This window comes from Pseudomonas sp. SK3(2021) (assembly GCF_016772375.1).
Classification (GTDB): Bacteria; Pseudomonadota; Gammaproteobacteria; order Pseudomonadales; family Pseudomonadaceae; genus Aquipseudomonas; species Aquipseudomonas chlororaphis_I.
In genome coordinates this window covers 998,724-1,460,096 of sequence record NZ_CP061943.1, presented here as the reverse complement: position 1 = coordinate 1,460,096, position 461,373 = coordinate 998,724, and the positions used below count along the sequence as shown (strand labels likewise).

400 protein-coding genes, 5 tRNA genes, 3 rRNA genes, 1 other RNA gene and 4 pseudogenes (1 of these 413 cut by a window edge) are annotated in these 461,373 nt (G+C 62.7%); 187 read left to right on the top strand and 226 right to left on the bottom strand.

Annotation, left to right across the window (positions count from 1 at the left end):
* Positions 1–99: 99 nt before the first annotated feature.
* From IF690_RS06495 to IF690_RS06445, 11 genes are all read right to left on the bottom strand, one after another.
* The gene (locus IF690_RS06495) at positions 100–816 is read right to left on the bottom strand and encodes a TetR/AcrR family transcriptional regulator (protein ID WP_009047176.1); all 717 of its coding nucleotides are present in this window, start codon (positions 814–816) and stop codon (positions 100–102) included.
* Between the two features lie 101 nt (positions 817–917).
* Positions 918–2,417: a lysine--tRNA ligase gene (gene lysS / locus IF690_RS06490; protein ID WP_202699320.1), complete on the bottom strand. Its 1,500-nt coding sequence runs from the start codon at positions 2,415–2,417 to the stop codon at positions 918–920.
* A gap of 110 nt (positions 2,418–2,527) precedes the next feature.
* Positions 2,528–3,623, bottom strand: a protein-coding gene (gene prfB, locus IF690_RS06485) for a peptide chain release factor 2 (RefSeq protein WP_124310445.1) whose coding sequence is annotated in 2 segments (ribosomal slippage) — positions 2,528–3,550 and positions 3,552–3,623 — 1,095 coding nt in all. Because the reading frame shifts where the segments join, the coding sequence is not laid out codon by codon here.
* 107 nt (positions 3,624–3,730) lie between these two features.
* Positions 3,731–4,732, bottom strand: coding sequence for a response regulator (locus IF690_RS06480; protein WP_007927977.1), 1,002 nt, complete (start codon positions 4,730–4,732; stop codon positions 3,731–3,733).
* Between the two features lie 48 nt (positions 4,733–4,780).
* On the bottom strand, positions 4,781–5,794 hold the full coding sequence (locus tag IF690_RS06475; RefSeq protein WP_202699319.1) for a chemotaxis response regulator protein-glutamate methylesterase: 1,014 nt from the start codon (positions 5,792–5,794) through the stop codon (positions 4,781–4,783).
* Positions 5,791–8,124 carry a hybrid sensor histidine kinase/response regulator gene (locus tag IF690_RS06470; protein WP_202699318.1) on the bottom strand — a complete coding sequence of 778 codons (2,334 nt, stop codon included), beginning with the start codon at positions 8,122–8,124 and terminating at the stop codon, positions 5,791–5,793. Before IF690_RS06470 ends, IF690_RS06475 begins: the two co-directional genes overlap by 4 nt.
* The gene (locus IF690_RS06465) at positions 8,121–8,807 is read right to left on the bottom strand and encodes a chemotaxis protein CheW (RefSeq protein ID WP_202699317.1); all 687 of its coding nucleotides are present in this window, start codon (positions 8,805–8,807) and stop codon (positions 8,121–8,123) included. The genes IF690_RS06470 and IF690_RS06465 overlap by 4 nt, the downstream gene beginning before the upstream one ends.
* Positions 8,804–10,069, bottom strand: coding sequence for a CheR family methyltransferase (locus IF690_RS06460; RefSeq protein ID WP_202699316.1), 1,266 nt, complete (start codon positions 10,067–10,069; stop codon positions 8,804–8,806). Before IF690_RS06460 ends, IF690_RS06465 begins: the two co-directional genes overlap by 4 nt.
* Positions 10,066–10,602, bottom strand: a complete 537-nt coding sequence (locus IF690_RS06455; protein ID WP_202699315.1) for a chemotaxis protein CheW — start codon at positions 10,600–10,602, stop codon at positions 10,066–10,068. The genes IF690_RS06460 and IF690_RS06455 overlap by 4 nt, the downstream gene beginning before the upstream one ends.
* On the bottom strand, positions 10,602–12,224 hold the full coding sequence (locus tag IF690_RS06450) for a methyl-accepting chemotaxis protein (protein ID WP_202699314.1): 1,623 nt from the start codon (positions 12,222–12,224) through the stop codon (positions 10,602–10,604). The genes IF690_RS06455 and IF690_RS06450 overlap by 1 nt, the downstream gene beginning before the upstream one ends.
* Before the next feature lie 231 nt (positions 12,225–12,455).
* Positions 12,456–13,181, bottom strand: a complete 726-nt coding sequence (locus IF690_RS06445) for a tellurite resistance TerB family protein (protein ID WP_202699313.1) — start codon at positions 13,179–13,181, stop codon at positions 12,456–12,458.
* A gap of 189 nt (positions 13,182–13,370) precedes the next feature.
* Here IF690_RS06445 and IF690_RS06440 point away from each other — a divergent pair, with 189 nt between their 5' ends.
* The 8 genes from IF690_RS06440 (at position 13,371) to IF690_RS06405 (ending at position 23,192) form a co-directional block, all read left to right on the top strand.
* A complete protein-coding gene (locus IF690_RS06440) occupies positions 13,371–14,285 on the top strand; it encodes a LysR family transcriptional regulator (protein ID WP_202699312.1) in 915 nt (304 codons plus the stop codon).
* A gap of 104 nt (positions 14,286–14,389) precedes the next feature.
* Positions 14,390–15,880 carry a gamma-aminobutyraldehyde dehydrogenase gene (locus tag IF690_RS06435; RefSeq protein WP_202699311.1) on the top strand — a complete coding sequence of 497 codons (1,491 nt, stop codon included), beginning with the start codon at positions 14,390–14,392 and terminating at the stop codon, positions 15,878–15,880.
* An 87-nt stretch (positions 15,881–15,967) separates the two neighbouring features.
* Positions 15,968–17,119 (top strand): putative ABC transporter substrate-binding protein YdcS, encoded by a 1,152-nt coding sequence (ydcS, locus tag IF690_RS06430; protein ID WP_202699310.1) that lies wholly within the window; start codon positions 15,968–15,970, stop codon positions 17,117–17,119.
* Positions 17,120–17,321: 202 nt separating this feature from the next.
* Positions 17,322–18,359, top strand: a complete 1,038-nt coding sequence (locus IF690_RS06425) for an ABC transporter ATP-binding protein (RefSeq protein WP_202699309.1) — start codon at positions 17,322–17,324, stop codon at positions 18,357–18,359.
* 1 nt (position 18,360) lies between these two features.
* Positions 18,361–19,308: an ABC transporter permease gene (locus tag IF690_RS06420; RefSeq protein WP_202699308.1), complete on the top strand. Its 948-nt coding sequence runs from the start codon at positions 18,361–18,363 to the stop codon at positions 19,306–19,308.
* Positions 19,298–20,125 carry an ABC transporter permease gene (locus tag IF690_RS06415; protein WP_202699307.1) on the top strand — a complete coding sequence of 276 codons (828 nt, stop codon included), beginning with the start codon at positions 19,298–19,300 and terminating at the stop codon, positions 20,123–20,125. Before IF690_RS06420 ends, IF690_RS06415 begins: the two co-directional genes overlap by 11 nt.
* A gap of 142 nt (positions 20,126–20,267) precedes the next feature.
* Positions 20,268–21,692: a gamma-aminobutyraldehyde dehydrogenase gene (locus IF690_RS06410; protein WP_202699306.1), complete on the top strand. Its 1,425-nt coding sequence runs from the start codon at positions 20,268–20,270 to the stop codon at positions 21,690–21,692.
* Between the two features lie 282 nt (positions 21,693–21,974).
* The gene (locus IF690_RS06405; protein ID WP_202699305.1) at positions 21,975–23,192 is read left to right on the top strand and encodes a DUF418 domain-containing protein; all 1,218 of its coding nucleotides are present in this window, start codon (positions 21,975–21,977) and stop codon (positions 23,190–23,192) included.
* On the opposite strand, the gene IF690_RS06400 is transcribed toward IF690_RS06405, so the two are convergent.
* A complete protein-coding gene (locus tag IF690_RS06400; protein WP_202699304.1) occupies positions 23,189–23,722 on the bottom strand; it encodes a GNAT family N-acetyltransferase in 534 nt (177 codons plus the stop codon). The genes IF690_RS06405 and IF690_RS06400 overlap by 4 nt on opposite strands.
* 187 nt (positions 23,723–23,909) lie before the next feature.
* Between IF690_RS06400 and IF690_RS06395 the strand changes: the two genes are divergently transcribed.
* Positions 23,910–25,529, top strand: coding sequence for a glucan biosynthesis protein D (locus IF690_RS06395; protein ID WP_202699303.1), 1,620 nt, complete (start codon positions 23,910–23,912; stop codon positions 25,527–25,529).
* Positions 25,530–25,836: 307 nt separating this feature from the next.
* Here the strand turns inward: IF690_RS06395 and IF690_RS06390 are convergent, their stop codons facing one another.
* The 3 genes from IF690_RS06390 to IF690_RS06380 form a co-directional block, all read right to left on the bottom strand.
* A complete protein-coding gene (locus IF690_RS06390; protein ID WP_202699302.1) occupies positions 25,837–26,943 on the bottom strand; it encodes an NADH:flavin oxidoreductase/NADH oxidase in 1,107 nt (368 codons plus the stop codon).
* A 287-nt stretch (positions 26,944–27,230) separates the two neighbouring features.
* On the bottom strand, positions 27,231–28,940 hold the full coding sequence (gene recJ / locus IF690_RS06385; RefSeq protein ID WP_202699301.1) for a single-stranded-DNA-specific exonuclease RecJ: 1,710 nt from the start codon (positions 28,938–28,940) through the stop codon (positions 27,231–27,233).
* A 63-nt stretch (positions 28,941–29,003) separates the two neighbouring features.
* A complete protein-coding gene (locus IF690_RS06380; protein WP_007923023.1) occupies positions 29,004–29,543 on the bottom strand; it encodes a YaeQ family protein in 540 nt (179 codons plus the stop codon).
* Positions 29,544–29,692: 149 nt separating this feature from the next.
* Here IF690_RS06380 and IF690_RS06375 point away from each other — a divergent pair, with 149 nt between their 5' ends.
* Together IF690_RS06375 and IF690_RS06370 are read left to right on the top strand one after the other, a co-directional pair.
* Positions 29,693–30,892, top strand: a complete 1,200-nt coding sequence (locus tag IF690_RS06375; protein WP_202699300.1) for a CaiB/BaiF CoA transferase family protein — start codon at positions 29,693–29,695, stop codon at positions 30,890–30,892.
* Positions 30,893–30,998: 106 nt separating this feature from the next.
* The gene (locus IF690_RS06370) at positions 30,999–31,841 is read left to right on the top strand and encodes a TIGR02285 family protein (protein WP_202699299.1); all 843 of its coding nucleotides are present in this window, start codon (positions 30,999–31,001) and stop codon (positions 31,839–31,841) included.
* 167 nt (positions 31,842–32,008) lie between these two features.
* Here the strand turns inward: IF690_RS06370 and IF690_RS06365 are convergent, their stop codons facing one another.
* Together IF690_RS06365 and IF690_RS06360 are read right to left on the bottom strand one after the other, a co-directional pair.
* Entirely contained in the window at positions 32,009–32,293 is a 285-nt protein-coding gene (locus tag IF690_RS06365; protein WP_202699298.1) for a DUF3509 domain-containing protein, read from the bottom strand.
* Positions 32,294–32,482: 189 nt separating this feature from the next.
* Positions 32,483–32,665, bottom strand: a complete 183-nt coding sequence (locus IF690_RS06360) for a hypothetical protein (RefSeq protein ID WP_202699297.1) — start codon at positions 32,663–32,665, stop codon at positions 32,483–32,485.
* A 104-nt stretch (positions 32,666–32,769) separates the two neighbouring features.
* Between IF690_RS06360 and IF690_RS06355 the strand changes: the two genes are divergently transcribed.
* Positions 32,770–33,432, top strand: a complete 663-nt coding sequence (locus tag IF690_RS06355; protein ID WP_202699296.1) for a response regulator — start codon at positions 32,770–32,772, stop codon at positions 33,430–33,432.
* A gap of 8 nt (positions 33,433–33,440) precedes the next feature.
* On the opposite strand, the gene IF690_RS06350 is transcribed toward IF690_RS06355, so the two are convergent.
* The 6 genes from IF690_RS06350 to xerD all read right to left on the bottom strand — a co-directional run bounded on the left by IF690_RS06350 (position 33,441) and on the right by xerD (position 43,284).
* A complete protein-coding gene (locus tag IF690_RS06350) occupies positions 33,441–34,685 on the bottom strand; it encodes an EAL domain-containing response regulator (RefSeq protein ID WP_202699295.1) in 1,245 nt (414 codons plus the stop codon).
* A gap of 90 nt (positions 34,686–34,775) precedes the next feature.
* Positions 34,776–38,351: an ATP-binding protein gene (locus IF690_RS06345; protein WP_202701312.1), complete on the bottom strand. Its 3,576-nt coding sequence runs from the start codon at positions 38,349–38,351 to the stop codon at positions 34,776–34,778.
* A gap of 155 nt (positions 38,352–38,506) precedes the next feature.
* On the bottom strand, positions 38,507–39,916 hold the full coding sequence (thrC, locus tag IF690_RS06340; RefSeq protein ID WP_202699294.1) for a threonine synthase: 1,410 nt from the start codon (positions 39,914–39,916) through the stop codon (positions 38,507–38,509).
* Positions 39,917–40,024: 108 nt separating this feature from the next.
* Positions 40,025–41,329 (bottom strand): homoserine dehydrogenase, encoded by a 1,305-nt coding sequence (locus IF690_RS06335; protein ID WP_124349644.1) that lies wholly within the window; start codon positions 41,327–41,329, stop codon positions 40,025–40,027.
* Positions 41,330–41,460: 131 nt separating this feature from the next.
* Positions 41,461–42,192, bottom strand: coding sequence for a thioredoxin fold domain-containing protein (locus IF690_RS06330; RefSeq protein WP_202699293.1), 732 nt, complete (start codon positions 42,190–42,192; stop codon positions 41,461–41,463).
* Positions 42,193–42,387: 195 nt separating this feature from the next.
* Positions 42,388–43,284: a site-specific tyrosine recombinase XerD gene (gene xerD, locus IF690_RS06325; protein ID WP_009042324.1), complete on the bottom strand. Its 897-nt coding sequence runs from the start codon at positions 43,282–43,284 to the stop codon at positions 42,388–42,390.
* Between the two features lie 107 nt (positions 43,285–43,391).
* On the opposite strand from xerD, the gene IF690_RS06320 reads away from it, so the two are divergent.
* Positions 43,392–45,200 (top strand): cation:proton antiporter, encoded by a 1,809-nt coding sequence (locus tag IF690_RS06320; RefSeq protein WP_202699292.1) that lies wholly within the window; start codon positions 43,392–43,394, stop codon positions 45,198–45,200.
* 58 nt (positions 45,201–45,258) lie between these two features.
* Here IF690_RS06320 and IF690_RS06315 read toward each other — a convergent pair whose 3' ends face one another.
* The 6 genes from IF690_RS06315 to ffh form a co-directional block, all read right to left on the bottom strand.
* Positions 45,259–45,672: an acyl-CoA thioesterase gene (locus IF690_RS06315; protein WP_007927676.1), complete on the bottom strand. Its 414-nt coding sequence runs from the start codon at positions 45,670–45,672 to the stop codon at positions 45,259–45,261.
* A 91-nt stretch (positions 45,673–45,763) separates the two neighbouring features.
* The gene (rplS, locus tag IF690_RS06310) at positions 45,764–46,114 is read right to left on the bottom strand and encodes a 50S ribosomal protein L19 (RefSeq protein ID WP_009047143.1); all 351 of its coding nucleotides are present in this window, start codon (positions 46,112–46,114) and stop codon (positions 45,764–45,766) included.
* A gap of 45 nt (positions 46,115–46,159) precedes the next feature.
* Entirely contained in the window at positions 46,160–46,912 is a 753-nt protein-coding gene (gene trmD, locus IF690_RS06305) for a tRNA (guanosine(37)-N1)-methyltransferase TrmD (RefSeq protein WP_007927678.1), read from the bottom strand.
* 2 nt (positions 46,913–46,914) lie between these two features.
* On the bottom strand, positions 46,915–47,451 hold the full coding sequence (gene rimM / locus IF690_RS06300; protein WP_007927679.1) for a ribosome maturation factor RimM: 537 nt from the start codon (positions 47,449–47,451) through the stop codon (positions 46,915–46,917).
* 5 nt (positions 47,452–47,456) lie between these two features.
* Positions 47,457–47,708 carry a 30S ribosomal protein S16 gene (rpsP, locus tag IF690_RS06295; RefSeq protein ID WP_007927680.1) on the bottom strand — a complete coding sequence of 84 codons (252 nt, stop codon included), beginning with the start codon at positions 47,706–47,708 and terminating at the stop codon, positions 47,457–47,459.
* 248 nt (positions 47,709–47,956) lie between these two features.
* The gene (gene ffh, locus IF690_RS06290; protein WP_007927681.1) at positions 47,957–49,333 is read right to left on the bottom strand and encodes a signal recognition particle protein; all 1,377 of its coding nucleotides are present in this window, start codon (positions 49,331–49,333) and stop codon (positions 47,957–47,959) included.
* A gap of 197 nt (positions 49,334–49,530) precedes the next feature.
* On the opposite strand from ffh, the gene IF690_RS06285 reads away from it, so the two are divergent.
* The 3 genes from IF690_RS06285 to IF690_RS06275 all read left to right on the top strand — a co-directional run bounded on the left by IF690_RS06285 (position 49,531) and on the right by IF690_RS06275 (position 53,298).
* Complete coding sequence (locus IF690_RS06285) at positions 49,531–50,343, top strand: cytochrome C assembly family protein (RefSeq protein WP_007927682.1); 813 nt, start codon at positions 49,531–49,533, stop codon at positions 50,341–50,343.
* A 12-nt stretch (positions 50,344–50,355) separates the two neighbouring features.
* Entirely contained in the window at positions 50,356–51,594 is a 1,239-nt protein-coding gene (locus IF690_RS06280) for a transporter associated domain-containing protein (RefSeq protein ID WP_202699291.1), read from the top strand.
* A 387-nt stretch (positions 51,595–51,981) separates the two neighbouring features.
* Positions 51,982–53,298 (top strand): MFS transporter, encoded by a 1,317-nt coding sequence (locus tag IF690_RS06275; protein ID WP_202699290.1) that lies wholly within the window; start codon positions 51,982–51,984, stop codon positions 53,296–53,298.
* A gap of 76 nt (positions 53,299–53,374) precedes the next feature.
* Here IF690_RS06275 and purT read toward each other — a convergent pair whose 3' ends face one another.
* The 5 genes from purT to IF690_RS06250 all read right to left on the bottom strand — a co-directional run bounded on the left by purT (position 53,375) and on the right by IF690_RS06250 (position 56,658).
* A complete protein-coding gene (gene purT / locus IF690_RS06270; protein ID WP_007927694.1) occupies positions 53,375–54,556 on the bottom strand; it encodes a formate-dependent phosphoribosylglycinamide formyltransferase in 1,182 nt (393 codons plus the stop codon).
* Positions 54,557–54,659: 103 nt separating this feature from the next.
* The gene (locus tag IF690_RS06265; RefSeq protein WP_202699289.1) at positions 54,660–55,127 is read right to left on the bottom strand and encodes a VUT family protein; all 468 of its coding nucleotides are present in this window, start codon (positions 55,125–55,127) and stop codon (positions 54,660–54,662) included.
* Positions 55,128–55,255: 128 nt separating this feature from the next.
* Positions 55,256–55,471, bottom strand: a complete 216-nt coding sequence (locus tag IF690_RS06260; protein ID WP_202699288.1) for a DUF1289 domain-containing protein — start codon at positions 55,469–55,471, stop codon at positions 55,256–55,258.
* Positions 55,468–55,992: a gamma carbonic anhydrase family protein gene (locus tag IF690_RS06255; protein WP_202699287.1), complete on the bottom strand. Its 525-nt coding sequence runs from the start codon at positions 55,990–55,992 to the stop codon at positions 55,468–55,470. Before IF690_RS06255 ends, IF690_RS06260 begins: the two co-directional genes overlap by 4 nt.
* 66 nt (positions 55,993–56,058) lie before the next feature.
* Positions 56,059–56,658: a CoA pyrophosphatase gene (locus IF690_RS06250; RefSeq protein WP_202699286.1), complete on the bottom strand. Its 600-nt coding sequence runs from the start codon at positions 56,656–56,658 to the stop codon at positions 56,059–56,061.
* A gap of 323 nt (positions 56,659–56,981) precedes the next feature.
* Between IF690_RS06250 and IF690_RS06245 the strand changes: the two genes are divergently transcribed.
* The 7 genes from IF690_RS06245 (at position 56,982) to nagE (ending at position 65,567) form a co-directional block, all read left to right on the top strand.
* A complete protein-coding gene (locus tag IF690_RS06245) occupies positions 56,982–57,533 on the top strand; it encodes an NUDIX hydrolase (protein ID WP_202699285.1) in 552 nt (183 codons plus the stop codon).
* Between the two features lie 48 nt (positions 57,534–57,581).
* Positions 57,582–58,085, top strand: coding sequence for a L,D-transpeptidase family protein (locus tag IF690_RS06240; RefSeq protein WP_202699284.1), 504 nt, complete (start codon positions 57,582–57,584; stop codon positions 58,083–58,085).
* A gap of 295 nt (positions 58,086–58,380) precedes the next feature.
* Complete coding sequence (locus IF690_RS06235) at positions 58,381–59,112, top strand: GntR family transcriptional regulator (RefSeq protein ID WP_202699283.1); 732 nt, start codon at positions 58,381–58,383, stop codon at positions 59,110–59,112.
* Between the two features lie 44 nt (positions 59,113–59,156).
* Positions 59,157–60,263 carry an N-acetylglucosamine-6-phosphate deacetylase gene (gene nagA / locus IF690_RS06230; RefSeq protein WP_202699282.1) on the top strand — a complete coding sequence of 369 codons (1,107 nt, stop codon included), beginning with the start codon at positions 59,157–59,159 and terminating at the stop codon, positions 60,261–60,263.
* Positions 60,244–61,266 (top strand): SIS domain-containing protein, encoded by a 1,023-nt coding sequence (locus tag IF690_RS06225; RefSeq protein ID WP_202699281.1) that lies wholly within the window; start codon positions 60,244–60,246, stop codon positions 61,264–61,266. Before nagA ends, IF690_RS06225 begins: the two co-directional genes overlap by 20 nt.
* Before the next feature lie 30 nt (positions 61,267–61,296).
* On the top strand, positions 61,297–63,819 hold the full coding sequence (ptsP, locus tag IF690_RS06220; RefSeq protein ID WP_202699280.1) for a phosphoenolpyruvate--protein phosphotransferase: 2,523 nt from the start codon (positions 61,297–61,299) through the stop codon (positions 63,817–63,819).
* 26 nt (positions 63,820–63,845) lie between these two features.
* Positions 63,846–65,567, top strand: a complete 1,722-nt coding sequence (nagE, locus tag IF690_RS06215; protein WP_202699279.1) for an N-acetylglucosamine-specific PTS transporter subunit IIBC — start codon at positions 63,846–63,848, stop codon at positions 65,565–65,567.
* A 78-nt stretch (positions 65,568–65,645) separates the two neighbouring features.
* Here nagE and IF690_RS06210 read toward each other — a convergent pair whose 3' ends face one another.
* Both IF690_RS06210 and purL read right to left on the bottom strand, forming a co-directional pair.
* Positions 65,646–65,957 carry a YqfO family protein gene (locus tag IF690_RS06210; RefSeq protein WP_202699278.1) on the bottom strand — a complete coding sequence of 104 codons (312 nt, stop codon included), beginning with the start codon at positions 65,955–65,957 and terminating at the stop codon, positions 65,646–65,648.
* Between the two features lie 5 nt (positions 65,958–65,962).
* Entirely contained in the window at positions 65,963–69,859 is a 3,897-nt protein-coding gene (gene purL / locus IF690_RS06205; RefSeq protein ID WP_202699277.1) for a phosphoribosylformylglycinamidine synthase, read from the bottom strand.
* 286 nt (positions 69,860–70,145) lie between these two features.
* On the opposite strand from purL, the gene mltF reads away from it, so the two are divergent.
* The gene (gene mltF, locus IF690_RS06200; protein ID WP_202699276.1) at positions 70,146–71,606 is read left to right on the top strand and encodes a membrane-bound lytic murein transglycosylase MltF; all 1,461 of its coding nucleotides are present in this window, start codon (positions 70,146–70,148) and stop codon (positions 71,604–71,606) included.
* Positions 71,607–71,724: 118 nt separating this feature from the next.
* Here mltF and pdxJ read toward each other — a convergent pair whose 3' ends face one another.
* The 9 genes from pdxJ to lptF all read right to left on the bottom strand — a co-directional run bounded on the left by pdxJ (position 71,725) and on the right by lptF (position 80,360).
* Positions 71,725–72,468 carry a pyridoxine 5'-phosphate synthase gene (gene pdxJ / locus IF690_RS06195; protein ID WP_023969711.1) on the bottom strand — a complete coding sequence of 248 codons (744 nt, stop codon included), beginning with the start codon at positions 72,466–72,468 and terminating at the stop codon, positions 71,725–71,727.
* A 287-nt stretch (positions 72,469–72,755) separates the two neighbouring features.
* Entirely contained in the window at positions 72,756–73,445 is a 690-nt protein-coding gene (gene recO, locus IF690_RS06190) for a DNA repair protein RecO (RefSeq protein ID WP_202699275.1), read from the bottom strand.
* Positions 73,446–73,561: 116 nt separating this feature from the next.
* A complete protein-coding gene (era, locus tag IF690_RS06185; RefSeq protein WP_202699274.1) occupies positions 73,562–74,464 on the bottom strand; it encodes a GTPase Era in 903 nt (300 codons plus the stop codon).
* The gene (rnc, locus tag IF690_RS06180; RefSeq protein WP_009042306.1) at positions 74,457–75,146 is read right to left on the bottom strand and encodes a ribonuclease III; all 690 of its coding nucleotides are present in this window, start codon (positions 75,144–75,146) and stop codon (positions 74,457–74,459) included. Before rnc ends, era begins: the two co-directional genes overlap by 8 nt.
* Positions 75,143–75,328 (bottom strand): hypothetical protein, encoded by a 186-nt coding sequence (locus IF690_RS06175; protein ID WP_009047124.1) that lies wholly within the window; start codon positions 75,326–75,328, stop codon positions 75,143–75,145. The genes rnc and IF690_RS06175 overlap by 4 nt, the downstream gene beginning before the upstream one ends.
* 31 nt (positions 75,329–75,359) lie before the next feature.
* On the bottom strand, positions 75,360–76,214 hold the full coding sequence (lepB, locus tag IF690_RS06170; protein WP_038581913.1) for a signal peptidase I: 855 nt from the start codon (positions 76,212–76,214) through the stop codon (positions 75,360–75,362).
* A 5-nt stretch (positions 76,215–76,219) separates the two neighbouring features.
* On the bottom strand, positions 76,220–78,019 hold the full coding sequence (lepA, locus tag IF690_RS06165) for a translation elongation factor 4 (protein WP_023969707.1): 1,800 nt from the start codon (positions 78,017–78,019) through the stop codon (positions 76,220–76,222).
* Positions 78,020–78,187: 168 nt separating this feature from the next.
* A complete protein-coding gene (lptG, locus tag IF690_RS06160; RefSeq protein ID WP_202699273.1) occupies positions 78,188–79,249 on the bottom strand; it encodes an LPS export ABC transporter permease LptG in 1,062 nt (353 codons plus the stop codon).
* Positions 79,242–80,360, bottom strand: coding sequence for an LPS export ABC transporter permease LptF (lptF, locus tag IF690_RS06155; RefSeq protein ID WP_092417918.1), 1,119 nt, complete (start codon positions 80,358–80,360; stop codon positions 79,242–79,244). Before lptF ends, lptG begins: the two co-directional genes overlap by 8 nt.
* Before the next feature lie 310 nt (positions 80,361–80,670).
* Here lptF and IF690_RS06150 point away from each other — a divergent pair, with 310 nt between their 5' ends.
* The 3 genes from IF690_RS06150 to IF690_RS06140 are packed head-to-tail and all read left to right on the top strand — an operon-like array spanning position 80,671 to position 83,119.
* Positions 80,671–82,161 (top strand): leucyl aminopeptidase, encoded by a 1,491-nt coding sequence (locus IF690_RS06150; protein ID WP_202699272.1) that lies wholly within the window; start codon positions 80,671–80,673, stop codon positions 82,159–82,161.
* Between the two features lie 60 nt (positions 82,162–82,221).
* Positions 82,222–82,650: a DNA polymerase III subunit chi gene (locus IF690_RS06145; RefSeq protein ID WP_092299672.1), complete on the top strand. Its 429-nt coding sequence runs from the start codon at positions 82,222–82,224 to the stop codon at positions 82,648–82,650.
* 7 nt (positions 82,651–82,657) lie between these two features.
* Positions 82,658–83,119: a DNA polymerase III subunit chi gene (locus IF690_RS06140; protein ID WP_202699271.1), complete on the top strand. Its 462-nt coding sequence runs from the start codon at positions 82,658–82,660 to the stop codon at positions 83,117–83,119.
* Positions 83,120–83,187: 68 nt separating this feature from the next.
* Here IF690_RS06140 and IF690_RS06135 read toward each other — a convergent pair whose 3' ends face one another.
* Positions 83,188–84,114 carry an IS110 family RNA-guided transposase gene (locus IF690_RS06135; RefSeq protein WP_202699270.1) on the bottom strand — a complete coding sequence of 309 codons (927 nt, stop codon included), beginning with the start codon at positions 84,112–84,114 and terminating at the stop codon, positions 83,188–83,190.
* Between the two features lie 366 nt (positions 84,115–84,480).
* On the opposite strand from IF690_RS06135, the gene IF690_RS06130 reads away from it, so the two are divergent.
* Together IF690_RS06130 and rlmF are read left to right on the top strand one after the other, a co-directional pair.
* Positions 84,481–87,327 (top strand): valine--tRNA ligase, encoded by a 2,847-nt coding sequence (locus tag IF690_RS06130; protein ID WP_202699269.1) that lies wholly within the window; start codon positions 84,481–84,483, stop codon positions 87,325–87,327.
* Positions 87,328–87,542: 215 nt separating this feature from the next.
* On the top strand, positions 87,543–88,568 hold the full coding sequence (gene rlmF, locus IF690_RS06125) for a 23S rRNA (adenine(1618)-N(6))-methyltransferase RlmF (protein WP_202699268.1): 1,026 nt from the start codon (positions 87,543–87,545) through the stop codon (positions 88,566–88,568).
* A 102-nt stretch (positions 88,569–88,670) separates the two neighbouring features.
* Here rlmF and IF690_RS06120 read toward each other — a convergent pair whose 3' ends face one another.
* A complete protein-coding gene (locus IF690_RS06120; protein WP_007932138.1) occupies positions 88,671–88,952 on the bottom strand; it encodes an HU family DNA-binding protein in 282 nt (93 codons plus the stop codon).
* A 395-nt stretch (positions 88,953–89,347) separates the two neighbouring features.
* On the opposite strand from IF690_RS06120, the gene yejK reads away from it, so the two are divergent.
* Both yejK and IF690_RS06110 read left to right on the top strand, forming a co-directional pair.
* On the top strand, positions 89,348–90,352 hold the full coding sequence (gene yejK, locus IF690_RS06115; RefSeq protein WP_007932136.1) for a nucleoid-associated protein YejK: 1,005 nt from the start codon (positions 89,348–89,350) through the stop codon (positions 90,350–90,352).
* A complete protein-coding gene (locus IF690_RS06110; RefSeq protein WP_202699267.1) occupies positions 90,352–90,714 on the top strand; it encodes a glutaredoxin family protein in 363 nt (120 codons plus the stop codon). The genes yejK and IF690_RS06110 overlap by 1 nt, the downstream gene beginning before the upstream one ends.
* Positions 90,715–90,813: 99 nt before the next feature.
* Here the strand turns inward: IF690_RS06110 and IF690_RS06105 are convergent, their stop codons facing one another.
* Complete coding sequence (locus IF690_RS06105; protein ID WP_202699266.1) at positions 90,814–91,749, bottom strand: glutathione S-transferase family protein; 936 nt, start codon at positions 91,747–91,749, stop codon at positions 90,814–90,816.
* A gap of 153 nt (positions 91,750–91,902) precedes the next feature.
* Between IF690_RS06105 and IF690_RS06100 the strand changes: the two genes are divergently transcribed.
* On the top strand, positions 91,903–93,324 hold the full coding sequence (locus IF690_RS06100; RefSeq protein ID WP_202699265.1) for a hypothetical protein: 1,422 nt from the start codon (positions 91,903–91,905) through the stop codon (positions 93,322–93,324).
* A gap of 19 nt (positions 93,325–93,343) precedes the next feature.
* Here the strand turns inward: IF690_RS06100 and IF690_RS06095 are convergent, their stop codons facing one another.
* The 4 genes from IF690_RS06095 to IF690_RS06080 form a co-directional block, all read right to left on the bottom strand.
* Positions 93,344–93,658: a GIY-YIG nuclease family protein gene (locus IF690_RS06095; RefSeq protein WP_202699264.1), complete on the bottom strand. Its 315-nt coding sequence runs from the start codon at positions 93,656–93,658 to the stop codon at positions 93,344–93,346.
* A gap of 51 nt (positions 93,659–93,709) precedes the next feature.
* On the bottom strand, positions 93,710–94,180 hold the full coding sequence (locus tag IF690_RS06090) for a nuclear transport factor 2 family protein (RefSeq protein WP_202699263.1): 471 nt from the start codon (positions 94,178–94,180) through the stop codon (positions 93,710–93,712).
* Between the two features lie 99 nt (positions 94,181–94,279).
* Positions 94,280–95,599: a CynX/NimT family MFS transporter gene (locus tag IF690_RS06085; RefSeq protein WP_202699262.1), complete on the bottom strand. Its 1,320-nt coding sequence runs from the start codon at positions 95,597–95,599 to the stop codon at positions 94,280–94,282.
* Positions 95,589–96,248, bottom strand: a complete 660-nt coding sequence (locus tag IF690_RS06080; RefSeq protein ID WP_202699261.1) for a FadR/GntR family transcriptional regulator — start codon at positions 96,246–96,248, stop codon at positions 95,589–95,591. The genes IF690_RS06085 and IF690_RS06080 overlap by 11 nt, the downstream gene beginning before the upstream one ends.
* 166 nt (positions 96,249–96,414) lie before the next feature.
* Between IF690_RS06080 and IF690_RS06075 the strand changes: the two genes are divergently transcribed.
* Together IF690_RS06075 and IF690_RS06070 are read left to right on the top strand one after the other, a co-directional pair.
* Positions 96,415–96,726: a type II toxin-antitoxin system MqsR family toxin gene (locus IF690_RS06075; RefSeq protein ID WP_202699260.1), complete on the top strand. Its 312-nt coding sequence runs from the start codon at positions 96,415–96,417 to the stop codon at positions 96,724–96,726.
* Positions 96,723–97,199, top strand: a complete 477-nt coding sequence (locus IF690_RS06070) for a type II toxin-antitoxin system MqsA family antitoxin (protein WP_202699259.1) — start codon at positions 96,723–96,725, stop codon at positions 97,197–97,199. The genes IF690_RS06075 and IF690_RS06070 overlap by 4 nt, the downstream gene beginning before the upstream one ends.
* 60 nt (positions 97,200–97,259) lie before the next feature.
* Here IF690_RS06070 and IF690_RS06065 read toward each other — a convergent pair whose 3' ends face one another.
* From IF690_RS06065 to IF690_RS06050, 4 genes are all read right to left on the bottom strand, one after another.
* Positions 97,260–98,024: an amino acid ABC transporter ATP-binding protein gene (locus tag IF690_RS06065; protein ID WP_124319255.1), complete on the bottom strand. Its 765-nt coding sequence runs from the start codon at positions 98,022–98,024 to the stop codon at positions 97,260–97,262.
* Between the two features lie 10 nt (positions 98,025–98,034).
* Positions 98,035–99,132: an amino acid ABC transporter permease gene (locus IF690_RS06060; RefSeq protein ID WP_202699258.1), complete on the bottom strand. Its 1,098-nt coding sequence runs from the start codon at positions 99,130–99,132 to the stop codon at positions 98,035–98,037.
* Positions 99,133–99,142: 10 nt separating this feature from the next.
* On the bottom strand, positions 99,143–100,324 hold the full coding sequence (locus tag IF690_RS06055) for an amino acid ABC transporter permease (protein ID WP_202699257.1): 1,182 nt from the start codon (positions 100,322–100,324) through the stop codon (positions 99,143–99,145).
* Positions 100,325–100,389: 65 nt separating this feature from the next.
* Complete coding sequence (locus IF690_RS06050) at positions 100,390–101,421, bottom strand: amino acid ABC transporter substrate-binding protein (RefSeq protein WP_202699256.1); 1,032 nt, start codon at positions 101,419–101,421, stop codon at positions 100,390–100,392.
* A gap of 467 nt (positions 101,422–101,888) precedes the next feature.
* On the opposite strand from IF690_RS06050, the gene IF690_RS06045 reads away from it, so the two are divergent.
* From IF690_RS06045 to IF690_RS06025, 5 genes are all read left to right on the top strand, one after another.
* On the top strand, positions 101,889–102,545 hold the full coding sequence (locus IF690_RS06045) for an alpha/beta hydrolase (RefSeq protein WP_202699255.1): 657 nt from the start codon (positions 101,889–101,891) through the stop codon (positions 102,543–102,545).
* A gap of 95 nt (positions 102,546–102,640) precedes the next feature.
* Positions 102,641–104,131, top strand: a complete 1,491-nt coding sequence (gene rhlB, locus IF690_RS06040) for an ATP-dependent RNA helicase RhlB (RefSeq protein ID WP_202699254.1) — start codon at positions 102,641–102,643, stop codon at positions 104,129–104,131.
* Between the two features lie 139 nt (positions 104,132–104,270).
* The gene (locus tag IF690_RS06035) at positions 104,271–105,224 is read left to right on the top strand and encodes an ornithine cyclodeaminase family protein (protein WP_202699253.1); all 954 of its coding nucleotides are present in this window, start codon (positions 104,271–104,273) and stop codon (positions 105,222–105,224) included.
* Positions 105,225–105,349: 125 nt separating this feature from the next.
* Positions 105,350–106,477 carry an NAD(P)/FAD-dependent oxidoreductase gene (locus IF690_RS06030; protein WP_202699252.1) on the top strand — a complete coding sequence of 376 codons (1,128 nt, stop codon included), beginning with the start codon at positions 105,350–105,352 and terminating at the stop codon, positions 106,475–106,477.
* A gap of 87 nt (positions 106,478–106,564) precedes the next feature.
* Positions 106,565–107,191 carry a helix-turn-helix transcriptional regulator gene (locus IF690_RS06025; RefSeq protein ID WP_009047099.1) on the top strand — a complete coding sequence of 209 codons (627 nt, stop codon included), beginning with the start codon at positions 106,565–106,567 and terminating at the stop codon, positions 107,189–107,191.
* A gap of 101 nt (positions 107,192–107,292) precedes the next feature.
* Here the strand turns inward: IF690_RS06025 and aotJ are convergent, their stop codons facing one another.
* From aotJ to IF690_RS05995, 6 genes are all read right to left on the bottom strand, one after another.
* Positions 107,293–108,069, bottom strand: coding sequence for an L-arginine-binding protein AotJ (gene aotJ, locus IF690_RS06020; RefSeq protein ID WP_202699251.1), 777 nt, complete (start codon positions 108,067–108,069; stop codon positions 107,293–107,295).
* Between the two features lie 273 nt (positions 108,070–108,342).
* On the bottom strand, positions 108,343–108,795 hold the full coding sequence (gene moaE / locus IF690_RS06015) for a molybdopterin synthase catalytic subunit MoaE (protein ID WP_202699250.1): 453 nt from the start codon (positions 108,793–108,795) through the stop codon (positions 108,343–108,345).
* 1 nt (position 108,796) lies between these two features.
* Entirely contained in the window at positions 108,797–109,039 is a 243-nt protein-coding gene (moaD, locus tag IF690_RS06010) for a molybdopterin converting factor subunit 1 (protein ID WP_007932097.1), read from the bottom strand.
* On the bottom strand, positions 109,036–109,509 hold the full coding sequence (gene moaC, locus IF690_RS06005; protein WP_202699249.1) for a cyclic pyranopterin monophosphate synthase MoaC: 474 nt from the start codon (positions 109,507–109,509) through the stop codon (positions 109,036–109,038). Before moaC ends, moaD begins: the two co-directional genes overlap by 4 nt.
* Before the next feature lie 261 nt (positions 109,510–109,770).
* On the bottom strand, positions 109,771–111,165 hold the full coding sequence (locus tag IF690_RS06000; protein ID WP_023969683.1) for a PhoH family protein: 1,395 nt from the start codon (positions 111,163–111,165) through the stop codon (positions 109,771–109,773).
* 348 nt (positions 111,166–111,513) lie between these two features.
* A complete protein-coding gene (locus IF690_RS05995; RefSeq protein WP_202699248.1) occupies positions 111,514–112,638 on the bottom strand; it encodes a polysaccharide deacetylase family protein in 1,125 nt (374 codons plus the stop codon).
* A gap of 271 nt (positions 112,639–112,909) precedes the next feature.
* On the opposite strand from IF690_RS05995, the gene yaaA reads away from it, so the two are divergent.
* The 15 genes from yaaA to IF690_RS05920 all read left to right on the top strand — a co-directional run bounded on the left by yaaA (position 112,910) and on the right by IF690_RS05920 (position 133,883).
* Positions 112,910–113,689 carry a peroxide stress protein YaaA gene (gene yaaA, locus IF690_RS05990; RefSeq protein WP_202699247.1) on the top strand — a complete coding sequence of 260 codons (780 nt, stop codon included), beginning with the start codon at positions 112,910–112,912 and terminating at the stop codon, positions 113,687–113,689.
* Between the two features lie 812 nt (positions 113,690–114,501).
* Positions 114,502–115,818: a nucleotide sugar dehydrogenase gene (locus IF690_RS05985; RefSeq protein WP_202699246.1), complete on the top strand. Its 1,317-nt coding sequence runs from the start codon at positions 114,502–114,504 to the stop codon at positions 115,816–115,818.
* A gap of 208 nt (positions 115,819–116,026) precedes the next feature.
* On the top strand, positions 116,027–117,508 hold the full coding sequence (gene alg8, locus IF690_RS05980; protein ID WP_371354806.1) for a mannuronan synthase: 1,482 nt from the start codon (positions 116,027–116,029) through the stop codon (positions 117,506–117,508).
* 35 nt (positions 117,509–117,543) lie between these two features.
* On the top strand, positions 117,544–118,713 hold the full coding sequence (locus IF690_RS05975; RefSeq protein WP_202699245.1) for an alginate biosynthesis protein Alg44: 1,170 nt from the start codon (positions 117,544–117,546) through the stop codon (positions 118,711–118,713).
* Between the two features lie 9 nt (positions 118,714–118,722).
* Positions 118,723–120,228, top strand: a complete 1,506-nt coding sequence (algK, locus tag IF690_RS05970; RefSeq protein ID WP_202699244.1) for an alginate biosynthesis TPR repeat lipoprotein AlgK — start codon at positions 118,723–118,725, stop codon at positions 120,226–120,228.
* Positions 120,225–121,877 (top strand): alginate export family protein, encoded by a 1,653-nt coding sequence (locus IF690_RS05965; RefSeq protein WP_252189535.1) that lies wholly within the window; start codon positions 120,225–120,227, stop codon positions 121,875–121,877. Before algK ends, IF690_RS05965 begins: the two co-directional genes overlap by 4 nt.
* Positions 121,878–121,904: 27 nt before the next feature.
* The gene (gene algG / locus IF690_RS05960; RefSeq protein ID WP_202699243.1) at positions 121,905–123,509 is read left to right on the top strand and encodes a mannuronan 5-epimerase AlgG; all 1,605 of its coding nucleotides are present in this window, start codon (positions 121,905–121,907) and stop codon (positions 123,507–123,509) included.
* Between the two features lie 11 nt (positions 123,510–123,520).
* The gene (locus IF690_RS05955; protein WP_124298561.1) at positions 123,521–124,969 is read left to right on the top strand and encodes an alginate O-acetyltransferase; all 1,449 of its coding nucleotides are present in this window, start codon (positions 123,521–123,523) and stop codon (positions 124,967–124,969) included.
* A 7-nt stretch (positions 124,970–124,976) separates the two neighbouring features.
* Positions 124,977–126,101, top strand: a complete 1,125-nt coding sequence (locus IF690_RS05950; protein WP_202699242.1) for a mannuronate-specific alginate lyase — start codon at positions 124,977–124,979, stop codon at positions 126,099–126,101.
* A gap of 235 nt (positions 126,102–126,336) precedes the next feature.
* Positions 126,337–127,902: an MBOAT family O-acyltransferase gene (locus IF690_RS05945; RefSeq protein ID WP_202699241.1), complete on the top strand. Its 1,566-nt coding sequence runs from the start codon at positions 126,337–126,339 to the stop codon at positions 127,900–127,902.
* 11 nt (positions 127,903–127,913) lie between these two features.
* Complete coding sequence (locus IF690_RS05940; protein ID WP_202699240.1) at positions 127,914–129,089, top strand: alginate O-acetyltransferase; 1,176 nt, start codon at positions 127,914–127,916, stop codon at positions 129,087–129,089.
* A 16-nt stretch (positions 129,090–129,105) separates the two neighbouring features.
* The gene (locus IF690_RS05935; protein WP_202699239.1) at positions 129,106–129,762 is read left to right on the top strand and encodes an alginate O-acetyltransferase AlgF; all 657 of its coding nucleotides are present in this window, start codon (positions 129,106–129,108) and stop codon (positions 129,760–129,762) included.
* A gap of 221 nt (positions 129,763–129,983) precedes the next feature.
* On the top strand, positions 129,984–131,435 hold the full coding sequence (locus IF690_RS05930; protein ID WP_202699238.1) for a mannose-1-phosphate guanylyltransferase/mannose-6-phosphate isomerase: 1,452 nt from the start codon (positions 129,984–129,986) through the stop codon (positions 131,433–131,435).
* 621 nt (positions 131,436–132,056) lie between these two features.
* Positions 132,057–133,028: a hypothetical protein gene (locus IF690_RS05925; protein WP_202701308.1), complete on the top strand. Its 972-nt coding sequence runs from the start codon at positions 132,057–132,059 to the stop codon at positions 133,026–133,028.
* Positions 133,029–133,487: 459 nt separating this feature from the next.
* Positions 133,488–133,883 (top strand): hypothetical protein, encoded by a 396-nt coding sequence (locus IF690_RS05920; RefSeq protein ID WP_202699237.1) that lies wholly within the window; start codon positions 133,488–133,490, stop codon positions 133,881–133,883.
* A 117-nt stretch (positions 133,884–134,000) separates the two neighbouring features.
* On the opposite strand, the gene IF690_RS05915 is transcribed toward IF690_RS05920, so the two are convergent.
* Positions 134,001–134,681, bottom strand: coding sequence for an Imm52 family immunity protein (locus IF690_RS05915; RefSeq protein ID WP_202699236.1), 681 nt, complete (start codon positions 134,679–134,681; stop codon positions 134,001–134,003).
* Here IF690_RS05915 and IF690_RS29110 point away from each other — a divergent pair.
* The 4 genes from IF690_RS29110 to IF690_RS05895 all read left to right on the top strand — a co-directional run bounded on the left by IF690_RS29110 (position 134,680) and on the right by IF690_RS05895 (position 137,925).
* Complete coding sequence (locus IF690_RS29110) at positions 134,680–134,811, top strand: hypothetical protein (RefSeq protein ID WP_286673836.1); 132 nt, start codon at positions 134,680–134,682, stop codon at positions 134,809–134,811. The genes IF690_RS05915 and IF690_RS29110 overlap by 2 nt on opposite strands.
* Before the next feature lie 503 nt (positions 134,812–135,314).
* The gene (locus IF690_RS05905) at positions 135,315–135,779 is read left to right on the top strand and encodes a multidrug transporter (RefSeq protein ID WP_202699235.1); all 465 of its coding nucleotides are present in this window, start codon (positions 135,315–135,317) and stop codon (positions 135,777–135,779) included.
* A 34-nt stretch (positions 135,780–135,813) separates the two neighbouring features.
* Positions 135,814–136,638, top strand: a complete 825-nt coding sequence (locus IF690_RS05900; protein ID WP_202699234.1) for an SDR family oxidoreductase — start codon at positions 135,814–135,816, stop codon at positions 136,636–136,638.
* Positions 136,639–136,902: 264 nt separating this feature from the next.
* Positions 136,903–137,925: an SEL1-like repeat protein gene (locus IF690_RS05895; RefSeq protein WP_252189532.1), complete on the top strand. Its 1,023-nt coding sequence runs from the start codon at positions 136,903–136,905 to the stop codon at positions 137,923–137,925.
* 64 nt (positions 137,926–137,989) lie between these two features.
* Here the strand turns inward: IF690_RS05895 and IF690_RS05890 are convergent, their stop codons facing one another.
* Genes IF690_RS05890 through IF690_RS05875 form a run of 4 tightly spaced genes read right to left on the bottom strand, consistent with a single transcriptional unit; the run spans position 137,990 to position 142,794 of the window.
* Positions 137,990–138,850: an efflux RND transporter periplasmic adaptor subunit gene (locus IF690_RS05890; RefSeq protein ID WP_202699232.1), complete on the bottom strand. Its 861-nt coding sequence runs from the start codon at positions 138,848–138,850 to the stop codon at positions 137,990–137,992.
* Between the two features lie 10 nt (positions 138,851–138,860).
* Positions 138,861–139,061, bottom strand: a complete 201-nt coding sequence (locus tag IF690_RS05885; protein ID WP_007930063.1) for a DUF1656 domain-containing protein — start codon at positions 139,059–139,061, stop codon at positions 138,861–138,863.
* Entirely contained in the window at positions 139,051–141,258 is a 2,208-nt protein-coding gene (locus tag IF690_RS05880) for an FUSC family protein (protein ID WP_202699231.1), read from the bottom strand. Before IF690_RS05880 ends, IF690_RS05885 begins: the two co-directional genes overlap by 11 nt.
* 24 nt (positions 141,259–141,282) lie before the next feature.
* The gene (locus tag IF690_RS05875) at positions 141,283–142,794 is read right to left on the bottom strand and encodes an efflux transporter outer membrane subunit (protein WP_202699230.1); all 1,512 of its coding nucleotides are present in this window, start codon (positions 142,792–142,794) and stop codon (positions 141,283–141,285) included.
* A 263-nt stretch (positions 142,795–143,057) separates the two neighbouring features.
* On the opposite strand from IF690_RS05875, the gene IF690_RS05870 reads away from it, so the two are divergent.
* Both IF690_RS05870 and IF690_RS05865 read left to right on the top strand, forming a co-directional pair.
* Positions 143,058–144,026, top strand: a complete 969-nt coding sequence (locus IF690_RS05870; protein ID WP_202699229.1) for a LysR family transcriptional regulator — start codon at positions 143,058–143,060, stop codon at positions 144,024–144,026.
* A 200-nt stretch (positions 144,027–144,226) separates the two neighbouring features.
* Positions 144,227–145,201, top strand: a complete 975-nt coding sequence (locus IF690_RS05865) for a 2-hydroxyacid dehydrogenase (RefSeq protein ID WP_202699228.1) — start codon at positions 144,227–144,229, stop codon at positions 145,199–145,201.
* Between the two features lie 146 nt (positions 145,202–145,347).
* Here the strand turns inward: IF690_RS05865 and IF690_RS05860 are convergent, their stop codons facing one another.
* Positions 145,348–146,247 (bottom strand): DMT family transporter, encoded by a 900-nt coding sequence (locus IF690_RS05860; RefSeq protein ID WP_202699227.1) that lies wholly within the window; start codon positions 146,245–146,247, stop codon positions 145,348–145,350.
* 285 nt (positions 146,248–146,532) lie between these two features.
* Between IF690_RS05860 and IF690_RS05855 the strand changes: the two genes are divergently transcribed.
* Positions 146,533–147,408: a helix-turn-helix domain-containing protein gene (locus IF690_RS05855; RefSeq protein ID WP_202699226.1), complete on the top strand. Its 876-nt coding sequence runs from the start codon at positions 146,533–146,535 to the stop codon at positions 147,406–147,408.
* Between the two features lie 159 nt (positions 147,409–147,567).
* Here IF690_RS05855 and dacB read toward each other — a convergent pair whose 3' ends face one another.
* The 4 genes from dacB to IF690_RS05835 form a co-directional block, all read right to left on the bottom strand.
* Positions 147,568–149,016: a D-alanyl-D-alanine carboxypeptidase/D-alanyl-D-alanine endopeptidase gene (gene dacB, locus IF690_RS05850; protein WP_202699225.1), complete on the bottom strand. Its 1,449-nt coding sequence runs from the start codon at positions 149,014–149,016 to the stop codon at positions 147,568–147,570.
* 141 nt (positions 149,017–149,157) lie between these two features.
* The gene (locus IF690_RS05845; RefSeq protein ID WP_202699224.1) at positions 149,158–149,481 is read right to left on the bottom strand and encodes a DUF3325 domain-containing protein; all 324 of its coding nucleotides are present in this window, start codon (positions 149,479–149,481) and stop codon (positions 149,158–149,160) included.
* On the bottom strand, positions 149,482–151,056 hold the full coding sequence (locus IF690_RS05840) for a PepSY-associated TM helix domain-containing protein (protein ID WP_202699223.1): 1,575 nt from the start codon (positions 151,054–151,056) through the stop codon (positions 149,482–149,484).
* Positions 151,053–151,358, bottom strand: coding sequence for a DUF3649 domain-containing protein (locus IF690_RS05835; protein WP_202699222.1), 306 nt, complete (start codon positions 151,356–151,358; stop codon positions 151,053–151,055). Before IF690_RS05835 ends, IF690_RS05840 begins: the two co-directional genes overlap by 4 nt.
* Before the next feature lie 145 nt (positions 151,359–151,503).
* Between IF690_RS05835 and IF690_RS05830 the strand changes: the two are divergent.
* Positions 151,504–152,021, top strand: a pseudogene (locus IF690_RS05830) (TonB-dependent receptor domain-containing protein); the annotation flags it as partial.
* 212 nt (positions 152,022–152,233) lie between these two features.
* Here the strand turns inward: IF690_RS05830 and IF690_RS05825 are convergent.
* Positions 152,234–152,641: an HPF/RaiA family ribosome-associated protein gene (locus IF690_RS05825; protein WP_202699221.1), complete on the bottom strand. Its 408-nt coding sequence runs from the start codon at positions 152,639–152,641 to the stop codon at positions 152,234–152,236.
* Positions 152,642–152,853: 212 nt separating this feature from the next.
* Complete coding sequence (locus IF690_RS05820; protein ID WP_023969654.1) at positions 152,854–153,801, bottom strand: LysR substrate-binding domain-containing protein; 948 nt, start codon at positions 153,799–153,801, stop codon at positions 152,854–152,856.
* A gap of 135 nt (positions 153,802–153,936) precedes the next feature.
* Between IF690_RS05820 and IF690_RS05815 the strand changes: the two genes are divergently transcribed.
* From IF690_RS05815 to IF690_RS05805, 3 genes are all read left to right on the top strand, one after another.
* A complete protein-coding gene (locus IF690_RS05815) occupies positions 153,937–155,313 on the top strand; it encodes an L-serine ammonia-lyase (protein ID WP_202699220.1) in 1,377 nt (458 codons plus the stop codon).
* 230 nt (positions 155,314–155,543) lie between these two features.
* On the top strand, positions 155,544–156,845 hold the full coding sequence (locus IF690_RS05810; protein WP_202699219.1) for a serine/threonine transporter: 1,302 nt from the start codon (positions 155,544–155,546) through the stop codon (positions 156,843–156,845).
* 218 nt (positions 156,846–157,063) lie between these two features.
* On the top strand, positions 157,064–157,393 hold the full coding sequence (locus IF690_RS05805) for a DUF3509 domain-containing protein (RefSeq protein ID WP_202699218.1): 330 nt from the start codon (positions 157,064–157,066) through the stop codon (positions 157,391–157,393).
* Here IF690_RS05805 and IF690_RS05800 read toward each other — a convergent pair.
* The gene (locus IF690_RS05800; protein WP_202699217.1) at positions 157,390–157,890 is read right to left on the bottom strand and encodes a phosphate-starvation-inducible protein PsiE; all 501 of its coding nucleotides are present in this window, start codon (positions 157,888–157,890) and stop codon (positions 157,390–157,392) included. The two genes, IF690_RS05805 and IF690_RS05800, sit on opposite strands and share 4 nt — an antisense overlap.
* Positions 157,891–158,253: 363 nt before the next feature.
* Between IF690_RS05800 and IF690_RS05795 the strand changes: the two are divergent.
* Positions 158,254–158,511 (top strand): annotated as a pseudogene (locus IF690_RS05795) (YebG family protein); the annotation flags it as partial.
* A 156-nt stretch (positions 158,512–158,667) separates the two neighbouring features.
* Here the strand turns inward: IF690_RS05795 and IF690_RS05790 are convergent.
* The 4 genes from IF690_RS05790 to IF690_RS05775 all read right to left on the bottom strand — a co-directional run bounded on the left by IF690_RS05790 (position 158,668) and on the right by IF690_RS05775 (position 162,979).
* The gene (locus IF690_RS05790; RefSeq protein WP_202699213.1) at positions 158,668–159,777 is read right to left on the bottom strand and encodes a dihydrolipoamide acetyltransferase family protein; all 1,110 of its coding nucleotides are present in this window, start codon (positions 159,775–159,777) and stop codon (positions 158,668–158,670) included.
* Positions 159,778–159,787: 10 nt separating this feature from the next.
* Positions 159,788–160,774: an alpha-ketoacid dehydrogenase subunit beta gene (locus IF690_RS05785; RefSeq protein WP_202699211.1), complete on the bottom strand. Its 987-nt coding sequence runs from the start codon at positions 160,772–160,774 to the stop codon at positions 159,788–159,790.
* Positions 160,767–161,861, bottom strand: coding sequence for a pyruvate dehydrogenase (acetyl-transferring) E1 component subunit alpha (gene pdhA / locus IF690_RS05780; protein ID WP_502710163.1), 1,095 nt, complete (start codon positions 161,859–161,861; stop codon positions 160,767–160,769). The genes IF690_RS05785 and pdhA overlap by 8 nt, the downstream gene beginning before the upstream one ends.
* 98 nt (positions 161,862–161,959) lie before the next feature.
* Positions 161,960–162,979 (bottom strand): Leu/Phe/Val dehydrogenase, encoded by a 1,020-nt coding sequence (locus IF690_RS05775; RefSeq protein WP_007932382.1) that lies wholly within the window; start codon positions 162,977–162,979, stop codon positions 161,960–161,962.
* A gap of 183 nt (positions 162,980–163,162) precedes the next feature.
* Between IF690_RS05775 and IF690_RS05770 the strand changes: the two genes are divergently transcribed.
* On the top strand, positions 163,163–163,966 hold the full coding sequence (locus tag IF690_RS05770) for a SirB1 family protein (protein ID WP_023969645.1): 804 nt from the start codon (positions 163,163–163,165) through the stop codon (positions 163,964–163,966).
* 158 nt (positions 163,967–164,124) lie between these two features.
* On the opposite strand, the gene IF690_RS05765 is transcribed toward IF690_RS05770, so the two are convergent.
* From IF690_RS05765 to hmgA, 4 genes are all read right to left on the bottom strand, one after another.
* The gene (locus tag IF690_RS05765) at positions 164,125–165,504 is read right to left on the bottom strand and encodes an MFS transporter (RefSeq protein ID WP_202699207.1); all 1,380 of its coding nucleotides are present in this window, start codon (positions 165,502–165,504) and stop codon (positions 164,125–164,127) included.
* Positions 165,505–165,671: 167 nt separating this feature from the next.
* Positions 165,672–166,310, bottom strand: a complete 639-nt coding sequence (gene maiA, locus IF690_RS05760; RefSeq protein WP_202699205.1) for a maleylacetoacetate isomerase — start codon at positions 166,308–166,310, stop codon at positions 165,672–165,674.
* 15 nt (positions 166,311–166,325) lie between these two features.
* Positions 166,326–167,630: a fumarylacetoacetase gene (gene fahA, locus IF690_RS05755; RefSeq protein ID WP_202699203.1), complete on the bottom strand. Its 1,305-nt coding sequence runs from the start codon at positions 167,628–167,630 to the stop codon at positions 166,326–166,328.
* A gap of 3 nt (positions 167,631–167,633) precedes the next feature.
* A complete protein-coding gene (gene hmgA, locus IF690_RS05750) occupies positions 167,634–168,938 on the bottom strand; it encodes a homogentisate 1,2-dioxygenase (protein ID WP_202699201.1) in 1,305 nt (434 codons plus the stop codon).
* Positions 168,939–169,104: 166 nt separating this feature from the next.
* Here hmgA and IF690_RS05745 point away from each other — a divergent pair, with 166 nt between their 5' ends.
* Positions 169,105–169,896 (top strand): IclR family transcriptional regulator, encoded by a 792-nt coding sequence (locus IF690_RS05745; protein WP_202699199.1) that lies wholly within the window; start codon positions 169,105–169,107, stop codon positions 169,894–169,896.
* 31 nt (positions 169,897–169,927) lie between these two features.
* Here IF690_RS05745 and IF690_RS05740 read toward each other — a convergent pair whose 3' ends face one another.
* The 9 genes from IF690_RS05740 to IF690_RS05700 all read right to left on the bottom strand — a co-directional run bounded on the left by IF690_RS05740 (position 169,928) and on the right by IF690_RS05700 (position 180,890).
* The gene (locus IF690_RS05740) at positions 169,928–172,468 is read right to left on the bottom strand and encodes a LuxR C-terminal-related transcriptional regulator (protein WP_202699197.1); all 2,541 of its coding nucleotides are present in this window, start codon (positions 172,466–172,468) and stop codon (positions 169,928–169,930) included.
* Positions 172,469–172,617: 149 nt separating this feature from the next.
* Positions 172,618–173,985: a DUF1329 domain-containing protein gene (locus tag IF690_RS05735; protein ID WP_202699195.1), complete on the bottom strand. Its 1,368-nt coding sequence runs from the start codon at positions 173,983–173,985 to the stop codon at positions 172,618–172,620.
* A gap of 25 nt (positions 173,986–174,010) precedes the next feature.
* On the bottom strand, positions 174,011–175,804 hold the full coding sequence (locus tag IF690_RS05730) for a DUF1302 domain-containing protein (RefSeq protein WP_202699194.1): 1,794 nt from the start codon (positions 175,802–175,804) through the stop codon (positions 174,011–174,013).
* A gap of 588 nt (positions 175,805–176,392) precedes the next feature.
* Positions 176,393–176,749 carry a hypothetical protein gene (locus IF690_RS05725; RefSeq protein ID WP_202699193.1) on the bottom strand — a complete coding sequence of 119 codons (357 nt, stop codon included), beginning with the start codon at positions 176,747–176,749 and terminating at the stop codon, positions 176,393–176,395.
* 114 nt (positions 176,750–176,863) lie between these two features.
* Positions 176,864–177,775 carry an SDR family oxidoreductase gene (locus IF690_RS05720; RefSeq protein ID WP_092417969.1) on the bottom strand — a complete coding sequence of 304 codons (912 nt, stop codon included), beginning with the start codon at positions 177,773–177,775 and terminating at the stop codon, positions 176,864–176,866.
* A 212-nt stretch (positions 177,776–177,987) separates the two neighbouring features.
* Positions 177,988–178,890 (bottom strand): alpha/beta fold hydrolase, encoded by a 903-nt coding sequence (locus IF690_RS05715; RefSeq protein ID WP_202699192.1) that lies wholly within the window; start codon positions 178,888–178,890, stop codon positions 177,988–177,990.
* Positions 178,890–179,672 (bottom strand): class II aldolase/adducin family protein, encoded by a 783-nt coding sequence (locus tag IF690_RS05710; protein WP_202699191.1) that lies wholly within the window; start codon positions 179,670–179,672, stop codon positions 178,890–178,892. Before IF690_RS05710 ends, IF690_RS05715 begins: the two co-directional genes overlap by 1 nt.
* 155 nt (positions 179,673–179,827) lie before the next feature.
* Positions 179,828–180,514, bottom strand: coding sequence for an LrgB family protein (locus IF690_RS05705; protein ID WP_202699190.1), 687 nt, complete (start codon positions 180,512–180,514; stop codon positions 179,828–179,830).
* Entirely contained in the window at positions 180,504–180,890 is a 387-nt protein-coding gene (locus IF690_RS05700; protein ID WP_007929806.1) for a CidA/LrgA family protein, read from the bottom strand. Before IF690_RS05700 ends, IF690_RS05705 begins: the two co-directional genes overlap by 11 nt.
* Positions 180,891–181,001: 111 nt before the next feature.
* Between IF690_RS05700 and IF690_RS05695 the strand changes: the two genes are divergently transcribed.
* A complete protein-coding gene (locus IF690_RS05695; protein ID WP_202699189.1) occupies positions 181,002–181,898 on the top strand; it encodes a LysR family transcriptional regulator in 897 nt (298 codons plus the stop codon).
* Here IF690_RS05695 and IF690_RS05690 read toward each other — a convergent pair.
* Entirely contained in the window at positions 181,879–182,334 is a 456-nt protein-coding gene (locus IF690_RS05690) for a flavodoxin (RefSeq protein ID WP_202699188.1), read from the bottom strand. The two genes, IF690_RS05695 and IF690_RS05690, sit on opposite strands and share 20 nt — an antisense overlap.
* Before the next feature lie 155 nt (positions 182,335–182,489).
* On the opposite strand from IF690_RS05690, the gene IF690_RS05685 reads away from it, so the two are divergent.
* Positions 182,490–182,963 (top strand): PAS domain-containing protein, encoded by a 474-nt coding sequence (locus IF690_RS05685; RefSeq protein ID WP_202699186.1) that lies wholly within the window; start codon positions 182,490–182,492, stop codon positions 182,961–182,963.
* 55 nt (positions 182,964–183,018) lie between these two features.
* A complete protein-coding gene (locus tag IF690_RS05680) occupies positions 183,019–183,624 on the top strand; it encodes a hypothetical protein (RefSeq protein ID WP_202699184.1) in 606 nt (201 codons plus the stop codon).
* Positions 183,625–183,654: 30 nt separating this feature from the next.
* On the opposite strand, the gene IF690_RS05675 is transcribed toward IF690_RS05680, so the two are convergent.
* Positions 183,655–184,614 carry a MerR family transcriptional regulator gene (locus tag IF690_RS05675; protein ID WP_202699182.1) on the bottom strand — a complete coding sequence of 320 codons (960 nt, stop codon included), beginning with the start codon at positions 184,612–184,614 and terminating at the stop codon, positions 183,655–183,657.
* Positions 184,615–184,827: 213 nt separating this feature from the next.
* On the opposite strand from IF690_RS05675, the gene IF690_RS05670 reads away from it, so the two are divergent.
* The 6 genes from IF690_RS05670 (at position 184,828) to IF690_RS05645 (ending at position 187,898) form a co-directional block, all read left to right on the top strand.
* Complete coding sequence (locus IF690_RS05670; RefSeq protein ID WP_202699180.1) at positions 184,828–185,400, top strand: antibiotic biosynthesis monooxygenase; 573 nt, start codon at positions 184,828–184,830, stop codon at positions 185,398–185,400.
* 163 nt (positions 185,401–185,563) lie between these two features.
* On the top strand, positions 185,564–186,274 hold the full coding sequence (gene folM / locus IF690_RS05665; protein ID WP_202699178.1) for a dihydromonapterin reductase: 711 nt from the start codon (positions 185,564–185,566) through the stop codon (positions 186,272–186,274).
* 21 nt (positions 186,275–186,295) lie between these two features.
* The gene (gene folE / locus IF690_RS05660) at positions 186,296–186,856 is read left to right on the top strand and encodes a GTP cyclohydrolase I FolE (protein ID WP_023969626.1); all 561 of its coding nucleotides are present in this window, start codon (positions 186,296–186,298) and stop codon (positions 186,854–186,856) included.
* 2 nt (positions 186,857–186,858) lie between these two features.
* The gene (folX, locus tag IF690_RS05655; protein WP_007929829.1) at positions 186,859–187,230 is read left to right on the top strand and encodes a dihydroneopterin triphosphate 2'-epimerase; all 372 of its coding nucleotides are present in this window, start codon (positions 186,859–186,861) and stop codon (positions 187,228–187,230) included.
* 37 nt (positions 187,231–187,267) lie between these two features.
* Entirely contained in the window at positions 187,268–187,564 is a 297-nt protein-coding gene (locus IF690_RS05650) for a DUF1244 domain-containing protein (protein WP_009047021.1), read from the top strand.
* On the top strand, positions 187,557–187,898 hold the full coding sequence (locus tag IF690_RS05645) for a HopJ type III effector protein (RefSeq protein ID WP_202699175.1): 342 nt from the start codon (positions 187,557–187,559) through the stop codon (positions 187,896–187,898). Before IF690_RS05650 ends, IF690_RS05645 begins: the two co-directional genes overlap by 8 nt.
* Positions 187,899–188,088: 190 nt before the next feature.
* Here IF690_RS05645 and trxB read toward each other — a convergent pair whose 3' ends face one another.
* Entirely contained in the window at positions 188,089–189,051 is a 963-nt protein-coding gene (gene trxB, locus IF690_RS05640) for a thioredoxin-disulfide reductase (protein WP_092303963.1), read from the bottom strand.
* A gap of 311 nt (positions 189,052–189,362) precedes the next feature.
* Between trxB and cysZ the strand changes: the two genes are divergently transcribed.
* A complete protein-coding gene (gene cysZ, locus IF690_RS05635) occupies positions 189,363–190,118 on the top strand; it encodes a sulfate transporter CysZ (RefSeq protein WP_202699174.1) in 756 nt (251 codons plus the stop codon).
* Positions 190,119–190,158: 40 nt separating this feature from the next.
* On the top strand, positions 190,159–191,358 hold the full coding sequence (locus IF690_RS05630; RefSeq protein WP_202699172.1) for a glycosyltransferase family 4 protein: 1,200 nt from the start codon (positions 190,159–190,161) through the stop codon (positions 191,356–191,358).
* Positions 191,359–191,445: 87 nt separating this feature from the next.
* On the opposite strand, the gene IF690_RS05625 is transcribed toward IF690_RS05630, so the two are convergent.
* From IF690_RS05625 to IF690_RS05615, 3 genes are all read right to left on the bottom strand, one after another.
* A complete protein-coding gene (locus IF690_RS05625; RefSeq protein WP_202699163.1) occupies positions 191,446–192,549 on the bottom strand; it encodes an NADH:flavin oxidoreductase in 1,104 nt (367 codons plus the stop codon).
* Positions 192,550–192,756: 207 nt separating this feature from the next.
* Positions 192,757–193,239, bottom strand: coding sequence for a glutathione peroxidase (locus tag IF690_RS05620; protein WP_180924205.1), 483 nt, complete (start codon positions 193,237–193,239; stop codon positions 192,757–192,759).
* A gap of 135 nt (positions 193,240–193,374) precedes the next feature.
* Positions 193,375–193,860 carry an FKBP-type peptidyl-prolyl cis-trans isomerase gene (locus IF690_RS05615; protein ID WP_202699162.1) on the bottom strand — a complete coding sequence of 162 codons (486 nt, stop codon included), beginning with the start codon at positions 193,858–193,860 and terminating at the stop codon, positions 193,375–193,377.
* Here IF690_RS05615 and IF690_RS05610 point away from each other — a divergent pair.
* The 3 genes from IF690_RS05610 (at position 193,829) to yihG (ending at position 197,235) form a co-directional block, all read left to right on the top strand.
* Positions 193,829–194,167 (top strand): DUF3565 domain-containing protein, encoded by a 339-nt coding sequence (locus IF690_RS05610; protein WP_202699160.1) that lies wholly within the window; start codon positions 193,829–193,831, stop codon positions 194,165–194,167. The genes IF690_RS05615 and IF690_RS05610 overlap by 32 nt on opposite strands.
* Positions 194,168–194,229: 62 nt before the next feature.
* Positions 194,230–196,329, top strand: coding sequence for a phosphate acetyltransferase (gene pta / locus IF690_RS05605; protein ID WP_202699155.1), 2,100 nt, complete (start codon positions 194,230–194,232; stop codon positions 196,327–196,329).
* Positions 196,330–197,235 carry a 1-acylglycerol-3-phosphate O-acyltransferase, YihG family gene (gene yihG, locus IF690_RS05600; protein WP_202699154.1) on the top strand — a complete coding sequence of 302 codons (906 nt, stop codon included), beginning with the start codon at positions 196,330–196,332 and terminating at the stop codon, positions 197,233–197,235.
* Positions 197,236–197,398: 163 nt separating this feature from the next.
* Here yihG and cysN read toward each other — a convergent pair whose 3' ends face one another.
* From cysN to IF690_RS05585, 3 genes are all read right to left on the bottom strand, one after another.
* Positions 197,399–199,297, bottom strand: coding sequence for a sulfate adenylyltransferase subunit CysN (gene cysN, locus IF690_RS05595; protein ID WP_202699152.1), 1,899 nt, complete (start codon positions 199,295–199,297; stop codon positions 197,399–197,401).
* Between the two features lie 12 nt (positions 199,298–199,309).
* Positions 199,310–200,227: a sulfate adenylyltransferase subunit CysD gene (cysD, locus tag IF690_RS05590; RefSeq protein ID WP_007929849.1), complete on the bottom strand. Its 918-nt coding sequence runs from the start codon at positions 200,225–200,227 to the stop codon at positions 199,310–199,312.
* Between the two features lie 249 nt (positions 200,228–200,476).
* Positions 200,477–201,235 carry a Nif3-like dinuclear metal center hexameric protein gene (locus tag IF690_RS05585; RefSeq protein ID WP_202699151.1) on the bottom strand — a complete coding sequence of 253 codons (759 nt, stop codon included), beginning with the start codon at positions 201,233–201,235 and terminating at the stop codon, positions 200,477–200,479.
* 102 nt (positions 201,236–201,337) lie between these two features.
* On the opposite strand from IF690_RS05585, the gene algW reads away from it, so the two are divergent.
* Positions 201,338–202,492: a Do family serine endopeptidase AlgW gene (algW, locus tag IF690_RS05580; RefSeq protein WP_023969614.1), complete on the top strand. Its 1,155-nt coding sequence runs from the start codon at positions 201,338–201,340 to the stop codon at positions 202,490–202,492.
* Positions 202,493–202,546: 54 nt separating this feature from the next.
* Here the strand turns inward: algW and hisC are convergent, their stop codons facing one another.
* The 10 genes from hisC to IF690_RS05530 all read right to left on the bottom strand — a co-directional run bounded on the left by hisC (position 202,547) and on the right by IF690_RS05530 (position 210,511).
* Positions 202,547–203,599 (bottom strand): histidinol-phosphate transaminase, encoded by a 1,053-nt coding sequence (gene hisC / locus IF690_RS05575; protein WP_202699150.1) that lies wholly within the window; start codon positions 203,597–203,599, stop codon positions 202,547–202,549.
* 2 nt (positions 203,600–203,601) lie between these two features.
* Positions 203,602–204,930, bottom strand: a complete 1,329-nt coding sequence (gene hisD / locus IF690_RS05570) for a histidinol dehydrogenase (RefSeq protein ID WP_202699149.1) — start codon at positions 204,928–204,930, stop codon at positions 203,602–203,604.
* A gap of 123 nt (positions 204,931–205,053) precedes the next feature.
* A complete protein-coding gene (hisG, locus tag IF690_RS05565; RefSeq protein ID WP_007929858.1) occupies positions 205,054–205,689 on the bottom strand; it encodes an ATP phosphoribosyltransferase in 636 nt (211 codons plus the stop codon).
* Between the two features lie 127 nt (positions 205,690–205,816).
* Complete coding sequence (gene murA, locus IF690_RS05560; RefSeq protein ID WP_025806432.1) at positions 205,817–207,082, bottom strand: UDP-N-acetylglucosamine 1-carboxyvinyltransferase; 1,266 nt, start codon at positions 207,080–207,082, stop codon at positions 205,817–205,819.
* 22 nt (positions 207,083–207,104) lie between these two features.
* Positions 207,105–207,356 (bottom strand): BolA family protein, encoded by a 252-nt coding sequence (locus tag IF690_RS05555; RefSeq protein WP_007929860.1) that lies wholly within the window; start codon positions 207,354–207,356, stop codon positions 207,105–207,107.
* 115 nt (positions 207,357–207,471) lie between these two features.
* Positions 207,472–207,777, bottom strand: coding sequence for an STAS domain-containing protein (locus tag IF690_RS05550; RefSeq protein ID WP_007929861.1), 306 nt, complete (start codon positions 207,775–207,777; stop codon positions 207,472–207,474).
* Positions 207,774–208,427 (bottom strand): MlaC/ttg2D family ABC transporter substrate-binding protein, encoded by a 654-nt coding sequence (locus IF690_RS05545; RefSeq protein ID WP_009047006.1) that lies wholly within the window; start codon positions 208,425–208,427, stop codon positions 207,774–207,776. Before IF690_RS05545 ends, IF690_RS05550 begins: the two co-directional genes overlap by 4 nt.
* A gap of 10 nt (positions 208,428–208,437) precedes the next feature.
* Positions 208,438–208,905 (bottom strand): outer membrane lipid asymmetry maintenance protein MlaD, encoded by a 468-nt coding sequence (mlaD, locus tag IF690_RS05540; RefSeq protein WP_007929863.1) that lies wholly within the window; start codon positions 208,903–208,905, stop codon positions 208,438–208,440.
* On the bottom strand, positions 208,905–209,702 hold the full coding sequence (mlaE, locus tag IF690_RS05535; protein WP_009047005.1) for a lipid asymmetry maintenance ABC transporter permease subunit MlaE: 798 nt from the start codon (positions 209,700–209,702) through the stop codon (positions 208,905–208,907). The genes mlaD and mlaE overlap by 1 nt, the downstream gene beginning before the upstream one ends.
* Entirely contained in the window at positions 209,702–210,511 is an 810-nt protein-coding gene (locus tag IF690_RS05530) for an ATP-binding cassette domain-containing protein (protein WP_202699148.1), read from the bottom strand. The genes mlaE and IF690_RS05530 overlap by 1 nt, the downstream gene beginning before the upstream one ends.
* 275 nt (positions 210,512–210,786) lie before the next feature.
* On the opposite strand from IF690_RS05530, the gene IF690_RS05525 reads away from it, so the two are divergent.
* From IF690_RS05525 to IF690_RS05480, 10 genes are all read left to right on the top strand, one after another.
* A complete protein-coding gene (locus IF690_RS05525) occupies positions 210,787–211,761 on the top strand; it encodes a KpsF/GutQ family sugar-phosphate isomerase (protein ID WP_202699147.1) in 975 nt (324 codons plus the stop codon).
* Complete coding sequence (locus IF690_RS05520; RefSeq protein WP_202699146.1) at positions 211,761–212,285, top strand: KdsC family phosphatase; 525 nt, start codon at positions 211,761–211,763, stop codon at positions 212,283–212,285. Before IF690_RS05525 ends, IF690_RS05520 begins: the two co-directional genes overlap by 1 nt.
* 8 nt (positions 212,286–212,293) lie before the next feature.
* Positions 212,294–212,866: an LPS export ABC transporter periplasmic protein LptC gene (gene lptC / locus IF690_RS05515; protein ID WP_202699145.1), complete on the top strand. Its 573-nt coding sequence runs from the start codon at positions 212,294–212,296 to the stop codon at positions 212,864–212,866.
* Positions 212,853–213,401: a lipopolysaccharide transport periplasmic protein LptA gene (gene lptA, locus IF690_RS05510; protein WP_202699144.1), complete on the top strand. Its 549-nt coding sequence runs from the start codon at positions 212,853–212,855 to the stop codon at positions 213,399–213,401. Before lptC ends, lptA begins: the two co-directional genes overlap by 14 nt.
* Positions 213,401–214,126, top strand: a complete 726-nt coding sequence (lptB, locus tag IF690_RS05505; RefSeq protein WP_009047002.1) for an LPS export ABC transporter ATP-binding protein — start codon at positions 213,401–213,403, stop codon at positions 214,124–214,126. Before lptA ends, lptB begins: the two co-directional genes overlap by 1 nt.
* A 182-nt stretch (positions 214,127–214,308) precedes the next feature.
* Complete coding sequence (locus tag IF690_RS05500) at positions 214,309–215,802, top strand: RNA polymerase factor sigma-54 (protein ID WP_202699143.1); 1,494 nt, start codon at positions 214,309–214,311, stop codon at positions 215,800–215,802.
* 79 nt (positions 215,803–215,881) lie between these two features.
* Positions 215,882–216,187 (top strand): ribosome hibernation-promoting factor, HPF/YfiA family, encoded by a 306-nt coding sequence (gene hpf / locus IF690_RS05495; protein WP_007929872.1) that lies wholly within the window; start codon positions 215,882–215,884, stop codon positions 216,185–216,187.
* A 12-nt stretch (positions 216,188–216,199) separates the two neighbouring features.
* The gene (gene ptsN / locus IF690_RS05490) at positions 216,200–216,664 is read left to right on the top strand and encodes a PTS IIA-like nitrogen regulatory protein PtsN (RefSeq protein WP_007929873.1); all 465 of its coding nucleotides are present in this window, start codon (positions 216,200–216,202) and stop codon (positions 216,662–216,664) included.
* A 2-nt stretch (positions 216,665–216,666) separates the two neighbouring features.
* On the top strand, positions 216,667–217,524 hold the full coding sequence (gene rapZ, locus IF690_RS05485) for an RNase adapter RapZ (RefSeq protein ID WP_202699142.1): 858 nt from the start codon (positions 216,667–216,669) through the stop codon (positions 217,522–217,524).
* Positions 217,525–217,540: 16 nt separating this feature from the next.
* Entirely contained in the window at positions 217,541–217,813 is a 273-nt protein-coding gene (locus tag IF690_RS05480; RefSeq protein WP_202699141.1) for an HPr family phosphocarrier protein, read from the top strand.
* 30 nt (positions 217,814–217,843) lie between these two features.
* On the opposite strand, the gene IF690_RS05475 is transcribed toward IF690_RS05480, so the two are convergent.
* The 6 genes from IF690_RS05475 to pmbA form a co-directional block, all read right to left on the bottom strand.
* The gene (locus tag IF690_RS05475) at positions 217,844–218,737 is read right to left on the bottom strand and encodes a ZIP family metal transporter (protein ID WP_202699140.1); all 894 of its coding nucleotides are present in this window, start codon (positions 218,735–218,737) and stop codon (positions 217,844–217,846) included.
* A gap of 31 nt (positions 218,738–218,768) precedes the next feature.
* Positions 218,769–219,380: a superoxide dismutase gene (locus tag IF690_RS05470; protein ID WP_202699139.1), complete on the bottom strand. Its 612-nt coding sequence runs from the start codon at positions 219,378–219,380 to the stop codon at positions 218,769–218,771.
* Between the two features lies 1 nt (position 219,381).
* Complete coding sequence (locus tag IF690_RS05465) at positions 219,382–219,831, bottom strand: DUF2753 family protein (RefSeq protein WP_202699138.1); 450 nt, start codon at positions 219,829–219,831, stop codon at positions 219,382–219,384.
* Between the two features lie 27 nt (positions 219,832–219,858).
* Positions 219,859–221,235, bottom strand: coding sequence for a class II fumarate hydratase (locus IF690_RS05460; protein WP_202699137.1), 1,377 nt, complete (start codon positions 221,233–221,235; stop codon positions 219,859–219,861).
* Complete coding sequence (locus IF690_RS05455) at positions 221,228–221,623, bottom strand: FagA protein (protein WP_202699136.1); 396 nt, start codon at positions 221,621–221,623, stop codon at positions 221,228–221,230. The genes IF690_RS05460 and IF690_RS05455 overlap by 8 nt, the downstream gene beginning before the upstream one ends.
* Positions 221,624–221,866: 243 nt before the next feature.
* Positions 221,867–223,213 carry a metalloprotease PmbA gene (gene pmbA / locus IF690_RS05450; RefSeq protein WP_180924190.1) on the bottom strand — a complete coding sequence of 449 codons (1,347 nt, stop codon included), beginning with the start codon at positions 223,211–223,213 and terminating at the stop codon, positions 221,867–221,869.
* 108 nt (positions 223,214–223,321) lie between these two features.
* Here pmbA and yjgA point away from each other — a divergent pair, with 108 nt between their 5' ends.
* Positions 223,322–223,843: a ribosome biogenesis factor YjgA gene (gene yjgA, locus IF690_RS05445; protein ID WP_007929901.1), complete on the top strand. Its 522-nt coding sequence runs from the start codon at positions 223,322–223,324 to the stop codon at positions 223,841–223,843.
* A 48-nt stretch (positions 223,844–223,891) separates the two neighbouring features.
* On the opposite strand, the gene tldD is transcribed toward yjgA, so the two are convergent.
* The 8 genes from tldD to mreB form a co-directional block, all read right to left on the bottom strand.
* Positions 223,892–225,334 carry a metalloprotease TldD gene (tldD, locus tag IF690_RS05440; protein ID WP_053259651.1) on the bottom strand — a complete coding sequence of 481 codons (1,443 nt, stop codon included), beginning with the start codon at positions 225,332–225,334 and terminating at the stop codon, positions 223,892–223,894.
* Positions 225,335–225,361: 27 nt separating this feature from the next.
* Entirely contained in the window at positions 225,362–226,201 is an 840-nt protein-coding gene (locus IF690_RS05435; protein WP_202699135.1) for a carbon-nitrogen hydrolase family protein, read from the bottom strand.
* A 58-nt stretch (positions 226,202–226,259) separates the two neighbouring features.
* Positions 226,260–230,063, bottom strand: a complete 3,804-nt coding sequence (locus IF690_RS05430) for a YhdP family protein (protein ID WP_202699134.1) — start codon at positions 230,061–230,063, stop codon at positions 226,260–226,262.
* A 75-nt stretch (positions 230,064–230,138) separates the two neighbouring features.
* On the bottom strand, positions 230,139–231,596 hold the full coding sequence (gene rng / locus IF690_RS05425) for a ribonuclease G (RefSeq protein ID WP_007929907.1): 1,458 nt from the start codon (positions 231,594–231,596) through the stop codon (positions 230,139–230,141).
* Between the two features lie 57 nt (positions 231,597–231,653).
* Positions 231,654–232,253, bottom strand: coding sequence for a Maf family protein (locus IF690_RS05420; RefSeq protein WP_202699133.1), 600 nt, complete (start codon positions 232,251–232,253; stop codon positions 231,654–231,656).
* Positions 232,254–232,296: 43 nt separating this feature from the next.
* A complete protein-coding gene (mreD, locus tag IF690_RS05415) occupies positions 232,297–232,773 on the bottom strand; it encodes a rod shape-determining protein MreD (protein WP_009042183.1) in 477 nt (158 codons plus the stop codon).
* The gene (gene mreC, locus IF690_RS05410; RefSeq protein ID WP_202701306.1) at positions 232,773–233,882 is read right to left on the bottom strand and encodes a rod shape-determining protein MreC; all 1,110 of its coding nucleotides are present in this window, start codon (positions 233,880–233,882) and stop codon (positions 232,773–232,775) included. The genes mreD and mreC overlap by 1 nt, the downstream gene beginning before the upstream one ends.
* Before the next feature lie 141 nt (positions 233,883–234,023).
* A complete protein-coding gene (gene mreB, locus IF690_RS05405; protein WP_002555108.1) occupies positions 234,024–235,061 on the bottom strand; it encodes a rod shape-determining protein MreB in 1,038 nt (345 codons plus the stop codon).
* A 210-nt stretch (positions 235,062–235,271) separates the two neighbouring features.
* Here mreB and gatC point away from each other — a divergent pair, with 210 nt between their 5' ends.
* The 6 genes from gatC to IF690_RS05375 all read left to right on the top strand — a co-directional run bounded on the left by gatC (position 235,272) and on the right by IF690_RS05375 (position 240,478).
* Positions 235,272–235,559 carry an Asp-tRNA(Asn)/Glu-tRNA(Gln) amidotransferase subunit GatC gene (gene gatC / locus IF690_RS05400; RefSeq protein ID WP_009042181.1) on the top strand — a complete coding sequence of 96 codons (288 nt, stop codon included), beginning with the start codon at positions 235,272–235,274 and terminating at the stop codon, positions 235,557–235,559.
* A 16-nt stretch (positions 235,560–235,575) separates the two neighbouring features.
* Positions 235,576–237,027 (top strand): Asp-tRNA(Asn)/Glu-tRNA(Gln) amidotransferase subunit GatA, encoded by a 1,452-nt coding sequence (gene gatA, locus IF690_RS05395; protein WP_202699132.1) that lies wholly within the window; start codon positions 235,576–235,578, stop codon positions 237,025–237,027.
* A 10-nt stretch (positions 237,028–237,037) separates the two neighbouring features.
* Positions 237,038–238,483, top strand: a complete 1,446-nt coding sequence (gatB, locus tag IF690_RS05390) for an Asp-tRNA(Asn)/Glu-tRNA(Gln) amidotransferase subunit GatB (protein WP_016701701.1) — start codon at positions 237,038–237,040, stop codon at positions 238,481–238,483.
* Between the two features lie 131 nt (positions 238,484–238,614).
* Positions 238,615–238,986 carry a septal ring lytic transglycosylase RlpA family protein gene (locus IF690_RS05385; protein WP_202699131.1) on the top strand — a complete coding sequence of 124 codons (372 nt, stop codon included), beginning with the start codon at positions 238,615–238,617 and terminating at the stop codon, positions 238,984–238,986.
* A gap of 41 nt (positions 238,987–239,027) precedes the next feature.
* Positions 239,028–240,101, top strand: a complete 1,074-nt coding sequence (locus IF690_RS05380; RefSeq protein ID WP_286673847.1) for a calcium/sodium antiporter — start codon at positions 239,028–239,030, stop codon at positions 240,099–240,101.
* Positions 240,098–240,478 (top strand): carboxymuconolactone decarboxylase family protein, encoded by a 381-nt coding sequence (locus tag IF690_RS05375; protein WP_038582098.1) that lies wholly within the window; start codon positions 240,098–240,100, stop codon positions 240,476–240,478. Before IF690_RS05380 ends, IF690_RS05375 begins: the two co-directional genes overlap by 4 nt.
* A 256-nt stretch (positions 240,479–240,734) precedes the next feature.
* On the opposite strand, the gene IF690_RS05370 is transcribed toward IF690_RS05375, so the two are convergent.
* A complete protein-coding gene (locus IF690_RS05370) occupies positions 240,735–241,676 on the bottom strand; it encodes an AEC family transporter (protein WP_202699129.1) in 942 nt (313 codons plus the stop codon).
* Positions 241,677–242,161: 485 nt separating this feature from the next.
* On the opposite strand from IF690_RS05370, the gene IF690_RS05365 reads away from it, so the two are divergent.
* On the top strand, positions 242,162–243,799 hold the full coding sequence (locus tag IF690_RS05365) for a phospholipase (protein WP_202699128.1): 1,638 nt from the start codon (positions 242,162–242,164) through the stop codon (positions 243,797–243,799).
* Between the two features lie 13 nt (positions 243,800–243,812).
* Positions 243,813–244,004, top strand: coding sequence for a hypothetical protein (locus IF690_RS05360; protein WP_081362691.1), 192 nt, complete (start codon positions 243,813–243,815; stop codon positions 244,002–244,004).
* A 209-nt stretch (positions 244,005–244,213) separates the two neighbouring features.
* Here the strand turns inward: IF690_RS05360 and IF690_RS05355 are convergent, their stop codons facing one another.
* The 3 genes from IF690_RS05355 to IF690_RS05345 form a co-directional block, all read right to left on the bottom strand.
* Positions 244,214–245,941 (bottom strand): ABC transporter ATP-binding protein/permease, encoded by a 1,728-nt coding sequence (locus IF690_RS05355; protein WP_202699127.1) that lies wholly within the window; start codon positions 245,939–245,941, stop codon positions 244,214–244,216.
* Between the two features lie 96 nt (positions 245,942–246,037).
* Positions 246,038–246,598: a response regulator transcription factor gene (locus tag IF690_RS05350; RefSeq protein WP_009046975.1), complete on the bottom strand. Its 561-nt coding sequence runs from the start codon at positions 246,596–246,598 to the stop codon at positions 246,038–246,040.
* Positions 246,591–247,853 (bottom strand): ATP-binding protein, encoded by a 1,263-nt coding sequence (locus tag IF690_RS05345; RefSeq protein WP_202699126.1) that lies wholly within the window; start codon positions 247,851–247,853, stop codon positions 246,591–246,593. Before IF690_RS05345 ends, IF690_RS05350 begins: the two co-directional genes overlap by 8 nt.
* A gap of 284 nt (positions 247,854–248,137) precedes the next feature.
* Here IF690_RS05345 and IF690_RS05340 point away from each other — a divergent pair, with 284 nt between their 5' ends.
* From IF690_RS05340 to IF690_RS05290, 11 genes are all read left to right on the top strand, one after another.
* Complete coding sequence (locus IF690_RS05340; protein WP_202699125.1) at positions 248,138–248,854, top strand: SIMPL domain-containing protein; 717 nt, start codon at positions 248,138–248,140, stop codon at positions 248,852–248,854.
* Between the two features lie 230 nt (positions 248,855–249,084).
* A complete protein-coding gene (locus IF690_RS05335; protein WP_202699124.1) occupies positions 249,085–249,648 on the top strand; it encodes a helix-turn-helix domain-containing protein in 564 nt (187 codons plus the stop codon).
* A gap of 260 nt (positions 249,649–249,908) precedes the next feature.
* Positions 249,909–250,346, top strand: coding sequence for a hypothetical protein (locus IF690_RS05330; RefSeq protein ID WP_202699123.1), 438 nt, complete (start codon positions 249,909–249,911; stop codon positions 250,344–250,346).
* A gap of 113 nt (positions 250,347–250,459) precedes the next feature.
* On the top strand, positions 250,460–252,085 hold the full coding sequence (locus IF690_RS05325; protein WP_102676270.1) for an ABC transporter substrate-binding protein: 1,626 nt from the start codon (positions 250,460–250,462) through the stop codon (positions 252,083–252,085).
* A 304-nt stretch (positions 252,086–252,389) separates the two neighbouring features.
* Positions 252,390–253,991, top strand: a complete 1,602-nt coding sequence (locus tag IF690_RS05320) for an ABC transporter substrate-binding protein (RefSeq protein WP_202699122.1) — start codon at positions 252,390–252,392, stop codon at positions 253,989–253,991.
* Positions 253,992–254,163: 172 nt separating this feature from the next.
* Positions 254,164–255,564: an OprD family porin gene (locus IF690_RS05315; protein WP_202699121.1), complete on the top strand. Its 1,401-nt coding sequence runs from the start codon at positions 254,164–254,166 to the stop codon at positions 255,562–255,564.
* Positions 255,565–255,646: 82 nt separating this feature from the next.
* On the top strand, positions 255,647–257,242 hold the full coding sequence (locus tag IF690_RS05310; RefSeq protein WP_202699120.1) for an ABC transporter substrate-binding protein: 1,596 nt from the start codon (positions 255,647–255,649) through the stop codon (positions 257,240–257,242).
* A 73-nt stretch (positions 257,243–257,315) separates the two neighbouring features.
* Positions 257,316–258,326 carry an ABC transporter permease subunit gene (locus IF690_RS05305; RefSeq protein WP_202699119.1) on the top strand — a complete coding sequence of 337 codons (1,011 nt, stop codon included), beginning with the start codon at positions 257,316–257,318 and terminating at the stop codon, positions 258,324–258,326.
* A gap of 11 nt (positions 258,327–258,337) precedes the next feature.
* Positions 258,338–259,264, top strand: a complete 927-nt coding sequence (locus tag IF690_RS05300; RefSeq protein WP_007927027.1) for an ABC transporter permease subunit — start codon at positions 258,338–258,340, stop codon at positions 259,262–259,264.
* A 10-nt stretch (positions 259,265–259,274) separates the two neighbouring features.
* On the top strand, positions 259,275–260,243 hold the full coding sequence (locus IF690_RS05295; protein ID WP_202699118.1) for an ABC transporter ATP-binding protein: 969 nt from the start codon (positions 259,275–259,277) through the stop codon (positions 260,241–260,243).
* Positions 260,243–261,214: a peptide ABC transporter ATP-binding protein gene (locus IF690_RS05290; protein ID WP_202699117.1), complete on the top strand. Its 972-nt coding sequence runs from the start codon at positions 260,243–260,245 to the stop codon at positions 261,212–261,214. The genes IF690_RS05295 and IF690_RS05290 overlap by 1 nt, the downstream gene beginning before the upstream one ends.
* 120 nt (positions 261,215–261,334) lie before the next feature.
* Here IF690_RS05290 and IF690_RS05285 read toward each other — a convergent pair whose 3' ends face one another.
* Positions 261,335–261,595 (bottom strand): hypothetical protein, encoded by a 261-nt coding sequence (locus tag IF690_RS05285; protein ID WP_202699116.1) that lies wholly within the window; start codon positions 261,593–261,595, stop codon positions 261,335–261,337.
* A 478-nt stretch (positions 261,596–262,073) separates the two neighbouring features.
* Positions 262,074–263,657, bottom strand: coding sequence for a peptide chain release factor 3 (locus IF690_RS05280; RefSeq protein ID WP_124319141.1), 1,584 nt, complete (start codon positions 263,655–263,657; stop codon positions 262,074–262,076).
* 567 nt (positions 263,658–264,224) lie between these two features.
* Here IF690_RS05280 and IF690_RS05275 point away from each other — a divergent pair.
* The 5 genes from IF690_RS05275 (at position 264,225) to IF690_RS05255 (ending at position 269,691) form a co-directional block, all read left to right on the top strand.
* On the top strand, positions 264,225–264,941 hold the full coding sequence (locus tag IF690_RS05275; RefSeq protein ID WP_202699115.1) for an ABC transporter permease: 717 nt from the start codon (positions 264,225–264,227) through the stop codon (positions 264,939–264,941).
* 20 nt (positions 264,942–264,961) lie between these two features.
* Positions 264,962–265,855: a glycine betaine ABC transporter substrate-binding protein gene (locus IF690_RS05270; RefSeq protein ID WP_202699114.1), complete on the top strand. Its 894-nt coding sequence runs from the start codon at positions 264,962–264,964 to the stop codon at positions 265,853–265,855.
* Between the two features lie 14 nt (positions 265,856–265,869).
* On the top strand, positions 265,870–266,523 hold the full coding sequence (locus IF690_RS05265) for an ABC transporter permease (RefSeq protein WP_202699113.1): 654 nt from the start codon (positions 265,870–265,872) through the stop codon (positions 266,521–266,523).
* On the top strand, positions 266,520–267,677 hold the full coding sequence (locus IF690_RS05260) for an osmoprotectant ABC transporter ATP-binding protein OsmV (protein WP_202699112.1): 1,158 nt from the start codon (positions 266,520–266,522) through the stop codon (positions 267,675–267,677). Before IF690_RS05265 ends, IF690_RS05260 begins: the two co-directional genes overlap by 4 nt.
* A gap of 850 nt (positions 267,678–268,527) precedes the next feature.
* Positions 268,528–269,691, top strand: a complete 1,164-nt coding sequence (locus IF690_RS05255; protein ID WP_007923836.1) for a type III PLP-dependent enzyme — start codon at positions 268,528–268,530, stop codon at positions 269,689–269,691.
* 74 nt (positions 269,692–269,765) lie between these two features.
* Here the strand turns inward: IF690_RS05255 and IF690_RS05250 are convergent, their stop codons facing one another.
* Genes IF690_RS05250 through IF690_RS05235 form a run of 4 tightly spaced genes read right to left on the bottom strand, consistent with a single transcriptional unit; the run spans position 269,766 to position 271,834 of the window.
* Positions 269,766–270,044 (bottom strand): type II toxin-antitoxin system RelE/ParE family toxin, encoded by a 279-nt coding sequence (locus IF690_RS05250; protein ID WP_016701683.1) that lies wholly within the window; start codon positions 270,042–270,044, stop codon positions 269,766–269,768.
* Positions 270,041–270,304, bottom strand: coding sequence for a CopG family ribbon-helix-helix protein (locus IF690_RS05245; protein WP_016701682.1), 264 nt, complete (start codon positions 270,302–270,304; stop codon positions 270,041–270,043). Before IF690_RS05245 ends, IF690_RS05250 begins: the two co-directional genes overlap by 4 nt.
* Before the next feature lie 60 nt (positions 270,305–270,364).
* Positions 270,365–271,150, bottom strand: coding sequence for a tetratricopeptide repeat protein (locus tag IF690_RS05240; RefSeq protein ID WP_202699111.1), 786 nt, complete (start codon positions 271,148–271,150; stop codon positions 270,365–270,367).
* A 3-nt stretch (positions 271,151–271,153) separates the two neighbouring features.
* Positions 271,154–271,834 carry a Fe2+-dependent dioxygenase gene (locus IF690_RS05235; protein ID WP_016701680.1) on the bottom strand — a complete coding sequence of 227 codons (681 nt, stop codon included), beginning with the start codon at positions 271,832–271,834 and terminating at the stop codon, positions 271,154–271,156.
* A gap of 205 nt (positions 271,835–272,039) precedes the next feature.
* On the opposite strand from IF690_RS05235, the gene IF690_RS05230 reads away from it, so the two are divergent.
* Positions 272,040–274,313, top strand: a complete 2,274-nt coding sequence (locus tag IF690_RS05230) for a TonB-dependent receptor (RefSeq protein ID WP_202699110.1) — start codon at positions 272,040–272,042, stop codon at positions 274,311–274,313.
* A gap of 292 nt (positions 274,314–274,605) precedes the next feature.
* Complete coding sequence (locus IF690_RS05225) at positions 274,606–277,134, top strand: PepSY domain-containing protein (RefSeq protein ID WP_202699109.1); 2,529 nt, start codon at positions 274,606–274,608, stop codon at positions 277,132–277,134.
* 125 nt (positions 277,135–277,259) lie between these two features.
* Here IF690_RS05225 and IF690_RS05220 read toward each other — a convergent pair whose 3' ends face one another.
* The 5 genes from IF690_RS05220 to ptsP (IF690_RS05200) form a co-directional block, all read right to left on the bottom strand.
* Positions 277,260–278,801: an alkaline phosphatase D family protein gene (locus IF690_RS05220; protein WP_202699108.1), complete on the bottom strand. Its 1,542-nt coding sequence runs from the start codon at positions 278,799–278,801 to the stop codon at positions 277,260–277,262.
* Between the two features lie 318 nt (positions 278,802–279,119).
* The gene (locus tag IF690_RS05215; RefSeq protein WP_202699107.1) at positions 279,120–279,491 is read right to left on the bottom strand and encodes a DUF6124 family protein; all 372 of its coding nucleotides are present in this window, start codon (positions 279,489–279,491) and stop codon (positions 279,120–279,122) included.
* An 891-nt stretch (positions 279,492–280,382) separates the two neighbouring features.
* Entirely contained in the window at positions 280,383–282,125 is a 1,743-nt protein-coding gene (locus tag IF690_RS05210; protein ID WP_202699106.1) for a PTS fructose-like transporter subunit IIB, read from the bottom strand.
* A gap of 11 nt (positions 282,126–282,136) precedes the next feature.
* On the bottom strand, positions 282,137–283,078 hold the full coding sequence (gene pfkB, locus IF690_RS05205; protein WP_202699105.1) for a 1-phosphofructokinase: 942 nt from the start codon (positions 283,076–283,078) through the stop codon (positions 282,137–282,139).
* Complete coding sequence (gene ptsP / locus IF690_RS05200) at positions 283,078–285,939, bottom strand: phosphoenolpyruvate--protein phosphotransferase (protein WP_202699104.1); 2,862 nt, start codon at positions 285,937–285,939, stop codon at positions 283,078–283,080. Before ptsP (IF690_RS05200) ends, pfkB begins: the two co-directional genes overlap by 1 nt.
* A 296-nt stretch (positions 285,940–286,235) precedes the next feature.
* On the opposite strand from ptsP (IF690_RS05200), the gene cra reads away from it, so the two are divergent.
* Together cra and IF690_RS05190 are read left to right on the top strand one after the other, a co-directional pair.
* A complete protein-coding gene (cra, locus tag IF690_RS05195) occupies positions 286,236–287,231 on the top strand; it encodes a catabolite repressor/activator (protein ID WP_202699103.1) in 996 nt (331 codons plus the stop codon).
* Positions 287,232–287,233: 2 nt separating this feature from the next.
* Positions 287,234–288,022, top strand: a complete 789-nt coding sequence (locus tag IF690_RS05190) for a TatD family hydrolase (RefSeq protein WP_202699102.1) — start codon at positions 287,234–287,236, stop codon at positions 288,020–288,022.
* Position 288,023: 1 nt separating this feature from the next.
* Here IF690_RS05190 and IF690_RS29255 read toward each other — a convergent pair.
* From IF690_RS29255 to IF690_RS05170, 4 genes and pseudogenes are all read right to left on the bottom strand, one after another.
* A pseudogene (locus IF690_RS29255) lies at positions 288,024–288,545 on the bottom strand (methyl-accepting chemotaxis protein); the annotation flags it as partial.
* Between the two features lie 1,713 nt (positions 288,546–290,258).
* Positions 290,259–291,095 carry a regulatory signaling modulator protein AmpE gene (ampE, locus tag IF690_RS05180; protein WP_202699100.1) on the bottom strand — a complete coding sequence of 279 codons (837 nt, stop codon included), beginning with the start codon at positions 291,093–291,095 and terminating at the stop codon, positions 290,259–290,261.
* A complete protein-coding gene (ampD, locus tag IF690_RS05175; protein WP_202699099.1) occupies positions 291,092–291,652 on the bottom strand; it encodes a 1,6-anhydro-N-acetylmuramyl-L-alanine amidase AmpD in 561 nt (186 codons plus the stop codon). The genes ampE and ampD overlap by 4 nt, the downstream gene beginning before the upstream one ends.
* A gap of 62 nt (positions 291,653–291,714) precedes the next feature.
* Entirely contained in the window at positions 291,715–293,919 is a 2,205-nt protein-coding gene (locus IF690_RS05170; protein ID WP_202699098.1) for a DUF1631 domain-containing protein, read from the bottom strand.
* A 341-nt stretch (positions 293,920–294,260) separates the two neighbouring features.
* Between IF690_RS05170 and nadC the strand changes: the two genes are divergently transcribed.
* Positions 294,261–295,109: a carboxylating nicotinate-nucleotide diphosphorylase gene (gene nadC / locus IF690_RS05165; protein ID WP_202699097.1), complete on the top strand. Its 849-nt coding sequence runs from the start codon at positions 294,261–294,263 to the stop codon at positions 295,107–295,109.
* Between the two features lie 58 nt (positions 295,110–295,167).
* Here nadC and IF690_RS05160 read toward each other — a convergent pair whose 3' ends face one another.
* Complete coding sequence (locus tag IF690_RS05160) at positions 295,168–295,464, bottom strand: DUF6388 family protein (protein WP_202699096.1); 297 nt, start codon at positions 295,462–295,464, stop codon at positions 295,168–295,170.
* 339 nt (positions 295,465–295,803) lie between these two features.
* Between IF690_RS05160 and IF690_RS05155 the strand changes: the two genes are divergently transcribed.
* Positions 295,804–296,466, top strand: coding sequence for a hypothetical protein (locus IF690_RS05155; protein ID WP_202699095.1), 663 nt, complete (start codon positions 295,804–295,806; stop codon positions 296,464–296,466).
* 104 nt (positions 296,467–296,570) lie between these two features.
* Here the strand turns inward: IF690_RS05155 and IF690_RS05150 are convergent, their stop codons facing one another.
* From IF690_RS05150 to IF690_RS05135, 4 genes are all read right to left on the bottom strand, one after another.
* Positions 296,571–297,695 (bottom strand): agmatine deiminase family protein, encoded by a 1,125-nt coding sequence (locus tag IF690_RS05150; protein WP_202699094.1) that lies wholly within the window; start codon positions 297,693–297,695, stop codon positions 296,571–296,573.
* 82 nt (positions 297,696–297,777) lie between these two features.
* A complete protein-coding gene (locus IF690_RS05145) occupies positions 297,778–298,881 on the bottom strand; it encodes an extracellular solute-binding protein (protein WP_202699093.1) in 1,104 nt (367 codons plus the stop codon).
* Between the two features lie 2 nt (positions 298,882–298,883).
* Positions 298,884–299,792: an N-carbamoylputrescine amidase gene (aguB, locus tag IF690_RS05140; protein ID WP_202699092.1), complete on the bottom strand. Its 909-nt coding sequence runs from the start codon at positions 299,790–299,792 to the stop codon at positions 298,884–298,886.
* 4 nt (positions 299,793–299,796) lie between these two features.
* On the bottom strand, positions 299,797–300,846 hold the full coding sequence (locus tag IF690_RS05135; RefSeq protein ID WP_202699091.1) for an agmatine deiminase family protein: 1,050 nt from the start codon (positions 300,844–300,846) through the stop codon (positions 299,797–299,799).
* 133 nt (positions 300,847–300,979) lie between these two features.
* Here IF690_RS05135 and IF690_RS05130 point away from each other — a divergent pair, with 133 nt between their 5' ends.
* Positions 300,980–301,840: a LysR family transcriptional regulator gene (locus IF690_RS05130; protein WP_202699090.1), complete on the top strand. Its 861-nt coding sequence runs from the start codon at positions 300,980–300,982 to the stop codon at positions 301,838–301,840.
* A 112-nt stretch (positions 301,841–301,952) separates the two neighbouring features.
* Here the strand turns inward: IF690_RS05130 and IF690_RS05125 are convergent.
* From IF690_RS05125 to rlmE, 16 genes are all read right to left on the bottom strand, one after another.
* Positions 301,953–302,028: transfer RNA gene (locus IF690_RS05125), tRNA-Thr, on the bottom strand.
* Between the two features lie 137 nt (positions 302,029–302,165).
* On the bottom strand, positions 302,166–304,271 hold the full coding sequence (gene pnp, locus IF690_RS05120; RefSeq protein WP_202699089.1) for a polyribonucleotide nucleotidyltransferase: 2,106 nt from the start codon (positions 304,269–304,271) through the stop codon (positions 302,166–302,168).
* A gap of 195 nt (positions 304,272–304,466) precedes the next feature.
* Positions 304,467–304,736 (bottom strand): 30S ribosomal protein S15, encoded by a 270-nt coding sequence (gene rpsO, locus IF690_RS05115; protein WP_009042128.1) that lies wholly within the window; start codon positions 304,734–304,736, stop codon positions 304,467–304,469.
* A gap of 140 nt (positions 304,737–304,876) precedes the next feature.
* Positions 304,877–305,794, bottom strand: a complete 918-nt coding sequence (gene truB / locus IF690_RS05110) for a tRNA pseudouridine(55) synthase TruB (protein WP_202699088.1) — start codon at positions 305,792–305,794, stop codon at positions 304,877–304,879.
* Positions 305,795–305,797: 3 nt separating this feature from the next.
* A complete protein-coding gene (rbfA, locus tag IF690_RS05105) occupies positions 305,798–306,193 on the bottom strand; it encodes a 30S ribosome-binding factor RbfA (protein ID WP_202699087.1) in 396 nt (131 codons plus the stop codon).
* Between the two features lie 159 nt (positions 306,194–306,352).
* On the bottom strand, positions 306,353–308,866 hold the full coding sequence (gene infB / locus IF690_RS05100) for a translation initiation factor IF-2 (RefSeq protein ID WP_202699086.1): 2,514 nt from the start codon (positions 308,864–308,866) through the stop codon (positions 306,353–306,355).
* Positions 308,867–308,892: 26 nt separating this feature from the next.
* Entirely contained in the window at positions 308,893–310,374 is a 1,482-nt protein-coding gene (nusA, locus tag IF690_RS05095) for a transcription termination factor NusA (protein ID WP_009046934.1), read from the bottom strand.
* Between the two features lie 47 nt (positions 310,375–310,421).
* Positions 310,422–310,880 carry a ribosome maturation factor RimP gene (rimP, locus tag IF690_RS05090; RefSeq protein WP_007920877.1) on the bottom strand — a complete coding sequence of 153 codons (459 nt, stop codon included), beginning with the start codon at positions 310,878–310,880 and terminating at the stop codon, positions 310,422–310,424.
* Positions 310,881–311,010: 130 nt separating this feature from the next.
* Positions 311,011–311,087: transfer RNA gene (locus IF690_RS05085), tRNA-Met, on the bottom strand.
* A 96-nt stretch (positions 311,088–311,183) separates the two neighbouring features.
* A tRNA-Leu gene (locus tag IF690_RS05080) sits at positions 311,184–311,269 on the bottom strand.
* Positions 311,270–311,298: 29 nt separating this feature from the next.
* Positions 311,299–311,682, bottom strand: a complete 384-nt coding sequence (gene secG / locus IF690_RS05075) for a preprotein translocase subunit SecG (RefSeq protein WP_202701303.1) — start codon at positions 311,680–311,682, stop codon at positions 311,299–311,301.
* A gap of 4 nt (positions 311,683–311,686) precedes the next feature.
* Positions 311,687–312,442, bottom strand: coding sequence for a triose-phosphate isomerase (gene tpiA / locus IF690_RS05070; RefSeq protein WP_202699085.1), 756 nt, complete (start codon positions 312,440–312,442; stop codon positions 311,687–311,689).
* Between the two features lie 66 nt (positions 312,443–312,508).
* Positions 312,509–313,846, bottom strand: a complete 1,338-nt coding sequence (glmM, locus tag IF690_RS05065) for a phosphoglucosamine mutase (RefSeq protein ID WP_202699084.1) — start codon at positions 313,844–313,846, stop codon at positions 312,509–312,511.
* 16 nt (positions 313,847–313,862) lie between these two features.
* Positions 313,863–314,714: a dihydropteroate synthase gene (gene folP / locus IF690_RS05060; protein WP_202699083.1), complete on the bottom strand. Its 852-nt coding sequence runs from the start codon at positions 314,712–314,714 to the stop codon at positions 313,863–313,865.
* Between the two features lie 8 nt (positions 314,715–314,722).
* Positions 314,723–316,627 (bottom strand): ATP-dependent zinc metalloprotease FtsH, encoded by a 1,905-nt coding sequence (ftsH, locus tag IF690_RS05055; protein ID WP_009046930.1) that lies wholly within the window; start codon positions 316,625–316,627, stop codon positions 314,723–314,725.
* A 201-nt stretch (positions 316,628–316,828) separates the two neighbouring features.
* The gene (rlmE, locus tag IF690_RS05050) at positions 316,829–317,458 is read right to left on the bottom strand and encodes a 23S rRNA (uridine(2552)-2'-O)-methyltransferase RlmE (RefSeq protein ID WP_007920869.1); all 630 of its coding nucleotides are present in this window, start codon (positions 317,456–317,458) and stop codon (positions 316,829–316,831) included.
* A 107-nt stretch (positions 317,459–317,565) separates the two neighbouring features.
* Between rlmE and IF690_RS05045 the strand changes: the two genes are divergently transcribed.
* Complete coding sequence (locus IF690_RS05045; RefSeq protein WP_007920867.1) at positions 317,566–317,874, top strand: YhbY family RNA-binding protein; 309 nt, start codon at positions 317,566–317,568, stop codon at positions 317,872–317,874.
* A 12-nt stretch (positions 317,875–317,886) separates the two neighbouring features.
* Here IF690_RS05045 and IF690_RS05040 read toward each other — a convergent pair whose 3' ends face one another.
* From IF690_RS05040 to grpE, 8 genes are all read right to left on the bottom strand, one after another.
* Positions 317,887–318,291, bottom strand: a complete 405-nt coding sequence (locus IF690_RS05040; RefSeq protein ID WP_202699082.1) for an MFS transporter — start codon at positions 318,289–318,291, stop codon at positions 317,887–317,889.
* Positions 318,292–318,319: 28 nt separating this feature from the next.
* Entirely contained in the window at positions 318,320–318,796 is a 477-nt protein-coding gene (gene greA, locus IF690_RS05035; protein WP_009042122.1) for a transcription elongation factor GreA, read from the bottom strand.
* On the bottom strand, positions 318,793–322,014 hold the full coding sequence (carB, locus tag IF690_RS05030) for a carbamoyl-phosphate synthase large subunit (RefSeq protein WP_202699081.1): 3,222 nt from the start codon (positions 322,012–322,014) through the stop codon (positions 318,793–318,795). The genes greA and carB overlap by 4 nt, the downstream gene beginning before the upstream one ends.
* A gap of 105 nt (positions 322,015–322,119) precedes the next feature.
* Positions 322,120–323,256: a glutamine-hydrolyzing carbamoyl-phosphate synthase small subunit gene (carA, locus tag IF690_RS05025; protein WP_202699080.1), complete on the bottom strand. Its 1,137-nt coding sequence runs from the start codon at positions 323,254–323,256 to the stop codon at positions 322,120–322,122.
* Between the two features lie 258 nt (positions 323,257–323,514).
* Positions 323,515–324,321, bottom strand: coding sequence for a 4-hydroxy-tetrahydrodipicolinate reductase (gene dapB, locus IF690_RS05020; RefSeq protein WP_009046926.1), 807 nt, complete (start codon positions 324,319–324,321; stop codon positions 323,515–323,517).
* Positions 324,322–324,331: 10 nt separating this feature from the next.
* Positions 324,332–325,456 (bottom strand): molecular chaperone DnaJ, encoded by a 1,125-nt coding sequence (dnaJ, locus tag IF690_RS05015; protein WP_202699079.1) that lies wholly within the window; start codon positions 325,454–325,456, stop codon positions 324,332–324,334.
* A 324-nt stretch (positions 325,457–325,780) separates the two neighbouring features.
* Positions 325,781–327,697: a molecular chaperone DnaK gene (dnaK, locus tag IF690_RS05010; RefSeq protein WP_202699078.1), complete on the bottom strand. Its 1,917-nt coding sequence runs from the start codon at positions 327,695–327,697 to the stop codon at positions 325,781–325,783.
* Positions 327,698–327,799: 102 nt separating this feature from the next.
* Positions 327,800–328,366, bottom strand: a complete 567-nt coding sequence (gene grpE, locus IF690_RS05005; RefSeq protein WP_053277403.1) for a nucleotide exchange factor GrpE — start codon at positions 328,364–328,366, stop codon at positions 327,800–327,802.
* A gap of 252 nt (positions 328,367–328,618) precedes the next feature.
* On the opposite strand from grpE, the gene recN reads away from it, so the two are divergent.
* Positions 328,619–330,292: a DNA repair protein RecN gene (gene recN / locus IF690_RS05000; RefSeq protein WP_202699077.1), complete on the top strand. Its 1,674-nt coding sequence runs from the start codon at positions 328,619–328,621 to the stop codon at positions 330,290–330,292.
* 90 nt (positions 330,293–330,382) lie between these two features.
* Here recN and fur read toward each other — a convergent pair whose 3' ends face one another.
* Entirely contained in the window at positions 330,383–330,787 is a 405-nt protein-coding gene (fur, locus tag IF690_RS04995; protein WP_007920840.1) for a ferric iron uptake transcriptional regulator, read from the bottom strand.
* 98 nt (positions 330,788–330,885) lie between these two features.
* Between fur and bamE the strand changes: the two genes are divergently transcribed.
* Positions 330,886–331,413 (top strand): outer membrane protein assembly factor BamE, encoded by a 528-nt coding sequence (gene bamE / locus IF690_RS04990; protein WP_202699076.1) that lies wholly within the window; start codon positions 330,886–330,888, stop codon positions 331,411–331,413.
* A 58-nt stretch (positions 331,414–331,471) separates the two neighbouring features.
* On the opposite strand, the gene IF690_RS04985 is transcribed toward bamE, so the two are convergent.
* Genes IF690_RS04985 through IF690_RS04975 form a run of 3 tightly spaced genes read right to left on the bottom strand, consistent with a single transcriptional unit; the run spans position 331,472 to position 333,630 of the window.
* Positions 331,472–331,792: an RnfH family protein gene (locus IF690_RS04985; RefSeq protein ID WP_202699075.1), complete on the bottom strand. Its 321-nt coding sequence runs from the start codon at positions 331,790–331,792 to the stop codon at positions 331,472–331,474.
* Positions 331,785–332,219 (bottom strand): type II toxin-antitoxin system RatA family toxin, encoded by a 435-nt coding sequence (locus IF690_RS04980; protein WP_202699074.1) that lies wholly within the window; start codon positions 332,217–332,219, stop codon positions 331,785–331,787. The genes IF690_RS04985 and IF690_RS04980 overlap by 8 nt, the downstream gene beginning before the upstream one ends.
* A 7-nt stretch (positions 332,220–332,226) precedes the next feature.
* Positions 332,227–333,630, bottom strand: a complete 1,404-nt coding sequence (locus IF690_RS04975; RefSeq protein WP_202701302.1) for a sodium-dependent transporter — start codon at positions 333,628–333,630, stop codon at positions 332,227–332,229.
* Between the two features lie 117 nt (positions 333,631–333,747).
* Here IF690_RS04975 and smpB point away from each other — a divergent pair, with 117 nt between their 5' ends.
* On the top strand, positions 333,748–334,230 hold the full coding sequence (smpB, locus tag IF690_RS04970; RefSeq protein WP_023969538.1) for an SsrA-binding protein SmpB: 483 nt from the start codon (positions 333,748–333,750) through the stop codon (positions 334,228–334,230).
* Positions 334,231–334,299: 69 nt separating this feature from the next.
* On the opposite strand, the gene IF690_RS04965 is transcribed toward smpB, so the two are convergent.
* Positions 334,300–335,067, bottom strand: a complete 768-nt coding sequence (locus tag IF690_RS04965; RefSeq protein ID WP_009046918.1) for an FCD domain-containing protein — start codon at positions 335,065–335,067, stop codon at positions 334,300–334,302.
* Positions 335,068–335,328: 261 nt separating this feature from the next.
* Between IF690_RS04965 and IF690_RS04960 the strand changes: the two genes are divergently transcribed.
* From IF690_RS04960 to IF690_RS04910, 11 genes are all read left to right on the top strand, one after another.
* Positions 335,329–337,014 carry a lactate permease LctP family transporter gene (locus tag IF690_RS04960; RefSeq protein ID WP_202699073.1) on the top strand — a complete coding sequence of 562 codons (1,686 nt, stop codon included), beginning with the start codon at positions 335,329–335,331 and terminating at the stop codon, positions 337,012–337,014.
* Between the two features lie 146 nt (positions 337,015–337,160).
* A complete protein-coding gene (locus IF690_RS04955; protein ID WP_202699072.1) occupies positions 337,161–337,985 on the top strand; it encodes a (Fe-S)-binding protein in 825 nt (274 codons plus the stop codon).
* Complete coding sequence (locus tag IF690_RS04950) at positions 337,982–339,439, top strand: LutB/LldF family L-lactate oxidation iron-sulfur protein (protein WP_023969534.1); 1,458 nt, start codon at positions 337,982–337,984, stop codon at positions 339,437–339,439. The genes IF690_RS04955 and IF690_RS04950 overlap by 4 nt, the downstream gene beginning before the upstream one ends.
* Positions 339,436–340,107 (top strand): LutC/YkgG family protein, encoded by a 672-nt coding sequence (locus IF690_RS04945; RefSeq protein WP_202699071.1) that lies wholly within the window; start codon positions 339,436–339,438, stop codon positions 340,105–340,107. Before IF690_RS04950 ends, IF690_RS04945 begins: the two co-directional genes overlap by 4 nt.
* Positions 340,104–342,914, top strand: coding sequence for an FAD-binding and (Fe-S)-binding domain-containing protein (locus IF690_RS04940; protein WP_202699070.1), 2,811 nt, complete (start codon positions 340,104–340,106; stop codon positions 342,912–342,914). The genes IF690_RS04945 and IF690_RS04940 overlap by 4 nt, the downstream gene beginning before the upstream one ends.
* Before the next feature lie 301 nt (positions 342,915–343,215).
* The gene (locus IF690_RS04935) at positions 343,216–343,503 is read left to right on the top strand and encodes a PA2433 domain-containing protein (protein WP_202699069.1); all 288 of its coding nucleotides are present in this window, start codon (positions 343,216–343,218) and stop codon (positions 343,501–343,503) included.
* A gap of 79 nt (positions 343,504–343,582) precedes the next feature.
* Positions 343,583–343,974: a transfer-messenger RNA gene (gene ssrA, locus IF690_RS04930) on the top strand.
* Positions 343,975–344,322: 348 nt separating this feature from the next.
* A complete protein-coding gene (locus IF690_RS04925) occupies positions 344,323–345,288 on the top strand; it encodes a hypothetical protein (RefSeq protein ID WP_202699068.1) in 966 nt (321 codons plus the stop codon).
* On the top strand, positions 345,278–347,863 hold the full coding sequence (locus IF690_RS04920) for a hypothetical protein (protein WP_202699067.1): 2,586 nt from the start codon (positions 345,278–345,280) through the stop codon (positions 347,861–347,863). Before IF690_RS04925 ends, IF690_RS04920 begins: the two co-directional genes overlap by 11 nt.
* 971 nt (positions 347,864–348,834) lie before the next feature.
* Entirely contained in the window at positions 348,835–349,209 is a 375-nt protein-coding gene (locus IF690_RS04915; protein ID WP_202699066.1) for a DUF6124 family protein, read from the top strand.
* A 14-nt stretch (positions 349,210–349,223) separates the two neighbouring features.
* Positions 349,224–349,499, top strand: a complete 276-nt coding sequence (locus IF690_RS04910) for a hypothetical protein (protein WP_202699065.1) — start codon at positions 349,224–349,226, stop codon at positions 349,497–349,499.
* A gap of 74 nt (positions 349,500–349,573) precedes the next feature.
* Here IF690_RS04910 and IF690_RS04905 read toward each other — a convergent pair whose 3' ends face one another.
* Positions 349,574–350,812: an SGNH/GDSL hydrolase family protein gene (locus IF690_RS04905; protein ID WP_202699064.1), complete on the bottom strand. Its 1,239-nt coding sequence runs from the start codon at positions 350,810–350,812 to the stop codon at positions 349,574–349,576.
* Positions 350,813–350,921: 109 nt separating this feature from the next.
* Between IF690_RS04905 and IF690_RS04900 the strand changes: the two genes are divergently transcribed.
* Both IF690_RS04900 and IF690_RS04895 read left to right on the top strand, forming a co-directional pair.
* Positions 350,922–351,827, top strand: coding sequence for a LysR family transcriptional regulator (locus IF690_RS04900; protein WP_202699063.1), 906 nt, complete (start codon positions 350,922–350,924; stop codon positions 351,825–351,827).
* 237 nt (positions 351,828–352,064) lie between these two features.
* The gene (locus IF690_RS04895) at positions 352,065–353,165 is read left to right on the top strand and encodes a polyamine ABC transporter substrate-binding protein (protein WP_202699062.1); all 1,101 of its coding nucleotides are present in this window, start codon (positions 352,065–352,067) and stop codon (positions 353,163–353,165) included.
* A gap of 41 nt (positions 353,166–353,206) precedes the next feature.
* On the opposite strand, the gene IF690_RS04890 is transcribed toward IF690_RS04895, so the two are convergent.
* The 3 genes from IF690_RS04890 to IF690_RS04880 all read right to left on the bottom strand — a co-directional run bounded on the left by IF690_RS04890 (position 353,207) and on the right by IF690_RS04880 (position 356,022).
* Positions 353,207–354,847: an ArnT family glycosyltransferase gene (locus tag IF690_RS04890; protein WP_202699061.1), complete on the bottom strand. Its 1,641-nt coding sequence runs from the start codon at positions 354,845–354,847 to the stop codon at positions 353,207–353,209.
* A 171-nt stretch (positions 354,848–355,018) separates the two neighbouring features.
* Complete coding sequence (locus tag IF690_RS04885) at positions 355,019–355,336, bottom strand: hypothetical protein (RefSeq protein WP_202701300.1); 318 nt, start codon at positions 355,334–355,336, stop codon at positions 355,019–355,021.
* Between the two features lie 341 nt (positions 355,337–355,677).
* Positions 355,678–356,022, bottom strand: a complete 345-nt coding sequence (locus IF690_RS04880) for a hypothetical protein (protein ID WP_023969519.1) — start codon at positions 356,020–356,022, stop codon at positions 355,678–355,680.
* 272 nt (positions 356,023–356,294) lie between these two features.
* On the opposite strand from IF690_RS04880, the gene IF690_RS04875 reads away from it, so the two are divergent.
* Complete coding sequence (locus IF690_RS04875) at positions 356,295–357,749, top strand: ArnT family glycosyltransferase (RefSeq protein WP_202699060.1); 1,455 nt, start codon at positions 356,295–356,297, stop codon at positions 357,747–357,749.
* A gap of 259 nt (positions 357,750–358,008) precedes the next feature.
* Here the strand turns inward: IF690_RS04875 and IF690_RS04870 are convergent, their stop codons facing one another.
* From IF690_RS04870 to pmrG, 3 genes are all read right to left on the bottom strand, one after another.
* Entirely contained in the window at positions 358,009–358,344 is a 336-nt protein-coding gene (locus IF690_RS04870) for a hypothetical protein (protein WP_202699059.1), read from the bottom strand.
* 162 nt (positions 358,345–358,506) lie between these two features.
* Positions 358,507–359,379 (bottom strand): phosphatase PAP2 family protein, encoded by an 873-nt coding sequence (locus IF690_RS04865; protein WP_202701298.1) that lies wholly within the window; start codon positions 359,377–359,379, stop codon positions 358,507–358,509.
* A gap of 25 nt (positions 359,380–359,404) precedes the next feature.
* A complete protein-coding gene (gene pmrG, locus IF690_RS04860) occupies positions 359,405–360,118 on the bottom strand; it encodes a lipopolysaccharide core heptose(II)-phosphate phosphatase PmrG (protein WP_502710176.1) in 714 nt (237 codons plus the stop codon).
* Positions 360,119–360,444: 326 nt separating this feature from the next.
* Between pmrG and IF690_RS29250 the strand changes: the two are divergent.
* Positions 360,445–361,461 (top strand): annotated as a pseudogene (locus tag IF690_RS29250) (methyl-accepting chemotaxis protein); the annotation flags it as partial.
* 39 nt (positions 361,462–361,500) lie between these two features.
* On the top strand, positions 361,501–362,364 hold the full coding sequence (locus tag IF690_RS29245; RefSeq protein ID WP_372436456.1) for a methyl-accepting chemotaxis protein: 864 nt from the start codon (positions 361,501–361,503) through the stop codon (positions 362,362–362,364).
* 91 nt (positions 362,365–362,455) lie between these two features.
* On the opposite strand, the gene IF690_RS04850 is transcribed toward IF690_RS29245, so the two are convergent.
* The gene (locus IF690_RS04850) at positions 362,456–362,860 is read right to left on the bottom strand and encodes a DUF3077 domain-containing protein (protein WP_202699056.1); all 405 of its coding nucleotides are present in this window, start codon (positions 362,858–362,860) and stop codon (positions 362,456–362,458) included.
* 988 nt (positions 362,861–363,848) lie between these two features.
* The gene (locus IF690_RS04845; RefSeq protein ID WP_202699055.1) at positions 363,849–364,403 is read right to left on the bottom strand and encodes a hypothetical protein; all 555 of its coding nucleotides are present in this window, start codon (positions 364,401–364,403) and stop codon (positions 363,849–363,851) included.
* 297 nt (positions 364,404–364,700) lie between these two features.
* On the opposite strand from IF690_RS04845, the gene gliR reads away from it, so the two are divergent.
* The gene (gene gliR / locus IF690_RS04840; protein ID WP_202699054.1) at positions 364,701–365,729 is read left to right on the top strand and encodes an AraC family transcriptional regulator GliR; all 1,029 of its coding nucleotides are present in this window, start codon (positions 364,701–364,703) and stop codon (positions 365,727–365,729) included.
* A gap of 158 nt (positions 365,730–365,887) precedes the next feature.
* Here gliR and IF690_RS04835 read toward each other — a convergent pair whose 3' ends face one another.
* From IF690_RS04835 to mdaB, 9 genes are all read right to left on the bottom strand, one after another.
* Positions 365,888–366,256 (bottom strand): glyoxalase superfamily protein, encoded by a 369-nt coding sequence (locus IF690_RS04835; protein ID WP_202699053.1) that lies wholly within the window; start codon positions 366,254–366,256, stop codon positions 365,888–365,890.
* A gap of 131 nt (positions 366,257–366,387) precedes the next feature.
* Positions 366,388–367,848 carry an N-acyl-D-amino-acid deacylase family protein gene (locus tag IF690_RS04830; RefSeq protein ID WP_202699052.1) on the bottom strand — a complete coding sequence of 487 codons (1,461 nt, stop codon included), beginning with the start codon at positions 367,846–367,848 and terminating at the stop codon, positions 366,388–366,390.
* 1 nt (position 367,849) lies between these two features.
* The gene (locus IF690_RS04825; RefSeq protein WP_202699051.1) at positions 367,850–368,710 is read right to left on the bottom strand and encodes a MurR/RpiR family transcriptional regulator; all 861 of its coding nucleotides are present in this window, start codon (positions 368,708–368,710) and stop codon (positions 367,850–367,852) included.
* A 15-nt stretch (positions 368,711–368,725) separates the two neighbouring features.
* Positions 368,726–370,075: a GntT/GntP/DsdX family permease gene (locus tag IF690_RS04820; protein ID WP_202699050.1), complete on the bottom strand. Its 1,350-nt coding sequence runs from the start codon at positions 370,073–370,075 to the stop codon at positions 368,726–368,728.
* A gap of 243 nt (positions 370,076–370,318) precedes the next feature.
* Entirely contained in the window at positions 370,319–371,245 is a 927-nt protein-coding gene (locus tag IF690_RS04815; RefSeq protein ID WP_202698460.1) for an IS110 family RNA-guided transposase, read from the bottom strand.
* Positions 371,246–371,546: 301 nt separating this feature from the next.
* Positions 371,547–373,214 (bottom strand): gamma-glutamyltransferase, encoded by a 1,668-nt coding sequence (gene ggt, locus IF690_RS04810; RefSeq protein ID WP_202699049.1) that lies wholly within the window; start codon positions 373,212–373,214, stop codon positions 371,547–371,549.
* Between the two features lie 378 nt (positions 373,215–373,592).
* On the bottom strand, positions 373,593–374,486 hold the full coding sequence (locus IF690_RS04805) for an NAD-dependent epimerase/dehydratase family protein (protein WP_202699048.1): 894 nt from the start codon (positions 374,484–374,486) through the stop codon (positions 373,593–373,595).
* Positions 374,487–374,700: 214 nt separating this feature from the next.
* Positions 374,701–375,612 (bottom strand): LysR family transcriptional regulator, encoded by a 912-nt coding sequence (locus IF690_RS04800; protein ID WP_202699047.1) that lies wholly within the window; start codon positions 375,610–375,612, stop codon positions 374,701–374,703.
* Between the two features lie 173 nt (positions 375,613–375,785).
* On the bottom strand, positions 375,786–376,376 hold the full coding sequence (mdaB, locus tag IF690_RS04795; RefSeq protein ID WP_202699046.1) for an NADPH:quinone oxidoreductase MdaB: 591 nt from the start codon (positions 376,374–376,376) through the stop codon (positions 375,786–375,788).
* Positions 376,377–376,580: 204 nt separating this feature from the next.
* Between mdaB and IF690_RS04790 the strand changes: the two genes are divergently transcribed.
* Positions 376,581–376,895: a putative quinol monooxygenase gene (locus tag IF690_RS04790; protein WP_016704181.1), complete on the top strand. Its 315-nt coding sequence runs from the start codon at positions 376,581–376,583 to the stop codon at positions 376,893–376,895.
* A 204-nt stretch (positions 376,896–377,099) separates the two neighbouring features.
* On the opposite strand, the gene IF690_RS04785 is transcribed toward IF690_RS04790, so the two are convergent.
* Positions 377,100–377,864, bottom strand: a complete 765-nt coding sequence (locus IF690_RS04785; RefSeq protein WP_202699045.1) for a sulfite exporter TauE/SafE family protein — start codon at positions 377,862–377,864, stop codon at positions 377,100–377,102.
* A 199-nt stretch (positions 377,865–378,063) separates the two neighbouring features.
* Between IF690_RS04785 and IF690_RS04780 the strand changes: the two genes are divergently transcribed.
* Entirely contained in the window at positions 378,064–378,948 is an 885-nt protein-coding gene (locus IF690_RS04780) for a LysR substrate-binding domain-containing protein (RefSeq protein ID WP_202699044.1), read from the top strand.
* 89 nt (positions 378,949–379,037) lie between these two features.
* On the opposite strand, the gene IF690_RS04775 is transcribed toward IF690_RS04780, so the two are convergent.
* Together IF690_RS04775 and kynU are read right to left on the bottom strand one after the other, a co-directional pair.
* On the bottom strand, positions 379,038–380,450 hold the full coding sequence (locus IF690_RS04775; protein ID WP_202699043.1) for an amino acid permease: 1,413 nt from the start codon (positions 380,448–380,450) through the stop codon (positions 379,038–379,040).
* Positions 380,451–380,674: 224 nt separating this feature from the next.
* Positions 380,675–381,925 (bottom strand): kynureninase, encoded by a 1,251-nt coding sequence (kynU, locus tag IF690_RS04770; protein WP_202699042.1) that lies wholly within the window; start codon positions 381,923–381,925, stop codon positions 380,675–380,677.
* 184 nt (positions 381,926–382,109) lie between these two features.
* Between kynU and IF690_RS04765 the strand changes: the two genes are divergently transcribed.
* Positions 382,110–382,583, top strand: coding sequence for an Lrp/AsnC family transcriptional regulator (locus IF690_RS04765; RefSeq protein ID WP_009046863.1), 474 nt, complete (start codon positions 382,110–382,112; stop codon positions 382,581–382,583).
* 3 nt (positions 382,584–382,586) lie between these two features.
* Here the strand turns inward: IF690_RS04765 and IF690_RS04760 are convergent, their stop codons facing one another.
* Positions 382,587–383,600, bottom strand: coding sequence for an AraC family transcriptional regulator (locus tag IF690_RS04760; RefSeq protein ID WP_202699041.1), 1,014 nt, complete (start codon positions 383,598–383,600; stop codon positions 382,587–382,589).
* A 529-nt stretch (positions 383,601–384,129) separates the two neighbouring features.
* On the opposite strand from IF690_RS04760, the gene antA reads away from it, so the two are divergent.
* From antA to IF690_RS04740, 4 genes are all read left to right on the top strand, one after another.
* Positions 384,130–385,515: an anthranilate 1,2-dioxygenase large subunit gene (gene antA / locus IF690_RS04755; RefSeq protein ID WP_202699040.1), complete on the top strand. Its 1,386-nt coding sequence runs from the start codon at positions 384,130–384,132 to the stop codon at positions 385,513–385,515.
* 2 nt (positions 385,516–385,517) lie between these two features.
* Positions 385,518–386,009 carry an anthranilate 1,2-dioxygenase small subunit gene (gene antB / locus IF690_RS04750; protein ID WP_202699039.1) on the top strand — a complete coding sequence of 164 codons (492 nt, stop codon included), beginning with the start codon at positions 385,518–385,520 and terminating at the stop codon, positions 386,007–386,009.
* A 12-nt stretch (positions 386,010–386,021) separates the two neighbouring features.
* Positions 386,022–387,041 carry an anthranilate 1,2-dioxygenase electron transfer component AntC gene (antC, locus tag IF690_RS04745; RefSeq protein WP_202699038.1) on the top strand — a complete coding sequence of 340 codons (1,020 nt, stop codon included), beginning with the start codon at positions 386,022–386,024 and terminating at the stop codon, positions 387,039–387,041.
* A gap of 73 nt (positions 387,042–387,114) precedes the next feature.
* Entirely contained in the window at positions 387,115–388,512 is a 1,398-nt protein-coding gene (locus tag IF690_RS04740) for an amino acid permease (protein WP_202699037.1), read from the top strand.
* A 199-nt stretch (positions 388,513–388,711) separates the two neighbouring features.
* Here the strand turns inward: IF690_RS04740 and kynA are convergent, their stop codons facing one another.
* Together kynA and kynB are read right to left on the bottom strand one after the other, a co-directional pair.
* Entirely contained in the window at positions 388,712–389,566 is an 855-nt protein-coding gene (kynA, locus tag IF690_RS04735; RefSeq protein WP_202699036.1) for a tryptophan 2,3-dioxygenase, read from the bottom strand.
* A gap of 107 nt (positions 389,567–389,673) precedes the next feature.
* Positions 389,674–390,315 carry an arylformamidase gene (kynB, locus tag IF690_RS04730; RefSeq protein ID WP_202699035.1) on the bottom strand — a complete coding sequence of 214 codons (642 nt, stop codon included), beginning with the start codon at positions 390,313–390,315 and terminating at the stop codon, positions 389,674–389,676.
* Between the two features lie 266 nt (positions 390,316–390,581).
* Between kynB and IF690_RS04725 the strand changes: the two genes are divergently transcribed.
* Complete coding sequence (locus tag IF690_RS04725) at positions 390,582–390,932, top strand: cupin domain-containing protein (RefSeq protein ID WP_202699034.1); 351 nt, start codon at positions 390,582–390,584, stop codon at positions 390,930–390,932.
* A gap of 120 nt (positions 390,933–391,052) precedes the next feature.
* Here the strand turns inward: IF690_RS04725 and IF690_RS04720 are convergent, their stop codons facing one another.
* From IF690_RS04720 to IF690_RS04710, 3 genes are all read right to left on the bottom strand, one after another.
* Entirely contained in the window at positions 391,053–391,751 is a 699-nt protein-coding gene (locus IF690_RS04720; protein ID WP_202699033.1) for a hypothetical protein, read from the bottom strand.
* Positions 391,752–392,043: 292 nt separating this feature from the next.
* On the bottom strand, positions 392,044–392,931 hold the full coding sequence (gene mmsB, locus IF690_RS04715) for a 3-hydroxyisobutyrate dehydrogenase (RefSeq protein WP_202699032.1): 888 nt from the start codon (positions 392,929–392,931) through the stop codon (positions 392,044–392,046).
* Positions 392,932–392,942: 11 nt separating this feature from the next.
* The gene (locus IF690_RS04710) at positions 392,943–394,469 is read right to left on the bottom strand and encodes a CoA-acylating methylmalonate-semialdehyde dehydrogenase (RefSeq protein WP_202699031.1); all 1,527 of its coding nucleotides are present in this window, start codon (positions 394,467–394,469) and stop codon (positions 392,943–392,945) included.
* Positions 394,470–394,622: 153 nt separating this feature from the next.
* On the opposite strand from IF690_RS04710, the gene IF690_RS04705 reads away from it, so the two are divergent.
* Entirely contained in the window at positions 394,623–395,570 is a 948-nt protein-coding gene (locus IF690_RS04705; protein WP_202699030.1) for a LysR family transcriptional regulator, read from the top strand.
* On the opposite strand, the gene yfiB is transcribed toward IF690_RS04705, so the two are convergent.
* From yfiB to yfiR, 3 genes are read right to left on the bottom strand one after another with little or no spacing between them, the layout of a single operon-like run.
* Positions 395,567–396,070 carry an outer membrane lipoprotein YfiB gene (yfiB, locus tag IF690_RS04700; protein WP_202699029.1) on the bottom strand — a complete coding sequence of 168 codons (504 nt, stop codon included), beginning with the start codon at positions 396,068–396,070 and terminating at the stop codon, positions 395,567–395,569. The two genes, IF690_RS04705 and yfiB, sit on opposite strands and share 4 nt — an antisense overlap.
* A gap of 4 nt (positions 396,071–396,074) precedes the next feature.
* Positions 396,075–397,343, bottom strand: coding sequence for a diguanylate cyclase DgcN/YfiN (gene dgcN, locus IF690_RS04695; RefSeq protein ID WP_202699028.1), 1,269 nt, complete (start codon positions 397,341–397,343; stop codon positions 396,075–396,077).
* A complete protein-coding gene (gene yfiR, locus IF690_RS04690) occupies positions 397,340–397,915 on the bottom strand; it encodes a regulatory sequestration protein YfiR (RefSeq protein WP_202699027.1) in 576 nt (191 codons plus the stop codon). Before yfiR ends, dgcN begins: the two co-directional genes overlap by 4 nt.
* 321 nt (positions 397,916–398,236) lie before the next feature.
* Here yfiR and IF690_RS04685 point away from each other — a divergent pair, with 321 nt between their 5' ends.
* The 4 genes from IF690_RS04685 (at position 398,237) to IF690_RS04670 (ending at position 402,638) form a co-directional block, all read left to right on the top strand.
* Positions 398,237–399,088 (top strand): sugar phosphate isomerase/epimerase family protein, encoded by an 852-nt coding sequence (locus IF690_RS04685; protein ID WP_202699026.1) that lies wholly within the window; start codon positions 398,237–398,239, stop codon positions 399,086–399,088.
* A 12-nt stretch (positions 399,089–399,100) separates the two neighbouring features.
* Entirely contained in the window at positions 399,101–400,159 is a 1,059-nt protein-coding gene (locus tag IF690_RS04680) for an isopenicillin N synthase family dioxygenase (RefSeq protein ID WP_202699025.1), read from the top strand.
* A 41-nt stretch (positions 400,160–400,200) separates the two neighbouring features.
* Complete coding sequence (locus IF690_RS04675; protein ID WP_202699024.1) at positions 400,201–400,998, top strand: ABC transporter substrate-binding protein; 798 nt, start codon at positions 400,201–400,203, stop codon at positions 400,996–400,998.
* A 98-nt stretch (positions 400,999–401,096) separates the two neighbouring features.
* Positions 401,097–402,638, top strand: a complete 1,542-nt coding sequence (locus tag IF690_RS04670) for an amino acid ABC transporter permease/ATP-binding protein (RefSeq protein ID WP_202699023.1) — start codon at positions 401,097–401,099, stop codon at positions 402,636–402,638.
* Positions 402,639–402,667: 29 nt separating this feature from the next.
* Here IF690_RS04670 and recD read toward each other — a convergent pair whose 3' ends face one another.
* The 10 genes from recD to aptA all read right to left on the bottom strand — a co-directional run bounded on the left by recD (position 402,668) and on the right by aptA (position 420,837).
* Positions 402,668–404,764, bottom strand: a complete 2,097-nt coding sequence (gene recD, locus IF690_RS04665) for an exodeoxyribonuclease V subunit alpha (RefSeq protein WP_502710162.1) — start codon at positions 404,762–404,764, stop codon at positions 402,668–402,670.
* Positions 404,740–408,432, bottom strand: a complete 3,693-nt coding sequence (gene recB / locus IF690_RS04660; protein ID WP_202699021.1) for an exodeoxyribonuclease V subunit beta — start codon at positions 408,430–408,432, stop codon at positions 404,740–404,742. The genes recD and recB overlap by 25 nt, the downstream gene beginning before the upstream one ends.
* The gene (gene recC / locus IF690_RS04655; protein WP_202699020.1) at positions 408,429–411,881 is read right to left on the bottom strand and encodes an exodeoxyribonuclease V subunit gamma; all 3,453 of its coding nucleotides are present in this window, start codon (positions 411,879–411,881) and stop codon (positions 408,429–408,431) included. The genes recB and recC overlap by 4 nt, the downstream gene beginning before the upstream one ends.
* A gap of 163 nt (positions 411,882–412,044) precedes the next feature.
* Positions 412,045–412,160: ribosomal RNA gene (gene rrf / locus IF690_RS04650) — 5S ribosomal RNA — on the bottom strand.
* Between the two features lie 148 nt (positions 412,161–412,308).
* Positions 412,309–415,200: ribosomal RNA gene (locus IF690_RS04645) — 23S ribosomal RNA — on the bottom strand.
* A 239-nt stretch (positions 415,201–415,439) separates the two neighbouring features.
* Positions 415,440–415,515: transfer RNA gene (locus IF690_RS04640), tRNA-Ala, on the bottom strand.
* 26 nt (positions 415,516–415,541) lie between these two features.
* Positions 415,542–415,618: transfer RNA gene (locus tag IF690_RS04635), tRNA-Ile, on the bottom strand.
* A 65-nt stretch (positions 415,619–415,683) separates the two neighbouring features.
* Positions 415,684–417,220: ribosomal RNA gene (locus IF690_RS04630) — 16S ribosomal RNA — on the bottom strand.
* The 16S, 23S and 5S rRNA genes sit together here with 2 tRNA genes alongside, the layout of an rRNA operon.
* 634 nt (positions 417,221–417,854) lie before the next feature.
* Positions 417,855–419,348 carry a CoA-acylating methylmalonate-semialdehyde dehydrogenase gene (locus IF690_RS04625; protein WP_202699019.1) on the bottom strand — a complete coding sequence of 498 codons (1,494 nt, stop codon included), beginning with the start codon at positions 419,346–419,348 and terminating at the stop codon, positions 417,855–417,857.
* Positions 419,349–419,487: 139 nt separating this feature from the next.
* A complete protein-coding gene (aptA, locus tag IF690_RS04620) occupies positions 419,488–420,837 on the bottom strand; it encodes an omega-aminotransferase AptA (protein ID WP_202699018.1) in 1,350 nt (449 codons plus the stop codon).
* Between the two features lie 126 nt (positions 420,838–420,963).
* Here aptA and IF690_RS04615 point away from each other — a divergent pair, with 126 nt between their 5' ends.
* The 14 genes from IF690_RS04615 to acpA all read left to right on the top strand — a co-directional run bounded on the left by IF690_RS04615 (position 420,964) and on the right by acpA (position 439,026).
* Positions 420,964–421,884, top strand: a complete 921-nt coding sequence (locus tag IF690_RS04615) for a LysR family transcriptional regulator (RefSeq protein ID WP_202699017.1) — start codon at positions 420,964–420,966, stop codon at positions 421,882–421,884.
* A gap of 132 nt (positions 421,885–422,016) precedes the next feature.
* Positions 422,017–423,411: a uracil-xanthine permease family protein gene (locus IF690_RS04610; RefSeq protein WP_202699016.1), complete on the top strand. Its 1,395-nt coding sequence runs from the start codon at positions 422,017–422,019 to the stop codon at positions 423,409–423,411.
* An 88-nt stretch (positions 423,412–423,499) separates the two neighbouring features.
* Entirely contained in the window at positions 423,500–424,162 is a 663-nt protein-coding gene (locus tag IF690_RS04605) for a TetR/AcrR family transcriptional regulator (protein ID WP_202699015.1), read from the top strand.
* A 12-nt stretch (positions 424,163–424,174) separates the two neighbouring features.
* A complete protein-coding gene (locus tag IF690_RS04600; protein ID WP_202699014.1) occupies positions 424,175–424,756 on the top strand; it encodes an IMPACT family protein in 582 nt (193 codons plus the stop codon).
* Positions 424,757–425,309: 553 nt separating this feature from the next.
* Positions 425,310–426,875 carry an ABC transporter ATP-binding protein gene (locus tag IF690_RS04595; RefSeq protein ID WP_202699013.1) on the top strand — a complete coding sequence of 522 codons (1,566 nt, stop codon included), beginning with the start codon at positions 425,310–425,312 and terminating at the stop codon, positions 426,873–426,875.
* Between the two features lie 15 nt (positions 426,876–426,890).
* Complete coding sequence (locus tag IF690_RS04590; protein WP_202699012.1) at positions 426,891–427,997, top strand: ABC transporter permease; 1,107 nt, start codon at positions 426,891–426,893, stop codon at positions 427,995–427,997.
* Entirely contained in the window at positions 427,997–428,923 is a 927-nt protein-coding gene (locus tag IF690_RS04585; protein WP_202699011.1) for an ABC transporter permease, read from the top strand. Before IF690_RS04590 ends, IF690_RS04585 begins: the two co-directional genes overlap by 1 nt.
* Positions 428,924–430,452: 1,529 nt before the next feature.
* Complete coding sequence (locus tag IF690_RS04580) at positions 430,453–431,067, top strand: MotA/TolQ/ExbB proton channel family protein (protein WP_009046830.1); 615 nt, start codon at positions 430,453–430,455, stop codon at positions 431,065–431,067.
* Positions 431,068–431,097: 30 nt separating this feature from the next.
* Positions 431,098–431,505 carry an ExbD/TolR family protein gene (locus IF690_RS04575; protein WP_009046829.1) on the top strand — a complete coding sequence of 136 codons (408 nt, stop codon included), beginning with the start codon at positions 431,098–431,100 and terminating at the stop codon, positions 431,503–431,505.
* Positions 431,505–432,215 carry an energy transducer TonB gene (locus IF690_RS04570; protein WP_037005633.1) on the top strand — a complete coding sequence of 237 codons (711 nt, stop codon included), beginning with the start codon at positions 431,505–431,507 and terminating at the stop codon, positions 432,213–432,215. Before IF690_RS04575 ends, IF690_RS04570 begins: the two co-directional genes overlap by 1 nt.
* Positions 432,216–432,267: 52 nt before the next feature.
* A complete protein-coding gene (locus IF690_RS04565) occupies positions 432,268–433,329 on the top strand; it encodes a purine nucleoside permease (RefSeq protein WP_202699010.1) in 1,062 nt (353 codons plus the stop codon).
* Between the two features lie 289 nt (positions 433,330–433,618).
* The gene (locus tag IF690_RS04560) at positions 433,619–434,512 is read left to right on the top strand and encodes a phosphorylase family protein (protein ID WP_202699009.1); all 894 of its coding nucleotides are present in this window, start codon (positions 433,619–433,621) and stop codon (positions 434,510–434,512) included.
* 126 nt (positions 434,513–434,638) lie between these two features.
* Entirely contained in the window at positions 434,639–437,119 is a 2,481-nt protein-coding gene (locus tag IF690_RS04555) for a TonB-dependent siderophore receptor (RefSeq protein WP_016703810.1), read from the top strand.
* A gap of 227 nt (positions 437,120–437,346) precedes the next feature.
* On the top strand, positions 437,347–439,026 hold the full coding sequence (gene acpA, locus IF690_RS04550; RefSeq protein WP_009046824.1) for an acid phosphatase: 1,680 nt from the start codon (positions 437,347–437,349) through the stop codon (positions 439,024–439,026).
* Between the two features lie 141 nt (positions 439,027–439,167).
* Here acpA and IF690_RS04545 read toward each other — a convergent pair whose 3' ends face one another.
* Complete coding sequence (locus IF690_RS04545; RefSeq protein ID WP_202699008.1) at positions 439,168–439,590, bottom strand: hypothetical protein; 423 nt, start codon at positions 439,588–439,590, stop codon at positions 439,168–439,170.
* Between the two features lie 83 nt (positions 439,591–439,673).
* On the opposite strand from IF690_RS04545, the gene IF690_RS04540 reads away from it, so the two are divergent.
* From IF690_RS04540 to IF690_RS04530, 3 genes are all read left to right on the top strand, one after another.
* The gene (locus IF690_RS04540) at positions 439,674–440,024 is read left to right on the top strand and encodes a MerR family transcriptional regulator (protein ID WP_202699007.1); all 351 of its coding nucleotides are present in this window, start codon (positions 439,674–439,676) and stop codon (positions 440,022–440,024) included.
* 25 nt (positions 440,025–440,049) lie between these two features.
* Complete coding sequence (locus IF690_RS04535; RefSeq protein WP_009046821.1) at positions 440,050–440,733, top strand: SDR family oxidoreductase; 684 nt, start codon at positions 440,050–440,052, stop codon at positions 440,731–440,733.
* 300 nt (positions 440,734–441,033) lie between these two features.
* Complete coding sequence (locus tag IF690_RS04530; protein ID WP_202699006.1) at positions 441,034–442,392, top strand: 8-oxoguanine deaminase; 1,359 nt, start codon at positions 441,034–441,036, stop codon at positions 442,390–442,392.
* A gap of 102 nt (positions 442,393–442,494) precedes the next feature.
* Here IF690_RS04530 and IF690_RS04525 read toward each other — a convergent pair whose 3' ends face one another.
* Positions 442,495–443,586, bottom strand: coding sequence for a calcium:cation antiporter (locus IF690_RS04525; RefSeq protein WP_202699005.1), 1,092 nt, complete (start codon positions 443,584–443,586; stop codon positions 442,495–442,497).
* Positions 443,587–443,912: 326 nt separating this feature from the next.
* On the opposite strand from IF690_RS04525, the gene IF690_RS04520 reads away from it, so the two are divergent.
* From IF690_RS04520 to IF690_RS04510, 3 genes are all read left to right on the top strand, one after another.
* Positions 443,913–444,995, top strand: coding sequence for a BMP family ABC transporter substrate-binding protein (locus IF690_RS04520; protein ID WP_202699004.1), 1,083 nt, complete (start codon positions 443,913–443,915; stop codon positions 444,993–444,995).
* Positions 444,996–445,137: 142 nt separating this feature from the next.
* Positions 445,138–446,103 (top strand): 2-oxoglutarate and iron-dependent oxygenase domain-containing protein, encoded by a 966-nt coding sequence (locus IF690_RS04515; protein WP_202699003.1) that lies wholly within the window; start codon positions 445,138–445,140, stop codon positions 446,101–446,103.
* A 213-nt stretch (positions 446,104–446,316) separates the two neighbouring features.
* Entirely contained in the window at positions 446,317–447,270 is a 954-nt protein-coding gene (locus tag IF690_RS04510) for an adenosine deaminase (RefSeq protein WP_202699002.1), read from the top strand.
* Between the two features lie 115 nt (positions 447,271–447,385).
* Here IF690_RS04510 and IF690_RS04505 read toward each other — a convergent pair whose 3' ends face one another.
* Both IF690_RS04505 and vimR read right to left on the bottom strand, forming a co-directional pair.
* Positions 447,386–448,762: an MFS transporter gene (locus IF690_RS04505; protein WP_202699001.1), complete on the bottom strand. Its 1,377-nt coding sequence runs from the start codon at positions 448,760–448,762 to the stop codon at positions 447,386–447,388.
* Between the two features lie 109 nt (positions 448,763–448,871).
* Positions 448,872–449,801, bottom strand: a complete 930-nt coding sequence (vimR, locus tag IF690_RS04500; protein ID WP_202699000.1) for a transcription regulator VimR — start codon at positions 449,799–449,801, stop codon at positions 448,872–448,874.
* Between the two features lie 144 nt (positions 449,802–449,945).
* Here vimR and IF690_RS04495 point away from each other — a divergent pair, with 144 nt between their 5' ends.
* The 3 genes from IF690_RS04495 (at position 449,946) to IF690_RS04485 (ending at position 451,607) form a co-directional block, all read left to right on the top strand.
* Positions 449,946–450,236, top strand: coding sequence for a putative quinol monooxygenase (locus IF690_RS04495; RefSeq protein WP_202698999.1), 291 nt, complete (start codon positions 449,946–449,948; stop codon positions 450,234–450,236).
* Positions 450,237–450,268: 32 nt separating this feature from the next.
* Entirely contained in the window at positions 450,269–451,282 is a 1,014-nt protein-coding gene (locus tag IF690_RS04490; RefSeq protein WP_202698998.1) for a zinc-binding alcohol dehydrogenase family protein, read from the top strand.
* 145 nt (positions 451,283–451,427) lie between these two features.
* Positions 451,428–451,607 carry a hypothetical protein gene (locus tag IF690_RS04485; protein WP_053277307.1) on the top strand — a complete coding sequence of 60 codons (180 nt, stop codon included), beginning with the start codon at positions 451,428–451,430 and terminating at the stop codon, positions 451,605–451,607.
* Here IF690_RS04485 and IF690_RS04480 read toward each other — a convergent pair whose 3' ends face one another.
* Both IF690_RS04480 and IF690_RS04475 read right to left on the bottom strand, forming a co-directional pair.
* Positions 451,608–452,804 carry a multidrug effflux MFS transporter gene (locus IF690_RS04480; protein ID WP_202698997.1) on the bottom strand — a complete coding sequence of 399 codons (1,197 nt, stop codon included), beginning with the start codon at positions 452,802–452,804 and terminating at the stop codon, positions 451,608–451,610.
* 107 nt (positions 452,805–452,911) lie between these two features.
* Entirely contained in the window at positions 452,912–453,109 is a 198-nt protein-coding gene (locus IF690_RS04475; RefSeq protein ID WP_007923288.1) for a heavy-metal-associated domain-containing protein, read from the bottom strand.
* 148 nt (positions 453,110–453,257) lie between these two features.
* On the opposite strand from IF690_RS04475, the gene IF690_RS04470 reads away from it, so the two are divergent.
* The 3 genes from IF690_RS04470 to cueR all read left to right on the top strand — a co-directional run bounded on the left by IF690_RS04470 (position 453,258) and on the right by cueR (position 456,614).
* Positions 453,258–453,641 (top strand): hypothetical protein, encoded by a 384-nt coding sequence (locus IF690_RS04470; protein WP_202698996.1) that lies wholly within the window; start codon positions 453,258–453,260, stop codon positions 453,639–453,641.
* 166 nt (positions 453,642–453,807) lie between these two features.
* Positions 453,808–456,204 carry a heavy metal translocating P-type ATPase gene (locus IF690_RS04465; RefSeq protein WP_202698995.1) on the top strand — a complete coding sequence of 799 codons (2,397 nt, stop codon included), beginning with the start codon at positions 453,808–453,810 and terminating at the stop codon, positions 456,202–456,204.
* Positions 456,201–456,614: a Cu(I)-responsive transcriptional regulator gene (cueR, locus tag IF690_RS04460; protein ID WP_202698994.1), complete on the top strand. Its 414-nt coding sequence runs from the start codon at positions 456,201–456,203 to the stop codon at positions 456,612–456,614. Before IF690_RS04465 ends, cueR begins: the two co-directional genes overlap by 4 nt.
* A 166-nt stretch (positions 456,615–456,780) precedes the next feature.
* Here cueR and IF690_RS04455 read toward each other — a convergent pair whose 3' ends face one another.
* Together IF690_RS04455 and IF690_RS04450 are read right to left on the bottom strand one after the other, a co-directional pair.
* Positions 456,781–457,677, bottom strand: coding sequence for a PA4780 family RIO1-like protein kinase (locus tag IF690_RS04455; protein WP_025807928.1), 897 nt, complete (start codon positions 457,675–457,677; stop codon positions 456,781–456,783).
* Positions 457,678–457,943: 266 nt separating this feature from the next.
* On the bottom strand, positions 457,944–459,221 hold the full coding sequence (locus IF690_RS04450) for an acetyl-CoA C-acetyltransferase (protein ID WP_202698993.1): 1,278 nt from the start codon (positions 459,219–459,221) through the stop codon (positions 457,944–457,946).
* A 289-nt stretch (positions 459,222–459,510) separates the two neighbouring features.
* Between IF690_RS04450 and IF690_RS04445 the strand changes: the two genes are divergently transcribed.
* Together IF690_RS04445 and IF690_RS04440 are read left to right on the top strand one after the other, a co-directional pair.
* Positions 459,511–460,863, top strand: a complete 1,353-nt coding sequence (locus IF690_RS04445; protein ID WP_202698992.1) for a 3-oxoacyl-ACP reductase — start codon at positions 459,511–459,513, stop codon at positions 460,861–460,863.
* Between the two features lie 2 nt (positions 460,864–460,865).
* Positions 460,866–461,373: the 5' portion of a MaoC family dehydratase gene (locus IF690_RS04440; RefSeq protein ID WP_202698991.1), read on the top strand. 347 nt of this gene lie beyond the right edge of the window; 508 of the gene's 855 nt are visible here — the first part of the coding sequence; the start codon lies at positions 460,866–460,868; the stop codon falls past the right edge of the window.

The window sequence follows — 461,373 nt, the reverse complement described above, 5'->3', positions numbered from 1 at the left end:
AACCTGCGTTCGCTCCAGCGCCCATGGAATCGCAGGAAGACCCTTCGACCAGCGTGGCCCGGGCCATCGCTGCCTGCGGCAGCGGCTACCGGGACAGCATCACACCGAGGCCAGTACCAGGTGCATGTACCGGGTAAGAATACCCAGCATATCCTCGTCGGCCAGAGGCTCCGCCCCGTTGAGCAGGCCCTGATATTCCATCCGTCCGATTATAGACGTCAACACTTTGGCATCCTGCTGCGGCTCGCGGGAACCCAATACCTGGAAAAACTGGCAGGTGCCGTGCAGCAGGATCTGCTGGTGGGAGCGCACCAGCACCGCCAGGCGCGGGTTGAGCAGCGCCTCCTGGCGAAACGCCTGCTCGGCCATCAGATGCTCGCGGCGGTTGTGCAGTTGGCGCTGCACGTAGTCGGCGGTCAGGCGCGCAATGTCATCGGCCAGTTGCGCGCGGGACTCCGGGCTGCCGTCGCCATAGGCGACCATCTCCCGCAGCAAGCCCTCGTTGTTGGCCCAGAGCTTGGCCATGAAGGCGGCGCTGCGCTCGACGTATTGGGCGAAGGTATCGGTGAGCAGGTCATCGATATCCTTGAAGTAGTAGGTGGTGGCCGACAGCGGCACACCGGCTTCGGCGGCGACCGCGCGATGGCGCACGGCGCGCACGCCATCGCGCACGACAATGCGCATGGCCGCGTCGAGAATATCCTGGCGACGTTGCTCACTGCCCTGTCGGCTGGCCTTGCGGCCCTGGTACTGAACACTTTCAGCGACCGCAGTGGCGATGCCAGCTGCACCTTCTTGAGCAATTGCACGGTTCACGACAGGTATTCCTCTCACATAAAAAATGAAAAAAGCAGTACGTCAGTGCCACACAGACAATAAAAAGCCGCCTGTTAGCGGCGGCTTTTTATTCAACATATTTACGCTTGCGGCCGCATGTGCGGGAACAGGATCACGTCGCGGATCGACGGGGAGTTGGTCAGCAGCATCACCAGGCGGTCGATGCCGATACCTTCACCGGCGGTCGGCGGCATGCCGTACTCCAGGGCGCGAACGAAGTCGGCATCGTAGTGCATGGCTTCGTCGTCACCGGCGTCCTTGTCGGCCACCTGGGCCATGAAACGCTCGGCCTGGTCTTCCGCGTCGTTCAACTCGGAGTAGGCGTTGGCGATTTCGCGGCCACCGATGAACAGCTCGAAACGATCGGTCACGTTCGGGTTCTCGTCGTTGCGACGGGCCAGCGGCGAGACTTCGAACGGGTACTGGGTAATGAAGTGCGGCTGCTCCAGCTTGTGCTCGACCAGCTCTTCGAAAATCATCACCTGCAGCTTGCCCAGGCCTTCGAAGCCGAGCACCTTGGCACCGGCCTTCTTGGCAATGGCGCGGGCCTTGTCGATGTCGTTCAGGTCATCGGCAGTCAGCTCGGGGTTGTACTTGAGGATCGAGTCGAACACCGACAGGCGGGCGAACGGCTCGCCGAAGTGGAACACCTTGTCGCCATACGGCACGTCGGTGCTGCCCAGGACCAGCTGCGCCAGCTCGCGGAACAGTTCTTCGGTCAGGTCCATGTTGTCTTCGTAGTCGGCGTAGGCCTGGTAGAACTCCAACATGGTGAATTCAGGGTTGTGCCGGGTCGAAACGCCTTCGTTACGGAAGTTGCGGTTGATCTCGAACACTTTCTCGAAACCGCCGACCACCAGACGCTTGAGGTACAGCTCCGGGGCGATACGCAGGAACATTTCCATGTCCAGGGCGTTGTGGTGGGTCTCGAACGGCTTGGCCGCCGCGCCGCCTGGAATGGTCTGCAGCATCGGCGTTTCCACTTCCAGGAAGTCACGCTTCATCAGGAAGCTGCGGATGTGGGCGATGACCTGGGAGCGCACGCGGAAGGTTTCGCGTACGTCTTCGTTGACGATCAGGTCGACGTAGCGCTGGCGATAGCGCTGCTCGGTGTCGGTCAGGCCGTGATGCTTGTCCGGCAGCGGGCGCAGCGACTTGGTCAGCAGGCGCACATGGGTCATCTCGACGTACAGGTCGCCCTTGCCGGAACGGGCCAGGGTGCCTTCAGCGGCGATGATGTCGCCCAGGTCCCAGGTCTTGACCGCGTTCAGGGTGTCTTCCGGCAGGGTCTTGCGGTTGACGTAGACCTGGATACGCCCGGTCATGTCCTGGATCACCATGAACGAGCCACGGTTGAGCATGATGCGACCGGCAACCTTGACCGGAATCGCCGCCTCGGCCAGCTCTTCCTTGGTCTTGTCCGCGTACTGTTTCTGCAGGTCGTTGCAGTAGTTGTCGCGGCGGAAGTCGTTGGGGAAGGCCTGACCCTTGGCGCGCTCGGCAGCAAGCTTTTCCTTGCGCAGGGCGATCAGGGTGTTTTCTTCCTGTTGCAGGGCCTGGTCGAGTTGTAGGTCGCTCATGTCTTTAAAATTTCCATCACAGGTTCGTTGCCCCTTGCCTGTGGCAAGGGATCGCGGGCCGGCCTCGCTCCTACAGAAGCACGCCGTGCCCGCGGCATGGGTGTCGCGGCTTACAGCCCCGATTTCAGGCTGGCCACCAGGTATTCGTCGATGTCGCCGTCGAGCACCTTGTCGCAGTCACTGCGTTCGATGTTGGTACGCAGATCCTTGATCCGCGAGGCATCGAGCACGTAGGAGCGGATCTGGTGGCCCCAGCCGATGTCGGACTTGCTGTCTTCCAGCGCCTGGGAAGCGGCGTTGCGCTTCTGCATTTCCTGCTCGTACAACTTGGCCCGCAGCATCTTCATGGCGGTGTCCTTGTTGGCGTGCTGGGAACGTTCGTTCTGGCAGCTGACCACGGTGTTGGTCGGTACGTGGGTAATACGTACGGCCGAGTCGGTGGTGTTTACGTGCTGACCACCGGCACCGGAGGAGCGGTAGGTGTCGATCCGCAGGTCGGCCGGGTTGATCTCGATTTCCACCTTGTCGTCGATCTCGGGCGACACGAACACGGCCGAGAACGAGGTGTGGCGGCGGGCGCCGGAGTCGAACGGGCTCTTGCGCACCAGGCGGTGCACGCCGATCTCGGTGCGCAGCCAGCCAAAGGCGTACTCGCCCTTGATGTGCACGGTGGCGCCCTTGATGCCGGCGACTTCGCCTTCGGACAGTTCCATGATGGTGGCATCGAAGCCACGCTTGGCGGCCCAGCGCAGGTACATGCGCAGCAGGATGTTGGCCCAGTCCTGGGCTTCGGTGCCGCCGGAGCCGGCCTGGATGTCCAGGTAGGCGTTGTTCATGTCCATCTCGCCGCTGAACATGCGACGGAATTCCAGCTTGGCCAGGGCCTCGTCGAGGCGGGTCAGTTCGGCGACCACGTCGCCCACCGCGCCTTCATCGTTCTCTTCGACGGCCATGTCCAGCAGATCGCGGCAATCGGCCAGGCCACCGGACAACTCGTCCAGGGTCTCGACGATCTGCGCCAGCGCAGCGCGTTCGCGGCCCAGTTCCTGGGCGTATTCAGGCTTGTTCCAGACGTTCGGATCTTCAAGCTCGCGATTGACTTCGGTCAGACGCTCATGCTTTTGATCGTAGTCAAAGATACCCCCGAATAGTTTCGGAGCGCTCGGACAGGTCCTTGATAGTGTTAAGGATCGGGTTGATTTCCATGGCAGGCAGCACTCGTTGGCGAACTTTTGAAAGCCGGCGAGTATAACGTAATCAAGCTGGCGCGGCAGCCCGCCTGGCGGCTTTAGGCCCCCGCGGTGGTGGTTTTTTCACTCGATCCCTACCTGGTTGCGACCATTGTGCTTGGCCAGATACAGGCCTTTGTCGGCGGCCGAGATCAATTGCCGGCAACTGGTGCTCGGCTGCGGCGTCATGGTCGACAGACCGATGCTGATGGTCAGGCTGGCCCCTTCGGTCGGCGCGATATGTGGAATCTTCAGCGCGGCCACGGTCTGGCGCAGCTTTTCGGCCACCAGTCGCGCCCCGCCGGGCGAGGTGTTCGGCAGCACCAGGGCAAACTCCTCCCCGCCATAACGCGCCGGTAAATCCGACGGTCGGCTGCTGGCCTCGCGGATCGCCGTCGCCACCTTGCGCAGGGCTTCATCGCCCTCCAGGTGGCCGAAGTTGTCGTTGTAGGACTTGAAGTAGTCGACATCGATCATCAGCAGCGACAACTGGGTCTGGTCGCGCATTGCCCGGCGCCATTCCAGTTCCAGGTACTCGTCGAAATGCCGGCGGTTGGACAGGCCGGTCAGGCCATCGGAGTTCATCAGGCGCTGCAGCACCAGATTGGTATCGAGCAACTGCTGCTGGCTGACCCGCAGCGCGCGATAGGCCGCGTCCCGCTGCAACAGGGTCATGTAGGAGCGCGAGTGGTAGCGGATGCGCGCCACCAGTTCGATGTTGTCCGGCAGCTTGACCAGGTAGTCGTTGGCCCCGGCCGCGAAGGCCGCACTCTTGATCAGCGGGTCTTCCTTGGTCGAAAGCACGATGATCGGAATGTTCTGGGTCGCCGGGTGGTTGCGGTACTCGCGCACCAGCGTCAACCCGTCCAGGCCCGGCATCACCAGGTCCTGCAGGATCACCGTGGGCTTGATGCGAATCGCCTGGGCAATGGCCTGGTGCGGGTCGGCACAAAAGTGGAAGTCGATGTTTTCTTCATTCGCCAACCCACGCCGCACAGCCTCACCGATCATTGCCTGGTCGTCGACCAGCAGCACCATCGCAGCATTTTCATCGGTTTTAAAATCGTCGAGCTGTAAATCATTCATGGGTTGTCACCTGAGTTGCTACCTGGCCAGGACAGCTGCGTTTGTCGGTCATTTGGCAAATATCTCCAGCAATCGTGGAGCGATCTTGTCCAGTGGGCGAATCTCTGTGGCAGCGTCGATGGCAGCCGCCGCCTTGGGCATGCCATACACCGCACTAGTATTCTGGTCCTGGGCGATGGTCAGGTAACCCTGATCGCGCATCAGCTTCAGGCCCTGGGCGCCGTCGCGGCCCATGCCGGTCAGCAGTACGCCGACCGCATCGCCATTCCAGTAACTGGCGACACTTTCAAAAAACACATCGATCGATGGCCGATAGATTTCGTTTACCGGCTCGGCGGTGTAGGCCAGGGTGCCGTTCTTCAACAGCCGGATATGGTGGTTGGTCCCGGCCAGCAGCACCGTGCCGCTCTGCGGTGGCTCGCCTTCGCGGGCCAGGCGCACCTTCAGCCTGGAAGCACTGCTGAGCCATTCGGCCATGCCCGCGGCGAACACCTGGTCGACGTGCTGCACCAGCACGATGGCAGCCGGAAAATCGGCGGGCAGCCCCTTGAGCAGCACCTCCAGCGCGGCCGGGCCACCGGCGGACGAGCCGATCGCCACCAGGCCCTGGCGTTGCGCCATGGTGCGCATCGGCACCGGTGCCGAACGCACGTGGTTGCCGCGCTGCTGGCCGATCAGCCAGCCGATATTGAGGATCTTGCGCAGTAAAGGGGCCGCCGCTTCCTGCGCATTGCCAGCCCCCAGGGCCGGTGTATCGACCACGTCCAGCGCGCCATGGCCCATGGCCTCGAACACCCGATGCACGTTCTGCTGGCGGTCCACCGTGACGATCACGATGGCGCAAGGGGTTTCGGCCATGATCCGGCGGGTCGCCTCCACGCCATCCATCACTGGCATGATCAGGTCCATCAGGATCAGGTCGGGCGTCAACTGCGCGCAGTACTCGACCGCCTCGGCGCCATTGGTCGCGACCCACACCACTTCGTGCGCGGGTTCGAAGGCCAGGGCCCGGCGCAGGGCCTCCACCGCCATGGGCATGTCATTGACGATCGCGATTTTCATGCCCGCGCTCCTCCAATCAGCTCCACCACCGCATCCAGCAGGGCGTCATCATGGAAACTGGCTTTGGCTAGATAATAGTCGGCTCCGGCATCCAGTCCACGGCGCCGATCTTCTTCGCGATCCTTGTAGGAAACCACCATCACCGGCAACGACTGCAGGCGATTGTCACGGCGCAGGAGTGTGACCAATTCAATCCCATCCATTCGGGGCATATCGATGTCGGTGATCAGCAGGTCGAAGTCTTCCGAACGCAGGGCGTTCCAGCCATCCATGCCGTCGACGGCGACCGCCACGTCATAACCACGGTTGAGCAAAAGCTTGCGCTGCAGCTCACGCACGGTGAGCGAGTCGTCGACCACCAGGATGCGCTTGCGCGTCGTCTCGGCCTGATGGCGGTTGTGGCGGGCGATGCGCTCCAGGCGGCCGGTGTTGAGCAGCTTGTCCACCGAACGCAGCATGTCCTCGACATCGACGATCAACACCACGGAACCGTCATCGAGCAAGGCCCCGGCGGAAATGTCCTGGACCTTGCCCAGGCGGTCGTCCAGCGGCAGCACCACCAGGGTCCGTTCGCCGATGAAACGCTCGACCGCCACGCCGTAGACCGCGTCGCGCTCGCGAATCACCACCACCTTGAGCGTGGAGTCATTGCTCTGCCCCGCCGGGCGTTGCAGCAGCTGGCTGGCCGCGACCAGGCCGACATGGCGGCCTTCGTGCCAGAAATGCTGGCGCCCTTCCAACTGGACAATGTCGTCGGGCTCCAGGTCGCACATGCGTTCGATATGCGCCAGCGGGAAGGCATAGGCTTCTTCGCCGACCTCCACTACCAGGCTGCGTACCACCGACAGGGTCAGCGGCACCTCGAGGTGGAAACGACTGCCCTGCCCCGCCACCTGCTCCAGCTGTACCGCGCCGCGCAGCTGGCGCACCATGTGCTGCACCGCGTCCAGGCCGACACCCCGCCCGGAGACCTCGGTGACCTTGTCCCGCAGGCTGAAGCCCGGCAGGAACAGGAAGGTCAGCAGCTCTTCTTCGCTCAACTGGGCAGCGGTCTCGGCCGGGGACAACTGGCGTTCGACGATGCTCTGGCGCACCCGCTCCAGATCGACGCCATTGCCGTCGTCGCTGAGTTCCAGCACCAGCAGGCCAGCCTGGTGCGAAGCCCGCAGGCGAATCAGGCCCTCGGCCGGCTTGCCCGCCAGCAGTCGCTGCTCGGGCGTTTCGATGCCATGATCGACTGCGTTGCGCAGCAGGTGGGTCAATGGTGCTTCGAGCTTTTCCAGCACGTCGCGATCGACCTGGGTCTTCTCGCCCTCGACTTCCAGGCGAACCTGCTTGCCCAGGCTGCGCCCCAGGTCGCGGACCATCCGCACCTGGCCCACCAGCACATCGGCGAACGGCCGCATGCGACAGGCCAGAGCGGTGTCGTAGAGCACCTGGGCACGCTGGCTGGCCTGCCAGCCGAACTCATCCAGCTCGGCGGCTTTCTCGATCAGCAACTGCTGGGACTCCGCCAGCAGGCGCCGCGCATCCTCCAGGGCTTCGAGGGCCTCCAGGCCCAGCGCCTGCTCCTTGAGATGCCCATTGAGGTTTTCCAGGGCGCGCAGTCCGTTGCCCTGCATGCGCTTGAGGCGCTGCAGGGTCGCCAGGTACGGCTTCAGGCGCTGGGTTTCCACCAGCGACTTGCTCGACAGATCGAGCAGGCTGTTCAAGCGCTCGGCCGTGACCCGCAACACCCGTTCGCCCCCCTCGGCGAGCTTCTTGCCCTTTTGCGGAATCGCCGCGGCTGCCTCTTGCAGCGTTTCCTGCAATACCTCCTGCGGCATCTCGAACGGCGGGACCTGCGGTTCGGGTTCGATCCGCGGAGCCTCCAGTAGCAGCTCGGCCATGGGCGGCAGGCTTGGCTCGACCTTGGGCAGGGCAACACCCGCAGCCGCGCCCGGCGAGCCGATCAACTGCTCCATGAGCGCTACATAGGCGGCAATGTCCTGCTCACCGACCTGGCTGCCCGGCGTGGCGATGCGCATCAGGAAATCGGTGCCCTGCAGCAGCGCATCGATATGTTCGGGATGCAGGTACAGCCGCCCTTCCTGGGCGCTGACCAGGCAATCTTCCATCACATGGGCCACGCTGACCCCGGCGTCGACCCCGACGATCCGCGCCGCACCCTTGAGCGAGTGGGCGGCGCGCATGCAGGCTTCCAGCTGGTCGGCCTGGATCGGATTGCGCTCCAGCGCCAGCAGGCCGGCACTGAGCACCTGGGTCTGGGCTTCGGCTTCCAGGCTGAAGAGTTCGAGCAGCGAGGCGTCGCGCATTTGATCGGGGGTCATGTCAGGCTCCGGGTCACGGCAGACAGCAACTGCTCTTCATCCAGCCAACGCAGGCTGCGGCCCTTCCATTGCAGGACGCCACGGGTGTATTTGGCACTGGCCTGCGGGCCGGAAACCGCAGCGGCGTTCAGGGTGCGCTCGTCGATGGCATGGATGCCTTCCACCTCGTCCACCGGCACCACCACCGGACCGCCCTGGGCGGCGATGATCAACATGCGCGGAATCACCCGCGCGCCCGACACGACGGTGCCGGTAGTGTCCAGCCCCAGCAGTTCCACCAACGACAGGCAGGCCACCAGCGCGCCACGTACATTCGCTACGCCCAGCAAGGCCCGCGAGCGCTGGTGCGGCAAGGAATGGATCGGTTGCAGCGGCGCCACTTCCACCAGGCATCGGGTGGCAATGCCCAGCCACTCCTCGCCCAGGCGGAACATCAACAACGAACGGGTAGCGACATCCGCATCGGCGTCGACCGCCATCGCGTCCCCATGGTGCTCCTGCTGCAACGCATAGCGGTCGAGCAGACGGGTGGCCGCGGCGGAATACACCGAGCAGTTGCGGCAATGCACATGCCCGGCCAGCAACGGACAACTCTTGTCGCCATGGATACCGATGCGGTTCCAGCAATCGTCGATGGCCTGCGCATCGTCGTGGGTCACGTTCAACGAAACAGAGCCGCTCATGATTTACGCTCACTGTCTGCTGCACGGCCACTGCGGGCCGCCCGCTCCTGCAATCGACGGGCACCGGCGACGTCGCCCTGGGAGGCCAGCAAGGCGGCCAGGTGCGCCAGCGCTTCGGCGTGCTGTGGGTCCAGGTACAGGGCCTTGCGATAGAACCCCTGGGCTTCCAGGGCGCTGCCCGCCACGTCGCTGAGCAGCCCCAGCCAATAGAACACCTGCGCCACCGGCTCATGGGTGTCCAGGTAATGCTCGCACGCCATCCGGGCCTCGGCGCTTTTGCCTTCGTTGGCCAGGGCCGCGATGCTCGCCAGCAGAGTCGTGGCGTCGCTGACCGGCTTGGTCGGTGCAGGACTCGGGTTCGCCACGGCACTGGAAAACGGCCGGTTGCGCACGGGCGGCGCGATGCTGCGCACCGGCTGGCGCACCGGCAATGCGCTCGGTACGAAGGCCGGTGCCGGTTCGGGTTCGTTATGCCGGCTGAAGGCAAAGGACTGGGCAATGCCGATCGAGCGCATGCCCAGGCGGCCCAGCAGGCTGCCTTCGGCCGGGCCGATGAACAGCACGCCATCAACATGAGTCAGGCGCTTGAGCACTTCGAACACCTGGCGCTGGGTCGGCTGATCGAAATAGATCAGCAGGTTGCGACAGAAGACAAAATCGTAGGGCGGCTCATTGGCCAGCAGGGTCGGGTCCAGCAGGTTGCCGACCTGCAGTCGCACCTGCTCGCGCACCCGCTCGCTGAGGCGGTAGCGCTCATCTTCGGCGATGAAGTGCCGCTCGCGAAAATCGCTGTGCTGGCCGCGAAAGGAGTTCTTGCCGTACACCGCCTGCCTGGCCCGCTCGACCGAAAGCGGGCTGACATCGAAGCCATCGACCTTGAATTGATGGGGGGCAAGCCCGGCGTCGAACAGGGCCATGGCAATCGAGTACGGCTCTTCGCCGGTGGAGCACGGCAGGCTGAGGATGCGCAATGCACGCATGCCCTTGAGTTCGGCAAGACGCGAGAGGGCGAGTTTGGCCAGGGTCGCGAAGGACTCCGGGTAACGGAAAAACCAGGTTTCCGGAACGATCACCGCCTCGATCAGCGCCTGCTGTTCATCCTGCGAGCCTTGCAGGGTCTGCCAGTAATGGTCGGTGCTGGGCGCCTGCTGGGCGATGCTGCGCTGGCGCACCGCGCGCTCGATGATCGCCGGCCCCACCGAGGCCACGTCAAGGCCGATGCGTTCCTTGAGAAAATCGAAAAATCGCTGGTCGCTGCTCATGACGACTCCCCGAGCAACGCCGGATCCAGCGGCGGCGAGGGAAACAGCAGCGCGCGCACCTCGGCATCCAGCAGATCGTCGACACGCACCCATTGCAGCAAGCCCTGGGCGTCTTCATAGACCGGCCCCAGGTACAGCGCATTACGGTTATCCAGGCCGTAGGCCTTGAAGTCCTGCGGGTTGCACCGCAGGGTATCGGTGGCCTGCTCGAGGATCAGCCCCAGCAACCGCGCGGGCTGTGCCGCCTGCGGGCGGTAATGCACCAGCACCAGGCGGGTGCTGGTACGTTCCTGCGCCGGCTGGCCAAAGGTCAGGGCGCTCAGGTCGAGCACCGGCACCACCGTGCCGCGATGGGCAAAGACCCCGGCTACCCAGGACGGTGCCCGGGGAATCGGCTTGAGTTGCAGGCGCGGCAATACCTCGACCACCTCGACGGCCTGCAAGGCGTAACGTTCGGTGCCGATGCGAAACACCAGGAACAGCGCATCTTTCGTCGCCGTCCCTGCGTCGCCTTTCGCTGCGAGCTCGTTCATCAGACTTTGAAACGCGAGACGCCGCTGCGCAGCCCCACCGCCACCTGGCTCAGTTCATCGATGGCGAAACTGGCCTGGCGCAGCGACTCGACGGTCTGGCTGCTGGCATCGCCCAACTGCACCAGGGCGTGGTTGATCTGCTCGGCACCGGTGGCCTGGGCCTGCATGCCCTCGTTGACCATCAACACCCGCGGCGCCAGGGCCTGGACCTGATGGATGATCTGCGACAGTTGCTCGCCGACCTGCTGCACCTCGGCCATGCCGCGGCGCACTTCTTCGGAGAACTTGTCCATGCCCATGACCCCGGCCGATACCGCCGACTGGATCTCGCGGACCATTTGCTCGATGTCGTAGGTGGCGACCGCGGTCTGGTCCGCCAGGCGCCGCACTTCGGTGGCCACCACGGCAAAGCCGCGCCCGTACTCGCCGGCCTTCTCGGCTTCGATCGCCGCGTTGAGCGACAGCAGGTTGGTCTGGTCGGCGACCTTGACGATGGTCACCACCACCTGGTTGATGTTGCCGGCCTTCTCATTGAGGATCGCCAGCTTGGCGTTGACCAGGTCGGCCGCGCCCATCACCGAGTGCATGGTTTCTTCCATCCGCGCCAGGCCTTGCTGGCCGGAGCCGGCCAGCACCGAAGCCTGGTCGGCGGCGGTGGAGACTTCGGTCATGGTGCGCACCAGATCGCGCGAGGTGGCCGCGATTTCCCGGGAGGTCGCCCCGATTTCAGTGGTGGTTGCCGCGGTTTCGGTGGCGGTGGCCTGTTGCTGCTTGGAGGTGGCGGCAATCTCGGTGACCGAGGTGGTGACCTGGACCGAGGAGCGCTGCGCCTGGGACACCAGGGAGTTGAGCTCGGTCATCATGTCGTTGAAGCCGGTTTCCACGGCGCCGAATTCGTCCTTGCGCTCCAGGTTCAGGCGGCTGGTCAGATCGCCCGTGCGCATGACATCGAGGATCTTCACGATACGGTTCATCGGCGCCATGATCGCGCGCATCAGCAACAGGCCGCACAGGCCCGCCGCCAGCACCGCCACCAGCAGGGAAACGCCCATGGTGACCTTGGCCGCGGCCACCGCATTGTCGATCTGCGAGGCGGCCGAATCGGCGACCCCCTTGTTCTCGTCGATGATGTCGTTGAGTTTCATCCGACCGGCGATCCAGGTGGGCGTCAACTGGTCATGAAATACGCGGACAGCCTCGGCTTCCTGATTACGTCGATGCAGATCCAGGACCGTGGCCTGAATCTTGAGAAATTCCTGATGGCGTTTTTCAAACTCGTCGAACTCCTGCAGGTCTGCCTCGCCGCGAAGCGTTGCCTTGTAGCTGGCCATGTATTTCTGCAGGCGTTGCTCGAAGCTTTTGAAGTCGGCCTCATCCTGGGCACTGACGCCCTTGCCTTTGTTCAGGCCAATGATTTCCTGGGTATGCAGGTAGCTGTCGACCCAGCCACCACGGACCATCGAACTGAAATAGACCCCGGGAATGGCATCGGAACGCATGCGGTCTTCGCCGGCCTCGATCTTCAACAAGCGGGAGTAAGAGGCTATGACCATCAGCAGCATGATGGTGATAATCACCGCAAAGCTCGCCAAAATGCGTTGGCGCAACGTCCAGTTCTTCACAGTCAGTCCTCGGGGCCATTCAAATGGTGGGGAGTATAGCCGAGGGCGTACCATCATTTATCAACGTGTTGCGCACCACGTCTCATTCAGAGCGAAAGGCAGGGGCCGCTCTGGAGGGCTACTTTCCGCCAGATGACTCGAGCGCCGCCAGGGATGATCCTGCACATGCAGAGGGTATTTCAGCCATCAAAGAGGGCGTGCCGGGTTTTCCCACTGCACGCCCGATTGGTGTCAGAGACTGGCCTGGCGCACCTGTTTTTCCAGCTCGAGCTTCAACCCCGGCTCCAGCTTGAGCTGACGCGACAGCTCATCCAGGTATGCCTTCTCCATGAAGTTTTCCTCGTCCACCAGCATCACGCTGGCAACGTACATTTCCGCGGCCATTTCCGGCGTGCCGGCAGCCCGCGCCACATCCGCCGGGTCCAAGGGTTTGTTGAGTTCGGCGTGCAACCAGTGCTGCAGTTCCTGATCGTTGTCCAGCCTGGTGAACTCCCCTTCGATCAGGGCGCGCTCGCGCTCGTCGATATGGCCATCGGCCTTGGCTGCGGCCACCAGCGCCTTGAGGATCGCCTGGCTGTGCTGTTCGACCTGCTGCGCGGGCAGGCGGTCGAGGGTCTGCGGCTCGTTTTTCGGCGCACCGGCCTGCTGCGCCTGCCAGTTGCCGTAAGCCTTGTAGGCGATCACGCCCAATGCCGCCAGGCCGCCGTAGGTCAGCGCCTTGCCCCCGAACTTGCGGGCTTTTTTATTGCCCAGCAGCAAGCCCATGGCGCCGGCGGCCAACGCCCCGCCGCCAGCGCCGGACAACAGGCTACCGAGCCCGCCGGAACCGCCGCCGAGCAATCCGCCCAGCGCGCCCTTGTCGGCGCCGGATGCCTTGTTCTGCTGCGCCCCGGCCTTGTTCTGCAACAGCTCCTGGCCAGACTTGAGCAATTGATCGAGCAATCCACGGGTGTTCATCCAAACCTCCAGCAACTTGAGTTGATCGAATCAATAAGGCCATCAGCCTAGATCGAAGTGCCCCGCCCCTGGGCTCGAGTGTGCTTCCAGATGTTGCTTCGCCGGGCCGGTCATAGGCCTGGCCAGCCGTTCGATTAAAAAGATATACACTCGAAAAAATCGATAAAACCGCCTGACCGGTGATTGCCCATGATGACCTTGCGCCAGATCCGTCACTTCATCGCCGTGGCCGAGACCGGCTCGATCTCGTCCGCCGCCCAGGCGGTGTTCATTTCCCAGTCGACCCTGACCCTGGCGATCCAGCAACTCGAACAGGAAATCGGCGTCAGCCTGTTCAACCGCCACGCCAAGGGCATGACCCTGACCCACCAGGGCCACCAGTTCCTGCGCCAGGCGCATCTGATCCTGGCCACGGTCGACAACGCCAAGCGCAGCCTGCAACAGAGCACCGACCCAGTGGCCGGCCAGTTGATCGTCGGCGTGACCAGCCTGGTCGCCGGTTACTACCTGGCGGACTTGCTCACGCGTTTCCAGCGCGCCTACCCCAATGTGGAAATCCGCGTGATGGAGGATGAGCGCCCGTACATCGAGCACTTGCTGGTCAGCGGAGAAATCGACGTCGGGGTGTTGATCCTCTCCAATCTCGAGGACCGCCACGCCCTGCAGACCGAAGTGCTGACCCATTCCCCTCACCGCCTGTGGCTGCCCGCCCAGCATCCGTTGCTGGAACACGACAGCATCAACCTGGCGGACGTCGCCCGTGAGCCGCTGATCCAGCTCAACGTCGATGAAATGGACCGTAACGCCCAGCGCCTGTGGTCTGGCGCCGGCCTGCAACCGCGCATCACCTTGCGCACCGCCTCCACCGAAGCGGTGCGCAGCCTGGTGGCAGCCGGGCTTGGGGTGTCGATCCAGCCGGACATGACCTATCGCCCCTGGTCGCTGGAAGGCGACATCATCGAAGCCCGGCCCATCGCCGACCTCAGCCAGACCCTCGATGTCGGCCTGGCCTGGCGCCGCGGCACAGCGCGTCCGTCGCTGGTGGACCCGTTCCTGACCGTAGCCCGCGAACAGCCTCACGGTGGGCGCAAGCCATCTATTTAATCGAACGCCGCATTCAGTATTTAGTATTTGTCGAGTACCGGCCCCGCCACTAGTCTCTGATCATCCGTCCAGAGAGGGCCGGGCCTCCGTCACTGGGGAGCACCATGGCCATACAAGAAAAGAGAACCCGCAAAATGGCTGGCCCGTCGACTCCGTTGTCCACCGCGTTGTTGATCGATGGCGAATTGGTCGCCGGCCAAGGGCTTGCCGAGCCGATCCTCAACCCGGCCACCGGCGAAGTGCTGACCCAGATCGCCGAGGCCAGCAGCGAACAGGTGGAAGGCGCGATCCTCGCCGCTCACCGCGCCTTTACCGGCTGGTCGCGAACCACGCCCCAGCAACGCTCGAACATCCTCTTGGCGATTGCCGATGCCGTGGAAAAGCAGGCCGACCACCTGGCCCGCCTGGAATCGCTGAATTGCGGCAAACCGCTGCACCTGGCGCGCCAGGACGATCTGGGCGCCACCGTCGACGTGTTCCGTTTTTTTGCCGGCGCGGTGCGCTGCCAGACCGGCCAGCTGGCCGGCGAGTACCTGCCGGGCTACACCAGCATGGTGCGGCGCGACCCTATCGGCGTTGTGGCGTCCATCGCGCCGTGGAACTACCCGATCATGATGGCTGCCTGGAAAATCGCCCCGGCCCTGGCCGCCGGCAACACCCTGGTGTTCAAGCCGTCGGAGCACACCCCGCTGTCGATCCTGGCCCTGGCGCCGACCCTGGCCGAACGGCTGCCGCGCGGTGTGCTGAACATTGTCTGCGGCGGTGGCGAAGGCGTCGGCAGCCACCTGGTCAGCCATCCCAAGGTGCGCATGGTGTCGCTGACCGGCGATATCGTCACCGGGCAGAAGATCCTCCAGGCCGCCTCGAAAACCTTGAAACGCACGCACCTGGAGCTGGGTGGCAAGGCCCCGGTGATCGTCTGCAACGATGCCGATCTGCAAGCCGTGGTCGAAGGCGTGCGCAACTACGGCTATTACAACGCCGGCCAGGACTGCACCGCGGCCTGCCGGATCTACGCCCAGGGCGGGATCCATGACCGTCTGGTGGCCGAGTTGGGCGCCGCCGTGAGCAGCCTGCGGTTCGCCGGCAAGCGCGATGCCGACAACGAGATCGGCCCGCTGATCAGTACCCGCCAGCGCGACCGCGTGGCCAGCTTCGTCGAACGCGCCCTGGGCCAGCCGCACATCGAACGGGTGACCGGCGCCGCGGTGCATTCGGGCGCCGGCTTCTATTACCAGCCGACCCTGCTGGCTGGCTGCCGGCAGCAGGATGAAATCGTCCAGCGCGAAGTGTTCGGCCCGGTGGTCACCGTCACCCGCTTCGACGAGCTGGCGCAGGCAGTGGAGTGGGCCAACGACTCGGAATACGGCCTGGCCTCGTCGGTCTGGACCCAGAACCTGGACAAGGCCATGCAGGTGGCGGCCCGCCTGCAATACGGCTGCACCTGGATCAACAGCCATTTCATGCTGGCCAGTGAAATGCCCCACGGCGGCCTGAAACGCTCCGGCTATGGCAAGGACCTGTCCAGCGATTCGCTGCAGGACTACAGCGTGGTGCGCCACATCATGGCTCGCCACGGCAATGACCTGGAATAACGGCACTAAGCTAATAACAAGCCCTTAGGGCGCGCTCCACCACGTTCACAACTGCCCCGACCATAATTTGAAGAAGAGGGTTTCCCCATGTCCGTGCACAAGACCGCACTGCTCAGTGCAATCACTACCGCCCTGCTGGCCAGCGCCAGCCTCCAGGCCGCCGAACCGCTCAAGGCCGTCGGCGCCGGCGAAGGTCAGCTGGATATCGTGGCCTGGCCCGGCTACATCGAACGTGGCGAAAGCGACAAGAATTACGACTGGGTCACCGGCTTCGAAAAGGAGACCGGCTGCAAGGTCAACGTCAAGACCGCGGGCACCTCCGACGAGATGGTCAGCCTGATGGCCAAGGGCGGCTACGACCTGGTCACCGCGTCCGGCGACGCCTCCCTGCGGCTGATCGTCGGCAAGCGCGTGCAACCGATCAACACCGCGCTGATTCCCAACTGGAAAAACCTCGACCCACGTCTCAAGGACGCGCCCTGGTACGTGGTCGACAAACAGACCTACGGCACCCCCTACCAGTGGGGCCCGAACGTGCTGATGTACAACACCACCGTCTTCAAGCAGGCACCGACCAGCTGGGGCGTGCTGTTCAACGCGCAGAACCTGCCGGACGGCAAACCCAACAAGGGCCGCGTGCAGGCCTATGACGGGCCGATCTACATCGCCGACGCCGCGCTGTACCTCAAGAGCGCGAAACCGGAGCTGGGGATCCAGAACCCCTACGAACTGACCGAAGCCCAGTACAAGGCGGTGCTCGACCTGCTGCGCGCCCAGCAGCCGCTGATCCACCGCTACTGGCACGACACCACGGTGCAGATGAGCGACTTCAAGAACGAAGGCGTGGTCGCCGCCAGCTCCTGGCCGTATCAGGTCAACGGCCTGATCAACGAGAAGCAGCCGATCGCCTCGACCATTCCCAAGGAAGGGGCCACCGGCTGGGCCGACACCACCATGCTGCACAGCGCGGCCAAGCACCCCAACTGTGCCTACAAGTGGATGGACTGGTCGCTCACGCCGAAGGTCCAGGGCGACGTCGCCGCCTGGTTCGGCTCGCTGCCGGCCGTGCCGGCGGCCTGCAAGGAAAGCCAACTGCTGGGCGCCGAGGGCTGCAAGACCAACGGCTTCGACCAGTTCGACAAGATCGCCTTCTGGAAAACCCCGCAGGCCGAGGGCGGCAAGTTCGTACCGTACAGCCGCTGGACCCAGGACTACATCGCGATCATGGGCGGGCGGTAAGCCCTCTGTAGCCGCTGCCGCAGGCTGCGCAAGGTCCGCTGGACCTTCTGCGCCCTGAGGATCGCCGCGCCCCTGCGGGGCGATCGCGGCCTGCGGCAGCGGCTACAGGTTCCTGTGCCAGGTTCGCTCCGGCAGGAGCGGCCTTCGCCGCCAGGCCTGATCCCGCTTATTTCGACAGCGCGCTTTTCCGGAGCACCGCACCATGACGCTTGCAGTCCAGTTCACCAACGTTTCCCGGCAGTTCGGCGAGGTGAAGGCCGTTGACCGGGTTTCCATCGATATCCAGGACGGCGAGTTCTTTTCCATGCTCGGCCCTTCCGGTTCGGGCAAGACCACCTGCCTGCGCCTGATCGCCGGTTTCGAACAGCCGAGCGCCGGCTCGATCCACATCCACGGGGTCGAAGCCACTGGGTTGCCGCCCTACCAGCGCGACGTCAATACCGTGTTCCAGGATTACGCGCTGTTCCCCCATATGAACGTGCGCGACAACGTGGCCTACGGCCTGAAAGTCAAAGGCGTCGCCAAGGCCGAGCGCCTCAAGCGCGCCGAAGAAGCCCTGGCCATGGTCGCCCTGGAAGGCTACGGCGAACGCAAGCCGGTGCAGCTGTCCGGCGGCCAGCGCCAGCGCGTGGCCCTGGCCCGGGCGCTGGTCAACCGGCCGCGGGTCCTGCTGCTGGACGAACCCCTGGGGGCGCTGGACCTGAAGCTGCGCGAACAGATGCAGGGCGAACTGAAAAAACTCCAGCGCCAGCTCGGCATCACCTTCATCTTCGTCACCCATGACCAGACCGAAGCCCTGTCGATGTCCGACCGCGTGGCGGTGTTCAACAAGGGCCGCATCGAGCAGGTCGACAGCCCGCGCAGCCTGTACATGAAACCGGCCACCACCTTCGTCGCCGAGTTCGTCGGCACCTCCAACGTGATTCGCGGCGAGCTGGCCGAACGCCTGAGCGGCAGCCAACGGCCCTTCTCGATCCGCCCGGAACACGTGCGTTTCGCCGAAGGCCCGCTGTCCGGCCACGAGATCGAAGTCAGCGGCCTGCTGCACGATATCCAGTACCAGGGCAGCGCCACCCGCTACGAGCTGCAACTGGACAACGGCCAGACCCTCAGCATCAGCCAGGCCAACGACCAATGGCTGGACAGCAGCACCCAGCACCAGACCGGGCAACGCATCAGCGCGCGCTGGGCCCGCGACGCGATGATCCCGCTGGCCGATACCCTGGCGAGCGGGGTGTGACATGAACACCCTGGCGTTCACTCCCCAAAACCCCGGCGGCTCGCCGCTGCGGCGTTTTTCCAACCTGCTGTACCGGCGACCGAACCTGTACCTGGCGCTGCTGCTGGTGCCACCGCTGCTCTGGTTCGGCGCGATCTACCTGGGTTCCTTGCTGATCCTGCTCTGGCAAGGCTTCTACACCTTCGACGACTTCACCATGGCGGTCACCCCGGACCTGACCCTGGCCAACTTCGCCGCGCTGTTCCAGCCGTCGAACTTCGACATCATCCTGCGCACCCTGAGCATGGCCATCGCCGTCTCGCTCGCCAGCGCCGCGGTCGCCTTCCCCATCGCCTACTACATGGCGCGCTACACCAGCGGCAAGACCAAGGCGTTCTTCTATATCGCGGTGATGCTGCCGATGTGGGCCAGCTACATCGTCAAGGCCTACGCCTGGACCCTGCTGCTGGCCAAGGGCGGCGTGGCCCAGTGGTTCGTCCAGCACCTGGGGCTGGGACCGCTGCTGCAGTTCATCCTGGGGATTCCCGGGGTCGGCGGCAGCACCCTGTCGACCTCGCACCTGGGGCGCTTCATGGTGTTCGTCTACATCTGGCTGCCGTTCATGATCCTGCCGATCCAGGCCTCCCTGGAACGCCTGCCGCCGTCCTTGCTGCAAGCCTCCGCCGACCTCGGCGCCAAGCCGCGCCAGACCTTCATGCAGGTGATCCTGCCGCTGTCGGTGCCGGGCATCGCCGCCGGCTCGATCTTCACCTTCTCCCTGACCCTGGGCGACTTCATCGTGCCGCAGCTGGTGGGTCCGCCCGGCTACTTCGTCGGCAGCATGGTCTACGCCCAGCAAGGGGCGATCGGCAACATGCCGATGGCCGCGGCCTTCACCCTGGTGCCGATCGTGCTGATCGCCATTTACCTGTCCATCGTCAAACGCCTGGGGGCCTTCGATGCGCTCTGACTCAACCACGCACGGGGAACAAGCCTCAACGGGCCTGCGCGTCGCCGCGTGGGGCGGGCTGCTGTTCCTGCATTTCCCGATCCTGATCATCTTCCTCTACGCCTTCAACACCGAAGACGCGGCCTTCAGCTTTCCGCCCCGGGGCTTCACCCTGAAGTGGTTCAGCGTGGCCTTCGCCCGCCCCGACGTGCTCGAGGCCATCCAGCTGTCGCTGCAGATCGCCGCCATCGCCACCCTGCTTGCCCTGGTCCTCGGCACCCTGGCCTCGGCGGCGCTGTACCGGCGGGACTTCTTCGGCAAGCAGGGCATTTCGCTGATGCTGATCCTGCCCATCGCCCTGCCCGGGATCATCACCGGTATCGCCCTGCTGGCGACCTTCAAGACATTGGGGATCGAGCCGGGGATGTTCACCATCATCGTCGGCCATGCGACCTTCTGCGTGGTGATCGTCCACAACAATGTGATTGCCCGCCTGCGCCGCACCTCCCACAGCCTGATCGAAGCCTCGATGGACCTGGGCGCCGACGGCTGGCAGACCTTCCGCTACATCATCCTGCCGAACCTCGGTTCGGCGTTGCTGGCCGGCGGCATGCTGGCGTTCGCCCTGTCGTTCGACGAAATCATCGTCACCACCTTCACCGCCGGCCATGAACGCACCCTGCCACTGTGGCTGCTCAACCAGTTGAGCCGGCCGCGGGACGTGCCGGTGACCAACGTCGTTGCCATGCTGGTGATGCTGGTGACCATGCTGCCGATCCTCGGCGCCTACTACCTGACCCGCAGCGGCGAGAGCGTGGCGGGCAGCGGCGGCAAATAACCCTGTAGCCGCTGCCGCAGGCTGCGATCGACCCGCAGGGTCGTGGCGCCCTCCGGTTCGCTGAAGGCCTTCGGCCTTATCGCAGCCTGCGGCAGCGGCTACAGATCGCAGGACATCCAACAGATATTTCAGGAGAACAGCCATGCAAACCAAACTCTTGATCAACGGCCAACTGGTCAGCGGCGAAGGCCCTGCCCAGCCGGTATTCAATCCCTCACTGGGCAAGGTACTGGTGGAAATCAACGAGGCCAGCGAAGCCCAGGTCGATGCCGCGGTGCACGCCGCCGACAATGCTTTCGAAAGCTGGTCGCAAACGGTGCCGAAAGAACGTTCGCTGCTGCTGCTCAAGCTGGCCGACAGCATCGAAGCCCACGGCGAGGAACTGGCGAAACTGGAATCGGATAACTGCGGCAAACCCTACAGCGCTGCGCTGAACGACGAGATCCCGGCGATTGCCGACGTGTTCCGTTTCTTTGCCGGCGCCAGCCGTTGTCTCAGCGGTTCGGCCGGCGGCGAATACCTGCCCGGCCATACCTCGATGATCCGGCGCGACCCGGTGGGGGTGATCGCCTCCATCGCACCGTGGAACTACCCACTGATGATGGTCGCCTGGAAAATCGCCCCGGCCCTGGCCGCCGGCAACACCGTGGTGCTCAAGCCCTCGGAGCAGACCCCACTGACCGCCCTGCGCCTGGCCGAACTGGCGGCGGCGATCTTTCCCGCCGGGGTGCTGAACCTGGTCTTCGGTCGTGGCGCCACGGTGGGCCAGCCGCTGGTGACCCATCCGAAGGTGCGCATGGTGTCGCTCACCGGCTCCATCGCCACCGGTTCGAACATCATTTCCAGCACCGCCGACAGCGTCAAACGCATGCACATGGAACTGGGCGGCAAGGCGCCGGTGATCATCTTCGACGACGCCGACATCGACGCGGCCGTGGAGGGTATCCGCACCTTCGGCTTCTACAACGCCGGCCAGGACTGCACCGCCGCCTGCCGCATCTATGCGCAGGAAGGCATCTACGAACGCTTCGTCGAGAAACTCGGCGCGGCGGTCGCCAGCATCAAGTACGGCCTGCAGGGCGACCCGCACACCGAGCTGGGCCCGCTGATCAGCGCCCAGCACCGCGACCGGGTGGCCGGCTTCGTCGAGCGCGCCATCGCCCAGCCGCACATCCGCCTGGTCACCGGCGGCAAGGCGGTGGACGGCAACGGCTTCTTCTTCGAACCGACGGTGCTGGCCGACGCCCGGCAGGACGACGAAATCGTCCGCCGCGAAGTGTTCGGGCCGGTGGTCTCGGTCACCCGCTTCGCCGACGAGGCCCAGGTCCTGGGCTGGGCCAACGACTCGGACTACGGCCTGGCGTCCTCGGTGTGGACCGCCGATGTCGGCCGCGCCCACCGCCTTTCGGCGCGCCTGCAATACGGCTGCACCTGGGTCAACACGCACTTCATGCTGGTCAGCGAAATGCCCCACGGCGGGCAGAAGCTCTCCGGCTACGGCAAGGACCTGTCCCTGTACGGGCTGGAGGACTACACCGTCGTGCGCCATGTGATGTTCAAGCACTGATAGTGGGCGCCACGCCTGCCGGGTCTCCCAAGTCCGGCAGGTGCTGGTTGTCCAACGCCCTTGAAAGCTCCCGGCGCAGGCATCGCGGCATGCACTGGCCGCCTGGGCAGCCCCTCGTTGACTCTTTTTCACAAGAATTCCATTGCCCGCCTCCCTGCCGACAGGGTTAATTGAGCGACTGCTCAATTCATTCGAAGCCCTGCCTGCGCCCCGCCGGTCCGCTCCAGGGCGCAGCCCGCGGCAATCCGCCGCCGGCCCGGATCTGCCGCAAGGAGGCTGGACATGAACCTGCCGTTTCAACCCGTCAATGGATACCCGCCTGCCACCCCGGCACCGCGCCTGCAACAGGTGGACGCCCTGCGCGGCTTCGCCCTGTTCGGCATCCTGACGGTGAATATCTGGTCGTTCGCCGACCCGTACTACGCCTCGTCCAGCACCAACCCGGCCTACCCGGGCGCCCTCGACCACTTGATCCGCTGGCTGCTCTGGACCTTCTTCGAGGCCAAGTTCTACCTGCTGTTTTCCTTTCTGTTCGGCTACAGCTTCACCTTGCAGATGCTGTCCGCCGAACGTTCGGGCAAGCGCTTCGTGCCACGTATGCTGCGGCGGCAACTGGCCCTGCTGGGGCTCGGCCTGGCGCACGGGGCGCTGTTGTTCTACGGCGACATCCTCTCGCTGTACGCCCTGCTAGGCCTGGTCCTGCTGGCCCTGCGCGACCTGTCGGCCAGATGGGCCGCAGGCCTGGCGATCCTGTTGCTGACAGGCTCCGCAATGCTGTTCCTGCTGTTCGGCATCGAACTGTTGAACGCGGGCGTCTACAGCGGTCCGGCCCAGGGCGAGCCCGTGCTCAAGGCCATGGCCCTGGGCGGCAGCGCCCTGGACACCCTGGTATTCAACGCCTCGCACCTGCCGGAAACCGCTGCTGCACTGTGGCTGCTCCAGGCTCCCAGCACCCTGGCGATGTTTCTGCTGGGTTATGTGGCCGGGCGCAAACGCCTGCTGGTGGCGCCCTACCGCTTTGCACGGCACACACCGCGGTTGCTGGCGATAACGCTGCCCGTCGGCCTGGGTGGTGCCCTGCTCTATGGCTACTGGACCGCCTACTTCCCCGGAGGTGGCCTGGAAGTCATGGGCTACGGCATCAGCCAGTTGAGCGCACCGCTGCTCTCGGCCAGCTACGGGATGTTGCTGCTCAAGGCCTTCGACTCGTCCGCCGGGCAACGCCTGTGCCAGTGGCTGGCGCCGCTGGGACGGATGTCCCTGAGCAACTACCTGCTGCAATCGCTGATCCTCAACCTGCTGTTCACCGGCTACGGCCTGGGATTGGTCGATCGCCTGCCGACGCTATGGATCGCCCTGCTGCCGATCGCCATCTACCTGTTGCAGAGGCCGCTCAGTGCCCTGTGGCTACGCCATCACCCCTATGGTCCGGGCGAGTGGCTGCTGCGGGCCGTGACCATCGGTGCCTGGCCGGACTGGCGCACCCCCCTCAAGGCCTAAACCAGGCGCAAGCACAGGTGGATGTCCTCGGATTCGATCCGCAGCAATTCGGGGTCCGGGGTCGCCAGCAGCTCACAGCCCAGGCGCCGATAGAAATCCACGGTATTGCGCGACGGCGTGGCCGAGACATAGAGCCCTTCGCCGCCCAGGCACCGCGCCTGCTCGGCGGCCAGGCCGAACAGGCGCTGGCCCAGGCCGCACCGGCGATAGGCCTGGCTGACATGCAGGAACTTCAGTTGCCGCAACTGCAGGCCGGCGTTGTGGATAACCCGGCAATCGACCGCCGCCGCAGCCACCAGCCGGTGTTCGTCGAACACCCCGTACAGCCAGCCGCCACGCCGGTAACACGCCTGCAAGACCCGGGCGTCCTGCTCGGCTTCGCCCGGCGGCCAGCCGGTCACTGCCTCGTATTGTGGATAACACTGCAATTGCCCGTCCTGCAGGCGGTAGAACTCATGGATCAGCTCCGCACGGTCGATCAGTTTGAGTCGCGGGATGTCGTTTTCCTGCAAAAGACGTTCGTGCAACATGGAAAGGTTTCCAGCCGGATCGATTGTTTACGTATCGACACAGCTAATCATTTTTGCCCTTCGAGCGAACGGTTTATTCTGTCGGGCATTTGTAAAACTCCATTGTGTTTGGCCGAAGGCATGACCGAACCTCCATTTCCGATCCAGCAGCCAGGAAGGGCTCGGGATCTCCTGACAAGGTTCACTTATGCATCGCAGGCATCTTCTGAAAGCATCCATGGCGCTGGCAGCCTACACCGGCCTGTCGGCCACGGGGCTGTTGGCCACCCGGGCCTGGGCGGGCGCCGCCGACGGCGAGGCGCAGGCCTTCGATTTCGAGATTCTCAAGTCCCAGGCCAAGCAATTGGCCAGCAAGCCCTACGTGGACACCAAGCAGGTGCTGCCGCCGACCCTGGCGACCATGACCCCGCAGAACTTCAATGCGATCCAGTACGACGGCAACCACTCGCTGTGGAAGGAGCTGAACGGCCAGCTGGATGTGCAGTTCTTCCACGTCGGCATGGGCTTCAAGCAGCCGGTGCGCATGTACAGCGTCGATACCAAGACCCGTCAGGCGCGGGAAGTGCATTTCCGCCCGTCGCTGTTCAACTACCAGAACACCAGCGTCGATACCGCCCAGCTCAAGGGCGACCTGGGCTTTGCCGGCTTCAAGCTGTTCAAGGCCCCGGAACTGGACAGGCACGACGTGGTGTCCTTCCTCGGTGCCAGCTATTTCCGCGCGGTGGACAAGACCGGCCAGTACGGCCTGTCGGCCCGCGGCCTGGCGATCGACACCTACGCCAAGAAGCGTGAAGAGTTTCCCGACTTCACTCGGTTCTGGTTCGAGACCCCGGACAAGGACAGCACCCGCTTTGTGGTCTATGCCCTGCTCGACTCGCCCAGCGCCACCGGCGCCTACCGCTTCGACATCGACTGCCAGGCCGAGCGCGTGGTGATGGATGTCGACGCGCACGTCAACGCCCGTACCGCCATCGAACAGCTGGGTATCGCGCCGATGACCAGCATGTTCAGTTGCGGCACCCATGAACGGCGCATGTGCGACACCATTCATCCGCAAATCCACGACTCGGACCGCCTGGCCATGTGGCGCGGCAACGGCGAGTGGATCTGCCGCCCGCTGAACAACCCGGCGACCCTGCAGTTCAACGCCTTCGCCGACAAGGACCCGAAAGGTTTCGGCCTGGTGCAGACCGACCACGAGTTCGCCAACTACCAGGACACCGTGGACTGGTACAGCCGGCGCCCGAGCCTGTGGGTCGAGCCGACCACCGCCTGGGGCGAAGGCTCGGTCGATCTGCTGGAGATCCCCACCACCGGCGAGACCCTGGACAACATCGTAGCCTTCTGGACCCCGAAAAAGCCGCTGGCCGCCGGGGATTCGCTGAACTACGGCTACAAGCTGTACTGGAGCGCCCTGCCACCGGTGGGCACGCCGCTGGCGCGGGTCAACGCCACCCGTTCGGGCATGGGTGGCTTCGTCGAAGGCTGGGCCCCGGGCGAGCATTACCCGCCGGTCTGGGCCCGGCGCTTCGCCGTGGACTTTAACGGCGGTGGCCTGGAGCGGCTGCCGGAAGGCACCGGCATCGAACCGGTGGTCACCGCGTCGAACGGCCAGGTCAAGGATTTCCACGTGCTGAAGCTGGACGAGATCCAGGGTTATCGCGTGCTCTTCGACTGGTACCCGACCAACGACAGCGTCGATCCGGTGGAGCTGCGGCTGTTCATCCGCACCAACGATCGCACCCTGAGCGAAACCTGGCTGTACCAGTACTTCCCGCCGGCACCGGACAAGCGCAAGTACAGCTGAGGAAGCATGATCGCTTGTAGCCGCTGCCGAAGGTTGAGATCGACCGGGAACCGGTCGTAAACGGACACCACGGACAAGGGATCGACTGCCGGTCCGTATGGGGTCCGCTACGCGGTCCATCGCAGCCTGCGGCAGCGGCTACAGGTCGCGGTGCTACGACACGGCACAAAAACCGGCCCTCACAGGCAAATGCCGATCAGTCAAGGCTTTTTGTAGGAGCGGCCGGTCGACGCTCCTACAGTCGAACCAATCGCTTGACTGGTCGGCATTACCCCCACAGGCCGGTTTTTTTATGCCCCCGCTCAGCTCACTCGCGCAGGTCCGACTCGTGAATCGGTTGGTCGCGATGGGTCGCGCGCTGGTACTGCGCCGGCCAGATCGCCTTGTGTCCGCTCAGGTCGTCGTCGGCGTGCAACGGCCAGTACGGGTCGCGCAGCAGCTCGCGGGCGAGGAAGATGATGTCAGCCTGACAGGTGCGCAGAATGTGCTCGGCCTGGGCTGGTTCGGTGATCATGCCTACGGTGCCGGTGGCGATCCCCGACTCCTTGCGCACCCGTTCGGCGAAGCGCGTCTGGTAGCCAGGGCCGGTGGGGATCTCGGCATTGACCGCGGTGCCGCCCGAGGAAACATCGATCAGGTCCACCCCCAGGGCCTTCAGGCGGCGGGCCAGCTCGACGGTTTCATCCGGATTCCAACCGTCCTCCACCCAGTCGGTGGCCGAAACCCTAACGAACAGCGGCAACTCTTGCGGCCAGACCGCCCGCACGGCCTCACACACCTGCAGGACCAGGCGAATGCGGTTATCGAAGGAGCCTCCGTACTGGTCGCGGCGCTGATTGCTCAGGGGCGAGAGGAATTGATGCAGCAGGTAGCCATGGGCGGCATGCACCTCGACCACCTTGAAACCGGCGATCAGGGCGCGTTTGGCCGAGTCGACGAAAGCCTGGACGATCGCGGCGATCTGCCCTTCTTCGAGCTGGGTCGGCGGCGTATGTTGCGGGTCGAAGGCAATCGGCGAAGGGCCTACCGGGACCCAGCCGCCCTCCTCGGGCTTGACGCTGCCATGCTTGCCCAGCCACGGCCGATGGGTGCTGGCCTTGCGTCCGGCGTGGGCCAGCTGGATGCCGGCGACCGCGCCCTGGGCGGCGATGAACCGGGTGATGCGTTGCAAGGGAGCGATCTGTTCATCGTTCCACAGGCCAAGGTCCTGGGCCGTGATGCGCCCGTCGGCGGTGACCGCCGTGGCCTCGGTGAAAATCAGCCCGGCGCCCCCCACGGCACGACTGCCGAGGTGCACCAGGTGCCAGTCATTGGCCAGTCCATCTACGCTGGAGTACTGGCACATGGGCGATACCGCGATGCGGTTGAGTAAGGTCAATTGACGAAGGGTATAGGGTTCAAGCAGCAGACTCATGGGGCACCTCTCGATCAGTGGTCAGGCTCCAGGGTTCTGTTTGAAAAGTCGACGAGTGACTGGAAAGGAACAGCGCCCGCCCCCGCGGGAGAAAAAAGGACAAGACGTCACAAGGCCAATCAAGCAGTGTTTAGAGACTAGTCGACAACCGCGCGAACAGCAGGGTTCTGACACATTTTGCCGGGGAAGGTAGCGCTGGCCTGGCGTTTTTTCGCGAGCAAGCTCGCGCCTGCAGTGGCCACACAATCCTTGTAGGAGCGAGCTTGCTCGCGATAGCGTCAGCAGTCTTAACGCGGTTCGATATGGGCAATCATCAGTTGCACGGTTTCCTGGCCGCGGAACTCGTTGAGGTCCAGCTTGTAGGCCAGTTCCACCCAGCGGATGGTCGGGTTCGGCCAGATATCGCGGTCGATGCCGAAGGCGATGCCGTCGAGCTTCACCGAGCCGCATTCGCTGCGCAGCACCACCTTGAGGTGGCGCTCGCCGACGACGCGCTGCTCCACCAGCTGGAACACGCCATGGAACAGCGGCTCGGGAAAGTGCTGGCCCCAGGGCCCGGCATGGCGCAGGGCGCGGGCCAGCTCGAGGTGGAACTCTTCCACCGCCAGGGTGCCGTCCGACAGCAGGCGCCCGGTCAGGTCTTCCTCGCGCAGCTGGCGGCGCACCTCGGCATCGAAGGCCTCGGCGAAGGCCGGGAAATTCTGCTCCGGCAGCGACAGGCCGGCGGCCATGGCATGGCCGCCGAACTTGCTGATCAGGTCCGGGTGCTTGGCCGCCACCGCGTCCAGGGCATCGCGGATATGAAAGCCCGGCACCGAACGCGCCGAGCCCTTGAGCATGCCTTCGCCGGCGTCGGCAAAGGCGATGGTCGGCCGGTGGTACCGCTCTTTCAGCCGCGAGGCGAGAATCCCGATCACCCCCTGGTGCCAGTCGGGTTCGAACAGGCACAGGCCGAACGGCATCGACTCCACCGGCAAGTCCTTGAGCTGGGCCAGGGCTTCGCGCTGCATGCCCTGTTCGATGGACTTGCGATCCTGGTTCAACTCGTCCAGCTGGCTGGCCATTTCCCGCGCCAGGGCCATGTCGTGGCTGAGCAGGCATTCGATGCCCAGGCTCATATCGTCCAGGCGGCCGGCGGCATTCAGCCGTGGGCCGAGGATGAAGCCCAGGTCGGTGGAGGTGATGCGCGACGCTTCGCGCTTGGCCACTTCGAGGATCGCCTTGATCCCCGGCCGCGCGCGCCCGGCACGAATCCGCTCCAGCCCCTGGTGCACCAGGATGCGGTTGTTGGCGTCCAGCGGCACCACGTCGGCGACGCTGCCCAGCGCCACCAGATCCAGCAGTTCGCCGATGTTCGGCTGCGGCTTGGCTTCGTACCGGCCGAGGCTGCGCAGGCGGGCCCGCAGCGCCATCAGCACATAGAAGATCACCCCGACCCCAGCCAGCGCCTTGCTCGGAAACTCGCAGCCGGGCTGGTTCGGGTTGACGATGGCATCGGCCGCCGGCAACTCGTGGCCCGGCAAGTGGTGGTCGGTGACCAGCACTTTCAGCCCGGCCGCCTTGGCCGACGCCACACCCTCGACACTGGAGATGCCGTTGTCCACGGTGATCAGCAGTTGGGGCTGGCGCTGCAGGGCCACCGCGACGATTTCCGGGGTCAGGCCATAGCCATATTCGAAACGGTTCGGCACCAGGTAATCGACATGGGCCGCGCCCAGCAGACGCAGACCGAGCATCCCCACGGTACTGGCGGTGGCGCCGTCGGCATCGAAGTCGCCGACGATCAGGATGCGTTCACGCTGCTCCAGCGCCGTCACCAGCAGGTCCACCGCAGCCTCGATGCCCTTGAGCTGCTGGAACGGGATCAGCCGCGCCAGGCTCTTGTCCAGCTCGGCCTCGGACCGCACGCCACGGGCGGCGTACAGGCGGGTCAGCAAGGGTGGCAGATCACCGAGAAACGGCAGGGTGGCGGGCAACTCACGAGGTTCGATACGCATGGGGTGACAGAGGCTTCTCTTCGATACGGGGAATACAGCGAAACAGCGCGCGGCGTGGCGAACTCAGCGCTCGCCCAACAGCCATTCCAGCTGGACTTCGTGCTGGCCACGATCGTCGGTGACGAAGATCGTGCCTTCGCTGATCATCACGTCCCACTTGATAACGCGCGGCATGTCCTTGGCCAGGACTTCCAGGACGTCCTGGGGCACGCCGGCGATATTGAGGTTCTTCAGGTTCTTCACCGCGTCCACCACCCGGGTCTGCCACACGCGCAGGCTGCCGTAGGCCAGCAGGCTGGTGCGCTCGGTGCGGCGCGAGCACCAGGTCAGGCGCTCGGCGTCCGGCTGGCCGACTTCGATCCAGTGCAGCACACGGTCGTCCAGGCTTTTTTCCCACAGGGCCGGCTCATCCACTTCCGACAGGCCACGACCGAACGACAGGTGTTCGTTGTACCAAAGGGCGTAGGCCAGCAGGCGCACGGTCATGCGCTCTTCGGTTTCCGACGGATGGCGGGCGATGGTTTGCTTGACGCTTTCGTACACCCCGCGATCGAGGTCAGTCAGGTTCAATTCAAACTTGTAGGTGGTAGACGGCTGGGCCATGGACGGGGCTTCTTGATACGAGGAAAGGCGGCAAGTCTAACCGATGCACGGGCCAATCCACGAATCGCGCACCATCATCCTTTGGCGAGGGAGCGCCGGGCTATGTTAAAACGCTCTACCGTCCAATCTTTGTCCTACGAGAATCTTCCATGCCGCTTACCGCCAAACCCCTTGCCGGCCTGAAAGTCGTCGAACTCGGCACCCTGATCGCCGGCCCGTTCGCCTCGCGCATCTGCGCCGAATTCGGCGCCGAGGTGATCAAGGTCGAATCGCCCGATGGCGGCGACCCGCTGCGCAAGTGGCGCAAGCTGTATGAAGGCACGTCGCTGTGGTGGTTCGTCCAGGCGCGCAACAAAAAGTCCCTGACCCTGAACCTCAAGCACCCGGACGGCCTGGAAGTGCTGAAGAAGCTGTTGGCGGAAGCCGACATCCTGATCGAGAACTTCCGCCCCGGGGTCCTGGAAAAACTCGGCCTGGGCTGGGACACCCTGCATGCCCTCAACCCCAAGCTGGTAATGGTGCGCCTGTCCGGCTTCGGCCAGACCGGGCCGATGAAGGACCAGCCCGGGTTCGGCGCGGTCGGCGAGTCCATGGGCGGGCTGCGCTACATCACCGGTTTCGAGGACCGTCCGCCGGTGCGCACCGGCATTTCCATCGGCGACTCGATTGCCGCCCTGTGGGGCGTGATCGGCGCACTGATGGCCCTGCGGCACCGCGAGGTCAACGGCGGCCAGGGCCAGGTGGTGGACGTGGCATTGTACGAAGCGATCTTCGCCATGATGGAAAGCATGGTCCCGGAGTTCGACGTCTTCGGTTTCATCCGCGAACGCACCGGCAACATCATGCCCGGCATCACCCCCTCCTCCATTCACACCAGCGCCGATGGCAAGCACGTGCAGATCGGCGCCAACGGCGATGCGATCTTCAAGCGCTTCATGCTGCTGATCGGCCGCGACGACCTGGCCAACGACCCGGCCCTGGCCAGCAACGACGGCCGCGACAGCCGTCGCGACGAGCTGTACGGGGTTATCGATCGCTGGGTCAACTCGCTGCCGCTGGAGCGCGTGCTCGAATTGCTGAACCAGGCGCAAGTCCCCGCCAGCCGCATCTTCAGCGCCGAGGACATGTTCAGCGATCCGCAGTTTCTCGCCCGGGAAATGTTCCTCCAGGCCAAACTGCCGGATGGCAAGGCATTCAAGATGCCCGGCATCGTTCCGAAACTCTCGGACACCCCCGGCTCGTCCGAATGGGTCGGCCCCGCGCTCGGCGAACACAATGCCCAGGTGCTGGGCGCCCTGGGTTACGACGGGCAGCAAATCAAAAGCCTGCGTGACAGCGGCGCGATCTAGCATTGCCCACGATTTCGCGACAATGAGAGTTTTTCCGACAAGGATCAGCAGCCTGATGAACCCCTGCAGTGGCGGGCGAATGATTCGCGGGATAGGTTTGTTTTTTATGTTGTTGGCGCTCGGCACCTGGCCCCAGGCCAGCCAGGCCAGGGACACATTGGTCTGGATCCTGCGCGACCTGCCGCCAACGACGATTTTCGAAGGCCCGCAAAAAGGCCGGGGGGTGATCGACCAGGCCTTGCCTGTGCTGATGGCCAGCCTGCCGGAGTACGACCACCAGATCGTGCACGTCAACCGCGCCCGGGGCATGCAGATGCTCCGGGAACAGCCCTTCGTCTGCGACCCGGCGCTGATGTTCAACCGGCAGCGGGCGCAGTGGATTGCGTTTTCCATCACCAGTTTTCGCGTGTTCAGCAACGGCCTGGCGGTACGCCGCAAGGACAGTGACGGCCTGCAGCCGTTTGTCCACGATGGCCATATCGACTTGCGCGCGCTCCTGGCCAGCGTCCCGCATAGCGTTGGCGTGGTGGCCGAGCGCAGTTATGGCGAACAGATCGACAGCCTGCTCGCCCAGGCGCCGCCCGGAGCCCTGATAGCCCACTACGGCAACAGCGCCATCGGCAACCTGCTGCAGATGCAAAGACGCGGACGCCTCAAAGCCCTGATCGGCTATCAGCCGGAGATTCGTTTCCAGGCGCAACAGCAAGGGATCGATCCGAACGACCTGGAGTTCTACCCGATCCAGGGCATGCCCAAGTATCAATCGGTGAACGTCGGCTGCTCGAACACACCGCAGGGCCGACAGGCCGTGGAGCGCATCAACCACTCGCTGCTCGAACTGCGCCCGCACAGCTTGCTGGAGCTGTACGCCGAGTGGCTGGAACCATCGCTGCGCGAGCAGTACCGCAGCGATGCCCTGGCATTTTTCCGCGACACGCCACTGCGCTGAAAAACCCGGGCAAAAAGAAACCCCGAGCAGTGGGGAGACGACTCGGGGTTAAACGTGGCCTGAAACCAGACCCGTGCAACAAGCGACAAGCACCGGAGCACAATGCTCGCTCCCGTTGCCAAGGGTCTGACTGATGGACTGAAGCGAAGGTTCCCGAAAATCTCCAATCAGCGCGCGCTGTCGAACGCCTTCTCCTGGGCCGCATTGCGCAAGGCCGCGATGACACAGGGTTCCAGGCGACCTTCGGCGATCAATACGTCGCGATGCAGGCCATCGACGACATCGGTCAACTGGCGCTTGTCGGTCAACTGGGCCTGGCTGAACTCACGCTCGACCACGATGGCCCCCAAGGCATTCTTCAGGCTCACCAGGCATTCCCCCTGCGCGCGCGGGGTCAGAGTTACCTGATACGGGCTCAAAGCTTCACCCAACAATAGGCTGATACTTTCCATCTCGATCACCACTCAATAGCTGGAATTAAGGCTCGAATACACGAATGCCGGTAGCTTTCTGGCATTCAAGTGACCATCGCCCAGAGAAGAAAGTTCGCAACCGCTGGCGGTTGCCGACCTGAGTCGATCCAGCATGCGCGCAAAACATGACAGATAAAAAACAGCCGGTATCAGACTAGAATCGGCACTTCAAACCAGAAACGAATGCGAGGGTGCCGGCTGATCGATCAGTGCCTCGACCTTCTTGTAGCGCGATACCGCTTGTTGGCAGGAAAAGCGTCGAGGGTCGATCCGAACCGGCATCGCGACCTGCTCCCGGGGCGGATTTTCAGGCCTTGCGCAGGTCTTTCTGGCAGGTGGGGTTGTGGCCATGGGGGCCCTCTCCTCAAGCGGTTGGCACAGCCCGACGGCGCCGCGATGACGGTTGCCCGGTTGCAGGGCCTGTCCGAAATGCTGCCTTCTCACCGGAGCGAGCCTTGAATCAAATATCCAATAAAAAACTGCGGATCGTCCTCGCCGACGATCATCCGATTTTCCTTATCGGCCTGCGGGCCGTGCTGGAGCGCGACGACAGCCTGGAGATCGTCGGCGAAGCCAGTTCCCCGACAGCCCTCGGCGAGCTGCTGCAATGCTGTCCCTGCGAAGTACTGGTCACCGACTTCATGATGCCGGGGGAACAGCAGAACGACGGCCTGCGCCTGATCGAGCAACTGCGCCGGCATCACCCCGAGCTGCCGATCGTGGTAGTGACCATGCTCAACAATGCCGGGCTGTTCCGCTCGATTCTCGACCTGGGCGTCATGGGCCTGCTGAGCAAGGCCAGCCTGGCCGACGAACTGCCGGCGGCGATCAGCCATGTGCGCCGCGACAAGGTGTTCGTCGCCCAGGCCATCCAGCAACTCCTCAGCCTGGCGGGCGAGGTCGGGCCGGACCGCCTGTTGTCCGGGGAACAGCTGTCGCCCCGCGAACTCGAAGTGATCCGCCTGCTGGCGGCCGGGCTGACGGTCGGGGAAATCGCTACCAGGCTCAGCCGCAGCAAAAAGACCGTCAGCACCCAGAAGGTCAGCGCCATGCGCAAGCTCGGCCTGTCCAGCGCCGCGGCGCTGTACATCTACGTGCAGGAACACGGGCTCGCCTGAGCGCGGGCTCAGCCAGCCTGCTCGTCGAAGTCGTCACGCAAGCGCCGGGCGACCCACTGGCGCACGGCGACCGCGCTCATGGGTTCGGCGATGAAGCAGCCTTGCAGGCGCGCCTGTCCCAAGCGTTTGGCCGCCTGGTAATCGGCGGCGCTCTCGATACCGGCCAGCACCAGCCCCAGCGACATGCGCCGGGCCATGCTCATGGCGCCGGCCACCACCGCCGACTTGCGCTCATCGGCCGCCAGCCCGCAGACGAAGGCCGGCGGGATCTTCAGCTCGGTGAAGGGTAACTCCAGCAAACGCTGCAGGCTGGTGCCACCGGTGCCGAAGTCGCCAATCGACAGCTTGCAGCCGATCATGCGCAGGCGCAGCAGGGCTTCCACATGGGTGGTATCGGTTTGCAACTCGGTGGTCTCGACGATTTCCAGGGTCAGCAGGCGTGCCGGTACCTCAAAACGCCGTAGCAGGGCTTCCAGCTGGCGCGCGAAGTTCGGCAGTTCCAGCATGCCCACCGGGATGTTCACCGAGATCGCCAGCGAACGGCCCATGACCAGGCGCACCCCGGCCGACAGCTGCATGGCCTGCTCCAGCATGAGCCAGGTGAAAGCTTCCTCCAGCCCGGCGAACTCAATCACCGGCAGGAACTCGGCGGGCAGCATCAGGCCGTGTTCCGGGTGCTGCCAGCGCGCCAGCGCCTCGACACCCTGGACCTCGCCGTCCTGGCTGACCACCGGCTGAAAGTGCGCGACTCCATGGCGCAGTACCGCCGCCTGCCCTTCCTCGGCGGTCGGCACCTCAGGCTGGAATACATCCAGCGCCAGGGTTTCGCGCACCTGGGCCAGTGACAAGGCTTGCGGGCCCGGCTCGAAACATTGCTGGTACAGCCCCAGCAGCTCATTGACCAAGGTCACCGAGGCCGGCTTGGGCACGCAGCCCAGCACCTTCAGGCCCTGCTGCCGGGCCATGGCCGCGGCGCCTTCGCGGACATCCGCTTGCGCGTCGCTGAGAATGATCAGCGCCTTCGCCCGTTGTTGCTCCGCCAGGTAACGGATCAGCTCCAGCCCGTCGGCCTGCTCCAGGTACAGATCGCAGATGGCGATATCCACCGGCCCCTTGCTGTCCAGGGATTGTCGGGCGGCGGCAACGCTTTCGGCGTTCAGTACGTTGAACACGCCATTGGCGTTGAGCATCTGGTGCAGGGCCATCAACTGGAACGAATTATCTTCAAGAACGAGCACTTTCAACCTGTGCATGAAACGACCTCCGAGACGGCAAGCGCAGCGAGAATCCGCAGCGGACCAGTACGTTAATCGCCAAGGGCAGGCCGCCCCATAAGACAAGTCTTAATCGCTACCCAGATACGGCTCGATATCGCTGCGCAAGCAGCCGATGGCCTCCTTCAGGTGCTGCCAGTGCTCCGCCAGCACCGCCGTCGAGCGGGCCCGGACAGCCGCCTCCAGGTCGATGCAGACCTGGGCCAGCGGCAGCGCGTCGATCAGGCAGCACACCCCTTTGAGGCGGTGCGTGGATGCGCCGATACGCGCCCAGTCCTGCTCCTGCACCGCCGATTCCAGGGCCGCCTGCTCCTGCCCCAGGTTGTTCCACAGCTCGCGCAGCATGCGTTGCAGGATCGGCTCGTCGGCCTGGGTCATGGTGCGCAGGGTCTGGATGTCGAAGGATGGTGGCGGCAAGAAGCGCGCAAGCATCTGCGCCAACCGGTCCAGGGTCACCGGCTTGACCAGCAGTTCATCCATGCCGGCCTGCTCGCAGCGTTGTTGTTCATCCTCGAAGGCATTGGCGGTGCAGCCGATCAGCGGGCAGGCCGCACGCCTTTCCCGGACCTCGATCTCACGTATCGCCTCGCTCAGCTGATAACCGCTCATGCCCGGCATGTGGCAGTCGGTCATCACCAGGTCGAACGCCTCGCCCTGCCAGCGCGCCAGCGCCGCCTCGGCGCTGTCGAGCGCCACCACCTTGTGCCCCAGGAACATCAATTGCTGGCTGAGCACCATGCGATTGGCCCGCACGTCGTCGACCACCAGCACCGACATGCGACGGCTCTGCGGACGTTCGCTGGTCACCTGGGGCGACTGGCTGAAAGCCTCGACCACCTGTTCCGGATAGAGTTCGAGGGTCACGGTGGTTCCCACGCCGGGTTGGCTTTGCAGCAGAATACGGCCGCCCATCAGTTCCACCAGTTGCTTGCAGATGCTCAGGCCCAGGCCGGTTCCGCCCTGCTCCGGCGTCGTCTGCACATGGGCCTGAATGAACGGATCGAACAGGCTCGCCTGCTTCTCGGGGCTGATGCCCGACCCGGTGTCGGCCACGCCGATGCACAAGCGGTCGGCGCCCTGTTCATCGGCCTGGCGCTCCACGGACACCCGCACCTCGCCGGCCTGGGTGAACTTCAGGGCGTTGCTCAGCAGGTTGTGCAGCACCTGGCGCAGGCGCAACGGGTCGAGCCAGTAGAAGCCGTCCGCCGCCTCGTCGAAAGCCAGCGTCAAGCGCAGCCCCTTGTTGCGCGCGGTGACCTCGAACAATTGCTGCATGTCTTCGAAGAAGTCTCGCAAGGCCACGGTCTGCGGCGCCAGCTGCATATGCCCGGCCTCGATCTTGGCCAGGTCGAGGTTGTCGCCCATCAGGCCGACCAGCTCCTGCGCCGACTGATAAGCCACGCGCAAGGCATCGGAAAACGGCATGCCGCGCAGGCGCGCCTGCTCCTTTTCCAGCTCCAGCAAACCGATGATCGCGTTCATCGGCGTACGAATTTCGTGGCTCATGGTCGAGAGAAAGGCGCTCTTGGCGTAGTTCGCCTGATCCGCCGCGCGACGCGCCTCCAGCAGTTCTTCCTCGAGACGCTTGCGCTCGGTGATATCGATCCAGCCCCCCAGCAGCCCTTGCAGCTCGCCCTGAGCGCTGTAGAACGGCACCGTCCATTGATAGACCTGCACCGGGCCGCTTCTGGATTCGATCTGACGGTCGACGAACACCGACTCCTGCGACTCCACCTGCTCCAGGAACTCACGGTGCAACTGTCGGGCCGTAGCCTCGGGCAACACATCCAACTCGGTCAGGCACAGCCCCTTGAGCTGTTCCAGGCACATGCCAGTCTGGGTCTCGTAGCTTTTGTTGCAGGTGATCAGGCGCCCGGCCAGGTCGCGGACGAAGATCGGGTTGGGAATGCCATCGAGCAAGGCGCGCTTGAACGCCAACTGGTCGTTGAGCCGTTGCTCGGCCTGCAGGCGCTGGCGGATCTGCCCCTTGAGCCGGGTGTTCCAGGCCAGGGACAGCAGGCCGAACAGGATCGCGGTGAAGGTGACCCAGTAGATCCACACCGGCACTCGCTGCCACATGGGCACCGGCACCGGCGTCACCCCCAGCCATTTCAGGCGGATGGCACTGAGCTCGGCCACCGGGAAAGCTTCCAGGGCCTTGTTCAGGATGCTCAGCAGCTCGGGCTGGTCCCGGCGCACCGACAATTCGTCGGCCGACCACTTGCCCTCGACGCTACGGCCGATGCGCAGCCCGTTCGCCGGGTAGCCCTGCACCTCGACTTCGTTCTGGATGGTCGCGTCGGCCTCGCCACTGGCCACCAGGGCCCGCGCCTCCAGGTAGGTGTCGACCAAACGCAGGTGGACCTTCGGGTAGTTCTGCCGGACGTAGCTCTCCAACGCGTGCTTGGCCGGAAGCGCCAGCACCTTGCCGGCCAATTGGTTGAAGGTATTGAGCTGGATATCGTCGGCGCGGACCACGAACACCCAGGCCGAGCCGCCAAAGGCATGGGTGAAATCGAGGAAGCCGCAGCGCTCGTCGTTGGCCGACAAGGTGGTGTTCATCTGGGCCCGGCCCTTGAGCAGCAGGTCCAGGGTGTGGGCCGTGGAGAAGGTCTCCTCCTGGACGAACTGCAGGCCGGTCATGCGTGAAATCCGGTTGAGCAGGTCGATGTTCAACCCGGCCCATTGGCCGTCCTTGTCCTTGAACACGTAGGGCGGAAACTGCTGGGACGCCACCACCACATGCTGATGCTCCAGCAGCCAGGCACGCTCCTGCTTGCTCAGTTTGATCCGCTCGTCGCCGGTGCTGGCGCCTAGCCCGGTGGTCCAGCGGGCCAGGATCTCCCGCCGCGTGGAGTCGTCGATGCTCTCCAGCGCCCGCTCGATCAGGCGGCCCAACAGCGGATCGGTCTGGCGCGTGGCGAAGGCAAAGCCGATCGGCGGCAGCCGGCTTTCAGTGCGGACCTGCAACCCCAGGTAAGGGCGCAGCGCCTTGTAGGCACGGACGATCACTTCATTGCCGATAAAGGCATCGACATCCCCCTGCTTCAAGGCTTCCAGGCCGCTGTACAGATTGGGCGAAAGAATGATCTGGCTGTGGGGATAGGCTGCGTGGGCGATCTTGGCGTCCGCATAGCCCTCCAGCAACACCACTTTCTTGCCGGCCAGGTCCTCGGGAACTTCCGCCTCGTCCCTGCGCACCACTACGACCGCGCGGTCGGGCATGTAGTCACTGGAGAAGTGCAGCCCCGTGGAGCCACGCTCGTAACCGTTGGCGCTGGTCAGGATATCGATCGCCCCTGTGCGCAACGCCTCGACTGCCTGTTCGCGCTCGGAGAACCCCAGGACTTCCAGGGACACGCCCAGGCGTTCGCCCACCAGGCTCAGGTAATCGGCGCTGATGCCCTGGTAACGGTTGCGGTCGCGGGTGATGTCGATCGGCTGGTAGTCGTCGATCGAAATGCCCACCTTCAAGGTGCCGCGGCCCGCCAGCCATTGCCGTTCGGCCGAAGCCAGGGTGAGCGGTGGCAGCTCGACAAAGGCCGGCACCAACTTGAAGGGCAGGTTCTGCGCCGCCATCAGGCACGGAGCCAGCAACAGCATCGCCAAAACCATCAATGCGCGGAAAACCGGGCGCAGCAACATAAGCATCCTGTGAGTGATCCTCGACGCGGCGCCGCCCTGTCCTTGTGCTCTTTCCTTGAACCCCGTCCTTAGGAGCCGCGCCGCGATAAACAGCCTGTGTATAAAAAGACAAGGCCCGTCAGAGACGGGCCTTGTTGACGATCGATGTCACTCGATCAGAGCGGTTTGCCGCGATTGCCATGCTGGCTGACGAAGGCCTGGACGGCCTTCAGGTCGTTGGCCAGGACGGTGCAACGCTCTTCGCGCTGGAACAGGTCGGACAGGTGCGCCGGCAATTCCAGGGCCTTGCCGATCCCGGCCTGCTCCACCGCTTCCGGGAATTTCACCGGGTGCGCGGTGCCCAGCACCACCATCGGGATGTCCAGGCTGCGACGGCATTCACGGGCAGCCTTCACGCCAATCGCGGTGTGCGGGTCGAGCACCTCGCCGGTCTGGGCGAAGACTTCGGCGATGGTCTCGCAGGTCTGGGCATCGTCCACGGCCAGGGAGTCGAACAGCTTGCGGGCTTCGGTCCAGCGCTCCTGCTCGACGCTGAAACCGCCACCTTGCTTGAAGGAATCCATCAACTGAGCCAGCGCGGCACCGTTGCGACCGTGCAGGTCGAACAGCAGGCGCTCGAAGTTCGACGAGACCATGATGTCCATCGACGGCGACAGGGTGGCGTGCAGGGTTTCCTTGACGTACTGGTTGCCGCTCATGAAGCGGTGCAGGATGTCGTTGCGGTTGGTGGCGACGATCAACTGGTTGATCGGCAGCCCCATGTTGCGGGCCAGGTAACCGGCGAAGATATCGCCGAAGTTGCCGGTCGGTACCGAGAACGCCACCGAACGCGCCGGGCCGCCCAGCTGCAGGGCCGCGTGGAAGTAGTAGACGATCTGGGCCATGATCCGCGCCCAGTTGATCGAGTTCACCGCCACCAGGCGAGTGCCCTTGAGGAAGCCCTGGTCGGCGAAGCTGGCCTTGACCATTTCCTGGCAGTCGTCGAAGTTGCCTTCGATGGCGATGTTGTGGATGTTCTCGCCGAAGATGGTAGTCATCTGCCGACGCTGCACTTCGGACACACGGTTGTGCGGGTGCAGGATGAAGATATCGACGTTGTCGCAGCGCTTGCAGCCTTCGATGGCGGCCGAACCGGTATCGCCGGAAGTGGCACCGATGATCACCACACGCTCGCCGCGCTTCTCCAGCACGTAGTCCAGCAGACGACCCAGCAGTTGCAGGGCGAAGTCCTTGAATGCCAGGGTCGGGCCGTGGAACAGCTCCAGGACCCACTCGTTGCCGTTCAGCTGGCGCAGGGGGGCTATGGCGTTGTGGGAGAAAGCGCCGTAGGTTTCTTCGAGGATTTTCTTGAAGTCGGCATCCGGAATGCTGCCGGTGACGAACGGGCGCATCACCCGGAACGCCAGCTCGTGGTACGGCAGGCCGGCCCAGGAAGCGATTTCCTCCTGGGTGAAACGTGGCAGGTTCTCCGGCACATAGAGACCGCCATCGCTGGCCAGGCCGGCCAGCAGCACATCTTCGAAATTCAGGGCCGGTGCCTGGCCGCGAGTACTGATATAGCGCATAGGGGCAAACCTTCGGTTTGGGCCGCAAGCTGCAAGTTTCAAGCGTCAAGTCAAAGCGGATCGGCTTCTGACTGGCCGCTCGAGGCTTGCAGCCTGTGGCTGCTTCTATTAATTCAAATGTTCGACACGGATGCGGACCACTGGGCCGACCACGCCCTGCAGGGCTTCCAGCGCGGTGATCGCATCGTTGATGCGCTGCTCCACCACACGGTGGGTCAGCAGGATCATCGGCACCAGGCCGTCGTGTTCTTCGACCTCTTTCTGCATGATCGACTCGATGTTGATGCCGCGCTCGGACAGGATGCTTGCCACCTGGGCCAGTACGCCCGGATGATCCTTGGCCTGGATCCGCAGATAGTAGGCACTTTCGCAGGCCTCGATCGGCAGGATCGGGTGCGCCGACAGCGAGTCCGGCTGGAAGGCCAGGTGCGGCACGCGGTTTTCCGGGTCGCTGGTCATGGCGCGAACCACGTCCACCAGGTCGGCGATCACCGACGAAGCGGTCGGCTCCATGCCGGCGCCGGCACCGTAGTACAGGGTGGAGCCGACGGCGTCGCCGTTGACCATCACCGCGTTGAACACGCCATTGACGTTGGCGATCAGGCGATCGGCCGGGATCAGCGTCGGGTGCACGCGCAGCTCGATGCCGGCATCGGTGCGGCGGGCCACGCCCAAGTGCTTGATGCGATACCCCAGGGCCTCGGCGTAGTTCACGTCGGCAGTGGTCAGCCTGGTGATGCCTTCGGTGTAGGCCTTGTCGAACTGCAGCGGGATACCAAAGGCGATGGACGCCAGGATGGTCAGCTTGTGCGCCGCGTCGATGCCTTCGACGTCGAAGGTCGGATCGGCTTCGGCGTAACCCAGGGCCTGGGCCTCGACCAGCACGTCTTCGAAGGTGCGACCCTTCTCGCGCATTTCGGTGAGGATGAAGTTGCCAGTGCCGTTGATGATCCCGGCCACCCAGTTGATGCGGTTGGCCGACAGGCCTTCGCGGATCGCCTTGATGACTGGAATACCACCCGCCACGGCGGCTTCGAACGCCACGATCACGCCCTTCTCACGGGCCTTGGCGAAAATTTCGTTACCGTGTACGGCGATAAGCGCCTTGTTGGCGGTGACCACATGTTTACCATGCTCGATGGCCTTGAGTACCAGCTCGCGGGCAACGGTATAGCCGCCCATCAGCTCTATGACGATGTCGATCTCAGGGTTCGTGGCCACTTCGAACACATCGTTGGTAATCGCAATACCGGTCGTTTGGAACTGAGGCTTTGGCGTGCGCATGGCAATTTGTGCCACTTCGATTCCACGCCCGGCACGACGAGCAATTTCCTCGGCGTTACGCTGAAGTACATTGAAGGTACCGCCACCGACGGTACCCAGCCCACAGATGCCCACTTTGACCGGATTCACTCTGAACTCCCCATGAAACGGCCGACACTAGGTCGGCCGTGGAAAACAGCCGCAAACCACACGGCTCTCTATTAATGACGCGTCGGCCACAACCGCTGCGCCATGATCGTCAAAGGCTCGACGACGCAGGATTATTTCGCGCCCAGCGCCAGTTTGGCGACTTGTGGCGCAGGCTGGTAGCCCGGAATCACTTGGCCGTCGGCCAAAACGATGGCCGGCGTACCGTTCACACCGATCGACTGGCCCAGGGCGAATTGCTTGGAAACCGGGTTAGCGCACTTGGCGGCCTTGATTTCCTTGCCATCGACCATCTTGTCCATGGCCGCCTTCTTGTCGGCCGAGCACCAGACCGCCTGCAACTGCTCGTCACCCGGCGAACCCAGGCCCTGGCGCGGGAAGGCAACGTAACGCACTTCCACGCCCATCTTGTTCAGCTCAGGCACTTCGGCATGCAGCTTGTGGCAGTACGGGCAGGTGGTGTCGGTGAAGACCGTGATGTGGGTCTTGGTTTCGCCGATGGCCGGGTAGACCACGGTTTCAGCGACCGGAATGGCATTGATCAGCTTGGCCACGCCCAGGCGCTCGGCTTTCTCGGTCAGGTTGACCGGCTTGCCGTCCTTGAGCTGGAACAGGTAGCCCTGCATCACGAACTGGCCGTCGGCGCTGGCGTATAGCACGCGGCTGCCTTTGAGCTTGACTTCATAGAGACCGGGCAGCGGGCTGGCGCTGATGCTTTCCACCGGGACTTCGAGCTGCAGGCCCTGGAGGCTTTTACGAATCGCTTTTTCGGCGGCGTCATCGGCCATAACAAAGGTACTGGCCAACGCAATGGCTGCGGCGGCGATCATCTGGGTCACGCGCATTGGGAACTCCTGAAGGCGGACAAATGGGACGGTCAGAACGCCCGTACTGGAACACCGGGTCATAACGGCCCACTTTGCAAACCGGCAAAGCCTATCACATAAGGCCCGCCTGGCGGGCTCCCGCTGAGCCAAGCCGGTCATTTGCCGATCAGCGCAGCCGCTCCTGTAGCCGCTCTCGAGCCTGCGGCTACAGGTTCAACCGCGGGGATGGTGCTTGGCATGCAGGTCCTGCAAACGGGCCCGGGCGACATGGGTGTAGATCTGGGTGGTCGACAAGTCGCTGTGGCCAAGCAGCATCTGCACCACCCGCAGGTCGGCGCCGTGGTTGAGCAGATGGGTGGCGAAGGCGTGCCGCAGGGTATGGGGCGACAGCGACTTGCCGATCCCGGCGACCTTGGCCTGATGCTTGATCCGGTGCCAGAAGGTCTGCCGGGTCATCTGCTCGCCGCGCTGGCTGGGGAACAGCACGTCGCTGGGCCGCCCGCCGAGCAGCTCGCCCCGGGCATCGCGCATGTAGCGCTCGACCCAGACAATCGCCTCCTCGCCCATCGGCACCAGGCGTTCCTTGCTGCCCTTGCCCATCACCCGCAGCACGCCTTGGCGCAAGTTGACCTGCTCCAGGGTCAGGCTGATCAGCTCGGTGACTCGCAGGCCGCAGGCATACAGGACTTCGAGCATGGCGCGGTCACGCTGGCCGATGGCCTCGCTCAGGTCGGGAGCGGCCAGCAGGGCTTCGACATCGGCCTCCGACAGGGACTTGGGCAAGGGCCGCCCCAGCTGCGGCATGTCGACTTGCAGCGTGGGGTCCACGGCGATCAGCTTTTCCCGCAGCAGGTAACGATAGAAGCCACGCACCCCGGAGAGAAAACGCGCGGTCGAGCGCGGCTTGTAGGCTTGCTCCACCCGCCAGGCGAGGTGATCGAGAATCAGCTCGCGGCCGGCATTCACCAGCTCCAGTCCCTTTTCCTGCAGCCAGCCGTTGAACAACGCCAGGTCGCTGCGATAAGCCTCGCGGGTGTTGTCCGAAAGGCCCTTTTCCAGCCATAGCGCATCGAGGAAACGGTCTATCAGGGGATGGTCGATGGCGGGCATAAATACTCGAAAGGCGCGGCATAGGGGCCGGGCGCAAATAAATAGTGAACTGTGCAGAGGGTCGCTAGTCTTTCATAGCCCGCTATTTCAAGGAACAGGGAGCTTCAATGAACGAACAACAGATTCTGTTGGCCTTTGGCGGTATAGGCGTGGCGGCAGTGGGCTGCCAATGGCTGGCCTGGCGCCTGAAACTGCCGGCCATTCTGTTCCTGCTGTTGAGTGGCATTCTCGCCGGCCCGGTCCTGGGCTGGCTCGACCCACAAGCGTTGTTCGGACCGCTGCTGATGCCACTGGTATCGCTGGCGGTGGCCTTGATCCTGTTTGAAGGCAGCCTGACCCTGCACCTCTCGGAGTGGCGCGAAATCGGCAAGGTGGTGCACCGGCTGGTGACCATTGGCGCGCTCTCGACCTGGGCGGTGATCACCCTGGCCACGCACTGGCTGCTAGGCTTCGACTGGCTGCTGGCGCTGCTGTTCGGCACCCTGACCCTGGTCACTGGGCCCACCGTGATCGTGCCCATGCTGCGGGTGGTTCGGCCCAAGGCATCGATCGCCAACATCCTGCGCTGGGAAGGCATCGTCATCGACCCGATCGGCGCCCTGCTGGCAGTGGTGGTCTACAGCTTCATCATCGCCAGCGCCGAGGGCCAGGGCCTGCAGCACAGCCTGATGACCTTCGGCGGGGTGATTCTCTGTGGCAGCCTGTTCGGCATCGTCGGCGGCTGGGTGCTGGGGACCATCATGCGGCGCCAGTGGCTACCGGAATACCTGCACAACCTGGCCACGCTGGCGGCGGTGCTGGGCATTTTCATCGGCGCCAACCAGGTGATGCATGAGTCCGGCCTGCTGGCCGTGACCCTGATGGGCATGTGGATGGCCAATATGAAGGACGTCGACGTCCGGCACATCCTGCACTTCAAGGAAAACCTCAGCGTGCTGCTGATTTCCGGGTTGTTCATCCTGTTGGCGGCGCGCCTGGACCTCAATGCCCTGATCGCCCTGGGGCCGCTGGTGCTGATTCTGCTGCTGGTGATCCAGTTCATCGCCCGGCCCTTGAACGTGCTGCTGTCCACCGCCGGCTCGAACCTGAACTGGCGCGAGCGAGCCTTGCTGGCCTGGATCGCGCCGCGGGGCATAGTCGCCGCGGCCGTCTCGGCAATCTTCGCCATTCGCCTGGACCAGGCCGGCCATGAAGGCGCGTTGCTGCTGGTGCCGCTGACCTTTGCCGTGATCATCGGCACCGTGGTGCTGCAAAGCGCCACCGCACGGCCGCTGGCCCGCCTGCTGAAGGTCGCGGAGCCGGCGCCGAGCGGCTTCCTGATCGTCGGGGCGAACGCTCCGGCGCGGACCATCGGCAAAGCCTTGCAGCAACTGGGCAGCCGCGTACTGCTGACCGATTCGAGCTGGGAAAACATACGTGCCGCGCGCATGGACGGCCTGCCGACCTACTTCGGCAACCCGGCGTCGCAGCATGCCGATGCCCACCTGGATCTGGTCGGGCTCGGCCATCTGCTGGCGCTGTCGCCCTCCGGCGAACTGAATACCCTGGCCTCCATGCGCTTTCGCCACGACTTCGGCCATCAGCGCCTGTTCGGCCTGGCCAACAGCCAGGAAAGCCGGCGCACCGACAAGCATCGGGCCAGCCATGAACACCGTGGGCATCTGCTGGGCAGCGAGGCGCTGTCCTACAGCAAGCTAGCCAGCCTGCTGGGACAGGGTGCGCAGCTGTACAGCACCAACCTGACCGAGGGCTTTGGCTGGGAGGATTACCAGGCGCTGCATGGCGAACGGGCAACCCTGCTGTTCGCTCGCGACAACAGCGGCTGGGTGCATGTGGTGACGCCGGGCAGCGCCCTCAAGCCCGCTGCGGGCTGGACCCTGGTGGCGCTGATTCAGAAGGATACGACGGCGGGTTGAAGCGCATCGCGGACAAGCTCGCGCCTGTCGCTGCGAGCTTGCCTTGATCCACCCACTATCAGTCGACAAACCCCGGCAGCACCGGCACCGGGCGCTTGTCGTCATCGATGGCGACAAAGCTGAACAGCCCGTGGATAGCCTTCTCCCGCCCATCGCAACTCATGCTCTCGACGAAGACTTCAACCTCGACCTTGAGACTGGTATTGCCGACCTTCACCACCCGTCCCACCAACTCGACGATGGAGCCCGCGGCAATCGGGTGATTGAAGTCGATACGGTCGGTGGACACGGTGACCAGCGGCAGCCGGCAGAAGCGGGTCGCGGCGATGAACGATACTTCGTCCATCCAGGCCAGCGCCGTGCCGCCGAACAGGGTGTTGTGGTGGTTGGTGGTCGACGGGAATACCGCCTTGGTCACGCGGGTGACCGACAGCTCGGTCCGGCGTTGGATTTCTTGCTCGCGGGGGCTCATGGTTCTACTGCCTGAAACACACTTCGGGGATAAATGACGGACAACAAAAAAGCAGCCCGTAGGCTGCTTTTTTCTGCATCGGAAGCTGGACTTAAGCCAGTTTTTCCTTGATGCGAGCTGCTTTACCCGACAGGTCGCGCAGGTAGTACAGCTTGGCTTTACGTACGTCACCGCGACGCTTGACAGCCATGCTGTCGATTTGCGGACTGTAGGTCTGGAAAGTACGCTCTACGCCAACACCGTTGGAGATTTTACGAACGGTGAATGCACTGTTCACGCCACGGTTACGCTTGGCGATTACAACGCCTTCGAACGCTTGCAGACGGGAACGATCGCCTTCCTTCACTTTCACCTGAACGACAATGGTGTCGCCCGGGGCAAAGGCTGGGATCTCTTTGGTCATCTGCTCTGCTTCGAGTGCAAGAATGATTTTGTTGGTCATGCTGTGCTCCTAAGGTAAATCGTCGGATCTACCATCGATACGTTGTTAACTATCGTCCCGCTCGCGGATGTATTCCTCGAGCAGCTTCTTCTCTTCTCCAGAAAGCGAGCGGCTTTCCAGAAGATCGGCGCGTCGTTCATAGGTCCGACCAAGGGACTGCTGTAAACGCCAACGCCGGATGTGTGCGTGGTTGCCACTCAGCAACACGTCGGGAACACGCTGATCCGCATACACCTCCGGTCGGGTGTAGTGCGGGCAATCCAGCAGACCATCCGTGAAGGAATCTTCCTCCGCGGAATCCGCATGCCCTAAAGCTCCGGGCAGCAGTCGCGTAACCGCATCAATCAGGACCATCGCCGGCAGCTCGCCACCGGAGAGTACATAGTCGCCAATCGACCACTCTTCATCGACATGAGCTTCAATAAAACGCTCGTCAATGCCTTCATAACGACCGGCAATCAGGATCAATGCATCCTCATTCGCCAACTCGCGTACCGCCGACTGAGTCAGTTTGCGGCCTTGGGGCGACAGGTAGATCACCTTCGCGCCCTCCCCGGCTGCCTGCCTGGCCTGAACCAGAGCATCTTCCAGGGGCTTGATCTTCATCACCATGCCCGGGCCACCGCCAAATGGGCGATCGTCCACAGTGTGATGTCGATCCGTGGTGTAGTCTCGCGGATTCCAACAAGTCAGCTGCAAGAGCCCCTGTTTCACCGCGCGGCTGGTTATGCCGTAGTCGCTGATGGCGGAAAACATCTCGGGAAACAAACTGATCACTTCTACGCGCAGGCTAGCCACGTTCAGAAGTCCGCGTCCCAATCCACCTTCATCTCGCCCGCTGCCAGGTCGACGGCCAACACGCATTGCTCGGTATAGGGCAACAGGCGTTCGCGATCATCCAGGCTGCCAGCGCAAGGCTTGACCACCATTACATCGTTCGAGCCGGTCTCCAGCAGGTGATCGATCTTCCCGAACAGCTGTCCGTGAGTGTCGATGACCTTGAGACCTTGCAGCTGGTACCAGTAGTACTCGCCGTCGGTCAGTTCAGGGAACAGATTGCGCGGCACGCAGATCTCATAACCGGCCAGAAGACGCGCTTCTTCACGATCATCGAGACCCTTGAGCTTTGCGACCAGGAATTTTTCATTCCCGCGTCCGCTGACCAGCTCAACCTGTTTCACGCTACCTTCGCGCTTGAGCGTCCAGGTTTTGTAATCCAACAGGTTTTTAATCGGATCAGTAAAGGAATAAACCTTCACTTCGCCGCGAACGCCGTGAACAGAGTAGATTTTGCCGATAACGATCAAATCATCAGCAGGAGCAGGCGTCGCGTTCATAGGGTTCAGGCTGCAGCCTTAGCCGATTCCTTCAACAGCTGAGCAACGCGCTCAGACGGTTGTGCACCAACGCTCAGCCAGTAGGCTACGCGCTCTTGGTTCACGGACAGGCGGACTTCTTGACCACGAGCGATCGGGTTGAAGAAGCCAACTTGTTCTTTGTGCGAACCGTCGCGTGGGTTGCGGCTGTCGGTCACGGTCAAGTGGTAAAACGGGCGCTTTTTGGAGCCGCCAAGGGCAAGACGGATTGTTAGCATGTGAACATCGTTCCTGTAGTCGGTGCTGCAAATCTAAATGCACAGCGGGCATGGGTGCCCGAAAGGCCGCATATTCTAAGGAATATCCGGACTTTTGCAAATGACTTTTTCCGGCGCCTACCGGCTGCCATCCAGATTTGCCATAGGGCCGTTGGCAACAACGGCGAGTCAGCTCCCGCCAAGCGCGGGTTTGCTGGAGGTCCCGCGTCCCCGCGGGAAACGCCGGCATGGCTGCCGGCGTGGATTCTTCAGATCTTCGGCATGCCGCCGCCGGGCAACATTCCGCCCATGCCGCGCATCATTTTCGCCATTCCGCCCTTGGCGGAGAATTTCTTCATCATCTTCTGCATCTGCTTGTGCTGCTTGATCAAGCGACCGATGTCCTGCACCTGGGTGCCGGAGCCCATGGCGATCCGGCGCTTGCGCGAACCGCTGATCAGCTCAGGGTCGCGGCGCTCGGCCGGGGTCATGGAGTTGATGATGGCTTCCATCTGCTTGAACTGCTTCTCGGCCGCGCCCTGGGCATTGCCCATTTGCGCCAGGTTCACGCCACCGATATTCGGCAGCTTGTCCATCAGGCCGCCGAGGCCGCCCATGTTCTTCATCTGTTGCAGCTGATCGCGGAAGTCTTCGAGGTCGAAGCCTTTGCCTTTTTTCAGCTTCTTGGCCAGCTTGTCGGCTTTTTCCTTGTCGAGGGTCTGCTCGGCCTGCTCGATCAGGCTGAGCACGTCGCCCATGCCGAGGATGCGCGAAGCGATACGCTCAGGGTGGAACGGCTCGAGCGCTTCGCTCTTCTCGCCCATACCGATGAACTTGATCGGCTTGCCGGTGATCGCACGCACCGACAGCGCGGCACCGCCACGGGCATCGCCGTCGACCTTGGTCAGGATCACACCGGTCAGCGGCAGTGCGTCGCCAAAGGCCTTGGCCGTGTTGGCGGCGTCCTGGCCGGTCATGGCGTCGACCACGAACAGGGTTTCCACCGGCTTGACCGCCGCGTGCAACGCCTGGATCTCATCCATCATGTCGGCGTCGATGTGCAGACGACCGGCGGTGTCGACGATGACCACGTCGATGAATTTGAGCTTGGCTTCTTTAATAGCCGCTTCGGCGATCGCGACCGGCTTCTGGCTCAGGTCGGACGGGAAGAAGGTCACGCCAATGTCATTGGCCAGGGTTTCGAGCTGCTTGATCGCCGCCGGACGGTAAACGTCGGCGGATACCACCATCACGCTCTTCTTCTTGCGCTCTTTAAGGAAGCGCGCGAGCTTACCGGCAGTGGTGGTCTTACCGGCACCCTGCAAACCGGCCATCAGCACGACGGCAGGCGGCACGGCGCTCAGGTTCAAATCTTCGTTGGCCGCGCCCATCAGGCTTTCGAGCTCGGCCTGGACGATCTTCACGAACGCCTGGCCCGGGGTCAGGCTGCGCGACACTTCAGTGCCGACGGCACGTTCCTTCACCGAGTTGACGAAGTCCTTGACCACCGGCAGGGCGACGTCGGCTTCGAGCAACGCCATGCGCACTTCGCGCAGGGTGTCTTTGATGTTGTCCTCGGTCAGCTTGGCCTTGCCGGTGACATGGCGCAGCGTCTGCGAGAGACGGTCGGTTAGGTTTTCAAACATGCGCGATCCTTTCAGGCCCTAAGTAGACCGAGGTAATGGCGGCTCGGGCCCCTTGATAAAGAGGTGCTCCGTGGGCAGGTCGCGGATTATAGCGAAGACTGCGCGCGACGCACAGCCGCCGTCTGGTTGCGCGGTCTTTCGTGTGATGGCGGTTCTATGCCAAACTCAACGACTTTCGGGCTTGCCTAACAGGATTTATGCTCCCCTTGTCACCCAGCTTGCTAACCACCCTCGCCGCCGCCTGCCTCTATGCCGCTGCGACCCTCTATCAAGGCACTCGTCTGGCTCAAGCCGCCAAGACGAACAAGCGCCTGCTGGTCTCGCTCGGCATCCTTGCCTTGCTCGCCCACAGCGCCAGCCTCCTGACCCACCTGATGACGCCCGTGGGCCTGGGCCTGGACTTCTTCAGCGCCGCCAGCCTGATCGCCGCCGCGGTGATTGCCCTGACCCTGCTGGCCTGCTCGCGCATTCCGGTGGAGAACCTGCTGGTCCTGCTGTTTCCTCTGGGGGCGCTGACCGTGCTGCTGGCGCAGTTCGTACCCACCGGCACGGTGCCGGTGATCGACGAAGAACCGGGCATCCTCGCCCATATCCTGCTATCGATCCTCGCCTACGGCATGTTCACCATCGCCGTGTTCCAGGCCCTGTTGCTGCTGGTGCAGGACCACCAGCTCAAGCACAAGCACCCGTCCGGGCTGATCAAGAACTTTCCGCCGCTGCAGACTATGGAAAGCCTGCTATTTGGCTTCCTCTGGGCCGGCTGGACCCTGCTTTCGCTGTCGCTGATCTCCGGCTGGCTGTTCGTCGAGAACCTGTTCGCCCAGCACCTGGTGCACAAGACCCTGCTGGCCTGCCTGGCCTGGGTGGTATTCAGCGTGCTGCTGTGGGGCCGCAACCGCCTCGGCTGGCGCGGACACAAGGCGATTCGCTGGACCCTGGCCGGCTTCTGCCTGCTGATGCTGGCGTACTTCGGCAGCAAGCTGGTCCGTGAATACATCCTGCATATCTGACGAGCGGCGATAATGGACAACCTGCCCATAGAGCCGATGCTCGTGGTCCTGGCCTTGCTGGTACTGTGGTCGGGGCTGTTCACCGCCATCGAAGCCGCCCAGCAGCACCTGCTGACCCTGCGCACCGCTTCGCGCTCCGGCGACAAACCGCTGGCGCGCCTGAGCTTCCCGCGTGACAGCCTGATTCTCTGCAACACCCTGTGCCGGGTGCTGGTAGTCATCATCAGTACCTTGCTGGCGCTCCTGCAGTGGGCGGAAAACGGCCCGTGGCTGGCCTGCCTGATCGCCACCAGCGTATTGCTGGTACTCGCCGACTACCTCCCGCGCACCCTGGCCACCCGTTATCCGGACGCGATCCTCAGCCTGGGCAATACCCTGCTGGGCGTGCCACTGAAGATCATCTACCCCGCGGCCTGGCTGCTCGACAGCATCAGCCAGCTGTTGCTGCGCCCCTTCACCCGCAAGGCCGGCACCGTCAAGCAGAGCGAAGACGAGCAGGCCGCCGACCCGGACAGCGCCGAGGAACATGCCAACGGCCGTCCGCACCCGGTGTCGGGCATCCACGCCCTGGACAACATCACCGTCAATGACATCCTGGTCCCGCGCAGCGAAGTCGACGGGATCAACCTGGACGAGCCCATCGGCGACATCATCGAGCAGTTGCGCCTGTCCAAGCGCACCCGCCTGCCGGTGTTCCACAGCGATATCAACCAGGTCGAGGCCGTCCTCAACACCCGCCAGATCCGCCACCTGCTGCCGAATGCCAGCCTGACCAAAGAGGCCTTGCTGGCGGCCTGCCACGAACCTTACTTCGTGCCGGAAAGCACCCCGCTGCAACTGCAATTGCTGAACTTCCACAAGCAGCAGCGCCGCCTGGGCATGGTAGTGGACGAGTACGGCGAAGTGCTGGGCATCGTCACCCTGGAAGACATCCTCGAAGAAATCGTCGGCGAATTCGAAAGCGAACACAGCCTCGACAACCCGCATATCCACCCCCAGGCCGACGGACGCTTTGTCATCGAAGGCGCCGCGTCGATTCGCGAGCTGAACAAAAGCCTGGGCTGGCACCTGCCCTGCGACGGTCCGAAAACCCTCAACGGCCTAGTCACCGAAGCACTGGAGACCATTCCCGACAGCGCCGTCTGCCTGAAGATCGGCCGCTACCGCCTGGAAATCCTCGAAACCGAGGACAACCGGGTCAGCCGCGTGCTGATCTGGCACACCAAGCCCGTCACCACTCCCACGCTGTAATCGTGGCCCTGTAGCCGCTGCCGAGCCCGCGAGGCTGCGATCGGCGGCATAGCCGTCGTAAACCAGGCGGCGCGGTACTTCAGTCGGATTGCATTGCCCCTGCCGGCGGCCGCGTTGCGGTCGATCGCAGCCTCGTGGGCTCGGCAGCGGCTACGGGGCGGCAAGTCGCGCTTGTTTGATCGTTAGGGGCCTTCCTATAATCGATCCGCTTACCCAAGCCCCGCAGCACCCGCGTGCTACCCGCACCCAGCGGCTTCTGCCCTGCTCCGCCCGCTTCTGGCAGGCTTCGCTCCCACCCCGAGCCACGCCCGCGCCAAACCCACATCCCTGGGTGTTCGACCATAATAATTCGCTCCCATGGAGCACATGACTGTCAGGGATAACCGCATGACAACCAGTACCACCTACAGCGCCTCCGTGCCTGCCCAGCCGACCAACTCCGCCAGCCGCGTGGCCACCGCCAGCTTTATCGGTACCGCCATCGAGTTCTACGACTTCTACGTGTACGCCACCGCCGCCGCGCTGGTGATCGGCCCGGTATTCTTCCCGCAGACGTCCGGCACCGCCCAGATGCTCTCGGCCTTCCTGACCTTCGGCATCGCTTTCCTCGCCCGCCCCCTGGGTTCGGCGCTGTTCGGCCACTTCGGCGACCGGATCGGCCGTAAGTCGACCCTGGTGGCATCGCTGCTGCTGATGGGCGTGTGCACCACGCTGATCGGCGTACTGCCCGGCTATGACAGCATTGGCGCCTGGGCCCCGATCCTGTTGTGCCTGCTGCGTTTCGGCCAGGGCCTGGGGCTGGGTGGCGAATGGGGTGGAGCCGCGCTGCTCGCCACGGAAAACGCGCCCAAAGGCAAACGCGCCTGGTTCGGCATGTTCCCGCAACTGGGACCGTCGATCGGTTTTCTCGCGGCCAACGGCCTGTTCCTGACCCTGGCCATGAGCCTGAGCGACGAACAGTTCCGCTCCTGGGGCTGGCGGATTCCGTTCCTGCTCAGCGCCGCGCTGGTGCTGGTCGGCCTGTATGTGCGCCTGAAACTCCATGAAACCCCAGTATTCGCCAACGCCATCGCCCGCCAGGAACGGGTCAAGATGCCGCTGATCGAGCTGTTCAGCCAGTACTGGCTGCCGGTGCTGCTGGGCGCCTCGGCGATGGTGGTGTGTTACGCGCTGTTTTACATCTCGACGGTGTTCTCGCTGAGCTACGGCGTCGCGACCCTGGGCTATAGCCGCGAAACCTTCCTCGGCCTGCTGTGCTTTGCCGTGCTGTTCATGGCCGCGGCCACGCCGTTGTCGGCCTGGGCCAGCGACCGTTATGGACGCAAGCCGGTGCTGATCATCGGTGGCCTGCTGGCGATTCTCTCTGGCTTCACCATGGAACCGCTGCTGACCCAGGGCTCGACCTGGGGCGTGGCGCTGTTCCTGTGCATCGAGCTGTTCCTGATGGGCGTGACCTTCGCCCCGATGGGCGCCCTGCTGCCCGAGCTGTTCCCCACCCACGTGCGTTATACCGGCGCATCGGCGGCCTATAACCTGGGCGGCATTGTCGGCGCCTCGGCGGCCCCCTTCTTCGCCCAGAAACTGGTGGCGATGGGGGGATTGAGTTGGGTCGGCGGGTATGTGTCGGCGGCAGCGGTGCTCAGCCTGATCGCTGTGCTGTGCCTGAAGGAAACGCGCAATAACGACCTGAACCAGGTCGGTTGAAAGGTCGCTTCGCGAGCAAGCTCGCTCCTACAAGGGCTATACCGAACCTGTAGGAGCGAGCTTGCTCGCGATGCTTTTACAGCTCTACAACGACCGCCTGGGAAGCCCGGGTCGCCTTGGCCCGGGCGGCCTCGATCGACTCGTCGCGCGCCAGGGCCACGCCCATGCGGCGCTGGCCATTGACTTCAGGCTTGCCGAACAGGCGCAGGGCCGTGTCCGGCTCGCTCAGGGCCGCGCCCAGGTTGGCGAAAGCGGTCTGGGTCGACTGGCCTTCCACCAGGATCACCGCCGAGGCCGACGGGCCGAACTGACGGATCAACGGGATCGGCAAGCCGAGGATCGCCCGGGCATGCAGGGCGAACTGCGACAGGTCCTGGGAAATCAGAGTCACCAGGCCGGTGTCGTGGGGACGCGGCGACACTTCGCTGAACCAGACCTGGTCGCCCTTGATGAACAGCTCGACACCGAACAGGCCACGGCCACCCAGCGCCTCGGTCACCGCCTTGGCCACGCGCTCGGACTCGGCCAGGGCTTTCGGGCTCATGGCCTGGGGCTGCCAGGACTCCTGGTAGTCGCCCTTCTCCTGGCGGTGGCCGACCGGCGCGCAGAAGGTGGTGCCGCCGACATGGCGTACGGTCAGCAGGGTGATTTCATAATCGAAATCGATGAAACCCTCGATGATCACCCGGCCCTTGCCGGCACGCCCGCCCTCCTGGGCGTAGTCCCAGGCCTTCTGCACGTCGTCGACGCTGCGCAGCAGGCTCTGGCCCTTGCCCGAGGAACTCATCACCGGCTTGACCACGCAGGGGAAACCCAGGTCGTCCACCGCCTTGCGGTAGTCTTCGAAGGTATCGGCGAAGTGGTAAGGCGAGGTCGGCAGGTCCAGCTCTTCGGCGGCCAGGCGACGGATGCCTTCGCGGTTCATGGTCAGCTGGGCGGCACGGGCGGTCGGGATCACGGTGAACCCTTCGGACTCCAGCTCCACCAGGGTAGCGGTGGCGATGGCTTCGATCTCCGGCACGATGAAGTGTGGCTTCTCCGCCTCGATCACCGCACGCAGCGCGGCGCCGTCGAGCATGTTGATCACATGGCTGCGATGGGCGACCTGCATCGCCGGCGCGTTGGCGTAGCGATCCACGGCAATCACTTCAACGCCCAGGCGTTGCAGCTCGATCACCACTTCCTTGCCCAACTCACCACAGCCACACAGCAAAACGCGGGTCGCGGTTGGCGACAATGGAGTTCCGATACGGGTCATCTGAAGGTCCTCAAAAAGGAGCGGATCATCGAGGGTCGCGCACCAGGCGGGCGGCCCATGGGGAAGAAAGCGCGGCATTTTACATGAACCGCGCACTTTGGCCTCAGCTGGCGCACGCCGCCTTGCGCAAACGCCAGGCCATGGCCAGCCAGACCACGGTCACGCCGGCGAACTTCGAACCCAGCGCCGTGAGGATCACGCCCGGGGTCAAGGCGTCGATCAGTCCGAAAAAGATAAAGGTGTCCAGGGGAATGCTCAACGCCGAACTTATCCACAGGCGGTCGTGCAGCGGGCGCCTGGTAATGCTGAAAACCAGCCAGTCGATGCACTCTGAGACCGCGAACGCCGTGGCGCTGGCCAGGGCGATGGCCGGGTCGCAGGTCACGTAGGACAGCACCAGCGCCAGCAGCATGGCGACGAGCGCGCCATGGCCGAAGCGGGTCTGCACCATGTCCCGCAGGACGAACACCAGCCCCCCCCAGGCCGACCAGATGATGTCCAGGTGCGGAGCGGTGGAAAAGGCGTAGTTGATCAGTACGACACTGCCGATATAGGCGATCAGGAAGAGCATGGGGCAAAAAGTACCTGTCAATAAGGCGCACAGGGTACTTCAGGTGATAGCACGGGACCAGATATCGCTATCGCGAGCAAGCACGCTCCGACACGGACCTGCAGGAGCGTGCTTGCTCGCGATAAGCCTCAATGGCCGGACGGAGTACCCAGCATCCACAGCAATCCGCTGGACTTGGCACGCTCATGACACAACGCCAGCACCTCACGGCGCTCGGCGTTGTCCATGCGGCTCCAGCGGGTGATCTCGCTCACCGTGCGCTGGCAGCCGGTGCAGATATCGTCATCGTCCAGCGCACAGATGCTCACGCAGGGCGAACGAACGGGCTTTTCGGGCTCGGTCATTGTTCTTGCTCGGCCAGGTCGCGGGCGTAACGCTGGGAATTGTGCACATAGTGCGCGGCGCTGGCTTCGAGCATCTTCTTCTGCTGCTCGGTCAACTCGCGGACCACCTTGCCCGGCGAGCCCATCACCAGCGAACCGTCAGGGATCTCCTTGCCCTCGCCGATCAGCGAGTTGGCGCCAATGATGCAGTTCTTGCCAATCTTCGCGCCGTTGAGAATCACCGCGTTGATGCCGATCAGGCTGTAGTCGCCGACAGTGCAGCCATGCAACATGGCGTTGTGGCCAATGGTCACGCCAGTGCCGATGGTCAGCGGAAAGCCCATGTCGGTATGCATCACCGTGCCATCCTGCACGTTGCTGTCCTTGCCGATCAGGATCAGCTCGTTGTCGCCACGCAGCACTGCGTTGAACCAGACGTTGGCCCCCTCCTCCAGCTTGACCTTGCCCACCAGCGTGGCATTGGGTGCGACCCAGCTTTGCGGGTGGGTTTCGACACGGGCGTCGCCCAAGCGGAATTTCATGTTGTTGTCCTCAAGGCCAGGCAGGTTCTGGTACAGGGTAGGGTTCAGGCCATACGGGCGATGGCTTCAAATATTGATAAAGTTTTTGGGCGGTTGGTGCAGGCTGATCTTGGCGTCATACAGCAGGTTGATCAGTTCGACGATCATGATCGCCGTCAGGCCCCAGATCTTGTATTCGCCGAAGCGGTAGCTCGGCACATACCAGCTGCGGCCCTGATAATCGATGCGGTGGGTATGCTCGCGCGGGTCCTGGCGGAAAAACTCCAGCGGCACGCTGAATACCGCGGCGATCTCGGCGTCATTGGCCAGGTATTCGACGTAATCGGGAATCACCCCGACATAGGGCGTGACCTTGATCCCATGCAGGGAAATCAGCGGACTCAAGGGGCCGATCATTTCCACCAGCCCCGGGGGCAGGCCGATTTCCTCTTCGGCTTCGCGCAGGGCGGTAAAGACCAGGTCGGGATCTTCCGGATCGCGACGACCGCCGGGGAACGCCACTTCGCCGCCGTGGGTGGACAATCCTTTGGCGCGCAGGGTCAGCACCAGCTCAGGCTCGTCACTGCGGGTAATGGGCACCAGCACGGCAGCCTCGGGGAAACGTCGATCCGTCTCCAGCGGTCGCGGCGTATGATTGCTTACCCGGTGCAGTAGCTCGTCCAGCATGAGTCTTCTCGGTCTGTGCGCTATTAGGGTCTGTTGACCTTTGGTGACGGCCGCGACGGAAGTCCACTTGGGTTGCGTGCCAAACTGCGCGAGGCTACGTTGCGGGGCTTGCCAAGGGAACAACCATTAGCGGCATCCCGCGCCTTGCCTCGCACAGTTTGGCCCCGCAACGCGGCTCGTCACCAAAGGTCAACAGACCCTATGCATCATGCACCAAACAAACCGACCGCCCAACCCCCGATCCACGCCATGTCGCGTAACGACAACTTGCCGACAAAGCCCCGTGCACGCCAAGATAGGCGCAGCCTTTTCGGATACCCAGCATGAAATTCTGCAGCCAGTGCGGTCACCCGGTCACCCAGCGCATTCCCGAAGGCGATTCACGCCTGCGGTTTGTCTGCGACAACTGCCAGACCATCCATTACCAGAACCCGAACATAGTCGCCGGCTGCCTGCCGACCTGGGGCACCCAGGTGCTGCTGTGCCGGCGCGCGATCGAACCGCGCCGTGGTTACTGGACGCTGCCGGCCGGCTTCATGGAGAACGGCGAGACCGTCGAACAGGCGGCGATTCGCGAGACGTTCGAGGAAGCCTGCGCCCGGGTACGCAACCTGAGCATCTATACGCTGATCGACGTCCCGCACATCAGCCAGGTGCATGTCTTCTTCCGCGCCGAGCTGGCGGACCTGGATTTCGCCGCCGGCGAAGAGAGCCTGGAAGTCCGGCTTTTCGAAGAAGCCGACATTCCCTGGTCCGAGCTGGCTTTTCGCACGGTCGGGCGTACCTTAGAATATTTCTTCGCTGACCGGCGGAACGAGCAATACCCCGTGCGTTCCGAGTCCATTCCACCCCTGGCTCAGCCGGCCCTCACTTAAACAACAAAACGTACGCGGCACCTGTGTACTCTTAGGGATATCGTTTCAATGCGCTGGTTGCTCGCTCTTTTCTGCTGCTCGGTTATCGCGGTCTCCCATGCCTCCGCGACGGATACCCTGGACGGCAAGGTCATCGAAAAAGTCTTGGTCCTCAAGTCGGCCCATCAGTTGCAACTGATCAACGACGGCAAACCCATCAAGACCTACCGTATTTCCCTGGGCAAACAGCCCAAGGGCCCGAAGCTCATGGAAGGCGACAAGCGCACGCCGGAAGGCCTCTATTGGCTGGACTGGCGCAAGACCAGCGACCGCTTCAACCTGGCCATGCATATCTCCTACCCGAACATCAGCGATGCCGCCCGCTCGCGCCGCGAGGGCGTGGAGCCCGGCGGCATGATCATGATCCACGGCACCCCGGACAGCGAAGACTACCCCGAGCAGTACTTCCACACCCTGGACTGGACCGACGGCTGCATCGCCATGCGCAACGTCGACATGCGTGAAGTCTGGGGCCTGGTCCCGGACGGCACGATGATCGAAATCCGCCCCTGATTCCTCGCTGAAACGCCGCTAAAACACCTCCGTTACAAAAAAAATCGCAGGTCGCGCCGGCTTCGAAAGGTGAATACCAATTCCCGCTCGAAGAACCGCCGCCCCTGCGATTTTCGCATTCATGGCCAGACCGCCCTAATACCACTTCCCCAAACCAACCCCGCCAACACCCATAAAGTGCCCATTTTCGTGCGTCTTCGCCGTAGCAGTGGCGTTGACATGGTATTTAAGTGGTATTAGTTTTCGCCACATTACCGGGCGACAACAAACCAATAACGCATCGGAACCTCGACAGATGAACCACATCCTGGCCCTGCGCCCCGACGATACCCAGCCGACCCCGTTGTACCTGCAACTGGCGCGCAACCTTGAAGCCGCGATCCATGCCGGCCAATGGAAAGCCGAACAGGCCCTGCCCTCGGAACGCAACCTGAGCGAGATGCTCAACATCTCCCGCGTCACCGCGCGCAAGGCCCTGGAAGTATTGTTCGAACAAGGCCTGATTCGACGCAGCCAGGGCTCCGGCACCTTCATCACCCCACGCCTGGAACAACCGTTGTCGCGCCTGTCCGGTTTCAGCGAAATGCTTCGCCTCAAGGGCTTCGTGCCCGGTTCCCAATGGCTGGAGCGGGAAATCACCACGCCGACCCACGAAGAGCTGATCCGCCTCGGCCTGTCGCCGAACGACAAGGTCGCGCGCCTCAAGCGCCTGCGCAAAGCCGACGACACCGTGATGGCGATCGAAATGAGCACCCTGCCGGCCTCGATCATTGCCCAGCCGGACGCCATCGGCGACTCGCTCTACGCCTACCTCGATGGCATCGGCCGCCCGGTGGTCCGTGCCCTGCAGCACATCCAGGCGATCAACGCCTGCGCCGAGTTCGCCGCCCTGGTGGGCATCGCCCCCGGCACCGCGATGCTGCTGATGACCCGTGTCGGCTACCTCGAGGACAACACCCCGATCGAAGTCACCGACACCTATTGCCGCAACGACTACTACGACTTCGTCGCCGAGCTGCGCCGCTGAGCCAGGCCGCCGAGTCGCCAAGAACCCGTCCCAGAGAGCTGCCCATGTCCGAATACAACATCCTCACCCCGCAAGGCTGGATTCGCGGCCGCCTGAACCACCGGGACGGCAAGGTCACCGGCATCGAAGGCAGCCCCTGCGATCCGGCGGACAACGACCTGCCCTACCTGCTGCCGGGCTTCATCGACCTGCATGTGCACGGCGGCGGCGGCAAGGACATCATGGAAGGCGCCCCGGCGTTCGAGACCATCGCCCGCACCCACGTGCGCTTCGGCACCACCTCGCTGCTGGCCACCACCATGACCGCGCCGACCGAGGAGATCACCCGGGTCCTGGGCGCCATCGGCGAATACTGCGAGCAGCGCCCCAACGGCAGCGCCCGGGTGCTCGGCGTGCACCTGGAAGGCCCCTACATCAACCCGGGCAAACTCGGCGCCCAGCCCAATTTCGCCCATACTGCGCTGATGGCCGAAGTCGAGGCCTACCTGCGCCTGGCGCCAATCCGGGTGATCACCATCGCCCCGGAGATCGCCGGCCATGACGCGCTGATCCGCGCCCTCAGCGCCCGCGGCATCCGCATGCAGATCGGCCATACCCTGGGCAGCTACGAAGAAGGCGTGGCCGCGCTCGATGCCGGGGCCACCAGCTTCACCCACCTGTACAACGCCATGAGCCCGCTGCATCACCGCGAGCCGGGCATAGTCGGCGCCGCCCTGGCCCACGCCCAGTACGCGGAACTGATCCCCGACCTGCTGCACGTGCACCCCGGTGCCATGCGCGTGGCCCTGCGCTCGATCCCCTGCCTGTACTGCGTGACCGACTCCACCGCGGCCGCCGGCATGCCGGACGGCGAATACAAGCTCGGCAGCCACACCGTGACCAAATGCCTGGGCGGCGTGCGCCTTCCGGACGGCACCCTGGCCGGCAGCACCCTGACCATGGACCAGGCCTTGCGCAATCTGGTGAAGATCGGCCTGCCCCTGGCCGAAGCTTCGCAACGCTTGTCACAGTTTCCCGCCGATTATCTCGGCCTGGCCGAACGCGGGCGTTTGCAGGTCGGCAGCTGGGCCGACTGCGTGTGCCTGGACCGCTCACTCACACTGACCGCCGTCATGGTCGAAGGAGAAGACATTGACTTCAAAAATGCTTGAAGAGGCGCTGTCCTCTGCCGCGGCCGTCGAAGGCCAGTTGCAGCACCTGGACCCACAACTGATCGAAGTGGCCGGGCGCCTGAACCGCCAGCCGCCGCAAGTGGTGATGACCGTCGCCCGCGGCAGTTCCGACCATGCCGCCAGCTACTTCGCCTACCTGACCATGCAGCAGTTGGGCTTCCCGGTCGCGTCCCTGCCGATGTCGGTGGTGACCATGCAACAGGCGCCACTGCGGGTCAGCGGCCAGGCGGCTTTCGCCTTTTCCCAGTCCGGGCAGAGCCCCGACCTGGTCAACAGCATGCGGCTGCTGCGCAAGCGCGGGGCCTTGAGCGTGGCCATGGTCAACGCCCAGGACACCCCGCTGGAGGCCGCCAGCGAGTTCTGCCTGCCGCTGCATGCCGGCGCCGAACGCAGCGTGGCGGCGACCAAGAGCTTTATCGCTACCCTCAGCGCCAGCGCCCGCCTGATCGCCCACTGGAAACAGGACGCGCAGCTGCTGGAAGCCGGCCTCGCCCTGCCCCAAGGGCTGCGCGAAGCCGCGACCCAGGACTGGAGCCCGGCCGTCGAAGCCCTGCGCGATAGCCAGCGGCTGATGGTGATCGGCCGTGGCGCCGGTTTCGCCATCGCCCAGGAAGCGGCGCTGAAACTCAAGGAAACCTCGGCGATCCAGGCCGAAGCCTTCAGCAGCGCGGAAGTTCGCCACGGCCCGATGGCGCTGATCGGCGACAACTACCCGCTGCTGGTGTTCGCCCCACGGGGAGCGGAACAGGCCGGCCTGATCAGCCTCGCGGCCGACATGCGCCAGCGTGGCGCCCGGGTGCTGCTGGCGGCGCCGGACGATATCGCCGAGCGCGACCTGACCCTGAGCCTGGCCGAACACCCGGCGCTCGATCCGATCCTGGCGATCCAGAGTTTCTACGGCATGGCCGCAAACCTTGCCGAGGCCCGCGGCATGGACCCGGACCAGCCACGGCACCTGAGCAAGGTGACCCGCACCCACTGAGCCTTTCCTTCAACGGATGAGTACTGCGCCATGCACAACAACAATAAAGACCTGACGCTCGGCGCTCCCTTGAGCGGCCCGGTGCTCACCCTCGCCAAGGTCCCCGACCTGGTGTTTTCCAGTGGTGCCATGGGCGACGGGATCGCCATCGACCCGCTGAACAACACCCTGCACGCCCCCTGCGCCGGTGTGGTGGTGCATGCCGCCCGCACCGGCCACGCAGTGACCCTGCGCGCCGACAATGGCGCGGAACTGCTGCTGCACCTGGGCCTGGACACCGTCCAGCTGCAAGGCGAGGGTTTCTCCATGCTGGTGCAGGAAGGCGCCCGGGTCAGCAGCGGCCAGGCCCTGCTGCGCTTCGACCTCGACCAGGTTGCGCGAAACAGCAAAAGCCTGATCAGCCTGATGATCCTGACCAACGGCGAGCACTTCCAGACCCTGCCCATCACCCTGAAATCGGTAAAAGTCGGCGAACCGCTGCTGCACATCGTTCCGCGCGTGGCCAATGCGGCCCAGGCGGGAGCTGGCGACACCTCGACCGACGCGGTCGAAGGCGTGACCCGGGTCAATCACCGTGGCGGCCTGCACGCCCGGCCGGCCGCGCTGGTCCGCCAGACCGCGCAAGGGTTCAGCAGCAAGGCGCAACTGCACTTCAACGGCAAGTCGGCGTCCTGCGACAGCCTGGTCAGCCTGATGGGGCTGGGGGTCGGCGAGCAGGACGAGGTACGGGTCAGTTGCCAGGGCAAGGACTGCAAGGCCGCCCTGCTGGCGCTGCTGGACGCCCTCGCCACCCCGCTGGCCGAAGACGCCCACGCCACGGCACCGACGGTGAAGCCTGCCGCGCCCCAGCGCTACGCCGAGGCCGGGGTGATCCAGGGAGTCTGCGCCGCTCCGGGACTGGTCTGCGGGCCGCTGTTTCACCTGACCGCCATGACCCTGCCCGAAGACAGCGGCGGTCACCCGCCACAGGAACAACTGCAAGCGCTGGACCAGGCCCTGGAAAAGGTTCGCAGCGACATTCGCGGTACCCTGGACCACGCCCGGCAACGCAAGGACAACCAGGAAGAAGCAATCTTCGCCGCCCACCTGGCCCTGCTCGAAGACCCGGCGCTGCTGGACGCCGCCCGCCAGAGCATCGCCCAGGGGCGCGCCGCCACCCACGCCTGGAGCGACGCCATCGGCGAACAGTGCGAGATCTTGCTGCAACTGGGCAATGCCCTGCTCGCCGAACGCGCCAACGACCTGCGCGACCTGCAACAACGGGTCCTGCGCGCCCTGCTCGGCGAGGCCTGGCATTACCAGCTGCCGGCCGGCGCCATAGTCGCGGCCCACGAACTGACCCCGTCCGACCTGCTGCAACTGAGCGAGCAAGGCGCCGTTGGCCTGTGCATGGCCGCCGGCGGCGCCACCTCCCACGTGGCGATCCTGGCGCGGGGCAAGGGCCTGCCCTGCCTGGTGGCCCTGGGCTCGGAGCTTCTCGATGCGCCTCAAGGCCAGCAGGTGGTGCTGAACGCCGATCACGGGCGCCTGGAACTGACGCCGGATAGCGCGCGCATCGAACAGGTCCGGCAGAGCCATCTGCTGCGCCAGCAGCGTCGCGAGCAACAACAGCAACAGGCCCGGCTGCCGGCCAGGACCCTCGACGGCCAGGCGATCGAAGTCGCCGCCAATGTCGCCTCCAGCCAGGAAGCCCAGGGCGCCCATGCCAACGGTGCCGACGGCGTCGGCCTGCTGCGTACCGAGTTTCTGTTTGTCGACCGGCATACCGCCCCCGATGAACAGGAGCAGCGCCAGGCCTATCAGGCCGTACTCGATGCCATGGGCGACAAGTCGGTGATCATCCGCACCATCGACGTGGGCGGCGACAAACAACTGGACTACCTGCCGCTGCCGGTGGAAGCCAACCCGGTGCTGGGCCTGCGTGGCATTCGCCTGGCCCAGGCCCGCCCGGAGCTGCTGGACCAGCAACTGCGGGCCCTGCTGCAGGTCAGCCCGCTGCAGCGCTGCCGCATCCTGCTGCCGATGGTCAGCGAGCTCGACGAACTGCTGCATATCCGCGAGCGCATCGACTGCCTGTGCGCCGAGCTGCGGATCGGCCAGCGCCCGGAGCTGGGGGTGATGATCGAAGTCCCGGCCGCCGCCCTGCTCGCCGAACAACTGGCCGAATACGCCGACTTCCTCTCCATCGGCACCAACGACCTGTCGCAATACACCTTGGCCATGGACCGTGACCATGCCGGCCTGGCCGCGCGGGTCGATGCCCTGCACCCGGCGTTACTAAGGCTGATCGCCCAGACCTGCGCCGGCGCCGCCAGGCATGGGCGCTGGGTCGGTGTGTGCGGCGCGCTGGCCTCCGATCCGCTGGCGACGCCGGTGCTGGTCGGCCTGGGGGTCAGCGAGCTGTCGGTGAGCCCGCCGCAAGTGGGTGAGATCAAGGAGCGGGTCCGCCAGCTGGACGCCGCCGAATGCCGGCGCCTCAGCCATGACCTGCTGAACCTGAGCAGTGCCTCGGCGGTGCGCCATGCCTGCCACCAACACTGGCCCCTGAGCTGAACAACAAGAACACCGGGAGACACGCCATGTACCAATTATTCATCGAAGGCCTGCAGCGCCTGGGCCGGGCCCTGATGCTGCCGATCGCGATCCTGCCGATCGCCGGCCTGCTGTTGCGCCTGGGCGACACCGACCTGCTGAACGTCGCGATCATCCACGATGCCGGCCAGACCATCTTCGCCAACCTGGCGCTGATCTTCGCCATCGGCATCGCCGTGGGCTTCGCCAAGGACAACAACGGCACCGCCGGCCTGGCCGGCGCCATCGGTTACCTGGTGATGGTGGCGACCCTCAAGGTGCTCGATGCCAGCATCAACATGGGCATGCTCGCCGGGATCATCAGCGGCCTGTTGGGCGGCGCCCTGTACAACCGCTTCAAGGACATCAAGCTGCCGGAATACCTGGCGTTCTTTGGCGGGCGGCGCTTCGTGCCGATCGTTACCGGCTTCAGCGCCGTTGGCCTGGGGGTGGTGTTCGGCCTGATCTGGCCGCCGATCCAGCACGGCATCAACAGCTTCGGCGCCCTGCTGCTGGACAGCGGCAGCATCGGCGCCTTCGTGTTCGGTGTGTTCAACCGCTTGCTGATCGTCACCGGCCTGCACCATATCCTCAACAACATGGCCTGGTTCGTCTTCGGCAACTTCACCGATCCGACCACCGGAGCCCTGGTCACCGGGGATATCTCGCGCTACTTCGCCGGCGATCCCAAGGGCGGCCAGTTCATGACCGGCATGTTCCCGATGATGATCTTCGGCCTGCCCGCTGCCTGCCTGGCGATGTATCGCAACGCCTTGCCGGAGCGGCGCAAGGTGATGGGCGGGATCCTGCTGTCGATGGCCCTGACCTCGGCCCTCACCGGGGTGACCGAGCCGGTGGAATTCGCCTTCATGTTCCTCGCCCCCTTCCTCTACCTGGTGCATGCCCTGCTGACCGGCCTCGCCATGGGCCTGACCAACTTCCTCAATATCCACCTGGGCTTCACCTTCTCCGGCGGCGCCATCGACATGGCTCTCGGCTGGGGCCGCTCCACCAACGGCTGGCTGATATTCCCCGTGGGCCTGCTCTATGCAGTGATCTACTACACGGTCTTCGACTTCTGTATCCGTCGCTTCAACCTGAAGACTCCAGGCCGCGAAGACACTCCAGGCAGCGAAAAAGTCTCCATGACCAACAATCAGCGCGCTGATGCTTATATCCAGGCCCTGGGCGGCGCGGACAACCTGATGACCGTCGGCGCCTGCACCACTCGCCTGCGCCTGGAACTGGCCGACCGCAACAAGGCGTCGGACAGCGACCTCAAGGCCCTTGGCGCCATGGCCGTGGTGCGTCCCGGCAAGGGCGGCAGCCTGCAGGTGGTGGTCGGCCCGCTGGCCGACAGCATCGCCGATGAAATTCGCCTGGCCATACCCAGCGCCGGCAAGCCTCTGGAGCAGCCAGCCCCCGCCGCCGCGGCCTTCGAAGCACCGCCAGCGGTAAGCGTCGCGCCCCAGGAAGCCGGGAAATGGCTGGACGCCTTCGGCGGCAGCGACAATGTGCTGCAACTGGACTGCGTGGCCATGACCCGCCTGCGGGTGCAACTGGGCGATAACAAGGCGCTGTCAGAATGTCAGCTGAAGAGCCTTGGCTGCCTGGGCTCGAGCCAGCTCGACGATGGCGTCTGGCACCTGCTGATCGGCGAAAAGGCCGCAAGCCTGAGCCAGGCGCTGGATAACCTGATCAACCGCAGCGAGGTCAACGCCAAGGTCTGACCCTCTCCGACAGGAGAGCAGGCACAAAAAAGCCCGCTGACCGTTACCGGTTCAGCGGGCTTTTTCATGGGTGGGGCCTTAGAAGTCCTCCAGACGCCAGACTTCATAAGCCGGTGTCTCGTAGGGATGGCTCTGCTTGAGGGCCATCACCACGCTACGGATCAGCTCGTCGGCCACCACCAGCTCGACTTTCCATTCCGGCACCTGCTCGACCAGGCCGGTCTGCCCGAGAAACGGCTGGCTGCCGTCCAATGGACGAAACTGGCCCTGGCCCAGCACCTGCCACGCACACTGGTCGTAAGCACCGATCCGTCCGCCACCGGCGGCGAATACGGCGTTCTTGACCACATCCACGTGGCTGGGCGGGACGAAAAAGCTGAGCTTGTACACAGGCCTTAGTTCACCCACACGCGAGCGTTACGGAACATGCGCATCCACGCCGCATCCTCGTTCCATTCTTCCGGACGCCAGGAGTTCTGTACGGCACGGAATACCCGCTCAGGGTGCGGCATCATGATGGTGACGCGACCGTCGCGGCTGGTCAGGCCTGTGATCCCGCGCGGCGAGCCGTTCGGGTTGGCCGGGTAGCTTTCGGTGACCTTGCCGTGGTTGTCGACAAAGCGCAGGGCCACGCAACCGGACAGGTCGGCTTCGAGCAGGGCTTCTGCGCTTTCGAATTCCGCATGGCCTTCGCCGTGGGCAATGGCGATCGGCATCCGCGAACCGGCCATGCCCTGCAGGAAGATCGAGTTCGACTCCTGGACCTGGACCATCGCCACACGGGCCTCGAACTGCTCGGACCGGTTGCGCACGAAGTGCGGCCAGAACTCGCTGCCCGGGATCAGCTCGTGCAGGTTGGACATCATCTGGCAACCGTTGCACACGCCGAGGGTGAAGGTGTCGTTGCGCTCGAAGAAGCCCTGGAAGGCGTCGCGGGCACGGCTGTTGAACAGTGCCGACTTGGCCCAGCCCTCGCCGGCGCCGAGTACGTCGCCGTAGGAGAAGCCGCCGCAGGCGACCATGCCCTTGAAGTCGTTCAGGTCGACACGACCGGCGAGGATGTCGCTCATGTGCACGTCGATCGCGTTGAAGCCGGCGCGGTCGAACGCCGCGGCCATTTCCACCTGGCCGTTGACGCCCTGCTCGCGCAGCACGGCAACCTGAGGACGCACGCCTTTCTTGATGTAAGGCGCGGCGATGTCCTGGTTGACGTCGAAGCTCAGCTTGACGCTCAGGCCCGGGTTGTCTTCTTCCAGCAGGACGTCGAATTCCTGCTCGGCGCAGTCGGCGTTGTCGCGCAGGCGCTGGATCTGGTAGCTGGTTTCAGCCCACTGGCGCTGCAACAGGCGACGCTCGCCGGCGAAGACGCTTTCGCCGTTGAAGCGGATGTTGATATGGCCGTTGTTGACCGGCTGGCCGATCACCGCCACGCAGTCGCCCAGGCCGGCGGCGCTGAATTGCGCCAGCACGCTCGGGGTCGCGTCCTGGCGAACCTGGATCACCGCGCCCAGTTCTTCGTTGAACAGGATGGCGGCGATATCGGCCGAGGTCTCGGCCAGGGCGTCGAGGTTCAGGTTCAGGCCGCAGTGGCCGGCGAAGGCCATTTCCACCACGCTGGTCAGCAGACCACCGTCGGAACGGTCGTGGTAAGCCAGCAGGTGACCGTCGGCATTGAGGCCCTGGATCACCGCGAAGAAGGCTTTCAGGTCTTCGGCGTCATCGACGTCCGGAGCCTGCTTGCCGAGCTTGCCGTGCACCTGGGCAAGGATCGAGGCGCCCATGCGGTTCTGGCCGCGACCGAGGTCGATCAGGACCAGGTCGGTGGTGCCCTTGTCCATGCGCAGTTGCGGGGTCAGGGTCTGGCGGATGTCGGCCACAGGCGCGAAACCGGTCACGATCAGCGACAGCGGCGAGGTCACGCTCTTGTCGACGCCCTTGTCGTTCCAGCGAGTGGCCATGGACATGGAGTCCTTGCCCACTGGGATGGTAATGCCCAGCTCAGGGCAGAGTTCCATGCCGACTGCCTTGACGGTGTCGTACAGACGCGCGTCTTCGCCTGGGTGACCGGCAGCGGACATCCAGTTGGCCGACAGCTTGATGTCGGAAATCTTCTCGATGCGCGAAGCGGCAATGTTGGTCAGGGTTTCGCCGATCGCCATGCGGCCCGACGCAGGAGCGTCCAGCAGAGCCAGCGGAGTACGCTCGCCCATGGCCATCGCTTCACCCGTGTAGACGTCGAAGCTGGTGGCGGTGACGGCAACGTCGGCCACCGGAACCTGCCACGGGCCGACCATCTGGTCACGCGCCACCAGGCCGGTGATGGTGCGGTCGCCGATGGTGATCAGGAAGCTCTTGCTGGCCACGGCCGGGTGATGCAGGACGCGCTCGATGCTTTCGGCGATGTCCAGGCTGGCCGGGTCGAAGTCGTCGCCCAGTTCGGTTTCGCGAACGGCCGAACGGTGCATGCGCGGGGCCTTGCCCAGCAGCACTTCCAGCGGCATGTCCACCGGGCTGTTGCCGAAGTGGCTGTCGGTCACGGTCAGTTGCGGCTCGGCAGTGGCTTCGCCGACGACCGCGAACGGGCAGCGTTCGCGCTCGCAGATGGCCTGGAAACGTTCGAAATCAGCCGCGCCGACGGCCAGGACGTAACGTTCCTGGGATTCGTTGGACCAGATTTCGTGCGGGGCCATGCCCGGCTCGTCGTTGGGAATGTTGCGCAGTTCGAAGCGACCGCCACGGCCGCCATCGTTGACCAGCTCCGGGAAGGCGTTGGACAGGCCACCCGCGCCAACGTCGTGGATGAAACTGATCGGGTTCTTGTCGCCCAGTTGCCAGCAGCGGTCGATGACCTCCTGGCAACGGCGCTCCATTTCCGGGTTTTCACGCTGTACCGAGGCGAAGTCCAGGTCGGCCGAGCTGGTGCCGGTGGCCATGGAGGAAGCGGCGCCGCCGCCCAGGCCGATGAGCATCGCCGGGCCGCCGAGGACGATCAGCTTGGAGCCTACGGTGATCTCGCCTTTCTGTACGTGTTCGGCACGGATGTTGCCCATGCCGCCCGCCAGCATGATCGGCTTGTGGTAACCGCGAACCTCTTCACCGCGCGGGGTGTCGATGGACTGTTCGAAGGTACGAAAGTAGCCGGTCAGGGCCGGACGGCCGAATTCGTTGTTGAACGCCGCGCCGCCCAGCGGGCCTTCGATCATGATGTCCAGGGCGTCGACGATGCGCTCGGGCTTGCCGTACGGCTTTTCCCATGGCTGTTCGAAGCCCGGGATCTGCAGGTTGGACACGGTGAAACCGGTCAGGCCGGCTTTCGGCTTGGCGCCACGACCGGTCGCGCCTTCGTCGCGGATCTCGCCGCCGGAACCGGTGGAAGCCCCCGGGAATGGCGCGATGGCGGTCGGGTGGTTGTGGGTCTCGACCTTCATCAGGATGTGCACCGGCTCCTGCACCGCGCCGTACTGGCGGGTATCGGGATTCGGGTAGAAGCGCCCGGCAACGGAACCGACGATGACCGCCGCGTTGTCCTTGTAGGCCGACAGCACACCTTCGTTGTGCATCTGATAGGTGTTCTTGATCATGCCGAACAGGCTTTTTTCCTGGCTCTGGCCGTCGATATCCCAACTGGCGTTGAAGATCTTGTGGCGGCAGTGCTCGGAGTTGGCCTGGGCGAACATCATCAGCTCGATGTCATGCGGGTTGCGCTTGAGCCCCTGGAAGGCGTTGACCAGGTAATCGATTTCGTCTTCGGCCAGGGCCAGGCCCAGTTCGGTGTTGGCCTGCTCCAGCGCGGCGCGGCCGCCACCGAGGATGTCGATGGCGGTCAGCGGCTTCGGCGTGGCATGGCTGAACAGGCCGGCAGCCTGTTCCAGGTTGCCCAGCACGATCTGGGTCATGCGGTCGTGCAGGGTGTCCGCGATCAACTGCGCTTGCGCGTCGCTGAATTCACCGGCCACATAGAAGGCAATGCCACGCTCCAGGCGCTGGATCTTGCTCAGGCCACAGTTGCGGGCGATATCGCTGGCCTTGCTCGACCATGGCGAGATGGTGCCGAAACGCGGCAACACCAGGAACAGACGACCGGTAGGTTCTTGCACCGGTACGCTTGGGCCGTACTTCAGAAGGCGCGCAAGCACCTGCTGTTCGTCGCCGGTCAGGACGCCGGTAACTTCGGCGAAGTGAGCGAATTCAGCATACAGGCCACTGACAGCTGGAACCTTCTGGCTCAGTTGCTCAAGGAGTTTGCTGTGGCGAAAGGCAGAAAGGGCAGGAGCGCCGCGCAGGATCAACATCTTCGGGACAGCCTCGGGAAGGGGTGTGCTTTGAGGCCGTGCATTCTAGCCTAAACCGCCCGCGACGGCACCCGAAACGGCACGCCCGAGCGCGGCCAGACGTCGGCCCGTGCGCAGCCCCCTGTGACAAAGGCTTATCCGGCCCCTTCAGAAGGGTTATTTCAACCCTTTCGACGAGGCCCGGAGGCCCATTCCCGAGGGCTCTGGCCGGGGGCCGGGACCTCTAGCAGACAAGCCCGTCGCTGTCGAGATATGGCGGTTGTTGTCCTTTGCGTATACTGCGCAGATGTTTTCCCCAATGGCTTTACGTCCGCGCTGTGCCCGATGGCTCATCGCAACCGGACTCTTCCTGATGCTCAGTGCCTGCGTTGAGAAACCCAGCACACTGGAGCGAGTAAAGGAGGATGGCGTGCTGCGGGTGGTCACCCGTAACAGCCCGGCCACCTACTTTCAGGATCGCAATGGTGAAACCGGCTTCGAATACGAGCTGGTGAAACGCTTCGCCGACGATCTGGGGGTAACGCTGAAGATCGAAACCGCGGACAACCTCGACGACCTCTTCGACCAGCTGGGTAAACCTGACGGCCCGGTGCTGGCTGCTGCCGGCCTGGTCAGCAGCGAGAAACGCAAGCAGCAAGTCCGGTTTTCCCATACCTATCTGGAAGTCACCCCGCAGGTCATCTACCGCAACGGCCAGTCCCGCCCCACCGATGCGAGCGACCTGGTCGGCAAGAAGATCATGGTGCTCAAGGGCAGCACCCACGCCGAACAACTGGCCGCACTCAAGCTGAAATACCCCGGCATTCAGTATGAAGAGTCCGACGAGGTCGAAGTGGTCGACCTGCTGCGCATGGTCGACGAGGGGCAGATCGACCTGACCCTGGTGGATTCCAACGAAGTGGCGATGAACCAGGTGTATTTCGCCAATATCCGCGTCGCCTTCGACCTTGGCGATGCCAGCAACCAGAGCTGGGCCGTGGCCGCCGGCGAAGACAACAGCCTGCTCAACGAAATCAATGCCTTCCTCGACAAGGTGCAGAAGAACGGCACCCTGCAACGCCTGAAGGACCGTTATTACGGGCACGTGGATGTCCTCGGTTATGTCGGCGCCTACACCTTTGCCCAGCACCTGCAGCAGCGCCTGCCCAAATACGAGAAGCACTTCAAGGCCTCGGCCAAGGAAGAGAAGGTCGACTGGCGCCTGCTGGCGGCCATTGGCTACCAGGAATCCTTGTGGCAACCGAGCGTCACCTCCAAGACCGGTGTGCGTGGCCTGATGATGCTGACCCAGAACACCGCACAGGCCATGGGCGTGTCCAACCGCCTGGACGCCAAGCAAAGCATCCAGGGCGGCGCCAAGTACCTTGCGTACATGAAGGACCAGCTGGACGACAAGATCGAAGAGCCGGACCGCACCTGGTTCGCCCTCGCCGCCTACAACGTCGGCAGCGGCCACCTGGATGACGCCCGCAAGCTGGCGCAAAAGGAAGGGCTGAACCCGAACAAGTGGCTGGACGTGAAGAAGATGCTGCCGCGCCTCTCGCAGAAGCAGTGGTACAGCAAGACCCGCTATGGCTATGCCCGGGGCGGCGAGCCGGTGCATTTCGTCGCCAACATCCGTCGTTACTACGACATCCTGACCTGGGTCACGCAGCCGCAGCTGGAAGGCGACCAGGTGGCCGAGGGCAATCTGCATGTGCCGGGCGTGGACAAGACCAAGCCGACCCAGGAAACCCCGCCGCTTTAACTCCTCTGTCGTAGCCGCTGCCTAAGGCTGCGACAGGTCCGCAGGACCTGAAAAACCGTAACATCGCCACGACCGTTCCAGTCGATCGCAGCCTGCGGCAGCGGCGACAGCGCTTTCGTCAGGCCTTGGCTGCCGCCAGGATCAGCGCCTTCATCTCTGCCACCGCGCCCTTGAAGCCGACGAACAGCGCATGGGCCACCAGCGCATGGCCGATGTTCAACTCGTTGATGCCCTTGATCGCCGCAACCGCCTCGACGTTGTGGTAATGCAGGCCGTGGCCGGCATTGACGATCAGGCCCTGGCCCAGGCCGAAAGCCACGCCGTCAGCCACGCGCTGCAGCTCCTCGGCCACTTCGCTCGGCGTTTCGGCATCGGCATAACGCCCGGTGTGCAACTCGATGGCCGGCGCGCCCACACGTCGGGAGGCTGCGATCTGCCGCTCATCGGCGTCGATGAACAGCGACACTTCGGCGCCGATCTTCGACAGCCGCTCTACCGCCGCCTTGATCCGCGCTTCCTGCCCGGCGACATCCAGGCCACCTTCGGTGGTCAGCTCCTGGCGGGTTTCCGGAACCAGGCAGATGTGCGCCGGGCGGATGCGTTCGGCGAACGCCATCATTTCCTCGGTGACGCCCATCTCGAAGTTCATGCGGGTTTGCAGTACGTCCTTGAGCAGCAGCACATCGCGCTCCTGGATATGCCGGCGGTCCTCGCGCAGGTGCACGGTGATGCCGTCGGCCCCCGCCTCTTCCGCGTCCAGCGCCGCCTTGACCGGATCAGGGTAACGGGTGCCCCGGGCCTGGCGCAGGGTGGCTACGTGGTCGATGTTCACGCCAAGAAGAATGCGATTGCTGGTGGTCACGAAAGCGCTCCTGAGGAGTTAGGGATTCGGTGCACAGCATATAGTGTCCGCTGGCGAAAATAACTGCCGGCGTTCGGTCGCACGAGCAAGCCAGGCAGGATTCGAGCGTATTGGCGTAATGGGACGACTAGTGGCCTGTACGGTTAATTCGGCTACTCAAATTCGAGTGCCAGGGCTTGCCAGGCAAGGCGCCATGACGAGTCGTAGCCCGCTACGGCGAGGAATGGCAACGCAGCCTGGCGAGCACTGGCGCCGAAGTTGAGTGCACGAATTAGCCACACAGGCCACTAGGGCTTGCGAAACAATTCGCGACTGACCAATGGCCGACCGCCCAGGTGCACCGCCAGCGCCTGGCGCATCAAGCGCTTGGCCGCCGCCAGCGCCCCGGGCGCGCTCCAGTCGGCTTGCGCCATGGCCAGCAGCTCGGTGCCATTGAACAGCCCCGGTTGCAACAGGTGAACCTGCTCCAGGCCGGCATCCACCTGCAGGCGATACATGCCCTGCGCCTCGATCGGCGCGCCGTGGATATCCATGTCCAGGGCAAAGCCATAGCCCAGGTCGTCCAGCAGGCGCCACTCGAAGGCACGCAGCAAGGGCTCCAGGGCCCTGCCCTCGGCCAAGGCCAGCAAGGTCGCCGCATAGTGCTCGAAGATCGCCGGATGCGGATCTTCGGCGGGCAGCAGGCGGATCAGCAGCTCGTTGAGGTAAAGACCACTGAACAGCGCTTCGCCGTTGAGCCAGGTGGAGGTTCCCGCGCTTTCCATGCGCCCGACGTTTTTCAGCTCGCCGCGCCCGCGAAACTCCACTTCCAGCGGCACGAACGGCCGCGCCAGGGTCCCGGCCTTGCCCCGCGCGCCACGCAATACCGCACGCAGCCGCCCTTGGGGCGTGAGGAAGTCCACCAACGCACTGCTCTCGCGATAGGCGCGACTGTGCAGGACGTACGCGGGCTGGCCGATGGGAGCACTACTGGACATAGGTGTCGGGGGATCTCAAGGCTTGAGAAAGTGACAGGTCCACGAGCCGAACCTTTATCGCCAGCGGCTCGCCCCCTACATGCTGCAGGAGCGAGGCGCTGGCGACGAGGCAGGATTTACAGGTCGCCGTAGCCCAGCGAACGCAGGGCGCGCTCGTCATCGGACCAACCGCCCTTGACCTTGACCCACAGGTTGAGCATGACCTTGGAGTCGAACAGCAGCTCCATGTCCTTGCGCGCTTCCATGCCGATGCGCTTGATGCGCTCACCCTTGTCGCCAATGATGATTTTCTTCTGGCCGTCGCGCTCGACGAGGATCAAGGCATGAATGTGCAGGGTCTTGCCCTGCTGCTTGAACTCTTCGATTTCCACGGTGATCTGGTACGGCAGCTCGGCCCCCAGCTGGCGCATGATCTTCTCGCGCACCAGTTCGGCGGCGAGGAAACGGCTGCTGCGGTCGGTGATCTGGTCTTCCGGGAAGAAGTGATCGTTTTCCGGCAGGTGCTTGGCGATCAGGCCTTCCAGGGCTTCCAGGTTGTGCCCCTGCTGGGCCGACACCGGAACGATCTCGGCGTTCGGCAACTGCTCCTGCAACCAGGTCAGGTGCGGCATCAGCTCGGCCTTGTCCTCGATGCGATCGGTCTTGTTGATCGCCAGGATCACCGGGCCCTGCACGTACTGCACGCGCTCCAGTACCAGCTGGTCTTCGTCGGTCCACTTGGTGCGGTCAACGACGAAGATCACCACGTCGACGTCTTTCAAGGCCGCCGAGGCGGTCTTGTTCATGTAGCGGTTCAGCGCCTTCTCGTTGCTCTTGTGCATGCCCGGGGTGTCGACGTAGATCGCCTGGATCTCGCCTTCGGTCTTGATGCCGAGCATGTTGTGCCGGGTGGTCTGCGGCTTGCGCGAGGTGATGGCCAGCTTCTGCCCCAGGATATGGTTCAGCAGCGTGGACTTGCCCACGTTCGGACGGCCGACGATGGCGACATAGCCACAGCGTGTTGCAGTTGTATCAGTCATGGCCATTCTCCACGCCCAGGGCAATCAGTGCTGCGGCGGCCGCTACCTGTTCGGCAATACGACGACTCACACCCTGACCTCGGCTTTTTTCGTTCAGTAGGGTGATTTCACATTCGACGAAGAACGTCCGGCAATGAGGCTCACCCTGGATATCCACCACTTCGTAGCGGGGCAGTTCACAGGCACGCGACTGCAGGAATTCCTGCAGGCGGGTCTTGGGGTCCTTGTTGGTGTCGACCAGCGTCAGGCTGTCGAACTCGGACGTCAGCCAGGACAGCACGCGCTCACGCGCGACTTCCATGCCCGCATCCAGGTAGATCGCACCAATCAGCGCTTCCAGGGCATCGGCGAGGATCGACTCACGGCGGAAACCGCCGCTTTTCAACTCACCGGAGCCCAGGCGCAGGTATTCGCCCAGATCGAAACCACGGGCCAGCACGGCCAGGGTTTCTCCCTTCACCAGGCGCGCGCGCAGACGCGACAGCTGGCCTTCGCGGGCCTGGGGGAAACGCTCGAACAGCGCTTCGCCAGCGACGAAGTTGAGGATGGCGTCACCGAGGAACTCCAGGCGCTCATTGTTGCGCCCGGCAAAACTGCGGTGAGTGAGGGCCAGGACCATCAGTTCCTGGTCCTTGAAGGTGTAACCGAGCTGACGCTCGAGACGGCTCAAAGAAACGCTCACGGTTTACCCACGCTGAGTTCGTGGTTGAATTTCACCACCTTGGAGACGAGGCACGAGGTGCCTGTGGCAATTAACGCTGTGTTCAAATCCACATCCTGAATATCGTTGACTGCTGCTTCTGGTGACGCCTGGGAGGCTGCCGAACCTGGCGGGCCGGTGTTCTGCAAGATCCAGAAAAGCATTCGGCGCTGTGTTCAACAGCGCCGTGTTTGATTACTTGATCAGGCCAACCCGCGAGAAATTCGGCAGGTGGCTGAGTTTCGGTTCGGGCCAGCTCATCCAGACGGCGAAGGCCTTGCCGACGATATTCTTGTCGGGAACCATGCCCAGCAGGTCCTTGGGAATGCTCGGGTCATCCCAGTAGCGGCTGTCGTTCGAGTTGTCGCGGTTGTCGCCCATCATGAAGTAGTGCCCGGCAGGCACTGTCCACTGACGGTCCGGGGTGGCCCGGTAGCGGCTCATTTCCTTGCGGATCAGGTGCTCGGCGGCGCCGAGTTTTTCCTTGTAGAGCTCCGCGCTGCCCAGGGTGCCCGGCTCGGAGCCGACCAGTTGCTCGGCGACCGACTGGCCGTTGACCAGCAGGCGCTTGTCGCTGGTGTAGCGCACTTCGTCGCCCGGCAGGCCAACCACACGCTTGATGTAGTTGACGTTCGGATCGCTCGGGTAGCGGAACACCATCACATCGCCGCGCTGCGGATCACCGACCTCGATGACTTTCTTGTCGATCACCGGCAGGCGGATCCCGTAAGAAAACTTGTTCACCAGGATGAAGTCGCCCACATCCAGGGTCGGCTTCATCGATCCCGAAGGAATCTGAAACGGTTCCACCAGGAACGAACGCAGCACCAGCACGATGAACAGCACCGGAAAGAACGATTTGCCGTACTCGACCAGCATCGGCTCCTTGTTCAGTTTCTCGATGACCAGTCCATCCGGCTGGCTGACGCTGCCCTGATAGTTGGTAATGGCGGCACGCCGGCGCGGCGCCAGAAAGACCAGATCGAGCAACGCCAGGAGGCCGCAGACGGCGACGGCGATGACCAGCAACAGCGGGAAATTTAGCGACATAGGACCTAACTATCCAACCTGAGCACGGCAAGGAAGGCTTCTTGTGGAATCTCCACGTTACCCACTTGCTTCATGCGTTTCTTACCGGCCTTCTGCTTTTCCAACAGCTTGCGCTTACGGCTAACGTCACCACCGTAGCATTTGGCCAGTACGTTCTTTCTGAGCGCCTTGACGGTTGTCCGCGCCACAATCTGCCCGCCAATGGCGGCCTGGATTGCCACGTCGAACATCTGCCGAGGAATCAGTTCCTTCATCTTCTCGGTCAACGCACGCCCTTTGTAGTGCGCGTTGTCACGGTGCACGATCAATGCCAGGGCGTCGACTTTCTCACCGTTGATCAGCACATCCAGCTTGACCAGATTAGCCGATTGGTAGCGATCGAAATGATAATCCAGCGAAGCATAGCCACGACTGGTGGATTTGAGGCGGTCGAAGAAGTCCAGGACCACTTCGTTCATCGGCAGGTCGTAAGTCACCTGGACCTGGCTGCCGAGGAACAGCATGTCGTGCTGTATGCCGCGTTTCTCGATGCACAGGGTAATGACGTTACCCAGGTGCTCCTGCGGCACAAGGATATTAGCCCGCACGATCGGCTCGCGCATGTCTTCGATGGATGACAGATCCGGCAACTTCGATGGGTTATCGACGTAGATCGTCTCACCATTCTTCAGTTGCAGCTCGAAAATCACCGTCGGCGCCGTGGTGATCAGGTCCAGGTCGTATTCGCGCTCCAGGCGCTCCTGGATGATTTCCATGTGCAGCATGCCGAGGAAGCCGCAACGGAAGCCGAAGCCCAGTGCGTCGGAGCTTTCCGGGGTGTATTGCAGCGACGAGTCGTTCAGCGTGAGTTTTTGCAGGGCTTCGCGGAAGTCTTCGAAGTCGTCGGAGCTGACCGGGAACAGGCCGGCGTAGACCTGTGGCTGAATGCGCTTGAAGCCGGGCAGCACTTCGACGTCGGGGGTCGAACTCAGGGTCAGGGTGTCACCTACCGGTGCACCGTGAATGTCCTTGATGCCGGCGATGATGAAGCCTACTTCACCGGCCTTCAGGTCGCTGGTGGCGGTGTGTTTCGGGTTGAATACACCGACGCTGTCCACCAGGTGGATCTTGCCGGTGGATTTCACCAGGATCTTGTCGCCCTTCTTCACTCGGCCATGGCGCACGCGAACCAGGGAGACGACGCCCAGGTAGTTGTCGAACCAGGAGTCGATGATCAACGCTTGCAGCGGATCCTCGATGTTGCCGGTCGGCGCGGGAATGGTGGTTACCAGGCGCTCCAGCACCTCGTCGACACCCAGGCCGGTCTTGGCGCTGCAGGTCACGGCGTCGGTGGCATCGATACCGATGATCTTCTCGATCTCTTCCTTGACCCGGTCCGGATCGGCCTGCGGCAGGTCGATCTTGTTCAGCACCGGCATGACCTCCAGGCCCTGCTCGATGGCGGTGTAGCAGTTGGCGACCGACTGCGCTTCCACGCCCTGGCCGGCGTCGACCACCAGCAAGGCGCCTTCGCAGGCGGCCAGCGACCGGCTGACTTCATAGGTGAAGTCCACGTGGCCTGGGGTGTCGATGAAGTTCAGCTGGTAGGTGATGCCGTCGCGGGCTTTGTAATAGAGGGTAACGCTGTGGGCCTTGATGGTGATCCCGCGTTCACGCTCAAGGTCCATGGAGTCCAGAACCTGGGCTTCCATTTCGCGCTCGGCCAGGCCGCCGCACATCTGGATGAAGCGATCGGCCAGAGTCGACTTGCCATGGTCAATGTGGGCGATGATGGAGAAATTGCGGATATGACTCAAATCACTCACGGATCAACACTCAAAAAGGCTGCAGGCATAGCCCGCCGAAAAATAGCCGGGAATTGTACCTGATAGACGACGCAAGCGTCACGTTCGCCTGTCAGTGGTGCATGAACGCAAAACGCCCCGGTCTTTCGACAGGGGCGTTTCTCTTGCGCGTGGCGTCATGGGCGCCGGTCAACCGGCCCGGCGCAACAACCAGAACCCGGCCAGGGCACAGAAACCGGCGGGAACCAGCACCGCGAACAGCGGCGAGAAGCCGAATACCAGGCTCGACGGGCCCAGCAGGTCCTGGGCGATGCGGAAGGTGAACCCTACCAGCACGCCGGTGAACACCCGCTGGCCAAGGGTCACGGAACGCAACGGACCGAAAATGAACGAGATCGCCATCAATACCAGGGCTGCGGTGACCAGCGGTTGCAGCACCTTGACCCAGAACGCCAGCCAGTAGCGACCGTTGTTCAAGCCCTGATCGGCCAGGTAGTGGATGTAGCCCCACAAGCCGCTGATCGACAGGGACTCCGGCGCCATCACCACAGTGCTCAGCAGTTGCGGGCTCAAGGCCACGTCCCAGCGTTCCTGAGGGGTGTTGATGACTTCGGTGTGGCCTTCGCGGAAATAGGTGGTGGTGACGTCGCTCAGTTGCCAGTAGCTCTCTTCGAAACGGGCCTGGCGGGCGAAGCTCGAGGACAACATGTGCCGCTGATCGTCGAAGTGATAACGGGTCACGCCATACAGCAGGCCGTTGGGTTGCACGGCGTTGATGTGGATGAACTCCTCGCCCTGACGGTGCCACAGGCCGCGCTTGGAACTTTGCGCGTCGCCCGAACCCTGGGCCAGCGCGCGACTGGCCTGTGCCTGGCTTTCCGTGGCGGGAGCGACGTATTCGCCGATCAGCACACCGGCCAGCATCAGGAACAGCATCGGCTTCATCACCGCCCAGACGATCCGCCCGATGGACACGCCAGCGGCGCGCATAATGGTCAGTTCACTGTTGCTGGCCAGGCTGCCCAGGCCGATCAGGCAGCCGATCAGGGCCGCCATCGGCAGCATTTCGTAGAGCCGGCGAGGCGCCGTCATGACCACGAAGCTCAACACATCCATCACGGTGTAGCTGTCGCTGACACTGCCCATCTCGTCGATGAAGGCGAACAGCGACGCCAGGCCGAGAATGATCCCCAGTACCGCCAGAATGGCCAGCAGGACACTGTTACCGATGTAGCGATCGAGCTTAACCACGAGCCACCTCCTTCATGCTGCGGCGGCTCGCCAGTTTCAGACGCAAGGGTTCCCAGTACAGCAATCCGAGGCCAATCAATAGAAACAGTCCGTGTACCCACCACAGGCCCAGCGCTTGCGGCAGCTTGCCTTTTTCCAGCGAGCCACGGGCCGCGATCAGGATGGTCAGGTAAGCCATATAAAGAAGAATCGCCGGCAGCAGTTTGAGGAAGCGGCCCTGCCGCGGGTTGACCCGGGACAGCGGCACCGCCATCAGGGTCACGACAAACACCAGCAATGGCAGGGAAATACGCCATTGCAGCTCGGCATGGGCGCGCAGGTCCGGGTTGCCGATCAGATCGCGGGTCGGCATGGCGTCGCGGTCGGTGACTTCGTCGCTGACGTCCGGCTTGGCCAGCAATACGCCGTAGGTGTCGTACTTGATGACCCGGTAATCGGCCTGGCCCGGGTTACCGTCGTAGCGATAACCGTTTTCCAGGATCAGGTAGCGGTTGCCGTCCGGACGAATGTCCTGGTGCCCCTTCTCTGCCACCAGCACCGAGATGCCCTGGTCCTTCTTGTCCTGGCTCAGGCGTTTTTCCGAGATGAACACCCCACCCAGGTTGGCCCGGTCATCGGACAAGTGTTCGGTATAGGTCACCCGGGTACCGTCGTTGAGCGCCTGGAAGCGCCCCGGCACCAGGGTGTCGAATTCGGTCATGGCGTCCTGCTTGTTCAGCAGCAGCTGGAACTGATTGGCCCCCTGCGGCGCCAGGCTCAGGCTCAGCCACGCCACCAGCAGGGCCACCAGCGCGGCCGGGATCATGGTCATGCCCAGCAGGCGCTGCTGGCTCATGCCGGTGGCCGACAGCACGGTCATTTCACTTTCGAGGTACAGCCGGCCGTAGGCCAGGAGAATGCCAAGGAACAACCCCAGCGGCAGGATCAGTTGCAGGAAGCCCGGCAGGCGAAAGCCCATGATCAGGAACAGCGAGCCCGGGTCCAGTGCACCCGAGGCCGCTTGCGCGAGGTATTTGACGAAACGTCCGCTCATGATGATGACCAGTAGAACGGCACTCACGGCGCTCAAGGTCAGCAACACTTCGCGGGATAGATAACGGAAGACGATCAAACCAGACACTCCAGGGTTGTCAGGCTAAGGCGGCCAAACAAGCAAACACGGCCCGTGAAGCCGAGCCGCCGAAAAAGATGGCGCATTATCCTGTGATTGCATGCGCCTGTCACTGCGCATGCTCACGCAGGCCTCTAAAGCGGCGAAGTTCGCTCATGGGAGGGTTGTCAGCCTCGACCGCCCGGGTTCAAACTGGCGGCCCTGTCGTTGGCCGCTGCCGACGCCTCTCCTTATAAAAGCTACAGACATGACAAGCCTGGCGCACGGCATTGGCCCTGCGCTCTTTGACCATTAATTCAGGGACCCGGACATGGAACTGGTTGTAAAAAGCGTTAGCCCGGAAACGTTGAAGACCGCCACTCTGGTGGTCGCCGTCGGCGAAGGCCGCAAGCTCGGCAGCGTTGCCAAACAACTCGACGAGCTCAGTGGCGGCGCCATCGGTGCGGTACTCAAGCGCGGCGACCTGGACGGCAAGGTCGGCCAGAGCCTGCTGTTGCACGCCCTGCCGAACCTGAAGGCCGAACGTGTCCTGCTGGTCGGTACCGGCAAGGACGCCGAACTGGGCGACCGCCCGTTCCGCAAGATCGTCAGTGGCATCCTCACTACCCTCAAGGGCCTGGGCGGCAGCGAGGCCGTGCTGGCGCTGGACGAAGTGGTGGTCAAGGGTCGCGACAGCTATGGCAAGACCCGCCTGCTGGCTGAAACCCTGGTGGACGGCGAATACAGCTTCGACCAGTTCAAGAGCCAGAAAGCCGAACCGCGCGCCTTGAAGAAAATCACCCTGCTGACCATCAAGGCCGCGCTGGCCGAAGTCGAGCGCGCCGTGGCCCACGCCAAGGCAATCGCCAACGGCATGGCCTTCACCCGCAACCTGGGCAACCTGCCGCCGAACATCTGCCACCCGACCTTCCTCGGCGAACAGGCCAAGGCCCTGGGCAAGGAATTCAAGGCCCTGAAAGTCGAAGTCCTCGACGAGAAGAAGATCAAGGAACTGGGCATGGGCTCGTTCTATGCCGTGGGCCAGGGCAGCGCCCAGCCGCCACGCCTGATCGTCATGCAATACAACGGCGGCAAGAAATCCGAGAAGCCGTACACCCTGGTCGGCAAGGGCATCACCTTCGACACCGGCGGCATCAGCCTCAAGCCTGGCGCCGGCATGGATGAAATGAAGTACGACATGGGTGGCGCCGCCAGCGTGTTCGGTACCCTGCGTGCCGTGCTGGAGCTCAAGCTGCCGATCAACCTGGTGTGCATCCTGGCCTGCGCCGAGAACATGCCGAGCGGCACCGCTTCGCGTCCGGGCGATATCGTCACCACCATGAGCGGCCAGACCGTGGAAATCCTCAACACCGACGCCGAAGGCCGCCTGGTGCTGTGCGATGCCCTGACCTATGCCGAGCGCTTCAAGCCACAGGCGGTGATCGATATCGCCACCCTGACCGGTGCCTGCGTGGTCGCCCTCGGCTCCCATACCTCGGGCCTGCTGGGCAACAACGACGAATTGATCGGCCAGTTGCTGAGCGCCGGCGTTCAGGCTGATGACCGCGCCTGGCAGCTGCCGCTGTTCGACGAGTACCAGGAACAGCTGGACAGCCCGTTCGCCGACATCGCCAATATCGGCGGCCCGAAAGCCGGCACCATTACCGCTGCCTGTTTCCTGTCGCGCTTCACCAAGCAGTACAACTGGGCACACCTGGATATCGCCGGTACCGCCTGGACCAGCGGCGGCAAGGACAAGGGCGCCACTGGCCGTCCGGTCCCCCTGTTGACCCAATACCTGCTGGACCGCGCCAAGGCCTGAAACCTATGACCTCGGGGTGCGCCGCCCACACGCGGCGCACTCCCGGGTTCAGGAACCGCAATGACCAAAGTCGACTTCTATATCCTTCCCAGCGCGGATCCTTCGGCGCGCCTGGACTTCGCCTGCAAGCTCACCGACAAGGCCTGGCGCATGGGGCACCGCATCTACCTGCATTGCAGCGACGCGGCCCAGCGCGACGAGCTCGATGCCCGCTTGTGGCGCTTCAAGGGCGAAACCTTCGTGCCCCACGGCCCCGCCGAAAGCGAGCCGGATGGCGTGATCGTTCTCGGCCTCGGCGACGACCCTGGCGAACATCATGACCTGCTGGTCAACCTGGACCTGAAAGTCCCGGCATTTGCCCAGCGTTTTGCCCGCATCGCCGAAGTGGTGGTGGAAGACCCGACTATCCGCCAGGCCGCTCGCGAGAGTTTCCGTTTCTACCGCGAACAGGGCTATCCTCTGCAAGATCACCGTTTACAGCGACTCTGAGCCATCGATGGACACTCCCAAACCGCTGCAAAAGTCCGCGCACCTGCTGGATGACCTCGAGTCCATCCGCCAACTGCTCGGCGATGACGACCTGCAACCTCCGCTGCTGACCGAGACCGTCGACGGCGAAGTGCAGATTCCACTGCTGTTCGATATGGTCGGCGGCAAGCCTGCCGTCGAATCCCTCGACGAGGCGCCGGCAGGACCACAACCGGCCCCCGTTCCGGTGGTCGAACCGCCACCGGCTCCCGTAGTGGTCGCTCCAGCCCCGACACCGACATCGGCACCAAAACCCGCACCAGCGCCCAAGAACCAGGATGCCCTGCTGCACCTGGACAGCGAACTGCGCGCCGCCGCGCAACTGATCATGCAAGACGTGATCGACGACTTCGCCCCGCACATCGAAACCGAGATCAAGCGTCGCCTCGACGCACGAATGGATCGCCTGCTGAGCCAGTACGACGCCTGACCCCTGCCTTGTTCAGCGGACAAACCTCGCAGCTACAGGTCCCCAGCCATCTGTAGCAACTGTGTTTCTCACGTGATTTGCGCAGAAGCCTGGAAGGCTTCGCGCATTCGCGCGTTCAGAATTGTGATGAGCTTGCGCATGGCAGCGACCAGCGCCAGCTTCTTTGGTTTGCCCCGACCAACCAGCCCCTCGTAAAACGTTTTGAGCACCGGGTCATAGCGAACCGCACTCAAAGCCGCCATGTAGATCATCGCTCGCGGATTGGCCCGACCACCCCAGGTAATCCGTCGCCCATGGGACCTGCCGCTATCTTTGGCAAGTGGCGCTACACCGTAGAGCTTGGCAATCGCCTTGCGATTCAAATGGCCTAGCTCAGGCATGTCACAAACAAGAGTCGAGAGAACAACAGGGCCAACACCTTTGATCGCCGAGGCCACCTTGGCCTGTATCGACCCCTTGAGCTGCTCGCTAATGTGCATGTCCAGCTCGTCTCGGTCGGCTTCCAGGCGCTGGATATTGCGTTCAAGCATTAAGCGCATGGCCGGTTGCTCAGTCAGGCGTCGCCGCTGCTTTTCTGCCGCCAGCATTTGCACCACTTGCTGGCGGCGGCGATGACAAGCGTGCAGAAACTGAGTTTCTTCGTTTGGGGACTGATAGCGATTGAGCTTGAGGACGCTTGCCATATGGGCAAGGACGCAAGCATCCAGGCGGTCGGTTTTCGCCAACTGGCCTGTTGAACGAGCAAAGTCCCGAGCCTGTCGAGGATTGACTCTGACCATGGGCAAACCAGCGGCATAGAGCGCCTTCAACGCTTGCAGCTCATAGCCACCGGTTGCTTCCAGGACCACTTGCTGAGGAGCGAATGGCGTTAGCCAAGCAATCACCTGCTGCCATCCTGCCGAATCATTGGAGGTGTGTAGTTGTGGTCCATGTTTGTCCACCTTCACATCCAAAGTGTCCTTGCTCACATCGATACCGGCGCCTATGCAACCCATGATGATCTCCTCTAGTCTTGAGACGTCGAGAGTTCTCCTCGGCAGCCCAGCCTTATCTTCGAGTGTCGGCTCGAGCAACTGTACGGGCGTAGTTGAGGAGAGATCGGCATGGAGACCTTGCTACAGCACGATCGTTTGAATCTAGGAGCTAGCGATCGTCCATGCCGACTCTCGACACCCAATCTGGCAGATCTAGAACAGATAAGGAGCGAGGCTTGCCCGCGATAACGCCGGATACCAAGCAAAAATCCCCGCTCATCGAGCACTTTTCACCCTCCCGCCGTCAGCCTGCTCTACGCGCATCGGTTCATCCCCGCTATACTTCCCGGCTTTTCCTGAATAAATGCCAATAGGGTCCCGCCGCGCATGGATAAGACCTACCAGCCGCACGCCATTGAAACTTCCTGGTACCAGACCTGGGAGTCAGAGAATTACTTCGCCCCGCAAGGCGCGGGCGACTCGTACACCATCATGATTCCGCCACCGAACGTCACTGGCAGCCTGCACATGGGCCATGGCTTCAACAACGCGATCATGGATGCCTTGATCCGCTTCCGCCGCATGCAGGGCCGCAACACCCTGTGGCAGCCGGGCACCGACCACGCCGGTATCGCCACCCAGATGCTGGTGGAGCGTCAGATCGAAGCCCAGGGCCAGAATCGTCACGATCTGGGCCGGGAAAAATTCCTCGAGAAAGTCTGGGAATGGAAGGATCAGTCCGGCGGCAACATCAGCCGGCAGATCCGCCGCCTGGGCTCGTCCGTGGACTGGAGCCGCGAGCGCTTCACCATGGACGATGGTCTTTCCGAAGCCGTCAAAGAAGCCTTCGTGCGCCTGCACGAAGACGGCCTGATCTACCGCGGCAAGCGCCTGGTCAACTGGGACACCAAGCTGCACACCGCGATCTCCGACCTCGAAGTGGAAAACCACGACGAAAAAGGCTCGCTGTGGAACCTGCGCTACCCGCTGGCCGACGGCGCCAAGACCGCTGAAGGCCTGGACCACCTGATCGTCGCCACCACCCGTCCAGAAACCATGCTCGGCGACTCCGCCGTGGCCGTTAACCCGAACGATGAACGCTACAAGGCGCTGATCGGCAAGTTCGTCGAGCTGCCGCTGGTAGGCCGCCGCATTCCGATCATCGGCGACGACTACTGTGACCCTGAATTCGGCACCGGTTGCGTGAAGATCACCCCGGCCCACGATTTCAACGACTACGAAGTCGGCAAGCGCCACAACCTGCCGTTGCTGAACATCTTCGACAAGAACGCCGAAGTGCTGCCGGCCGCCCAGGTGTTCAACCTGGACGGCACGCTGAACGAAAGCATCGACGGCAAGATCCCGGCCGAATTCGCCGGTCTCAACCGTTTCCAGGCGCGCAAGGAAATCGTCGCCGCGTTCGACGCCGCCGGCCTGCTGGTCAGCGTTGACGATCACGCCCTGAAAGTGCCGAAAGGCGACCGTTCCGGCACCATCATCGAGCCGTGGCTGACCGACCAGTGGTACGTCTCCACCAAGCCGCTGGCCGAGCCGGCCATTGCCGCCGTGGAAGACGGCCGCATCACCTTCGTGCCGAAGCAGTACGAAAACATGTACTTCTCCTGGATGCGCGATATCCAGGACTGGTGCATCAGCCGCCAGCTATGGTGGGGCCACCGCATCCCGGCCTGGTACGACGAGTCGGGCAAGGTCTATGTCGGCCGCGACGAAGCCGAAGTGCGCGCCAAGCACAACCTCGGGCCTGAGGTCGCACTGCAACAGGACAACGACGTCCTCGACACCTGGTTCAGCTCGGGCCTGTGGACCTTCTCCACCCTGGGCTGGCCGGAGCAGACCGAGTTCCTCAAGACCTTCCACCCGACCGACGTGCTGGTGACCGGTTTCGACATCATTTTCTTCTGGGTCGCCCGGATGATCATGCTCACCATGCACCTGGTGAAGAACGAAGACGGCACGCCGCAGGTTCCGTTCAAGACCGTGTACGTACACGGCCTGGTTCGCGATGGCCAGGGCCAGAAGATGTCCAAGTCCAAGGGCAACGTCCTTGACCCGCTGGACATCATCGACGGCATCGACCTGGAAACCCTGGTGCAGAAACGCACCACCGGCATGATGCAGCCGCAACTGGCGAAGAAAATCGAGAAGCAGACCCGCCAGGAATTCGCCGACGGCATCGCCAGCTACGGCACCGACGCCCTGCGCTTCACCTTCTGCTCGCTGGCTTCCACCGGCCGCGACATCAAGTTCGACATGGGCCGCGTCGAAGGCTATCGCAACTTCTGCAACAAGATCTGGAACGCCGCGCGCTACGTGCTGGACAAGGGCGAAGACTGCGGCCAGAACGGCGAAGCCTACGAATTGTCGTTGGCTGATCGCTGGATCATCTCCCAGCTGCAGCGCACCGAAGCCGAAGTGACCCGCCAGCTGGACCAGTTCCGCTTCGACCTGGCGGCCCAGGCGCTGTACGAGTTCATCTGGAACCAGTACTGCGACTGGTACCTGGAATTGTCCAAGCCAGTGCTGTGGGACGAAAACGCGCCGGTCGAGCGCCAGCGCGGAACCCGCCGCACCCTGGTGCGCGTATTGGAAGTGGCGTTGCGCCTGGCCCATCCGTTCATGCCGTTCATCACCGAAGAAATCTGGCAGCGCCTGGCGCCGCTGGCCGGCATCCAGGGCAAGACCATCATGCTGCAACCCTGGCCGGTGGCCGTTGAAGCGCGCATCGACCAGGCCGCCGAAGACGACATCGAATGGCTCAAGGGACTGATGCTCGGCACCCGTAACATCCGCGCCGAAATGAACATCGGCCCGGGCAAGCCACTGGCGTTGTTCCTGAAAAACGCCAGCGCCGAAGACCAGCGCCGCCTGAGCGAAAACGAGACCCTGCTGCGGAAGCTGGCCAAACTCGAATCGATCACCGTGCTGCAGGCCGGCGACGAAGCACCGCTGTCCGCCACCGCCCTGGTCGGCGAGATGGAAGTGCTGGTGCCGATGGCCGGCCTGATCGACAAGGGTGCCGAACTGGCACGCCTGGACAAGGAAATCCAGCGCCTGCAAGGCGAAGTGCAGCGGGTCGGCGGCAAGCTGTCCAACGCCGCCTTCGTCGACAAGGCCCCGGCCGAAGTCATCGACAAGGAACGCGCCAAACTGGCCGAAGCCGAACAGGCCCTGGGCAAGCTGGCCGAGCAGCACGCACGGATTTCCAGCCTGTAAGGCAATTCGAGCGGCCATAAAAGGGAGCCCTGCAAAGGGCTCCCTTTTTTGTGCCCGGCCGAAAGGCCTGCGCAGCTTGCTGGCGATAAAGGATAAGGCGGTGCGCCAGGGATAACGCTTCGCGGGCAAGCCTTGCGCCTGACAGAGGCCACGTTGCCTGGGCAGATATGGGACAATGCGCGCCACTTTGAGCCATACCCGAACCGATTTCGCCCATGACCGCCCCCCGCCCTCCCAAAGCCCCGCGCAAAAAGCCTCAACCTGCAGCCCCGGCCAAGGCCGTCGCGCCACGGGAAAAGGCCAGCCTGCACCCGCGAAACCGCCATCAAGGCCGCTACGACTTTGCGCAGTTGATCAAGAGCACCCCGGAGCTGGGAGCCTTCATGATCATCAATCCCTACGGCAAGGAGAGCATCGACTTCGCCAACCCGGCGGCGGTGCGGGTGTTCAACCGGGCATTGCTCAAGGCGTTCTACGGCATCGCCCATTGGGACATCCCGGCCGACTTCCTCTGCCCTCCGGTGCCCGGGCGTGCCGATTACGTGCACTTCCTGGCCGACCTGCTGGCCGCGCATAACGAAGGCGTAATTCCCCACGGCGCGGCAGTGCGGGTGCTGGACATCGGGGTCGGCGCCAACTGCATCTACCCGCTGATCGGCCACTGCGATTACCGCTGGCAGTTCCTCGGTTCCGACATCGACACCACGGCCCTCGCCGCCGCCAAGGCGATCGTCCAGGCCAACGGCCTGAACAAGGCCATCGGCCTGCGCCAGCAAACCAACCGCAAGCAGATCCTGCTGGGGCTGCTGGAGAGCGACGAACGCTTCGACTTGACCTTGTGCAATCCGCCGTTCCATGCATCCCTGGAAGAAGCCACGCGCGGCAGCCAGCGCAAATGGCGGGCCCTGGGCAAGGCCGATCCCAAGCGCAAGCTGCCGGTGCTGAACTTTGGCGGCCAGGCCGCGGAGTTGTGGTGCGAAGGTGGCGAAGCGCGATTCGTGACCCAGTTGATCGGCGAAAGCGCCCAAGTGGCGCAACAGGTGTTGTGGTTCAGCACCCTGGTGTCGAAAGCGTCGAACCTGCCGGCGATTCAGGCCGCGCTGAAAAAGGCCGGGGCACTGGAGAGCCAGGTGGTGGAGATGTCACAGGGGCAAAAACAGAGCCGTTTCGTCGCCTGGACCTTCAAGGACAAGGCACAGCAACAGGCCTGGCGCCAGGAGCGTTGGGTTCGCAAGGGATAGATACGAGGGGAAAAACGGCGATTTACCTTGCGTAAATCGTTGCGGCCTCAGAGCCTAAAAACCGTGCCCGGAAGTGTTCCGAGGCACGGTCTTACTGCAGTCTTACTTGTTGATCGAGTCGGTCAGGCCTTTAGCCACAACCAGCTTGATAACTTTCTTGGCAGCGATTTCGATGGCAGCGCCAGTCGATGGGTTACGGCCAGTACGGGCAGGACGCTCGGTCACTTTCAGCTTGCCGATACCTGGCAGAGTGATTTCGCCGCCATTTTCCAACTGATCAGCAACGATCTGGGCCAGTTGGTCCAGAGCGTTACGCGCGGTGGTTTTCGGCGCGTCGATAGCTTCAGCGATATCAGCGATCAGTTGGTCTTTAGTAATAGCCATTGTGGTGTTCCTTCCCTATCAAATTCATTTGGATTGCAGAGTGCAGTGTCAGCCATCGAGCCAGATCTTGTGGATCTGGCACCCCGGTCACAACCACGAAAGATCGGGGTTATAGATACCGAAATCAGGGTTTGGTTCGACCTGACAAATGCTGAATGCACGCTTAACGCCGAGACATCGCGTAAGACGGGGCAAAACTAGCACAGAGACGGGGAAATATCCGCCTCTACCTAGCCATTTGGTCAGCTTTATTGCTCTAAATCCGTAAAAAAATGCATAAGCTTGACCCAGGCCGCCTTCCACACCCTTCAAACAGCGCCAAAACCAGCGGGTGCGGTACACTGGGCACTTTTTCGGGGAGTCACGCCCTCTCCCGCCAACCAGCCGAGAAGCCCATGCCGATCCGCCATTGCATCGTCCACCTGATCGACAAAAAACCCGACGGCACACCCGCAGTTCTGCACGCCCGCGATTCCGAACTGGCTGAATCCGCGGCCATCGAGAACATGCTCGCCGATCTCAACGAAAGCTATAACGCCAAACAGGGCAAAGCCTGGGGTCTGTTCCACCCGGAGTCCGGCGCGTTTCCCTTCAGCGGCTGGCTGAAGGAATACCTTGATGGCGGCCAGGACTTCACCGCCTTCAGCCGCGTCGCGGTCGAGCACCTGCAAAAGCTGATGGAAGAATCCAACCTGTCGGTCGGCGGCCACGTGCTGTTCGCCCACTACCAGCAAGGCATGACCGACTACCTGGCCATCGCCCTGCTGCACCACAGCGAAGGCGTGGCGGTGACCGACGAGCTGGACGTGACCCCGTCCCGCCACCTGGACCTGGGCCAGTTGCACCTGGCCGCGCGGATCAACGTCTCCGAGTGGCAGAACAACAAGCAGTCGAAGCAGTACATCTCGTTCATCAAGGGCAAGAACGGCAAGAAAGTCTCGGAGTACTTCCGCGATTTCATCGGTTGCCAGGAAGGCGTCGATGGCCCGGGCGAGACCCGCACCCTGCTCAAGGCGTTCAGCGACTTCGTCGAAAGCGAAGACTTGCCCGAAGAATCCGCCCGGGAAAAGACCAAGGCCCTGGTGGACTACGCCAGCAGCCAGGCCAAGCTCGGCGAACCCGTGGGCCTGGAAGAACTCTCGGAGCTGATCGACGAGGACCGCCCCAAGGCGTTCTACGATCACATCCGCAACAAGGACTACGGCCTGTCGCCGGAGATCCCGGCGGACAAGCGCACCCTCAACCAGTTCCGCCGCTTCACCGGCCGCGCCGAAGGCTTGTCCATCAGCTTCGAGGCGCACCTGCTGGGCTCGAAGATCGAGTATGACGAAGAAGCCGGGACCCTGATCATCAAGGGCCTGCCGACCCAACTGACCGATCAGCTCAAGCGCCGCAACTGATGCTGCAGGGCGTGCTGAAGAAGTTCCTGCTGATCCTGCTGGTGGTCGTGGCCTACCAGAACTGGGGCAAGATCGAGCGCCTGCTCGACCCCTCGCAGGCCGCCTCGGAACAGGTTCGGGCCAATGCCCGGGTGGTGCTCTACGCCACCGACTGGTGCGGCTACTGCAAGGCCACCCGGCGCTTTCTCGATCAGAAGGGCGTTGCCTTTCGCGAGTTCGATATCGAGAAGGATGCCGAGGCGCGCAAGGCCTATGAAGCCTTGGGCGGACGAGGGATTCCGATCCTCGATGTGAATGGCACGCTGATCCGCACCTACGACCCCGGCGGCATCCTCGCCGCCTTGGAGTCCCATCCACTGTAGGAGCAGCTGGCCGACGCTCGATTGCTCGCGATGAACGATAACGCGGTGTTTCAGACACGTCGCGTGCCGCCATCGCGAGCAAGCTCGCGCCTACAAGGGCTATTGCGCCTCGATACGGAACCCGAAACGCGGGAAGTGCACATGCACCCACCCGCCGCGTGGGTCTTCGCGACGCAGGATCAACTCCTCGCGCCCGGCAAACAGCAACTCCCCTTCCACCGGATCGACGCCATAGTCGGTCGCCGCGATCCGCACCTGCTGGCCAGCCTCAAACCCGTTCGGGTCCATGAAGACCTCATCCGGCAAGGCGGCCGGTGTAGCCCTGCGTGCCACTTCAAGCGCCTCCTCGGAAGTCATCGCACTCGAAGCACCATGGCCGAAACCCAGAACCCGGGAAAGCCACGCCGCCACCGCCGGATAGGCGTCTACCAGCGGCGCAGTCACCGGCGTGCCCTTGAGGAACCACAGTGGATGGGCCATGGCGAAGTCGGCAATCGATGGATCGCCGAACAGGAAGTCGCCCTCCTCGCGCTGCAACTGCTGCTCCAGGCGCGCCATCAGCGTCGGCCATTGATGCTTGGCCAACTCCAGCGGCACTCGGGTGGAACTGCCGCCGCTGAACAGCCCGGCGCGGTCGGCCATGAAGGCCTTGACCGCTTCCGGCGGCAAATGACCGAAACGCACGGCTGCCGACTCCGGCTGGAACACCAGGCTCACCGTATGCTGGAACACCACCGAATCGGCCCAGGCCGCGAAGGTTGCGCTGACCATTTCCCGGCCTTCGGGAAACAGTGCCGGCGAGGCCTTTTCCTGCTCCAGCCGCCGGGCGATCAGCGCCGTGTCGCAATAGATATCGGCGCCGACCTGCAACACCGGGGTCTTGCGGTAACCACCGGTGAGTGCGGTGAGATCGGGTTTGGGCATCACCGGCGAGATCTTCACCGAGCGCCAGGACAAGCCCTTGAAGCCGAGCAACAGCCGGGCTTTTTCCGCGAAAGGAGAGGTCGGGTAATGATGCAGAATCAACTCTGACATGCTGGAGTTCCACCGGATAAGTAGGAAGAACCAGCTTAGCGTGCAAAGACCGGACAGCCTATATAACCTGTCTGATCACCATCCATCACCGACACTGATCGGGCACCGCGCCTCACCAGACCAGCCGCCTGAGTATGATAGGGAATCCAGCCTTTGGCCATTAAGAACATGAAACCCGTACTGGTGTACTACACCCGTTTTCTCTTTTTCTGCGTTAATAAGTTTCCGAGGCTTTTCACCCGCACATTCAGAAATCACTTCAATCCATATTTGGGCAACCTGTTTTTTCAAGTTCCAGATACGGTCTCTTACCAAAGCGCTGGTATTCTTGATGGAAATGGCCGGTGGAGCTCAATAAATGTCATCTGCCCCATCACGCCTACCGAGTTGACATCCCTTATCGAATGGATTCAAAAAAAAGAATTCCTGCATGATAAAAACGATCCTGAGACTTCAACTCCCCATACTGAAGCGCCAGACTTCCCAATCAAATACTCCACCTATATTCCATTCAACGACACCTATCGCTTTCATGTAGACCGAATATCGGTAAGACCTGATGCGTTCAGGGACTGTACTATAACGCTCATCCAGCTGACTAACAGCGTCAATTATTTATCTTTCGATTTCTCCTTCACGCCCGAATCTAAAAAAAGACTATGTAAAGTAGACATTCTCGACCGAGCAGAGTACTTCCAATTCAGAACAATAAATCCCTTTTCAAAAAACTTTCGCATTAGTCGCTCAATAGACTATATACATGAGCATTTGATCGAAGGGATCGGTGTTCTCGTAGATGACGCCCATCAAATCGTCGAGAAACTACTCACTCCCCTGGGCATCAAGACAGGCGCACGAACCAAGATCACCACGGGCCAACTCAAGAGTGGAATAGATGTTCACTATATTGACTCCTACGACATTACCAACGAGCAAGATCACTATGCCCTGATCAGCTCATCAGGAGTTGGCTGCAGTTACTACAAAGACACCACAAGCGACGCCAGCTACATCTATGATCTCTGGTCCAACAAATTAAAAATAAACGCTTTTTTGGTCGACAACATAGATGACACTTACAACCTAACAGACCACTTAAGCTCCCACCTGTATCTTTCACTCATAAGGGAGATTGAACACAAATACGCTCAGTGTCGAGATGCAGTAAATCCTGTCCTTTCAACCATTACCCATAACACTTCAGAAAGTCTAGGTTCTTTACTACAAGCAAGTATAGAAATTGGGCGCATCGAGGAAAAAATAGAGGCTATAACTCGACTCGCCGAACAGTACCATTATCGGGCTTTCCGAACCGAAGCAGAAAATGAACTGCAAAGCCTGACTGAGAAAGTCGAGTTACTGAAAAAACGCATCGCGCAACGAAAGTCGCTCAGCAACGATCAGGTGCAATTTGAAAACCTGAAGTTCAATCGTTTCTACTCTTGGATAGTCGGCGGCCTGGCTCTTCTTCAAGTGGCCCTGGCGGCGATCACCATAGATTGGAGCCAAGCACTACAAAGTAACAACCCGGTTCTAAACAATCTGAAAGCCCTGCTGCGCTGGCTTCAGGGTTGAGCCCCCCACTCTGACAGGATCAGGTAGCCAGATCCCAACTGGCCACCAGGCATTCCTTGGCGCTTTTCCGGAGTTTCTTGATCAGCCGTTCCTGACGCAGGGCTTCGCTCTTGTCGCGGCAGGCTTCGGTGTAGACCAGCGCGACGGCCGGGCTGGAGAGGAAGAAGCGTGCGCCTTTGCCGCTCTGGTGCTTGGCGAAACGCTTGACCGGGTCGTCGCTGATGCCGCAGTACAAGGCGCCGTTGGCGGCACGCACCAGGTAGACGAACCAGGGTTTGCTCACCACGGGTACAGGTTCGGCGTCGCTGGCGGGGGATTGGCTGGGGCGGGTCACAGTGATCGCGGCCTGTGGATAACAAGCCGCGATCTTACCAGAGGCAAAGATTCAGCGGCCGGCCTGGAAGGCTTTCAGGCCTTTGCGGGCCTGGGCGCGCACGGCGTTTTTCAGCAGCGGGGTCCAGCCGAGGATCAGGCCCTTGGTGCCCAGGGCCTGGCGGGCCCAGCGCCACATATCGAAATGATCGTGGTGCTCACAGATCTTGCCGTCACGGAACACGAAACGCGCCTGGATATCGTTGACCACGGTATTGCCGGTCTGGCTGAACAGGTAAGTCGCCACCCAGTGGGCTTCGCCGCTGCGCTCGTCGGCGCGCACTTTGTCGAAGGTCAGGGAGAAGTCCTTGGCCCGGGTGGTGAGCATGCACCACATGTCCCCGGCATCGCGGCCGCGCAGTTCGCCGAACGCTGGATCACTGAACAGCACATCCTCGGTGTAGCAGGCGGCCATGGCCTCGGCATCCAGGCGCTGGAAGGCGCTATAGAACTCAGTGATCAAGGCGCGGTGGGCGTCACTCATGAAACAGGCTCCGACTCAGGGAAAGATGCCTGCACGATAGTCTGCAAACCCGGGAAACACTATCGGCATTCGCCGCGCAAATACCGACAGTGGGGTGGATCAGATTTTTTCGCTTTCGACCTGCACGTAGCACGAACGCCCGGCGCCCAGGCCAGCCACTATGGCCCCCAGGCCGATCACCGCGAAAATCCAGCCCAGGGCCGTCCAGCCACCGGTCCAGTCGTGCACCAGGCCGACCGCGAACGGGCCCATGGAGGCCAGGGTATAGCCGATGCCCTGGGCCATGCTCGACAGGTTGGCCGCCACATGGGCGTCCTTCGAACGCAGGACGATCAGGGTCAACGCCAGGCTGAAGGTCCCGCCCTGCCCCACGCCCAGCAGGATCGCCCAGCCCCACAGGCCGTCGACCGGGGCATACAGGCAACCGAACAGCCCCCCCAGGGTCAGCAGCATCACCACCACGATCGCCAGACGCTGGTCCTTGCCCCGCGTTGCCAGCCAGGGCGCGGCCAGCGAACTGGCGAGCTGGACGATCACCGAGCCGGACAGTACCAGCCCCGCCTGGGTCGGGCTCAGGCCGCGGCCGATCAGGATCGACGGCAACCAGCCAAACACGATGTAGGCCAGCGAGGATTGCAGGCCCATGTACAGCGTCACTTGCCAGGCCAGCGGGTCGCGCAGCAAACCGCGCACCCGATAGGCCACAGGGTGCGCACCCTGCCGCTTGCCGACCTGGGGCAGCCAGAACAGCGCCGCCGCCAGTGCCGGCAGCACCCAGAAGCCGAGGCCAAGGGCCCAGCTGTTATCGAAGTGCTGGCTCAAGGGCACGGTCGCCCCCGCAGCCATCGCCGCCCCCAGGCACAGGGCCATGGTGTAGACCCCCGTCATGGTGCCCGCGTGTTTGGCGAAGTCGCGCTTGACGATCCCCGGCAGCAACACCCCGATCACACCGATGCTGGCACCGCCGAGGATGCTGCCGGCGAACAGCCCGATATCCCCCAGGGAACTGCGCAGGATGATCCCTCCCGCCAGCGTCAGCAGGATGCCGAGCACCACCCGCTCGGCACCGAAGCGCCGCGCCAGCACCGGGGCCAGAGGGGCGAACAGGCCCAGGCACAGCACCGGCAAGGTGGTCAGCAGGCCGGCCTGGGCCGCCGACAGCCCGAGGCTACGCGACACCTCGCTGAGCAGCGGCGCCATGCTCGACAGCGCCGGGCGCAGGTTCAGCGCCACCAGGATCAGCCCCAGCAGCAACAGCCACGGGCGACTCGGCGCGGGGTGGCTCTGCTGCACCTCGGCATCGTCGGCTTCGGCGTCGATCAACAGTTCTTCAAGCTCGGCCTCGCGCCGAGGGACAGCAATAGGTGGCGGGTTATTGGCCTGATGGCTGGACATGGGGCTCTCGGTCTCAAGGTTCATTGATCAGCTGCCGGGAAATGGCCTTGGCCCGTTCCGGGTCGCGCTGCTCGACGGCGTCCAGCAGGTCGATGTGCAGATCGAACACAGCCTGGCGCCGGGGATGGATATTCAGGGTCTGGCGCAGTTGCGCGCCGACCACGCTGGAGAAATAGCGGTACAGCTCGCTGAGGGTGGGGTTATGCGCGGCATCCACCAGGCGCCCGTGGAACACCAGGTCGCAGGCGATGTAGCTCTCCAGATCGCCGTGATAGTGATCGCCGCTGAGGGCCAGGGCTTCGCGCAACGCCTGCAGGTCCTGGTCGGTACGTCGCAGGGCCGCCAGGCCGATGGCTTCCGTCTCGATGATCTGCCGGGTTTCGCGCGCCTGCTCCAGGGAGCACTGGGACAGGGCCTTGAGGGTGTCCAGCGGATCGACCACCGCGCGCAGGTAACTGCCGTCGCCCTGGCGAATCTCCACCAGGCCGGAAAACGCCAGGACCCGCATGGCTTCGCGCACTGTGTTACGACTGATGCCCAGCTCCGCCGCCAGCTCCGGCTCGGTCGGCAGGCGCTGGCCGATGTTCCATGCACCGTCATTGATGCGCTGGCGCAGCTGTTCCAGGGCCTGATCGACCAGGGAACGTTTAATCAAAGGAGAAATTTCTGCCATGTTCTGTCGCCCTTTCATCCAATCATAGGATGAATTTTTTTGACATATTAGTCAGCTTCGCGTGGGTGGACAACAAAACCGATGCACGAAGGTAGCAATCGGATAAGGGAATTCGATTGCCAAAAAAACCCTTTAAGGGTAATTTAATCTCAGTTCCAGGTGTCTTATGGAAAAGAAAACACCTCATTACGATCTGTCGGTAATCAAGGCGGACGTCACGCGGCTGGGGCCGGCGGCCTTTACCCGAACCGCCCTGGTCAGCGGCCGACACCTCGGCCTGACCTGCCGGGACATGCAGCAGGTGATTGCCGGGCTGCAAGGGAAAATGCTCTACAAGTCGATGACCAGTTATCTCGATCACCGAATCTGGCAAGACGTGTATTACACCCACATCGACTCCGTGGAGCTGTACATCAAAGTCACGTACCGCCCCGGCGGCGATCCCCCAGTGATCTCCTTCAAGGAGAAACACCCATGAAGCAAAGACAATGCGTCAGCTGCGGTGCCCCGGCCGGCATGCAGCCGTTCAACAATCGCAGCGAGCTGATCGATTACAAGCATATGCTGCGGCAGGTCGACGGCCTGGATGGCTGGGAGTGCCAGGCCTGCGGGGAAGTCGAATTCGACCCGGCCAGCGCCGAACGCTACGCCAGCGCCGGCGACCAGTTGTTGGAGGACTGCCGGCAGTTCATGGCCAGCGAGATGAAGCGCATCCGCCGCAAGCTGCACCTCTCACAGAAGGATGCGGTGAGGCTGCTCTCCGGCGGCGGGCATAACGCCTTCTCCCGCTACGAACGCGGCGAGGTCGCCCCGCCCCAGCCGCTGTTCATGCTGATGCGCCTGCTTGATCGTCATCCCGAATTGATGGCCGAGGTGCATGCCCTCAGCGCGCAGCAGGCCCCAGCGGCGACCGACAACCAGCCATCGCAGCCGCGCCTCGCCACCTCATGAACGCCAGGCAAAAATAAACCCGGCGCCAGGCCGGGTTCATTTTCCAGGCCAATGCCTGGATCAGTGCAGGATCTGGCTCAGGAACAGCTTGGTCCGCTCGTTCTGCGGGTTGTCGAAGAAGTCGTTAGGCGCTGCCTGTTCGACGATTTCGCCCTTGTCCATGAAGATCACCCGGTTGGCCACGGTACGGGCGAAGCCCATTTCGTGGGTCACGCAGAGCATGGTCATGCCGTCTTCGGCCAGGCCGATCATGGTGTCCAGAACCTCTTTCACCATCTCCGGGTCGAGGGCCGACGTCGGCTCGTCGAACAGCATGATCTTCGGCTTCATGCACAGCGCCCGGGCAATCGCCACACGCTGCTGCTGACCGCCGGAGAGCTGGCCCGGGTACTTGTGCGCCTGCTCCGGAATGCGCACGCGCTCCAGGTAATGCATGGCGATTTCCTCGGCCTTGCGCTTGGGCATCTTGCGTACCCACATCGGCGCCAGGGTGCAGTTCTGCAGAATGGTCAGGTGCGGGAACAGGTTGAAGTGCTGGAACACCATGCCGACTTCACGGCGGATCGCTTCGATCTGCTTGAGGTCGTTGGTCAGTTCCACGCCATCGACCACGATGCGGCCCTGCTGGTGTTCTTCCAGGCGGTTCAGGCAGCGGATGGTGGTGGACTTGCCCGAGCCCGAAGGCCCGCACAGGACGATACGCTCGCCCTGCTTGACGTTGAGGTTGATGTCCTTGAGCACGTGGAACTGGCCGTACCATTTGTTCACGCCCTGCATCTGAATAATGCCTTCAGGGCCCACAGGCTTTTTGATCGCTTCACTCATGGAGATACTCCTAACGCTTGTGGCCTGTGTCCAACTTACGCTCCAGGTGCATGGAGTAGCGGGACATACCAAAACAGAAAATCCAGAACACCAGGGCCGCGAAGACATAGCCTTCGGTGGCCATGCCCAGCCATTTCGGGTCGGCGGCGGCTTGTTTCACGCTGTTGAGCAGGTCGAACAGGCCGATGATGATCACCAGGCTGGTGTCCTTGAACAGGGCAATGAAGGTGTTGACGATGCCGGGGATCACCAGCTTCAGGGCTTGCGGCAGGATCACCAGGCCCATGCTGCGCCAGTAGCCCAGGCCCATGGCCGCGGCCGCTTCGTACTGCCCCTTGGGAATCGCCTGCAGCCCGCCGCGCACCACTTCGGCGATGTAGGCCGACTGGAACAGGATCACCCCGATCAGCGCCCGCAGCAGCTTGTCGAAGTTCATGCCTTCGGGCAGGAACAGCGGCAGCATCACCGAAGACATGAACAGCACGGTGATCAGCGGTACGCCGCGCCAGAACTCGATGAAGGTCACGCAGACCACACGAATCGCCGGCATGTTCGAGCGTCGTCCCAATGCCAGCACGATGCCCAGCGGCAAGGCGCCGACGATGCCGACAGTGGCGATCACCAGGGTCAGCATCAGGCCACCCCACTGGCTGGTGGCGACGCTGGCCATGCCAAAGAGACCGCCGTGCAACAGGAAGTAGGCAATGATCGGGTACAGCACCAGGAAGCTCAGGCCATAGATCGCCTTGTGCGGAACCCGGGCGATGAACAGGGGCGCCACGCCGATCACCGCCAGCCACACGGTCAGGTCCACGCGCCAGCGCAAGTCCGCCGGGTAGTAGCCGTACATGAACTGGCCGAAGCGCTGCTGGATGAACACCCAGCAGGCGCCTGACTGGGTGCAGTCGGCGCGGGTGGTGCCGACCCAGTTGGCGTCGAAGATCGCCCAACTGAGGATCGGCGGCACCACCAGGTAGATCAGGTAGAAGGCAAACAGGGTCAGCAGGGTGTTGATCCAGCTGGAGAACATGTGTGCCCGCATCCACGCCACGATCCCGATGCTGCTGCTCGGAGGTGGCATGTCGGGTTTGAAAGTATGAGTGCTCATGCGCGTTTCCTCACCGCTCGATCAGCGCAATGCGCTTGTTGTACCAGTTCATCAGCAGGGAAATGCTGATGCTGATCGCCAGGTACACGCTCATGGTGATGGCAATGACTTCGATGGCCTGGCCGGTCTGGTTGAGCACGGTACCGGCGAACAACGAAACCATTTCCGGGTAACCGATACCGGCCGCCAGGGACGAGTTCTTCGCCAGGTTCAGGTATTGGCTGGTCAGCGGCGGAATGATCACCCGCAGGGCTTGCGGGATGATCACCTTGCGCAGGGTCGGACCGTTGCGCAGGCCGAGGGAACGGGCCGCCTCGGTCTGGCCATGGCTCACCGACTTGATCCCCGAACGCACAATCTCGGCGATGAACGCCGCGGTATAGACGGTCAGGGCCAGGGTCAGGGCCAGCAGTTCCGGAATCAGCACCCAGCCACCGACGAAGTTGAAGCCTTGCAGCTTCGGCATCTCCCAATGCACCGGTGTGCCGAAGACCAGCACGCACAGCGCCGGGATCGCCAGGAACATCCCCAGGCCGACCCAGAACTTGTGGAACGGTTCGCCGGTTTCCTCGAAGCGCCGGGTGGCCCAGCGGCTCATCAGCACGATAGCGACGATGGCCACCACGATACTGATCACGAACGCCCAGAAGCCGTCGGCCATCTGCGCGGCCGGCATGTTCAGGCCACGGCTGCTGACGAAGAAGGTGTCGCCGAAGTTGTGGCTGTTACGCGGCCCCGGCATGGTCAGGAACACCGCGAAATACCAGAACAGGATTTGCAGCAGCGGCGGGATGTTGCGGAAGACTTCCACATACACGGTCGCCAGTTTGCTGATGATCCAGTTCGGCGACAGCCGCGCCACACCGATGATGAAGCCCAGCAGCGTCGCCAGGATCACGCCGATGAAGGTTACCAGCAAGGTGTTGAGCAGCCCGATCACGAACACCCGGGCATAGCTGTCCGATTCGGTGTAGGAGATCAGGTGTTGAGCGATGCCGAAGCCGGCACTGCGCTCGAGAAAGTCGAAACCGGAAGTGATCCCCCGGTGCGCCAGGTTGGTTTGAGTGTTGTCGAACAGGAACCAGCCCAGCGAGATCACCGCGACAATCGTGACGATCTGGAATAACCACGCACGCACTCGTGGATCGCTGAGGCTGAACCTCTGCTTTGGTGCGCCGATTGAATTTTGCATGAAGTGCCCCGCAAGAAATGGAACAGAACATCACCCGGCGGTTGGCCCGCCGGGTGATAGGACCATTAGCGCACTGGTGGTGCGTACTGAATGCCGCCGTTGTTCCACAGCGCGTTCAGACCACGGTCGATTTCCAGCGGAGTGCTCTTGCCGAGGTTTTTCTCGAAGATTTCGCCGTAGTTACCCACCTGGGAAACGATTTTCACCACCCAGTCCTTCGGCAGTTTCAGATCCTTGCCATATTCACCGTCGGCACCCAGCAGACGGGCAACGTCCGGGTTCTTGGTGGACTTGGCTTCTTCGATGACGTTTTTCGAAGTGATACCGGCCTCTTCAGCGTTGAGCAGCGCATAGCCGACCCAGCGCACGATGGCCAGCCACTCGTCGTCGCCGTTACGCACGACCGGGCCCAGCGGTTCCTTGGAAATGGTTTCCGGCAGAACCACGTAGTCTTTCGGCGAGGCCAGCTTGCTGCGCTGGGCGAACAGCTGCGACTTGTCGGAGGTCAGCACGTCGCAACGACCGGATTCCAGCGACTTGGCGCTTTCGTCGGAGGTGTCGAAGGTGATCGGGGTGTACTTCAGGCCGTTGGCGCGGAAGTAGTCGGACACGTTCAGCTCGGTAGTGGTACCGGCTTGAATGCAGATGGTCGCGCCATCCAGTTCCTTGGCACTTTTCACGCCCAGCTTGTTGTTGGCCAGGAAGCCCACGCCGTCGTAGTAAGTAATGAAGCCAGGGAATTTCAGGCCCATGCCCGCGTCACGGGAGCTGGTCATGGTGGTGTTGCGGGACAGGATGTCGATCTCGCCGGATTGCAGCGCGGTGAAGCGCTCCTTGGCGTTCAACTGACTGAACTTGACCTTGGTCGCATCGCCGAACACGGCTGCTGCCACGGCGCGGCAGACGTCGGCGTCGATGCCGAGGATCTTGCCGGTGGCGTCCGGTACCGAGAAGCCCGGCAGGCCGTCGCTCACACCGCACTGCACGAAGCCTTTCTTCTGCACGGCATCCAGGGTCGCACCCGCCTGCGCGAAGCCGCTCATGCCCAGTACCGCGGCGGCCGTGACCACAGCCAGGGTGGATTTCAACATCTTCATTCAAACCTCCAGTTTTGCTCTTGTTGTGTCGGAGCTTGAGTCCTGCCGCACCCTTATGAGGCACTGTTGACCCGAGTTGGCTTTTTATGGGGTCAAGCGGCGTAGGACTTTAGCTATGAGTCTAGTAGGAGAAAATCCATTTAAGAGAAAACCCATACTCACCAAGCGACCGAACGGGCTGTAGCCCTTGCATGTTCGCGAAGCCCGTAGCGGCCACTGGCGAACGTCCATCATCGGATCTTTGCTATCCCACACCCGCCAGTAGCCTGATAGTGTTACCGGCAGGGTGAACGCAATCACTTCACGCAACGGCTATAGCAAAGCCCGTACCAGAGTGCCGACTAAAGCGGTTCCGGCAGGGGTCAAGAGCAAAACTTGCAGCCTTGCGACATCTTCTTCACTGATCAACCGACCGCGCACCTCGATCACGCACCGCCTGGGCGCGTACGCACAAATATGGAGCAACCATGACCGAGCCCTTGATTCTTCAGCCCAGCAAGCCCGTCGACGCCTGTGTGATCTGGCTCCATGGCCTGGGCGCCGACCGCTACGACTTCCTGCCGGTGGCCGAAGCGCTGCAGGAAAGCCTGCTGACCACCCGCTTCGTCCTGCCCCAGGCACCGACCCGCGCCGTGACCATCAATGGCGGTTATGCCATGCCCAGCTGGTACGACATTCTGGCCATGAGCCCGGCACGTGCGATCAACCGCGAACAACTGGAGGAGTCGGCAAAACGCCTGACCGACCTGATCGAAGAACAGCGCGCCAGCGGAATAGACCCTTCGCGGATTTTCCTCGCCGGTTTTTCCCAGGGTGGCGCGGTCGTCCTGCACACCGCCTTCCTTAAATGGCAGGGTCCGCTGGGTGGCGTGCTTGCCCTCTCCACCTATGCCCCGACTTTCAGCGATGAACTCGAACTGTCGGCCAGCCAGCAACGGATTCCGACCCTGTGCCTGCACGGCCAGTACGACGAGGTGGTGCAGAACGCCATGGGGCGTACCGCCTACGAGTACCTGAAACACCATGGTGTCACCGCGACATGGCATGAATACCCAATGGGACACGAAGTGTTACCCGAAGAAATTCGCGATATCGGCGCCTGGCTCGGCGAGCGTTTGCGCTGAATCGATAAGTTCGGTAGCCCGTTGAGCAACCCACTACGCCGCGCCCGATTCTTGCATTACACTGCCCGGCGTACATTCCTTAACCAATTGATGAGATGACCGTGCTCAAAGCACTCAAGAAAATCTTCGGTAAAAGCGAGGCTGAGCAGCTCGCGCCAGGCTCCAGCCCCTCTTCCTCCAGCCCCAGCAGCCGTACCGACGGCCATCAGCCGGAACGGACCGCGCCTGCCCCCGTGGCCAGGCCAGAGCCAGTGACCCCAGCCGCCCCGACCACCCAGCCCGCACCGCGCGGCGACAAGCCCAAGGCCGAGCAGCCGCGCCGCCCACGCGCCCCGAAACCACCGGCAAGCACTTGGAAACTGGAAGATTTCGTCGTCGAACCGCAGGAAGGCAAGACCCGCTTCCACGACTTCAAACTCGCGCCGGAACTGATGCACGCGATCCACGACCTGGGCTTCCCCTACTGCACGCCGATCCAGGCGCAGGTATTGGGGTTCACCCTGGCCGGCAAAGACGCCATCGGCCGCGCCCAGACCGGTACCGGCAAGACCGCCGCGTTCCTGATCTCGATCATCACCCAGCTGCTGCAGACCCCACCGCCGAAAGAGCGCTACATGGGCGAGCCGCGGGCGCTGATCATCGCGCCGACCCGCGAACTGGTGGTGCAGATCGCCAAGGATGCGGCCAGCCTGACCAAATACACCGGCCTCAACGTGATGACCTTTGTCGGCGGCATGGACTTCGACAAACAGCTCAAGCACCTCGAAGCCCGCCATTGCGACATCCTGGTGGCCACGCCGGGCCGCCTGCTGGACTTCAACCAGCGCGGCGACGTGCACCTGGACATGGTCGAAGTGATGGTGCTGGACGAAGCCGACCGCATGCTCGACATGGGCTTCATCCCCCAGGTACGCCAGATCATTCGCCAGACCCCGCCGAAAAGCGAACGCCAGACCCTGCTGTTCTCCGCCACCTTCACCGACGACGTGATGAACCTGGCCAAGCAGTGGACCACCGACCCGGCCATCGTCGAGATCGAAGCCGAGAACGTGGCCAACGCCAACGTCGAACAGCACATCTACGCGGTGGCCGGCGCCGACAAGTACAAGCTGCTGTACAACCTGGTCAACGACAACGGCTGGGAACGGGTCATGGTCTTCGCCAACCGCAAGGATGAAGTGCGGCGCATCGAAGAACGCCTGGTACGCGACGGCGTGAATGCCGCCCAGCTGTCCGGCGACGTGCCGCAGCACAAGCGCATCAAGACCCTGGAAGGCTTCCGCGAAGGCAAGATCCGCGTGCTGGTGGCCACCGATGTCGCCGGTCGCGGCATCCACATCGACGGCATCAGCCACGTGATCAACTTCACCCTGCCGGAAGTGCCGGACGACTACGTGCACCGTATCGGCCGCACTGGCCGGGCGGGCGCCGACGGCGTGTCCATCAGCTTCGCCGGCGAGGACGACTCCTATCAGTTGCCGTCGATCGAGGCGCTGCTGGGCCGCAAGATCAGTTGCGAAATGCCGCCGACCGAGCTGTTGCGCCCCGTAGAGCGCAAGAACGCCCGCAAGCCTGATCGCGAGTGACCGGTGGAGGTTCCAATGGAACCTTCCGAACGAAAAAACGCAGCCCGACCACAGGCTGCGTTTTTTTTCGCCTGGATATTGCCCGGCAAAACTAAAAGTCCATAATGGACAAATTAGTTTATCCCTTGGGAGCACCCGCATGTCCAGCACGCCTTGCGTGATTACCCAGCCTCAAGCCCGCCAGTTGCTGGCGCAGGTCGACGTCCCGCAGATCCTGCGCAAACTGTTCCACGACCTGGCCGCCGGGCTTGCCGTGCAGCCGGCGCAGCAATGGGTGGAGTTCCCCCAGGGCGCCGGGGACTTCATCAACTACTTGGGCGTGCTGGCCGAAGAGCGGGTCTACGGGGTCAAGACCTCGCCCTATATTGTCCGCAACGAAGGCCCGCTGGTCACCGCCTGGACCCTGCTGATGTCCATGGACAGCGGCCAGCCGCTGCTGCTCTGCGACGCAGGCGAACTGACCACCGCGCGCACCGCGGCCACCACCGCCGTGGCCGTCGATGCCCTGGCGCCGGCCGCTGCCCGGCACCTGGCGATCATCGGCAGCGGCCCCGTGGCCCAGGCGCATCTGTATTACGTGAAAGCCCTGCGCGAGTGGCAATCCATCCGCCTGTACTCCCCTGGCCTGGCCGGCAAATCCGCCGAGGACATCGCGCGCCTGAAGGCCCTCGACCCACGCCTGCAGATCGTCAGCCAGCTCGATGACGCCCTGCAGGACGCCGACGTCATCATGCTCTGCACCTCCTCCGCCGGCCCGGTGATCGACCCGCGAACCTTGCACAAGCCGGCGCTGATCACCTCCATCAGCACCAACGCACCGCGGGCCCATGAAGTGCCGCCCGCCGCGCTGAAGGACATGCAGGTGTATTGCGACTATCGCCAGACCACCCCCGGCTCGGCCGGCGAGATGCTGATCGCCGGCGAACAGCATGGCTGGGATGAGGGCGCGATTCTCGGCGACCTGCCCGAACTGCTCAGCGACCTGGCCCAACGACCGGAGCCGGGGCGCCACGTGTTCTTCCGCTCCATCGGCCTGGGCCTGGAGGACATTGCCCTGGCCAATGCGCTCTATCACCTGCAACGCAACGCATGAACGGACCTGTGGGAGCGAGCTGCTCGCGATAAAAGACTGAACACTGCGCGGTGTCGTTGACGACCTCATCGCGAGCAAGCTCGCTTACAGGGATTTGCATTGACTCTTTTTTTCTGGAGGCTCGAATGACCCAGGCAGACTTCATCATCATCGGCGGCGGCATCGCCGGGGCATCCACCGGCTACTGGCTGTCGCGCCATGGCCGGGTTCTGGTGCTGGAACGCGAATCGCACCCGGCCTACCACTCCACCGGGCGCTCCGCGGCGCTCTATACCGCGGCCTATGGCACGCCCCAGGTACGCGCCCTGACCCTGGCCAGCCGGGATTTTTTCGATGCCCCGCCGCAAGGTTTCTGCGAACACCCGCTGCTGAGCCCGCGCGGCGAAATGACCGTCGACTTCACTGGCGACCCCACTGAGCTGAACAATCAGTACCTGAGCGCCAAGGCCACGGTGCCGGAGATGCAGCTGCTGAGCGCCGACGAAGCCTGCGCGCGCCTGCCGATCCTGCGCCGCGAGAAGGTCCACGGCGCCCTCTACGACCCGAGCGCCAGCGACATCGACACCGACGCCCTGCACCAGGGTTACCTGCGCGGCATCCGGCGCAACCAGGGCGAAGTGCGCACCGACTGTGAAGTGCTGGGGCTGAGCCGCGACCAGCAGGGCCAGTGGCAAGTCCAGACTGCCGGCCAGACCTTCAGCGCGCCCCTCCTGATCAACGCCGCCGGTGCCTGGGCCGACCAGGTCGGCGCGATGGCCGGCGCCCGGCCCCTGGGCCTGCAGCCGAAACGCCGCGCGGCCTTTATCTTCGCCGGGCCCGAAGGCGTCGATAGCCATCACTGGCCGATGCTGGTGAGCCTCGACGAATCCTTCTACATGAAGCCCGATGCCGGCATGTTCCTCGGCTCGCCGGCCAACGCCGACCCGGTGGAACCCCACGACGTACAGCCGGAAGAGCTGGACATCGCCATGGGCATCTACCAGATCGAAGAGGCCACCACCCTGACCATTCGCCGCCCGACCCGCACCTGGGCCGGCCTGCGCAGCTTTGTCAGCGACGGCGATCTGCTGGCCGGCTTCGACACCCGGGTCCCGGGCCTGTTCTGGGTCGCCGCGCAAGGCGGCTACGGCATCCAGACCTCGCCGGCCATGGGCCAGGCCAGCGCCGCCCTGGTGCGTGGCGAAGCCTTGCCCGAGCAATTGGCACGCTTTGGCCTGGACGCCGCCATGCTCTCCCCTGCCCGCCTCGGCTGAGCCCGCTCTGGTGACGCGCCCGGACTATTGCGGCACACTCGCAGCGCCCCGCCTCGCGGGGCGCTGACACCGCCTGGAGAACCACCCATGACCTCACCCGCGCAGGACCCTGCCCTGGACAACTTCCGGACGATCGCCGACGCCATCGCCACGCTGTTCTTCCCCCATGCCGAGGTGGTGCTCCACGACCTGCGCACGCAGAAGATCGACTACATCGCCAACAACATCTCCAAGCGCGAAGTGGGCGACGATGCGGCCCTGGACGACATGCTCGGCGAGGACAGCAACGAACGGAATATCGGCCCCTATGAAAAGCTCAACTGGGACGGCCAGAAGATCCGCAGCCTCAGCAGCGTGCTGCGCGACAGCAACGGCCAGCCGCTGGCGGTGCTGTGCATCAACCTGAATATTTCGCTGTTCGAGAATGCCAAGGCGGCGCTGGACCTGTTCCTCTCGCCGAGCAAACTGATCCCGCAACCGGACTCGTTGTTTCGCGACGACTGGCAGGAACGCATCAACACCTTCCTGCACAACTGGCTGCGCGAACGGCAGCTGGGCCTGAACCTGCTGACCCGTGAGCACAAGCGCGAACTGGTGCTGGCGCTGCACGCCGAAGGCGCGTTCAAGGGCAAAAGCGCCGCCAACTATGTGGCCAACGTGCTGAACATGGGGCGGGCGACGGTGTACAAGCACCTGAAGGAATTGAAGGGCTGACTTTGAAGGCATCGCGGGCAAGTCGGATCGCCGCCCGCTCGCTCCTACAAAACAGGAGCGAGGCTTGCCCGCGATGGCGTCCTCACGAACGCCACATGACATCAGTCGCCGTAGATGTCGGACTTGAAGTACTTCTCGGAAATCTTCTGATACTCGCCATTGGCGCGAATGCCATCGATGGCGGCATTCAACTGGCTGACCAACTCGGCATTGCCCTTGCGCACCGCAATCCCCGCGCCCTCACCCACGTATTTCGGGTCCTTCAGCTCCGGCCCGACAAACGCATAGCCCTTGCCTCGCGGCATCGACAGGAAATCATTCAGCGGAATGGTGTCGGCGAAAATTGCATCGAGGCGCCCGGCCGCCAGGTCCATGTAGATCTCTTCGTTGTTGCTGTAGCGCTTGACGTTGATGCCCTTGGGCTCGAATACCTCGGTGGCGTAGCGGTCGGTGGTGGTCGCCCGTTGCACACCGACATTCTTGCCCTTGAGGCTGGCGTACTGGTCATCGACCGTCGCACCGTCCTTCATCACCAGCCGCGAGGAAGTGAAGTAGTACTTGTGGGTGAAGTCGACCGACTTCTTGCGGTCTTCGTTGATGGTCATCGACGACAGCGCCATGTCGATCTTCTTCACTTTCAACGAAGGAATCAGGCCGTCGAATTCACCCTCGACCCACACACACTTGACCTGCATCTGCGCGCACAAGGCATTGCCGATGTCGTAGTCGAAACCGACGATCTCACCTTTGTCGGTTTTCGAGGCGAATGGCGGATAAGCCGCCTCGATGCCAATGCGCAAGGTTTTCTCGGCGGCGAACAGGCTGCTGCACGCCAACAGGCTCAGGGCCAGGCCACTGATGAGGGGGAATTTCTTCATATTCGTTCTCTCGCGGGTTGTTGTTGGTTTGGCAAGACAGAAGAAAGGAGTGAAACGGTGAAGCCTTGTTTTGTACTTGTAAATCCATACTGGACTTTTACGTATATTTCGTCAACGGAGCGGACGCGGCTCACCGCGCCTTTGGTCGAGAGGCTTGAATGGAAGGGAAACAGGGAAATACCGGGCGTAGCTGAACCCTTATCGCAAGCTTGCTCCTGCAAGCGAGCTTGCTCGCGATAAAGGACGTCCGGTCAGCCCAGAGGGATCAGGCCGTCATTCTTTCCAGCGATCCGCCGCCGCATGATCGCTGTCACGGCCTTCCACCCAGCGCGGGCCGTCGGCGGTGGTTTCCTTCTTCCAGAACGGCGCGCGGGTTTTCAGGTAGTCCATGACAAAGGCACAGGCGTCGAACGCCGCCTGGCGGTGGGCGCTGGCGGCGCCGACGAAGACGATCGGCTCGCCCGGTTCCAGCGCCCCGATGCGATGCAGCACTTCCAGCTTGAGCAGCGGCCAGCGCTGTTCGGCCTCGGCGGCAATCTTGCCCAGGGCCTTTTCGGTCATGCCCGGGTAATGCTCGAGAAACATCCCCGCCACATCCAGGCCATCGTTGAAATCACGCACGTAACCGACAAAGCTCACCACCGCGCCGACGCCGACATTCGCCGCATGCATCGCGTTGACTTCCGTCCCCGGATCGAAGGCGCCGGCTTGCACGCGAATCGCCATATCAGCCCCCGGTCACGGTAGGAAAAAACGCCACTTCGTCGCCATCGCTCACCGGTTCGTCGAGCTGGCAGAGGTCTTCGTTGCGGGCGCACATCAAGTTCTGCTCACTGAGCACCTCGGCGCCCTCGCGCTGCGCCAGCAGTGCGCGCACATCGTCGACCGTGGCGAAATCGCCGGCGACCCGCAGCGAATCCACGCCCAGCGCCTCGCGGTAGCGGGCGAAAAACTTCACGGTCAGGTTCATGGCTCACCCGCCTGGTAATGGCCGCTCTTGCCGCCCAGTTTCTCCAGCAGGCGCACGCCTTCGATGGTCATGCCGCGGTCCACGGCCTTGCACATGTCGTAGATGGTCAGGGCGGCGACGCTGGCAGCGGTCAGGGCTTCCATTTCCACCCCGGTCTGCCCGGCCAGCTTGCAGCGGGCAACGATGCGCACGCTGTCCTCGCCTTCGGCGCTGAGCTCGACCTTGACGCTGGTGAGCATCAGCGGATGGCACAAGGGAATCAGATCGCTGGTTTTTTTTGCCGCCTGGATGCCGGCGATGCGCGCCACGGCGAACACATCACCCTTGGGGTGACCGCCGCCGACGATCATTTGCAGGGTTTGCGGGAGCATGCGCACCCGGGCCTCAGCCGTCGCTTCGCGGGACGTCACGGCTTTGTCGGTGACGTCGACCATATTGGCGCGACCTTGGGAATCGAGATGAGTCAGCACAGCCTTACTCCTGATCAGGAAAGGCGATTGTAAACCCGAGGGTCAATTTTCCGCACCCTTGATTATGCCCCCTGTAGCCGCTGCCGCAGGCTGCGATCGGTCGCGTAGCGGCCGCCATCCATACACAACAGCTTTTCCTGACGAACTCTATAGGCCGTTGCGTCTGCTGCGCAGCCGATCGCAGCCTGCGGCAGCGGCTACAGGAGGTTTCGTTCGGGCATAAAAAAACGGGCGGCCTCGCGGCCGCCCGTTGGGTGAGGGTTACAGATGGGATTCGGCGTATTCGGCCAGGATCGAGCGGGGAACCCCTTGCAGGGTGATGTGCACCCCGTTGGGGAAGTCCTTGAAGCGTTCAGTCAGGTAGGTCAGCCCGGAGCTGGTCGCGGACAGGTAAGGGGTATCGATCTGCGCCAGGTTGCCCAGGCACACCACTTTGGAACCGGCGCCGGCACGGGTGATGATGGTTTTCATCTGGTGCGGGGTGAGGTTCTGGCATTCGTCGATCAGGATCAGGCTCTGCTGGAAGCTGCGGCCACGAATGTAGTTGAGGGATTTGAACTGCAGCGGCACCTTGCTGAGGATGTAGTCGACGCTGCCATGAGTGCTTTCGTCATCCATGTGCAGGGCTTCGAGGTTGTCGGTGATGGCGCCGAGCCAGGGCTCCATCTTTTCCGCTTCGGTGCCCGGCAGGAAACCGATCTCCTGGTCCAGCCCCTGCACGCTACGGGTAGCGATGATGCGCCGATAACGCTTGCTGACCATGGTCTGTTCGATGGCCGCGGCCAGGGCCAGGATGGTCTTGCCTGAACCGGCAGCCCCGGACAGATTGACCAGATGGATATCCGGATCGAGCAGGGCGAACAGCGCCAGGCCTTGATAGATGTCACGCGGTTTCAAGCCCCAGGCTTCCTGGTGCAACAGGGGCTCCTGATGCAGGTCGAGGATCAGCAGCACATCGGCGCGAATCTCCTTGATCCAGCCGACGAAACCCTGTTCGTCGATGATGAACTCGTTGATGTGCACCGCCGGCAGGTTGTCGGTGAGTTGCACCTGGTGCCAGGTACGCCCGTGGTCCTGGCGGGTTTCCACCTTGCTCACGCGGTCCCAGAAGGAGCCGGTCATGTTGTGGAAACCGTTGGGCAGCAAGGCCACGTCGTCGACCAGTTGGTCGGTACTGTAGTCCTCGGCGGCGATCCCGCAGGCGCGCGCCTTGAGGCGCATGTTGATGTCTTTGGTCACCAGCACCACGCGCAGCTCCTTGTTGCGCGCGTGCAGGTCGATCAACTGGTTGATGATGATGTTGTCGTTGAGGTTTTCCGGCAGCAGGCTGTTGGGCTCCGAGCGTTTGCTCATGAGGATCGACAGCAGGCCCTTGGGGCCGCTCTTGCCACGCTGAATAGGCACACCCAGCTCGACGTCTTCCGGCGAAGCCTCACCCAGGGTCTTGTCGATCAGGCGAATGGCCTGGCGGCATTCCGCTGCAACGCTGTGATGGCCGCTCTTGAGCTTGTCGAGTTCTTCCAGGACGATCATCGGGATCGCCACATGGTGTTCTTCGAAGTTCAGCAGGGCGTTTGGATCGTGAATCAATACATTGGTATCGAGTACATAAAGGATTGGCTGGTTGGAGGAAGGGCTACGTCCGTGGTCATCCATACTCGGTCACCTTATGTGGGGGCCAGTCGACGCAATACCATGGCGGTGCTGCGCCTCGAATCGACCGTCGAATTCACCCGCGGGGGTTCGAGTGAAGTGCACACAAAAGGAGTCTTGGGAGACGCCACCTGTGTTGCAGGTTTCGGCGGTCTGACTTCGTAATACTCCAAAACCTGTGACAGGAAAAAGCACTTTGACGCTTTTTTTAAGTTTATTTTGCAGAGTGACGAATAGCCCTTGGCGCGCTGCCCAAGCACCGTTAAAGTCGGAAGTCCGCTTGTATCGAAATCCTCGCCAAAAACGGCAACCTTCTCTTTTCACCCCGCAAATACAAACCTTTCGACGTTTCTAGCGAAACGCGTCCTGACAATCCTCCCAACCGATTCCGCTCTGCGCCGTCTGCGCCAGCAACCAGGGCAACGCCGTCTTCACCGCGTCCTGCCGGGCGTTGAAATTGATCACCCCGTGCCGCCACAACAGCATCAGGGTCAGCACCCGCTGGCCGCTCTGCTCGCCCTTGAGCTTGCCCGCGCCGTCCTGCGGATCGATGTCCCACAGCGCCACCTGCAAGCCCTGGGCATTAAAGAAGGCCTGCGCGTCGGCCCGGCGCTGGCCGTAGGGCGGGCGGAACAGCGGCACGTAGTTTTCCGGCAGCTTGCCCTTGGCCAGTTCGACGCTGCGCTCGATCGAGTCCTGCCAGTCCTGCCAATGGCTGTGGGAGCGATACTCCCAGCCCTGGACGCCCACGCACTGCTGCGAATACAGGGCCTGCAGGCTGGCCACCGAACGCTGTTGCAGGCGGTTCTGCAACTCGCTGCCGAGTACGAAGAAGGTGCCGTTCATGTTCGACTTGCGCAGGTATTCGGTCAGCCAGGGGGTGTTGTCCGGGGCGAGATTGGCGGCGCTGTCGAAGGTCAGCAGGAACAGCCGGTCATTGAGTTCGTCGCCGTTGCGCTCGTAGTCGCCAAAACGCTCGATCTCGCTGGTGGCCTGGGGAAACAGCGCGGCCTTGCGCAGCAATTCGTCCAGATACTGTTCATGGAAGGCGCGGCTCGGCTCGGCCCAGCGAGCGTAATAAGAGTCATCGCCCAACTGGAACTTGCCGGCCTGCTCGCGCAGGGTGTCCATGTCTTCCACCAGGAAACAGAAGGACGCGTCCTGGTCGCAGCTCTGCTGGGCGAAATTGTAGTTGGCCAGCAATTGCCGCCAGAGCCGCTGGCGGACGGCATCGATCGACGCCATGTTGATGATCCGCAGGCCCAGGCGCTGCTTCAGCGAGGCTTCATCCCAGGCCTCGCTGACCAGCAGGGCGCGGGCGAAGGTGAGGATCTCCGCCCGCGACGCCACGTCGAACAGGGTCGGGCTGCTGAGCTGTTCCGGCCAGGTGCTGCGATCCAGGGTCGCCACCTCGCTCGGGGCCGCCAGGGCGCCGAAGCTCAACAGCCAGATAGAAAGAAAAAACGCGCTGCGCAAAGGGATGTCTCCATAACCAGGCCCGCGCGGCACTATAGCCGATGCCACAGCCCGCCCCTATTTGAATCCCCCCTTCTGTAGGAGCGAGCTTGCTCGCGATGGTCGTCAACGATGACGCGTATCGCCTGATACCTTGCGCAGCTCTCAGGTTCATCGCGAGCAAGCTTGCTCCTACACAAAGGCAGGCGCGCGGCCGCGCCTATTGCCTTCATAGGTGGAGTCAAACCGCCCAAGCCCCTAGAATCCCCCGACGCTTACAGGAGACGACTTCATGCTGATGGTGATTTCACCCGCCAAGACCCTCGATTTCGAGACCCCGCCCGTCACTCAACGCTTCACCCAGCCGCAGTACCTCGATCACTCCCAGGAACTGATCCTGCAATTGCGCGAACTGAGCCCGGCGCAAATCAGCGAACTGATGCACGTCTCCGACAAGATCGGCGGCCTCAACGCCGCGCGTTTCGGCAGCTGGACCCCGGCTTTCACCCCGGCCAACGCCAAGCAGGCGCTGCTGGCGTTCAAGGGCGACGTGTACACCGGCCTGAATGCCGAAACCCTGGGCGAAGCCGATTTCGACTACGCCCAGCAGCACCTGCGCATGCTCTCCGGCCTGTACGGCCTGCTGCGCCCGCTGGACCTGATGCAGCCTTATCGCCTGGAAATGGGCACCAAGCTGGCCAACGCCCGCGGCAAGGACCTGTACGCCTTCTGGGGCACGCGCATCAGCGAATGGCTCAATGAGGCCCTGGCCGAGCAAGGCGACGACCTGCTGCTCAACCTGGCGTCCAACGAATACTTCTCCGCGGTCAAGCGCACGGCCCTGAACGCCCGGATCATCAATACCGAGTTCAAGGACCTGAAGAACGGCCAGTACAAGATCATCAGCTTCTACGCCAAGAAAGCCCGGGGCATGATGAGCCGCTTCGTCATAGAAGAACGCATCAACGACCCGGTGGCACTCAAGCAGTTCGATGTCCAGGGTTACCGCTACAGCGCCGAACAGTCGAAACCCGACAATCTGGTTTTCCTGCGCGATCACGCACCGGAATAAGGCACCCGGTCGACGCACTGGTTTCACGCAAACGAGTGCGTCGACGAACGGTCACTTTTCGCTTTGCCCCCACCAAAACGCCAAAAAATTGGCGCCAAAATATTTTCTCCTGGATTTATGACTTTTGTTTCACTCGACAGAGGTCATTTTTTTCAGTAGTGGCACGCAATTTTTTTATCGGTAATGGCATAAAAATATCCCCGCGCTTTAACTCCCCATAATTAAAGGCTGAAATGGTAAGTGCTATCAATATGAAAGCAGTGCCATCTTTTCCAATATTTCAAGAAATTTCAGAAAACAGGATGAGCGGCCTGGAACTATGTCCTGAACCACCGCTCATACCACCGGTAACGATTCTCGGCGAGTTTGTAGGAGATGACTTACATGGGATCCAACGACAGTAGCGAAGTTGTCATATTGCCCTGACCTACTGTTCAAGGACTCGAACTCAGGGTCAATACACAGGAGATAATGCACCATTACTATCCCCTACAAGGCCATGGCATAGCCCGCCTTAAAACGCTTCCGGGAGCGTGTAACTACCTGATTAACATGGGCCTTCGCCTATAAATCAGGATTATCGCCAACCTCGGAGCTGCCTTCCAGCAGGAAGGACGGCAACATTCAAGGGCAGCCCCTACAACAAGGCCAAGTTGCGCACAACTTGAGTGCACTTATTTAGACACTCGGAACTTAGTCTGCCTGCACTGGATATCTCAACGCCTGTTCGTTGAACTTCCGAGTGCGCAATTAAAGCTGGCAAACATTAACTCCGGCCATCTAATGGCGTGAATAACACAGAGGTAAATGCGATGCGCATCAGCATATTTGGTTTGGGTTACGTCGGCGCAGTATGTGCCGGTTGCCTGTCTGCACGGGGCCATGAGGTCGTTGGCGTCGATGTTGCCAAGGACAAGATCGACATGATCAACGCAGGCAAATCGCCGATCGTTGAACCGGGTCTGGGTGAACTTCTGGCGCAAGGTATTCAAACCGGTCGTCTGCGCGGAACCACCAACTTCGCCGAGGCGATTCGCGACACCGACTTGTCGATGATCTGTGTCGGCACGCCAAGCAAGAAGAACGGCGACCTGGAACTGAACTACATCGAGGCGGTATGCCGCGAGATCGGTTTTGTCCTGCGTGACAAGACCTCCCGCCACACCATCGTGGTGCGCAGTACCGTACTGCCGGGCACCGTGGCCAACGTAGTGATCCCGATTCTCGAAGACTGCTCCGGCAAGAAGGCCGGCGTCGACTTCGGCGTCGCAGTCAACCCTGAGTTCCTGCGTGAAAGCACCGCGATCAAGGACTACGACTTCCCACCGATGACCGTGATCGGCGAGTTCGACAAGGCTTCGGGCGACGTCCTGCAATCGCTGTACGAAGAACTCGACGCACCGATCATCCGCAAGGACATCGCCGTCGCCGAGATGATCAAGTACACCTGCAACGTGTGGCACGCCACCAAAGTCACCTTCGCCAACGAGATCGGCAACATCGCCAAGGCCGTCGGCGTCGACGGTCGTGAAGTGATGGACGTGGTCTGCCAGGACAAGACCCTCAACCTGTCCCAGTACTACATGCGCCCTGGCTTCGCCTTCGGCGGTTCCTGCCTGCCCAAGGACGTGCGCGCCCTGACCTTCCGCGCCGGCTCCCTGGACATCGAAGCGCCGCTGCTCAACTCGCTGATGCGCAGTAACGAGTCCCAGGTGCAGAACGCCTTCGACATCGTTTCCAGCCACGACAAACGCAAAGTCGCCCTGCTCGGCCTGAGCTTCAAGGCCGGCACCGACGACCTGCGCGAAAGCCCACTGGTGGAACTGGCGGAAATGCTGATCGGCAAGGGCTTCGACCTGAGCATCTACGACAGCAACGTCGAGTACGCCCGTGTCCACGGCGCCAACAAGGACTACATCGAGTCCAAGATCCCCCACGTCTCGTCCCTGCTCAACGCGGACTTCGACTCGGTGATCGACAACTCCGACGTGATCATCCTCGGCAACCGCGACGAGAAGTTCCGCCCCCTGGCCGAAGACGTGCCGCACGGCAAGCAGGTCATCGACCTGGTCGGGTTCATGTCCAAGACCACCAGCGCGAGTGGCCGGACCGAAGGGATCTGCTGGTAACAGCGGTATCGGGGGCAGTTCCCCGTTCCTGTAGCCGCTGTCGCAGGTGCGATCGAGCCTGAAGGGGTCGCGATGCACCTGCAACTGCCGGAGGTTTATCGCAGCCTCCGGCAACAGCTACAGGAATGTGCCCCTTTGGCTTTTTTGCCTGCCTTAACCCCATCGGGCCACCCCACAGGCTCGCCCGAGATCGAGACGGATGCAGATTATGCACAGGCTAAAGCACGGCCTACTCCAGGCCGCAGGTTGGCTGTTTTTCTTGAGTTTACTGATGGGTCTCGCCCTGGCGTTGCCCGCGTCCACATTCGACTCCGAATCGAAGGACTTCATCTTCCTGATTGGCGCCGTGGGTATCTGGCGCTACTCGATGGGTGCCACGCATTTCGTGCGCGGCATGCTGTTTCTCTACGTGGTCTACCCGCACCTGCGCCGCAAGGTGCGCAAGCTGGGCAAGGCCGCCGATCCGTCCCACGTGTACCTGATGGTCACCAGCTTCCGGATCGACGCCCTGACCACCGCCCAGGTCTATGGCTCGGTGATCCGTGAAGCCATCGACTGCGGCTTCCCCACCACCGTGGTCTGCTCGATCGTGGAAATGTCCGACGAGCTGCTGGTGAAAAGCCTCTGGGCCCGCATGAACCCGCCGGCCCACGTCAAGCTCGACTTCGTGCGCATCCCCGGCACCGGCAAGCGCGATGGCCTGGCCTTCGGTTTCCGCGCCATCTCCCGCCACCTGCCGGACGACCGTGCCGTGGTCGCGGTGATCGACGGCGACACCGTGCTCGGCGAAGGCGTGGTGCGCAAGACCGTGCCCTGGTTCCAGCTGTTCGGCAACGTCGGCGGCCTGACCACCAACGAGTTCTGCGAAGTGCGCGGCGGCTACATCATGAGCGAATGGCACAAGCTGCGCTTCGCCCAGCGCCACATCAACATGTGCTCCATGGCCCTGTCCAAGCGCGTGCTGACCATGACCGGACGCATGTCGGTGTTCCGCGCCAGCGTGGTCACCAACCCGGACTTCATCGCCGACGTGGAAAGCGACTCGCTGCAACACTGGCGCCTGGGCCGCTTCAAGTTCCTCACCGGCGACGACAAGTCCAGCTGGTTCAGCCTGATGCGCCTGGGCTACGACACCTTCTACGTGCCCGATGCGGCGATCAATACCGTGGAGCACCCGCCGGAGAAGAGTTTCATCAAGGCCAGCCGCAAGCTGATGTTCCGCTGGTACGGCAACAACCTGCGGCAGAACTCCCGGGCCCTGGGCCTGGGCCTCAAGCGCCTGGGGCTGTTCACCAGCGTGGTGCTGTTCGACCAGCGCGTGTCGATGTGGACCTCCTTGCTCGGCCTGACCGTGGCCCTGATCGCCAGCTTCAAGTACGGCACCGCCTTCATCCTGGTGTACCTGCTGTGGATCGGTATCACCCGCCTGCTGCTGACCCTGCTGCTGTCCTGTTCGGGGCACCGGATCGGCCCGGCCTACCCTCTGATCCTCTATTACAACCAGATCGTCGGGGCCCTGGTGAAGATCTACGTGTTCTTCCGCCTCGACCAACAGTCCTGGACCCGCCAACCGACTGCTCTGTCCCGTGACCTCGCCAGCTTTCAACGTTGGTTCAACACCTGGTCGTCTCGGACCATGACCTTCTCCGCCGGCAGCATTTTCGTCGCCGCGCTGCTGATGATGGTCTGACCCGCCTTGCCTGAATTAACTAGGAAATCGCCCTTATGAACACCGCCGTGAACGTCAATGTAGTGCATGAATCCGAAGCCCAACGCCAACACGCCCGGGTCAAAATCCCGGCCAAGCTGCGCTTCTTCGGCCCCGACCGGACCCCGGTCGAAGCGCGGGTCATCGACCTCTCCGCCGGCGGCCTGAGCTTCAACTGCGGGCAGCTGCCGATCAAGGTCGGCGACGTGCACAAGGGCCGCTTGCAGTTCGTCATCGACAACCTCGGGCTGGCCATGGACGTGGAGCTGCTGGTGCGCTCGGTGGATCGCCCGAGCGGCCGTGTCGGTTGCCAGTTCCAGAACCTCGAGCCGCGGGACATCTCGACCCTGCGCCAGTTGATCACCTCGCACCTGGCCGGCGACATCGTGACCATGGGCGACGTGCTCGCCACCCTGCAACGCGACAACTTCACCAAGGCGCGCAAGACCAAGGACGCCGGCCATGGCATGAGCGCCCTGGGCCGCCTGCGTGCGGTGACCTTCAGCGCCGGGATCTTCGTCGTCGGCCTGGCGGCCTTCGGTTTCATCCTCAAGTCGGTGTACGGCATGTACTTCGTCAGCCACGCCCAGGCCGGCCTGGTCAGCGCGCCGGGGATGAACGTCACCATGCCGCGCGACGGCACCGTGCAGAGCCTGATCCAGGCCGACGGCGTGGCGGCCAAGGGCGCCCCGCTGGCGACCTTCAGCACCAGCATGCTCGAGGTGCTCAAGGGCCACCTGAACGAAGACCAGTTGCAACCGGCCAAGGTCGAGGAACTGTTCGGCAAGCAGATGACCGGCACCCTGACCTCGCCCTGCGACTGCACCGTGGCCCAGCAGATGGTTGCCGACGGCCAGTACGCCAGCAAGGGCGATGTGATCTTCCAACTGGTGCCGCGCAACAGCCAGGCCAACATCGAGGCGCGTTTCTCCTACCGCCAGTTCGCCGACGTGCGTCCGGGGACCAAGGTCAGCTTCCAGATCGCCGGCGAAGACGACGTGCGCACCGGCACCATCGTCAGCAGCACCAGCCTCAACGGCAGCGACCTGTCTTCGGACATTCGCGTGCAGATCAAGCCCGACGCCCCACTGAGCAGCGCCTTCGCCGGCCGTCCGGTGGAAGTCAGCAGCGACCGCGGCCCGTCCGTGAACTGGCTGATCGACAAAGCCATGGCTGTCGGTCTCTAAGCGGAGGACATGCCTGTGACTAGCCTTTCCATTGGCGAGTGCTGCGCACTCGATCGCGAGCAAGCTCGCTCCTACACGAGCGCTGCAACCACCTGTAGGAGCGAGCTTGCTCGCGATAAATCCCAGGGGCGCCGCGCCCTGGCCCTGTGCTCGCTGGCCCTGGCCGTGAGCCTGGCCGGTTGCGCCGGCCTGCCCGACCAGCGCCTGGCCAACGAAGCCCTGAAGCGCGGCGACACCGTGCTCGCGGAGCAGAACTACCGGCAACTGGCGGACCTGGGTTACAGCGACGCCCAGGTCGGCCTGGCCGATATCCAGATGGAAACCCGCGACCCGGCGAAGATCAAGGAAGCCGAGGCGACCTACCGCGCCGCGGCCGACACCTCGCCGCGAGCCCAGGCGCGCCTGGGTCGCCTGCTGGTGGCCAAGCCCGGCTCCACCGAGGCCGAACATCACGAAGCCGAAGGCCTGTTGAAAAAGGCCTTCGCCAACGGTGAAGGCAACACCCTGATCCCGCTGGCGATGCTCTACCTGCAATATCCGCAGAGCTTCCCCAAGGTCAACGCCCAGCAGCAGATCAGCCAATGGCGCAGCGCCGGCTACCCGGAAGCCGGCCTGGCCCAGGTGCTGCTGTACCGCACCCAGGGCACCTACGACCAGCACCTGGCCGAGGTGGAAACCATCTGCAAGGCGGCGCTGAACGTCACCGATATCTGCTACGTCGAACTGGCCACCGTCTACCAGAAGCGCGCCCAGCCGGAACAACAGGCCGCACTGCTGAAACAGCTGCAGGCCGGGCACGCCCGTGGCGCCATCAGCGCGCAACGGGTCGACAGCGTGGCCCGGGTGCTGGGCGACGCCAGCCTGGGCAAGACCGACGAGAAAACCGCACAGGCGCTGCTGGAGCCGATCGCTCCCGGCTACCCGGCCTCCTGGGTCACCCTGGCGCAGCTGCTCTACGACTTCCCTGAACTGGGCGACGTCGACCAGATGATGCAGTACCTGGACAACGGTCGCGCCGCCGACCAGCCCCGCGCCGAACTGCTGCTGGGCAAGCTCTACTACGAAGGCAAGATGGTCCCGGCCGACGCCAAGGTCGCCGAAGAACACTTCAAGAAGGCCCAGGGCAAGGAAGTCGCCGCCGACTACTACCTCGGCCAGATCTACCGCCGTGGCTACCTGGGCCAGGTCTATCCGCAAAAGGCCCTGGACCACCTGCTGACCGCTGCGCGCAACGGCCAGAACAGCGCCGATTTCGCCATTGCCCAGCTGTTCTCCCAGGGCAGGGGCACCAAGCCCGACCCGCTCAACGCCTATGTCTTCAGCCAGTTGGCCAAGACCCAGGACACCCCGCAAGCCAACGAGCTTGCGCAACAACTCGAAGCCCAACTGCCGCCAGGCCAACGCGCCGAGGCCCAACGCCTGCTGCAACAGGAGCAGGCCGTGCGTGGCGCCTTGAGCCAGAACACGTTGGAACTGCACGCGCTGCAGGAAGAAGACGGTGAGGAATCCCTATGAAGTTCACTCCATCCAGCCACGCCAATCCTGTAGCCGCTGCCGCAGGCTGCGATCGAGCGCGCAGCGCTCGTCAACCAGGCGACCGAGATCCGTCAGTGGCACCGCGTGCGCAGGTTTTACGTCTGCTGCGCAGCCCATCGCAGCCTGCGGCAGCGGCTACGGGGAAACTGTTCAGCCTGTCGAAGCTGGGTGTGGCCCTGGGTTTTGCCCTGGCCTGGTCCAACCCGACATTCGCGGCCATCACCGAGAGCAAGAACTTCGGCCTGGACGTGAAGATCACCGGCCAGTCCGAAGACGACCGTGACCTCGGCACCCTGGGCGGCGGCGACGTCAACGGCGTCGGCCTCGACCTGCGTCCCTGGGTGTACGGCGAAAGCGGCAACTGGAGCGCCTACGCCATGGGCCAGGCGGTGACCTCCACCGACATCATCGAGACCGACACCCTGCAGCAGTCCGACGGCGCCAGCACCGAAAGCAGCAACAACAGCGACCGCAAGAGCAAGAAGAACTACCTGGCGATGCGCGAGTTCTGGATCGGCTACAGCGGCCTCACGCCCTACCCGGGCGAGCAGTTGAAGTTCGGTCGCCAGCGCCTGCGCAACGACGACGGCCAATGGCGCGACACCAACATCGAGGCCCTGAACTGGACCTTCGACACCACCCTGCTGCGCGCCAACGCCGGCATCGCCGAACGCTTCAGCGAGTACCGTACCGACCTCAAGGAACTGGCGCCGGAAGACAAGGATCGCCTGCACGTCTACGGCGACGTGGCCTACCAGTGGACCCCGGGGCATTGGGCCGGCGTGCGCGCCCACCACAGCCACGACGACGGCAAGCTCGACTACCCGGTACCGGGCGAAGCCACCGACTCCCTGGACAAGCGCCAGAACGGCGACCTGACCTGGCTCGGCCTGGAAGCCAACAGCGACGCCTACAGCTTGAGAAACGGAAACACCGTCAACTACTGGGCGAGCATCACCGGCATGAGCGGCGACCGCGACAAGGTCAACGCGCTGAACGCCGACGGCACCCGCCCGGCCCAGGCCAAGCATGGCGAGAGCCTCGACGGCTGGGCCACCGACCTCGGCGTGCGCCTGCGCCTCGACCCGAAATGGCAGGTCGGCGCGGCCTATGCCCGCGCCAGCGGCGACTACGAACAGAACGGCCTGGAAAGCAACCGCTCGAACTACACCGGGACCCGCTCGCGGGTGCACCGCTTCGGCGAAGCCTTCCGCGGCGAAATGAACAACATGCAGACCGCCACCCTGTTCGGTTCCTGGATGCTCGCCGACGAGTACGACGCCAGCCTGATCTACCACAAGTTCTGGCGCGTGGACGGCAACAAGCCGGTGGGCAGCAACGGTATCAACGCCGTGGAAAACAACTACGACGACGCCACCGGCGCCCTGCTCTCCAGCTCGTCCCTGCCGCTGCGCGACGGCGAGAAAGACCTCGGCCAGGAAGTGGACCTGGTGGTCACCAAGTACTTCAAGCAAGGCCTGCTGCCGGCCGCGCTCAGCCAGTCGATCGACGAGCCTTCGGCGCTGGTGCGCTTTCGTGGCGGCGTGTTCAAGCCGGGCGATGCCTACGGCAAGAACGTCGACTCGTACATGCACCGCGCCTTCGTCGACGTGATCTGGCGCTTCTGATGCGAGCCGCCAAGGGAGTTGCCTGAGATGAACAGCCCGATGAACAACCCAGCGATGCGAGGCTCGATCAGCCTGCTGGCCGGCGCCATGCTGCTGGCCAGCAGCGCCGCCTTCGCCAACGTCGAGCCGGCCCCGGCCGCCACGCCCGGCAAGCAGCCGACTGTGGCCAAGGAGCTGCAACAGGCCAAGACCTACACCGTCAGCAGCGCGCCCACCGCGCCGCTGAACCTGGCCAAGCCGACCTTGCCCGACCTCTCCGGCTACACCGCTGAAGCTGCGGCAGCGAAGATCGTGCGCAGCAAGCCCGGCAAGATCAGCGTGCGTCGCATGATGCAGGAAGACGCGCTGAAGGACTTTATCGGCGGTGACAACAAGATGGCCGAATGGGTGGTGCGCCAGCACGGCATTCCCCAGGCGATCTTCATCGACGACGGCTACATCAACCTCAAGGATCTGGTGAAGAAGCTGCCCAGGCAGTACATCAGCGAAACCTCTCCGGGCGTGTACCTGGCGCGGCTGCCGATCGTGGTCGGGCGCCAGGGCATCCTGGAAATCGACCAGCAGACCCAGGAACTGCGCCTGTCCCAGGAAGGCGGTTCGTTCCTGGTCAACGACGGCCAGCTGTTCGTGCGCGATACCAAGGTCACCGGCTGGCGCGAGAAGGACAACGGCCCGGCGACCTTCAACTCGCCCAAGGAATTCCGTCCGTTCCTGCTGGCCTGGGGCGGCACCGAGACCTACATCGTCAACAGCAAGATGGCCAGCTTCGGCTACGCCAACAGTAAGTCCTACGGCGTGAGTATTTCCCAGTACACGCCGAACATGGCCAAGGTGCTCAAGCGCCCCGAACCCACCGGCTGGATCATCGGTTCCGAGTTCTCGGACATGTGGTACGGCTTCTACTGCTACGAGACCCGCGACTTCGTGGTCAAGGGCAACACCTACAAGGACAACATCGTCTACGGCATCGACCCCCACGACCGTTCGCACCGGCTGATCATCGCCGACAACACCGTCTACGGGACCAAGAAGAAGCACGGGATCATCATTTCCCGGGAAGTGAACGACAGCTTCATCTTCAACAACCGCAGCTACGACAACAAGCTCTCGGGCCTGGTGATCGACCGTAACAGCGTGAACAACCTGATCGCCGACAACGAGATCTACCGCAACCACACCGACGGCATCACCCTCTACGAGAGTGCCGACAACCTGCTGTGGGGCAACAAGGTGATCAGCAACCGGCGCCACGGCATCCGCATTCGCAACAGCGTGAACATCCGCCTGTACGAGAACGTCGCCATGGCCAACGGCCTGACCGGCGTCTACGGCCACATCAAGGACCTCTCCGACACCGACCGCGACATCAAGCTCGACCCGTTCGACGCCCAGGTGTCGCTGATCGTGGTCGGCGGCGAGCTGGCGGCCAACGGCAGCGGCCCGATGTCCATCGACTCGCCGTTGAGCGTCGAGCTGTACCGCGTGTCCATGCTCGCCCCGACCAAGAGCAGCGGCATCAGCTTCTCGGGGATCCTCGGCGAGCGCCAGGACGAAATTCTTGACCTGCTGGTGCGCCAGCAGAAAGCCGTGCTGATCGACCCTGTCGAACGCCAGACCGAAATGCGCGATTGAGGATGACTGTCATGCGCCCACACCTGATCAAACTCTTGAGCCTCTCGGCATTGACCGCGGGCATTCTCGCCGCGGGCAACAGCGCCCGCGCCGACGAAACCCAGGCGCCGAAGTTCACCGCGGAGCCGTGCTGCAACCTGTGCCCGGCGGCCCACGACGCAAAGAACTACACCACCCGCTACCAGCAGAACTTCACCACCCTGGTGCAAGCCCAGGGCGACTGGCTGTTCCGCACCCAGGAAGACCTGCGCACCGAGTTCAACACCACGCCGGAAGGTTATCGCCGCCTGCAACAGCTGCACGACGCCTTCAAGAGCAAGGGCGTGGAGCTGGTGCTGGTCTACCAGCCGACCCGTGGCCTGGTGAACCGCAACAAGCTCAACCCGCAGGAGAAGGCCAGCTTCGACTACGACAAGGCGCTGAAAAACTACCAGGGCATGCTCGGCCGTTTCGCCCAGATGGGCTATGTGGTGCCGGACCTGTCGCCGCTGACCAACGAGCAACTGCCGGAGACCCTGCCGGCCCACGATTTCTATTTCCGCGGCGACCAGCACTGGACCCCGTACGGCGCCCAGCGCACGGCGAAGATCGTGGCGCAGAAGGTCAAGCAGTTGCCGGCCTTCGCCGACATTCCCAAGCGTGAGTTCGAGACCCACAAGTCCGGGCGCATGGGCAAGACCGGCACCCTGCACAACATGGCCGGCCAGCTGTGTGGCACCAGCTACGCGATCCAGTACATGGACCAGTTCACCACCGAACCCAAGGGCGAAGCCGGCGACGGCGATCTGTTCGGCGATTCCGGCAACCCGGAAATCACCCTGGTGGGCACCAGCCACAGCGGCAAGAACTACAACTTCGCCGGCTTCCTGCAGGAAGAAATCGGCGCCGACATTCTCAACGTCGCCTTCCCCGGCGGTGGCTTCGAAGGCTCCATGCTGCAGTACCTGGGCAGCGAGGAGTTCCAGACCAAGCCGCCGAAGATCCTGATCTGGGAATTCTCGCCGCTGTACCGCCTGGACCAGGAAACCATCTACCGGCAGATGATGGCCCTGCTCGACAACGGCTGCGAAGGCAAGCCGGCGCAAATGAGCGCCAGCGCCACCCTCAAGCCGGGCAAGAACGAGCTGATGGTCAACAGCAAGAACATGGACCTGCGCAACAGCAGCCACCAGGTCGATATTCGCTTCGCCGACACCTCGGTGAAAACCCTGCAAGCCACCCTCTGGTACATGAACGGGCGCCACGAGGACATCAAGATCGACAAACCGGAAACATCCGACACCGACGGGCGTTTCGCCTTTGAACTGCGCACCGACGAAGACTGGGCCTCGCAGAACCTGCTGGCGGTCGAAGTCCAGGGTCCGGAAGCGGGCGCCGCGGCGCAAAAAGTCGAAGCGAAAATTTGCAAACGCAACGTATTCCCGGACGCCGGTCAACGCACCGCGCAAATCGGGCAATGAGGTTCCTATGCAAAGCAAAACGCTGAAACAGTTACTGGTCCCGAGCCTGTTGAGCCTGGCGCTGTTCGCCGGCGCCACCCAGGCCGCGGCCCCACTGCGCCCGCCCCAGGGATATTACGCAGCGGTGGATAAATTCAAGAGCGCCGACCACAGCGAAGGCTGCGACGCCATGCCCGCGCCCTACACCGGCTCGCTGCAATTTCGCAGCAAGTACGAAGGTTCGGACAAGGCCCGCGCGACGCTGAACGTGCAATCGGAAAAGGCCTTTCGCGACAGCACCGCCGACATCACCAAGATCGAGCGCGGCACCAGCAAGCGGGTCATGCAGTTCATGCGCGACGGCCGGCCGGAACAACTGGACTGCACCCTCAGTTGGCTGAGCGCCTGGGCCCAGGCCGATGCGTTGATGTCCAAGGACTTCAACCACACCGGCAAGTCCATGCGCAAATGGGCGCTGGGCAGCATGGCCTCGGCCTACCTGCGCCTGAAGTTCTCCGACTCCCATCCGCTGGCCACCCACCAGCAGCAAGCGCAACAGATCGAGGCCTGGTTCAGCAAGCTGGCCGACCAGGTGGTCAGCGACTGGGACAACCTGCCGCTGGAGCAGACCAACAACCACTCGTACTGGGCCGCCTGGTCGGTAATGGCCACCGCCGTGGCGACCAACCGCCGCGACCTGTTCGACTGGGCCGTGAAGGAATACAAGGTCGGCGCCAACCAGGTCGATGCCGACGGTTTCCTGCCCAACGAACTCAAGCGCCAGCAGCGCGCCCTGGCCTATCACAACTACGCCCTGCCGCCGCTGGCGATGATCGCCAGCTTCGCCCAGGTCAACGGCGTCGACCTGCGCCAGGAAAACCACGGCGCGCTGAAACGCCTGGGCGAGCGGGTGCTGGCCGGGGTGAAGGATCCGGATGGGTTCGAAGAGAAGAACGGCAAGGAACAGGACATGACCGACCTCAAGGTCGACTCGAAATTCGCCTGGCTCGAACCCTTCTGCAGTCTCTACACCTGCGCCCCGGATGTGCTCGAACGCAAGCACAAGATGCAACCGTTCAAGACCTTCCGCCTGGGTGGCGACCTGACCAAGGTCTACGACCCCTCTTTTGAGAAGGGCAACAAGGGTTCGTAAGAAACACGCAAAACCCTGTAGGAGCGAGCTTGCTCGCGATAGCCGCAAAGCGGCGATTCAACCGACACCGCGTCATCGTTGAGTTTTTTCGCGAGCAAGCTCGCTCCTACAGGACACGCAAGACTCATAGCCGCAGCCAAGGCATGTGGTGAATGCAATACGCCTCCCCGGTTTTTCACGGGGGGTTTGGGGGGGCTGCGGCCCTTTACTGTTGGTCAAACATGGAGAGATCGGGATGGTTTTCTCATCCAATGTGTTCCTGTTCCTGTTCTTGCCGATCTTTCTCGGCTTGTACTACCTGAGCGGGCAACGCTATCGCAACCTGCTGCTGCTGATCGCCAGCTACGTGTTCTATGCCTGGTGGCGGGTGGACTTCCTGGCACTGTTCGCCGGCGTCACCCTGTGGAACTACTGGATCGGCCTGAAAGTCGGCGCCGCCGGGGTCAGGACCAAACCGGCCCAACGCTGGCTGCTGCTCGGCGTGGCGGTGGACCTGTGCATCCTCGGCTACTTCAAGTACGCCAACTTCGGCGTGGACAGCCTCAACGCGATCATGACCTCCATGGGGCTGGAGCCGTTCATCCTGACCCACGTGCTGTTGCCGATCGGTATCTCGTTCTACATCTTCGAGTCCATCAGCTACATCATCGACGTCTATCGCGGCGACACCCCGGCGACCCGCAACCTGATCGACTTCGCGGCGTTCGTGGCGATCTTCCCGCACCTGATCGCCGGCCCCGTGCTGCGTTTTCGCGACCTGGCCGACCAGTTCAACAACCGCACCCACACCCTGGACAAGTTCTCCGAAGGCTGCACGCGCTTCATGCAGGGCTTCATCAAGAAAGTGTTCATCGCCGACACCCTGGCGGTGGTCGCCGACCATTGCTTCGCCCTGCAGAACCCGACCACCGGCGACGCCTGGCTGGGCGCCCTGGCCTACACCGCGCAGCTGTACTTCGACTTCTCCGGCTACAGCGACATGGCCATCGGCCTGGGGTTGATGATGGGTTTCCGCTTCATGGAAAACTTCAAGCAACCCTACATCAGCCAGTCGATCACCGAGTTCTGGCGGCGCTGGCACATCAGCCTGTCCACCTGGCTGCGCGACTACCTGTACATCACCCTGGGCGGCAACCGCAAAGGCACGCTGATGACCTATCGCAACCTGTTCCTGACCATGCTGCTCGGTGGCCTGTGGCACGGCGCGAACATCACCTACGTGGTCTGGGGCGCCTGGCACGGCATGTGGCTGGCGATCGAGAAGGCCCTGGGCATCAACACCACGCCACGCACGCTGAACCCGATCCGCTGGGCGCTGACCTTCCTGCTGGTGGTGATGGGCTGGGTGATCTTCCGCGCCGAGAACCTGCACGTCGCCGGTCGCATGTACGGCGCCATGTTCAGCTTCGGCGACTGGTCGCTGTCGGAACTCAACCGCGCCAGCCTCACCGGCCTGCAAGTGGCGACCCTGGTCGTGGCCTACGCCACCCTGGCGTTCTTCGGCCTGCGCGACCTGTATCGCAACCCGATGCCGGTCAAGAGCAAACCTGAAATCAACACTGCGGCCGACGGTCCGGCCAGCACCCAGCCTGGCCTGATCAAGGCCGTACCGGGGGACCAGCCGGACAGCATCCACCAACCGGGCTACACCGTGGGCGTCGAAGCCCAGGTACAGCCGGCCTACTGGGTCGCCGACTGGCCGCGTTACGTGATGCGCGCCCTGGTGCTGCTGCTGTTCATCGCCTCGATTCTCAAACTCTCGGCGCAAAGCTTCTCGCCGTTCCTTTACTTCCAGTTCTGAGGGATCTGACCATGACCCGCTCATTACGCGTCTTCTATATCGCCCTGTTCCTGGTGCTCCTGCTGGCCCTGGGCCTGTGGTCGGTACGCAGCTTCTTCGGCTTCAGCACCAACAGCGACGCCACCGTGCTCAACGGTCGCTGGGCCAAGGCCGTGGAAACCCACTACGACGACGAGTTCCCGATCAAGCGCCTGGGCACCAACCTGTGGGCGGCCCTGGACTTCAAGCTGTTCAACGAAGGTCGGCCGGGCGTGGTGCTCGGCCGCGACCAGTGGCTGTACAGCGACGAAGAGTTCCACCCGGTGGTCAACGAAGAACTCAACCTGCAAGGCAACTACGCGCTGGTCGAAGGCGTGCGCCAGGCCCTGAAAGACAAAGGCGTGAAACTGGTGATGGCCATCCTTCCGGCCAAGGTGCGCCTGTACCCGGAACACCTGGGCGACGTCCAGCCGGCCCGCATCCACGCCAACCTCTACCAGGACTTCCACGCCCGGGTGGCGGCCGACAAGATCCTCGCCCCCGACCTGCTCAGGCCCCTGCAACAGGCCAAGCAGAACGGCCAGCAAGTGTTCCTGCGCACCGACACCCACTGGACCCCGGCCGGCGCCGAAGTCGCCGCCAACCAGTTGGCCAAGGCGATTGCCGACAAGGCGCCGCTGATGGGCCAGCCGCAACGCTTCGTCACCGAAGCCGAGCAGACCGTGGTGCACAAGGGCGACCTGCGCCTGTTCCTGCCCCTGGACCCGCTGTTCGAGAACCTGATGCCGGCCAAGGAGCCGCTGCAAAAACGCGTGACCCGTGCCGCCGACGACCAGCCGGCCGCCGACGACGCGCTGTTCGCCGACAACGAAGTGCCGGTGGCCCTGGTGGGCACCAGCTACAGCGCCAACCCGAACTGGAACTTCGTCGGCGCGCTCAAAGAGGCCCTGCACAGCGACGTGGTCAGCTACGCCGAAGACGGCCACGGCCCGGTGCTGCCGATGCTCAGCTACCTGAAAAGCGATGCCTTCAAGAACAGCCCGCCCCAGGTGCTGATCTGGGAGTTCCCCGAACGATATCTGCCGGTCAATAACGAAATCGGCGACGCCGACCCGCAGTGGGTCGCAGAGCTCAAACAAGCCGGCGCCCGCCAACAGAACGTAGCTGCACTCAACAAATCCGAGACGCCCGATCGGGCGCAAAACTGAAAGAGAGGTGACACCCATGACTTTCACTATCACTCCGCGTCGTCTCGCCAAGGCAATCACACTGGCTGCCGGCATGAGCGTCCTGTCCCTGCCCGCCTTCGCCGGTGGCGACGCCGCGCTGTACGGCCCGACCGCGCCCAAAGGCTCGTCCTTCGTGCGCATCTACAACGCCAGCAACCAGGAAGTCAGCGCCACCGTCGGCAGCACCAACCTCAGCGACGTCGCGCCGCTGGCCAGCAGTGACTTCAGCTTCATGCCCGGCGGCGACTACACCGCCAAGGTCGGCAGCCAGAGCCTGCCGGTGAAACTCGCCGCCGACCACTATTACACCCTGGTCAACAACGCCAGCGGCCAGCCGCAATTGATCGAGGAACCGCCGTTCAAGAACAAGCAGAAGTCCCTGGTCCGCGTGCAGAACCTGAGCGACAAGGCCCTGACCCTGAAGACCGCCGACGGCAAGACCGACGTGGTCCAGTCGGTGGCCGCCAAGGGCCGTGGCGAACGTGAAATCAACCCGGTGAAAGTCAGCTTCGCGCTGTACGAGGGCGAGAAAAAAGTCAGCGACCTCAAGCCGGTCGCCCTGGAGCGCGGGGAAGCCGCGGTGCTCTACGTCACCGGCAATGGCAGCAGCCTGTCGCCAGTCTGGGTCAAGCGCCCGGTCTCGACCCGCTGATGGATTTTTCAGGTCGGCCTCAGCCGCTGTAGGAGCGAGCTCGCTCGCGATGGAGGTCAACGATGACGCGGGGTACTGGAAGAAACGCAGTGCCCTTGAGTTCATCGCGAGCAAGCTCGCTCCTACAGGTTGGTGGTCATCCTGAACCGCAACAAAAACAAGAGAGTGAAACGACAGAACGCAGTAGCTCTGACCCAAACGATTCTTGAAGGAGTAACAACATGATTCCGGTGATCTTGTCAGGTGGTAGTGGCTCACGTCTTTGGCCGCTTTCGCGCAAGCAATTCCCTAAGCAGTTCCTCGCCCTGACCGGCGAACACACACTGTTCCAGCAAACCCTCGAACGCCTGGTGTTCGAAGGCATGGACACGCCGATCGTGGTCTGCAACAAGGACCACCGCTTCATCGTCAACGAGCAGTTGGCGGCGCGCAAACTCGAAGCCCAGCGCATCCTGATGGAGCCGTTCGGCCGTAACACCGCGCCGGCCGTGGCCCTGACCGCGATGATGCTGGTCAACGAAGGTCGCGACGAGCTGATGCTGGTGCTGCCGGCCGACCACGTGCTGGAAGACCAGAAAGCCCTGCAACGCGCCCTGGCCCTGGCCACCGTGGCTGCCGAGCGCGGCGAGATGGTGCTGTTCGGCGTGCCGGCCTCCAAGCCGGAAACCGGTTATGGCTACATCAAGTCGACCAACGATGCGCTGCTGCCGGAAGGCGTGAGCCGCGTCTCGCACTTCGTCGAGAAACCCGACGTCAAGCGCGCCACCGAGTTCGTCGAGGCCGGCGGCTACTTCTGGAACAGCGGCATGTTCCTGTTCCGCGCCAGCCGCTTCCTCGAAGAGCTGAAAAAGCACGACCCGGACATCTACGACACCTGCCTGCTGACCCTGGAACGCAGCACCCAGGACGCCGACACCGTGGACATCGACCCGGCCACCTTCGCCTGCTGCCCGGACAACTCCATCGACTACGCGGTGATGGAAAAGACCCAGCGCGCCTGCGTGGTGCCGCTGAGCGCCGGCTGGAGCGACGTGGGCTGCTGGTCGTCGCTGTGGGACGTGCATGAAAAGGACGTCAACGGCAACGTCAGCAAGGGCGACGTAGTGATCCAGGACAGCCGCAACTGCATGATCCACGGCAACGGCAAGCTGGTGTCGGTGATCGGCCTGGAAAACATCGTGGTGGTCGAAACCAAGGACGCCATGATGATCGCCCACAAGGACAAGGTCCAAGGCGTGAAGCAGATGGTCAACACCCTCAACGAACAGGGCCGCAGCGAAACCCAGAACCACTGCGAGGTCTACCGTCCGTGGGGCTCCTACGACTCGGTGGACATGGGCGGCCGGTTCCAGGTCAAGCACATCTCGGTCAAGCCGGGCGCGTGCCTGTCCCTGCAGATGCACCACCACCGCGCCGAACACTGGATCGTGGTCAGCGGCACCGCTGAAGTCACCTGCGACGAGAACGTGTTCCTGCTCACCGAAAACCAGTCCACCTACATCCCGATCGCCTCGGTGCACCGCCTGCGCAACCCGGGCAAGATCCCGCTGGAGATCATCGAAGTGCAATCGGGCAGCTACCTGGGCGAAGACGACATCGAACGCTTCGAAGACATCTACGGCCGCTCCACTCCGGTGGAACGCGGCGTCGCGGTGAAGACCATCGCCCAGTAACCACAGCGACAAGTTTCAAGCGGCAAGCTGCAAGTAAAAGCAGGGAGTCGTTGTCAGCAAGTCCTTGCCCCCCGTCCGACCGACTGCGTCCCCTATCCGCAGGCGGTTGGGCGGGGGCTTTTTTATGCCCGCGCGCCTCCCCTCCTCTTGCACGAATGGTCCCCTGTAGCCGCTGCCGCAGGCTGCGATCGACTGCGTAGCAGGCGCAGGGTCGTGAGATCGCTGGAAGGCCTTCGGCCTTATCGCAGCCTTCGGCAGCGGCTACAGAGGGTTTTCCCCCATTCCTACGTGACATTTAGAAAGTGCCAGCGGGCGTTTCAGATAGCTCTCAACGACTTCATCCCTATCGCTCTTTAGTGTTTTGCGAGGCTAGAAAACACAGCGAAAACGGCGATGGCTGAGCAACCCTCCGGCAACAAATACACCACCGATTCCCGTGGCGAACCGACCCCGATGCCTCGCGTGCTGCGCCCTGCCAACCCGAATCCACCGCTGCCGGGCGCACGTACAAAGAACACCTCGATACTGACCACGCCGCAAGGCCTCGACACTCCGGTGAAACCACCACAGGTCCAACCCTCGACACCTGTCGCCCCAGGCTTCTACATCGTGCCCCGGAGCATGCCGCTGAGCGAACTGCAACGCAGCCTGTTCGACAGCCCCTCGCCTGGCGTCCTGGCCAAATACCTGTCGCTCAATCCGGGCCTTGGCGCTACGGTCAAGGCCGGCAGCCTGATCGTGCTCAGCGATCCGGCCAACCAGGCCTGCACCTACGAGGAAGCGCAACTCATGCTCGCCGCCGAGCAGGTCAGGATCGCCCTCGCCCCCCTGACACCCGAAGCCGCCGACTTCATGGTTCGCCATCAGGCCGAGATCGCCGGCTTCACCAGCCAGGCCTCGACCTGGCTGGGCATCGGCACCTCGGTGCTGGGCAAACACCTGGACAAACTACGCGAGACCCTGCAAGACATGGAACGCCTGCATCAGGACAGCTACCGCCAACACGGCCACCTCAGATCCCCCGAGTTCCTCGCCCGCCGCCGGCGCCTGCTGGCGCAGCTGGACGCGCAACTGCTGAACTCCACCCGCCTGCGCGGCTACACGCCCCTGGGCGACCACTCCAAACTGAAAACCGCCCTTGGTCTCTCCAGCCGCAGCCTGGTACACCACTGGAACAAAGCCGGCGCCCCCGGACAGATCCCGGGCTACGCCACCCACGTGAACGCCGTCAGCCGCGCGGCGAAGTACATGCAGGCGGGTGGGTATATTGGCATTGCGCTTGGCGGGGTTTCGTCGGCGTTGAGGATTCAGGAGGTTTGTCAGGCGGGGTCGGGGAAGGACAGTTGCAGGAAGGTGATGTTTACTGAGACGGGGAAGTTTATGGGTACGACTGCGGGAGGAATATTTGGCACTGAAGCTGGAATGGCAGGAAGCAGGCTTATTTGTGCAGCGCTCGGCGCCTCTACCGCGATTGGCGGGGTGCTATGCATTGCGACCTTGGTAGGTGTAGGCGCATCGCTGGGAACAGACTCTGGTGATGTGCTTGGGGAGAGGATTGGGGAAATTATTTATGAGAGAACGCAGCCATGGTAGATGAGAAATTCTGGTATTCCTGGATGGCTCTTGCACTACTCCTCTGTCCGATTCTGCTAGCTCTCGTAAGCCTTACATTCAGCTACTACTTAAGCCGCCGCTACCTGCGGGAGATGTTGGAAGCGTTGCGAGAGAGTTCTTATTTTCATCGATGGACTGAGAGGCTCCAGCACGAGGGATGGTTCGAGCACTTCCTAATGTTTATCAGTGTCCGAGGAATGATGCTCTTCCCTAACGCAGGCGTTCGCAGAGGCTTCCTTTGCGCCAAGGATGTACACAACTTTCCTCCACGACTGAAACGCCTTCTGACTGTAAAAAACACTCTGGATGGCGTTGTGATCGTATGGACAGCAATTGTTTACACACTTTTGAAACTTGATAGCTGAAGGCATCACAACAGCTATATCAGGTGATGAGTATGGAGAGATCAGGGGAAGTTATTTACGAGGTAACACGACCATGATGGGAAATAGTTTTTGGTACTCATGGTCAGGTCTCGTACTGGTCGCCAGCCCACTTCTACTGGGCGTGATAAACCTCTCGTTCAGCTGCTACCTGAGTCGACGTTACCTAAAAGAAATGCTGGACGCCCTGCAGCGGAGCCAGCACTTTTATCGCTGGACCGACAGCCTTCCTCACGAGGGATGGTTCACGCATTTTCTAATGTTAGCCGCCGTTCGAGGATCGATGCTTTGGCCCGGCCCTGCGGTTCGCCGGGGCTTTCTTTCCTCGGAAGACATAGACAACTTCCCTCCCCATCTCCAGCGCCTGCTGACCATCAGGAACTGGATGGATGTCGTGTTTCTGGTTTGGGGCTCAATCATGTATGCACTGTTGAAACTGACTAAGCACTGACGTGGCGCGCGGATACGGATGCAGTAGCACTGTCGCAGCACCTTCCAGCTGGCTGTGGTTCCTATCCGCAGCCGGCTGGACGGGGGATTCTTTTGTGCCCGGGCGAGGCCCACCGACCTAGTTCATGAACAGCGGCAAGTACCCCAGCTCCACCAACTTGATATCGATCTCCGCCACTCGCTGGACATCAGCCCGTTTGCCCTCATCCATCACCTGTGGACAACTCACGATCAGCGTGCCGCGTTTTGGAATGTCGATGAGCTGGTCGGCGCTCGGAAAATCCCCGGCCCGCAACACGTGTGGACAAAACCCGACCCAGCCGACGGTCTGCCGGTCCTTGAACACCTTGGTGCGCAAATAGTGCTCTTTGGGCGCCAGTACACACCAGTCAAGTTCAGGCCACAGTTCAACGGCCAACTGGATGATGCCAATCACCACCGGTTTCACATCAGGGATGGCGGCCACGAGCGCCCTACCATCCTCGAAGCGCATGCTGGCGACGGAGTCCATATCGTGTGCGTTGTAATGAAAGGCCAACCCGCCCTTCAGGGGATCATCCAGGCCATTCCACACGGAAAACTGCAATTTCGTGGGGAAGTCGTCGTTATGGTTACTCCGGGCCTCTTCACGCAGGTACTCGAAGTTGTCATTGATCCGCTTGCGCAGCGACTCCTCCCTGGAACCGCCCTGCAGATACCAGTCCCGCAGCAGAGGATGAATCTCGCCAAGGCCTTTGAAAAAGCGCTCGGCCCTTTTCATCCTCGCGGTGACCCAACTGATGGAAAGCCTGAGCCACATGGACACTCGCGACGCCGATGCCACGGATCTCACGCAAATTGCCCATGCCAGCGCCATCTTGCTGCGTGACGGTTGCGACCTGCTGGACGTGCTTGGCCGGCGTATTCGTGGCAGCCAATACCTGAGCTGACGAGCACTTCAACCCCTGTAGCCGCTGCCGAGCCCGCGAGGCTGCGATAGGACCGAAGGTCCTCCAGCGGTCTCAAGCCCCCTGCGCCTGCTGCGCAGTCGATCGCAGCCTCGCGGGCTCGGCAGCGGCTACAGGTTTAGCGCCGACCGGCAGGTCGCGCCCGGCCTTGGCTTTTGATCTTGATCTACCCGCCCCATCGGGACGCCGGAGCGAGGGAAGCTGAGCGCAGCGAGGGCCGTACGCAGGGGCAAGCGTTTTTTGGTTACTTTTTGCTGGGTCGGCATTCCGGCGTTTGAAAAAAAGTGACCCGCCGTGAGGGCGGAACCCTAAGTGGCCGTTACCGCAGGAATGGATATGTACCCCGTCCAAAACAAGCAGCGAAACCACCACCGCCATCGCGGGCAGCCTCGCTCCTACGGAAGCGGGTGCAGCCCACCACAACCATGGCCAATCCCACCTACGCTTAGGTAGGATGGCTGCACTATTTTCCCGAGGTTCCCCTCATGTTCATCGGCGTTCTGCTGGTTATCACCTGGCTGATCCTGCTGGTCCGCTACCCCGCCAAGGCCTTGCCGGTGTCCATGGCCGCCGCTGTCGGCCTGGGCCTGGTGGCGGTGTGGGTGGTCTGGCTGGACAACCGCGAAGCCCAGCAACTGGCGCGCCTGGAGTTGCGCATCAGCTATGCCCCCGAGCATTGCCCGGCGGATCGCCCGCTGCTGCTGAAGCTGAACAACGGCAACGATGTGCCGCTGACCGAACTGCGCTGGCGCGTCGCCGCCTACGCGCCGGGCGACACCGTGAACCTGGCCGACAACCAGTACAGCGCCCCGCGTTATCGCGGCCCCGGCGAGTTGCAGGCCGGCGCCAATTGGCAAGACTGCCTGCCCCTGCCGCCGCTGCGCCCCGGCTATCGCCCGCAAACCCTGGAGTTTCGCGCCGAGCGCTTGCAGGGTAGTTTCTCCGACTGATTCCCCTTCCCTCTTTTTGCCCAAGGACCACGCCATGCCCGTTGTGCTGATCACCGGTTGTTCCAGCGGCATCGGCCGCGCCCTGGCGGATGCTTTCAAGGCCGCCGGCTTTACCGTCCTGCCCACCGCCCGCAGGGCCGAGGACGTGGCCACGCTGCAAGCGGCGGGCTTTGATGCCGTGCAACTGGACGTCAACGACGGGCCGGCGCTCGCCGCCCTGGGCGAGCGCATCAACCGGCAACACGGCGGCCTCGACCTGCTGATCAACAACGCCGGCTACGGCGCCATGGGCCCGCTGCTGGATGGCGGTGTCGAGGCCATGCAGCGGCAGTTCGAAACCAATGTGTTCGCCCTGGTCGGCGTGACCCGGGCGCTGTTCCCGGTGCTGCGCCGCAGCCGCGGGCTGGTGGTGAATGTCGGCAGCGTGTCGGGCGTCCTGGTCACGCCTTTTGCCGGTGCCTACTGCGCCTCCAAGGCGGCGGTGCATGCCTTGAGCGATGCGTTGCGCATGGAACTGGCGCCGTTCGGCATCCGCGTGATGGAGGTCCAGCCCGGGGCCATCGCCTCGAGCTTTGCCAAGAATGCCGGGCATCAAGCCGAGCAGTTGCTCACCGAACAATCGCCCTGGTGGCCATTGCGCGAAGGCATCCGCGCACGGGCCAGGGCCTCGCAAGACCACCCGACCCCAGCCAGCGAGTTTGCCACCGGGCTGCTTCGGGCCGTGCAACAGGACAAGCCGCCGCGTCTGGTGCGGATCGGCAACGGCAGCCGGGCACTGCCACTGCTCGCGGCATTGCTGCCCAAGGGGGTGCTGGAATCGACCTTGATGAAGCGCTTCGGCTTGCGCGGGTCGCTTTGATTCACGCCGGTGAAATTGCCAAATCAGCCTTTCCACGTAGAATACGCCGCACCTGAAGCGCGCCCCGCGCTTCAGGTCACCCCATAGCGCAATCCACGGAACATGGAGTCGCTGGCATCACACCGAAGCAAGGGAATTGCTGCAACAGCTCCGCCCCCTCCCCCTGACCGTTTTTCCTCCTGGAAGCGGACGCTACTGTGTTGACCTGCTTGACGCGAGCCCCCTGCCCGTACGCTTCATTCCATGCAGATCAGGAAACCTCTTTTGAAATTCTCCCACTTGCCGTCATTGGCACTGGTTGCCTTGCTGACCGGCTGCACTGCCCTATCCGATAAAGCCACCGACAAACAAGCGTCCCTCAACGACACGTTGCCCAAGTTGACCTTGCAAAGCGTGTTGCCGGCCGTTGCCAACAACAAACAGTGCAATACCCAGATGGACAGCGACATTCTGTTCGGCATCGGTTTCCGGTTGTACGACGAGCAGGAGTTCGACGCCGCGAAAAGCTGCATGGTGATGGCCGCGCCGAAACACCCTCGCGCCTTTTGCTACCTGTCGATGATTGCCGGTCAGGATGAAAGCAAAACCGTTGAACAACGTAATATCGAGGCCTTCAACTACATGGCCTACTCGGCGTTGCAGAACGACTGGTGCGCCGAATACGGCCTGTACCAGGCCTACAACTACGGCCATACCAGCGTCCCGAAGGACACGGCCCTGGCCCTGCGCTGGCTGGAACGCTCGTCACTACACGGCTACCCCGAAGCACAGAAGGATCTGATCGAAACGTATGAAGAACAGGGCAACCTGAGCGCCGCCTATGCCTGGACCCGAATCATGGCCAAGGCCGACGACACCACTGCGGCTGATGCCTTGAAAACCAGGATGAGCCCCGCGCAGATCGCCGACGGTGACCAGCGCTACACCGAACTCTCCGGCCAGGTCACCAGCAAACAAGCCATGTACGCCGAAGCGCGGGAAGAAGACGTCGGCCGTTACTCCGCCGAGATCTATCAGGACTACCCGGACACCTTTAAAGGCCTGTCGTCCGCCGAGCGTTACGACTACGTCAAGCAAAGCATGTACAAAGCCATCGATCTGCCGTTCGCCAAGGGCCGAGGCCACGTCCTGAGCTACATCGTGGTCAACCGCCAGGCCCAACTGAAAAAGCCCGGCGTGGACATCGCGCAGGACAAGAAAATCGTCGCCCTGATGAAAGACGACGAACTGTCCGTCGAGGAAACCATCGAGCAGGCGCTGTCGATCGTCAACAAAACCTACCGGTAAACACGGTTGTGGCCAGGCGTTGGCCTGCTCGCCACAACCCTGCTGCGCCACACAGGGGAGCGAGTTACTCGCCCCCCTGCTTGACCACCACCGTGCAGGTAATCCCCGCCGCCAGCAGCACGCCTTCCGGCACTTCGTCGATATGGATGCGCACCGGCACGCGCTGGGCCAGGCGTACCCAGTTGAAGGTCGGGTTGACGTCGGCGACCAGCTCGCGGCTTTCCGGGTTGTCGCGGTCGTAGATGCCGCGGGAAATACTCTCCACATGGCCCTTGAGCACCTCGCCGCTCATCAGCTGCATATCGGCCTTATCGCCGACGCGCACATGGGGCAGCTTGGTTTCTTCGAAGAAGCCGTAGACCCAGAACGAATGCCTGTCGACCACCGCCATCTTCGGCTCGCCGATGCGTGCGTAATCGCCGCGGTGCACGTTGAGGTTGGTGACGTAGCCATCGACCGCGGCGCGTACCTGGGTGCGCTTGAGGTTGAGCTCAGCGGCCTCCAGTTGCGCCTGGGCCTGCTGGTAGTCGGCCAGGGCCGAGTCGGCGATGTTGCTGGCGTCGTCGCGGTTTTCCTTGGAGATCACCAGGTTGTCCAGGTCGGCGCGGCGGTGGGCATTGACCTTGCGCATCTCCCAGGTGGCCTTTCTCGAAGCCACCAGCGACTGCGCCTGCTTGACCGCGATCTGGTAGTGCTCGGGGTCGATCTGCATCAGCAGGTCGCCCTTTTTCACCAGCTGGTTGTCGTGCACCGGCACGTCCACCACTTCCCCGGTGACATCGGCGGCGACGTTGATGATGTCGGCGCGCACCCGACCGTCGCGGGTCCACGGCGTGTTCATGTAATGCATCCACAGGGTGCGGCCGATCCACAGGGCCAGGGCCAGCACCAGCAGGGTCGCGAGCAGGCTGAAAAACTTTTTCATCGTGGGACTCTCAACGATAGACAGTGAGCGCCATGGCGCCGAACAGACAGCAGAACAGGCTCAGGCGCAGCAGCGCCGGGTGCCAGAAAAAGCGGTACAGGTCATAACCCGAGATGAAGCGGTCCAGGGCCCAGGCCAGGGCCGCGGCGATGAAGAACATCAGGGTCATGGTCGGCATGTACACGCCGTGGAAGGCGATTTCACGAGGCATGTTCAAGTCCTTGGGGCGGGGCCTGTACGGCTGGCGGCACGGCATAGGCGGCCAGCGGCGATTGCGGGTCGAGCAATGAGGTGCGGATGAAGTGCAGGTAGCTCTTCACCCGGCGCAAGACCGAGGTATCGAAGTGCGGGGCGAAGGGTTCGTCGCTGGCCTGGACCCGGCTGATCGCGTGATCGACCGCGACCAGCGCGCGCGCAAGGTTGCTCTGGCCCGGTTGCAGGAACAGCCGCACCAGCGAGCGGCCCATCACCCGGATCGCCTGGCGCCACGGTTGGGATTCGGCGTAGGCCGGGTGCACCGGGAGGATCGCCTGTTCCTTGCGCAGCTCGATGATGGCGTGCCCCACCTCCAGCACCACGAACATCCAGCGCAGCAGCTCGCGCTGCACCTGCGGCTGCCCCGCCGCCAGGCCATAGGCCTGGTGCAGCAGGTCGCGGGTGCGGCTTTCGAAGCTCGACGCCAGGCCCTTGAGCTTGCCACTGATGGCGTACACCACCTGGCCGCGCAGGTCCTGCTCCAGGCGGCGCCACAACCAGCGGCTGTTGGGCGGCAGGATGATCGCCCCGGCGGCGGCACAGACCAGCATGCCCATGATCATGGCGATGTAGTCGTTGATGAAGGCGTAGGGGTTGTAGACGGTCAGGTTGTCCGGCACCGAACCGGTGCTGAAGAAGATCAGCAGCCCCAGGCCCACGCCGGCGTACTGCGGGCGTGAAGCAAGGAACGAACCGAGCACGATCACCGGCGCCAGCATCACGCACAGCAGTGGAAAACCGTCGATCCAGGGGAACACGAAGAACATCTCGACGAAGCCGACCACGGCCCCGACCAAGGTGCCGCAGGCCATCTGGAAGGCCATGCGTTTCGGGTTCGGCGTCGCCGCCGAGAGGCCAACGGTGGCCGCCGCGATCAGGGTCATGGTGGCGCCGCTGGGCCAGGCGGTGGCGACCCAGTAACTGCCGAGCACGATCAGGATGAACGAGGCGCGGATCCCCGAGGCGGCCGAGGCCAGCCAGTTGGTCTGCGGGGTGAAGGGCTCGTCCCAGCGCTCGCGCTCGTGGCTATGCTCGGCCAGGGAGGCGTGGGTCTGGGCATAGCTGTGCAGCTCGTCGACGAAGCGATAGAGCAGCTCATAGGCGGTGTGGAAATCCAGCTGCTCGGCATCGCTCGGCTCGTGCTCCTGGAACAGCGCGCGCATGCTGCGCACCCGCGCCGGCAGCTCGGCCTTGTAGCTCGCCAGTTGCTCGGCCAGGCGCGCGGCATCGGGGCTGGTCAGGGCGCGGCCGGAGAAACCGTCCAGCAGTTCGGCAAGGTCCTGCAAACCCGGCTTGGTCGCCGCCAGCACATACTCGGCGGCGCTGCTGCGCAGGCGTTCGAGCAACTGGTGCAGGGCATTGAAACGGGTGGTGATGCCCATGAACTCGCTGTTCAAACGGCTCAGGCGGCCATTGCGCCGGCGCATGTGCGGGTCCTCGAACACCGTGACGCTGCGCAGGCCTTCCAGGCCCACCGCTTCGGCGATGAAGCGCACGTTGCCGCTCTCGAACGCATCGCGCTGGCTGCGGCCGCGCAAACCGTCGGTGACGAACAGGGCGAACACCCCGAAGCGCTGGTACAAGGCATTGCGCATCGCCGCGCTGGCGGTCTGTGGCAGGATCGCGGCGCTGACCAGGGTAGAGCAGAGAATCCCCAGGGAGATCTCCAGCACCCGCCATACCGCCGCCATAAAGGCCCCGTCCGGATGGGCCAGGGCCGGCAGGCCGACCATCGCCGCGGTGTAGCCGGCGAGCACGAAGCCGTAGGCGCGGAAGTTGCGATAACGGGCGGCGCCGGCCGAGCAGATGCCGACCCAGATAGCCAGCGAACCGAGGAACAGTTCGGTGTTCTGGGCGAACAGGGCGATCAGCGCCACCATCACCGCCGACCCGGCGAGGGTGCCGAGAAAGCGATAGAAGCTCTTGGCGAACACCTGGCCGCTCTGCGGCTGCATGACGATGAACACGGTGATCATCGCCGTGCGCGGTTGCGGCAGTTCCAGGCGCATGGCCAGCCACAGGGTGAGGAACGCGGCGGCCAGGACCTTGAAGATATAGACCCAGGTCACGCCGTCGCTGCGTGCCCAGTCGAAGAAACCCCGGCGCCATTCAAGGGAGTACAGCCAGCGCAAGGGTGCAGGCAAGGGAGTCATGACAACCTTCTCGGTGATCGGCTGTTAATGGTCAAAGATGGCGAGTGCCGCCGGGGTCTTGCTCGGAACGGTCCGGCTGTCCTCGGGCACATCCCGCCCTGCCTCCAGGCCGCCGCCCAGGGCCGTCACCAGCTCGGCATGGGCGCTCAGGCGCGCGGCCTGGACCCGCTGCTGGACCTGCTGCTGGCGCAGCAGCGTGCCCTGGGCATTGAGCACATTGAGGTAGTCGGTGAGGCCACGCTGGAAGGCAACCATGGCGATGTCGTAGGTCTTCCGCGCCGACGCCACCGACTCGGCGGCGAACTCGGCCTGCTTGTCCATGGACGCGCGGCGGATCAACTGGTCGGAGATGTTCTTCAGGGCGTCGACCAGGGTCTGGTTGTAGTGGGCCACGGCGATGTCATAGCCGGCCGCGGCCTCGCCCAGCTCGGCGCGCAGGCGGCCGCCGTCGAAGATCGGCAGGCTGATGGCCGGGCCGACGTTGTAGTTGAGCTTCTTGCCGGTGAGGAACTCCAGCGCCCCGCCGCCGGTGGCCATGTAGCCGAGGCTGCCCACCAGGTCGACATTGGGGTAGAAGCCGGCATGGGCGACATCGATGCCGCGCGCCTGGGCCGCCACCTGCCAGCGGCTGGCGACCACGTCCGGGCGCTGGCCGAGCAGTTCGGCGGGCAGCGCCGACGGCAGTTTCAGCGGCGCGGCCAGGGACAGGCTCGGCCGCTGCAACTGCGCGCCCGCCCCCGGTCCCTTGCCGGCGAGGGCGGCGATCTGGTTGCGGCCCAAGGCGATTTCTTCGTCCAGGGCATCCAGCTGGCGATGGGTTTCCGGCAGCGGGGTCTGCGCCTGGCTGACTTCGAAGTGAGTGCCGATACCGCCGGCCAGGCGCTTTTGCGCCAGTTCGAGAATCTGCTCCTGCTGCTTCAGGGTGGCCAGGACGATGTCGCGCTGGGCGTATTGCAGCGACAGCCGGATATAGGCGCGCACGACATTGTTCTGCAGTTCCAGCTGGGCCAGGCGCGCCTCGGCGGCGCTCATGTGCGCCAGGTCCACGGCGCGCTCGCTGGCATTGCTTTCCCGGCCCCAGAGGTCGAGGGCGTAGCTGAAGCCGAGCGCGGCGTTGTTGTCCCAGGTGGTGCTGTTGCCCAGCTCGCCCGGACCGTAGAACGGGTCGGTGGGCCAGTTGTGGCGCTTGAGGGTGGCGTCGCCCTTGATCTGCAGCGACTCGGCCGACTCGGCGATGCCGGCCATGGCACGCGCCTGGCGCACCCGGGCGGCGGCCATGGCCATGCTCGGGCTGCCCTGCACGGCCAGGTTCACCCACTGGTTCAACTGCGCATCGCCATAGGCCTGCCACCACTGGGCGGCGGGCCAGCGGGCGTCGCGCGCGGCGCTCTGGATCGCCTCGTCGGTGGCCAGTGTATTGGCCGGTAGTGCCTTGCCCTGTGGGGCAATGCCCCCGGTTCCGATGCAGCCGCTGATGGCTAACGATAAAGCCCAAACACTGAGAGTCTTCAGCTCTCTGCTGATGCGACGCGGCACTGCTGCGAATTCCTGAAAGAGGGAGAACACGGATCCCTGCAGGAGCGAGCTTGCTCGCGATCCAGACAACGCGCTGTGTCAGGGATGGCGCCTCGCGAGCAAGCTCGCTCCTACAGATCGCGCAATTCTAGGCGGCGGGCTTTACGGCGATAAGCCGGGATTCCTGTGAATCTTTATTACCGTTCGCGCGATAATCCCTTGGTGGAATAGCCAACAATCCGTTACTTCGTGTCACAATTTGCCATCTCCCGAGAGAGCATCCCATGGACACTTTGCAAAACATGCGCGCCTTCAGCTGTGTCGCCGAAGCCGGCAGCTTCACCGCCGCCGCCGTCCAGCTCGACACCACCACGGCCAACATCTCGCGCGCGGTCTCCAATCTGGAGGCCCATCTGCAAACCCGCTTGCTCAACCGCACCACTCGCCGCATCGCCCTCACGGAGGCCGGCAAGCGCTACCTGCTGCGCTGCGAGCAGATCCTGGCCTACGTCGAAGAAGCCGAAGCCGAAGCCAGCGACGCCCACGCGCGCCCGTCCGGCCAGTTGAAAGTGCACACCATGACCGGCATCGGCCAGCACTATGTGATCGACGCCATCGCCCGGTACCGCAAGTCGCACCCGGACGTGACCTTCGACCTGACCCTGGCCAACCGCGTGCCGGACCTGCTGGACGAGGGTTACGACGTGTCCATCGTGCTGGCCAGCGAACTGCCGGACTCGGGTTTCGTCTCCCAGCGCCTGGGCATCACCTACAGCATCGTCTGCGCCTCGCCGGCCTACGTGAAAGCCAATGGCTGCCCGAGCAGCCCCAGCGACCTGTCGAACCATGCCTGCCTGCGCCTGGTGAGCCCGGTGATCGCCCTGGACAAGTGGCTGTTCGACGGCCCCGAGGGCCAGGAAGGGGTCACCCTCAACGGCTCGCCGTTCCTGGTGAACTCCGCCGACGCGCTGAAAACCGCGATCACCAGCGGCATGGGCCTGGGCGTGCTGCCGGTGTACGCGGCCATCGAGGGCCTGCGTAACGGCACCCTGGTGCGGGTCATGCCCAAGTACCGCTCCCAGGAACTGAACCTGTACGCCATCTACCCGTCGCGCCAGTACCTGGACGCCAAGATCAAGACCTGGGTCGAGTACCTGCGCAACACCCTGCCGGAGATTCTCGCCGCCCATCAGGCGGAGCTGGCGGCCTATGAACTGAGCGGCGGCTTCGGCGGCGTGCGCCTGACCACCTGAGCCAAGTCCTTCGGGGCTTGGTCATGCTTCCCCATCCCTGTAGCCGCTGCCGCAGGCTGCGAAAGGTCCGCAGGACCTCCTGCGATCTCAAGAGCACGTCTCCTGCGGAGCCGATCGCAGCCTGCGGCAGCGGCTACAAAAAACGCCCCGGGAATGTTAGCTTGCTTGGCATTCTCCTCCGCCTGACGAGCTTTCCCGCGATGAAAAAGACCGTACTTGCCTTCAGCCGCATCACTGCGGACATGATCGAGCGCCTGCGCCAGGACTTCGAGGTGATAGTGCCCAACCCCAAGCTGGGCGATATCGGCGCGCAATTCAACGAGGCCCTGCCCCACGCCCACGGCCTGATTGGCGTCGGTCGCAAGCTGGGCCGCGCGCAGCTGGAAAACGCCAGCCAGCTGCAAGTGGTCTCCAGTGTCTCGGTGGGTTACGACAACTATGACCTGGCCTACTTCAACGAACGCGGGATCATGCTCACCAACACCCCGGACGTGCTCACCGAAAGCACCGCCGACCTGGCCTTCGCCCTGCTGATGAGCAGCGCCCGGCGCGTCGCCGAACTGGACGCCTGGACCAAGGCCGGGCACTGGCAGGCCAGCGTCGGCGCACCACTGTTCGGTTGCGATGTGCATGGCAAGACCCTGGGGATAGTCGGCATGGGCAATATCGGCGCGGCCATCGCCCGCCGCGGTCGCCTGGGCTTCAACATGCCGGTGATCTACAGCGGCAACAGCCGCAAGACCGCCCTGGAACAGGAACTGGGCGCGCAGTTGCGCAGCCTCGAGCAGTTGCTGGCCGAAGCGGATTTCGTCTGCCTGGTGGTGCCGTTGAGCGAAAAGACCAGGCACCTGATCAGCCACCGCGAACTGGCGCTGATGAAGCCAGGCGCGATCCTGGTGAACATCTCCCGCGGCCCGGTGGTGGATGAGCCGGCGCTGATCCAAGCCCTGCAGAACGGCACGATTCGCGGGGCCGGCCTGGACGTCTACGAGAAGGAGCCGCTGGCCGAGTCGCCACTGTTCCAGCTGAAAAACGCCGTGACCCTGCCGCACATCGGCTCGGCGACCCATGAAACCCGCGACGCCATGGCCAACCGCGCCCTGGCCAACCTGCGCAGCGCCCTGCTCGGCGAGCGCCCGCAGGACCTGGTCAACCCGCAGGTATGGAAAGGCTGAAACCTGCGTAACGCAGACGCCCACTCGCTCCTGCAGAAACACCACAAAACCTGTAGGAGCGAGCTTGCTCGCGATGGCGGCGAATCAGACACACCGCGCCATACCTATCGCGAGCAAGCTCGCTCCTACAGTTAGGGGCAAGTGGCTCAGGCCAACTTGCCTGGGCCAATCGCGATGGGCTTGGGCTTGCGAAACACCAGCACGTTGCCCAGCATCACCAGGGCCAGCCCGGCCAGCGCCGGGGCGGTCCATTGGTAACCTTCGGCGAAGGCCGAGACATTCAGCGCCACCACCGGGAACAGCACGGTGCAGTAGGCCGCCCGCTCCGGGCCCATGCGGCCGACCAGGGTCAGGTAGGCGGTGAAACCGATCACCGAACCCGGGATCACCAGATACAGCAAGGAGCCAAGGTAGCGCGCGTTCCACTCCATATCGAAAGGGATGCCCTTGACCAGGCAATAAGCCGCCAGCATCGCCGCGCCATAGGCCATGCCCCAGGCGTTGGTGGTCAGGGGCTTGAGGCCGGCCTTCTGTTGCAGGCTGGAAAGCATGTTGCCCGCCGAGAAACACAAGGTGCCCAACAGCGCCAGGCCCAGGCCGAGCAGGGTCTGCGGGCTGGCACTATGGCCCGCCAGTTCCGGCCAGAACAGCAGGCCCAGCCCCAGCAGCCCCAGCGCCCCGCCCAGCAGGACGTTGCGAGCGATCTTCTGGGCAAAGAACACCCGGGCATTCAGGGCGTTCCACAGGGTCGCCGTGGAAAACACCACCGCCACCAGGCCGCTGGGAATCCATTGGCTGGCGTGCAGGAAACACATGAAGTTGATACAGAACAGGCACAGCCCCTGGGCCAGGCAGATCAGGTGCCCGCGACGGTTCATCACTTGCAGCTTGCGGCTGAGCAGCAGCATGACGAACAGCACCAGGGCCGCCAGGGCGAAGCGATAGACGATGGACACCGGAATCGCCACCACCCCCAGCTGCAACTTGAGGGCGATCCAGGTGGTGCCCCAGATCAGGACGGTGAGCAGATAAAGCGAGAGGTTCATGGCGTGGGACTCCTGTACAGGGCAACCCAGTCTCAGGCCAGCCCCTGCCGGCGCGCTTGCATAAACTTGCGCTTTTATCGCTTGCCGGGCTGGCAGCCGAAGCGCTACGGAGTAGGATGCGAAACATCTGACTTCGCTCCTGTAGCCGCTGCCGAAGGCTGCGATAGGCCGGGCTCGCGCTCGACCCGCAGGACCTTCTTGCGATCTCAAAAGCGCGTCTCCTGCGGAGCCGATCGCAGCCTGCGGCAGCGGCTACAACGTGCCACCCTTTATCGAATCAAAACCATGTCTACCCTGGAAACCCTGCAAGTCTTTCAAGCCCTGAACCGCTCGCCCAATGCTCGCCTGGAGCACAGCGCCGAGCTCGGTGACGGCCTGGCCGCGGCCTTGTGGAGCAACCATCACGACGCCCAGGACTACGAAGCGCCGAGCCATCACACCCTGTCGTGCTACATCGCCGGCGGCACCGGGACCTTTCGCCGTGGCCAGCCGGGAACCAAGGGCGGCCCGGACAAGCTGTGCATCCTGCCCGCCGAGCACCGTTCGGCCTGGGTGATCAACGGCGAGATCCGCCTGGCCCACCTGTATTTCAGCCCGGAACAATTTGCCCTGGGCTGCGTGACCCTGCTGGACCGCGAACCCCGCGAGCTGCAGTTGCAGGAAAATACCTTCCTCGACGATCCCCAGCAGGCCAGGCGTTTTCGGCAACTGATCCGGATGAACTGGAGTGAGCCCGGCGAGCGCCTGCTGACCAGCAGCCTGGCCCACGAGATGCTCAGCCACGCCCTGCTGACCCAGGTCGGCCAGCGCCAGGGCCTGCGCCTCAAGGGCGGGCTGGCGGCGCACCAGCGTCGGCAACTGGTGGAGTACATCGACAGCCAGCTGGCCGAACCGCTCAGCCTCGGGCAGCTGGCCGCGCGCTGCGCCTTGTCGGAGTACCACTTTGCGCGGATGTTCCGCGCAAGCTTCGGCCTGCCGCCCCACCAATACCTGCTGGCGCGACGCCTGAAGCATGCCCGCGACCTGCTGCGCAGTACCCGCCTGCCTCTGGGCGAGATTGCCCTGGCCTGCGGCTTCGCCAGCGCCAGCCACTTCACCAATCGCTTTCGCCAGGCCCTAGGTGGCACGCCCGGGGAATATCGCCAGGCGTTTCTTGGCTGAGTACGGCCGCCAGTTACACCGTGTCGCCTTCATCGCGAGCAAGTCGGATCGCCGCCCGGCCCCTCCTACAGAAGCAGTGTTCATCTTCTGTAGGAGGGGCCGGTCGACGCTCGATTGCCCGCGATAGCGGTGCATCAGGCAAACCGCGCCATTCGAGCCTTATTGCAACAGCACCTGCGTCACCCGATCTTCCAGGGCCTTGATGTGCGCGCCGTCGGCCCGGTAGTTATTCGACAGCATCACCAGCACCAACCGGCGGCCATCGGCCGCGCGCAGATACCCGGACAGCGACGACACGCCCTGCATCGAGCCGGTCTTGGCATGCAGGTTATCCACAGCCGCGGTGCCTTGCAGGCGATAACGCAGGGTGCCGCCGGTCATGCGCTGGGCATCGCCGGCCACCGGCAGCGCTGCGTACCAGATGGCGAACCAGGGCTGCTTGCGCGCCACCAGCAACAGCTCGCTGAGGCACTGGCTGGAAATCTGGTTGCGCCGCGACAGCCCCGAACCGTCCACCTGCACCAGCCCTTGCGGGCTCAGGCCCTGGCGCCGCAGGAAGCCCTCGATGGCCGCCACCCCGGCAGCGGCGGTGCCGGCATTGGCGCTCTTGCGGCCCATGGCCTTGAGCAGCACTTCCGACATGTTGTTGTTCGACAGCTTGAGCAGCGGCGTGATCAAACCCGCCAGCGGCATCGACGAGTGGCTGGCCAGCACCCGGGCGGCGGGCGCCGTGGGCTGGCCGATGCGCACCTGGCCCTGCACGGTCACGCCCTGCTCGGCCAGCGCTTGTTGGAACACATCCGCCACCAGCCGGGTCGGTTCCCACACACTGACCCAATGGCGCCGCGACTGCCCGGGCGGCAAGGCGCCGCTGACCAGCAGCAGGTTGCTGCCATGCTCACGGCCGACCTGCAGGCTGTCCGTCGTTGCGACCCGGCCCTGATTGCGCAGGCTCATCAGCCGGTTTTCCGGGCTGACGCGAACCGCCAGCGGCGCTCCCGGCATCGCCGGCGCCGTGACCGATACCAGTACGCTGCCGGCGTCAAAGTCGTCGTTGGGGGAAATATTGAGGGCGGAAATCTGCGCCGCGTAATACAGGCTTTCATCGTCGCTGGCCCAGTCGACGCCGAGCCGCTGGTCATCGAAGGCGGTGTCGTCGAGCACCAGGTCGCCCGCGACCTGACGAATGCCGGTGCGCGCCACCGCCGCTGCCAGCTCCCGGTAGTCCGCGGCCTGCATGCTCGGATCGCCAGAACCGCGCAGGTAGAGATTGCCCTGCAGGCGCTGGCCCTGCCGGGCGCCGTCGCCCAGCACCTCGGTGGCGAAACGGTAGTCGGGGCCGAGGACGTCCAGCGCGGCGGCGGTGGTCAGCAGCTTGAGGCTCGAAGCCGGGATCAGGCGGCTGTCGGGGTTGTGCTGATACAAGGCCGCGCCGCTCTCGGCATCGCGCACCGTCAGCGATACCGTGGCGCCCTGGAGCGCCGGGTCGGCCAGGACCTGGTCCAGGTTGGCGGCATAGCGGGCGCCAGGATGGCTGGCGCAAGCCGCCAGCGACAGGGCCAGGAACAACCCCAGCCCGCGAGTGTAAAAACGATGTGCTGAACCCATGAAAAACGTATTTCCTTGATGACCTCGAACCCGCGCCGACAACCTTGCAGCCGCTGCGGCGGGGGCCCAGATAACGATTGGCGAGGGGGGTGTGTCAATGAACAATCGAAGCCGGCCCTCAGGCCGGGCGCTGCTGAGCGCTCATTGCGCCAACGCCACCAGTGGGCTGACCAGCAGCCCCAGCCCGGCCGCCAGCAACGCCAGACGCGGTTGATACGGCAGCAACAGCACCAGCGACAAGGCGCTGAGCATCAAGGCCGCGCACCATTGCACCAGGCCCAGACTCCAACCGGCCGCCGCGATCGCCGCCCACAGCGCGCCGGCCAGCAGCAGCCAGCCAACAAGGCGTAAGCCAGCGCGGCGACCGGCCGTGGGTTTGTAGCCCAGGAGTTCAGCGTAATGACGCTCCATCGACAGGCACAAGCCGGCAAAACCGGGGTAACACAGCAGCAGCGCCAGGAGCATTCAGTTCACCTCGGTTTCAAGGACGGCCCGTCGCGGGCGGGCGGCAACGGCAGGCTGGGCGACAGGACGCGACATCTTCCAGGCCCCCCAGGCCAGGAACAGCCCCGCCGCCAGGCAGGTCAGGTCGAAGCCGGCGCGGACCCAGTCGCCATGCACCAGGAAACCATCCAGCACATCGGGCATCGTCAGCGCATCGAGCAGTGGCACGCTGGCCAGCAGCAGCGCCGCCAGGCCCAACTGCTCGACCCAGGCCTTGCGTCCGCGGCGCAGCGCGGCGTGCAGCAGGCTCAGGCCCCAGACGATAAAGAAGCTATTCACTTCCCAGCCCGCCCGCTCGGCAAGGCTCACCGGCAACAGGCGGTTGGCCCAGAAGAAGGCAGCGACGGCCAGCACCAGGCCGGACATGCTGGCGATGTTCAGTACCTCCACCAGACGCAGCTCGAAGGGCGTCACTCCACCCTTGGCATGCTTGAGCTGGCGCTTGCCCAGCCAGATCACCAACCCGGTGCCGATCATCGCGGTGGCGGCCAGGCCGCAGATAAAGTACAGCCAGCGCAGCAACGGCCCGGCGAAGAGGCCCATGTGCAGCCCGTAAAAACTGCCGTTGATGGCCAGGGCCGTCGATTGCGGCGGCGATACCTGCAACAGCTTGCCGCTGACCCCGTCGAACGTGACCACATTGCCAAAGTCGCGGACCACCTGGTCGCCACCATGGCGCATGACATTCACCGAGGCGTTGGCGTCCCCCGGATTGTTCACCGTGATCCGCCCCACGCGGCCGCCCGGCCACTGTTCGCGGGCCTGCTCCAGCAGCGGTTCGAGTTGCACCAGGTGCGCCGGCTTGCCCGCGGCCGGGGCGGTTTTACTGGCGGGAAACACCTCGTTGAAATACGCCCGGGTGTCGTTGCCGTAGGTGGCCAGGATGCTCGCCGGCATGACCATCGACATGAAGATCACCAGGCTGCTGTAGGTGATCATCAGGTGGAACGGCAGCACCAGCACGCCCACCGCATTGTGCCCGTCGAGCCAGGAGCGCTGGCCCTTGCGGGGGCGGAAGGTGAAGAAGTCCTTGAAGATTTTCTTGTGGGTGATGATGCCGCTGATCAAGGCGACGAACATCAGCATGGCCGCCGCGGTGGACAGCCAGCGGCCCCACGGATGGGGCATCTGTAACTGGAAATGAAAGCGGTAGAAGAACTCGCCGCCACGGGTATCGCGGGCCTGCAGCTCGGCGCCGGTGGCCGGGTCCAGCAGCTTCTGGCTGAAGGCACCGCGCTCGCCAGGCTTGCCCGGGAACTGCCACATCACCGACAGCCCCGGCTCACGGGCATCGGGCAGGTTGATGAACCAGCGCGAGGCGCCCTGGGCGTGCTGCTGCAGATAACTCTGGGCGAGGATCAGGCTGGTTTCATTGCTGACCGAGCGCGACGGCACTTCGGGCTGCATCCAGTGGCTGATTTCGTCCTTGAAGTAGGCCAGGGTGCCGGTCAGGAAAATCGCCAGCAGCAGCCAGCCGAATACCAGTCCGGCCCAGGTGTGCAGCCAGGCCATGGACTGGCGAAATCCCTCCTTCATGAGAGATTCATCCCCTGCACCCACGCAGAAATCGCCGCCAGCCCCAGCGCCGGCAGCAGCAAACCGAGCCAGGCCTGCCAGGCCGTGCGGCAGGCAAAGCACCAGAGCACCGCCACCAGATAGAACAGGAAGGAGGTCATCATGCCGCTGACCACCGCATCGGTGCGGGAGACGGGGAGTAGCAGGGTCAGGCAGACGCTGGACAACGCCGCCAGCAGGTAACCGCCGAATACCGCGGCCAGCACCCGCGACATCACGGCCAGACGATAGGAAAAGGGGATCGCGGCAACTTTGCTTTTCATGTTTCGACCTTGAAACCAGGACCGCCCGGCGCAGGGAATCCCCTACCCGGGCTCAAGTTGGCGCAATATTAATGATAAATATTCTCATGTGCAAAAACTCACTGAGCCACAGCGGGATCTTCCACCGATCCGGGTTGATTGCCGACAGTACGACAGCAAGCAGACCAACGACTCGGTGATCGCCCGTGGCGAAACCCGCCACCAGGGCATCGAGGCCAGCGTCCATTACGCGCTGGACAGCCTGAGCCCGGCGCTGGCCGGTTTCGATGTTTATGCCAGGCCAGCATTCGTGAAGACGGGCCGAACAAGGGCAACCGCGTGCCGTTCTCGTCCAAGCACAAAGGCACCCTCGGCATCGGTTACACCGAAGGCCCGTGGAAGCTGAACGTCGACAGCAGCTACCAGAGCAGCCAGTTCGCCGACAACGCCAACACCTCTGCCGAAAGCGCCGACGGCAGTACCGGGCGAATTCCCGGCCACATGCTGTTCAGCAGCCGCGCCTCCTACGACTTCGGCCCGCAACTGTCGGACCTGAACGTGGCGGTCGGGGTGAAGAACATCTTCAACCACCAGTACTTCACCCGCTCGTTCGACGACAACAACAAAGGCAAGTACGTGGGCGAACCACGGACCCTGTACGTACAGACGTCCGTGGCGTTCTGATCCACGGCCATCGCCGGCAAGCCGCGTATCTTCCTGCGTCCGTAGGAGCAGAGCTTGCTCGCGATGGCGTCAGGCCTGACACACCGTGACGCCTGTATCGCCGGCAAGTCGGATCGCCACCCGCTCGCGCCTGCAGAAACGCGGCGCACAAAAAAGGGCCTGCAAGTGCAGGCCCTTTTGGTCAGGTGCTTCTTTGTTGGGTACTGCAGCCGTCAGCTATTGAGCGCGGCCTGTTCGTTCTCCAGGAATTCCTCTTCAAGCAAGGCGTCGGCCTGACCGGCGCGGGCGCTTGGCACTGCCGCGGTGCGCTTGTTGCGCAACCGGCCGAACAGGTGTTCCAGGGAACTCTCCAGCTTGGTGGCCGCTCCTTCGATGGCCAGTTCCAGGGATTCGGCTTTGTGGGTCACGGAAATCGGTTGATGGCCTTTTGGCCGCGCCTCCAGCTGGCAGCGCAAATCGTGGGGACCGGGCTTGTCGCCGTTCTCGTCCCGCAGGTGAACCTCGACTCGGGTCAGGTCCTCCTCGTAGCGTTCGAGCGTGCTCTCAATGGTAGTACGTACCCACTCCTCCAGTCGGATGCTGCTTTGAATATGGTTATCGCTATTGACCTGGATTTGCATAGTTCTTCCCTTATTTCAGCTAGCTCGCGAGAGGACCCGCGTGCCCCTGAGGGCGTACTTTTTGCGGCCTCTTGGTTACAGAGTTGGGCAGAGCACAGAACAATTCAACCCCTTAAAAAAGATAAATATCTATTCGCAAATAAAGCCGGACAAGGAGCAAAAGCGCTGTTAATGTCGGGAGTTGGGTCGCCCCTGCCCCTGGCCTTTTTCACTCACAACTGCCCCTCTCCCAGAGGGTGCTGGCTGCGAAAAATCCCCGCCTCCTCCACCAGCCAGTCGTGCACCGCGCGCACCCCCGGATGGCTCAGCGCACCCGGCGCATACAGCAGCACATAACGCTTGTGATTGGGCACCGCGAGGCCGAACGGCACGATCAGGGTGCCGCGTTCCAGCTCATCGTTGAGCAGGGTGCGCCGGGCAATCGCCACCCCCATCCCGGCGATCGCCGCCTCGATGGTCAGGTGGTTGCGATTGAAGGTGTGCCCGCGCCGCACATCCGCGCCCTCGAAGCCGATGGCATTGAGATAGAACTCCCACTCCGCGTACTCATAGCTGCCGCGCCAGGCGGTGATGTCATGCAGCAACGGGAAATGCACCAGGTCCGCCGGACCGTGCAGCGGCGGTCGTCCGCGCAACAGGCCCGGGGCACAGACCGGAAAGATCTGCTCATCCAGCAGGGCTGTGGATAACAATCCCGGATAACTGCCGTCGTTAAGGTCGATGGCCAGGTCGAAATCGCCCTCATGCAAGGCCACGCTGCTGTCCTCGGCCACCAGCCGCAGCTGAATGTCCGGGAAACGCTGCTGCAATCTGGGCAAACGCGGGGTCAGCCATTTGCCGAGAAACGACGGGATCGAACGCAGGCGCAGGGTGCCGCTGATCATCCCGGCATCCAGCCGCCGCAGTTCGGCGTCGATGCTGCCATAGGCCTCGTTCACCGTGATCGCCAGCCTTTGCCCCTCGGCACTCAGTTCCACCCCACGGGCGCGGCGGTGAAACAGGCGAAAGCCGAGCCGCTCTTCCAGCAGGCGGATCTGCTGGCTGACCGCCCCCGGAGTGATGTGCAGTTCTTCCGCGCAACGGGTGAACGACAAGTGCCGCGCGGCACAGGAAAACACATGCAGCCAGACGTAGGTCTGGGCATGAAACTGACGACTCATCGTTTAGTCCTGCTAAAGGCTGTCTTAGGAAAATTCGTTGGTCAGTCTTGACCGAGCCAGGCAGTATCGCCGACCTGACGCTCGGCCTACAAAAAATGGCAGCGATTTCTCTTCCATTGCTTGTAAGGCTTTAGCATGGCTATCAGTGTTTTCGATCTCTTCAAAGTCGGTATCGGCCCGTCCAGCTCCCACACCGTCGGCCCGATGCGCGCCGCCGCGACCTTCGCCCAGGGGCTGTTCGAGCAAGGTTTGCAGGCGCAGGTGCAGCGGGTGGAAATCCGCCTGTACGGCTCGCTGTCCGCCACCGGCGTCGGCCATGCCACCGACCGCGCCTGCGTCATGGGCCTGATGGGCGAATGGCCCGACAGCATCGACCCGCGCAGCATCGGCCCACGCATCCAGCAACTGCGCGAAAGCGGCGAGCTGAGCCTCGGCGGTCGCTCGACCATCGCCTTCGACTGGCACCGCGACCTGTTGCTGCTCGACGAAAGCCTGCCCTACCACCCCAATGCCATGTCGCTTTCGGCCTTCGGCGCGGACGGTTTGCTGTGGCAACAGACCTACTACTCGGTGGGCGGCGGCTTTATCGTCGAGGCAGCCGAAACAGCCGAAGGCGCCCCCGCGGCCAACAGCGTCGAACTGCCTTACGACTTCAACAGCGCGGTGGAACTCCTGGCCCTGTGCCAACGGCATCAGTTGCGGGTCTCGGAACTGATGATGGCCAACGAACGGGCCTGGCGCAGCGACGCTGAAATCCGCAGCGGCCTGCTGCACATCTGGGCGGTGATGCGCGAATGCGTCGAGCAGGGGCTGCGCCACGAAGGCACCCTGCCCGGCGGCCTGGATGTGCCGCGCCGCGCCGCCAGGCTGCATCGCAACCTGCTGGAAATCGGCAAGCCCAACGTCATCAGCTCGACCCTGTCGGCCATGGAGTGGGTCAATCTGTTCGCCCTGGCGGTCAATGAAGAGAACGCCGCCGGCGGGCGCATGGTCACCGCACCGACCAACGGCGCGGCCGGGATCATCCCGGCAGTGCTGCATTACTACATGAAATTCAACCCCGAAGCGTCGGACGACGACGTGATCGATTTCTTCCTCGGCGCCGCCGCGGTGGGCATCCTCTGCAAGAAAAACGCCTCGATCTCCGGTGCCGAAGTCGGCTGCCAGGGCGAGGTGGGTTCCGCCTGCGCGATGGCCGCCGCGGGCCTGGCCGAGGTGCTTGGGGCGACGCCGGAACAGCTGGAGAACGCCGCGGAAATCGGCCTGGAACATAACCTCGGCCTGACCTGCGACCCGGTCGGCGGCCTGGTGCAGGTGCCCTGCATCGAGCGCAACGCGATCGCCGCGGTGAAGGCGATCAACGCCACCCAGATGGCCCTGCGCGGCGACGGCCAGCACTTCATTTCCCTGGACCGGGTGATCCGCACCATGCGCGATACCGGCGCCGATATGCACGACAAATACAAAGAAACTTCACGGGGCGGCCTGGCCGTGAGCTGGGTGGAGTGCTGAGGCGCATTCCCCCAGGCCGTATGAAAACTACTGCGCTCGCAATACTGCGTTAAAAACAGGCTCGTGCCCGAGTCCGATCGGAATGCTCATGTAGGTTCCTACAGTCGAACGCGACCCCGGCCGTTCCTCGCCTGTTTTTGCCTTGTCTTGCCTTCGCTCGCTACGTTTTCAAACGGCCTGACCGCCTGTACCACGTGAGCCCGAGCAAAAATAATAACGAGGCGATACCGATGACCGATGTACGAACACCCGCAGCCGAAAACCCTGCGCTAGAGACTGCCCGCGACGCCACGACCGCCCGCCAGGGCTGGAGCAGACACGACACCACCTGGATGCTCGGCCTGTACGGCACCGCCATCGGCGCCGGCACCCTGTTCCTGCCGATCAACGCCGGGGTCGGCGGTTTCTGGCCGCTGATCGTGCTGGCGCTGCTGGCCTTCCCGATGACCTTCTTCGCCCACCGCGGGCTGACCCGCTTCGTGCTGTCCGGGCGCTCCGGCGACATCACCGAGGTGGTGGAAGAACACTTCGGCATCGGTGCCGGCAAGCTGATTACCCTGCTCTACTTTTTCGCCATCTTCCCGATCTTGCTGGTGTACAGCGTGGCGCTGACCAACACCTTGGGCAGCTTCATGGAGCACCAACTGCACATGACGCCACCGCCGCGGGCGATCCTGTCCCTGGTGCTGATCCTCGGCCTGATGGCCATCGTGCGATGCGGCCAGGGCGTGATCGTGCGAGCCATGAGTGTGCTGGTCTATCCCTTTGTCGCCGCGCTGTTGCTGCTGGCCCTCAGCCTGATCCCGAACTGGAACGGCGCCTTCTTCGCCTCGGCCAACGACGGCATGTCCCTGCCGCTGTTCCTCAAGACCCTGTGGCTGGCGATCCCGGTGATGGTGTTCTCGTTCAACCACTCACCGATCATCTCGGCCTTCGCCGTCGACCAGAAGCGCCACTACGGTGCCCAGGCCGAACGCAAGAGCAGCGGCATCCTCGCCATGGCCCACGGCATGATGGTGCTGACGGTGATGTTCTTCTGCTTCAGCTGCGTGCTGGCCCTGTCGCCCGCCGACCTGGCCGCGGCCAAGGCGCAGAACATCTCGATCCTGTCGTACCTGGCCAACCACTTCCAGACCCCGGTGATCGCCTACGCGGCGCCGCTGATCGCGCTGGTGGCGATCACCAAATCCTTCCTCGGCCACTACATCGGCGCCAGCGAAGGTTTCCAGGGGCTGATCGTGAAAAGCCTGCGCAGCCGCGGCCGGAGCCTGTCGGCGCGCTGGCTGGAGCGTTGCACCGCGCTGTTCATGGTCCTGAGCTGCTGGGCCGTGGCCACCTTCAACCCGAGCATCCTCGGCATGATCGAAACCCTGGGCGGACCGGTGATCGCCTGCCTGCTGTTCCTGATGCCGATGTACGCGATCCGGCGGGTACCCTCGCTGCGCCAGTATTCGGGCCAGCTGTCGAATCTGTTCGTGGTGCTGATCGGCCTGATCGCACTGTCAGCGATCATTTATTCGTTCATGCCCTGAAACGGGTAGCCAAAGAAAAACGGACCTTTTGGTCCGTTTTTTTTCGCCCCCGGGTTTATTGGCCGGCGGTTTTCCCGGCATGCCCTTTGCTTTGCAAGAGCGGAGGAATACGGACGTTAACAAACCTCAGCGAACGGCCTGCCAGTGGTCTGGAGACGCGAACTAATCCCGATCCCGGCCGGTCAATGACTGCACGATACAATCAGGCGGTGACGCACATGGATAACCCCTTTCAGCTGATTACCGATGCCTTCGCCCCGGAATACCGGGTCAACCTGAGCATCCAGGGCCTGGACGGCAGCATCATGCTGACCCTGTCCAAGGCCGGCCGGGTCGTGGCCAAACGCATGATCAGCGCCGAGCAGCGCAACGATCCGCAGCGGCTCAAGCGCCTGGTGCAAAGCATTCAATTCGGCATCGCCATCGAGCAGGGCCACAGCGCGGTGGCCATCCTCGAAGCCATGACCAACAGCGACAGCTTCAAGCTGCCGCTGCCGGCCGCCAAGGGCCGGCCCGCTAACCGGCCGCCCCTGACCCTGGCGATTTAAAGCTCGCCCTTCTCGACTTCAGGTTGCTCGCTGGAACCCGCGCCGACTTTGCGTTGCGGGTGCTCGATCTTCACCGACGGGAACTGCGACGAGGCATAGCGCACCACCAGGATGGAGAAGGCCAGCAGCAGGATGCCGCCACACAGGTAGATGATCCCCATGTCCGGTGGGTTGTGGTGCGACACGTTGGAGATCAGCAGGCGGGTCAGCGCGGTGATCGCCACATAGATCAAAAAGCGCACCGGCATGTGGTTGGTCTTGAAGTAGATGCCCACCATGGCGCCCAGTTCGAGGTAGATGAACAGCAGGAGAATGTCATCGATCTTGATATGACCTTCTTCGAGCATCCCGAGAAATTCCATCACCGCCGCCCAGGCCGTCACCGCGCCGATGGCGAACAGCGCCAGGTAGTGAAAGGTCTCGACGAACAGGTTGCCCAGGGACTCGGCCAGCTGATGGACGTTCTGCCGCAGTTTCTCGGCCCAATTGATTTTCACGATGGTTTTTCCTTAGGTCGACTCGACCGGATGATGCGGGTTGGACGTGACGGTTGTTCTGCATGCAGAAAAAAGGCCAGCGTCTGGGGGTGAGATGGTGGCTGATGCAGACAAGGCACGTTCAGGCCGGCGGCAATCTGTAAGCGAGCTTGCTCGCGATAGCGTCTGTTCAGACAAGGTGGTGAATGGCCGCTGCGCGGATCGCGAGCAAGCTCGCTCCTACAGGGGAGGGCTGACAAACCCTGAAACCCGGCTAGATTGAAAAGCCACTATTCAACGCAGCAGGATTCGCTTATCCTGCGCGCTGTATATAAATACAGTAGTAGCAAAGACCCATTATCGTGAAGGCATGTGAGGTGGTGAATGGCCGTCGAAGTGGTATACCGCAGCAGCCGAGATCTGGAGCGCTTGTTCATGGATAAAGCCGAAGCTGACCGTCATGACAAAATGCTCGAGCTGGCTGAATGGCTGGCGCAAGTGTTGCAAAAAGCTGTGCCGTCCCTGAGCGAGCAGCAGGTGGAAGAGGCCGGAATCTACATGGCGAAGAACCGCGATGTGTTCGCCAAGGCCTTCAAGAGCCAGCCGGACGCCCTGTCCGAACTGCTCAGCGCGCCGGTTGCGGCAGTCGAGCCAGAGGCTCCGCTGGCAGCGCCCGAAGCCGCGGAACCCGCAGCACCGGCCAAGCCCGCCAAGGCGAGCAAAGCCGCCAAGTAAGCAGGCTCGAATTGAACAGGCCCTGGGTCTTTGGCCCAGGGCCTTTTTCATGCCTGTGGAAAACTAAAGCTCGGGTTGCTCCAGCGCCTCTACCAGCGCCTTGAAAAACCGCGCCGCCTCGCCGCCGGTGACTGCCCGATGATCGAAGGTCAGGGACAGCGGCAGCAGCGGATGCACCACCACCGCGCCGTTCAGGGCCACCGGCTCGTCGCGGATCACCCCGGAGGCGAGGATCGCCACTTGCGGCGGTACCACCACCGGGTTGGCATAACGGCCGAACAGGGTGCCGAAGTTGGACAGGGTCAGGGTCGCGCCCATCATCTCCTTGGGCGGGATCGAGCGCGCCTGCACATCGGCGCGCAAGCGCGTCACCCCGGCCTTGAGGTCCGCCGCGTCGCGCTGGCCGACATTGCGCAGCACCGGCACGAACAGGCCATCGGGAGTGTCCACGGCGATGCCCAGGTCGAGGTGCGGGTGCTGCTTGATCGACAGGGTCTTGCCGTCGAATGCGCTGTTGAGCACCGGCTCCACCGCACAAGCCGCCGCCAGCGCCTTGGCCAGGCGGATCAGCGGATCGCGGGCCTGCCCCCAGCGGTGCAGGTCGGCATCGCCGTAAATCGTCACCGGCACCACCTCGGCATGGGAGCGGGCCATGTTCAACGCCATGCTCCGACGTACCCCGCGCAACCGCTCGCCGCCGAACCGCTCGCGCGCCTGCTGCGCGGCGCTTTCCACATCGCCGCGGGTGACCAGCCCGTCCTTGGCCGAACCGCTCAGGGCATTCACGTCGACGCCCAGTTGCCGGGCCAGTTGGTGTACCGCTGGCGTGGCGCGGGCTGCCATGTGTTCGCGGGTCGAGGGCGCGGCACCGACAAAAAACCGGTCCTCCTGACTGGCCCCGCCACCTTCGAGACGCCCGACCACGGTGCCGGCATCCGCCTCGCCTTCGTAGCCGAGCAAGGGTTCGCCGACATGCAGGATGTCGCCCGGCGCGCCGTAGGTTTTCGCTACCACCCCGTCATAGGGCGCGGGGATGTCCACCAGGGCCTTGGCGGTCTCCACCGACACCAGCAACTGATCGGCCTGGACCCTATCGCCGGCCCTGACGTGCCATTCGACGATCTCCGCTTCCTGCAGGCCTTCGCCCAGATCGGGCAGTTTGAAATATTTCATCGCAGCCTCCTCAGGCGAAGTTCAGGGTGCTGTCGCAGGCGTGAAGAATGTCTTCGACGCCGGGGATGTACAGCGACTCCAGGCGATACAGCGGCGGTGGAATGTCCGGCGCGGTGACCCGCAGGATCGGCGCCTGCAATTCCAGCAACGCCCGCTCGTAGAGGCTGGCGGCGATTTCCGCGCCGACGCCGCAGGTGCGTGGCGCCTCGTGCACGATCACGCAGCGCCCGGTCTTGCGCACCGAGGCTTCCAGGGTGTCGAGGTCCAGCGGCTTGATGCTGGCGACGTCGATCACCTCCGCCGACACGCCCTGCTCGGCCAGCGCGGCGGCGGCCTGCAGGGTCTCGACGATGCTCGCGCCCCAACTGACCAGGGTGATGTCGCTGCCTTCGCGCAGGGTGAAGCAACTGTCCAGCGGCAGGCGCTTGCCGTCGTCCACCAGCGGTTGCGGGTTCATGCGGTAAAGGCGGGTCGGCTCGAGGAACAGCACCGGATCCGGATCGTCGATGGCCGCCAGCAACAGGCCGTAGGCCCGCGCCGGCGAGGACGGCACCAGTACCCGCAACCCCGGAATATGGGCGAACAGCGCCTCAGTGCTTTCACTGTGGTGCTCCGGTGCGCGAATGCCCGCCCCCATGGGCGTGCGCAGTACCATCGGGCAGGTGATACGCCCGCGGGTGCGGTTGCGCATGCGGCTGGCATGGGACACCAGGTGCTCCATGGTCGCGTAGATAAAACCCATGAACTGGATTTCCACCACCGGCTTCAGGCCCTGGGCGGCCATGCCGACCACCAGACCGCCGAGCATGGTTTCCGCCAATGGCGAGTCGATCACCCGCTTGAAGCCGAAACTGTCGCGCAACCCCAGGGTGGCGCGGAACACCCCGCCGTTCACCCCCACGTCCTCGCCCAGGACAATCACGTTCTCGTCCTCGGCCATGGCCCGGTGCAACGCCAGGTTCACCGCTTCCAGCAGGCTGAATGTGCCGTTACTCATGGTCCGCACCTCCCGCACGCCGTGCCAGCCGTTCGAGGAACATCTCGCGCTGCTCGGCCAGGGCCGCCGGCCACTGCGCGTAGACGTAGTCCAGTATCGACTCGGGGGCTTGGGTGCCCGCCGCCTCGAAGTTATCCACAGCGCGCTGCACCAGCGCCTGGCATTCCACCATCAGCGCCTGCTCGCGGTTTCCTTCCCAGACGCCCTGCCCGACCATGAAGCGTTGCAGGCGTTTGATCGGTTCTTCCAGCCAGGCCTGCTTGACCTCATCCGCGGCCCGATAGCGCGTGGCATCGTCGGCGGTGGTGTGGTCGCCCAGGCGATAGCTCAGGCATTCCAGCAGCACCGGCCCCTTGCCGTGCCGGGCACGCTCCAGGGCCGCCTGTACCCGGTCGTACACCGCGAGCATGTCGTTGCCATCGACCTGTTCGCCGTGGAAGCCGGCGCCGATGGCCTTCTGCGCCAGGGTCGGCGCGCCGCACTGGATACGCCGTGGCACCGAGATCGCCCACTGGTTGTTGTTGACCACGAACACCACCGGCAACTGCCAGGTGCCCGCCACGTTGAGGGCTTCGAGGAAGTCCCCCTTGCTGGTGGCGCCGTCGCCACAGGTGGTCACCACCACCCGGTGCTCGCCGCGGATCTTGAACGCGCTGGCCACGCCACAGGCATGTAGGGCCTGGGTGGCGATCGGCACGCAGATCGGGAAATCCTCGGCCACCGCCGGGTCGACGAAATCGCTGCCGCGCTCGTCGCCGCCCCAGTACAGCAGGATCTCCTCCATGCGCACCCCGCGCATCAGCTGCACGGCAGTGTCGCGGTAATAGGGCACCAGCACGTCTTCGGGGCGCATCAGGCTGCCGATGGCCACGCCAATGGCTTCCTGGCCAAGGGTCGGCGCGTAGGTGCCGATGCGTCCGGTGCGTTGCAGGGCCACGGCTTTCTGGTCGAACAGGCGGGTCAGGACCATCTGCCGGTAGAGCCGGGTCAGCAGATTGAAGTCGTCGGCCCAGGCCGGCAGGTCGCCGAGCAACTGGCCGTCCGGGGACAAATAGCGGGTATAGGGAAGTGCAACCTTGTGAGGCATCACATGGCTCCTGGCACGCCGGGTCAGCGTGCAGTTGTTGCGCCCCGTGCTTGTGGCGCGGGGCCTACAGGGCGAAATGCCGGGTAAGGCCTTCGCCCCTAGCGGTACAGCACGCGCTCCGCCAAGTCGTCGGCGACCCGCGCCGGGGAGCGTTTTTCAGCCTGGGCATGGGCGAAGACTTCGGTGAGTCGCTGGCTGATCTTCGACAGGTGGGCGGTGATGGTCGCCAGGTCTTCACCGCGATGCTTGAGCGAAACGTAGATCAGCCCGCCGGCATTGATCACGTAATCCGGCGCGTAGAGGATGCCGCGGTTTTCCAGCTGGTCGGCGACCTGCAGGTTGGTCAGCTGGTTGTTGGCCGAGCCGGCCACCGCCGAGCAGCGCAGTTGCGCCACGCTGTGGCTGTTGAGCACGCCGCCCAGCCCGCAGGGCGCAAGGATGTCGCACGGGGTGCTGAGCAAGGCTTCGTTGGCGATCGGATGGGCGCCCAGTTGCTCCATGGCCAGTTGCACCTTGCCGGAATCGATATCGCTGACCAGCAATTCGGCGCCCGCCGCATGCAACTGCTCGGCGAGGGCAAAGCCGACATTGCCCAGGCCCTGGATCGCGACCCGCAAACCTTCGAGGTTGTCGCTGCCCAGGCGGGCCATGGCGGTGGCGCGGATGCCGGCGAACACCCCCATGGCAGCATGCGGTGCCGGGTCGCCGGAGGCGGTGGTGCTGGTGACGTGCTGGGTGGTTTGGGCGATGCAGTCCATGTCGGCGACCGAGGTGCCGCTGTCGATGGCGGTGATGTAGCGGCCATCGAGTTGCTCGACGCAACGGCCGAAGGCTTCGAACAGCGCGGCGCGGCTTTCGACATGGGGCGGACGGATGATCACGGCCTTGCCGCCACCGTGGGGCAAGCCGGCCAGGGCGGCCTTGTAGCTCATGCCCTGGGCCAGGCGCACGGCATCGACCACGGCACTTTCGTCGTCGGGGTAGGCAAGGTAACGACAGCCTCCCAAGGCAGGCCCCAGGCGGCTGCTATGAATGGCAATCACCGCCTTCAACCCGGTGGCCGGGTCGACGCTCAGGTGCAGCGATTCAAGGCGAGTGCTTTGCATGAGAGCGAACATCGTCAGGCTCCCGAATCACTTCTTGTAGTCGCCAGTATAGGCTTGTGCATGAAAATTGCTGGAGCGCGCGGGAATAAGCCGCACGCCTATTCAGGCTTTAGGAAATAACCTGCTACGACATGTGTGCAGCACTGGACGAACGCCCGCGACGGGGCTAAAACGAGGCATTCGCCGGAGATTTCGATGAACCCGCGTCAAGCTTTTTTCGCCTGCCTGCAACAGTCCCCGCCCGCCCTTTTCGAGGCAGCGCTGTGGATCGCTGCCGAGCACGACAAAGAGGTGTCGCCCGAGCAGTTGCTGCAGGATTTCAAGGAGTTGCAACAGCGGGTCAGCTCCGGCTTGCCGTTGCTGCCGGTCAGCGAACTGGGTCAGCCGCTGCTGCGGCGCATGAACGATTTGGGCTTCCAGCAGGACGAGTTCCTGCCGCTGCGCCCGCAGGCGGCGCTGCTGGACAAGGTGCTGCACACCCGGCGCGGGCAACCGCTGGCGCTGGGGCTGATCGCCCTGGAGCTGGCGCGGCGCCTGGAAATCCCCATGGTCGGGGTCAACTTCCCCGGGCACTTTCTATTGCGCGTGCCCGGTGCCGATCACCTGCTCGATCCCTGCGGCGGGCGCCGCCTGTACCCCAATGACTGCCGTGAGCTGCTGGAGCGCCAGTACGGGCCGAACATCAAGCTGGCCGCCGAGCACCTGGCCACCGCCAGCCCGCAGCAGATGCTCCAGCGCCTGTCGCGCAACCTGCGCCAGTTGCACCTGAGCCACGACGACCACCTCAATGCGTTGATCGATGCCGAACGGGTCCTGGAACTGGGCAATGGCAGCGCCTCCGACTACCTGGCCCGCGCCAGCCTCTACCAGCACCTGGACTGCCCCAACGCCGAACGCTTCGACCTGGAGCACGCCCTGCTGCTCAGCGAAGACCCGATCCAGCGCCTGCGCCTGACCGAACGCCTGGGCCACCTGCCGCCCAACAGCATCGTGCACTGAATCCCCCCGCTCCCGTCGACGATGGAAATGACGCGGTGTGCCAAACCGCACACCATCGCGAGCAAGAACCAGGCGTCCCTTGCTCAAAAGACGAACAGTGTTTCTGTGGGAGCCAGGCTTGCCGGCGAGAAAGACCACGCAATGGTTCAGGCCGGAGGCTAACGTTGATCGCGGGCGAGCTTCGCGGCCAGGGAGTCCAGGGGCTCGGTGGCGCTGACTGGCAGTTCTTCGGGCGAGCGCACCTGGATGATCAACAGCGCCGCAATCACCGCCGGAATCGCGCAGAAGAAAAAGATCTGCTGCACCGGGATGTGCATCGCCAGCAGCAGGCTGCCGAACAGCGGGCCGAGGATCGAGCCGAAGCGGCCGACACCCAGGGCCCAGCCGGTGCCGGTGGCGCGGACATGGGCCGGGTAGAAGTTGCTGGCAAAGGCGTTGAGGGTCAGTTGGCCGCCGATGATGCAGAAGCCGGCGGCGAAGACGAAGGCCACCAGGTAACGCGGGTTGTCGTGGTTCAGGCCCAACAGAAGGGTGCACAGCGCCGCTCCGGCCAGCACCGCCGAGAGCAGCCGCACCTTGCGTTTCAGGCGGTCGGCGAACCAGGCCATGCAGATCGCCCCCAGGGTGCCGGCGAACAGGAACATCGAGGTCACCAGGTTCGCCTCGTTCAGGCCCAGGCCACTTTCCAGCAGCAGCGACGGCAACCAGCTGATCATGAAATACAGCAGGATCAGGCTGACGAAAAAGGTCGACCAGATCAGCAGCGTCGGGCGCGCATAACCGTGGCGGAACAGTTCGAGCACCGTGAGCTTGCTGCCCTGCTCCGCTTCATTCTGCTCGGCCGAGGCGGCCGGTGGTTGCCAGTCCGGCAACATGCGCGCGGTGACCTTGCGCAGGCGTAAATAAGGCGGTCGATCGCGCAGCAAGCGCGGCAGCGATTCGGGCAGGAACCAGGCCAGGAACGGGAACAGCAGCAACGGCGTGATGCCGCCGGCAAGGAACACCGCCTGCCAGCCGAAGCGGTCGATGAAGCCCGCGGCGACAAAACCGCCGGCCGCGCCGCCGAAGGAGAAACCACAGGCGGCCAGGGTCACCATCAGGGTCCGCAGGCGCGGCGGCGAGTATTCCGACATCAGCGCCATGGCGCTGGGCATCGCCCCGCCCATGCCGATGCCACAGATAAAACGCGCGACCATCAGGCTGTTCAGCGAATCGGCGAACACCATCATCACCGTGAGGCTGGCGTAGATCAGCACACAGGCCAGCAAGATCCGCCGCACGCCAAAACGGTCCGCCAGCGGTGTCACCACCAGCGAGCCCAGGGTCAGGCCCAGCAGGTTGGCGCTGAACACCGGGCCGAACGCGGCCTTTTCCAGGCCCCAGTCCTGGGCCAGGGCCGGCACCACATAACCCAGCACCTGGGCGTCGTAGCCGTCGGTGACCAGCAACAGGGCCAGAAGCAGAAGAAGCAACCACTGATAACGCGACACGGGACGGGCGTCGAGCGCCGCCCGGAAGCTGGCAATCTGATTATGCATCGCAAGGTACCTGATAGTTTTTTATGGTTATGGGGCGCTACGCCTCTGGACGGGCGTGGTCACCCTGTAGCCGCTGCCGCAGGCTGCGATAAGGCCGAAGGCCTTCAGCGATCTGAAGACCTACGCCCCTTTGGGGCGATCGCAGCCTACGGCAGCGGCTACAGAGGTCAGGCGGGCGTATCGGGCTGGTTGGCCGGATGGGCCTTCTGGAACGCCGGGTGTTCGGCGGCCAGGGCGGCGACCCGGCGAATCCGCGGGTAGGCGTCCAATGGCACCTTGAAGCGCTCGGCCGCGTACAGCTGGGGAATCAGGAAGGTGTCGGCCAGCCCCGGTTGCTCGCCGAAGCAATAACCCTGGTCGCCGATCAACTGCTCGACCGCCGCCAGGCCATTGCTGATCCAGTGGCCGATCCACTCCAGCACCCGGGCCTCGTCGTAGCCCCACTGGCGCAGCAGGTTCTGCGTACCGGAGTTGTGCAGCGGATGGATATCGCAGCCGATCAGCAACGCCACCGCCCGCTCGTGGGCGCGGGCCGCCAGCTCCTGGGAGAGCAGCGGCACCTGTGGATAACGTTCCTCCAGGTACTCGATGATGGCCAGCGACTGGATCAGCAGCTCGCCGTCATCGGTGCGCAAGGCCGGCACGCGGCCTTGCGGGTTGATCCGCAGGTATTCCGGCTGGCGGTTGGCACCGCCGGCGGGGACCAGCAGGTTGACCGGCAGCGCCTGGTAATCCAGGCCCTTGAGCGCCAGGGCGATGCGCACCCGGTAGGAGGCGGTCGAGCGGTAGTAGGTATAGAGCTCCATGACACGCACCTCTTCTTAATGGGCAGGCAGGATTTTGCCGCGGCATTCGCCGAAACCGATGGAGGCGAAACCCTCGCGGCGGCAGCGGCCGCGCAGGATGATTTCGTCGCCGTCCTCGAGGAACTTGCGTACTTCGCCGGAGGCCAGTTCGATCGGCTTCTTACCGCCTTCGGTGATCTCCAGCAGGCTGCCGAACTGGCTGTTCTCCGGGCCCGACAGGGTGCCCGAACCGAACAGGTCGCCGGCCTGCAACTGGCAGCCGTTGACGCTGTGGTGGGCGACCATCTGCGCCACGGTCCAGTACATGTACCGGGTGTTGCTCAGGGTCAGGCGGTGGGGCGGCAGGCCTTGCTCGCGCATCGCTTCGGTGAGCAGCAGCACTTCCAGCTCGATATCGAAACCACCGGCGGCCTGGTCGCGCTTGTCCAGCAGGTACGGCAGCGGCTGCGGGTCGCCTTCGGGACGTGGCGTCTGGGCACGGCGGAACGGTTCCAGGGCTTCGGCCGTCACCACCCAAGGCGAGATGCTGGTGATGAAGCTTTTCGACAGGAACGGGCCCAGCGGCTGGTATTCCCAAGCCTGGATATCCCGCGCCGACCAGTCGTTGAGCAGGCAGAAGCCGGCGATGTGCTCGGCGGCGTCGCCAATGGCGATCGGCTCGCCCATTGCGTTGCCCTGGCCGATCCAGATGCCCAGCTCCAGCTCGTAGTCCAGCCGCGCACAGGGGCCGAAGGTCGGCTCGCTCTGGCCCGCGGGCAGGGTCTGGCCTTTCGGCCGGCGCACGTCGGTGCCTGAGGTACGGATGGTGGACGCGCGGCCGTGGTAACCGATCGGCACGTACTTGTAGTTCGGCAGCAGCGGGTTGTCCGGGCGAAACAGCTTGCCGACGTTCTGTGCGTGCTCGATGCCGACATAGAAGTCGGTGTAGTCGGTGATCTTCGCCGGCAGGTGCATCTGGCAATCGGCGGCCAGGGGCAGCAGCTTCGCCCCCAGGGCCTCGACCTTGCCACGCAGGCTGCTGCCTTCGCCGAGCAACTCCAGCAGGCGTTCGCGCAAGGCGACGCGGGCCGGGCGGCCCCGTTCGAAAAAGGCATTCAACTGGCCGCCACGGGTGGCTTGCACCGCTGCCTTGGCCGGGCCCTCGAACAGCCCGGCGTCGAGCGCCGCTTCCAGGTCGAAGATGTGCTCGCCGATGGCCACGCCGCTACGTGGCGCCGAACCCTTGTAGCTGAACACCCCCAGCGGCAGGTTCTGCAACGGGAAGTCGGCGTGGTCGTTGGCGGAGGCAACCCAGCTGCGGGCGATGGTTGGCTGATTCATGGGTTATTTCCGATTCGGGTTGAAGGTGGCGGGCAGCGAGGCCCAGCAAGCATCGTAGTCGCTCTGCAACTGCGGACACTCCAGGGCGAACTGGCTCGGGCGCAGCACCTGGCTGGTCTCGAACATGAAAGCCATGGTGTTGTCGATCTTCGCCGGTTGCAGCTCGGCGTTGATGGCCTTGGTGCAGCTTTCGCCATCCGGGCCATGGGCGCTCATGCAGCTGTGCAGCGAAGCGCCACCGGGCACGAAACCTTCGGCCTTGGCATCGTAGGCGCCCTGGATCAGGCCCATGTATTCGTTCATCAGGTTGCGGTGGAACCACGGCGGCCGGAAGGTGTTCTCGGCCACCATCCAGCGCGGCGGGAAGATCACGAAGTCGAGGTTGGCCAGGCCGTGCACGCTGGTGGGCGAGGTCAGCACGGTGAAGATCGACGGGTCAGGGTGGTCGAAGCTGACAGTGCCGATGGTGTTGAAACGGCGCAGGTCATATTTGTACGGCACGTTGTTGCCGTGCCAGGCCACCACGTTCAGCGGCGAATGATCCAGCTCGCAGCCCCACAGCTCGCCGAGGAATTTCTGCACCAGGGTAGTCGGCTGCTTGAGGTCTTCGTAGTGGGCGACCGGGGTCAGGAAGTCCCGCGGGTTGGCCAGGCCGTTGCTGCCGATCGGCCCCAGGTCGGGCAGGCGCAGGGGCGCGCCGTGGTTTTCGGCCATATAGCCGCGAGCCTGCGGGTCCAGCAGTTCGACGCGGAATTTCAGGCCACGGGGCAATACCGCGATCTCCAGCGGCTCGACCTCCAGCACCCCAAGCTCGGTGGCGATACGCAGGCGGCCCTGCTCGGGCACCAGCAGCAACTCGCCGTCGGCGTTGAAGAACACCCGCTCCATGGAGCGGTTGGCGCGATAGGTATAGATGCTGATCCCGGCCGGTTTCTGCGCCGCCGAGTTGGCGACCATGTTCACCAGGCCGTCGATGAAGTCGGTGGGTTCGCTGGGGATATCCAGCGGGTTCCAGCGCAGCCGGTTGGGGGTAATTTCGCCCAGCGGCCCGCCCGCCAGCTGGCGGGCCAGCTTGACGAACGCCGGGTGGTTGGCCGACGGCTGGATGCGGTACATCCAGGTGCGCCGCGCTTCGCTGCGGGCCATGGTGAAGGCCGTGCCGGAGAAGAGTTCGGTGTAGAGGCCGTACGGGGCTTTTTGCGGGGAGTTCTGGCCGACGGGCAAGGCGTCTGGCAGGGCCTCGCTGGAAAACTGGTTGCCGAAGCCCGACTGGTACGCAAGCCCGGACGCCGTGGAATCGAGGTTCATGGAGCCTCCTTGAAGTGGAGTTGGCAGCGGCCAGCAACTCCATGGGAAGAGCTCTCGGCACGCCTGCGTTATTTTTATCGTAATCCAATTACGGATAACGTAATTTGATTGGTATTGACCGTCAAGCTATAAAGACGCCCATTCGTCCCGGGATCACACCGCCTCCATGGAAAAGCCGCGCAGCACCAGCGACAGCAACGGTAAACAGAAAGTCCGCTCGGCCGAGGTCGGCACCGACATCCTCAAGGCGCTGGCCGAGCTGTCGCCCGCCACTTCGCTGTCGCGCCTGGCCGAACACGTGCAGATGCCGGCGAGCAAGGTCCACCGTTATCTGCAAGCGCTGATCGCCAGCGGTTTCGCCGAGCAGAATACCGCCACCAACCACTATGGCCTGGGCCGCGAGGCCTTGCGGGTCGGCATGGCGGCGCTGGGCAGCATGGACGTGCTGAAGGTCGCCGCCCTGCCCCTGGCCGAGCTGCGGGATGAGTTGAACGAGACCTGCTTTCTCGCGGTCTGGGGCAACCAGGGCGCGACCGTGGTGCATATCGAACCGGCCGTGCGCGCGGTGACGGTGGTGACGCAACTGGGTTCGGTGCTGCCGCTGCTCAGCTCGTCCACCGGGCTGGTGTTCGGTGCCTACCTGCCGAACCGCGAAACCGTCGATTTGCGCGAGCAGGAACTCAAGGCCCACGCGCCCCACGCGCTGGCGGACGATCAGGTGTATGCCGCCCTGTGCGAACAGATTCGCCAGCGCGGCCTGCACCATGTGCACGGCCTGCTGATGCCCGGCGTGGATGCCTTGTCGGCGCCGGTGTTCGACGCCACCGGCAAGGTCACCGCCGTGCTGACGGTGGTCGGCCCGACCTCGCTGTTCCACGCCGACGAGAACGGCCCGGCGGCGCAGCGCCTGCTGGCGGCGTCCCAGGCGGTGAGCTGGCGCATGGGTTACCAGCCCTGAAGCCTCCTGTAGCCACTGCCTGTGCCAGCGGCTACGCCATCAACCCCAACATCTTGGCCTTGGCCACTGCCTGGGTGCGACGCTCCACCCCGAGCTTGCTGTGAATGCGTCGCGCATGGGTCTTCACCGTGTGCAGGGAAATGAACAATTGCTCGGCGATCTGCTGGTTGGAGCTGCCCAGGGCAATCAGTTGCAGTACCTCCAGTTCTCGCTGGCTCAGCGGGCTCTCCCCTGCCGCCGGCAGCGGAACTTCGGGTTCGGCCAGCGGCTGGACGTCAAACATCCGCGGCTGACGCAAACGCAATTCATGCAGTGCCTGGTGCAGATTGCACCGCGCACCGAGCTCCAGCCCCTCCTGCAAGGCACGGACAGACAACGCCCGATCCCCCAGCAGAAAGGCAACCTCGGCCAGGGCCAGTTGCAACTCGGTTTGCAGGCACAACATGCCTCGTTGCCGGGCCTGTTCGAGCAGGCGCTGCAAGCTTGCCACGGGCGCCTCGGCGCGCTGCAGGTACACCTCGGCCAGCACCAGCAGGTATTCGATACGCGGAATCAGCTCAAGGCTGGCCGGTGGCGCCTGGCGCGCCAGCGGCCCGCGGTAGTGACGCAGCACCCGGCTCAAGGCCTCCCGGGCCAGTTCCGGCCGGCCCTGCTGCAACCAGAACACGCTGCTGACCTGCAGCAGCACGGCGCGGTACACCGTGTCGGGAATCTGCCGTTGCTGCATCAGCCGCTCGGCATCGCGCAGGCGCACAAAGGCATGGGCGTAATCGCCCTGGTTGGCAGCGAGAAACGCCTGGCCGAGAAACCCGTACAAGGCACGCTTGTCATGGCTGAGCAAACAGAGTTCGAGCCCGTCCTGGAAATGCCCGGCAGCCTGTTCCGCCTGGCCCTGGCGCAAGGCCAGGCGCCCGCGCCGCAAGGCGATCCGCCCCAGCAGCGGGCCGACCCGATAAGCCTGGCGACTCAATAATTGCTGCACATCGTCCAGCAGGCTCTGCGCCCTGTGGGGCGCCCCGCGCTGCTCCAGCAACTGTGCATGGTCCAGCTCCAGCAGCGCTTCGAACACCAATGAATCCTGGGCCCTGGCCAGGCATAGCGCCTCGCGGTTGAGCATCTGCGCCACCTCCAGTTCGCCCCTGAGCAAGGCCTGCTGGGTCAGGCCCGAAAGGCACAGCAGGCGGGTCGGCCAGGCATGGGCCGGCAATTCGCTCAGCGCCTCGAGAAAATGCATCCGCGCCGGTTCCATCAACCCTTGCAGATGCAGCAACCACCCTTGCTGCGCCTGCCAGCGCGCCACCAGTTGCCGCTGCCCGGAGGCCGTCGGCTGTGGCGCGAAACGCGCCATCTGCGCCACGCAGGATTGCGCCTGGTCGAAACGCCCGGCAAACAGCATGGCCGCCGTCAACAGCCCCACCAACTGCGGGCTGCCGAGCAGCAGTTCGTCGCCCTGCTGCTCATGCAGGCGCAACAACAGCACCACGTTCTGCTGCTCGAACAGCTGCTCGAAACTGAAGTGCTGCAACAAGCTGACCGCCACTTCGTATTCCTGCGCCAGCAACGCCTGCTCGAACGCCGCCTGCCAATCCTCCTGCGCGGCGAACCACTGGCAGGCGCGGCGATGCCAGGAGCGTCCCGCCGGCCAGGGCTCGTCGCGCATCAGCCGGGCCAGGGGGGCGAACACTTGCAGCCACTCCGGCGCTGGGTCCCAGGGCTCGATAAAGCAGCCCAGCTCCTGCAACGCCCGCAGGTACTGCGCGCCCTCCCCGGCGCCGAACAAGTGCTCGCACAACGCGGCATTGAAGCGCGGCAGATGCGCCAGCACATGCCAGACCTCGGACAGTTCCGCCGGCAACACGCTGAACAGTTCGTGCTCCAGGTATTCCAGCAAGGTATTGGGCCGCCCCTGCCGGCACGGCGCGGCCGCCAGGTCGCTGCCTTCGAGCAGGGCGATGCGCACGCCGGCGCACCAGCCGGCACTGCGCTGGAAAATCCGGCTGGCGGTGTGGATCGACAACGGCTGCGGCAATTGTTGCAGCAGTCGCTCGATGTCCTCCTGGGTGAAAGCCAGCTCGGGCCCCGTGCATTCGTAGAGCTGGTCGTCGAGCAGCAGCCGTGGCCAGTTGCATTGCGGCCGGCGGCGGCCGCCCAGCCACCAGGTCAGCGCCGGGTTGCCGATCGCCAGCAGGCGGTCGAGCAGCAAGTCCAGCTGCGGCGCGGCGACCCGGCAGTAGTCGTCGAGGAACAGCCAGGTCGGGGTCGGCACATGCGCCAGGTGGTCCAGCACGGCCGCCTCGTCCGCCGCGGCCAGGCCCAGCGCCCGCGCCAGCTCGCCGCACAGTTGCAGCGGAGTCTGCGCCGCCCCGGCCTGGGGCAGCCAGCACACCCGGCATTCGGCCGGCGCCTGCAACAGGCACTCGGCGAGCAAGGCCGTCTTGCCGCTGCCGGGCGGCGCACAGAGCAGTTTCACCCGCGTCGGCGATGCCAGGAGCGGGGCACTCAGACGGCTGCGGGACAGGTGGTGGGAGGACAAACGGGGCAGGAATCCAGGACAGGGGGTCATGGCGGTCATTGCGGCGTGCCTTTTTTATAGTTTTAGCCTGCGTGCCCTCACCCTAGCCTTGTCGCCGGTGCTTGTTGAGAAGTATTCAGCGCGCTGATCCGCGCCCATAAAAAAGGCGACCGATCGGTCGCCTTTTGCCATCGTTTGTATCCCGGGCCTTACCGCACGCCGGTTGCGCGCAGGGCGGCCGGGGTGTAGTCGGCGGCCTTGGCGGCGAAGCCGAACTCGAAGCTGTGCTTCTCTTCGTTCTTCATCCCCAGGGCGATGTAGCGCCCGGCGATGATGTCGTACAGCGCTTCGAGGGTGTAGGCCGGCACCTGGGCGTTGTAATAGAACTGCGCATGCCCTTCGGCCACCCGCCACAGTTGGCCGCGCCCGTCGTAGTGATCCACCAGCGCCACCTGCCAGCTGTCTTCGTCGATGTACATGTGGCGCTTGGCGTAGATATGCCGCTCGCTCGGCTTGACCGTGCCGATCACCTCCCAGACCCGGTGCAGCTCGTAGCGGGTCAGGTCCTGGTTGATATGCCCGGCCTTGATGATGTCGTCGTACTTGAGGCTCGGCGAATCCAGCTTGTAGCTGTTGTAGGGGATGTACATCTCCTTCTTGCCCACCAGCTTCCAGTCGTAGCGGTCCGGCGCGCCGGAGAACATGTCGAAGTTGTCCGAGGTGCGCAGGCCGTCGGCGGCGGTGCCCGGCCCGTCGTAGGCCACTTGCGGGGCGCGGCGCACCCGGCGCTGGCCGGCGTTGTAGATCCACGCCAGGCGCGGTTCCTTCACCTGGTCGAGGGTTTCGTGCACCAGCAGCACGTTGCCGGCCAGGCGCGCCGGGGCGGTCACCGCCTGCTTGAAGAAGGTCAGCACGTTGGCGCCTTTTTCCGGGTCCAGGTCCGGGATCTGCTGCGGCACCGCCACCTCTTCCTCGAAGCGGATCGGCGTGTAGCTGCCGTTGGTCTGCGGCGTGGCCTGGGTGATGATGCGGCGCAGGTTGCCGCCGCGATAACGGGTGGTGTGGTTCCACAGCACTTCCACGCCGGTCTTCGGAATCGGGAAGGCGTAGTAGCGGTTGCCGGTGAAGTTGGCCAGGCCGTTGCCTTCGTTGATCGAGGTGACGTTCAGCGCGCTGCGCTTGGCCGACTCGTAGATGTCCGCCGGCAGGCCGACCGTGCGATGGGTCGGATAGACCGGGATCTTGTAGGTTTGCGGGTAGCGCTTGAACATCGCCACCTGGCCGTCGGACAACTTGTCCTTGTACTTGTCGACAGTGGCCGCGGTGATGGTGAACAGCGGTTTCTCGCTGGCGAACGGGTCGGCAAGGAAGCCCTTGGCGTCCACCGCCCCGGCGTTCTTGCCGATGCCGCCGGTCCAGGCCGGGATCGAGCCGTCGGCATTGCCGGCCTTCTGGGCACCAAGCGGGGTCAGGCTGGTGCCGAGCGTGTCCGCTTCCTGCGGGGTGACCGCCGCCATCACGTTGACCGCCAGCAGGGTCAAGGCCAGGGCACCGCATTGCAAAATCGTCTTGCGCATAAGAGTTGTCCTTCTTGAGGCTGGGTCAGAAGTTCACGCCAAAGCTCAACGCGAGGAAGTCGCGGTCTTTGAGGGTGTTGTAGTCGCCGCCGAAAAAGTCGGTGTAGCTGAGGCTGGCGGTGTAGGTGTTGCGGTAGTCGGCATCGACCCCGAGGCTCACCGCCTTGGCGCCTTCGTTGAACAGGCCGTTGGGCCCGTAGCCGTTGACGTCGTGGGACCAGGACAGGTTGGGCTTGAGGTTGATCCCGCCGATCAGGTTGTTGTAATCGAGGATCGCCCGGGCGCGATAACCCCAGGACGTGGCCGTGACGAAACCGTCGGTATCGCCGCCGAAACCGTACTGGCCGTAGACCGAATCACGGCCGTAGCGCAGCTCGCTTTTCGACTCCAGGCCACCGACATGGACGATGGCCGCCTCGCCCACCAGGGTCAGGCGGTCGGCGCCCAGCACCTGATCGAAGAACTGGGTCAGGGTGCTCTGGACCTGGGTGATTTCCTTGCGTCGGTAGCCGGTGTTGTCGGCCCCCGCCGAGGTCCGCACCGGCGACGCCAGGCCGCCGGCGATGGGGTTGACCAGGGCCAGGGTCAGGTCATTGGTGTTGACCTGCACCGGGGCGTTGGGCCGGTAGCTGATCTCGCCGGTCCAGGCGGTGCCGGTGGGCAGCGTGGTGGAGAAGCTGGCGCCATACAGGCGGATGTCTTCCGGGTATTCGAGGTAGTACTGGCCACGACCGAGCATCACGCTCTGGGCCAGGGCCGAACCGGTGCCCGGGGCGATGCCGTTGGCGGTTCTGACGATCCCCGGAATGCTTGCCAGGGTGCTGCGTCCGGCGGTGATGGTGCCGACCGTCGGGGTGCGGGCGTGGTAGTTCATGAAGTACAGGCCGTACTCGGTGTCGTCGCCCAGCCACCGCAGGGCGGTGCCCCACTGCCCGGAGTCGCGGGCGTCGCGGTCGCCGGCGCGGCCGATCACCACGCCTTCGGGGGCCACGGTGAAGCCCTGGCCGAACGCCGCGGCAATCGGTTGCAGCGGTCGGATCGCCGGGCTGCCGACGGTGTAGCCAGTGGTGCAGCCGTCAGCCACCACGTCGTTGCCGAAGAAGGTGCCGCAGTTGTCGACCACGGTCTGGTCCCACTCCAACTGATAGAAACCTTCCACGGTCAGTTGGTCGCTCAGGCCCTGGGAAGCGAACAGCATGTTCACCGGGATCAGGCCTTCCTTGATCTCCGCGCCCGGACGACGGAAAGCGGACACGTCGATCGGGTTGATACTGTTGATCGAGTTGCCGATGAAGGTGCTCTCGCCCCAACTCACCACCTGTTTGCCGGCACGCACGGTGCCCGGCAGGTTGGCGATGGAGTAGTTGTGATAGATGAAGGCGTCGAGGATCTGCCCGCCGGACGACTTGGCGCCCTCCTTGCGGTTGTGGTCGCTGATGGGCTTGAACTCGCGGTCTTCGTCCTTGAGTTCGAAGTCGTACCAGTATTTGCCCCGGACGAAGACGCCGGTGTCGCCGTACTTCAATTCAAGGTCGTGGATGCCCTTGAAGATCTTCGAGAAGGTCTCGCCCTTCTTGAAGTTCAGGCGCCCGTCGTCGCCAGTGGAAGACTGCCCGCGACCACCGTTGGATACACCCACCAGGTCCTTGTCGGCATCGCGCATACCCCAGCTCGCGCCAATGGACAGCGAAGAATCGAACTGCCCCTCGATCTCCCCGATGTTGAATGAAACGGCCTGCGCCTGGGCGCAGCCCCCCAAGGCCACCGCGACGGCCAGTGCCCGCGGCGTGAAGATGGCGCGCATTGTTGTTTTTGTCATGCGTCTTCCCCGGTGAGTGACAGAAGGCCTCACCCTACTGCCGGCGCACAGGAGCGATAAGCGCACCAAGGAGGTATTCGCGCTGTCGTTCGAAAGGATGAATGCCAGCGCCAGCCGGGCCTTTGCGCGGTGCATCGACGGGCTGGATGAACGGGTATCAAATGGATGGATTGCGCCTTTGCGGGGCATGCGCGGGTGGCGCGCACCACTGTTGCCCAACCTGCAACAGTCCTTGTCCACAATCGCTATTTTTCATTGAGCGGCCAGCCCTTATTCTGGCCTCGCTCTCACGGCAAACAGCCATGCAGAGTCGCCCAGAGGTGTGTTCACGCCACCTTGGGGGCAAGAGGATTCAGAAGGTTTGAAGCAACGATATTCAGACTTTCACCGGGTGTTCACTGACGTTGATTTGTTGCTCCTTGATCTAACGTCTTCCTTCGGCCGCTGCCTTGCAGCGGCCTTTTTTATATCCGCAGTTTTCTGTAGGAGCGAGCTGGCTCGCGAAGAACCTCAACAATGATGCGGTGTGGCTGATGGAGCGCCGCTTTGCGGCTATCGCGAGCAAGCTCGCTCCTACAGGGGGGCATTTCAGCCGTTGGACTCGTCGGGCTCGCAGTGGAAGCGGTGCAACAGACGATGGGCCACCGGCGCCAGGATCAGGCCGAAGGCGGCGACGAACACCAGGTTGGTATAGAGGCCGTAGCTGGCGAAGAACAGCTTGCCCCCTGCCGTGGCGGGCATGGCCGCGGGCCCGATACCGCCGAGCATCATCGCGGCGTTGAACAAGGCGTCGTACCAGCTGACCCCCGGTTCGAAATACAGATGCCCGGCAATCCCCAGCAACAGCGAGACCCCGATCAGGCCCAGGGTGGCCAGGACGTGCAGAAACAAGCGGCGCAGAAACAATAGGCGCGATAACAGCGGCTGGGCCTTGGATTCGTACATGGGCTGCGTGTCCTTATGCGGTCGATGTTCGACGAGCATAGTGACCCACACATAAGGCGTACAGCCGCGCAGGCCGCGGCTGCAGGGATTGGCACAAACTGGCCGGGAGTTGCTTCAGATCGTGTATTTCTGCAGGTTCTGCATCATCTCTTTCAAGGCTTCGATATTATCCTTGGGGTGCGCCGCGCCTTCGAAGTCGCAGATCTGTTGCCAGTGCGCCGCGACATCTTCCGGGGAGAAACCTTCGCGCGGATCGAAGCCCAGGCCCAGGCTGCGCTCCCAGCGCACCTTGCCCATCCAGCCGCCACCGACCTCGAACAGGCCGGAGGTCTCCTGGCAGTTCTCGCTGCCCAGATACACCACCAGCGGGCTGACCAGCTCCGGCTTGAGTTGCTCGAACACCTGCGGCGGGATCAGCCCTTCGGTCATCCGCGTACCGCCCGTCGGCGCGATGGCGTTGACCAGGATGTTGTTCTTGCGGCCTTCGATGGCCAGGGTGCGGGTCAAGCCGTAGAGACCGAGCTTGGCCATGCCGTAGTTGGACTGGCCGAAGTTGCCGTAGATGCCGGAGGTGGACGCGGTGAAGATCACCCGGCCATAACCCTGCTCGCGCATGTGCGGCCAGGCGGCGCGGGTCACCTTGTAGGCGCCTTCGACGTGGACGCGGTACACCAGGTCCCAATCGGCGTCTTCCATTTTGTGGAAGGTCTTGTCGCGCAGGATGCCGGCGTTGTTCACCACCACATCCACTCGACCGAAGGCATCCAGGGCGTTCTGCACGATCTTGTCGCCATCGGTCACCGAGTCATGGTTGGCCTCGGCGATGCCACCGGCTTCGCGGATCTGCGCCACCACCCGGTCCGCCGCCGAGGCATTGGCGCCCTCGCCCTGGGTCGAGCCGCCCAGGTCGTTGACCAGCACCTTTGCCCCATGCCTGGCGAACAGCAATGCGTGAGCCTGCCCCAGACCACCGCCGGCACCGGTGACGATCACGACTTTATTCTCGAAGCGTACAGACTCACTCATACCGAACTCCCACAGGCCAGAAGGACAACAGACAGACAATGACTTCGAGTGTCAGGCACGCGGCTGACGGTCACAATAAACACGGCTGGAGCTGAATGGTGCGCAATAAGGCTGGGGGATGATCGAGGGGTAACGACAATGCGGGGCGCACCAGTGTCTGGCGTACACCCGCCAAGTTCGCAGCGCCGCCATAGCTGCGGACAGCAGGTCACTCAGGAACAGGCCAGTTTGCGCGGTGGAAACTCCAGGCTGTCGCGAAAGGCCAGGTAATGCTTGAGCACCTGGACCGGGGCCTCGGTCTGCGGGTAGTGCCCGATCCCGGCCAGCAGCACGGTATCCGGGGCGGGAATCAGTTCGCAGTAACGCTCGACCATGTGCGCCCCGGAAATCGGATCCACCGCGCCGTCGATCACCCGTAGCGGCACCTCGCCACGCTGCATCGCGCTCACCCAGCGGTCGCGCTGCAGGCGGCGCTCGGGAATGTAGCCGATCAGCTTGTGCAGGATCCGCGGACCGCTGTTGGCCTCCACCAGGCTCCAGAAGTCATCCAGCACACTTTCGCTGGGCTGGGTCTGTGGGCCGAAGATGTGGGAGAAGCTCCTGGCCAGGCCCTCACGCCTGAAGGCGCGACCGAGCATCCAGCCCAGCGGGCTGAGCAGCAGCTTCTGCGTCAGCACCGGACGATGGGTTTCCGGGAACAGGCCGCCATTGAGGAAGACACAGCTGGCAATGTCGCAGCGCTCTTCGTAGTGCCGGGCAAGCATTTCCTGGGCGACGCTGTCGCCATAGTCATGGGCCAGGAGGTGCACGGGGGCAGCGACCCCCAGGTGCTCGAGCAAGGCCTGTTGCAGGTCCGCCTGCTCCAGCAGGCTGTATTCGTGGTCCCGCGGCTTGGCCGAATCGCCAAACCCCAGCATGTCGCAGGCAATCACTCGATAGCGCTGGGCAAGGGGTTGCCACAGGTAGTGCCAGTCCCAGGCAGCGGTGGGGAAACCATGGATCAGCAGCAGTGGCTCGCCCTGCCCCGCGGTCCAGTAGCGAATGGCATGGCCGTGAAACACGAAGCTATGTCCGCGCTTGCGCCACACGCACAGAGGAATCTCGGCCATAGGCATCAGAGTTTATAACCCGCGTCTTGTTTATCGAGTTTGCGCAGCAGTGCCGGCCATGCCAGCGCGCCGCCCATGCCTTGAGCGCTCTTGGTGACCCCGGCGATCATCGCCTTGGCCCCGGCCAGAATCTGTGGCTCGATGGCGATCAGTTGCGCCGCACCGTTCTGCGCCAGCACCTGGATCTCGCAAGCGCGTTGGAAGGTGAACATCATCAGGAAGGTGTCGGCGATGGTGCCGCCACAGGTCAGCAGACCGTGGTTGTGCAGCATGAGGAAATTTCTGTCGCCCAGGTCGGCCTGCAGCCGGGCCTTTTCCTCGTGGTTCAGGGCCACGCCTTCATAGGCGTGATAGGCCAGGCTTGACAGCACGAACAGCGACTGCTGGCTGATGGGCAACACTCCCTGCTGCTGCGCGGACACCGCGACCCCGGCCGCGGTGTGGGTGTGCAGCACGCAGGCCACATCGTGCCGCACTTCGTGCACCGCGCTGTGGATGGTGTAGCCGGCGGGGTTGATGTCGTAGGGGCTGTCCATCAGCTTGTTGCCGGCCTGGTCGACCTTCACCAGGCTGGAGGCGGTGATCTCATGGAACATCAGGCCGAACGGGTTGATCAGGAAGTCTTCGGTGCCAGGGACCTTGGCGGAAATGTGGGTGAAGATCAGATCGTCCCAGCCATGCATCGCCACCAGGCGATAGCAGGCGGCCAGATCGACGCGGGTCTGCCATTCGGCGGCGCTGACCTGGTCTTTCACACTCGATGTCGACGGAACGGAGGATAGGCTCACGGCAATGACCTCAGTGACGGCAGTTTTTTATTATGTTTTTTCAGACGTGGAGTCAGTCTAGCCAGCCCCCCGGGTTCGGGTAGTTGCCTTGGCAGCCAGCTTACTGACTGAGCGAGTCAGTGGTCATTTTAGTTCCAATTGGTACAGGTCAAACGTCAAAGCAACGACGCCAATAAAGGGGCGGCGAACAGGTTCAGCAGGCCCGTGAGAACCATCACCAACCCCGCCACCGAACCCTCTTCACCGCCCACTTCATGAGCCCGGCTGACCCCGGCGCCGTGGGCGCCGACCCCGAACAACGCCCCCCGAGCCAGGGCGCTGCGCAGCGGCAGCCACTTGAGCAGGACACCGCCGAGCATGGCGCCGAACACCCCGGTGAACATCACGAACACTGCCGTCAGCTCGGGCACGCCGCCCAGGTCATGGGCCAGCGGCATGGCGAAGGGCGTGGTGATCGAACGCGGCACCAGCGACAGGGTGACCGAGCTGTCCAGGGCCAGCACCTGCGCCAGTCCGAAGGAGCTGGCGATGGACGCCGCGCTACCCGCCAGCATGCCCAGGAACAATGCCGGCCAATGGCGCATCAACAGTTGCCGCTGCTGCCAGATCGGCACCGCAAAGGCCACGGTGACCGGTCCCAGCACCAGCATCAGCCAATGGGTGTTGGCGGAGTATTCGGCATAGGCGGTGTGCAGCGGCACGGCGATCGCCAGCAGCAGGGCCGGCACCAGGATCAGCGGCGACAGCAGGTAGCGGCCGGTGCGCCGGTAGATCCAGCGGCTGAACAGATAGGCCGCGAGTGTCAGCAGCAGCCAGAACATCGGCATGGGCTCAAGCGTCATGGCGCATTCTCCAGCGGCACACCCACTCCACCGTGAACGCGGTGACCAGCATCACCATCAGCGTACTGACGCCGATGACCAGCAGGATCCGCCAACCGTCCTGGCGCAGCAGGCCACCGTAGTCCAGCAGGCTCATCAGCGCCGGAATGAAGAACAGCAGCATCTCGGCCATCAGCAGGCCCGCCCCCATCTGCAGCGCCGCCGGCTTGACCCAGCCCAGGGCGAACGCCAACAGCAGCAAGGCCAGGCCGATCACCCCGCCAGGAATCGGCCACGCCAGCCACCCGGCCAGCTGGCAGCCGAACAGATAAATAGCCAGCAACACCGCCAGTTCGGATAACAGGCGACCCAAGTGTTTCAAGGTGGAAGCGTTCATGGAATTCGGTCCTCGCAGGCCTGCATTTTAGGCAAGCGCCTGCCATCACCGAAGCGAATTGTTAGACTGGAAGCCATTCCAGAATGGAATTCAGAGCACGGACTCAAACCCATGGACTTCAAACAGCTGCGCAGCTTTGTCGAAGTGATTCACCAAGGCGGTTTCACCCAGGCCGCCAAGACCCTGCACATCAGCCAGTCGGCGGTGAGCAAGCAGATCGCCCAGCTGGAACAGAGCCTGGGCACGCCATTGCTGGATCGCCAGGGCTCGCACATTCACCTCACCGCCGCCGGCACTGTGGTATTGCAACGCGCCGAAGGCATGCTGCGCCTGCGCAATGAGCTGCTCAGCGAGCTCGACGACCTGAGCCAACTGGCCCGCGGGGAGTTACGCCTGGGCCTGCCCCTGCTGGGCAGCGATGCACTGTTCGCCAGCCTGTTCGCCGAGTACCGCCGGCGCTACCCGAACATCAGCGTGCAGCTGCTCGAAGGCGGCAGCCTGAATATCGAACAGGCGGTGCTCAATGGGGAACTGGAGATCGGCGGCAGCCTGACGCCCAAGGGTCCGACCTTCGCCTACCAGCCTTTCTGCGACGAACCACTGGATGTCTTGCTACCGGCCGATCATCCGTTGGCGACCAGGGCCCAGGTGCGCCTGGAGGAGCTGGCGGACACGCCGTTCCTGCTTTATCAGCGCAGTTTCGTGCTCAACGACCGGCTGTTGCAGGCCTGCCAGCAGGTGGGGTTCACCCCGAAGGAAGGTGGGCGCAGCGGCCAGGCGGACTTTCTCGCCGCCCTGGTGGCCGCTGGGCAAGGCGTGGTGCTGTTGCCCAGCGTGGTGGCGCGCGGCCTGGTCCGGCCCGGCGTGGTGCGCCTGACGCTGAAAGCGCCCGATTACCTGCGCTGGGACATCGCCTTCATCTGGCGTCAGGGCGCTTATCTGTCCAAGGCCGCGCAAGCCTGGCTGGCGCTGCTGCGCGAGCGTCCGGTCAGCCGCGCAGAACGCTGAACAGTTCGGCCAGCCAAGGCTCGGCGTCGGTTTCCGGGGTCACGCTTTCGCTGGCGTCCAGGCGCAGCATTTCCAGCACTTCACGCACGCCCAGCTCGGCGAACAGCTCGCGCATCTGCTCGCCACCGCCACAGAAGGTGTCGCCATAACTCGAATCGCCCAGGCCGATCACCGCGCCGGGCAAACCGCGCCAGGCCGCCGGCAGTTGATCGCGAATGGCCGAATACAGCGGCAGCAGGTTGTCCGGCAGCTCGCCCATGCCGGTGGTCGAGGTCACGGCCAGGAAAGCCTCGGGGCCGAATGCCTGGACGTCCGCCAGGGTCGCGCGCGGGTTGTGCCAGGCCTCGAAACCGGCGGCATTGAGGAGTTTGGCGGCGTGCCGGGCGACTTCTTCAGCCGTGCCGTACACCGAACCGGAAAGGATGGCGACTTTCATCAATCTGATCCTGAAGCTGAGTAAAAGGGTGGGATATTAGCAGCTGCGCGATAAAATCCAGCCTTGTAGCGCGATTTACCCATAATGGCCAGTGGACAGCCTCGCACCATATCTTAGAATTGCCGTCACCTGCCGATCGCTTGCGGAAGCTCCCGATGATCAACGCCCACCTGCTGCAACTGGTGATCAACGCCTCCAACGACGGGATTGTCGTTGCCGAACAGGAAGGCGAAGACAACATCATCATCTACGTGAACCCGGCGTTCGAACGACTCACCGGCTACAGCGCCGACGAGGTGCTTTATCAGGATTGCCGCTTTCTCCAGTCGGGCGACCGTGACCAGCCGGGAATCCCGCTGATTCGCCAGGCGTTGGATAGCGGCCAGCCCTGCCGCCAGGTGCTGCGCAACTACCGCAAGGATGGCAGTCACTTCTGGAACGAGCTGTCGATCACCCCGGTGTTCAACGAAAACGACCAGCTGACCTATTTTGTCGGTGTGCAGAAAGATGTGACGGCCCAGGTCAAGGCCCAGCAACGGCTGGCGCAGGCGGAAAAGGAGCTGGCCGAAGCCCGCGCGGAACTCGCCGTTTTCCAGGCGACGAGCGGCTCTAACAAGATGCCGAATTAGTTGTCAGTACGCTTAATCACCATTGATTTTGTCACCTTCTCCTTCGAGCAACATCATGCGCCGTGACGCTCTCCTCACCCAGGATGAACTGGACTTCATTCAGACCATGCAGCACAACCCGCAACTCAACGTGCGGGATGCGAACTCGAGCCTGCTGGTCAACGGGGGCTCACAGATCCGCGACTTGCTCACCCGCTTGGCGGCCAATGAGCAAGTGACCATCCAGGCGCACTTTGAAAACCAGCAGATGACCTTTCCCCTGCACCTGGTGGAAGACGAATTCCACGCCCTGCATCTGCGCCTGGGCGTCCCGAGCATCTTCGAGGACGGGCCGAAGGTCCGCCCATGGCGCCTGACGCTGGCCGAACCGGTGGCCTTGGAAAACGCCAAGGGGCAGCCCACTGCGCTGTGGGTGCATGAAGTGTCGTTCAACAGCGTGTTGCTGGAGATCCGCAACCGGGCCAAAGCGCCAAAGCAGTTCGCCCAGTGGTTCAGCCCGTCGGGCTACGAGCGCATCGCCCTGCGTGGCCGCCTCGAACGCCAGACCGACGCGGGCTTCTATGCCTATCGGTTGAACCAGAGCGACAAGGATGAAACCGAGCGCCTGCGCCAGTTCATCCTGCAACAGCACCGCCTGGCACATCCCAACCTGCACGTCTGAGGTCGCGCTTTTCTTTGCCTGGGCGTGAGCTCAGGTATCGAGCGTGCCGCTGAGAAACTGTCGCAGGCGCTGCGTCATCAAACGCCCGTCATTCCCCAGGCAGCCCACCGGCGAGGCGCCCAGGCTGTCCTGGGCCAGCTCGGCGACATCCCCCGCCAGCATCAGCGGACACTCCAGGGTCAGCGCCAGGCGGTTCAAGCGCCGAGGCAGCTCCGGCGCCGGGGCGTGATTGGAAAACAGCACCAGCGCCTGGGGTTTGACCTTCTCGCAGACCAGGGTCAGCTCGTCGAACGGCTGCCCCAGCGCCAGCACCCGCACTTCCACTTCAGCGCTGCCCAGCATCAGCGCCGCCACCAGCAACTCCAGCTCCCGGCATTGCCCGGCAAGCGCCGCCAGCAGCACCGGGCGCGGCTGGTTGTCGCGCTGCAACAGCAGGCGCTGGGAAATCCGCGAACACAGGAAGTTATCCAAGAACAGCCATTCGCTGGTGTGGCCGTAAGGTTCATGGTGCTGCGCCAGCTGCCGCCAGAACGGCATGAGGATGTCCTGGAAGGCCACCGACAGCGAATAGCTGGAGAAGATCTGGCCGTACAGCCGCTCCAGGTACGGCTCGTCGAATTCGCCGACCGCGCGCTTGAGTTGCCCCCGCCACTGCAGGTAATCGCCCGATTCGCTGTCGCCCGGCATGGCCTGTGGTGCCTCGCGGGCAGCCCGGGTCTTGGCGAGGATCTTGCCGACCTTGCCGACCGCGACACCACGATCGATCCAGCCAAGGATCTCGCGGACGGTCTCGACATCGTGCATCGAATACAGACGATGCCCACTTTCGGTGCGCGTCGGCTGGATCAGCCCATAACGACGCTCCCAGGCCCGCAGGGTCACCGGGTTGATCCCCGTGAGCCGTGAAACTTCCCGGATTGGAAACAGATCGTCCTGCGAGGGCTGGTCGAGGGGCTGTGTCGGATGGGCAAGTTCAGTAATGACGGGCATCTGGGCCGAAAACACCGATGGATAAAGTGACGGCCATTCTACTCCGCATCGGTGACAGTTCTTCAACACAGGGCAAAGCGACCGCCGCCTCTGGTGTATTTGTCACAATCAGGAATAATCCTTGCTTGCTTCCAAGGCGCAGCCCAACACCCCGGAGCTGCGTCCGGCGTACGGCCTTACCCAGGCAACGCATTGGTTTTACGGAGATACATAATGTCTACCTCACCCGTCACCCTGATGGTCGCCCGGCGTGTCGCCGATGGCCGTTACCAGGACCTGATCGCCTGGCTGCGCGAAGGCGAACAATTGGCCACCGATTTCCCCGGTTATCTCGGCTCCGGCGTGCTCGCTCCGCCGCCCGACGATGACGAATTCCAGATCATCTTCCGCTTCGCCGACGAGCAGACCCTGCACACCTGGGAACACTCCGCCTCGCGCACGGCCTGGCTGGCCCGCGGCAGCGACCTGTTCGCCCATCCCCATGAACACCGGGTCAGCGGCATCGACGGTTGGTTCGGCGCGGCCGGCCAGCGCCCACCCCGCTGGAAGCAGGCGGTGGCCATCTGGCTGGCCTTCTTCCCGGTGTCGCTGATCTTCAACTTCATCCTCGGCCCGCTGCTGGGCGAACTCAGCCTGGTACCGCGGGTGCTCGTCAGTACCCTGGCCCTGACGCCGCTGATGGTCTACTGGTTCATTCCGCTGTCCACCCACCTGTTGTCCGGGTGGCTGCACAGCACGCCGGCCCGTCCGCTGCCGACAGCCCCATCCCCACAGAGCCGCGTGTAGCAGCCGGCTCGCCGGCGATGAGCGATAATGCGGTCTGCCAGACAGACCGCGACGCCCCTCACCGCGGGCAAGTCGGATCGCCGCCCGCTCGCTCCCGCAGCGGCTTGGGCGAACCCCGTCCGGCGCTGGTATAGTTTTGCTCTACCTGCGACGCGAGCCGTTCATGACTACTTTCCTTGCCCCGATCCTGATCACCGGCGCCGGCCAGCGTGTCGGCCTGCATTGTGCGTTGCGCCTGCTGGAAGACGGTCATCGGGTGATCATCAGCTACCGAACCGAGCGCCCGGGCGTGCAGGCCTTGCGCGAGCGTGGCGCGCTTGCCCTGTTCGCCGACTTCTCCAGCGAAACCGGGATCCAGGCCTTCATCAGCCAATTGCACGAGCACACCGACAGCCTGCGGGCGATCGTGCACAACGCCTCGCAATGGCTGGAAGAAACACCTGGCCAGGAAAGCGCGGCCTTCGCCGACATGTTCAGCGTGCACATGCTCGCGCCCTACCTGATCAACCTGCATTGCGCCGACCTGCTGCGGCGCGCAAGCCCCGCCGACATCGTGCACATCGGCGACGACGTCACCCGCCGCGGCAGCAGCAAGCACATCGCCTATTGCGCCACCAAGGCCGGCCTCGACAGCCTGACCCTGTCCTTCGCGGCGAAATATGCACCAACGATCAAGGTCAACGGCATCGCCCCGGCTCTGCTAATGTTCAATCCCGACGACGACGCGGCCTACCGCGCCAAGGCCCTGGCCAAGTCCGCCCTGGGCATCGAGCCCGGTTGCGAGGTGATCTACCAGAGCCTGCGTTATCTGCTCGACAACCCTTATGTCACCGGCACTACCCTGACCGTCAACGGCGGGCGGCACCTCAAGTAAGGTTTCCCGCGAGGACGTTGCATGACGCTTTCCCTGCCCCAGCATTACCGCGAGATCCTCAAGGGTCTCGGCGAAGACCCCGAGCGCGAAGGTCTGCTCGATACCCCGCAACGCGCGGCCAAGGCCATGCAGTACCTGTGTCATGGCTACAGCCAGTCGGTGGACGAGGTGGTCAATGGCGCGCTGTTCGCCTCCGACAACGATGAAATGGTCATAGTCGCCGACATCGAACTCTATTCCCTGTGCGAACATCACCTGCTGCCCTTCATCGGCAAGGCCCATGTGGCTTATATTCCCACCGGCAAGGTGCTGGGCCTGTCGAAGATCGCCCGGATCGTCGACATGTTCGCCCGCCGCCTGCAGATCCAGGAAAACCTCACGCGGGAAATCGCCGACGCGGTGCAGCGGGTGACCCAGGCCGCCGGTGTCGCGGTGGTCATCGAAGCCCAGCACATGTGCATGATGATGCGCGGCGTCGAGAAACAGAACTCGACCATGCACACCTCGGTGATGCTCGGCGCCTTTCGCGAGTCGAGCACCACGCGCCAGGAATTCCTGCAATTGATCGGACGGAGCAAGTAGCAATGCCACAACTTCAGCCAGGAATGGCTCGCATCCGGGTCAAGGACCTGTGCCTGCGGACCTTCATCGGAATCAACGAGGACGAGATCCTCAACAAGCAGGATGTGCTGATCAACCTGACCATCCTGTACGCCGCGCAGGAAGCCGTGCGCGACAACGACATCGACCATGCGCTGAACTACCGCACCATCACCAAGGCGATCATCGCCCACGTGGAGGGCAACCGCTTTGCCCTGCTCGAGCGCCTGACCCAGGAAATCCTCGATCTGATCATGGCCAACGAATCGGTGCTCTACGCCGAGGTCGAGGTCGACAAACCCCACGCCCTGCGTTTCGCCGAGTCGGTGTCGATCACCCTCGCGGCCAGCCGCTGATATCATCCGCGCCACATTTGATCGCACAGAGCCGAACATGACCGAGCAACAACGCCTGGAACTCGAAGCCGCCGCCTTTCGCCGCCTGGTCGCGCACCTGGACAGCCGCAAGGACGTGCAGAACATCGACCTGATGAACCTCGCCGGCTTCTGCCGCAACTGCCTGTCCAAGTGGTACAAGGCCGAGGCCGACGAGCGCCAGATCGAGGTCAGCCTCGATGATGCCCGTGAAGTGGTGTATGGCATGCCCTACGCCGAGTGGAAGACTCTCTACCAGAAAGAAGCCAGCGCCGAGCAGCAAGCGGCGTTCGCCAAAGGAAAACCCCATGATTGACCTGAATACCCTGCGCGCCAGCCTCAAGAGCGGCGAGCACGTCTTCGCCGACACCCTCGCCTTTATCGCCGCCGGCTACGACTACCAGCCACAGGCCTTCGACAACGGCGGCGTGGAGAACGCCGCCGGGCAGAACGAAGGTTCGTGCAAGACCCTGGGCCTGGCCCTGCTGGAAGGCCTGAGCGACGAAGAAGCGCTGCTGGCGTTCGGCGAGCATTACCGCTCGGTGCTGGCCACCCCTGAAGGCAGCGACCACGGCAATATCCGCGCGCTGATCGCCCATGGCCTGGCGGGTGTGACGTTCGCGCAGCAGCCACTGACCCGCAAGGCGTGAGACCTAAACCCTGTAGCCGCTGCCGCAGGCCGCGATAGGTCCGCAGGACCTCCTGCGCCCTCAAAAGCGGCGCCCGCTTCGTCGGAATGCCGCCCAGATTGCTCGCAGCCTCGCGCTGCTCGGCAGCGGCTACAAGATTCAATGATCCATAAAAAAACCGGCCTGGGCCGGTTTTTTCATTTCAACGGTCTCAGAACGAAGCGTTCTGCAGGCCGTCCAGGTAGCGCTCGGTGTCCAGCGCGGCCATGCAGCCGGCGCCGGCCGAGGTGATGGCCTGGCGGTACACGTGGTCGGCCACGTCACCGGCGGCGAAGATGCCTTCGACGCTGGTTGCGGTGGCGTTGCCTTCACGGCCGCCCTGCACCACCAGATAGCCATCCTTCAGTTCCAGCTGGCCTTCGAACAACGAAGTGTTCGGGGTGTGGCCGATGGCGATGAACACGCCGTCGACCTTGATTTCGTCGAAGCTGCCGTCGTTGTTCTTCAGGCGTGCGCCGGTGACACCCATGTTGTCGCCCAGCACTTCATCCAGGTTGGCGTTCAGCTTGAGCTCGATCTTGCCTTCGGCAACCCGGGCATTGAGCTTGTCGATCAGGATCTTCTCGGCGCGGAAGGTATCGCGACGGTGGATCAGGGTGACCTTGCTGGCGATGTTGGCCAGGTACAGGGCCTCTTCGACAGCGGTGTTGCCGCCACCGACCACGGCCACTGGCTTGTTGCGATAGAAGAAACCGTCACAGGTCGCGCAGGCCGACACGCCTTTGCCCATGAAGGCTTCTTCCGAAGGCAGGCCCAGGTAACGGGCGCTGGCGCCGGTGGCGATGATCAGGGCGTCGCAGGTGTAGGTCGCGCTGTCGCCGGTCAGGGTGTAAGGCTTGGCGGCGAAGTCCACGGCATTGATGTGATCGAAGACGATTTCGGTTTCGAAACGCTCGGCGTGTTCACGCATGCGCTCCATCAGCGCCGGGCCGGTCAGGCCGTGGACGTCGCCCGGCCAGTTGTCGACTTCGGTGGTGGTGGTCAATTGACCGCCGGCCTGCATGCCGGTAATCAGCAGCGGCTTCAGGTTGGCGCGGGCGGCATAGACCGCGGCGCTGTAACCGGCAGGGCCGGAACCGAGAATAATCACACGCGAATGACGTACATCAGACATGACTCACTCCTATCGACCGGCCCGGATCACTGGCGCGGAACGCCGGATTGCCGGCTGGAATAAAAAGGACGGCGAAAGCACTTGGGGAAGGCTTCAGGTTCGCCCGTCCGAAAATAATGGGTGCAGCGTATAGAGGGGGCGAAGATTAAGGAAATACGGTTTAACAATCCAGCTCATAGGTGGTCTCTATCCGGTATCGGTGCATTTACCGGCGCCTTTGTTACAGTTGATGTCGACCTAACGACCGCGCTTTCGCCGGTAGGGCAAAGCCGGTAAGGTCGGCGCGTTTTCCCCCTTGCACGGAGCTCCCTATGCCCGCCCCCGTTCTGTCCGGCCCGCAATACCTGCGCGAAGGCCTCAAGCTGGTGCTCAGCCCTGGCCTGCGTCTGTTCGTCCTTTTGCCCCTGGCCATCAACCTGGTGCTGTTCGTCGGATTGATCTATTTCGCCGGCCACCAGTTCAGCCTGTGGGTCGACACCCTGATGCCTTCTTTGCCGGACTGGCTGAGTTTTCTCAGCTACATCCTCTGGCCGCTGTTCGTGGTGCTGGTGCTGCTGATGGTGTTTTTCACCTTCACCATGCTGGCTAACGTGATCGCCGCGCCCTTCAACGGTTTTCTCGCGGAGAAAGTCGAAGTGGTAGTCCGCGGCACCGACGACTTCCCGCCCTTCAGCTGGGCCGAACTGCTGGCCATGATCCCGCGCACCCTGGCCCGGGAAATGCGCAAGCTGGGCTACTTCCTGCCGCGGGCGATCGGCCTGTTCATCCTGTCCTTCATTCCGGTGGTGAACCTGGTGGCCGCGCCGCTGTGGCTGCTGTTCGGCGTGTGGATGATGGCGATCCAGTACATCGACTACCCGGCGGACAACCACAAGCTGGGCTGGAACGAGATGCTCGCCTGGCTGCGGGAAAAACGCTGGCAGAGCATGAGCTTTGGCGGGATCGTCTATCTGGTGCTGCTGATCCCGGTGGTCAACATCCTGATGATGCCGGCGGCGGTGGCTGGTGCGACGCTGTTCTGGGTGCGTGAGCGCGGCGCGGAAAACCTGGTGGCCCTGCAACGCTGAGCGGGTCACAAATCCATCACCACAACGTCACAATGACGACATGGCCTCGGCTGACACTGAGGTCATGACGACAGTTCTGCATATCACCCTGATCACCGAAACCTTCCCACCGGAAATCAATGGCGTGGCCAATACCCTTGGCCGCCTGTGCGATGGATTGCGCGCCCGTGGCCACCAGGTGGAACTGATCCGCCCGCGCCAGGGCAGCGATCAGAGCCGGGTCAGCGACGACGGTCTGCTGCTGTGCCGTGGCTGGCCGTTGCCGGGCTATCCGGGGCTGCAATGGGGCCAGTCGTCGATGCACAAGCTGCTACGGCGCTGGAAGCGCCATCGCCCGGATGTGCTGTACATCGCCACCGAGGGCCCGCTGGGCCTGTCCGCGCTAAGGGCGGCGCGGCGCCTGGGGATTTCCGTGGTGAGCGGTTTCCACACCAACTTCCAGCAGTACTCCAGCCAGTACGGCCTGGGCTTGCTGACGCGCCTGCTGACCCATTATCTGCGCTGGTTCCACAACCGCTCCAAGCTGACCCTGGTGCCCAGCGCCAGCCAGCGCCTGGAACTGGAGCGGCGCAATTTCGAACGCCTGGCGCTGCTGTCGCGCGGGGTCGACAGCCAGCTGTTCCACCCAGCCAAGCGCCTCAACGAGCTGCGCGAAAGCTGGGGCCTGGGCAGCAACGATATCGCGGTGATTCACGTCGGCCGCCTGGCGCCGGAGAAAAACCTGGGCCTGCTCAAGCGCTGCTTCGCCCAGCTACAGAACACTTATCCACAGCAGTCCATGAAATTGATCGTGGTGGGCGATGGCCCGCAACGCGCGGTGCTGCAGAAGGAACTGCCAGACGCAGTGTTCTGCGGCCCGCAACGCGGTGAAGCGCTGGCCAGTCACTATGCCTCGGGGGACCTGTTTCTGTTCCCGAGCCTGACCGAAACCTTTGGCAATGTAGTGCTCGAGGCCCTGGCCTCGGGGCTGGCCGTGGTGGCTTACGACCAGGCCGCGGCGGCCCAGCACATTCGCCATGGCTACAACGGTGTGCTGGCGATGCCCGGGGACGAATGTGCGTTCTGCGATGCGGCCAGTTGGCTGCTGGAGGAGCGCGAGACCTTGCGCCGGGTACGCCTCAATGCCCGCCAGCACGCCAGTCGCCAGGGCTGGGCAGCGATCATCGAGCAGTTTGAAACCCAGCTGCGTGGCGCCTGCCTGGAAGAAACGGGGGTGCCTGAGGGGCGGTTGTTGCCCTGAAAACATCGCGAGCAAGCTCGCTCCTATGCAGACAGTGCCCACTGTAGGCACGAGCTTGCTCGCGATAGCGTTTCCAGCGACTGCGGCTTAGACCAGCGTCATCAAGGCCTCACGGCTGAACGGCAGAATGTCCTGCTCGCGGCCATCACGTACCTTCCGCGCCCAATCCGGATCCACCAGCAACGCGCGCCCTACCGCCACCAGGTCGAACTCGTCGTTGTTCAGGCGCTCCAGGAGCTTTTCCAGGCTCGCCGGCTGCGCCACCTTGTCGGTGTTGACCATGAACTGCAGGAACTCGCCATCGAGGCCGACGCTACCCACGGTGATGGTCGGCTTGCCGGTGAGCTGGCGGGTCCAGCCGGCCAGGTTCAACTCGGAACCCTCGAACTCCGGTTCCCAGAAACGGCGGGTGGAGCAGTGGAAGATATCCACACCGGCGTTCGCCAACGGCTTGAGGAACTCGCCCAGGGCCTCGGGGGTTTGTACCAGGCGGGCGCTGTAGTCCTGCTGCTTCCACTGCGAGAAGCGGAAGATGATCGGGAAATCCGGGCCCACCGCGGCGCGCACGGCCTGGATCAGCTCGATGGCAAACCGCGAGCGCTGGGCCAGGTCGCCACCGTACCCGTCGGTACGGTGGTTGCTGCCTTCCCAGAAGAACTGGTCGATCAGGTAGCCGTGGGCGCCGTGGATCTCCACGCCGTCCATGCCAATGCGCTGGGCATCCTTGGCGGCCTGGGCGAAGGCGGCGATGACTTCGCGGATATCGTCCGGGGTCATGCCATGGACCACCACCTGGCCGTCCTTGAGTTTTTCCGACGGTCCGTAACCCGGCACGCTGGCATCCGGCTCGGTGCCCAGGCGGCGCACGTTGCCCACATGCCACAGCTGCGGAACGATCTTGCCGCCTTCGGCATGCACCGCGTCCACCACCTTCTTCCAGCCGGCCAGGGCCGCTTCGCCATAGAAGCATGGCACGTTCGGATAACCATTGGAGGCCTTGTGCCCGACCGTGGTGCCTTCGGTGATGATCAGGCCGACCCCGGCCGCGGCGCGACGACGGTAGTACTCGATGACTTTCGAGTTCGGTACGCCACCCGGGGAAAACGAACGGGTCATCGGCGCCATCACCACACGGGTCGACAGTTCCAGGGCACCCAGCTGAAAGGGTTTGAACAAGGCTTGAACGGGCATGCTGTACTCCAGGGCTGACGGTCTGAATCGCGGGAAGCGGCAGGTCGGGCGAGTGCGCCGACGGCCTTATGATGGCGATAATATTCCGTGCCCCAGGCAACACCCAGCACTATTGATCAGGGTGATTAAGGTGCCAAAGCGCAGAGAAGCGAAGGGTGCGCGAACGCGCGGTAAAACCGGCCGGGCAGCGGGGCCCGGCGTGCAGATTCAGCTCAAGGCTTTTTCGATGGCCTGGACCACGGCCGGATCGTCGGGTGCGGTGCGTGGGGAGAAACGCGCCAGGACGCGACCGTCCTTGCCCAGCAGGAACTTCTCGAAGTTCCAGGTGATGTCGCCCGGGAATTCCGCCCCTTCGCCCGCCAGCAGACGGTACAACTGATGGCGCTCCGGACCGTTGACGTCCAGCTTGCTGCTCAATGGAAAGGTCACCCCGTAGTTGAGGCTGCAGAACTCCTGGATTTCCTGCTCGGAGCCCGGCTCCTGTCCGGCGAACTGATTGCACGGCAGGCCCAGCACGCTGAACCCCTGGCCTTTGTATTGCTGGTAGAGGTTCTCCAGCGCCGCGTATTGTGGTGTCAGACCACACTTGGAGGCGACGTTGACCACCAGCACGACGTGCCCCTTGAAAGGCGCGAGCGGTAGCTCCTGACCATCCAGGGCTTTCAATTTAAGGTCGTGAAAAGCACTCATGACGAACTCCAGATTCCCGTGTTCTTGCAGAAAACAGCCACTCGACAGTACCGCCTGTTGCCCGGCGACAAAAGCCGCGGACTAAAAAGGCGCCCTCGGGCGCCTCTCCAGTCAGATTTGAGCTTAGCGCAGAAATCAGTGGTGATGGCCACCTTCGCCATGGACGTGACCATGGGCGATTTCTTCCTGGCTGGCGTCACGGATGTCGACAACCTTGACCTTGAAGTTCAGGCGCTGGCCGGCCAGCGGGTGGTTGCCATCGACGGTCACGTCGTCGCCGTCCAGGTCGCGGATGGTGACGATCTGCATCTGGCCGTCCGGAGCGGAAGCGTGGAACTGCATGCCCACTTCCAGTTCGTCGACGCCTTCGAACATGCTGCGGCTCAGGGTGCTGACCAGTTCGGCGGCATATTCGCCGTAGGCATCTTCCGGCTCGACGGCAACGTTCAGCTCGTCGCCGACGTTCTTGCCTTCCAGGGCCTTTTCCAGGCCTGGAATGATGTTCCCTGCGCCATGCAGGTAAACCAGCGGGGCGCCGCCGGCAGAGCTGTCGATGACCTCACCAGCGTCGTTGGTGAGGGTATAGTCGATGGAGACAGCCTTATTGGCGGCGATCAGCATGGGGCGAGACCTTTTGCATAAGAATGAAGAACGTCCAAGTTTAGCGAAGCAATCGCCCGAAAGCGAACGGAACCCGGATAAACGGAACGCGGCGCCAGGCTCGACGATCGTCGGCTTTCGTCAGGATGAAGATGGCCACTGGGTCGTCGAGCTGTCCTGTGGCCATACCCAGCACCTGCGCCACCAGCCGCCCTGGCAATCGCGGGCCTGGATCCTGGATCCGCGCAAACGCATGGAAAAAATAGGCCAGCCCTTTGCCTGCGGTTGGTGCGCACAAGGCTCGGTTAGCGCTAACCTTGGCGCCTGAATTTCCGGTAGAGCAGTACACATAAACGACTCACCGTTGCCATGCACCCTTCGAGAATCCGCATGCAAACTTTTTTTATCGCACCCACCGATTTTGGCGTGGGCCTGACCTCCATCAGCCTCGGGCTGGTGCGTACCCTGGAACGGGCCGGCCTCAAGGTCGGCTTCTTCAAACCCATTGCCCAGCCTCACCCAGGCGATACCGGCCCTGAGCGCTCGACCGAGCTGGTGGCCCGCACCCACGGCCTGAAACCGCCGCAGCCGCTGGGCCTGGCCCATGTCGAACGGATGCTCGGCGACGGCCAGCTGGACGAGTTGCTGGAAGAGATCATCACCCTGTACCAACAGGTGGCCGTCGGCAAGGACGTGCTAGTGGTCGAAGGCATGGTGCCGACACGCAGCGCCAGCTATGCCGCGCGGGTCAACCTGCACCTGGCGAAAAGCCTGGATGCCGAGGTGATCCTGGTGTCCGCCCCGGAAAACGAAGTGCTCACCGAGCTGTCCGGTCGCGTGGAATTGCAGGCGCAGTTGTTCGGCGGACCGCGCGACCCGAAAGTGCTGGGGGTGATCCTCAACAAGGTGCGTACCGACGAAAGCATGGAGGCCTTTTCCGCCCGTCTGAAAGAGCATTCGCCCCTGCTGCGCAGCGGCGACTTCCGCCTGCTCGGCTGCATCCCCTTCCAGCCGGAACTGAACGCGCCGCGCACCCGCGACGTCGCCGACCTGATGGGCGCCCAGGTGCTCAACGCCGGCGACTACGAAAGCCGGCGCATGACCAAGATCATCATTTGTGCGCGCACCATGCGTAACACCGTGGAGCTGCTCAAGCCCGGCGTGCTGGTGGTGACGCCCGGCGATCGCGACGACATCATCCTCGCCGTGAGCCTGGCGGCGATCAACGGCGTGCCCCTGGCCGGGCTGTTGCTGACCAGCGACACCCTGCCCGACCCTCGGATCATGGAGCTGTGCCGCGGTGCCTTGAATGCCGGCCTGCCGGTGCTGTCAGTGAGTACCGGCTCCTATGAAACCGCCAACCAGCTGAACAGCCTGAACAAGGAAATCCCCATCGACGACCGCGAGCGCGCGGAAATCATCACCGACTTCGTCGCCAGCCACCTGGATGCCAAGTGGCTGCACCAACGCTGCGGCACGCCGCGGGAAATGCGCCTGTCGCCGGCGGTGTTCCGCTACCAGTTGATCCAGCGTGCCCAGGAAGCCAACAAGCGCATCGTCCTGCCCGAAGGCAGCGAACCGCTGACCGTGCAGGCCGCGGCGATCTGCCAGGCGCGCGGTATTGCCCGTTGTGTGCTGCTGGCCAGGCCGGCGGACGTCGAGGCGGTCGCCCGGGCCCAGGGCATCGAATTGCCGCCTGGCCTGGAAGTCATCGACCCGGACCAGATCCGCGAACGCTACGTCGAGCCGATGGTCGCGCTGCGCAAGAGCAAGAGCCTCAATGCACCGATGGCCGAACAGCAACTGGAAGATCCGGTGGTGATCGGCACCATGATGCTGGCCCTGGACGAAGTCGACGGCCTGGTTTCCGGCCTGACCCACTCCACCGCCAATACCATCCGCCCGGCCTTGCAGCTGATCAAGACCGCACCGGGCTGCACCCTGGTGTCGTCAGTGTTTTTCATGCTGTTCCCCGAGCAGGTGCTGGTCTACGGCGACTGTGTGATGAACCCGCACCCGAGCGCCAGCGAGCTGGCCGAGATCGCCCTGCAAAGCGCCGACTCGGCGGCCGCGTTCGGCATCACCCCACGGGTGGCGATGATCAGTTACTCCAGCGGCGAGTCGGCCAGCGGCGAAGAAGTGGAGAAAGTCCGCGAAGCCACCCTGCTGGCCCATGAAGCCCAGAACTCGCTGCTGATCGATGGCCCGTTGCAATACGACGCCGCGGCCAACGAAGCCGTGGCCCAGCAACTGGCGCCCAACAGCCAGGTCGCCGGCAAGGCCACGGTCTTCGTGTTCCCCGACCTGAACACCGGCAACACCACCCACAAGGCCGTGCAGCGCAGCGCCGACTGCGTCAGCCTCGGGCCGATGCTGCAAGGCCTGCGCAAGCCGGTGAACGACCTGCCCCGTGGCGCCCAGGTCGACGACATCGTCTACACCATCGCCCTGACCGCGATTCAAGCCGCCAACCGACCTCTGGATGTGTAAATGCTGGATTTTCTACCTGCACCGCTGCGAGGCGTGATCGCCTCGCTGTTGTTGGCGCTCAATACCCTCGTCTGCTGTACGCCGTTGTTCGTGGTGGCGATCTTCAAGTTGCTGCTGCCCTTCCCGGCGGCCCAGCGCTTCACCGACTGGCTGATGAGCCACATCCATGAAGCCTGGATCAGCAGCAACAAGGCCTGGATGAACCTGCTCGGGCACACCCGCTGGCACCTCAGCGGGCTCGACGGCCTGGACTACCGGCACTCGTACCTGATCACCAGCAACCACCAGAGCTGGGTCGACATCATGGTCCTGCAGTACGTGCTCAACCGCCATATCCGCCCACTGAAGTTCTTCCTCAAGCAGGAGCTGATCTGGGTCCCAGTGATTGGCCTCGCCTGGTGGGCCCTGGGTTTTCCGTTCATGAAGCGCTACTCCAAGGCCTACCTGGAAAAACATCCGGAGAAAAAGGGCAAGGACCTGGAGACCACCCGCAAGACCTGCGCGAAATTCCGCGACAACCCGGTGGGTATCTTCAACTTCGTCGAAGGCACACGCTTCACCCAGGCCAAGCATGCGCAACAGGCCTCGCCGTTCCGCTACCTGCTCAAGCCCAAGGCCGGTGGCATCGCCTTCGTGTTGGACGCCATGGGTGAGCAACTGGAATCCATCGTCAACGTGACCATCCACTACCCGGCGGGCCAGCCGGGCTACTGGGACCTGTTGTGCGGCAAGGTCAATGAGGTGGTGGTGCATTTCGAAGAGCTGCCGATTCCACCGCAGTTCATCGGCAAGAACTACGACCAGGATGGCGTGTACCGCCTGGAGTTCCAGGGCTGGATCAACCAGCTGTGGCAGAACAAGGATGCGCTGCTGGAGCAGATGCATCGGGAGTATCCGGGGAAGTAATGACGTGCCTGTAAGGGGCTCATCGCGGGCAAGCCTCACTCCTACACTGGAGCAACACCCTGGCTTCCGTAGGAGCGAGGCTTGCCCGCGATAGCGTTCTCAAGGCCACAAAAAAGCCCGCCGTCGATCACTCGACGGCGGGCTTTTTACTGGGCGCTGAGGCTTAGATCGCGCCGCGCTTGCGCAGTAGTTCCAGCACTTGCTTGACGCCCTCCTCCAGCGACTCGGACTGGGTGTCGATCACCAGATCGGCATCCAGCGGCACGTCGTACGGGAAGGACTCGCCCGGGATGTTATCCCCACCCGCGGCGTACAAGCCCTGCGGATCACGCTCGGCGCAGACCGCCGGCGAAGCCTGGACGTAGACCGTCAGCAGACGCTCCTTGCCGATCAGCTCCCTGGCCTGCTCACGGCCTTCCGCACTCGGCGCGACGAACGCCGCCAGGGTCAGCAGGCCGGCTTCGTTGAACTGACGCGCCACGTGGGCGGCACGCCGCCAGTTCTCGGTGCGCCCGGCGCGATCCTGAGGCAGGCCTTTGTTCAGGTCGTGACGCAGGTTCTGGCCATCGAGGACGAACACCGCACGGCCCATGTCGAACAGCTTGCGCTCGACCGCGTAGGCCAGGGTGCTCTTGCCGGCGCCGGACAGGCCGCTGAACAGCACGGTAGCCGGTTGTTGGCCGAAGCGTTGGGCGCGCTCCTCGGTGGCGACATGCGCCAGCTTGCCATGGTGCGTGCTGCTGCCATGCACCACAGGCTGGGCGACGATCATGCCGGCGCCGACGGTGCCGTTGGTCAAGCGGTCGATGACGATGAAGGCACCGGTGGTGCGGTTGCTGTCGTAACCATCGAGGGCGATCGGCGCGTCGAGGGCGATCTTGACCTTGCCGATCTCGTTCAGCTGCAGAGCGCTGGCCGGACCTTCTTCAAGGGTGTTCACGTCGACCTTGTTGACGATGCTGGCGATGGAGCCCGGCACGTAACTGGTGGCGCGCTTGATGTCGTATTTCTTGCCCGGCAGCATCGGCTCTTCGGCCATCCATACCAGCATGGCTTCGAAGCTGTCGGTCACCGGCGGTACGTTATCGGCATGCACCAGCAGGTCGCCACGGGAGATGTCGATCTCGTCTTCCATGGTCAGGGTCACGGCCTGGCCCGGGCCGGCATGCTCCAGCTCGCCTTCGAAGGTAACGATGGACTTCACCCGGCTGCTCTTGCCCGACGGCAGCACCACGACTTCGTCGCCCTTGTGCACGATGCCGCTGGCCAGGGTCCCGGCGAAACCACGGAAGTTCAGGTTCGGACGGTTGACGTACTGCACCGGGAAGCGCAGGTCGGTGAAGTTGCGGTCGCCCGCCACTTCCACGGTCTCGAGGATTTCCATCAGCGACTGGCCGGTGTACCACGGCGAGCGCTCGGACTTGTTCACCACGTTGTCGCCCTTGAGGGCCGACATCGGCACGAAGTGCAGGCTGGTGGGCTTCATCTTCAGGCCTTCGGCGAACTTCAGGTAGTCGGCCTTGATCGACTCGAACACACCCTGGTCGAAGTTCTTGAGGTCCATCTTGTTGATGGCCACGACGATGTGCTTGATGCCCAGCAGGGAGGCGATGAAGCTGTGGCGACGGGTCTGGGTCTGTACGCCGTAGCGAGCGTCCACCAGGATGATCGCCAGGTCACAGGTGGAAGCGCCGGTGGCCATGTTGCGGGTGTACTGCTCATGGCCGGGGGTGTCGGCGATGATGAATTTGCGCTTGGCGGTGGAGAAGTAGCGGTAGGCGACATCGATAGTGATGCCCTGCTCACGCTCGGCCTGCAGGCCGTCGACCAGCAGCGCCAGGTCGATGTCGTCACCGGTGGTGCCGACTTTTTTCGAGTCGCGGGTAATGGCTTCCAGATGGTCTTCGTAGATCATCTTCGAGTCGTGCAGCAGGCGACCGATCAGGGTGCTCTTGCCGTCGTCGACGTTACCGCAGGTCAAGAAGCGCAGCAGTTCTTTGCGTTCGTGCTGGGCCAGGTAGGCGAGGATGTCCTCGCTGATCAATTCGGATTGATGCGACATGTTAGACCCTACTTAGAAATAGCCCTGACGTTTCTTGTCTTCCATGGAACCGGCGCCATCATGATCGATGACCCGGCCCTGGCGCTCGGAAGTTCGCGTCAGGAGCATTTCCTGAATGATGTCCGTCAGGCTTTCGGCCTCGGACTCCACCGCGCCCGTCAACGGGTAGCAGCCAAGGGTACGGAAACGCACCTTCTTCTTGACGATGCGGGCCTTCTCCTCGTCGGAGAGGTGCTCGAGGATGCGCTCGTCGTCGATCATGATCAGGGTACCGTTCTTCTCGATCACTTCGCGCTCGGCGGCGAAGTACAGCGGCACGATCGGGATACCTTCGAGATAGATGTATTGCCAGATGTCCAGCTCGGTCCAGTTCGACAGCGGGAAGACGCGGATCGACTCGCCCTTGTTGACCTTGCCGTTGTAGACGTTCCACAGCTCGGGACGCTGGTTCTTCGGGTCCCAGCGATGCTTGCTGTCGCGGAACGAGTACACGCGCTCCTTGGCGCGGGACTTCTCTTCGTCACGCCGGGCACCGCCGAACGCCGCATCGAAACCGTACTTGTCCAGCGCCTGCTTGAGGCCCTCGGTTTTCATGATGTCGGTGTGCTTGGCACTGCCATGGGTGAAGGGGTTGATACCCTGCGCAACGCCTTCCGGGTTGACGTGGGTGATCAGTTCCAGGCCCAGCTCTTCGACCATGCGATCGCGGAACTTGTACATCTCCTGGAACTTCCACTGGGTGTCGACGTGCATCACCGGAAACGGCAGCTTGCCCGGGAAGAACGCCTTGCGCGCCAGGTGCAGCATCACGGCGGAGTCTTTACCGATGGAGTACAGCATCACCGGGTTGTCGAACTCGGCGGCCACCTCGCGGATGATGTGGATGCTTTCCGCCTCCAGCTGTTTCAGATGCGTCAGTTTGTCGACCATGGCTACTCACGAAAGCTTTCTTATGGACGGCCTGCGGGCCGTGTTCGAGCGGGGCATGCTAGCACAGCGACCTCTTCTAATCAGGACGCCGGCTAGATCGAAACGGTATATGAATATACCCGCCTGTTTGTTGTGTTTACGCCTATCTGTAGCTGCTGCCGCAGGCTGCGATCGACTGCGCAGCAGACGTGCTCTTGAAGGCCCTGGGGGCATTGTTGCAGCCTGCGGCAGCGGTTACAGGACAAGGCTTTATATAGGGTTCGGGCAGTCGATGAACAAGTGCTCGAGGGCGAAGCGGCGGGCCAGGTAATCACCCAGCGCCTGCACGCCGTAACGCTCGGTGGCGTGATGACCGGCGGCGATAAAACTGATGTCGTTTTCCCGGGCGCTGTGGAAGGTCTGCTCCGAGGCCTCGCCGCTCAGGTACAGATCGACCCCGGCCAGCACCGCCTGGTCGATGTAGCCCTGGCCGCCGCCGGTGCACCAGCCGACACGCCGGATCATCTTGCTGCCTTCGACCACCAGCGGCTCGCGCCCCATCGTTTCCTGGACCTTGCGGGCAAAGTCCCGCGCGGTCATGGGCTCGGCAAGGGAACCGACCAGCCCGACGACCTTCAGGTTGTCCGGGTCCAGTGGACCTTCCACGGTAATATCCAGTTGCCGCGCCAGTTGCACGTTGTTGCCGACGTCCGGATGCAGGTCCAGCGGCAGGTGATAAGCCAGCAGGCTGATATCGTGCTTGAGCAGGGTTTTCAGCCGACGCTGCTTCATGCCAGTGATGCAGGGGTTCTCGCCTTTCCAGAAATAGCCGTGATGCACCAGCACCAGATCGGCATTGGCCTCCACCGCGGCGTCGAGCAATGCCTGGCTGGCCGTGACGCCGCTGACGATGCGCAGCACCTGTGGCCGCCCTTCGACCTGCAAGCCATTGGGGCAGTAATCGGCAATTCGCGAACTGCCCAGGTAGCGGTCCGCCTCCTCTACCAGAGTGCTCAGGGCAACGGCCATAAAAGACTCCTAAATATCCCGTTCAGAGGCGCGCGCGGCCTCGTATAATGCGCGACATTATGGGCCGTCCCGGGCGGCCTGCAACCTCTCAGGACTTGCTCAATGCTCAAGGCTCTGCGTTTTTTTGGCTGGCCACTGTTGGCCGGCGTGCTTATCGCGTTGCTGATAATTCAGCGTTACCCGCAATGGGTCGGCCTGCCCAGCCTGGACGTCAACCTGCAGCAAGCCCCGCAAACCAAGGCGCTTCGACAAGGCCCGGTGTCCTATGCCGATGCCGTGGCGATCGCCGCGCCGGCGGTGGTCAACCTGTACACCACCAAGGTCATCAACAAACCGGCGCACCCGTTGTTCGAGGACCCGCAGTTCCGCCGCTTCTTCGGCGACAACCTGCCCAAGCAACAGCGCATGGAATCGAGCCTGGGTTCCGGGGTGATCATGAGCCCCGAAGGTTATCTGCTGACCAACAACCACGTGACCTCCGGCGCCGAGCAGATTGTAGTGGCGCTCAAGGACGGTCGTGAAACCCTGGCCCACGTAATCGGCAGCGACCCGGAAACCGACCTGGCGGTCCTCAAGATCGACCTGAAGAACCTGCCCTCGATCACCGTCGGGCGCTCCGACAGCATTCGCATCGGCGACGTGACCCTGGCCATCGGCAACCCGTTCGGGGTCGGCCAGACGGTGACCATGGGCATCATCAGCGCCACCGGGCGCAATCAGCTGGGCCTGAACAACTACGAAGACTTCATCCAGACCGACGCGGCGATCAACCCGGGCAACTCCGGCGGCGCGCTGGTGGATGCCAACGGCAACCTGACCGGGATCAACACGGCGATCTTCTCCAAGTCCGGCGGCTCCCAGGGCATTGGCTTCGCCATCCCGATCAAGCTGGCCATGGAGGTGATGAAGTCGATCATCGAGCACGGCCAGGTGATTCGTGGCTGGCTGGGCATCGAGGTGCAACCGCTGACTCAGGAACTGGCCGAATCGTTCGGCTTGTCCGGGCGACCGGGCATCGTGGTGGCAGGGATTTTCCGCGACGGTCCGGCGCAAAAGGCCGGCATGCAGTTGGGTGACGTGATTCTCAGCATCGATGGCGAACCGGCCGGCGATGGCCGTCGCTCGATGAACCAGGTGGCGCGGATCAAACCCAGCGACAAGGTCAGCATCCAGGTGATGCGCAACGGCAAGGAGCTCAAGCTCACCGCCGAGATCGGCCTGCGCCCGCCACCGGCGCCGGTCAAGGAAAACGAGTAAAAGCATCGCGGGCCAGCTTCGCTCCTGCAGGAGCGAGCTGGCCCGCGGTAGGGCTTACAGCCCGCCCAGGCCGTCGATCAGGGCCTGGTTCTGCTCCGGCGTGCCGATACTGATCCGCAGGAACTGGGCAATCCGCTCCTGCTTGAAGTGCCGGACAATCACCCCCTGCTCCCGCAGCTTGGCCGCCAGGCCCACCGCATCGTGTTGCGGATGACGGGCGAAGATGAAGTTGGCGGCCGACGGCAGCACTTCAAAGCCCTTGGCACGCAACTGCGCCACCACCTGCTCGCGGCTGTCGATCACCAGTTGGCAGGTCTTGGCGAAGTACTCGCGATCCTCGAACGCCGCCGCGGCGCCGACTATCGCCAGGCGATCCAGCGGGTAAGAGTTGAAGCTGTTCTTGATCCGCTCCAGCGCCTCGATCAGGTCCGGGTGCCCCACCGCCAGGCCGACACGCAGGCCCGCCAGCGAACGGGACTTGGACAGGGTCTGGGTTACCAGCAGGTTCGGGTAACGGTCCACCAGGCTGATGGCGGTTTCACCGCCGAAGTCGATGTACGCCTCGTCCACCACCACGACCGAATCGGGGCTGGCCTCAAGGATCTGCTCGACGGCCTCCAGGGCCAGCAGGCAGCCGGTCGGCGCGTTCGGGTTGGGGAAGATGATCCCACCGTTCGGCCTGGCGTAATCGGCTGGGCGGATCTGGAACTGCTCGTCCAGCGGCACCGCCTCGAAGTCGATGCCGTACAGGCCGCAATACACCGGATAGAAGCTGTAGCTGATGTCCGGGAACAGCAGCGGCTGGTCGTGCTGCAGCAAGCCGTGGAAGATGTGCGCCAGCACTTCGTCGGAACCGTTGCCGAGGAACACCTGGTTGCTCTGTACTCCGTAATACCGGGCCACCGCCTGCTTGAGCAGGTCGCCGTTGGGGTCCGGGTACAGGCGCAGGTTGTCGTTCAGTTCGCCCTGCATCGCGGCCAGCGCCTTGGGCGAAGGGCCGTAAGGGTTTTCGTTGGTGTTGAGCTTGACCAGCTTGGTCAGCTTCGGCTGTTCGCCCGGCACATAGGGCACCAAGTCCTTAACGAACGGACTCCAGAATCTACTCATGCTTATTGCCCCTGTTCCTGGTCAGCGATGATCCGGTATTCCGCACTGCGGGCATGGGCGCTCAACGACTCGCCACGGGCCAGCACCGAGGCGGTCTTGCCCAGTTCGGAAGCGCCCTGCTCCGAACAGAAAATGATCGACGAACGTTTCTGGAAGTCATACACCCCCAGTGGCGAGGAGAACCGCGCCGTGCCGGAAGTCGGCAACACGTGGTTCGGGCCCGCGCAGTAGTCGCCCAGGGCCTCGGAGGTGTGACGGCCCATGAAGATCGCACCGGCGTGACGGATCTGCGGCAGCCAGGCCTGGGGATCGGCGACGGACAGTTCAAGGTGCTCCGGAGCGATGCGGTTGGCCACTTCGATGGCTTGTTGCATGTCACGCACCTGGATCAGGGCGCCACGGCCGTTGATCGAGGTATTGATGATTTCCGCGCGCTCCATGGTCGGCAGCAGCTTGGCGATGCTGGCGGCGACCTGATCGAGGAACGCCGCGTCCGGGCTGACCAGGATCGCCTGGGCGTCTTCGTCGTGCTCGGCCTGGGAGAACAGGTCCATGGCGATCCAGTCCGGATCGGTCAGGCCATCGCACACCACCAGAATCTCCGAAGGACCGGCGATCATGTCGATGCCGACCTGGCCAAACACGTGCCGCTTGGCGGTGGCCACATAGATGTTGCCCGGGCCGACCACCTTGTCCACCTGCGGCACGCTCTCGGTACCGTAGGCCAGGGCGGCAACGGCCTGGGCGCCACCGATGGTGAACACCCGGTCGACGCCGGCGATGCACGCCGCGGCCAGCACCAGCTCATTGACCTCGCCACGCGGGGTCGGCACCACCATCACCACTTCGGCGACCCCGGCGACTTTGGCCGGGATGGCATTCATCAACACCGAGGATGGATAAGACGCCTTGCCGCCCGGTACATACAGGCCGGCGCGATCCAGCGGCGTGACCTTCTGGCCCAGCACCGTGCCATCGGCCTCGGTGTAGCTCCAGGAGTCCTGTTTCTGCTTTTCGTGGTAGCTGCGCACCCGTGCCGCAGCTTTCTCCAGGGCTTCGCGCTGGGCCACGGTGATCCGGGTCAGGGCCAGCTCCAGGCGCTCGCGCGGCAGGATCAGGTCGGCCATGGAGGCCACTTGCAGGCCGTCGAAACGCTGTGTGAACTCCACCAGCGCCGCGTCGCCGCGCTCGCGCACCGCCTTGATGATATCCAGCACCCGCTGATTGACCGAGTCGTCAGACACACTTTCCCAGCTCAGCAGATGATCCAGATGATGGGCGAAATCCGGGTCAGCAGCGTTGAGTCGGCGAATTGCAGTGGGAGCGGTCATAGCGAGGGCCTCATTGAATGGCTAATGCTCAGGCACCCTAAGCTACCAGTCCATTCGCGCGGGCACCTGAGAAAATTGGCTATGACACGGATAGACGGGCGCGGCTAGCGCCGCGCGAGTGAATCAACCGCGGTGTCGCGACTCCACTGCTTTGCGCAGGGTGTCGATCAGTGCCTGGATGCGGGCGTGCTGCATTTTCATGGAGGCCTTGTTGACCACCAGGCGGGAACTGATCATGGAAATCAGCTCCTGGGGCTCCAGGCCATTGGCCCGCAGGGTGTTGCCGGTGTCGACCACGTCGATGATCTTGTCCGCCAAGCCGATCAGCGGCGCCAGCTCCATCGAGCCATACAGCTTGATGATGTCGACCTGGCGACCCTGCTCGGCGTAGTAGCGCTTGGCAACGTTGACGAATTTGGTGGCGACGCGCAGGCGGCCCTTGGGCTCGACCGCGCCGATGGCACCGGCAGTCATCAGCTTGCACTGGGCGATCTGCAAGTCCAGCGGCTCGTACAGGCCCTGGCCGCCGTATTCCATCAGCACATCTTTACCAGCCACGCCGAGGTCGGCGGCACCATGTTCGACATAGGTCGGCACGTCGGTGGCGCGCACGATCAGCAAGCGCACGTCGGCCTGGGTCGTGGGGATGATCAGCTTGCGGCTCTTGTCCGGATTCTCGGTGGGCACGATGCCGGCTTCAGCCAGAAGCGGCAAGGTGTCATCAAGGATGCGGCCCTTGGACAGTGCGATGGTCAACATGGGAAACGTAAGTCCTTATCAGGATACTCATGCCCGGTCGCAAACGGCGCCAGACACACATCGAGCCTGAACACAGGCTCGACTTGGAACCAAACCTTGGGGCACGTCCCTGTGCCCATCACGCAAACTAGCCCGGTACGCGGCGGATCTTGGCGCCGAGCATCTGCAGCTTCTCTTCGATGCACTCGTAACCACGGTCGATGTGGTAGATGCGATCGATCAGGGTGTCGCCTTCGGCCATCAGGGCCGAGATCACCAGGCTGGCCGAAGCCCGCAGGTCGGTGGCCATGACGGGCGCGCCCTTGAGGATTTCGGTCCCGGTGACGATGGCGGTGTTGCCTTCGACCTGGATCTTCGCGCCCATGCGGTGCAGTTCGTAGACGTGCATGAAGCGGTTTTCGAAGATGGTCTCGATCACCGCGCCCGTGCCTTCGGCAATGGCGTTGAGCGAGATGAACTGGGCCTGCATGTCGGTCGGGAACGCCGGGTACGGCGCGGTACGCACGTTGACCGCCTTCGGACGCTTGCCGTGCATGTTCAGCTCGATCCAGTCCTCGCCGGTGGTGACTTCGGCGCCGGATTCCTTGAGCTTTTCCAGGACGGCTTCGAGGATGGTCGGATCGGTGTCCTTGACCTTCACGCGGCCGCCAGTCACGGCGGCGGCGACCAGGTAGGTGCCGGTCTCGATACGGTCAGGCATGACCTTGTAGATCGCCGAGTGCAGGCGCTCGACACCATCGATGGTGATGGTGTCGGTACCGGCGCCGGAAACCTTGGCGCCCATGGCGTTGAGGAAGTTCGCCAGGTCGACCACTTCAGGTTCGCGGGCGGCGTTCTGCAGCACGCTGCGGCCCTTGGCCAGGGCGGCGGCCATCATGATGTTCTCGGTACCGGTCACACTCACGGTATCGAAGAAGAAGTGCGCACCGCGCAGGCCGCCTTCAGGCGCCTTGGCCTTGATGTAGCCGCCTTCGACGTCGATCACCGCGCCCATGGCCTCCAGGCCGCGGATGTGCAGGTCGACCGGACGCGAACCGATGGCGCAACCGCCAGGCAGTGCGACTTCGGCTTCGCCGAAACGGGCAACCATCGGGCCCAGAACCAGGATCGAGGCGCGCATGGTCTTGACCAGCTCGTACGGCGCGACCAGGGTCTTGATGGTGCGCGGGTCGATTTCGACGCTGAGTTTCTCGTCGATCACAGGCTCAATGCCCATGCGCCCGAACAGCTCGATCATGGTGGTGATGTCGTGCAGGTGCGGCAGGTTGGCGACCGTGACCGGGCCATCGCACAGCAGGGTTGCAGCCAGAATCGGCAGGGCAGAGTTCTTTGCCCCGGAAATGCGGATCTCGCCATCAAGACGAACGCCGCCGGTAATAATCAATTTATCCATAAGAATCTCGACGCCCTTGGGCTCAGGTGCGCTCGGCCCAGGCCGCGCTGCTGAAAAATTTCATAGTGACCGCATGGATGCTGCCATCGGCGATCCACGGGTTCAAATGGGCATAGATGCTCTGCTGACGCTTGACCGGACTCAAGGCCACCAGTTCGTCACTGATCACGTTCAACTGAAAGTTGCAGCCTTCGCCCTCAACTTCTACCTGAACGGATGAAAGAGTCTCGGACAGCTTTCCTTCAAGGAAGCTCTTCACTTCGTTGGCCTGCATGCTCAACCTCAATCGGCGCCCTGTGCGCGCGGGTCGGACATCATACAAAAAAGCCCCGCGCCTGCGAACCCCGCATAGCAGGACTCTGACGGGGGGCTTGCTTGTCGATGGGTGACTAAGGCTGCGCCAGCAGCTCGGTCAAACCGGAAACCTCGGCGATTTCGCGCATGTCTTCAGGCAACGCACGAATGCTGACGGCCTTGCCGGCTGCCGCGGCATCGCGCATGAAGGCCAGCAGCAACGACAAGCCGACGCTGCTGGACTTCTCTACCGCCGAACAGTCGAGCACCAGCGCCGCCGCGGTGCTCGACGCGATCAGGGCCTGCCCCTGCTTGCGCAGGCCCGGGCCGGAGCGATAGTCCAGCACACCGCTGATCAGCAGTTCGCCGGCTTCACCCAGACGGACGGCCGACTCACTCATTGCGTGACCTTCTCAGGCGAGTTTTCGGTCGCTTCCTTGGCCTTGGCCACTTCGCCGGCCCAGTTATTGATGGTCTTGTCCAGGTCGTTGCCATTGCGCTGCATGGCATCGGCGAACTGATCGCGGAACAGCTTGCCGATATTGATGCCGTTGATGATCACGTTGCGCAGCTTCCACTCGCCGTTGATCTTCTCCAGCGTGTAGGACACAGGATAGATCGCACCGTTGCTGCCCTTGACCGTCATGCCGACGCTGGTACGGTCGCCCGACTCGTCCCTGGCAGGATCAACGACGATGCCCTGGTTGTTGTACTCCAGCAAGGCGTTGCCATAGAACTGGAACAGGCCCTTCTTGAAGTTTTCTTCAAAGGTGCGCATCTGTTCCGGCGTGGCTTTACGCGAGTACTTGACCGTCATGATGCTCTTGGAAATACCTTCGGCATCCACGACCGGACCCACGATGCTGTTCAGCGCCGCATAAAAGTCTTGCGGGTCCTGCTTGTACTTCTCTTTATTGGCGGCCAGGTCGGCCAGCAGACGGTTGGTGGTGTCCTGTACCAGATCATGCGCGGAAGGCGCCGCCACGGCGTGAGCCATCAACGGCAACGCCGCCAGTAATACCAACAGGCTACGTCGCAAGGTAGAGATCATGAAAAAGTCCTCATTTGGCGTCTTTGCTAACGGTATTGAGCAGGAATTTACCGATCAGGTCCTCAAGCACCAGTGAAGACTGAGTGTCGTGGATGGTCCCGCCATCCTTGAGCAACGTGTCTTCGCCGCCGACGCTGATACCGATGTATTTCTCGCCAAGCAGCCCAGCGGTCAGGATAGATGCAGTCGAGTCGGTCGGCAGGTTATCTACGCGCTTTTCCAACTGCAGCGTGACCCGACCGGTGAAACTGTCGCGGTCCAGATCGATAGCCGTGACCTTGCCGATGGTCACACCGGCCATGGTCACCTTAGCTCTGACCGTCAAACCGGCGATATTGTCGAAATAGGCGTAAAGTTTATAAGTATCGGTGCTCGAGGTCGGGGACAAGCCACTGACCCGCAAGGCAAGCAACAGCAAAGCCAGGATGCCGGCCAGCAGGAAAAGGCCGACACCGATTTCCAGGGTGCGGTTTTGCATCAGAAATCTCCAAACATCAAGGCGGTCAGAATAAAGTCCAGGCCGAGTACAGCCAACGAGGCGTACACAACGGTCTTGGTAGTGGCACGACTGATACCCTCTGAAGTGGGCTCGCAGTCATAGCCTTGGAATACGGCGATCCAGGTCACGACAAAGGCAAAAACGATGCTCTTGATGATGCCGTTGAGCACGTCCTCATTGAACGTCACGCTGTTTTGCATGTTCGACCAGTAGGAACCTTCATAGACCCCCAGCCAGTCGACGGCCACCCACGAACCGCCCCAGATGCCCACCACGCTGAAGATAATCGCCAGCAACGGCAGGGAAATGAAACCGGCCCACAGACGTGGCGCGACAATGTATTTGAGTGGGTCGACGCCGATCATCTCCAGGCTGGAGAGCTGTTCGGTGGCTTTCATGTTGCCGATTTCCGCGGTCAGCGCCGAGCCAGCCCGACCGGCGAAGAGCAATGCCGTGACCACCGGCCCCAGTTCACGCAGCAGGGTCAGGGCGACCATCTGCCCCACTGCTTGCTCCGAACCGTAGCTGGACAGGATATTGAAGCCCTGCAGCGCCAGTACCATGCCGATGAATATCCCGGAGACCACGATGATCACCAGGGACATCACGCCCACCGAATGCAACTGCTTGACCAACAGGCCGAAGCTGCCGCCGATACTGCCGCGGCCGAACAACACGTGAAACAGCATCAGGCTCGAACGCCCGAGCACCGCGAGAACGTCGATGCCCGAGTGGCCGAACAGACGAATTCGCTCCAATAAAGATACTTTGCGCATCAGCGCGTCCCCAGAAGATCTGCGCGGTAATCCGGCGCGGGAAAGTGAAAGGGTACCGGACCGTCGGGGTCGCCTTTCATGAACTGGCGGATCCGCGGGTTATCGGAATCCATCAACTCGTCGGGCGTGCCCTGCCCCAGCACCTGGCCGTCGCCCACCACATAGATGTAGTCGGCGATGCTCGCGGTTTCCGCCAGATCATGGGAAACCACGATGCTGGTGATACCCAGCGCGTCGTTGAGCAGACGGATCAGGCGCACCAGCACGCCCATGGCGATGGGGTCCTGGCCTACGAAGGGCTCGTCGTACATGAGGATCTGCGGGTCCAGCGCGATGGCCCGGGCCAGGGCCACACGACGCTTCATGCCGCCGGACAGCTCGTCGGGCATCAGGTCGATGGCACCGCGCAACCCGACCGCCTGCAACTTGAGCAGAACGATATCGCGGATCATTTCATCCGGCAGTTGGGTATGAACGCGCAGCGGAAAGGCGACGTTCTCGAACACATCGAGATCGGTGAACAGCGCGCCGCTCTGGAACAGCACGCCCATCTGCTTGCGGGCGTCGAACAGATCACCGCGCGACAATTTGGGCAGGTTCTGGCCGTTGACCCAGACCTCACCGCTGCTGGGGCGCAATTGCGCGCCCATCAACCGCAGGAGCGTGGTCTTGCCGCAACCGGAAGGCCCCATGATGCCGGTGACCTTGCCCCGCGGAATACGGATATCGACATTATTGAAGATGCTGCGCGCACCGCGCTTGAAGGACAGTCCCTTCAGCTCGACCGCGTAGGCGTTATCGGCACTCATCTAAACTCCTTGCGATGCAGCCTCTCACTCGGACGCTTGGCTCCCTGCCGGGAGTACATGCACCCGGGGCAGGCCGAACTGGCGGCGAACTATATCACTGCTGATACGGAGCCCCCAAGGCCGAAGCCATGCGTGTTCAGGATCACGACAGGCTAAAACGGGCTTTACAGGGCAATTCCAGCCTATAGAAGGACAAAGGCTGACGAACTTGCGTGAGGGAATCGATCATTACCGCTATAATCGCCGCCTTTTCATCAGGCTATACGATTTCTGACATGAGCCAATCCAGCGACCTGATTCAATCGGCACAACGCACCGTCCGCCTCGAGATAGAAGCCGTGCAAGGCTTGCTGCCACATATCGACGCAGATTTCGTACGCGCTTGCGAGATGATTCTGGCCAGCAAAGGCCGCGTAGTTGTGGTCGGCATGGGCAAGTCCGGGCACATCGGCAACAAGATCGCCGCCACCCTGGCCAGCACCGGCACCACCGCGTTTTTTGTCCATCCGGCCGAAGCCAGCCACGGCGACATGGGCATGATTACCCGGGACGACGTGATCCTGGCCCTGTCCAATTCCGGCTCGACCAATGAAATCGTAACCCTGTTGCCACTGATCAAGCGCCTGGGCATCCAGTTGATCAGCATCACCGGCAACCCCGATTCGGCGCTGGCCAAGGCCGCCGAGGTCAACCTCAACGTCCAGGTCAAGCAAGAGGCCTGCCCGCTGAACCTGGCCCCGACCTCCTCGACCACCGCCGCCCTGGTCATGGGCGACGCCCTGGCCGTGGCGCTGCTGGAAGCCCGCGGCTTCACCGCCGAAGACTTCGCCTTCTCCCATCCGGGCGGCGCGCTGGGCCGGCGCCTGCTGCTGAAGGTCGAGAACGTCATGCATGCCGGCGAGCAACTGCCACAGGTCCAGCGTGGCACGCTGCTCAAGGATGCCTTGATGGAAATGACCCGCAAGGGCCTGGGCATGACCGTCATTGTCGAGGCCGACGGACGCCTGGCGGGGGTCTTCACCGACGGCGACCTGCGCCGCACCTTGGACCGCACCATCGACATTCACCACACCACCATCGATGAAGTCATGACCGTTCACGGCAAGACCGCCCGTGCTGAAATGCTGGCGGCCGAAGCCCTGAAAATCATGGAGGACAATCGAATCAACGCCCTGGTCGTGGTGGACAAGGACGATCGCCCGATCGGCGCCTTCAACCTGTCCGACCTGCTGCGCGCGGGAGTCATGTAATGAGTACGGATCTGCTGCAACGCGGCAAGAACATCAAGCTGGCGGTATTCGACGTCGACGGCGTACTGACCGACGGTCGCCTGTACTTCCTCGAAGACGGCAGCGAATTCAAGACCTTCAACACCCTCGACGGCCAAGGCATCAAGATGCTGATGGCCACGGGCGTGCAGACGGCAATCATCAGCGGCCGCAAGACGCCGGTCGTCGAGCGTCGGGCGAAAAACCTGGGGATTCCCCACCTGTTTCAGGGGCGCGAAGACAAACTGGTAGTGCTGGACGGGCTTCTTGCCCAACTGGGCCTAAGCTATGAGCAAGTCGCCTACCTGGGCGACGATCTGCCGGACCTGCCAGTGATCCGCCGGGTCGGCCTGGGCATGGCCGTCGCCAATGCCGCCCGATTTGTCCGTGAACACGCCCATGGCGTCACCCAGGCCCGTGGCGGCGAAGGTGCCGCCCGCGAGTTCTGCGAGTTGATCCTGCGCGCCCAAGGCAGCCTTGAAGCGGCCCACGCCGCCTACTTATAGAGCCTCCCATGCTGAGCAAAAAGATTCGCAACATACTGATCTTCGGCATCATCACCGTGCTGTTCCTGGCGGTGGGGTACTGGAACATCAGCCCGGAACGCTTCCTCGACAAGCCGGTCGCGCAGGTCGACGAAAGCGCCATCGACTACTACGCCATCAACGCCCGTAGCGTGCAGTACCTGCCCGACGGCAAGCTGCAGTACGAAATGACTTCCGACAAGGTCGAACACCTCAAGGCCACCGAGGTGACCCTGCTGACCAAGCCGGACCTGCAGATGTATCGCGGCACCACCTTCCCCTGGCACGTCCAGAGCGAGCGCGGCGAAGTCAATCCGGATGGCACCCAGGTCGAGTTGATCGATTCGGTACGGGTTTCCCGCACCGACGAGAAAAATCGCAACCTGCTGATCACCACGACCCGCATGACAGTATTCCCGCAGAAGCAATATGCGCAGACCGATCAAGACGTTAGAATCGACGGCGCCGGCGGCGTGACGACTGGCAAGGGAATGAAAGCGTATTTGAAAGACGGCAGGATGAACCTGCTATCGAACGTAAGAGGACAGTATGAGGCTCGTTAAAACCCTCCCTATTTTGCTCGGTCTGGGCGCAGCACTGGGAAGCGTGAGCGCCTGGTCTCTGCCGAACGATAGCCAGCAACCGATCCGCATCCAGGCCGACGACGCTCAACTGGACGACAAGAATGGCGTAGCCACCTACAGGGGCGACGTGATCATCACCCAGGGCTCGATGAAGGTCACCGGCAATACCGTGACCATCACCCGCACCCAGGCCGGTGACATCGACGTGGTGACCTCGGTGGGCAACCTGGCCTACTTCGAACAGCTTCAAACCCAGGGCGATACCAAGCCGGTCCAGGGCTACGGCGTGACCATCCAGTACCATGCCGCGCAGAACCGCGTCGTACTGATCGACCGCGCCAAAGTCGTCGACAAGGACGGCAACATCACCCAGGGCGAGAAAATCGTCTACGACACCAACAAGAAGCTGGCCAGCGCCGGTCGCGCCACCGGCAGCAAGGTCACCGAGTCGCGCCCACGGATCGACATGGTCATCCAGCCGAAAAAGAAAACTGACGAGCAAAAGGCCCAGTAATGGCAACTCTGAAAGCTCAGCACCTGGCCAAGAGCTACAAGAGCCGCCAGGTCGTGCGTGACGTCAGCCTGTCCATCGACAGCGGCCAGATCGTCGGCTTGCTCGGCCCCAACGGCGCCGGCAAGACCACCTGCTTCTACATGATCGTCGGCCTGGTCCAGGCCGATCAGGGTCGCATCCTGATCGACGACCTGGATGTCAGCCACCAGCCGATGCACGGCCGCGCCCGCGCCGGGATCGGCTACCTGCCGCAGGAAGCCTCGATCTTCCGCAAGCTCTCGGTGGCCGACAACATCATGGCCATCCTCGAGACCCGCAAGGAGCTCGACAAGGCCGGCCGTCGCCAGGAACTGGAAAGCCTGCTGCAGGAGTTCCACATCAGCCACATTCGCGACAACCTGGGCATGAGCCTTTCCGGCGGCGAACGTCGCCGTGTGGAAATCGCCCGCGCACTGGCCACCGCCCCCAAGTTCATCCTGCTCGACGAACCCTTCGCCGGCGTGGACCCGATCTCGGTAGGCGACATCAAGCAGATCATTCATCACCTGAAGGCCAAGGGCATCGGCGTACTCATCACCGACCACAACGTCCGTGAAACCCTGGATATCTGTGAAACCGCCTACATCGTCAACGACGGTCAACTGATCGCCGAAGGCGACGCCGAAACCATCCTAGCCAACGAGCTGGTCAAGGAAGTTTACCTGGGCCATGAGTTCCGCTTGTAAGCCCTGAGGTGTTTGGCTGGTCGCCAGAGCGCCCGCCCCAATAGAACCCTGCTGTTTTTATTGTTACAGCGCTCTAGGCAAACACTTCAGTTTCAGGCATATAATTTGCTTATGTTTGGCGCTCACGCGCCCTGTAGTGGATGGCGCATGTGCGCCGGCGAATAAGGTGTTAAGCCCCTGCCATGAAACCATCGCTAGTCCTCAGAATGGGCCAGCAGCTGACGATGACACCGCAGCTGCAACAGGCCATCCGCCTGCTCCAATTGTCGACCCTGGACCTGCAACAGGAAATCCAGGAGGCCCTGGAGTCCAACCCGATGCTCGAGCGCCAGGAAGAAGGCGACGACTTCGATAGCACCGATCCGCTGGCCGACAACGCCGAGCAGAAGCCCAATACCGATATCCAGGAACCCTCCTACCAGGAAGCCGCCCCGACGGTGGACAACCTCGAGGACGGTGAATGGAACGAACGCATTCCCAACGACCTACCGGTCGACACCGCCTGGGAAGACGTCTACCAGACCAGCGCCAGCAGCCTGCCCAGCAACGATGACGATGAGTGGGATTTCACCACCCGCACCTCGGCTGGCGAAAGCCTGCAGAGCCATCTGCTCTGGCAGTTGAACCTGGCGCCCATGTCCGATACCGATCGCCTGATCGCCGTGACCCTGATCGACTGCATCAACAATCAGGGCTATCTGGATGAAACCCTCGAGGAAATCCTCGAAGCCTTCGATCCGGAGCTGGACATCGAACTCGACGAAGTCGAGGCCGTCCTGCACCGCATCCAGCAATTCGAGCCTGCCGGTATCGGCGCCCGCAACCTGGGTGAGTGCCTGCTGTTGCAGCTGCGCCAGCTACCTGCCAAGACTCCTTGGCTGACTGAAGCCAAGCGCCTGGTCACCGACTTCATCGACCTGCTCGGCAGCCGCGACTACAGCCAGCTGATGCGGCGCATGAAGCTCAAGGAAGACGAACTGCGCCAGGTCATCGAACTGGTGCAGAGCCTCAACCCACGCCCGGGCTCGCAAATAGAATCCACCGAAGCCGAATACGTGGTCCCCGATGTCATCGTGCGCAAGGACAACGAACGCTGGCTGGTGGAGCTGAACCAGGAGTCCGTGCCGCGCCTGCGCGTCAACCCGCAGTACGCCGGCTTCGTGCGACGCGCCGACACCAGTGCCGACAACACCTTCATGCGCAACCAACTGCAGGAGGCTCGCTGGTTCATCAAGAGCCTGCAGAGCCGTAACGAAACCCTGATGAAAGTCGCCACCCAGATCGTCGAGCATCAGCGCGGCTTCCTCGAGTACGGCGATGAGGCGATGAAACCACTGGTCCTGCATGACATCGCCGAAGCGGTGGGCATGCACGAGTCGACGATTTCACGGGTGACCACGCAAAAATTCATGCATACCCCTCGGGGCATTTATGAACTGAAATACTTTTTCTCCAGCCACGTAAGTACCTCCGAAGGCGGCGAATGCTCGTCCACGGCGATCCGCGCGATCATCAAAAAACTGGTCGCCGCGGAAAATCAGAAAAAGCCGTTGAGTGACAGCAAGATCGCTGGTTTACTGGAGGCACAAGGCATTCAGGTAGCCCGTCGTACCGTCGCCAAGTACCGCGAATCCCTGGGGATCGCGCCTTCGAGCGAACGGAAGCGGTTGATGTAGCCGCCGGGCTCGCCACAGCGTTCCAGTGGCAGGTCAATCGACCTGCCGCTTTATGCACTGGCAACGAAGGAGAAGCTGTATGCAAGTCAACATCAGTGGACACCAACTGGAAGTGACCGAACCTCTGCGCGCTTACATCGGCGAAAAACTCGACCGACTGGAGCGGCACTTTGACAAGATTACCAATGTGCAGGTAACGCTGGCCGTCGAGAAACTGAAGCAAAAAATCGAGGCCACGCTGCACATCCATGGTGGGGAAGTCGTCGCCAATGCAGAACATGACGACATGTATGCCGCAATCGACTTGCTCACGGACAAGCTTGACCGCCAACTGAAAAAGCATAAGGAAAAGCAACTCCACCTTCTCCAAGGCACGGGTCGCTAACACTCCCCTCCCATGATCCGACTTGAAAGCATCCTGACCCCCGGCCGTTCCCTGGTGAACGTGCCGGGCGGCAGCAAAAAGCGCGCCCTCGAACAAATTGCCAACCTGATCAGCCGAGAAGTGCCTGATCTGGAGATGCAAGATGTCTTCGAAAGCCTGATTGCCCGAGAAAAACTGGGTTCTACCGGTTTTGGCAATGGCATCGCCATTCCACACTGCCGCCTCAAAGGCTGTGAGTCGCCCATCAGTGCCCTGATGCACCTGGACGCTCCCATCGATTTCGACGCCATCGACGGCGCACCGGTCGACCTGCTGTTCGTACTGCTGGTCCCGGAAGCCGCCACCGATGCGCACCTGGAACTGCTCCGGCAGATTGCCAGCATGCTGGACCGCAAAGAGGTGCGCGACAAGCTGCGCAGCGCCACCAGCAACGAAGCCTTGTACAAGGTTGTCCTGGACGAACAGAACGGTCAGTAATCATGCGCTTGATCATCGTCAGCGGCCGGTCCGGCTCGGGTAAAAGCACCGCCCTCGATGTCCTCGAGGACAATGGCTACTACTGCATCGACAACCTGCCGGCCGGGCTGCTGCCCGAACTGGCCGAGCGGGCGCTGATCCATACCGAACTGACGCAGCCACTGGTCGCCGTTTCGATCGACGCCCGCAACCTGCCAAGCCACTTGTCGCGCTTCCCCGAACTGCTCGAGGAAGTACGCAGCCGGCATATCCAGTGCGATGTGCTGTACCTGGACGCCGACGAAGAAACCCTGCTCAAGCGCTTTTCGGAAACCCGCCGTCGCCACCCCTTGAGCAGCAACAATCGCTCTCTGGCCGAGGCGATTCAAGACGAAAGTCACCTGCTGGGTCCGATTGCCGACCTCGCCGACCTCAAGGTCAACACCACCAACCTGAACCTGTATCAACTGCGCGATACCATCAAGTTGCGCCTGTTGAACCAGCCGGAACCGGGCACCGCCTTCCTGGTGGAGTCTTTTGGGTTCAAGCGTGGCATGCCGGTCGATGCCGACCTGGTGTTCGATGTGCGCTGCCTGCCCAACCCGTACTGGAAGCCCGAGTTACGCGCCCAGTCCGGGCTCGACCAGCCGGTTGTCGAATACCTGGCCGCCCAGCCGGACGTCGAGGAAATGTTCCAGGACATCTCCAGCTACCTGCTGAAATGGTTGCCGCGTTTTGCCGCCAGCAACCGCGCCTACGTCACTATTGCCATTGGCTGTACGGGCGGCCACCATCGCTCGGTCTACCTGACCGAACGCTTGGGCCAAGTCCTGCAAAAGTCCCTGAAGAACGTCCAGGTTCGCCACCGCGACCTTAGCTGAAAGGATCTACCCCGCGATGCCTGCTCTGGAAATTGAAATCATCAACAAACTGGGTCTGCATGCCCGTGCCTCGGCCAAGTTCGTCGGCGTGGCCGGTCAGTTTCCTTGCCAGATCCGCGCCGGAAGAACGCCGGAGTCGATGGTCGACGGCAAGAGCATCATGGCGATGATGATGCTGGCCGCCGGCAAGGGCACCAAGATTCATCTGAAGACCGAAGGCGAACAGGAGCAGGAGGCGATGGAAGCGCTGGTGGCACTGATCAATAACTTCTTCGACGAAGGCGAGTAAGGTCGGCGGGGCAAACCTGCCGAAAGGCACTCAGGCGAGTGCCGTATCCATGACCATCATCAGGCAAAAGCCGACACACAAGCCCAGGCTCGCCAGCTTTTCATGACCGTTGCGTCGTGATTCGGGGATCACTTCGTGGGTCACCACCAGCAGCATGGCCCCCGCCGCCAACGCTAGCCCGAGCGGCAACAGCATCTCTGCCAGGCCCACCAACCACCCACAAAGCAACGCGAACACAGGCTCCACCAGGCCTGACGCGGCACCGATCAGGAACGCCCTGATCCTGGACATGCCGGCGCCAGCCAGCACCAGAGCAATCACCAGGCCTTCCGGCACATCCTGCAAGGCGATGCCCATGGCCAGGCTGTCCGCCTCCGGCATGCCACCGCCTGCGGAAACACCTACGGCCATTCCTTCAGGAATGTTGTGGGCGATGATGGCAAACACAAACAGCCAGATTCGTGGCGGTATGACCGGATGTTCAAGGGTGCCCACCAGTTTCTCCGGGTTGCCCCCCGACACCTTGCGATCCACCAGAAACAAGCCCAAGGCACCGAGCATGATGCCAAGGCTGACCAGGCCACTCGAAGCCCAGGGCGACAGCCCGAGTTTTTCCGCCGCGGCGATCCCGGGCACAATCAGTGAAAAAGCCGTAGCCGCCAGCATCACCCCGGCGCCGAACCCCAACAGGGTGTCACTCAGCGCCAGCGGCATCTTGCGAATGACCAGCACCGGCACCGCCCCTAGCGCGGTTCCCAGGGCACAGACCGCCCCGCCCTGTAATGCCCGCGACAAGCGCGGTTCCAGGTCCAGCCAGGACAAGCCCTGGGCAACCAGCAATGCAGTACCCGCCAACAGCAACAGCGAACCGAACGCGTAACGAAACATCCGCCCGCTGCTGATCGTCAGTGTTTCAGTGCCCATAGTCAGCCTGAGGTCTTTTATAGGTGGGGGCTCAAACCAGTGCGGCCTGGTAGCGCTGGGCTACTTCGGGCCAATTGATCACGTTGTAGAACGCATTGATGTATTCCGGCCGCCGGTTCTGGTAACGCAGGTAATAGGCGTGCTCCCACACGTCCAGACCGAGAATCGGGGTATTGCCGTTCATCAACGGGCTGTCCTGGTTACCGCTGCTCTCGACCACCAGCGTCTTTTGCGGGGTCACGCTGAGCCAGGCCCAACCGCTGCCGAAACGGGTGAGCGCGGCCTTGGTGAAGGCCTCCTTGAAACGCTCGAAACCACCTAACTGCTCGTCGATTGCCCTGGCCAGCGCTCCGTCCGGCTGGCCTCCGCCGGTTGGCGCCATCACCGCCCAGAACAACGAATGGTTGGCATGGCCACCGCCCTGGTTGATGACCGCCGCACGCAGCTTCTCCGGCAGTTGCTGGACCCCGGCCACCAGTTTTTCCACCGACCAGTCGGCCCATTCGGTGCCTTCCACGGCCGCGTTGAGGTTGTTGATGTAGGTCTGGTGATGCCTGGTGTAGTGAATCTCCATGGTCTGCGCGTCGATGTGCGGTTCCAGGGCGTCGTAGGCATAGGGCAATGCAGGCAAGGTAAAGGACATATCAATGTGCTCCGTAATGAGGGGCATTCGCGGGCGCGGCGCCGGAAGTCGATTGCGCGACATTGCTCTCCAGCAGGCGATGCGTACGGGGGTATTCACCGTGCTCACTGATGAAGTTGAGCAACTCGACGTAGGTCTTGCTGCTCTGGCGCAACGCGGCTTCCCGCAGCGACGGCGCCAGGCGGCTGTCCTGCATGGCCTGCAATAGCCGCTGGTGGATGGCGCAGAGGTATTGCGCGCTCTCCTCCGGCTGGTTCAGGCGCAGGTGCAGGTCCGCCAGGTTGTGATGGGAGATGACACAGGCCGCCACCGCTTCGTCGGCATCGCTCCAGCGCTCGAACAATACCTGCGCCAGGGCCAGGGCCTGCAAGTAATACTCACGGGCATCCACCAGGTCGCCCTGCATGAAGAAACGGTTTGCCCTTTCGATCGTGCGTTTCCAGTGCTCCATGGTGAACCTCCAAAGCAATGTCGGGATTTACACGCCGCCCGCGGTGAGTTTTTCCGGGTCGAGCAGGATCTCCAGCTGGCTGCGTGACAGATCAGTGTGTTCAAGGGCGACATCGATCACCGGGCGCCCCTGCTTGTAGGCGGTCTTGGCGATTTCAGCGGCCTTCTGGTAACCGATGATCGGGTTGAGCGCCGTGACCAGGATCGGGTTGCGCGACAGCGCCTGCTTGAGCTTGGGCTCATTGACCTTGAAGCTGGCAATCGCCTTGTCCGCCAGCAGGCGGCTGGAGTTGGCCAGCAGCTCGATGCTGCTCAACAGGTTCTGGGCGATGATCGGCAGCATGACGTTCAGCTCGAAGTTGCCCGACTGCCCCGCCACCGTGATCGTGGTGTCGTTGCCGATCACCTGGGCCGCCACCATCGCCGTGGCTTCCGGAATCACCGGATTGACCTTGCCCGGCATGATCGAGGACCCCGGTTGCAACCCTTCCAGCTCGATCTCGCCGAGGCCGGCCAACGGCCCGGAGTTCATCCAGCGCAGGTCGTTGGCGATCTTCATCAAGGTAACCGCGATGGCCTTGAGCTGGCCCGAGGCCACCACCGCGGTGTCCTGGGAGCCGATCAGGGCGAACAGGTTCTTGCCCGGCGTGAACTGCACCTGGGTCAGGTTGCTCAACTGCCGGCTGAAGCCCGCGGCGAACTGCGGGTGGGCGTTGATCCCGGTGCCCACCGCGGTACCACCTTGCGCCAGGGATTGCAGGCTCGGCAGCAGATCCTGCAGATGACCGATATTGGCCTTGAGCTGCTGCGCCCAACCCTCCAGCACCTGGCTCATGCGCACCGGCATCGCGTCCATCAGGTGGGTGCGACCGGTCTTGATGAACGGATGGACCTCGGCCGCCTTGCGCTCGATGACCTGAACCAGATGCACCAGCGCTGGCAGCAGTTGTTCGTGCAAGCCCAGCGCGGCGCTGACGTGGATGGCGGTCGGGATGATGTCGTTGCTGCTCTGCCCGCAATTCACATGGTCGTTGGGGTTGACCGGTTCGCCGAGCAAGCGGCTGGCCAGGGTGGCGATGACTTCGTTGGCGTTCATGTTGGAACTGGTGCCGGACCCGGTCTGGAAGATATCCACCGGGAAATGCTGCATGTAGTCGCCTTCCAGCAGGCCCTGGGCGGCGTCGACTATGGCCTTGCCCTGGGATTCGCTCAGTTGCTTGAGCTCGACGTTGGCCTTGGCCGCGGCGGCCTTGGCCAGGATCAGCGCGCGGATGAACTGCGCGGGCATGCGCTGGTGGCTGATGGGGAAGTTATCCACCGCACGCTGGGTCTGGGCGCCATACAGTGCCTGCTCCGGAACATGCAGTTCGCCCATGCTGTCGCGTTCGATACGGGTATTACTCATCGGGAAATCCTTGCACCAGTTCGATAAGGGGAATGGATGGCAGCAACGAGCAGGTCGCCAGTTGCCAGGCATGGCTTTGCCAACGCTTGAGCCGGCATTTGCAGAAAGACAGGCGTTCCAGGTCATGCAACGGGCGCCAGGCCTGGTCCAGGCACTGGCTGCGCCAATGCCAGGGCAGCGCGGTATCGGTAGCGGTATCGAGCAACAGGCGCAATGAGGTTTCGGCGATCAACCAGGGTGAGGTGGCGGTGCAACACGCCAGATAGCGCCCTTCGGCCAGGTAATGCTCGATCAGGCGCGGCTCGTCCGGATCGAGGGCACAACGGATCTGGCGACTCATCCAGCGCCAGCTTTCGAGGTAAGGCTGCTCGTGCAAGGCAGAACTCATGACCGGGGCTCATTCGATAATGAGATTTATTATTATATGATATTGAGAATCAAAACAAGGTCATAATCCCCCTCAAGGGCGAGCTTGTTCGCGAAGCGCATTGCCTGCCGCCGCATCCTTGTCTGACATAACGCTTATCACGAGCAAGCTCGCGCCTACCTGATCGTCAGCATTCAAAAAGTCGGGGCAATAAAAAAGCGCGCCCCCGTTCGGGGCGCGCGCCTTCGATGACGCCGGGGTGGCTTAGCTGCCGGCAACCGTCATGCGTTCGATCAATACCGAACCGGTACGGATGTTGCTGCGCAGCTCCAGATCGTTACCGACGGCAATGATCTGCTTGAACATGTCGCGCATGTTGCCGGCAATGGTCACCTCCTGGACAGCGAACTGGATTTCGCCATTTTCGACCCAGAAACCGGCCGCGCCCCGGGAGTAATCGCCGGTGACCATGTTCAGCCCGTGGCCCATCAGCTCGGTGACCAGCAGGCCCCGGCCCATGCGGCGCAGCAAGGCCGCCTGGTCTTCCTCGCCATGGGTCACGAACAGGTTGTGCACGCCACCGGCATTGGCGGTGCTAGGCAGGCCGAGCTTGCGCCCGGAATAAGTCCCCAGCACGTAGGACACCAACTCGCCGTTCTCGACGAAAGGCTTGGCGTAGGTGGCCAGGCCATCGCCATCGAAGGCCGAACTGCCCAGGGCGCGCATCAAGTGCGGACGCTCATCGATGGTCAGCCACTCGGGGAACAGCCGCTGCCCCAGGGCGCCCTCGAGGAAGGATGACTTGCGGTACAGGTTGCCGCCGGAAATCGCCCCAAGGAAGCTGCCGAACAATCCGCCGGCCAGTTCCGCGGAAAACAGCACCGGCACTTCGCAGGTCGGTACCGGGCGCGCGCCCAGGCGACTCGCGGCCCGTTGCGCGGCGCGCTGGCCGATGGTCACCGGGTCCGTCAGCAGATGGCCCTGGCGATTGACGTCGTACCAGTAGTCACGCTGCATCTGGCCGTCGGCCTCGGCGATCATCACGCAGCTCAAGCTGTGCCGGGTCGAAGCATAACCGCCGATAAAACCGTGGCTGTTGCCGTAGACACGGCAGCCCTGGTGGGTGCTCAAGGTGGTGCCGTCAGCGTTCTTGATCCGGCTGTCGGCGGCAAAGGCCGCGGCTTCACAGGTCAGCGCCCGTTCGATGGCTTGCTCCGGGGTAATGTCCCAGGCATGGAACAGATCGAAGTCCGGCACATCCCGGGCCATCAGGGCGGCATCGGCCAACCCCGAGCTTTCGTCCTCCGAGGTGTGCTTGGCGATGGCCAGGGCCGCGGCAACGGTTTCGCGAATCGCCTCGGGACCGCTGGCCGAAGTGCTGGCCGAGCCCTTGCGCTGGCCGACGTAGAGCGTGATGCCAAAACCCTGGTCGCGATTGAATTCGACGGTTTCCACTTCCCGCTGGCGAACCGAAGTCGACAGGCCCTGCTCCAGAGAAACCGCCACTTCGCAGGCACTGGCACCCTGGCGCTTGGCCTCGGCGATGATCTGCTCGACTTGTTCCTGCAGTGCCGGCAAAGCCTGCGGGCCGACGCTTTGTGCTGCACTCATGGTTTTCTCCACTCAAATTCTGCTTTCGGTCAAGGCCTTCGAGCGACCGGGCCGGACAAGCGGCCCCCGACTGGTTATCATGGCGGCGTTTCTTTGCGGACTGCCACCATGGTTGATTCTTACGACGACTCCCTCGATGGGGAGAAAAGCAAATCCCAGGTCAAACGCGAGCTGCATGCTCTGGTTGACCTCGGCGAGCGCCTTACAACACTCAAGCCCGACTTGCTGAACAAACTGCCGTTGACCGACGCTCTGCGCCGGGCCCTGGCGGATGCGCCCAAGCATGTCGCCCATATTGCGCGTAAACGCCACCTGCAATTCATCGGCAAGCTGATGCGCGATCAGGACACCAGCGCGATCCTGGTGCTGCTGGACCAGCTCGACGCCTCGACTCGCCAGTACAACGAACGTTTCCATGGCCTGGAACGCTGGCGCGATCGCTTGATCGCCGGCGATGACGCGGTCCTGGAAAAGTTCGTCACCGACTATCCGCAAGCGGATCGTCAGCAGCTGCGCTCCCTGATCCGTCAGGCCCAGCATGAGGTGGCCCATAACAAGCCGCCTGCCTCCAGCCGTAAAATCTTCAAATACATCCGCGAGCTGGACGAGACTCAACGCGGTCTGCGCTGAACCTCGATCCGGGTGGGTTGCCCTGCAACTCACCCGCCGCTTCACGCCTCAAGCGCCCGTGCCACCCACGGTGATCGCATCGATCTTCAAGGTCGGCTGGCCGACACCCACCGGCACCGACTGCCCATCCTTGCCACACGTCCCCACACCACTGTCCAGCGCCAGGTCGTTACCGACCATCGACACCCGGCTCATGGCTTCCGGCCCGTTGCCGATCAGGGTCGCGCCTTTGACCGGGGCCGTGATCTTGCCGTCTTCGATCAAATACGCCTCGCTGGTGGAGAACACGAACTTGCCACTGGTGATGTCCACCTGACCGCCACCCAGGTTGGCGCAGTAGATGCCTTTTTTCACCGAGGCGATGATTTCCGCCGGATCGCTTTCGCCACCCAGCATGTAGGTGTTGGTCATGCGCGGCATCGGCAGGTGTGCATAGGACTCGCGGCGACCGTTGCCGGTGCGGGCCACGCCCATCAGGCGGGCGTTGAGCTTGTCCTGCATGTAGCCCTTGAGCACACCATTCTCGATCAGGGTGGTGCATTCGGTCGGGGTGCCTTCGTCGTCGATGCTCAGCGAGCCGCGCCGCCCGGCCAGGGTGCCGTCGTCGACGATGGTGCAGAGTTTCGAGGCGACCATTTCGCCCATGCGCCCGCTGTAGGCCGAGCTGCCCTTGCGGTTGAAATCGCCTTCCAGGCCGTGACCTACCGCTTCGTGCAACAACACGCCGGACCAGCCGGAACCCAGTACCACAGGCAGGGTGCCAGCAGGCGCGGGAATCGCTTCCAGGTTGACCAGGGCCTGACGCAACGCCTCACGGGCATAGCCCATGGCACGGTCTTCACTGAGGAAATAACGGTAATCGGTACGCCCGCCACCGCCATGACCGCCACGCTCGCGGCGGCCGTTCTGCTCGACGATCACGCTGACGTTGAAGCGCACCAAAGGCCGCACATCCGCCGCCAGGCCACCATCGGTGGAGGCCACGAGGATGCGTTCCCAGACCCCGGCCATGCTGACGCTGACCTGCTGGATGCGTGGATCGAGGGCGCGGGTAGCGGCATCGACACGCTTGAGCAACTCGACCTTTTCCGCGCGGCTGATGACTTCCAGGGGGTTGTCCGGCGCATACAGCTGGGCCACGTCCTGGGTGGTAAAGGCCTGCACGGTGCCATTCTGCCCGGCACAGGAAATCGAGCGCGCAGCCCGGGCAGCCAGGCCGAGCGCTTCGAGGGTGATGGCATTGCTGTAGGCAAAACCGGTTTTTTCACCCGACTGCGCCCGCACGCCAACGCCCTGGTCCAGATTGAAACTGCCTTCCTTGACGATGCCGTCTTCCAGCGACCAGGACTCGGAAATCTGCCCCTGGAAGTACAGGTCGGCGGCATCGATACCCGGGCCGGCCAGATCGCCCAGCACGCCCTGCAGGCTTTCCAGGGTCACGCCACCGGGCGCCAGAAGGTGTTCACTGACTGAAGATAACAACCCGCTCATATGCTTTACGCCTTAAATTCGTCGTTCTTAAGCAAGTCGCTGCGCGCCTTGCGAGAAAAAGCGCCGGTGGCTGGCCACCGGCATGCGCGCCCGGATGGACGCCTGTTCGCTGCTGTCGCGCTCGGCCAGCAGCACGGCCTCGCCTTGATCCTGTTGCGCCAGCACCCGGCCCCAGGGGTCGACGATGGCCGCATGGCCGAAAGTCTCCCGGGGTCCCGGATGAATGCCGCCTTGCGCCGCCGCCAGCAGATAGCACTGGGTTTCGATGGCCCGGGCGCGGATCAGTACGTCCCAATGCGCCGCGCCGGTCACGGCGGTGAACGCCGAAGGAGCGCTGATCAGCTCCGCCCCGGCGGCTCGCAATTCGCTGTACAGCTCGGGGAAACGCAGGTCGTAGCACACGGTCAGGCCAACCCGGCCCACCGGTGTATCCGCTACTACCACCTGCTCTCCATGAGCATAGTCATCCGACTCCCGGTAACGGCCGCGATTGTCGGCCACGTCCACGTCGAACAGATGCAGCTTGTCGTATCGCGCCACTTGCTCGCCATGCTCGTCGATCAGCAGCGAGCAGGCACGGGCCTTGGCCTCCGGCTGGTCCACCGGAGGCAACGGCAGGGTGCCGGCCACTATCCATAACTTGAGGTCGCGGGCGGTCTGTTTCAACCAGGGCAGGATCGGACCCTCGCCCCGGGCCTCGGCACGACCGATGACCGCCGCGTCGCGGCGGCCCATGGCGGCGAAGTTCTCCGGCAGCACGGCCAACCGCGCACCGCCGGCAGCAGCCTGTCCGAGCAGGTTTCGCGCCTGCTGCAAATTGGCCAGCACGTCGCTCTGACTGACCATTTGAATCACCGCGAGAGACATGACGCACTCCAGGTTGGATATGTGGCCATGCTACTCCATAGGCTGGGGCCGCGGTTTTTCAAAAAGGCTTGTCGAAGGTGATTTTCGGGTCCTTCCAGGGCCCCTTGACGCTGTACTGGACGCTGGCGAAGCGCGACACCCGGTCACCGATCAGCTTGTCGATCAGGAACAGCGCCCCGCCGACCGCCGGCGCACCGACGATCAGTGCGGCGATCGGCAGGTTGTTGGTCACCGGTAGCGTCACCAGCAACTTCGAATCCACCCGGTCGGCCACCAGGTCCAGGGTGCCATTGAGTTCCAGGTTGCTCGACGGACCGGTCAGGGTGATGGGCTCGCGGGTCACGTAGACGCCATTACTGGCCACCAGCAACCCCTTGACCCGGTCGTAGCTCAGGCCCTTGCCGAACAGGTCGGAGAAGTCCAGGCGCAGGCGCCGGCCGATGGAGTTGAAGTTCAGCAAGCCGAATACCCGCAAGGCCTGCGCCCCGCCTTCGACTTCCACGAACTGGCCTTTGCGCAGGGTCGCATCCAGGCTGCCCGAGAACCGCTTGGGCCCGACCCAGGCCGGTGACCCAGGCCAGCGCCCGTCCACATCCATGTGGAACTCTTCGCTGGTCACGGTCGGTGCGAACCCCCAGCCCTTGAGCACGTCCGCCAGGTTCTTGCCGCCCAGGCGGCCCTTGTACCAGCTGGTGGCCGCGCCGGGTTCGCCTTCCCAGCCACCGGAGCCCTGCAGGACCATGCCCTTGAGGCCCAGGTCGAGGCTGTTGAAGGCCATGCCCTTGGCGGTCGGACGCACTTTCAGCGACCAGGCGCCGATCAGGTCGTTGCCCTGGTACAGCTGATTGATCAAGAGATCCAGGGCCGGGACTTTCTTCGGGTCGACCGAGGCCAGCGGGTCCGGCGCGTTCTCGTCGGCCTGTACCGTCGGATCGACGGCCGGAAGGCGCACATACTGCAGGTTGATCGCCATCGGCGCGGCCTTGGCATCGGGAATCGCCACACTGCCCTTGGCCTGCCGGCTGTCGAGTTGCAGGGCCCAGGAGGACGGCTTGCGCGTCAACTGCACACGGGCCTCATCCAGGGTTGTGCCGAAACCACTGAGCTTGCCGACCCGGAAGTCGGCGCCGCTGAGCAACTGCTTGGCGCTGCCGCCCGCGTCCTGCCCGGCATACCGATCGACCAGCGCTTTCCACGGTTCCACATCCAGTTCCGACAGCACACCGCGCACCCGCAGGCCCTTGGCCCCCGGCAGCACCGCATCGCCCTCGCCGAGGAACAACTCGCCACGACCCTCGACAAAGTTGCCGCTCGGCGCGGCGAAGGTAAAGTTGGCCAGGTCGCCGTAATCGAACCAGTAACGCCGCTCGGCCCCCTGCAAGGTCATGCGCAATACGCTGTCACGCCCCTGGCTGGCCGCGATGCCGAAAGGCGCGGGCAAGTCGACGGCAACCCCCTTGAGGCTGGAGCTGACCATCAGTTGGCTGTCCGCTCCATCGAGGTTGAGCTGCAACTGGTAGGGAATGTCACCGGAAACCGGCAGCGGCTGGTTGTATTTCAGCCATTCCATGAGTTTATTGACCGACACCTGGCCCTTGGCGACGACCCGGGTGTCGAGCTTGCCAGGACGGCCATCGGCAAAAATCTGTGCGGTCACTGGACGCTCGAAGGCCTGGGCGCTGATGCCCTGGCCGCTCAGCCCCTTGCCGCTGTCGAAACGGAAGTCGCCCTTGAGCTGGCTCAACTCCAGCTCCGGCTCGCTCAACTTGAGCCGTGCCTTGCTGGTCTTGAAGTCCACCAGCACCTTCGGCTCCTCGCCCTTGACCAACGGGATATCCAGCTTCAGCTTGCCCCGCAGGTCACCCTCGCCCTGCCAGCCGGCAAAGGTCGGGCCCGTGCCGATCGGCGCCTCCTGGAGAATCTTCAAGCCATCGCCCAGGCCGCCGGCGAACTCGCCGTCGATAAACATGTGGGTGCTTTGCCCCGCGGGCACATGGGGAATATTGACGTAGACGTCGCTCACCTGGGTGTCGAGCAACTGCCCCTGGCTGGCCAGGATGCGCACGCCGCTGTCCTCGATGAACACATCGCCGCTGACCTTGCCGATATGCGGCCAGCCCGGCTGGAAGGCCAGCTCGGCGTCATGCACCTTGAAGAACAGGCTGATGCTGCGCGCGGTGTCGGCCGCGCCATGGTTCAGCGAACCCTGGTACTGGAAGAAACCTTCATCCACCGCGCCCTTGAGGATTGCCGTGCGCAGCCATTCGTCCAGCGCCGGGCTGAGCACCTCGGGCAGGTACTTGGCGGTATAACGACCGTCGCCATCGACCAGGCCGACCCGCAGGTCCATATAGTCTTCCTGGGTGTGGTCGAAATGCAGGCGGATCAAGAAATCGCCGGCGATCTTGCCCTCCTCGCCCAGGACCTTCAGGTACGGCGCGATCAGGGTGAAACCCTGCTGGTCGAGCTTCCAGGTCAGTCGGGCATTGGCCTGGAGGTACTGCCAGGGCTTGGCGAAGATCGGGTCCAGGTGCAAGGCAAAGTCCTTGCTGTCCATGCGCAACTCGCCCTGCCCCAGGTCGCCGCTGATGCTGCCGCTGACGTTACGGGCCGCCGGCGCGCCGCGATAGGCGTTGAACCCGACCTGCTCCAGGTTGGCGGCAAAACTCAGGCGCTGATCGCCGCTGACCTGCGGCCGGAAATCGAACAGGATGTTGCGCAACGCGCCCGTGACCTTGAGGTTGTCGATAATGGCCGCGACCTTTTCCGGCAACGGCGCCCAGGCATCCAGGACCGGCGTGAGCGGTGTCAGGTCGAGGCGGTCAGCCTGCAAGTGCCAGAGCTCTTCGGCACTGTTGACGGTACCGCTCTGTTGCAGTTGCAGGCGTGACTCCCAGTGCGTCTCGCCGATGTTCATGGCCAGCGAGTCGAAGGCGACGCTGAGCCCCTGGTCGTTGCGCTGGAAATAGGCATTGAGCGCCAGGTTCTTCACGGTGATCGGTTTGCGCTCGTCATAGGCCCCGCTGACCTGCGGCGCATTCAGGCGCGTGACCATGCTCTGCAGTACGCCATCGCCCCAGCTGAGCCAGAGCTCGCCACCGGCCTTGAGCTCGGAGAACTTCCACTGCTGGGTCACGCGTGGCGGCAACCATTTCGCCCAGTCGCTCTGGGGCAGGCTCAGGTAGGCGTCGGCCTGTCCTTCGCGCCAGGCGCTGGCGCGGATTCGCGTGCGCAAGCTGACAGCCAGAGGCTGGCCGTCCGGCAGGGTCAGGCGCGCATCCAGGCGTTGACGGCTGGGGCCGGCACGCAGATTGAGGCCGACGTAGGTCAAGGCCATCGCGGGATGGTCGAGCGGTTGCAGGGTCACCTGGCTGTCGAGCACCGACAGCTCACTGACCATCTGCATGCGGTTGAGCAACTGCTCGGGGTCGATTGGCCGGTTATCCTGCACCGGCAGGCCTTCGAGCGCCCAGCGTCCATCCGGGCCCTCCTTCAGGCTCAGGTTGAGGCCACTGAATTCAAGATGCTTGACCCGCAATTGGCGCGCCAGGGCGCTGCCGGGCAGATCGGGCGCCACCCGCACCTGATCCAGGCGCAAGGCGTTGGCGCCCTCGCCGACTATCACGTCGCGAGCCAACAGGATGGGCGAGAAACCGCTCCAGCTGCCTTCCAGCCGGCCGATCTGCACCGGCATGCCCAAGGTTTCCTGAGCCTTGGCCTGGACCTCGGCCCGATATTCAGCCACCAGCGGGGTCAGTTCCCGACCCAGGCTGACGTACAAGGCCGTCAGCACCAGCAGCAACGCACAAAGCCCCAGCCCCCAGCGGGTCAGAGCAGCGAGAAAGCGCATCAGACGCTCCATGTCAGTTGGCCCCCGTGGCAAGAGTCATGCACGAATCAAGGCCAGCTGTATCCGGTAAATGTAAGGTACGCGGACTCAGAGCAGCACCACGTCGTATTGTTCCTGGGAATACATGGTTTCGACCTGAAAACGGATGGTCCGGCCGATAAAGGCCTCCAGCTCCGCGACGTTGCCCGACTCCTCGTCGAGCAGCCGGTCGACCACTTTCTGGTTCGCCAGGACCCGATAACCTTCGGCCTGATAGGCCCGCGCCTCCCGCAGGATTTCCCGGAAGATTTCGTAACAGATGGTTTCCGGGGTTTTCAGCTTGCCCCGGCCCTGGCAGCTGCTGCAGGGTTCGCACAGCACCTGCTCCAGGCTCTCCCGGGTACGCTTGCGGGTCATCTGCACCAGGCCCAGCTCGGTAATGCCAATGATGTTGGTCTTGGCATGATCGCGCTCCAGCTGTTTTTCCAGGGTGCGCAATACCTGGCGCTGGTGTTCTTCATCTTCCATGTCGATGAAGTCGATGATGATGATCCCTCCCAGGTTGCGCAGGCGCAGCTGGCGGGCAATGGCAGTCGCCGCTTCGAGATTGGTCTTGAAGATGGTTTCTTCGAGGTTGCGGTGACCGACGAAAGCCCCGGTGTTGACGTCGATGGTGCTCATGGCTTCCGCCGGGTCGACCACCAGGTAACCGCCGGACTTGAGCGGCACCTTGCGCTCCAGCGCTTTCTGGATTTCGTCTTCGACGCCATACAGGTCGAAGATCGGCCGCTCGCCCGGATAGTGTTCCAGGCGATCGGCGATCTCTGGCATCAGTTCTGCGACGAACTGCGTGGTTTTCTGGAAGGTTTCCCGGGAATCAATGCGGATCTTCTCGATCTTCGGGCTGACCAGGTCGCGTAGCGTACGCAGGGCCAGGCCCAGGTCTTCGTAAATGACGCTGGGGGCACCGATAGTCTTGATCTGTGCGCCGATCTGATCCCACAGGCGGCGCAGGTAACGGATGTCCATCATGATTTCGTCGGCGCCCGCGCCCTCGGCGGCGGTACGCAGGATAAAACCGCCGGCTTCCTTGATGCCTTCCTGGGCCACGCAATCGCTGACCACCTGTTTCAGCCGCTCGCGCTCGGCTTCATCCTCGATCTTCAGCGAGATGCCGACATGGGCGGTACGCGGCATGTACACCAGGTAACGCGAAGGGATCGACAACTGGGTGGTCAGGCGCGCGCCCTTGGAGCCGATCGGGTCCTTGGTCACCTGCACCACCAGGCTCTGCCCTTCATGGACCAGGGCGCCGATGCTTTCCACCGCCGGCCCTTCGCGCAGGGAGATTTCCGATGCATGAATGAACGCCGCGCGATCCAGGCCGATATCGACGAACGCCGCCTGCATGCCAGGCAAAACCCGCACCACCTTGCCTTTATAGATATTGCCGACAATTCCGCGACGCTGGGTACGCTCGACATGGACTTCTTGCAGCACACCGTTTTCGACCACCGCCACGCGCGACTCCATCGGTGTGATGTTGATCAGAATCTCTTCACTCATGGCAGGGTCTCGTTCAGGCATATTCACTATGGATGGCCGCATCGGTAGGTACGGCGCTTAGCGCACTGCAGGGTTTTGCCAACAGGGTATGCCGAAATGGCCAAGTAGTTCTGCGGTTTCGCATACCGGCAAGCCGACGACAGCGGAATAACTGCCATTGAGCCCTGCCACGAATACCGCCGCAAGCCCCTGGATGCCATAGCCACCGGCCTTGTCGCGGGGCTCGCCGCTGGCCCAGTAGCGGGCGGCCTCGTCATCGCCGATCGCCCGGAAGCGCACCAGGCTGCGTACCACCCGCGACTCGCAGCGCTGGCCATCGAGCACGGCAATGGCGGTCAGCACTTCATGTTCGCGATCCGACAGGGCCATGAGCATCGACTGCGCATCGGCCTGGTCCAGGGGCTTGCCCAGGATCCGCCCATCCAGGACCACCGCGGTGTCGGCGCCCAGGACACAGGCCGTAGCCTGGCCATCGGCGATCAGCGCATGCCCGGCCGCCGCCTTGTCGCGCGCCAGGCGCTCGACATAGGCCGCCGGGCTTTCATCGGGGAGAGGGGTTTCGTCGATATCCGCGTTGATGGCGGTGAACGGCACGCCGATCTGCGTGAGCAGTTCGCGTCGACGCGGCGAGCCTGAGGCGAGGTAAAGCGATTTCATCAAGACATCTCCCTGTCGAGGTACGGGCAAATGCCTGACCGAATCAGTTGATTTTGAAACGTCGGCGCAACCCGCGCAAACCGAAGCTGACCCAAGGCCAGAGCAAGGCACTGACCAATGCCGGCAGAACCAGCGCAAGGGTCGGTTGACGGTTGCCGGTCAAGGCGCTGAGCCACAGCTGGACCAGTTGCGCCAGGCCGAAGATCACCAGGATCACCAGGCTTTGCTGCCACATCGGGAACATGCGCAAGCGTTGTTGCAACGACAGCACCAGGAAGGTGATCAGGGTCAGGATCAGCGCGTTCTGCCCCAGCAACGTGCCGTACAGCACATCCTCGGCCAACCCCAGGCACCAGGCCGTGACCATGCCGACCTTATGCGGCAGGGCCAGGGCCCAGAAGGCCAGCAGCAAGGCCAGCCAGAGCGGGCGCAGGATTTCCATGAATTGCGGCAAAGGGGACACGCTGAGCAGCATGCCGATGGCGAAGGTCAGCCAGACCATCCAGCCGTTTCGGGACATTATTCTCTTCCTCCCGTGGAGGCCGGGGCCGCTGCAGGCGGCTTGGGCGCGGCGGGCCTGGTGACGGCTGGCTTGACCGGAGCCGGATGGGCCACGGGTTTGACCGGGGCCGTGACGGCTGGTGTCGTGGGGGTTGCGGCCGGTGCGACTGGAGCGGTAGCGGTCGCTGGCGTCGCTGGCACTACAGGCTTGGGCACGGTCGCCGGAACCACCGGAGTGACGGCGCCACCTTGCTGATCCTGCGCTTCCTGAGCCTGGGCCGCGTCGTTGGCACGCTCTTCGGCGGTGCGGTTATCGCTGAACACCAGCAGCAGGTAACGGCTGCGGTTCAAGGCGGCCGTCGGCACGGCGCGCACTATGGCAAATGGCTGGCCAGAGTCATGGATCACTTCCTTGACCGTCGCCACCGGGTAACCCGCCGGGAACCGCTGGCCCAGGCCGGAGCTGACCAGCAGGTCGCCTTCCTTGATGTCCGCGGTGTCGGCTACATGGCGCAGCTCAAGGCGTTCCGGGTTGCCGGTACCGCTGGCAATCGCCCGCAGACCGTTGCGGTTCACCTGGACAGGAATGCTGTGGGTGGTGTCGGTGAGCAGCAGTACACGGGAGGTATAAGGCATCAACTCGACCACCTGCCCCATCAGGCCACGGGCATCGAGCACCGGTTGCCCGAGCACCACGCCGTCGCGCTCGCCCTTGTTGATGATGATGCGATGGGTGAAGGGGTTGGGGTCCATGCCGATCAGCTCGGCCACCTCGACCTTCTCGTTGACCAGTGCGGAAGAGTTGAGCAACTCGCGCAGGCGAACGTTCTGCTCGGTCAGGGCGGCGAGCTTTTGCATGCGCCCCTGGAGCAACAGGTTTTCGGTCTTGAGTTTTTCGTTTTCGGCGACCAGTTCGGTACGGCTGCCAAACTGGCTGGCCACACCCTGCCATAGCCGTTGCGGCAGGTCGGTGATCCAGTAGGACTGCATCAGCACCAGCGACATTTGGCTACGCACTGGCTTGAGCAGTGTGAAGCGGGCATCGACCACCATCAGCGCGACCGATAGCACGACCAGCACCAACAGGCGTACGCCCAGTGAGGGGCCTTTGGCGAAAAGCGGTTTAATAAGCCGCTCCTCCCAGGCAAATGTTCTCTTTATTCATACGGCTTCAAACCGGCCTGGAGCAGAATGACAGAAGATAAACGCCAACAGGCAGCACTGCAAAGTGCTGCCTGCGAGCGGAACACATGGATGCACCCGGCGCGATTATTCGCTGGAGAGCAGGTCCATGGTGTGTTTGTCCATCATTTCCAATGCACGGCCACCGCCGCGGGCTACGCAGGTCAGCGGGTCTTCGGCGACGATCACCGGCAGACCGGTTTCCTGGGCCAGCAACTTGTCCAGGTCACGCAGCAGGGCGCCACCACCGGTCAGCACCAGGCCACGCTCGGCGATGTCCGAAGCCAACTCCGGAGGCGATTGCTCCAGCGCGCTTTTCACGGCCTGAACGATGGTTGCCAGGGACTCTTGCAGAGCTTCCAGCACTTCATTGGAGTTCAGGGTGAATGCGCGTGGCACGCCTTCGGCCAGGTTACGGCCACGAACGTCGACTTCACGGACCTCGCCGCCCGGGTAGGCAGTACCGATTTCCTGCTTGATGCGCTCGGCGGTGGATTCGCCGATCAGGCTGCCGTAGTTGCGACGCACGTAAGTGATGATCGCTTCGTCGAAACGGTCGCCGCCGACACGTACGGATTCGGCGTACACCACACCGTTCAGGGAGATCAGGGCGATCTCGGTGGTACCGCCACCGATATCCACGACCATCGAACCGCGGGCCTCTTCGACCGGCAGGCCGGCACCGATCGCGGCCGCCATCGGCTCTTCAATCAGGAACACTTCACGGGCACCGGCACCGAGGGCCGATTCACGGATGGCACGACGCTCGACCTGGGTGGACTTGCATGGAACGCAGATCAGCACACGAGGGCTGGGCTGCAGAAAACTGTTTTCGTGAACCTTGTTGATAAAGTATTGCAGCATCTTTTCGCAGACACTGAAGTCGGCGATCACGCCGTCCTTCATCGGACGAATGGCAGCAATGTTGCCCGGAGTACGACCGAGCATGCGCTTGGCTTCGGTACCGACAGCCACGACACTTTTCTGATTACCGTGGGTCCGAATGGCCACAACCGATGGTTCATTCAGGACAATACCGCGCTCGCGCACGTAAATAAGGGTGTTGGCAGTGCCCAGGTCAATGGAAAGATCGCTGGAAAACATGCCACGCAGTTTCTTGAACATGGGAAAGGGACCCTAGGCAACGCGTGGGTAAAAAAGTGCGGCAAACTCTAACAACGACAGGGATTTTGGGCAAGGCGCCAATATGTTAAATTGACCGCTTTTCTGTGCACCAACCCCCACAATCGCGGCCTTATGACCGTAGAAATGCGGTAGTGTTCCGACAATCTAACACACGGACGAGATCCGTTCTGTTTTCCACTGGAGAATCCCATGGCGCTTGAACGCTCCGACGTGGAAAAAATCGCTCATCTGGCCAGCCTTGGCCTCAATGAAGCCGATCTTCCACACATCACCTCCGACCTGAACAGCATTCTCGGACTGGTGGATGCAATGCAGGCAGTCGATACCGACGGTATCGAGCCCCTGGCCCACCCGCTGGAAGCCAGCCAGCGCCTGCGCGCAGACGTTGTGACCGAGTCCAATCATCGCGAGGCCTATCAGTCCATCGCACCAGCGGTCGAAAACGGCCTGTACCTGGTTCCGAAAGTCATCGACTAAAGGGAAAGAGCCTGCAATGCATCACATGACCCTGGCCGAGATCGCCCGCGGACTCGCCGACAAGAAGTTTTCCTCCGAAGAGCTGACCAAGACCCTGCTGGCGCGTATCACCCAGCTCGACCCGCAGCTCAACAGCTTCATCAGCCTCACCGAAGATCTCGCACTGCAGCAGGCCAAGGCCGCTGACGCCCGTCGCGCGAACGGTGAGAGCGGCGCCCTGCTCGGCGCGCCGATCGCCCACAAGGACCTGTTCTGCACCCAGGGCATCCGCACCAGCTGCGGCTCGAAGATGCTCGACAACTTCAAGGCGCCCTACGACGCCACCGTGGTCGCCAAGCTGGCCGCAGCCGGGACCGTGACCCTGGGCAAGACCAACATGGACGAATTCGCCATGGGCTCGGGCAACGAGACCAGCTATTACGGCGCGGCGAAAAACCCGTGGGACCTGGAACGCGTTCCGGGCGGTTCGTCCGGCGGCTCGGCCGCCGCAGTGGCCGCGCGCCTGCTGCCTGCCGCCACCGGCACCGACACCGGCGGCTCGATCCGCCAGCCGGCGGCGCTGACCAACCTCACCGGCCTGAAGCCGACCTACGGTCGCGTTTCGCGCTGGGGCATGATCGCCTATGCCTCCAGCCTCGATCAGGGCGGCCCGCTGGCGCGCACCGCCGAAGACTGCGCGATCCTGCTGCAAGGCATGGCCGGCTTCGACCCACAGGACTCCACCAGCATCGACGAGCCGGTACCGGACTACAGCGCCAGCCTCAACGGCTCGCTGCAGGGCCTGCGCATCGGCGTACCCAAGGAATACTTCAGCGCCGGCCTCGACCCGCGCATCGCCGAGCTGATCCACAACAGCGTCAAGGAGCTGGAAAAGCTCGGCGCCGTGATCAAGGAAATCAGCCTGCCGAACATGCAACACGCTATCCCGGCGTACTACGTGATCGCTCCGGCGGAGGCCTCCTCCAACCTGTCGCGCTTCGACGGCGTGCGGTTCGGCTATCGCTGCAAAGATCCGAAGAACCTCACCGACCTGTACAAGCGCTCCCGTGGCGAAGGTTTCGGCAGTGAAGTGCAGCGCCGGATCATGGTCGGTGCCTACGCCCTGTCGGCCGGCTACTACGACGCCTACTACCTGAAAGCGCAGAAGATCCGTCGCCTGATCAAGAACGACTTCATGGCTGCCTTTAATGAAGTCGACATCATCCTTGGCCCGACCACGCCGAACCCGGCCTGGAAAATCGGTGACAAGAGCAGCGACCCGGTCGCTGCATATCTGGAAGACGTTTACACCATCACCGCCAACCTCGCGGGCCTGCCGGGCTTGTCCATGCCCGCCGGCTTCGTCGACGGCTTGCCGGTCGGCGTGCAGCTGCTCGCCCCGTATTTCCAGGAAGGCCGTCTGTTGAACGTTGCCCACCAGTATCAGTTGCACACTGACTGGCACACCCGCACACCAACCGGCTTCTGAGGAGAAACACATGCAATGGGAAGTCGTGATCGGGCTGGAGATTCACACCCAGCTCACCACCAAATCGAAGATTTTCTCCGGTAGTTCCACCGCCTTCGGCGCCGAGCCCAACACCCAGGCCAGCCTGGTGGACCTGGGTATGCCCGGCGTACTGCCGGTGCTGAACCAGGAAGCAGTGCGCATGGCGGTCATGTTCGGCCTGGCCATCGACGCCGAGATCGGCCAGCACAACGTGTTCGCCCGCAAGAACTACTTCTACCCGGACCTGCCCAAGGGCTACCAGATCAGCCAGATGGAACTGCCAATCGTCGGCAAGGGCCACCTGGACATCCCGCTGGAAGACGGCACGGTCAAACGCGTCGGCATCACCCGCGCGCACCTGGAAGAAGACGCCGGCAAGAGCCTGCACGAAGAGTTCAACGGCGCCAGCGGCATCGACCTGAACCGCGCCGGCACCCCGCTGCTGGAAATCGTTTCCGAGCCGGACATGCGCAGCGCCAAGGAAGCCGTGGCCTACGTCAAGTCGATCCACGCCCTGGTGCGTTACCTGGGGATCTGCGACGGCAACATGGCCGAAGGCTCCCTGCGTTGCGACTGCAACGTGTCGGTACGCCCGAAAGGCCAGGCCGAGTTCGGCACCCGCTGCGAGATCAAGAACGTCAACTCGTTCCGCTTCATCGAGAAAGCCATCAACTCGGAAGTCCAGCGTCAGATCGAGCTGATCGAGGACGGCGGCAAGGTCATCCAGCAGACCCGCCTGTACGACCCGAACAAGGACGAGACCCGTCCGATGCGCAGCAAGGAAGAAGCCAACGATTACCGTTACTTCCCCGACCCGGACCTGCTGCCGGTGGTCATCGAGGACTCGTTCCTCGACCAGGTACGCGCCACCCTGCCGGAACTGCCACCGCAGAAACGCGAGCGCTTCCAGGAGCAGTTCGGCCTGTCGGTCTACGACGCCAGCGTACTGGCCTCGAGCCGCGAGCAAGCGGACTACTTCGAGCAAGTAGTGAAGATCGCCGGTGACGCCAAGCTGGCGGCCAACTGGGTCATGGTCGAGCTGGGCAGCCTGTTGAACAAGCAAGGCCTGGAAATCGACGAGGCGCCAGTCTCGGCCGAACAACTGGGCGGCATGCTGCTGCGCATCAAGGACAACACCATCTCCGGCAAGATCGCCAAGACCGTGTTCGAAGCCATGGCCAATGGCGAAGGCCAGGCCGACGAGATCATCGACAAGCGCGGCCTCAAGCAGGTCACCGACACCGGTGCCATCTCCGCCGTATTGGACGAAATGCTGGCGGCCAACGCCGAGCAGGTCGAACAGTATCGCGCCGCCGATGAAGCCAAGCGCGGCAAGATGTTCGGCTTCTTCGTCGGCCAGGCGATGAAGGCCTCCAAAGGCAAGGCCAACCCGCAACAGGTCAACGAACTGCTGAAAAGCAAACTCGAAGGCTGACGGCAGTATTGATGGCGGAGTTCGAATATTCCGCCTCTGTAGGAGCGAGCTTGCTCGCGATTGCGTTGTCTCAGACAGAACGCCATCGCGAGCAAGCTCGCTCCTACATTTGTTTTCGGGGGTCCTGATTGATGAAACGCTTACTGGGTTGTCTGGTCCTTTTCTCATTCCTGGCCGGCTGCGCCAGCCATGTCATCGACCCGCGGGGTTACGACAAGACCGGCGTTGCCTCCTACTACGGTGCCAAGCACCACGGCAAACGCACCGCCAGCGGCGAACCCTTCAACCAGCACGGCATGACCGCCGCGCACCGCGAACTGCCGTTCGGCACCCGCGTCAAAGTCACCAACCTCAATAACGACAAGAGCGTCGTGGTCCGGATCAACGATCGTGGCCCGCATACCCGTGGCCGCCTGATCGATTTGTCGCGTGCCGCCGCGCAACAGTTGGGTATGATCAGAAGCGGCACCGCCAAGGTGCGCGTGCAAGCCATCAGCGACTGACCCACGGAGCCCTGATCATTTTCGGATTAACCGATTTACCGCTGCTCAGCGTCCTTCAATTGTTCAGCGGCCTGATCCTGCTGGTCGCCGGCGCCGAATTGCTGGTACGCGGCGCGGTCCGCCTCGCCGCCCGCCTGCGTGTACGGGCGCTGATCATCGGCCTGAGCATCGTCGCCTTCGGCAGCAGCGCCCCGCAGATGGCCGTCAGCCTGCAAGCCACCCTGGCCGAAAACACCGACATCGCCGTCGGCAGCGTGATCGGCAGCGGCATCTTCAGCATCCTGGTGACCCTCGGCCTGTCCGCCCTGATCATTCCGCTGCGGGTATCGCGCCAGCTGGTGCGGCTGGATATCCCGTTGATGATCCTGGCCAGCCTGCTGGTATTCACCCTGGCCTACAACGAAGAACTGACGCCCCTCGACGGCCTGATCCTGCTGGCCACGCTGATCCTCTACCTGGGGTTGCTGCTGCGCCAGTCGCGGCACTCGGCGCGCCCGCCTTCCCAGCAAGACTCCGACACACCCCGCGCGCACTGGCTGAGCAGCCTGCTGTGGATGATCGGCGGCCTGCTCCTGCTGGTGTTCGCCGGCCATCTGCTGGTCGAAGCGGCGGTGGAAGTCGCCACCGACCTGGGGCTGTCCGAGCGCATCATCGGCCTGACCATAGTCGCCGTCGGCACGTCCCTGCCGGCCCTGGCCACCTCGCTGATCGCCGCACTGCGTGGCCAGCGCGACATTGCCGTGGGCAACGTCATCGGCAGCAACCTGTTCAACCTGCTGGGGGTCCTGGGCTTCACCGCCCTGGTGGCGCCGACGCCCCTGTCGGTATCGCCCAACGCCGTGGACTTCGACCTGCCGGTGATGCTCGGCGTCGCCATGCTGTGCCTGCCGGTGTTCTATTCGGGTTATCGGGTCACGCGCGCCGAAGGCCTGCTGTTTCTCGGCCTGTACCTGGCCTATGGGCTGCACGTGGTGTCCTTCACCACCGGCATGCCGCTGGCCGGCAAGCTGGAAGACTTGATGCTGTTTTTTGTCCTGCCAGTGCTGGTGGCGTTCCTGCTGTTCAGCTCGCTGCGGGCCTGGCGCCGCCAACATAAAAAAGGGGAAGCGCAATGACCGAGAATAAAAAGCAGGGCGTGGAAATGCGCCGCCAAGTGATGGGCGATGCCTTCGTCGATCGCGCCCTGGGCAACGCCACCGAGTTCAGCCAGCCGCTGCAAGACTTCGTCAACGAACATGCCTGGGGCAGTGTCTGGAACCGCGAAGGCCTGCCGCTGAAAACCCGCAGCCTGATCACCCTCGCCGCCCTGACCGCGCTCAAATGCCCGCAGGAACTCAAGGGCCATGTCCGCGGCGCCCTGAATAACGGCTGCACGGTGGAAGAGATTCGCGAGGCGCTGCTGCATTGCGCGGTGTACGCCGGCGTACCGGCGGCGATCGACGCATTCCGTGCCGCCCAGGAAGTGATCGACACTTACCAGAAGCCGGAATGATCCGTTGCAGGAACGCGACGTGCCCGCGATGGCGGCCTGCCTGGCACACCGCTATCGCGGGCCATCGAGCGTCGACGGGCCAATCCTACAAGAGCACTAGTGGCCTGTACGGTTAATTCGGCTACTCAAATTCGAGTGCCAGGGCTTGCCAGGCAAGGCGCCATGACGAGTCGTAGCCCGCTACGGCGAGGAATGGCAACGCAGCCTGGCGAGTACTGGCGCCGAAGTCGAGTGCACGAATTAGCCACACAGGCCACTAGATCCACCCGCCCCACTGCAGCAGGAAGATCCCGATATTGGTGGTCACCGCCGCCATCAGCGTAGTGATGACGATGATCGCTGCCGCCAGTTCATGATTGCCATTGGCCGCCCGGGCCATGACAAAGCTCGCCGCCGCGGTCGGGCTGCCGAAATACAGGAACAGAATCCCCAGTTCCGCCCCGCGGAATCCGCAGAGCCAGGCCCCCAGGGTGGCGAAGACCGGCAGGCCGACCATTTTCACCAGGCTCGAACTCAAGGCCAGGTCGCCGCTCTCGCGTAGCGCCGCCAGGGACAGGGTGCCGCCAATGCAGATCAACGCCAGCGGCAGGGTCATCTGCGCCAGGTACTGGCCGGACGTCTCCAGCCAGGTCGGCAGGCCGATCTGGAAGACGGCGAAAGGCGTTGCCGCCAGGACGCTGATGATCAACGGGTTGCTGACCACGCTTTTGCAGATGCTCCACGGGTCGGACTTGATCACCGGGCTGTACACCGCCAGGACGATAGTCGACAGGGTGTTGTAGAACAGGATCACCAGCGCCGCGAGAATCGCCCCGAGGGAAATTCCGTAGTCGCCATACATGCTGGCCGCAAGCGCCAGGCCGATGACCCCGTTGTTGCCGCGGAACGCGCCCTGGGTGTAGATGCCTCGGTCTTCCCGCGGGCAGCGCCAGATCGCCCAGCCCCAGGCGAAGGCAAAGCTGGCCAGGGTGGCCACGGCGAAATAGATCAGCAGCCCCGGCTTGAGCGCCGAATGCAGGTCGGCATGGAGGATCCCGAGAAACAGCAGCGCCGGCATGGTGACGTTGAACACCAGGGCCGACGCCGTGTGGATAAAACCGTCGTTGATCCAGCCGATGCGCTTGAGCAGCACACCGAGAAACAACATGGCGAATACCGGCGCGGTGATATTCAGCGTTTCGAGAAAAATGGCCAGCATGCCGGGTCAACCTTGAGCCTGTCGTTAGGCGGCTAATGATAAGCGCGCCATGCTCAAAAGCCACGCCCGTTGCGTCGGAGTGCCGCCCAGATCGATCACAGCCTCGCGCTGCTCGGCAGCGGCTGCAGGCGTTGCCTGGCAGTTCCAGCCTCCTGCTGGCTCAAGAACGACGCTCGCTTCGCGGTACAGGTGGGGGCGTGACAATTCCAGTGCACGCCGTCGATGTAGCCGCTGTCGCAGGCTGCGATAAGTCCGCAGGCCCCCCCAGCGGTATTGAAACCGCTCACCGGAAAGGCGACTGGCCGAAGCGTTTAAGTCAGCGCACAACTTAAAAACAGGCATCGACCGCAATTCGACGCCTGTCGCCAACCTACATTGCAAAAAAAACCTGCTTGACGAGTCAGGATTTTGCTTTATGCTCGCAAACAACTGTATATACATACAGTTTTTTTTTGAAATACCTACGACATATCAAGGAGCTAGAAATGTCAGGTCTACACACTCAGCAGCAGGAACAGCTGCAGTACAAAAGCCAGATCGTTGCCGATCTGGACAGCCTTTTCAGCGAACGCGGCATTGCCATTTCCGGTGACGGCGACCACCTGGTACTGATCGCCGACGGTCATCACACCATCAAGTATCACAAACCCGGAATCCTCCCCGCGGCACCGGGGAAAAACTTCAAGAGCCTGCCCCAGCTGCGTTTCGAGGGTGGCGAGCACACCGCCATCGGCGACGCCACCCTGCTGCGCTTCGTCAAGGACGCCCCCGGCGTTCCGGCCTGGCAGGTCGAATTGCACCTGCCCAATGGCCTGGCCCTGACCTACGGCCAGGTGGTGGCGCTGGGTGGCGATTTTTATGGCATCCCCGACCAGCCGATCTGCGAAGGCGCGACGCCGGTGGATCGCTTGCAGCGTTTTACCGCCGCGTTCAACTCGCTTGCCGTGTTGCCGGCGGCCAAGGACGAGGCGAAACAGATTCTCGCGGTGATGCAGAAGGAAATCGCCGCCGCCAACCAGGCACTCAAGGACGGCCGACAACCCCACGAGGCCTATGACGCCCTCGGAGATACGTTGTCCGAAGAGTGGAACAAGATCACCGGCGGCGGCAGTTTTGCCTCGGCACTGTTCCCCCTCGGTCGCTACCTGAAACTGGCGGCCAACAATGCCGACCATTTCGGCGAATGGGCGCTGCTGGCCTATGTCGCCGGTCACACCGCGGCCCTGCAGCAGGCGGTGCTGGCGCACAAGAACGCCGACGAGAAACAGCTGGAACTGGCCTATGCCATGAACGCCTTCGCCGATCACTTCCTCACCGACCTGTTCTCCGCCGGCCATGTGCGGGTACCGCGCAAGCAGCTGGCGGCGGTGGTCACGCCGAGCGACCTCGGCTCACTGATCACCCGCTTCATGCACGACGAAGACAGCAAGTTCGGCCTCAACGTCAGCAATGCCCAAGGCGACCGCTGGCATGCCTATGGCGACAAGCGTTATTTCGACACCATCGACAGCAACAACCGCAAGCAGGTCAAGCTGGCGGTGCAACGCTCGGCGGACGAGATCTTCGAAAGCTACCTCAGCGGAACGGCCCCGACGCCTGGCAACTTCACGGCGCTGAAGCTGCTGCCGGACCTGAACGCAGCCAAGAGCAGCAACTTTTCACCGCTGTTCGTGATGCAGGGCGACAAGGTGCTGCGACGCGGCGACGTGAACAACCTGAACGATACCAAGACCATCGACAACTGGTGGGGCTGGAGCACTTACCTGCTGCTCAAGGACTACAAGCCCAACAAGCCGACGGGCTACCAGGAAGCACCGACGCTTACCCCGAGCATCCAGGCCAATGGCTGGCAGAGCCAGACACCCAGCGAACCCAACTGGTTGCCGGGCAATGCCGTGCGTTATGCCTTCAGCTACACCAATGGCTTGAACGAGTCGTACATCGGCCCCTGGTCCGCCTACGCCGAACTGAGCGAACGCTTCCAGCCGACCCTGAATGTGCCGGTGGATACCGGCGGCGGTTCCAGCGGGCGCAACCTCTTCCGCCAGTTCCGCGGCGGTTCGCCGGAGCTGATCGCCTCGATCGACAAGACCACCACCACTTACATCGACCGCAATGCCTGATAAGGACATCGACATGGCTATCAATCTGACTCTAGAACTGGCCTCGGGCCAATCCCTGCAGGGTGCGCCCCTGGAACTGCTGGTCAACGGCGCTCCCGTCGCGCGGGCAACCGTCGACCAGCAAGGGCGCGTGGCCTTCGATGCCAAGCCCGCTGCCGGGCAACTGGCCGTGAGGGTCGATCGCTCGATTCTCAACGGCCGCTAAAAGCAGCGCGAGCACGCTTCGCCCCTACCGAAGACGCACAGTGTTTCTGTAGGAGCGAGCGGGCGGCGGTCCGACTTGCCCGCGATAACGGCACGACAGCCCGACAACAGGCGCCAAACCTCCCCGGTTTGGCGCCTGTTGCGTTTACCCGCGCTGCGCCTGGAGCCCTTCATGGGCATGGCTCATCCGGGTTGTACGAGCACTGTTGACTACACCGTCAGCGCCTGGTCGACCAGATGCCCGCGCTCGATACGGATGTGCCGCGGGTGGAAACGCTTGAGGCTGCTGCGATGCCCGACACTGACAATGCTCAGCCCCGGAAGCTGATCGATCAGCGCCTGGTACAGGGTCGCCTCGTCTTCTTCGTCCATGGCCGAGGTGGCCTCATCCATGTACAGCCATTGCGGCGCATAGAGCAACGCACGGGCAAAGGCCAGGCGTTGCTGCTCGCCCGGGGACAACATGCGCTGCCAGTGATTGCTCTCGTCCAGGCGGGACACCAGGTGCGGCAGGCGGCAGGTTTCCAGCACCTGCGCATAACGCTCCTGCGGGTAGGTCTCGCCCGACTGTGGATAGCTCAAGGCTTCGCGCAGGCTGCCGATCGGCAGGTAAGGCTTCTGCGGCAGGAACAGATAACGCTCGGCGGGCATGCGGATGCTGCCGTGACCGGCCGGCCAGAGCCGCCCCATCGCCCGCAGCAGGGTACTCTTGCCACTGCCGGAACGGCCGCTGAGCATCAGGCGCTCGCCGGGGCTCACGGTCATCTCGGCACCGGCCAGCAGGTGCCGGCCGTCCGCCAGATCCAGGCCGAGGTTATGCACCTGCAGGGTTTCGCCCTGGTTCTGCACGTTGATGGCGGGCGCGCGCTCTTCGTTTTCGCTCATGGCCTGGCGGAAACTCAGCAAACGATCGCAGGTGGCACGCCATGCCGCGAGCTCGGAATAGGCGGTGATGAACCAGCTGAAGTTCTCCTGGACGTTGCCGAATGCCGAGTTGATCTGCATCAGCTCGCCCAGCTCGATCTTGCCTGTCAGGTAACGGGGGGCCGCGACGATGAAGGGGAAAATGATCGCGATCTGGCCGTAGCCCGAGGTGAAGAAGGTCAGGCGCTTGGACACTTTCATGATGTCCCAGAAGTTGTGCCAGACCATGCCGAAGCGACCACTTAAACGCTTGTTCTCGTTCGGCTCGCCATCGTACAGGGCAATGCTCTCAGCGTTCTCGCGCACCCGCACCATGGAGAAACGCAGGTCCGCCTCGAAACGTTGCTGGTTGTTGTTCAAGCCGATCAGGCGTCGACCGATCAGGTGGGTCAGCCAGCTACCAACGGCGGCGTACACCAGGGCGCACCAGAACATGTAGCCGGGAATGGTGTAGCCGAAGACTTCGAGACTGCCCGACACGCCCCACAGGATGATCGAGAACGACACCAGGCTGACCACGGTACGCAGCAGGCCCAGGGCGAGCCCCAGGGTATTGCTGGTGAAGCTGTTGAGGTCTTCGGAAATCCGCTGGTCCGGGTTATCGGTGTAGCCGCCCTGCTCCAACTGGTAGTAGTTCTTGTGGCTCAGCCAGCGGGTGAAGTGTTTTTCCGTGAGCCAGGCGCGCCAGCGGATGGTCAGCATCTGGGTCAGGTAGAGCCGGTAGACCGCGGCCAGGATGGCCACCGTGGCAATCCCGCAGAAATACAGGATCAGTTGCCAGAACGCCGCCTCATCCTTCTTTTGCAGGGCGTTGTAGAAGTCCTTGTACCAGCTGTTGATCCATACCGAGATCGCCACGCTGAACAGGGTCAGGGCGACCACCGCGAACAGCAGCAACCAGGCCTTGCCCTTCTCCTCGCTGCGCCAGTAAGGCGTCGTCATTTCCCAGACGCGACGGAAAAACTGCCCGCGCACAGTATCGTTGACCGCGGAATACTCAGCGTTCTGATTCATCATCAAGGCTCGATTGGATAGGGACAAGCATCGAGCCGATCATAGAGGATCGGCTCGCTTTTTCACGCGTCCCGAGGACATTCGTTCAGTCGCGGTTCAGCGACGAACCGGGCGTTTCTGCAACTTGCGCTGCAGTGTTCGGCGGTGCATGCCCAGGGCGCGGGCAGTGGCGGAGATGTTGCCTTCGTGTTCGGTCAGCACACGCTGGATGTGCTCCCATTGCAGGCGATCCACCGACATCGGGTTTTCCGGCACCAGGGTGTCGAGGTCGGCGTGCTCGGAGAGCAGCGCGGCCAGTACATCATCGGCGTCGGCCGGTTTGCACAGGTAGTTGCAGGCGCCGCGCTTGATCGCTTCGACCGCGGTGGCGATGCTCGAATAACCGGTGAGGATCACCACGCGCATTTCCGGATCGAGCTCGAGCAGCTTGGGCAGCAGCACCAGGCCGGAGTCGCCGTCCATCTTCAGGTCCAGCGCGGCAAAGTCCGGCAGGTCCTGCTGGGCGAGGGCCAGGCCTTCCTCGGCGGAACCCGCGGTGCTGACGCGAAAGCCGCGACGGCTCATGGCACGCGCCATCACCCGGGTGAAGGTGGCGTCGTCATCCACCAGCAACAGATGCGGCAGTTCTTCGCCTTCGACTTGGATTTCGTCACTCATGTTGGTCTCCTCGGGCGCCGTGGGGCAGGCGCAGCTCGGTGAGCGTGCCGCCTTCCTCATGACTGTAGAGTTTCACTGAGCCGCCGGCGCGTGTCACGCTGGCTTTGCTCAAAAACAGGCCCAGGCCGAAACCTTTGCCCTTGGTGGTAAAAAACGGTTTGCCGATCTGCTCGGCGATGGCCAGCGGCACACCGGCGCCGTGATCGCGGATGCTGATGGTCAGGGTCTCGGCGTCCCAATCCAGCTGCACTTCCAGCCCTTCCGGACAGGCGTCGGCGGCATTGTTCAGCAGGTTGAGCAACGCCTGGGTCAGGTCCGGCGGCGGCGCCAGCCGCGGCATCGTGCCCTTGCCCAGCAACTGGAAGCGGTAGCTGGCTTCGGGACGCATCAGGTGCCAGCGGTTCAGCGCTTCGTCGAGCCAGACGGTGACATCCTGCATCTCCACCGCCAGCCGGCGATTGGCCTCGGCGGCGCGCACCAGTTGCTGCAAGGTTTCCTTACACAGTTTGACCTGGTCCTGGAGCACGCCCAGATCATCCTGCAGCAGCGGGTCGAGGTTGTCCTGGCGCATTTCCTTGAGCAGCACGCTCATGGTCGCCAGGGGTGTTCCCAGTTCGTGGGCGGCGCCAGCGGCCTGGGTCGCGACAGCCAGCAACTGCTGGTCGCGCAGGCCCTCTTCGCGGCGGATCGCCCGCAGTTCCTCCTGCCGCCGCAGCTCCTCGGCCATCCTCGCGGCGAAGAAGGTGATGACCGCCGCAGCCAGGGCGAAGCTCAGCCACATGCCATAGATCTGCAGGTTTTCCCGGGCGATGGGGAAAGTCTGCAGCGGGTAGAACTGCGCCAGCAGCAAGGTGTACATGGTCAGCGCGATGCCGGAAAGAACCACCGAGTAGCGCCATGGCAAGGTCACGGCGGCGATGGTCAGCGGCACCAGGTAATAGGACACGAAAGGGTTGGTCGAGCCGCCGGAGAAATACAGCAGGGCACTGTGGATAAACAGGTCACAGGCCAGTTGCACGGCGTATTCCAGCTCGGTGACCGGCCACGAGGTGCGCAGCCGAATGGCGGTGAAGGCGCAGAGAATCAGCGACAGGCCCAGGGTGACGGCCAGTTGCAGCCAGGGCAGCGGCAGCAGGTCGAACCAGTAGGCGAGCCCCACCGAACCGGCCTGAGCGGCCAGAACCAGGATGCGGATGAAAGTCAGACGCCAGAGGTTCTGGCGAGTGGCGGAAAGTAGTTGTACGGGGGCGAGCATGAGCTCTCCTGATGAGCGCTCCAGGCGGATCGCGACGAGTATAACCAAGCAGCGGCCCAGACAGGCAAAACTGCGGCAAACCGTCACAGAAAAATAGTTGTAAGCTGCAAGCTTTAAGCTACAAGCGTGTTTGCTCTCAACTGGCGGCTTGCGGCTTGAAACTTGCCGCGGCCCCAGTATGTATAGAAGTTGTTAACGGGCCGAACCAGACCATAAAAGCTAGAGTCTGATGGTTTCACGCAGGCTGGGATCCAATCCCTGCAGACCGCACTCAAGGAGTTTTCATGCATACATTCAGTCGCAGCGCCGCCCTTCTCGCCCTCAGTGCCGGCACCCTCGCCAGCCTGCCGGCCCTGGCCACCGATGAGCTTCATTACAACCAGGTCTCCCTGCGCGCCGAAGTCAGTCAGGAAGTGGCCCGCGACCTGATGATCGTCACCCTCTACAGCGAATCGCAGAACGCCGACCCGGCCAAGCTCGCCGCCGAAATCACCACCACCATGAACAAGGCCCTGGGCCAGGCACGCCAGGTCAAGGACATCACCTTGCGCCAGGGCAGTCGCAACAGCTACCCGATCTACGACACCAAGGGCCAGAAGATCACCGGCTGGCGTGAACGCGCCGAGCTGCGCCTGGAAAGCTCGGACTTCGCCGCACTGTCCAAGCTCACTGGCGAACTGCTGACCGACCTGAAGATGGGCGGCATGGACTTCGCCATCGCCGACCCGACCCGCAAGGCCAGCGAAGACAAGCTGCTCAAGGAAGCGGTCGACGCCTTCAAGGCTCGCGCGCAGCTGACCACCGAAGCGCTGGGCGGCAAGGGCTACAAGATCGTCAACCTGAACCTCAACAGCAACGGTTATCCACAGCCGTACCTGCGCGGCCAGATGATGATGAAAGCGGCGAGCATGGATGCGGCGCCGGTCACCCCGGAAGTCGAAGCCGGCACCAGCCAGGTCAGCATGACCGCCGATGGCTCGATCGAAGTCCTGATGCAATAACGTTTTCCCTGCCTCCCCAAACGGCGGTAACCTCCCAGCACAAAATCAGGTTACCGCGGTTTTTCTACCAACCATTTCAACCCGAGCCTGAGGGACTCGCCTTTTTTGGGGGGGAGGGATGAGTTCGGCCGAGTTGGTGATGCTAAAGTCACGGACCTCGGTATTGCGCCCATCAGACGTCATTGAGATCCTCCGGGTATACTGCGCCTTTCCTATAAGAGTCTCTCCAAATGACCGCAGATCGCATCGGCGAACGCCTGCGTCGCTATCGCCGCGCCGCCAAGAAAACCCTGCGCCAAATTGCCAGCGAATCCGGTTTGACCGCCAGTTTCCTCTCCCAAGCGGAACGCAATCTCACCGGAGTCTCGATCTCCTCCCTGGTCAACATTGCCAAGTCCCTGAACGTTCCGCTGAACGCCCTATTCGACCAGCCGACCCAGGCACAACCCGACTCCCACGACGGCAAGCGGGTGCGCTACACCATCGAAGGCCAGCCCCTGGCCTATGAGCGGCTGTCCAGCTCCTTTCCCGGCAACCTGATCAACGCGGTGAAGATGAACATACCGGTGGGCTATCAGTCGGAACTGATTTCCCATGATGGCTCCGAGTTTTCCTACGTTCTTTCGGGGCAAATTGTCTACACCATCGAGGGGCGCCAGTATCCCCTCGGCGCCGGCGACTCGGTGCACTTCGACTCGACCAAACCTCACTACCTGGCTAACGCCGGCAACGACCCGGCAGAAGTCTTGACCGTCACCACCATGGGCCTGTTCGACGACCATCCAGCGGCCTGAACCCGACCCGTGGTCGCCTGCGCAAGCCCACAGAGACCCAGTGCGCAAGAGAAATGTTAGTCACGCTTAATTTTCGTTGACCACGATTTCAGCATGACTTAATTTCGGCATCGGCGAATCGTCAATCGACCACACCACAAGCGATCGCCGTCGCCGCACAGGGTCCATGGGGCTGCATCCACTCCCCATAGAAGGCGAGTTGCCCCGGCCTACAAGGCCAATCCTCAGATACGCCCTAGAAAAAGAAAAATGAGGTTTGCATGCGTAAGACCTTTCCGCTCCAGGTTTGGCAGACAGCGGGGCTGATCCTCGGCGCTCCACTGTCACACGCCACCCGCAACCTCCACAGTGACAACTTCACTGCGAGCCACAACGTCAACACCGCCGACGATGTGCTGTTCACCCGCCATCGCCTGCAAGATCCCGGGCATCCGTTCTCCACGGCCTTCCCCACCAAGCCGCCCTGCTTCATCCGGTCAACCCGGTGCGCCAAACATTTGCGCCAGGCAAGCAAGGCCAGCCGGCTCAACCAGAAGCCGGTCGACACCCGCTCCAGCGACGCACCAACCGGAGGCACGACTGGCCCTGGCCGCCCCGCAAGAAGGCAACCCATGCACCAGAAAAAACCAGCGCAAACGGTCAAATTCGTCAATATTTATACAAATGCGTCATTCCTGTACGTTCGTTCCACTCCTTGATACTTGTGACGGCCCCGCATCTTGCATTGGGTATGGGGCCTGCATAAGTATCGGCGGGTCGACTCATAAGGTCGCCCTCTACACCAAAAATGACAACAAATCATGAGGCAACCATGTTCAAACAAGCAGTCATTCCGCTTTTAGTCAGCGCCGGCTTGCTCGCCAGTGCACCCTTCGCCCAAGCGGCGACTAACCTGGTGTTCTGCTCCGAAGGGAGCCCGGCCGGGTTCGATCCAGGCCAGTACACCACCGGAACCGACTTCGACGCCTCAGCAGAAACCATGTTCAACCGTCTCAGCCAGTTCGAGCGTGGCGGCACCGCCGTCGTTCCTGGCCTGGCGACCAGTTGGGACATTTCCGACGATGGCCTGACCTACACCTTCCATCTGCGTGATGGCGTGAAATTCCACACCACGCCGTATTTCAAGCCGACTCGTGATTTCAACGCCGACGACGTGCTCTTCACGTTCAACCGCATGCTCGACAAGGACATGCCGTTCCGCAAGGCGTACCCGACCGAATTCCCTTACTTCACCGACATGGGGATGGACACCAACATCACCAAGGTCGAGAAAGTCGACGACAAGACCGTCAAGTTCACCCTGAAAACCGTGGACGCCGCGTTCATCCAGAACCTGGCGATGAGCTTCGCCTCCATCCAGTCCGCCGAGTACGCCGACCAGCTGCTCAAGGAAGGCAAGCCGGGCGACATCAACCAGAAGCCGATCGGCACTGGTCCGTTCGTGTTCAAGAGCTACCAGAAAGACTCCAATATCCGTTACACCGGCAACAAGGAGTACTGGAAGCCTGAAGACGTGAAGATCGACAACCTGATCTTCGCCATCACCACCGACCCGTCGGTACGCATCCAGAAGCTGAAAAAGAACGAATGCCAGGTCACCCTGTTCCCGCGCCCGGCCGACCTCAAGGCCCTGGGCGAGGACAAGACCCTCAAGTTGCCGCAACAGGCCGGTTTCAACCTCGGCTACATCGCCTACAACGTGATGCCCGTGCTCAAGGGCCGCACCGACGCCAACCCGCTGGCCGACCTCAAGGTCCGTCAGGCGCTGGACATGGCAGTGAACAAGCAGCAGATCATCGACTCGGTCTACCAGGGCGCGGGCCAGCTGGCGGTCAACGCCATGCCACCGACCCAGTGGTCCTATGACGACACCATCAAGGATGCCAAGTACGACCCTGAGAAAGCCAAGGCGTTGCTCAAGGAAGCCGGCATCAAGGAAGGCACCCAGATCACCCTGTGGGCCATGCCGGTGCAGCGTCCGTACAACCCGAACGCCAAGCTGATGGCTGAAATGCTGCAGTCCGACTGGGCGAAGATCGGCCTGAAGGTCAACATCGTCAGCTACGAATGGGGCGAATACATCAAGCGTTCCAAGGGCGGCGAGAACCAGGCGATGATCATCGGCTGGAGCGGCGACAATGGCGACCCGGACAACTGGCTGGGCACTCTGTTCGGCTGCGACGCCATGAACGGCAACAACTTCTCCAAATGGTGCGACAAGCCGTACGACGCACTGATCAAGCAAGCCAAAGCCACCCCGGACGTGGCCAAACGCACCGAGCTGTACAAGCAGGCGCAACACCTCCTCAAAGACCAGGTCCCGATGACACCTATCGCACACTCGACGGTGTTCCAACCCATGCGCGCCAACGTGCAGGACTTCAAGATCAGCCCCTTTGGCCTGAACTCGTTCTACGGCGTCAGCATCAGCAAATAAGGGTCCGCAACGGCGACGTCACCTGACGTCGCCGTTGCCTTGCCTGCCAGGACTGCCGGAACTCGAACGCTCTTCCTCTTGCCGCACACCATCGTGGCGAGTACGGGCATCTCGGAGGTTCCTTACATGTCTTTCAGGCTCTTTGGCATTTACTACCCATGCGGCGACCCCTACCGTCAAAGCATGGAGAGGTGCATCCATTGCCCGGCATTTGCTGCAAGTCAGACTTGGGATCGATGGCATGAGCGCCTCCGGATGGGGCGACTGCTCATCGATCAAAACAATAAAAGGGAGAGGGATCGTCATGCGTCATTCCCTGGTTTTATCCGCCCTGCTGGGCACCGGTCTGTTGACCGCAACCTCCGCCAGCCTGGCGGCCGGCAACAGCCTGGTGTTTTGCTCCGAAGGCAGCCCGGCCGGGTTCGACACCGCGCAATACACCACCGCCACCGACAACGACGCGGCAGAGCCGCTGTACAACCGCCTGGCGGAGTTCGAAAAAGGCGCGACCAATGTGGTGCCGGGCCTGGCCACCCGCTGGGATATTTCCGCGGACGGCCTGCAGTACACCTTCCACCTGCGCGAAGGGGTGAAGTTCCACACCACGCCGTACTTCAAGCCGACTCGTGATTTCAACGCCGACGACGTGGTCTTCACCTTCACCCGCATGCTCGACCCCGAGCATCCTTTCCGCAAGGCCTACCCGACCGAGTTTCCCTACTTCAACGGGATGAGCCTGAACAAGAACATCGCCAAGGTCGAGAAGACCGGGCCACTGACCGTGGTGATGACCCTGAACTCGGTGGACGCCGCGTTCATCCAGAACATCGCCATGAGCTTCGCCTCGATTCTCTCGGCCGAATACGCCGACCAGTTGCTCAAGACCGGCAAGCCCAGCGAGATCAACCAGAAGCCGGTCGGCACCGGGCCGTTCGTGTTCAAGAGCTACCAGAAAGACTCGAACATCCGCTACACCGCCAACAAGCAGTACTGGGACCCGAGCCGGGTCAAGCTCGACCAGCTGATTTTCGCCATCAACACCGATGCCTCGGTGCGTGTGCAGAAGCTCAAGGCCGGCGAATGCCAGATCACCCTGCACCCGCGGCCAGCCGATGTCGAAGCGCTGAAAAAAGACCCGAAACTGCAACTGATCGAAAAGCCCGGCTTCAACCTCGGCTACATCGCCTACAACGTTCGCCACAAGCCCTTCGACCAGCTCGAAGTGCGCCAGGCGCTGGACATGGCGGTGAACAAGCAGGGCATCCTCAACGCCGTGTACCAGGGCGCCGGCCAACTGGCGGTCAACGCCATGCCGCCGACCCAGTGGTCCTACGACACCCGTATCAAGGACGCCGCCTACAACCCGGAAAAGGCCCGTGAGCTGCTCAAGGCCGCCGGGGTCAAGGAAGGCACGGAAATCACCCTCTGGGCCATGCCCGTGCAACGCCCCTACAACCCCAACGCCAAGCTGATGGCCGAAATGCTCCAGTCCGACTGGGGCAAGATCGGCCTGAAAGTGAAGATCGTCAGTTACGAATGGGGCGAGTACATCAAGCGCACCAAGAATGGCGAGCACGACATCAGCCTGATCGGCTGGACCGGCGACAACGGTGACCCGGACAACTGGCTCGGCACCCTGTACAGCTGCGACGCCATTGGCGGCAACAACTACTCCATGTGGTGCGACCCGCAGTACGACAAGCTGATCAAGCAGGCCAAGATCGTCACCGATCGCGAACAGCGCACGGCGCTCTACCAGCAGGCCCAGCAGTTGCTCAAGCAGCAGGTGCCGATCACCCCTGTCGCCCACTCGACGGTCAACCAGCCGTTGAGCGCCAAAGTCGAAGGATTCAAGGTCAGCCCCTTCGGCCGCAACGTGTTCTCGGGCGTCAGCATCGACCAATAAATGATTAGCCAGGCCGCTGGGGGCGATATTCGCCCCCACGCAAATCTGTTGCCTGAATTCGGCGATCAAGCCTCATGCAAACGTTTGCGATGCCTTGAATGAGTTGTAAAGCAAAAGCCGGTCAACCCAAAAAGACCGGCATGAAAATAAAGAAAGCAAAGGAGCTTCACCCATGAAACCGAGTAACACCGCGTTACTGGCCCTGGCCATCAGCAGCATCACGGCCATGGCCCATGCGGAAAGCGTGAGCCAGGAGTTCGTTCCGACCGAACTGAACGGCACCAGCGCCCAGGCGGAGGCCAAAGGCTTCGTCGAGGGCCAGAGCCTGTCGGGCACGACCCGTAACTGGTACGCCAACGAGCTGAAGCGTCGCGACGACCGTTTCTCCTACAACCACAATGGCCAGCCGACTTCGACCCCACGCCGGATCAACTGGGTCCAGGGCACCATCCTCAACTACACCTCGGGCTTCACCGAAGGTACCGTCGGCGTCAGTACCGAAGTCGCTGCCTACAATGCCATCGCCCTGGATCGTGATCGCAAGGACATCGCCGGCAAGAACAACCGCACCCTGACCCACTCCGATGGCGACGCTGTCGGCCAGTGGAGCAAGCTGGGCCTGGCCAACGTCAAGTTCCGTGTCTCCAACACCACCCTGACCGCCGGTCGCCAGAATTTCAGCACCCCGATTGTCGACGTCATCGGCAACCGTGCACTGCCTTCCAGCTTTGAAGGCATCAGCCTGCACAGCGAGGAGTTCAATAACCTGTCGTTCGATCTGGCCGGTTTCGACCGGGTTTCACCACGTACCGAGCAGAGCCTGTCGAAATTCCGTACCGAGTACTCTGCCACCGGCGTGGAAACCGACAAGGTCTACACCGCAGGTGTGAACTACCAGCCGTTCAAGAGCCTGAAGACCAGCCTGTATGGCGCCAAGGTCGAAGACTTCTGGAACCAGTACTACTTCGGCGCCACCCACGAACTGGGCGACAGCCAGGTACTGAGCCTGACCACCGGCCTGAACTACTACAAGACTGTCGACGAAGGCAAAAAGTTGATGGGCGAAATCGACAACGACACCTACTCGCTGTCGCTCGGCCTGACTCATCAGGCACACAGCCTGACCTTCTCCTACCAGCAAGTGAACGGTAACGAGTACTTCGACTACCTGCACGAAACCAACGGCATCTACCTGGCCAACTCCCTGCTCTCGGACTTCAACGGCCCGAACGAGAAATCCTTCCAGATCGCCTACGGCCTCAACATGGCCGAATACGGTGTACCGGGCCTGAAGTTCAACATCTACCAGGCTCGCGGCTGGGGCATTGACGGTACCCATTACCGCGGCACCGCTTACACCGACCCGGGTGCCCAGCGTGGCGACCTGAGCCTGATGGATGGCGAAACCCACTACGAATACGGCATTGGCGCGTCCTATGCCGTGCAGAGCGGCCCGCTCAAGGCCACCGCCATTCGTGCGACCTACACTACGCACCGGGCCAGCGAACACCAGGCCGACGGCAACATCAACGAGTTCCGCCTGGTCACCACCATCCCGTTCAACATTCTCTAAAAACACACCGGCTGGAATGGCGGATTCATGACGAATTCGCCATTCCAGCTACTCTGGTTCAACCGATTGCAGAGGGTTCTAGATGAAAATGCTTCCCCTGAGAGCGGCCATCGCGGCCGTACTGCTGAGCGTCGCCGCAGGCGTCTCGGCCAAGCCCTTGGTGGTCTGTACCGAAGCCAGCCCGGAAGGCTTCGATATGGTCCAGTACACGACTGCAGTCACTGCCGACGCGGTGGCGGAAACCATCTTCAACCGCCTGGTGGACTTCAAGCCCGGCACCACGGACATCGAGCCGGCCCTGGCCGAGTCCTGGGAGATCAGCCCGGACGGCCTGACCTACACCTTCCACCTGCGCAAAGGCGTCAAGTTCCACAGCACCGATTACTTCAAGCCGACCCGCGAGATGAACGCCGACGACGTGCTCTGGAGCTTCCAGCGCCAGCTGGACCCGAAACACCCGTGGCATGACAAGTCCAGCGTGGGCTTCCCCTATTTCGAGAGCATGGGCTTCAAGGAACTGCTCAAAAGCGTCGAGAAAACCGACGACCACACCGTGGTCTTCACCCTGACCCGTCGCGAAGCACCGTTCCTGGCCGACGTGGCCATGGCCTTCGCCTCGATCTTCCCGGCCGAATACGCCGACCAGTTGCTCAAGGCCGGCAAGACCGGCGAGCTGAACAGCAAGCCGATCGGCACCGGCCCGTTCATCTTCCAACGCTACGCCAAGGACGCCCAGGTGCGGTTCAAGGCCAACCCGGACTACTTCCGTGGCAAGCCGCCAGCCGACGCACTGATCCTGGCGATCACCACCGATAACAACGTGCGCCTGCAGAAGCTCAAGGCCAACGAGTGCCAGGTCGCCCTGTATCCGAAACCCGACGACATCCCGAGCATCAAGGCCGACGCCAACCTGAAGGTCGACGACCTGGCCGCCATGACCGTGGGCTACGTGGCCCTGAACACCACCAAGAAGTACATGAGCGACCCGCGCGTCCGTCAGGCCATTAACATCGCCTTCGACAAGGAAGCCTACGTCAACAGCCTGTACGGCAAGGGCAACGCGGTGGTCGGCACCGGTCCCTACCCGCCGACCCTGCTGGGCTTCAACGCCAACCTGGGCAACCCGGCCCGCGACCTGGACAAGGCCCGCGCCCTGATCAAGGAAGCCGGCGTACCGGAAGGCACGGTCTTCACCCTGTTCACCCGCAACGGCGGTGGCCCGACCAACCCCAACCCGCTGCTCGGCGCGCAGATGATGCAGTCCGACCTGGCGAAGATCGGCCTCAAGATCGACATCCGCGTCATGGAATGGGGCGAGATGCTCAAGCGCGCCAAGAACGGCGAGCACGACATGGTTTCCGCCGGCTGGGCGGGGGATAACGGGGACCCGGACAATTTCCTGACCCCCAACCTCAGTTGCGAGGCCGCCAAAAACGGCGAAAACTACGCTCGCTGGTGTAATAAAGCGTTCCAGAGCCTGATCGATCAGGCCCGCGCCGAATCCGAGCCGGCCAAACGGACCGCACTCTATGAACAGGCCCAGGACATTTTCGACAAGGAACAACCCTGGATCCCCATGGCCTATCCGAAAATGTTCACGGCAATGCGCAAGAACGTCGAGGGCTACCACCAGAGCCCCCTGACCACTAACAACTTCGCTACTACCCAGGTGAAGTAGATAAGAAACGCCCGGCATCCCTGACCCCAGGGATGCCGGACACGCCTAACCGGCTGATGAGGTACACCAGAAGATGTTTAGTTTTATTGCCCGCCGTGTGGGGTTGTTGATACCCACATTCTTCGGCATCACCTTGCTGACGTTCGCATTGATTCGCATGATTCCCGGCGATCCCGTGGAAGTCATGATGGGCGAGCGCCGGGTCGACCCTGAGATGCATGCCCAGGCAATGGAACGCCTTGGTCTGAACAAACCGCTGTACGCCCAGTACCTGGACTACATCGGCAAACTCGCCCAGGGCGACCTGGGCGAATCCCTGCGGACTCGCGAGAGTGTGTGGACCGAGTTCACCTCCCTGTTCCCGGCGACCCTGGAGCTGGCCTCGGCCGCGATGCTGTTCGCAGCCGTGATCGGCCTGCTGGCCGGGGTGATCGCCGCGCTGAAACGAGGATCGCTGTTCGACCATGGGGTGATGGGCATTTCCCTCGCCGGCTATTCGATGCCGATCTTCTGGTGGGGCCTGATCCTGATCATGTTCTTCTCCGTGAGCCTGGGCTGGACCCCGGTTTCTGGACGGATCGACCTGCTCTACGACATCGAGCCAAAAACCGGCTTCATGCTCATCGACACCCTGCTGGCCGATGACACCAGCGCCTTCTTCGACGCCCTGCACCACCTGATCCTGCCGGCCATCGTGCTCGGCACCATTCCGCTGGCGGTGATCGCGCGGATGACCCGTTCCTCGATGCTCGAAGTCCTGCGCGAAGACTACATCCGCACCGCCAAGGCCAAGGGCCTGTCGCCCGCCCGCGTGGTGTTCGTCCATGGCCTGCGCAACGCGCTGATCCCGGTGCTGACCGTGGTCGGCCTGCAAGTCGGCACCCTGCTGGCCGGCGCAGTCCTGACCGAAACCATCTTCTCCTGGCCCGGCATCGGCAAATGGCTGATCGAAGCCATCGGCGCCCGGGACTACCCCGTGGTGCAGAACGGCATCCTGTTGATCGCCTGCCTGGTGATCCTGGTCAACTTCGTGGTGGACATCCTCTACGGCTTTGCCAACCCACGCATTCGTCACCAGCGCTGAGGACAATACTCATGAGCACTCCAACCTCCTCAGTAGCCGTATCCGCCGTAGCCGTGGATCAAAGCCTGCTGTACCCCTCGCCCTACAAGGAATTCTGGCAGGCGTTCTCGCGCAACAAGGGCGCGGTCGCGGGCCTGCTGTTCATGCTGCTGGTGATCTTCTGCGCGATCTTCGCGCCCTGGGTCGCCCCGCATAACCCGAGCGAGCAATACCGCGACTTCCTGCTGACCCCGCCGGTCTGGCTCGAAGGCGGCCAATGGCAATTCATCCTCGGCACCGACGAACTGGGCCGAGACCTGCTGTCGCGCCTGATCACCGGTTCGCGCCTGTCGCTGCTGATCGGCCTGTCGTCGGTGGTCATGTCGCTGATCCCGGGCATCCTCCTGGGCCTGTTCGCCGGGTTCTTCCCGCGCTTGCTCGGGCCGACCATCATGCGCCTGATGGACATCATGCTGGCGCTGCCGTCCCTGCTGCTGGCCGTGGCGATCGTCGCCATCCTCGGCCCAGGCCTGATCAACACCGTGATCGCCATCGCCGTGGTGTCCCTGCCGTCCTACGTGCGCCTGACCCGCGCCGCGGTGATGGGCGAGCTCAACCGCGACTACGTGACCGCCGCGCGCCTGGCCGGTGCCGGCCTGCCGCGCCTGATGTTCATCACCGTGCTGCCCAACTGCATGGCGCCGCTGATCGTCCAGGCAACCCTGAGCTTCTCCTCGGCGATCCTCGACGCCGCGGCCCTGGGCTTCCTCGGCCTTGGCGTCCAGCCGCCCACCCCTGAGTGGGGCACCATGCTGGCCTCGGCCCGCGACTACATCGAACGCGCCTGGTGGGTGGTGAGCCTGCCCGGCCTGACCATTTTGCTCAGCGTGCTGGCAATCAACCTGATGGGCGACGGCCTGCGCGATGCGCTGGACCCGAAACTCAAGAACGCCGCCTGAGGAGATTCCCATGTCACTGCTAGAAATCAAGAATCTCAACGTGCGCTTCGGCGACGCCCAGGCCGTTCCCGTGGTGGATGGCCTGGACCTGAAGGTGGACAAGGGCGAAGTCCTGGCCATCGTCGGCGAATCCGGCTCCGGCAAGTCCGTGACCATGATGGCGCTGATGGGGCTGATCGAGCATCCCGGCATCGTCACCGCCGACGCCCTCAGCTTCGACGGCAAGGACATGCTCAAGCTCAGCGCCCGGCAACGCCGGCAGATCGTCGGCAAGGACCTGGCCATGGTGTTCCAGGACCCGATGACCGCGCTGAACCCGAGCTACACCGTGGGCTTCCAGATCGAGGAAGTGCTGCGCCTGCACCTGAAGATGTCCGGCAAGGCGGCCCGCAAGCGCGCCATCGAACTGCTGGAAAAAGTCGAGATCCCGGGTGCCGCCAGCCGCATGGACGCCTACCCGCACCAACTGTCCGGCGGCATGAGCCAGCGCGTGGCGATTGCCATGGCGATTGCCGGCGAGCCGAAACTGCTGATCGCCGACGAACCGACTACCGCCCTGGACGTGACCATCCAGGCGCAGATCATGGACCTGCTGCTCAACCTGCAGCGCGAGCAGAACATGGGCCTGGTGCTGATCACCCACGACCTGGCCGTGGTCGCCGAAACCGCCCAGCGCGTGTGCGTGATGTACGCCGGGCAAGCGGTAGAAGTGGGCAAGGTGCCGGAGTTGTTCGACATCCCCGCCCACCCCTACACCGAAGCGCTGCTGGCGGCCATTCCCGAGCACAGCATGGGCGCCACGCGCCTGTCGACGTTGCCGGGCATCGTTCCCGGTCGCTACGACCGTCCGCAAGGCTGCCTGCTCTCGCCGCGCTGCCCGTACGTGCAGGAAAACTGCCGTCAGCAGCGTCCAAGCCTCGACCCGAAAGCCGCCAGCCTCGCGCGCTGCTTCTACCCGCTGAATCAGGAGGTGGCGTAATGGCCGTCGTTCTTACCGCCCGCAACCTGACCCGCCACTACGAAGTGTCCCGCGGCCTGTTCAAGGGCCATGCGACCGTGCGCGCCCTCAACGGCGTGTCGTTCGAGCTGGAAGCCGGCAAGACCCTCGCGGTGGTCGGCGAATCCGGCTGCGGCAAATCCACCCTGGCCCGTGCCCTGACCCTGATCGAAGAGCCGTCCTCGGGGTCCTTGAAAATCGCCGGCCAGGAGGTCGCCGGCGCCGACAAGGCCCAGCGCAAGCAACTGCGCAAAGACGTACAGATGGTGTTCCAGAGCCCTTACGCCTCGCTCAACCCACGGCAGAAGATCGGCGATCAACTGGCTGAGCCACTGCTGATCAACACCCAGCTGTCGGCCAGCGAGCGGCGGGACAAGGTCCAGGCGATGATGAAGCAGGTGGGCCTGCGCCCCGAGCATTATCAGCGCTACCCACACATGTTCTCCGGCGGCCAGCGCCAGCGTATCGCCCTGGCGCGGGCGATGATGCTGCAACCGAAAGTGCTGGTGGCGGACGAACCGACCTCGGCCCTCGACGTGTCGATCCAGGCCCAGGTACTGAACCTGTTCATGGACCTGCAGCAGGAGTTCAACACCGCCTACGTGTTCATCTCCCACAACCTGGCGGTGGTGCGTCACGTCGCCGACCACGTGATGGTGATGTACCTCGGCCGGCCGGTGGAAATGGGCCCGAAAGAGGACATCTACACCCGTCCCCTGCACCCCTACACCCAGGCGCTGCTGTCGGCCACGCCGACCATTCATCCGGACCCGGACAAGCCGAAGATCAAGATCGTCGGTGAGCTGCCCAACCCGCTGAACCCGCCATCCGGCTGCGCTTTCCACAAGCGCTGCCCGTATGCCACCGAGCGTTGCAGCACTGAAGAGCCGGCCCTGCGCCTGCTCGACACCCGCCAGGTGGCCTGCCACTACGCCGAGCAGTTCCTCGGCTGACCCGGCAAGAAAAAGGCGCCGCGGTTACCCGCGGCGCCTGATCAGTGTTGACCAAGCCCCTTCTGTCGGATTGCGCATCAGTCCGGCAGAGGGGGTTTTCTTTTTTCCGCAGACGCAAGCTCAGCCCTGGCTAGCCTCGTCTTCGCTGTCGGTATCCGGCTCGTCGGTGGTCGAATCGTCATCGTCCGCGCTGCCACCCTGCCCCTGATCGCCCGGCTCGGACTCCGATCGGGCGATCATCTGCAGCCCGTTCTGCAGATGCCCAGGCCCCCAGAAACCCGGCACCCGCGCCGCCTGGTCACTGGCCCAGGCCGCGGACAGGCCGAGCGACAACAGCACCAGCACCTTGAGCAACAGCACAACCCGTTGGAAAAGATTCATGTTGATTCCGTCCCTTTGCGTAGGTGAATCAATAATGGCCACAGGCCCTGACCGGCAAGGCGAGGCTTCGTATGAAACCTAGCCCCGAAGCCGGCGCTTTGCCAGATAGCAAGCTAGCTATTCGCCCACTGGATAGACGGCTTTCGACTAGGCCTTAAAACCTCCGGTTATGCCTGGCTCTTACGGGGGTATGCGGGATTTGATTCGCGATCTACAAGCACACCACGTATCTGCAGGGGCTGCCGGTCGACGCTCGATTGCCCGCGATGGCGTCCATTCGGACAATGGGACTCCGGCAGAATAGTGGTGGCAGGTTTTGGGGCTGCTACGCAGCCCATCGCGAGCAAGCTTCGCTCCTACAGAAGCATGCGCGGTTCGATCCCTGCCCCGCAGGGTGTGCGGGCATCATCTATCCACGGGCATGAAAAAGCCCCGCGGTTTGGGCCGCGGGGCTTTTGGGTGAGGCGTCGCTCAGACCTTAGTGATGCTCGCGGGTCGCGCGGAATTTCACGTCCGGCCAGCGCTCTTCCATCAGCGCCAGGTTGACCCGGGTCGGGGCCAGGTAGGTCAGGTGACCGCCGCCATCCAGCGCAAGGTTTTCCACGGCCTTGTTGGAGAATTCCTCGAGCTTCTTCTTGTCGCTGCAATCGATCCAGCGCGCGGACCACACGGTGATCGGCTCGTAGGAGCACTCGACCTTGTATTCCTCTTTCAGGCGGCTGGCGACCACATCGAACTGCAGCACACCGACGGCGCCGAGGATGATGTCGTTGCTGCGCTCGGGGAAGAACACCTGGGTCGCGCCTTCTTCGGCCAGCTGTTGCAGGCCCTGGCGCAGCTGTTTGGATTTCAGCGGATCCTTCAGGCGCACGCGGCGGAACAGCTCCGGGGCGAAGTGCGGGATACCGGTGAAACCCAGGGTCTCGCCTTCGGTGAAGGTGTCGCCGATCTGGATCGTGCCGTGGTTGTGCAGGCCGATGATGTCGCCGGCGTAGGCCTCTTCGAGCTGTTCACGCTCGGAGGAGAAGAAGGTCAGCGCATCGCCGATGCGCACGTCCTTGCCGGTGCGCACGTGGCGCATCTTCATGCCTTTCTCGTACTTGCCCGAGCAGATGCGCATGAAGGCGATACGGTCGCGGTGTTTGGGGTCCATGTTCGCCTGGATCTTGAACACGAAGCCTGTGAACTTCTCTTCCTGTGGTTCGACGGTACGCTCGTTGGCCACCCGCGCCAACGGCAGCGGCGCCCAGTCGACGACGGCGTCGAGCACGTGGTCGACCCCGAAGTTGCCCAGGGCGGTACCGAAGAACACCGGGGTCAGCTGGCCGTCCATGAACGCCTGCTGGTCGAACTCGTGGCAGGCACCCTGCACCAGTTCCAGTTGCTCGATGAAACGCTCGTACTCGTCACCCAGGTGGGCGCGGGCTTCATCGGAATCGAGCTTCTCGATGATCTTGGTTTCGGTGCGCTCGTGGCCGTGGCCGGCGGTGTAGACAATGATGTAGTCGCCCGCCAGGTGGTACACACCCTTGAAGTCGCGGTAGCAACCGATCGGCCAGGTGATGGGTGCCGCCTTGATCTTCAGGACCGCTTCGATTTCGTCGAGCAGTTCGATCGGGTCGCGGATGTCACGGTCGAGTTTGTTGATGAAACTGACGATTGGCGTGTCGCGCAGACGGCAGACGTCCATCAGGGCGATGGTCCGTGGCTCTACGCCCTTACCGCCGTCGAGCACCATCAGCGCCGAGTCCACCGCGGTCAGAGTGCGGTAGGTGTCTTCCGAGAAGTCTTCGTGGCCCGGGGTGTCGAGCAGGTTGATCATGTGTTCGCGATAAGGGAACTGCATGACCGACGTGGTAATGGAAATACCCCGCTGCTTCTCCATCTCCATCCAGTCGGAGGTGGCATGGCGGTCGGACTTGCGGGATTTCACCGTACCGGCAACGGCAATCGCCTTGCCCATCAGCAAGAGCTTCTCGGTGATGGTGGTTTTACCCGCATCCGGGTGGGAAATAATGGCGAAAGTGCGGCGTTTCGCGACTTCGGCGGCCTGTTTGGTCATGGGAAATCGCCTGGCAGGTGATTCAAAAAAAGGGCGGCGAGTATAGCGCAAAGCAAGCTCCCCGGACCACCGTTCGGCCTGGAGCCTCTGCAACCCTTGCCCTGTACGTTCCCTGTAGCCGCTGCCGAGCGCAGCGAGGCTGCGATCGAGCTGGGCGGCATTCCGACGTAGCGCTCGCAAACACTGAATACATGGTTTGACTGAACCACCGCGCCGCCTGGTTTTGCGACGGCTGCGCCGCCGATCGCAGCCTCGCTGCGCTCGGCAGCGGCTACAGGCGGCTACAGGCGGCCAGGCATCAGAGATATCGGAGTAATGGGATTGAGGGTGGCCAAACGCAGCCAACTATGGAACCTTTTAAAAGGTGGAGGCGTCCACTCCCCTGTTACGAGCTTTCGCCAGGGGTAGAAAAATCAGCAAGTTAGCCTGACGAGGCTATGCGTATGGCTCGATCCCGCGCTGTTTCCAGCGCATCGACGAGCTGCTTCTCGCGACCGTTCTTTTGGCAGCCAGGCATGGCCTTGCCACACGAAAGAATGCTCGCCGACATAAAAAAGGAGTCCGCCTGTGGCTATTCGCTATGGCAAAGGGCTGATAGGAGGCGCGGCGGTCATCGCTCTCCTGGCCCTGCTGGTCCACTGGATCGGCATCAGTACGATCGAACACTACCGCGACGATCTGTTGTTTTACCTGCAAGCCCATCTGTACCTGGTACTCGCTTCAATGTTCGCCGCCCTCGTGGTGGGGATACCCGCCGGCATCTTCCTCAGCCGACCGCAGAGGGTCGGGCGTGCCGAGCGTTTCATGCAACTGTTCAACATCGGTAACACCGTCCCTCCCCTGGCCGTCCTGGCCATCGCCCTGGGGATCCTCGGCATCGGCAGCGGGCCGGCCATCTTCGCTTTGTTCCTCGCCTCTTTGCTGCCCATCGTGCGCAACACCTATGAAGGCCTGAAAAACGTCCAGGGCTCCCTCAAGGAAGCCGCCGTCGGCATCGGCATGACGCCGCGCCAGGTGCTGTGGAACGTCGAGCTGCCCAACGCCGTACCGATCATCATCGGTGGCGTGCGCGTGGCCCTGGCGATCAACGTCGGCACCGCGCCGCTGGCCTTCCTGATCGGCGCCAACAGCCTCGGCAGCCTGATCTTCCCTGGCATCGCCCTGAACAATCAGCCGCAACTGCTGCTCGGCGCGGCCTGCACCGCCTTGCTGGCGCTGCTGCTCGACGGCCTGGTGACACTGGCCAGCCGCCTCTGGCTGGAACGCGGCCTGCGCCCGTCTTAAGCCTGCGCGAAGGAATCCACATGAAAAAAATAGCTTTGATCATAGGCTGCGTCCTGCTGTGCGCGGGAATTGCCCAAGCCGCGCAAAAGCCGGTGATCCGTATCGGCGCCCGGGTCTTCACCGAGCAGACGCTGCTGGCGGAAATCACCTCGCAGTACCTGCGCAGCAAGGGCTACGACACCCGGGTCACCGGCGGCCTGGGCAGCAACCTGGCACGCAGCGCCCACGAAAGCGGGCAGCTGGACATGCTCTGGGAATACACCGGCGTGTCCCTGGTGGCCTACAACCACGTGACGGAAAAACTCGACAGCCAACAGTCCTATGAGCGGGTCAAGGAACTGGACGGCAAAAAAGGCCTGGTCTGGCTGGCGCCGTCGAAGTTCAGCAATACCTACGCCCTGGCCCTGCCGAAAAACGTCGCGGACGCATACCCGCAGATCAACAGCGTCAGCGACCTGAAGCACGTCCTCGACGCCGAGCGCCAGGACCACCACCTGATTGCCCTGGACACCGAGTTCGCCAACCGCTCCGACGGCCTGCAAGGCATGGTCAAGCTGTACGGCATGGACCTGACCCGCAAGAACATCCGGCAGATGGACGCGGGGCTGGTCTACACCGCCCTGCGTAACGGCCAGGTGTTCGCCGGCCTGGTCTACACCACCGACGGCCGGCTCAATGCCTTCAACCTGAAGCTGCTGGACGACGACCTGCATTACTTTCCTGACTACACCGCGGCCCCCGTGGTGCGCCAGGCCTACCTCGACGCCCACCCGGAACTGGCCGCCGACCTCAAGCCGCTGGCCGAACTGTTCGACGACCAGACCATGCGCCAACTCAACGCCCGGGTCGACGTCGACCATGAAAGCCCATCCGCCGTTGCCGCAGATTTCCTGCGCCAACATCCATTGAACTGAGAGAGGAAAAAGCCATGGAATTGCTCAACGCCTTTTCCCATCTCGACGGGCAGCAAGTCATCCAGCTGACCTGGCAGCACATCACCCTGGTGGGCATCGCCGTGACCCTGGCGATCCTCTTCGGCGTGCCCCTGGGCATCCTGATGACCCGCTTCCCGACCCTGGCCGGCCCGCTACAAGCCAGCGCCACCGTGCTGCTGACCATCCCGTCGATCGCCCTGTTCGGCCTGCTGCTGCCGTTCTACTCCAGGTTCGGCCAGGGCCTGGGGCCGCTGCCGGCAATCACTGCGGTGTTTCTCTACTCCCTGTTGCCGATCATGCGCAACACCTACCTGGCGCTGACCGGCGTCGAGCCAGGGATTCGTGAAGCGGCCCGTGGCATCGGCATGACCTTCGGCCAGCGCCTGCGCATGGTCGAGTTGCCGATCGCCGTGCCGGTGATTCTTGCCGGCGTGCGCACCGCCGTGGTGATGAACATCGGCGTCATGACCATCGCCGCCACCATCGGCGCCGGCGGCCTGGGTGTGCTCATTCTTGCTTCCATCAGCCGCAGCGACATGTCGATGCTGATCGTCGGCGCGGTGCTGGTCAGTCTCCTGGCCATCTTCGCCGACCTGCTTCTGCAATGGCTGCAACGCTCGCTGACTCCAAAAGGGATCCTGAAATGATCGAACTTCAAAACCTGACCAAGACCTTTCACAGCAACGGCAAAGAAGTCAAAGCCGTCGACTCCGTGAGCCTGACCGTCAACGAAGGCGAAATCTGTGTGTTCCTCGGGCCATCGGGCTGCGGCAAGAGCACCACGCTGAAAATGATCAACCGCCTGATCATGCCCACCTCGGGCAAGGTGCTGATCAACGGCGAGGACACCACCGGCCTGGACGAAGTGACCCTGCGCCGCAACATCGGCTACGTGATCCAGCAGATCGGCCTGTTCCCCAACATGACCATCGAGGAAAACATCATGGTGGTGCCGCGCCTGCTGGGCTGGGACAAGCAGAAATGCCACGAGCGCGCCCGCGAGCTGATGAGCATGATCAAGCTCGAACCCAAGCAGTACCTGCACCGTTATCCCCGCGAGTTGTCCGGTGGCCAGCAACAGCGGATCGGGGTGATCCGCGCGCTGGCGGCCGATGCGCCACTGCTGCTGATGGACGAACCCTTCGGCGCGGTCGACCCGATCAACCGCGAGATGATCCAGAACGAGTTCTTCGAGATGCAGCGGGCGCTGAACAAGACCGTGATCATGGTCAGCCACGACATCGACGAAGCCATCAAGCTCGGCGACAAGATCGCCATCTTCCGCGCCGGCAAGCTGCTGCAGATCGACCACCCGGACACCCTGCTGGCCCATCCGGCGGACGACTTCGTCAGCCACTTCGTCGGCCAGGACAGCACCCTCAAGCGCCTGCTGCTGGTGAAGGCCGAGGACGCCGCCGACAACGCGCCGTCGCTAAGCCCGGAAACCCCGGTGGCCGACGCCCTGGAACTGATGGACGAACACGACCGCCGCTACCTGGTGGTGACCTGCGCCGAGAACAAGGCCCTGGGTTATGTGCGCCGCCGCGACCTGCACCGCCAGGCCGGCACCTGCGCCCAGTACCTGCGCGAGTTCAACGCCACCGCGGCCTATGACGAACACCTGCGCATCCTGTTGTCGCGGATGTACGAGTTCAACCGTTCGTGGCTGCCGGTGCTGGACGCCGAGCGGGTGTTCCTCGGCGAAGTGACCCAGGAATCGATTGCCGCCTACCTCAGCTCCGGGCGCTCGCGCGGGGCCAAGACCTGCATCGTCTCCCCGGCCGAAACCGCACCGGCCTGACCTGTCGCGCGGATGGCCGCTTGTAGCCGCTGCCGAAGAATGAGGCTGCGATCGACTGCGAAGCAGGCGCAGACCTGGCGCCTCGGTACATCAGGGATACCGAGGACGCAGGATTTGCGGCCGCTCCGCGACCGTTCGCAGCCTCGTGCCTCGGCAGCGGCTACAGCGCCTAGACCCCAGCACGGATTTGTACGAGCGAGGCTGGCCCGCGATGGCGTCCTACCGGCCGGGAACCGGGCTTCCCACGCCGCGAATTCCCCACCCTGGGGAACATCAACCTGTCATCTGGGTCGGTTACATAAATGACTGGCTCGGACCACGCGACGAACGCGTGCAAAAACGCGACATTTTTTGTTGATCTCAGGCCCCTCACGCCCTAAAGTTCGCGCCGAACGTCCATGCTGGAAACGATCCATCCGGCTCAAGTACTGACGACGAGACAGCAAGGCCAAGGGCAAATACGCCCGTGGCCTTTTTGCTTTCGGCGACATGCCTTGGGAAGTAGGCGAACCAAAGTGGGGATACGGAGGACGTTCAGAAGGGTGTGTCATCAATGAGTTCACGGCTGCGCCGGAGCCTGTTTTTACGCAGGGCAAGGCGCGAGGGCCGAAGTTTGGTTATTCCAAATAAGGGACGAGTAACGCAGCCCTGCGTAAAAACAGGCCCGGCCCTCCGGGTTGCGTCTGAGCACGCGCCATGCTGCGTTGCAGCTCTTGCCAAGGGAACAACCATTGGCGGCGAGCTCCGCCTTGCCTGGCACGTGCTCAGACGGCAACGCAGCCGCGAACTCATTGATGACACACCCTCGCACCCATTGATTACTAACGTTTGCCAGTAGGAGCTCCCAGGTATGTCGATCCAGGTCGAAGACTATTTCGCGCGCGAAACCTTTCAGAAAATGAAGGCGTTCGCCGACAAGCAAGAAACCCCGTTCGTGGTCATCGACACCCAGATGATCGCCCAGGCCTACGATGACCTGCGCGCCGGTTTCGAGTTCGCCAAGGTCTACTATGCGGTAAAAGCCAACCCGGCCGTCGAAATCATCGACCTGCTGCGGGAAAAAGGTTCGAACTTCGACATCGCCTCGATCTACGAGCTGGACAAGGTGCTGGGCCGCGGCGTCAGCCCGGACCAGATCAGCTACGGCAACACCATCAAGAAATCCAAGGACATCCGCTACTTCTACGAGAAGGGCGTGCGCCTGTATGCCACCGACTCCGAAGCCGACCTGCGCAACATCGCCAAGGCCGCGCCGGGCTCGAAAGTCTATGTGCGGATCCTCACCGAAGGCTCGACCACCGCGGACTGGCCGCTGTCGCGCAAGTTCGGCTGCCAGACCGACATGGCCATGGACCTGCTGATCCTCGCCCGCGACCTGGGCCTGGTGCCTTACGGCGTGTCGTTCCACGTGGGCTCGCAACAGCGCGACATCAGCGTCTGGGACGCAGCGATCGCCAAGGTCAAGGTGATCTTCGAACGCCTGAAGGAAGAAGACGGTATCCACCTCAAGCTGATCAACATGGGCGGCGGCTTCCCGGCCAACTACATCACCCGGACCAACAGCCTGGAAACCTACGCCGAGGAAATCATCCGTTTCCTCAAGGAAGACTTCGGCGACGAGCTGCCGGAAATCATCCTCGAGCCAGGCCGTTCGCTGATCGCCAACGCCGGCATCCTGGTCAGCGAAGTGGTGCTGGTGGCGCGTAAATCCCGTACCGCCGTGGAGCGCTGGATCTACACCGACGTGGGCAAGTTCTCCGGCCTGATCGAAACCATGGACGAAGCCATCAAGTTCCCGATCTGGACCGAGAAGAAAGGCGAGACGGAAGAAGTGGTGATCGCCGGTCCGACCTGCGACAGCGCCGACATCATGTACGAGAACTACAAGTACGGCCTGCCGCTGAACCTGGCCATCGGCGACCGCCTGTACTGGCTGTCCACCGGTGCCTACACCACCAGCTACAGCGCTGTGGAATTCAACGGCTTCCCGCCACTGAAATCCTTCTACGTGTAAGCGCCACGCCGCAACGAAAAAGCCCATGACGTGTCATGGGCTTTTTCATTCAGGGTATCGGGCGGCTCGAATCACTAGCGGTCTTCTCGTACATGCCACACCCGCAGGATGTAGAGCGTCGCATCCCGGATCTCGTAACGCATCTCGTAAGGCCCGACCAATAAACGCCGAACATCGCGAGGCTGAAACTCCTCCAACTGTTCGCCGATACGCGGATTGGTCAGCAGGGTATCCGGGGCCTGTGTGAGCGATTGCACCGTTCGAGCAGCCACCGAACGGTTCACCGGAGCAAGAAACTCAAACAGTCGGGCCAGGTCCGACAGCGCCTTGCTCGTCCATTTCAATTCCCTCACTTGGGCACCGGCAAAGGCTTGTCACTCATCAGGCTTTCAGCCCATGCCTGGACAGCCTGGTGATCGATGACACGCCCAGCATCCACATCGGCCAAAGCCTCATGGGTCAGGCGACTACGCTCCTCTTCCTGATCGACCCAAGCCACCAGAGCCTGCTTGACGATCCAGCCGCGCGAGCGCTCCAGCCGGGAGGCCATCTGGTCGACCTTGTCGGCCAACTCCAACGGCACATGTGCGGTCAGCACTTTAGTTGCGGTCATGATGGTTCGATCTCCGCCGTATCAAATGATGAAGAGTGATTAACTTTCAATCATAGTGATTTACACCTGAGCAGCAAGCAGCGCCAAGTCCCGCTCGTCACCCAGCTCTGCCGCACGCTGGTGATACGCCAGGGCCAGGCCGCGGATCTGTGGATGAGCCGCCTGCAACAAGGCGCCGCGGGCGACCCGCAGGAAGTTCAGGTTGCCGCCTTCCAGGGCCTTGGCCAGCCAGCCCAGCGCCTCGTCGATACGCCCGGCATCGGCCAGCACCGCGGCGTGGCTGAACTGCCCACGGAAATCCCCGCCTTCGGCGGAACGGCGATACCAGTCGCAGGCCGCCGCGACATCCCTGGGGCAGTGACGTCCCTCCTCCAGGTAGCGACCCAGCAGGTTCATCGATTTGGCGTGGCCCATGGCGGCCGCGCGCTGGTAGCAACTCAGGGCCAGGGCGTGGTTTTCAGCGACTCCGCGTCCGGTGGCCAGCAGGTTGGCGTAGTTGTACAACGCCCAGTCCAGCCCGGCTTCGGCCGCCTGGCGATAGTGCCCGGCAGCGGCCTTGGCATCGGCTTCGCAGCCCCAGCCATGCTCGCGGCAGCGCCCCAGCATGTTGCGCGCCATCAGGTGCCCGCCCTTGGCGGCGATCGTGAACCAGCGCAGCGCGAGGGCCTGGTCGCGCTCGATGCCCAGGCCGTCGAGCAGGATCTGCCCGAGCAGCGCCTGGGCATCCAGCACGCCCTCCCCGGCCGCCAGCAGGATCGCCTGGGCGGCCCGGGCCGGGCTCTGTTCGAGCATGGCGCGCAGTTGCTCGCCGTCGAGGACTTCCTCGCGGCGTAACTGGAAACTCACGGTCTACACCTCGACCCAGCGGCGCAACAGGTTGTGGTAGGTGCCGGTCAGGCGAATCAGCGATGGATGATCCGGCATGTCGCGGGTCAGTTGCTGGATCGCCTCGTCCATCTCGAACAGCAGGGCGCGCTGGCTGTCTTCGCGCACCAGGCTCTGGGTCCAGAAGAACGACGCATAACGGGTGCCGCGGGTGACCGCATTGACCTTGTGCAGGCTGGTGCCCGGGTACAGCACCATGTCGCCGGCCGGCAGCTTCACCCGCTGGGTGCCGAAGGTGTCCTGGATTTCCAGCTCGCCGCCGTCGTAGTCCTCCGGGTCGCTGAAAAACAGGGTCGACGACAGGTCGGTACGCACCCGCTCGACGCTGCCCTTGGGCTGGCGCACGGCGTTGTCGATATGGAAGTCGAAACTGCCACCGGCGGTGTAGCAGTTGAGCAGCGGCGGGAAGACCTTGTGCGGCAGCGCCGCCGACATGAAGCGCGGGTGCTGCCATAGGCGCTCGAGCATCGCCGCGCCGATTTCCTGGGCCAGCGGGTGGCCTTCGGGCAATTGCAGGTTGTGCTTGGCCTTGGCCGACTGATAACCGGCGGTGATCTTGCCGTCGGCCCAGTCCGCCTGCTCCAGGGCCTCACGGATGCGCAGGACTTCTTCACGGGAGAACAGACCAGGAATGTGCAGCAACATGGCACGGGCACCTGAAAGCGAAAGGGTCGCCAATGGTATTGATTCTTATTGGCAATGTAAAACGCCAGACGAATGAAACCTAAAAACCGTAACGGCAAATTGTAAAGAATGTAAATTTCTTGCGAATAGCAATATTTCGCAATTGATACAAATACTTGTTCGCCTTATATTCCGCCGCCTCAAATCCTTGGGGAGGGGAATTTCAATGTCACGCCAACAACCACAACTACCGGTCAGTTCACCACGCCTGCTGGCGTCTGCAATTGGCGTGGCGATCACCGCCGGCTCCGCCGCCCACATGGCCCATGCCGCCGAAAGCACCGAGAAGAAAACCACCGGCAATGCCATTTCCCTGGATGCCACCAGCATCACCGGCGAAGCCCAGGACCCGACGTCCTACCAGGTCGAAAAGGCCTCGTCGCAGAAGTACACCGCGCCGCTGGTCAACACCCCGCGCTCGGTCACCGTAGTGCCTCAACAAGTCCTCAAGGACACCGCCGCCACCTCGCTGCAAGATGCGCTGCGCACGGTGCCGGGCATTACCTTCGGCGCCGGCGAAGGCGGTAACCCGCAAGGCGACCGTCCGTTCATCCGCGGCTTCGACGCCCAGGGCGACACCTACCTCGATGGCGTGCGCGACACCGGCGGCCAGAGCCGCGAGATCTTCGACATCGAATCGATCGAAGTCAGCAAGGGCCCCAACTCCTCCTTCGGCGGTCGCGGCTCGGCCGGTGGCAGCCTCAACCTGGTGAGCAAGACGCCCAAGCAGCAAGACTTCCTCAACGGTGGCTTCACCTATGGCTCCGACCAGACCCGCCGTTATGTGCTGGACGTGAACCGCCAGTTCCTCGACAGCGCCGCCTTCCGCCTGAACCTGATGAGCCACGAGCAGAACGTGGCCGGTCGCGACGCCGTCAACTACGACCGCTGGGGCGTGGCGCCGTCCCTGACCTTCGGCCTGGGCACCCCGACCCGGGTCAACTTCAGCTACTACCACATGGAAAGCGACGACCTGCCGGATTCGGGCATTCCCTATGGCTACAGCTCGGCCAGCGCCACCGCCCACAAGCACGACAAACCCACCGACGGCGGCGACAGCGACAACTTCTATGGCTTGAAGGACCGTGACTTCCGCAAGACCCGCGCGGACATCAGCACCGTCTCCATCGAACACGACCTGAACGACAACATGACGCTGAAAAACACCCTGCGTCATGGCAACACCGGCCAGGACTACATCCTCACCCAGCCGGACGACAGCAAGTTCAACGTCAACAAATACGGCACCGTGTGGCGTCGCGCCAACTCGCGGGTGTCCACCACCGAAACCACCACCAACCAGACCGACCTGTTCGGCGAATTCCAGGCCCTGGGCTTCAAGCACAACTACTCCACCGGCCTTGAGTTCACCGGCGAAGAGACTCGCGTCAGCAGCTACAACATTGCCGGCAACACCGCGAAAGTCTGTAACCCGGGCAGCCTCCCGAGCTGCACCTCGCTGAGCAACCCGAACCCGGACGATGCCTGGACCGGTGCCATCAGCCGCAACTACAACGGCACCAACACCCGCGCCACCACTCGCGCGGCCTATGTGTTCGACACCATCGAACTCGATCCGCAGTGGCTGCTGAACGTCGGCCTGCGCTACGACACCTTCGACACCGAGGCCAATACCAACGCCGCCACCGGGCGCACCAAGATCAAGGACGACAGCCAGTTCTGGAACTGGCAGGCCGGCCTGGTGTGGAAACCGACGGACAACGGCAGCGTCTACGCCTCCTATGCCACTTCGGCCTCGCCAGCGGGCGGCCTGGTCGGTGAGGGGGCGGACGGCAACCCGCTGTCCGCCGGCGCCAGCGTCAGCGACCTGCAACCGGAAGAAACCGTCAACTACGAGCTGGGCACCAAGTGGGATGTGTTCAACGACCGCCTGTCCCTGACCGCCGCGGTGTTCCGTACCGAGAAGAAAAACACCCGCATCCTGGTGGACGCCCTGACCTACCAGAACGCCGGTGAGTCCCGCGTCGACGGCCTGGAACTGTCGGCCAGCGGCAAGATCACCGACAAGTGGCAAGTCTTCGCCGGCTACAGCTACCTGAAAAGCGAGCTGGTGGACGCCGGCCTCAACGGTCGTAACGGGGTCGTCAGCGCCGGTTCGAACAAAGGCAATGAAATGCCGAACACGCCGAAAAACAGCTTCAGCCTGTGGACCACTTATGAAGTGCTGCCGAAGCTGACCGTCGGCGGCGGTGCGTTCTATGTCGACGAGGTGTATGGCGATGCCGGCAACACTGTGTATGTGCCGTCCTACACCCGCTACGACGCCATGGCCAGTTACAAACTGAGCAAGAACCTCGACCTGCAGCTGAACGTGCAGAACCTGACCGACAAGACCTACTACGACAAAGCCTACTCGGCGCACTTCGCCAACCAGGCAGCCGGCCGTACCGCCTTGTTCACCACCAACTTCCACTTCTGACGAGGTGGAACGCGACGCCTGGCGCATCCAGGCGTCGCTGTAGCCGCTGCCGCAGGCTGCGATCGATCTGGGCGGCATTCCGACGCAGGGGGCGCAAGATCGTGAAATCGCTGGAGGACCTGCGTGTCGAGCGCGACCCCGGCCTATCGCAGCCTTCGGCAGCGGCTACACCCACGCAAGCCCCATCCACTTCGGTGAGTGGGGCTTTTGTGCGTAGGAAAGAATGTTTCTCGACAACTCACGGCATAATGCGCGCCGTGGCACAGACTTAAGAACCAACGAGGCGGTCGATGTGTTGAAGAAAACCCTGTTCCAGTTGCACTGGTTTTTCGGCATCAGCGCCGGCCTGGTCCTGGCCTTGATGGGCATTACCGGAGCGACCGTATCGTTCCAGGATGAAATCCTGCGTGCCCTCAACCCCTCCACACTGCAAGTGGAAAAACAGCCGGCCGGGGTCCTGCCGCCCGCCGAGCTGGTGGAAAAAATCCAGGCCGCCTCGGGCAAGACCGTGTCGATGCTCACCGTGGAAGCCGACAGCGGCAACGCCGCCCGCGTGTGGTTCACTCCGCCGCCGGGCCAGCGCCGCGGCGAGATGCGTTATTTCGACCCCTACACCGGCGAATTCATGGGCGCCGCCCTGGGCCAGGACTTCTTCGGCCTGATGCTGCAGCTGCACCGCTTCCTGGCCATGGGCGACAGCGGCCGGCAGGTCACCGGCGCCTGCACCCTGATCCTGGTCTTCTTCTGCCTGTCCGGCCTGTACCTGCGCTGGCCGCGCCAGGTGGCGAGCTGGCGCGCCTGGCTGACCCTGGACTGGGCGAAAAAAGGCCGCGGCTTCAACTGGGACCTGCACGCCGTGGCCGGGACCTGGTGCCTGCTGTTCTATCTACTGGCGGCGCTGACCGGTCTGTCCTGGTCCTACGAGTGGTACAACAAGGGCCTGAACAAACTGCTGGCCGACTCGCCACAGAGCCCGCGCATGAAGGGCGGCCGTGGCGCTTCGCCCCAGGGCCCGGCGCCGACCGCCGACTACAACGCCCTGTGGCTGGGCATCTACAGCACCGCCGGCAAGGACCTGAGTTCCTACAACATCCGCATGCCAGCGGTGGCCGGCCAGCCGGCGACCGTGTTCTATCTGCTCAAGGATTCGCCCCACGACCGGGCGCTGAACCAGATCAGCATCGACCCCAACAGCGGCGTGGTCAGCCGCCATGACCGCTACAGCGACAAGAGCCTCAAGGCGCAGTTGCTGACCAGCCTCTATGCCCTGCACGTGGGCAGCTACTTCGGCCTTGTCGGGCGCATCCTGGTCACTATTGCCTCCCTGGCCATGCCGCTGTTCTTTATCACCGGCTGGCTGCTGTACCTGGATCGCCGGCGCAAGAAGCGCCAGGTCAAGGACGCACGCCAGGGCCTGAGCGCCGACACCGACGCAGCCTCGGCCTGGTTGATCGGCTTCGCCAGCCAGAGCGGTTTCGCCGAACAACTGGCCTGGCAGACTGCCGGGCAATTGCAGGCCGCGGGCGTGCCGGCCAGGGTCCAGCCGCTGGCCAGCGTCAGCGAGCAAGACCTGCTGAACACCCAGAACGCCTTGTTCGTGGTCAGCACCTTCGGCGACGGCGAAGCGCCGGACAGTGCCCGGGGCTTCGAACGCAAGGTGCTGAGCCGCGCCTTGTCCCTGGACAACCTCAAGTACGCCGTACTGGGCCTGGGCGACCGGCAATACCCGCACTTCTGCGGCTTTGCCAAGCGCCTGCACGGCTGGCTGGCCGAGCGTGGCGGCAACACCCTGTTCGCCCCGGTGGAAGTCGACAGCGGCGACAGCTACGCCCTGCGCCACTGGCAGCAGCAACTGGGCCAGTTGATCGGCCAGGCGCCAGCGGATCTGTGGCAGGCGCCCGCCTACGACAACTGGACCCTGAACCAACGCCTGCTGCTCAACCCCGACAGCAGCGGCTCCGGCGTCTACCTGCTGGGCCTGACCCCGCCGCAACCGAGCAGTTGGCTGGCCGGCGACCTGGTGGAAGTACTGCCGCGCAACTGCGCGTGGGCCATCGAGTTCTTCCTCGACGGCCTGGGCCTGGACGGCGGCGCCACGGTGCAGCTCGACGGCCTGAAGGAAACCCTGACCCAGGCCCTGGCCAGCCGCCAGCTCCCGGAAAACCGCGCCCACCTGGTGGGCCTGCACGCCCAGGCACTGGTGGATGCGCTGGTCCCGCTGGCGATGCGCGAATACTCCATCGCCTCGCTGGCCAGCGACGGCCAACTGGAACTGCTGGTGCGCCAGGAACGCCACCCCGACGGCAGCCTGGGCATCGGCTCCGGCTGGCTCACCGAGCATGCGCCGCTGGGTTCGACCATCAGCCTGCGGGTGCGGCGCAACAGCGGCTTCCATCTGCCGGCCGAGCCTGGCCCGCTGATCCTGCTGGGCAACGGCACGGGCCTGGCCGGCTTGCGCAGCCTGCTCAAGGCGCGCATCGCCGAGGGCCAGCAAGACAACTGGCTGATCTTCGGCGAACGCAACGCCGAGCATGATTTCTACTGCAAGGACGAACTGCAGGAATGGCTGACCGCCGGCGACCTGCGCCGCCTGGACCTGGCCTTCTCCCGCGATCAGGCCGAGAAGGTCTACGTCCAGGATCGCCTGCGCCAACAGGCCGAACGCCTCAAGCAATGGCTGGCCGACGGCGCCTCGATCTACATCTGCGGCAGCCTGCAAGGCATGGCATCGGGGGTGGATCAAGTGCTCAACGAAGTACTGGGCGCCGAGGTGGTCGAACGCCTGATCGAACAAGGCCGTTATCGCCGCGACGTCTACTGACCCCGGCATGCTTCTGTAGGAGCGAAGCTTGCTCGCGATAGGCCGAAGGCCGGTAGTGGGCCTTGATACCGCCATCGCGGGCAATCGAGCGTCGACCGGCCGCTCCTACAAAAGCCGGTACGTGATTACACCGGCTGCAACTTGCGCTCGAACACCGCCACCCCGTCCAGGTCGCGCAGGATCACCTTCAACTCCCCGCTCTGCCCTTCGATCTGCACTTCGCCGAAGAACTGGAACCCGGCGAACGGCGAGGTGTTCTGCGCTGGCGGCGCCTTCTGGAACACCACCTCCGGGCCGAAGGTCTTGTCCAGCGCGTTGGGCCCGAAACTGCCGGCATTCAAAGGCCCGGCGACGAACTCCCAGAACGGTTCGAAGTCCTGGAACGCCGCGCGGTCCGGGTGGTAATGGTGCGCCGCGCAGTAATGCACGTCCGCCGTCAGCCACACATGGTTGCGCACCTTGTGCTTGCGCAGGAACGCCAGCAACTCGGCGATCTCCAGCTCGCGGCCCTGGGCCGGGCCCGGATCGCCATTGGCGATCGCCTCCCAGCGCGGCACGCCGGGGCTGACCTCGCCGTCCGGCACGCCGAGGCCGATGGGCATGTCGGCCGCCACCACCTTCCACTGCGCCTTGGAGTGCTTGAGCCCCTGCTTGAGCCAGTCCAACTGTTCGCGGCCGAGGAACGGCTTGGCCGCGCCGAGGTTGTCGTCGTTGCCGCCGCGATAGCTGCGCATGTCCAGCACGAACACATCCAGCAGCGGCCCGTAGCTCAGCTTGCGATAGATGCGCCCGCCCTGGTCGGCGCTCTGCAAGCGCATCGGCGCGTATTCCAGCCAGGCCTGCCGCGCACGGCCCACCAGGGTGTGGATATCTTTAGTGGTGTAACGCTCATCCAGCACCTTGCTCGGCGACCAGTTGTTGACCACCTCATGGTCGTCCCACTGCCAGATCTGCGGCACCTCGGCGTTGAAGCGCCGCACGTTCTCGTCCAGCAGGTTGTAGCGGTAGTTGCCGCGGTATTCGTCGAGGGTCTCGGCGACCTTGCTCTTGGCCTCGGTGGTGATATTGCGCCACACGCGGCCGCTCTCGGTGGTCAGCTGCGCCGGCACCGGGCCGTCGGCGTAAATGGTGTCGCCGCTGTGGATAAAAAAGTCCGGCAGGCGCCGGCGCATGGCCTCGTAGATGCGCATGCCGCCGATGTCCGGGTTGATGCCGAAGCCCTGGCCGACGGTGTCGCCGCTCCACACAAAACGAATATCGCGGCGGGTCTGCGGCACGCTGCGTAAGTGGCCGAACCAGGGTTTGCTGCGCACGCCGGTCTGGGCGTCCTCGAAATACACCCGATAAAAAATCGCCTGGCCGGTGGGCAGCCCGCCCAACTCGACCCGCGCGGTGAAGTCGGTACGGGCATCGGCCAGGGGCGAGACGAACCGCCGCGGGTTGCTGAACCGGCTGCGGGTATCCCACTCCACCACCATCCGCGCCGGCCGGTCGGTACGGCTCCAGACCATCGCCCGATCGCCCAGCAGATCCCCGGACTGCACGCCATCGACCATCTTCGGCCGGTCCTTGCCCGAGGCAATCACCGCCGGCGCCAACCCCGGCAGCAACAGCCCTGCCCCCGCCACCTGAATCAAACGCCGCCGACCGAGAGTGAAATCGCTCATGGTTGCTCCCTGACCCAATGTCAAAAGCAAACCTTAGCCAATGTGGATGAACTGCGTATGACAAGCCCCACAACCCGCCTCTCCTGTAGGAGCGAGCTTGCTCGCGATGGTCGTCAACGATAACGCCGCCTGTCTGATGAACTGCGGTGTTACAGCCGAGCATTGCGAGTCATGGAATAACTAAACGATTGAGGATGGCAGCTGGACGCGGGTTAGCAGACCGGGGCTCAGGAGCCCGGCGCACCCGAGGGTGCCCCACGTACAGCCGCCAGAACAAAACCGCCCGGACCGATCAGCACCTGCAGCAGCGATTGCAGCTCAGAGGCGATTGCCATCAAGCAAGGCATCCACCACACCGCGCGCCATCTCCACGGAATGCACCAGCGACCAGATCAGGCCTCGCTCGATACCGCTGGCGTGCTCGGTGATCTCGTCAGAAACCTCCTCGGCGGATTTGAGCAGCATGGAAACGTGAAGCAACGCCTCTTCGGCGCTGATGCCGGGGCGGACAGTGAAGAGCGAATCGTTACCCGCAGGACCCGCAGCGGTGGGTTTCAAGGCAGCGAGCAACGAACCTTCCACCGGATGATTGGCCAGCGCCTGACGGACCTGTTCATTGGCGTGGTCGTGGTCTGGGTTGCGGCGCGAGAACGACGGGGAAACGGGTGGATCGGGGACGAGCTTTTTCATGATGTGGCTCCTCGACATGAAGCCACCACCCACCGCTGCTAGACGATATAGAAAGGTGGCGGCTGTACGCGGGCTAGCAGACCGGGTCAAGGAAACCGGCGCGCCCGAAGACGCTCCCACGCACAACCGCCATAGCAGAGCACTGCAAATGGAAAGTGCAGTGCTGATGATGCGGCTTGCGTCTCGACCCGGGCTGCTAGACCCGATCACCGAAAAAGTCGGTGACGAACCCGAGGCTAGACAGCGCCATTACCAGACGCAAGCGGCCCAGAGTTTCTCGGAAAAGCCTTACAAAGAAAAGCGAAGCGCCTCACTTTCAGACAGCGTCTTACACGACAAAACCTGTCATCCAAACGAGCAGATGTACACGATCCCTGTAGCCGCTGCCGCAGGCTGCGATAGGACCGAAGGTCCTCCAGCGGTCTCAAGATCCTGCGCCTGCTGCGCAGTCGATCGCAGCCTCGCAGGCTCGGCAGCGGCTACAGGGTTTCGCGCCGACCGGCAGGTCGCGCCGGGCTTTTGATCTTGATCCACCCGCCCCATCGGGAGGCCGAGCGAAGGTGTTCATCAGGGGGATGGCGCGCAGCGCCCCTCGACGCAGTCGAGGACATCGTATGGAGGTCGAAGCGAAGCCGACCGGAGTCGATGCCCCCCTGATGGACACCGGAGCGAGGGAACCTGAGCGCAGCGAAGGCCGTACGCAGGGGCAAGCGTTTTTTGGTTACTTTTTTTGGCGTTTGAAAAAAAGTGACCCGCCGTCAGGGCGGAACCCTAAGTGGCCGTGACCGCAGGAATGGATATGTACCCCGTCCAAAAAATTCAGCGCCAGGACAGACGCCATCGCGGGCAAGCCTCGCTCCTACAAAAACGAGGCAGGCCCGCCTGAGGCTGTCAGGCCTTGGCCGGCTCCAGCGCCAGCTCGGTCGCCTCCGGCCGCTTCACCACCGCATACACCACCGCCGTCAACACACTCCCCGCCACAATCGCCAGCAAATACAACAACGCATGGTTGATCGCATTCGGAATCAGCATCACGAACAACCCACCATGGGGCGCCATCAGCTTGCAGCCGAAATACATCGACAGCGCCCCGGTCAGCGCACCGCCGGCGATGCTCGCCGGGATCACCCGCAACGGGTCCTTGGCGGCGAACGGAATCGCCCCTTCAGAGATAAAGCACAGCCCCAGCACCAGCGCCGCCTTGCCCGCTTCGCGCTCGCTCTGGGCAAACTTGCGCCGGGCAATAAAGGTGGCGATGCCCAGGCCGATCGGCGGCACCATGCCGGCGGCCATGGTCGCCGCCATCGGCGCATAACTCTGCGACGCCAGCAGCCCCACGGAGAAGGCATAGGCCGCCTTGTTGATCGGCCCGCCGAGGTCGACGCACATCATGCCGCCGAGCAACACCCCCAGCAGGATGGCGTTGGTGGTGCCCATGCTGTCGAGGAAATGGGTCAGGCCGGCGAGCATCCCGGCCACCGGCTTGCCCACCACATAGATCATCACCAGGCCGGTGAACAGGCTGGCCAGCAACGGAATGATCAGGATCGGTTTCAAGGCCTCCAGGCTTTGCGGCAAGCGCGCGTATTGGCTGATGGCTTTGGCCGCATAACCGGCGAGGAAACCGGCAATGATCCCGCCGATAAACCCCGCGCCCAACGTGCTGGCGAGCATGCCGCCGATCATCCCCGGCGCCAGGCCCGGCCGGTCGGCGATGGAATAGGCGATGTAACCGGCCAGCAGCGGCACCATCAGCTTGAACGCGGTGTCGCCGCCGATCTGCATCAGGGCGGCGGCCAGGGTGCCCTCCTCCTTGAACGCGGTGATGCCGAAGACGAAGGACAAGGCGATCATCAAACCGCCCGCCACCACCATCGGCAGCATGAACGACACACCGGTCAGCAGATGCTTGTAGACCCCGGTTTTCTCCTGCTTGGCCGGGGCCGCGGCGGCGCCCGCCGCTGCCGACTCCACCTGCCCCTCGGCCAGGGCCTTGTTCAGGGTCGCCTCGGATTGCTTGAGGGCGATGCCGGTGCCGCAGCGGTAGATCTTCTTGCCGGCGAAGCGCTCGGTGGGCACTTCGATGTCCGCGGCCAGCAGCACCACGTCCGCCGCGGCGATGGCCTCGGCGCTCAACGGGTTGCGCGCGCCGACCGAGCCCTGGGTTTCCACTTGCAGCTCATACCCCAGGCGCTTGGCGGTTTGCTGCAAGGCCTCGGCCGCCATGAAGGTGTGGGCCACACCAGTCGGGCAGGCGGTGACCGCTACCAGCCGGGGCACGCTTTTGCTGGCCGGCGCTGGCTCGGCAGCGGCTTCGGTCGCGACATACACCCGGGCCTCCTCGGCGCCGCGCCGCAGCACGCCGTCGACGTCCTGCAAGGCCACGGAGGGCGAACTCTGGAACACCCGCTTGCCGACGAAACGCGACATATCCACAGGCCCGGTGCTGACCACCAGCACCCATTCGGCCGCTTCGAGGGTGGCGGCCGACAATTGCCGTTCCGGGTGCGCCGCGTCCTGCACTTCGACGCTGGTACTCCAGCCCTGGCGCTGGGCCGCGGCGTCCAGCAACCGGGCGCACAGCACACTGGTGACCATGCCGTTCGGGCAGGCGGTAACAATGGCTAACTTCATGACCAACCCTCTTATTGTTCTATGAGGGGATGAACACGCACCCCCTGTTCAAGCTGTGCCAACTGCGCGGCATCGGTGATACCGAAACCGATCTGGGTCACGGCCATGGCGGCGATGGCCGTGGCGGTGCGCAGGGTCTGTTCAACAGCGTGGGCGCTGAGCAGGCCGTGGAGCATGCCGGCCAGCAACGAGTCGCCGGCACCGACGGTGCTGGCCACGCTGACCTTGGGCGGCAGCGCCTGCAAGGCCGGCGCGGCACTGAACCAGTTCACGCCTTCGGCGCCATGGGAAATCACCACATGCTCGACGCCCTGGGCGTGCAGGCGCCTGGCGGCTTCGGCCTGGGTCGCCAGCGACAGCACCGGGCTGCCCAGGGCCTCGGCCAGTTCCTCGGTATTGGGCTTGACCAGCCAGGGCCCGGCGGCCAGGCCGGCGCGCAGGGCTTCGCCGCTGGTGTCCAGCGCCACTTTCAGCCCCAGTTCCTTGAGGCGGGCCAGCAAGGCGTGCAGCCATTGCGGGCTGACGCCGCGCGGCAGGCTGCCGGCCACCACCACCGCGTCATGCCCCGGGGCAATCTGTTCCAGGCGTGCGAGCAAGGCCTGTTGCGCCGCTTCGTCGACCTCCGGGCCCGGGCCGTTGAGATCGGTGATGCGCCCGTCCTGCTCGGCCAGCTTGATGTTGCTGCGGGTTTCCCCGGGCACACGGATAAAGGCGTCGACAAAACCACGGCGGGCAAACAGTGCCTCGAAGGCCTGGGGATTGTCTGCACCGAGGAAGCCGCTGACGGTCAGCTGATGGCCAAGATCGGCCAGCACCTGGGCCACGTTCACACCCTTGCCGGCGGCGTGGGTGTGCATGGCTTCGCTGCGGTTGACCTGCCCCGGTTCCAGGCGCGTCAGCTGGACGGTGAGGTCCAGCGCCGGGTTCAGGGTCAGGGTAAGAATCTTTGCCATTACATGGCCTCCACAAGGGCACGCACATCGTTCGCGCTGCCGACGGCCAGGGCTTGCTCCGCAAGGGTTTGTGCCTGGGTCAGGCTGAGTTCGCGAATGCGTGCCTTGACCTCGGCGATACTGCGTCCGGAGACGCTCAGTTCGTCCACACCCAGGCCCACCAGCACCGGCACCGCCAGCGGATCGGCCGCCAGCTCGCCGCACACGCCGACCCACTTGCCGTGGGCATGGGCCGCGCGCACGGTGATGTCGATCAGTTGCAGCACCGCCGGGTGCAGGCCATCGGCCTGGGCCGACAGGGTCGGGTGACCACGGTCGATGGCCAGGGTGTATTGGGTCAGGTCGTTGGTGCCGACGCTGAAGAAGTCCACTTCCTTGGCCAGCACCGGTGCCAGCAGGGCGGCGGACGGCACTTCGATCATGATCCCCAGTTGCAGGTCGGCCACCGGGATTTCCTGGCGCAGGCGCTCGGTCATCGCGCGGGCGGCGCGCCATTCATCGACGCTGCCGACCATGGGGAACATGATCCGCAACGGGCGGTTGTCCGCCGAGCGCAGCAAGGCGCGCAGCTGGGCTTCCATGATCTGCGGGCGTTGCAGGGTCAGGCGGATGCCGCGCACGCCGAGGAAGGGGTTTTCTTCCTTGGCGATCGGCCAGTACGGCAGCGGCTTGTCGCCGCCGACATCCAGGGTGCGCACCACCAGCGGCCGCCCGGCCAGGCCATCGAGCACGCGGCGGTATTCGGCTTCCTGGGTGGCTTCGTCCGGCACTTGCGGGTGGGCCATGAAAATCAGTTCGGTGCGCAGCAGGCCGATGCCTTCGGCGCCGTTGTCCACGGCGCTGGCCACCCCGGCGCTTTCGCCGATGTTGGCGAAGACTTCGACGTGATGGCCGTCGGTGGTATGCGCCAGTTGATGGCGTTGCTCGGCGGCGGCCTTGAGCCGTTGTTCGCGGGTGTCGCGCTCGGCGGTGGCCCGTTGCAGGGTGCCGGCATCGGCATCCACATGCAGGCGACCGCGCTGGCCATCGAGCAGCAACGGCGTGCCCGGCTTGAGCAGCAACACGCCGGCACCGGCCCCGACCAGCGCCGGAATCCCCAGGGCGCGGGCGACGATCGCGCTGTGCGCAGTGGCGCCACCACGGGCGGTGAGAATGCCGGCGACCCGCGCCGGATCGAGGCGCGCCACGTCCGACGGACCGACTTCATCCATCACCAGGATGTAGGCTTCGTCCGGCTCCACCGGGGTCTGCACCCCGCACAGCTGGGCCAGCACCCGCCGGCCGATGTCCCGCAGGTCGGCGGCGCGTTCGGCCAGCAGCGCGTCGTGCAGGGCTTCCTGCTGCCGGGCGGCGGCTTCGATCACGGTCATCCAGGCCGCTTCGGCGCTTTCGCCCTGCTTGAGGCGAGTGTCGACTTCGTCGGTCAGTTCCGGGTCGTCGAGCATTTCCTGGTGGGTCACGAAAATCTCGCGAATGGCCTTGGCCTTGCTGCGCTGGATCAGGCCGTCGATGTCATGCCGGACCTCGGCCAGGGCTCCTTGCAGGCGCTCGCGCTCCATGGCGGTGGATTCGCCGCGCAACGGGTAGTCGAACGGCTGGATCACCTGGATATGCGCCGGGCCGATGGCGATGCCGGGGGCCGCCGGGATGGCCTGGACCAGGCTGCCAGAAGCCGGCGCGCTGATGGGCGCCTCGACTTCTTCCGGCACTTCCTGGGGCGCGCGGGCCTCCGGAACCGGCTCGACCTCTTCCCCCAGCCCTTCGGCGATAGCCGCCAGCAAGGCTGGCAGGGCGTCGGCGGCGATGTTCGGCTCGGCGATCAGCTCCAGGGTCTGGCCACGGCGGGCACCGAGGCTCAGCAGCTTGCTCAGGCTCTTCACCGAAACGGCGGAGCCCGGCGCGTCGACGATGCGTACGCGAACCTCGCCCTCGAAGCTTTTCGCCAACTGCGCCAGGATCTTCGCCGGGCGCGCATGCAAGCCGTGGGCGTTGGCCAGGACGATGCGCGCGCTCGGCCAGTCGGCCGGCAGTTCGCCGCCCAGCACTTCCAGCACCGCGCGGCTGCTGGTGGCGCGGCCCAGTTCATGGCCGCGACCTTCGATCAGCAACGCGCACAGGCGTTCGAGCAGGGCCTGATGAGCCTCGCCCAGGCTGGCCAGGCAGAACAGCCCGGCCAAGGGCTGGCCGAGGTAACGAACCGGTTTGTCCGGGGTGACGAAGGCCAGGCCCGGGCGCTTGACGGTCTGCTCGCTGTGCAGCCACCACAGGCCATCGCCCAGGGGCAGCGCTTCGACCTGTTGCAGCACCGCGGCAAAACCGTTGCTCACGCAGTCGGCCTGGCGCAGCAGGCGGGCGCCGCGCCACACCAGCTCTTCGAAGTCTTCGGCGGCCACGCCCAGGCCGATCATCTGCGCATCCAGCGCCAGCTCTTGCGGCGCGCCTTGCAGCAGTTTCAGCAGGGCCTCGGGCGAGCTGGCGCGGCGCAGGGCCTGGCCCAGGTCGGTCTCGCCGAGGGCTCGGGTCAAGAGTTGCAGCAGGCGCAGGTGTTCGTCGGATTTGGCGGCGATGCCAATCGCCAGGTAGACGATCTGGCCATCGCCCCAGTCCACGCCCTCGGGAAATTGCAGCAGGCGTACGCCAGTGGCGAACACCTGGTCGCGGGTTTCCGGAGTGCCGTGGGGAATGGCAATACCTTGACCGAGAAAGGTCGAGCCCTGGGCTTCGCGGGCCTGCAGGCCAGCCAGGTAACCTTCGGCGACCAGGCCGTCGGCCACCAGTTTGTCGGCGAGCAGGTGCAGTGCAGCGGACTTATCCACAGCCGACTGGCCCATGGATATCTGCTCAATAGTGAGCTCGAGCATGCTTTCTCCTATTTAGCGCCGGGGCGCTAGGTATTGTTTTGAGTGAATCAGTCAGGCGGCGTTAATGCCACAAACGGGACCGCCGGCTTGGCAAGGCCCTGTTCCCGTCTGCTCATATCCCTAGAAAATACGCGTGCTGAAACGTTTAATCTAGAATATTGGGCACGTTACTCGATAATCAATCATCCTTGAAGCCCTACCTGTCGGCTTCACGTTCCGACATTGGTCGCCTGCCTATATCGGTTAGGATTGGCGAAAATGTCGGGGCAAGCTCCAGAAAACAAGGAAAACCCGGGTTGAAACTCAGCGATATCGCCAGACTGGCCGGTGTGTCCGTCACCACCGCCAGCTACGTCATCAACGGCAAGGCCGAACAGCAACGCATCAGCAACGCGACCGTCGAACGGGTCCGGGCGGTGGTCGAGGAACATGGCTTCACGCCCAACCCTCAAGCCGCTGGGCTGCGCAGCCGGCGGACCCGGACCCTGGGCTTCATCCTGCCGGACCTGGAAAACCCCAGTTACGCGCGCATCGCCAAGTTGCTCGAACAAGGCGCCCGCGCCCGTGGTTACCAGCTGCTGATCGCCAGCTCCGACGATGCCCCGGACAGCGAGCGGCAGCTGCTGCAACTGTTCCGCGCGCGCCGCTGCGACGCGCTGTTCGTCGCCAGCTGCCTGCCGCCCGAGGATGACACCTATCGCCTGCTGCAGGCCCAGGGCCTGCCGATCATCGCTATCGACCGGGTGATGGAGCCGGCGTTTTTCTGCTCGGTGATCAGCGACGATCAGCAAGCCAGCCTGCACCTGACCCGCAGCCTGCTGCAACCCCAGCCGCGGCAGATCGCGTTGATCGGCGCCCGCCCGGAGCTGGGCATCAGCCGCGAACGCGCCGCCGGCTTCAAGCAGGCCCTGGAGGGTTTCGACGGCCAGGTGCTGATCGAACAGGGCGAAGCCTTCAGCCGCGACTGCGGTCGCCAGCTGATGGCAGCGTTGCTGGAGCGCCTGGGCCATCTGCCGGATGCCCTGGTGACCACCTCCTATGTGCTGCTGCAAGGGGTGTTCGACGCGCTGCACGACTTCCCGCTCAAGTCGCGGCCGCTGCGCCTGGGCACCTTCGGCGATACCCAACTGCTGGACTTTTTGCCGTTGCCGGTGAACGCCATGGCCCAACAGCACCAGCTGATTGCCGACAAGGCCCTGCAACTGGCCCTGGCCGCCATTGAGGAAGCCCATTACCAACCCGGCGTGAACGCCATCGCCCGGACCTTCAAGCAGCGCATTCACGAGGCTTGAACGTGGAGCTGATCGACAGCCACACCCATCTGGATTTTCCCGATTTCGACGCGGATCGCCAGGCGCTGCTGGCCGCCTGCCGCGCCCTCGGCGTGCGACGGATGGTGGTGTTGGGGGTCTATCAGCACAATTGGCGGCGCCTGTGGGAACTGGTGCAAAGCGATGCCGACCTGCATGCCGCCTTTGGCCTGCACCCCGTCTATCTCGACCAGCACCAACCGGCCGACCTGCGTGAACTGGGCGACTGGCTGACCCGCCTGGCGGGCCATCCACAGTTGTGCGCGGTGGGTGAGATCGGCCTGGATTATTTTCTCGAGCAACTGGATCGCCAGCGCCAGCAGCAGTTGTTCGAAGCGCAACTGCAACTGGCCGCGGACTTCCAGCTACCTGCCTTGCTGCATGTACGGCGCAGCCATGCCGCGGTGATTGCCACCCTCAAGCGCTTCAAGCTCAAGCGCGGCGGCATCATCCACGCCTTCGCCGGCAGCCGCGAGGAAGCCCGCGAGTACATCAAGCTGGGGTTCAAACTGGGCTTGGGTGGCGCCGCGACCTGGCCGCAGGCGCTGCGTCTGCGCAAGGTCATCGCCGACTTGCCGCTGGACACGGTGGTGCTGGAAACCGACTCGCCGGACATGGCGCCCGCCATGTACCCCAACCAGCGCAACAGCCCGCAGCACCTGCCGGAGATCTGCGCGGCCCTGGCCGAGATCATGGCCATCAGCCCCGAACAGCTGGCGGCGGCCAGCACCGCCAACGCCTGCACGCTGTTCGGCTGGCCCCGCAGCGCCTGAATCAGACCCGGAACGCGCCGATCAACTGCTTCAACTGCACCACCTGCGCGGACAGCTGGCGGCTGGCGTTTTCGGTCTGGTACGCGCCTTCGGCGGTGCGCTCGCCGGCGCGGTTGATTTCGACGATGTTCTGATCGATGTCGTGGGCCACCGCGGTCTGCTGCTCCACCGCCGCGGCGATCTGCTGGTTCTGGTCGACGATCATGCCCACCGCGCCAAGGATGTTCTCCAGCGCCTGCTGGACCTTTTCCGATTGCCCGACCGTGCCATTGGCCATCTCATGGCTGATGCCCATGGCCTTGACCGCCGCCCCCACGCCGCCGTGGAGCTTGACGATCATCTGCTCGATTTCCTCGGTCGATTGCTGGGTGCGCTTGGCCAGGGTCCGCACTTCGTCGGCCACCACCGCGAAGCCCCGCCCCTGCTCGCCAGCGCGGGCCGCCTCGATGGCGGCGTTGAGGGCCAGCAGGTTGGTCTGTTCGGCGATGCTCTTGATCACCTCCAACACCCGGCTGATGGCCTGGCTGTCGCTGGCCAGCTGATTGATCACCAGCACCGACTGATCGATCTCGCTGGCCAGCTGGGCAATGCTGCCTTGCTGGGACTCCACCAGCCCGCGCCCGCTGATGGTCTCGTCGTTGACGCTGTGGGCGCTGCTGACCGCCGCCGCGGCACTGCGCGCGACTTCCTGGGACGTAGCGGACATCTGATTCATCGCCGTCGCCACCTGCTCGATCTGGCTGCGCTGCCCGGCCACCGCCTGGTTGCTCCGGGCCGACACGGCTTCCACCTGCCCGGCCTGGCGCTCGACCTCGCCGACGGTCTTGCCCACCCGTTCGATCAGGTCGTGAATCTTCGCCACGGTGCCATTGAACACCGTGCCCAACTCTCCCAGCTCGTCGCGGCTCTGGGCGTTGAAGGTGACGGTCATGTCACCGGCCGCCACCTTGTCCATCATCGCGCCCAGGCGCTTGAGGGTGGTGCGGGTCGAGACGTAGAACGCAGCGTAGAGATAGAAGATCAGCAGGAACACCGCCGCCAGCGCCACCAGCAGCAGCACCATCTGCGTACGGTTCTGCTCCAGCCGCTGCTGCAGCTCCTCGCCGAGGAACTTCAGGGTCGCCTCGTTGAGCAGGTAGGTCTGCGCCATCAACCCGCTGACCTGGTCATAAAAGCCCTGCCACGGCGCGTCCAGGGTATCGGCCATCACCACCTGTTCTTCGAACAGCTCGCTGGCTTGCTTGAGGCTGCCTTTGCTGGTGCTGGCCAGGGCGTCCAGCGCGCCTTGGGCGGCCTTGCTCGAGCCCAGCGCATCCTGCAGTTTCAGGCCGTACTCGGCCTGGAGTTTCTCGATCTGCACCAGCAGTTCGTCAAAGCGGGTGCTGGCGGACGAGTTGAGAAAACCCTGGCCCAGGGAATACGCGCCCATCGCCCGCCCTTCACCCAGAATCTGCGTGACCTGCGGCGTGACGCCGGTCACCAGTTCACTCAACTGCCGCACATCGCTCTGGGTATCGCGGCTCAGGCCGGACTGGCTGGCGATGATCTGGCTGAAAATCTGCGCACTGCCCAAGAGCTTGCCGATCAGCGCGCTTTTGCTTTGCAGCGAGCTTTGCGCCTGCTGCGCCTTGAAGGCGGCGATCATTTCATCGCGCTTGCCGTCGAAAACCCCGATCTGCTCGGGGTCCACGGTGACGGCGACCAGGCCTTGCAAGCGTTCGAGCACGGACTGTTCCAGGGTGCCTATCTTGCTTTCGATATCCCCGGCCTTGCCGGACTGCCCCAGGGTCGCGTTGATCTGCACCATGTTGTTCAGGGTTTCCAGGTCGCGGCGCAGGGTCAGGCTGCTGCCCAGCAGGTCCAGGCTTTGCAGCTCGACCTGGGTGCCCTGGAATTCACGATAGGAATCGCGCACCAGATAAAAGTTGGTGACCAGCATCGGCAGAAAAAACAGCACGCTGATCAGGCTGAACTTCATGCCGAAGCTCAGGCGGTTCATCAGGGCAATGGCGGGATAGAGCAAGCTCTTCACAAGAAGTCTCCCTTTTTGCTTTTATTTTTATTGGCAGGTACGCGAAGACGGCAGATAGCCACTATTTGGCGCTGCTTCTGTATAGCTCAAATCGGCAAAAGGGTTTGTAACTTAAGGTTAACCGCGGGGACGGCGGACGGAAGGACGGCTTTATCTGCGCTGGCAAGACCGGGAGGCTCGCCAGCGCTCACTCGCTGCTCGCCGTCAGAACAGCACGGTCCACAGGGCGAAACCGGCGTACCAGAGCACCGCGGCCCGTAGCAACAGCTCCCAGATCCGGTCCAGGCTGACAATGCCGTCCGGCCCGGTGATTGGAGGGGGGATTTCCGCGGCGACCAGGCCGACCTTTTCCACCAGTTGCGCGGCGCTGATGTTCCAGTTCAGCAGTTCGTGGAGCATCACGCGGCTGACCGCGACGAAGTTGCCCACCAGGGCGAAGCTGGCCGCCAGCAGGCGTACCGGCAACCAGTCGAAGGCATGCCGCAACTGCCCGGCGCGCTCGGCGACCGCCGGGTTCTTGCTGTGCTCGGCGGCCAGCGCCAGCAGGCGATAGCTCAATGCGGCCACCGGCCCCAACAGGAAGTACCAGAAGATCACCGCAAAAAAGCTCTGATAGGCCTGCCACAGCAGATGCCCCTGAACCCGCTCGAGCAACTGCTCGCCACTGTCGGCGCAGATGTCCAGGTCGCGCTTGGCGACATGCGCCGCGGCTTGCAGGTCCTCGCGGCGCCAGGCATCGCGAAACGACCCGAGTTCGCCCAGCAGGTCGCCCCGCCCCAGGCTGTAGATCACCACCAGCAGATGCACCGGCAACGCCAGCAGTCCGTAGGCCAGCGGCTCCAGGACCAGCAACAGCAACCCCAGCACCACTGCCGGCAACAGCACCAGCAGGGCCAGCACCCACCAGGGACGCTTGGCCAGACGCGGGCTGGCCTCCTGCCGGAACAGCTGGTGCAACCACGGCTCGTCATGCTGAACGCGCTGGCGCAAAGCCGAGAATTTCTCGATCCAGACCGCCAGCAACAACACCAGAAAACTCATTGTCCTTCCCCTTCGTTCAGGGCCGCGCGATAGCGTACCCAGTCGAATCCGGGCCCCGGATCGGTCTTGCGCCCCGGAGCGATATCGCTGTGCCCACAAATCCGCTGTGGGGTGATGGCCTTGAAGGCCTGCTGCAACTGCCGGGTCAAGGCAATCAGCGCGTCGTACTGGGCATCGGTGAACGGCAACTCGTCGGTGCCTTCCAGTTCGATGCCCAGGGAAAAATCATTGCAGCTTTCGCGCCCGTCGAACCACGACACACCGGCGTGCCAGGCACGATCCAGACAAGAGACAAACTGAGTGACGGTTCCGTCACGTTCGATCAGGAAATGCGCGGACACGCGCAGGTCGGCGATCCCGGCAAAATAGGGATGCTCAGTGATATCGAGACGGTTCTGGAAGAATTCCTGCACTTTGCCCGTCGCGAACTGGGCCGGCGGCAGGCTGATGTTGTGGATCACCAGCAGGGAAATTTCATCCGCAGGGCGTGCGTTGAAATTGGGTGACGGGCAATGGCGAACGCCGTGACACCAACCGCTTGCGGGGTCCAACTGCATACCGATTCCTTCAACGAAGCCTGTGACGGCTCAGTATGCCGCGTTCCACGCCCAGGTTGCGATCACTTGCCGCGATTGAGTTGTTGCAAATTGCCGATCACCGACTCCAGCGCCCGGTCGAACAGCGAGGTGTCGTCCAGCTGACGCACAGCCCCGCGCTGAAACTCCAGGGCCAGGCCGACCCGGGTGCGCTCCAGCACCTTCATGCCGGTGCGGTTGACGAAGATGTACTTGTCGCCGGGTTGCACGATGGCCGCCAACTTGCAGCGCACGCTGTTGTCCTCGTCCTCGAGGAATTCGACCCAGGCTCCCAGCCGCAGCTGTTCGACCCGCAGCAACCCGGGATCGTTGGCCGCCAGCGCCAGGGGCGCGGCCTCCAGCGGGCCCTCTTCGGCACTGGGCAGGACGATTTCCTGCTCGACCGCGACCATCGCCGGCTGCTGATCCGCCACGTCCGGCCGATGCTGCCCCGCGTTCTCGCCGAAGCGCTCGAATACCTGCAGGTGCAAGGCTTCCAGCTGGCTGAAGAACTCGCCGGTGGCGAACGGATCGAACGCCACGCTGTTCAGGCCATCGCGTAGCGCCTTGAGCAGGTCGGGCACCAGCGCCAGCAACTGCATGGCGGCATCCGGGTCGGTGTGGCGCTGCACGCTCCAGATCAGTTGCTCCATGGTCTGCACCCCCTCGCGCCATTCGCTGGAGTGCTCGCCATGCTTGAGACAGATCAGCAGCAGGACCTTGCTCCAGGCCTGTTGCACGAACTCGACGACGGCCAGGGGCAGGACCTTGCCCAGCAGCCCGTCGTTCAATGCCTGCTCGACGCGACGGCGCGCCAGTTCGGCCTTGGCCCGCCCCTCTTCGGCATCACGGGTGCGCTGCTCCAGCAGTTCGCTGCGGCGCCGCTCGTCGCTGGTGAAAGCGAGAAACTCGGCAAGCAGCTCGGAAAAGATCGCCGGGTCGTCGACGAAGTCGCTCAACAGCCGCTGCACCACCTGTTCAATGCGCAGGTACAGGCTGTCGCGCTGATAATCGTCGCAGCTGCCCCAGCCCATGGCCGCCGCGGCGATTTCATTGAGCAGGCGGCGGGCCGGATGGCTGCCGCGGCTGAAGAAACTCTTGTCCAGCACCGCGACCTTGAGCATGGGGATCTGCAAGCGGCCGATCAGGGTCTTCAACGATTCCGGCAGGTTACGATCGGCCAGGATGAACTCGAAGAGCATGGCCACCAGGTTGATCACATCCTCGTCGGCCACCCCGACCACCCGCGACTTGCCGCTTTTCATGCTGACCCGGGTCAGCAGTTGCTCCAACTGGTAGCGCAGGTCGAAATCGTCCTGGGCGCCGGCCGGCACATAGTGCTGCAGGTGAGACAGCAGGCGCAGCAGGTCACGGGTGGAAATGGGCTGGGTTTCGGCGCTCGCCTCCAGGGTCGGCACCACGCTGCCGCGGACATGCAACAGCAGTTCCTGCAAGGCGGCGAACACTTCCTGAACGCTTTCGTCCATCTGCACCACGCCGGGCTCGGGCGTGGCCTGGATACTCGCGGCCGCCTGGTCGATGGCCCGGCGCACTGGCGCGGGCTTGAGTTCGGGCAACACGCCCGTGGCAGCCAACAGTTGGTTGGCTTCGGCGTACAACTGGTCGGCCTCGCTGAGCACATAACGCTCGAACAGCTTGAGAATGATCAGCTTGACCTTGATCTCCATCCCCAGGCTGCGCCCAGATTCGAAGAAATATTCGCAGAGCATGGCCGGGCCCAAAGGGTTGCTGCGGTCGTCCAGGCACTTGCCCAGCAGCACGTTCAGGCGAGCGGTGAGCTGGCCAAGGGCAAAACCGTTACGGTTGCCCGCCTTGGCGACCATCGCCTCGAGGGCCACGGTACGCTCCAGGTCGTCACGGCAGGTATCAGCGGGTGGCGTGTAGGCAACGGCCTGGGCGATCGCTGGCGCGGGGTCGTACTGGACCAGGCCGACAAAGGCCTCGAAGAGCTTTTCCAGGAAGCCACGCTCGATGCTTTTGCGTTTCAGGCGCAGGTCGCGCATCGCTTCGAAAAAGGTGTTCTGGTCGACATTGTTCCGGGCCCGGTCGGCCATCTCGAACAAGGTGTCGTCGGCGTTATCGAACAGTTCCTGCAGGCCATGGCGCAGTTGCTGGGCGGCCTTGTCACGGACCTGAAGCAGAATCACAGGCAGGCGGGCGAGCGGCGAAGCGTTCGCCTGATCCGTAGCGGCCTTGTGCAAAGCCACTACATTCCCGTCGTTGTGCATCCAAGCCTCCTGAAAGGTGTTTCTCTGCCGCGCAATGAAAGGTCGGTCGACGCTCACAGTCGAGTCCCAGCGGGCATCGATACGCGCCGCCGCATTTCATCGTGGGGGAGCCAAAAAAACGTCAAAGCCATGGCGTCAATTAGAAGTCGGATTATCTGGCAAAAGCCCCTTCCTGTGCCAGCAGACTCTGCGCGGGCTTTGAAATAGCGCTCATATAGCGACCGCCCTTTCTGGCAAACGGCTCATGCCAGGCGACCAAATGCAGCCACGGGAAGGCGCTCGCCTTGGGTTCGCCTGCGCCATGGCCCTATAATCGGGCCACTTTGTTTGTGGAGCCCGTTATGCCGAATCTACGCCTCGCCGACCTGACTGCCGAAATCGAAGCCAACGTGCGCCGTGCGTTGCTGGAAGACATCGGCAGCGGCGATATCACCGCGCAATTGATCCCGGCCGAACGCCTGGCCAAAGCCACCATCATCACCCGCGAAGCCGCGACCATCAGTGGCACGGCCTGGGTCGATGCGGTGTTCCGCCAGCTCGACCCGCGGGTCGCCGTGCATTGGCAAGTGCATGACGGCGAGCGCGTCAGCCCCAACCAGGTCCTGTTCCACCTCGAAGGTCCGGCCCGTTCGCTGCTCAGCGGCGAACGCTGCGCCCTGAACTTCCTGCAGTTGCTGTCCGGCGTGGCCACCCGCGCGCAGTATTACGCCGACTTCGTCGCCGATACCCAGGTCAAGTTGCTGGATACCCGCAAGACTCTGCCGGGGCTGCGCCTGGCGCAGAAATACGCGGTGACCTGCGGTGGCTGCCACAACCACCGCATCGGCCTGTACGACGCCTTCCTGATCAAGGAAAACCATATTGCCGCGTGCGGCGGCATCGCCCAGGCGATCAGCGCCGCCCACAAGATCGCCCCGGGCAAACCGGTGGAAGTCGAAGTGGAAAGCCTGGAAGAGCTCAAGGAAGCCCTGGCAGCGGGCGCGGACATCATCATGCTCGACGAGCTGAGCCTGGACGACATGCGCGAAGCGGTTCGCCTGAATGCCGGCAAGGCCAAGCTGGAAGCCAGCGGCGGGATCAATGAAAGCACCTTGCGCCCGATCGCCGAGACCGGCGTCGATTACATTTCGATCGGGGCGATGACCAAGGATGTGAAGGCGGTCGATTTGTCGATGCGCTTGAGCCTCTGACTCTTTGCGCGATACCCCAAAGAAAAACGCCAGCCCCTGAAAGGCTGGCGTTTTTGCATCAGTCGTCGATTTCGTTGAGTTCCAGGTAATCCCGAAGGTCCATGCCCAGGGCCTCGGCCACCTCCTGATGGACCTCCAGGCGCATGGCCTTGAGTTCCTCGGGCGACTCGGCCACCAACTCCAGCACAAGTTCCCACGGCTCGATGCCGCGCGACTCCGCTTCGTCCTCGAACGCCCACTGGGCCTGCTGCTTCTGCTCCTGCGGGCTCAGGCCGCTGATTTCTTCCTGCAAGGAAGGCGTGGCAGCCAGGTACTTTTCAAGGGCTGCGTCAATTCTGGCTTCTTTAGGAATCATCTCGTTCTCGCTGATCATGGGAATGGAAGATGGATCTGGATCGTTGGGATCTCTTTGCCGCAAAAAAGCGCTGTGAAAGCCGATTTATCTGGCCGTGAACCATTCGGGATCATCTGAAAACCATTCAGACAGGCTGCGAATATAGGGCCTTTGTCTGCGGATGCCTACGAATCCTTACAGTGCACCGACAAAAAACCTGTCCGTTCGCTCAAGGCACTTTCATGAAAAATACATTGTTACATTCCTCTCCCCGACCCGCCTTCTTGCCCCCTGGAACAAGAAGGCAAGAACGCAGTCATAGCGATGTGCCATATCGGCACTTCACAAGGAAATCCAGTGATGTTCAGCCGTACTCAGCGTTCGTCCGCCTTCCTCGCCAGCAGTCTCTCCACCCTGATCCTCAGCAGCCTGTCACTCCCCGCCCAGGCCGTCGAGTTCAACTCCAGCACCGCCTCGTACTCTGACAAGATCTCGGCCCTGCACCAGGAAGTGGACCTCAAGTACACGGTCCGCCCCAGCAACTTCACCGTGGACGACCTGCAAAAGCTGCAGGACGGCCTCAAGAGCAGCACTGCCGAGTTGGAAAAGCTCAAGGACCTCGTCAACAGCCAGGCGCGCCTGATCGAAGAACTCAAACGCAACACCGGCAGCAGCTCCAGCTCCAATGCCAGTGAGATGAGCAACCTCAAGAAAACCACCGGAGAGCAAGCCAACCAGCTGAAAAAGCTGGAAACCCAGCTTGAAGAGTTCAAGCGTAACAACGGCTCCAGCTCCAGTTCGAACGCCAGTGAAGTGAACAACCTCAAGCGCGTTACCAGCGACCAGGCCAGTGAACTGGACAAGCTCGGCAAACAGATCGAGGAACTCAAGCGGGGCAACAACTCTAGTTCCAGTTCAAGCTCCAGCGAACTGTCCAGCCTCAAGAGCGAGGTCAGCAATCAGGGCCAGAACCTGGACCAGCTCAAACGCAGCCTCGAGGACCTGAGAAGCAAGGTGAAGTGATTCAAGGCCGGTAAGAACGACAAAACCCGCTCGATGCGGGCTTTGTTGTGTATGAAGGATCGTGCTAGATCCGCTCCCCAGGTCTTACACAACCAAAAGCCACCTCACACCCGTGGCAAATGCTTGCTCACGCAGTGAATGCCGCCGCCACCCGCGGCGATCGGGTCGATATTGACCTGCTCCACCACTCGCCCCGGATAAAGCCTGGCCAGCAAGTCTTTGCAGTATTTGTCCGCCACCGCGTCACCAAACTGTGGGGCAATCACCGCGCCGTTGATCGGCAGGAAGTTGATATAGCCCGGCGCGAAATCCGGGTTGTCCCGAGTGTACTGGTTGCTGCGTATCTTGGTCGGCGGCGGCAGAGTGTGGACCACCAGCTTGCGGCCATCGGCGTCGGTGGCGGCGTTGAGGATTTCCAGGTGCCTGCGCGTCACGGCGTAATCGTAGGACTCGGGGTCGTTGTCCAGGTTGGCGATCACCACGCCGGGCTTGACGAAGCGCGCATAAAAATCGACGTGGGCATCGGTGATGTCCTTGTCCTTGATACCCGGCAACCAGATGATCTTGCGCAGGCCGAGGTTGGTCTTCAGCTCGGCTTCGATCTGTGCCTTGCCCAGCCCCGGGTTGCGGTTGTCGTTGATCCAGCAGCTCTGGGTGATGATCGCGGTGCCATGCCCGTCCACCTCGATGCCGCCGCCCTCGCCCACCAGCGCGCTACGGACGTAGTCGACCTCCATCTCCTCGCTCAGGACACCGGCCACGCGGGTGTCGTTGGCCGAGGTCTGCTTGGCGCCCCAACCGTTGAAGTTGAAGTCCACCAGGCCCAGGCCGCCCGCGCCGTCGACCACGAAGCAGCCGCCGTAGTCGCGCACCCAGACGTCGTCCAGCGACAGGGTCAGGAAGTCGATATTGCTGGTGCCACACTTGCTCTTGGCCAATGACAGCTGGTTGGCGCGGCACAGCACGGTCACCGGCTGATACTTGGCGATGGTCCTGGCCAGCAGGGCGATGGTGTCGTTCACCGCGCCCGCCCAGTCCTCCCAGACCCGGGACGACGCGCCGAAGGCCAGGATCACCCGCTCCTGCGGGCCGTGCTCGTCGGGCATGTACCAGTTGCCGGCCGGTGCGGCCAAAATGCGCGGGGCACCAAAGCCGAGACCAAGGGAAGCGGCGGCACCGACTCCGCTGGCCGCCATCAGCTGCTTGATGAAGTCGCGACGTGTAGACATGTGATGTTCTCTGTTGAGTGAATCTCGAAAGGCGTGGCCACCCGGTTGCCGGCTGCCCGCCCAGCTTCGGTGGTTGACGGCTTCAGTCGTGAAGGCTGGTCTTGAAGGTGCTCCAGGCGCGCATTCGCGCCCGCATGTCGCGCTGCGCAATGTCCTTGCCGGGGATCAGCCGTTCGTAGGTGGCTTCGTCCACATAGATATCCGGGTTATTGCGCATGTCGGCCGCCACCATCGGCCTGGCCTTGGCGCTGGAGGTGGGATAGCCGGTGGCGTTGCTGATCGCCGCCATGTTCTGCGGGCGCATGATGAAATTGATCAGCGCATAGGCGTATTCCGGGTGGCGGGCATCGGCCGGGATGGCCATGGTGTCCATCCATACCGTGGTGCCCTCCCGCGGAATACGGTACTCAAAGCGCGTCCCCTTGCCGGCCTCGTCAGCGGTACGCTGGGCCTGGGTCATGTCGCCGCTGTAGCCAAGGGACAGGCAGATATCGCCGTTGACCAATTGGGTCACCGGCTGCGACTGGAACTTGCGGATATACGGCTTGATGCCCTTGAGCAGTGCCAACGCCTCGGCCAGTTCGTCCGGCTTGCTGCTGCGCGGGTCGTGGCCCAGATAGTTGAGCACCACGGCCAGCACTTCGTCGGGCGAGTCGATCATGGAAATGCCGCAGTCGGCGAACTTCGCCGCGATCTCGGGCTTGAAGATCATATCCAGGCTGTTCACAGGCGCGTCATTCAGGCGCTTGTCGACCATCTCCTGGTTCCAGGTCAGGCCGATGGTGCCCCAGGTGTATGGCACGGTGGCATACCGCGAGTACGGATAACGGGCCTGCAAGGTGCGCAGGCCGGGCTCGATGTCATTCAGGTGCTCGAGCTTGCCTTGGTCGAGCTTCTGCAGGGCACCGGCACGCATCAAACGTTCGGCCACGGTGTCGCCGGGGAAGATCAGGTCATAGCCGCTATGGCCGGACATCATCTTGGCTTCCAGCGTCTCGCTGCTGTCCATCACGTCGTAGATGACCTGGATACCGGTCTCGCGGGTAAAGGCAGCGAGGGTCTGCGGGGCAAAGTAGTCCGCCCAGTTGTACAGGCGCAGGACCTTGTCCTCAGCCTGAGCGGCGAACTGCGAACAGCCCAGGCCAAGGCCCAACGCAAGCACCGACAGCGTCTTGATAAGATTCATCTTCAGGCTCCCTGGCGCGACCTGTGTTCGTGGGTTCGGCAACCGTCCAGGCCCAGCAGCGGGCCGTACATTTCCGGGCGCCGATCCCGGTAGATGCCCCAGCTCAGGCGCTCGTCGGCCATGGCGCCGAGGTCCAGCCTCTGCACCAGCACGCCCCTGGTGTCACGGTCGGCCTCGGCCAGCAGCTTGCCCTTGTGATCGGTGATAAAGGACGAGCCGTAGAAACCCATCCGCAGCTGCGGATCGGTGGTCGCCACCTCTTGTCCGATACGGTTGGCCGCTATCACCGGCAGGATGTTGGCGGCCGCGTGGCCACGCTGGGTCAGTTGCCAGTGGTCGCGCGAGTCCAGCCCGGCGGCGCCCGGTTCGGAGCCGATGGCGGTGGGATAGAGCAGCACCTCGGCGCCCATCAAGGCCAGGCAGCGGGCGGTCTCGGGGAACCACTGGTCCCAGCATATGCCCACGCCTATGCGGCCGAAAGCGGTGTCCCAGACACGAAAGCCGGTATCGCCAGGGCTGAAGTATTCCTTCTCCTGGTAGCCGATGGCGTTGGGGATGTGGGTCTTGCGGTAGACGCCAAGCAGGCGGCCGTCGGCATCGGCCACCGCCAGCGAGTTGAAGAAGGCGTTGCCGGCGCGCTCGAACCAACTCAACGGCAGCACCACGCCCAGCTCCCGGGCAAGATCGGCGAAGCGCTTGAGCACGGTGCTTTTGCCATACTCCTGGGCCAGGGCCAGGTGTTTATGGTCCTGCTCGATGCAGAAGTACGGGGTGGCGAACAGCTCCTGCAGGAGGATCAATTGCGCGCCCTTGGCGGCGGCTTCCCGCACCAGTTGTTCAGCTTGGTCGAGGTTGTCCTCCAGGTTCCAGCTGCAGGCGAACTGGGTGGTGGCGACGGTCAGATGAGTCATGGCATTACCCCTTCAGCGGCCAGGCCGGTTGTTGCTGGGTGATGCAGTGCACGCCACCGCCGCCATGGGCCAGTTGGTTGATTCGCACCGGCACCACCTCACGCCCGGGGAAAGCCAGGCGCAGGGTCGCCGCCGCCTCGTCATCGGCGGCGATACCATAGGCCGGCATGATGATCGCGCCATTGGCGATGTAAAAGTTGGTGTAGGACGCGCAGAACACCTCGGCCTCCTGGTCCACGGCGTCGCTGGCTTCGAAAAGCTCGAGCATTTCGAAGCGAAGCCCCTGGGCATCGGTGGCCAGTTCCAGGGCGCGGCGGTTCTCGCGCACGACTTCGGCGTACGCCGAAGATGAATCCCGGGTCGCGTCCACCAGCAGCACACCGGGCCGGGCGAAGGCGCAGACGCCGTCAACGTGGCCATCGGTCATGTCGCCGGTCACGTAGTCGGGGTCGCCGGGCAGCCAGATGGTTTTCTTCACGCCCAGCAGGCGAGAGAAGATTTCCTCCATTTCGGCCTTGCTCATGCCGGGGTTGCGGTTGCCGTTGAGCAGTACCGATTCGGTGGTGATCAGAGTGCCCTGCCCGTCCACATGAACCGCGCCGCCTTCGTTGGTCAGCGATGTGTCAAAACATTGCAGACCGAGGTTGTCGAGGATGCGCTGCGCCAGGCTTTGGTCCAGATCGAAGGCCGACTTGCCGCCCCAGGCATTGAAGCGCCAGTTGACCCCGGCCGTACCCAGGCGCGGATGGCAGACGAAACTCGGACCGGAGTCGCGGCACCAGCTGTCATTGATCGCCAGCTCGACCAGTTCGATATTCGCTGCACACAACTCACGGGCCCGCGCCACCGCACAGGGGTCAACCACCATCTTCACCGGTTCGAAACGGGCGATGGCGTTGGCCACGCGGGCGAAGTCAGCCTGCACATCGGCCAGGGCCACGCCCCAGCTGTTTTCCCACAGAACCTGGTTATGGGGAAACGCCATCCAGGTGGCGGCGTGCTGTACCCATTCGGCGGGCATGAGCCAGCCGTTCTGCGCATCGTTGAGTTGCATACAAGTGCCTTTAGTTAAGGTTTTGTTATCACTGAAAACCGCGAGCGCGGTCATGACTTGTATGCTAGGCCTGTAAAAACAACCGAACAAACGATAGATTTTGTCTAATTCTGATTAGCTAGGCTTATCAATCATGCTTAAACACTGGCCACCCCTGAATGCTCTGCGCGGCTTCGAAGCCGCCGCCCGCCTGGGCAGCTTCCACAAGGCCGCCGAAGAGCTGCACCTCACCCAGTCGGCCATCAGCCAGCAGATTCGCAGCCTGGAAAGCTTCCTCGAACAGCCGCTGTTCTTCCGCAACGGTCGCAGCGTGGCGCTGACCGATGCCGGCTTCGACCTGCTCAGCACCACCCAGTCGCTGCTGCAGCAACTGGCCGTGGGCATCCGCCGCCTGGACCAGTACCGCAAACCCAACCAACTGGTGGTCAACACCACCCCGGCCTTCGCCCGCCACTGGCTGGTACCGCGCCTGGCGAACTTTCATCGGCTTCATCCGCAGGTTGATCTCTGGCTGTTGACCACCGACGAAACACCCGACATGGCCACCCAGACCATCGACATCGCCGTGCGCGACGATCTCAGCGCCCAGGCCGAATGCAGCTTTCGCGTTCTGCTGGAGGACCGCCTGTACCCGGCCTGCCACCCCGTCTTGCTGGAACAGGCAACGGATGCGCGCACCACCCTGCACGGCGAGCGTGAAATGGACTGGAGCCATTGGCAGGTCCAGGGCGGCGCCGATGTCGGCCAGCACAGCCAGGGGCTGAACTTCTCCGACCCCGGCCTGCTGCTGGACGCCGCCAGCCAAGGCCTGGGGATAGCCCTGGTCAGCCAGCTGCTGGCCGGCCGCGCACGAAATCAGGGACTGCTGGTGGCACTGGCGGAGCAGACAGTACGCGGCCCGAACTGGAGCTGGCTGGTGCACCGCGACAGCGAATGCGATGCCCTCACCCGCGGTTTTTGCGACTGGCTGGTTGGGGCGCTTGAGGAGGAATGAACAGGGTCTTGGGAGCACGATATCCGTGAATCATCTGCCCCCTCCAGAAACGACAAAACCCGCACCGGGCGGGCTTTGCAGGTGTCTGACAGACCTTAATGGATGGCTTGATTGGTGCCCGAGACAGGAATCGAACCTGCGACCTTCGCGTTACGAGTGCGCTGCTCTACCGGCTGAGCTACACGGGCGCTGGGCTAAACCTAGCACCGGGACCGGGGTTTTGCCATATCGCCTGCCCTGCGGGGAGCGAGGTACAAACGGCAGATAGCAAAACGCCCCGAGCCAGTCGGGGCGTTTGCTTGTTCAGCCTACAACGTCGGGAGTCTTAAACGCCCGAAGCCTTGGCTGCTGCCACGTCTTTGATGGACAGCTTGATACGGCCGCGGTTGTCCACGTCCAGTACCAGCACTTCCACTTCCTGACCTTCTTTCAGGATGTCGGTCACTTTCTCGACGCGAGCATCGCTCAGCATGGAGATGTGAACCAGACCATCCTTGCCAGGCAGGATGTTGACGAATGCGCCGAAGTCGACGATGCGCTCAACCTTGCCGATGTAGATCTTGCCGATCTCGGCTTCCGCGGTGATGCCCAGAACGCGCTGGCGCGCGGCCTCTGCGGCGTCCTTGGTTTCGCCGAAGATCTTGATCGAGCCGTCGTCTTCGATGTCGATCGAAGCCTTGGTCTCTTCGCAGATTGCACGGATGGTCGCGCCACCTTTACCGATGACATCACGGATTTTATCGGTGTCGATCTTCATCGCGATCATGGTCGGAGCGTTGGCCGACAGTTCGGTACGCGACTGGCCAATGACCTGGTTCATCTGGCCGAGGATGTTCAGGCGAGCTTCCAGGGCCTGGCCCAGGGCGATCTCCATGATTTCTTCGGTGATGCCTTTGATCTTGATGTCCATCTGCAGCGCGGTGACGCCTTTGGCGGTACCGGCTACCTTGAAGTCCATGTCGCCCAGGTGGTCTTCGTCACCCAGGATGTCGGTCAGAACGGCGAATTTCTCGCCTTCCTTGACCAGGCCCATGGCGATACCGGCAACCGGTGCCTTCATCGGCACGCCAGCATCCATCAGCGCCAGGGAAGCACCGCACACGGAAGCCATGGAGCTGGAACCGTTGGACTCGGTGATTTCCGATACCACGCGGATGGTGTAAGGGAACACGTCGGCGGCTGGCAGCATGGCCTGAACCGAACGACGGGCCAGACGGCCGTGACCGATTTCACGACGACCAGCGCCGCCCATGCGACCACACTCGCCCACCGAGAACGGAGGGAAGTTGTAGTGCAGCATGAAGGGGTCTTTTTTCTCGCCTTCCAGGGTGTCCAGCAGCTGTGCGTCACGGGCGGTACCCAGGGTCGCGACTACCAGCGCCTGGGTCTCGCCACGGGTGAACAGCGCCGAACCGTGGGTCTTCGGCAGAACGCCGACTTCGATGTTCAGCGGACGTACGGTGCGGGTGTCGCGACCGTCGATACGTGGCTTGCCGTTGACGATATTTTCGCGAACGGTGCGGTACTCGATTTCACCGAAAGCCGCTTTGACGTCGGCAGCGGAAGGCTGGCCTTCTTCGCCGGACAGCTTGGCGACGACCTGGTCTTTCAGCTCGCCCAGGCGGGCATAACGGTCGGCCTTGACGGTGATGGTGTAGGCCTGGGAGATCGCTTCGCCGAACTCGGAGCGGATAGCGCCCAGCAGGTCAGTGGCTTCTGGAGCTGGAGCCCAGTCCCAGGTTGGCTTGGCGGCTTCGGCAGCCAGCTCTTTGACGGCCTGGATAACGGCCTGGAATTCGTCGTGGGCGAACAGCACGGCGCCCAGCATCTGGTCTTCGGTCAGCTCTTTGGCTTCCGATTCAACCATCAGTACCGCTTCTTCGGTACCGGCTACGACCATGTCCAGGCTAGATGCCTGAAGCTGCTCGTAAGTCGGGTTCAGCAGGTAGCCGGTGCTTTCGTGGAAAGCCACGCGGGCAGCGCCGATCGGACCGTCGAAAGGAATGCCGGAGATCGCCAGGGCAGCCGAGGTACCGATCATCGCAGCGATGTCCGGATCGGTCTTCTTGCTGGTGGAAACCACGGTGCAGACAACCTGCACTTCGTTCATGAAGCCTTCTGGGAACAGAGGGCGGATCGGACGGTCGATCAGACGCGAGGTCAGGGTTTCTTTCTCGGAAGGACGGCCTTCACGCTTGAAGAAACCGCCAGGGATCTTACCGGCAGCGTAAGTCTTTTCCTGGTAGTGAACAGACAGAGGGAAGAAACCCTTGCCTGGATCGGCTTGCTTGGCGCCAACCACGGTCACCAACACGCTGACGTCGTCGTCAACGGTGACCAATACTGCGCCGGAGGCCTGACGGGCGATACGGCCAGTCTCGAGGGTAACGGTCGACTGACCGAACTGGAATTTTTTGATTACCGGGTTCACGGTGTCCTACCTTCTTTGTGGCTCTTGGGGGAACTGGTTTCTTGCGAAATTCTTGGGCAATTCCGGGAATCGGCCCGGCCAGATTGTCCAGGTAAAACTACTGTCCAGATAAAACTTGAGGCTGGGAGCCTGCCATGCGTCTGCGGAAAACCCACTGACACACGGCAAACAACCAACCTCTAGCGCAATCGCTGATTAGCGACGCAGACCCAGGCGACCGATCAGAGCGCTGTAGCGGCTCAGGTCTTTGCCTTTCAGGTAGTCCAGCAGCTTACGACGCTGGTTAACCATGCGGATCAGACCACGACGGGAGTGGTGGTCTTTACCGTTGGCCTTGAAGTGACCTTGCAGTTTGTTGATGTTGGCGGTCAGCAGTGCAACTTGCACTTCTGGCGAACCAGTGTCACCAACAGCTTGCTGGTAGTCGGTTACGATTTGAGCTTTTTCTTCAACGCTGAGTGCCATTTGGCTTTCCTCTTAAAAGGCAACGTTCCAAGGAACGCCACCAACAGGCCAGGGACAAATCCCTGTATCTATAAATGAGCTGTGACCGTGCCTGTTAACAGCCACCCTCTCCAGCCTGCTGTTACACAGGCTGGTTCCGGTCATTCCGACCGAATCAGTCGACGCGGCGCGATACGCCCGTCTTCGCTCACTTCACCGATACCGATAAAGCGACCGTTGTGATCCTGTACCCGCACCCTGCCGAACTTCGGCGCATCGGGAGCCCGTACCGGCTGGCCGTTGAGCCAGTAGAACGCGCTGTGCTCCGAGAACTGCAGCAGTGGCCAATCCAGCAGGCCGCTGTCCGATGGCATCAGGAAGCGATCCACCGCTTCGTTGCCACCTTCGGCATGTGCCGCTTCAAGCTCTTCCAGCGTAACGGTCTGGGCCAGACTGAAAGGACCGGCCTGGGTGCGACGCAGTTCCGCGACGTAAGCACCACAACCGAGCTTCTCACCGATATCTTCCACCAGGGTCCGGATATAAGTGCCTTTACTGCAGTCCACCGCTAGCCGCGCAGTATCGCCTTCAAAGGCCAGTAATTCCAAGCGCGCAATAGTAACAGAACGCGCTTCGCGCTCCACCACTTCGCCTGCACGGGCCAGCTTGTAAAGTGGCTGGCCATCACGCTTGAGGGCCGAGTACATCGGCGGTATCTGGCTGATTTGCCCGCGAAATTCCGGCAGCACCGCTTCAATATCGGCGCGACCAACGGTCACCTCGCGAGTCTGCAGGACTTCACCCTCGGCATCGGCCGTGGTGGTGGTCTTGCCCAACTGCATCAGGGTTTCGTAACCCTTGTCGGAATCGAGTAGGTATTGCGAGAACTTGGTCGCCTCGCCAAAGCACAACGGCAACACACCGGTAGCCAGGGGATCGAGGCTGCCGGTATGCCCGGCCTTTTCGGCGTTGAGCAACCAGCGGACTTTCTGCAACGCCGCGTTGGAGGTGAACCCCAGCGGCTTGTCGAGCAGGATGATACCGCTGACGTTACGACGGATACGCTTGACCTGAGCCACCGCTTACTCCTTGGTGTCTTCGGGTGTAGCGGCGTGCTGGCTGTCTTCGGCCACGGCGCGCTCGATCAGGGCCGACAGATGCGCGCCCCGCACGACGCTTTCGTCGTAGTGGAAATGCAACTGTGGAACGCTGCGCAATTTCATCTCGCGAGCCAGTTGCATGCGCAGGAAGCCGGCGGCCGAATTGAGCACCTTGATGCTCTGGGCGATATCGTCAGCGTTGTCCTGGCCCATCACGGTGATGAAGATCTTGGCGTGACCGACGTCACGGCTGACTTCAACGGCGGTGATGGTGACCAGGCCGACGCGCGGGTCTTTGACTTCACGACGGATCAGCTGAGCGAGCTCACGCTGCATCTGGTCGCCGATACGTTGGGTACGGCTGTATTCTTTTGCCATGTCTTGTTACCTGTTGCTGCCTGGCGGTGAAACCCGCAAGGTCTGAAAGCGGCAAACGCCCGGCCTGACAGAAGCCAGACCGGGCGTTGCGTTTAGAGTCCGGACAATGCGCCGTGCATTTGCATGCAGCTGGCCATCATGGCTCTTGAAGTGCGCGAGTCAGAGGCTGCGAGCAACCTGAACCTTCTCGAAGACTTCGATCTTGTCGCCGACTTTGACGTCGTTGTAGCTCTTCACGCCGATACCGCATTCCATGCCGGCACGCACTTCGGAAGCGTCATCCTTGAAGCGGCGCAGGGATTCCAGCTCGCCTTCGAAGATAACGATGTCTTCACGCAGCACACGGATTGGACGGTTACGGTGAACGACACCCTCGATCACCATGCAACCGGCGATCGCGCCAAACTTCGGCGAACGGAACACGTCGCGAACCTCGGCAACACCCAGGATATTCTCCCGAACGTCGCTGCCCAACATACCGGTCAGGGCTTTCTTGACGTCTTCGATGATGTCGTAGATCACGTTGTAGTAACGCATATCCAGGCCTTCCTGCTCGACGATCTTGCGAGCGCCGGCATCGGCACGCACGTTGAAGCCGAACAGTACAGCGTTGGAAGCCAGGGCCAGGTTGGCGTCGCTTTCGGTGATACCACCGACGCCGCCGCCGACTACGCGCACTTGCACTTCGTCGTTGCCCAGGCCGTTCAGAGCGCCTTGCAGAGCTTCCAGCGAACCACGGACGTCGGATTTGAGGACGATGTTGAGCGTCTTCTTCTCTTCCTGGCCCATGCTTTCGAAGATATTTTCCAGCTTGCCGGCGTGAGCGCGAGCCAGTTTGACTTCACGGAACTTGCCTTGACGGAACAGAGCCACTTCACGGGCTTTCTTCTCGTCGGCAACCACGCTCATCTCGTCACCAGCGTCCGGGGTACCGTCCAGGCCGAGGATCTCGACCGGAATGGCCGGACCTGCTTCCTTGATCGGCTTGCCGTTCTCGTCGAGCATGGCGCGCACGCGGCCATAGTTCGAGCCGACCAGCACCATGTCGCCTTGACGCAGGGTACCGTCCTGAACCAGTACGGTCGCCACCGGGCCACGGCCCTTGTCGAGACGCGATTCAACCACGACACCACGGCCAGGAGCCGAAGGCGTGGCGGTCAGTTCGAGCACTTCGGCCTGCAACAGTACGGCTTCGAGCAATTCGTCAACGCCGGTACCCACCTTCGCGGAAACCGGAACGAATGGCGTATCGCCCCCCCAGTCTTCGGAAGTCACGCCGTGAACCGACAGTTCGCTACGGATGCGATCGAGGTCGGCACCCGGCTTGTCGATCTTGTTCACCGCAACCACCAGAGGCACGCCAGCTGCCTGGGCGTGCTGAACGGCCTCAACGGTCTGCGGCATCACGCCGTCGTCCGCTGCAACCACCAGGATCACGATGTCGGTCGCCTTGGCACCACGAGCACGCATGGCGGTAAACGCGGCGTGACCCGGGGTGTCGAGGAAGGTGACCATGCCGCGTTCGGTTTCAACGTGGTACGCACCGATGTGCTGGGTGATGCCGCCGGCTTCGCCAGCCGCAACCTTGGCACGACGGATGTAGTCGAGCAGCGAGGTCTTACCGTGGTCAACGTGACCCATTACGGTCACTACCGGCGCACGAGGAACTGCTTCACCTTCGAACTTCAGGGACTCGGCCAGGGAATCTTCCAGGGCGGTGTCGCTGATCAGGGTCACTTTGTGGCCCAGCTCTTCGGCGACCAGCTGGGCAGTTTCCTGGTCCAGTACCTGGTTGATGGTGGCCGGGGTGCCCAGCTTGAACATGAACTTGATGATTTCGGCAGCCTTGACCGACATCTGCTGGGCGAGATCGCCAACAGTGATGGTTTCGCCGATCTTCACTTCACGAATGACAGGACCGGTCGGGCTCTGGAAGCCGTGAGCGTTACGCTTCTTCAGCTTGGCCTTGCCACGGCCACCACGACGGAAGCCATCGCTTTCTTCGTCGGTGGTACGTGGGGCTACGCGTGGAGCCGGAGCCTTTTCCTTGACGGAAGCACGATGCGGAGCGTTTTTACGCTCGCCATCGCCACCACGACGGTTGTCGTCGTTACGGCTCTTGTCCGGGCGACGCTGCTCGTCCTTCTTGCGTACTTCGGCGACCGGCGCTGGAGCCACAACAGGTACGTCTTCAACAATCGGCTCGGCAACCACCGCAGGTGCGGCGACCGCTTCAACGGCAGCAGGTTGCACAGCAGCTGGCTGGCGACGCGCTTCTTCTTCGGCGCGACGCTTGGCTTCTTCTTCAGCCTTCTGACGTGCAGCATTTTCTACTGCGCGACGCTCTTCCAGTTCACGCTGGCGCTCGGCTTCGATTTCTTCCGGGCTACGCTGTACGAAGACTTTCTTCTTGCGTACTTCAACGCTGATACTTTTGCTGCCGGCAACACGCAGGGTGCTGGTGGTTTTACGCTGCAACGTGATCTTGCGCGGTTCTTCCACTTTCGCCTTGTGGCTGCTCTTCAAGTGAGTCAGCAAGGATTGCTTCTCACTGTCGGTCACATGTTCCTCGGCGGCGGTGTGCGGCAGACCTGCCTCACGCATCTGCTGCAACAGGCGCTCTACCGGTGTTTTGACCTCATCGGCCAGTTGTTTCACCGTGACTTGCGTCATGCACTTCTCTCCTCAGGCCGCGCCTATTACTCGAACCAATGGGCTCGGGCGGCCATGATCAACTTGCCGGCACGATCATCGTCAATGCCGTCGATGTCGAGCAGGTCGTCAATAGACTGCTCGGCCAGGTCTTCGCGGGTAATTACGCCGCGCACCGCCAGTTCCATCGCCAAATCCTTGTCCATACCCTCAAGCGAGAGCAGGTCTTCGGCCGGATGGGCGTCTGCCAGCTTTTCCTCAGTAGCGATGGCTTTAGTCAACAAGCGATCCTTGGCACGAGCGCGAAGCTCGTTGACGATGTCTTCGTCAAAGCCGTCGATGTTGAGCATTTCTTCCAACGGTACGTAGGCAATCTCTTCCAGACTGGTGAAGCCTTCATCAACCAGCACCTGTGCCAGCTCTTCATCGACTTCCAGCTCTTCGATGAAGTTGCGCAGGATGTCGCCGGTTTCAGCTTGCTGCTTAGCCTGGATGTCCGATTCGGTCATCACGTTCAGGGTCCAGCCAGTCAACTGGCTGGCCAGACGCACGTTCTGACCACCACGACCGATGGCCTGAGCCAGATTGTCTGCGCCAACGGCGATGTCCATGGCATGGGCATCTTCGTCGACAATAATTGCCGCGACTTCAGCCGGCGACATGGCGTTGATCACGAACTGCGCCGGGTTGTCGTCCCACAGGACGATATCCACACGCTCACCGCCCAACTCACCGGAAACGGCCTGGACGCGCGAACCGCGCATGCCAATGCACGCACCCTGAGGGTCAATGCGCTTGTCTTTGGAGCGGACCGCAATCTTGGCGCGCGAACCCGGATCACGGGAGGCAGCCATGACTTCGATCAGGCCTTCGGCGATTTCCGGCACTTCGATACGGAACAGCTCGATCAGCATTTCCGGCGCGGTACGCGACAGGATCAGCTGCGGGCCGCGGTTCTCGGTGCGGATTTCCTTGAGCAGTGCGCGAAGACGCACGCCAACACGGAAAGTCTCGCGGGAAATGATGTCTTCACGGGCCAACAGCGCTTCGGCGTTGTTACCCAAGTCGACGATCACATTGTCGCGGGTCACTTTCTTCACGGTGCCGGAGATGATTTCACCCAGGCGCTCGCGGTAAGCGTCAACGACTTGCGCACGCTCGGCTTCGCGGACTTTCTGCACGATGACCTGTTTGGCAGTCTGCGCAGCAATGCGGCCAAACTCGATCGACTCGATCTTTTCCTCGACGACATCACCGACTTTGGCACCCGGATGGGTTTCCTGGACCTTGCTCGGCCAGGTTTCCACGGCCGGATCGTCCAGATCGGCTTCCTCGACTACCGTCCAGCGACGGAAAGTCTCGTAAGCACCGGTGTGGCGATTGATTTCCACACGCAGATCGACTTCGTCCTCAAAACGCTTTTTGGTAGCAGTGGCCAGAGCCAGCTCCAGCGCTTCAAAAATTACGCTTGCCGGTACACCCTTTTCATTGGATACCGACTCAACAACCAGCAGTACTTCTTTGCTCATCGTACGCCTCGCCTTTCGCAAGCCATTGGATCCGCGGGATCCGCGTCTCAGTCAAAACTGGGAATTATGTGGGCCTTGTCGATCATGTCGATCGGCAACAGGAACTCGTGGTCTTCCACCTGCACCACGACGTCCTGCTCCTCCACCCCGCGGAGAAGGCCCTGAAAATTACGCCGGCCTTCAAAAGGCGAGCGCAGCTTGATCTTCACTTGTTCACCGACATACTTGGCAAACTGTTCAAGGGTGAACAGCGGGCGTTCCATGCCAGGAGAGGAAACTTCAAGGGTGTATTCAACGGAGATTGGATCTTCGACATCCAGAACGCCACTGATCTGACGGCTGACGATGGCACAGTCGTCCACCAGCACACCGCCTTCTTTATCGATATAAACGCGCAACAGTGAGTGGCGACCTTGAGCCGAAAACTCGATACCCCAGCATTCATAGCCAAGGGCCACGACCACCGGGGCCAACAAGGCCTGCAACTGTTCTAGCTTGCTCGACACCTGAACCCCCTCGTGCATGCTTGTGCAAATAAAAAATGGGCGAAGCGCCCATCCCGGAAACGCCGTTGAATAGCGGCGTTATAAAGTGTCCAGCTAACAAAAAGCCCCTGAAAAGGGGCTCCGCTAAAACTGGTTGCGGGGGCCGGATTTGAACCGACGACCTTCGGGTTATGAGCCCGACGAGCTACCAGACTGCTCCACCCCGCGACAAAGCTGGGGCGGAAGTATACGACCGATCCCTTTTTGGGTCAATGTAACCTTCCACCTACAAGAAAGCCCGCAACAGCGGGCTCTCCTGATAATTGGTACCGAGAAGGGGACTCGAACCCCTACACCCTATGGGCACAACCACCTCAAGGTTGCGTGTCTACCAATTCCACCACCTCGGCATAGACTACGTTACTGCGTGAAACTCTTCTTACTTCTGCTCTTGAGCTGGAGGTACGTCAGTCGCATTGGTTGCCGACTTTTGCTCTTGGAGCACCGGGACATCATCAGAAGCCGGTTTTTGCTTTGGCGCTTCAAGCACCGCTGGATCTGGCAAACCTACTTGAGTCAGCTCATGAGCTTTCTCTTTAGCAAAGTAACCTAACCCTAAGCTGGTTATGAAAAAACCTGCGGCAAGTATAGCAGTAAACTTACTAAGAAAGGTAGAGGTACCTTGGCTTCCGAACACAGTATTTGAAGCACCTGCTCCGAAAGACGCACCAGCGTCCGCACCTTTACCCTGCTGCAGCAATACCAGAGCCACTACGCCCAGCGCACCCAGCAGATGAAAAACGACTACGACTGTTTCCAGCATTTTTTCAGTTTCCCGCGGCGCGACAAATCGCACCGAACTCATCTGCATTCAGGGAAGCTCCACCAATGAGCCCCCCATCGATATCCGGCATGCCGAACAGTTCGACCGCATTGGCCGCCTTCACGCTGCCGCCGTATAGAAGCCGCACACCTCGCGCCACTTCAGAATTCTCTGCCGCCAACTGCGCCCGGATGGCTGCGTGCACATCCTGAGCCTGTTGCGGCGAAGCAGTCAGCCCGGTACCAATGGCCCAGACCGGCTCGTAAGCGATAACGGCATTGGCAAACGCGCCAACACCCAACTCTTCGATGATGCTGCCCAACTGACGCCCGACGACCTCTAGAGTCTTCCCGGCCTCGCGCTGCTCGAGGGTTTCCCCTACACACAAGACCGGCGTCAAACCACAAGCCTGTGCGGCTGCGAATTTGCGATTCAGCGTACCGTCACGCTCGCCCATCATCAGGCGACGCTCGGAGTGCCCAACCAGCACCAGGGAACAACCTGCATCCACCAGCTGACTCGGAGCAATTTCTCCTGTCAGCGCACCTTGCATGGACTCCACCGCAGAGTTCTGCGCGCCGACCGAAATCGACTTGCCTTTCAAGCCATCAATCACTTGATTGATATACAAGCAAGGCGGGAATACCGCGACATCAACACCGCTAGGCAAGGCCAGATGACGCAGGCCATTGATCAGCTCAGCGACGCTGGCGCGGGTACCGTGCATTTTCCAGTTACCAGCTACCATAGGGCGACGCATGCTGTACCTCGTCGGTCAAAGTGGGCGCAGATGTTACCCAACCGCATCAACACTGGCAAGCCGAAATCAGGCAGAAACTTCTGCAACCAGTTTTGCCAGTTCGTCAGCATAACCACGAACCTGGGCTTCATCATCCCCTTCGACCATGACACGAACCAAAGGCTCGGTGCCCGACTTGCGCAGCAATACCCGTCCACGCCCAGCCATCGCGGCAGTGACACGCGCGCAAGCCTCTTTCACAGCCGGATGCTCGACAGGATTGGCTCCACCACCAAAACGGACATTGACCAGAATCTGCGGACACTTGCGCAGGGCCTGACGCGACTGAGCCAGCCCTTCATCACGTCGTTTCAGCGCCATCAACACCTGCAGGGCGGCAATGATTGCATCACCAGTGGTGGTGTGCTGGAAGCATACGATATGACCGGAGTTTTCACCGCCCACCAGCCATTGGCGCTCAAGCAGCTCGGCAATGACATAGCGGTCGCCAACATTGGCACGCACGAATGGAATACCCAGGTCAGCCAAAGCCAGCTCGAGCCCAAGATTGCTCATCAGGGTACCAACCACGCCGCCCTGCAGCTTGTTACGCGCGTGCAGGTCCCGGGCAATGATGAACAGCAGTTCGTCGCCGTCGACGACGGCACCTGTATGATCGACCATCAACACCCGGTCGCCATCACCATCAAAGGCGATACCCAGATCGGCATGTTCGGCCAATACCGCAGCCTGCAACTGCCCCATATGGGTAGAACCGCAATTGTCGTTGATGTTCAAGCCGTTAGGCTGCGCAGAGAGCACCACCACCTCGGCGCCCAACTCACGGAAAACACTTGGCGCCACCTTGTAGGTCGCGCCATGGGCACAATCGACAACAATCTTCAGACCCGCGAAGCTGGTGCTGGAAGGAACGCTGCTCTTACAGAATTCGATATAGCGACCCGGCGCATCATTGATACGCGAGACCTTGCCCAGCTTGCTCGACTCCACCACAGCCATCGGCGTGTCCAACAACTCTTCAATCATTAACTCGACTTCATCTGGGAGCTTGGTGCCCTCACCCGAAAAGAACTTGATGCCGTTGTCATCATGAGGATTATGTGACGCACTGATCACGATCCCCGCCTCAGCATGGAAAGTGCGGGTCAGATAGGCGATGGCCGGAGTGGGCATCGGCCCCAATAGCATTACGTCCGCCCCAGCGGCAGACAGGCCCGCCTCAAGCGCGGATTCAAACATATAGCCGGAAATACGCGTGTCCTTACCCACTAGCACGCGACAGGCACCCATGCTGCGGAAGGCCATTCCCGCAGCCCAACCCAGTCTGAGCATGAAATCGGGGGTAATGGGGTACACACCCACACGACCGCGAATGCCGTCGGTGCCAAAGTATTTCTTGCTCATAAGTGCTCCATCATTCTTATTCGGCTGATTCCACAGCTGTAATCATCCGCACGACATCCACCGTCTCGGCCACATCATGGACCCGCAGGATCTTAGCTCCTTTGGCCATAGCCAAAGCAGCAAGAGCCAGGCCGCCATACAGGCGCTCGCCGACAGGGCGACCCAATGCCTGACCTATCATGCTCTTTCGTGAAACTCCGACCAGCAGAGGTCGACCAAGGGCATGCAGGGCGCCCATATGCTTGAACAAGCTCAGGTTGTGCTGCAGGGTCTTCGCGAAGCCAAAACCTGGATCCAGAATGATCCGTTCCAGCCCAATACCCACTGCAGCACACTGAGCCATACGCTCAGCCAGGAATTCACCCACTTCCTTGGTTACATCCCGATACTGCGGATTGTCTTGCATATCGCCAGGCTCACCGAGCATATGCATGAGGCAGACCGGCAAACCTGTGGCCGCCGCCGCATCCAGCGCACCATCCCGTCGCAACGAACGGACATCATTGATCAATCCCGCGCCCAGGCGCGCAGTTTCGCGCATGACCGCAGGCGTGGATGTATCGACCGAAATAATGACATCCAGTTCACGATGGATACGCTCGACGATAGGAGCTACCCGCTCAAGCTCTTCAAGCGGCGATACCGCCCGCGCACCAGGACGAGTGGACTCGCCTCCAACATCGATGAGCGTAGCGCCCGCCTGCGCCATGCCTTCGGCATGACGCAATGCAGCATCCAACCGACTGAAGCGGCCACCATCGGAAAAGGAATCGGGAGTTACATTAAGAATGCCCATGACATGCGTATGAGCCAAATCAAGAACCCGGTTGCCGCAAGGCAACCGGGTCAAGGGCGACGAAGAAGTCATTTCAAACCTTAGTGGTCAGCAGCAGGGCCGCCAATCGGTGTCTCTGGACGCTCATTTTGTACCACCGGAGGTGTGGTACCCGAACCGCCCTCCCAATCACGAGGCTCGCGAGGGGTACGACCAGCCATGATGTCGTCGATCTGCTCGGCATCAATGGTTTCATACTTCATCAAGGCATCGGCCATCGCATCAAGCTTGTCACGGTTATCCGTGAGGATCTGCTTGGCGGTGCCATAGCACTGATCGATGATGCTACGAACTTCGGAGTCGATCAGCTTGGCCGTTTCTGCAGACAGGCTTGCATGCTGACTGCCAGCACTGCGCCCCAGAAAAACCTCGCCCTCTTCTTCGGCATACATCAACGGACCCAGTTTTTCGGAAAGCCCCCACTTGGTCACCATGTTCCGCGCAATCTGACTGGCGCGCATGATGTCATTGGAGGCACCGGTAGTTACACCGTCAAAGCCCAATGTCATTTCTTCAGCGATACGACCGCCGTACAGCGAACAGATCTGACTGATCAGCGCACGCTTGGACAGGCTGTAGCGATCCTCTTCCGGCAGGAACATGGTCACACCCAGAGCCCGACCGCGCGGGATGATCGAAACCTTGTAGACCGGATCGTGCTCAGGCACTACGCGACCAACAATGGCGTGACCAGCTTCGTGATAAGCCGTGTTCTGCTTTTCCTTCTCGGACATGACCATGGATTTGCGCTCCGCGCCCATCATGATCTTGTCTTTTGCCAGCTCGAACTCTTTCATTTCGACGATGCGCTTGCCGCTACGGGCAGCGAAGAGCGACGCCTCGTTCACCAGGTTGGCCAGGTCAGCACCAGAGAAGCCAGGCGTACCACGAGCGATCACTGCCGGTGCAACATCTTCACCCATTGGCACCTTACGCATGTGAACTTTCAGGATCTGCTCGCGACCACGAATATCCGGCAGACCGACCACGACCTGACGGTCGAAGCGACCAGGGCGCAGCAACGCCGGGTCCAGCACATCAGGGCGGTTGGTGGCGGCAATGACAATGATGCCATCGTTCATTTCAAAGCCATCCATCTCGACCAGCAGCTGGTTGAGAGTCTGTTCACGCTCATCATGACCACCACCCATGCCGGCACCACGATGGCGCCCGACGGCATCGATTTCGTCGATGAAGATAATGCACGGGGCATGTTTCTTGGCCTGCTCGAACATATCGCGAACGCGGCTGGCACCGACACCCACGAACATTTCGACGAAGTCGGAACCGGAAATGGTGAAGAACGGAACCTTGGCTTCACCAGCAATGGCCTTGGCCAGCAAGGTCTTACCGGTACCCGGCGGGCCAACCATCAGCACGCCACGAGGAATACGGCCACCCAGACGCTGGAACTTGCCTGGATCGCGGAGGAATTCAACCAGCTCGCCCACTTCTTCCTTGGCTTCGTCGCAACCTGCGACATCCGCCAGGGTGGTTTTCACCTGATCTTCGGACAACAGGCGCGCCTTGCTCTTGCCAAAGCTCATCGGCCCGCCCTTGCCACCGGCACCACCCTGCATCTGCCGCATGAAGAACATGAAGACGGCGATGATTACCAGGATCGGGAAGCTGGCGACCAGCAGCTGGGTCCAGATGCTTTGCTGCTCAGGCTGCTTGCCTTCGACGACCACATGGTTATCCACCAGGTCACCGATCAGGCCGTTGTCCTGAATCGCAGGACGAATGGTCTTGAAACTATCGCCATCGTTGCGCTTGCCGGTAATCACATAACCATCAACGGCTACGCGCTCGACCTTGCCGTCCTTAACTTGCTGGATAAAGTCGGAATAGTTGAGGGTCTGCGGCTCGTTAGGGCTGGAGAAGTTGTTCATCACCGTCACCAGGACAGCCGCGATGATCAACCACAGGATCAGATTCTTTGCCATATCGTTCAATTAACTACCCTCTGAAGCAAGCTCCGCTGCTGGCGCGCGCTTCGCATGATATTCACCGACCTAACTTACTACATTACCTACAGCTCTGGCAGGCGCTGTCTGTAACCCTTTGTGAAACCCAGATTACACAATATTCGCTTAAGCCCACGGGGCGAAATACGAAAAAACTATCAACCCGGCCAAAAACAACCCTTACTCGATACGCCCGCGAAAGCCACGTCCCAGCAGGTATTGCTCGCGGGAACGGTCACGGGAAGAACTCGGTTTGCGCATCACTACCTTGTCGAACATCTTGCGAACGTTCTTGTGGTATTCGTCGAAACCTTCCCCCTGGAAAATCTTTATCAGGAAGTCGCCACCGGGACGAAGAACCCGCCCGGCCAAATCGAGTGCCAACTCGCACAGAAACATCGCCCGCGGCATATCTACGGCAGGCGTACCACTCATATTGGGGGCCATATCGGAAATCACAAGGTCAACCTGGGAATTTCCGACCGCCTCGAGGATTTGAGCCAACACAGCGTCTTCGGTGAAGTCGCCCTGAATAAAGGTCACATCAGGAATGCTGTCCATTTCCAGGATGTCGGAAGCGATCAGCCGCCCCTGCCCACCAATCAGACGACTGGTCACCTGCGACCACCCCCCTGGCGCCGCCCCCAGGTCGATTACGCTCATGCCTGGCCGGATCAAACGATCCTTTTCCTGGATTTCCAGCAGTTTGTAGCTGGCACGCGAACGGTACCCATCTTTTTGCGCCATTTTGACGAATGGGTCGTTGAAGTGCTCTTTCAACCAGTTATGGCTTGTCTTGGAACGGGCCACGGGCCACCTCAAAAAATAAAACGGGTCGTGATTAACTGGGCGGTCCCGGACGCGCTCGGGTAAACTGGCCGCCGCTTTTTTACAAGATCAGACGCAGGGGTCAGATTATGCCGCTCACTCAAGAGCAGAAGAAACAGTACAAATCCATTGGCCACCATCTGAAACCAGTATTGACTGTGGCTGACAACGGTTTGACCGAAGGTGTGTTGGCCGAACTTGAACGCGCCTTGAGCGATCATGAGCTGATCAAGATCAAGCTCAACATCCTCGAACGCGAGTCCCGCCTGGAAGCCATTGCAGAACTGTGCAAGGCCGGCAAAGCGGACCTGGTGCAGGTCATCGGCAAAATGGCGTTGATTTATCGCAAGAACGCCAAGGTAAACAAGCAACTGTCCAACGTCCATCGCTTCCACTGACGTCGACAGCGGTCAAGGGCGTGCTTCGCGCGCCCTGCCACTCCACCCAGGCACCGGCTGCAATACCAGCAGCAGGCCGGAAAAACCCAAGACAAGATAGCTGAACAACTGCCAACGCTCGGCATCCGACAGCCTGAAGCGCACTACGAAATACATCGCGCACGCATACAACGCCATCATCAACAACTGCCCACGCATATCCCGCCACAAGCTTGCCAGCCCTTCAGCACGCACCAACACCAGTATCTGAAGAACGATGCATAGCGCTGAAAAGCCAACCAGCAGCGCACTCAGCACATTGCCGATCTCTTCGATCAGCAGCGGCGCCAGGCCAATCTGGCCCAGCACCGGCAACAAGCCGACATGCAATAACCACACACCACCAACCCACAACATCTGGGTCAGTTGCCAAAGCATGGCGCCTGCATTTAGCAGGCGCCCCGGCTCAGATGTGGCGGACTTCGACAATCTCGTACTCGATCACGCCGCTGGGCGTTTTAACGGCCACTACATCTCCCTCTTCCTTGGCGATCAAGGCACGGGCAATGGGCGAACCTACAGAGATCTTTCCGAGCTTGATGTCAGCCTCATCCTCACCAACGATCTGGTAAGTGACGCTTTCATCGGTTTCGACGTTAGCGATTTCGACGGTAGTGCCGAAAATCACCTTGCCTGTATGAGGAATGCTCGTCACATCGATGACAACCGAGTTTTGCAGGCGGCCTTCAATGTCACGGATACGCGCCTCAACCATTCCCTGTTCCTCGCGGGCAGCATGGTATTCAGCGTTTTCCTTGAGGTCGCCGAGCTCCCGAGCCTCGCCGATCGCCTGGCTCAAGCGCGGCCGCTCGACCTTGCTGAGGAACGTCAACTCTTCTTCCAGGGCCTTGGAGCCCTGGACGGTCATTGGGTATTTATTCATGCCTTCAATCCTGCATGTAGATCCTGCAAGCGGCGCACGGTCTTTTCCGGACCAAACTTGAGCGCTTCACAGATGGCCTCACCCGCAGCAATGGTGGTAGTGCAGTAGATCTTGTGCTGCAAGGCGTTACGACGAATGGAATAAGAGTCAGCGATCGACTGACGACCTTCAGTGGTGTTGATGATCAGCGTGACTTCGTCATTCTTGATCATGTCGACCACGTGCGGACGACCTTCAGTCACCTTGTTCACGCGGCGCACCTTCAGGCCTGCCGCCTCGATCAGCTTGGCAGTACCGGCAGTGGCGACCACTTCGAAGCCCAAGTTGATCAGATCGCGAGCCACGCCCGCAACCAGTGGCTTGTCATCGTCGCGCACGCTGATGAACGCGGTACCGCCGGTCGGCAGTACTTCGCTGGCGCCCATCTGGGCCTTGGCAAAGGCTTCGCCGAAGGTGTCACCAACGCCCATCACTTCGCCGGTCGACTTCATTTCCGGGCCGAGGATCGGGTCGACACCCGGGAATTTGGCGAACGGGAACACCGCTTCCTTGACGCTGTAGAAGTTAGGAATGATTTCCTTGGTGAAGCCCAGCTCTTTCAGGGTCTTACCCGCCATGACGCGCGCGGCGATCATCGCCAGGGAGACACCGATGCATTTGGAAACGAACGGCACGGTACGGGAAGCACGCGGGTTCACTTCGATGACGTAGATCTGCTCACCCTGCAGGGCCAGCTGTACGTTCATCAGGCCGACCACGCCCAGCTCCAGCGCCATCTTCTTGACCTGTTCGCGCATCTCGTCCTGGATGTGCGCAGGCAGCGAGTACGGCGGCAACGAGCAAGCGGAGTCACCGGAGTGCACACCAGCCTGTTCGATGTGCTGCATGATCGCACCGATCACCACATCCTTGCCGTCGCAGACAGCGTCCACGTCCATCTCGATGGCACAGTTGAGGAAGTGATCCAGCAGCACCGGGCTGTCGTTGGACACTTGTACCGCTTCACGCAGGTAGCGCTTGAGCTCTTCTTCTTCGTAAACGATTTCCATTGCCCGGCCGCCCAGTACATAGGACGGACGCACCACCAGCGGGTAGCCGATCTTGGCCGCGGCACGAATTGCTTCATCTTCGCTGCGCACGGTGGCGTTTGGCGGCTGGCGCAGGTTCAGACGCTCAACCATCTGCTGGAAGCGCTCACGGTCTTCTGCACGGTCGATGGCGTCAGGGCTGGTACCGATGATCGGCACGCCAGCGGCTTCCAGGGCACGCGCCAGTTTCAGCGGAGTCTGGCCGCCGTACTGGACGATCACGCCTTTTGGCTTCTCGACGCGGACAATTTCCAGCACGTCTTCCAGGGTAACCGGCTCGAAGTACAGGCGATCGGAGGTGTCGTAGTCGGTGGAAACGGTTTCCGGGTTGCAGTTGACCATGATGGTTTCATAACCATCGTCACGCAGCGCCAATGCCGCGTGCACGCAGCAGTAGTCGAACTCGATGCCCTGGCCGATACGGTTCGGACCGCCGCCCAGGATCATGATCTTGTCACGCCCCGAAGGCGCCGCCTCGCACTCTTCCTCGTAGGTCGAGTACAGGTAGGCGGTATCGGTGGCGAACTCGGCCGCGCAGGTGTCGACGCGCTTGTAGACCGGGAACACTTCCAGCTTGTGGCGATGAGTGCGCAGGTTCTTCTCGGTCACGCCCAGCAGCTTGGCCAGACGCTGGTCGGAGAACCCCTTGCGCTTGAGGCGGAACATCAGGTCGCGGTCGATGGCCGACAGCCCCAGGGTCTTGACCTTCTCCTCTTCCTTGATCAGGTCTTCGATCTGCACCAGGAACCAAGGGTCGATCATGTTCATGCCGAAGATCTGCTCGACGGTCATGCCGGCACGGAAGGCGTCAGCCACGTACCAGATACGCTCGGCGCCCGGCACGGTCAGCTCGCGCTTGAGCACGTTCATGCTTTCCGGATTGCTCAGGTCGAGCTTCGGATCCAGGCCGCAGACCCCCACTTCCAGGCCGCGCAGCGCTTTCTGCAGGGACTCCTGGAAGGTCCGGCCGATGGCCATTACTTCACCCACCGACTTCATCTGAGTAGTCAGGCGAGCGTCAGCCTTGGCGAACTTCTCGAAGGCGAAGCGTGGCAGCTTGGTCACGACGTAGTCGATGGACGGCTCGAAGGAGGCCGGGGTCTTGCCACCGGTAATGTCGTTCGACAGCTCATCCAGGGTGTAACCCACGGCCAGCTTGGCGGCGACCTTGGCAATCGGGAAGCCGGTGGCTTTCGAAGCCAGGGCCGAAGAACGGGATACCCGTGGGTTCATCTCGATCACCACCATACGGCCAGTGTTCGGGCAGATGCCGAACTGGACGTTGGAGCCACCGGTTTCCACGCCGATCTCGCGCAGTACCGCCAGGGAGGCGTTACGCAGGATCTGGTATTCCTTGTCGGTCAGGGTCTGTGCCGGAGCCACGGTGATCGAGTCACCGGTATGCACGCCCATCGGGTCGAAGTTTTCGATCGAGCAAACGATGATGCAGTTGTCCTTTTTGTCGCGGACCACCTCCATCTCGTACTCTTTCCAGCCGATCAGCGATTCGTCGATCAGCAGTTCCTTGGTCGGCGACAGGTCCAGGCCACGGGCGCAGATTTCTTCGAACTCTTCACGGTTGTAGGCGATACCGCCACCGGTGCCGCCCATGGTGAAGGACGGACGGATGATGCACGGGAAGCCCAGCTTCTCGAGGACCGCATTGGCCTCGTCCATGCTGTGGGCGATACCGGAGCGAGGGCACTCCAGGCCAATCGCCTTCATCGCGGCGTCGAAGCGCGAACGGTCTTCGGCCTTGTCGATGGTGTCGGCATTGGCACCGATCATTTCCACGCCGAACTTCTCCAGAACGCCTTCGCGCTCCAGGTCCAGGGCGCAGTTCAGCGCGGTCTGGCCACCCATGGTCGGCAGCAGAGCGTCCGGACGCTCTTTCTCGATGATCTTGGCAACGGTCTGCCACTTGATCGGTTCGATGTAGGTGGCGTCGGCCATGGCCGGGTCGGTCATGATGGTCGCCGGGTTGGAGTTCACCAGGATGACCCGGTACCCCTCTTCGCGCAGGGCCTTGCAGGCCTGGGCGCCGGAGTAGTCGAATTCGCAGGCCTGGCCGATCACGATCGGGCCAGCGCCGAGAATCAGGATGCTTTTAATGTCTGTACGTTTTGGCATGGGTTGTCACTCAAATCCGCAGGTCAGTCGGCAAGCCGTCTTGATCAAATCTCTGAAGCGCTGAAGGGGGCCGCCGATACCGGGGCCACCTTCAGGGGCGAGCACTCAGCGTCGCTTGGCCATCTCGTTGATGAAACGATCGAACAGCGGCGCCACATCGTTCGGGCCCGGGCTCGCTTCAGGGTGGCCCTGGAAGCTGAATGCACTCTTGTCGGTACGCTCGATGCCTTGCAGGGTGCCGTCGAACAGCGACTTGTGGATCGCCCGCACGTTGCCCGGCAGGGTGGTTTCGTCCACCGCGAAACCGTGGTTCTGACTGGTGATCATCACCACACCGCTGTCCAGGTCCTGGACCGGGTGGTTGGCGCCGTGGTGACCGTGGCCCATCTTCACCGTCTTGGCGCCGGAGGCCAGTGCCAGCAGTTGGTGGCCCAGGCAGATACCGAAGACCGGGATCTCGGTCTCCAGCACGTCCTTGATCGCCTGGATGGCGTAATCGCAAGGCTCGGGGTCGCCAGGGCCGTTGGACAGGAACACACCGTCAGGCTTGAGTGCCAGGACGTCGCTGGCCGGAGTTTGCGCAGGCACCACGGTTACGCGGCAACCGCGCTCGACCAGCATACGCAGGATGTTCAGCTTGACGCCGTAGTCGTAGGCAACCACGTGATACGGCAGCTCGGAAGCCTCGATGGTCGGATGACTGTCGGTCTTCAGGTTCCAGACACTGGAGCGCCACTCATAGCGCTCCTTGGTGCTGACGACCTTCGCCAGATCCATGCCTTTCAGGCCCGGGAAGCCGCGCGCGGCGGCAATCGCCGCTTCGTCGGAGATATTGTCGCCGGCCATGATGCAGCCGTTCTGCGCGCCTTTCTCGCGCAGGATGCGCGTCAGGCGACGGGTGTCGATACCGGCGATCGCCACAACGTTGTTGGCTTTCAGGTAGTCGGACAGGGACAGGGTGTTACGCCAGTTGCTCGCAAACAGTGGCAGGTCGCGAATCACCAGACCGGCCGACCAGACACGATCGGACTCGGCGTCTTCCGGCGTGGTGCCGGTATTGCCAATATGCGGGTAAGTCAGGGTAACGATCTGTTGGGCGTAGGAAGGATCGGTAAGGATTTCCTGATAGCCGGTCATTGCGGTGTTAAACACCACCTCACCAACGGTCTGACCGTCGGCTCCAATGGCTTCGCCGCGAAAAATGCTGCCATCAGCAAGGGCGAGTATGGCTGGCTTAGTCAAGAAGACCTCCCGTAAATAAAGCCTGAAAGGGCGATCGCAGGTTGTAAAAAAGCGGAGTGACGTATGGACACGTCACCCCGCTTCTTCACCGAATTATTCTGCGCGCTTTTAGTGGACACACTAAAGCTGTAGCTTACAGAAAAAGGCTTTTTTGGTCCACCGCTAAAGAGCCTTAAAGGCAGGGGAATGCGACAGAACATCGCTTAGCGGGTAAAAACAGGGCTCCCGCGCGAAGCAGGGCCCTGTTTTGGATGCATCTCAACGCAGATCCAGCACATCCTGCATGTCATAAAGACCCGCCGGACGACCGTCCAGCCACAACGCAGCACGTACCGCTCCCTTGGCGAAAGTCATGCGGCTGGAGGCCTTGTGGGTGATCTCCAGGCGCTCGCCCTCAGCGGCGAACAACACGGTGTGATCACCAACCACATCACCACCCCGGACCGTAGCGAAACCAATGGTTTCACGCTCACGAGCACCGGTATGGCCCTCACGGCCATACACCGCGACCTTCTGCAGGTCACGCCCCAGCGCATCGGCAATCACCTCACCCATGCGCAAGGCCGTACCCGAAGGTGCGTCGATCTTGTGCCGGTGATGCGCTTCGATGATTTCGATGTCCGCATCATCGCCCAGCACACGGGCCGCCATGTCGAGCAACTTCAGCGACAGATTGACGCCAACGCTGAAGTTGGCGGCGAACACGATCGGAATATCCTTGCCCGCCTCGGCCAGCATCTGCTTTTCCTTGGCGCCCAGCCCCGTGGTACCGATCACCATGGCCTTGCCCGCCTTGCGGCAGAACGCCAGGTTCTTCAGCATCACTTCCGGAAGCGTGAAATCGATCAATACATCGAATTCATCGGCGACCTTTTCCAGGCTGTCGGACATCGGCACACCGATGCGCCCCAGCGATGCCAGCTCGCCAGCATCGGCACCGACCAAAGAACTGCCAGGCCGCACGATGGCTGCGGTAAGCCCGGAAAGCGGTGAGCGCTGCTGCACAGCCTCCACCAGGTTCTTGCCCATGCGCCCTGCGGCGCCCATTACAGCTATACGTCGCATGCCGCGCTCCTTACAGGTCGCCGAAGAAGCGCTTCACGCCCTCGAACCAGCCAGTGGTTTTCGGCGAATGGGTATTGTCATCCGCCAGGGAACCACGCAGCTCTTCGAGCAGCTCACGCTGACGACGACTCAGGTTCACAGGAGTCTCCACCGCAACGCGGCACATCAAGTCGCCAGCGCCGCCGCCACGAACCGGAGCCACGCCCCTGCCACGCACGCGGAACTGCTTGCCAGTCTGGGTGCCCTCAGGAATCTTCAGCTTGACCCGGCCATCCAGCGTCGGGATTTCCAGCTCGCCGCCCAGTGCCGCATCAACGAAGCTGATAGGCACCTCACAGAACAGGTGCTTGCCGTCGCGCTGGAAAATCGCGTGCTCACGCACATTGATCACCACATACAGGTCGCCCGTAGGGCCGCCCTGGGTACCCGCCTCCCCTTCGCCAGACAGGCGAATACGGTCGCCGGTATCGACACCCGCCGGCACCTTCACCGACAGCGTCTTGTACTCTTCGACGCGACCTTCGCCGTGGCAGGAATCGCACGGGTCGGAAATGATCTTGCCCTGGCCATGGCAGCGCGGGCAGGTCTGCTGCACCGAGAAGAAGCCCTGCTGCATGCGCACCTGGCCGATACCACCACAGGTCGGACAGGTCACAGGCGAGGAGCCTTTCTTGGCACCCGAGCCATCGCAAGGTTTGCAGCTGACCAGTGTCGGAACGCGGATATTCACAGTGGTACCGCGCACCGCCTCTTCCAGGTTCAGCTCCAGGGTGTAGCGCAAGTCGCTGCCACGCTGAGCGCCGCCACGGGAGCCACCACGACCACCACCAAAGAAATCACTGAAGACATCGCCAAAGATGTCGGAGAAGTTCTGGCCACCGAAACCGGCGCCACCACCGCCCATGCTCGGATCGACACCGGCATGACCGTACTGGTCATAAGCCGCGCGCTTGCTCGAGTCAGACAATACTTCGTAGGCCTCGTTGGCCTCCTTGAACATATCTTCCGACGCTTTGTCGCCGGGATTACGATCCGGGTGGTGCTTCATCGCCAGGCGGCGGTAAGCCTTTTTCAGGTCGGCTTCGCTCGAGCCTCGCTCTACACCCAATACTTCGTAATAGTCACGCTTTGCCATAAGTCTTCGCACTCTTAAGGACGTTCGACAATGCCCTCCTGAGCCTCGTCAAACTCGTTGAGCCCCAATACAGGCCCGGACCCAACTCACGTCAATTCAACGATCCTGGTCTTGGATAGACGACCAACAGACTGGCCGACAATTGCGGTAATCCCGAACGGAAAGCAGGAGCATTTCCGACCGTACCGCCAGCGCGCGAAAAGAGCCGCACGCCGTAAAAAATTCGCTTGCTCCAGACACGCCAACGCGGGAGCAAGCTCCCGCGCGGCGACATCCTACCAGTCACCGCACAAAGGCAGTCAACCGGCCGACCAACAAGCAGTCTTACTTGTGGTCTTTTACTTCTTCGAACTCGGCGTCGACGACGTCATCGGCCTTCTCGGCCGACTCACCTTGCGAAGCCGCGCCTTCTGCCGGCTGAGCCTGCTCGGCGTACATCTTCTGAGCAACCGGAGCCGACACTTTCGACAGCTCTTCGACCTTGGCGTCGATGGCCGCCTTGTCGTCGCCTTTGATAGCGGCTTCAAGGGCAACCACGGCAGCCTCGATCGCAGTCTTCTCTTCAGCGGTCACTTTGTCGCCCGCATCAGCGATCATCTTGCGAGTCGAGTGAACCAGGGCATCGCCTTGGTTACGCGCGCTGGCCAGCTCTTCGAACTTGCGGTCTTCTTCGGCGTTGACTTCAGCATCACGAACCATCTGCTGAATTTCTTCCTCGGACAGACCGGAGTTGGCCTTGATCACGATCGACTGGGTCTTGCCGGTCGCCTTGTCTTTCGCACCTACGTGCAGGATGCCGTTGGCGTCGATGTCGAAGGTCACTTCGATTTGCGGCACGCCACGTGGAGCTGGCGGGATCTCGGCCAGGTCGAACTTGCCCAGGGACTTGTTCTGCGCGGCTTGCTTACGCTCGCCCTGCAGCACGTGGATGGTCACTGCGCCCTGATTGTCGTCGGCAGTCGAGAACACTTGCGATTTCTTGGTAGGAATCGTGGTGTTTTTCTCGATCAGCGCGGTCATCACGCCGCCCATGGTTTCGATACCCAGGGTCAGCGGGCTGACGTCCAGCAGCAGTACGTCTTTCACGTCACCGGCCAGTACCGCGCCCTGGATGGCTGCACCCATGGCAACAGCTTCGTCCGGGTTCACGTCCTTGCGCGCTTCCTTGCCGAAGAAGTCGGCAACGGCCTTCTGCACCATCGGCATACGGGTCTGGCCGCCGACCAGGATCACGTCGTCAATCTTGCTGGAGTCAATGCCGGCGTCTTTCAGCGCGATGCGGCAAGGCTCGATGGTACGATTGACCAGATCTTCGACCAGCGACTCCAGCTTGGCGCGGGAGATCTTCACGTTCAGGTGCTTAGGACCGGTGGCATCTGCAGTGATGTACGGCAGGTTGACGTCGGTCGACTGGGCGGAGGACAACTCGATCTTGGCCTTTTCCGCGGCTTCTTTCAGACGCTGCAGGGCCAGAGGATCGTTCTTCAGGTCCATGCCGGACTCTTTCTTGAACTCGTCGACGAGGTAGTCGATCAAGCGCATGTCAAAGTCTTCACCACCCAGGAAGGTGTCGCCGTTGGTGGCCAGCACTTCGAACTGGTGTTCACCGTCGACTTCGGCGATTTCGATGACCGATACGTCGAAGGTACCACCGCCCAGGTCATAAACAATGACGGTGTGGTCGCCCTTGGCCTTGTCCATGCCATAGGCCAGCGCAGCGGCGGTCGGCTCGTTGATGATGCGCTTCACATCCAGGCCAGCGATGCGACCGGCGTCTTTGGTGGCCTGACGCTGGCTGTCGTTGAAGTAGGCCGGAACGGTGATGACCGCTTCGGTGACCGACTCACCGAGGTAGTCTTCGGCGGTCTTCTTCATCTTTTTCAGGACTTCGGCGCTGATCTGCGGCGGAGCCATTTCCTTGCCGGCGGCCTCAACCCAGGCGTCACCGTTGCCCGCCTTGACGATCTTGTACGGAACCAACTTGATGTCTTTCTGCACGACGTCTTCTTCGAAGCGGCGACCGATCAGACGCTTCACTGCGAACAGAGTGTTGTGCGGGTTGGTGACGGCCTGGCGCTTGGCGGACTGGCCAACCAGGATTTCGCCGTCGTTGGCGTAGGCCACGATCGAAGGGGTGGTACGCGCGCCTTCGGCGTTTTCGATGACCTTGACGTTGCCGTTTTCCAGAATGGAGACGCAGGAGTTGGTAGTCCCCAGGTCGATACCGATAATTTTGCCCATGTTAACTCTCCCGAAACTTTAGATTTTGTTGCCGCCGCAGTGGTGGTTGACAGCGGTAGCACTTAAACGCTTGGCCTATAAATGGGGGCCCTGTGCGCGATTTCAAGCCTTCTCGTCAATCGAAGGCGAAACCGGTGCGGGTGCCTTGCTGACCACAACCATGGCCGGGCGCAGCAGGCGACCGTTGAGCTGATAGCCCTTCTGGAACACCTTGAGAACGCTGTTCGGCTCGACATCGGCACTTTCCTGCATGGCCATCGCCTGGTGCTGTTCAGCGTTGAACGGTTCGCCATGCGGGTCGATCGCTTCCAGCTGATAACGCTTCAGGGTGTCCTGGAACATCTTCAGGGTCAGCTCGATACCTTCACGCATCGGACGAATGCTTTCATCGTCCGGACTGGACAACTCAAGACCGCGCTCAAGACTGTCGATCACCGGCAACAGGTCGCCAGCAAAACGCTCGAGGGCGAACTTGTGAGCTTTTTCTACATCCTGCTCGGCACGGCGGCGGACGTTCTGCAGATCGGCCGCAACACGCAATGCCTGATCCTGAGCGCCAGCCAACTGCTCTTCGAGCACTTGCACACGAGCCGCCAGATCTTCGCCCGAAGCTTCAGGGGCCTGGTTGGCGTCGGGGTTTTGCGTATCCAGCGTCTGTTCGTCAGCCATACAATTCTCCTTTCAATATCGTCCGTGAGCTCAACTCACGCTTCTGCCCCGGTATATGGGGTCACATTTTTCAGGTTCAAGGGCCGCGCCCCTGGCAAAAATCATTGCGCGAAGCAAAACTCTTTTCACCAACCATTTCCGAACGCGATAAAAAAATCAGCCAAGCAAGCAAATCGAGCTAAGACAGGGCATTGTCAGCCGAAAACAAAACACTGTATAAATAACCAGACCTGAAGCCTGGGAGCGGCCTTTATGCTGGTGCACCTGTCCGTACACAACTACGCCATCGTTGAACATCTCGATCTGGAGCTGGATCGCGGGATGAGCGTCATCACGGGTGAAACCGGCGCCGGCAAGTCGATCATGCTCGACGCCCTGGGGCTGACCCTGGGTGATCGCGCCGACAGTGGCGTAGTACGCCCAGGCGCCGACAAGGCCGACATTCTCGCCACCTTCGACCTTGAAGACATTCCCGAGGCCCGCACCTGGCTCGCCGAACGCGACCTGGACAACGACAGCCTGTGCATCCTGCGCCGGGTCATCACCGCCGAAGGCCGTTCCCGTGGCTACATCAATGGCTCCCCCTGCCCGCTAGGCGACCTCAAGGCTCTTGGCGAACTGCTGATCGATATCCACAGCCAGCATGAACACCAGTCACTACTGAAAACCGATACCCACCGCCGCCTGCTCGACGAGTACGCCGGCGCCACCGACCTGGCCCGCCAGGTATCGCTGGCGGCCCAGCGCTGGCGCCAGACCCGCCAGGAACTGGAGCGCCTGTCCAACTCCGGGGACGAGCAGAGGGCTCGCCACCAGCTCCTCAGCTATCAGCTGGAGGAACTGGAGAACCTCGCCCTGGGCGAAAACGAACTCGAGCAATTGGAACTCGAACACAAGAACCTGACCAACGCCGAAAGCCTGCTGGGCATCTGCCGGCAGGTCGTCGAGCATTGCAGCGAAAGTGATTCGGGCAACGTCCTCAGCGCCCTGACAGCGAGCCTCAATCGCCTGTCGAGCATCGGCAACACCTCCGGCGCCCTGGCGGAAGCCACCAACCTGCTGGCCAGCGCGCAAATCCAGGTCGAAGAGGCTGTCGGCGAACTGAATCGCTTCGTCGACCATTTCGATGCGGACCCGGCACGCCTGCAGCAATTGGAGGAGCGGCTGGACGCCATCTATACCCTGGCTCGCAAACACCGGATCCAGCCCACCGAAGTGGCGGCCATGCAGCAGACACTGCTGGAGGAAATCGAAACCCTGGATGCCAATGACGAGTCCATCGAGCGCCTGGGCGACGAGCTGAAATCCTTCGCCCGGCACTATCACGAAAAAGCCAGGGAGCTGAGCGAGCTGCGCCAACAGGCGGCAACCAGCCTGGCCAGCGCCGTCGAACAGGAAATCCAGCGCCTGGGCATGCCCGGGGGCCGCTTCACCATCGAGTTGCACGCCAACAGCAGCGACGAATTGCAGCCCAATGGCCTCGAGCAGGTCGAGCTGCTGGTCAGCGCCAACCCCGGCCAGCCGCTCAAGGCCTTGGCCAAAGTGGCATCCGGGGGCGAACTGTCGCGGATCAGCCTGGCGATCCAGGTGATTACCGCCCAGACCTCCCGCGTTCCTACCCTGGTATTCGACGAAGTGGATGTCGGCATCGGCGGCCCGACCGCGGAAATCGTCGGCCAGTTGCTACGCCGCCTCGGCGAGCGCGGCCAGGTCTTGACGGTTACCCACTTGCCGCAGGTGGCAGCCCAGGGCCATCAACATCTTTTTGTGCACAAGGTGCGCGACAGCGATGCGACTCACACCGCGGTTTCCAAACTGGGCAAGACCGAGCGGATCGAAGAGGTAGCCCGCATGCTGGGCGGTATCGACCTGACCAAGGAGTCGCTGGCCCATGCGAAAAAAATGGTGGTGACTGCCAAGGCTTGAGCAACTGCCACTTTAATAAAGAGCAGAAAGCACGAAGGCGACCCTTGGGTCGCCTTCGATCGTTTCGCGGACAACATCCGCGCGACATGCTTATTTCTTCGTGCGTACGTACAGCACCAAGTTGTGATCCACCAACTCGAAGCCATGCTTCTCGACAATCGCCTTCTGAAGCTTCTCGATTTCTTCGTCGAAGAATTCGATCACTTCACCGGAGTCCACGTTGACCATGTGGTCATGGTGACCGCCGTCAGCCAGTTCGAATACCGCATGACCACCATCAAAATTGTGGCGTACCACAAGGCCTGCTGCTTCAAACTGGGTCAGAACACGGTAAACCGTGGCCAGACCGACATCCTCGCCAGCTTCCATCAGCGCCTTGTAAACATCCTCGGCACTCATGTGTCGCTGCTCGGCGGAATCGAGCATTTGTAGAATTTTGACCCGTGGCAGAGTCACTTTAAGGCCGGCTTTACGTAGTTCGCTATTTTCAACCATGGTCAGCTTTCTCGCGGATGCTGCTTCGCAGCTCCTCTTAATGCGGGTATGATCGGGGTTTACGTTGTCCCAGCCAAGATAGTGGAAGTCGCCCACCGATGCAAAACACCAAGCTCTTGCTAACCAGTTTCACCTTCGTGGGACTGCTCGCACTCGCCGGTTGTTCATTCCCCGGGGTTTACAAAATCGACATCCAGCAGGGCAATGTCGTCACGCAGGACATGATAGACCAGTTACGCCCGGGAATGACCCGCCGGCAAGTACGGTTTATCATGGGCAACCCTCTGTTGACCGACACGTTCCACGCCGATCGCTGGGATTATCTGTACAGCCTGCAACCAGGTGGCGGTGAACGCCAGCAGGAGCGCGTCAGCGTTATCTTCAATGGCAACGACCAGCTGGTCAGCCTTTCCGGTGACTTCATGCCTGGCGTAAGCCGCGACGAAGCCATCCTGGGCAAGGACAGCGGCACTACCGTGACCGCCCCGACCGAAAACGTCGAGCAGCCAAAACCGGAAAAACCGGCCAAGCCTGGCTCTCTGCTCGATCAGATCCAGAAGGACGTCGACAACGTCGAGACCGTTCCAGTGCCAACACCAGAACCTCTGGACACCTCGCCGCAATAATTTGTGGCGGAATAAAAAAGCCCGGCGAGTCCGGGCTTTTTGTTGCCTGTCGATTGGTTCAGGACTCCGGAGTACGAGCCCGGGCCTGCGCCGCCTTTGCCGCGCGCAGGCGCCGAACTTCTTTAGGATCGGCCAGCAGCGGACGGTAAATCTCGATGCGGTCGTGCGCCCGAACCACCTGCACCCCAGGGTTCGCAACCGCCTTGCCAAAGATCCCCAGCGGACAACTGTCCAGGTCCAGCTCTGGAAATTGCGCACCTATCCCGGAGCTTTTCACTGCCGCACGGACAGTAGTCCCCGGTGGCACCGCAACACAGAGCAATAGCTGCCGGTCGACCGCGGCATACACCACCTCGACTTCGATCATTGGCTCAAGCATGCAGTTGCTTGGCCCGCTGACAAAACGCATCGACCAGGGTATTGGCCGCCTGGTTGAACAGCGGCCCCAAGGTCGCGCGAACCAGTGGACCGGCGTAGTCGAACGACAAATCCAGGCTGATCTTGCAGGCCTTGTCACCCAACGGCTTGAAAACCCACACGCCGTGCAACTGATTGAACGGCCCCTCCTCCAGGCTCATCTCGATCGACTGGCCCGACACCAGGGTATTACGCGTCACGAAATACTGGCTGAGCCCGCCCTTGGCAACGGCCAGGCTGGCGCGCATCTGCACCTCGCTGCACTCCAGCACCTCGGCCGACGAACACCAGGGCAAAAACTCCGGGTAGCGCGCCACGTCATTGACCAGGTCGTACAAAAACTGCGCCGGATAAGGCAACAGGGCCGAGCGTTGAATATGTGTCGTCATGTCAGCGTCATTTCCACAACTGGGCGGCAAACACTATAAGAATGCCGATGGGCGCCACATAGCGCATCAAAAACAGGGTCAGGGCAAAAAGCAGCGGGCTGCGAATCGACAGTTCATCACGAACCGTCTCGCGCCCCATCATCCAACCCGCAAACACCACAAAGCAGAGGCCGCCCAAGGGCAACATGATCCGCGAGGTGAAGAAATCGATCACCCCAAAGAAATCCAGACCACTCGCCGCCCCCCATTGGTAGAGGTGGAAAGCCCCATCTTCGTTCACGAAAAACTTGGCCTGCTGCCAGATATTAAAGGAGAACACCGTTCCCAATCCGACGAACCAGCAGGTAAATGCCAGCCAGAATGTTACCCAGCCGCGGCGGATTCCTGTCCGCTCCACCAGGTAAGCCACCATCGGCTCCAACAGCGAAATGGCCGAACTCCAGGCGGCAATGGCCACCAGGACGAAAAACACCACACCCATCAACTGGCCGAACGCCACATTACCAAAGGCAAAAGGCAAACTGACAAACATCAGCCCCGGGCCTTCACTCGGGCTCAGCCCGGCGGCAAACACAATCGGGAACAGCGCCAGCCCCGCCAGCAGCGAAACGAAGGTATCCAGCAGCGCCACGCCGACAATAGTGCCGGAAATGGACGAATGCTTCGGCATATAGGCGCCATAGATCATGATGGAACCGACGCCGACGCTCAGGGAAAAGAACGCATGCCCCATGGCTGGCAACAGGCCGTCGAGCAGTTTGTCGGTGCTGAAGTCGAACATGAAATGCACGCCTTCCATGAAATGCCCGGTGGTCATGCTGTAACCCAGCAGGATCACCAGCATCACGAACAGCAGCGGCATCATGAGCCGCAGGCTGCGCTCAAGCCCAGCCACCACGCCCTTGGCGATGACCGCCGCCGACAACAGCATGAACAGCGTATGCCACAGCGTCAGCCGCCAAGGGTCGGCAATCACCTTGCCGAAATAGGCGCCGACCTGATCCGCCGTCGCGCCCTGGAAATCACCACGGCCCATATCGATGATGTAGTCCAGCGACCAACCGCCGACCACGCTGTAAAAGGAAAGAATCAACAGGGCCGTGATCATTCCAGCAAACGCGCCCCAGGACCATCGGGCCGAATGCCCGGTTTCAAGGGCGAGGGCTTTCAAGGCATGGGCAGGGCTTTGCCGCGCGCGGCGGCCGATCAGGGTTTCGGCGAGCATCACTGGCACGCCGATCAAGGCGATACAGGCCAGAAACTCCAGGACAAAGGCGCCACCACCGTAGACGCCAACCATATAGGGGAATTTCCAGATACTGCCCAGGCCCACGGCCGCACCGGTCGCAGCGAGGATGAACACCCAGCGACTGGCCCAGCCGCCGTGGACAGAAATCTTGTCCGTTGACATCAAAAACGCGCCCAACCGAGAAAAAAGAGCGCGCATTGTCCGGGATTCACTCAACCTGCTCAAGCGCGCCGCTTCACCGTAGCCGACACGCGTGCAACTGCCTATAATGCCGCCCCTATGGCTAAACAGAAGAAACACCCAACAGGGACCATCGCGCAAAATAAAAAGGCGCGTCACGATTACTTCATCGAACAACGGTTCGAGGCTGGCATGGTCCTGGCCGGCTGGGAAGTAAAGAGTCTGCGTGCAGGCAAGGCACAACTGGTCGACAGTTACGTGCTGCTCAAGGATGGCGAAGCCTGGCTGCTGGGCAGCCACTTCACGCCACTGACCACCGCCAGCACCCATGTGATCGCCGACCCCGTGCGCTCGCGCAAACTGCTGCTCAACAAGCGCGAGCTGGAGAAGCTGTTCGCGGCCGTGCAGCAGAAGGGTTATGCCTGCGTGTGCCTGTCGCTCTATTGGAGCAAGCACATGGTCAAGTGCGAGATCGCGCTCGGCAAGGGCAAGAAGGAATACGACAAGCGTCACACCGAACGCGAACGCGACTCCGATCGTGAGTTGCATCGCGCGGTGCGCAACAAGGGCAAGGAAGAGTAACGCTCCTCCATCTTGCTGCCATGATCGCGAGCGAGCTCGCTCCTACAGGGGCGAGCTTGAACTCGACGACTAAATCCCCTTGCGCCGTTCCGCCCGGGCCACGCGCTGCACTTCCTGACGTACCTCTTCCAGCACTTCCTGCACATACAGAATGTGCCGGCTGGAGACTTCGCGCGCCTGCTCGGCACGCCCTTCGATAATCGCCTGATACAGATCGCGGTGCTGGCTGATCAGCATGTCGCGGGTTTCGGTGCGTTGCTTGTACATGCCGCCGATGTTGGTCACCACGTTGCGCTTGAGCAGATCGAACAGCCCCCGAATGGTGTGCAGCAATACGGCGTTGTGGCTGGCCTCGGCAATTGCCAGGTGAAATTGCGCGTCCGCCGCACCCTCCTCTGCCCGGCTCGCATCGCCCGCCCGGGAATAGCAATCCTGCAACTCCTCGAAGGCCGCCGTGAGCCGTTCACGGTCCACATCGGTGGCACGCAACGCCGCGTAGTAGGCACATGAAGCTTCCAGGGTGTGACGAAACTCCAGCAAGTCACGCTGGGCTTCAGGGTTGCTTTCCAACAACTGCAGCAGCGGATCGCTGAAGGTCGAGCCCAGCGACTCCACCACATAGTTGCCGCCGCCCTGGCGACTGACCAGCAAGCCCTTGGCCGTGAGTTTCTGGATCGCCTCGCGCAACGAAGGCCGCGAGACACCGAACTGCTCCGCCAACGCACGCTCTGCCGGCAGGCGCTCACCGGACTTCAGCGTGCCCTCGAGGATCATCCCCTCGAGCCGCTCGACAATATCGTCAGACAAACGGCGCTGACGAATCTGATCAAACCCCATAACTCACTCTCCACGATCCCGACCGCGCGCCGGGCTCTCTATTCTGGCCTATCGGGGCTGCGCCAGCACCTATCAGAACGCACATCGGCAAGCGGATCAGAAGCCATCTGCACCGCACCTTCGACAAAAGTTTTAGGGCGGCAAATTGACACACCGCTCACAAGGCTTTTACCCTAGCCAACAGCGATTGTAAATTGGTCTTACCAATTAACCAAATACGCTGACCAGTGCCTGACCAACAACAATTAGGGGCCACCCCATATGCAAACCTGGCAACAGCTCTACAGCCCGCTCGGCAGCCTCGGCCTGTCCGCCCTCGCCGCCGTCATCCCGATCGTCTTCTTCTTCCTGGCTCTGGCCGTGTTCCGCCTCAAAGGACACGTCGCCGGCAGCATCACCCTGGCGTTGTCGATTCTGGTGGCGATCTTCGCCTTCCAGATGCCCGCCGACATGGCCCTCGCCGCCGCTGGCTATGGATTTGCCTACGGCCTGTGGCCCATCGCCTGGATCATCGTCGCCGCCGTATTCCTCTACAAACTGACGGTCAAGAGCGGCCAGTTCGAGGTCATCCGCAGCTCCGTGCTGTCGATCACCGACGACCAGCGCCTGCAGGTGCTGTTGATCGGTTTCTGCTTCGGGGCCTTCCTCGAAGGCGCCGCCGGTTTCGGCGCGCCGGTGGCCATTACCGCCGCGCTGCTGGTGGGCCTGGGCTTCAACCCGCTGTACGCCGCCGGCCTGTGCCTGATCGCCAACACCGCCCCGGTGGCCTTTGGCGCCCTGGGTATTCCGATCATCGTGGCGGGCCAGGTGACTGGCATCGACGCGTTCAAGATCGGCGCCATGACCGGTCGCCAACTGCCGCTGTTGTCGCTGTTCGTGCCGTTCTGGCTGGTGTTCATGATGGACGGCCTGCGCGGTGTCAAAGAGACCTGGCCCGCGGCGCTGGTGGCCGGCCTGAGCTTTGCCGTGACCCAGTACTTCACCTCGAACTTCATCGGCCCGGAACTGCCGGACATCACCTCGGCCCTGGCCAGCCTGATTGCCCTGACCCTGTTCCTCAAGGTCTGGCAACCCAAGCGCTCGTTCGCCGCGACCACCGCCAGCGTCGGCGCCGCTGCCGTGCAGGGCGGCGGTTTCGGCCAGCCGCGCACCACCCAGCCTTCGCCATACAGCTTCGGTGAAATCTTCAAGGCCTGGTCGCCGTTCCTGATCCTCACCGTGCTGGTCACTCTCTGGACCCTCAAGCCGTTCAAGGCGATGTTCGCCGCCGGCGGCTCGATGTACAGCTGGGTATTCAACTTCGCGATTCCGCACCTGGATCAACTGGTGATCAAGAGCGCGCCGATTGTCGCCACCCCAACGGCGATTCCAGCGGTGTTCAAGCTCGACCCGATTTCCGCGACCGGCACGGCGATTTTCTTCTCCGCGCTGATCTCGATGCTGGTGCTGAAGATCAATTTCAAAACTGGTCTGACCACTTTGAAAGAGACCTTCTACGAACTGCGTTGGCCGATCCTCTCCATCGGCATGGTGCTGGCCTTCGCCTTCGTCACCAACTATTCCGGCATGTCTTCGACCATGGCCCTGGTGCTGGCCGGCACCGGCGCGGCGTTCCCGTTCTTCTCGCCGTTCCTCGGCTGGCTGGGGGTGTTCCTGACCGGTTCGGACACTTCGTCCAACGCCCTGTTCAGCTCGCTGCAAGCCACCACCGCGCACCAGCTCGGCGTCAACGACACCCTGCTGGTAGCGGCCAACACCAGCGGCGGCGTGACCGGCAAGATGATCTCGCCACAATCGATCGCCGTGGCCTGCGCCGCCACCGGCCTGGTGGGCAAGGAATCGGACCTGTTCCGCTTTACCCTCAAGCACAGCCTATTCTTTGCCACCATTGTCGGCCTGATCACCCTGGCCCAGGCCTACTGGTTCACCGGCATGCTGGTGCATTAATACCGCGACACCGAAAGAACCGGCGCCGGAGCACGACTTCGGCGCCTGCAACTCACAACCCGGTCTGCAAGGCTGCTGAAAGCTTGTCCCTCTATATTCAGCAGACGCGGCAGACGGATAACCGGGACCACCCGGAGACACGCCTGATGAGCGAGCTTTTTTACAACGCCGTGCCTAACGCGACCCGTGTCGCACCGCCCTTGGCCGAACCGCGCCAGTACCCCAGCGAGAAACCGTCGCGGGTCTACCTGTTCGGCACCTGTGTGGTCGACCTGTTCTACCCCGAAGCCGGGATGGATGCGATCCACCTGCTCGAACGCGAAGGCATTCGCGTGGCGTACCCGCAAGGGCAAAGCTGCTGCGGACAACCGGCCTACACCTCGGGCTACACCGAGCAGGCGCGCACCGTGGCCCGCTCGCAACTGGCACTGTTCGCCGGCGACTATCCGGTGGTGGTGCCGTCGGGTTCCTGCGCGGGGATGATTCGCGAGCACTACGCGGACTTGTTCAAGGATGAGCCGCAAACCTTGAAACAGGTGCAGGCCCTGGCCGAACGCACCTACGAGCTGGCGGAGTTCCTGTTGCACGTGTGCAAGGTGCAGCTCAAGGACAGTGGCGAGCCGATCAAGGTGGCGCTGCACACCTCCTGCTCGGCACGGCGCGAGATGAACACCCACCTGCACGGTCGTGAGCTGCTGGCACAACTGGGCAACGTGGAGCGGGTAGAACACGACCACGAAAGTGAGTGCTGTGGCTTTGGCGGGACTTTCAGCGTCCGAATGCCGGACATCTCCGGTGCGATGGTCGCGGACAAGACCCATGCGCTGAAGGAATCCGGCGCCCACCAGGTGCTGAGTGCCGACTGCGGCTGCTTGATGAACATCAACGGCGCGCTGGAGAAACAACGGCAAGCGCTGCGCGGCCAACACCTGGCCAGCTTCCTCTGGCAGCGTACCGGAGGTGCCGCATGAGCGCCCCGGAGCTGATTCCGACGACCAACGTGTCGGACGACTTTCGCACCCGGGCCCACCAGGCCCTGGGTGACCGACAACTGCGAAACAACTTTCGCAGCGCCATGGATTCCCTCATGGCCAAACGTGCGGCGTCGTTCAGCGATGCCTTTGAGCGTGAACACCTGCGGGCCCTGGGCAATGCGATCAAGGCCCGGGCGTTATCCAAGCTGCCCGACCTGCTCGAGCAGCTTGAACAGAACCTGACCCGCAACGGTGTGACAGTGCACTGGGCGGAAACGGTGGACGAGGCCAATGGCATCGTCCTCTCGATCATCCGCGCTCACGAGGCGCGGCAAGTGATCAAGGGCAAATCGATGGTCAGCGAAGAGATGGAGATGAACCATGTCCTCGCTGAACAAGGCATTGAATGCCTTGAGTCGGACATGGGCGAGTTCATCGTCCAGCTCGACCACGAGAAGCCTTCACACATCATTATGCCGGCGATCCACAAGAATGCCGGTCAGGTCGCGTCCTTGTTCCACGACAAACTCGGCGTGGAGTACACCAAGGACGTTGACCAACTCATTCAGATCGGTCGCAGGGTCCTGCGGCAGAAATTCTTCGAAGCGGACATCGGCGTCTCCGGCGTCAACTTCGCCGTGGCCGAGACCGGCACCCTGCTGCTGGTGGAAAACGAAGGCAACGGCCGCATGTCCACCACCGTGCCGCCGGTGCACATTGCCGTCACCGGCATCGAGAAAGTCGTCGAGAACCTGCGCGACGTAGTGCCGCTGCTGTCGCTGCTGACCCGTTCGGCGCTGGGCCAGCCGATCACCACCTACGTCAACATGATCTCCGGCCCGCGCAAGGAGCATGAGCTCGACGGCCCACAGCAAGTGCACCTGGTGCTGCTCGACAACGGCCGCAGCCAGGCCTTCGCCGACAGTGAATTGCGCCAGACCCTGAACTGCATCCGCTGCGGCGCCTGCATGAACCATTGCCCGGTCTACACCCGCATCGGCGGCCACGCCTACGGCGAGGTCTACCCCGGCCCCATCGGCAAGATCATCACCCCGCACATGGTCGGCCTGGCCAAGGTGCCGGACCATCCGAGCGCCTCTTCGCTGTGTGGCGCCTGCGGCGAAGTGTGCCCGGTGAAGATCCCGATCCCGAGCCTGCTGCGCCGCCTGCGCGAAGAGAACGTCAAGGCCCCGGACAGCCCCCACCAAGTGATGCGCGGCCAGGGCAGCAAGTACTCGCGCAAGGAGCGTTTTATCTGGAACGCCTGGGCCCGGCTCAACAGTTCGCCGACCCTGTATCGCCTGTTCAGCCTGGCAGCCACCCGCCTGCGCGCGCTGACCCCGAGCAACGTCGGCCCCTGGACGCAAAACCACAGCGCACCGAAACCCGCCGCCCGGTCGCTGCACGACCTGGCCCGCGAGCATCTGGCCAAACAGGGAGAACGTCGATGAGCGCCAAACAGAACATCCTCGGCAAGCTGCGCAGCAGCCTGGCCGGCACCACGCCGATTGTGGATAACTTCGATGAGGCGCTGGTCACCGAGCCTTATACCTACCCCCCGGAACAGCGCATCCCGCAGCTGCGCAAGCAGATGGAAGCGGTGCATACCGAGATTCACCAGACCACCGGCCAGGACTGGCCGGCGCTGCTCGCCCGCCTGCTGGGCGAGCGCCAATTGCCGAGCCTGCTGATCGCACCGACCACGCCCCACGGCCAGCGCGTCAGCCAATACTGGGCCGAACATCCCGGGCTACCGACGCTGAAGGCCTACGATCGGCCGGTCGAGCAATGGAAAGCCGAGCTGTTCAACGACACCCCGGCCAGCCTCACCACCACCCTCGGTGCCATCGCCGCCACCGGCAGCCTGATCCTCTGGCCGACCCGCGAAGAACCGCGGCTGATGAGCCTGGTGCCGCCGGTGCATTTCGCCCTGCTCAAGGCCAGCGAGATCCGCGACAACTTCTATCAGGTCCAGCAGGAATACGCCTGGGCCCAGGGCATGCCGACCAACGCGCTGCTGGTGTCCGGCCCGTCGAAGACCGCCGATATCGAACAAGTGCTGGCCTACGGCGCCCACGGCCCGAAAGACCTGGTGGTGCTGATCCTGGAGGACCAATGAGTCTACCGGCGGCTTTTCTGCGTGATGCACAACGACTGATTCCCCAGGAGCGGCGTTTCGACGATCCGCTCTCGACCCTGGCCTTCGGCACCGATGCGAGTTTTTATCGACTGATTCCGCAGCTGGTGATCCGCGTCGAGTCCGAAGACGAAGTGGTGGCCCTGCTCAAGCTGGCCCAGCGCGACCGGGTGCCGATGACCTTCCGCGCCGCCGGCACCAGCCTGTCGGGACAGGCCATCAGCGACTCGGTATTGCTGGTGCTCGGCGATAACTGGAATGCCCGCGAGATCCGCGACCAGGGCCAACAGATCCGCCTGCAACCGGGGGTGATCGGCGCCCAGGCCAACGCCTGGCTGGCGCCGTTCGGGCGCAAGATCGGTCCCGACCCGGCCTCGATCAACGCCTGCAAGATCGGCGGCATAGTCGCCAACAACGCCAGCGGCATGTGCTGCGGCACCGCGCAAAACACCTACCACACCCTGGCCGGCCTGCGCCTGGTGCTGGCCGACGGCACCCGCCTGGACACCGAAGACGCCGCCAGCGTCGCGGCCTTTCGCGCCAGCCACGGCGAGCTGCTGGAGCGCCTAGCGACCCTCGGCCGCGAGACCCGCGCCAACAGCGAACTGGCGGCGAAGATCCGGCATAAGTACCGCCTGAAAAACACCACCGGCCTGTCCCTCAATGCCCTGGTGGATTTCGATGAGCCGCTGGACATCCTCAGCCATCTGCTGGTGGGCTCCGAAGGCACCCTCGGCTTTATCAGCGCGGTGACCTACGACACGGTCATCGACCACCCGCACAAGGCTTCGGCGCTGATCGTCTTCCCGGATGTGGAAACCTGTTGCAACGCGGTGACCGTGCTGAAGAACCAGCCGGTGTCCGCCGTGGAACTGCTGGACCGCCGCAGCCTGCGCTCGGTGCAGGACAAACCCGGGATGCCGGCGTTCGTCCGGCAACTGTCGGCCAATGCCTGCGCGCTGTTGATCGAATCCCGCGCCGCGTCTTCCGCACTGTTGCAGGAACAACTGGCGCAGATCATGGCGTCCCTCGCCACATTCCCGGTGGAGAAGCAGGTCGACTTCACCGAAGACCCGAAGGAAAACGCCAAGCTCTGGGCGATCCGCAAGGACACCTTCCCCGCCGTCGGCGCGGTGCGCAAGACCGGCACCACGGTGATCATCGAAGACGTGACCTTCCCGGTGGAACAGCTGGCCATCGGCGTCAATCGCCTGATCGCACTGTTCGACAAGCACAGCTACGACGAGGCGATCCTGTTCGGCCATGCGCTGGAGGGCAACCTGCATTTCGTCTTCACCCAGGGCTTCAACAGCGCCGAGGAAGTGGCGCGCTACCAGGCCTTCATGGATGACGTGGCGCAACTGGTGGCGGTGGAGTTCGGCGGCTCGCTCAAGGCCGAGCACGGCACCGGGCGCAACATGGCGCCCTTCGTCGAGCTGGAATGGGGCAGCGATGCCTACCAGTTGATGTGGCAACTCAAGCGCCTGCTCGACCCCAACGGCATCCTCAACCCGGACGTGGTGCTCAGCGCAGACCCACAGATCCACCTCAAGCACCTCAAGCCGCTGCCGGCGGCCGACGAGATTGTGGATAAGTGCATCGAATGCGGTTTCTGCGAACCGGTGTGCCCGTCCAAGGGGCTGACCCTGAGCCCGCGCCAACGCATTGTGATCTGGCGCGATATCCAGGCGCGCAAACGCGCCGGCGTCGACACCAGGGAACTGGAAGCGGCCTATCAATACCAGGGCCTCGACACCTGCGCCGCCACTGGCCTGTGCGCCCAGCGCTGCCCGGTGGGCATCAACACCGGCGAATTGGTGAAGAAACTGCGCAGCCAGCACGCCAGCCACGCCAAGGCCGCCGATTGGCTCGGCTCGCACTTCGCCGCCACCTTGCAGGGCGCGCGGTTCACCCTGCATGTGGCCAACGGTGCGCGGATGCTGTTGGGAGCGCCACGGTTGGCCAGGGTTTCGGCGACATTGACCAAACTGTCCAAGGGCCAGGTGCCGCAATGGACCAACGCCATGCCGCAGCCGGAGCGCGCCATTCGGTTCAGCCCGCCGATCAGCGACCGGCGGCCACGGGTGGTGTATCTGGCGGCTTGTGTGTCGCGGGTCATGGGCCCGGCGGCCGGGGACAAGGAGCAAAGCTCGCTCTACGACAAGACCCGCGGCCTGCTGGAAAAAGCCGGTTATCAGGTGGTGATTCCAGAGCATATCGAGAACCTGTGTTGCGGCCAGCCATTCGCCTCCAAGGGCTACGCGGAACAGGCCGAGCACAAGCGCCAGGAACTGCTCGGCGCCCTGCTCCACGCCAGCCGCGGCGGCCTCGACCCGATCTACTGCGACACCAGCCCCTGCACCCTGCGCCTGGTGCAGGACCTGGGCGACGTGCGCCTGGACCTGTACGACCCGGTGCGCTTCATCCGCACCCACCTGCTGGACAAGCTCGAATTCACCCCGCAGCAAGCGCCGGTCGCCGTGCACGTCACCTGCAGCACCCAGCACCTGGGCGAGAGCCAGGCGCTGATCGACCTGGCGCGGCGTTGCAGCCACAACGTGGTGATCCCGGAAGGCATCCACTGCTGCGGCTTCGCCGGCGACAAGGGCTTCACCACCCCGCAGCTCAACGCTCACGCCCTGCGCAGCCTCAAGGACGCGGTGCAGCATTGCAGCGAAGGCATCTCCACCAGCCGCACCTGTGAAATCGGCCTGAGCCAGCACGGCGGGATCGATTACCACGGGCTGGTGTACCTGGTGGACCGGGTGACCCGGGCTAAAACGGCCTGATCAACATGTGCCAACTGTAGGAGCGAGCTTGCTCGCGATGGACGTGAGAGCGCTGCATTTACCCAGTAAATACGCGCTACCGTTAACGACCATCGCGAGCAAGCTCGCTCCTACAGGTTGCCTTGACTCAGCGCTCCCCTTTTTCCCGGGTGTTCAGTGGTCGCGATGCGAGCAGAAAAACAGAACCCTGCCGACCCACCGCAGTCCACAGATCAAGCTTACGAAAACGCAAGCTTCCTGAAATTCGGCAATCCGTGCCGATGGCCAGCAACGCCTGGCCCTTCAGTTCAAGGAGACGCAGATGAAACGTTCTGTACTGTCAGGCCTGTTCGTCACCGCTTCGATCCTGGCTTCCCCCAGCTTCGCCGGGAACCAGGAAGACCTGTGCCAGATGAACCTGCAAACCATCCGCGATGCGCGGACCAGCATCCAGGCCGCGGACCTGCAAGCCAACATCGACGCCACCGTGCAACAAGCCCAGGCAGCCCAGGCGAAAAACACCGAGGAAGGCACCCAGGAATGCATCGCCCTGACCACCCGCGCGATCCAGAGCATCCAGAACAGCGCCAAGGGTGAGGGGGGTAGCTAACAGGACCTGCCTTCGGGATGGCCTTGCGGGCCATTTTGGCGTAGACTCTACAAACCTGCTGGTAATGCACAGCAGGTTCGGGGCCGTTTAGGATTCGACGCCGGTTGCGAAACTTTAGGTGCATGCCGAGTTGGTAACAGAACTCGTAAATCCACTGTTGCAACTTCCTATAGTTGCCAATGACGAAACCTACGGGGAATACGCTCTCGCTGCGTAAGCGGCGCTAGCCTTCCTTCTGGTACCTTCGGGTCCAGCAATCATCAGGGGATGTCTGTAAACCCGAAATGATTGTCATACAGAACAGAATCGCCGTGCAGTACGTTGTGGACGAAGCGGCTAAAACTTACACAACTCGCCCAAAGCACCCTGCCCGTCGGGTCGCTGAGGGTTAACTCAATAGACACGGCTACGCATGTAGTACCGACAGCGGAGTACTGGCGGACGGGGGTTCAAATCCCCCCGGCTCCACCAAACGAAGCAAAACAAAGCCCGCCTTGTGCGGGCTTTGTGCTTTCTGGCACTGCCGTTTCCGGCAGGGGTGCCATTGAGGTGTGACACTCCTGTGGGGCATCACTCGGCTCCCAATATGAAACGCAATCCTTCCTACCTCACACTGAATCGCCATGGCACCTTCTATTTCCGTATTGTGATTCCCCTCCCCCTGCCTAATCTACTCAATGGAAAGCGCGAGAATCAGGCGAAGTAGTACCTGATAATGTGGCGTTAAAGGAAACAGTCCTACGGAGGCTTTATGCCCGTTTCTAAGGAGATTAGATTGTGTATTGTTAGGTGCATGCCTCTCCTGAATTTGAGGTGGATATGACTAGTAAAGGGAAGAAGCTTAGTAACCCGTTCTCAACTGGAGGTGGCGGAGGCCATTTTGAATCACACGTACAGGCATCCTTTGTGGCTTTAATGCTGACTGGAGGGTACGCGCCATGTTTACCTTGCAGACCAATCAGCAAAATTAAACTCCAGGGAAAATTTTCTGGGTACAGCACCGACGATTTGATCATTTTTACGCAAGGGGTCGATGGTACAGACGGACACAAATTACTTGGCCAAGTAAAACACTCCATCACAATAACAGACGGGGATGCGGTGTTTGGTGAGGTGATTCAGTCCGCATGGACTGACTTCAACAATGAAGATCTTTTCAATAAGCGCAGCGACGTTATAGCTCTTATTACAGGTCCACTGAGTGCCACGGATACTGGGGATGTTCGGACAATCCTAGATTGGGCGAGGCATGCAGAAAATCCTAAAGAATTTTTTGAAAAGGTCGAGTTGGCACATTTTAGCAGCGCTACGAAGAGAGCAAAGCTGCAAGCATTTAAGTTGCATTTAAAGGCGGCTAATAACGATGTAGATTTAACGCCAGAGGAGACTTTCGAGTTTCTTCGCTGCTTTTATTTACTGGGTTATGACCTTGATATTAAAGCAGGAGTTACTCTTGCGCTACTTCATTCTCTAATAGGGTTGTACTCAACTGACAATGTTGAATCTACTTGGGCTAGGCTTGTAGGAGAAGTTCAATCGGCCAACCAAAATGCCGGAACCATCTTCGCTGATAATTTGCCAGAAGATCTTCTGCTAATATTCAGACAGCGGAAAATTGAGGAAATACCACCGTCATTGGCGGTCCCGCGCTCACCAAAGCCTGTTGCGCTCGTACAGGATCATGAGCAACTGGTCTCATTGACTGTGGCTGCTCTGCTTGGCGGATGGAATGAGAGTAATGAGTGTGATATTGAGGTGGTACGGGGGTTAGTCGATGGATTTTAATATCTGGATTGCCAATCTAAGATCCTTGGTTCAAGAGCAAGAAAATCCTTTACAAATATGCAACGGTCACTGGAAGGTTGTGGACCGGAAGGCGCTTTGGAAAAGCGTAGGTGGCAGGGTTTTTGATACTCATTTAGAAAAGCTAAGAGTTAGCTTTATAGAAGTTCTTTCAGAGATTGATCCTCAATTTGAGTTGAACGCTGAAGATCGTCCGTCTGCAATCATGTTTGGAAAGACCCTACGGTACTCGACAGATTTAAGGCGGGGGATGTCTGAAACATTGGCGCTTTTGGGCGCCGAAGGTGTAGCTCTCACCAACTGCTCTCAGCACAAGCCAGAGAACACTGCAGTTAATGTTGTTCATGATCTATTAGAACAGGCGGATTGGCGACTGTGGGGTAGTTTGAATGATGTGCTGCCAAATATCGCCGAGGCCGCCCCAAATGAGTTTCTGAATTGCGTAGAGAGTTCCTTGCAATGTCCGCAGGCTCCATTTGTAAAATTATTCTCTGAAGGAGTAGAAGGGTTTAATGGCAGGAATTACATGACAGGTCTTCTATGGGCTTTGGAAGCTCTGGGATGGTCTGAAGAGAATTTCATGCGCGTGGTTGTAATTTTGGCTGAATTAGCCTCAATCGACCCGGGTGGTAATCACGGCAACAGACCTGTAAATACCCTGAAAACAATGATTTTACCTTGGTTTCCTCAAACCATGGCTGGTGCTGAAAAAAGAATCGTTTCAGTAAAGGCGGTAAAAGCAGAGTTTCCAGAGATTGCATGGAGTATATTGAAAAGCTTGTTACCAAATCAACATCAGACGTCAACTGGTACATACAAACCTAGATGGCTCGAAGTGATTCCAGAAGGTTGGGAGCCAAAAATTTCTAGTCAAGAGTATCGAGATCAAGTTGCAGCGTATGCAGAAATAGCGGTCGAGATGTCCTTCGGTAATTTAGAACGACTCAAGGAACTAGTGAAAAACCTAGATAATCTGCCACAGCCGTCTTTCGATCGTTTTTTAGCTCATCTTTCCTCGGATGCTGTGCGGGGACTTTCAGAACCTGAACGTCTGACAATCTGGAGTACATTAACTGAATTTGTGGCAAAGCATCGCCGTTTCTCTGATGCGGAATGGTCTTTGAATGAAGAGACTGTATCCAAAATCGATGAGATTGCTGGCTACCTTGCTCCAACTAGTAAGGATATTTTGTATCGTCGACTTTTTAGTACAAAAGACTTCGATCTTTATGAAGAAAACGGCGATTGGGAGGGGCAGCGGAAAAATCTTGAGGAGCGAAGAAAGCAAGCAGTAAAAGAAATACTTAATGAGTATGGCATTGAAGGAGTTTTGAGGTTTTTAGAATATATTGAGGCTCCTAATTTGGTTGGATGGGCGTTAGGTGTTGTCGCTGGCACTGAAGCTGATGCGGAACTGCTCCCAGCTTTTCTAACGACCGAAAATGATAACTATAAAAAACTTATTGGTTCCTACATTTTGAGTAAAAACTTTTTAGGTAAGGAAGTCTGGATTGGGGGGCTCGACCGTCAAGCTTGGACTACTGAACAATCTTGCCAGTTTCTAATGTATTTACCCTTTGAGTCGACGACTTGGATTCTAGTAGAGCAATGGCTAGGGGGGGAAAGAGATAAATATTGGCAGGCTGTGCCCGTAAATCCTTATCCGACTGAAAGCGATTTATTAGTAGCTATTGATAATTTGCTAAGAGTGTCTCGCCCTCAACAAGCTATAGAGTGCCTTAGTGCCATGCTTCACAAGCAGCTTCCATTTGATAGTAAACGAACAGCCGCTGCCCTCATTGGGGCAGTCAAGGAAGACTCATCAAGTGGTATGGATTCGTACAATGTGGCAGAGCTTATCAAAGCGTTGCAGAGTGATCCTGCAACAGACCCTGATGATCTGTTTCGTGTTGAGTGGGCTTACCTGCCAATGCTTGGTGCTTATAGTGAGGCAAAACCAAAGCTGCTTCAGGAAAAGTTAGCTACCCAACCGAATTTTTTCTGTGAATTGATTCGCCTTATATATAGATCTAAAAAAGATCAGAGCGATGATATCGAGGAACTGACGGAGCAAGCGAAAGCCATTGCCACTAATGCGTGGCGCCTTCTAAATGAGTGGGAATGGCCTCCAGGCTTACAAGTCGATAATAGTTTTTCCACTGCTGAGTTTGATAGCTGGTTTAGTATCGTTAAAGAACAATGTACTGAGTCGGGACATTTTGAAGTGGCAATGGTGAAGCTTGGTGAAGTTTTGTTTTACTGTCCCGCCGACACCAATGGGCTTTGGATAGTAGAGAGTGTTGCTAAGGTTTTGAACTCTCGGGATGGAGAGTCAATCAGAAGTGGTTTTTGTACGGAGATCTTTAACTCCAGAGGAGCTCATTGGGTTGACCCAACTGGTAGTCCAGAGAGAGAGTTGGCTAATCAGTGGCGCGAGAAAGCAAATGCTGTGGAAAATGCAGGATACCCTCGGTTTGCCGCATCACTTCGGGAGCTTGCAGGTTCATATGATCGACACGCAGAACGAATTATAAAACAGCAGGAGGAAAGGTCGTAATTTCAAACAAGGGGCTTTTTATAGCCCCTAACGGACCGATACTAGCCACGGAGCCATTTCTTTTTTATTCCAACCACCCTCTATTTCTTCCTATACATTTCAACGTCGCTCTGAGCTTTAAAATCAGTTTCATTACCGGGCCTGTATCTGCAGTAGTCTATGTTCCACCTTCGCTCTTCCGTGAGGCGCTCGACTCGTCTGATCTCTCCATCATTGGCGCGGACATTGTAGAATCTCACCTGAAAGATCGGATGTTTATTAATTAACGAAATCATCTCAATGCCACCATCTTCCAGTGTGTCGTAGTAACCGACACAGAATATGACCAATAACATTATTGCTGCTGCGATCATTACTTTTTCAGAGCCGATGGAGGCATTAGTTTTTTGGATCCGATATTTCTGACCAATTCCATCCCGATATTCCCGGAGGTATATCTCTCCTCCCGCGTTGTCAGGTTTTCCAACAGGACAATGTCGATCAGGCCGGTGTTGAACTTCAAAAAACTTAAGCCTTGTAGACAGATGTCTCGCCCTTCGAATATGACCGAAGCGAGCAGTAGGGGGCGCCTAGAAAATCAGGACCTATTCAACACGATCGAAATACACCAAAACACACAGCGGACGATGTTCAGAACAATTTACTAGGGATCTTTCGTACACACAAAACAGACTCTTCTTACATCCTTAAAGCCCTTGATGAACTGCCGCAATTAAAACCCTTGAGATAGCCTTCAATAATCGCGAATACCAGCGATCGGCTTTGACAGGCCAAAAAAGTGTAACCTTCCGCACCGCCCCAAAAGACGGCATGCTTTCGCACGCGCAGTTCTCTATGGCGGCTGTGCGTGGGGCATCCTTGGATGCGCCGGGTTCCTACACTTCCGGTCTGTCAACCCGCGTACAGCTGCCACCCAATCCTGTTTGACAGCAGGGAGTGGCCGCTTCTTTCGACAGTGTAGGAGCTTGACCATGAAGAAAATCACGCCCAATCCGCCCTGCCCCAGCGCCTCCGATTTTTTCGCGAGCCTCGTGTTTTCAGAACCTTCAAAACTGGACGCCATCAGCAAGCCAATGCTCGACGTTAAGCCCGCGACGCAGGAGGGAGGCCAGCATTCACTCTTTGTCCTGGCACCCAACATCGATACGGAAACGCTGCTGGTGCATACCCGCGAGAACCTTGCCTCGCTCAATGCGCTGAGCGACGACCTGATCGCCGAGCTGGGAGGCCAGCAGCGCAGCAAAGCTCTGGCAATCCAACAGTTCGTCATGCTGAGCGAGTTGCTGATAAACAGGGCTCTCGAACAGGTTGCCCCGTCTCATTCAACACCAGCTCATGCAGCCTGAATGGAGAAGACGCCATGGTCCGCTACATGCCCATTACTGGCCTGGACTGCACGATCCCAGCCTTGCTTATCGACACGGAAGCTCCTCTGGACGTGCTGCATGAAAACGCAGCCTATCGCATCCGTTGCGCCACCCAACTGCTAGAGCAACTGGCGACAGACAACACTCTGCAAAGCAACGCCGCCACCGTGAGCGAACTGGCGCAGTTGTTAGTGATCCCCCTGCGCGATGGTTGTGACCTGCTGGATATCATCGGGCGACGTTTACAAGCCGAGGCTCTCTCGACGTAAGTAAATAGGGCGGCTTCCGAGCCGCCCGCTTTCATCAAGACCGCATCCAGTTTCTCCCCCCACACTTATCGCCCTCAAAAAAGCACCTCCAACTCCACCCCCTCCGCCATCGCCCTATTCCCCGCATCCCCCGGATGCAGGTGATCGCCCGAATCCACAAACGGCAACAACCGAGTTGGATGCCGCGGATCACGAGTCATCTGGTCAAAGTCGATCACCGCATCGAATGCCTGCCCTGTGCGTATCCATTGGTTGAGCGCCTGGCGCAGTTGTTCCTTTGGGGCGCTGTGGTAGTGCTCGATGCTGCTGCCCTGCAGGGCGCCTTCGAAGGGCAGCAGCGTGGTGCCAATGATGCGCACGTTGTGGCGGTGCGCCTGGTCGATCAGTTGTCGATAACCGGCGATCAGCTTGTCCAACGACGGCAACGGTGTGTTCGGCGCGAAGGCGGTGCCGGGCCAGCTGATGTCGTTGATCCCCAGCATCAGCACCACGCTTTTCACTCCGGGCTTGCTCAGCACGTCGCGCTCGAACCGCTTCAGCGCACTGTTGCCCATGCCGTCTTCGAGCAGGCGGGCGCCGGATATGCCGCCGTTGAGCACCGCGATGTTCTCGGCGGCCAGGCGCTGGGCGAGGAAGTCGGGCCAGCGTCGGTTGCGGTCCAGGGTCGAGCCGTTGCCGTCGGTGATGGAGTCGCCGAGTACCACCAGGGCACGGCTGTCGCGGGGAGCGGCCACCAGGATGTCGCTGAGGAACAGCCGCGCCTCCAGCTGTTCCTTGCCTGCCAGCCGCGGCGCATCGACCTGGTTGCCCGGGCTGATAAACGCGGTTTGCTTGCCGTCCCAGTGGAAGGTGGCCAGCGGCGTGCGCTGTGGCAGATACAGCGAGACCAGCAGGTCGCCGAGGGCCGGCACGGCCAGCGTTACCGGGTCGCTGGTCCGGGTTTCACCCGGCGCGAGGCTGACCTGTTCTTCGCCGCCAAACCTGAGGATTTGCCCGGAGCCGTCGGGAACGGACTCACCCTCCTCCATGGCCGCGACCCGCGCCGCGCCAATCAGCAGCGGCTGCTTGCCGTATTCGTTGGAGACCACCACCCGTACCTGGCTGCCACCCACGCTGACGCGCAGCGTCTGGTGGATAGTGCTGTCGGCCAGGGCCTCGGGAATTCGCGTGGGCAGCGGCAACTCGTTGCCCCAGGTCGGTTGCGGGCTGGCCATCCAGGTGGTGAGCCAGTTGTCCTGGGCCAGGGCAGGACCTGCGGCCAGCAGGGCGGTGACGATCAGCGGCAGGGAAAATCGCGCGGGCAGGGCTTTCATCCGGGTAGCTCCTTGAGGCAGTGAGGCTGAGGCGAGCCAGATTGCTCCATTCGAAATAACCGTGATAGAAGGCATAACTCCATACAGCCCATTCCGATATCGAATACCCATGGACAACCTCAAAGCGATGCACTGCTTCGTCCGCGCCGTCGAGCTGGGCAGCCTGTCATCGGCCGCCCGCGAGCTGGGCAGCACGCAACCCACCGTCAGCAAGCTGGTGGCGGCCCTGGAACAGCAGTTGGGCACCCGCCTGCTCACCCGCGGCACCAGCGGGCTGACGCCCACCGAACAGGGCAAGCGTTTCTACGAACGGGCGAAAGCCGTGCTGGAGGAATACGGTGAGGCGGTGGCCGAGGTGCGCGGCCTGACCGAGCGCCCCGAGGGCGTACTGCGGGTCAATGTGCCGGTGAGCCTGGGGGTGTTGCGCCTGAATGCGTTGCTGCTGGCATTCATGGCGCAATACCCGGACATCGAGGTGGAGCTGATCTTCAACGATCGCTTCGTCGACCTCACCGAGGAGAACGTCGACCTGGCCCTGCGCCTGGGCGGTGACCTACCGCCAAACGCCATCGCCCGGCGCATCGCGACATCGCCGCGCTACCTGGTGGCGGCGCCGGAGTACCTGCGCCAGCAGGCACCCTTGAACAGCCCGGCCGACCTGAGCGCACACCACTTCCTGCGCTTCGCCTGGTTGAGTTCGGGCGACCGCCTGGAGCTGAGCGGCCCTAGCGGTGAGAAGGTCAGCATCACCACCCAAGGGCGCTACCGGACCAACAGTTCATTGGCCATTCGCGACGGCGTGCTGCAAGGCGCCGGGCTCTGTATCACCCCGGCCTGGCTGGTCAGCGACCTGCTGGAAAGCGGGCAGCTGGTGCGGGTCCTGCCCGACTGGAGCGGGCCAGCGAACGAGGCGTTCCTGATCTACCCCGAGCGCCGCTATCGCCCCCTGCGCGTGCGCTTGCTCATGGAATACCTGGCCGAACGGGTACCGCAGCTACCCGGCTTCATGGCCTGACCCGACAGACATCGATACCCGCCCCGGACACGATCAATGGCCATTACGATCCCCTTTTGGCCAACCCCGTGCTGTGAATCCCGGGGGCCGTCGGCAAGAATCGAACCCGGACCGCTGACTCAGGCTGTCACCAGAACCGCCCTTGTGAACCTTGACCCTCTTTGTCCTTTGCCCTTTTAAAGGACCGCCTGCCGCGTACAGACCATAAAAACCATCGCCACGCTGGGGAAAAAATTCATGGCCACGATGAAAACCATACTGAGTGCCACCGTTTGTGGGCTGTCGCTGCTGGCCAGCGCGGCGCAGGCCGAGCAGCGCGAGCTGCGGGTCTACAACTGGGCCGACTACATCCTGCCGTCGGTGCCCAAGGACTTCGCCAAGAACAGCGGCATCAAGGTCACCTGGGACACCTTCGATACCAACGAATCCCTCGAAGCCAAGCTGCTGACCGGCAACTCCGGTTACGACCTGGTGGTGCCGTCGAACCAGTTCCTCGACACCCAGATCAAGGCCGGGGTGTTCCAGAAGCTCGACAAGTCCAAGCTGCCCAACTGGAAGCACCAGGACCCCGAGCTGCTCAAGCTGCTGGACAGCAACGACCCGGGCAACCAGTACGGCGTGCCCTACATGTACGGCACGGTGCTGATCGGCTTCAACCCGGCCAAGGTCAAGGCAGCGCTGGGCGACAACGCGCCGGTGGACAGTTGGGACCTGGTGTTCAAGCCGGAGAACATGGAGAAGCTCAAGTCCTGCGGCGTGGCCATGCTCGACTCGCCGTCGGAAATCCTGCCGCTGGCCCTGCATTACCTGGGGCTGGACCCCAACAGCCAGAACCCGCAGGACTACGAAAAAGCCAAGGACCTGATGCTGAAGATCCGCCCCTACGTCACCTACTTCAACTCGGCCAAATACATGACCGATATCGCCAACGGCGACATCTGCGTGGCCATCGGTTACTCCGGCAGCTTCTACCAGTTCGGCAATCGCGCCAAAGAGGCCGGCAACGGCGTGGTGGTGGACTGGCGCCTGCCCAAGGAAGGCGCGCCGATCTGGTTCGACACCTTCGCTATTCCCAAGAGCGCGAAGAATGTCGCCGAGGCCCATGAATTCCTCAACACCCTGCTGGACCCGAAAGTCATCGCGCCCATCAGTGATTTCCTCGGCTACCCCAACGCCAACAAGGACTCGATTGCGTTGATCAACAAGGAGATCACCGGCAATACCGACCTGACGCCAACCCCCGAAGCCCTGAAGAAGCTCTATGTGGTGCAGCCGCTGCCGCAAAAGCTGGAGCGCGTGCGGACCCGGGTCTGGACCAGCATCAAGTCGGACAAATGATCCGCCGCCTCAGGCAGCCCCGCCCTGGGGCTGCCTGGCCTTCACTTCAGCTCGAACACCAGGCAGGGATTGCCGTTCAAGCGCCCCGCGAACACCGGGGTCGCCTGCTCCAGGGCAGTCCCCGCCAGCAACGCGCGATCCTTGCGCGCCAGGATCACCCAGGCCGGACGCGGCAACGAGGCCAGCGGCGCCAGATCGCCCTTGCCGACAAACCGCGGTTGCTCGTCGTGGTCCAGGTTCATCATGTAGCGCACCGCCCAGGTGTCTTTGCCCAGGTTGAGAAACACCAGGGTTGCGCGGTCTTCCCCACGCAGTTGCTCGACCTGCCCGACAAAACCCCGGGTATCGAATTGCAGGTCCTTGGCCGGCTCGATCACCTTCACCAGCAGCAGCCACTGCGCCGCCAGGGCCAACAGGCTGAGCAACACCAGGCGCCGCCCCGGCGCGTCGCGAGTGGTTCGCCAGCAGTACAGCGCCAACATCTGCAAACCGAGAAAGACCGCGATCATCAGCGGCAATGACAGCGCCGGCCAATAACCGTGCTTCTGCCAGCTGTGCCGGCAGACCAGCAGCACCACGACACACAGCCCCGGCAACAGCGCCACCAGGCCGAGATAAAACCGCCGCGCCCCAACCAGCCAACGCCGCGGCTTGAGCAGGCCGTAAGCCGCGACCGCCGCGAACATCGGCACCATGGGCAGGATGTAGTAGGCGCGCTTGAAGTGCGGCACCGACAAGCCGAGCAGGATCATCAGTCCGCAGGCGCCCAGGCGTACCAGCAACAGCACGTCGGCGTCGGTGTGTCGCGCGGCCCATTGCCGGCGCAGGACGAACAGGGTCGCCAGCGCCAGCGGCACCACCGGGAAATAACGGTACAGGCTGAGCTGCAAGTAGAAATACAGCGGCTCGCCACTTTCATCGAGACGCCCGCCCACCTGCATCTGGTAGACCTGCCGGGCGAAGGCTTCGCCGCCACTGAAGTGCGCCAGTTGCATCAGCAGCCACCAGCAAGCGGCCAACAGGAGCAGGCCGATCACCCCGTGGACCATCACCTTTCTGGCCAGCCGCCAGGTGTCGTCCCGGGAGCGGTAACGGCCGAGTGCCCAGTAGGTGCAAGCCACGCCACAAACCTCGATCAGCCCCAGGGGGCCACGGATGGCGAAGGCGATGACGAACAACGGAAAAATCGCGTACTGCCGCCATTTAGAGCCCAACTGCTCGCCGCTGTGCAGCAGGTAAAAACAGCCCAGGCACAGCAGCGCGACCATCTGGTCCAGGCACACCGAGCGCGACTTCTCCAGCCACTGGCTGGTCAGCGCCGTCAGCAGCACCGCCAGCAGCGCCCAGCTTCGATCCAAGGGCGCCAGCAGCCGGTACAGCAGCGCCAGCACCCCGGCCGAAGCCAGCGCCGTGGGCAGGATATTGGCCAATTGGTTGGGCGCGCCGAACAGCTGGGCAAAGCCATAGCTGAACAGGGTGGCGGTGCCCGGATAATCCGGGTAAGGCTCACCGTAGGTGGTGGGGAACAGGCTCGCGCCGTGGCGGAACATTTCCTGCAAAAACAACCACCAGCGCCCGTCGAAGCCTTGCGCTGGCTGGTCCCAGATGCCCAGGCTGAACAACAGCAAGGCCAATAGAAAAATCGCCGAAGACTCCATCCCCAAGCGTTGCCGCTGACTCATCATCTACCCGCCAGGTTGATCGCCGCTCAATGGGCGTGACGGCAAGCATGTTGCGGGTACAGGTGCTGAATGATCGCTGAACGTTTATCAGGATTCATCGAACAGCCAGCCGCAGGCAAAAAAACGGCCCGGCGGGATCGCCGCCAGGCCGCATTCGAGTCGTTGCGCGAGCTACAGAAAGACCGCCGAGAGCAGGCCCAGCGCGCCCAGGCAACAGCCAATCAGGGTGCCGCGTCCCGGCAACTCACGGAACACCGACCAGATCACCAGCGGTTCGAGCAGCAACAGCGAGGTCACCGACACCACCGTGATCATCCAGATATCGCCGACCGCCAGGTACCCCAGCCAATAGGCGCCGATCAGGCAGATGCCGGCGAAACACATGATCAGTACGGGAAAGGCCAGGTCCGGCCATGACGTGTTGCCCGTGTGCGCCAGGCGGGCGGCGACCACTTCGCTGTAGATCGCGCAGAACTCGCCCAGCACCATCAGCCCTACAGCAGAAACTCCGAGTAATTCTTTGGACATATGACAAACCCCTTGGTATTGAGAGCCAGATTTTTCAGCTCCCAGGCAGCAATGGCTCCGCTGACGGAGCCGCCATGACGATGCCGAGGGGTTTGCTCTAATTCAGTGACCGTGAGGAACCTGAACATGTCCATCTCCTGCGTAGTGGGTGGTACGGGCGCCCGCTGGCGCCATGGGCGGTTGCGGGCCGCTCTCTGTATAGGGTATTTCCGGGGTGGCCGACACGCGTTTTTTGTAGTGCATTTGTGTGTTATCGCGATGCGCTCACCGCCCGGGTCAACGACGCCCCGGCTTGACTGGCGCTACTCGGCCCGGAAGTTCCAGACGATCTCCACCACCCGCACGGCCAGGACCAGGTACAGCAAAAACAGCACGACCTGCAGCACCCGGTGATAAGGCAGCTTGGCCAGCCGGCGCAAGCCGTCGCTGACATTGAGCAGCATCAGCAGCGCCGACACCGTGATCAGCCCCCAGCCGGTCAGGCTGGAGCCGAACAGGCCCATGAACAGGTGGTGATCGCTGTGCAGCGCATTGGTCCCGGCGGCGAACAGCAGGGCGCAGACCAGCAGGTTCTTGAAGTTGTCGAAGACGCGCGTATTCAGGTCGCCGTCCAGCAGATCCAGATACTTTCGCCACAGTTTGCGCATGTTCAAGGCACCTGTTCAGCTACAGGGAAGAAAGGCGCCCGGAGCGTTTCAGGGGCCTGAAGACCCGCCGGGCGCACCTTCCAGCGTAGTGACGATTGCCACAACCTGCTTGTGCCCCTCCAGCGTCCCGTGGTGCGCCACGTTCAGCAGGGAAAACAGGCAGGATGTGTCGTGCCGTCCGATCCCTCGCTCGTTCACGATTTGTTAAGAATCGCCTCCGTATACTCGGAGCGCCTGATCCTCCCCGGCGCAACCTCTTCGGCAGTTCCCCCATGTCGCGACCCGCACCGCTGTTGCTTCTGCTTGCCGCTCTGCTGTTCTTCTTCGCCCTGGGCAACCACCAGTTGCAAGGTTCCACCGAAGCCCGGGTGGCCGGGATCGCCATGCAGATGCACCTGGACGATGACTGGGTGACGCCCCGCCTGTTCGGCCAGCCCTTCCTGGAAAAACCGCCGCTGAGCCTGTGGCTCGACGCCAGCGCCATCCGCCTGTTCGGTGGCACGCCGTGGGCGGTGCGCCTGGCGTCGGCCTGTGCCGGGCTGTTCAGCGTCATGCTGCTGTACGCCATGCTGCGCCGCTTCGGCCGCCCGACAGCGGTGGCCTGGGTGGCCGGCGCGATGCTGGCGACCATGGCCAGTTACTGGGGCAATGTGCGCGGGGTCGGTGAAGACGCCCTGCTCAGCCTCGGCGTGACCCTGGCGCTGTTGGCGTTTTTCCAGACACAACGACGCCAGGCCCAACGCCAGCCGGCCACCCTAGGCTGGCTGCTGTTCGCCCTCGGCATCGCCATCGCCACCCTGAGCAAGGGCGTGCTGGGCCTGGCGATGCCGGGGGTGGTGATCTTCGCCTACCTGCTGGCCGACAGCCTGATCGAAAAACGCTTCGCCCTCGGGCACTGGCTCAAACCCGCCCTGCTCACCGTCCTCGGCCTGGTGCCGCTGCTGATCTGGCTCTACCTGCTGTACCAGCGCGGCGGCCTGCACGCCCTGGGCGAAGTGCTGTGGACCAACAGCGTCGGGCGCTTCGATGGCTCCTTTGTCGAAGCCGGGCACTACGAGCCCTTCTATTACTACCTGGGCAAACTGCCGCAAGCCTTCCTGCCGTGGAACATCCTGGTCTACCTGGGCCTGTGGCACTTTCGTAAAAGCCTGGTGCAGAACCGCTACCTGCTGTTTTTCAGCCTGTGGCTGCTGGCCCAGTTCACCCTGCTGTGCCTGGCGTCGAGCAAGCGCACCGTGTACCTGATGTCGCTGACCCCGGCCGCGGCGGTGCTGGCCGCCGAATACGCGGCAGTGCTGTACGAACGCCTGCGCCTGCGCGCTGGCGGTACGGGTTTCTGGAGTGCGGTGGGGCGCCAGCGCCGGGGCCTGGCCATTGGCGTGCTGACGCTGGTGGTGTGCAGTTACCTGGTGGCCGCGCAATGGGCCGCGCCACGGGCCGATCGCCAGCTGTCGTTCGTGCCGCTGATCAGCCAGATCCAGTCACTGCAAGCCGCCGGGCAACAGGTGGCGCTGTATCAGGCCAACGAGCGCGCGGCCGGCGCCAGCGTGTTCTACACCCGGAGCCTGCTCAAGGATGTGCAGACCGAGGCCCAGCTGAATGCGTTTCTCGGCGCCTCGCCGAACAACGTGGCGGTCATGGCCCTGCAGGAAGACCCCGAGCCACCGCTCAAGGTACTGAAGAAGGTCACGGTCAGTCGCCAGGCCTACTACTTTGTCAGCCACTGACCGGCACAGTGAGCGCGCATAAAGAAGGCAGCCTCATGGGTAATGCCGATCAGTTTAGCGATTGGCTCGACTGTAGGAGCGAGCTTGCTCGCGAAAAACGTCAACGATAACGCGTACTGCCTGGTTTAACGCGCTGTGCTGGAGTTCTTCGCGAGCAATCGAGCGTCGACCGGCCGCTCCTACAAAAAGTCTTAACTGATCGGCATTAACCCTCATGGGTGCCTTTTTCAACCTCCTTTCGCGCCGGCGCCGGCATGGCTCACTGAACGGTTTTCAGCTTGACCACGTCGCCGGAGACCTTGGTGGTGTAACCGCTCAGTACCCAGGCCCAGAACCAGTTCTCCTGGATCTGGGTGTTGATCATCGCGTCACCGCCCTTGGCCTGGATGGCAGCGGTCTGGGCGCGGACGAAGCGGTTGTTCTGCCGGATTGGAATGACCCCGAACAGCATGATGCCGGTCGCCGTTGCTTCGCTGTGACCGATCACGGTGTACTGGCTACTATCAAGTTGCTGAGTTTTCATCGCGGTGCCGGTGCAACCGGCCAGGACCAGGACAACCAGCGCAGAGGCGGCGATTTTGCTCAAGTGTTTCATGCATGACTCCATTAACCAGGAACCCGGGAACTCTTTTCTCCGGGGGCGCGCACCCTAACAGTTCTGGTCTGCAAAAAAACACCGGCAAGCGCCAAAAATGGCCCTTGGCCCTCTCCCGCCAGGCGCCTCGCACCGACGATTTCATCAGCGACTGAGGCAGGGTTATCGGTCCGCCGCTGCGATCGGCACCGCGCACGGGTCGGGCCCCGGTTCGGCGTGCGCCAGCACCGGCTGTTGCAGCCGCTCCCGGCCATAAAACAGCAGCGCCGTCAGCAGGCAGGTGAGCCACACCACGATCCCCGCCCAGAAGGTGTGGGACATGTAGTGCCAGCCCTGCAGCACCCGGGTGGTGCCATAGACGAAGCCCAGCAGCAGCGAGCCGTACAGCAGCGCCCTGGAGTGGCGCCAGCGATAACGCCGGGCGACGAAGTACAGCGCGAGCAGGGTGAAACCGCCCGAGGCATGGCCGCCCGGCCAGCAGCGACCGTCGCCGGCGGTCTTCAACAGCTCGAAGTTCTCATACCATTCCTTGTGCTCGATCGTGCCGGCGTACTGGGTGGTTTCCACCGGGCAGTACACGCTGGTGTGGCCCTTGAGGTAGTGAATCGCCCCGGTGCACAGGGCGAAGGCCACCACCACGAACAAAAAGTCCCGGCGATGGCGCGCGGTAAAACGCAGCAGCGGCGCCACGCGGATCTTCTCCAGGAACGCCTTGCCACGGGTGAACCCTCGCCCCTTGAACCATGGCCCCTTGAACAGCGGCCAGACGCATGACAGCAGCAGCCCGATCAACGCCAGCTCGCCCGTCCAGTTGGGGATGATCCGTGCCCACTTGTGGGTGATCTTCTCGAACAGATGGGAGTGATCCAGCGGGAAGCTCTGGCTCAGCGGATCAAAGAACAGGTCGCTGAAGGCGATGTCGATCCGGGTCATGTCGAACATCAGGAACACCAGCGCCGCGCACAGCAACGGCAGGCCAAGGTTCCATCTATAAAAGCGCCATGCATCGGCGCGGGAGCGGGAAAGCGCCTGCATCTTCAGGGTCTCGGGCAAGGGACGGTCAGGGACGATTGAGGGCAACGGAGCGCCAGTCGCTGGCTTCGATGAAACCGAGCATCTGTGGACGGCCGCCTGGGGTATCGGTGGAAACGAACAACGAGGCGCCGTAGCCCAGGGTCGAAGACGGCAGTTTCAGCTGCTTCTCCAGCGCGGCCATGCATTCGCTGTGGGTCACCAGCACCAGGTTGCGCCCCGCCACCTTGTGCGCCAGGGCATCGCGCAACAGGCTGTGCTTGCAGTCGATCAGCCAGCCTTCGCCGCTGCCGGCCTGGTTGAACATGTAGCCCGAGGTCTGTACCGCACGGGTCAGCGGGCTGTGGTAGATGTCGGCCTTGTCCAGCCCCAGGTGCTCGAACTGCGCGCCGACGCCTACCGCCACCTCGCGGGCACGGTCGGTGATGCCGTCGGGCAGGTTCAGGCAAGCGGCCCTGGAATGGTCGCAACGCTCGACGTGACGAATCAGCACAATCATCTGGCCCTTGGCCCAGCCGGCGCTCAGCGCCTTGGCTCCGGCCAGGTTGCCGTGGGCCAGGTCCGGCACCGCCGCCGGCTTGAGCAGAAAGAACACCAGCGGCAGCACCAGCAAGGCCACCAGGCCTATCACCAGGGTATTGCGATAACGGGCAAAACGGCTCGCGACAAGCGCGGGTTTTGCCACCGGAAGACTGAGTCCTGACGTCACGTGCGAGCCGCCCCTAATATGACCACCAGACATTGAGTTGAGCAGCGCAGCAGACGCTAACCGCCGCTCATGACAAATCGAGCGCGAGGCACCCGATCGATGGGCGGACTCTAGGGAGCCTGGCGTGGGCCAGGGGTGAAACGGATGTGAAAAAAAGCTCAATCGGCCAGGCGGCTTGCGCAGCGAAACCAGGCCCTTGGAAAGCCCCGCAATGGTGCGCAAAACTAATCCGACGAAATCGTTTCAGCTATTGCCCTTGCCGCCGATACACACCTGCGAACAAATCCTTGCTGGCCACCAATAACAACAATCTTCCAGCGATACACGATCAAGAAACACAATGTTCCTGGAGGAATTGCATGAATAGCTGGTTCGGCAACATCAGCGTCAATCTCAAGCTGGGCCTGGGCTTCGGCCTGGTCCTGGCCCTGACTACCATCCTCGCCATCACGGGCTGGACCAGCCTGGGCGGTCTGATCGACCGCAGCAACTGGATGAGCGACATCACCCAATTGAACGCCGGGCTGACCAAGCTGCGCGTGACCCGCCTGCAATACATGCTGACCAACGGCGACGAAACCGCCGCGCAGAATGTGCAGGCCACCCTGGATGCCTTCTCGGCCCAGCAGCAGAAGCTGCAGAACAGCTTCAAGAACCCGGCCAACGTCAAGCTGCTCAAGGAACAGGGCGCCACCATCAGCGCCTACCAGGCGTCCCTGAACAAAATGCGCAACGCCTACCGCAATGCCAATGCCGCCCGCGTGGTGATGAACGGCAATTCGGAAACGGCGCGCAGCCTGATCGCGGCCATCACCGCGCGCGTTCAACAAATGCCCCTGAGCGACCAGCGCTTCGAACAGTTCCAGGCCATCACCAAGGCCAATGACGAATTCCAGCTCGCGCGCTTCGAGGCCCGTGAATACATCTACAACAGCACCCCGGACGCCGAGCGCAACGCGGTGGCCCAGATGAACGCGGCGATTGCCGCGCTGAGCGGCTTGGACAACCATTTCAACAGCACCCAGGCCGACGCCCTGCGCCAGCTCAACGCCGCCCTGGGCGACTACCGTAACTCCCTGTTGACCTTCAAGGCCGCGGTCAGTGAAGCCGGCCAGGCGCGCAAGGAAATGACCGAACAGGGCGCGCTGATCGTCAGCCAGAGCGAAGAGCTGTACCAGTTCCAGCTCGACCGCCGCGACGAAGAAAGCGTCCAGGCCCGCAGCCTGCAAATGATCAGCACCCTGCTGGCGCTGCTGGTGGGCATCCTGGCCGCGGTGATCATCACCCGCCAGATCACCCGTCCGCTGCGTGAAACCATGACCGTGGTCGAGCGCATCGCGTCCGGCGACCTGACCCAGGACGTGCGCGTCACCCGCCGCGACGAGCTGGGCGTGCTGCAACAAGGCATCGGCCGCATGGGCACCACCCTGCGTGAACTGATCACGGGCATCCGCGACGGCGTGACCCAGATCGCCAGCGCCGCCGAAGAGCTGTCGGCGGTGACCGAGGAAACCAGTGCCGGGGTCAACAGCCAGAAGGTCGAGACCGACCAGGTGGCCACCGCCATGCACGAGATGACCGCCACCGTGCAGGAAGTCGCGCGCAACGCCGAAGAAGCCTCGCAAGCCGCGGCCGCCGCCGACGGCGAAGCCCGCGAAGGCGACAAAGTGGTGGCCGAAGCCATCGCCCAGATCGAACGCCTGGCCAGTGAAGTGGTGCGCTCCACCGACGCCATGAGCGTGCTGCAACAGGAAAGCCAGAAGATCGGCAGCGTCATGGACGTGATCAAGGCCGTGGCCGAACAGACCAACCTGCTGGCCCTGAACGCCGCCATCGAAGCCGCGCGCGCCGGTGAAGCCGGTCGTGGGTTCGCCGTGGTCGCCGACGAAGTCCGCGCCCTGGCGCAACGCACGCAGAAATCCACCGAGGAAATCGAAGGCCTGGTGGCCGGCCTGCAGAACGGCACCCAGCAAGTGGCCAACGTGATGAACAACAGCCGCAGCCTGACCGACAGCAGCGTCGACCTGACCCGCAAGGCCGGTGCCTCCCTGGAGAACATCACCCGCACGGTGTCGAACATCCAGTCGATGAACCAGCAGATCGCCGCCGCTGCCGAACAGCAGAGCGCCGTGGCCGAGGAAATCAGCCGCAGCATCATCAACGTGCGCGACGTCTCGGAACAGACCGCCGCCGCCAGCGATGAAACCGCCGCCTCCAGCGTCGAACTGGCGCGCCTGGGCAACCAGCTGCAAATGATGGTCAGCCACTTCCGCGTCTGACCTTGAGTCTTATCGCGAGCAAGCTCGCTCCTACATGGGATCTTCCTGTAGGAGCGAGCTTGCTCGCGATGGACCGCAACGCGGTCCGCCGTCAAACCTGCGCCACGTCCCCCCGCCTGCCCGCGCCATCCAGCAAGGCATCCACCACCGCCCGCGCCATCTCCACCGAATGGATCATCGACCAGATCAGGCCACGCTCGATGCCGCTGGCACTGGTGATCTCATCCGCCGTCTCCTCGGCACACTTGAGCAACAACGACACATGCAACAACGCCTCCTCGGCACTGACCCCGGCACGCACCGCAAATAACGGACGACCGTTGCCGTCGCGACAACCGAAAGAAGCACTGCCGGTTTCCTGCAAAGCACAATGCAAAGGCTCCCCCTCGACGCGACTGTCCAGCGCCTGACGAAGGGTTTGATTGGGGACTTCCAACTGAACGATCCGTTCGCGGCTGGGCGAAAGCATGGGCGGATCGGGGACAAGCTTTTTCATGGCAGATCCTCTTGGAATGGAGCCACCACCTACCGCTGCTAAACGAATGAGGGTGGCAGCTGTACGCGGGTTAGCAGACCGGTCCAAGAATCCCGGCGCACCCGAGGGCGCCCCACGCACAGCCGCCATGACAGCAACCGAAAAAAGCTGGTTGAGCTGACAGCGATACCTGCGTGACTTGGAAGCGAGCTGCTAAACCCGATCACCGAAAAACCGGTGACGAACCCGAGGCTAGACAGCGCCCTTCCCAGACGCAAGCGACCCGGAGTTTCTCGGAAAAGCCTTACAAAATAAAGCGAAGAGCCTCACTTTCAGACGACGTCTTACACGACAAAACCCGACATCCAGGCAATCTGACAACACCCGTTCACTCCGGCAGGTATTACCCCCTGTAGGAGCGAGCTTGCTCGCGATGGAGGTGAACGATAACGCGCGCTACCTGACACATCGCAGGGCATGTGGGTTTATCGCGAGCAAGCTCGCTCCTACAAAAAAGCACGGAGCCTGTAGCCGCTGCCGCAGGCTGCGATAGGACCGAAGGTCCTCCAGCGGTCTCAAGATCCTGCGCCTGCTGCGCAGTCGATCGCAGCCTCGCAGGCTCGGCAGCGGCTACAGGGTTTCGCGCCGACCGGCAGGTCGCGCCGGGCTTTTGATCTTGATCCACCCGCCCCATCGGGAGGCCGAGCGAAGGTGTTCATCAGGGGGATGGCGCGCAGCGCCCCTCGACGCAGTCGAGGACATCGTATGGAGGTCGAAGCGAAGCCGACCGGAGTCGATGCCCCCCTGATGGACACCGGAGCGAGGGAACCTGAGCGCAGCGAAGGCCGTACGCAGGGGCAAGCGTTTTTTGGTTACTTTTTTTGGCGTTTGAAAAAAAGTGACCCGCCGTCAGGGCGGAACCGCCAGCGGCCGTGACCGCAGCAATGGATATGTACACCGACCAAAAAATGCAGCGCCAAAACCGACGCCATCGCGAGCAAGCTCGCTCCTACATACGCCAGATCCGCACCGTGGCGCTCTGCAACTCCAAGGACCACTCCTCTTCCGACAAACGAAGCCGCCGCAGCGTCCTCCCCATCTCCGTCTCTGCCACATAACCCTTGGCAATCACCAGAACAAGAAACTTGTTCCGAACCCCCACCATCCGTTGCAGCCGGCGCAGATCCGCAAGCACCGACCACTCAACAGACTCATCCGGATCGACCTGCGGAAACCACAGTCGCCCATCCCCATCCTCTCGAAGAACGGCTCGGGTCTCGCCCATCCCCTTGCCCATCAGGCATTTGGCAAAAGACACATCCCCCAGGCACTTCACCTCGGCCGCCATGTCGAGATCTTCCGTGTACAGGTCGACTTTCGTGCGTCCACCGGCGTTGCCGCCGGTCCAGATATCCGGATAACCCTGCTGCCAGGCATACAGGCTGAGCTCCGCCTGAATCCAGTGTTCCCGGCAATCGCTCAGCTCCAGTACCTGCGCCATGCGCTCGCTGATCGCAGCAAAAGCCCCGAGAAAAACCTCCGGCCACACAATGGGTGCATTCATCGTTGAATTCCGTTCCTTGAAGGGTGAAGGGAGCCATTGCGCCCCCATAAGTGGGTCAATCCCTGCTGCATGCCCACCCTTCACAGATCGGCCATCGGTCGACAGTCTTGAACCCATCGCAACCTGTGATCGCAGAAACGGGCGGGCACTCCTTCCCAAAAAATGCAGCGCCAGCACGTACGCCATCGCGGGCAATCGAGCGTCGACCGGCCGCTCCTACAAGGCTAGCGTTGCGCCAAGAATCACGGGCATTTACCTTTACCCTCAAAAAGCGCGCCCACCGCCAGGAACCCCACCATGCAGCCCCTTGGTCACACCTCGGTCCCACCGCTGCTCAAATACCTGCGCCACGCCGAACACCTCGGCCTGCCCATCGCCCCCGCGCTGCAAGCCGCCGGGCTGCGTGCCGAACAACTGAACGACAACAGCCTGCGCCTGCCAGTCGAGGCCCACGAGCGCCTGCTGGGGTATTTCTGCCAACACTCCGGCGACCCGCTGTTCGGCCTCAACGCCGCCCGCTACGTGCTGCCCAACTCCTGGAGCGTGCTCGGCTACATCACCATGAACTGCGCGACCCTGGGCGAAGCCATGAGCCGGATCATGCCGTTCGAGAAACTGGTGGGCGACATGGGGGTGAGCCGCATCGAGATGGCCGAGGACCAGGTCCGCCTGATCTGGAACTGCCGCCTGCCGACCTCCGACACCCGCCGCCAGCTGGTGGAAAACGTGCTCGCCTCCTGGCTGCTTTATGCCCGCTGGATTGCCGACACCCAGCTCTCACCGCGCGCCGTGTGGTTCGAACACCCGCTGCCGGCCGGCACCACGCTGGCGCAATACGAAGCGTTTTTTGCTTGCCCGGTGCTGTTCGAGCAGACCTGCTCGGCCTTGCTGGCGCCGCTGAGTTACCTGCAACTGCCGTTGCGCCAGGCCGACGCCCAGCTGCTGCGAACCCTGGAAGAACACGCCATGAGCCTGATGGCGTCGCTGGAGGAAGCGCCGCTGGCGCTGCAGGTGAAGAACGCCCTGCGCCAGTTGCTCAAGGAAGGTTTGCCGCGCAAGGAACAGGTGGCCGACCAACTGGCGATGTCGCCGCGCACCCTGCAGCGCCAGTTGCAGCAGGCCGGCACCTCCTACCAGCAGATCCTCGACGACCTGCGCCAGGAGCTGGCCGAGCATTACCTGCTGCACAGCGACCTGCCGATCCAGGACATTTCCTATTACCTGGGCTTTACCGAATCACGCTCGTTTCACCGCACGTTCAAGGGGCGGACCGGGATGACGCCGGGGGAGTTTCGGCAGACCCAGCGAGCACGCCAATCCCTGTAGCCGCTGCCGAGCACCAGCGAGGCTGCGATAGGACCGAAGGTCCTCCAGCGATCTCAGGATCCCTGCGCCCCCTTCGTCGGAATGCCGCCCAGATCGATCGCAGCCTCGCTGGTGCTCGGCAGCGGCTACAGGTTCATGTTCATGTTCGGGATTCGGGGTCAGACGCAGATGGCGTTAGTGAACACCAGCCGATTGCCGAACGGGTCGAGCACCGTCATGTCCTGGCTGCCCCAGGGCATGGCCTGGATCTGCGGGTGGGCGAAGCGGTAGTCCTTGGCCAGCAACTGTTGCTGGAAGGCTTCCAGTTCGTCGGTCTGAATGCGCAATGCAGAGCCCGGCGTGCTGTCGCCATGGTGCTCCGACAGGTGCAGCACGCACGCCCCGCGCGACACCTGCATATACAGCGGGAAGTTGTCTTCGAAGCGGTGCTGCCAGTCGAGCGTGAAGCCCAGGAAGTCGATATAGAACTCCCGCGCCTTGGCCTCGTCGAAGATCCGCAGGATGGGGGTGGTTTTGCCAAAGCTCATTGCGCGACTCCCTGATGAAAGATGTCCACGGTATAGCAGGTGGATGTCAGCACTTCGGCGAGGCCAAGGCTTTCTTTAATATCATCAGGCCATCATTGTGACGGCGTTCACCTATTCGGTGCCGCGCGCCTTCAGCCGTCGAACCCTTCGCGCAAATCCCCTTCCCGCGCCAGGAAGCGCCCGTGCCTGCGGCCGTTGGCCTGGCCTTCGGCATAGCTGCGCACGCCATTGACCCACACGCCCTCGATCCCCTCGGCGGCCTGTTGCGGGCTTTTGAAGTCGGCGACATCGCGGACCCGCGCCGGGTCGAACAACACCAGGTCGGCCCAGTGCCCTTCGCGGATTTCGCCGCGCTGCCTGAGGCCGAAGCGCGCCGCCGACAGGCCGGTCATCTTGTGCACGGCGGTGTGCAGTGGGAACAGGCCGAGGTCGCGGCTGAAGTGCCCGAGCACCCGTGGGAAAGCGCCCCACAGCCGTGGATGGGGGAATGGGTCTTCCGGCAGGCCGTCGGAACCGATCATCGCCAGCGGATGGGCAAGGATGCGCCGCACATCGGCCTCGTCCATGCCGTAGTACACCGCGCCGGCCGGTTGCAGGCGCCGCGCGGCGTCCAGCAGGGTCGTGCGCCACTCGGCGGCGATGTCCATCAGGTCGCGGCCGCCCAGTTCCGGGTGCGGGGTGGACCAGGTGATGGTGATGCGAAAAGCGTCGGTGACCTGCTTGAGGTCGAGGGTCGAGGAACTGGCCGCGTAGGGGTAGCAGTCGCAGCCCACCGGATGGTCCTGCGCCGCCTGTTCCAGGGACGCCAGCAACTGCGGACTGCGGCCCCAGTTGCCCGCCCCCGCGCATTTGAGGTGGGAAATGATCACCGGCGCCTTGGCCTGGCGACCGATCAGGAACGCCTCGTCCATGGCCTCCAGCACCGGCTCGAATTCGCTGCGCAGGTGGGTGGTGTACACCGCGCCGAAGGCGCTCAGTTCCTCGGCCAGTTGCAACACCTCGTCGGTCTCGGCCGAGAAGGCGCTGGCGTAGGCCAGGCCGGTGGATAAACCCAGGGCGCCGTCTTCCAGGCTGGCGCGCAGTTGTTCGCGCATGGCGGCGATTTCCCCGGTCGTGGCGGTGCGATAGAGGTCGTCCAGATGGTTGCTGCGCAGCGCCGTGTGGCCGATCAGCGCCGCTACATTGACCGCCGGTTGCGCGGCGTCCACCGCGTCGCGGTAGTCGCGAAAACGCGGGTAGACGAAGGCCGCCTGGCTGCCCAGCAGGTTCATCGGGTCGGGTGGATCGGCGCGCAGACTCACTGGCGAGGCGCTGATGCCGCAGTTGCCGACAATCACCGTGGTCACGCCCTGGCTGAGCTTGGGCAGCATCTGCGGCTGGCGGATCACCACGGTGTCGTCGTGGGTGTGCACATCGATAAAACCGGGGGCCAGCACCTGCCCGGCGGCGTCGATTTCTTCAGTGGCGCGGGAGCCTTGCAGGTCGCCGATGCGGGCGATGCGGCCCTCGAGCAGCGCGACATCCGCGGGGTAACCCGGGCGGTCGCGGCCATCGATCACCAGGGCGTTGCGGATCAGGGTGTCGTAAAGCATGTCAGTCTCCCAGCGGCAGGCAATCGTCGCCGCCGCGGTAATCGTCCAGGGCCAGTTTGATCCGGCGCAGGCGTTCCTGGTTGTCTTCGGGCAGGGCCAGCGCCAGCTCGGTGGCCAGCACGTCGATGGCCAGCAGCATGCCGTAGCGCGCGGCCGTGGGTTTGTAGATGAAGGAGGTCTCGGCGCTTTGCAGCGGCAGCAGCACGTCCGCCAACTGCGCCAACGGCGAGTCGGTCAGGGTGATGGCGAGCACGCTGGCGCCGTAGCTGCGGGCCAGTTCGACGGTCTCCAGCAATTCGGGGGTGATGCCGGTCAGGGAGCAGGCGATCAACGCATGCTGCGGGCCCAAAGCCGCGGCGGTCACCCGCATCATCACCGGGTCGTGGCAGGCGGCGATGGGGTAGCCGAGGCGCACCAGGCGCACCTGCAATTCGTCGCTGCACAAGGTGGAACAGCCGCCCATGCCGAAGGCGTGAATCATCTGCGCCTTGCCCAGCAGCCGCACCGCATCCCTGAAGCGCGACTCGTCGAACCCCGCCAGGTGCTGGTGCAGGGTCGACTCGATATCGCCGACGATCTGCCGGTAGAAACCCGACTGCTCCGGCGCGTCCGCCGGGTCGAGAAAACGGCTGCCAACGCCGCTGGCCTGGGCCAGTTGCAGGCGCAGGTCGCGCAGGTCGCGACAGCCCACGCTGCGGGCAAAACGCGACAGGGTGGCGGCGCTGACTTGCGCCTGCTGCGCCAGTTCTTCGAGGCTGGCCGAGGCGGCGAAGCCGACGTCATCCAGCATCAGCCGGGCGATGCGGCCTTCGCCGGCGCTGAAGGAGTCCTGGCGGGAACGGATCTGGTAGAGGATGTCCATTGGCGGCACCTGGGCTCAAAGCAGTTGGGCAAGACCGACGGTCAGGGCAAAGGCGACCACCGAGATCAGGGTCTCCAGCACCGTCCAGGTCTTGAAGGTCTGGGTCACGGTCATATTGAAGTATTCCTTGATCAGCCAGAAGCCGCCGTCGTTGACGTGGGAGAAGATCACCGAGCCGGCGCCGGTGGCCAGCACCAGCAGTTCCGGGTGGGGATAACCCAGGCCGATGGCCACCGGCGCCACCACGCCCGAAGCGGTGGTCATGGCCACGGTGGCCGAGCCGGTGGCGATGCGCATCAGCGCGGCGAACAGCCAGCCCATCAGCAGCGGCGACAACTGGAACTCATGGGCCAGGCCGACGATCTGGTCGGTGACCCCGGCGTCCACCAGGATCCGGTTCAGGCCGCCACCGGCGCCCACCAGCAGGGTGATGCTGGCGGTCGGCGCCAGGCATTCGTTGGTGAACCTGAGGATCGATTCACGGTTGAAGCCCTGGGCCAGGCCGAGGGTCCAGAAGCTCAGCAGGGTCGCCAGCAACAGGGCGATCACCGAGTTGCCGATAAACAGCAGGAACTGGTTGAGGCCGCTGCCCGGGGTGGAGAGCAGGTTGGCCCAGCCGCCGATCAGCATCAGCACCACCGGCAACAGGATGGTGGCCATGGTGACCGCGAAACTGGGCAGGCGGGTGCGCGGCTCGCGGTCGATGAACTGGCGCGCCAGCGGGTTCTGCGCCGGCAGCTGGATGCGCGGCACGATGAATTTGGCGTACACGGGGCCGGCGATGATCGCCGTGGGAATGCCGATCAGGATCGCGTACAGCAGGGTCTGCCCCACCGACGCCTGATAGGCCTGCACCGCCAGCATCGCCGCCGGGTGCGGCGGCACCAGGGCATGCACCACCGACAGGCCGGCGACCATCGGCAGGCCGACCATCAGGATCGACACGCCGACACGCTTCGCCACGGTGAAGGCGATCGGCACCAGCAACACGAAACCGACTTCGAAGAACAGCGGCAGGCCCACCAGGAAGGCGATGCAGACCATCGCCCAGTGCGCGTTGCGCTCGCCGAAACGGTCGATCAGGGTCCGCGCCACCTGCTCCGCGCCGCCGGACTCGGCCATCATCTTGCCGAGCATGGTGCCCAGGGCCACCACCAGGGCGATGTGCCCCAGGGTCTTGCCGACCCCCGCCTCATAGGCCCCGACCACGCCGGACGGCGGCATCCCGGCCATCAGCGCCAGGCCCACCGAGACCAGGGTGATGACAATGAACGGATTGATCCGGTAACGCGCGATCAGGACGATCAGCGCGATGATGGCGATGGCGGCATAGCCCAGCAGCCAGTAGCCCGATGCAGGTGTCATGCGGTACTCCTCGAAAAAGGGTCACGTCGAATGCTTGTGAAACTCATAAATCATTTCGTGACCTGATTTTCAAACCACATGAAAGTAACTTTCGCACAGAGACAAGCTTTGTCGCGGACGGATATGCCGTGTCGCGAATAATGAAAATCGACGAGGGGTATTTTCATCCGCTGTAGCGGAAGGAGTAGAACCCCGCGGCGGCTGACCACGGGGTGAAATGGTTGCCTGTAGCAACTGTGTTTCTCACGTGATTTGCGCAGAAGCCTGGAAGGCTTCGCGCATTCGCGCGTTCAGAATTGTGATGAGCTTGCGCATGGCAGCGACCAGCGCCAGCTTCTTTGGTTTGCCCCGACCAACCAGCCCCTCGTAAAACGTTTTGAGCACCGGGTCATAGCGAACCGCACTCAAAGCCGCCATGTAGATCATCGCTCGCGGATTGGCCCGACCACCCCAGGTAATCCGTCGCCCATGGGACCTGCCGCTATCTTTGGCAAGTGGCGCTACACCGTAGAGCTTGGCAATCGCCTTGCGATTCAAGTGGCCTAGCTCAGGCATGTCACAAACAAGAGTCGAGAGAACAACAGGGCCAACACCTTTGATCGCCGAGGCCACCTGGGCCTGTACCGACCCCTTGAGCTGCTCGCTAATGTGCATGTCCAGCTCGTCTCGGTCGGCTTCCAGGCGCTGGATATTGCGTTCAAGCATTAAACGCATGGCCGGTTGCTCAGTCAGGCGTCGCCGCTGCTTTTCTGCCGCCAGCATTTGCACCACTTGCTGGCGGCGGCGATGACAAGCGTGCAGAAACTGAGTTTCTTCGTTTGGGGGCTGATAGCGATTGAGCTTGAGGACGCTTGCCATATGGGCAAGGACGCAAGCATCCAGGCGGTCGGTTTTCGCCAACTGGCCTGTTGAACGAGCAAAGTCCCGAGCCTGTCGAGGATTGACTCTGACCATGGGCAAGCCAGCGGCATAGAGCGCCTTCAACGCTTGCAGCTCATAGCCACCGGTTGCTTCCAGGACCACTTGCTGAGGAGCGAATGGCGTTAGCCAAGCAATCACCTGCTGCCATCCTGCCGAATCATTGGAGGTGTGTAGTTGTGGTCCATGTTTGTCCACCTTCACATCCAAAGTGTCCTTGCTCACATCGATACCGGCGCCTATGCAACCCATGATGATCTCCTCTAGTCTTGAGACGTCGAGAGTTCTCCTCGGCAGCCCAGCCTTATCTTCGAGTGTCGGCTCGAGCAACTGTACGGGCGTAGTTGAGGAGAGATCGGCATGGAGACCTTGCTACAGCACGATCGTTTGAATCTAGGAGCTAGCGATCGTCCATGCCGACTCTCGACACCCAATCTGGCAGATCTAGAACAGATAAGGAGCGAGCTTGCTCGCGATGGCGTCATGCCTGCCCCACCGCGTGGCCCTAATCGCGAGCAATCGAGCGTCGACCGGCTGCTCCTACAGGGGCAGGTTATTTGACGACTTTGCCCACACCACGTCCGCGCGGATCGGAGGCCGTTTCCAGCTGGCGGCCGGTGACCCGGATCGCCTGGATATCGCCCATCTCCCAGCCCTGGTCTTCCAGGGTGTAGCCCATGGCTTTCAGCTCGTCGGCGACCTTGCCGCTGAGCGGCGCATAGGCGTCGAAGTAGATCGTGTCCTTGGGCAGCAACTGGTGATGCACGCGCTGCGCGGCCACGGCTTTTTCCAGCGGCAGGTTGAAGTCGTAGAGGTTGTTCAGCACCTGGAAGATCGAGGTGAAGATCCGCGACCCGCCCGGCGTGCCCAGCACCAGGGTGACCTTGCCGTCGCGGGTCACCAGGCTCGGGCTCATGGACGACAGCATGCGCTTGCCCGGGGCGATGGCGTTGGCGTCGCCGCCGACCACGCCAAAGGCATTGGCCACGCCGGGCTTGGCGCTGAAATCGTCCATTTCGTCGTTGAGCAGGAACCCCGCGCCCTTGACCACCACGCCGCTGCCGTAGTCCCAGTTGAGGGTGTAGGTATTGCTCACCGCGTTGCCGTCGGCGTCGACGATGGAGAAATGGGTGGTCTGGTGCGGTTCAAGGCCCGGGCGGACTTTTTCGGTGGCCGAGATGGCCGTCGGGTTGATCTCGGCGGCGCGTTTTTTCAGGTAGGCCGGGTCGGTCAGCTGCTTGACCGGCACCTCGGAGAACGCCGGGTCGCCGAGGTAATCGGCACGGTCGGCGAACACACGTTTTTCAATTTCCGCCAGCAGGTGGATGTACTTGGCCGAGTTCAGCTCGACGCCCTTGAAGTCCGCCGTGCGCGCTTCCTTGATGGTCATCAGCTGCGCCAGGGCCACACCGCCGGAGCTGGGCGGCGGCGCGGTGTACAGCGTGTTGCCGCGCCAGTTGACCTGCAGCGGCTCACGCCAGGCGACCTTGTAGTCCTGCAAGTCCTGCTTGGTGATCAGGCCCTTGTCGGCCTGCATCTGCGCCACCAGCAGGTCGGCGGTCTTGCCTTCGTAGAATTCCTTGACGCCCTGGTCGGCGATGCGCTCCAGGGTCGCGGCCAGCTCCGGCTGGCGGAAGGTCTCGCCCGATTTCATGCTGCCGAAGTAGTCGCCGAAATTGGTGCTGTCCTTGAACAGCTTCAGTGCGTCCTCGCGGTACTGGTACTGCTTGTCGGCGACCTTGAAGCCGTTTTTCGCATAACCCACCGCCGGGGTGATCAGCTCGCTCCAGGGCAGCTTGCCGAACTTCTTGTGCGCCTCCCACAGGCCCATCACCGTGCCCGGCACCCCCGCGGCGCGCGCGCCGACCAGGCTGAGGTTCTCGATGACCTCGCCCTTTTCGTTCAGGTACATGTCGCGGGTCGCGGCCTTGGGCGCGGTTTCGCGGTAGTCGAGGAAGTAGGGTTTGCCGTCGATGAACAGGGTCATGAAACCGCCGCCGCCAATGTTGCCGGCCTCGGGGTAGGTCACCGCCAGGGTGAAGGCGGTGGCGACCGCGGCGTCCACCGCGTTGCCGCCCTTCTTCAGCACCTGCGCCGCGACATCGGCGCCATACTGGTTCGGTGCGGCGACCGCGCCACCTTCGAGCAACGCGGCGAAGGTCGGCGAGCTGACAGCGATGGCCGCTGTCAGAGCCAGGGTCTTAAACAGAACAATGCGCATAAGGTCCGTCCTTTTATTGTTTTTTGGCAGGTCGAACGATAGGGGCAAGATCGGTGGCGGAGCAATCGGCAAATAAAAACGGCCGCTTGAAGCGGCCGTCTGGCGAGGGGAGGAGTGACGGTGGCTAGGGTGCCGCGCTTGAGGTCGTCACGACCGTACCGGTCGATCGTCCGAACGCGGCCCGAGCCTGCAGCAGCGGCTACAGGATCACGCTGTCCGTGTAGCCGCCGCCGAGCCTGCGAGGCTGCGATCGGCAACGCAGTTGCCGCAAAACCTGAATCCGCGAACTGCCTGGAAAAACGCGCCAGCCGGTTTACGACGGCTACGCCGCCGAGCGCAGCCTCGCAGGCGCTCGACAGCGACTACAGGGATAGCGGCTCAGACCATCTCGTGGCGAATCCACTCCAGCACCGAAGTGCGCCGCGGTACCCAGCCCAACAACTCGCGGGCATTCTTGCCCCGCACCCGGCTGTTGGAGCCCAGGCCGTAGTTGGCCATTTCATAGCCCCATTCGGCTTCCGCCTGGGCCAACGGCCAGTCCTGCGGCGCGCCGAGGTGCAGGGCCTGGGCCATGGCGGTGGTCATGTCGATGAACGAGGCTTCACCGCTTTCGACGAAGTAGAAAGTGCCCGGGATGTTGCGGGTCAGCGCCAGCAGGTACAGCGCCACCACGTCTTCGATGTGCACGTTGGACCAGATGTTCTGCCCCGGCCCGACATGCCGCACCACACCGCTGTTGCGCGCCTGCTTGAGCAGTCGCGGCAGTTGCACGCTGTCGCGTTTCACCCCGAGGCTGTGGCCGTAGATCAGGGTGTTGCAGAGCACCGCCGAGTTGACCCCCTCCTTGGCCGCGGCCAGCACCCGGTTGTCGATGGCCACGCGCGCGGCCTTGTCGACGGTGGGCTCCGGCAGGTTGTTTTCCGGGTAGATGATGTCGCTGACCTGGCCGCCCGAAGCGTCGCCGACGATGCTCGAACCGCTGGTGTGCAGGAAGACCTTGTTCGAGCCCTTGAGGGCCGCGAGCAGGACTTCCACCGCGCCGCGATGGTCGCTGCTGGCGGCGTTGATCACCGCATCCGCGGCGCGGGCCTGCTCGGTCAGCACGGCGCTGTCATCCAGGCTGCCGAGCACCGGCTGGATGCCCAGGGCACTGAGTTCGGCGGCCTGTTCGGCGCTGCGCACCAGGCCGGTGACTTGATGGCCGGCCTGGACCAGGCCGGTGGCGATGGAGCCGCCGATAAAACCCGCGGCGCCGGTAACGAATACATTCATGGAGAAACTCCCTGGGTGGGTAAGCGATGGCGCCAGTATCGGCGGGCGACTCCTGCCGAAACAGGTAGGCTGGCCCAAATCACTCTTGCGCAGGGGTCACGAATCAGGGATCAGCCTTCCCACGGGAATTGATCGCTGCAGGAGCTGGCTTGCCAGCGATGCCATCTGCCCGGGCGGTGCAAGGCGAGCCGGCTCCTCCTACAGCAGAAAGGCCTCAGCCTTCGAACAGCGGGTTGGCGTAATCGGCCAGCTTGCCCTGGATAAAGTCGAGGAAGCACTGGATGCGCAGGGCCAACTGCGAGTTGCGGTAGTACACGGCGTTGATCGGCTGGCGATAGCCGCTGTTGAACTCCGAGAGGATCGGTGTGAGGCGCCCGGCGCGGATGTCGTCGATGGTCATGAAATGCGACAGGCAGGCAATGCCCTGCCCTTCCAGCGCCAGGTGGCGCACCGTCTCACCGCTGGAGGCGCTGATGCCCGGCTGGATCGGCCAGCGGTCGCCGTGCACATGGCGCAGCGGCCAGTGGTTGAGGGTTTCGGTCTGGGTGAAGCCCAGCAGGGTATGTTCGCTCAGCTCGGCCACGCTGCCGGGGGTGCCGTGCTGCTTCAGGTAGGCGGGGCTGGCGAGGATATGCAGCGGGCTGCAACCGAGCGAGCGCGCATGCAGGGTCGAGTCCGCCAGGGTACCGATGCGGATCGCGATATCGGTGCTCTGCTCCAGCAGGTCGATGATCAGGTCGTTGCTGTTGAGCTCCAGCTGGATATCCGGGTACAGGCTACGGAACTCGGCGATGTAGGGCACGATGGCGTGCAGCATGAACGGCGAGGCCGCGTTGATGCGCAAACGCCCGGAGGGCGTCTGCTGGCGGGACGACAGGCGTTCTTCGAGCTCGTCCATCTGGTCGAGGATCAGCTTGGCGTGCTCGAAGAAGTACTTGCCCTCTTCGGTCAGGTCCATGCGCCGCGTGGTGCGGTTGATCAGCGTGGTATCGAGCTTGGCTTCCAGGCGAGACAGGGTGCGGCTGACCGCCGATGGCGTCTGCCCGACCTGCTCGGCCGCCGCGGAAATCGAACCGCACTCGATGACGCAGACGAAGATCTGGAGTTCGTCGGATCTGGCTTTCACGTAAGTCCTCTATTCGGTTGGGCGCCTGTAGCCGCTGCCGCAGGCTGCGATAAGGTCCGCAGGACCTTCGAGGGCCCCAAGAGCGGCGCCCGCTCCGCGGTCGATCGCAGCCTGCGGCAGCGGCTACAGGTCCCGCATCGGGCTACACGGCACGCCACCGATAGTAGCCGGATTTACGCGGGGAGGTTGAACACCGCCTTGAGGTGTTCTTCATAACGCTGCACATCGGCCTCGATGTTCGGGCGCTTCATCACGTCGACGCAGAGGAAGGTCGGCAGGCCGCGCATGCCGAGGAACTGGTTGGCCTTGTGGAACGGGAAGTACACCGCGTCCACGCCCTTGGCTTCGAAGAAGTCGCTCGGGTCGTCGAAGGCTTGCTGCGGAGCGTTCCAGGTCAGCGACAACATGTACTGCTTGTCGTGGATCAGGCCGCCGCTGCCGTATTTCTGCGAGGCGTCGGAGCGGGTGCGGCCGTCGCTGGCGTAGAGGCTGCCGTGGCCCTCGGTGAAGACTTCGTCGATGTACTTTTTCACGATCCAGGGCGCGCCCATCCACCAGCCCGGCATCTGGTAGACGATCACGTCGGCCCAGAGGAACTTGGCCACTTCTTCCTTGATGTCGTAGCCCTCGTCGATGTGGGTGACTTTCACGTCCACGCCGCCACGGTCCAGCACCGCCACCGCGGCTTCATGCAGGGTCGCGTTATAACGACCGTCGGAGTGGGCGAACTTCTTGCCACCGTTGAGCAACAGTACTTTTTTCATGATCCAGCCTCATCAGGAACAACCCTTTGGCGTTGCGCTGCAAGGCCGGGTCGAGAAGATTAAAAACGATGGGGCGGAGAATATCGTTGAAAGACGATATGAATAAGCGCGATCCCGGCAAAAAACATTTGACCAATACGCACGAATAGGCGGCGGATTCGTGTCGTAGAATTTTTAAAAATTCCCTTTCCCAGGAACCACACCATGTCCGAACAGCACGGTTTTATCCTCCACGCCAAGACCCGCCCGGAAATGTCCGAGGCCTTCGAGGCGTTGTTTCGCGCCTATGTCGAGCCAAGCCGCGCCGAACCCGGCTGCATCGAGTACCACATGCTGCGCGACCAGCAGGACCCGAGCCTGTTCATCTTCTATGAGATCTGGGAATCCCAGGCGCACCTGGACGTGCACTCCAACCTGCCGCACATGAAGGCGTTCTTCGACAAGCGCATGGATTACCTGGAACGCGACTTCGATATCCGCCGCATCGACATGCTCAGCCCGTCGTCCGCTAGCCGCTGAACGAAAAGTCGGCGAGGAAGGTCAGGCAAGGCCAAAACAGGCGAGGTACGGCCGGGGTCGCGCCTGACTGTAGGGGCCTACATGAGCATGCCGATCGGACTCGCGCACGAGCCTGTTTTTGCGTAGCGCCGGAGGTGCCCAGCATGCAGCACGGCCTGCGTAGCGCTGAAGGCGCCCAGCGCGCAGCCACTTTTCGTACAGAGCCTAGCCGCTGATCAACAGGTGGCCGCCAAGCAACCCCAGGCCACAAAAGAACACCCGCTTGAACAACAGGGCGCTGATGCGCTGGCGCAGCGCCTGGCCCAGCCACATGCCGAGTAGCGCCGGGATCAGCGCCAGCAACGAGGCGCTGAGTTCACCGCCGCCCAGGGCGCCGCGCCAGTACAGGCCGGCCGCCAGGGCCAGGGTCGAGACGGTGAACGACAGCCCCAGGGCCTGCACCAGTTCGTCCTTGTGCAACCCCAAGGCTTGCAGGTAAGGCACCGCCGGGATCACAAATACCCCGGTGGCCGAAGTGATGACGCCCGTCACCAGGCCACAGGCCGGGCCCAGCCAGGCTTCCATTCGCGGCCGCAGTCGCAGGGTCGGCAGCAGCAAGCCGCTCAGGGCATAAAGCAATAACGCCGCCCCCAACGCCCGCACCACCCAGCGCCCGCCGTCGATCCCCAACCACAGGCTGCCCAGGCCGGTGCCGATAACGATCGCCAGCAGCATCGGCCACAAACGCTTGAGCAAGCCCAGCAAGTGCCCGCCAAACGCCAGTTGCCAGACATTGGTCAGGGTCGCCGGAATGAGCAACAGCGCCGCAGCCTGCGTCGGTGCCATAGCCAGGCCGAGCAGGCCCATGGCGATGGTCGGCAGGCCGAGGCCGATCACGCCCTTGATCATGCCGGCCAGGACAAAGGTGCCGATCACCAGCAGGGACAGGAGCACACCGAGGTTCTGGTAAAACGCGAGGGAAGTGTTCATGGCGCTATCCTGCGCCTGCGGCGGTGGGCTGAAAATCTGCCATATACTGAGGCAGCCTCTTGCCTGGCCAGAGGCTGGAGATTTTCAGTGGCTGTGATGGCCCTATCGTGAGCAAGCTCGCTCCTACAGAAGACGGTCATCTGTAGGAGCGAGCTTGCTCGCGATAGCCGCGCAGCGGCGCTTTCAAGGGACCCCACCCATGCACTTCGACCTGACCGACCTGCGCCTGTACCTGAACATCCTCGACGCCGGCAATATCACCGCCGGCGCCAGCCGCAGCCATTTGTCCCTGGCCGCCGCCAGTGCGCGGATCCGCGCCATGGAAGCGTCCCTGGGCAGCGAATTCCTCCTGCGCGGCCGCCGTGGCGTCAGCCCGACACCCGCCGGCAAGGCCCTGGCCCAGCACGCACGCGGCCTGCTGCAACAGGCCGAACACCTGCAGCAGGACCTGGCCGAATACGCCCGGGGCGTCAAAGGCCAGGTGCGCCTGTTGTGCAACACCACGGCGATCACCGAATACCTGCCGGAGCCGCTGGCGGACTTTCTCTGCGCCCACCCCAACCTCGATATCGACCTGCAGGAACTGCCCAGCCTGCGCATCACCCACGCCCTGCGCCAGGGCGCGGCGGACCTGGGGATAGTGTCCGACGCGGTGGATACCCAGGACTTGCAGACCCTGGCCTTTCGCGACGACCCGCTGGTGCTGGTCCTGCCCGCCCGCCACCCGCTGGCGGACGCTCGGGCGGTGAGTTTCAACGACAGCCTGCACCACGACTATGTCGGCCTCGCCGCCCACAGCGCCCTGGCCGTGTACCTGGAAGAACAGGCCCTGCACCTGGGGCTGCGGATGCCGATCCGCATCCGCGCCGACGGCTTCGACGGGGTGCTGCGCATGGTCGCCCGGGGCGCCGGGCTGGCGGTGGTGCCCCGGGCCGCCGTCGAACGCCGGGGGGCGGATGCCTCGCTCAAAGCGCTACCGCTGGTGGAGGCCTGGGCACAACGCAAGTTGCTGCTCTGCGCCCGCGACTTCAACGCCCTGCCGCCCTATGCCAAGGCCCTCTTGAAAACCCTGGGGCAGCTGTAGGAGCAGCCGGTCGACGCTCGATTGCTCGCGATCCGCGGTGGATGGCCGCTACGCGGATCGCGAGCAAGCTCGCTCCTACAGGTTTTGGGTCAGACCTTGGACAGCGCCCCTGCCGGCGCCCGGGATTTCCTGAAGAACAGCCAGTACGCCAGGGTCAGGATCGCCAGGAACGGCACGCCGAACACCAGGGTCATCTTGAAGGCCTCGGTGAAGTAGGTGGTGATCATCACTGCGCCCATCAGCACCAGGCCCAGCAACGTGCTCCAGGGGAACAGGCGCATGCGGAACGACAGCGGCTGCTCGCCATGACGCTGGTGGTAACGGCGGAAGCAGTAGTGGGTGAGAAAGATCATGAACCAGGTGAAGATCGCGCCGAACATCGAGATCGCCATCATCAGGGTGAACGAGCTTTCCGGGTACAGCACGTTGATCAGGGTCGCCAGGCCGATGCCGGAACTAGACAGCAACAAAGCGTTCAGCGGGATGCCGCTCTTGCTCAGGGCGCCCATGGACTTGGGGGCATAACCACCGCGGGACAGGCTGAACATCATGCGCGTGGTGATGTACAGCTGGCTGTTCATGGCCGACAGCGCGGCGATCAGGATCACGAAGTTCATCACCCCGGTGGCACCGGGAATGCCGAGGGTCTGCATCACCGTGACGAATGGGCTCTGGGCCTTGCCGGCCTGGGCCCAGGGCACGATGGCCAGCATCAGCGCCAGGGTCAGCAGGTAGAACACCACCAGCCGCACCATGGTCGCGCGAAAGGCCTTTTTCACCGCGCGCTGCGGGTCCTCGGCCTCGCCGGCGGCCACCGCGATCATCTCCACGCTCAGGTAGCTGAAGATCGAGACGATCACTGCGATCCACATGCCCTGCATACCGTTGGGGAAAAAGCCGCCGTGGGCGCTGTAGTTGTGCAAACCGTAGTCGGCATTGCCGGAGCCGAACACAACGTACACCGCGAGGATGATGAAGCCGACGATGGCGGCGATCTTGATGGTGGAGAACCAGTACTCGAAGTTGCCGAAGGTTTTCACGCTGATGGCGTTGAGCAGGATCAGCACGCTGGAGAAAGAGACGATCCACACCCATTCCGGCACGTGGGCGAACCAGTACTTCATGTACATGGCGATGGCCGTGACCTCGGCGCCGACCGCCAGGACGATGGCCGCCCAGTAGGCATAGCGCACCAGGAACCCGGCCAGCGGGCTGATGTAGAACTCGGCGTAGGCGCCGAAGGAACCGGAGGTGGAATGGGCCACGGTCATTTCCGCCAGGCAGCCCATCAGCAGCAGGGTGATCAGCGCGCCGATGGCGTAGCTGAGCAGCACGCTGGGGCCGGCGTAACCGATGGCGTAGGCACTGCCCATGAACAGCCCGGTGCCGATTGCCCCGCCGATGGCGATCATGCTCATCTGCCCGGCCGTGAGCTGGCGGCGCAAGCCCTGTTCACGGTTGGAAATCGCTGCAAAACCCTTGTTGGTCGTGGTCACGTTCATCAGCCTCTTATTATTGTGTGCACGCGTTGATCGGTGTCGCGAGCCGTCCCTGGCCGGTTGTGGTATCGCCCTGTAGCCGCTGCCGCAGGCTGCGCTCGAGGCCGCAGGACTCGCATTTCCAGGCGCCGCGGTCTATCAGGCAGACCGTGGACTCCGGGCTTGCGACGGCTGCGCCGCCGATCGCAGCCTGCGGCAGCGGCTACAGCGGTGGGTGGAAACCGGGTTCAGGTCACGCTGTGGCGGATCTGGAACCGCGGCTCGGCCCAGGTTTTTTCGTCGAGGATTTCACCGAGGATCTGCACCGCGTCCCAGACTTCGCTGAAGCGGGTGTACAGCGGCGTGAAGCCGAAGCGCATGATCCGCGGTTCGCGGTAGTCGCCGATCACGCCCCGGGCGATCAGGGCCTGGATCACCGCATAACCTTCGGGGTGCTCGAAGCTGACATGGCTGCCGCGCTTGTCGTGTTCGCGCGGGGTCACCAGCTTCAGGCCGTGGGCCGCACAGCGTTGCTCCACCAGTTCGATGAACAGGTCGGTCAGGGCCAGGGACTTGCGGCGCAGGCTGGCCATGTCGGTCTGCTCGAAGATCTCCAGGCCGCACTCGACCATGGCCAGCGAGGTGATCGGCTGGGTGCCGCACAGGTAGCGGGCGATGCCGCTGCTCGGCCGGTATTGCGCTTCCATGTCGAACTGCCGCGCATGGCCGAACCAGCCGGCCAGCGGCTGCCGGACCAGGTCGCAGAGCGCCGGCGAGACCCAGGCGAAGGCCTGGGAGCCCGGGCCGCCGTTGAGGTATTTGTAGGTGCAGCCGATGGCGTAGTCGGCGCCGGCCCGCTTCAGGTCCACCGGCACCGCGCCGGCGGAGTGGGCCAGGTCCCACAGGCTCAGTGCGCCGCATTCGTGGGTCAGCGCGGTAACCGCCGGCATGTCGTGCATATAGCCGGTCTTGTAGTTGACGTGGGTGAGCATGACCACCGCGGTGTCTTCGCCGATGGCCCGGGGCAGCTCCTCGGGGCTGTCCACCAGGCGCAGGGAATAACCCTGCTGGAGCATCTCGGTCAGGCCTTCGGCGATGTACAGGTCAGTGGGAAAGTTGCTGCTCTCGCTGACGATCACCCGCCGCTGCGGCGCCTTGAGCGCCTGCACCCGCAAGGCCGCGCCGAGCACCTTGAACAGGTTGATCGAGGTGGTATCGGTGATCACCACTTCGTTGGCATCGGCGCCGATCAGTTTGGCCAGGCGGTCGCCCAGGCGCTGCGACAGGTCGCGCCAGCCGGCGGTGTTCCAGCTGCGGATCAGGCCATTGCCCCATTCCTCGGCAATCACCTGTTGCGCCCGTTGCAGGGCCGCGACCGGGCGCGCGCCGAGGGAGTTGCCGTCGAGATAGATCACCCCGTCGGGCAGCGCGAACTGGTGGCGCAGCGGTGCCAGCGGGTCCTGTGCGTCGAGGGCCAGGCAGTGGTTTCTTGTTGTCATGGGAGGTCCTGTTTTCACTATGGCGTACGGCAGCACACAACGCCGGGGGCGGCATCGGCGGCTGCGCGGTGAAGAAATAATGAACGAAGCCCTGGAGAATTTTCGTGCAAAATGCGCTATGAGAGCGGCACAACCTCGAAGATTATTCGACTACAACTTAAAAAAACGCGGATAAATGCCAACCATGATTCTCGACTCGACGGACCTGCGAATCCTGCACTTCCTGCAACAGGACGGCCGTATCAGCAACCAGGAACTGGCGGAGAAAGTCGCCCTCTCGCCCTCGGCCTGCCTGCGGCGCCTGCGCCTGCTGGAGGGCGAAGGCATCATCAGCGGCTATCGCGCGGTGCTCAACGCCGAGCGCCTGGGGATCGAGCTGGAGGCCATCGTCCATGTGTCGCTGCGCCAGGACGTGGCGGACTGGCACGAAACCTTTATCAAGAAGGTCCAGCAGTGGCCGGAAGTGGTGACCGCCTATGTGATCACCGGCGCCAGCAACTATGTGCTGCGGGTCCAGGCGCGCAACCTCAAGCACTTCTCGGATTTCATCGTCAATCACCTGAACCGCACGTCCGGGGTCACCGACATCCGCTCGGAAATCGTCCTGCAGAAAATCAAGGAACAGGACGGTCTGCTGGATCTGGTGCTGCGCAAGTAAGCCCTAGAAACCGCCCAGGCGCCGCGCATCGTGGCGCTGCAGGGTGGTGCTGGGCGGCTCGCCGAACAGCTTGCGGTATTCGGCGGAGAACCGCCCCAGATGGCTGAAGCCCCAGCCCAGGGCGATTTCGGAAATGGTCCGCGCCGAGCCGTGTTCGAGGATCTCTTGGCGCACCGCGTTGAGCCGGTACTTCTTCAGGTAGACCATCGGCGACAGGGCGAAATACTTCTTGAAGGCCTCGAACAACTTGAAGCGCGAGACCCCGGCGGCGGCTTCCAGGTCCTCCAGGCACAACGGCTCGCGGGCGTTGGCGTGAATGTACTGGCGGGCGCGGACCAGGTAGTGGGGCAACTTGACCTCCAGCACCTCGCGCAGCTGGGCCGAGTAGTTGTTCGGCTGGGCGAGGATCAGGCCCTTGATCAAGGCGCTTTCCAGGTCGCGGGTGAAGGCCAGCTGTTCGTACAGCTCGCTGCTGCGCTCCAGTTCGGCGATGAAATAGCGCGCCATGCGCCACCAGGACGCCGACGCCCCTTCCACCGCATCCATCACCGACTCGAAACGCAGCGGCGCTTCCGGCGGGCGTTGCAGCAAGGCCTCCAGCGCTTCGCTCATGGCCGCCCGGGTAATCACCACCTGGACTTTGCGGCAATCGCCGGAGATCGCCAGCACCTGGCTCTCGTTGGGCGCGACGATCACTCCCTGGTCGCGGTTGGAACGCAGCAGCCGGCCATCCTTGCTCAACTCCTGGTCGCCACTCAGCGGCAGGCTCAGGCTGTAGCTGCTGAAGCGCTCGGCGTCTTCGATATCGATGGTGACGTCGGTACCGTATTCGATGGTGCCCAGGGTCGTGGCCCGCGACTTGAACACGTTGGCGCTGTGATGAAAGCGGATGCGCTCGGGGCTGCTGGTTTCGAGCCGGTGCGGCCCGCAAATGCCGGACATCCAGCTTCTCGCCCCCTCGAGGTCGTAGCGATCGATACGAATATCGCGAAACTGCGAATCAGCCTTGCTATTCATCACGGCGCACCCACGGCAATATTTTTTGCGCGCTCTGACGGCGCGTCTGATTTGAAGTACTGACCTGCAAGAGCAAGTTTTGCGCCACCGCCCGGCACTGCCAACCGACTGGATAGCAATCGCCAACTAAGTGGATAGAACCCGTCCACCCGGTGCGCAAACCCCACGCAAGACTGCGCCAAACAGTAGCTCATCGCGACATCGCGGTGCAGCCGTTGATCGGCTGGGGCGCCGGCCGTGGGTATTCCCGCTACACCCGAACGCCGCCCCGTAGCCGCTGCCGCAGGCTGCGACCGGCTCGGTCCGCGTTCGGGCGCAGCAGGCGTAAAACCGCGTATCGCGGTGTTCCTGTCGGATCGTGTGTTCAGGTTTTGCGGCGACTGCGTCGCCGATCGCAACCTGCGGCAGCGGCTACAGGTGGCCGGGCAATTTTGTGGATGGCCTTGGCCAACTAAGCGGATAGCCACCACTGCCCCGCACTCTCTCTAATGCATGCACCGATTGGCCTGAACAAGAAAGGTACTCACTCATGAGTGGTGCAAGAAACACAGAACAATGGAAAAGCTTCATCGACGGCTGCCTGGACTTTCGTCCGGACGAGGGCGTATTCCGCATTGCCCGGGACATGTTCACCGAGCCCGAGCTGTTCGACCTGGAGATGGAACTGATCTTCGAGAAGAACTGGATCTACGCCTGTCACGAAAGCGAACTGGCCAACAACCACGACTTCGTCACGATGCGCGCCGGGCGCCAGCCGATGATCATTACCCGCGACGGCGAAGGCCGGCTCAACGCGCTGATCAACGCCTGCCAGCACCGCGGCACCACCCTGACCCGGGTCGGCAAGGGCAACCAGTCCACCTTCACCTGCCCGTTCCACGCCTGGTGCTACAAGAGCGACGGGCGCCTGGTGAAGGTCAAGGCGCCGGGGGAATACCCCGAAGGGTTCGACAAGGCCACCCGCGGCCTGAAGAAGGCCCGCATCGACAGCTACAAAGGCTTTGTCTTCATCAGCCTCGACGTCCACGCCGACAACGCCCTGGAGGACTTCCTCGGCGACGCCAAGGTGTTCTTCGACATGATGGTCGCCCAGTCGCCCACCGGTGAACTGGAAGTCCTGCCCGGCAAGTCCGCCTACACCTACGACGGCAACTGGAAACTGCAGAACGAGAACGGCCTCGACGGTTATCACGTGAGCACCGTGCACTACAACTACGTGGCCACGGTGCAGCACCGCCAGCAGGTCAACAGCGAAAACGGCGGCGCCAGCGCCACCCTCGACTACAGCAAGCTCGGCGCCGGCGACGCCAATACCGACGACGGCTGGTTCGCCTTCAACAACGGCCACAGCGTGCTGTTCAGCGACATGCCCAACCCGTCGGTGCGCTCCGGCTACGCCAGCATCATGCCGCGGCTGGTGGAAGAGTACGGCCAGGAAAAGGCCGAATGGATGATGCACCGCCTGCGCAACCTCAACATCTACCCGAGCCTGTTCTTCCTCGACCAGATCAGCTCGCAGCTGCGGATCATCCGCCCGCTGGCCTGGAACAAGACCGAGATCGTCAGCCAGTGCATCGGGGTCAAGGGCGAGTCCGACGCCGACCGGGAAAACCGCATCCGCCAGTTCGAGGACTTCTTCAACGTCTCGGGCATGGGCACCCCCGACGACCTGGTGGAGTTCCGCGAAGCCCAGCGCGGCTTCCAGGGCCGCCTGGAACGCTGGAGCGATATCTCGCGCGGCAGCCACCGCTGGGAAACCGGGCCGACCCGCAACAGCGAGGCCATCGGCATCCAGCCGGCCATGACCGGCACCGAATTCACCCACGAAGGGCTGTACGTCAACCAGCACCGCAACTGGCAGAAATTCCTCCTCGACGGGCTGGCCAGACAATCCCTGAAACTGCGAGAGGTGTGAACATGAGTGCGCCACTGCAATACCGTATCGAGCAGTTTTTCTACCGCAAGTCCGAGCTGTGCGACGCCCAGGACTGGGACGCCTACCTCGAACTCTTCGACCCGCAGAGCGAGTTCCACCTGCCGCAGTGGGACTCCGAGCATGTCTACACCACCGACCCGAAGCGCGGCATGTCGCTGATCTACTACGCCAACCGCTCGGGCCTGGAAGACCGGGTGTTCCGTATCCGCACCGGCAAGGCCGCCTCGACCATTCCGATGCCGCGCACCCTGCACAACATCAGCAACGTGCGGATCGCCGGGCAGGCCGATGGCTGCCTGCAAGTGCGGCTGAACTGGCACACGCTGTTCTATCGCCTGGCCACCGCCGAGCAGTTCTTCGGCCATGCCACCTACAACCTCAAGCCCCATGGCGACAGCTGGCTGATCACCCGCAAGCATGTGCTGCTGCTCAACGACACCATCAATTCGGTGCTCGACTTCTACCACCTCTGACGGAGACCGGGCATGAACCACAAGGTCGCGTTCAGCTTTGCCGATGGCAAGACGCTGTTCTTCCCTGTAAACGCCAACGAAATACTGCTCGACGCCGCCCTGCGCAACGGCATCAAGATCCCCCTCGACTGCCGCGAAGGCGTCTGCGGCACCTGCCAGGGCCGCTGCGAATCGGGCACCTACAGCCAGGACTACGTGGACGAGGAAGCCCTCTCCAGCGCGGACCTGGAGCAGCGCAAGATGCTCAGTTGCCAGACCCGGGTGCAGTCCGATGCCACCTTCTACTTCGACTTCGACTCCAGCCTGTGCAGCGCCGCGGGGCCCGCACAGCTGGGCGGCACGGTCAGCGAGGTGCGCCAGGTATCCGACAGCACGGCGATCCTGCAACTGCAGCTCGACCAGGATCAGCCGACGCTGGACTTCCTGCCGGGGCAGTACGCCCGGCTGTCGGTCCCCGGCACGTCGAGCCAGCGCTCCTACTCGTTCGCCAACCGCTCGGGCTGCCAGCAACTGCAATTCCTCGTGCGCCTGCTGCCCGACGGGGCCATGAGCAACTACATCCGCGAACGTTGCCAGGTCGGCGACCGCATCGAACTGGAGGCACCGCTGGGCGCCTTCTACCTGCGCCATATCGTCCGGCCGCTGGTGCTGGTGGCCGGCGGCGCCGGATTGTCGGCGCTGCTGGCGATGCTCGAACAACTGGTCGCCGACGGCTGCAGCCAGCCGGTGCACCTGTACTACGGGGTGCGCAACGTCGCCGACCTGTGCGAAACCGCGCGTATCGAGGCTTATGCCAGCCAATTGCCGGGCTTTCGCTACACTGCGGTGATCAGCGAGCCGACAGCGGACTGGCCGGGCAAGCGCGGTTATATCGCCGAGCATTTCGATTGCAGCGAACTGCGCGATAGCCCGGTGGACATGTACGTCTGCGGACCGCCACCGATGGTCGAGTCGATCAAGAACTGGTTGCAAGATCAGCAACTTGAGAGCGTTCAGCTGTATTACGAGAAGTTCACCGAGAGTAATATCTGAGCCGTCCGCCGTCAGCCGCGATCTGGCCGCGAATACGGACAGATCCGATAACAATGAGAAGAGAGCGTGATTAGTGGATGAGATCCTGAAACCCGGCGAACTCAAGCGTGGCTTGAAGAACCGCCATATTCAGCTGATTGCCCTGGGCGGGGCGATCGGCACCGGGCTGTTCCTTGGCTCCGCCGGCGTGCTCAAGTCCGCCGGCCCTTCGATGATCCTCGGTTACGCGATTGCCGGGTTCATCGCCTTCCTGATCATGCGCCAGCTCGGCGAGATGATTGTCGAGGAACCGGTGGCCGGGTCCTTCAGCCACTTCGCGCACAAATACTGGGGCGGTTACTTCGGCTTTCTCGCCGGCTGGAACTACTGGGTGCTGTACGTGCTGGTGGGCATGGCCGAACTCACGGCCGTGGGCAAGTACGTGCAGTTCTGGTGGCCGGAAATCCCGTCCTGGGTCAGTGCGGCGGCGTTCTTCGTGCTGGTCAACCTGATCAACATGATGAACGTGAAGTTCTTCGGGGAGGCCGAGTTCTGGTTCGCCATCATCAAGGTGGTGGCCATCATCGGCATGATCGCCCTGGGCTGCTACATGCTCGCCAGCGGCAGCGGCGGCCCGCAGGCCGCGGTGAGCAACCTGTGGAGCCACGGCGGGTTCTTCCCCAATGGCGGCACCGGCCTGCTGATGGCCATGGCCTTCATCATGTTTTCCTTCGGCGGCCTGGAGCTGGTGGGCATCACCGCCGCCGAGGCCAGCGAGCCACGCAAGGTGATCCCCAAGGCGATCAACCAGGTGGTGTACCGGGTGCTGATCTTCTACGTCGGCGCCCTCACCGTGCTGCTGTCGCTGTACCCCTGGGACCAGTTGCTGCAGACCCTCAACGCCTCCGGCGACTCCTACAGCGGCAGCCCGTTCGTGCAGATCTTTGCCCTGATCGGCAGCGACACCGCGGCGCACATCCTCAACTTCGTGGTCCTGACCGCGGCGCTGTCGGTCTACAACAGCGGCGTGTACTGCAACAGCCGCATGCTCTACGGCCTGGCCGAACAGGGCGACGCGCCCAGGGCGATGATGAAGCTGAACAAACAAGGGGTGCCATTGCTGGCCCTGGGCGTTTCGGCGCTGATTACCCTGCTCTGCGTGGTGGTCAACTACCTGGCGCCGCAGGAAGCGCTGGAGCTGCTGATGGCCCTGGTCGTCGCGTCCCTGATGATCAACTGGGCGCTGATCAGCCTGACCCACCTGAAGTTCCGCAAGTCCATGGGCCAGCAAGGCATAGTGCCGTCGTTCAAGACCTTCTGGTTCCCGTTCAGCAACTACCTGTGCCTGGCCTTCATGCTGATGATCATCAGCGTGATGCTGATGATTCCCGGGATCCGGGTTTCGGTCTACGCCATCCCGGTCTGGGTCGCGCTGATCTGGGCGTTCTACCGCCTGCGGGTGGCCAGGGCCGGTACTCGGGTGGTGGCCTGATCATCGGCGGCACATGACCCTGTAGCCGCTGCCGCAGGCTGCGATCGACCGGTACGGTCGCAGCGATCTTGAGGACGCCGGAGGTCCTGCGCCCAGCGTGGCCCGGACCATCGCAGCCTGCGGCAGCGGCTACAGGGGTTGGCATGAACGCAAAGGCCCGGCATTCGATGAATGCCGGGCCTTTTTGCTGGCCTGCCGCTTACAGCGTCGAGCGCACGCGCCACAGCTCGGGGAACAAGACGGTGTCGAGCATCTTGCGCAGGTAGCCGACGCCTTCGGTGCCGCCGGTGCCGGGCTGGAAGCCGATGATGCGCTCCACCGTGGTCACATGGCGGAAGCGCCACTGGCGGAAGGAGTCCTCCAGGTCGATGAACTTCTCTGCCAGCTGGTACAGGTCCCAGTAGCGCGACGGGTCGGTGTAGACCTCGCGCCAGGCGGCCTCCACCGACGCATCATGCTGGGTCGGCGCCTGGCTGTTCAGGGCCAGGCGCTCGGGGTCGATGGCCAGCCCCGCCTTGGCCATCAGGCCGATGGCTTCGTCGTACAGCGACGGCGTGGCGATCGCCAGTTCCAGTTCCTCGAGCAGTTCCGGGCGATGGGCATGGGGGCGCAGCAAGGTCGCGCTCTTGTTGCCGAGGATGAACTCGATCTCGCGGTACTGGAACGACTGGAAGCCCGACGAGTGCCCCAGGTACGGGCGGATCGACTTGTATTCGGACGGGGTCATGGTCGCCAGCACCGCCCAGGCGTGCACCAGCTGGTCGAAGATCCGCGACACCCGCGCCAGCATCTTGAACGCCGGCGGCAGTTGGCCCTGATGCACATGCTCGCGAGCCGCCTTGAGCTCGTGCAGCATCAGCTTCATCCACAGCTCCGAGGTCTGGTGCTGGATGATGAAGAGCATTTCGTTGTGGTCCGGCGACAAGGGGTGCTGGGCATTGAGGATGCGCCCCAGGTCCAGGTAGTCGCCGTAGCTCATGGAGTCGGAAAAATTCAGCTCGGCGTTGTGCCAGTTGTCGGGCGGCGGGCTGTTCGAATACGGACATTGACTCATCGCGTGGGCTCCTCATGTCAGGTCGCGGCTGGTCGATCACCCGGCGCCGGCCTTGATCGAGGGCGTGCGGGGTCGAAGCTTCGTTGTTATCAATACTATTGTAGGAATTATCGCGGCAAAGGCCGCAGGATGGCGCGCACCGGGCTCGCATCCAGATGAGCGAAACGCAGGGGCAGCGCGATCAGTTCGTAATCGCCTTCGGCCACTTCGTCGAGCACGATGCCTTCGAGAATCGCCAGGCCATGGCGGGCCACGGCGTTATGGGCATCCATGGTTTTCGATTGCTGCGGGTCGAGGGACGGGGTGTCGATGCCGATCAGGCGCACACCATGGCGAGCCAGCAGCTCGACGGTCTCCTTGGCCACGGCGCTGAAGTCCGGGTCCCAGGTGCTCAACGGCGCCTGGCGATAGGTGCGCAGCAACACCCGCTCGGGCAGGTTGTCGAGGCGACCTTCCAGGTGTCGGGGCAATACCAGCGGGCCGCAGCCCAGGCAATGCACGACCCGGCACGGGCCGAGGTAGACGTCCAGCGGCACCTCGCCGATCGGCGCGCCCTCGGCGCTGTAGTGCAGCGGCGCATCGACATGGGCCCCGGTGTGCGGCGACAGGGTGATGCGCCCGACATTCACCGGGCACTCGGGTCCGTACTGCCAGACCCGCTCTTCCTGGAACGGCGTATCGCCGGGCCAGGTCGGGGTCGCGGTACTCAGGGGCGGGCTGATATCCCACCAGCTTGGGGTTGTGTTCATAGCGCTGCTCTCGGCCACTTCGACCTGAATCATACGAGCGATGCCCGTGAAGATTCTTGCGAAATGCTCCGGCGACCGCGGAATCTTTCGCATGAACTGCCAGGAAATCACTGATTCACGCTCGGAAATTTCAAGGCAAACCGCGGCAACACTTCACGGGCGAGTACTGCGTTTCTGGGCACCCCGATGTCGAGTACAGACAACTGGCCCGGTGCCGGGCGCTATAGGGTGCGACTTCAGTTCCCAGCCAAGACCCCGGAGTCCTCATGACCGCGACTGCCCCCATCACCGTTCTGCGCGACACACACCCGCTGCCGGTGCTCGATGCCTGCAAATGGGAAAAACTCGAAGGCGACCCGCACACCGTCAACCTCAACGCCTATACCAGCGAAGACGGCAGCAAGATCATGGGCACCTGGATCTGCACGCCCGGCAAATGGCGGGTGGACTATGTGAAATGGGAGTACTGCCATTTCCAGGAAGGCTACTGCGTGATCACCCCGGACGGCATGGAGCCGGTCCACCTGCGCGCCGGCGATATCTTCGTGGTCGAACCCGGGATGAAAGGCACCTGGGAAGTGGTCGAGACCGTGCGCAAGTATTTCGTTTTCGCCTGACGAATCTCAGGAAAGGAGAGAAACAAATGCTTCGATACAGGTTGCTGCCATCCCTGTCGAGGAACTGCTTCTCTTCCTTTCTCCCGCCAGGCCGCCCCCTGAAACCTACAAAACCAAGCCTCAGGCCCCAAGACGTGAACGCAGGACATCCGCACGCTCGCGAATTTTTTCGCCCTTTCCTTCCACCAATTTAGTGAAGGCGATGATGTCTGCCTTACGCTTTTGAATAGTGTCGCGCTGCATATGACTCAGCAGCACCAATGAGTTGTAAATACCATTGCCATTGGACGTATTGCCGCTGCCATAGGCGATGACTGCTGGGATCAAGAGTTCGTCGCTTCCCCATGACGCCAGCAACTGCTGGTAGCCATCCACTCGCTGACGAGCATCGTCGCTAAACATCTGCCTGATCAGTGCATCCCGTCGCTCGCCCAGTGCGTCAGTAGCATAGGCCGCCTCGACGGGCGCCTTGGTATTCTCGGCAACCACTCGAACGAGGGTCGGGCCATAGTCCGGAGCGGCAACCAACAGCGCCCGTACTGCAAACTCACTGCGCCTTTGATCACTCCCCATCAAGGGCTCGAAGAACTTAGAGACCAGCTCGGCTTGCTTGATCTTGGATTCGGCCACCGCTCGAATGTCCGCCACTGCCGTAGCAGTGCTCTGAGAGTAGTAGGAGTAAAACCCACCCACTCCTGCAATAGTGATCGGTATCAGCGCCGAGCAAGCGACACCAAACTTGTCCCAACCGTCTTTTCCTCGATCCTTGAGCTTCGCTACCTCTGACTCCAGCCTTGCGATCTGCTCTTCCGTTGTCATATTGGCTCTCCTGTCGAAGCTCAGCGCTCATGAATCAGCCTTGCAGCTCTGCCGTCCACTGTCGCCTTCAGATTGACTGTAGATCCCAATCAACAAATGACTTGTAACCGATCAGAATAATGAGAATAACCAGTGACTTCGCGGTGTTACCGTGAGCGCAGCAAATCCGCATGGCTTCCGGCTGCATATGCAAAAAACCGGGAGCCCACCCGACGTGAGTCCCGGAAAGTTTGCAGCGTTCACAGGGGGTGGCGCAGCCCGCGCTCTTTAGAGAGCGCCGGCTGCGCAGTGCCTAGGTCGGCTTGCGATAGCTGTTGACGATGGCCGAGAAGTCCATGCCCCCTTCTCCGCGCAGGCTCATGGCCTGGTACAGCTGCTGCGCCACGGCGCCCAGCACCACGGGCTGGTGCGCCTGGCGGGCAGCCTCGGTGGCCAGGCCCAGGTCCTTGAGCATCAGTTCCGCGCCGAAACCGCCGGTGTAGCCGCGAGCCGCCGGGGCGGTTTCGATCACCCCGGGCCAGGGGTTGTAGGTATCGGAACTCCAGCAGCGCCCGGTGGAGCTGTTGATGATGCCCGCCAGCACCTTGGTGTCGATGCCCAGGGCATCGCCCAGGGCCATGGCCTCGCTGACGCCGATCATCGAAATACCCAGCAGCAGGTTGTTGCAGATCTTGGCGATCTGCCCGGTCCCTACTTCACCGCAGTGCACGATATTGCGGCCCATCTGCGCCAGCACCGGCTGCAGGGTGGCGAACAGTTCGGCGCTGGCGCCGACCATGAAGGTCAGGGTGCCCGCCGCTGCGCCGCCGGTGCCTCCGGACACCGGCGCGTCGGCCATGGCCACGCCTTGCCTGGCGGCGGCCGCGGCCACGTCGCGGGCGGTCTGCGGGTCGATGGTGCTGCAATCCACCGCCGGTGTGCCATGGGCGATACCCGCCAGCACCCCGTCGTCGCCCAGCCAGACGCTGCGCACATGGGGCGCGGCCGGCAGCATGGTGATCACCAGCTCGCTGTCTTCGGCGGCAGCGCGCGGCGAGGTACTGATGCTGCCACCCAGTTCGGCCAGTTCGTTGAGCACGGCCTGGTTCAGGTCGAACAGGTTCAACCGATGCCCGGCCTTGAGCAGGTTGCGCGCCATGGGCGCGCCCATGTTGCCCAGACCGATGAATGCGATTTTCATGAGCCGACTCCTCAACGCAAATGGATGGTGGTGTTCACGCCATCGTTGACACTGTCATCGTCGAACCAGCGACTGGTGACGGTCTTGGTCTGGGTATAGAACTGCACCACTTGTTTGCCATAGGGCCCCAGATCGCCCAGCTTGGAACCACGGGAACCGGTGAAGCTGAAGAACGGTACCGGCACCGGGATCGGGATGTTGATCCCGACCTGGCCGACATCGATTTCGCTCTGGAACTTGCGGGCGGCCGCGCCGCTCTGGGTGAACAGGCCGGTGCCATTGCCGAAGGGGTTGCTGTTGACCAGGGCGATGGCCTGGTCGAGGGTGTCCACTTCCAGCACCACCAGCACCGGGCCGAAGATTTCCTGGGTGTAGATCTGCATGTCGGTGGTCACCCCGGAGAACAGGGTCGGGCCGACGAAGTTGCCCTGCTCGAACCCCGGCACCTTGACGTCGCGACCGTCCAGCTCCAGCTTGGCGCCTTCCTTGATGCCGCTTTCGATCAGGCTCAGCACACGCTCCTTGGCGCGCTTGGAAATCAGCGGCCCGACATCGGTGCCCGGCTCGCTGCCGGCATTCACCTTGAGTTTCTGCGCCAGCGCCTTGAGATCCGGCAGCCATTGTTTCGCCGCGCCCACCAGGACCACCACCGAGGTGGCCATGCAACGCTGGCCGGCCGCGCCGAACCCGGCACCGACCAGGGCATTGAGCGCCTGTTCGCGGTTGGCGTCGGGCAGCACCACGGCGTGGTTCTTCGCACCCATCATCGACTGCACGCGCTTGCCGTGTTTGCCCGCCAGGTCGTAGACGTGGGTGCCCACCGCGGTGGAACCGACGAACGACACCGCCTTGATGTGCGGGTGGGTGCACAGCTTGTCCACCACGTCCTTGCCGCCATGCACCACGTTGAGCACGCCAGGCGGAATGCCGGCTTCCAGCGCCAGTTCCACCAGCAGCATGGTCGACAGCGGGTCCTGTTCCGAAGGCTTGAGCACGAAGGTGTTGCCGCAGGCGATGGCCATCGGGAACATCCACAGCGGAATCATCGCCGGGAAGTTGAACGGGGTGATCCCGGCGCAAACGCCGATCGGTTGGCGCAGGGTGTAGGTATCGACGCCGCCGGCGACGTTCTCGGCGAACTCGCCCATCTGCAGGCTGCCGATCGAGCAGGCATGCTCGACCACCTCCAGGCCACGGAAAATGTCGCCTTCGGCATCGGCGATGGTCTTGCCCTGTTCGGCGCTGAGCACCTGGGCAATGCGCTTGGAGTGCTCGCGGATCAGCGCCTGCAGCTTGAGCATGATGCGCATCCGCGCGCCGATCGGGGTCAGCTTCCAGGTCTGGAAGGCGCGCTGCGCGGCTTCGATGGCGGCGTCGACTTCATCCGCCGTGGCGAAAGGCACCTTGGCCAGCACCTGCTGGGTGGCCGGGTTGGTGATGTCGTGCCACTCGCTGGTCCGGGATTCGACCCACTGGCCGTCGATCAGCAGCTTGACCTGCTGCAAGGTGGTGCCGTCGGGATTGAGGGATGCGTTCATACGGGTCTCCTGACTTCTTGAGGTTCTTATGCAGGGAGCCAAGGCGTGGGACCGCCTTGAAATGAGGCGTGCGTCGCGAGTTGGTTGTCGGACTGTTTTTGGAGTATAGATGTGCAAACTTCTAATAAGAACGCATATAAAAGCCGGTCCATCATGCAAAAAAACATCACCTCCCTCGGCTCGTTGAACTGGGACGACCTGAAGTTTTTCCTCGAAGTGGCCCGTACCCGCAAGGCCAGCAGCGCGGCCAAGCGCCTGGCGGTGGACTACACCACGGTGTCGCGGCGCATCGGCTCGCTGGAAGGCGCGCTGGGCACCCTGCTGTTCGAAAAGTCCCGGACCAACGGCTTTGTCCTGACCGCCGAGGGCCAGCGCTTGCTGGGTTATGCCGAGTCGATCGAAAGCACCCTGCACATGGCCTGCGAACAGGTCTCGGGCTCGGGCGTGGCCCTGTCCGGCCATGTGCGCATGGGCTGCACCGAAGGTTTCGGCAGCTTTTTCATCACCCCGCAGTTGAGCCACTTCGTCGACGCCTACCCGGCGATCTCGGTGGATATCCTGCCGCTGCCGCACTTCATCAGCCTGTCCAAGCGCGAAGCCGACATCGTCATCGCCCTGGAGCGCCCGGAGCACGGCCCCTACGTCTGCTGCAAGCTCTGCGACTACCGCCTGCAGCTCTATGCGACCCAGGAATACCTCGACCAGCACTCACCGATCCGCCGCCCGGCGGACTTGAGCGAGCATCAATTCATCAGCTACGTGGACGACCTGGCGTTCAGCTCGGAGCTCTTGTACCTGGCCAATGTACTGCCCGGCGCCAGCGCCAACCTGCGCAGCACCAGCGTCATCGCACAATACGTGGCGGCGCAGCAAGGACGCTCGCTGGCGATCCTGCCGTGCTTCCTGGCAGCCCAGGACCCACGCCTGCTACCAGTGCTGCCGGAGGAAATAGACATCACCCGGCAGTTCTGGATGTACTGCCGCGAAGACCTGCGCAAGCTCAAGCGGATCACCCTGCTGTGGGACTACATACGCAACGTGACCGAACAGAATCAGGGCCTGCTGATGGGGCAGAGCCGGGGGATGGTGTTTGCCGATTAGTCGGCGATGACCACGATCGAGACGCGACGGTTTTCGGTACGTCCGGCCATCGTGCTGTTGGAAGCCACCGGTTCGCTGCTGCCCAGACCGCGCAGCTGGATGTTTTCTTCGCGCATGCCCGTGGCCACCAGCACCTTGCTCACGCTTTTCGCCCGACGCAGGGACAGTTGCTGGTTGTAGGTTTCCTTGCCCGAGGCATCGGTGTGGCCATCGACCCGGACCTTGTCGATGTGCACGCTGACCAGCGCCTTGCCGATGCGCTCGACGATCTCGGTACTGGCGGCATTCAGGGTCTCGATATCGCTGCCGAACAGCACCTTGCCGGACAGGCCGAAGGCCCAGCCCTCATCCGTCAGTTCAAAGCCCTCTTGCTTGAGCACCGCCACTTGCTGCGGGGTCAGCCCCTTGGGCGGCACGCTCTGGCAACCGGCCAATGAAAGCAGCGCCAGCAACAGGCCGGCGGTGAAAAGTCGCAAGAAGGGTCGAGTCAATGAAAACAAGGAATTAGCTCCTGGATTGAACGTGAACGACGGGGGGTTCCGCCCCCGCAGTGTGTTGCCCGCCTCGCGAGACACGCTTGGCCTGATACATCGCCGCATCGGCGGCGTTGAGCAGAGCACCCGGGGTGGTGCCATGATCAGGGTAGACGGCAATACCGATACTGAGCGAAGTCAGTACCGAAGTACTGCCTGGCAAGGCGATCGGCATCTCCATGCTGGCGATGATTTTTTCGGCGATACGCTCGGCATCCTCGATACGGTGCAGCGGGGTCAGCAGAATGGCGAACTCGTCGCCCCCCAGGCGCGCCACCAGGTCTTCCTCGCGCAACTGCGCCCGCACCCGCGACGCCACCGCCATCAGCACGGCATCGCCGGCTGCATGGCCGAAGTTGTCGTTGATGCCCTTGAAGCGGTCGCTGTCGAGAAACAGCACCGCCACCCGTTCGTTGAGCTTGCTGGCACTGCGCAGCGCGCGGATCAGCCGGCCCTCGAAAAACGCCCGGTTCGGCAGCCCGGTCAGGCTGTCGTGGCTGGCCTGGTGGGCCAAGGTTTCGTTTTCACTCTGCAAATGGCTTTGCCAGGCTTCCAGCTCATCGAGCAGGGCATTGAAGTCGTTGCCCAGGTTGTCCAGCTCGGCGATTTCCGCCGGCGGCACCCGTACGTCGAACGCCCGCTCGCGGCGCGCGGCATGGGCCACATCGGCCAGGCTGCGCAGTGGCCCGGTAATGCCGCGCAACTGACGGCGCGCCAGGTACAGCGCCACCCAGGCGCTCACCGCGATACACAGGACAATCCCCACCAGCCCACTGAGCAGGAAGCGCAGCAGGCTGCCGCCATGGCCAGTCAAGGCGATGCTGCCGATTTCCTGCCCCTGATGCATGATCGGCACCGTGATGGGCTTCTCGAGAAAGGCCCGGGCGATCTGCATTTCCAGGTCGCTCAGCAAACCGGTTTCCGGCCGCTCCCAGCGGGCCAGCAGGCGCCCCCGGGCATCGAGTACCTGGGCCTCGGCCACCTCCTCGGTGGAGGCAATCAGGGCCAGGGCTTCGGTCGCCGCGGCGCTGTCGTTGAACACCACCGCCGCTTCGACCGTGTAGTTGATCGAACGCGCGATCAGGTGCAGGTTGTGATCGGCATACACCCGCAACGCCAGCACCCCGAGCAGGGTCAGGGACAGGCTGGCCATGGAAATGGCCAGCAGGGCGACAATCAGATGCCCGCGGCCAATGACCGAGTGCAATGTGGGGCGAGCAGGCGACTTGAAGAGGCTCATGGCGCCGCCGGTCGACGACGGGAGAGTTGCAGTACGCTTGGATGGATCCGCACGCCACTGCGGGCCACGGAATCCAGATTGACCTCGAATGACACCTGGTTGTCTCTGACACGCAGGCAGAACAGGCTGCCCACCGTGCACTGGTCGCCGCCCTCGCTGATGCTCAGCACCGGACGACCGACCAGGGAATTGAACAGGCGGGTGCGCTGGTCGTCGGTCAACTTGCCGATGTACACCGAATCGCACTCGCTGGCGATGGTCGGGTTGTCGGCCAGCAGGCGCCGCACCAGGACCGGACGGCCAGTGGCCTGGGTCGTGCCCTTGACCAGGTCGTCGGTGTATTCGGTCGGCCCCACCACGCACAGACGCAGCGCTACCGGCTCCACCGGCCAGCGCGCATAGCTGAGAATGCCCAGCACCACCTGAGTCACCGCCTTGGCGCGCTGGTCTGCCAGGCTGATGGCAGGCTCGGGTTGCGCGACGGCAAAAGTGCTCAGCAGACAGACCAGGGTGGACAGCAGTACCTGCCTCCAGCCCGAAAAGCGCTCTGTCGCCGAGACAGCCACGTTCATGCAGGGATTCTCTTTGATCTTCATACAATGATGCCGCAACGATAGCACAGCCAGTGAAACCGCCGCGAGGCTCCCAGACATGGATAGCAGGCTATTGGTTTAGGAAAAAATGAAGTAACGATTTGAGCCTTCCTATTCTTCATGCCTGCATCGCCTGCTTAAGATCGGCGCCAGAGAGCGAGCCGTCCAGCCCCCCTCGGTGAGACCGGATCCGCAGAGATCCGGCTCAAGGAATGTCTTTTGCTACTGCCCAGTATCGCCGCCTCGGCCACCTGCCGCTGCGGTGCCATGAGTAGCCCAAGACATCTTTGAGGTTAGCCGATGCAACTGGAAATATTCCGCACACTCTGGGGCTATAGCGCCAGCAAGGCCCAGGCACTCGACGAGCTGCTGGCCGCCGGCTTCGACGGTATGGAAGCCCGCCTGCCTTTGCAAGCTCGCGAACGCGGCGAATTCGGCACTTTCCTGCGGGACAACCGCCTCGGCTATATCTGCACCGTTTTCACCGCCTACGACGTCCTGCCCAAACAATCGGCCGGGCTCCAGGAACACCTGCTGGACCTGGACCGCAAACTGGCCTGGGCCGCCGAGCTGGCGCCGCGCTTCGTCAATGTCCTGGCCGGCAACGACCGCTGGCCCCTGGCACAGCAAGTCGAGTTCTTCGGCCAGGCCATGGAGCTGGCGCGCAAGCATGGCCAGTTCTGCAGCTTCGAGACTCACCGCGCCCGTTCGCTGTTCAACCCCTGGGTCACCCTGGAGCTGATCCGGCAATTGCCCGACCTGCGCTTCACCAGCGATATCAGCCACTGGATCGTCACCTGCGAACGCCTGCTGGACGATCCTTTCGATGACCTGGGCCCCTTCGTCGAGCGCGTTCACCACATCCAGGCCCGGGTCGGCTATGACCAGGGGCCGCAAGTCCCGCACCCCGCTGCCCCGGAATATGCCCGTGAACTGGCGTTCCACCAGCAACACTGGGAGGCCGTCTGGCACTCGCAAAAGGCCCGTGGCTACCCAGTCAGCACCCTGACCCCGGAGTTCGGCGCCGACGGCTACCTGCATCACCTGCCCTTCACCAACGTGCCGGTGGCCGACCTCTGGTCGCTGAACCAATGGATGGCCAGGACCGAGCGCGAACACTTCGACCGCTTCACCCATTCAACCCGCCCGTGAGGTTCTTGCGTCATGCCCGAGAAGATCGATAACACCCCGGCCAAGGCCAACTTCAAGCACATCCCGGTGGTGGACATCGCCGGCCTGTTCAGCATCGAGCTGGAGCACCGGCTGGCCGTCGCCGAACAGTTGGGAGCAGCCGCCAGCGAAGTGGGCTTTCTCTATATCACCAGCCATGGCATCGAGCCGCAGTTGATCGCCGGCCTGCGTCAGGCCGCCAGGGACTATTTCGCCCAGCCCCTGGACACCAAGATGCAGCACTACATCGGCACCTCGAAAAGCCACAAGGGTTTCGTCCCCGAAGGCGAGGAGGTGTACTCCAAGGGCAAGCCGGATCACAAGGAGGCCTTCGACATCGGCTTCGAAGTACCGGCCGACGATCCCCTGGTCCTGGCCAACACGCCGCTGCTGGGGCCGAATGAATGGCCGGTGCTGCCCGGTTTCAAAGAGGCGGTGCAAGCCTATTACGCGGCCGTCTTCGCCCTCGGCAGGCGCCTGTTCAGCGGGTTTGCCCTGGCCCTGGGCCTGGAGGAAAACTACTTCGACGCCCTGGTCACCCGCCCGCCTTCCAAGCTGCGCCTGATCCACTACCCGTTCGACGACGCGGCCCAGGATGCCCCCGGCATCGGCGCCCACACCGACTATGAATGCTTCACTATCCTGCTGGCCGACAAGCCGGGCCTGGAAGTGATGAACAACCTGGGCCAGTGGATCGACGCCCCCCCTATTGCCGACGCCTTCGTGGTGAACATCGGCGACATGCTGGAAGTGATGACCGCCGGAGCCTTTGTCGCCACCGCCCACCGGGTGCGCACGGTCAGCGAGGAGCGCTACTCGTTCCCGCTGTTCTACGCCTGCGACTTCCACACCCAGATCAAGCCTCTGCCGCAGTTCGCCAAGGCCTCGGACGACTACGAGCAGATCGCCATCGGCGAGCACATGTATGGCCAGGCCCTGCAGACCTATCGGTACCTGCGCAAACGCGTGGAGAACGGCGAGATCCGCTTGCCGGAAAAAGCCCGCAAGCCTTCGAGCTTCGGCCACCTGAAACATCAGTCGCAAGCGTCCTGACACCCCTTTGCCCTTTGCTTCCACCCCCGGAGAGACCCACGATGCTGAACAAAAACAACGTTGCTCGCCTGACCCTGCTCACCGCCGGCCTGTTGTGCGCCACCGCCGGCCTGGCCTCGACCGCGACCCCCGGCCAGCTGAAGATCGGCATGGAAATCACCTACCCGCCGTTCGAGTCCTATGACAGCGAGAAGAACGTGGTCGGCTCCGACCCGGAACTGGCCCATGCCCTGGCCAGGCACCTGAACGCCAAGGCCGAGTTCGTCGACACCAAGTTCCCCAGCCTGATCCTCGGCCTCAACGCCGGTCGCTACGATGCGATCATTTCCGGCATGTACATCACCCCGGAGCGGCAGACCCAGGCCATGACCATCGCCTATGCGAAAACCGGCGCGGCGATCATGGCCTCCAAGGACAGCGGCCTGAATCCGCAAACCCCTGAAGACCTGTGCGGCCTGAAAGTCGGCCTGGAACAGGGCACCACCTGGGTCGGCCAGTTGCAGAAGCTCTCCAGCGACTACTGCGTGCCGAACAACAAGGGCGCGATCAGCGTCAGCGAGTACCCCTCGGCTCCCGAAGTGACCCAGGCCCTGCTGTCGAAAAACATCCAGGCCCAGGTGGAAATCGCCGGCGCGGCGAAGATGATCGCCGAACGCACCAGGGGCCGGGTGGTGGTCACCAGCCAGCACCTGATCTATCAGCAGACCCTCGGCATCTTCGTCAAGAAAGGTAACGACGCCACCTACAAGGCGCTGCAGGAAGCCTTCGCCGAGAGCCGCAAGAACGGCGAGTACGCCGCGATTCTCGGCAAATACAACCTCGAGCCCGTGACTGACTGACAAGCCACTGCGGCGCACGGATGCGCCCGTGACCGGCCCCAGATCGAGCACACGGCGCCCGTCCTGATGCCTGCGATCCGAAGCCGCCTGAGGTGTTTATGCAATTCGACTGGTCCTACTTCTTCTCCCTGTTTTCCCTGCCCAGCTTCTGGCACGCCTGCGTCACCGTGGTCCAGCTCAGTGCCCTGGCCTGGTTCATCGGCATGCTGCTGGGCTTTCTCCTGGCGTCGGCCAAACTCTCCAGCGCCGCCTGGCTCAGAACCCCGGCAGCGCTGTACATCTGGTTCTTTCGCAGCATCCCGCTGCTGGTGCTGGTGGTCTTCGTCTACAACCTGCCCCAGCTGTTTCCAGCCACCGGCTCGGTGCTGTCCAACCCCTTCTACTCGGGGCTGCTCGCCCTGGTGGTGACCGAAGCGGCGTACATGGCGGAAATCCACCGCGGCGGGCTGATCTCGGTGGCCAAGGGGCAGAAGGAAGCCGGCCGCGCGCTGGGGATCGGCCTGGTCGGTCTGCAACGGCTGATCGTCATCCCCCAGGCCTTCCGTATTTCCCTGCCGACCCTGATCAACGAGTACATCACCGTGGTCAAGCTGACTTCGCTGATTTCGGTGATCTCCCTGACCGAACTGCTCACCATCGGCCAGCGCCTGTACGCGCAGAACTTCCTGGTGATGGAAACCCTGGCCGCGGTGGCGGTGTACTACGTGCTGATCGTCACCCTGTTCGCCTGGCTGCTGCAGCGCCTGGAACGCCACCTGGACCTGAACCTGCGCACGCCACAAACCCTGGACGACGCCGGCACCGAGCGGCTCCGGCAGCAGGCACAACCGCTGTACGCCCGCCCACGCCCACCAACGATGGCCGGCAGCGCCCCGGCCCTGCAACTGCAAAACATCCACAAGCGCTATGGCGATCATCAGGTGCTCAAGGGCGTCGACCTGAAGGTCGCCAGCGGCCAGGTGATTTCCATCATCGGTCCGTCCGGCTCGGGCAAGACCTCGCTGATCCGTACCATCAATGGCCTGGAGTGCATCGACCAGGGCGAGATCGTGCTGTTCGGCAACAGCTTCATCAGCGCCGGCGACCACCTCAACAGCCCGCAGGTGCGCGACGGCGTGCGGCACATCGGCATGGTCTTCCAGAACTTCAACCTGTTCCCCCACCGCTGCATCCTCGACAACATCTGCCTGGCGCCGCGTTACCACGGCAGCAGCAAGGCCTTGAGCGAGCAGCAGGCCTACGCCTTGCTGGACAAGGTCGGCCTGCTGGCCCACGCCCACAAGTACCCGCACCAGTTGTCCGGCGGTCAGCAGCAGCGCGTGGCGATTGCCCGGGCCCTGGCGATGGAGCCGCAGATCATGCTCTTCGACGAGCCGACCTCGGCCCTCGACCCCGAGCTGGTGGGCGATGTGTTGAATGTGATTCGCGACCTGGCCAGAGAAGGCATGACCCTGTTGATCGTCACCCACGAGATGGACTTCGCCCTGTCGATTTCCGATCGAGTGATCTTCATGGAGGGCGGCAATATCCAGCTGGACGCCAGCCCGCGGGCGATCCGTGAAGAGGTGGCGGGGGAACGGGTCAGGCGTTTCATGGGGCTCGAGCAGCCCAGCGCAATGGCACCGGCCGCGGCGCTCTGATCGAGAGCAGAGCGCCAGTGGCCCGGCGCTCACCCCAGGTCGAGCATCAACCCGCTCAGGCGCTTGACCTTGCGCCGCACCGCCTCTTCGAACACCCCGGCCCGCGGCTCGATCAGGCTGAACCAGTCCTTGGCCCGGGTGATCCCGGTGTAGATCAACTCCTTGGTCAGCACCGGGTTCAGCGCCTCGGGCAGGATCAGGGCGGTGTGGGCGAATTCCGAGCCCTGGGATTTGTGCACGGTCATGGCGTACACGGTTTCCACATCGTTGAGCCGGCTCGGCAACACGAAACGCACGCCACCCTGGCCGTCGTTGCGCGGGAAAGCCACCCGCAGCACCAGGCGCCCGTCTTGCGTGCCTTCATGCTCGGGCAGTTTCAAGGCGATGCCGATATCGCCGTTCATCAGCCCCAGGCCGTAATCGTTGCGGGTCATCAGCACCGGACGACCTTCGTACCACTGCTGGTCGCTTTCGATCAGCCGCGCCTTGAACAGGGCAGCGCTGATCCGCTGGTTCAAGCCCTCGACACCCCAAGGCCCCTTGCGCACCGCGCAGAGCAACTGGAACTGGTCGAAGGCCTGCAGCACATCGCGGGCCCAGGCGCTCCAGCGCGGGTCTTCCAGCACCGTATCGGCGGACGGGCGCTGGCCACGCAGCAGGCTCAGGTAATGCCGGTAACCCTGCGGCCCGTCACCGTGGCCCTCCAGCAACAAGCGCTCCAGGGCGCGATCCTGCTCGCCCTTGAGGCTCAAGCCATACAGGTCGGCGTGGCTGCGAGCGGCCAGCAGGCGGCGGGCTTCCTCGGCCTGCTGCTGGTTGACCCAGCGCGCCAGCTGGCCGATACCGCTGCCCTCGCCGAAACGCCGGGAGTGGCGCAGCATCACCACCTGTTGGGCCAGCGGGTGGGTGCCGGCGTTATCTTCCTGCAGGCCACTGTCCGCCAGCTGTTCGCCACTGACGGCCTCGAGCCAGTTGCGGGTTTGCGGGCTGTACCAGCCGGCCTCGGCATCGCGGCACAGATCGCCAAGCACCGCACCGGCCTCCACCGAGGCCAGTTGATCCTTGTCCCCGAGCAACACCAGGCGCGCGTGCACTGGCAGCGCATCGAGCAGGTTGGCCATCATCTCCAGGTCGATCATCGAGGCTTCGTCGACCACCAGCACATCCAGCGGCAAGCGGTTGCCCGCGTGATGGCGGAAGTGCCGGGTACCCGGACGATTGCCCAGCAGCCGGTGCACCGTGGTCACGTCGCTGGGGATCTTCTCGCGCACGCTATCGTCCACCGACAGGGAACGCACTTGCAGGCTGATGGATTCGGTCAGGCGCGCCGCCGCCTTGCCGGTGGGCGCCGCGAGGCGGATCCGCAAAGGCTTGCCGGCTTCGACAGCCGGCGCCTGGAGCAAGGCCAGCAGGCGCACCACGGTCGTGGTCTTACCGGTACCGGGCCCGCCGGTGATGATGCTGAAAGCGCCACGGGTGGCCAGCGCACAGGCGAGTTTCTGCCAGTCGACCGGCCCCGTCGCCTTGGCCGCCCCGAACAGGCCGCCCAGGCGCTCGGCCAAGTCCGCGGGGGTTTCCTCCTGCACCGCCAGGCGCTGGCGCAAGGCATTGTCGATGCGCCGCTCATAGGCCCAGTAGCGGCGCAGATACAGGCGTTTGCCCGACAACACCAAAGGTCGCTGGCGAGCCTGCTCGCTCTGGTCGGCCGCCAGCGCCACCAGTCGGCTGGCCGCCAGGGCCTTGCACCAGTGCGCCCCGTCCAGCGCCGCCAACACCTGTGACGGCAGTACCGCCGCCGTGCTTTGCAGGTCGCCTTCCGGCGGCAGGGACAGGGCGAAATCCGGCTCCTTGAGGGTTTCGAACAGGTCCAGGCAGACATGACCGTGGCCCAGTTGATGGCTGGTCAACGCCGCGGCCATCAGCACCAGCGGGTCGCCTTGCGGCTCCAGTTCCTGCAGAAAGCCTACGAAAGCCTTGTCCAGAGCGCGCAGCCAGCCGCGCTCGACCCAGCGGTCGAGCAATAGCAGCAGATCGGCAGCCCGTACCAGGGGCGCCAGGTCGGGTTGAGGTTGGGGTTCCAGCGGTGTCAGCAGATCCTCGATCACAGCAATACTCCCTGTTCCCATGCCGGCTCGGCCTTGGGCTGCTCGGGCTTGCCCTGGAACAAGCGGTCCAGGCGCTCGATCAGCTCACGGGGCGGCCGGGTGAAAAACACGCCACGGCTGGCCGAACCCGTGCCACGCAAGAACAGATACAGGGCACCGCCCATGTGCCGGTCGTAATCGTAGTCCGCCAGGCGCGCGCGCAACTGGCGATGCAGGGCCAGCAGGTACAGCACGTATTGCAGGTCGTAACGGTTGTCGAGAATCGATTGTTCCATGGCCTGCTCGGTATAGGCGGCGTCATCCACGCCCAGCCAGTTGGATTTGTAGTCGGCCACGTAATAGCGCCCTTCATGCTCGAAGGTCAGGTCGATAAAGCCCTTGAACATGCCGTTGAGCAGCACCGGTTCGGCGGTCACCCGCGGCACGCCTTGATGGGTGTACTGGCGCACCAGTTCGTCGAGCTTGAGCACGTCGACCTTGTGGCTGGCGAACCAGAATTCCATCTCGACCCGGTATTGGCTCAATTGCGCGAGCACCACCGGTGGCCGCCCTGCCCCAACGGGCAAAGGCAGTTGCAACAGGTGCCGCAACCAGTCGCTCAATGTGCGAATCCAGCCTTTCCAACCGCGGCGATTACAGCGCCGGCCGATGGCGTCCTCGATGGCCGCGGGGTCGGCGGCAAAGCCCTCGTCACCGGCCCACTCCAGCAGGCCGTGGAGGAAGGTCCCCGGGTTCGGCCCACGGGGGAACCGATGGATGTCCGCGCCGCTGGCCACGACTTCACGTGGGGCATCGGGATCCAGGCGTTCATCGTCGAAGAGTTTCTGCGCCTGCGGGCTTTCCGGCGCCTCGGTACTGCCGCCCCCCAGGTTGTCGCTGATGCGCAGGGCGCTATAGGAAGCGATCCACCAGTTTTCCGCGGCGCGCCGCTTGGGAGCCAGGGGCGCCAACAGGGTGGCGTCGTTGCGTGGCGGATGGAAACGGCTGTCGGTGGCGTTGGGCATTTCCCCGACACTCATGGCCTCGCAGCCTTGCTGCAGGTCTTGCAGCCAGCGCGCCAGGCCACTGGACTCGTTCAACAGCGCACCGCCGCCCAACAGATACCCCAAGGCCGAAAGGTGCAATACCGAGCTGTTGTGGTTGCCGCGCTTGAGGTCGGCGACCCCCAGCCAGCAGGCATGCTGGGCACGGGTCAGGGCCACGTAGAGCAGGCGCAGGTCCTCGGCCAGACGCTCGTCGTCGGCCTGGGCGATCAACTCCGGGGTCGGCCGCAGCGTCACCTGGGCCTTGCCCGATTCGTCGTGGTAATGCAACGGCAGGCGACTGCCATCCACCGGCTTGGCCGAACAGATGAACGGCAGGAACACCAGCGGATACTCCAGGCCCTTGGACTTGTGGATGGTCACCACCTTGACCAGTTGTTCGTCGCTTTCCAGACGCAGGATCTGTTCTTCGCCAGCCTGCCCGGACAAGGCCAGGTGCTCGGCCAGATGGCGGATCAGCGCTTGTTCGCCGTCCAGCTCGGCAGCCGCCTGCTGCAACAGTTCGGACAGGTGCAGCAGGTTGGTCAGTACCCGTTCGCCATCGCTGCGGGCGATCAAGGCCTGGGGCAACTGGAAGTCATGCAGCAGGCGCCGCAGCATCGGCAGCACGCCCTGGGTGCGCCAGATCAGGCGATAACCGCGGAACTGCATGACCCGGCTTTCCCAGGCCAATTCATCCTGGTTCAGACGCTCCAGCTCTACCAGCGGCAGGTTCAGGGTGATGGAGGCCAACGCCGCGCGCAGCGGGCGCTCGATATCCGGCTCGGCACAGGCCTTGAGCCAGGCCAGCAGGTCGTGGGCTTCCTGGGCGGCGAATACCGAGTCCTTGTCCGACAGGTACACGCTGCGCACCCCGCGGGCAGCCAGCTCACCGCGCACGGCCTGAGCCTCCTTGCCATCGCGGACCAGAATGGCGATGTCCGCCGGCAGCAGCCCCTTGAGGGGCCGGCCATCACGGTCGAAGCCCACGCTGGCCTGCTGCCCGCCGTTGAGCAAGGCGACAATTTCGCTGGCGCAGGCCGCCGCCAGTTGCTGCCGGTACAGCGCACCGGAAATGGCTTGCTCCGTGGGCAGGTACCAGATATTCAGCGCCGGCACCACCTGTCCTTCTCTTTGTAGCTGCTCTTTGCGCCCCTGGGATGCCACCGACAGGAACGGCACCGGGTTCTCTCCGTTTTTCTCCCGGAACAGGAACGCGCCGCGCCCTTGCTCACGGGATTCGGCACGCTCGAATACGTGGTTCACCGCCTTGACCATGGCGTGGCTGGAACGGAAGTTGGTGCCCAGGGTATGCAAGCGGCCGCTGGTGGCCTGGCGAGCGCGCAGGTAGGTGTAAATGTCCGCCCCGCGGAAAGCGTAGATCGCCTGCTTGGGGTCGCCGATCAGGAACAGGCCGGTCTCGGGGTTGTTGTCCTCGATGCGGTAGATGCTTTCGAAGATCCGGTACTGCACCGGGTCGGTGTCCTGGAATTCGTCGATCAGGGCTACCGGAAACTGCTCGCGAATCAGCGTCGCCAGCCGCTCGCCACCCTCGGCCTGCAACGCGGCGTCAAGGCGCAGCAGCATGTCGTCGAAGCCCATCTCGGCCCGCCGGCGCTTTTCCTCTTCGAAGCGCGCGCCGACCCAGCGCGCGGCGTGTTGCAACACCGCGGCGTCGGGACTCGGCAGGGCATCGAGCGCGGCCTTGAGCCCGGCCATGGCTTCCAGCCCGGGATGATCCGGCGCATCGCCCTTCCAGGCCTCGGCCATGCCTTCGGGGGTCAGGCGGCTGAAGCCGGTGCCGATATCCAGTTGCTCTATGGCCTCGTCTTCGGCCCAGGCGGTGATCTTTTCGAACCAGGGCTCGAAGTAACGCGCCTGCATCTTGCGGCCATCGACCGCCTTGCTGGCGACACCCTGCAAGCAGATCTCCCGCAGCTGCGCAGCCCATTGCTGCCAGGGTGCCTTGAGCTGCACCAGGGCGGCGCGGCGTTCCAAAAGACACGCTTCGATCAGTTGCGCCGGAGTCTGCTCCCGGTCCACTTCACGCTCGCTGCCAAACAGCGCACGCACCCTGGGCAGCAAGGCCGCCGGCCCGCCCCAGTTGGCCCGCACCCAATTCAGCGCATCGCCCTGCATCGGGTAGCAAAACAGGCGCCAATAGTCGCGCAGCACTTCGCCCAGCAGATCGCTGTGGTCGGTTTCCAGGGTCTGGGTAAACAGGCTGCCGCTGTCGAACGCGTGTTCGCGCAACATGCGCTGGCACCAACTGTGGATGGTCGAGACCGCGGCCTCATCCATCCATTGCGCGGCGATATCGAGGCGGCTGGCGCAACCCGGCCATTGCTCGGTGGCGAACTGATCGCGCAACTCGGCAATCAGCGCGTCGGGCGCGGTGGTTTCCTCGCGGAAGAAGCGCGCGGCTTCAGCCAGGCGGGTGCGGATCCGTTCGCGCAGTTCCTTGGTCGCCGCGTCGGTGAAGGTCACCACCAGAATCTGCGGTGGCAGCAACTCGCGACCGAACCCGGCCTGCTCGCCACCGTGCCCCAGCACCAGGCGCAGGTAGAGCGCCGAGATGGTAAAGGTCTTGCCAGTACCGGCGCTGGCTTCAATCAGTTGGCTGCCCCGTAGCGGAAACGCCAGGGCCAGAGGTGCTTGTCGGGTCATGCGTCGCCCTCCCCATTGACCGCGGAGCGCCAGGGCGCCTGCAACAGTGGGCGGTACAGCGCCTCAACCCAGCCGCTGAAGGTTTCATCGGCGATCAACGCGTTGTAGTCCGGGTACTGCCGCGCCAGGGCCGGGCTTTCCCGCCGCTCGCCATCAGTGGTCTGGCCATCTCCCTCATAAGCTTTGCGCGCCGCGGCTTCGGCCTTGCCCGGGTCACTCTGGCCCAGCCAGGCAAAAGCGGTTTTCACGGCTACCGGCAGCGGCTGGCACATGCCCGCCTGCCAGGCCAGCAACAGATCGCCCAGGCTTTGCAGCGCCGATTCGCGGTCCAGAGGTGGCAGCAATAAGGTGTCGTCGCTGGCTACCAGCGCGGTGGTCAAGGCATAGCCACTGGCACAGGCCACCAGGTGATTGACCCAGGACCGAATCAGGCGGTGCCATTTGCGGGTCTTGGGCGAACCGATGCTGTTAGGGATGGTGGTGACCGACAGCAGTCCACCATCGCTGCGTTGGTGCAAGCCACTCAACCAACCTTCGAGTTTCACCTCATTGAGTTCAAGGGCAATCGGCAACGCACTGGTAACGGGGGTTGGCCATAACTCCAGCAATTGCCGATAGCGCATCAGCAGATCCGGCAGCGGTTCGATCAGCTCTCGTTGCAGGCTCTCGCCAAAACCGGCCATGGGCAGCAAGCCGCTGGCCTGTAGCCGCTGCGCCTGGGCCTGCAAGGCCTGGTGCGGATCATCGGCACTGTTCAACGCCGCCTCCAGCAGACTGTCGCTCAGGCTGTAGCGTTGCAGCGCGTCGAGCACAAAAGGCTCTTCGTCGGCCAACGGCGCGTCGGCCGCCTCGAAGAACACCTTGAGGCGCTGGCTGAAGAAATGTCGCACCGGGTTACGCAGGAAGTCCTGCAACTGCCCCAGGCTCAGAGGCTCTTCCTGGACATAGGGCGCCAGAAGCTCGAGCACTTGAGGAGCCGCTTGGGCCTGGTGCAACAGCTGCCACTCACGGGCATAGCTGAACAGCCCATCGCCTTCATGGAAGTAGCGGGCGCTGAAAGGCTGCAACGGATGCTCCTGGGTCATGGCGTGGAGCAAGTCGTCCTGGTCATTCGCCAGCCTCCAGCCACTGGCCAGGTGATCGCGCAACTGGCCAATCAGCACCGAGGCCGGGCGTTCACTGTTGTCGCGAATGCTGCGACCGACCCAACTGACATACAGCTGATCCCGCGCCGAAAGCAGCGCCTCCAGCAACAGGTAACGGTCGTCTTCACGCCGCGAACGGTCACCGGGGCGGTAGTCGCTGCCCATCAGGTCGAAGTCCAGCGGCGGTTGTGCCCGCGGGTAGTCGCCGTCGTTCATCCCCAGCAGACATACCAGCTTGAATGGAATCGCACGCATCGGCATCAGCGTACAGAAGTTCACCGCACCCGCCAGGAAACGCTGGGACAAGCGCCCCTGATCCAGGCCGGCCAGCCAGGCCTCGCGGACTACGGTCAACGGTAGCTCATCGCACAGGCCGACCGATTCGCAGGTTTCCAGCCAGGTTTCGCGCAAGTCTTCGAGTTGGCTCAACAGGTAGTCGTCATGCTCGGTACTGGCCAGGAAGAACTGCTGTGTGAGTGCTTGCAGGCGCTCGCCCCACAGCGGCGGCGACGCAGGCAAGGTAAGGTTCTGATACGCCGTCTCCAGCGCATCGAGCAAAGCCACCAACGGCCCGATCAAGGCCGCATCCAGGCCACCGATTTCATCGTAAGGCTCGATCCCCTCGCAGGCATCGGAACGTCCCACGGCATACCCCAACAACATGCGGCGCAGACCGAAACGCCAGCTGTTCTGCTCCAGCTCCTCCGGCAACCCCAGGTCGGCTCGTTGTTCGGCGTTCATGCCCCAGCGGATGCCGGCGCCTTCGATCCAGCGATGCAGGGTTGGCAGATCCGCTTCGTCTACACCAAAGCGTGCACGTAATGCCGGGACATCCAGCAGGTCGAGGATTTCACTGACGGGGAAACGGCTGTCCGGCAGCTTGAGCAGATGCTCCACGGCAATCAGCAATGGATCGCGGCCACGTTGGCCCTGGTCTGTCAGGGTGAATGGAATGAAACGCCGATCGTCACGCTCCAGCTGACCGAAGACCGCGCGAATATGCGGCGCGTAGCTGTCGATGTCCGGGACCATCACGATCACATCTCGCGGACGTAATTCGGGGTCCTCGCTGAAGCGCGCGAGCAGTTGGTCGTGGAGAATTTCCACTTCGCGCTGGGCACTGTGGGCAATGTGAAAACGGATCGACTGGTCCTGCCGAAGATCGACCGCCGGCCATAACTGGCGGGTCTCCTCCAGCGGGCGCAATTCGAGAATATCGTCCTGCAACTGGTTCAGCAGGGTCTGCGGCTGACTCTCGCTGAACAGGTCGATACGGCCGTCGCGAAAGGCTGAACGATAGCTGTTGGGATCGTCGTAGCTGTCGAGCAGGTTGATGTAGTCTCGGCCCTGTTTACCCCAGGCGGCAAGCAGCGGATGGGCATGCTGATGCAGGGTCTGTGGGTCGAGCACCACCGGCATTCCCACCTTGCGCGCCTGACGCTTGTATTGATGGCGCAGCAGATCCTTGTCGGCAACGATATCCGCCCAATGGTGACGACAGGGGTTGTGCACACACAGCAGGACCTGGCTGAAGCGGGCCAATCCAGCCAGGGCTTCAAGGGCTTGTGCCGGCAGGGAGGAAATCCCGAAAACGATCACTCGCGAGGGCAACCCTTGTGGTGCCGTTTCCAGGTTGAGAATACGTTCGATGAAACGTTGATGAACACCGGCACGACTCTGCGCCATGCCTGCCTCTCCCACATCCAGCAACAATGCGCGCCACAGTTCGGCCTGCCAGCAGTTGGCGGGGGTCAGGGCCTTGGGCTCGCCTCGAGCACTGCGCAGTTGGTGACGTCCTGCGGCCCAGTCTTCCAACCAATCGGCGCGATAGACCTGATATTGGTCGAACAGGTCAGCCAGGCGCTCGGCCAATTGATAACGCTTGCGCAGATCCGTGTCGTGAGTGAGGAAGCGTCGCAGTGGTTCGAAGTGCGGCTGGTCGATCAACTCGGGCAAGAGTCGCATCAGGCGCCAGGTCAGCGGCGCTTTATCCAGCAGGGATTTGGGCGGGATTTCATCGCGTCCCAGCACCATGCGATAGAGTTGCCACATGAAACTGCCGGGGAGCTGTACATCAATGGCAGCCGCGATGCCGCAGCCGCCCATGTCGTCTTCCTCCGGATCCTCAGCCAGTGCCAGCTTCAGCCATTGGGCAATGCCGTTGCTCTGGACCAGGGCGATCTCATTCTCCAGCGGCGCCAAGGGGTAACGCCGCATCCAGCTGACCACCAGGCTGCGCAACTCGTCCAGGCGGTTACCGTGAACCACCATAAAACCAGCGCTGAGGGACGTGGGGTCCGGCATAAGGGCTTCCTTGGAAAATGCAAAAGCTAGGGCCGAACCTTAGCACTGTCACGCAGCGGTGACAGCTGAGAGGACCAACATGAGTGTTGCGGGGGATGAGGCATTTTTTGTCGCACAAAAACAAAACCCCAACTGCTCTCGCAATTGGGGTTTCGGAATTTAATCTTGACGATGACCTACTCTCACATGGGGAAACCCCACACTACCATCGGCGATGCATCGTTTCACTTCTGAGTTCGGGATGGGATCAGGTGGTTCCAATGCTCTATGGTCGTCAAGAAATTCGGTGTGCCAACTCGTCTTTCGACGCTTCGGCAAATTGGGTATGTAATAGCTTTATGGTGCTGTTGTGAGTCGTGCAAACTTTCGGTTCGTTTCGTCTTCACACACCGCAATCCGCTGTTTAAGCAAATTGCTTGGGTGTTATATGGTCAAGCCTCACGGGCAATTAGTATTGGTTAGCTCAACGCCTCACAGCGCTTACACACCCAACCTATCAACGTCGTAGTCTTCGACGGCCCTTTAGGGAACTCAAGGTTCCAGTGAGATCTCATCTTGAGGCAAGTTTCCCGCTTAGATGCTTTCAGCGGTTATCTTTTCCGAACATAGCTACCCGGCAATGCCACTGGCGTGACAACCGGAACACCAGAGGTTCGTCCACTCCGGTCCTCTCGTACTAGGAGCAGCCCCTCTCAAATCTCAAACGTCCACGGCAGATAGGGACCGAACTGTCTCACGACGTTCTAAACCCAGCTCGCGTACCACTTTAAATGGCGAACAGCCATACCCTTGGGACCGGCTTCAGCCCCAGGATGTGATGAGCCGACATCGAGGTGCCAAACACCGCCGTCGATATGAACTCTTGGGCGGTATCAGCCTGTTATCCCCGGAGTACCTTTTATCCGTTGAGCGATGGCCCTTCCATACAGAACCACCGGATCACTAAGACCTACTTTCGTACCTGCTCGACGTGTCTGTCTCGCAGTCAAGCGCGCTTTTGCCTTTATACTCTACGACCGATTTCCGACCGGTCTGAGCGCACCTTCGTACTCCTCCGTTACTCTTTAGGAGGAGACCGCCCCAGTCAAACTACCCACCATACACTGTCCTCGATCCGGATGACGGACCTGAGTTAGAACCTCAAAGTTGCCAGGGTGGTATTTCAAGGATGGCTCCACGCGAACTGGCGTCCACGCTTCAAAGCCTCCCACCTATCCTACACAAGCAAATTCAAAGTCCAGTGCAAAGCTATAGTAAAGGTTCACGGGGTCTTTCCGTCTAGCCGCGGATACACTGCATCTTCACAGCGATTTCAATTTCACTGAGTCTCGGGTGGAGACAGCGCCGCCATCGTTACGCCATTCGTGCAGGTCGGAACTTACCCGACAAGGAATTTCGCTACCTTAGGACCGTTATAGTTACGGCCGCCGTTTACCGGGGCTTCGATCAAGAGCTTCGCGTTAGCTAACCCCATCAATTAACCTTCCGGCACCGGGCAGGCGTCACACCCTATACGTCCACTTTCGTGTTTGCAGAGTGCTGTGTTTTTAATAAACAGTCGCAGCGGCCTGGTATCTTCGACCGGCATGGGCTTACGGAGCAAGTCCTTCACCCTCACCGGCGCACCTTCTCCCGAAGTTACGGTGCCATTTTGCCTAGTTCCTTCACCCGAGTTCTCTCAAGCGCCTTGGTATTCTCTACCCAACCACCTGTGTCGGTTTGGGGTACGGTTCCTAGTTATCTGAAGCTTAGAAGCTTTTCTTGGAAGCATGGCATCAACCACTTCGTCACCTGAAAGGTAACTCGTCATCAGCTCTCGGCCTTGGAACCCCGGATTTACCTAAGATTCCAGCCTACCACCTTAAACTTGGACAACCAACGCCAAGCTGGCCTAGCCTTCTCCGTCCCTCCATCGCAATAACTAGAAGTACAGGAATATTAACCTGTTTTCCATCGACTACGCTTTTCAGCCTCGCCTTAGGGACCGACTAACCCTGCGTCGATTAACGTTGCGCAGGAAACCTTGGTCTTTCGGCGTGGGTGTTTTTCACACCCATTGTCGTTACTCATGTCAGCATTCGCACTTCTGATACCTCCAGCAAGCTTCTCAACTCACCTTCACAGGCTTACAGAACGCTCCTCTACCGCATCACTTACGTGATACCCGTAGCTTCGGTGTATGGTTTGAGCCCCGTTACATCTTCCGCGCAGGCCGACTCGACTAGTGAGCTATTACGCTTTCTTTAAAGGGTGGCTGCTTCTAAGCCAACCTCCTAGCTGTCTAAGCCTTCCCACATCGTTTCCCACTTAACCATAACTTTGGGACCTTAGCTGACGGTCTGGGTTGTTTCCCTTTTCACGACGGACGTTAGCACCCGCCGTGTGTCTCCCATGCTCGGCACTTGTAGGTATTCGGAGTTTGCATCGGTTTGGTAAGTCGGGATGACCCCCTAGCCGAAACAGTGCTCTACCCCCTACAGTGATACATGAGGCGCTACCTAAATAGCTTTCGAGGAGAACCAGCTATCTCCGAGCTTGATTAGCCTTTCACTCCGATCCACAGGTCATCCGCTAACTTTTCAACGGTAGTCGGTTCGGTCCTCCAGTCAGTGTTACCTAACCTTCAACCTGCCCATGGATAGATCGCCCGGTTTCGGGTCTATACCCAGCGACTAAACGCCCTATTAAGACTCGCTTTCGCTACGCCTCCCCTATTCGGTTAAGCTCGCCACTGAATATAAGTCGCTGACCCATTATACAAAAGGTACGCAGTCACAGAACAAAGTCTGCTCCCACTGCTTGTACGCATACGGTTTCAGGATCTATTTCACTCCCCTCTCCGGGGTTCTTTTCGCCTTTCCCTCACGGTACTAGTTCACTATCGGTCAGTCAGTAGTATTTAGCCTTGGAGGATGGTCCCCCCATATTCAGACAAAGTTTCTCGTGCTCCGTCCTACTCGATTTCATGACTAAGAGACTTTCGCGTACAGGGCTATCACCCACTATGGCCGCACTTTCCAGAGCGTTCCGCTAATCTCAAAGCCACTTAAGGGCTAGTCCCCGTTCGCTCGCCACTACTAAGGGAATCTCGGTTGATTTCTTTTCCTCAGGGTACTTAGATGTTTCAGTTCCCCTGGTTCGCTTCTTGCACCTATGTATTCAGTACAAGATAACCATCTTATGATGGCTGGGTTCCCCCATTCAGACATCTCCGGATCAAAGTCTGTTTGCCGACTCCCCGAAGCTTTTCGCAGGCTACCACGTCTTTCATCGCCTCTGACTGCCAAGGCATCCACCGTATGCGCTTCTTCACTTGACCATATAACCCCAAGCAATCTGGTTATACTGTGAAGACGACATTCGCCGAAAATTCGCGATTAAACTCACAAATTTTACCTTAGCCTGAATAAACACCAGTGAAAGTGCCATTCAGTCTATCTTTCTATCACATACCCAAATTTTTAAAGAACGATTCTGATAAAGATCAGAAATCAACATTCATCGCCTATCAGCGGAATGCTCATTTCTAAGCTTTAAACGATGGACACCAATCTGTAATGGTGGAGCCAAGCGGGATCGAACCGCTGACCTCCTGCGTGCAAGGCAGGCGCTCTCCCAGCTGAGCTATGGCCCCGTATCGCTACAGGGTGCACCAGTAATTGGTGGGTCTGGGCAGATTCGAACTGCCGACCTCACCCTTATCAGGGGTGCGCTCTAACCAACTGAGCTACAGACCCAATCGTCTTCTTCAATGAATCAAGCAATTCGTGTGGGAGCTTATGAAGCAGCTGATGTCGTCGATTAAGGAGGTGATCCAGCCGCAGGTTCCCCTACGGCTACCTTGTTACGACTTCACCCCAGTCATGAATCACACCGTGGTAACCGTCCTCCCGAAGGTTAGACTAGCTACTTCTGGTGCAACCCACTCCCATGGTGTGACGGGCGGTGTGTACAAGGCCCGGGAACGTATTCACCGCGACATTCTGATTCGCGATTACTAGCGATTCCGACTTCACGCAGTCGAGTTGCAGACTGCGATCCGGACTACGATCGGTTTTGTGGGATTAGCTCCACCTCGCGGCTTGGCAACCCTCTGTACCGACCATTGTAGCACGTGTGTAGCCCAGGCCGTAAGGGCCATGATGACTTGACGTCATCCCCACCTTCCTCCGGTTTGTCACCGGCAGTCTCCTTAGAGTGCCCACCATAACGTGCTGGTAACTAAGGACAAGGGTTGCGCTCGTTACGGGACTTAACCCAACATCTCACGACACGAGCTGACGACAGCCATGCAGCACCTGTCTCAATGCTCCCGAAGGCACCAATCCATCTCTGGAAAGTTCATTGGATGTCAAGGCCTGGTAAGGTTCTTCGCGTTGCTTCGAATTAAACCACATGCTCCACCGCTTGTGCGGGCCCCCGTCAATTCATTTGAGTTTTAACCTTGCGGCCGTACTCCCCAGGCGGTCAACTTAATGCGTTAGCTGCGCCACTAAGAGCTCAAGGCTCCCAACGGCTAGTTGACATCGTTTACGGCGTGGACTACCAGGGTATCTAATCCTGTTTGCTCCCCACGCTTTCGCACCTCAGTGTCAGTATCAGTCCAGGTGGTCGCCTTCGCCACTGGTGTTCCTTCCTATATCTACGCATTTCACCGCTACACAGGAAATTCCACCACCCTCTACCATACTCTAGCTCGCCAGTTTTGGATGCAGTTCCCAGGTTGAGCCCGGGGATTTCACATCCAACTTAACGAACCACCTACGCGCGCTTTACGCCCAGTAATTCCGATTAACGCTTGCACCCTCTGTATTACCGCGGCTGCTGGCACAGAGTTAGCCGGTGCTTATTCTGTCGGTAACGTCAAAATACTCACGTATTAGGTAAGTACCCTTCCTCCCAACTTAAAGTGCTTTACAATCCGAAGACCTTCTTCACACACGCGGCATGGCTGGATCAGGCTTTCGCCCATTGTCCAATATTCCCCACTGCTGCCTCCCGTAGGAGTCTGGACCGTGTCTCAGTTCCAGTGTGACTGATCATCCTCTCAGACCAGTTACGGATCGTCGCCTTGGTGAGCCATTACCTCACCAACTAGCTAATCCGACCTAGGCTCATCTGATAGCGCAAGGCCCGAAGGTCCCCTGCTTTCTCCCGTAGGACGTATGCGGTATTAGCGTCCGTTTCCGGACGTTATCCCCCACTACCAGGCAGATTCCTAGGCATTACTCACCCGTCCGCCGCTCTCAAGAGGTGCAAGCACCTCTCTACCGCTCGACTTGCATGTGTTAGGCCTGCCGCCAGCGTTCAATCTGAGCCATGATCAAACTCTTCAGTTCAAACATCTTTGGGTTTTGAGAAAACCCTAAACTTGGCTCAGCAATCGTTGGTTACATCTTTGATTTCTCGCGGAGCAACTTGTGATGCTGATAATCTTTCTGACTATCAGTCTGACTCCACAAGCACCCACACGAATTGCTTGATTCAGTTGTTAAAGAGCGGTTGGTTAAGTCTTTCGTCTCAACCGAGGCGCGCATTCTACAGCAGCCTCTGCATCTGTCAAGCGGTTATTTTAAGAAGTTTTCAAAGTTTCCTTTGCAACTTCAACCACTTGCGCTTCCGATCTCTCGTCAGCGGGAGGCGAATTCTACAGCGTTACACGCTGCTGTCAACACCTCTTTTTCTCCGCTTTCGACCGAGAAGATCGAATCGTCAATTCGGCGAAAACACGCTGCCAAACCGACTCCTTCGGACTTCGATGAACTGAAGCGTGCCGCTGCCGAAAATCTCGTAACTCATTGAATCTCAAGGAGTTTTACGTTTCGACTGCGCCGGAAGTGGGGCGAATTATAGACTTCCAGAATCTGCCGTCAACCCTTATTTTCACAAATCTGTCATGTCGATCAAAAACGCCCTTAACTTAAAAAGCAAAGGCCGCCCACAAGGGGGCGGCCTTTAATGCCCTTCTACTAATTACAAGCTAGGGAAGGCGAACTGCGATGCCTCATGACTGGCACGCTGCGGCCAACGCTGAGTGATCGCCTTGCGACGGGTATAGAAACGCACACCGTCCGGACCGTAGGCATGCAGGTCGCCAAACAGCGAACGCTTCCAGCCGCCAAAGCTGTGGTAAGCCACCGGCACTGGCAGCGGTACGTTGACACCCACCATCCCGACTTCGATCTCGTCACAGAACAGACGCGCCGCTTCACCGTCACGGGTAAAGATGCAGGTGCCGTTGCCGTACTCGTGATCGTTGATCAGTTGCATGGCTTCTTCCAGGCTGTTCACCCGCACGACACACAGCACCGGCCCGAAGATCTCTTCTTTATAGATGCGCATTTTCGGGGTGACGTTATCGAACAGGCAGCCACCAAGGAAGAAGCCTTCTTCATGCCCTGGCACGCTCAGGCCACGGCCGTCGACCACCAGCTTCGCGCCCGCCTTCACGCCATCCTCGACATAACCGCTGACCTTGTCCCGCGCCTGTCCTGTGACCAACGGCCCCATGTCCAGACCACAGGATGTGCCGGCGCCGATTTTCAGCGCCTTGATCTGCGGAACCAGCTTGGCTACCAACGCATCAGCCACCTGGTCGCCGACACACACGGCGACCGAGATCGCCATGCAGCGCTCGCCGCAGGAACCATAGGCCGCGCCCATCAGGGCACTGACCGCGTTATCCAGGTCGGCATCCGGCATCAGCACGGCGTGGTTCTTCGCACCGCCCAGCGCCTGCACGCGTTTACCGCGCTTGGTGCCTTCGGCATAGATGTATTCGGCAATCGGCGTCGAACCGACGAAGCTCAGTGCCTTGACTTCCGGCGCTTCGATCAGCGCATCCACCGCAGCCTTGTCGCCGTGCACCACACTGAGCACGCCTTTCGGCAGACCGGCTTCCAGCAGCAGCTGGGCGATCAGCAGGGTCGAGCTTGGGTCACGTTCGGATGGCTTGAGGATGAAGCAGTTGCCGCAGACGATCGCCAACGGATACATCCACAGAGGCACCATCGCCGGGAAGTTGAACGGGGTGATGCCGGCAACCACGCCCAGCGGCTGGAAGTCGGACCAGGCATCGATGTTCGGGCCGACGTTGCGGCTGTACTCGCCCTTGAGGATTTCCGGAGCGGCACAGGCGTACTCGACGTTTTCGATACCGCGCTTGAGTTCACCGGCGGCGTCCTCCAGGGTCTTGCCATGCTCTTCGCTGATCAACTGGGCGATGCGCGCTTCGTTCTGCTCCAGCAGTTGCTTGAAGCGGAACATCACCTGGGCACGCTTGGCCGGCGGCGTATTGCGCCAGGCCGGGAAGGCTGCCTTGGCGGCATCGATGGCACTCTGGATGGTTTCACGGCTGGCCAGCGGCAGCTTGTGGATCGCCTGACCGGTGGACGGGTTGAACACATCGACCGAGCGACCACTTTCGGTCACCAGCTCACCATTGATCAAATGCGGGATAACGCTCATCGGGAACTCCTGAAGTTGTCCACAGGCGCCCGCCAAGGGGCGCCTGCTCTATATAGATGGCTTTGAACATGAGCCAAACCACGATGGCGACTATAAGTACGCCATCGCGAGCAAGCTCGGCTCCTACAGTTTTGGGGAATCAGTCGAGCGTGTTCAGCACTTCGCCAACGGCATCGAACAGACGGTCCAGATCCTGCGGCTTGCTGTTGAAGGTCGGGCCGAACTGCAGGGTGTCGCCGCCGAAGCGTACGTAGAAACCGGCTTTCCACAGGGCCATGCCTGCTTCGAACGGACGCACGATGGCATCGCCATCCCGTGGGGCAATCTGGATGGCACCGGCCAGGCCGTAGTTACGGATGTCGATGACATTCTTCGTACCCTTGATGCCATGCAGCGCCTTCTCGAAATGCGGCGCCACGTCAGCAACGCTCTGCACCAGGTTTTCCTTCTGCAGCAGATCCAGCGCCGCCAGGCCGGCCGCGCAAGCAACCGGGTGCGCCGAGTAGGTGTAGCCGTGGGGGAATTCCACCGCGTACTCAGGGGTCGGCTGGCTCATGAAGGTCTGGTAGATCTCGGAGCTGGCAATCACCGCGCCCATCGGAATCGCGCCGTTGGTGACTTGCTTGGCAATGCACATCAGGTCCGGGGTCACGCCAAAGCTGTCGGCACCGAACATCTTGCCGGTACGGCCGAAACCGGTGATCACTTCGTCGAACACCAGCAGGATGTTGTGCTGGTCGCAGATTTCCCGCAGGCGCTTGAGGTAACCCTGTGGTGGCACCAGCACACCGGCGGAACCGGCCAGGGGCTCGACGAACACCGCGGCGATGTTGGAGGCGTCATGCAATTCGATCAGCTTGAGCAGCTCGTCGGCCAGGGCGATACCGCCCTGCTCCGGAATGCCACGGGAGAACGCGTTGCTTGCCAGCAGGGTGTGCGGCAGGTGGTCGACATCCATCATCGCCTGGCCGAACAGTTTACGGTTGCCGTTGACCCCGCCGAGGCTGGTGCCGGCAATGTTCACGCCGTGGTAGCCACGGGCACGGCCGATCATTTTGGTCTTGGTCGACTGGCCTTTCAGGCGCCAGTAGGCGCGCACCATTTTCACCGCGGTATCGGCGCATTCGGAGCCGGAGTCGGTGAAGAACACATGGTTCAGGTTGCCCGGGGTCAGCGCGGTGATTTTCTCGGCCAGCTGGAACGACAGCGGGTGGCCGTACTGGAAGCCCGGCGAGTAATCGAGAGTGCCCAGTTGCTTGGCCACCGCTTCCTGGATTTCCTTGCGGGTGTGGCCGGCACCACAGGTCCACAGGCCGGACAGCGAGTCATAAACCTTGCGGCCCTTGTCGTCGACCAGCCAGCTGCCTTCGGCGGCGACGATCAGACGTGGATCGCGCTGGAAGTTGCGGTTGGCGGTGTAGGGCATCCAGTGAGCATCGAGCTTGAGCTGGCTGGCCAGGGAAGCTGGAGCGTTTTCATGCATGTTCATGGGGAAAAACCTCGCAGGGCAATAGGCGGCGCAGGGATCGAAAGGCGTTGTTGCAGCTAAGTTGCCACGGCTATAAAGTCGGTGAAATCCAACTTTTATAACCTTCAGGCAGTGGTTCACTAAACTATGAGCAGCCGTCGCGCCGACCCGCTGGCGCAAGTCAGCGACTTTGATATCCGCCTGCTGCGGATCTTTCGCAGCGTGGTCGAGTGCGGTGGCTTTTCCGCCGCGGAAACCGTGCTTGGCATCGGCCGCTCAGCCATCAGCCAGCAGATGAGCGACCTCGAGCAGCGCCTCGGCCTGCGCCTGTGCCAACGCGGACGCGCCGGCTTCTCGCTGACCGAAGAGGGTCGCGAGGTGTATCAATCGGCCCTGCAATTGTTGAGCGCCCTGGAAAGCTTTCGCACCGAGGTCAACGGCCTGCACCGCCACCTGCGGGGCGAACTGATCATCGGCCTGACCGACAACCTGGTCACCCTGCCCCACATGCGCATCACCCACGCCCTGGCCCAACTGAAGGAACGCGGTCCGGACGTGCAGATCCAGATCCGCATGATCGCCCCCAACGAAGTCGAACAAGGGGTGCTCGACGGTCGCCTGCATGTCGGCGTGGTGCCCCAGGCCAGCGCCTTGTCCGGGCTGGAATACCAGCCGCTGTACAGCGAACGCTCGCTGCTTTATTGCGCGGTCGGCCACCCGTTGTTTTATGTCGACGACAAGCAACTGGACGATCGGCGCCTCAACGAGCAGGACGCCATCGCCCCGACCTTCCGCCTGCCCGCCGAGATCCAGGCCCATTACCAGGCGCTCAATTGCACCGCCAGCGCTTCGGACCGCGAAGGCATGGCGTTCCTGATCCTGACCGGACGCTACATCGGTTACCTGCCGGACCATTACGCCAACCTCTGGGTCCAGCAGGGGCGACTGCGCGCGCTCAAACCCGCTTCACGTTTTTATGACCTGAGCCTGGCCTCGGTCACGCGCAAGGGCCGTCGCCCCCATTTGGTGCTGGAAAGCTTCCTGGACAGCCTGGCGGCCACCCGTTGAAAAAACCGACGGAGCCATGAAAGCCCCGCACACATTGGCCAATAACGGCAATCACCCGCAATAACCTGAGCACCTGGACAGCTTTTTGCAGGGCACGTTGACCTTGAACCGTCAGCCCTGAGTTCCCAGTCCATGCAACCAGACACCTCCCGCCAAAGCGATCTGATCTACGGCCTCGACGATCGCCCGAAACCCCTCGCCGCGCTACTCGCCGCCCTGCAGCATGTGCTGGCGAGTTTCGTCGGCATCATCACCCCGCCGCTGGTGATCGGTTCCGCCCTGGGCCTGGCCGCCCACCTGCCCTACCTGATCAGCATGGCGTTGATGGTTTCCGGCGTCGGCACCTTCATCCAGGCGCGCCGGCCATTCGGGATCGGCGCGGGGATGATCTGCCTGCAAGGCACCAGCTTTGCCTTTCTCGGCGCGGTGCTGTCCGCGGGTTTTCTGGTCAAGCAACGGGGCGGCAGCCCGGAAGACATCCTGGCGATGATTTTCGGCGTGTGCTTTTTCGGCGCGGCGGTGCAAATCGTCCTGAGTCGCTTCATCGGCCAATTGCGCCGGGTCATCACGCCGCTGGTCACCGGCATCGTGATCACCCTGATCGGCGTCAGCCTGATCAAGGTCGGCATCACCGACCTGGGCGGCGGCTTCAACGCCGCGGACTTCGGCGCCCCGGGCAATCTGGCGCTGGGGCTGTTCGTGCTGTTGACGATCATCCTGCTGAACCGCTCGAACACACCCTGGGTAAGGCTGTCGGCGATCATCATCGGCCTGGCCCTGGGCAGCCTCGCCGCCTGGTTCAGCGGCAAGCTGGTGCCCCAGGTGTTGCCCGACCTGCCGCTGGTCAGCCTGCCGACGCCCTTTCGCTTCGGCTTCAGCTTCGACTGGACGGCGTTCCTGCCCGTGGCGCTGATCTACCTGATCAGCACCATCGAAACCGTCGGCGACCTGACGGCCAACTGCATGCTTGCCCGCCAGCCCATCAGCGGCCCCTCTTATATAAGCCGGCTCAAGGGCGGCATCCTCGGCGACGGCGTCAGTTGCATGATCGCCGCGACCTTCAGCGCCTTCCCCAACACCACCTTCGCCCAGAACAACGGGGTGATTCAGCTGACCGGCGTGGCCAGCCGTCATGTCGGGCTGTATATCGGCCTGTTGCTGTTCTGCCTGGGCCTGTTTCCACTGATCGGCGCGGTGCTGCAGCAAATCCCCAAGCCAGTGCTGGGCGGCGCGACCCTGGTGATGTTCGGCAGCGTCGCCGCGGCCGGCGTGCGCATCCTCGCCCAGGCACCGCTGGACCGGCGCAGCATGCTGATCATCGCCACCTCCTTCGGCGTCGGCCTGGGGATCGCGGCGCAACCGAACCTGCTGCACCTGTTGCCCAAGGTGGTGCAGAACCTGTTCGACTCGGCGATCACCAGCGGTGGCCTGACCGCGATCCTCATGTGCCTGTTGTTGCCGGAAGACCGGGCCGCGCTGCGTGACGCAAATCCGGCCAGCGAAAGCGACACCCTGGAACCGCTTTGAGGGTTTTCTGCCCATTAAGACTTGTCTGAGGCCTGTGGGTGCGCTATCAACGCACTGGTTGCACCCACAGAACAGCTCGGAAACGCCTATGACCCTTGAAGTCCCAGCCCACGCCGGCCCTCAAACCGCCAAGCCCGCCAGCCGTATTCGCCAGAAAAACGAAGAAGCGATCATCAAGGCCGCCGAAGACGAGTTCGCCCGTCACGGCTTCAAAGGCACCAGCATGAACACCATCGCGCAGAATGCCGGCCTGCCCAAGGCCAACCTGCATTACTACTTCACCAACAAGCTTGGGCTGTATGTCGCGGTGCTGAGCAACATCCTCGAGTTGTGGGACAGCACCTTCAACACCCTGACCGCCGACGACGACCCGGCCGAAGCGCTGACCCGCTACATCCGCGCCAAGATGGAGTTCTCCCGGCGCCAGCCGCAGGCCTCGCGGATCTTCGCCATGGAGATCATCAGCGGCGGCGAATGCCTCAGCGAATACTTCAGCCAGGACTACCGCGCCTGGTTCCAGGGGCGCGCCGCGGTGTTCCAGGCCTGGATCGACGCCGGCAAGATGGACCCGGTGGACCCGGTGCACCTGATCTTCCTGCTGTGGGGCAGCACCCAGCATTACGCCGACTTCGCCACCCAGATCTGCCGCGTCACCGGTCGCAGCAAGCTGACCAAGCAGGACATGGAAGATGCCGGCAACAACCTGATCCGCATCATCCTCAAGGGTTGCGGCCTCAAGCCTGCCTTATAAAGAACACAGCGCATGCCCTTTACCCTCGCCGGCCTTTGCGAATACCGCGAAGAGATTCGCAAAAGCCGCTTTATCGCCCTCGCCGCACCGATCGACAGCGCGGCCGAGGCCCAAGCCTTTATCGAACAGCACAGCGATCTCAACGCCTCCCACAACTGCTGGGCCTGGAAACTCGCCGACCAATACCGCAGCAACGACGACGGCGAACCCGGTGGCACCGCAGGCCGGCCGATCCTCGCGGCCATCGAGGCCCAGGATTGCGATCAGGTCGCGGTACTGGTGATTCGCTGGTACGGCGGCATTCAACTGGGCACCGGCGGCCTGGCCCGCGCCTATGGCGGCAGCGCCAACAAGTGCCTGCAAGGCGCCGAACGCATCGAGCTGATCAGCCGGGTAGCCCTGCGTTGCGCCTGCAGCTTCAGCGAACGGGCACTGGTCAAGCTGCGGGTCGCCGAACTCGGCGGGCTGCTGGTCGAGGAACAGTTCACGGCCAACGGCGTAGAACTGCAACTGGCCCTGGGAGAAAACCAGATCGCCACCTTGCAAAGCCAACTGGCCGACCTGAGCCGCGGACGCATCCTCTTGCAGCGCTGAGTGCACCAACTCTGCACCCATGCCTGGAAATCATCCTGTGCACAACGACCCGGTGGATAGCCGACTTGCCCACACCGGCTGTGCACCCGACTGTGGATAACCTGAGCACACTCGCCTGTAACCCTTTTGCAACGTGGCTTTGCGGCGGTTGCTCACTTTTCGTCCAATTGCTCGCCAGACACATATTTTTCAAGCTAAAACAGCGAGTTAGCTCGGTTTATCGCTTTTAGAAGAAAGCCACACCGTGCTTATGCCCGGGCTTCGGGCTTGCACACAAATACTGTGGAACAAGCTGTGGATAACCCGTGCAAGGCTGCGTCAGCTGCCGATACGGCAAGGCTCGCAGGCACCTGATCATTTTTCGACCAGCCTCGTTCGGGCAAAACCGCAGCCTTTTCAAGCACCTTGCCCTGAACTGGTGCCAAGTGCAGGTGCAGGGAACGAGCAAAGCGTGCACGAGGCCGCAGTTCATCGGGGCCCTGGCAATTTCCTGACTCCCTGGCCAGGAAATTGCTTTGTCCACCGGCATAACGTTCAGCAACCCGAGTCCGTCATGCCAAACCCTGTACCCATCCCCGATGCAACACCCCGCCTGCAACTGCGCAGGATCACCAAGCGTTATCCCGGTTGCCTGGCCAACGACGGGATCGACCTGAGTATCCAGCCCGGGGAGATCCATGCCCTGCTCGGTGAAAACGGCGCCGGCAAAAGCACCCTGATGAAGATCATCTACGGGGTGACCCAGGCCGACTCGGGCGAGCTGATCTGGCAGGGGCAGCATCAGCTCATGCGCAATCCGGCCCAGGCGCGCAGCCTGGGGATCGGCATGGTGTTCCAGCATTTCTCGCTGTTCGAAACCCTGAGCGTGGCGCAGAACATCGCCCTGGCCATGGGCGCCGCGGCCGGCACGCCGAAGCAGCTGGAGCCGAAGATCCGCCAGGTCTCGCAGCGCTACGGCATGGCCCTGGAGCCGGAACGCCTGGTGCACAGCCTGTCCATCGGCGAGCGCCAGCGGGTGGAGATCATTCGCTGCCTGATGCAGGACATCCGCCTGCTGATCCTCGACGAACCGACCTCGGTGCTGACGCCCCAGGAGGCCGACGAACTGTTCGTCACCCTGCGCCGCCTGGCCAGCGAGGGCTGCAGCATTCTGTTCATCAGCCACAAGCTCGGCGAAGTCCGCGCCCTGTGCCACAGCGCCACGGTGCTGCGCGGCGGCCGGGTGGCCGGGCACTGCATACCGGCCGAGTGCTCGGACCGAGAGCTGGCGCGGCTGATGGTCGGCGAAGCCGCGGGCCTGATCGCCGATTACCCGAAGGCCAAGGGCGGCGACGCCTTCCTGCAAGTCCAGAAGCTGTCCTGGCCCAACCCGGATCCGTTCGGCTGCTCGCTCAAGGACATCGACCTGGAGGTGCGCAGCGGGGAGATCGTCGGCATCGCCGGGGTCGCCGGCAACGGCCAGGACGAACTGCTGGCCCTGCTCAGCGGCGAACAGCGCCTTGGCCGCGCCCAAGGCGACACCCTGCGCTTCGCCGGGCAAGCCGTCGCCCACCTGCGCCCCGACGCCCGTCGCGGGTTGGGCCTGGCGTTCGTCCCGGCCGAGCGCCTGGGCCACGGCGCCGTGCCGGAACTGAGCCTGGCCGACAACGCCCTGCTGACCGCCTTCCAGCAAGGGCTGGTGAGCAAAGGCCTGATCCAGCGCGGCAAAGTGCTGGCCCTGGCCGAAGACATCATCCGCCGCTTTGCGGTGAAAACCCCGGACAGCCAGACCGCCGCCCGCAGCCTGTCCGGCGGCAACCTGCAGAAATTCATCCTCGGCCGGGAAATCCTCCAGCGCCCCAGGCTGCTGATCGCCGCGCACCCGACCTGGGGCGTCGACGTCGGCGCCGCCGCGACTATCCACCGGGCCCTGGTGGCCCTGCGCGATGCGGGGGCGGCGATCCTGGTGATCTCCGAAGACCTCGACGAACTGTTCCAGATCAGCGATCGCCTGGCGGCCCTGTGCGGCGGTCGCCTGTCGGCGCTCAAGGCCACCGCGGACACCAGCCTGATCGAAGTCGGCGGCTGGATGGCCGGCCAGTTCGATACCCCCGTCCACTTATCTGCTCAGCCCGCGTAACGGAGCGTTTTATTTATGCTGCTTTCTCTCGAACCCCGCGGCCAGCAATCGCGCCTGATGCTCTGGTGCTCGCCGCTGCTGGCCGCGGTCCTGACCCTGGGCTGCGGCTCGCTGCTGTTCATCGCCCTGGGCCACGACCCGCTGGAAACCTTACACACCTTGCTGATCGCCCCGATCAGCGACCTGTATGGCGTCTCCGAACTGCTGGTCAAGGCGCTGCCGATCCTGCTCTGTGCCCTCGGCCTGGCCGTGGCGTATCAGGCGCGGATCTGGAACATCGGCGCCGAAGGCCAACTGCTGCTCGGCGCCCTGGCCGGCAGCGCGCTGGCGGTGCACATCATCGACCTGCAAAGCCGCTGGGCGCTGGTGCTGATCCTGCTCACCGGCACCCTGGCCGGCGCCGCCTGGGCCGGCCTCACCGCCTGGTTGCGCACGCACTTCAACGCCAATGAAATCCTCACCAGCATCATGCTCAACTACATCGCCCTGAACCTGCTGCTGTACTGCGTGCACGGGCCGCTGAAAGACCCGGCCGGGTTCAACTTCCCCGAGTCGGCGATGTTCGGTGATGCCAGTCGCCTGCCGCTGCTCCTGGAAGATGGCCGGGTGCACGCCGGGGTGTATTTCGCCCTGCTGGCCCTGGTGGCGGTGTGGGTGCTGCTGCAAAAGAGCTTCGTCGGGTTCCAGATCAAGGTGCTGGGCCTGGACAAGCGCGCCGCCGGCTTCGTCGGTTTTCGCGAGAAACGCCTGATCTGGCTGGCGCTGCTGATCAGCGGTGGGCTGGCCGGCCTGGCCGGGGTGTGCGAAGTCACCGGCCCCATCGGCCAACTGGTGCCCCAGGTGTCGCCCGGCTACGGCTATGCGGCGATCACCGTGGCCTTTCTCGGCCGCCTGCACCCCATCGGCATTCTGTTTTCCAGCCTGCTGATGGCGCTGCTGTACATCGGTGGCGAGAACGCGCAGATGAGCCTCAACCTGCCGCAAGCCATCACCCAGTTGTTCCAGGGCATGATGCTGTTCTTCCTGCTGGCCTGTGACGTGCTGATTCTCTATCGGCCGCGCCTGAACCTGCGTTGGGCACGTCGCGCCGCCACCCCTTCCGTACAGGCAGGAGCGCTGTGATGGATATCGATCTGTTGAGCAATATTTTCTACGCCATGATCCGCTGCGGTACGCCGCTGCTGCTGGTGGCCCTGGGCGAGCTGATCTGCGAAAAGAGCGGCGTCCTCAACCTCGGCCAGGAAGGCATGATGCTGTTTGGCGCAGTGATTGGTTTTATCGTCGCCCTGAACAGCGGCAACCTGTGGCTCGGCGTGCTGCTGGCGATGCTCGCCGGGATGCTGCTGTCATCGCTGTTCGCCCTGGTGGCGCTGGTGTTCAACGCCAATCAGGTGGCCACCGGCCTGGCCCTGACCATCTTTGGTGTCGGGCTGTCGAGTTTCGTCGGCGCCAGCTGGGTCGGCAAACCCCTAGCCGGATTCGAGCCCATGGCGATTCCGCTGCTGAGCGAGATCCCGCTGATCGGACGCATGCTGTTTGCCCAGGACCTGCTGGTCTACCTGTCCTTTGTCCTGTTCGCCGGGGTGGCCTGGGTGATCCTGAAAAGCCGCGTCGGCCTGATCATCCAGGCGGTCGGCGAAAACCCCGACGCGGCCAGCGCCATGGGCCTGCCGGTGCTGCGGGTACGCGCCCTGGCGGTGCTGTTCGGCGGCGCCATGGCCGGCCTGGCCGGGGCTTACCTGTCCCTGGCCTACACACCGATGTGGGCGGAAAACATGAGCGCCGGTCGCGGCTGGATCGCCCTGGCGCTGGTGGTGTTCGCCAGCTGGCGAGTGTGGCGCCTGCTGCTCGGCGCCTACCTGTTCGGCCTCGCCAGCATCCTGCATCTGGTGGCGCAGGGCCTGGGCCTGGCGATTCCCTCGAACCTGCTGGCGATGCTGCCGTATGCCGCGACCATCCTGGTGCTGGTGCTGCTGTCCCGCGATGCACTGCGCACCCGCCTGTATGCGCCGGTGTCGCTGGGGCAGCCGTGGCAGGCGGGTCACTGATCGAAGACTTTTCACTATCGGCATGGGCTGCCTGACAGCCCATGCCCCCACCTCGCAACACCTCCCCTCAGCCCCCGGCCTGGCCCAGGCAACAGCCATCAGAAAGGGCTGGCAGTCCCTATCACCCAACGTGCATGACTCCTGCCTGACAAGGATGGATGAATGGCGCCCCAAACCCGCGCACCAGGCGCCGCTTGAGTGCGCAGCCACAAGTGGAAACAGCCACTCGACTGCCGAATAGCAACCGCTTATCCCTGAATCCGCGGCCAAGGTCATTTGCTTTTCGCCCGGAAACCCTCTATTCCGGCCCCTCCCGGGAAGTTGGCCCGCTTTCTGCTTAAACGATTAAGCTGACCCAAAGGTTAGTTTTTTTGGACGTGAGTTCCATTTTAATTTCGACGGCTGACGAACACGTTGAACAGACAGGTTTTTCACTCAACTGAAGTAACCACACACGATATTCACAGGCAGAACCATTTGTTTTCTTACACTTGAAGAAGTGCATTAATCGCCCGAGCTATCACTCGTCGCATGAGCACTCAGGCTAAAGAAAGACTGGATTATCTATTACAAGATTATCTGTCCCCAATACAGAAATCGGTCATATAGAAAGATCTGAGTCCTGCCTATGTATCCCAGTATCGGCTCCACCGATTTCCGGCTTATCTCCCAAGTGGCCGGACTCCTAGCACTGCAGGCTATTGATGAAGTAGCAGGCTGTGCTTTATGTCGACACGGGTAACTGTTGTCGACTTTTTTATTCGATTTCACTTCTTGCCCAAGAAGTGAAGAGTTCTCCTCCACAGACAAGGATGTCTTTTCCGGCGAAGTCATTCATCGCCGGTTTTTTATTTATCAGAACCAAAGCCAGGGGCATGCATGCAGTCAACAAGATTGACCTTTGCCCAGAACAGCCGGACCAGCGAAAGGCCCCGACCACGGCTTATGGAATCTTCAGCCACGGCCCGATCAAGTTTCACCCGGTTCCCCCCCTGCGCACTGTATCGGAGAGACCGCAGATCCCTGCTTCAAGCAGGCGAGCCCTTCATACCGGTACGACCTTGCAGGCAGCCGAACACCCGGTCATCCAGGCTGATGAGGACAGCTTCATTTCGAGATATTGAGCCTGTTTTCAAGCACTTCCAGCGACAGGCCAGCCCTTGTATCCGAATCCTGACGCCGAGTAACGGACACAAAACGGTGCGAGGCGTTTCATGTTGGGGCGGATACAAAGGTCCCTGCCGCCACGTATTGAAAATCGATCTCAAGCCGTTTGTCCCGACCCAAACCGCTCGTCAGGAAGAAACCATTCTTTCTCAGCCAAGATTGCCGATTTAGAGCTGTTTTCGAAGATTTTATACATGCTGAAAGGTTTAAGCTGAACTGTTGGTCAGGTTTTTGCAAAGACCCCTTCGCTCGTTCCACCTGGCCCTCCACAGAGGCGTGTCGAGCACCTGCACCAAGGCCTCGCAACGCCGGTCCAGTACCCGCTACCGAGCATGTATCTCAACGTTAATGAAGGATTTCACATGTTAGAAGATGTCATTCAGTACTCCAAAGACTCTTGGGGGCTCATTCCCCTGATGGTGGTGGTATTCATCATCGGGATCGCCGTGATCATCGAACGCTACTTCTTCTTCAGTACGAGTATCAAACTGGGACAAAGTCTTGATCTGGATTTGAAGCGGGTAGACCAGGACAACCTGGCCGACGTCAAGAAAGTTGCAGATCACTACAGTAAAAGTGCCCAAGGCAAGTTGGTATTGGCCGCGGTGGAGTCTCACGGCAAGTCCGAAGAGGCGCTGGAGCGGGATATCGATGAAACCATCATGATTCAGATTCCGCGACTGGATCGCAATCTGTGGGTACTGGATACCTGTGTAACTTTAGGTCCGCTGCTTGGACTGCTCGGCACCATCATTCACATGATCCAGGTATTCAGTGTATTGGCGGCCAATACATCGCAGAAAGTCAGTTCGGTAACCGGGCCTATTGCCCATGCACTGGTCGCCACCGCTGTCGGTTTATGCATCGCCATCGTCTGCGTGATTTTTCTCAATCACTTCAACAAGCGTATCCGCCTGGTCGTCAATCAGATGGAACTGATCAAGTCCATGCTGGTTGGGCGCTTGGCCAAGGGTTGATTAATACCTACGCCACTCGGAGAAATAATCATGGCTAGCAAGAGATCAAACTATCTCGGACATGAAGAGAAAGCCCGCATCGAAATCATTCCGATGATCGACGTGATGATGTTTCTGTTGGTGTTCTTCGTACTCATCATGATCGAGATGATCCAGGGCACGGGCATTACCCTGGAGTTGCCGCAGTCTTCCTCGCAAGAAGCAATCGAGTCGGTAACGCTCAATATCGGCGTCGCCAACGACGGTGGCTTGTTTGTCGATGGCCAGCCCATCAGCGACGAGCAACTGACGAGCCGGCTCACCGAGATGCAGAACAGCGGAAAACTGGATGTAGTGATCGCCGGCGATCGTGGCACCCAATATGAAAGCATCGTGCACACAATGGATCTGGTACGCGCTGCCGGTATCAGTGCTATTGGCCTGGCGACGCAAAACTGATGAACGACCTGACCCCCAACGTACGGCGAGGGGCCTTGTGGGCCTCTGACGACCATCATGTCGACCATCACCTGTCGATGCCGGCGGCTATCGGCCTGGCTGTGCTGGCGGTTGCATTGGGTATCACGTTGCTGAGCCTGATCGAGGCCAAGCAGCCGGTAGTTGAGGAGCCTCCGAAGGTGACTAAGGTGACCATGGTGCAAGTCCCTCCTCCGCCACCGCCTGCACCGCCACCGCCCCCACCACCTGCGCCGCCTCCGCCGCCTCCCCCTCCACCGCCGCCTGCGCCGGTGAAAAAGCCTGCGCCGGCGAAAAAGGTCACGCCGGAGAAGCCGAAACCCAAACCGGAGCCCAAACCGCAACAGCCAGTGCCGCCGCCACCCGCGCCGACACCGCCACCACCGGTTACTCCACCGCCGCCACCGCCCGCACCGTCGAGCAGCACCGACGCGGTCGCCCTGGATCAGCAGGCACCGGTTTATCCGCGTGATGCCCGACAGGCCAAGATCGAGGGCTATGTGGTGCTGGAACTTGCGATCCGCCCGGACGGCACGGTTGCCAGTGCCAAGGTCCTCGAGTCGAAACCACGCAAGCTGTTCGACGAGGCCGCGATCAGCGCGGTGAAACGCTGGAAGTTCCAGCCGCGAATGGTCAATGGCGCAGCAGTTGAGCAGCGCGCTAAACAGACGGTCAGGTTCGACCTGAAATAAGCCCGTGGAGGGTGCGCGCGGAGCGCACGCCCTCTGCCAAGGAATCAAGACGATGACGACACGTACAACCAGTGGCGCACTCGCTGCCGCGCTGTGCTGCCTGGGCGCAGCCGGAGCAACCCAGGCCGCCGAGCAGCCGATTCAGATCAAGGCTGTAGTTCTGAGCATGTTCGAGGTCGGCCAGGATCAGGGAGACAACCCTGGCGAGTTTCAGTTCTGGCGTGAACGCGCCGGCCTGAATCAGTGCATGCCGCTCGCCCAGGGTTTTCATGACGTATGCCTGAACCCTGAAACCGGCGTCCTGGCAACGGTGACCGGCATGGGCACTGCCCGTGCGGCGGCGTCGGTAATGGCCCTGGGCATGGATCCACGCTTTGACTTGAGCAAGGCGTACTGGCTGGTCGCGGGCATTGCCGGCATCAATCCGCACAAGGGCTCCATCGGTTCGGCGGCATGGGCCAACTATGTGGTGGACGGTGACCTGGCGCACGAGATCGATGCGCGGGAAATCCCCAAAGACTGGAAAACCGGCTACACCCCGTTCTTTCGCGCAACGCCTTATGCCCAGCCACGTTCGGACAGCATCGGCGAAGTCTACAAGCTCAATGGTCGACTGGTGGATTGGGCCTACAACCTGACAAAGGACGTCCCACTGGTAGAAAACAAGGAACTGGCAGCGTTTCGCCAACAGTTCAAGGGCTTCCCCCAAGCCGTTCTGCCGGCCAGGGTCATGAAAGGCGACAACCTCGCCTCCTCGACGTTCTGGCACGGCAAGCGGCTCAACGACTGGGCCGGTGACTGGGTCAAGTACTGGACCGACGGCAAAGGGCAATTCGTGACTTCCGCCATGGAGGACAGCGGAACCCTGCAGTCCCTCAGTTTCCTGAACAAAGCGGCGAAGGTGGACCTGGACCGCGTGCTGGTATTGCGTACCGCCAGTAACTACACCATGCAGCCACCCGGCATGAGCGCCGCGCAAAGCATGGCTCATGACCAGGCGGGTTTCGTCGGCATGCAGCCCTCGCTCGAGGCGGCCTATCGAGTGGGCAGCACAGTGATCAACGCGCTGACGGGAAACTGGGAGCTGTATTCGCAGACCCTGCCGGGACACTGAACTCATGACCCGGCCTGGTGAACGCCATACAACAAACTGAGCCATGACCCAAGAAGCGCGATCGAGCACTGACAAGCGGATGTCGTTGATAACCGCACTCGTTGCTTGAAAACACTTCCTGGCGACTGAAGCCGCTGTTTACCGGTTCGGACAATAACCATACAGCCAGCGCGTTGCCGGCGCTGATGCTTAACACCAATGCCCGTTGGCTGACATTCAACCAACCCGCATGACGGCCACGCCTTGCCTGAGAAACGGCAGGACTTACAACTAAGTGAAGAGGTGTTTCATGAAAATCCTCCTGGTTTTATTACTTGGATGCTTATCGGTAACGGCCTGGGCCGCTACCCCCGCGGTTCCGTGCAAAGCCGATATTGCGGTGATTGGCGGTACATTCATCAACGATGCCATGTTGAAGTCCGGAAAACTCAAGGAGTCCTTCACCCTTGAAACTCCAGCCGGAACTTCCCCAACTATCTATTGCGGCAACTATAAAAACGTTCCGTTCTATTACATCAATATGCATGGCGACGGAAAGATCGTCGAAACCTGGGCTGCCCTTTACCAGCTACGGGTTAAAGATGCGATTGGTGGGGCAACAGCCGGTGGTATCAACCCGGCAATGAAGCTCCACGATCTGGTGGTGGCCGATGATGTCATCGACTTCAACATCGACCGGCCACTGGCGCTGCCGGATGCCATCTACCGCAAGGGCGACCATCCGGTTCCGCGCTACACGCCAGCCATGGATCCCATTCTTCGCGACATCCTGATCGATGAGACGCAGAAACGCCTGAATCGTGGAGATGCTCCCGTCGCCGGGATCAACCTGCACAAGAGCGGGGTGATCATGCAAACCCGCGGCGGGCGTTTCGAAACGGCTGCGGAAGTGCGCATGCTGGCCAAGATGGGGGGCGACCTGGTGACCATGAGCGTGGGGTCGGAAGTGATCTATGCGCGCATGGCCGGGATCAACTATGCCTCGCTGATCGCCATCTCCAATCCAGCCGAAGGCCTGGGTAACTGGACATGGGACACCATTCGCGAAGTTTACCCACGGCTTAATCCGGTGTGCCTGGAAATCGTTCTGGAGTCGTTGCCGAAGATTGCCGCCATCGGCAATAAGCCGCGGGTCGGCGACAGTTTGCGTATTCATCCGGAAATGACCTCAGAGAAGAAGTAAGCGAACTTCAACTTGCTCTAGAAGGCTGTGCAAGTACGGCAGGAACAGTTTGTGTTTCTGCCCGTACGCACTCGCCTGTTGTTCAACAACTTTTACATAAAAGCAAATGTAGTAGGGGAGTGTTCCATGGGTACATATAACTGGCGTCACCCGCAAAAACTGGCCCTGGCAGTTGCGGCTGCTGTGCAGATTCTCGGCGGACAGGCCATGGCCGAAGATCAGAAAGAGACGGTCGAACTTGAGGACTACATTCTCAAGGAGAGTGTCGAAGACACCATGGGCATCATGCCCAGCCAGCCGGTGAAGAGCGTTTTCGGCCTGGGCAAGTCCATCGCCGAAACCCCACGCTCGGTGTCGGATGTGTCGTCCGACCTGATCGAAAACTACGGCTTGCGCGACATCAACGACCTGGTTCGCCTCGCCCCGGGAGCCTACACCAGCTCCTTCTTCGGGGTGCCGGGGGCACTGAGCCTGCGTGGCGATGCCGCGGATAACTACTTCCGGGGGTTCAAGCGGGTAGAGAACCCTGGCAACTATGCAACGCCGATCCGCGCCGCCAGTTCGGTCGATATCGTGCGTGGCCCGGTTTCCCCCATCTACGGTGCCGGCAAGGTCGGCGGCTACATGAACTTCAACCCGAAATCCTCGAAGTCGGCGACCTCCAAGTTCATCGAAAAACCTACCGGGCAATTCGGTGTGACCGTGGGTTCCTATGACCAGTACATCACCACCGCCGAAGGCGGCTCGCCCTTCGAGCTGGGGGGGCGCCAGGGCGGTGTCTATGGTTTCTTCGAGCAGGAGGACTCGAAAAGCTACTTCGACAACGTCGAACCCAAGTCGACCATCGGCCAGATCGCCTTCGACATGGACCTCACCGACAACCTGCGGACCGAGTTCGGCGGCCAGTACCTGAAGGCCAAGCGCATCCAGAACCCCGGATGGAACCGGGTCACCCAGGACCTGATCGACCACGACACCTACATCACCGGCGCGCCGTCCAAGATGAGCTCAAGGGGCGATGTGCTGTTCCCTGACGATGTACGCAACAACATCAGCCCGGGCGTCGGTTTTCCACCGGGCAGCGGCAACTCCAAGCTGGACGTTTTCTGCCTGAACTACAGCAACTGCTTCTTCGACCCGAAAGACCCGAACGCGGCACTGAGCAACCCCGGGACCACCAAGCTCGACCGCAACAAGGTGTTCACCGACAAGAAGGACAAGGGCGAAAGCAAGGCCGCCACGGCGTACTTCGACCTTATCTGGTCGCTGGACAATGACATGGAGCTCAAGAACCAGTTCTTCTACGACTCCCTGGACCACAACAAATACACCAGCTATGGCTTCACCGCCGACTACGATGCCTACACCTGGGAAGACAAAGTCAGCCTGAGCTTCCCGCTGCAGATCGGGGAGGTCAGCACGTCCAACGTCGTCGGCGTCAACTATCGCTACTACAGCGCCATCGACCGTGAGTCCTACCTCGATGAAATCCTCGACCGCCGCGACCTGAACGTCGGGCCGACACCGGACGACAGCTTCGACATCGGTCATACCGGCAACGTCGAGATCGCTCCCGGCATGTACCGACGCAACTTCAACACCCAGAGCGCATCCATCACCAAAAACACCGGCGCGTTCATGCTGTCCGACATGAACTGGCAGAACTGGAACCTGCTGCTGGGCTACCGCTTCGACTACTACGACGCCAAGGCCAAGGAGAAGGCCCAGGCCACCAATGGCGATCTGGTCCGCGATGCCAATGGCGACGGGCGTCCGGACAAAGCCACCAACCACAACACCACTGACTCGTTCAGTGCCAGCCTCTCGTACAAGACGCCGTGGGGGTTCATCCCTTACTTCACCTACGCCGAGTCGACCGCGCTGTCGTCCAACCAGGCAGGCGGCGTAACAGCGTCGGACGTCTCCAGCGGCAACTACCTGCAGGACTCGAAACTGCGCGAGTACGGCATCAAGTACAACAGCGAGAACGGCAACGTCTACGCCGCGCTGGCCTACTACGACCAGGAGAAGACCTACCGCGACTCGCAAAACGGCAGCACTGTGCTGGTCAACGGCAAGGGTTACGAAGGTGAGTTGCGCTGGATGCTCAACCAGAACTTCTCCATGACGGCCTCGGCGACCAAACAGAAGGTGCGTGAGAAAGGGCAGCCTTTCACCGTGCTCAATACCGCCGCTGTCGCCCAAGCCTATGGCCTGGATCCGTCGCAACTCTATGGCTTCCGCTTCTTCGACCCGACCGGCCAGGTACTGGGTGGCGAGTACGATCGTGGCGGCGTACCGGAGTGGGTAACCAGCCTGTATGGCAACTACACCCAGCCGACCCCTTGGGGTGGCCGTGTGAACGCCAGCCTGGGCTTCACCTGGGTAGACGAGCAATGGGCGGACAACCAGAAGCAGATCAAGCTGCCTGACTACACCGTATGGAACGGCTCGGTGGGCTATTCCGAGAAGTCCTGGGAAGCGCTGTTTACCGTCAACAACCTGTTCAACGAGAAGTACTTCACTTCCGCCAACCTGTTCGACTCGACCCTGGTGTTCCCTTCCGCTCCGCGTACCTACACCGCCAGCTTCGTTTACAAATTCTGACCTCGCTGGCTAACCAGGGAGGCCCTGCCCGGGGCCTCCCTCATAGCTGATGGATTTCAAGCATTCGGCAACTCGCTCATGGCAGACCTCAGCGCCGCACTCCCCGCGCGTCCGCTCGATAGCCGGCGCTGCATTCATGACAAGCGCGCCAGCCGCACCCCCAGCGCTAGCGACATGAGTTTCAACGAGCCATGAGGATGCCCTGCAACTTCGGAGGAATACCTGTAATGAGCCACAACGACCCTGAAAACCCTGACACCCCGATCGATCCCAGTCGTCGCCACTTTCTCGCCGGTACCGCGGTACTGGGTGCCGGCGCCGCGCTCAACGGTTGCACGCCCAACAGCGATGCGCCCCCTACACCGGGCAAGCGCCCATTGTCCGCTGCCGAACTGGACAGGTCACTGCGCAAGCACGTCAAGACGGTGGTGGTGATCTATGCCGAGAACCGCAGCTTCAACAACCTGTTCGCCGATTTCCCCGGCCTCGAGCAGCCTCTTTCCAGCCTCAAGCCCGCCGCTTACCAGCAGCGCGACCGCGACGGCAGCCTGCTGCAAATCCTGCCCCCGGTCTGGGGCGGCACCCTGCATCTGGGACCGCAGACCGCGGATGGCGTGACCTATCCCGCTGGCGTGCCATTTCAGCAGGACCTGCCGAACGCGCCGTTCGCCCTCAAAGGCCCGAATGCCGAGGACCTGCCGCTGAGCCTGGTGACCCGCGATTTGTCCCACGAGTTCTACCAGAACCAGATGCAGATCAACGGTGGCATGAATGACCGGTTCGCCGCCTGGTCCGACTCCGGCGGCCTGACGATGGGGCACTACAGGCAAAGCCGCTATGCCCTTCGCCTGTGGGATATCGCGCGGCAGTTCGTGCTCTGCGACAACTTCTTCCAGGGCGCCTTTGGCGGTTCTTACCTGAACCACCAATACCTGATCTCGGCGGCGGTGCCGCACTATCCGAACGCCCGCAACTCGGTGGCCAAGGTGAAGATCGCCAACCTGCACAGCGACGACCCCAGCGACCCGCGGCTCAGGCCCCTGGCCGACTCGCCTGCCAGTGCCATGGACGGCCCCGCCCAGTTCGGCCCCTGCGCGCTCACCCCGGACGGTTATGCGGTCAACACCTTCGCGCCGCCCTACTGGCCGACCTGGCAACGCGACCCACAACGACCGGACTATTCCAAACCGGACCTGCCCTTCGTGCTGGTTCCGCAAAGCCACGAGCACATCGGCGACAAGCTGTCGAAAAGGAACATCGACTGGGCCTGGTACGCCGGTGGCTGGCAGGCCACCCTGGATGAGTTCAGCGGCTCGGGCGCGATCCCGAAAATCCCCAACTTCCAGTACCACCACCAGCCCTTCAACTACTTCCGGCAGCAAGGCCCGGAGCACCCCGGTGAACGCGCCAGGCGCCTGCGCGATGGCGGCCTGGGCGACGACCCGTCGACGAACCGGTTCTTCGCCGACGCCCTGGCCGGCAAGCTGCCGAGCGTGAGCTTCTACAAGCCCCAGGGCAACCTCAACATGCATGCCGGGTACACAGACGTCGCCGCGGGCGACCGGCATTTGGTCCGCGCGATCAAGACCCTGCAGGACAGTCCGCAGTGGAACAACATGGTGCTGATTGTCACGGTCGACGAGAACGGCGGCTGGTGGGATCACGTGGCTCCGCCCAAGGGCGATCGCTGGGGCCCGGGCAGCCGTATTCCGGCCCTGGTGGTATCGCCCTTCGCCCGCAAGGGGACGGTGGATCACACGGTGTATGACACGGCATCGATCCTGCGCCTGGTGACCCGGGTCTTCGACCTGGAAAAGCTCGATGGCCTGAAACTGCGTGACGAGGCCATGGCCGCCCGGGAACAGTCACCCATGGGCGACCTGACCAATGCGTTGCAGTTCGATTAGCCAACGCCGGAAAAGACTGATCGCGGCAGACGTCCAGTGGATCGGGTTATGGACGGCCTTGCTCATCCCCTGCATTCGCTGCGACGCCCTCGCCGAGCTGCCGGCTCCTGCCCCCGCGGGATCCGGCCGTCCGACCATGCTTCAGGCCGGGCCAGGAATCGCCCGCTGCTCCCCGCGAACCGGCCACAACTGCGCCACCGCCCAGGCCAGTTCGAAAAACAGGATCACGCCGATCAAGGCCGTGCCGCCGTGGGCCAGGGCGTAGATCTGCCAGGTGGAAAACAGCAGCCGCCCGGCGGCGTCGTAGCGTCCGAAGGCCAACTGCGGATCGCGGATGCGCAGCACCGCCCAGACGCAGACGATCGAGCCCATCAGGTTGACCATCAGCAGATGCATGGGCGCGAACGGCGGCAGGTCGCCGGGCAGGTCGAAGGCCTGGCTCCACTGCTGCATCAGGCCGTGCAGGGCGAGAAAGCTCCAGGGGGTGACAAAGGCGGCGGTGACGATCAGGTCGTACCAACCGCTGGCCCGCACCAATTGACGGTATTGCGCTGTGCTCCACATAAAGGATCGCTCCGGATATTCAAGGAGCACGCAGGCTAAAGCCTGGAGTATGCTCCAGGGTCAAGCCCTTCCGAGACTCCAGCATGCGCATCGGTGAACGTGCCCGGGCCTGCGCCGTCAGCCGCGATACCCTGCGCTTCTACGGGCAGCGCGGATTGATCGCGGCACAACGCACCGCCAACGGCTATCGTGATTACCCCAGCGACAGGGTGCAGCTGGTGCTCTACATCAAGACCGCGCAACGCCTGGGCTTCAGCCTCGGCGTGATCGGCAGCAGCGTTGCCGCGCTGTGGCAGGCCAGCGATCCGGACTACGCGGTGACGCAACTGCTGCAAGACAAACTGACCCTGATCGAGACCCGCATCAGCGAACTGGGCGAGTTGCGCCAGGAGCTGCAGCAACGGCTCGGCCAGCGTTGCCCCTTAACTCCATGATCTTCACTCATCAAGGAATCCACGTATGTCTACGCCAAAAACCGCACTGATCATCGGCGCCTCCAGAGGCCTGGGCCTGGGCCTGGTGCAACGCCTGCTGGACGCTGGCTGGCAGGTCACCGCCACCGTGCGCAACCCGCAAAAAGCCGAAGCGCTCAAGGCCCTGGGGCCGGTCCGCATCGAGCAGCTGGACATGGACGACCAGCAAGCGGTGATCGCCCTGAACCAGAAGCTCAAGGGCGAAGTGTTCGACCTGCTGTTCGTCAACGCCGGGGTCAAGGGGCCGGACGACCAGACACCGGGCAAGGCGACCCTGGCGGAAGTCGGCCAGCTGTTCTTCACCAACGCCGTGGCGCCGATCAACCTGGCCCAGCGTTTCGCCCCGCAGATCCGCCCGGACAGCGGCGTGCTGGCGTTCATGAGTTCGGTGCTGGGCAGCGTGACCATGCCCGACGCGCCGGAGCTGGCGCTGTACAAGGCCAGCAAGGCGGCGCTGAATTCCATGACCAACAGCTTCGTGACCCAGCTCGAGCAGAAGCTCACCGTGCTGTCGCTGCACCCGGGCTGGGTGAAGACCGACATGGGCGGCGAAGGCGCGGACATCGACGTCGAGACCAGCACCCGCGGCCTGATCGAGCAGATCAATGCCTATACCGGCAAGGGCGGGCACCATTTCGTCAACTACAAGGGCGAAACCATTCCCTGGTAAGCCTGCACCTGTAGCCGCTGCCGGAGGCTGCGACAAGGCTCGAAGAGCCTTCCTGCGGCCGACATCGCAGCGCCCACTTCGTGGTCGAGCGCAGCCTTCGGCAGCGGCTACAGGACGCCATCGCGAGCAAGCTCGCGCCTACAGGGGATATCGATTTGCAGGAGCGAGGCTTGCCCGCGATAGACCGCACAGCGGTCTCCCCGTAAACTGCGCACCTCGCCCCCGTGGCGACCCTGGATCAGCAGACAGGGCAACACTGAGCTGGCTAACCTGAACCCACTTTCAGAGGAGCCGGCCACCATGCCTGCGACCCGTACCTGGTTAAAGAACCCCCTCGCTATTTTCACCGGCAATGCCCTCGACGCCCGTGGCGGCCTGGTGCTGCAAGACGGCCTGATCGTCGAAGTGCTCGGCGCCGGGCAACAACCCGCCCAGCCCTGTGGACACCTCTTCGATGCCCGCGAGCACGTGCTGCTGCCGGGGCTGATCAACACCCATCACCACTTCTATCAGACCCTGACCCGCGCCTGGGCGCCGGTGGTCAACCAGCCGCTGTTTCCCTGGCTGAAAACCCTGTACCCGGTCTGGGCCCGGCTGACCCCGGAGAAACTCGCCCTGGCCAGTAAAGTGGCGCTGGCCGAATTGCTGCTGTCGGGCTGCACCACCGCCGCCGACCACCACTACCTGTTCCCCGAGGGCCTGGAAAACGCCATCGACGTGCAGGTGGCCAGCGTGTGCGAACTGGGCATGCGCGCCATGCTCACCCGCGGTTCCATGAGCCTCGGCGAAGCGGATGGCGGCCTGCCGCCGCAACAGACCGTACAACAGGGCGAGGTGATTCTCGCCGACAGCCAGCGGCTGATCGCCGAGTACCACCAACGTGGCGCCGGCGCGCAGATCCAGATCGCCCTGGCGCCCTGCTCGCCGTTCTCGGTGACCCCAGAGATCATGGCGGCCAGCGCCGAGCTGGCGGAAAAACTCGACGTGCGCCTGCACACTCACCTGGCGGAAACCCTCGACGAGGAAGACTTCTGCCTGCAACGTTTCGGCCTGCGCACCGTGGACTACCTGGACAGCGTCGGCTGGCTCGGCCCGCGGACCTGGCTGGCCCACGGCATCCACTTCAACCCGGATGAAATCGCCCGTCTCGGCGCGGCCGGGACTGGCATCTGCCACTGCCCGAGCTCCAACATGCGCCTGGCCTCGGGCATCTGCCCGACCCTGGAGCTGACCGACGCCGGCGCGCCCGTCGGCCTGGGCGTGGATGGCTCGGCCTCGAACGACGCTTCGAACATGATCCTCGAAACCCGTCAGGCCCTGTACCTGCAGCGCCTGCGTTACGGCGCCGAGAAGATCACCCCGGAATTGGTGCTGGGCTGGGCCACCCAGGGTTCGGCACGGTTGCTGGGGCGCAGCGATATCGGCGAGCTGGCCGTGGGCAAGCAGGCCGACCTGGCGCTGTTCAAGCTCGATGAGCTGCGCTTCTCCGGCAGCCATGATCCGTTGTCGGCCTTGCTGCTGTGCGGCGCGGACCGCGCGGACCGGGTGATGGTCGGCGGCCGGTGGCGGGTGATCGACGGGCAGGTCGAAGGGTTGGACCTGAAGGGGTTGATTGTCGATCACCGCCAGGCGGCCCGGCAGTTGATCGCCGGCGCCTGATCGGCGTTATCGCGAGCAAGCCCACTCCAACAGGGAACCGGTTTCGATCATTTCCAGAATGAATCCCGCCGGATGTAGGGGCGAGCTTGCTCGCGATGCTCTTCAAAGGCCCAGCAGCGACAACATGATAAAGGTCGCGAACAGCACGAAGTGGGTCATGCCTTCGATGGCATTGGTCTCACCGTCATTGAGGTTGATCGCGCTGACGATCAGGGTGATGAAGATCATCACCGTCTGCACCGGAGTCATCGCCATCTGGAACGGCTGGCCAGTGTAGAGCGCCATGGCCTCCATCACCGGCACCGTCAGGATCACCGTCGACAACGACGCGCCCAACGCAATATTGAGCACCGACTGCATGCGATTGGCCAACGCCGCGCGCAGGGCCGTGAGGATTTCCGGCGCCGCGGAAATCGCCGCCACCAGGATCGCCGTGATCACCGGCGGCGCGCCCGTACCTTCCAGCCCCAGGTCGAGGGTCTTGGACATCACCTCCGCCAGGGCGCCGATCAGCACCACGCCGAACACCAGGGTGGCGATGGAGAACGCCAGGCTGACAGGTGCTGGCTGGTCTTGCGTCGGTTCTTTCTTGCGGCGTTTTTCCGGGTAGCTGTAGCTGAAGAAGTAGCTGTGGGCGCCGACCTGCATGCGCAGGAACAGGGTGTACAACAGCACCATGGCGCCAATGGTGAAGGCCGAGTAGAGCTTCCATTTCGCTTCGGGGATGAACTCCGGCACCACCATCGACACGCCCATGGCGGTGAGGATCATCACGCTGTAGGAGCGCGCCGAATCGTCGTTGTAGGCCTGCTCGCCATGCTTGATCCCGCCCATCAGCGCTGCCAGGCCGAGGATGCCGTTGATGTCGAGCATCACCGCCGAATAGATGGTGTCGCGCACCAGGGTCGGCGAGGCCTCGTTGCTCATCATGATCGCCAGGATCACCACCTCCACCAGGACCGCGGCGAGGGTCAGGATCATGGTGCCGTAGGGGTCGCCGACCTTCTCCGCCAGCAGCTCGGCGTGATGGGCGACGCGCATCGAGGCGGCGACGATGAAACCGATCAGCACCAACCCTGAGATCAGCGCCACGCCCTGGCCGCTGTTGAGCAGCGCATGCTCCAGCGGATAGGCAACCAGCGCCGCGAGCAGCGCCAGCAACAGAAAACTTTCTTGCTTGAGTGAAGTGAACATTGCAGTCCTTTGACCGGATAAATCGAGCAGTAGAGATGAGCTAAAGACTGCATGGAGTCACTGACGTTTCGTTACACCTTAGTGCACCAGTGAATGGCGTTGATGGGCGTGAGTGCACCGGGATGAGCCTGTGCGGATCCGTCTGGCCTCTTCGCGGGCAAGCCTCGCTCCTACAGAAGCGGGATGATCCTGCAGGAGCGAGGCTTGCCCGCGAAGGCTTCACCCAGCCCCCCGAAATTTTGTTGTCCTGTTGGTCAGCTATTTGCATTGAGCCATTCAAGCCTTAGAGCCCAGCCTCGCCCCACAACAAAATGGAGTCCGGATTCATGCATAAACGTCCGTTGCAAAAATTGCTGTGCGCCCTCACCGCGGCCATCGGCCTGAGCGTCTCGCTGGGCGCCAGCGCCGCCGATCCGTTGAAGGTCGGCTTCGTCTATATCGGCCCGATCGGCGACCACGGCTGGACCTATCAGCATGAGCAGGGACGCAAGGCGCTGGTGGAACAGTTCGGCGACCGGATCAAGACCAACTACGTGGAGAACGTCGCCGAAGGCGCCGACGCCGAGCGGGTGATCCGCAACATGGCCAAGGACCAGTACGACCTGATCTTCACCACCTCCTTCGGCTACATGAACCCGACCCTGAAAGTCGCCAAGCAATTCCCCAAAACCACCTTCGAACACGCCACCGGCTACAAACAGGACAAGAACCTCGGCACCTACCTGGCCCGCACCTATGAAGGTCGCTACGTCGGCGGCTTCCTCGCGGCGAAGATGACCAAGAGCAAGAAGGTCGGCTACGTCGCCTCCTTCCCGATCCCGGAAGTGATCCGCGACATCAACGCCATCCAACTGGCCCTGAACAAATACAACCCGGGCACCGAGATCAAGGTGGTATGGGTCAACTCCTGGTTCGACCCGGGCAAGGAAGCCGACGCCGCCAACGCCCTGATCGACCAGGGCGCCGACGTGATCTTCCAGCACACCGACAGCCCGGCGCCGATCCAGGCCGCCGAACGTCGCGGCGTGTATGCCGTGGGCTACGCCTCGGACATGGCCCACTTCGGGCCCAAAGCGGTGCTGACCTCCATCGTCAACAACTGGGGCCCGCACTACATCCAGGCCACCCAGGGCGTGCTCGACCACAGCTGGAAATCCCAGGACTACTGGGGCGGCCTGAAGGAAGGCACAGTCCAATTGCCGATCAGCGACCTGGTGCCGGCCGAGGTCAAGCGTGAAGCCGAGCAGATCATCGCCGACATCAAGAGCGGCACCTTCCACCCGTTCACCGGGCCGATCAAGGATCAGGCCGGCGTGGAAAAACTCGCCGCCGGGGTCAGCGCCAGCAATGCAGAACTGGCGTCGATGAACTATTACGTGGAAGGCATGAAGGCCGACATTCCGAAATGACTCATCGAATCCTGTAGCCGTTGCCGCAGGTTGCGCCAAGGTCCGAAGGTTCTTTGCTCGATATCCAGAGCACGCCCCCTTCGGGGTCGATCGCAGCCTGCGGCAGCGGCTACAGGACCGTGGGTAACTTGAGAGCATTCATATGAACCAGCTTCCAATCATCGACATCAGCCCGCTCTACGGCGACGACGCCCAAGGCTGGAACAGCGTCGCCCAACAGATCGACCGCGCCTGCCGCGAGTGGGGCTTCTTCTATATCAAGGGCCACCCGATCACCTGCGCGCGCATCGGCCAGTTGCTCGACGCCGCCCGGCAGTTCTTCGCCCTGCCGGCCGCCGAGAAACTCAAGATCGATATCACCCAGACCCGCCACCACCGCGGCTACGGCGCGATCGCCACCGAACAGCTGGACCCGGACAAGCCCAGCGACCTCAAGGAAACCTTCGACATGGGCCTGCACCTGCCGGCCGACCATCCCGAGGTGCTCGCGGAAAAACCGCTGCGCGGCAGCAACCGGCACCCGGATATCGCCGGCTGGGAAGCCCTGATGGAGCAGCACTACCTGGACATGCAGGCCCTGGCCCAGACCCTGCTGCGGGCCATGACCCTGGCCCTGGGCATCGAGCGCGACTTTTTCGACCGCCGCTTCAAGGAGCCGGTCAGCGTCCTGCGCCTGATCCATTACCCGCCGCGGCACACCGCCAGCAGCGACGAGCAGCAAGGTGCCGGCGCCCACACCGACTACGGCTGTATCACCCTGCTCTACCAGGACAACGCCGGCGGCCTGCAGGTGCGCAACGTCCAGGGCCAGTGGATCGACGCCCCGCCCATCGAGGGCACCTTCGTGGTCAACCTCGGCGACATGATGGCGCGCTGGAGCAATGACCGTTACCTGTCGACGCCACACCGGGTGATCAGCCCGCTTGGGGTGGACCGCTACTCGATGCCGTTCTTCGCCGAACCCCATCCGGATACGCGCATCGAATGCCTGCCCGGTTGCCAGGATGCCGGGCATCCGCCGAAGTACCCGGTCACCACTTGCGCTGAATTTCTCTTGTCGCGGTTCGCCGATACCTATGCCTATCGCCGGGAACTGCAAGCGTCCTGATCGGCCGGTTGGTCAGGTTTTGCCGAATCGTCCGCGTGCGCCTGTAGAATGCCTGCCCTTATGGGCGCGACTGGAACCCGACGCGCCCGCGCAGCCCTGGGGAAACCCGGGGCCGGCGCCTGTCATCGCACCTTGCGGTCGGCTTTTCGCCGCAGGATGATGGAGCGCAACACGTTCACGCAGCGCTCGACTGCACCTGATGAGATCACACCCATGTACGACTGGCTGAACGCCTTGCCCAAGGCCGAACTGCACCTGCACCTCGAAGGCTCCCTGGAGCCCGAGCTGCTGTTCGCCCTGGCCGAACGCAACAAGATCGCCCTGCCCTGGCGCGATGTGGACACCCTGCGCAAGGCTTATGCCTTCAACAACCTGCAAGAGTTCCTCGACCTGTACTATCAGGGCGCGGACGTACTGCGCACCTCCCAGGACTTCTACGACCTGACCTGGGCCTACCTGCTGCGCTGCAAAGCGCAGAACGTCATCCACACCGAGCCCTTCTTCGATCCGCAGACCCACACCGATCGCGGCATCCCCTTCGAAGTGGTGCTCAACGGCATCGCCAGCGCGCTCAAGGATGGCGAGCAGCAACTGGGCATCACCAGCGGCCTGATCCTCAGCTTCCTGCGCCACCTGAGCGAAGACGAAGCGCAGAAAACCCTCGACCAGGCGCTGCCGTTCCGCGAAGCCTTTGTCGCGGTCGGCCTGGACAGTTCGGAAATGGGTCACCCGCCGAGCAAGTTCCAGCGGGTGTTCGATCGTGCCCGCAGCGAAGGTTTCCTCACCGTGGCCCACGCCGGTGAAGAAGGCCCGCCCGAGTACATCTGGGAAGCCCTCGACCTGCTGAAGATCCAGCGCATCGACCACGGCGTGCGCGCCTTCGAGGACGAGCGGCTGATGCAGCGCATCATCGACGAGCAGATCCCGCTGACCGTCTGCCCGCTGTCGAACACCAAGCTCTGCGTGTTCGATCACATGTCGCAGCACAACATCCTCGAGATGCTCGAGCGTGGGGTGAAGGTCACCGTGAACTCCGATGACCCGGCCTACTTCGGCGGCTACGTCACCGAGAACTTCCACGCCCTGTACACCCACCTGGGCATGACCCAGGATCAGGCCAGGCGCCTGGCGCAGAACAGCCTGGATGCGCGCTTGGTCAAGCCGTAACCGCGATACACCTGTAGCCGCTGCCGAAGGCTGCGATCGACCGGAACGGTCGCGGCGATCTCAACGACGCTGGAGGTCCTGCGGGCCTATCGCAGCCTGCGGCAGCGGCTACAGCTCAGGCACCGACTTCGCTCAACTCTTCCAGCGTCTTGCCCCGGGTCTCCATCCCGAACAGCCAGACCAGCGCCGCGGCGACCGCGAAACACAGTGCGCCCAGGGCGAACACCCCACCCTGCCCGGTCATCGGGAACACCACGCCGGTCACCCAAGGCCCGAGCAGCGAACCGATGCGCCCCACCGCCGAGGCGAAGCCGGAGCCGGTAGCCCGCGCCGAGGTGGGATACAACTCAGGCGTGTAGGTGTAGAGCACCGCCCACATGCCGAACAGGAAGAACTGCATCAACAGGCCGGAGCTGACCAGCAGCGCCACGTTGCCGCCGAACACCGCGCTCTGCCCGTAGAAAAACGCCATGACCCCACCGCCCAGCAGGGTGATCACACACACCGGCTTGCGCCCCCAGCGCTCCACCAGCCAGGCGGCCATGAGGAAGCCGGGAATGCCGCCGAGGGAAATCAGCACCGTGTAGTACACCGACTGGGTCACCGCGAAACCCGACTGCTGCAACAGGGCGCTGAGCCATGAGGTCAGGCCGTAAAAACCCAGCAGGGCAAAGAACCACACGCTCCAGATCATCATCGTGCGCTGGCGATAGAGCGGCGACCAGATCTCGCGCAAGGCCGAGAAGAAATGCCCCGGCACGCTTTCCACCCGCGGCAGGCGCACCGGCTCGGGCAGGTCCGCGCGCTGCAACGAGGCCCGGACCTTATCCTCGATCCGTCGCAGCACCTGGTCGGCATCGGCGTGCCGCCCGGCCTGCTCCAGCCAGCGCGGCGACTCGGGAATGAAGAAACGGATCGCCAGCACGAACACCGCCGGGATCGCCAGGACCAGGAAGATGTCGCGCCAGCCGATCAGCGGCAGCAGGAAGTACGAGAGCACGCCCGCCGCGACAAAACCCAGCGGCCAGAAGCCGTCCATCAAGGCGATATAGCGCCCGCGCCGCTGGGCCGGGATCATCTCCGACAGCATCGACTGGGCGATGGGAAACTCCATGCCCATGCCGATCCCCAGCAGCACCCGGAACAGGGTCAGGCTGTCCACCGTCTGCGCCGTGGAGCACAGGTAGCTGGCGATACCCCAGAGCACGATGCTCCACTGGAACACCGGCTTGCGCCCGAAGCGGTCGGCGAGCATGCCCGACAGCGATGCGCCGACCACCATGCCGAAGAAACTCGCACTGGCCAGCAGGCCGGCCTGGGCTGTGCTCAGGCCGAACTCGGCTTTGATCGAGCCGAGCAGGAAGGTCATCATCGCCAGGTCCATGGAGTCGAAGAAAAACGCCAGGGCGATGATGATGAAAATGACTCGGTGATAACCACTGATGGGCAAGCGTTCCAGACGCTCCGCCGCACTGTATCCCTGACTTGCCATGCCCCGTCCCCCCGATTGAATGGTCTGCAATCGAGTGTGCAAGATCGACGCCGCCGCTCGGTGCTGGATGCGACCTGCCCGCACCCCGCAACGACGCCGCCGGCCAGGGTCATTGATCGGCGTGGCCTGGCTTGGGGTAATGCGCGGAAATTTCAGCGCAACGCGCCTGCAACATGTCCCGCAGCAGCTTCACCGGTTTGCTCAACTGCGCCCGATGGGCGCACAACAGGTTCAGCGGTGCCCGTTCGCAGCGCAGCTCCGGCATCAATACCTTGAGCCGCCCGGCCAGCACATCGGCCGCCACGTCGAGCCAGGACTTGTAGGCGATGCCTTGCCCCGCCAGCGCCCACAGGCGCACCACATCGGCATCGTCGCTGAAACGATCGCCGCTGACCGTCAGGCCCACCTCGCGCTTGCCGTCATGGAAGCTCCAGTGGTCGTGCACCCGGCTGCCGAGCATGTAGAGCAGGCAGTTATGCTGGGCCAGTTGCTCCAGCTGACGCGGCTCGCCGCAGCGGGCCAGGTACTCGGGGGCGGCCACCAGCACCCGGCGGTTCCGCGGCGCGACGGGCAGGGCCACCAGGCTGGAGTCTTCCGGTTCGCCATAACGCAGGGCGATGTCCACCGGCTGGCGAAACAGGTCGGCGATACGGTCGCCCAGCAGCAGGCGCACCGTGAGTTTGGGGTGCTCCTGCTGGAACCGGTCGAGCCAGGGCAACAACAGGTTGCGGCCGAAGTCCGAGGGCGCGGACAGCTGGAGAACGCCGCTGACCTGATCCTGCCCGCTGGCCAGCAGGCGCCGCCCTTCCTCCAGGTTGCTCAGGGCCGCGCGGGCGTATTCGAGAAACCCTTCGCCCTCGGCGGTCAGGCGCAGGCTGCGGGTCGAACGCGCCAGCAGCCGGGCGCCGAGCTGCTGCTCGATGCGCTTGAGGGCGGCGCTGGCCACCGCCGCCGACAGGTCCATGACCCGCGCCGCGGCGGACAGGCTGCCGAGGTCGGCGGCGCGCACGAACAATTGCAGGTCATCGAATCGCAGCATCTGGCTCACCGGTATTATCAAAAAAATATTGAAAGAGACTGCTGTTTTAGCCGGTTTTATCTTCGCGGGAAATGGCCAATTATCTGTGCACGCTTACACCGGCCTCTCACACCCGCCGTCATAACCGCCCTGAAGGACGCCACCATGTCGCAAGCCTTTACCGCCATCGCCACCCTTGTCGCGAAGAGCGGCCAGCAGGCCCTGCTCCAACGCGAACTCACCGCCCTGGTGCAACCGAGCCGTGAAGAAGCCGGCTGCCAGTACTACAACCTGCACCAGGACGCCGAAGACCCAGGCACCTTTTATGTGCTGGAGCGCTGGGACGATGAGGCAGCCCTGGAGTTTCACAACGCCACGGCGCACTTCCAGCACTTTCTCAGCCAGACCCGCGAGGCGATCGAGCACTTCGAGCTCAAGCGCCTGCTGCTCCTCTGACCCAACCTTCATCTTCATCAGGACAACTCACCATGAAAGCCATCGCCTACTACGCCTCCCTGCCGATCAACGATCCTTTGTCCCTGCAAGACATCGAACTGCCGGAACCGGTCGCCGGCCCACGCGACCTGCTGGTGGAAGTCAAAGCCATCTCGGTCAACCCGGTGGACACCAAGGTCCGCCAGAACGTCCAGCCTGAAGGCGGCGCCGCCAAGGTGCTGGGCTGGGACGTGGCCGGAGTGGTCAAGGCGGTGGGCAGCGCAGTCAGCCTGTTCAAGGCCGGCGACAAGGTGTTCTACGCCGGCTCGATCGCCCGCGCCGGCGGCAACAGCGAACTGCATGTGGTGGACGAGCGCATCGTCGGCCATATGCCCAAGAGCCTGGGCTTCGCCGAAGCCGCCGCCCTGCCACTGACCGCGATCACCGCCTGGGAACTGCTGTTCGAGCGCCTGCAGATCGCCGAAGGCCAGGCCGATCGGCAGCAGAGCCTGTTGATTGTCGGTGCGGCCGGCGGCGTCGGTTCGATCCTCACCCAACTGGCCAGCCAGCTCACCGGCCTCAAGGTCATAGGCACCGCCTCACGCGCTGAAACCCAGGATTGGGTACGCGAGCTGGGTGCCGACCTGGTGATCGACCATAGCCAGCCGCTGAGCCAGGAGCTGAAGAAGGCCGGCCAGGCCAGCATCACCCATGTCGCCAGCCTGACCCAGACCGATGCGCACCTGGACGAGTTGGTCGAGGCGCTCGCGCCCCAGGGCCGGCTGGCGCTGATCGACGATCCGAAAACCCTCGATGTGACCAAGCTCAAGCGCAAGAGCCTGTCGCTGCACTGGGAGTTCATGTACACCCGCTCGCTGTTCGAGACCGCGGACATGCAGGAACAGCACAAGCTGCTCAATCGCGTCGCCGAGCTGATCGACGCTGGCACCCTGAAGACCACCCTCGGCGAGCACTTCGGCACTATCAACGCGGCCAACCTGCGGCGCGCTCACGCCTTGCTGGAGAGCGGCAAGGCCAAGGGCAAGATCGTGCTGGAAGGGTTCTGAGGCAGGGAGCGGACGGTGTCCTGCCGGCTCAGGAAAAGGGCAGGATGCCGTCAGTCCGACAGTTGGCCCTTGTCATACTTGCGACCGTATTCGGGTCTACACTGGGGGCCTTTGCAATGCAGTCTTTTACGCGAGGAGGTCAGCAATGAAGATCCTGATAAAAGAATTGGCAAAATCCCAAGGCACCCAATGGCAGGTTCAACTCGACCAGCATGCGGTGACCTTCCGCAGCGAGGCCGAAGCCCGAGCCTTTGCCAATACGCTGGAAACGCGTCTGCACGCTCCCCATCGATTCCCCGAAAGCCAACAGCGCGCCGCCGGCTGATTACAGCTGGGCGGCTTGCAGCGCCCTGGCGTTCTGCAATTTCCGGGTGACCATCGCCAGCGTCACCACCAGAATCCCACACAGGCTGATGACCGTCGCCATCGGCACGGCGCTGCCGTCGTGCAGCACGCCCACCAGCGCCGCGGCGCCGGCCGCCACGCTGAACTGCAGGCAGCCGAGCATCGCCGAGGCGCTGCCGGCCCGTGCGCCCTGACCGTTCATGGCGCAGGCCGAGGCATTGGGAAGGATGCAACCCAGGCTGGCGATGCAAATGAACAGCGGCACCAGCAGCGGCCAGAGTTGTGCCGGATGCAGCGAACTGACGGCGAGCAGCGCCAGGCCCCCCAACAGGTAGATCCACACTGTGCGCGCCAGCAGGAACGCCGGACCGCGCTTGGCCAGCAACCGTGCATTGAGCTGCGCCACCAGGATGAAGCCGCCGGCGTTGACCCCGAAGAACCAGCCGAAGTGCTCGGCCGGCACACCGTAGAGCTTGATGAAAACGAACGGCGAACCGGCGATGTAGGCGAACATCCCGGCGATGGCGATGCCTCCGGTCAGGGCATGGCCGAGAAACACTCGGTCGGCCAGCAGCCGACCGTACTGGCGCAAGGCGCCGGACAACGGCTGGCGCGGCACATGGGCCGGCAGGCTTTCCGGCAAGCCCAGGGCTACCGCCAGACCGGCCAGGGCGCTGAACAGGGTCAGCATGATGAAGATCGACTGCCAGCCGTAGAGATTCACCAGCAGGCCGCCGAGCATCGGCGCCAGGATCGGTGCCAACCCCATGACCAGCATCAGCTGGGAAAACACCTTGGCCGACCCCACCGCGTCGCACTTGTCGCTGACCACCGCCCGGGAAATCACCATGCCCGCGCAGCCGCCCAGTGCCTGGACGAAGCGCGCACCGATCAGCCACTCCAGGTTCGGCGCGTAGGCACAGGCCAGGGACGCCAGGGTGAACAGCCCCACCCCGACCAGCAACGGAATGCGCCGGCCAAAGCGGTCGGCCACGGGACCGTAGGCGAGCTGGCCGATGGACAGGCCGAGGAAGTAGGCCGCCAGGGTCAGCTGAACGTGTTTTTCATCGGTGCCAAAGGCCAGCGCCATCGCCGGAAACGCCGGCAGATAGAAGTCGATGGCCAGAGGACCGAAGGCGCTCAGGGCGCCGAGAATCAGGATTGTGCGAAGGTTCATCAGGCATCCAGGTGCGGGTCGGTCGGCAGCCCGACAGTCTATCCGCGCTTGGAAGCCTTGAACATTCCGATAGGTCGCTAACTATTAAAAAGACCGGTCAAATCCGCTCAGGCCAGCTTGACCGCATAGCCTTCTTCGCTGATCAGGCTGATCACCTCGTCGGCGGACAAGCGGCTTTCCACGCCCACTTCCCTGGCCCCGAGATCGACCTTGACGCTGGCCGCCGGGTCCTTGCTCTGCACCGCCTGAGTGATGGCCCGGACGCAGTGACCGCAGGACATACCTTCGACATTGAACACTTGCATGACGCTTCTCCTGTAGTGAGGGTTGCCGCCAGTCTCGACCTTGCCATCATGGCAAGGTCAAGTTCCGGATGCATCTGCCGGGCTGGCAATCGGCGACGGGCTCGGCCAAGCTTCACCCCTCAACGACACGACACTAGGAGATTCAGCCATGCGCTGGTCGGTTATCAGCCTGTTCAGCCTCCTCGGCCTGATCGCGGCCACCCCTTCGGTCAACGCCGCCGGCGAGGACTACGGCGTCCTGATCATTTCCCGGGAACGGCTGGAAGTCGCCACGTCCTGCGAAATCGGCCTGTACATCCAGGACCAGTTGGCGGGCCGGCTGTTCCAGGAACAAGCCACGTCCTTCAACCTGCCGCCGGGCAAAGTCTCGCTGCGCCTGAAACTGCTGCCGGGGCAGATGCCGGGCTGCAACCCGGGCATGCTCGCGCCAGGCTCCCAGGACATCAGCCTCAAGGCCGGCGACGTGCTGAAGTTCCGCATCGCCATGAGCCCGTCGGGCCTAAACCTCCAACGCACCGGCCTGGGATACTGAAGCGCCGGATCGTCGCCTGCGCCCTGTCCCTCCCCGGAACCGGTACGGGCGACGATCCTGATCAGGCGTCACCGAGACAGATTGAAGCCCCCCGCACCATGGCGCTTGACCTTGCCAACATGGCAAGGTTGATCCTGTCGACAACCGTTTACAGGGAGTGTCAGTGATGTCCGAATCAACCACTTTTGACCTGCCGATTGCCGGCATGACCTGCGCCAGCTGCGCCGGGCGCGTGGAACGCGCCTTGAGCAAGGTCGCGGGGGCCATGGCCGTCAGCGTCAACCTCGCCACCGAACAGGCCCGTGTCCAGGCGCCCAGCGACAGCCTGCCGGCACTGATGGCCGCCGTGCAGGATGCCGGCTATAGCGTGCCGGCCCACAGCCTGGAACTGAATATCGGCGGCATGACCTGCGCCTCCTGCGTCGGCCGTGTCGAACGGGCCCTGGCCAAGGTGGCCGGGGTCACCCGGGTCAGCGTCAACCTGGCCAACGAACGCGCGCACGTCGATCTGCTGGGCCAGGTCGATAGCGCCAGCCTGATCGCCGCCGTCGACAAGGCCGGCTACTCCGCCACCCTGTGGCAGGCCGAACACCCCGAACGCGACGATCAGCAGCAACGCCTGCAGCGCGAACGCTGGTCCCTGGTGCTGGCGGTCCTGCTGGCCCTGCCGCTGGTACTGCCCATGGTGGTGCAGCCCTTTGGCCTGCACTGGATGCTGCCGGCCTGGGCGCAGTTCGTCCTGGCCACGCCGGTGCAATTCATCTTCGGTGCGCGTTTTTATGTCGCCGCCTGGAAAGCCGTGCGCGCCGGTGCCGGCAACATGGACTTGCTGGTGGCCCTGGGCACCAGCGCCGGTTATGGCTTGAGCCTGTACCAGTGGGCCATCACCCCCGCCGACGGCATGCCGCACCTGTACTTCGAGGCCTCGGCCGTGGTGATCGCCCTGGTGCTGCTGGGCAAGTACCTGGAAAGCCGCGCCAAGCGCCAGACCGCCAGTGCCATCCGTGCCCTCGAAGCCTTGCGCCCGGAACGGGCGATCCTGGTCGTCGACGGCCTTGAGCAGGAAGTGGCGATCAGCGCCCTGCGCCTGAACGACCTGGTGCTGGTCAAGCCCGGCGAGCGCTTCCCGGTGGACGGCGAAGTAGTCGAAGGCCAGAGCCATGCCGACGAAGCCCTGATCAGCGGCGAGAGCCTGCCGGTGCCGAAACAGCCCGGCGACCCGGTGACCGGCGGCGCCATCAACGGCGAAGGCCGGCTGCTGGTGCGGACCCTGGCCCTCGGCGCGGAAACCGTGCTGGCGCGCATCATCCGCCTGGTGGAAGACGCCCAGGCCGGCAAGGCACCGATCCAGAAGCTGGTGGACAGGGTCAGCCAGGTGTTCGTGCCGGCGGTACTGGTGCTGGCCCTGGCGACGCTGATCGGCTGGTGGCTGTATGGCGCGCCGCTGGAAACCGCACTGATCAACGCGGTCGCGGTGCTGGTCATCGCCTGTCCCTGCGCGCTAGGGCTGGCCACGCCGACCGCGATCATGGCCGGCACCGGCGTCGCCGCCCGCCACGGGATCCTGATCAAGGACGCCGAAGCCCTGGAGCGCGCCCATGAAGTCAGCGCGGTGGTCTTCGACAAGACCGGCACCCTGACCTCCGGCACGCCGCGCATCGCTCATCTGGATGCGGTCGATGGCGACGAAGACCGCCTGCTGCAAATGGCTGGCGCCCTGCAACGCGGCAGCGAGCACCCGCTGGCCAAGGCCGTTCTCGACCTGTGCACCGAGCGCCAGTTGGCGGTGGCCGACGTCAGCGCCAGCCAGTCCCTGACCGGCCGCGGCATCGCCGGCACCCTCGACGGGCGCCAACTGGCCCTGGGCAACCGGCGCCTGCTGGAAGACAGCGGCCTGCAGGCCGGCGACCTGGCAGCTTCGGCCCAAGCCTGGGAAGCCGAAGGCCGCACCCTGTCCTGGCTGATCGAACAACAGCCGCAACCCCGTGTACTGGGCCTGTTCGCCTTTGGCGATACCCTCAAGCCCGGCGCCCTGCAAGCGGTGCAACAACTGGGCGCGCGCCATATCGGCAGCCACCTGCTGACCGGCGACAACCGCGGCAGCGCCAAGGTGGTCGCCGAGGCCCTGGGCATTACCAACGTGCACGCCGAAGTGCTGCCCGCCGACAAGGCCGCCACAGTCGCCGAACTGAAAAAGACCGGCGTGGTGGCGATGGTCGGCGACGGTATCAATGACGCCCCGGCCCTGGCCGCCGCCGATATCGGCATCGCCATGGGCGGAGGGACCGATGTGGCGATGCACGCGGCGGGGATCACCCTGATGCGCGGCGACCCGCGCCTGGTGCCGGCGGCCCTGGAGATCAGCCGCAAGACCTACGCGAAGATCCGCCAGAATCTGTTCTGGGCCTTCGTCTACAACCTGATCGGCATTCCGCTGGCGGCGTTCGGCCTGCTCAACCCGGTGCTGGCCGGGGCGGCCATGGCGCTGTCCAGCGTCAGCGTGGTGAGCAATGCGCTACTGTTGAAAACCTGGAAACCCAAAGACCTGGAGGACGCCCGATGAACATCGGCCAAGCAGCCCGCAAGAGCGGCCTGAGCGCCAAGATGATCCGCTACTACGAGTCCATTGGCCTGCTCAGGCCGGCCCATCGCAGCGACAGCGGCTACCGCCTGTACGGTAATGACGACCTGCACAGCCTGGCGTTTATCAAGCGCTCGCGGGACCTGGGGTTTTCCCTGGAGGAAGTGGGCAAGCTGCTGACCCTGTGGCAGGACCGCCAGCGCGCCAGCGCCGATGTCAAAGCCCTGGCCCGCCAGCACATCGACGAGCTCAACCGGAAAATCGCCGAGCTGGCCGGGCTGCGCGACACCCTGCAGGACCTGGTGCAGCACTGCCAGGGCGACCATCGTCCGGATTGTCCGATCCTCAAGGACCTTGCTTCGGGCGGGGCTGCCTGCACCCATGATCTGTAGCCGCTGCCGTAGGCTGTGATCGGTCTGGGTGGCATTCCGGGCGAAGAGGACGTGTTCTTCGAGATCGCTGGAAGGCTCTTCGAGCCTTATCGCAGCCTGCGGCAGCGGCTACGTGATTCACGGGCACAAAAAATCCGGCCATTGCCGGATTTTTTGTGCCCGTGAATCACTGCATCCAGGGCGGAGGCGGGGGTTCCTCGGACTTGGTCGGTGGCGCGTCGTCGGCCATGCGCATGGCCTGGCGCCGCTCCTCGTCCAGGCGCGCCGCCTCGATCTCCCGCAGCACGCCGCCGACATCCGCCAGTTCTTCCGGATCGTCGAACTCGCCGGTCAAGACGCTGGCCGGGTGCAGGGTGCCGGCTTCGTACAACGCCCACATCTCCTTGGCGTAACGGGTGCGTTTGAGCTCCGGGGCAAACCGCCCGAAGTAGGACGCCATGTTGCCGACATCCCGCTCCAGCATGCTGAAGGCATGGTTGTTGCCCGCCGCATCCACCGCCTGGGGCAGGTCGATGATCACCGGGCCATCGGGGGTCAACAGCACGTTGAACTCGGACAGGTCACCGTGCACCAGACCGGTACACAGCATCAGCACGATCTGGGAAATCAGGAAGGCGTGATATTCGCGGGCCTGATCCGGCTCCAGCACCACATCGTTCAGACGCGGCGCGGCATCGCCGTATTCATCCGCCACCAACTCCATCAGCAGCACGCCTTCGAGGAAGTCGAACGGCTTGGGCACCCGCACGCCGGCATTGGCCAGGCGGAACAGCGCCGCCACTTCGGCGTTCTGCCAGGCGTCCTCGGCCTCCTTGCGCCCGAACTTGGACCCCTTGGCCATCGCGCGAGCCTGACGGCTGTTGCGTACCTTGCGGCCTTCCTGATACTCGGCCGCCTGACGAAAACTTCGTTTGTTCGCCTCCTTGTAAACCTTGGCGCAACGTAATTCGTTGCCACAGCGCACCACATAAACAGCTGCTTCTTTACCACTCATGAGTGGGCGCAGCACCTCGTCGACCAGACCGTCCTCGATCAGGGGTTCAATGCGTTTTGGAGTCTTCATCAGCTTTTATCAGGGGTCCTTTATTACCAAACACGCGAATGTCACTCCTTATACGGCAATCCTCGCACCGCGGGGAGAGGTTACCGACCTGCGACCGGACGGATGCACTCAATGTGCCAAGTCAACCCGTCATGTCGACACGCTCGACCGACCTGGATCATAGCCCAGTGCTCGGCGGCTGCCCGTTACCAAAGGCCAGGGTATATGCGACAGACGCTGGCGAACTCGCTCCTGCAGGGGTCGCCACTGCGCAAACGGCTGGGCCCTCAGCGCTCGACAATCGCCGTCACACCCTGGCCACCGGCGGCGCAGATCGAAATCAGGCCTCGTCCCTTCCCCGCCACCTCCAGCAGTTTCGCCAGGTTGGCGACAATCCGCCCGCCGGTGGCGGCGAACGGATGCCCGGCGGCCAGCGAACTGCCTTTGACATTCAGCCGGCTGCGGTCGATGGCACCCAAGGGCGCGTCCAGCCCCAGGCGGGTCTTGCAGTAGTCCGCATCTTCCCAGGCCTTGAGCGTGCACAGCACCTGCGCAGCGAAGGCCTCATGGATTTCGTAATAGTCGAAGTCTTGCAGTGTCAGGCCGTTGCGCGCCAGCAAGCGCGGCACCGCGTAGACCGGGGCCATCAGCAGCCCTTCCGCGCCGTGGACGAAATCCACCGCCGCCGCTTCGCCGTCGCGCAGATAGGCGAGGATCGGCAAGCCACGCGCCTTCGCCCACTCCTCACTGCCCAGCAGCACCAGGGACGCGCCATCGGTCAACGGCGTGGAGTTGCCCGCGGTCAGGGTGCCCTTGTCGCTGCGCTCGAACACCGGCTTCAACGACGCCAGCTTTTCCAGGGTCAGGTCCGGGCGCAGATTGTTGTCGCGAGTCAGGCCGAGGAAAGGAGTCATCAGATCGTCGTGCCAACCCTCGGCATAGGCGGCGGCCATTTTCTGATGGCTCTCCAGCGCCAGTCGATCCTGCTCGTCGCGGGGAATGTTCCAGGTCTGTGCCATCAGCTCGCAGTGCTGGCCCATGGACAAGCCGGTACGCGGCTCGCCGTTGCGCGGCAGTTCCGGCTTGAGGTGCCGGGGGCGCAGTTGCAGGAAGGTCATGAGCTTGTCGCCCAGGGTCTTGCCGCGGTTGGCCTGCAGCAGGATCTTGCGCAGCCCTTCGTTGACCCCGATCGGCGCGTCCGAGGTGGTATCGACGCCACCGGCGATACCGCAGTCGATCTGCCCCAGGGCGATCTTGTTGGCCACCAGCAACGCTGCTTCCAGGCCGGTGCCGCAGGCCTGCTGGATATCGTAGGCCGGGGTGGTCGGCGACAGGCGCGAGCCGAGCACGCATTCGCGGGTCAGGTTGAAATCCCGGGAATGCTTGAGCACCGCGCCGGCGGCCACCTCGCCCAGGCGCAAGCCGTGCAGGCTGTAGCGTTCGATCAGGCCTTTCAGGGCCGCGGTAAGCATGGCCTGGTTGCTCGCGGTGGCGTAAGGCCCGTTGGAACGGGCGAAGGGGATGCGGTTGCCGCCGATAATCGCAACACGACGCAGCTGAATCATGGAAAGCTCCCTATTCTGTGAGTGGCACAACCGACAAGCGTAGGTTGTATATCGAACGACCGAAGGCCCCTCGTGGTCCACACTTTGAACCCCAGCAATCAGACTGCTTGAAAACGTAGCGAGCGAAGGCAAGACAAGGCAAAAACAGGTGAGGAACGGCCGGGGTCGCCGGCGACTTTAAGCACCTAAATGAGCATTCCGATCGGACTCGCGCACGAGCCTGTTTTTAACGCAGGATTGCGCGCGAAGCCCGCAGTAGTTTTCAGACAACCTGACCGGAGAGTGTTTCATGTCAGATCGTTACATCGACTTCGCCAACTCGTCCATCGGCCATCGCCTGGTCGGGGCCCTTGGCCTGCCGTCGCCGGTACGTCTGGAGCGCTGGCAAGCAGGCCGCATGCGCCCGGTCGAAGGCGCGCTGCTGATCGGCGGCGGCCCGCTGACCCGGCAGATCAGCGCCATCGCCCCGCGGTTGACCGAGAGTATCTACAGCTACGGCACCGATCCGACCCTCGCCACGGCCTGGATTCCCGGCCACGGCCCCAGGCTCAAGGCCGTGGTGTTCGACGCCAGCGATATCCTGCAGACCGGCCAGCTCAAGCAATTGCGCGAATTTTTCCAGCCGCTGATGAAGAACCTCGAGCCCAGCGCGCACCTGGTGATTCTCGGCCGTGCCCCGGAAACCCTCGACGACCCGTTCGCCGCCAGCGCCCAGCGCGCCGTGGAGGGCTTCAGCCGTTCGCTGGCCAAGGAGCTGCGCAGCGGCGCCACCCTGCAATTGCTGTACGTCGGTGAGGGGGCCGAAAGCCAGCTGGAAGGCGCGCTGCGGTTCTTTCTCTCGCCGAAAAGCGCTTATGTCTCCGGCCAGGCGATTCGCCTGAACCCCTGCGCCACCCAGGTCCATGACTGGACCCGGCCCTTGGCCGGCGCGCGGGCCCTGGTCACCGGCGCGGCGCGCGGCATTGGCGCGGCAATCGCCGAAACCCTGGCCCGGGACGGCGCCCAGGTGGTGCTGCTGGACGTGCCCGCCGCCAAGACCGACCTCGAAGCCCTGGCCGCGCGCCTGGGCGGCCATGCGATCACCCTGGATATCTGCGCCGAAGACGCCGCGACCCGGCTGGTGGAACAGTTGCCGGACGGCATCGATATCGTGGTGCACAACGCCGGGATCACCCGCGACAAGACCCTGGCCAACATGACCCCGGAATTCTGGGACGCGGTGCTGGCGGTCAACCTCGACGCCCCGCAAGTGCTGACCCAGGCACTGCTGGACAGCGGCACCCTGCGCGACAACGGCCGGGTGATCCTGCTGGCGTCCATCAGCGGTATCGCCGGCAATCGCGGGCAGACCAACTATGCGGCGAGCAAGGCCGGGCTGATCGGCCTGGCCCAGGCCTGGGCACCGCTGTTGCAGACGCGCGGCATCAGCATCAACGCCGTGGCCCCGGGCTTTATCGAAACCCAGATGACCGCGCACATTCCGTTCGCCTTGCGCGAAGCCGGACGGCGCATGAGTTCACTGGGGCAAGGCGGCCTGCCGCAGGATGTCGCCGAAGCCGTGGCCTGGCTCGGCCAGCCGGGTAGCGGTGCGATCACCGGGCAAGCGCTGCGCGTCTGTGGGCAAAGCGTATTGGGAGCGTGAACATGAGTCTGCAATGGCATGAGCTGGATACCCCGCCGAACCTGCCCGAGCTGTACTGGAAGGCCGCGACCCGCCGCAGGATCACCGGCACCGAGCTGCCTGAGTATGGCCTGCGCCGCCCGGTGAGCGTGCAGCCGGCGAAGCTTGCAGCCTATCGCCAGGTCTGCGGTTTTACCGATAACGGCTTGCTGCCGCCGACCTATCCCCATGTACTGGCGTTCGCCCTGCAGATGCAATTGCTGACCGCCAGGGACTTTCCCTTTCCGCTGCTGGGGCTGATCCATCTGGCCAACCGCATTCGCGTGCTGCGGCCCATGGGTGGGGTCGGCAACTTGAGCATCGGGGTGCGTGTGGACAACTTGCAGCCCCATGCCAAAGGCGCGGTCTTCGATCTGTTGACCAGCGTCGACGACGCTCTCGGGCCCCTGTGGGAAGCGCAAAGCCGGATGCTCTGCCGGGGCGTGCAACTGCCGGGCGAAGCACCGGCCGAAGAGCCCCGGGGCGAGGCCA

Bases quoted from the DNA above. Each gene is read 5' to 3' on its own strand.
- IF690_RS04790 (WP_016704181.1), top strand. From the start codon at position 376,581: ATGTCCGAACAGCACGGTTTTATCCTCCACGCCAAGACCCGCCCGGAA.
- IF690_RS04785 (WP_202699045.1), bottom strand. From the start codon at position 377,864: ATGAACACTTCCCTCGCGTTTTACCAGAACCTCGGTGTGCTCCTGTCC.
- antB (WP_202699039.1), top strand. From the start codon at position 385,518: ATGAGTGCGCCACTGCAATACCGTATCGAGCAGTTTTTCTACCGCAAG.
- IF690_RS05520 (WP_202699146.1), top strand. From the start codon at position 211,761: ATGAGTACGGATCTGCTGCAACGCGGCAAGAACATCAAGCTGGCGGTA.
- IF690_RS05315 (WP_202699121.1), top strand. From the start codon at position 254,164: ATGAAACCGAGTAACACCGCGTTACTGGCCCTGGCCATCAGCAGCATC.
- yfiR (WP_202699027.1), bottom strand. From the start codon at position 397,915: ATGAACGTGGCTGTCTCGGCGACAGAGCGCTTTTCGGGCTGGAGGCAG.
- nadC (WP_202699097.1), top strand. From the start codon at position 294,261: ATGCCGAATCTACGCCTCGCCGACCTGACTGCCGAAATCGAAGCCAAC.
- IF690_RS04585 (WP_202699011.1), top strand. From the start codon at position 427,997: ATGGATATCGATCTGTTGAGCAATATTTTCTACGCCATGATCCGCTGC.
- hmgA (WP_202699201.1), bottom strand. From the start codon at position 168,938: ATGAACCTCGATTCCACGGCGTCCGGGCTTGCGTACCAGTCGGGCTTC.
- IF690_RS05265 (WP_202699113.1), top strand. From the start codon at position 265,870: ATGGAATTGCTCAACGCCTTTTCCCATCTCGACGGGCAGCAAGTCATC.
- IF690_RS06245 (WP_202699285.1), top strand. From the start codon at position 56,982: ATGAAATTCTGCAGCCAGTGCGGTCACCCGGTCACCCAGCGCATTCCC.
- dgcN (WP_202699028.1), bottom strand. From the start codon at position 397,343: ATGAGCCTCTTCAAGTCGCCTGCTCGCCCCACATTGCACTCGGTCATT.
- IF690_RS04545 (WP_202699008.1), bottom strand. From the start codon at position 439,590: ATGTGGAGCACAGCGCAATACCGTCAATTGGTGCGGGCCAGCGGTTGG.
- carB (WP_202699081.1), bottom strand. From the start codon at position 322,014: ATGCCAAAACGTACAGACATTAAAAGCATCCTGATTCTCGGCGCTGGC.
- IF690_RS04455 (WP_025807928.1), bottom strand. From the start codon at position 457,677: ATGAAGACTCCAAAACGCATTGAACCCCTGATCGAGGACGGTCTGGTC.
- IF690_RS05685 (WP_202699186.1), top strand. From the start codon at position 182,490: ATGATCAACGCCCACCTGCTGCAACTGGTGATCAACGCCTCCAACGAC.
- IF690_RS06130 (WP_202699269.1), top strand. From the start codon at position 84,481: ATGGATAAGACCTACCAGCCGCACGCCATTGAAACTTCCTGGTACCAG.
- IF690_RS04450 (WP_202698993.1), bottom strand. From the start codon at position 459,221: ATGATTCAGCTGCGTCGTGTTGCGATTATCGGCGGCAACCGCATCCCC.
- IF690_RS05040 (WP_202699082.1), bottom strand. From the start codon at position 318,291: ATGCTTTGGCAACTGACCCAGATGTTGTGGGTTGGTGGTGTGTGGTTA.
- IF690_RS06030 (WP_202699252.1), top strand. From the start codon at position 105,350: ATGACCCAGGCAGACTTCATCATCATCGGCGGCGGCATCGCCGGGGCA.
- IF690_RS05150 (WP_202699094.1), bottom strand. From the start codon at position 297,695: ATGTCTACACGTCGCGACTTCATCAAGCAGCTGATGGCGGCCAGCGGA.
- IF690_RS05700 (WP_007929806.1), bottom strand. From the start codon at position 180,890: ATGAACGCTTCCACCTTGAAACACTTGGGTCGCCTGTTATCCGAACTG.
- IF690_RS04535 (WP_009046821.1), top strand. From the start codon at position 440,050: ATGTCTACGCCAAAAACCGCACTGATCATCGGCGCCTCCAGAGGCCTG.
- cysD (WP_007929849.1), bottom strand. From the start codon at position 200,227: ATGGTCGACAAACTGACGCATCTGAAACAGCTGGAGGCGGAAAGCATC.
- ptsP (WP_202699104.1), bottom strand. From the start codon at position 285,939: ATGCTCGAGCTCACTATTGAGCAGATATCCATGGGCCAGTCGGCTGTG.
- gatC (WP_009042181.1), top strand. From the start codon at position 235,272: ATGGCGCTTGAACGCTCCGACGTGGAAAAAATCGCTCATCTGGCCAGC.
- recO (WP_202699275.1), bottom strand. From the start codon at position 73,445: ATGTCCAGTAGTGCTCCCATCGGCCAGCCCGCGTACGTCCTGCACAGT.
- IF690_RS06080 (WP_202699261.1), bottom strand. From the start codon at position 96,248: ATGGCAGAAATTTCTCCTTTGATTAAACGTTCCCTGGTCGATCAGGCC.
- IF690_RS04895 (WP_202699062.1), top strand. From the start codon at position 352,065: ATGGCCACGATGAAAACCATACTGAGTGCCACCGTTTGTGGGCTGTCG.
- IF690_RS04530 (WP_202699006.1), top strand. From the start codon at position 441,034: ATGCCTGCGACCCGTACCTGGTTAAAGAACCCCCTCGCTATTTTCACC.
- yejK (WP_007932136.1), top strand. From the start codon at position 89,348: ATGCCGATCCGCCATTGCATCGTCCACCTGATCGACAAAAAACCCGAC.
- mlaD (WP_007929863.1), bottom strand. From the start codon at position 208,905: ATGCAAAACCGCACCCTGGAAATCGGTGTCGGCCTTTTCCTGCTGGCC.
- folP (WP_202699083.1), bottom strand. From the start codon at position 314,714: ATGACTTCTTCGTCGCCCTTGACCCGGTTGCCTTGCGGCAACCGGGTT.
- IF690_RS06145 (WP_092299672.1), top strand. From the start codon at position 82,222: ATGACCAAAGTCGACTTCTATATCCTTCCCAGCGCGGATCCTTCGGCG.
- IF690_RS05765 (WP_202699207.1), bottom strand. From the start codon at position 165,504: ATGCATAATCAGATTGCCAGCTTCCGGGCGGCGCTCGACGCCCGTCCC.
- kynA (WP_202699036.1), bottom strand. From the start codon at position 389,566: ATGAGTCAATGTCCGTATTCGAACAGCCCGCCGCCCGACAACTGGCAC.
- IF690_RS05545 (WP_009047006.1), bottom strand. From the start codon at position 208,427: ATGATCTCTACCTTGCGACGTAGCCTGTTGGTATTACTGGCGGCGTTG.
- IF690_RS06470 (WP_202699318.1), bottom strand. From the start codon at position 8,124: ATGACCCCCGATCAAATGCGCGACGCCTCGCTGCTCGAACTCTTCAGC.
- IF690_RS05625 (WP_202699163.1), bottom strand. From the start codon at position 192,549: ATGCCCGTTCAAGCCTTGTTCAAACCCTTTCAGCTGGGTGCCCTGGAA.
- IF690_RS06135 (WP_202699270.1), bottom strand. From the start codon at position 84,114: ATGGGTTGCATAGGCGCCGGTATCGATGTGAGCAAGGACACTTTGGAT.
- IF690_RS06075 (WP_202699260.1), top strand. From the start codon at position 96,415: ATGGAAAAGAAAACACCTCATTACGATCTGTCGGTAATCAAGGCGGAC.
- lptC (WP_202699145.1), top strand. From the start codon at position 212,294: ATGCTGAGCAAAAAGATTCGCAACATACTGATCTTCGGCATCATCACC.
- IF690_RS05820 (WP_023969654.1), bottom strand. From the start codon at position 153,801: ATGAGTCGTCAGTTTCATGCCCAGACCTACGTCTGGCTGCATGTGTTT.
- IF690_RS04950 (WP_023969534.1), top strand. From the start codon at position 337,982: ATGAGCGCCCCGGAGCTGATTCCGACGACCAACGTGTCGGACGACTTT.
- IF690_RS05740 (WP_202699197.1), bottom strand. From the start codon at position 172,468: ATGACCGCCATGACCCCCTGTCCTGGATTCCTGCCCCGTTTGTCCTCC.
- IF690_RS06435 (WP_202699311.1), top strand. From the start codon at position 14,390: ATGGCCATACAAGAAAAGAGAACCCGCAAAATGGCTGGCCCGTCGACT.
- IF690_RS05300 (WP_007927027.1), top strand. From the start codon at position 258,338: ATGAGCACTCCAACCTCCTCAGTAGCCGTATCCGCCGTAGCCGTGGAT.
- IF690_RS04525 (WP_202699005.1), bottom strand. From the start codon at position 443,586: ATGTTCACTTCACTCAAGCAAGAAAGTTTTCTGTTGCTGGCGCTGCTC.
- IF690_RS04815 (WP_202698460.1), bottom strand. From the start codon at position 371,245: ATGGGTTGCATAGGCGCCGGTATCGATGTGAGCAAGGACACTTTGGAT.
- IF690_RS06455 (WP_202699315.1), bottom strand. From the start codon at position 10,602: ATGAACGAGCTCGCAGCGAAAGGCGACGCAGGGACGGCGACGAAAGAT.
- cysZ (WP_202699174.1), top strand. From the start codon at position 189,363: ATGCCCGCCCCCGTTCTGTCCGGCCCGCAATACCTGCGCGAAGGCCTC.
- IF690_RS06055 (WP_202699257.1), bottom strand. From the start codon at position 100,324: ATGCAAAATTCAATCGGCGCACCAAAGCAGAGGTTCAGCCTCAGCGAT.
- IF690_RS06035 (WP_202699253.1), top strand. From the start codon at position 104,271: ATGTCCAGCACGCCTTGCGTGATTACCCAGCCTCAAGCCCGCCAGTTG.
- IF690_RS05675 (WP_202699182.1), bottom strand. From the start codon at position 184,614: ATGCCCGTCATTACTGAACTTGCCCATCCGACACAGCCCCTCGACCAG.
- IF690_RS06375 (WP_202699300.1), top strand. From the start codon at position 29,693: ATGCCGCTTACCGCCAAACCCCTTGCCGGCCTGAAAGTCGTCGAACTC.
- IF690_RS05375 (WP_038582098.1), top strand. From the start codon at position 240,098: ATGACCGAGAATAAAAAGCAGGGCGTGGAAATGCGCCGCCAAGTGATG.
- IF690_RS06445 (WP_202699313.1), bottom strand. From the start codon at position 13,181: ATGAACACCCGTGGATTGCTCGATCAATTGCTCAAGTCTGGCCAGGAG.
- IF690_RS05475 (WP_202699140.1), bottom strand. From the start codon at position 218,737: ATGGGCACTGAAACACTGACGATCAGCAGCGGGCGGATGTTTCGTTAC.
- IF690_RS05365 (WP_202699128.1), top strand. From the start codon at position 242,162: ATGTCAGGTCTACACACTCAGCAGCAGGAACAGCTGCAGTACAAAAGC.
- mltF (WP_202699276.1), top strand. From the start codon at position 70,146: ATGTTTTCCCCAATGGCTTTACGTCCGCGCTGTGCCCGATGGCTCATC.
- IF690_RS05735 (WP_202699195.1), bottom strand. From the start codon at position 173,985: ATGCGCAAGACGATTTTGCAATGCGGTGCCCTGGCCTTGACCCTGCTG.
- IF690_RS04505 (WP_202699001.1), bottom strand. From the start codon at position 448,762: ATGGCAAGTCAGGGATACAGTGCGGCGGAGCGTCTGGAACGCTTGCCC.
- IF690_RS05530 (WP_202699148.1), bottom strand. From the start codon at position 210,511: ATGAGTGCCGATAACGCCTACGCGGTCGAGCTGAAGGGACTGTCCTTC.
- IF690_RS05210 (WP_202699106.1), bottom strand. From the start codon at position 282,125: ATGAAGTTAGCCATTGTTACCGCCTGCCCGAACGGCATGGTCACCAGT.
- IF690_RS06320 (WP_202699292.1), top strand. From the start codon at position 43,392: ATGAACGAACAACAGATTCTGTTGGCCTTTGGCGGTATAGGCGTGGCG.
- nagE (WP_202699279.1), top strand. From the start codon at position 63,846: ATGTACCAATTATTCATCGAAGGCCTGCAGCGCCTGGGCCGGGCCCTG.
- IF690_RS06475 (WP_202699319.1), bottom strand. From the start codon at position 5,794: ATGAAAATCGCGATCGTCAATGACATGCCCATGGCGGTGGAGGCCCTG.
- IF690_RS06150 (WP_202699272.1), top strand. From the start codon at position 80,671: ATGGAACTGGTTGTAAAAAGCGTTAGCCCGGAAACGTTGAAGACCGCC.
- kynB (WP_202699035.1), bottom strand. From the start codon at position 390,315: ATGAACACAACCCCAAGCTGGTGGGATATCAGCCCGCCCCTGAGTACC.
- IF690_RS06255 (WP_202699287.1), bottom strand. From the start codon at position 55,992: ATGAAATTCCGCTTGGGCGACGCCCGTGTCGAAACCCACCCGCAAAGC.
- IF690_RS05460 (WP_202699137.1), bottom strand. From the start codon at position 221,235: ATGAGTAATACCCGTATCGAACGCGACAGCATGGGCGAACTGCATGTT.
- IF690_RS04850 (WP_202699056.1), bottom strand. From the start codon at position 362,860: ATGAAAAAGCTTGTCCCCGATCCGCCCATGCTTTCGCCCAGCCGCGAA.
- IF690_RS06360 (WP_202699297.1), bottom strand. From the start codon at position 32,665: ATGGCCACAACCCCACCTGCCAGAAAGACCTGCGCAAGGCCTGAAAAT.
- IF690_RS05705 (WP_202699190.1), bottom strand. From the start codon at position 180,514: ATGACGCTTGAGCCCATGCCGATGTTCTGGCTGCTGCTGACACTCGCG.
- IF690_RS06120 (WP_007932138.1), bottom strand. From the start codon at position 88,952: ATGGCTATTACTAAAGACCAACTGATCGCTGATATCGCTGAAGCTATC.
- fahA (WP_202699203.1), bottom strand. From the start codon at position 167,630: ATGAATCAGCCAACCATCGCCCGCAGCTGGGTTGCCTCCGCCAACGAC.
- IF690_RS05160 (WP_202699096.1), bottom strand. From the start codon at position 295,464: ATGATTCCTAAAGAAGCCAGAATTGACGCAGCCCTTGAAAAGTACCTG.
- rpsO (WP_009042128.1), bottom strand. From the start codon at position 304,736: ATGGCACTCAGCGTTGAAGAAAAAGCTCAAATCGTAACCGACTACCAG.
- IF690_RS04885 (WP_202701300.1), bottom strand. From the start codon at position 355,336: ATGGTGCTGGGCGAGTTCTGCGCGATCTACAGCGAAGTGGTCGCCGCC.
- IF690_RS04680 (WP_202699025.1), top strand. From the start codon at position 399,101: ATGCCCGAGAAGATCGATAACACCCCGGCCAAGGCCAACTTCAAGCAC.
- aguB (WP_202699092.1), bottom strand. From the start codon at position 299,792: ATGACTCATCTGACCGTCGCCACCACCCAGTTCGCCTGCAGCTGGAAC.
- IF690_RS06465 (WP_202699317.1), bottom strand. From the start codon at position 8,807: ATGAGCGGCTCTGTTTCGTTGAACGTGACCCACGACGATGCGCAGGCC.
- lptA (WP_202699144.1), top strand. From the start codon at position 212,853: ATGAGGCTCGTTAAAACCCTCCCTATTTTGCTCGGTCTGGGCGCAGCA.
- IF690_RS05630 (WP_202699172.1), top strand. From the start codon at position 190,159: ATGGCCTCGGCTGACACTGAGGTCATGACGACAGTTCTGCATATCACC.
- IF690_RS29110 (WP_286673836.1), top strand. From the start codon at position 134,680: ATGGACACTCGCGACGCCGATGCCACGGATCTCACGCAAATTGCCCAT.
- IF690_RS04610 (WP_202699016.1), top strand. From the start codon at position 422,017: ATGCAACCAGACACCTCCCGCCAAAGCGATCTGATCTACGGCCTCGAC.
- IF690_RS06175 (WP_009047124.1), bottom strand. From the start codon at position 75,328: ATGCTTTTCTGGATCTTGCAGAACACCGGCCCGCCAGGTTCGGCAGCC.
- lptB (WP_009047002.1), top strand. From the start codon at position 213,401: ATGGCAACTCTGAAAGCTCAGCACCTGGCCAAGAGCTACAAGAGCCGC.
- lepB (WP_038581913.1), bottom strand. From the start codon at position 76,214: ATGTCGCTAAATTTCCCGCTGTTGCTGGTCATCGCCGTCGCCGTCTGC.
- IF690_RS06275 (WP_202699290.1), top strand. From the start codon at position 51,982: ATGACAACCAGTACCACCTACAGCGCCTCCGTGCCTGCCCAGCCGACC.
- yihG (WP_202699154.1), top strand. From the start codon at position 196,330: ATGCTGGATTTTCTACCTGCACCGCTGCGAGGCGTGATCGCCTCGCTG.
- IF690_RS04490 (WP_202698998.1), top strand. From the start codon at position 450,269: ATGAAAGCCATCGCCTACTACGCCTCCCTGCCGATCAACGATCCTTTG.
- hisC (WP_202699150.1), bottom strand. From the start codon at position 203,599: ATGAGTAGATTCTGGAGTCCGTTCGTTAAGGACTTGGTGCCCTATGTG.
- ggt (WP_202699049.1), bottom strand. From the start codon at position 373,214: ATGCGCATTGTTCTGTTTAAGACCCTGGCTCTGACAGCGGCCATCGCT.
- IF690_RS05355 (WP_202699127.1), bottom strand. From the start codon at position 245,941: ATGAATCAGAACGCTGAGTATTCCGCGGTCAACGATACTGTGCGCGGG.
- IF690_RS05890 (WP_202699232.1), bottom strand. From the start codon at position 138,850: ATGAAAAAGTTTTTCAGCCTGCTCGCGACCCTGCTGGTGCTGGCCCTG.
- IF690_RS04570 (WP_037005633.1), top strand. From the start codon at position 431,505: ATGAACGACCTGACCCCCAACGTACGGCGAGGGGCCTTGTGGGCCTCT.
- folM (WP_202699178.1), top strand. From the start codon at position 185,564: ATGACTACTTTCCTTGCCCCGATCCTGATCACCGGCGCCGGCCAGCGT.
- rbfA (WP_202699087.1), bottom strand. From the start codon at position 306,193: ATGGCAAAAGAATACAGCCGTACCCAACGTATCGGCGACCAGATGCAG.
- IF690_RS05805 (WP_202699218.1), top strand. From the start codon at position 157,064: ATGGATAACCCCTTTCAGCTGATTACCGATGCCTTCGCCCCGGAATAC.
- recJ (WP_202699301.1), bottom strand. From the start codon at position 28,940: ATGCGTATCGAACCTCGTGAGTTGCCCGCCACCCTGCCGTTTCTCGGT.
- recB (WP_202699021.1), bottom strand. From the start codon at position 408,432: ATGACCCGACAAGCACCTCTGGCCCTGGCGTTTCCGCTACGGGGCAGC.
- thrC (WP_202699294.1), bottom strand. From the start codon at position 39,916: ATGCGCTATATCAGTACTCGCGGCCAGGCACCGGCCCTGAATTTCGAA.
- murA (WP_025806432.1), bottom strand. From the start codon at position 207,082: ATGGATAAATTGATTATTACCGGCGGCGTTCGTCTTGATGGCGAGATC.
- IF690_RS05860 (WP_202699227.1), bottom strand. From the start codon at position 146,247: ATGAACCTCTCGCTTTATCTGCTCACCGTCCTGATCTGGGGCACCACC.
- ptsP (WP_202699280.1), top strand. From the start codon at position 61,297: ATGCACAACAACAATAAAGACCTGACGCTCGGCGCTCCCTTGAGCGGC.
- IF690_RS04920 (WP_202699067.1), top strand. From the start codon at position 345,278: ATGGATTTTAATATCTGGATTGCCAATCTAAGATCCTTGGTTCAAGAG.
- IF690_RS05925 (WP_202701308.1), top strand. From the start codon at position 132,057: ATGCCGCTGAGCGAACTGCAACGCAGCCTGTTCGACAGCCCCTCGCCT.
- IF690_RS04965 (WP_009046918.1), bottom strand. From the start codon at position 335,067: ATGGGGTTTGATCAGATTCGTCAGCGCCGTTTGTCTGACGATATTGTC.
- IF690_RS04780 (WP_202699044.1), top strand. From the start codon at position 378,064: ATGCACTTCGACCTGACCGACCTGCGCCTGTACCTGAACATCCTCGAC.
- IF690_RS05525 (WP_202699147.1), top strand. From the start codon at position 210,787: ATGAGCCAATCCAGCGACCTGATTCAATCGGCACAACGCACCGTCCGC.
- IF690_RS05360 (WP_081362691.1), top strand. From the start codon at position 243,813: ATGGCTATCAATCTGACTCTAGAACTGGCCTCGGGCCAATCCCTGCAG.
- recD (WP_502710162.1), bottom strand. From the start codon at position 404,764: ATGGGAACAGGGAGTATTGCTGTGATCGAGGATCTGCTGACACCGCTG.
- IF690_RS05130 (WP_202699090.1), top strand. From the start codon at position 300,980: ATGCTTAAACACTGGCCACCCCTGAATGCTCTGCGCGGCTTCGAAGCC.
- nusA (WP_009046934.1), bottom strand. From the start codon at position 310,374: ATGAGCAAAGAAGTACTGCTGGTTGTTGAGTCGGTATCCAATGAAAAG.
- IF690_RS04985 (WP_202699075.1), bottom strand. From the start codon at position 331,792: ATGCTTGAGCCAATGATCGAAGTCGAGGTGGTGTATGCCGCGGTCGAC.
- IF690_RS04565 (WP_202699010.1), top strand. From the start codon at position 432,268: ATGACGACACGTACAACCAGTGGCGCACTCGCTGCCGCGCTGTGCTGC.
- IF690_RS06330 (WP_202699293.1), bottom strand. From the start codon at position 42,192: ATGCGCGTGACCCAGATGATCGCCGCCGCAGCCATTGCGTTGGCCAGT.
- IF690_RS05155 (WP_202699095.1), top strand. From the start codon at position 295,804: ATGTTCAGCCGTACTCAGCGTTCGTCCGCCTTCCTCGCCAGCAGTCTC.
- mlaE (WP_009047005.1), bottom strand. From the start codon at position 209,702: ATGCGCAAAGTATCTTTATTGGAGCGAATTCGTCTGTTCGGCCACTCG.
- grpE (WP_053277403.1), bottom strand. From the start codon at position 328,366: ATGGCTGACGAACAGACGCTGGATACGCAAAACCCCGACGCCAACCAG.
- IF690_RS04595 (WP_202699013.1), top strand. From the start codon at position 425,310: ATGCCAAACCCTGTACCCATCCCCGATGCAACACCCCGCCTGCAACTG.
- IF690_RS05310 (WP_202699120.1), top strand. From the start codon at position 255,647: ATGAAAATGCTTCCCCTGAGAGCGGCCATCGCGGCCGTACTGCTGAGC.
- IF690_RS05420 (WP_202699133.1), bottom strand. From the start codon at position 232,253: ATGAAATCGCTTTACCTCGCCTCAGGCTCGCCGCGTCGACGCGAACTG.
- IF690_RS05385 (WP_202699131.1), top strand. From the start codon at position 238,615: ATGAAACGCTTACTGGGTTGTCTGGTCCTTTTCTCATTCCTGGCCGGC.
- IF690_RS05670 (WP_202699180.1), top strand. From the start codon at position 184,828: ATGTCTACCTCACCCGTCACCCTGATGGTCGCCCGGCGTGTCGCCGAT.
- algG (WP_202699243.1), top strand. From the start codon at position 121,905: ATGAACAGCCCGATGAACAACCCAGCGATGCGAGGCTCGATCAGCCTG.
- rpsP (WP_007927680.1), bottom strand. From the start codon at position 47,708: ATGCTAACAATCCGTCTTGCCCTTGGCGGCTCCAAAAAGCGCCCGTTT.
- IF690_RS04705 (WP_202699030.1), top strand. From the start codon at position 394,623: ATGCAAAAAAACATCACCTCCCTCGGCTCGTTGAACTGGGACGACCTG.
- IF690_RS04670 (WP_202699023.1), top strand. From the start codon at position 401,097: ATGCAATTCGACTGGTCCTACTTCTTCTCCCTGTTTTCCCTGCCCAGC.
- IF690_RS05770 (WP_023969645.1), top strand. From the start codon at position 163,163: ATGAACCCGCGTCAAGCTTTTTTCGCCTGCCTGCAACAGTCCCCGCCC.
- IF690_RS05455 (WP_202699136.1), bottom strand. From the start codon at position 221,623: ATGAGTTCTGCCTTGCACGAGCAGCCTTACCTCGAAAGCTGGCGCTGG.
- moaE (WP_202699250.1), bottom strand. From the start codon at position 108,795: ATGGCGATTCGCGTGCAAGCCGGCGCCTTCGATCCGGGGACGGAAGTC.
- aptA (WP_202699018.1), bottom strand. From the start codon at position 420,837: ATGAACATGCATGAAAACGCTCCAGCTTCCCTGGCCAGCCAGCTCAAG.
- IF690_RS05350 (WP_009046975.1), bottom strand. From the start codon at position 246,598: ATGAGTGACGAAATCCAAGTCGAAGGCGAAGAACTGCCGCATCTGTTG.
- IF690_RS06280 (WP_202699291.1), top strand. From the start codon at position 50,356: ATGGACAACCTGCCCATAGAGCCGATGCTCGTGGTCCTGGCCTTGCTG.
- IF690_RS04955 (WP_202699072.1), top strand. From the start codon at position 337,161: ATGAGCGAGCTTTTTTACAACGCCGTGCCTAACGCGACCCGTGTCGCA.
- hpf (WP_007929872.1), top strand. From the start codon at position 215,882: ATGCAAGTCAACATCAGTGGACACCAACTGGAAGTGACCGAACCTCTG.
- IF690_RS06395 (WP_202699303.1), top strand. From the start codon at position 23,910: ATGCATCGCAGGCATCTTCTGAAAGCATCCATGGCGCTGGCAGCCTAC.
- IF690_RS05680 (WP_202699184.1), top strand. From the start codon at position 183,019: ATGCGCCGTGACGCTCTCCTCACCCAGGATGAACTGGACTTCATTCAG.
- IF690_RS06085 (WP_202699262.1), bottom strand. From the start codon at position 95,599: ATGAACCTTGAGACCGAGAGCCCCATGTCCAGCCATCAGGCCAATAAC.
- IF690_RS04960 (WP_202699073.1), top strand. From the start codon at position 335,329: ATGCAAACCTGGCAACAGCTCTACAGCCCGCTCGGCAGCCTCGGCCTG.
- IF690_RS04515 (WP_202699003.1), top strand. From the start codon at position 445,138: ATGAACCAGCTTCCAATCATCGACATCAGCCCGCTCTACGGCGACGAC.
- IF690_RS05145 (WP_202699093.1), bottom strand. From the start codon at position 298,881: ATGAATCTTATCAAGACGCTGTCGGTGCTTGCGTTGGGCCTTGGCCTG.
- IF690_RS06460 (WP_202699316.1), bottom strand. From the start codon at position 10,069: ATGAGCAGCGACCAGCGATTTTTCGATTTTCTCAAGGAACGCATCGGC.
- IF690_RS06050 (WP_202699256.1), bottom strand. From the start codon at position 101,421: ATGAAGATGTTGAAATCCACCCTGGCTGTGGTCACGGCCGCCGCGGTA.
- IF690_RS04765 (WP_009046863.1), top strand. From the start codon at position 382,110: ATGATTCTCGACTCGACGGACCTGCGAATCCTGCACTTCCTGCAACAG.
- xerD (WP_009042324.1), bottom strand. From the start codon at position 43,284: ATGCCCGCCATCGACCATCCCCTGATAGACCGTTTCCTCGATGCGCTA.
- IF690_RS06240 (WP_202699284.1), top strand. From the start codon at position 57,582: ATGCGCTGGTTGCTCGCTCTTTTCTGCTGCTCGGTTATCGCGGTCTCC.
- IF690_RS04900 (WP_202699063.1), top strand. From the start codon at position 350,922: ATGGACAACCTCAAAGCGATGCACTGCTTCGTCCGCGCCGTCGAGCTG.
- IF690_RS04625 (WP_202699019.1), bottom strand. From the start codon at position 419,348: ATGAGCGTTATCCCGCATTTGATCAATGGTGAGCTGGTGACCGAAAGT.
- IF690_RS05370 (WP_202699129.1), bottom strand. From the start codon at position 241,676: ATGCTGGCCATTTTTCTCGAAACGCTGAATATCACCGCGCCGGTATTC.
- IF690_RS05785 (WP_202699211.1), bottom strand. From the start codon at position 160,774: ATGAGTAACGGCACATTCAGCCTGCTGGAAGCGGTGAACCTGGCGTTG.
- IF690_RS04945 (WP_202699071.1), top strand. From the start codon at position 339,436: ATGAGCGCCAAACAGAACATCCTCGGCAAGCTGCGCAGCAGCCTGGCC.
- glmM (WP_202699084.1), bottom strand. From the start codon at position 313,846: ATGAGCAAGAAATACTTTGGCACCGACGGCATTCGCGGTCGTGTGGGT.
- IF690_RS05465 (WP_202699138.1), bottom strand. From the start codon at position 219,831: ATGGAGCACTGGAAACGCACGATCGAAAGGGCAAACCGTTTCTTCATG.
- IF690_RS05295 (WP_202699118.1), top strand. From the start codon at position 259,275: ATGTCACTGCTAGAAATCAAGAATCTCAACGTGCGCTTCGGCGACGCC.
- IF690_RS05930 (WP_202699238.1), top strand. From the start codon at position 129,984: ATGATTCCGGTGATCTTGTCAGGTGGTAGTGGCTCACGTCTTTGGCCG.
- IF690_RS04725 (WP_202699034.1), top strand. From the start codon at position 390,582: ATGACCGCGACTGCCCCCATCACCGTTCTGCGCGACACACACCCGCTG.
- mdaB (WP_202699046.1), bottom strand. From the start codon at position 376,376: ATGAAAAAAGTACTGTTGCTCAACGGTGGCAAGAAGTTCGCCCACTCC.
- IF690_RS05965 (WP_252189535.1), top strand. From the start codon at position 120,225: ATGAAGTTCACTCCATCCAGCCACGCCAATCCTGTAGCCGCTGCCGCA.
- IF690_RS04910 (WP_202699065.1), top strand. From the start codon at position 349,224: ATGGTCCGCTACATGCCCATTACTGGCCTGGACTGCACGATCCCAGCC.
- IF690_RS04905 (WP_202699064.1), bottom strand. From the start codon at position 350,812: ATGAAAGCCCTGCCCGCGCGATTTTCCCTGCCGCTGATCGTCACCGCC.
- IF690_RS05790 (WP_202699213.1), bottom strand. From the start codon at position 159,777: ATGAAATATTTCAAACTGCCCGATCTGGGCGAAGGCCTGCAGGAAGCG.
- IF690_RS06260 (WP_202699288.1), bottom strand. From the start codon at position 55,471: ATGACCGAGCCCGAAAAGCCCGTTCGTTCGCCCTGCGTGAGCATCTGT.
- IF690_RS04475 (WP_007923288.1), bottom strand. From the start codon at position 453,109: ATGCAAGTGTTCAATGTCGAAGGTATGTCCTGCGGTCACTGCGTCCGG.
- IF690_RS04510 (WP_202699002.1), top strand. From the start codon at position 446,317: ATGTACGACTGGCTGAACGCCTTGCCCAAGGCCGAACTGCACCTGCAC.
- IF690_RS04520 (WP_202699004.1), top strand. From the start codon at position 443,913: ATGCATAAACGTCCGTTGCAAAAATTGCTGTGCGCCCTCACCGCGGCC.
- IF690_RS06380 (WP_007923023.1), bottom strand. From the start codon at position 29,543: ATGGCCCAGCCGTCTACCACCTACAAGTTTGAATTGAACCTGACTGAC.
- IF690_RS05870 (WP_202699229.1), top strand. From the start codon at position 143,058: ATGGACACTTTGCAAAACATGCGCGCCTTCAGCTGTGTCGCCGAAGCC.
- IF690_RS05255 (WP_007923836.1), top strand. From the start codon at position 268,528: ATGTCGATCCAGGTCGAAGACTATTTCGCGCGCGAAACCTTTCAGAAA.
- tldD (WP_053259651.1), bottom strand. From the start codon at position 225,334: ATGAGCGGGTTGTTATCTTCAGTCAGTGAACACCTTCTGGCGCCCGGT.
- IF690_RS05815 (WP_202699220.1), top strand. From the start codon at position 153,937: ATGGCTATCAGTGTTTTCGATCTCTTCAAAGTCGGTATCGGCCCGTCC.
- IF690_RS06480 (WP_007927977.1), bottom strand. From the start codon at position 4,732: ATGAATGATTTACAGCTCGACGATTTTAAAACCGATGAAAATGCTGCG.
- IF690_RS05340 (WP_202699125.1), top strand. From the start codon at position 248,138: ATGCATACATTCAGTCGCAGCGCCGCCCTTCTCGCCCTCAGTGCCGGC.
- moaD (WP_007932097.1), bottom strand. From the start codon at position 109,039: ATGAACCTGACCGTGAAGTTTTTCGCCCGCTACCGCGAGGCGCTGGGC.
- IF690_RS05845 (WP_202699224.1), bottom strand. From the start codon at position 149,481: ATGCTCCTGGCGCTGCTGCTGTGTTACCCCGGTTTTGCCGGCTTGTGC.
- IF690_RS05585 (WP_202699151.1), bottom strand. From the start codon at position 201,235: ATGGCCGTTGCCCTGAGCACTCTGGTAGAGGAGGCGGACCGCTACCTG.
- IF690_RS04590 (WP_202699012.1), top strand. From the start codon at position 426,891: ATGCTGCTTTCTCTCGAACCCCGCGGCCAGCAATCGCGCCTGATGCTC.
- IF690_RS05855 (WP_202699226.1), top strand. From the start codon at position 146,533: ATGTCTACCCTGGAAACCCTGCAAGTCTTTCAAGCCCTGAACCGCTCG.
- IF690_RS05885 (WP_007930063.1), bottom strand. From the start codon at position 139,061: ATGCCTCGTGAAATCGCCTTCCACGGCGTGTACATGCCGACCATGACC.
- IF690_RS05950 (WP_202699242.1), top strand. From the start codon at position 124,977: ATGCAAAGCAAAACGCTGAAACAGTTACTGGTCCCGAGCCTGTTGAGC.
- IF690_RS04875 (WP_202699060.1), top strand. From the start codon at position 356,295: ATGTCGCGACCCGCACCGCTGTTGCTTCTGCTTGCCGCTCTGCTGTTC.
- IF690_RS06265 (WP_202699289.1), bottom strand. From the start codon at position 55,127: ATGCTCTTCCTGATCGCCTATATCGGCAGTGTCGTACTGATCAACTAC.
- algK (WP_202699244.1), top strand. From the start codon at position 118,723: ATGCCTGTGACTAGCCTTTCCATTGGCGAGTGCTGCGCACTCGATCGC.
- IF690_RS06390 (WP_202699302.1), bottom strand. From the start codon at position 26,943: ATGAGTCTGCTGCTTGAACCCTATACCCTTCGTCAATTGACCTTACTC.
- IF690_RS04675 (WP_202699024.1), top strand. From the start codon at position 400,201: ATGCTGAACAAAAACAACGTTGCTCGCCTGACCCTGCTCACCGCCGGC.
- IF690_RS06405 (WP_202699305.1), top strand. From the start codon at position 21,975: ATGAACCTGCCGTTTCAACCCGTCAATGGATACCCGCCTGCCACCCCG.
- IF690_RS05695 (WP_202699189.1), top strand. From the start codon at position 181,002: ATGGACTTCAAACAGCTGCGCAGCTTTGTCGAAGTGATTCACCAAGGC.
- IF690_RS04805 (WP_202699048.1), bottom strand. From the start codon at position 374,486: ATGAATGTATTCGTTACCGGCGCCGCGGGTTTTATCGGCGGCTCCATC.
- IF690_RS04935 (WP_202699069.1), top strand. From the start codon at position 343,216: ATGAAACGTTCTGTACTGTCAGGCCTGTTCGTCACCGCTTCGATCCTG.
- gliR (WP_202699054.1), top strand. From the start codon at position 364,701: ATGCAGCCCCTTGGTCACACCTCGGTCCCACCGCTGCTCAAATACCTG.
- purL (WP_202699277.1), bottom strand. From the start codon at position 69,859: ATGTTGATCCTGCGCGGCGCTCCTGCCCTTTCTGCCTTTCGCCACAGC.
- IF690_RS04600 (WP_202699014.1), top strand. From the start codon at position 424,175: ATGCCCTTTACCCTCGCCGGCCTTTGCGAATACCGCGAAGAGATTCGC.
- IF690_RS06400 (WP_202699304.1), bottom strand. From the start codon at position 23,722: ATGTTGCACGAACGTCTTTTGCAGGAAAACGACATCCCGCGACTCAAA.
- IF690_RS05730 (WP_202699194.1), bottom strand. From the start codon at position 175,804: ATGACAAAAACAACAATGCGCGCCATCTTCACGCCGCGGGCACTGGCC.
- IF690_RS04925 (WP_202699068.1), top strand. From the start codon at position 344,323: ATGACTAGTAAAGGGAAGAAGCTTAGTAACCCGTTCTCAACTGGAGGT.
- IF690_RS04710 (WP_202699031.1), bottom strand. From the start codon at position 394,469: ATGAACGCATCCCTCAATCCCGACGGCACCACCTTGCAGCAGGTCAAG.
- dacB (WP_202699225.1), bottom strand. From the start codon at position 149,016: ATGGGTTCAGCACATCGTTTTTACACTCGCGGGCTGGGGTTGTTCCTG.
- ampE (WP_202699100.1), bottom strand. From the start codon at position 291,095: ATGAGTTTTCTGGTGTTGTTGCTGGCGGTCTGGATCGAGAAATTCTCG.
- mreD (WP_009042183.1), bottom strand. From the start codon at position 232,773: ATGTCCCGAAACGGCTGGATGGTCTGGCTGACCTTCGCCATCGGCATG.
- IF690_RS05725 (WP_202699193.1), bottom strand. From the start codon at position 176,749: ATGTACGAATCCAAGGCCCAGCCGCTGTTATCGCGCCTATTGTTTCTG.
- IF690_RS04980 (WP_202699074.1), bottom strand. From the start codon at position 332,219: ATGACGACACATATTCAACGCTCGGCCCTGTTGCCTTATCCGGCGCAG.
- pmbA (WP_180924190.1), bottom strand. From the start codon at position 223,213: ATGAGTGCAGCACAAAGCGTCGGCCCGCAGGCTTTGCCGGCACTGCAG.
- IF690_RS05650 (WP_009047021.1), top strand. From the start codon at position 187,268: ATGACCGAGCAACAACGCCTGGAACTCGAAGCCGCCGCCTTTCGCCGC.
- gatA (WP_202699132.1), top strand. From the start codon at position 235,576: ATGCATCACATGACCCTGGCCGAGATCGCCCGCGGACTCGCCGACAAG.
- IF690_RS05880 (WP_202699231.1), bottom strand. From the start codon at position 141,258: ATGACTCCCTTGCCTGCACCCTTGCGCTGGCTGTACTCCCTTGAATGG.
- IF690_RS06235 (WP_202699283.1), top strand. From the start codon at position 58,381: ATGAACCACATCCTGGCCCTGCGCCCCGACGATACCCAGCCGACCCCG.
- IF690_RS04915 (WP_202699066.1), top strand. From the start codon at position 348,835: ATGAAGAAAATCACGCCCAATCCGCCCTGCCCCAGCGCCTCCGATTTT.
- IF690_RS06065 (WP_124319255.1), bottom strand. From the start codon at position 98,024: ATGAGTGAAGCGATCAAAAAGCCTGTGGGCCCTGAAGGCATTATTCAG.
- yaaA (WP_202699247.1), top strand. From the start codon at position 112,910: ATGCTGATGGTGATTTCACCCGCCAAGACCCTCGATTTCGAGACCCCG.
- IF690_RS05915 (WP_202699236.1), bottom strand. From the start codon at position 134,681: ATGTGGCTCAGGCTTTCCATCAGTTGGGTCACCGCGAGGATGAAAAGG.
- IF690_RS04720 (WP_202699033.1), bottom strand. From the start codon at position 391,751: ATGACAACGGAAGAGCAGATCGCAAGGCTGGAGTCAGAGGTAGCGAAG.
- IF690_RS05325 (WP_102676270.1), top strand. From the start codon at position 250,460: ATGTTCAAACAAGCAGTCATTCCGCTTTTAGTCAGCGCCGGCTTGCTC.
- IF690_RS05435 (WP_202699135.1), bottom strand. From the start codon at position 226,201: ATGTCTCTCGCGGTGATTCAAATGGTCAGTCAGAGCGACGTGCTGGCC.
- IF690_RS06105 (WP_202699266.1), bottom strand. From the start codon at position 91,749: ATGTCAGAGTTGATTCTGCATCATTACCCGACCTCTCCTTTCGCGGAA.
- era (WP_202699274.1), bottom strand. From the start codon at position 74,464: ATGACTGATACAACTGCAACACGCTGTGGCTATGTCGCCATCGTCGGC.
- IF690_RS05905 (WP_202699235.1), top strand. From the start codon at position 135,315: ATGTTCATCGGCGTTCTGCTGGTTATCACCTGGCTGATCCTGCTGGTC.
- acpA (WP_009046824.1), top strand. From the start codon at position 437,347: ATGAGCCACAACGACCCTGAAAACCCTGACACCCCGATCGATCCCAGT.
- antA (WP_202699040.1), top strand. From the start codon at position 384,130: ATGAGTGGTGCAAGAAACACAGAACAATGGAAAAGCTTCATCGACGGC.
- IF690_RS06345 (WP_202701312.1), bottom strand. From the start codon at position 38,351: ATGTTGCTGCGCCCGGTTTTCCGCGCATTGATGGTTTTGGCGATGCTG.
- IF690_RS05215 (WP_202699107.1), bottom strand. From the start codon at position 279,491: ATGAAAAAGCTCGTCCCCGATCCACCCGTTTCCCCGTCGTTCTCGCGC.
- kynU (WP_202699042.1), bottom strand. From the start codon at position 381,925: ATGACAACAAGAAACCACTGCCTGGCCCTCGACGCACAGGACCCGCTG.
- algW (WP_023969614.1), top strand. From the start codon at position 201,338: ATGCTCAAGGCTCTGCGTTTTTTTGGCTGGCCACTGTTGGCCGGCGTG.
- IF690_RS05975 (WP_202699245.1), top strand. From the start codon at position 117,544: ATGAACACCGCCGTGAACGTCAATGTAGTGCATGAATCCGAAGCCCAA.
- IF690_RS06250 (WP_202699286.1), bottom strand. From the start codon at position 56,658: ATGCTGGACGAGCTACTGCACCGGGTAAGCAATCATACGCCGCGACCG.
- IF690_RS05230 (WP_202699110.1), top strand. From the start codon at position 272,040: ATGTCACGCCAACAACCACAACTACCGGTCAGTTCACCACGCCTGCTG.
- rplS (WP_009047143.1), bottom strand. From the start codon at position 46,114: ATGACCAACAAAATCATTCTTGCACTCGAAGCAGAGCAGATGACCAAA.
- pta (WP_202699155.1), top strand. From the start codon at position 194,230: ATGCAAACTTTTTTTATCGCACCCACCGATTTTGGCGTGGGCCTGACC.
- IF690_RS05620 (WP_180924205.1), bottom strand. From the start codon at position 193,239: ATGAGTGCTTTTCACGACCTTAAATTGAAAGCCCTGGATGGTCAGGAG.
- IF690_RS05270 (WP_202699114.1), top strand. From the start codon at position 264,962: ATGAAAAAAATAGCTTTGATCATAGGCTGCGTCCTGCTGTGCGCGGGA.
- IF690_RS06420 (WP_202699308.1), top strand. From the start codon at position 18,361: ATGAACACCCTGGCGTTCACTCCCCAAAACCCCGGCGGCTCGCCGCTG.
- IF690_RS04470 (WP_202698996.1), top strand. From the start codon at position 453,258: ATGCGCTGGTCGGTTATCAGCCTGTTCAGCCTCCTCGGCCTGATCGCG.
- dnaJ (WP_202699079.1), bottom strand. From the start codon at position 325,456: ATGGCAAAGCGTGACTATTACGAAGTATTGGGTGTAGAGCGAGGCTCG.
- IF690_RS05985 (WP_202699246.1), top strand. From the start codon at position 114,502: ATGCGCATCAGCATATTTGGTTTGGGTTACGTCGGCGCAGTATGTGCC.
- tpiA (WP_202699085.1), bottom strand. From the start codon at position 312,442: ATGCGTCGCCCTATGGTAGCTGGTAACTGGAAAATGCACGGTACCCGC.
- IF690_RS06410 (WP_202699306.1), top strand. From the start codon at position 20,268: ATGCAAACCAAACTCTTGATCAACGGCCAACTGGTCAGCGGCGAAGGC.
- IF690_RS04880 (WP_023969519.1), bottom strand. From the start codon at position 356,022: ATGCGCAAACTGTGGCGAAAGTATCTGGATCTGCTGGACGGCGACCTG.
- IF690_RS29245 (WP_372436456.1), top strand. From the start codon at position 361,501: ATGGGCACCACCCTGCGTGAACTGATCACGGGCATCCGCGACGGCGTG.
- IF690_RS04480 (WP_202698997.1), bottom strand. From the start codon at position 452,804: ATGAACCTTCGCACAATCCTGATTCTCGGCGCCCTGAGCGCCTTCGGT.
- IF690_RS06110 (WP_202699267.1), top strand. From the start codon at position 90,352: ATGCTGCAGGGCGTGCTGAAGAAGTTCCTGCTGATCCTGCTGGTGGTC.
- folX (WP_007929829.1), top strand. From the start codon at position 186,859: ATGCCACAACTTCAGCCAGGAATGGCTCGCATCCGGGTCAAGGACCTG.
- hisG (WP_007929858.1), bottom strand. From the start codon at position 205,689: ATGTTGACCATCGCACTGTCCAAGGGCCGCATCCTTGATGACACCTTG.
- IF690_RS05645 (WP_202699175.1), top strand. From the start codon at position 187,557: ATGATTGACCTGAATACCCTGCGCGCCAGCCTCAAGAGCGGCGAGCAC.
- IF690_RS05285 (WP_202699116.1), bottom strand. From the start codon at position 261,595: ATGAATCTTTTCCAACGGGTTGTGCTGTTGCTCAAGGTGCTGGTGCTG.
- IF690_RS06090 (WP_202699263.1), bottom strand. From the start codon at position 94,180: ATGAGTGACGCCCACCGCGCCTTGATCACTGAGTTCTATAGCGCCTTC.
- IF690_RS04940 (WP_202699070.1), top strand. From the start codon at position 340,104: ATGAGTCTACCGGCGGCTTTTCTGCGTGATGCACAACGACTGATTCCC.
- IF690_RS05610 (WP_202699160.1), top strand. From the start codon at position 193,829: ATGGAGACAGCCTTATTGGCGGCGATCAGCATGGGGCGAGACCTTTTG.
- IF690_RS06415 (WP_202699307.1), top strand. From the start codon at position 19,298: ATGCGCTCTGACTCAACCACGCACGGGGAACAAGCCTCAACGGGCCTG.
- IF690_RS04845 (WP_202699055.1), bottom strand. From the start codon at position 364,403: ATGAATGCACCCATTGTGTGGCCGGAGGTTTTTCTCGGGGCTTTTGCT.
- IF690_RS04580 (WP_009046830.1), top strand. From the start codon at position 430,453: ATGTTAGAAGATGTCATTCAGTACTCCAAAGACTCTTGGGGGCTCATT.
- IF690_RS05900 (WP_202699234.1), top strand. From the start codon at position 135,814: ATGCCCGTTGTGCTGATCACCGGTTGTTCCAGCGGCATCGGCCGCGCC.
- IF690_RS06070 (WP_202699259.1), top strand. From the start codon at position 96,723: ATGAAGCAAAGACAATGCGTCAGCTGCGGTGCCCCGGCCGGCATGCAG.
- rhlB (WP_202699254.1), top strand. From the start codon at position 102,641: ATGACCGTGCTCAAAGCACTCAAGAAAATCTTCGGTAAAAGCGAGGCT.
- IF690_RS06285 (WP_007927682.1), top strand. From the start codon at position 49,531: ATGCTCCCCTTGTCACCCAGCTTGCTAACCACCCTCGCCGCCGCCTGC.
- gatB (WP_016701701.1), top strand. From the start codon at position 237,038: ATGCAATGGGAAGTCGTGATCGGGCTGGAGATTCACACCCAGCTCACC.
- smpB (WP_023969538.1), top strand. From the start codon at position 333,748: ATGGCTAAACAGAAGAAACACCCAACAGGGACCATCGCGCAAAATAAA.
- IF690_RS05245 (WP_016701682.1), bottom strand. From the start codon at position 270,304: ATGACCGCAACTAAAGTGCTGACCGCACATGTGCCGTTGGAGTTGGCC.
- greA (WP_009042122.1), bottom strand. From the start codon at position 318,796: ATGAATAAATACCCAATGACCGTCCAGGGCTCCAAGGCCCTGGAAGAA.
- IF690_RS04560 (WP_202699009.1), top strand. From the start codon at position 433,619: ATGAAAATCCTCCTGGTTTTATTACTTGGATGCTTATCGGTAACGGCC.
- IF690_RS05430 (WP_202699134.1), bottom strand. From the start codon at position 230,063: ATGGAGCGTCTGATGCGCTTTCTCGCTGCTCTGACCCGCTGGGGGCTG.
- alg8 (WP_371354806.1), top strand. From the start codon at position 116,027: ATGCACAGGCTAAAGCACGGCCTACTCCAGGCCGCAGGTTGGCTGTTT.
- IF690_RS04820 (WP_202699050.1), bottom strand. From the start codon at position 370,075: ATGACACCTGCATCGGGCTACTGGCTGCTGGGCTATGCCGCCATCGCC.
- mmsB (WP_202699032.1), bottom strand. From the start codon at position 392,931: ATGAAAATCGCATTCATCGGTCTGGGCAACATGGGCGCGCCCATGGCG.
- IF690_RS04495 (WP_202698999.1), top strand. From the start codon at position 449,946: ATGTCGCAAGCCTTTACCGCCATCGCCACCCTTGTCGCGAAGAGCGGC.
- IF690_RS06045 (WP_202699255.1), top strand. From the start codon at position 101,889: ATGACCGAGCCCTTGATTCTTCAGCCCAGCAAGCCCGTCGACGCCTGT.
- IF690_RS05615 (WP_202699162.1), bottom strand. From the start codon at position 193,860: ATGCTGATCGCCGCCAATAAGGCTGTCTCCATCGACTATACCCTCACC.
- IF690_RS05320 (WP_202699122.1), top strand. From the start codon at position 252,390: ATGCGTCATTCCCTGGTTTTATCCGCCCTGCTGGGCACCGGTCTGTTG.
- fur (WP_007920840.1), bottom strand. From the start codon at position 330,787: ATGGTTGAAAATAGCGAACTACGTAAAGCCGGCCTTAAAGTGACTCTG.
- yjgA (WP_007929901.1), top strand. From the start codon at position 223,322: ATGGTTGATTCTTACGACGACTCCCTCGATGGGGAGAAAAGCAAATCC.
- purT (WP_007927694.1), bottom strand. From the start codon at position 54,556: ATGACCCGTATCGGAACTCCATTGTCGCCAACCGCGACCCGCGTTTTG.
- IF690_RS04775 (WP_202699043.1), bottom strand. From the start codon at position 380,450: ATGAACGTGACCACGACCAACAAGGGTTTTGCAGCGATTTCCAACCGT.
- IF690_RS06425 (WP_202699309.1), top strand. From the start codon at position 17,322: ATGACGCTTGCAGTCCAGTTCACCAACGTTTCCCGGCAGTTCGGCGAG.
- IF690_RS04605 (WP_202699015.1), top strand. From the start codon at position 423,500: ATGACCCTTGAAGTCCCAGCCCACGCCGGCCCTCAAACCGCCAAGCCC.
- IF690_RS05345 (WP_202699126.1), bottom strand. From the start codon at position 247,853: ATGCTCGCCCCCGTACAACTACTTTCCGCCACTCGCCAGAACCTCTGG.
- IF690_RS06000 (WP_023969683.1), bottom strand. From the start codon at position 111,165: ATGGATGACCACGGACGTAGCCCTTCCTCCAACCAGCCAATCCTTTAT.
- IF690_RS05810 (WP_202699219.1), top strand. From the start codon at position 155,544: ATGACCGATGTACGAACACCCGCAGCCGAAAACCCTGCGCTAGAGACT.
- recC (WP_202699020.1), bottom strand. From the start codon at position 411,881: ATGCCGGACCCCACGTCCCTCAGCGCTGGTTTTATGGTGGTTCACGGT.
- IF690_RS04865 (WP_202701298.1), bottom strand. From the start codon at position 359,379: ATGCAGGCGCTTTCCCGCTCCCGCGCCGATGCATGGCGCTTTTATAGA.
- trxB (WP_092303963.1), bottom strand. From the start codon at position 189,051: ATGTCTGATGTACGTCATTCGCGTGTGATTATTCTCGGTTCCGGCCCT.
- IF690_RS06140 (WP_202699271.1), top strand. From the start codon at position 82,658: ATGGACACTCCCAAACCGCTGCAAAAGTCCGCGCACCTGCTGGATGAC.
- IF690_RS04835 (WP_202699053.1), bottom strand. From the start codon at position 366,256: ATGAGCTTTGGCAAAACCACCCCCATCCTGCGGATCTTCGACGAGGCC.
- IF690_RS05720 (WP_092417969.1), bottom strand. From the start codon at position 177,775: ATGAGTGAGTCTGTACGCTTCGAGAATAAAGTCGTGATCGTCACCGGT.
- IF690_RS04830 (WP_202699052.1), bottom strand. From the start codon at position 367,848: ATGCTTTACGACACCCTGATCCGCAACGCCCTGGTGATCGATGGCCGC.
- rapZ (WP_202699142.1), top strand. From the start codon at position 216,667: ATGCGCTTGATCATCGTCAGCGGCCGGTCCGGCTCGGGTAAAAGCACC.
- IF690_RS06350 (WP_202699295.1), bottom strand. From the start codon at position 34,685: ATGCACAGGTTGAAAGTGCTCGTTCTTGAAGATAATTCGTTCCAGTTG.
- pdhA (WP_502710163.1), bottom strand. From the start codon at position 161,861: ATGCCTCACAAGGTTGCACTTCCCTATACCCGCTATTTGTCCCCGGAC.
- rimM (WP_007927679.1), bottom strand. From the start codon at position 47,451: ATGAACGCGACGCCTGCTCCTGCTGATGATTTGATCGTTATCGGCAAA.
- IF690_RS05220 (WP_202699108.1), bottom strand. From the start codon at position 278,801: ATGAGCGATTTCACTCTCGGTCGGCGGCGTTTGATTCAGGTGGCGGGG.
- IF690_RS05835 (WP_202699222.1), bottom strand. From the start codon at position 151,358: ATGAAAAGCAAAGTTGCCGCGATCCCCTTTTCCTATCGTCTGGCCGTG.
- mreB (WP_002555108.1), bottom strand. From the start codon at position 235,061: ATGTTCAAGAAACTGCGTGGCATGTTTTCCAGCGATCTTTCCATTGAC.
- lysS (WP_202699320.1), bottom strand. From the start codon at position 2,417: ATGAGCGACCTACAACTCGACCAGGCCCTGCAACAGGAAGAAAACACC.
- antC (WP_202699038.1), top strand. From the start codon at position 386,022: ATGAACCACAAGGTCGCGTTCAGCTTTGCCGATGGCAAGACGCTGTTC.
- IF690_RS04870 (WP_202699059.1), bottom strand. From the start codon at position 358,344: ATGAAACACTTGAGCAAAATCGCCGCCTCTGCGCTGGTTGTCCTGGTC.
- pfkB (WP_202699105.1), bottom strand. From the start codon at position 283,078: ATGGCAAAGATTCTTACCCTGACCCTGAACCCGGCGCTGGACCTCACC.
- IF690_RS04540 (WP_202699007.1), top strand. From the start codon at position 439,674: ATGCGCATCGGTGAACGTGCCCGGGCCTGCGCCGTCAGCCGCGATACC.
- IF690_RS04890 (WP_202699061.1), bottom strand. From the start codon at position 354,847: ATGAGTCAGCGGCAACGCTTGGGGATGGAGTCTTCGGCGATTTTTCTA.
- cysN (WP_202699152.1), bottom strand. From the start codon at position 199,297: ATGTCGCATCAATCCGAATTGATCAGCGAGGACATCCTCGCCTACCTG.
- pmrG (WP_502710176.1), bottom strand. From the start codon at position 360,118: ATGTCTGGTGGTCATATTAGGGGCGGCTCGCACGTGACGTCAGGACTC.
- rng (WP_007929907.1), bottom strand. From the start codon at position 231,596: ATGAGTGAAGAGATTCTGATCAACATCACACCGATGGAGTCGCGCGTG.
- IF690_RS04615 (WP_202699017.1), top strand. From the start codon at position 420,964: ATGAGCAGCCGTCGCGCCGACCCGCTGGCGCAAGTCAGCGACTTTGAT.
- IF690_RS05500 (WP_202699143.1), top strand. From the start codon at position 214,309: ATGAAACCATCGCTAGTCCTCAGAATGGGCCAGCAGCTGACGATGACA.
- ampD (WP_202699099.1), bottom strand. From the start codon at position 291,652: ATGCAGTTGGACCCCGCAAGCGGTTGGTGTCACGGCGTTCGCCATTGC.
- IF690_RS05920 (WP_202699237.1), top strand. From the start codon at position 133,488: ATGATGGGAAATAGTTTTTGGTACTCATGGTCAGGTCTCGTACTGGTC.
- bamE (WP_202699076.1), top strand. From the start codon at position 330,886: ATGCAAAACACCAAGCTCTTGCTAACCAGTTTCACCTTCGTGGGACTG.
- IF690_RS05260 (WP_202699112.1), top strand. From the start codon at position 266,520: ATGATCGAACTTCAAAACCTGACCAAGACCTTTCACAGCAACGGCAAA.
- infB (WP_202699086.1), bottom strand. From the start codon at position 308,866: ATGACGCAAGTCACGGTGAAACAACTGGCCGATGAGGTCAAAACACCG.
- IF690_RS05690 (WP_202699188.1), bottom strand. From the start codon at position 182,334: ATGAAAGTCGCCATCCTTTCCGGTTCGGTGTACGGCACGGCTGAAGAA.
- IF690_RS04465 (WP_202698995.1), top strand. From the start codon at position 453,808: ATGTCCGAATCAACCACTTTTGACCTGCCGATTGCCGGCATGACCTGC.
- IF690_RS05335 (WP_202699124.1), top strand. From the start codon at position 249,085: ATGACCGCAGATCGCATCGGCGAACGCCTGCGTCGCTATCGCCGCGCC.
- IF690_RS06365 (WP_202699298.1), bottom strand. From the start codon at position 32,293: ATGGAAAGTATCAGCCTATTGTTGGGTGAAGCTTTGAGCCCGTATCAG.
- IF690_RS04485 (WP_053277307.1), top strand. From the start codon at position 451,428: ATGAAGATCCTGATAAAAGAATTGGCAAAATCCCAAGGCACCCAATGG.
- IF690_RS05045 (WP_007920867.1), top strand. From the start codon at position 317,566: ATGCCGCTCACTCAAGAGCAGAAGAAACAGTACAAATCCATTGGCCAC.
- IF690_RS05715 (WP_202699192.1), bottom strand. From the start codon at position 178,890: ATGCCTATGGCCGAGATTCCTCTGTGCGTGTGGCGCAAGCGCGGACAT.
- folE (WP_023969626.1), top strand. From the start codon at position 186,296: ATGACGCTTTCCCTGCCCCAGCATTACCGCGAGATCCTCAAGGGTCTC.
- IF690_RS04575 (WP_009046829.1), top strand. From the start codon at position 431,098: ATGGCTAGCAAGAGATCAAACTATCTCGGACATGAAGAGAAAGCCCGC.
- IF690_RS04825 (WP_202699051.1), bottom strand. From the start codon at position 368,710: ATGGACATCCTCTACCAGATCCGTTCCCGCCAGGACTCCTTCAGCGCC.
- ydcS (WP_202699310.1), top strand. From the start codon at position 15,968: ATGTCCGTGCACAAGACCGCACTGCTCAGTGCAATCACTACCGCCCTG.
- vimR (WP_202699000.1), bottom strand. From the start codon at position 449,801: ATGCTGCGATTCGATGACCTGCAATTGTTCGTGCGCGCCGCCGACCTC.
- ffh (WP_007927681.1), bottom strand. From the start codon at position 49,333: ATGTTTGAAAACCTAACCGACCGTCTCTCGCAGACGCTGCGCCATGTC.
- IF690_RS06440 (WP_202699312.1), top strand. From the start codon at position 13,371: ATGATGACCTTGCGCCAGATCCGTCACTTCATCGCCGTGGCCGAGACC.
- IF690_RS06315 (WP_007927676.1), bottom strand. From the start codon at position 45,672: ATGAGCCCCCGCGAGCAAGAAATCCAACGCCGGACCGAGCTGTCGGTC.
- IF690_RS05480 (WP_202699141.1), top strand. From the start codon at position 217,541: ATGCCTGCTCTGGAAATTGAAATCATCAACAAACTGGGTCTGCATGCC.
- IF690_RS05305 (WP_202699119.1), top strand. From the start codon at position 257,316: ATGTTTAGTTTTATTGCCCGCCGTGTGGGGTTGTTGATACCCACATTC.
- cueR (WP_202698994.1), top strand. From the start codon at position 456,201: ATGAACATCGGCCAAGCAGCCCGCAAGAGCGGCCTGAGCGCCAAGATG.
- IF690_RS05775 (WP_007932382.1), bottom strand. From the start codon at position 162,979: ATGTTCGCTCTCATGCAAAGCACTCGCCTTGAATCGCTGCACCTGAGC.
- aotJ (WP_202699251.1), bottom strand. From the start codon at position 108,069: ATGAAGAAATTCCCCCTCATCAGTGGCCTGGCCCTGAGCCTGTTGGCG.
- rlmF (WP_202699268.1), top strand. From the start codon at position 87,543: ATGACCGCCCCCCGCCCTCCCAAAGCCCCGCGCAAAAAGCCTCAACCT.
- IF690_RS06060 (WP_202699258.1), bottom strand. From the start codon at position 99,132: ATGAGCACTCATACTTTCAAACCCGACATGCCACCTCCGAGCAGCAGC.
- IF690_RS06025 (WP_009047099.1), top strand. From the start codon at position 106,565: ATGACCTCACCCGCGCAGGACCCTGCCCTGGACAACTTCCGGACGATC.
- recN (WP_202699077.1), top strand. From the start codon at position 328,619: ATGCTGGTGCACCTGTCCGTACACAACTACGCCATCGTTGAACATCTC.
- IF690_RS05955 (WP_124298561.1), top strand. From the start codon at position 123,521: ATGCGCCCACACCTGATCAAACTCTTGAGCCTCTCGGCATTGACCGCG.
- IF690_RS04975 (WP_202701302.1), bottom strand. From the start codon at position 333,630: ATGTCAACGGACAAGATTTCTGTCCACGGCGGCTGGGCCAGTCGCTGG.
- IF690_RS05170 (WP_202699098.1), bottom strand. From the start codon at position 293,919: ATGCACAACGACGGGAATGTAGTGGCTTTGCACAAGGCCGCTACGGAT.
- dapB (WP_009046926.1), bottom strand. From the start codon at position 324,321: ATGCGACGTATAGCTGTAATGGGCGCCGCAGGGCGCATGGGCAAGAAC.
- IF690_RS05135 (WP_202699091.1), bottom strand. From the start codon at position 300,846: ATGCAACTCAACGATGCGCAGAACGGCTGGCTCATGCCCGCCGAATGG.
- IF690_RS05745 (WP_202699199.1), top strand. From the start codon at position 169,105: ATGGAAAAGCCGCGCAGCACCAGCGACAGCAACGGTAAACAGAAAGTC.
- IF690_RS05945 (WP_202699241.1), top strand. From the start codon at position 126,337: ATGGTTTTCTCATCCAATGTGTTCCTGTTCCTGTTCTTGCCGATCTTT.
- IF690_RS05940 (WP_202699240.1), top strand. From the start codon at position 127,914: ATGACCCGCTCATTACGCGTCTTCTATATCGCCCTGTTCCTGGTGCTC.
- ftsH (WP_009046930.1), bottom strand. From the start codon at position 316,627: ATGGCAAAGAATCTGATCCTGTGGTTGATCATCGCGGCTGTCCTGGTG.
- hisD (WP_202699149.1), bottom strand. From the start codon at position 204,930: ATGACCGCTCCCACTGCAATTCGCCGACTCAACGCTGCTGACCCGGAT.
- IF690_RS04555 (WP_016703810.1), top strand. From the start codon at position 434,639: ATGGGTACATATAACTGGCGTCACCCGCAAAAACTGGCCCTGGCAGTT.
- IF690_RS05290 (WP_202699117.1), top strand. From the start codon at position 260,243: ATGGCCGTCGTTCTTACCGCCCGCAACCTGACCCGCCACTACGAAGTG.
- IF690_RS05235 (WP_016701680.1), bottom strand. From the start codon at position 271,834: ATGTTGCTGCACATTCCTGGTCTGTTCTCCCGTGAAGAAGTCCTGCGC.
- IF690_RS06370 (WP_202699299.1), top strand. From the start codon at position 30,999: ATGTTGTTGGCGCTCGGCACCTGGCCCCAGGCCAGCCAGGCCAGGGAC.
- nagA (WP_202699282.1), top strand. From the start codon at position 59,157: ATGTCCGAATACAACATCCTCACCCCGCAAGGCTGGATTCGCGGCCGC.
- IF690_RS05865 (WP_202699228.1), top strand. From the start codon at position 144,227: ATGAAAAAGACCGTACTTGCCTTCAGCCGCATCACTGCGGACATGATC.
- ptsN (WP_007929873.1), top strand. From the start codon at position 216,200: ATGATCCGACTTGAAAGCATCCTGACCCCCGGCCGTTCCCTGGTGAAC.
- IF690_RS04760 (WP_202699041.1), bottom strand. From the start codon at position 383,600: ATGAATAGCAAGGCTGATTCGCAGTTTCGCGATATTCGTATCGATCGC.
- IF690_RS04445 (WP_202698992.1), top strand. From the start codon at position 459,511: ATGTCAGATCGTTACATCGACTTCGCCAACTCGTCCATCGGCCATCGC.
- IF690_RS04685 (WP_202699026.1), top strand. From the start codon at position 398,237: ATGCAACTGGAAATATTCCGCACACTCTGGGGCTATAGCGCCAGCAAG.
- dnaK (WP_202699078.1), bottom strand. From the start codon at position 327,697: ATGGGCAAAATTATCGGTATCGACCTGGGGACTACCAACTCCTGCGTC.
- IF690_RS05280 (WP_124319141.1), bottom strand. From the start codon at position 263,657: ATGACCAAACAGGCCGCCGAAGTCGCGAAACGCCGCACTTTCGCCATT.
- maiA (WP_202699205.1), bottom strand. From the start codon at position 166,310: ATGGAGCTCTATACCTACTACCGCTCGACCGCCTCCTACCGGGTGCGC.
- IF690_RS05825 (WP_202699221.1), bottom strand. From the start codon at position 152,641: ATGCAAATCCAGGTCAATAGCGATAACCATATTCAAAGCAGCATCCGA.
- IF690_RS05840 (WP_202699223.1), bottom strand. From the start codon at position 151,056: ATGAAGGAGGGATTTCGCCAGTCCATGGCCTGGCTGCACACCTGGGCC.
- IF690_RS05935 (WP_202699239.1), top strand. From the start codon at position 129,106: ATGACTTTCACTATCACTCCGCGTCGTCTCGCCAAGGCAATCACACTG.
- IF690_RS05330 (WP_202699123.1), top strand. From the start codon at position 249,909: ATGCGTAAGACCTTTCCGCTCCAGGTTTGGCAGACAGCGGGGCTGATC.
- secG (WP_202701303.1), bottom strand. From the start codon at position 311,682: ATGCTGGAAACAGTCGTAGTCGTTTTTCATCTGCTGGGTGCGCTGGGC.
- IF690_RS05470 (WP_202699139.1), bottom strand. From the start codon at position 219,380: ATGTCCTTTACCTTGCCTGCATTGCCCTATGCCTACGACGCCCTGGAA.
- IF690_RS05550 (WP_007929861.1), bottom strand. From the start codon at position 207,777: ATGAGTGAGTCGGCCGTCCGTCTGGGTGAAGCCGGCGAACTGCTGATC.
- IF690_RS05555 (WP_007929860.1), bottom strand. From the start codon at position 207,356: ATGCAGGCCAACGAAGTGAAGAGCTTCCTTGAAGGAAAGCTGTCCGAG.